Source organism: Halogranum roseipondis, from assembly GCF_059695585.1.
This window is the reverse complement of the sequence record NZ_CM185235.1, coordinates 2,642,627-3,085,309: the sequence shown is the minus strand read 5'-3', so window position 1 is coordinate 3,085,309 and position 442,683 is coordinate 2,642,627. Positions and strand designations below refer to the sequence as shown.

At 66.2% G+C, this 442,683-nt stretch carries 438 protein-coding genes, 13 tRNA genes, 3 rRNA genes and 4 pseudogenes (2 of these 458 only partly in view); 208 read left to right on the top strand and 250 right to left on the bottom strand.

Going from position 1 to position 442,683, the window contains the following annotated elements; genetic code table 11:
• A protein-coding gene (locus tag EOHIBHHM_RS16100; RefSeq protein ID WP_497252349.1) for an RAD55 family ATPase crosses the window boundary here: on the top strand, positions 1-459 show its 3' portion. The gene continues 168 nt to the left of window position 1, outside the view; the window shows 459 of its 627 coding nt (coding positions 169-627); its start codon lies off the left edge, out of view; it ends in the stop codon at positions 457-459.
• Between the two features lie 201 nt (positions 460-660).
• Here EOHIBHHM_RS16100 and EOHIBHHM_RS16095 read toward each other — a convergent pair whose 3' ends face one another.
• Both EOHIBHHM_RS16095 and EOHIBHHM_RS16090 read right to left on the bottom strand, forming a co-directional pair.
• Positions 661-933: a DUF8049 family protein gene (locus tag EOHIBHHM_RS16095; protein ID WP_497252347.1), complete on the bottom strand. Its 273-nt coding sequence runs from the start codon at positions 931-933 to the stop codon at positions 661-663.
• Between the two features lie 72 nt (positions 934-1,005).
• Entirely contained in the window at positions 1,006-1,983 is a 978-nt protein-coding gene (locus EOHIBHHM_RS16090) for an FKBP-type peptidyl-prolyl cis-trans isomerase (protein WP_497252345.1), read from the bottom strand.
• Between the two features lie 236 nt (positions 1,984-2,219).
• Here EOHIBHHM_RS16090 and cyaB point away from each other — a divergent pair, with 236 nt between their 5' ends.
• From cyaB to EOHIBHHM_RS16060, 6 genes are all read left to right on the top strand, one after another.
• Positions 2,220-2,771, top strand: a complete 552-nt coding sequence (gene cyaB / locus EOHIBHHM_RS16085; RefSeq protein WP_497252343.1) for a class IV adenylate cyclase — start codon at positions 2,220-2,222, stop codon at positions 2,769-2,771.
• Between the two features lie 59 nt (positions 2,772-2,830).
• On the top strand, positions 2,831-4,063 hold the full coding sequence (locus EOHIBHHM_RS16080) for a methionine adenosyltransferase (RefSeq protein WP_497252341.1): 1,233 nt from the start codon (positions 2,831-2,833) through the stop codon (positions 4,061-4,063).
• Positions 4,064-4,089: 26 nt separating this feature from the next.
• Positions 4,090-5,259 carry a tRNA sulfurtransferase gene (locus tag EOHIBHHM_RS16075; protein ID WP_497252339.1) on the top strand — a complete coding sequence of 390 codons (1,170 nt, stop codon included), beginning with the start codon at positions 4,090-4,092 and terminating at the stop codon, positions 5,257-5,259.
• Positions 5,260-5,324: 65 nt separating this feature from the next.
• On the top strand, positions 5,325-5,582 hold the full coding sequence (locus EOHIBHHM_RS16070) for a hypothetical protein (protein WP_497252337.1): 258 nt from the start codon (positions 5,325-5,327) through the stop codon (positions 5,580-5,582).
• A 68-nt stretch (positions 5,583-5,650) separates the two neighbouring features.
• Positions 5,651-6,103: a DUF5804 family protein gene (locus tag EOHIBHHM_RS16065; RefSeq protein ID WP_497252335.1), complete on the top strand. Its 453-nt coding sequence runs from the start codon at positions 5,651-5,653 to the stop codon at positions 6,101-6,103.
• 30 nt (positions 6,104-6,133) lie between these two features.
• Positions 6,134-7,030, top strand: a complete 897-nt coding sequence (locus EOHIBHHM_RS16060; protein ID WP_497252333.1) for an alpha/beta fold hydrolase — start codon at positions 6,134-6,136, stop codon at positions 7,028-7,030.
• Here EOHIBHHM_RS16060 and EOHIBHHM_RS16055 read toward each other — a convergent pair.
• Positions 7,003-7,932, bottom strand: coding sequence for a PLP-dependent cysteine synthase family protein (locus EOHIBHHM_RS16055; protein WP_497252331.1), 930 nt, complete (start codon positions 7,930-7,932; stop codon positions 7,003-7,005). The two genes, EOHIBHHM_RS16060 and EOHIBHHM_RS16055, sit on opposite strands and share 28 nt — an antisense overlap.
• A gap of 138 nt (positions 7,933-8,070) precedes the next feature.
• Between EOHIBHHM_RS16055 and EOHIBHHM_RS16050 the strand changes: the two genes are divergently transcribed.
• Entirely contained in the window at positions 8,071-8,436 is a 366-nt protein-coding gene (locus EOHIBHHM_RS16050; RefSeq protein WP_497252329.1) for a thioredoxin family protein, read from the top strand.
• Positions 8,437-8,484: 48 nt separating this feature from the next.
• On the opposite strand, the gene EOHIBHHM_RS16045 is transcribed toward EOHIBHHM_RS16050, so the two are convergent.
• Together EOHIBHHM_RS16045 and EOHIBHHM_RS16040 are read right to left on the bottom strand one after the other, a co-directional pair.
• Positions 8,485-9,705 (bottom strand): MFS transporter, encoded by a 1,221-nt coding sequence (locus tag EOHIBHHM_RS16045; RefSeq protein WP_497252327.1) that lies wholly within the window; start codon positions 9,703-9,705, stop codon positions 8,485-8,487.
• A 12-nt stretch (positions 9,706-9,717) separates the two neighbouring features.
• A complete protein-coding gene (locus EOHIBHHM_RS16040; protein WP_497252325.1) occupies positions 9,718-11,913 on the bottom strand; it encodes a thioredoxin domain-containing protein in 2,196 nt (731 codons plus the stop codon).
• A 144-nt stretch (positions 11,914-12,057) separates the two neighbouring features.
• Here EOHIBHHM_RS16040 and purD point away from each other — a divergent pair, with 144 nt between their 5' ends.
• Positions 12,058-13,341 carry a phosphoribosylamine--glycine ligase gene (gene purD, locus EOHIBHHM_RS16035; RefSeq protein ID WP_497252323.1) on the top strand — a complete coding sequence of 428 codons (1,284 nt, stop codon included), beginning with the start codon at positions 12,058-12,060 and terminating at the stop codon, positions 13,339-13,341.
• A gap of 278 nt (positions 13,342-13,619) precedes the next feature.
• Here purD and EOHIBHHM_RS16030 read toward each other — a convergent pair whose 3' ends face one another.
• The 4 genes from EOHIBHHM_RS16030 to ligA form a co-directional block, all read right to left on the bottom strand.
• Entirely contained in the window at positions 13,620-13,793 is a 174-nt protein-coding gene (locus EOHIBHHM_RS16030) for a hypothetical protein (protein WP_497252321.1), read from the bottom strand.
• Positions 13,790-14,368, bottom strand: coding sequence for a DUF7344 domain-containing protein (locus tag EOHIBHHM_RS16025; protein ID WP_497252319.1), 579 nt, complete (start codon positions 14,366-14,368; stop codon positions 13,790-13,792). Before EOHIBHHM_RS16025 ends, EOHIBHHM_RS16030 begins: the two co-directional genes overlap by 4 nt.
• Before the next feature lie 174 nt (positions 14,369-14,542).
• On the bottom strand, positions 14,543-15,034 hold the full coding sequence (gvpH, locus tag EOHIBHHM_RS16020; RefSeq protein ID WP_497252317.1) for a gas vesicle protein GvpH: 492 nt from the start codon (positions 15,032-15,034) through the stop codon (positions 14,543-14,545).
• A gap of 100 nt (positions 15,035-15,134) precedes the next feature.
• Complete coding sequence (gene ligA / locus EOHIBHHM_RS16015) at positions 15,135-17,222, bottom strand: NAD-dependent DNA ligase LigA (protein ID WP_497252315.1); 2,088 nt, start codon at positions 17,220-17,222, stop codon at positions 15,135-15,137.
• Positions 17,223-17,355: 133 nt separating this feature from the next.
• Between ligA and EOHIBHHM_RS16010 the strand changes: the two genes are divergently transcribed.
• The 4 genes from EOHIBHHM_RS16010 (at position 17,356) to hisA (ending at position 22,098) form a co-directional block, all read left to right on the top strand.
• Positions 17,356-18,678: a hypothetical protein gene (locus EOHIBHHM_RS16010; RefSeq protein WP_497252313.1), complete on the top strand. Its 1,323-nt coding sequence runs from the start codon at positions 17,356-17,358 to the stop codon at positions 18,676-18,678.
• 112 nt (positions 18,679-18,790) lie between these two features.
• Positions 18,791-20,071 (top strand): O-acetylhomoserine aminocarboxypropyltransferase/cysteine synthase family protein, encoded by a 1,281-nt coding sequence (locus tag EOHIBHHM_RS16005; protein WP_497252311.1) that lies wholly within the window; start codon positions 18,791-18,793, stop codon positions 20,069-20,071.
• 2 nt (positions 20,072-20,073) lie between these two features.
• Positions 20,074-21,324, top strand: coding sequence for a homoserine O-acetyltransferase MetX (gene metX, locus EOHIBHHM_RS16000; RefSeq protein ID WP_497252309.1), 1,251 nt, complete (start codon positions 20,074-20,076; stop codon positions 21,322-21,324).
• Positions 21,325-21,375: 51 nt separating this feature from the next.
• Positions 21,376-22,098, top strand: a complete 723-nt coding sequence (hisA, locus tag EOHIBHHM_RS15995; protein WP_497252307.1) for a 1-(5-phosphoribosyl)-5-[(5-phosphoribosylamino)methylideneamino]imidazole-4-carboxamide isomerase — start codon at positions 21,376-21,378, stop codon at positions 22,096-22,098.
• A gap of 28 nt (positions 22,099-22,126) precedes the next feature.
• Here the strand turns inward: hisA and EOHIBHHM_RS15990 are convergent, their stop codons facing one another.
• Positions 22,127-22,297 carry a hypothetical protein gene (locus tag EOHIBHHM_RS15990; RefSeq protein WP_497252305.1) on the bottom strand — a complete coding sequence of 57 codons (171 nt, stop codon included), beginning with the start codon at positions 22,295-22,297 and terminating at the stop codon, positions 22,127-22,129.
• A 218-nt stretch (positions 22,298-22,515) separates the two neighbouring features.
• On the opposite strand from EOHIBHHM_RS15990, the gene hisB reads away from it, so the two are divergent.
• Together hisB and EOHIBHHM_RS15980 are read left to right on the top strand one after the other, a co-directional pair.
• A complete protein-coding gene (gene hisB, locus EOHIBHHM_RS15985; RefSeq protein ID WP_497252303.1) occupies positions 22,516-23,106 on the top strand; it encodes an imidazoleglycerol-phosphate dehydratase HisB in 591 nt (196 codons plus the stop codon).
• Positions 23,107-23,189: 83 nt separating this feature from the next.
• Positions 23,190-23,720 carry an acyltransferase gene (locus EOHIBHHM_RS15980; RefSeq protein ID WP_497252301.1) on the top strand — a complete coding sequence of 177 codons (531 nt, stop codon included), beginning with the start codon at positions 23,190-23,192 and terminating at the stop codon, positions 23,718-23,720.
• 9 nt (positions 23,721-23,729) lie between these two features.
• Here the strand turns inward: EOHIBHHM_RS15980 and EOHIBHHM_RS15975 are convergent, their stop codons facing one another.
• The 3 genes from EOHIBHHM_RS15975 to EOHIBHHM_RS15965 form a co-directional block, all read right to left on the bottom strand.
• Positions 23,730-24,500, bottom strand: coding sequence for a mechanosensitive ion channel domain-containing protein (locus tag EOHIBHHM_RS15975; protein ID WP_497252299.1), 771 nt, complete (start codon positions 24,498-24,500; stop codon positions 23,730-23,732).
• 1 nt (position 24,501) lies between these two features.
• Entirely contained in the window at positions 24,502-25,311 is an 810-nt protein-coding gene (gene dacZ, locus EOHIBHHM_RS15970) for a diadenylate cyclase (RefSeq protein ID WP_497252297.1), read from the bottom strand.
• A gap of 210 nt (positions 25,312-25,521) precedes the next feature.
• Positions 25,522-26,547, bottom strand: a complete 1,026-nt coding sequence (locus tag EOHIBHHM_RS15965; protein ID WP_497252295.1) for a sensor histidine kinase — start codon at positions 26,545-26,547, stop codon at positions 25,522-25,524.
• Positions 26,548-26,672: 125 nt separating this feature from the next.
• Between EOHIBHHM_RS15965 and EOHIBHHM_RS15960 the strand changes: the two genes are divergently transcribed.
• Together EOHIBHHM_RS15960 and EOHIBHHM_RS15955 are read left to right on the top strand one after the other, a co-directional pair.
• Positions 26,673-27,677: a hypothetical protein gene (locus EOHIBHHM_RS15960; protein ID WP_497252293.1), complete on the top strand. Its 1,005-nt coding sequence runs from the start codon at positions 26,673-26,675 to the stop codon at positions 27,675-27,677.
• A gap of 415 nt (positions 27,678-28,092) precedes the next feature.
• The gene (locus tag EOHIBHHM_RS15955; RefSeq protein WP_497252291.1) at positions 28,093-29,052 is read left to right on the top strand and encodes an HNH endonuclease; all 960 of its coding nucleotides are present in this window, start codon (positions 28,093-28,095) and stop codon (positions 29,050-29,052) included.
• Positions 29,053-30,038: 986 nt separating this feature from the next.
• Here the strand turns inward: EOHIBHHM_RS15955 and EOHIBHHM_RS15950 are convergent.
• Complete coding sequence (locus tag EOHIBHHM_RS15950) at positions 30,039-30,608, bottom strand: hypothetical protein (RefSeq protein WP_497252289.1); 570 nt, start codon at positions 30,606-30,608, stop codon at positions 30,039-30,041.
• A 454-nt stretch (positions 30,609-31,062) separates the two neighbouring features.
• Between EOHIBHHM_RS15950 and EOHIBHHM_RS15945 the strand changes: the two genes are divergently transcribed.
• The 3 genes from EOHIBHHM_RS15945 to EOHIBHHM_RS15935 all read left to right on the top strand — a co-directional run bounded on the left by EOHIBHHM_RS15945 (position 31,063) and on the right by EOHIBHHM_RS15935 (position 33,933).
• A complete protein-coding gene (locus EOHIBHHM_RS15945; RefSeq protein WP_497252287.1) occupies positions 31,063-31,593 on the top strand; it encodes a hypothetical protein in 531 nt (176 codons plus the stop codon).
• A gap of 197 nt (positions 31,594-31,790) precedes the next feature.
• Complete coding sequence (locus EOHIBHHM_RS15940; RefSeq protein ID WP_497252285.1) at positions 31,791-32,789, top strand: IS110 family RNA-guided transposase; 999 nt, start codon at positions 31,791-31,793, stop codon at positions 32,787-32,789.
• Positions 32,790-33,174: 385 nt separating this feature from the next.
• Positions 33,175-33,933, top strand: a complete 759-nt coding sequence (locus EOHIBHHM_RS15935) for a hypothetical protein (RefSeq protein ID WP_497252283.1) — start codon at positions 33,175-33,177, stop codon at positions 33,931-33,933.
• Here the strand turns inward: EOHIBHHM_RS15935 and EOHIBHHM_RS15930 are convergent.
• Entirely contained in the window at positions 33,914-34,621 is a 708-nt protein-coding gene (locus EOHIBHHM_RS15930) for a hypothetical protein (protein WP_497252281.1), read from the bottom strand. The two genes, EOHIBHHM_RS15935 and EOHIBHHM_RS15930, sit on opposite strands and share 20 nt — an antisense overlap.
• Before the next feature lie 1,194 nt (positions 34,622-35,815).
• Positions 35,816-36,397 (bottom strand): DUF7978 family protein, encoded by a 582-nt coding sequence (locus EOHIBHHM_RS15925; protein ID WP_497252279.1) that lies wholly within the window; start codon positions 36,395-36,397, stop codon positions 35,816-35,818.
• 294 nt (positions 36,398-36,691) lie between these two features.
• On the opposite strand from EOHIBHHM_RS15925, the gene EOHIBHHM_RS15920 reads away from it, so the two are divergent.
• The gene (locus tag EOHIBHHM_RS15920; RefSeq protein WP_497252277.1) at positions 36,692-37,231 is read left to right on the top strand and encodes a hypothetical protein; all 540 of its coding nucleotides are present in this window, start codon (positions 36,692-36,694) and stop codon (positions 37,229-37,231) included.
• A 432-nt stretch (positions 37,232-37,663) separates the two neighbouring features.
• On the opposite strand, the gene EOHIBHHM_RS15915 is transcribed toward EOHIBHHM_RS15920, so the two are convergent.
• The 3 genes from EOHIBHHM_RS15915 to EOHIBHHM_RS15905 all read right to left on the bottom strand — a co-directional run bounded on the left by EOHIBHHM_RS15915 (position 37,664) and on the right by EOHIBHHM_RS15905 (position 39,182).
• A complete protein-coding gene (locus tag EOHIBHHM_RS15915; protein ID WP_497252275.1) occupies positions 37,664-37,930 on the bottom strand; it encodes a hypothetical protein in 267 nt (88 codons plus the stop codon).
• Positions 37,931-37,937: 7 nt separating this feature from the next.
• Positions 37,938-38,993 carry a tyrosine-type recombinase/integrase gene (locus tag EOHIBHHM_RS15910; RefSeq protein ID WP_497252273.1) on the bottom strand — a complete coding sequence of 352 codons (1,056 nt, stop codon included), beginning with the start codon at positions 38,991-38,993 and terminating at the stop codon, positions 37,938-37,940.
• Positions 38,994-39,098: 105 nt separating this feature from the next.
• A tRNA-Leu gene (locus EOHIBHHM_RS15905) sits at positions 39,099-39,182 on the bottom strand.
• Between the two features lie 88 nt (positions 39,183-39,270).
• Between EOHIBHHM_RS15905 and EOHIBHHM_RS15900 the strand changes: the two genes are divergently transcribed.
• Positions 39,271-39,579: a cyclin family protein gene (locus tag EOHIBHHM_RS15900; RefSeq protein WP_497252271.1), complete on the top strand. Its 309-nt coding sequence runs from the start codon at positions 39,271-39,273 to the stop codon at positions 39,577-39,579.
• A gap of 38 nt (positions 39,580-39,617) precedes the next feature.
• Here EOHIBHHM_RS15900 and EOHIBHHM_RS15895 read toward each other — a convergent pair whose 3' ends face one another.
• From EOHIBHHM_RS15895 to EOHIBHHM_RS15865, 7 genes are all read right to left on the bottom strand, one after another.
• Positions 39,618-40,112: a phosphopantetheine adenylyltransferase gene (locus EOHIBHHM_RS15895; RefSeq protein ID WP_497252269.1), complete on the bottom strand. Its 495-nt coding sequence runs from the start codon at positions 40,110-40,112 to the stop codon at positions 39,618-39,620.
• Between the two features lie 48 nt (positions 40,113-40,160).
• Positions 40,161-40,700, bottom strand: coding sequence for a helix-turn-helix domain-containing protein (locus tag EOHIBHHM_RS15890; RefSeq protein ID WP_497252267.1), 540 nt, complete (start codon positions 40,698-40,700; stop codon positions 40,161-40,163).
• 64 nt (positions 40,701-40,764) lie between these two features.
• The gene (locus EOHIBHHM_RS15885) at positions 40,765-41,841 is read right to left on the bottom strand and encodes a glutamate--cysteine ligase (RefSeq protein WP_497252265.1); all 1,077 of its coding nucleotides are present in this window, start codon (positions 41,839-41,841) and stop codon (positions 40,765-40,767) included.
• A gap of 71 nt (positions 41,842-41,912) precedes the next feature.
• Complete coding sequence (locus tag EOHIBHHM_RS15880; protein WP_497252263.1) at positions 41,913-42,596, bottom strand: TenA family protein; 684 nt, start codon at positions 42,594-42,596, stop codon at positions 41,913-41,915.
• The gene (gene tenA, locus EOHIBHHM_RS15875) at positions 42,593-43,258 is read right to left on the bottom strand and encodes a thiaminase II (protein ID WP_497252261.1); all 666 of its coding nucleotides are present in this window, start codon (positions 43,256-43,258) and stop codon (positions 42,593-42,595) included. The genes EOHIBHHM_RS15880 and tenA overlap by 4 nt, the downstream gene beginning before the upstream one ends.
• Positions 43,259-43,351: 93 nt before the next feature.
• A complete protein-coding gene (locus EOHIBHHM_RS15870; protein ID WP_497252259.1) occupies positions 43,352-43,999 on the bottom strand; it encodes a fibrillarin-like rRNA/tRNA 2'-O-methyltransferase in 648 nt (215 codons plus the stop codon).
• Positions 43,996-44,850: an NOP5/NOP56 family protein gene (locus EOHIBHHM_RS15865; protein WP_497252257.1), complete on the bottom strand. Its 855-nt coding sequence runs from the start codon at positions 44,848-44,850 to the stop codon at positions 43,996-43,998. Before EOHIBHHM_RS15865 ends, EOHIBHHM_RS15870 begins: the two co-directional genes overlap by 4 nt.
• 143 nt (positions 44,851-44,993) lie before the next feature.
• On the opposite strand from EOHIBHHM_RS15865, the gene EOHIBHHM_RS15860 reads away from it, so the two are divergent.
• Together EOHIBHHM_RS15860 and trpB are read left to right on the top strand one after the other, a co-directional pair.
• Positions 44,994-45,326: a DUF8106 domain-containing protein gene (locus tag EOHIBHHM_RS15860; RefSeq protein WP_497252255.1), complete on the top strand. Its 333-nt coding sequence runs from the start codon at positions 44,994-44,996 to the stop codon at positions 45,324-45,326.
• A gap of 60 nt (positions 45,327-45,386) precedes the next feature.
• Positions 45,387-46,565: a tryptophan synthase subunit beta gene (gene trpB / locus EOHIBHHM_RS15855; protein ID WP_497252253.1), complete on the top strand. Its 1,179-nt coding sequence runs from the start codon at positions 45,387-45,389 to the stop codon at positions 46,563-46,565.
• Positions 46,566-47,005: 440 nt separating this feature from the next.
• On the opposite strand, the gene paaE is transcribed toward trpB, so the two are convergent.
• From paaE to paaA, 5 genes are read right to left on the bottom strand one after another with little or no spacing between them, the layout of a single operon-like run.
• Positions 47,006-47,176, bottom strand: coding sequence for a 1,2-phenylacetyl-CoA epoxidase subunit PaaE (paaE, locus tag EOHIBHHM_RS15850; protein ID WP_170864805.1), 171 nt, complete (start codon positions 47,174-47,176; stop codon positions 47,006-47,008).
• Between the two features lie 12 nt (positions 47,177-47,188).
• A complete protein-coding gene (gene paaD, locus EOHIBHHM_RS15845) occupies positions 47,189-47,599 on the bottom strand; it encodes a 1,2-phenylacetyl-CoA epoxidase subunit PaaD (RefSeq protein WP_497257024.1) in 411 nt (136 codons plus the stop codon).
• Between the two features lie 2 nt (positions 47,600-47,601).
• Positions 47,602-48,414 (bottom strand): 1,2-phenylacetyl-CoA epoxidase subunit PaaC, encoded by an 813-nt coding sequence (gene paaC / locus EOHIBHHM_RS15840; protein ID WP_497252251.1) that lies wholly within the window; start codon positions 48,412-48,414, stop codon positions 47,602-47,604.
• Positions 48,411-48,746 (bottom strand): 1,2-phenylacetyl-CoA epoxidase subunit PaaB, encoded by a 336-nt coding sequence (gene paaB / locus EOHIBHHM_RS15835; protein ID WP_497252249.1) that lies wholly within the window; start codon positions 48,744-48,746, stop codon positions 48,411-48,413. Before paaB ends, paaC begins: the two co-directional genes overlap by 4 nt.
• A gap of 15 nt (positions 48,747-48,761) precedes the next feature.
• Positions 48,762-49,706 (bottom strand): 1,2-phenylacetyl-CoA epoxidase subunit PaaA, encoded by a 945-nt coding sequence (paaA, locus tag EOHIBHHM_RS15830; protein WP_497252247.1) that lies wholly within the window; start codon positions 49,704-49,706, stop codon positions 48,762-48,764.
• A gap of 90 nt (positions 49,707-49,796) precedes the next feature.
• On the opposite strand from paaA, the gene EOHIBHHM_RS15825 reads away from it, so the two are divergent.
• Entirely contained in the window at positions 49,797-50,447 is a 651-nt protein-coding gene (locus tag EOHIBHHM_RS15825; RefSeq protein WP_497252245.1) for a helix-turn-helix domain-containing protein, read from the top strand.
• A 294-nt stretch (positions 50,448-50,741) separates the two neighbouring features.
• Positions 50,742-51,503: an enoyl-CoA hydratase/isomerase family protein gene (locus EOHIBHHM_RS15820; protein WP_497252243.1), complete on the top strand. Its 762-nt coding sequence runs from the start codon at positions 50,742-50,744 to the stop codon at positions 51,501-51,503.
• A 6-nt stretch (positions 51,504-51,509) separates the two neighbouring features.
• On the opposite strand, the gene EOHIBHHM_RS15815 is transcribed toward EOHIBHHM_RS15820, so the two are convergent.
• The 3 genes from EOHIBHHM_RS15815 to EOHIBHHM_RS15805 form a co-directional block, all read right to left on the bottom strand.
• Positions 51,510-52,412, bottom strand: a complete 903-nt coding sequence (locus tag EOHIBHHM_RS15815) for a PhzF family phenazine biosynthesis protein (protein WP_497252241.1) — start codon at positions 52,410-52,412, stop codon at positions 51,510-51,512.
• 68 nt (positions 52,413-52,480) lie between these two features.
• A complete protein-coding gene (locus EOHIBHHM_RS15810; protein WP_497252239.1) occupies positions 52,481-53,362 on the bottom strand; it encodes an amidohydrolase family protein in 882 nt (293 codons plus the stop codon).
• 58 nt (positions 53,363-53,420) lie between these two features.
• Positions 53,421-53,891: a MaoC/PaaZ C-terminal domain-containing protein gene (locus tag EOHIBHHM_RS15805; protein ID WP_497252238.1), complete on the bottom strand. Its 471-nt coding sequence runs from the start codon at positions 53,889-53,891 to the stop codon at positions 53,421-53,423.
• 328 nt (positions 53,892-54,219) lie between these two features.
• Between EOHIBHHM_RS15805 and EOHIBHHM_RS15800 the strand changes: the two genes are divergently transcribed.
• The gene (locus EOHIBHHM_RS15800) at positions 54,220-54,666 is read left to right on the top strand and encodes a DUF8009 family protein (protein WP_497252236.1); all 447 of its coding nucleotides are present in this window, start codon (positions 54,220-54,222) and stop codon (positions 54,664-54,666) included.
• A 92-nt stretch (positions 54,667-54,758) separates the two neighbouring features.
• On the opposite strand, the gene EOHIBHHM_RS15795 is transcribed toward EOHIBHHM_RS15800, so the two are convergent.
• Complete coding sequence (locus EOHIBHHM_RS15795) at positions 54,759-54,953, bottom strand: cold-shock protein (protein ID WP_009365432.1); 195 nt, start codon at positions 54,951-54,953, stop codon at positions 54,759-54,761.
• Between the two features lie 111 nt (positions 54,954-55,064).
• Here EOHIBHHM_RS15795 and EOHIBHHM_RS15790 point away from each other — a divergent pair, with 111 nt between their 5' ends.
• Positions 55,065-55,931, top strand: a complete 867-nt coding sequence (locus tag EOHIBHHM_RS15790) for a hypothetical protein (RefSeq protein WP_497252234.1) — start codon at positions 55,065-55,067, stop codon at positions 55,929-55,931.
• A gap of 152 nt (positions 55,932-56,083) precedes the next feature.
• Positions 56,084-56,500 (top strand): hypothetical protein, encoded by a 417-nt coding sequence (locus EOHIBHHM_RS15785; RefSeq protein WP_497252232.1) that lies wholly within the window; start codon positions 56,084-56,086, stop codon positions 56,498-56,500.
• A gap of 32 nt (positions 56,501-56,532) precedes the next feature.
• On the opposite strand, the gene EOHIBHHM_RS15780 is transcribed toward EOHIBHHM_RS15785, so the two are convergent.
• Complete coding sequence (locus EOHIBHHM_RS15780) at positions 56,533-56,937, bottom strand: methylated-DNA--[protein]-cysteine S-methyltransferase (protein ID WP_497252230.1); 405 nt, start codon at positions 56,935-56,937, stop codon at positions 56,533-56,535.
• 33 nt (positions 56,938-56,970) lie between these two features.
• Positions 56,971-57,330 (bottom strand): hypothetical protein, encoded by a 360-nt coding sequence (locus tag EOHIBHHM_RS15775; RefSeq protein WP_497252228.1) that lies wholly within the window; start codon positions 57,328-57,330, stop codon positions 56,971-56,973.
• 111 nt (positions 57,331-57,441) lie between these two features.
• Here EOHIBHHM_RS15775 and EOHIBHHM_RS15770 point away from each other — a divergent pair, with 111 nt between their 5' ends.
• From EOHIBHHM_RS15770 to EOHIBHHM_RS15750, 5 genes are all read left to right on the top strand, one after another.
• Positions 57,442-58,326 (top strand): 3-hydroxyacyl-CoA dehydrogenase family protein, encoded by an 885-nt coding sequence (locus tag EOHIBHHM_RS15770; RefSeq protein ID WP_497252226.1) that lies wholly within the window; start codon positions 57,442-57,444, stop codon positions 58,324-58,326.
• On the top strand, positions 58,319-59,143 hold the full coding sequence (locus tag EOHIBHHM_RS15765) for an enoyl-CoA hydratase/isomerase family protein (RefSeq protein ID WP_497252224.1): 825 nt from the start codon (positions 58,319-58,321) through the stop codon (positions 59,141-59,143). Before EOHIBHHM_RS15770 ends, EOHIBHHM_RS15765 begins: the two co-directional genes overlap by 8 nt.
• 87 nt (positions 59,144-59,230) lie before the next feature.
• A complete protein-coding gene (locus EOHIBHHM_RS15760) occupies positions 59,231-59,854 on the top strand; it encodes a DUF6517 family protein (protein WP_497252222.1) in 624 nt (207 codons plus the stop codon).
• A 263-nt stretch (positions 59,855-60,117) separates the two neighbouring features.
• Positions 60,118-61,104 carry a transcription initiation factor IIB gene (locus tag EOHIBHHM_RS15755; protein WP_497252220.1) on the top strand — a complete coding sequence of 329 codons (987 nt, stop codon included), beginning with the start codon at positions 60,118-60,120 and terminating at the stop codon, positions 61,102-61,104.
• Between the two features lie 124 nt (positions 61,105-61,228).
• Positions 61,229-61,408 (top strand): DUF7836 family putative zinc-binding protein, encoded by a 180-nt coding sequence (locus EOHIBHHM_RS15750; protein ID WP_497252218.1) that lies wholly within the window; start codon positions 61,229-61,231, stop codon positions 61,406-61,408.
• Positions 61,409-61,447: 39 nt separating this feature from the next.
• On the opposite strand, the gene EOHIBHHM_RS15745 is transcribed toward EOHIBHHM_RS15750, so the two are convergent.
• The gene (locus tag EOHIBHHM_RS15745) at positions 61,448-61,855 is read right to left on the bottom strand and encodes a translation initiation factor IF-2 subunit beta (RefSeq protein WP_497252216.1); all 408 of its coding nucleotides are present in this window, start codon (positions 61,853-61,855) and stop codon (positions 61,448-61,450) included.
• A gap of 339 nt (positions 61,856-62,194) precedes the next feature.
• Here EOHIBHHM_RS15745 and EOHIBHHM_RS15740 point away from each other — a divergent pair, with 339 nt between their 5' ends.
• Positions 62,195-62,431: a UPF0058 family protein gene (locus EOHIBHHM_RS15740; RefSeq protein WP_497252214.1), complete on the top strand. Its 237-nt coding sequence runs from the start codon at positions 62,195-62,197 to the stop codon at positions 62,429-62,431.
• A gap of 41 nt (positions 62,432-62,472) precedes the next feature.
• Here the strand turns inward: EOHIBHHM_RS15740 and EOHIBHHM_RS15735 are convergent, their stop codons facing one another.
• Entirely contained in the window at positions 62,473-62,877 is a 405-nt protein-coding gene (locus EOHIBHHM_RS15735; RefSeq protein WP_497252212.1) for a DUF555 domain-containing protein, read from the bottom strand.
• 104 nt (positions 62,878-62,981) lie between these two features.
• Between EOHIBHHM_RS15735 and EOHIBHHM_RS15730 the strand changes: the two genes are divergently transcribed.
• Positions 62,982-63,407 (top strand): GIY-YIG nuclease family protein, encoded by a 426-nt coding sequence (locus tag EOHIBHHM_RS15730; RefSeq protein WP_497252210.1) that lies wholly within the window; start codon positions 62,982-62,984, stop codon positions 63,405-63,407.
• A 303-nt stretch (positions 63,408-63,710) separates the two neighbouring features.
• Complete coding sequence (locus tag EOHIBHHM_RS15725) at positions 63,711-64,508, top strand: helix-turn-helix transcriptional regulator (RefSeq protein ID WP_497252208.1); 798 nt, start codon at positions 63,711-63,713, stop codon at positions 64,506-64,508.
• A gap of 252 nt (positions 64,509-64,760) precedes the next feature.
• Here EOHIBHHM_RS15725 and EOHIBHHM_RS15720 read toward each other — a convergent pair whose 3' ends face one another.
• The gene (locus tag EOHIBHHM_RS15720) at positions 64,761-67,898 is read right to left on the bottom strand and encodes an FAD-binding and (Fe-S)-binding domain-containing protein (RefSeq protein WP_497252206.1); all 3,138 of its coding nucleotides are present in this window, start codon (positions 67,896-67,898) and stop codon (positions 64,761-64,763) included.
• 100 nt (positions 67,899-67,998) lie between these two features.
• Entirely contained in the window at positions 67,999-69,744 is a 1,746-nt protein-coding gene (locus tag EOHIBHHM_RS15715; RefSeq protein ID WP_497252204.1) for an L-lactate permease, read from the bottom strand.
• 420 nt (positions 69,745-70,164) lie between these two features.
• Between EOHIBHHM_RS15715 and EOHIBHHM_RS15710 the strand changes: the two genes are divergently transcribed.
• The 5 genes from EOHIBHHM_RS15710 (at position 70,165) to EOHIBHHM_RS15690 (ending at position 75,970) form a co-directional block, all read left to right on the top strand.
• Positions 70,165-70,740, top strand: coding sequence for an ArsR family transcriptional regulator (locus EOHIBHHM_RS15710; protein ID WP_497252202.1), 576 nt, complete (start codon positions 70,165-70,167; stop codon positions 70,738-70,740).
• A 110-nt stretch (positions 70,741-70,850) separates the two neighbouring features.
• Positions 70,851-72,614, top strand: coding sequence for an Nramp family divalent metal transporter (locus EOHIBHHM_RS15705; RefSeq protein WP_497252200.1), 1,764 nt, complete (start codon positions 70,851-70,853; stop codon positions 72,612-72,614).
• Positions 72,615-72,704: 90 nt separating this feature from the next.
• On the top strand, positions 72,705-73,259 hold the full coding sequence (locus EOHIBHHM_RS15700) for an LUD domain-containing protein (RefSeq protein ID WP_497252198.1): 555 nt from the start codon (positions 72,705-72,707) through the stop codon (positions 73,257-73,259).
• Positions 73,252-75,483 (top strand): LUD domain-containing protein, encoded by a 2,232-nt coding sequence (locus tag EOHIBHHM_RS15695; RefSeq protein ID WP_497252196.1) that lies wholly within the window; start codon positions 73,252-73,254, stop codon positions 75,481-75,483. The genes EOHIBHHM_RS15700 and EOHIBHHM_RS15695 overlap by 8 nt, the downstream gene beginning before the upstream one ends.
• Before the next feature lie 196 nt (positions 75,484-75,679).
• Positions 75,680-75,970, top strand: a complete 291-nt coding sequence (locus EOHIBHHM_RS15690) for a PRC-barrel domain-containing protein (protein ID WP_497252194.1) — start codon at positions 75,680-75,682, stop codon at positions 75,968-75,970.
• A 114-nt stretch (positions 75,971-76,084) separates the two neighbouring features.
• On the opposite strand, the gene EOHIBHHM_RS15685 is transcribed toward EOHIBHHM_RS15690, so the two are convergent.
• Positions 76,085-77,551: a DHH family phosphoesterase gene (locus tag EOHIBHHM_RS15685; protein ID WP_497252192.1), complete on the bottom strand. Its 1,467-nt coding sequence runs from the start codon at positions 77,549-77,551 to the stop codon at positions 76,085-76,087.
• A gap of 136 nt (positions 77,552-77,687) precedes the next feature.
• Here EOHIBHHM_RS15685 and EOHIBHHM_RS15680 point away from each other — a divergent pair.
• Positions 77,688-77,761, top strand: a tRNA-Lys gene (locus EOHIBHHM_RS15680).
• Between the two features lie 378 nt (positions 77,762-78,139).
• On the opposite strand, the gene EOHIBHHM_RS15675 is transcribed toward EOHIBHHM_RS15680, so the two are convergent.
• From EOHIBHHM_RS15675 to EOHIBHHM_RS15665, 3 genes are all read right to left on the bottom strand, one after another.
• Positions 78,140-78,319, bottom strand: coding sequence for a hypothetical protein (locus tag EOHIBHHM_RS15675; RefSeq protein WP_497252190.1), 180 nt, complete (start codon positions 78,317-78,319; stop codon positions 78,140-78,142).
• Positions 78,320-78,456: 137 nt separating this feature from the next.
• Positions 78,457-78,822, bottom strand: a complete 366-nt coding sequence (locus EOHIBHHM_RS15670; RefSeq protein ID WP_497252188.1) for a hypothetical protein — start codon at positions 78,820-78,822, stop codon at positions 78,457-78,459.
• Between the two features lie 50 nt (positions 78,823-78,872).
• On the bottom strand, positions 78,873-80,060 hold the full coding sequence (locus EOHIBHHM_RS15665) for a pyridoxal-phosphate-dependent aminotransferase family protein (protein ID WP_497252186.1): 1,188 nt from the start codon (positions 80,058-80,060) through the stop codon (positions 78,873-78,875).
• Between the two features lie 136 nt (positions 80,061-80,196).
• Between EOHIBHHM_RS15665 and EOHIBHHM_RS15660 the strand changes: the two are divergent.
• From EOHIBHHM_RS15660 to EOHIBHHM_RS15650, 3 genes and pseudogenes are all read left to right on the top strand, one after another.
• Positions 80,197-81,030 (top strand): annotated as a pseudogene (locus EOHIBHHM_RS15660) (Na+/H+ antiporter NhaC family protein); the annotation flags it as partial.
• Between the two features lie 77 nt (positions 81,031-81,107).
• Complete coding sequence (locus EOHIBHHM_RS15655) at positions 81,108-81,938, top strand: IS5 family transposase (protein ID WP_497252184.1); 831 nt, start codon at positions 81,108-81,110, stop codon at positions 81,936-81,938.
• A gap of 34 nt (positions 81,939-81,972) precedes the next feature.
• Positions 81,973-82,701, top strand: a pseudogene (locus EOHIBHHM_RS15650) (Na+/H+ antiporter NhaC family protein); the annotation flags it as partial.
• Here EOHIBHHM_RS15650 and EOHIBHHM_RS15645 read toward each other — a convergent pair.
• Complete coding sequence (locus tag EOHIBHHM_RS15645; protein ID WP_497252182.1) at positions 82,698-85,724, bottom strand: FAD-binding and (Fe-S)-binding domain-containing protein; 3,027 nt, start codon at positions 85,722-85,724, stop codon at positions 82,698-82,700. The pseudogene EOHIBHHM_RS15650 and the gene EOHIBHHM_RS15645 sit on opposite strands and share 4 nt — an antisense overlap.
• A 104-nt stretch (positions 85,725-85,828) precedes the next feature.
• Here EOHIBHHM_RS15645 and EOHIBHHM_RS15640 point away from each other — a divergent pair, with 104 nt between their 5' ends.
• From EOHIBHHM_RS15640 to EOHIBHHM_RS15630, 3 genes and pseudogenes are all read left to right on the top strand, one after another.
• Positions 85,829-86,290 carry a hypothetical protein gene (locus EOHIBHHM_RS15640; RefSeq protein ID WP_497252180.1) on the top strand — a complete coding sequence of 154 codons (462 nt, stop codon included), beginning with the start codon at positions 85,829-85,831 and terminating at the stop codon, positions 86,288-86,290.
• A gap of 50 nt (positions 86,291-86,340) precedes the next feature.
• A pseudogene (locus tag EOHIBHHM_RS15635) lies at positions 86,341-86,517 on the top strand (MFS transporter); the annotation flags it as partial.
• Positions 86,518-86,691: 174 nt separating this feature from the next.
• A complete protein-coding gene (locus tag EOHIBHHM_RS15630) occupies positions 86,692-88,155 on the top strand; it encodes an alpha/beta hydrolase family protein (RefSeq protein ID WP_497252178.1) in 1,464 nt (487 codons plus the stop codon).
• 30 nt (positions 88,156-88,185) lie between these two features.
• Here the strand turns inward: EOHIBHHM_RS15630 and thrS are convergent, their stop codons facing one another.
• The gene (gene thrS, locus EOHIBHHM_RS15625; protein ID WP_497252176.1) at positions 88,186-90,111 is read right to left on the bottom strand and encodes a threonine--tRNA ligase; all 1,926 of its coding nucleotides are present in this window, start codon (positions 90,109-90,111) and stop codon (positions 88,186-88,188) included.
• Positions 90,112-90,283: 172 nt separating this feature from the next.
• Here thrS and EOHIBHHM_RS15620 point away from each other — a divergent pair, with 172 nt between their 5' ends.
• Both EOHIBHHM_RS15620 and malQ read left to right on the top strand, forming a co-directional pair.
• On the top strand, positions 90,284-92,005 hold the full coding sequence (locus tag EOHIBHHM_RS15620) for a right-handed parallel beta-helix repeat-containing protein (RefSeq protein WP_497252174.1): 1,722 nt from the start codon (positions 90,284-90,286) through the stop codon (positions 92,003-92,005).
• Positions 92,006-92,158: 153 nt separating this feature from the next.
• A complete protein-coding gene (malQ, locus tag EOHIBHHM_RS15615) occupies positions 92,159-93,652 on the top strand; it encodes a 4-alpha-glucanotransferase (protein ID WP_497252172.1) in 1,494 nt (497 codons plus the stop codon).
• 78 nt (positions 93,653-93,730) lie between these two features.
• Here malQ and EOHIBHHM_RS15610 read toward each other — a convergent pair whose 3' ends face one another.
• On the bottom strand, positions 93,731-93,964 hold the full coding sequence (locus EOHIBHHM_RS15610; RefSeq protein WP_497252170.1) for a hypothetical protein: 234 nt from the start codon (positions 93,962-93,964) through the stop codon (positions 93,731-93,733).
• A 162-nt stretch (positions 93,965-94,126) separates the two neighbouring features.
• On the opposite strand from EOHIBHHM_RS15610, the gene EOHIBHHM_RS15605 reads away from it, so the two are divergent.
• The 5 genes from EOHIBHHM_RS15605 to EOHIBHHM_RS15585 all read left to right on the top strand — a co-directional run bounded on the left by EOHIBHHM_RS15605 (position 94,127) and on the right by EOHIBHHM_RS15585 (position 98,436).
• Positions 94,127-95,041: a DNA-3-methyladenine glycosylase family protein gene (locus tag EOHIBHHM_RS15605; RefSeq protein ID WP_497252168.1), complete on the top strand. Its 915-nt coding sequence runs from the start codon at positions 94,127-94,129 to the stop codon at positions 95,039-95,041.
• A 77-nt stretch (positions 95,042-95,118) separates the two neighbouring features.
• On the top strand, positions 95,119-95,484 hold the full coding sequence (locus EOHIBHHM_RS15600) for a hypothetical protein (RefSeq protein WP_497252166.1): 366 nt from the start codon (positions 95,119-95,121) through the stop codon (positions 95,482-95,484).
• Positions 95,485-95,523: 39 nt separating this feature from the next.
• Positions 95,524-95,865 carry a hypothetical protein gene (locus EOHIBHHM_RS15595; protein ID WP_497252165.1) on the top strand — a complete coding sequence of 114 codons (342 nt, stop codon included), beginning with the start codon at positions 95,524-95,526 and terminating at the stop codon, positions 95,863-95,865.
• Positions 95,853-96,050: a hypothetical protein gene (locus EOHIBHHM_RS15590; RefSeq protein ID WP_497252164.1), complete on the top strand. Its 198-nt coding sequence runs from the start codon at positions 95,853-95,855 to the stop codon at positions 96,048-96,050. The genes EOHIBHHM_RS15595 and EOHIBHHM_RS15590 overlap by 13 nt, the downstream gene beginning before the upstream one ends.
• Before the next feature lie 70 nt (positions 96,051-96,120).
• Positions 96,121-98,436 carry a DEAD/DEAH box helicase gene (locus EOHIBHHM_RS15585; protein ID WP_497252163.1) on the top strand — a complete coding sequence of 772 codons (2,316 nt, stop codon included), beginning with the start codon at positions 96,121-96,123 and terminating at the stop codon, positions 98,434-98,436.
• Positions 98,437-98,618: 182 nt separating this feature from the next.
• Here EOHIBHHM_RS15585 and EOHIBHHM_RS15580 read toward each other — a convergent pair whose 3' ends face one another.
• Positions 98,619-100,298: a hypothetical protein gene (locus EOHIBHHM_RS15580; RefSeq protein ID WP_497252162.1), complete on the bottom strand. Its 1,680-nt coding sequence runs from the start codon at positions 100,296-100,298 to the stop codon at positions 98,619-98,621.
• Between the two features lie 269 nt (positions 100,299-100,567).
• Positions 100,568-101,743: an ATP-binding protein gene (locus EOHIBHHM_RS15575; protein WP_497252161.1), complete on the bottom strand. Its 1,176-nt coding sequence runs from the start codon at positions 101,741-101,743 to the stop codon at positions 100,568-100,570.
• Positions 101,744-101,860: 117 nt separating this feature from the next.
• Between EOHIBHHM_RS15575 and EOHIBHHM_RS15570 the strand changes: the two genes are divergently transcribed.
• The 5 genes from EOHIBHHM_RS15570 (at position 101,861) to EOHIBHHM_RS15550 (ending at position 109,428) form a co-directional block, all read left to right on the top strand.
• Positions 101,861-103,018: an alpha-1 4-glucan-protein synthase gene (locus EOHIBHHM_RS15570; protein WP_497252160.1), complete on the top strand. Its 1,158-nt coding sequence runs from the start codon at positions 101,861-101,863 to the stop codon at positions 103,016-103,018.
• 173 nt (positions 103,019-103,191) lie between these two features.
• Positions 103,192-104,376 carry an extracellular solute-binding protein gene (locus EOHIBHHM_RS15565; RefSeq protein ID WP_497252159.1) on the top strand — a complete coding sequence of 395 codons (1,185 nt, stop codon included), beginning with the start codon at positions 103,192-103,194 and terminating at the stop codon, positions 104,374-104,376.
• 15 nt (positions 104,377-104,391) lie between these two features.
• Positions 104,392-106,017: an ABC transporter permease gene (locus EOHIBHHM_RS15560; protein ID WP_497252158.1), complete on the top strand. Its 1,626-nt coding sequence runs from the start codon at positions 104,392-104,394 to the stop codon at positions 106,015-106,017.
• A complete protein-coding gene (locus EOHIBHHM_RS15555) occupies positions 106,007-107,155 on the top strand; it encodes an ABC transporter ATP-binding protein (RefSeq protein ID WP_497252157.1) in 1,149 nt (382 codons plus the stop codon). The genes EOHIBHHM_RS15560 and EOHIBHHM_RS15555 overlap by 11 nt, the downstream gene beginning before the upstream one ends.
• A gap of 101 nt (positions 107,156-107,256) precedes the next feature.
• Positions 107,257-109,428 (top strand): DUF7846 domain-containing protein, encoded by a 2,172-nt coding sequence (locus EOHIBHHM_RS15550; protein WP_497252156.1) that lies wholly within the window; start codon positions 107,257-107,259, stop codon positions 109,426-109,428.
• 153 nt (positions 109,429-109,581) lie between these two features.
• Here EOHIBHHM_RS15550 and gghA read toward each other — a convergent pair whose 3' ends face one another.
• Together gghA and malA are read right to left on the bottom strand one after the other, a co-directional pair.
• The gene (gene gghA / locus EOHIBHHM_RS15545) at positions 109,582-111,990 is read right to left on the bottom strand and encodes a glucosylglycerol hydrolase (protein WP_497252154.1); all 2,409 of its coding nucleotides are present in this window, start codon (positions 111,988-111,990) and stop codon (positions 109,582-109,584) included.
• Positions 111,991-112,073: 83 nt separating this feature from the next.
• Positions 112,074-114,035: an alpha-amylase MalA gene (gene malA / locus EOHIBHHM_RS15540; protein WP_497252152.1), complete on the bottom strand. Its 1,962-nt coding sequence runs from the start codon at positions 114,033-114,035 to the stop codon at positions 112,074-112,076.
• A gap of 228 nt (positions 114,036-114,263) precedes the next feature.
• Here malA and EOHIBHHM_RS15535 point away from each other — a divergent pair, with 228 nt between their 5' ends.
• The gene (locus EOHIBHHM_RS15535; protein ID WP_497252150.1) at positions 114,264-118,805 is read left to right on the top strand and encodes a DUF7997 domain-containing protein; all 4,542 of its coding nucleotides are present in this window, start codon (positions 114,264-114,266) and stop codon (positions 118,803-118,805) included.
• Between the two features lie 61 nt (positions 118,806-118,866).
• Here the strand turns inward: EOHIBHHM_RS15535 and EOHIBHHM_RS15530 are convergent, their stop codons facing one another.
• Positions 118,867-119,127, bottom strand: a complete 261-nt coding sequence (locus EOHIBHHM_RS15530) for a hypothetical protein (RefSeq protein ID WP_497252148.1) — start codon at positions 119,125-119,127, stop codon at positions 118,867-118,869.
• 105 nt (positions 119,128-119,232) lie between these two features.
• Here EOHIBHHM_RS15530 and EOHIBHHM_RS15525 point away from each other — a divergent pair, with 105 nt between their 5' ends.
• A complete protein-coding gene (locus EOHIBHHM_RS15525) occupies positions 119,233-119,712 on the top strand; it encodes an SRPBCC family protein (protein WP_497252146.1) in 480 nt (159 codons plus the stop codon).
• 113 nt (positions 119,713-119,825) lie between these two features.
• Here the strand turns inward: EOHIBHHM_RS15525 and EOHIBHHM_RS15520 are convergent, their stop codons facing one another.
• The 18 genes from EOHIBHHM_RS15520 to EOHIBHHM_RS15435 form a co-directional block, all read right to left on the bottom strand.
• Positions 119,826-122,234 carry a PAS domain S-box protein gene (locus EOHIBHHM_RS15520; RefSeq protein WP_497252144.1) on the bottom strand — a complete coding sequence of 803 codons (2,409 nt, stop codon included), beginning with the start codon at positions 122,232-122,234 and terminating at the stop codon, positions 119,826-119,828.
• A gap of 59 nt (positions 122,235-122,293) precedes the next feature.
• Positions 122,294-123,229, bottom strand: coding sequence for a DMT family transporter (locus EOHIBHHM_RS15515; protein WP_497252142.1), 936 nt, complete (start codon positions 123,227-123,229; stop codon positions 122,294-122,296).
• Between the two features lie 141 nt (positions 123,230-123,370).
• On the bottom strand, positions 123,371-124,111 hold the full coding sequence (gene queC / locus EOHIBHHM_RS15510) for a 7-cyano-7-deazaguanine synthase QueC (RefSeq protein WP_497252140.1): 741 nt from the start codon (positions 124,109-124,111) through the stop codon (positions 123,371-123,373).
• An 18-nt stretch (positions 124,112-124,129) separates the two neighbouring features.
• A complete protein-coding gene (locus EOHIBHHM_RS15505; RefSeq protein ID WP_497252138.1) occupies positions 124,130-124,903 on the bottom strand; it encodes a 7-carboxy-7-deazaguanine synthase QueE in 774 nt (257 codons plus the stop codon).
• Complete coding sequence (locus tag EOHIBHHM_RS15500) at positions 124,903-125,370, bottom strand: 6-pyruvoyl trahydropterin synthase family protein (RefSeq protein ID WP_497252136.1); 468 nt, start codon at positions 125,368-125,370, stop codon at positions 124,903-124,905. Before EOHIBHHM_RS15500 ends, EOHIBHHM_RS15505 begins: the two co-directional genes overlap by 1 nt.
• A 242-nt stretch (positions 125,371-125,612) precedes the next feature.
• The gene (locus EOHIBHHM_RS15495) at positions 125,613-126,017 is read right to left on the bottom strand and encodes an acyl-CoA thioesterase (protein WP_497252134.1); all 405 of its coding nucleotides are present in this window, start codon (positions 126,015-126,017) and stop codon (positions 125,613-125,615) included.
• Positions 126,018-126,082: 65 nt separating this feature from the next.
• Entirely contained in the window at positions 126,083-127,252 is a 1,170-nt protein-coding gene (locus EOHIBHHM_RS15490) for a branched-chain amino acid ABC transporter permease (RefSeq protein WP_497257022.1), read from the bottom strand.
• Positions 127,253-127,364: 112 nt separating this feature from the next.
• Positions 127,365-128,408 carry a branched-chain amino acid ABC transporter permease gene (locus EOHIBHHM_RS15485; RefSeq protein ID WP_497252132.1) on the bottom strand — a complete coding sequence of 348 codons (1,044 nt, stop codon included), beginning with the start codon at positions 128,406-128,408 and terminating at the stop codon, positions 127,365-127,367.
• Positions 128,405-129,109, bottom strand: a complete 705-nt coding sequence (locus EOHIBHHM_RS15480; RefSeq protein WP_497252130.1) for an ABC transporter ATP-binding protein — start codon at positions 129,107-129,109, stop codon at positions 128,405-128,407. The genes EOHIBHHM_RS15485 and EOHIBHHM_RS15480 overlap by 4 nt, the downstream gene beginning before the upstream one ends.
• Positions 129,106-129,927: an ABC transporter ATP-binding protein gene (locus tag EOHIBHHM_RS15475; RefSeq protein WP_497257020.1), complete on the bottom strand. Its 822-nt coding sequence runs from the start codon at positions 129,925-129,927 to the stop codon at positions 129,106-129,108. The genes EOHIBHHM_RS15480 and EOHIBHHM_RS15475 overlap by 4 nt, the downstream gene beginning before the upstream one ends.
• Positions 129,928-129,936: 9 nt before the next feature.
• The gene (locus tag EOHIBHHM_RS15470; RefSeq protein ID WP_497252128.1) at positions 129,937-131,355 is read right to left on the bottom strand and encodes an ABC transporter substrate-binding protein; all 1,419 of its coding nucleotides are present in this window, start codon (positions 131,353-131,355) and stop codon (positions 129,937-129,939) included.
• A gap of 107 nt (positions 131,356-131,462) precedes the next feature.
• Complete coding sequence (locus EOHIBHHM_RS15465; protein WP_497252126.1) at positions 131,463-132,164, bottom strand: helix-turn-helix domain-containing protein; 702 nt, start codon at positions 132,162-132,164, stop codon at positions 131,463-131,465.
• Between the two features lie 157 nt (positions 132,165-132,321).
• Positions 132,322-132,804 (bottom strand): NUDIX domain-containing protein, encoded by a 483-nt coding sequence (locus EOHIBHHM_RS15460; RefSeq protein ID WP_497252124.1) that lies wholly within the window; start codon positions 132,802-132,804, stop codon positions 132,322-132,324.
• Between the two features lie 71 nt (positions 132,805-132,875).
• Positions 132,876-134,489, bottom strand: coding sequence for an AMP-binding protein (locus EOHIBHHM_RS15455; protein ID WP_497252122.1), 1,614 nt, complete (start codon positions 134,487-134,489; stop codon positions 132,876-132,878).
• Positions 134,479-135,282, bottom strand: coding sequence for an alpha/beta fold hydrolase (locus EOHIBHHM_RS15450; protein WP_497252120.1), 804 nt, complete (start codon positions 135,280-135,282; stop codon positions 134,479-134,481). The genes EOHIBHHM_RS15455 and EOHIBHHM_RS15450 overlap by 11 nt, the downstream gene beginning before the upstream one ends.
• Before the next feature lie 171 nt (positions 135,283-135,453).
• Complete coding sequence (locus EOHIBHHM_RS15445; protein WP_497252118.1) at positions 135,454-135,759, bottom strand: DUF7999 family protein; 306 nt, start codon at positions 135,757-135,759, stop codon at positions 135,454-135,456.
• A gap of 475 nt (positions 135,760-136,234) precedes the next feature.
• A tRNA-Tyr gene (locus tag EOHIBHHM_RS15440) sits at positions 136,235-136,308 on the bottom strand.
• 28 nt (positions 136,309-136,336) lie between these two features.
• A complete protein-coding gene (locus tag EOHIBHHM_RS15435) occupies positions 136,337-138,676 on the bottom strand; it encodes an N-6 DNA methylase (RefSeq protein ID WP_497252116.1) in 2,340 nt (779 codons plus the stop codon).
• Between the two features lie 178 nt (positions 138,677-138,854).
• On the opposite strand from EOHIBHHM_RS15435, the gene EOHIBHHM_RS15430 reads away from it, so the two are divergent.
• A complete protein-coding gene (locus tag EOHIBHHM_RS15430; RefSeq protein WP_497252114.1) occupies positions 138,855-139,622 on the top strand; it encodes a hypothetical protein in 768 nt (255 codons plus the stop codon).
• 28 nt (positions 139,623-139,650) lie between these two features.
• Here the strand turns inward: EOHIBHHM_RS15430 and EOHIBHHM_RS15425 are convergent, their stop codons facing one another.
• Entirely contained in the window at positions 139,651-140,664 is a 1,014-nt protein-coding gene (locus tag EOHIBHHM_RS15425; protein ID WP_497252112.1) for an AIR synthase family protein, read from the bottom strand.
• Positions 140,665-140,715: 51 nt separating this feature from the next.
• On the opposite strand from EOHIBHHM_RS15425, the gene EOHIBHHM_RS15420 reads away from it, so the two are divergent.
• From EOHIBHHM_RS15420 to EOHIBHHM_RS15410, 3 genes are read left to right on the top strand one after another with little or no spacing between them, the layout of a single operon-like run.
• Positions 140,716-141,843, top strand: coding sequence for a DUF2332 domain-containing protein (locus EOHIBHHM_RS15420; RefSeq protein WP_497252110.1), 1,128 nt, complete (start codon positions 140,716-140,718; stop codon positions 141,841-141,843).
• Between the two features lie 47 nt (positions 141,844-141,890).
• A complete protein-coding gene (locus EOHIBHHM_RS15415) occupies positions 141,891-142,943 on the top strand; it encodes a pyridoxal-phosphate-dependent aminotransferase family protein (RefSeq protein WP_497252108.1) in 1,053 nt (350 codons plus the stop codon).
• Between the two features lie 6 nt (positions 142,944-142,949).
• Positions 142,950-144,071 carry an MBL fold metallo-hydrolase gene (locus tag EOHIBHHM_RS15410; protein ID WP_497252106.1) on the top strand — a complete coding sequence of 374 codons (1,122 nt, stop codon included), beginning with the start codon at positions 142,950-142,952 and terminating at the stop codon, positions 144,069-144,071.
• Between the two features lie 58 nt (positions 144,072-144,129).
• On the opposite strand, the gene EOHIBHHM_RS15405 is transcribed toward EOHIBHHM_RS15410, so the two are convergent.
• Together EOHIBHHM_RS15405 and EOHIBHHM_RS15400 are read right to left on the bottom strand one after the other, a co-directional pair.
• The gene (locus EOHIBHHM_RS15405; RefSeq protein WP_497252104.1) at positions 144,130-144,459 is read right to left on the bottom strand and encodes an FxLYD domain-containing protein; all 330 of its coding nucleotides are present in this window, start codon (positions 144,457-144,459) and stop codon (positions 144,130-144,132) included.
• Positions 144,459-146,561: a DEAD/DEAH box helicase gene (locus EOHIBHHM_RS15400; protein WP_497252102.1), complete on the bottom strand. Its 2,103-nt coding sequence runs from the start codon at positions 146,559-146,561 to the stop codon at positions 144,459-144,461. Before EOHIBHHM_RS15400 ends, EOHIBHHM_RS15405 begins: the two co-directional genes overlap by 1 nt.
• A 203-nt stretch (positions 146,562-146,764) precedes the next feature.
• On the opposite strand from EOHIBHHM_RS15400, the gene EOHIBHHM_RS15395 reads away from it, so the two are divergent.
• On the top strand, positions 146,765-147,640 hold the full coding sequence (locus EOHIBHHM_RS15395; RefSeq protein WP_497252100.1) for a hypothetical protein: 876 nt from the start codon (positions 146,765-146,767) through the stop codon (positions 147,638-147,640).
• A gap of 92 nt (positions 147,641-147,732) precedes the next feature.
• Here the strand turns inward: EOHIBHHM_RS15395 and EOHIBHHM_RS15390 are convergent, their stop codons facing one another.
• Both EOHIBHHM_RS15390 and EOHIBHHM_RS15385 read right to left on the bottom strand, forming a co-directional pair.
• On the bottom strand, positions 147,733-148,290 hold the full coding sequence (locus EOHIBHHM_RS15390) for a hypothetical protein (RefSeq protein ID WP_497252098.1): 558 nt from the start codon (positions 148,288-148,290) through the stop codon (positions 147,733-147,735).
• A 315-nt stretch (positions 148,291-148,605) separates the two neighbouring features.
• On the bottom strand, positions 148,606-149,178 hold the full coding sequence (locus EOHIBHHM_RS15385; RefSeq protein WP_497252096.1) for a hypothetical protein: 573 nt from the start codon (positions 149,176-149,178) through the stop codon (positions 148,606-148,608).
• A 1,583-nt stretch (positions 149,179-150,761) separates the two neighbouring features.
• On the opposite strand from EOHIBHHM_RS15385, the gene EOHIBHHM_RS15380 reads away from it, so the two are divergent.
• Positions 150,762-151,973 carry a Cdc6/Cdc18 family protein gene (locus EOHIBHHM_RS15380; RefSeq protein ID WP_497252094.1) on the top strand — a complete coding sequence of 404 codons (1,212 nt, stop codon included), beginning with the start codon at positions 150,762-150,764 and terminating at the stop codon, positions 151,971-151,973.
• A 294-nt stretch (positions 151,974-152,267) separates the two neighbouring features.
• On the opposite strand, the gene EOHIBHHM_RS15375 is transcribed toward EOHIBHHM_RS15380, so the two are convergent.
• Positions 152,268-153,038: a helix-turn-helix transcriptional regulator gene (locus tag EOHIBHHM_RS15375; RefSeq protein WP_497252092.1), complete on the bottom strand. Its 771-nt coding sequence runs from the start codon at positions 153,036-153,038 to the stop codon at positions 152,268-152,270.
• A gap of 146 nt (positions 153,039-153,184) precedes the next feature.
• Positions 153,185-153,745 carry a TATA-box-binding protein gene (locus EOHIBHHM_RS15370; protein ID WP_497252090.1) on the bottom strand — a complete coding sequence of 187 codons (561 nt, stop codon included), beginning with the start codon at positions 153,743-153,745 and terminating at the stop codon, positions 153,185-153,187.
• An 869-nt stretch (positions 153,746-154,614) separates the two neighbouring features.
• Here EOHIBHHM_RS15370 and EOHIBHHM_RS15365 point away from each other — a divergent pair.
• The 4 genes from EOHIBHHM_RS15365 (at position 154,615) to rrf (ending at position 159,740) form a co-directional block, all read left to right on the top strand.
• A 16S ribosomal RNA gene (locus EOHIBHHM_RS15365) occupies positions 154,615-156,086 on the top strand.
• Between the two features lie 140 nt (positions 156,087-156,226).
• Positions 156,227-156,298 (top strand) — tRNA-Ala (locus tag EOHIBHHM_RS15360).
• Positions 156,299-156,567: 269 nt separating this feature from the next.
• Positions 156,568-159,493 (top strand): 23S ribosomal RNA (locus EOHIBHHM_RS15355).
• A 125-nt stretch (positions 159,494-159,618) separates the two neighbouring features.
• Positions 159,619-159,740 (top strand): 5S ribosomal RNA (gene rrf, locus EOHIBHHM_RS15350).
• The 16S, 23S and 5S rRNA genes sit together here with 1 tRNA gene alongside, the layout of an rRNA operon.
• Before the next feature lie 259 nt (positions 159,741-159,999).
• Here the strand turns inward: rrf and EOHIBHHM_RS15345 are convergent.
• Positions 160,000-160,407 carry a hypothetical protein gene (locus EOHIBHHM_RS15345; protein WP_497252088.1) on the bottom strand — a complete coding sequence of 136 codons (408 nt, stop codon included), beginning with the start codon at positions 160,405-160,407 and terminating at the stop codon, positions 160,000-160,002.
• 155 nt (positions 160,408-160,562) lie between these two features.
• Positions 160,563-160,832 (bottom strand): DUF8124 family protein, encoded by a 270-nt coding sequence (locus tag EOHIBHHM_RS15340; RefSeq protein ID WP_497252086.1) that lies wholly within the window; start codon positions 160,830-160,832, stop codon positions 160,563-160,565.
• 163 nt (positions 160,833-160,995) lie between these two features.
• Here EOHIBHHM_RS15340 and EOHIBHHM_RS15335 point away from each other — a divergent pair, with 163 nt between their 5' ends.
• The 3 genes from EOHIBHHM_RS15335 to EOHIBHHM_RS15325 all read left to right on the top strand — a co-directional run bounded on the left by EOHIBHHM_RS15335 (position 160,996) and on the right by EOHIBHHM_RS15325 (position 164,538).
• Positions 160,996-162,186: a redox-regulated ATPase YchF gene (locus EOHIBHHM_RS15335; RefSeq protein ID WP_497252084.1), complete on the top strand. Its 1,191-nt coding sequence runs from the start codon at positions 160,996-160,998 to the stop codon at positions 162,184-162,186.
• Positions 162,187-162,877: 691 nt separating this feature from the next.
• Entirely contained in the window at positions 162,878-163,639 is a 762-nt protein-coding gene (locus EOHIBHHM_RS15330; protein ID WP_497252082.1) for an IclR family transcriptional regulator, read from the top strand.
• A gap of 134 nt (positions 163,640-163,773) precedes the next feature.
• Positions 163,774-164,538, top strand: coding sequence for a cyclase family protein (locus tag EOHIBHHM_RS15325; protein ID WP_497252080.1), 765 nt, complete (start codon positions 163,774-163,776; stop codon positions 164,536-164,538).
• Between the two features lie 39 nt (positions 164,539-164,577).
• Here EOHIBHHM_RS15325 and EOHIBHHM_RS15320 read toward each other — a convergent pair whose 3' ends face one another.
• Positions 164,578-165,966: a uracil-xanthine permease family protein gene (locus tag EOHIBHHM_RS15320; RefSeq protein WP_497252078.1), complete on the bottom strand. Its 1,389-nt coding sequence runs from the start codon at positions 165,964-165,966 to the stop codon at positions 164,578-164,580.
• A gap of 88 nt (positions 165,967-166,054) precedes the next feature.
• On the opposite strand from EOHIBHHM_RS15320, the gene EOHIBHHM_RS15315 reads away from it, so the two are divergent.
• The 7 genes from EOHIBHHM_RS15315 (at position 166,055) to EOHIBHHM_RS15285 (ending at position 175,216) form a co-directional block, all read left to right on the top strand.
• On the top strand, positions 166,055-167,098 hold the full coding sequence (locus EOHIBHHM_RS15315) for an alcohol dehydrogenase catalytic domain-containing protein (protein ID WP_497252076.1): 1,044 nt from the start codon (positions 166,055-166,057) through the stop codon (positions 167,096-167,098).
• 65 nt (positions 167,099-167,163) lie between these two features.
• Positions 167,164-168,396, top strand: coding sequence for a molybdopterin molybdotransferase MoeA (locus tag EOHIBHHM_RS15310; RefSeq protein ID WP_497252074.1), 1,233 nt, complete (start codon positions 167,164-167,166; stop codon positions 168,394-168,396).
• Positions 168,393-169,568: an MFS transporter gene (locus EOHIBHHM_RS15305; protein WP_497252072.1), complete on the top strand. Its 1,176-nt coding sequence runs from the start codon at positions 168,393-168,395 to the stop codon at positions 169,566-169,568. Before EOHIBHHM_RS15310 ends, EOHIBHHM_RS15305 begins: the two co-directional genes overlap by 4 nt.
• Before the next feature lie 63 nt (positions 169,569-169,631).
• Positions 169,632-170,876, top strand: coding sequence for a CaiB/BaiF CoA transferase family protein (locus tag EOHIBHHM_RS15300; protein ID WP_497252070.1), 1,245 nt, complete (start codon positions 169,632-169,634; stop codon positions 170,874-170,876).
• Positions 170,877-170,902: 26 nt separating this feature from the next.
• Positions 170,903-172,075, top strand: a complete 1,173-nt coding sequence (locus EOHIBHHM_RS15295) for an XdhC family protein (RefSeq protein WP_497252068.1) — start codon at positions 170,903-170,905, stop codon at positions 172,073-172,075.
• A 106-nt stretch (positions 172,076-172,181) separates the two neighbouring features.
• Positions 172,182-172,715, top strand: a complete 534-nt coding sequence (locus tag EOHIBHHM_RS15290; RefSeq protein ID WP_497252066.1) for a (2Fe-2S)-binding protein — start codon at positions 172,182-172,184, stop codon at positions 172,713-172,715.
• A complete protein-coding gene (locus EOHIBHHM_RS15285; RefSeq protein WP_497252064.1) occupies positions 172,715-175,216 on the top strand; it encodes a xanthine dehydrogenase family protein molybdopterin-binding subunit in 2,502 nt (833 codons plus the stop codon). Before EOHIBHHM_RS15290 ends, EOHIBHHM_RS15285 begins: the two co-directional genes overlap by 1 nt.
• A gap of 192 nt (positions 175,217-175,408) precedes the next feature.
• Here the strand turns inward: EOHIBHHM_RS15285 and EOHIBHHM_RS15280 are convergent, their stop codons facing one another.
• From EOHIBHHM_RS15280 to EOHIBHHM_RS15270, 3 genes are all read right to left on the bottom strand, one after another.
• Complete coding sequence (locus EOHIBHHM_RS15280) at positions 175,409-175,912, bottom strand: SRPBCC family protein (RefSeq protein ID WP_497252062.1); 504 nt, start codon at positions 175,910-175,912, stop codon at positions 175,409-175,411.
• Between the two features lie 6 nt (positions 175,913-175,918).
• Positions 175,919-176,806 (bottom strand): FAD binding domain-containing protein, encoded by an 888-nt coding sequence (locus tag EOHIBHHM_RS15275; protein WP_497252060.1) that lies wholly within the window; start codon positions 176,804-176,806, stop codon positions 175,919-175,921.
• Between the two features lie 182 nt (positions 176,807-176,988).
• Positions 176,989-178,878 (bottom strand): CocE/NonD family hydrolase, encoded by a 1,890-nt coding sequence (locus EOHIBHHM_RS15270; protein ID WP_497252058.1) that lies wholly within the window; start codon positions 178,876-178,878, stop codon positions 176,989-176,991.
• 186 nt (positions 178,879-179,064) lie between these two features.
• Between EOHIBHHM_RS15270 and EOHIBHHM_RS15265 the strand changes: the two genes are divergently transcribed.
• The 3 genes from EOHIBHHM_RS15265 (at position 179,065) to EOHIBHHM_RS15255 (ending at position 182,804) form a co-directional block, all read left to right on the top strand.
• Entirely contained in the window at positions 179,065-180,666 is a 1,602-nt protein-coding gene (locus EOHIBHHM_RS15265; RefSeq protein ID WP_497252056.1) for a uracil-xanthine permease family protein, read from the top strand.
• Positions 180,667-180,866: 200 nt separating this feature from the next.
• Entirely contained in the window at positions 180,867-181,283 is a 417-nt protein-coding gene (locus tag EOHIBHHM_RS15260) for a hypothetical protein (protein ID WP_497252054.1), read from the top strand.
• Positions 181,284-181,379: 96 nt separating this feature from the next.
• A complete protein-coding gene (locus tag EOHIBHHM_RS15255; RefSeq protein WP_497252052.1) occupies positions 181,380-182,804 on the top strand; it encodes a dihydroorotase in 1,425 nt (474 codons plus the stop codon).
• Here the strand turns inward: EOHIBHHM_RS15255 and EOHIBHHM_RS15250 are convergent.
• The gene (locus EOHIBHHM_RS15250) at positions 182,768-184,510 is read right to left on the bottom strand and encodes a methyl-accepting chemotaxis protein (protein WP_497252050.1); all 1,743 of its coding nucleotides are present in this window, start codon (positions 184,508-184,510) and stop codon (positions 182,768-182,770) included. The two genes, EOHIBHHM_RS15255 and EOHIBHHM_RS15250, sit on opposite strands and share 37 nt — an antisense overlap.
• Before the next feature lie 146 nt (positions 184,511-184,656).
• Between EOHIBHHM_RS15250 and EOHIBHHM_RS15245 the strand changes: the two genes are divergently transcribed.
• On the top strand, positions 184,657-185,280 hold the full coding sequence (locus tag EOHIBHHM_RS15245) for a nucleotidyltransferase family protein (RefSeq protein ID WP_497252048.1): 624 nt from the start codon (positions 184,657-184,659) through the stop codon (positions 185,278-185,280).
• A gap of 59 nt (positions 185,281-185,339) precedes the next feature.
• On the opposite strand, the gene EOHIBHHM_RS15240 is transcribed toward EOHIBHHM_RS15245, so the two are convergent.
• On the bottom strand, positions 185,340-185,702 hold the full coding sequence (locus EOHIBHHM_RS15240) for a hypothetical protein (protein ID WP_497252046.1): 363 nt from the start codon (positions 185,700-185,702) through the stop codon (positions 185,340-185,342).
• Between the two features lie 53 nt (positions 185,703-185,755).
• Between EOHIBHHM_RS15240 and EOHIBHHM_RS15235 the strand changes: the two genes are divergently transcribed.
• Positions 185,756-185,983 carry a DUF7385 family protein gene (locus EOHIBHHM_RS15235; protein ID WP_497252044.1) on the top strand — a complete coding sequence of 76 codons (228 nt, stop codon included), beginning with the start codon at positions 185,756-185,758 and terminating at the stop codon, positions 185,981-185,983.
• On the opposite strand, the gene EOHIBHHM_RS15230 is transcribed toward EOHIBHHM_RS15235, so the two are convergent.
• The 3 genes from EOHIBHHM_RS15230 to EOHIBHHM_RS15220 form a co-directional block, all read right to left on the bottom strand.
• Entirely contained in the window at positions 185,967-186,482 is a 516-nt protein-coding gene (locus EOHIBHHM_RS15230; RefSeq protein ID WP_497252042.1) for a GNAT family N-acetyltransferase, read from the bottom strand. The genes EOHIBHHM_RS15235 and EOHIBHHM_RS15230 overlap by 17 nt on opposite strands.
• Positions 186,483-186,830: 348 nt before the next feature.
• Positions 186,831-186,905, bottom strand: a tRNA-Glu gene (locus EOHIBHHM_RS15225).
• Between the two features lie 137 nt (positions 186,906-187,042).
• Complete coding sequence (locus tag EOHIBHHM_RS15220; protein ID WP_497252040.1) at positions 187,043-188,194, bottom strand: helix-turn-helix transcriptional regulator; 1,152 nt, start codon at positions 188,192-188,194, stop codon at positions 187,043-187,045.
• A 123-nt stretch (positions 188,195-188,317) separates the two neighbouring features.
• Here EOHIBHHM_RS15220 and EOHIBHHM_RS15215 point away from each other — a divergent pair, with 123 nt between their 5' ends.
• A complete protein-coding gene (locus tag EOHIBHHM_RS15215; protein ID WP_497252038.1) occupies positions 188,318-188,827 on the top strand; it encodes a hypothetical protein in 510 nt (169 codons plus the stop codon).
• A 32-nt stretch (positions 188,828-188,859) separates the two neighbouring features.
• Here the strand turns inward: EOHIBHHM_RS15215 and EOHIBHHM_RS15210 are convergent, their stop codons facing one another.
• A complete protein-coding gene (locus tag EOHIBHHM_RS15210; RefSeq protein WP_497252036.1) occupies positions 188,860-190,017 on the bottom strand; it encodes a metal-dependent hydrolase family protein in 1,158 nt (385 codons plus the stop codon).
• 85 nt (positions 190,018-190,102) lie between these two features.
• Between EOHIBHHM_RS15210 and EOHIBHHM_RS15205 the strand changes: the two genes are divergently transcribed.
• Positions 190,103-190,840 carry an SDR family oxidoreductase gene (locus EOHIBHHM_RS15205; RefSeq protein WP_497252034.1) on the top strand — a complete coding sequence of 246 codons (738 nt, stop codon included), beginning with the start codon at positions 190,103-190,105 and terminating at the stop codon, positions 190,838-190,840.
• Positions 190,841-190,884: 44 nt separating this feature from the next.
• Here the strand turns inward: EOHIBHHM_RS15205 and EOHIBHHM_RS15200 are convergent, their stop codons facing one another.
• The 3 genes from EOHIBHHM_RS15200 to psmA all read right to left on the bottom strand — a co-directional run bounded on the left by EOHIBHHM_RS15200 (position 190,885) and on the right by psmA (position 193,803).
• Positions 190,885-192,162, bottom strand: coding sequence for a WD40/YVTN/BNR-like repeat-containing protein (locus tag EOHIBHHM_RS15200; protein WP_497252032.1), 1,278 nt, complete (start codon positions 192,160-192,162; stop codon positions 190,885-190,887).
• 92 nt (positions 192,163-192,254) lie between these two features.
• A complete protein-coding gene (locus tag EOHIBHHM_RS15195) occupies positions 192,255-193,073 on the bottom strand; it encodes an MOSC domain-containing protein (RefSeq protein ID WP_497252030.1) in 819 nt (272 codons plus the stop codon).
• A 1-nt stretch (position 193,074) separates the two neighbouring features.
• Positions 193,075-193,803 (bottom strand): archaeal proteasome endopeptidase complex subunit alpha, encoded by a 729-nt coding sequence (gene psmA / locus EOHIBHHM_RS15190; protein WP_497252028.1) that lies wholly within the window; start codon positions 193,801-193,803, stop codon positions 193,075-193,077.
• Positions 193,804-194,420: 617 nt separating this feature from the next.
• Here psmA and EOHIBHHM_RS15185 point away from each other — a divergent pair.
• From EOHIBHHM_RS15185 to EOHIBHHM_RS15170, 4 genes are all read left to right on the top strand, one after another.
• Positions 194,421-196,052: a putative glycosyltransferase family protein gene (locus EOHIBHHM_RS15185; protein ID WP_497252026.1), complete on the top strand. Its 1,632-nt coding sequence runs from the start codon at positions 194,421-194,423 to the stop codon at positions 196,050-196,052.
• A 106-nt stretch (positions 196,053-196,158) separates the two neighbouring features.
• On the top strand, positions 196,159-197,469 hold the full coding sequence (locus tag EOHIBHHM_RS15180; RefSeq protein WP_497252024.1) for a hypothetical protein: 1,311 nt from the start codon (positions 196,159-196,161) through the stop codon (positions 197,467-197,469).
• A 90-nt stretch (positions 197,470-197,559) separates the two neighbouring features.
• A complete protein-coding gene (locus tag EOHIBHHM_RS15175; protein ID WP_497252022.1) occupies positions 197,560-199,434 on the top strand; it encodes an ABC transporter substrate-binding protein in 1,875 nt (624 codons plus the stop codon).
• Complete coding sequence (locus EOHIBHHM_RS15170) at positions 199,427-200,254, top strand: phosphatase PAP2 family protein (protein ID WP_497252020.1); 828 nt, start codon at positions 199,427-199,429, stop codon at positions 200,252-200,254. Before EOHIBHHM_RS15175 ends, EOHIBHHM_RS15170 begins: the two co-directional genes overlap by 8 nt.
• On the opposite strand, the gene EOHIBHHM_RS15165 is transcribed toward EOHIBHHM_RS15170, so the two are convergent.
• Both EOHIBHHM_RS15165 and thyX read right to left on the bottom strand, forming a co-directional pair.
• The gene (locus tag EOHIBHHM_RS15165; RefSeq protein ID WP_497252018.1) at positions 200,241-201,494 is read right to left on the bottom strand and encodes an RNA-guided endonuclease InsQ/TnpB family protein; all 1,254 of its coding nucleotides are present in this window, start codon (positions 201,492-201,494) and stop codon (positions 200,241-200,243) included. The two genes, EOHIBHHM_RS15170 and EOHIBHHM_RS15165, sit on opposite strands and share 14 nt — an antisense overlap.
• A 149-nt stretch (positions 201,495-201,643) precedes the next feature.
• On the bottom strand, positions 201,644-202,387 hold the full coding sequence (gene thyX, locus EOHIBHHM_RS15160) for an FAD-dependent thymidylate synthase (protein ID WP_497252016.1): 744 nt from the start codon (positions 202,385-202,387) through the stop codon (positions 201,644-201,646).
• Positions 202,388-202,491: 104 nt separating this feature from the next.
• Here thyX and EOHIBHHM_RS15155 point away from each other — a divergent pair, with 104 nt between their 5' ends.
• A complete protein-coding gene (locus tag EOHIBHHM_RS15155; protein WP_497252014.1) occupies positions 202,492-203,070 on the top strand; it encodes an MBL fold metallo-hydrolase in 579 nt (192 codons plus the stop codon).
• 27 nt (positions 203,071-203,097) lie between these two features.
• Here the strand turns inward: EOHIBHHM_RS15155 and EOHIBHHM_RS15150 are convergent, their stop codons facing one another.
• Entirely contained in the window at positions 203,098-203,370 is a 273-nt protein-coding gene (locus EOHIBHHM_RS15150; protein WP_497252012.1) for a DUF5827 family protein, read from the bottom strand.
• A 126-nt stretch (positions 203,371-203,496) separates the two neighbouring features.
• On the opposite strand from EOHIBHHM_RS15150, the gene EOHIBHHM_RS15145 reads away from it, so the two are divergent.
• Complete coding sequence (locus EOHIBHHM_RS15145; protein WP_497252010.1) at positions 203,497-203,928, top strand: DUF7522 family protein; 432 nt, start codon at positions 203,497-203,499, stop codon at positions 203,926-203,928.
• A 57-nt stretch (positions 203,929-203,985) separates the two neighbouring features.
• On the opposite strand, the gene sod is transcribed toward EOHIBHHM_RS15145, so the two are convergent.
• The 4 genes from sod to EOHIBHHM_RS15125 form a co-directional block, all read right to left on the bottom strand.
• Entirely contained in the window at positions 203,986-204,585 is a 600-nt protein-coding gene (gene sod / locus EOHIBHHM_RS15140) for a superoxide dismutase [Mn] (protein ID WP_497252008.1), read from the bottom strand.
• A gap of 92 nt (positions 204,586-204,677) precedes the next feature.
• Positions 204,678-205,295, bottom strand: a complete 618-nt coding sequence (locus EOHIBHHM_RS15135; protein ID WP_497252006.1) for a DJ-1/PfpI family protein — start codon at positions 205,293-205,295, stop codon at positions 204,678-204,680.
• A gap of 56 nt (positions 205,296-205,351) precedes the next feature.
• Complete coding sequence (locus tag EOHIBHHM_RS15130) at positions 205,352-205,909, bottom strand: hypothetical protein (RefSeq protein ID WP_497252004.1); 558 nt, start codon at positions 205,907-205,909, stop codon at positions 205,352-205,354.
• A 2-nt stretch (positions 205,910-205,911) separates the two neighbouring features.
• Complete coding sequence (locus EOHIBHHM_RS15125) at positions 205,912-206,751, bottom strand: DsbA family protein (RefSeq protein WP_497252002.1); 840 nt, start codon at positions 206,749-206,751, stop codon at positions 205,912-205,914.
• A 99-nt stretch (positions 206,752-206,850) separates the two neighbouring features.
• Between EOHIBHHM_RS15125 and EOHIBHHM_RS15120 the strand changes: the two genes are divergently transcribed.
• Positions 206,851-207,207, top strand: coding sequence for an ArsR/SmtB family transcription factor (locus tag EOHIBHHM_RS15120; protein WP_497252000.1), 357 nt, complete (start codon positions 206,851-206,853; stop codon positions 207,205-207,207).
• Complete coding sequence (locus EOHIBHHM_RS15115; protein ID WP_089823870.1) at positions 207,204-207,467, top strand: DUF7521 family protein; 264 nt, start codon at positions 207,204-207,206, stop codon at positions 207,465-207,467. Before EOHIBHHM_RS15120 ends, EOHIBHHM_RS15115 begins: the two co-directional genes overlap by 4 nt.
• A 37-nt stretch (positions 207,468-207,504) precedes the next feature.
• Here EOHIBHHM_RS15115 and EOHIBHHM_RS15110 read toward each other — a convergent pair whose 3' ends face one another.
• The 5 genes from EOHIBHHM_RS15110 to EOHIBHHM_RS15090 all read right to left on the bottom strand — a co-directional run bounded on the left by EOHIBHHM_RS15110 (position 207,505) and on the right by EOHIBHHM_RS15090 (position 211,763).
• Positions 207,505-208,227 (bottom strand): DsbA family protein, encoded by a 723-nt coding sequence (locus EOHIBHHM_RS15110; RefSeq protein ID WP_497251998.1) that lies wholly within the window; start codon positions 208,225-208,227, stop codon positions 207,505-207,507.
• A 96-nt stretch (positions 208,228-208,323) separates the two neighbouring features.
• Positions 208,324-208,848, bottom strand: a complete 525-nt coding sequence (locus EOHIBHHM_RS15105) for a hypothetical protein (protein WP_497251996.1) — start codon at positions 208,846-208,848, stop codon at positions 208,324-208,326.
• A 56-nt stretch (positions 208,849-208,904) separates the two neighbouring features.
• Positions 208,905-210,386 carry a cryptochrome/photolyase family protein gene (locus EOHIBHHM_RS15100; protein WP_497251994.1) on the bottom strand — a complete coding sequence of 494 codons (1,482 nt, stop codon included), beginning with the start codon at positions 210,384-210,386 and terminating at the stop codon, positions 208,905-208,907.
• A 94-nt stretch (positions 210,387-210,480) separates the two neighbouring features.
• A complete protein-coding gene (locus EOHIBHHM_RS15095; RefSeq protein WP_497251992.1) occupies positions 210,481-211,479 on the bottom strand; it encodes an ornithine cyclodeaminase family protein in 999 nt (332 codons plus the stop codon).
• A 59-nt stretch (positions 211,480-211,538) separates the two neighbouring features.
• Positions 211,539-211,763 carry a DUF8015 family protein gene (locus EOHIBHHM_RS15090; RefSeq protein ID WP_497257018.1) on the bottom strand — a complete coding sequence of 75 codons (225 nt, stop codon included), beginning with the start codon at positions 211,761-211,763 and terminating at the stop codon, positions 211,539-211,541.
• Positions 211,764-212,042: 279 nt separating this feature from the next.
• On the opposite strand from EOHIBHHM_RS15090, the gene EOHIBHHM_RS15085 reads away from it, so the two are divergent.
• Positions 212,043-213,434, top strand: a complete 1,392-nt coding sequence (locus EOHIBHHM_RS15085; RefSeq protein ID WP_497251990.1) for an MFS transporter — start codon at positions 212,043-212,045, stop codon at positions 213,432-213,434.
• 12 nt (positions 213,435-213,446) lie between these two features.
• On the opposite strand, the gene EOHIBHHM_RS15080 is transcribed toward EOHIBHHM_RS15085, so the two are convergent.
• Positions 213,447-213,872 (bottom strand): DUF3054 domain-containing protein, encoded by a 426-nt coding sequence (locus EOHIBHHM_RS15080; protein WP_497251988.1) that lies wholly within the window; start codon positions 213,870-213,872, stop codon positions 213,447-213,449.
• Between the two features lie 21 nt (positions 213,873-213,893).
• A complete protein-coding gene (locus EOHIBHHM_RS15075; RefSeq protein ID WP_497251986.1) occupies positions 213,894-214,481 on the bottom strand; it encodes a class I SAM-dependent methyltransferase in 588 nt (195 codons plus the stop codon).
• Between the two features lie 65 nt (positions 214,482-214,546).
• Between EOHIBHHM_RS15075 and EOHIBHHM_RS15070 the strand changes: the two genes are divergently transcribed.
• Both EOHIBHHM_RS15070 and fen read left to right on the top strand, forming a co-directional pair.
• Positions 214,547-215,296: a GNAT family N-acetyltransferase gene (locus EOHIBHHM_RS15070; RefSeq protein ID WP_497251984.1), complete on the top strand. Its 750-nt coding sequence runs from the start codon at positions 214,547-214,549 to the stop codon at positions 215,294-215,296.
• Between the two features lie 26 nt (positions 215,297-215,322).
• Complete coding sequence (fen, locus tag EOHIBHHM_RS15065; protein WP_497251982.1) at positions 215,323-216,303, top strand: flap endonuclease-1; 981 nt, start codon at positions 215,323-215,325, stop codon at positions 216,301-216,303.
• Positions 216,304-216,330: 27 nt separating this feature from the next.
• Here the strand turns inward: fen and EOHIBHHM_RS15060 are convergent, their stop codons facing one another.
• Complete coding sequence (locus EOHIBHHM_RS15060; RefSeq protein WP_497251980.1) at positions 216,331-216,756, bottom strand: DUF7988 family protein; 426 nt, start codon at positions 216,754-216,756, stop codon at positions 216,331-216,333.
• Between the two features lie 132 nt (positions 216,757-216,888).
• Here EOHIBHHM_RS15060 and EOHIBHHM_RS15055 point away from each other — a divergent pair, with 132 nt between their 5' ends.
• Together EOHIBHHM_RS15055 and EOHIBHHM_RS15050 are read left to right on the top strand one after the other, a co-directional pair.
• A complete protein-coding gene (locus EOHIBHHM_RS15055) occupies positions 216,889-217,149 on the top strand; it encodes a BolA family protein (RefSeq protein ID WP_089823846.1) in 261 nt (86 codons plus the stop codon).
• 98 nt (positions 217,150-217,247) lie between these two features.
• Complete coding sequence (locus EOHIBHHM_RS15050; protein ID WP_497251978.1) at positions 217,248-218,456, top strand: AGE family epimerase/isomerase; 1,209 nt, start codon at positions 217,248-217,250, stop codon at positions 218,454-218,456.
• Here EOHIBHHM_RS15050 and EOHIBHHM_RS15045 read toward each other — a convergent pair whose 3' ends face one another.
• The 4 genes from EOHIBHHM_RS15045 to EOHIBHHM_RS15030 are packed head-to-tail and all read right to left on the bottom strand — an operon-like array spanning position 218,457 to position 222,952.
• Entirely contained in the window at positions 218,457-219,638 is a 1,182-nt protein-coding gene (locus EOHIBHHM_RS15045; protein WP_497251976.1) for an ABC transporter ATP-binding protein, read from the bottom strand. It lies immediately after the preceding gene.
• Positions 219,638-220,555 carry a carbohydrate ABC transporter permease gene (locus tag EOHIBHHM_RS15040; RefSeq protein ID WP_497251974.1) on the bottom strand — a complete coding sequence of 306 codons (918 nt, stop codon included), beginning with the start codon at positions 220,553-220,555 and terminating at the stop codon, positions 219,638-219,640. The genes EOHIBHHM_RS15045 and EOHIBHHM_RS15040 overlap by 1 nt, the downstream gene beginning before the upstream one ends.
• The gene (locus tag EOHIBHHM_RS15035; RefSeq protein ID WP_497251972.1) at positions 220,552-221,571 is read right to left on the bottom strand and encodes a carbohydrate ABC transporter permease; all 1,020 of its coding nucleotides are present in this window, start codon (positions 221,569-221,571) and stop codon (positions 220,552-220,554) included. Before EOHIBHHM_RS15035 ends, EOHIBHHM_RS15040 begins: the two co-directional genes overlap by 4 nt.
• 10 nt (positions 221,572-221,581) lie before the next feature.
• Positions 221,582-222,952 carry an ABC transporter substrate-binding protein gene (locus tag EOHIBHHM_RS15030; protein ID WP_497251970.1) on the bottom strand — a complete coding sequence of 457 codons (1,371 nt, stop codon included), beginning with the start codon at positions 222,950-222,952 and terminating at the stop codon, positions 221,582-221,584.
• A gap of 287 nt (positions 222,953-223,239) precedes the next feature.
• On the opposite strand from EOHIBHHM_RS15030, the gene EOHIBHHM_RS15025 reads away from it, so the two are divergent.
• The 4 genes and pseudogenes from EOHIBHHM_RS15025 (at position 223,240) to EOHIBHHM_RS15010 (ending at position 227,838) form a co-directional block, all read left to right on the top strand.
• Complete coding sequence (locus EOHIBHHM_RS15025; protein WP_497251968.1) at positions 223,240-224,649, top strand: class II fumarate hydratase; 1,410 nt, start codon at positions 223,240-223,242, stop codon at positions 224,647-224,649.
• A 483-nt stretch (positions 224,650-225,132) separates the two neighbouring features.
• Complete coding sequence (locus EOHIBHHM_RS15020) at positions 225,133-225,318, top strand: HVO_2901 family zinc finger protein (protein ID WP_497251966.1); 186 nt, start codon at positions 225,133-225,135, stop codon at positions 225,316-225,318.
• Positions 225,319-225,446: 128 nt separating this feature from the next.
• A complete protein-coding gene (gatE, locus tag EOHIBHHM_RS15015; protein ID WP_497251964.1) occupies positions 225,447-227,312 on the top strand; it encodes a Glu-tRNA(Gln) amidotransferase subunit GatE in 1,866 nt (621 codons plus the stop codon).
• A 74-nt stretch (positions 227,313-227,386) separates the two neighbouring features.
• Positions 227,387-227,838: pseudogene (locus EOHIBHHM_RS15010) on the top strand (MaoC family dehydratase).
• A gap of 13 nt (positions 227,839-227,851) precedes the next feature.
• Here the strand turns inward: EOHIBHHM_RS15010 and EOHIBHHM_RS15005 are convergent.
• From EOHIBHHM_RS15005 to EOHIBHHM_RS14995, 3 genes are read right to left on the bottom strand one after another with little or no spacing between them, the layout of a single operon-like run.
• Positions 227,852-228,676 (bottom strand): RNA methyltransferase, encoded by an 825-nt coding sequence (locus tag EOHIBHHM_RS15005; protein ID WP_497251962.1) that lies wholly within the window; start codon positions 228,674-228,676, stop codon positions 227,852-227,854.
• Positions 228,673-229,251, bottom strand: coding sequence for a DUF8114 family protein (locus tag EOHIBHHM_RS15000; protein WP_497251960.1), 579 nt, complete (start codon positions 229,249-229,251; stop codon positions 228,673-228,675). The genes EOHIBHHM_RS15005 and EOHIBHHM_RS15000 overlap by 4 nt, the downstream gene beginning before the upstream one ends.
• A gap of 50 nt (positions 229,252-229,301) precedes the next feature.
• A complete protein-coding gene (locus tag EOHIBHHM_RS14995) occupies positions 229,302-230,324 on the bottom strand; it encodes a M48 family metallopeptidase (RefSeq protein ID WP_497251958.1) in 1,023 nt (340 codons plus the stop codon).
• A 187-nt stretch (positions 230,325-230,511) separates the two neighbouring features.
• On the opposite strand from EOHIBHHM_RS14995, the gene EOHIBHHM_RS14990 reads away from it, so the two are divergent.
• From EOHIBHHM_RS14990 to EOHIBHHM_RS14980, 3 genes are all read left to right on the top strand, one after another.
• Positions 230,512-232,275 carry a DNRLRE domain-containing protein gene (locus tag EOHIBHHM_RS14990; protein WP_497251956.1) on the top strand — a complete coding sequence of 588 codons (1,764 nt, stop codon included), beginning with the start codon at positions 230,512-230,514 and terminating at the stop codon, positions 232,273-232,275.
• Positions 232,276-232,412: 137 nt separating this feature from the next.
• Positions 232,413-233,630, top strand: coding sequence for a dihydropteroate synthase (gene folP / locus EOHIBHHM_RS14985; protein ID WP_497251954.1), 1,218 nt, complete (start codon positions 232,413-232,415; stop codon positions 233,628-233,630).
• A gap of 135 nt (positions 233,631-233,765) precedes the next feature.
• Complete coding sequence (locus EOHIBHHM_RS14980; protein ID WP_497251952.1) at positions 233,766-234,446, top strand: 6-hydroxymethylpterin diphosphokinase MptE-like protein; 681 nt, start codon at positions 233,766-233,768, stop codon at positions 234,444-234,446.
• A gap of 19 nt (positions 234,447-234,465) precedes the next feature.
• Here the strand turns inward: EOHIBHHM_RS14980 and EOHIBHHM_RS14975 are convergent, their stop codons facing one another.
• From EOHIBHHM_RS14975 to EOHIBHHM_RS14900, 16 genes are all read right to left on the bottom strand, one after another.
• Positions 234,466-234,903 (bottom strand): DUF8215 family protein, encoded by a 438-nt coding sequence (locus tag EOHIBHHM_RS14975; RefSeq protein ID WP_497251950.1) that lies wholly within the window; start codon positions 234,901-234,903, stop codon positions 234,466-234,468.
• A gap of 64 nt (positions 234,904-234,967) precedes the next feature.
• Positions 234,968-236,035, bottom strand: a complete 1,068-nt coding sequence (locus EOHIBHHM_RS14970; RefSeq protein WP_497251948.1) for an mRNA surveillance protein pelota — start codon at positions 236,033-236,035, stop codon at positions 234,968-234,970.
• A 45-nt stretch (positions 236,036-236,080) separates the two neighbouring features.
• Positions 236,081-236,746: a DUF4013 domain-containing protein gene (locus EOHIBHHM_RS14965; protein ID WP_497251946.1), complete on the bottom strand. Its 666-nt coding sequence runs from the start codon at positions 236,744-236,746 to the stop codon at positions 236,081-236,083.
• 75 nt (positions 236,747-236,821) lie between these two features.
• Positions 236,822-237,793, bottom strand: a complete 972-nt coding sequence (locus EOHIBHHM_RS14960) for a DUF4013 domain-containing protein (RefSeq protein WP_497251944.1) — start codon at positions 237,791-237,793, stop codon at positions 236,822-236,824.
• Positions 237,794-237,953: 160 nt separating this feature from the next.
• On the bottom strand, positions 237,954-238,658 hold the full coding sequence (locus EOHIBHHM_RS14955; protein WP_497251942.1) for a DUF4013 domain-containing protein: 705 nt from the start codon (positions 238,656-238,658) through the stop codon (positions 237,954-237,956).
• Positions 238,659-238,903: 245 nt separating this feature from the next.
• Positions 238,904-241,018 (bottom strand): ribosome rescue protein RqcH, encoded by a 2,115-nt coding sequence (gene rqcH, locus EOHIBHHM_RS14950; protein WP_497251940.1) that lies wholly within the window; start codon positions 241,016-241,018, stop codon positions 238,904-238,906.
• Between the two features lie 301 nt (positions 241,019-241,319).
• Complete coding sequence (locus tag EOHIBHHM_RS14945; RefSeq protein WP_497251938.1) at positions 241,320-242,144, bottom strand: phosphotransferase family protein; 825 nt, start codon at positions 242,142-242,144, stop codon at positions 241,320-241,322.
• The gene (locus EOHIBHHM_RS14940; protein ID WP_497251936.1) at positions 242,141-243,835 is read right to left on the bottom strand and encodes a tRNA uridine(34) 5-carboxymethylaminomethyl modification radical SAM/GNAT enzyme Elp3; all 1,695 of its coding nucleotides are present in this window, start codon (positions 243,833-243,835) and stop codon (positions 242,141-242,143) included. The genes EOHIBHHM_RS14945 and EOHIBHHM_RS14940 overlap by 4 nt, the downstream gene beginning before the upstream one ends.
• A 126-nt stretch (positions 243,836-243,961) precedes the next feature.
• The gene (locus EOHIBHHM_RS14935) at positions 243,962-245,230 is read right to left on the bottom strand and encodes an MFS transporter (RefSeq protein WP_497251934.1); all 1,269 of its coding nucleotides are present in this window, start codon (positions 245,228-245,230) and stop codon (positions 243,962-243,964) included.
• 95 nt (positions 245,231-245,325) lie between these two features.
• On the bottom strand, positions 245,326-245,910 hold the full coding sequence (locus EOHIBHHM_RS14930; RefSeq protein ID WP_497251932.1) for a hypothetical protein: 585 nt from the start codon (positions 245,908-245,910) through the stop codon (positions 245,326-245,328).
• 122 nt (positions 245,911-246,032) lie between these two features.
• The gene (locus EOHIBHHM_RS14925) at positions 246,033-248,126 is read right to left on the bottom strand and encodes a DHH family phosphoesterase (RefSeq protein WP_497251930.1); all 2,094 of its coding nucleotides are present in this window, start codon (positions 248,124-248,126) and stop codon (positions 246,033-246,035) included.
• A gap of 196 nt (positions 248,127-248,322) precedes the next feature.
• The gene (locus tag EOHIBHHM_RS14920; RefSeq protein WP_497251928.1) at positions 248,323-248,943 is read right to left on the bottom strand and encodes a YIP1 family protein; all 621 of its coding nucleotides are present in this window, start codon (positions 248,941-248,943) and stop codon (positions 248,323-248,325) included.
• An 8-nt stretch (positions 248,944-248,951) separates the two neighbouring features.
• Positions 248,952-249,539 carry a thymidine kinase gene (locus EOHIBHHM_RS14915; protein WP_497251926.1) on the bottom strand — a complete coding sequence of 196 codons (588 nt, stop codon included), beginning with the start codon at positions 249,537-249,539 and terminating at the stop codon, positions 248,952-248,954.
• 91 nt (positions 249,540-249,630) lie between these two features.
• Complete coding sequence (locus tag EOHIBHHM_RS14910; protein ID WP_497251924.1) at positions 249,631-250,212, bottom strand: NADPH-dependent FMN reductase; 582 nt, start codon at positions 250,210-250,212, stop codon at positions 249,631-249,633.
• Positions 250,213-250,291: 79 nt separating this feature from the next.
• Positions 250,292-251,089: a helix-turn-helix transcriptional regulator gene (locus tag EOHIBHHM_RS14905; protein ID WP_497251922.1), complete on the bottom strand. Its 798-nt coding sequence runs from the start codon at positions 251,087-251,089 to the stop codon at positions 250,292-250,294.
• A gap of 134 nt (positions 251,090-251,223) precedes the next feature.
• Positions 251,224-252,171 carry an HhH-GPD family protein gene (locus EOHIBHHM_RS14900; RefSeq protein WP_497251920.1) on the bottom strand — a complete coding sequence of 316 codons (948 nt, stop codon included), beginning with the start codon at positions 252,169-252,171 and terminating at the stop codon, positions 251,224-251,226.
• Positions 252,172-252,329: 158 nt separating this feature from the next.
• Between EOHIBHHM_RS14900 and EOHIBHHM_RS14895 the strand changes: the two genes are divergently transcribed.
• Together EOHIBHHM_RS14895 and EOHIBHHM_RS14890 are read left to right on the top strand one after the other, a co-directional pair.
• Positions 252,330-252,653 (top strand): ribbon-helix-helix protein, encoded by a 324-nt coding sequence (locus EOHIBHHM_RS14895; protein WP_497251918.1) that lies wholly within the window; start codon positions 252,330-252,332, stop codon positions 252,651-252,653.
• Between the two features lie 55 nt (positions 252,654-252,708).
• Positions 252,709-252,918, top strand: coding sequence for a TOBE domain-containing protein (locus EOHIBHHM_RS14890; protein WP_497251916.1), 210 nt, complete (start codon positions 252,709-252,711; stop codon positions 252,916-252,918).
• A 39-nt stretch (positions 252,919-252,957) separates the two neighbouring features.
• Here the strand turns inward: EOHIBHHM_RS14890 and EOHIBHHM_RS14885 are convergent, their stop codons facing one another.
• Together EOHIBHHM_RS14885 and EOHIBHHM_RS14880 are read right to left on the bottom strand one after the other, a co-directional pair.
• A complete protein-coding gene (locus EOHIBHHM_RS14885; protein ID WP_497251914.1) occupies positions 252,958-254,325 on the bottom strand; it encodes an aminotransferase class III-fold pyridoxal phosphate-dependent enzyme in 1,368 nt (455 codons plus the stop codon).
• A gap of 43 nt (positions 254,326-254,368) precedes the next feature.
• The gene (locus EOHIBHHM_RS14880) at positions 254,369-255,694 is read right to left on the bottom strand and encodes an MgtC/SapB family protein (RefSeq protein WP_497251912.1); all 1,326 of its coding nucleotides are present in this window, start codon (positions 255,692-255,694) and stop codon (positions 254,369-254,371) included.
• 97 nt (positions 255,695-255,791) lie between these two features.
• Between EOHIBHHM_RS14880 and EOHIBHHM_RS14875 the strand changes: the two genes are divergently transcribed.
• Positions 255,792-257,048: an AI-2E family transporter gene (locus EOHIBHHM_RS14875; protein ID WP_497251910.1), complete on the top strand. Its 1,257-nt coding sequence runs from the start codon at positions 255,792-255,794 to the stop codon at positions 257,046-257,048.
• Between the two features lie 6 nt (positions 257,049-257,054).
• Here EOHIBHHM_RS14875 and EOHIBHHM_RS14870 read toward each other — a convergent pair whose 3' ends face one another.
• Positions 257,055-257,330, bottom strand: a complete 276-nt coding sequence (locus EOHIBHHM_RS14870; protein ID WP_089823774.1) for a PadR family transcriptional regulator — start codon at positions 257,328-257,330, stop codon at positions 257,055-257,057.
• A gap of 216 nt (positions 257,331-257,546) precedes the next feature.
• Here EOHIBHHM_RS14870 and EOHIBHHM_RS14865 point away from each other — a divergent pair, with 216 nt between their 5' ends.
• A complete protein-coding gene (locus tag EOHIBHHM_RS14865) occupies positions 257,547-257,828 on the top strand; it encodes an amphi-Trp domain-containing protein (RefSeq protein ID WP_497251908.1) in 282 nt (93 codons plus the stop codon).
• Positions 257,829-258,053: 225 nt separating this feature from the next.
• On the opposite strand, the gene EOHIBHHM_RS14860 is transcribed toward EOHIBHHM_RS14865, so the two are convergent.
• From EOHIBHHM_RS14860 to EOHIBHHM_RS14840, 5 genes are all read right to left on the bottom strand, one after another.
• Entirely contained in the window at positions 258,054-258,200 is a 147-nt protein-coding gene (locus EOHIBHHM_RS14860) for a DUF8555 family protein (RefSeq protein ID WP_497251906.1), read from the bottom strand.
• A gap of 106 nt (positions 258,201-258,306) precedes the next feature.
• A complete protein-coding gene (locus EOHIBHHM_RS14855) occupies positions 258,307-259,218 on the bottom strand; it encodes a DUF1028 domain-containing protein (RefSeq protein WP_497251904.1) in 912 nt (303 codons plus the stop codon).
• Between the two features lie 32 nt (positions 259,219-259,250).
• Entirely contained in the window at positions 259,251-259,655 is a 405-nt protein-coding gene (locus EOHIBHHM_RS14850) for a DUF7528 family protein (protein WP_497257016.1), read from the bottom strand.
• 195 nt (positions 259,656-259,850) lie between these two features.
• A complete protein-coding gene (locus tag EOHIBHHM_RS14845) occupies positions 259,851-260,435 on the bottom strand; it encodes an NUDIX hydrolase (protein ID WP_497251902.1) in 585 nt (194 codons plus the stop codon).
• A gap of 55 nt (positions 260,436-260,490) precedes the next feature.
• Positions 260,491-263,328 carry a M14 family zinc carboxypeptidase gene (locus EOHIBHHM_RS14840; RefSeq protein WP_497251900.1) on the bottom strand — a complete coding sequence of 946 codons (2,838 nt, stop codon included), beginning with the start codon at positions 263,326-263,328 and terminating at the stop codon, positions 260,491-260,493.
• Between the two features lie 157 nt (positions 263,329-263,485).
• Here EOHIBHHM_RS14840 and EOHIBHHM_RS14835 point away from each other — a divergent pair, with 157 nt between their 5' ends.
• Positions 263,486-264,202 carry a DUF7117 family protein gene (locus tag EOHIBHHM_RS14835; RefSeq protein WP_497251898.1) on the top strand — a complete coding sequence of 239 codons (717 nt, stop codon included), beginning with the start codon at positions 263,486-263,488 and terminating at the stop codon, positions 264,200-264,202.
• A gap of 49 nt (positions 264,203-264,251) precedes the next feature.
• On the opposite strand, the gene EOHIBHHM_RS14830 is transcribed toward EOHIBHHM_RS14835, so the two are convergent.
• Positions 264,252-265,145 (bottom strand): bifunctional methylenetetrahydrofolate dehydrogenase/methenyltetrahydrofolate cyclohydrolase, encoded by an 894-nt coding sequence (locus EOHIBHHM_RS14830; RefSeq protein ID WP_497251896.1) that lies wholly within the window; start codon positions 265,143-265,145, stop codon positions 264,252-264,254.
• A 179-nt stretch (positions 265,146-265,324) separates the two neighbouring features.
• Here EOHIBHHM_RS14830 and EOHIBHHM_RS14825 point away from each other — a divergent pair, with 179 nt between their 5' ends.
• A complete protein-coding gene (locus tag EOHIBHHM_RS14825) occupies positions 265,325-265,810 on the top strand; it encodes a DUF6653 family protein (protein WP_497251894.1) in 486 nt (161 codons plus the stop codon).
• A gap of 134 nt (positions 265,811-265,944) precedes the next feature.
• Here the strand turns inward: EOHIBHHM_RS14825 and glyA are convergent, their stop codons facing one another.
• Positions 265,945-267,192 (bottom strand): serine hydroxymethyltransferase, encoded by a 1,248-nt coding sequence (gene glyA / locus EOHIBHHM_RS14820; RefSeq protein WP_497251892.1) that lies wholly within the window; start codon positions 267,190-267,192, stop codon positions 265,945-265,947.
• A gap of 104 nt (positions 267,193-267,296) precedes the next feature.
• On the opposite strand from glyA, the gene EOHIBHHM_RS14815 reads away from it, so the two are divergent.
• Complete coding sequence (locus tag EOHIBHHM_RS14815) at positions 267,297-269,333, top strand: hypothetical protein (RefSeq protein ID WP_497251890.1); 2,037 nt, start codon at positions 267,297-267,299, stop codon at positions 269,331-269,333.
• 68 nt (positions 269,334-269,401) lie between these two features.
• Here EOHIBHHM_RS14815 and EOHIBHHM_RS14810 read toward each other — a convergent pair whose 3' ends face one another.
• Positions 269,402-269,575 (bottom strand): hypothetical protein, encoded by a 174-nt coding sequence (locus EOHIBHHM_RS14810; protein WP_497251888.1) that lies wholly within the window; start codon positions 269,573-269,575, stop codon positions 269,402-269,404.
• Positions 269,576-269,774: 199 nt separating this feature from the next.
• Here EOHIBHHM_RS14810 and tbsP point away from each other — a divergent pair, with 199 nt between their 5' ends.
• Positions 269,775-270,593 carry a transcriptional regulator TbsP gene (tbsP, locus tag EOHIBHHM_RS14805; RefSeq protein WP_497251886.1) on the top strand — a complete coding sequence of 273 codons (819 nt, stop codon included), beginning with the start codon at positions 269,775-269,777 and terminating at the stop codon, positions 270,591-270,593.
• Between the two features lie 116 nt (positions 270,594-270,709).
• Positions 270,710-272,422, top strand: coding sequence for a YcaO-like family protein (locus EOHIBHHM_RS14800; protein WP_497251884.1), 1,713 nt, complete (start codon positions 270,710-270,712; stop codon positions 272,420-272,422).
• Here EOHIBHHM_RS14800 and EOHIBHHM_RS14795 read toward each other — a convergent pair.
• The 4 genes from EOHIBHHM_RS14795 to EOHIBHHM_RS14780 form a co-directional block, all read right to left on the bottom strand.
• Positions 272,419-272,802: a DUF7522 family protein gene (locus EOHIBHHM_RS14795; protein WP_497251882.1), complete on the bottom strand. Its 384-nt coding sequence runs from the start codon at positions 272,800-272,802 to the stop codon at positions 272,419-272,421. The genes EOHIBHHM_RS14800 and EOHIBHHM_RS14795 overlap by 4 nt on opposite strands.
• 100 nt (positions 272,803-272,902) lie before the next feature.
• Positions 272,903-274,039, bottom strand: coding sequence for a DUF63 family protein (locus tag EOHIBHHM_RS14790; protein ID WP_497251880.1), 1,137 nt, complete (start codon positions 274,037-274,039; stop codon positions 272,903-272,905).
• Positions 274,040-274,148: 109 nt separating this feature from the next.
• A complete protein-coding gene (locus tag EOHIBHHM_RS14785; protein WP_497251878.1) occupies positions 274,149-274,598 on the bottom strand; it encodes an Lrp/AsnC family transcriptional regulator in 450 nt (149 codons plus the stop codon).
• Positions 274,599-274,658: 60 nt separating this feature from the next.
• Positions 274,659-275,462, bottom strand: a complete 804-nt coding sequence (locus tag EOHIBHHM_RS14780; RefSeq protein ID WP_497251876.1) for an inositol monophosphatase family protein — start codon at positions 275,460-275,462, stop codon at positions 274,659-274,661.
• A 96-nt stretch (positions 275,463-275,558) separates the two neighbouring features.
• Here EOHIBHHM_RS14780 and EOHIBHHM_RS14775 point away from each other — a divergent pair, with 96 nt between their 5' ends.
• Together EOHIBHHM_RS14775 and EOHIBHHM_RS14770 are read left to right on the top strand one after the other, a co-directional pair.
• On the top strand, positions 275,559-275,831 hold the full coding sequence (locus EOHIBHHM_RS14775; protein WP_497251874.1) for a DUF8101 family protein: 273 nt from the start codon (positions 275,559-275,561) through the stop codon (positions 275,829-275,831).
• Between the two features lie 433 nt (positions 275,832-276,264).
• Positions 276,265-276,537, top strand: a complete 273-nt coding sequence (locus EOHIBHHM_RS14770; protein ID WP_497251872.1) for a hypothetical protein — start codon at positions 276,265-276,267, stop codon at positions 276,535-276,537.
• 218 nt (positions 276,538-276,755) lie between these two features.
• On the opposite strand, the gene EOHIBHHM_RS14765 is transcribed toward EOHIBHHM_RS14770, so the two are convergent.
• Positions 276,756-276,839 (bottom strand) — tRNA-Leu (locus EOHIBHHM_RS14765).
• A 186-nt stretch (positions 276,840-277,025) separates the two neighbouring features.
• Between EOHIBHHM_RS14765 and EOHIBHHM_RS14760 the strand changes: the two genes are divergently transcribed.
• Complete coding sequence (locus EOHIBHHM_RS14760; protein WP_497251870.1) at positions 277,026-277,517, top strand: DUF309 domain-containing protein; 492 nt, start codon at positions 277,026-277,028, stop codon at positions 277,515-277,517.
• Positions 277,518-277,644: 127 nt separating this feature from the next.
• Positions 277,645-278,448: a M14 family metallopeptidase gene (locus EOHIBHHM_RS14755; RefSeq protein ID WP_497251868.1), complete on the top strand. Its 804-nt coding sequence runs from the start codon at positions 277,645-277,647 to the stop codon at positions 278,446-278,448.
• A gap of 4 nt (positions 278,449-278,452) precedes the next feature.
• Here EOHIBHHM_RS14755 and EOHIBHHM_RS14750 read toward each other — a convergent pair whose 3' ends face one another.
• Positions 278,453-278,899 (bottom strand): UPF0179 family protein, encoded by a 447-nt coding sequence (locus EOHIBHHM_RS14750; protein WP_497251866.1) that lies wholly within the window; start codon positions 278,897-278,899, stop codon positions 278,453-278,455.
• A gap of 84 nt (positions 278,900-278,983) precedes the next feature.
• Positions 278,984-279,376 carry a DUF5820 family protein gene (locus EOHIBHHM_RS14745; RefSeq protein ID WP_497251864.1) on the bottom strand — a complete coding sequence of 131 codons (393 nt, stop codon included), beginning with the start codon at positions 279,374-279,376 and terminating at the stop codon, positions 278,984-278,986.
• Between the two features lie 510 nt (positions 279,377-279,886).
• Here EOHIBHHM_RS14745 and EOHIBHHM_RS14740 point away from each other — a divergent pair.
• The 6 genes from EOHIBHHM_RS14740 (at position 279,887) to EOHIBHHM_RS14715 (ending at position 288,918) form a co-directional block, all read left to right on the top strand.
• Complete coding sequence (locus tag EOHIBHHM_RS14740; RefSeq protein ID WP_497251862.1) at positions 279,887-281,959, top strand: PrkA family serine protein kinase; 2,073 nt, start codon at positions 279,887-279,889, stop codon at positions 281,957-281,959.
• A gap of 2 nt (positions 281,960-281,961) precedes the next feature.
• Complete coding sequence (locus EOHIBHHM_RS14735; protein WP_497251860.1) at positions 281,962-284,229, top strand: PrkA family serine protein kinase; 2,268 nt, start codon at positions 281,962-281,964, stop codon at positions 284,227-284,229.
• Positions 284,220-285,536 (top strand): YeaH/YhbH family protein, encoded by a 1,317-nt coding sequence (locus EOHIBHHM_RS14730; RefSeq protein ID WP_497251858.1) that lies wholly within the window; start codon positions 284,220-284,222, stop codon positions 285,534-285,536. The genes EOHIBHHM_RS14735 and EOHIBHHM_RS14730 overlap by 10 nt, the downstream gene beginning before the upstream one ends.
• A 60-nt stretch (positions 285,537-285,596) precedes the next feature.
• Entirely contained in the window at positions 285,597-287,621 is a 2,025-nt protein-coding gene (locus EOHIBHHM_RS14725; protein WP_497251856.1) for a SpoVR family protein, read from the top strand.
• 108 nt (positions 287,622-287,729) lie between these two features.
• Positions 287,730-288,284, top strand: coding sequence for a DUF7344 domain-containing protein (locus EOHIBHHM_RS14720; RefSeq protein WP_497251854.1), 555 nt, complete (start codon positions 287,730-287,732; stop codon positions 288,282-288,284).
• Positions 288,285-288,405: 121 nt separating this feature from the next.
• Positions 288,406-288,918 (top strand): DUF7344 domain-containing protein, encoded by a 513-nt coding sequence (locus EOHIBHHM_RS14715; RefSeq protein WP_497251852.1) that lies wholly within the window; start codon positions 288,406-288,408, stop codon positions 288,916-288,918.
• A gap of 53 nt (positions 288,919-288,971) precedes the next feature.
• On the opposite strand, the gene EOHIBHHM_RS14710 is transcribed toward EOHIBHHM_RS14715, so the two are convergent.
• The 6 genes from EOHIBHHM_RS14710 to EOHIBHHM_RS14685 all read right to left on the bottom strand — a co-directional run bounded on the left by EOHIBHHM_RS14710 (position 288,972) and on the right by EOHIBHHM_RS14685 (position 295,245).
• A complete protein-coding gene (locus EOHIBHHM_RS14710) occupies positions 288,972-289,394 on the bottom strand; it encodes a disulfide bond formation protein B (RefSeq protein WP_497251850.1) in 423 nt (140 codons plus the stop codon).
• Positions 289,395-289,419: 25 nt separating this feature from the next.
• Positions 289,420-290,091, bottom strand: coding sequence for a DUF7344 domain-containing protein (locus EOHIBHHM_RS14705; protein WP_497251848.1), 672 nt, complete (start codon positions 290,089-290,091; stop codon positions 289,420-289,422).
• A 441-nt stretch (positions 290,092-290,532) separates the two neighbouring features.
• Positions 290,533-290,607, bottom strand: a tRNA-Glu gene (locus EOHIBHHM_RS14700).
• Between the two features lie 95 nt (positions 290,608-290,702).
• Entirely contained in the window at positions 290,703-292,688 is a 1,986-nt protein-coding gene (locus EOHIBHHM_RS14695; protein WP_497251846.1) for a 3-hydroxyacyl-CoA dehydrogenase/enoyl-CoA hydratase family protein, read from the bottom strand.
• Between the two features lie 166 nt (positions 292,689-292,854).
• A complete protein-coding gene (locus EOHIBHHM_RS14690; RefSeq protein ID WP_497251844.1) occupies positions 292,855-293,448 on the bottom strand; it encodes a DNA-3-methyladenine glycosylase family protein in 594 nt (197 codons plus the stop codon).
• A gap of 438 nt (positions 293,449-293,886) precedes the next feature.
• Positions 293,887-295,245: a putative ATP-dependent zinc protease gene (locus EOHIBHHM_RS14685; protein ID WP_497251842.1), complete on the bottom strand. Its 1,359-nt coding sequence runs from the start codon at positions 295,243-295,245 to the stop codon at positions 293,887-293,889.
• A gap of 118 nt (positions 295,246-295,363) precedes the next feature.
• On the opposite strand from EOHIBHHM_RS14685, the gene EOHIBHHM_RS14680 reads away from it, so the two are divergent.
• The 7 genes from EOHIBHHM_RS14680 to EOHIBHHM_RS14650 all read left to right on the top strand — a co-directional run bounded on the left by EOHIBHHM_RS14680 (position 295,364) and on the right by EOHIBHHM_RS14650 (position 300,570).
• Positions 295,364-296,389, top strand: coding sequence for a succinylglutamate desuccinylase/aspartoacylase family protein (locus tag EOHIBHHM_RS14680; protein ID WP_497251840.1), 1,026 nt, complete (start codon positions 295,364-295,366; stop codon positions 296,387-296,389).
• Between the two features lie 91 nt (positions 296,390-296,480).
• Positions 296,481-296,873, top strand: coding sequence for a succinate dehydrogenase, cytochrome b556 subunit (sdhC, locus tag EOHIBHHM_RS14675; protein ID WP_497251838.1), 393 nt, complete (start codon positions 296,481-296,483; stop codon positions 296,871-296,873).
• Between the two features lies 1 nt (position 296,874).
• Entirely contained in the window at positions 296,875-297,240 is a 366-nt protein-coding gene (locus tag EOHIBHHM_RS14670) for a succinate dehydrogenase/fumarate reductase transmembrane subunit (RefSeq protein ID WP_089823697.1), read from the top strand.
• Between the two features lies 1 nt (position 297,241).
• Positions 297,242-298,120 carry a succinate dehydrogenase/fumarate reductase iron-sulfur subunit gene (locus tag EOHIBHHM_RS14665; RefSeq protein ID WP_497251836.1) on the top strand — a complete coding sequence of 293 codons (879 nt, stop codon included), beginning with the start codon at positions 297,242-297,244 and terminating at the stop codon, positions 298,118-298,120.
• An 18-nt stretch (positions 298,121-298,138) separates the two neighbouring features.
• Positions 298,139-299,974, top strand: a complete 1,836-nt coding sequence (locus EOHIBHHM_RS14660; protein WP_497251834.1) for an FAD-binding protein — start codon at positions 298,139-298,141, stop codon at positions 299,972-299,974.
• A 102-nt stretch (positions 299,975-300,076) separates the two neighbouring features.
• Positions 300,077-300,169, top strand: a tRNA-Ser gene (locus EOHIBHHM_RS14655).
• 179 nt (positions 300,170-300,348) lie between these two features.
• Positions 300,349-300,570 (top strand): helix-turn-helix domain-containing protein, encoded by a 222-nt coding sequence (locus tag EOHIBHHM_RS14650; RefSeq protein WP_497251832.1) that lies wholly within the window; start codon positions 300,349-300,351, stop codon positions 300,568-300,570.
• 186 nt (positions 300,571-300,756) lie between these two features.
• On the opposite strand, the gene EOHIBHHM_RS14645 is transcribed toward EOHIBHHM_RS14650, so the two are convergent.
• The 3 genes from EOHIBHHM_RS14645 to EOHIBHHM_RS14635 all read right to left on the bottom strand — a co-directional run bounded on the left by EOHIBHHM_RS14645 (position 300,757) and on the right by EOHIBHHM_RS14635 (position 301,671).
• Entirely contained in the window at positions 300,757-300,882 is a 126-nt protein-coding gene (locus EOHIBHHM_RS14645) for a hypothetical protein (protein WP_497251830.1), read from the bottom strand.
• Positions 300,883-301,028: 146 nt separating this feature from the next.
• Positions 301,029-301,102 (bottom strand) — tRNA-Thr (locus EOHIBHHM_RS14640).
• 44 nt (positions 301,103-301,146) lie between these two features.
• Complete coding sequence (locus EOHIBHHM_RS14635; RefSeq protein WP_497251828.1) at positions 301,147-301,671, bottom strand: GNAT family N-acetyltransferase; 525 nt, start codon at positions 301,669-301,671, stop codon at positions 301,147-301,149.
• Positions 301,672-301,862: 191 nt separating this feature from the next.
• Between EOHIBHHM_RS14635 and EOHIBHHM_RS14630 the strand changes: the two genes are divergently transcribed.
• From EOHIBHHM_RS14630 to EOHIBHHM_RS14615, 4 genes are read left to right on the top strand one after another with little or no spacing between them, the layout of a single operon-like run.
• On the top strand, positions 301,863-302,969 hold the full coding sequence (locus tag EOHIBHHM_RS14630; protein WP_497251826.1) for a branched-chain amino acid ABC transporter permease: 1,107 nt from the start codon (positions 301,863-301,865) through the stop codon (positions 302,967-302,969).
• Positions 302,966-304,306 carry a branched-chain amino acid ABC transporter permease gene (locus EOHIBHHM_RS14625; RefSeq protein WP_497251824.1) on the top strand — a complete coding sequence of 447 codons (1,341 nt, stop codon included), beginning with the start codon at positions 302,966-302,968 and terminating at the stop codon, positions 304,304-304,306. Before EOHIBHHM_RS14630 ends, EOHIBHHM_RS14625 begins: the two co-directional genes overlap by 4 nt.
• Entirely contained in the window at positions 304,303-305,184 is an 882-nt protein-coding gene (locus EOHIBHHM_RS14620) for an ABC transporter ATP-binding protein (protein WP_497251822.1), read from the top strand. Before EOHIBHHM_RS14625 ends, EOHIBHHM_RS14620 begins: the two co-directional genes overlap by 4 nt.
• Positions 305,181-305,885, top strand: coding sequence for an ABC transporter ATP-binding protein (locus EOHIBHHM_RS14615; RefSeq protein WP_497251820.1), 705 nt, complete (start codon positions 305,181-305,183; stop codon positions 305,883-305,885). Before EOHIBHHM_RS14620 ends, EOHIBHHM_RS14615 begins: the two co-directional genes overlap by 4 nt.
• A 45-nt stretch (positions 305,886-305,930) precedes the next feature.
• Here EOHIBHHM_RS14615 and EOHIBHHM_RS14610 read toward each other — a convergent pair whose 3' ends face one another.
• From EOHIBHHM_RS14610 to EOHIBHHM_RS14595, 4 genes are all read right to left on the bottom strand, one after another.
• Positions 305,931-306,143, bottom strand: coding sequence for a hypothetical protein (locus EOHIBHHM_RS14610; RefSeq protein ID WP_497251818.1), 213 nt, complete (start codon positions 306,141-306,143; stop codon positions 305,931-305,933).
• Between the two features lie 79 nt (positions 306,144-306,222).
• Positions 306,223-307,530 (bottom strand): ABC transporter substrate-binding protein, encoded by a 1,308-nt coding sequence (locus tag EOHIBHHM_RS14605; RefSeq protein WP_497251816.1) that lies wholly within the window; start codon positions 307,528-307,530, stop codon positions 306,223-306,225.
• A 121-nt stretch (positions 307,531-307,651) separates the two neighbouring features.
• Positions 307,652-308,215, bottom strand: coding sequence for a CBS domain-containing protein (locus tag EOHIBHHM_RS14600; RefSeq protein ID WP_497251814.1), 564 nt, complete (start codon positions 308,213-308,215; stop codon positions 307,652-307,654).
• A 46-nt stretch (positions 308,216-308,261) separates the two neighbouring features.
• Positions 308,262-309,065, bottom strand: a complete 804-nt coding sequence (locus EOHIBHHM_RS14595) for a GTP cyclohydrolase III (protein WP_497251812.1) — start codon at positions 309,063-309,065, stop codon at positions 308,262-308,264.
• A gap of 178 nt (positions 309,066-309,243) precedes the next feature.
• Between EOHIBHHM_RS14595 and udk the strand changes: the two genes are divergently transcribed.
• The gene (udk, locus tag EOHIBHHM_RS14590; protein ID WP_497257014.1) at positions 309,244-309,939 is read left to right on the top strand and encodes a uridine kinase; all 696 of its coding nucleotides are present in this window, start codon (positions 309,244-309,246) and stop codon (positions 309,937-309,939) included.
• A gap of 1 nt (position 309,940) precedes the next feature.
• Here the strand turns inward: udk and EOHIBHHM_RS14585 are convergent, their stop codons facing one another.
• Entirely contained in the window at positions 309,941-310,267 is a 327-nt protein-coding gene (locus EOHIBHHM_RS14585) for a DUF5785 family protein (protein WP_497251810.1), read from the bottom strand.
• Positions 310,268-310,322: 55 nt separating this feature from the next.
• A complete protein-coding gene (locus EOHIBHHM_RS14580) occupies positions 310,323-310,976 on the bottom strand; it encodes a hypothetical protein (protein WP_497251808.1) in 654 nt (217 codons plus the stop codon).
• Between the two features lie 294 nt (positions 310,977-311,270).
• Between EOHIBHHM_RS14580 and EOHIBHHM_RS14575 the strand changes: the two genes are divergently transcribed.
• Positions 311,271-312,623 carry an RNase J family beta-CASP ribonuclease gene (locus EOHIBHHM_RS14575; protein WP_497251806.1) on the top strand — a complete coding sequence of 451 codons (1,353 nt, stop codon included), beginning with the start codon at positions 311,271-311,273 and terminating at the stop codon, positions 312,621-312,623.
• Positions 312,623-313,669, top strand: a complete 1,047-nt coding sequence (gene idsA3, locus EOHIBHHM_RS14570; RefSeq protein WP_497251804.1) for a geranylfarnesyl diphosphate synthase — start codon at positions 312,623-312,625, stop codon at positions 313,667-313,669. Before EOHIBHHM_RS14575 ends, idsA3 begins: the two co-directional genes overlap by 1 nt.
• Positions 313,670-313,885: 216 nt before the next feature.
• On the opposite strand, the gene bcp is transcribed toward idsA3, so the two are convergent.
• The 4 genes from bcp to EOHIBHHM_RS14550 form a co-directional block, all read right to left on the bottom strand.
• Positions 313,886-314,341: a thioredoxin-dependent thiol peroxidase gene (gene bcp / locus EOHIBHHM_RS14565; protein ID WP_497251802.1), complete on the bottom strand. Its 456-nt coding sequence runs from the start codon at positions 314,339-314,341 to the stop codon at positions 313,886-313,888.
• Positions 314,342-314,376: 35 nt separating this feature from the next.
• Positions 314,377-315,381, bottom strand: a complete 1,005-nt coding sequence (locus EOHIBHHM_RS14560; RefSeq protein WP_497251800.1) for a DNA replication complex subunit Gins51 — start codon at positions 315,379-315,381, stop codon at positions 314,377-314,379.
• Positions 315,378-316,538: a DNA primase small subunit PriS gene (priS, locus tag EOHIBHHM_RS14555; protein ID WP_497251798.1), complete on the bottom strand. Its 1,161-nt coding sequence runs from the start codon at positions 316,536-316,538 to the stop codon at positions 315,378-315,380. Before priS ends, EOHIBHHM_RS14560 begins: the two co-directional genes overlap by 4 nt.
• 128 nt (positions 316,539-316,666) lie before the next feature.
• Positions 316,667-317,140 (bottom strand): GNAT family N-acetyltransferase, encoded by a 474-nt coding sequence (locus EOHIBHHM_RS14550; RefSeq protein ID WP_497251796.1) that lies wholly within the window; start codon positions 317,138-317,140, stop codon positions 316,667-316,669.
• 134 nt (positions 317,141-317,274) lie between these two features.
• Between EOHIBHHM_RS14550 and EOHIBHHM_RS14545 the strand changes: the two genes are divergently transcribed.
• The 3 genes from EOHIBHHM_RS14545 to EOHIBHHM_RS14535 all read left to right on the top strand — a co-directional run bounded on the left by EOHIBHHM_RS14545 (position 317,275) and on the right by EOHIBHHM_RS14535 (position 320,439).
• A complete protein-coding gene (locus EOHIBHHM_RS14545; RefSeq protein ID WP_497251794.1) occupies positions 317,275-317,685 on the top strand; it encodes an archease in 411 nt (136 codons plus the stop codon).
• Positions 317,686-317,794: 109 nt separating this feature from the next.
• Positions 317,795-318,919, top strand: coding sequence for a DoxX family protein (locus EOHIBHHM_RS14540; protein WP_497251792.1), 1,125 nt, complete (start codon positions 317,795-317,797; stop codon positions 318,917-318,919).
• 50 nt (positions 318,920-318,969) lie between these two features.
• Positions 318,970-320,439 carry an RtcB family protein gene (locus EOHIBHHM_RS14535; protein WP_497251790.1) on the top strand — a complete coding sequence of 490 codons (1,470 nt, stop codon included), beginning with the start codon at positions 318,970-318,972 and terminating at the stop codon, positions 320,437-320,439.
• A gap of 141 nt (positions 320,440-320,580) precedes the next feature.
• Here EOHIBHHM_RS14535 and EOHIBHHM_RS14530 read toward each other — a convergent pair whose 3' ends face one another.
• From EOHIBHHM_RS14530 to EOHIBHHM_RS14520, 3 genes are all read right to left on the bottom strand, one after another.
• A complete protein-coding gene (locus tag EOHIBHHM_RS14530) occupies positions 320,581-320,718 on the bottom strand; it encodes a hypothetical protein (protein WP_497251788.1) in 138 nt (45 codons plus the stop codon).
• Between the two features lie 2 nt (positions 320,719-320,720).
• Positions 320,721-320,948, bottom strand: coding sequence for a DUF7556 family protein (locus EOHIBHHM_RS14525; protein ID WP_497251786.1), 228 nt, complete (start codon positions 320,946-320,948; stop codon positions 320,721-320,723).
• A gap of 148 nt (positions 320,949-321,096) precedes the next feature.
• Positions 321,097-321,513: a DUF7969 family protein gene (locus EOHIBHHM_RS14520; RefSeq protein ID WP_497251784.1), complete on the bottom strand. Its 417-nt coding sequence runs from the start codon at positions 321,511-321,513 to the stop codon at positions 321,097-321,099.
• A 150-nt stretch (positions 321,514-321,663) separates the two neighbouring features.
• Here EOHIBHHM_RS14520 and EOHIBHHM_RS14515 point away from each other — a divergent pair, with 150 nt between their 5' ends.
• The 3 genes from EOHIBHHM_RS14515 to EOHIBHHM_RS14505 are packed head-to-tail and all read left to right on the top strand — an operon-like array spanning position 321,664 to position 323,674.
• Positions 321,664-322,707, top strand: a complete 1,044-nt coding sequence (locus EOHIBHHM_RS14515) for an Mrp/NBP35 family ATP-binding protein (RefSeq protein ID WP_497251782.1) — start codon at positions 321,664-321,666, stop codon at positions 322,705-322,707.
• On the top strand, positions 322,704-322,994 hold the full coding sequence (locus EOHIBHHM_RS14510) for a DUF7976 family protein (protein ID WP_497251780.1): 291 nt from the start codon (positions 322,704-322,706) through the stop codon (positions 322,992-322,994). Before EOHIBHHM_RS14515 ends, EOHIBHHM_RS14510 begins: the two co-directional genes overlap by 4 nt.
• A 44-nt stretch (positions 322,995-323,038) precedes the next feature.
• Positions 323,039-323,674 carry a uracil-DNA glycosylase gene (locus tag EOHIBHHM_RS14505; RefSeq protein ID WP_497251778.1) on the top strand — a complete coding sequence of 212 codons (636 nt, stop codon included), beginning with the start codon at positions 323,039-323,041 and terminating at the stop codon, positions 323,672-323,674.
• A gap of 11 nt (positions 323,675-323,685) precedes the next feature.
• On the opposite strand, the gene EOHIBHHM_RS14500 is transcribed toward EOHIBHHM_RS14505, so the two are convergent.
• Entirely contained in the window at positions 323,686-323,898 is a 213-nt protein-coding gene (locus EOHIBHHM_RS14500; RefSeq protein ID WP_497251776.1) for a hypothetical protein, read from the bottom strand.
• Between the two features lie 115 nt (positions 323,899-324,013).
• On the opposite strand from EOHIBHHM_RS14500, the gene EOHIBHHM_RS14495 reads away from it, so the two are divergent.
• The 4 genes from EOHIBHHM_RS14495 to EOHIBHHM_RS14480 all read left to right on the top strand — a co-directional run bounded on the left by EOHIBHHM_RS14495 (position 324,014) and on the right by EOHIBHHM_RS14480 (position 325,613).
• Positions 324,014-324,769 (top strand): DUF2064 domain-containing protein, encoded by a 756-nt coding sequence (locus EOHIBHHM_RS14495; RefSeq protein WP_497251774.1) that lies wholly within the window; start codon positions 324,014-324,016, stop codon positions 324,767-324,769.
• A gap of 44 nt (positions 324,770-324,813) precedes the next feature.
• Positions 324,814-324,896, top strand: a tRNA-Ser gene (locus EOHIBHHM_RS14490).
• Positions 324,897-325,206: 310 nt separating this feature from the next.
• Positions 325,207-325,440: an LSM domain-containing protein gene (locus tag EOHIBHHM_RS14485; protein ID WP_009367500.1), complete on the top strand. Its 234-nt coding sequence runs from the start codon at positions 325,207-325,209 to the stop codon at positions 325,438-325,440.
• Entirely contained in the window at positions 325,437-325,613 is a 177-nt protein-coding gene (locus tag EOHIBHHM_RS14480) for a 50S ribosomal protein L37e (RefSeq protein ID WP_089823646.1), read from the top strand. The genes EOHIBHHM_RS14485 and EOHIBHHM_RS14480 overlap by 4 nt, the downstream gene beginning before the upstream one ends.
• Positions 325,614-325,719: 106 nt before the next feature.
• Here EOHIBHHM_RS14480 and EOHIBHHM_RS14475 read toward each other — a convergent pair whose 3' ends face one another.
• A complete protein-coding gene (locus EOHIBHHM_RS14475; protein WP_497251771.1) occupies positions 325,720-325,917 on the bottom strand; it encodes a hypothetical protein in 198 nt (65 codons plus the stop codon).
• Between the two features lie 96 nt (positions 325,918-326,013).
• Between EOHIBHHM_RS14475 and purF the strand changes: the two genes are divergently transcribed.
• Entirely contained in the window at positions 326,014-327,492 is a 1,479-nt protein-coding gene (purF, locus tag EOHIBHHM_RS14470; RefSeq protein ID WP_497251769.1) for an amidophosphoribosyltransferase, read from the top strand.
• Between the two features lie 12 nt (positions 327,493-327,504).
• Here purF and EOHIBHHM_RS14465 read toward each other — a convergent pair whose 3' ends face one another.
• Together EOHIBHHM_RS14465 and EOHIBHHM_RS14460 are read right to left on the bottom strand one after the other, a co-directional pair.
• Positions 327,505-327,927 carry a ubiquitin family protein gene (locus EOHIBHHM_RS14465; protein WP_497251767.1) on the bottom strand — a complete coding sequence of 141 codons (423 nt, stop codon included), beginning with the start codon at positions 327,925-327,927 and terminating at the stop codon, positions 327,505-327,507.
• A gap of 63 nt (positions 327,928-327,990) precedes the next feature.
• Positions 327,991-328,554: a DUF420 domain-containing protein gene (locus EOHIBHHM_RS14460; protein ID WP_497251765.1), complete on the bottom strand. Its 564-nt coding sequence runs from the start codon at positions 328,552-328,554 to the stop codon at positions 327,991-327,993.
• Positions 328,555-328,695: 141 nt separating this feature from the next.
• On the opposite strand from EOHIBHHM_RS14460, the gene EOHIBHHM_RS14455 reads away from it, so the two are divergent.
• The 6 genes from EOHIBHHM_RS14455 (at position 328,696) to EOHIBHHM_RS14430 (ending at position 333,447) form a co-directional block, all read left to right on the top strand.
• Positions 328,696-328,780 (top strand) — tRNA-Leu (locus tag EOHIBHHM_RS14455).
• A 237-nt stretch (positions 328,781-329,017) separates the two neighbouring features.
• Positions 329,018-329,539, top strand: coding sequence for a transcriptional regulator (locus tag EOHIBHHM_RS14450; RefSeq protein WP_497251763.1), 522 nt, complete (start codon positions 329,018-329,020; stop codon positions 329,537-329,539).
• A gap of 65 nt (positions 329,540-329,604) precedes the next feature.
• Complete coding sequence (locus EOHIBHHM_RS14445) at positions 329,605-330,816, top strand: alanyl-tRNA editing protein (protein ID WP_497251761.1); 1,212 nt, start codon at positions 329,605-329,607, stop codon at positions 330,814-330,816.
• A gap of 54 nt (positions 330,817-330,870) precedes the next feature.
• The gene (locus tag EOHIBHHM_RS14440) at positions 330,871-332,010 is read left to right on the top strand and encodes an acyl-CoA dehydrogenase family protein (RefSeq protein WP_497251759.1); all 1,140 of its coding nucleotides are present in this window, start codon (positions 330,871-330,873) and stop codon (positions 332,008-332,010) included.
• A 141-nt stretch (positions 332,011-332,151) separates the two neighbouring features.
• Entirely contained in the window at positions 332,152-332,709 is a 558-nt protein-coding gene (locus EOHIBHHM_RS14435) for an HAD family hydrolase (RefSeq protein WP_497251757.1), read from the top strand.
• 120 nt (positions 332,710-332,829) lie between these two features.
• Positions 332,830-333,447 (top strand): DedA family protein, encoded by a 618-nt coding sequence (locus EOHIBHHM_RS14430; protein WP_497251755.1) that lies wholly within the window; start codon positions 332,830-332,832, stop codon positions 333,445-333,447.
• Between the two features lie 24 nt (positions 333,448-333,471).
• On the opposite strand, the gene EOHIBHHM_RS14425 is transcribed toward EOHIBHHM_RS14430, so the two are convergent.
• From EOHIBHHM_RS14425 to EOHIBHHM_RS14395, 7 genes are all read right to left on the bottom strand, one after another.
• Positions 333,472-333,774, bottom strand: coding sequence for a DUF5822 domain-containing protein (locus tag EOHIBHHM_RS14425; RefSeq protein ID WP_497251753.1), 303 nt, complete (start codon positions 333,772-333,774; stop codon positions 333,472-333,474).
• Positions 333,775-333,847: 73 nt separating this feature from the next.
• Entirely contained in the window at positions 333,848-335,791 is a 1,944-nt protein-coding gene (locus tag EOHIBHHM_RS14420; RefSeq protein ID WP_497251751.1) for an IucA/IucC family protein, read from the bottom strand.
• A 45-nt stretch (positions 335,792-335,836) separates the two neighbouring features.
• Positions 335,837-337,300: a lysine N(6)-hydroxylase/L-ornithine N(5)-oxygenase family protein gene (locus EOHIBHHM_RS14415; protein ID WP_497251749.1), complete on the bottom strand. Its 1,464-nt coding sequence runs from the start codon at positions 337,298-337,300 to the stop codon at positions 335,837-335,839.
• Positions 337,297-337,929 carry a GNAT family N-acetyltransferase gene (locus tag EOHIBHHM_RS14410; RefSeq protein ID WP_497251747.1) on the bottom strand — a complete coding sequence of 211 codons (633 nt, stop codon included), beginning with the start codon at positions 337,927-337,929 and terminating at the stop codon, positions 337,297-337,299. Before EOHIBHHM_RS14410 ends, EOHIBHHM_RS14415 begins: the two co-directional genes overlap by 4 nt.
• A complete protein-coding gene (locus EOHIBHHM_RS14405; protein WP_497251745.1) occupies positions 337,926-339,806 on the bottom strand; it encodes an IucA/IucC family protein in 1,881 nt (626 codons plus the stop codon). The genes EOHIBHHM_RS14410 and EOHIBHHM_RS14405 overlap by 4 nt, the downstream gene beginning before the upstream one ends.
• Positions 339,803-341,344 carry a pyridoxal phosphate-dependent decarboxylase family protein gene (locus EOHIBHHM_RS14400; RefSeq protein ID WP_497251743.1) on the bottom strand — a complete coding sequence of 514 codons (1,542 nt, stop codon included), beginning with the start codon at positions 341,342-341,344 and terminating at the stop codon, positions 339,803-339,805. Before EOHIBHHM_RS14400 ends, EOHIBHHM_RS14405 begins: the two co-directional genes overlap by 4 nt.
• The gene (locus tag EOHIBHHM_RS14395) at positions 341,341-342,699 is read right to left on the bottom strand and encodes a diaminobutyrate--2-oxoglutarate transaminase (RefSeq protein ID WP_497251741.1); all 1,359 of its coding nucleotides are present in this window, start codon (positions 342,697-342,699) and stop codon (positions 341,341-341,343) included. The genes EOHIBHHM_RS14400 and EOHIBHHM_RS14395 overlap by 4 nt, the downstream gene beginning before the upstream one ends.
• A 221-nt stretch (positions 342,700-342,920) precedes the next feature.
• Between EOHIBHHM_RS14395 and panB the strand changes: the two genes are divergently transcribed.
• Positions 342,921-343,730 (top strand): 3-methyl-2-oxobutanoate hydroxymethyltransferase, encoded by an 810-nt coding sequence (gene panB / locus EOHIBHHM_RS14390; protein WP_497251739.1) that lies wholly within the window; start codon positions 342,921-342,923, stop codon positions 343,728-343,730.
• A gap of 72 nt (positions 343,731-343,802) precedes the next feature.
• On the opposite strand, the gene EOHIBHHM_RS14385 is transcribed toward panB, so the two are convergent.
• Positions 343,803-344,582, bottom strand: coding sequence for an alpha/beta fold hydrolase (locus EOHIBHHM_RS14385; RefSeq protein ID WP_497251737.1), 780 nt, complete (start codon positions 344,580-344,582; stop codon positions 343,803-343,805).
• Positions 344,583-344,739: 157 nt separating this feature from the next.
• Between EOHIBHHM_RS14385 and EOHIBHHM_RS14380 the strand changes: the two genes are divergently transcribed.
• A complete protein-coding gene (locus tag EOHIBHHM_RS14380; RefSeq protein ID WP_497251735.1) occupies positions 344,740-344,988 on the top strand; it encodes a DUF7127 family protein in 249 nt (82 codons plus the stop codon).
• On the top strand, positions 344,985-347,252 hold the full coding sequence (locus tag EOHIBHHM_RS14375) for a CDC48 family AAA ATPase (protein WP_497251733.1): 2,268 nt from the start codon (positions 344,985-344,987) through the stop codon (positions 347,250-347,252). The genes EOHIBHHM_RS14380 and EOHIBHHM_RS14375 overlap by 4 nt, the downstream gene beginning before the upstream one ends.
• Before the next feature lie 318 nt (positions 347,253-347,570).
• On the opposite strand, the gene EOHIBHHM_RS14370 is transcribed toward EOHIBHHM_RS14375, so the two are convergent.
• Positions 347,571-347,798, bottom strand: a complete 228-nt coding sequence (locus tag EOHIBHHM_RS14370) for a hypothetical protein (protein ID WP_497251731.1) — start codon at positions 347,796-347,798, stop codon at positions 347,571-347,573.
• A gap of 344 nt (positions 347,799-348,142) precedes the next feature.
• Here EOHIBHHM_RS14370 and EOHIBHHM_RS14365 point away from each other — a divergent pair, with 344 nt between their 5' ends.
• Positions 348,143-349,858: a glutamate--tRNA ligase gene (locus tag EOHIBHHM_RS14365; protein ID WP_497251729.1), complete on the top strand. Its 1,716-nt coding sequence runs from the start codon at positions 348,143-348,145 to the stop codon at positions 349,856-349,858.
• Positions 349,859-349,894: 36 nt separating this feature from the next.
• On the opposite strand, the gene EOHIBHHM_RS14360 is transcribed toward EOHIBHHM_RS14365, so the two are convergent.
• Positions 349,895-350,374, bottom strand: coding sequence for a DUF456 domain-containing protein (locus EOHIBHHM_RS14360; RefSeq protein WP_497251727.1), 480 nt, complete (start codon positions 350,372-350,374; stop codon positions 349,895-349,897).
• A 123-nt stretch (positions 350,375-350,497) separates the two neighbouring features.
• Here EOHIBHHM_RS14360 and EOHIBHHM_RS14355 point away from each other — a divergent pair, with 123 nt between their 5' ends.
• Positions 350,498-350,827 (top strand): 4Fe-4S dicluster domain-containing protein, encoded by a 330-nt coding sequence (locus tag EOHIBHHM_RS14355; RefSeq protein ID WP_497251725.1) that lies wholly within the window; start codon positions 350,498-350,500, stop codon positions 350,825-350,827.
• A gap of 74 nt (positions 350,828-350,901) precedes the next feature.
• Here EOHIBHHM_RS14355 and EOHIBHHM_RS14350 read toward each other — a convergent pair whose 3' ends face one another.
• Complete coding sequence (locus EOHIBHHM_RS14350) at positions 350,902-351,684, bottom strand: helix-turn-helix transcriptional regulator (protein ID WP_497251723.1); 783 nt, start codon at positions 351,682-351,684, stop codon at positions 350,902-350,904.
• A 398-nt stretch (positions 351,685-352,082) separates the two neighbouring features.
• Here EOHIBHHM_RS14350 and EOHIBHHM_RS14345 point away from each other — a divergent pair, with 398 nt between their 5' ends.
• The 7 genes from EOHIBHHM_RS14345 (at position 352,083) to EOHIBHHM_RS14315 (ending at position 359,311) form a co-directional block, all read left to right on the top strand.
• Positions 352,083-353,261, top strand: a complete 1,179-nt coding sequence (locus EOHIBHHM_RS14345) for a CopD family protein (protein ID WP_497251721.1) — start codon at positions 352,083-352,085, stop codon at positions 353,259-353,261.
• Between the two features lie 109 nt (positions 353,262-353,370).
• The gene (locus EOHIBHHM_RS14340) at positions 353,371-354,264 is read left to right on the top strand and encodes an electron transfer flavoprotein subunit beta/FixA family protein (RefSeq protein WP_497251719.1); all 894 of its coding nucleotides are present in this window, start codon (positions 353,371-353,373) and stop codon (positions 354,262-354,264) included.
• Between the two features lie 32 nt (positions 354,265-354,296).
• Positions 354,297-355,976, top strand: a complete 1,680-nt coding sequence (locus tag EOHIBHHM_RS14335) for an electron transfer flavoprotein subunit alpha/FixB family protein (protein ID WP_497257012.1) — start codon at positions 354,297-354,299, stop codon at positions 355,974-355,976.
• Positions 355,973-357,640, top strand: a complete 1,668-nt coding sequence (locus EOHIBHHM_RS14330) for an FAD-dependent monooxygenase (RefSeq protein WP_497251717.1) — start codon at positions 355,973-355,975, stop codon at positions 357,638-357,640. The genes EOHIBHHM_RS14335 and EOHIBHHM_RS14330 overlap by 4 nt, the downstream gene beginning before the upstream one ends.
• Positions 357,637-358,080: a DUF8055 family protein gene (locus EOHIBHHM_RS14325; protein ID WP_497251715.1), complete on the top strand. Its 444-nt coding sequence runs from the start codon at positions 357,637-357,639 to the stop codon at positions 358,078-358,080. Before EOHIBHHM_RS14330 ends, EOHIBHHM_RS14325 begins: the two co-directional genes overlap by 4 nt.
• Before the next feature lie 69 nt (positions 358,081-358,149).
• Positions 358,150-358,884: a GNAT family N-acetyltransferase gene (locus EOHIBHHM_RS14320; RefSeq protein ID WP_497251713.1), complete on the top strand. Its 735-nt coding sequence runs from the start codon at positions 358,150-358,152 to the stop codon at positions 358,882-358,884.
• Between the two features lie 94 nt (positions 358,885-358,978).
• On the top strand, positions 358,979-359,311 hold the full coding sequence (locus tag EOHIBHHM_RS14315) for a hypothetical protein (RefSeq protein WP_497251711.1): 333 nt from the start codon (positions 358,979-358,981) through the stop codon (positions 359,309-359,311).
• Positions 359,312-359,318: 7 nt separating this feature from the next.
• Here the strand turns inward: EOHIBHHM_RS14315 and EOHIBHHM_RS14310 are convergent, their stop codons facing one another.
• The 3 genes from EOHIBHHM_RS14310 to EOHIBHHM_RS14300 all read right to left on the bottom strand — a co-directional run bounded on the left by EOHIBHHM_RS14310 (position 359,319) and on the right by EOHIBHHM_RS14300 (position 362,186).
• Positions 359,319-359,483 carry a DUF8014 family protein gene (locus EOHIBHHM_RS14310; protein WP_497251709.1) on the bottom strand — a complete coding sequence of 55 codons (165 nt, stop codon included), beginning with the start codon at positions 359,481-359,483 and terminating at the stop codon, positions 359,319-359,321.
• Positions 359,484-359,515: 32 nt separating this feature from the next.
• Positions 359,516-361,768, bottom strand: coding sequence for a tRNA(Met) cytidine acetyltransferase TmcA (tmcA, locus tag EOHIBHHM_RS14305; protein ID WP_497251707.1), 2,253 nt, complete (start codon positions 361,766-361,768; stop codon positions 359,516-359,518).
• A 127-nt stretch (positions 361,769-361,895) separates the two neighbouring features.
• Complete coding sequence (locus tag EOHIBHHM_RS14300; protein WP_497251705.1) at positions 361,896-362,186, bottom strand: hypothetical protein; 291 nt, start codon at positions 362,184-362,186, stop codon at positions 361,896-361,898.
• A gap of 80 nt (positions 362,187-362,266) precedes the next feature.
• On the opposite strand from EOHIBHHM_RS14300, the gene EOHIBHHM_RS14295 reads away from it, so the two are divergent.
• Together EOHIBHHM_RS14295 and EOHIBHHM_RS14290 are read left to right on the top strand one after the other, a co-directional pair.
• A complete protein-coding gene (locus EOHIBHHM_RS14295; protein WP_497251703.1) occupies positions 362,267-363,328 on the top strand; it encodes a M20/M25/M40 family metallo-hydrolase in 1,062 nt (353 codons plus the stop codon).
• Positions 363,329-363,434: 106 nt separating this feature from the next.
• Positions 363,435-363,911: a 50S ribosomal protein L11 gene (locus EOHIBHHM_RS14290; RefSeq protein WP_497251701.1), complete on the top strand. Its 477-nt coding sequence runs from the start codon at positions 363,435-363,437 to the stop codon at positions 363,909-363,911.
• Positions 363,912-363,988: 77 nt separating this feature from the next.
• Here EOHIBHHM_RS14290 and EOHIBHHM_RS14285 read toward each other — a convergent pair whose 3' ends face one another.
• Positions 363,989-365,260: an outer membrane protein assembly factor BamB family protein gene (locus tag EOHIBHHM_RS14285; protein ID WP_497251699.1), complete on the bottom strand. Its 1,272-nt coding sequence runs from the start codon at positions 365,258-365,260 to the stop codon at positions 363,989-363,991.
• A 60-nt stretch (positions 365,261-365,320) separates the two neighbouring features.
• Positions 365,321-366,043: a hypothetical protein gene (locus EOHIBHHM_RS14280; RefSeq protein ID WP_497251697.1), complete on the bottom strand. Its 723-nt coding sequence runs from the start codon at positions 366,041-366,043 to the stop codon at positions 365,321-365,323.
• Between the two features lie 220 nt (positions 366,044-366,263).
• On the opposite strand from EOHIBHHM_RS14280, the gene EOHIBHHM_RS14275 reads away from it, so the two are divergent.
• The 6 genes from EOHIBHHM_RS14275 (at position 366,264) to EOHIBHHM_RS14250 (ending at position 370,193) form a co-directional block, all read left to right on the top strand.
• Positions 366,264-366,905, top strand: a complete 642-nt coding sequence (locus EOHIBHHM_RS14275) for a 50S ribosomal protein L1 (protein WP_497251695.1) — start codon at positions 366,264-366,266, stop codon at positions 366,903-366,905.
• A complete protein-coding gene (locus EOHIBHHM_RS14270) occupies positions 366,902-367,945 on the top strand; it encodes a 50S ribosomal protein L10 (protein WP_497251693.1) in 1,044 nt (347 codons plus the stop codon). Before EOHIBHHM_RS14275 ends, EOHIBHHM_RS14270 begins: the two co-directional genes overlap by 4 nt.
• 19 nt (positions 367,946-367,964) lie before the next feature.
• The gene (gene rpl12p, locus EOHIBHHM_RS14265; protein ID WP_497251691.1) at positions 367,965-368,300 is read left to right on the top strand and encodes a 50S ribosomal protein P1; all 336 of its coding nucleotides are present in this window, start codon (positions 367,965-367,967) and stop codon (positions 368,298-368,300) included.
• A 152-nt stretch (positions 368,301-368,452) separates the two neighbouring features.
• Positions 368,453-369,694 (top strand): tripartite tricarboxylate transporter permease, encoded by a 1,242-nt coding sequence (locus EOHIBHHM_RS14260; RefSeq protein WP_497251689.1) that lies wholly within the window; start codon positions 368,453-368,455, stop codon positions 369,692-369,694.
• Positions 369,695-369,747: 53 nt separating this feature from the next.
• The gene (locus EOHIBHHM_RS14255; RefSeq protein ID WP_009367546.1) at positions 369,748-369,924 is read left to right on the top strand and encodes an HVO_2753 family zinc finger protein; all 177 of its coding nucleotides are present in this window, start codon (positions 369,748-369,750) and stop codon (positions 369,922-369,924) included.
• A gap of 2 nt (positions 369,925-369,926) precedes the next feature.
• On the top strand, positions 369,927-370,193 hold the full coding sequence (locus EOHIBHHM_RS14250; RefSeq protein ID WP_089823571.1) for an elongation factor 1-beta: 267 nt from the start codon (positions 369,927-369,929) through the stop codon (positions 370,191-370,193).
• A 203-nt stretch (positions 370,194-370,396) separates the two neighbouring features.
• Here the strand turns inward: EOHIBHHM_RS14250 and EOHIBHHM_RS14245 are convergent, their stop codons facing one another.
• Complete coding sequence (locus EOHIBHHM_RS14245; protein WP_497251686.1) at positions 370,397-370,603, bottom strand: hypothetical protein; 207 nt, start codon at positions 370,601-370,603, stop codon at positions 370,397-370,399.
• A 70-nt stretch (positions 370,604-370,673) separates the two neighbouring features.
• Complete coding sequence (locus EOHIBHHM_RS14240) at positions 370,674-370,841, bottom strand: hypothetical protein (protein WP_497251684.1); 168 nt, start codon at positions 370,839-370,841, stop codon at positions 370,674-370,676.
• Between the two features lie 94 nt (positions 370,842-370,935).
• Here EOHIBHHM_RS14240 and EOHIBHHM_RS14235 point away from each other — a divergent pair, with 94 nt between their 5' ends.
• The gene (locus tag EOHIBHHM_RS14235; protein WP_497251682.1) at positions 370,936-371,154 is read left to right on the top strand and encodes a hypothetical protein; all 219 of its coding nucleotides are present in this window, start codon (positions 370,936-370,938) and stop codon (positions 371,152-371,154) included.
• A gap of 100 nt (positions 371,155-371,254) precedes the next feature.
• On the opposite strand, the gene EOHIBHHM_RS14230 is transcribed toward EOHIBHHM_RS14235, so the two are convergent.
• A complete protein-coding gene (locus tag EOHIBHHM_RS14230; RefSeq protein WP_497251680.1) occupies positions 371,255-372,418 on the bottom strand; it encodes a cystathionine gamma-synthase in 1,164 nt (387 codons plus the stop codon).
• 150 nt (positions 372,419-372,568) lie between these two features.
• On the opposite strand from EOHIBHHM_RS14230, the gene EOHIBHHM_RS14225 reads away from it, so the two are divergent.
• The 9 genes from EOHIBHHM_RS14225 (at position 372,569) to EOHIBHHM_RS14185 (ending at position 379,424) form a co-directional block, all read left to right on the top strand.
• Positions 372,569-372,859, top strand: coding sequence for a 50S ribosomal protein L21e (locus tag EOHIBHHM_RS14225; protein ID WP_497251678.1), 291 nt, complete (start codon positions 372,569-372,571; stop codon positions 372,857-372,859).
• A complete protein-coding gene (locus EOHIBHHM_RS14220) occupies positions 372,860-373,216 on the top strand; it encodes an RNA polymerase Rpb4 family protein (protein WP_497251676.1) in 357 nt (118 codons plus the stop codon).
• 139 nt (positions 373,217-373,355) lie between these two features.
• The gene (locus EOHIBHHM_RS14215) at positions 373,356-373,952 is read left to right on the top strand and encodes a DUF655 domain-containing protein (RefSeq protein ID WP_497251674.1); all 597 of its coding nucleotides are present in this window, start codon (positions 373,356-373,358) and stop codon (positions 373,950-373,952) included.
• A gap of 92 nt (positions 373,953-374,044) precedes the next feature.
• Positions 374,045-374,941, top strand: a complete 897-nt coding sequence (locus EOHIBHHM_RS14210; RefSeq protein ID WP_497251672.1) for a 16S ribosomal RNA methyltransferase A — start codon at positions 374,045-374,047, stop codon at positions 374,939-374,941.
• Complete coding sequence (locus EOHIBHHM_RS14205) at positions 374,934-376,190, top strand: mechanosensitive ion channel family protein (protein ID WP_497251670.1); 1,257 nt, start codon at positions 374,934-374,936, stop codon at positions 376,188-376,190. Before EOHIBHHM_RS14210 ends, EOHIBHHM_RS14205 begins: the two co-directional genes overlap by 8 nt.
• Positions 376,187-376,801 carry a HemK2/MTQ2 family protein methyltransferase gene (locus EOHIBHHM_RS14200; RefSeq protein ID WP_497251668.1) on the top strand — a complete coding sequence of 205 codons (615 nt, stop codon included), beginning with the start codon at positions 376,187-376,189 and terminating at the stop codon, positions 376,799-376,801. The genes EOHIBHHM_RS14205 and EOHIBHHM_RS14200 overlap by 4 nt, the downstream gene beginning before the upstream one ends.
• 59 nt (positions 376,802-376,860) lie before the next feature.
• Positions 376,861-377,868 carry a 5-methyltetrahydropteroyltriglutamate--homocysteine methyltransferase gene (locus EOHIBHHM_RS14195; RefSeq protein ID WP_497251666.1) on the top strand — a complete coding sequence of 336 codons (1,008 nt, stop codon included), beginning with the start codon at positions 376,861-376,863 and terminating at the stop codon, positions 377,866-377,868.
• Positions 377,865-378,941, top strand: a complete 1,077-nt coding sequence (locus EOHIBHHM_RS14190) for a methionine synthase (RefSeq protein ID WP_497251664.1) — start codon at positions 377,865-377,867, stop codon at positions 378,939-378,941. Before EOHIBHHM_RS14195 ends, EOHIBHHM_RS14190 begins: the two co-directional genes overlap by 4 nt.
• A gap of 60 nt (positions 378,942-379,001) precedes the next feature.
• On the top strand, positions 379,002-379,424 hold the full coding sequence (locus tag EOHIBHHM_RS14185) for a dCTP deaminase/dUTPase family protein (RefSeq protein WP_497251662.1): 423 nt from the start codon (positions 379,002-379,004) through the stop codon (positions 379,422-379,424).
• Positions 379,425-379,447: 23 nt separating this feature from the next.
• Here EOHIBHHM_RS14185 and EOHIBHHM_RS14180 read toward each other — a convergent pair whose 3' ends face one another.
• From EOHIBHHM_RS14180 to rpl7ae, 9 genes are all read right to left on the bottom strand, one after another.
• Positions 379,448-380,269, bottom strand: a complete 822-nt coding sequence (locus tag EOHIBHHM_RS14180; RefSeq protein ID WP_497251660.1) for a class I SAM-dependent methyltransferase — start codon at positions 380,267-380,269, stop codon at positions 379,448-379,450.
• A 95-nt stretch (positions 380,270-380,364) separates the two neighbouring features.
• Positions 380,365-381,159, bottom strand: coding sequence for a hypothetical protein (locus tag EOHIBHHM_RS14175; RefSeq protein WP_497251658.1), 795 nt, complete (start codon positions 381,157-381,159; stop codon positions 380,365-380,367).
• 14 nt (positions 381,160-381,173) lie between these two features.
• Positions 381,174-381,485, bottom strand: coding sequence for a 2Fe-2S iron-sulfur cluster-binding protein (locus EOHIBHHM_RS14170; protein ID WP_497251656.1), 312 nt, complete (start codon positions 381,483-381,485; stop codon positions 381,174-381,176).
• On the bottom strand, positions 381,485-382,885 hold the full coding sequence (locus tag EOHIBHHM_RS14165) for a selenium-binding family protein (protein ID WP_497251654.1): 1,401 nt from the start codon (positions 382,883-382,885) through the stop codon (positions 381,485-381,487). The genes EOHIBHHM_RS14170 and EOHIBHHM_RS14165 overlap by 1 nt, the downstream gene beginning before the upstream one ends.
• Positions 382,886-383,006: 121 nt before the next feature.
• A complete protein-coding gene (locus EOHIBHHM_RS14160) occupies positions 383,007-383,357 on the bottom strand; it encodes a TOBE domain-containing protein (protein ID WP_497257010.1) in 351 nt (116 codons plus the stop codon).
• Between the two features lie 28 nt (positions 383,358-383,385).
• A complete protein-coding gene (gene ndk / locus EOHIBHHM_RS14155) occupies positions 383,386-383,865 on the bottom strand; it encodes a nucleoside-diphosphate kinase (RefSeq protein WP_497251652.1) in 480 nt (159 codons plus the stop codon).
• Positions 383,862-384,053: a 50S ribosomal protein L24e gene (locus tag EOHIBHHM_RS14150; RefSeq protein WP_497251650.1), complete on the bottom strand. Its 192-nt coding sequence runs from the start codon at positions 384,051-384,053 to the stop codon at positions 383,862-383,864. Before EOHIBHHM_RS14150 ends, ndk begins: the two co-directional genes overlap by 4 nt.
• Before the next feature lie 3 nt (positions 384,054-384,056).
• Complete coding sequence (locus EOHIBHHM_RS14145) at positions 384,057-384,281, bottom strand: 30S ribosomal protein S28e (RefSeq protein WP_009374932.1); 225 nt, start codon at positions 384,279-384,281, stop codon at positions 384,057-384,059.
• 6 nt (positions 384,282-384,287) lie between these two features.
• Positions 384,288-384,650, bottom strand: coding sequence for a 50S ribosomal protein L7Ae (rpl7ae, locus tag EOHIBHHM_RS14140; RefSeq protein ID WP_089823535.1), 363 nt, complete (start codon positions 384,648-384,650; stop codon positions 384,288-384,290).
• A gap of 273 nt (positions 384,651-384,923) precedes the next feature.
• On the opposite strand from rpl7ae, the gene EOHIBHHM_RS14135 reads away from it, so the two are divergent.
• From EOHIBHHM_RS14135 to EOHIBHHM_RS14125, 3 genes are all read left to right on the top strand, one after another.
• A complete protein-coding gene (locus tag EOHIBHHM_RS14135; RefSeq protein WP_497251647.1) occupies positions 384,924-385,628 on the top strand; it encodes an SDR family oxidoreductase in 705 nt (234 codons plus the stop codon).
• A gap of 246 nt (positions 385,629-385,874) precedes the next feature.
• Positions 385,875-387,206 carry a sodium-dependent transporter gene (locus EOHIBHHM_RS14130; RefSeq protein WP_497251645.1) on the top strand — a complete coding sequence of 444 codons (1,332 nt, stop codon included), beginning with the start codon at positions 385,875-385,877 and terminating at the stop codon, positions 387,204-387,206.
• A 168-nt stretch (positions 387,207-387,374) separates the two neighbouring features.
• Positions 387,375-388,811 (top strand): sodium-dependent transporter, encoded by a 1,437-nt coding sequence (locus tag EOHIBHHM_RS14125; protein WP_497251643.1) that lies wholly within the window; start codon positions 387,375-387,377, stop codon positions 388,809-388,811.
• 42 nt (positions 388,812-388,853) lie between these two features.
• On the opposite strand, the gene EOHIBHHM_RS14120 is transcribed toward EOHIBHHM_RS14125, so the two are convergent.
• Positions 388,854-389,444: a DUF7553 family protein gene (locus EOHIBHHM_RS14120; protein WP_497251641.1), complete on the bottom strand. Its 591-nt coding sequence runs from the start codon at positions 389,442-389,444 to the stop codon at positions 388,854-388,856.
• A 111-nt stretch (positions 389,445-389,555) separates the two neighbouring features.
• Here EOHIBHHM_RS14120 and EOHIBHHM_RS14115 point away from each other — a divergent pair, with 111 nt between their 5' ends.
• The 3 genes from EOHIBHHM_RS14115 to EOHIBHHM_RS14105 all read left to right on the top strand — a co-directional run bounded on the left by EOHIBHHM_RS14115 (position 389,556) and on the right by EOHIBHHM_RS14105 (position 392,404).
• Positions 389,556-390,503, top strand: a complete 948-nt coding sequence (locus tag EOHIBHHM_RS14115) for an EamA family transporter (RefSeq protein ID WP_497251639.1) — start codon at positions 389,556-389,558, stop codon at positions 390,501-390,503.
• 93 nt (positions 390,504-390,596) lie between these two features.
• On the top strand, positions 390,597-392,141 hold the full coding sequence (locus EOHIBHHM_RS14110; protein WP_497251637.1) for an acyl-CoA carboxylase subunit beta: 1,545 nt from the start codon (positions 390,597-390,599) through the stop codon (positions 392,139-392,141).
• A complete protein-coding gene (locus tag EOHIBHHM_RS14105; protein ID WP_497251635.1) occupies positions 392,141-392,404 on the top strand; it encodes a DUF8022 family protein in 264 nt (87 codons plus the stop codon). The genes EOHIBHHM_RS14110 and EOHIBHHM_RS14105 overlap by 1 nt, the downstream gene beginning before the upstream one ends.
• 85 nt (positions 392,405-392,489) lie before the next feature.
• Here EOHIBHHM_RS14105 and EOHIBHHM_RS14100 read toward each other — a convergent pair whose 3' ends face one another.
• Positions 392,490-393,938 (bottom strand): cytochrome P450, encoded by a 1,449-nt coding sequence (locus EOHIBHHM_RS14100; protein WP_497251633.1) that lies wholly within the window; start codon positions 393,936-393,938, stop codon positions 392,490-392,492.
• Positions 393,939-394,021: 83 nt separating this feature from the next.
• Between EOHIBHHM_RS14100 and EOHIBHHM_RS14095 the strand changes: the two genes are divergently transcribed.
• Entirely contained in the window at positions 394,022-394,678 is a 657-nt protein-coding gene (locus tag EOHIBHHM_RS14095; protein ID WP_497251631.1) for a helix-turn-helix domain-containing protein, read from the top strand.
• 12 nt (positions 394,679-394,690) lie between these two features.
• Here EOHIBHHM_RS14095 and EOHIBHHM_RS14090 read toward each other — a convergent pair whose 3' ends face one another.
• Positions 394,691-396,049 (bottom strand): cytochrome P450, encoded by a 1,359-nt coding sequence (locus tag EOHIBHHM_RS14090; protein WP_497251629.1) that lies wholly within the window; start codon positions 396,047-396,049, stop codon positions 394,691-394,693.
• Positions 396,050-396,133: 84 nt separating this feature from the next.
• Between EOHIBHHM_RS14090 and EOHIBHHM_RS14085 the strand changes: the two genes are divergently transcribed.
• On the top strand, positions 396,134-396,793 hold the full coding sequence (locus EOHIBHHM_RS14085; protein WP_497251627.1) for a helix-turn-helix domain-containing protein: 660 nt from the start codon (positions 396,134-396,136) through the stop codon (positions 396,791-396,793).
• Positions 396,794-396,897: 104 nt separating this feature from the next.
• On the top strand, positions 396,898-398,700 hold the full coding sequence (gene pccA, locus EOHIBHHM_RS14080; protein WP_497257008.1) for a propionyl-CoA carboxylase biotin carboxylase/biotin-carboxyl carrier subunit: 1,803 nt from the start codon (positions 396,898-396,900) through the stop codon (positions 398,698-398,700).
• Positions 398,701-398,919: 219 nt separating this feature from the next.
• On the opposite strand, the gene rpsB is transcribed toward pccA, so the two are convergent.
• The 19 genes from rpsB to glmS form a co-directional block, all read right to left on the bottom strand.
• Complete coding sequence (gene rpsB / locus EOHIBHHM_RS14075; RefSeq protein WP_497251625.1) at positions 398,920-399,711, bottom strand: 30S ribosomal protein S2; 792 nt, start codon at positions 399,709-399,711, stop codon at positions 398,920-398,922.
• On the bottom strand, positions 399,708-400,907 hold the full coding sequence (eno, locus tag EOHIBHHM_RS14070) for a phosphopyruvate hydratase (protein WP_497251623.1): 1,200 nt from the start codon (positions 400,905-400,907) through the stop codon (positions 399,708-399,710). Before eno ends, rpsB begins: the two co-directional genes overlap by 4 nt.
• A 4-nt stretch (positions 400,908-400,911) precedes the next feature.
• Positions 400,912-401,094, bottom strand: a complete 183-nt coding sequence (locus EOHIBHHM_RS14065; protein WP_497251621.1) for a DNA-directed RNA polymerase subunit K — start codon at positions 401,092-401,094, stop codon at positions 400,912-400,914.
• Positions 401,094-401,288 carry a DNA-directed RNA polymerase subunit N gene (locus EOHIBHHM_RS14060; RefSeq protein WP_497251619.1) on the bottom strand — a complete coding sequence of 65 codons (195 nt, stop codon included), beginning with the start codon at positions 401,286-401,288 and terminating at the stop codon, positions 401,094-401,096. The genes EOHIBHHM_RS14065 and EOHIBHHM_RS14060 overlap by 1 nt, the downstream gene beginning before the upstream one ends.
• Positions 401,289-401,300: 12 nt before the next feature.
• Positions 401,301-401,699, bottom strand: a complete 399-nt coding sequence (locus EOHIBHHM_RS14055; RefSeq protein ID WP_497251617.1) for a 30S ribosomal protein S9 — start codon at positions 401,697-401,699, stop codon at positions 401,301-401,303.
• Positions 401,693-402,130, bottom strand: coding sequence for a 50S ribosomal protein L13 (locus EOHIBHHM_RS14050; RefSeq protein WP_497251615.1), 438 nt, complete (start codon positions 402,128-402,130; stop codon positions 401,693-401,695). Before EOHIBHHM_RS14050 ends, EOHIBHHM_RS14055 begins: the two co-directional genes overlap by 7 nt.
• Positions 402,127-402,477, bottom strand: a complete 351-nt coding sequence (locus tag EOHIBHHM_RS14045; RefSeq protein ID WP_089823500.1) for a 50S ribosomal protein L18e — start codon at positions 402,475-402,477, stop codon at positions 402,127-402,129. Before EOHIBHHM_RS14045 ends, EOHIBHHM_RS14050 begins: the two co-directional genes overlap by 4 nt.
• A gap of 24 nt (positions 402,478-402,501) precedes the next feature.
• Positions 402,502-402,586: transfer RNA gene (locus EOHIBHHM_RS14040), tRNA-Leu, on the bottom strand.
• A gap of 148 nt (positions 402,587-402,734) precedes the next feature.
• Entirely contained in the window at positions 402,735-403,484 is a 750-nt protein-coding gene (locus EOHIBHHM_RS14035) for a DNA-directed RNA polymerase subunit D (RefSeq protein WP_497251613.1), read from the bottom strand.
• 7 nt (positions 403,485-403,491) lie between these two features.
• On the bottom strand, positions 403,492-403,881 hold the full coding sequence (locus tag EOHIBHHM_RS14030; RefSeq protein WP_009374960.1) for a 30S ribosomal protein S11: 390 nt from the start codon (positions 403,879-403,881) through the stop codon (positions 403,492-403,494).
• Positions 403,882-403,887: 6 nt separating this feature from the next.
• Positions 403,888-404,415 (bottom strand): 30S ribosomal protein S4, encoded by a 528-nt coding sequence (locus EOHIBHHM_RS14025; protein ID WP_497251611.1) that lies wholly within the window; start codon positions 404,413-404,415, stop codon positions 403,888-403,890.
• Entirely contained in the window at positions 404,412-404,930 is a 519-nt protein-coding gene (locus EOHIBHHM_RS14020) for a 30S ribosomal protein S13 (protein ID WP_497251609.1), read from the bottom strand. Before EOHIBHHM_RS14020 ends, EOHIBHHM_RS14025 begins: the two co-directional genes overlap by 4 nt.
• 19 nt (positions 404,931-404,949) lie before the next feature.
• A tRNA-Ser gene (locus tag EOHIBHHM_RS14015) sits at positions 404,950-405,034 on the bottom strand.
• Between the two features lie 311 nt (positions 405,035-405,345).
• On the bottom strand, positions 405,346-406,188 hold the full coding sequence (locus EOHIBHHM_RS14010; protein WP_497251607.1) for an SDR family oxidoreductase: 843 nt from the start codon (positions 406,186-406,188) through the stop codon (positions 405,346-405,348).
• Between the two features lie 51 nt (positions 406,189-406,239).
• Positions 406,240-407,277 carry an L-malyl-CoA/beta-methylmalyl-CoA lyase gene (gene citE, locus EOHIBHHM_RS14005; RefSeq protein WP_497257006.1) on the bottom strand — a complete coding sequence of 346 codons (1,038 nt, stop codon included), beginning with the start codon at positions 407,275-407,277 and terminating at the stop codon, positions 406,240-406,242.
• A 68-nt stretch (positions 407,278-407,345) separates the two neighbouring features.
• Positions 407,346-408,431: a 2-methylfumaryl-CoA hydratase gene (mch, locus tag EOHIBHHM_RS14000; RefSeq protein ID WP_497251605.1), complete on the bottom strand. Its 1,086-nt coding sequence runs from the start codon at positions 408,429-408,431 to the stop codon at positions 407,346-407,348.
• Entirely contained in the window at positions 408,424-409,689 is a 1,266-nt protein-coding gene (locus EOHIBHHM_RS13995) for a methylaspartate ammonia-lyase (RefSeq protein ID WP_497251603.1), read from the bottom strand. The genes mch and EOHIBHHM_RS13995 overlap by 8 nt, the downstream gene beginning before the upstream one ends.
• Positions 409,686-411,122 (bottom strand): methylaspartate mutase subunit E, encoded by a 1,437-nt coding sequence (locus tag EOHIBHHM_RS13990; protein WP_497251601.1) that lies wholly within the window; start codon positions 411,120-411,122, stop codon positions 409,686-409,688. The genes EOHIBHHM_RS13995 and EOHIBHHM_RS13990 overlap by 4 nt, the downstream gene beginning before the upstream one ends.
• Positions 411,122-411,568, bottom strand: a complete 447-nt coding sequence (glmS, locus tag EOHIBHHM_RS13985) for a methylaspartate mutase subunit S (RefSeq protein ID WP_497257004.1) — start codon at positions 411,566-411,568, stop codon at positions 411,122-411,124. The genes EOHIBHHM_RS13990 and glmS overlap by 1 nt, the downstream gene beginning before the upstream one ends.
• Positions 411,569-411,717: 149 nt before the next feature.
• Between glmS and mct the strand changes: the two genes are divergently transcribed.
• Entirely contained in the window at positions 411,718-412,920 is a 1,203-nt protein-coding gene (mct, locus tag EOHIBHHM_RS13980) for a succinyl-CoA:mesaconate CoA-transferase (protein ID WP_497251599.1), read from the top strand.
• A 95-nt stretch (positions 412,921-413,015) separates the two neighbouring features.
• The gene (locus tag EOHIBHHM_RS13975; protein WP_497251597.1) at positions 413,016-413,591 is read left to right on the top strand and encodes a GNAT family N-acetyltransferase; all 576 of its coding nucleotides are present in this window, start codon (positions 413,016-413,018) and stop codon (positions 413,589-413,591) included.
• Positions 413,592-413,594: 3 nt separating this feature from the next.
• Here the strand turns inward: EOHIBHHM_RS13975 and EOHIBHHM_RS13970 are convergent, their stop codons facing one another.
• Positions 413,595-413,984 carry an FAS1-like dehydratase domain-containing protein gene (locus tag EOHIBHHM_RS13970; RefSeq protein ID WP_497251595.1) on the bottom strand — a complete coding sequence of 130 codons (390 nt, stop codon included), beginning with the start codon at positions 413,982-413,984 and terminating at the stop codon, positions 413,595-413,597.
• A gap of 122 nt (positions 413,985-414,106) precedes the next feature.
• Positions 414,107-415,093 carry a GTP 3',8-cyclase MoaA gene (gene moaA / locus EOHIBHHM_RS13965; protein ID WP_497251593.1) on the bottom strand — a complete coding sequence of 329 codons (987 nt, stop codon included), beginning with the start codon at positions 415,091-415,093 and terminating at the stop codon, positions 414,107-414,109.
• Positions 415,094-415,320: 227 nt separating this feature from the next.
• Between moaA and EOHIBHHM_RS13960 the strand changes: the two genes are divergently transcribed.
• Positions 415,321-416,169: an eIF2B alpha/beta/delta subunit family protein gene (locus tag EOHIBHHM_RS13960; RefSeq protein WP_497251591.1), complete on the top strand. Its 849-nt coding sequence runs from the start codon at positions 415,321-415,323 to the stop codon at positions 416,167-416,169.
• A gap of 114 nt (positions 416,170-416,283) precedes the next feature.
• Here the strand turns inward: EOHIBHHM_RS13960 and EOHIBHHM_RS13955 are convergent, their stop codons facing one another.
• The 9 genes from EOHIBHHM_RS13955 to EOHIBHHM_RS13915 form a co-directional block, all read right to left on the bottom strand.
• A complete protein-coding gene (locus EOHIBHHM_RS13955; RefSeq protein ID WP_497251589.1) occupies positions 416,284-417,405 on the bottom strand; it encodes a Gfo/Idh/MocA family protein in 1,122 nt (373 codons plus the stop codon).
• Positions 417,406-417,410: 5 nt separating this feature from the next.
• Positions 417,411-418,379: a sugar phosphate isomerase/epimerase family protein gene (locus EOHIBHHM_RS13950; protein ID WP_497251587.1), complete on the bottom strand. Its 969-nt coding sequence runs from the start codon at positions 418,377-418,379 to the stop codon at positions 417,411-417,413.
• A gap of 68 nt (positions 418,380-418,447) precedes the next feature.
• Positions 418,448-419,545, bottom strand: coding sequence for a CNNM domain-containing protein (locus EOHIBHHM_RS13945; RefSeq protein WP_497251585.1), 1,098 nt, complete (start codon positions 419,543-419,545; stop codon positions 418,448-418,450).
• Between the two features lie 43 nt (positions 419,546-419,588).
• Positions 419,589-420,656 carry a Gfo/Idh/MocA family protein gene (locus EOHIBHHM_RS13940; RefSeq protein ID WP_497251583.1) on the bottom strand — a complete coding sequence of 356 codons (1,068 nt, stop codon included), beginning with the start codon at positions 420,654-420,656 and terminating at the stop codon, positions 419,589-419,591.
• Between the two features lie 100 nt (positions 420,657-420,756).
• Positions 420,757-420,960: a DUF8005 family protein gene (locus tag EOHIBHHM_RS13935; protein WP_497251581.1), complete on the bottom strand. Its 204-nt coding sequence runs from the start codon at positions 420,958-420,960 to the stop codon at positions 420,757-420,759.
• 9 nt (positions 420,961-420,969) lie between these two features.
• Positions 420,970-422,151, bottom strand: a complete 1,182-nt coding sequence (locus tag EOHIBHHM_RS13930) for an ABC transporter ATP-binding protein (protein WP_497251579.1) — start codon at positions 422,149-422,151, stop codon at positions 420,970-420,972.
• Between the two features lie 4 nt (positions 422,152-422,155).
• On the bottom strand, positions 422,156-423,142 hold the full coding sequence (locus EOHIBHHM_RS13925; protein ID WP_497251577.1) for a carbohydrate ABC transporter permease: 987 nt from the start codon (positions 423,140-423,142) through the stop codon (positions 422,156-422,158).
• 1 nt (position 423,143) lies between these two features.
• Positions 423,144-424,085 (bottom strand): carbohydrate ABC transporter permease, encoded by a 942-nt coding sequence (locus EOHIBHHM_RS13920; RefSeq protein ID WP_497251575.1) that lies wholly within the window; start codon positions 424,083-424,085, stop codon positions 423,144-423,146.
• A gap of 127 nt (positions 424,086-424,212) precedes the next feature.
• Entirely contained in the window at positions 424,213-425,739 is a 1,527-nt protein-coding gene (locus tag EOHIBHHM_RS13915) for an extracellular solute-binding protein (protein ID WP_497251573.1), read from the bottom strand.
• A gap of 248 nt (positions 425,740-425,987) precedes the next feature.
• Here EOHIBHHM_RS13915 and EOHIBHHM_RS13910 point away from each other — a divergent pair, with 248 nt between their 5' ends.
• Entirely contained in the window at positions 425,988-426,920 is a 933-nt protein-coding gene (locus EOHIBHHM_RS13910) for a DUF8054 domain-containing protein (RefSeq protein WP_497251571.1), read from the top strand.
• A 12-nt stretch (positions 426,921-426,932) separates the two neighbouring features.
• Here EOHIBHHM_RS13910 and trmB read toward each other — a convergent pair whose 3' ends face one another.
• On the bottom strand, positions 426,933-427,985 hold the full coding sequence (gene trmB / locus EOHIBHHM_RS13905; RefSeq protein ID WP_497251569.1) for an HTH-type sugar sensing transcriptional regulator TrmB: 1,053 nt from the start codon (positions 427,983-427,985) through the stop codon (positions 426,933-426,935).
• A gap of 151 nt (positions 427,986-428,136) precedes the next feature.
• On the opposite strand from trmB, the gene EOHIBHHM_RS13900 reads away from it, so the two are divergent.
• Positions 428,137-429,234: a mechanosensitive ion channel family protein gene (locus EOHIBHHM_RS13900; protein WP_497251567.1), complete on the top strand. Its 1,098-nt coding sequence runs from the start codon at positions 428,137-428,139 to the stop codon at positions 429,232-429,234.
• Positions 429,235-429,282: 48 nt separating this feature from the next.
• Here EOHIBHHM_RS13900 and EOHIBHHM_RS13895 read toward each other — a convergent pair whose 3' ends face one another.
• The 6 genes from EOHIBHHM_RS13895 to EOHIBHHM_RS13870 all read right to left on the bottom strand — a co-directional run bounded on the left by EOHIBHHM_RS13895 (position 429,283) and on the right by EOHIBHHM_RS13870 (position 434,063).
• On the bottom strand, positions 429,283-429,687 hold the full coding sequence (locus EOHIBHHM_RS13895; RefSeq protein WP_497251565.1) for a universal stress protein: 405 nt from the start codon (positions 429,685-429,687) through the stop codon (positions 429,283-429,285).
• A gap of 105 nt (positions 429,688-429,792) precedes the next feature.
• On the bottom strand, positions 429,793-431,190 hold the full coding sequence (locus EOHIBHHM_RS13890) for a bifunctional metallophosphatase/5'-nucleotidase (RefSeq protein ID WP_497251563.1): 1,398 nt from the start codon (positions 431,188-431,190) through the stop codon (positions 429,793-429,795).
• Positions 431,191-431,277: 87 nt separating this feature from the next.
• Entirely contained in the window at positions 431,278-431,487 is a 210-nt protein-coding gene (locus EOHIBHHM_RS13885; RefSeq protein ID WP_497251561.1) for a dodecin, read from the bottom strand.
• A 91-nt stretch (positions 431,488-431,578) separates the two neighbouring features.
• Positions 431,579-432,172, bottom strand: a complete 594-nt coding sequence (locus EOHIBHHM_RS13880) for a DUF2238 domain-containing protein (protein ID WP_497257003.1) — start codon at positions 432,170-432,172, stop codon at positions 431,579-431,581.
• A 110-nt stretch (positions 432,173-432,282) separates the two neighbouring features.
• Complete coding sequence (locus EOHIBHHM_RS13875; protein ID WP_497251559.1) at positions 432,283-432,918, bottom strand: hypothetical protein; 636 nt, start codon at positions 432,916-432,918, stop codon at positions 432,283-432,285.
• A gap of 101 nt (positions 432,919-433,019) precedes the next feature.
• The gene (locus tag EOHIBHHM_RS13870; protein WP_497251557.1) at positions 433,020-434,063 is read right to left on the bottom strand and encodes a metal-dependent hydrolase; all 1,044 of its coding nucleotides are present in this window, start codon (positions 434,061-434,063) and stop codon (positions 433,020-433,022) included.
• 170 nt (positions 434,064-434,233) lie between these two features.
• On the opposite strand from EOHIBHHM_RS13870, the gene EOHIBHHM_RS13865 reads away from it, so the two are divergent.
• The 4 genes from EOHIBHHM_RS13865 (at position 434,234) to EOHIBHHM_RS13850 (ending at position 438,211) form a co-directional block, all read left to right on the top strand.
• Positions 434,234-434,857, top strand: a complete 624-nt coding sequence (locus EOHIBHHM_RS13865; protein ID WP_497251555.1) for a TetR/AcrR family transcriptional regulator — start codon at positions 434,234-434,236, stop codon at positions 434,855-434,857.
• A 272-nt stretch (positions 434,858-435,129) separates the two neighbouring features.
• On the top strand, positions 435,130-436,014 hold the full coding sequence (locus EOHIBHHM_RS13860) for a fumarylacetoacetate hydrolase family protein (RefSeq protein ID WP_497251553.1): 885 nt from the start codon (positions 435,130-435,132) through the stop codon (positions 436,012-436,014).
• Between the two features lie 96 nt (positions 436,015-436,110).
• Positions 436,111-437,058 carry a VOC family protein gene (locus EOHIBHHM_RS13855; protein WP_497251551.1) on the top strand — a complete coding sequence of 316 codons (948 nt, stop codon included), beginning with the start codon at positions 436,111-436,113 and terminating at the stop codon, positions 437,056-437,058.
• Between the two features lie 151 nt (positions 437,059-437,209).
• Complete coding sequence (locus tag EOHIBHHM_RS13850; protein WP_497251549.1) at positions 437,210-438,211, top strand: TatD family hydrolase; 1,002 nt, start codon at positions 437,210-437,212, stop codon at positions 438,209-438,211.
• Positions 438,212-438,322: 111 nt separating this feature from the next.
• On the opposite strand, the gene EOHIBHHM_RS13845 is transcribed toward EOHIBHHM_RS13850, so the two are convergent.
• The 7 genes from EOHIBHHM_RS13845 to EOHIBHHM_RS13815 all read right to left on the bottom strand — a co-directional run.
• On the bottom strand, positions 438,323-438,664 hold the full coding sequence (locus EOHIBHHM_RS13845; RefSeq protein WP_497251547.1) for a DUF7116 family protein: 342 nt from the start codon (positions 438,662-438,664) through the stop codon (positions 438,323-438,325).
• Between the two features lie 86 nt (positions 438,665-438,750).
• On the bottom strand, positions 438,751-438,996 hold the full coding sequence (locus tag EOHIBHHM_RS13840) for a DUF5816 domain-containing protein (protein ID WP_089823434.1): 246 nt from the start codon (positions 438,994-438,996) through the stop codon (positions 438,751-438,753).
• Positions 438,997-439,041: 45 nt separating this feature from the next.
• The gene (locus EOHIBHHM_RS13835; protein ID WP_497251545.1) at positions 439,042-439,518 is read right to left on the bottom strand and encodes a hypothetical protein; all 477 of its coding nucleotides are present in this window, start codon (positions 439,516-439,518) and stop codon (positions 439,042-439,044) included.
• A 36-nt stretch (positions 439,519-439,554) separates the two neighbouring features.
• The gene (locus tag EOHIBHHM_RS13830; RefSeq protein WP_497251543.1) at positions 439,555-439,920 is read right to left on the bottom strand and encodes a HesB/IscA family protein; all 366 of its coding nucleotides are present in this window, start codon (positions 439,918-439,920) and stop codon (positions 439,555-439,557) included.
• A gap of 74 nt (positions 439,921-439,994) precedes the next feature.
• Complete coding sequence (locus EOHIBHHM_RS13825) at positions 439,995-440,780, bottom strand: class I SAM-dependent methyltransferase (RefSeq protein WP_497251541.1); 786 nt, start codon at positions 440,778-440,780, stop codon at positions 439,995-439,997.
• Positions 440,777-442,090 (bottom strand): histidinol dehydrogenase, encoded by a 1,314-nt coding sequence (gene hisD, locus EOHIBHHM_RS13820; RefSeq protein WP_497251539.1) that lies wholly within the window; start codon positions 442,088-442,090, stop codon positions 440,777-440,779. Before hisD ends, EOHIBHHM_RS13825 begins: the two co-directional genes overlap by 4 nt.
• 94 nt (positions 442,091-442,184) lie before the next feature.
• Positions 442,185-442,683, bottom strand: partial view of a hypothetical protein gene (locus EOHIBHHM_RS13815; protein WP_497251537.1) — the 3' portion only. The gene runs 89 nt beyond the window's last position; the window shows 499 of its 588 coding nt (coding positions 90-588); its start codon lies beyond the right edge, outside the window; its stop codon occupies positions 442,185-442,187.

Below are 442,683 nucleotides of genomic sequence, written 5' to 3'. Positions count from 1 at the left end.
TCGGAGGCGGCCGTGGCCGACGCCTTCGACCGCGTGAACACCCGCGTCGGCAACCCGACCATCCGTGACATCGGCAGCGACGCCCCGCTGGACCACGCCAACCGACTCGTCGGCGCGCTCCCGGAGGAGGCGAACCTCATCGTCGACGTCGTCGACGTGCTCGAGCAGTCGGACTCGGCGCGGTACCGAAGCTTTCTGAACGAACTCCAGACGCAGATCGTCAACACCGGCGGCATCGCCGTCCTCCACGCGATGAAGGGCCGTTCGATCCCGGCCAACCGCGACGTGACGGAACACATGGCCGACGTCGTCTTCGACCTCCAGACCGAGGTGAAAGGCCAAGAGATCGTCAACCGACTCGCAGTGCCGAAGTTCCGCGGCGGCGCGGCGATGGACGAGACGATCAAACTGAAACTGGCAGAACAGGTGGCCGTCGACACCAGTCGCGACATCGCCTGAGCGGAGTCGTCGCCGCGGAGCGAGAGAACCGAACGTGTGTGGGGAGGGCCGGACGATCAGCGGAGTACGATACCGACAGGAGTATCGAAGGAAGTTCTTTTTAAAACCGTTGTGGTTAAAAATAGTTACAACTAGTAAAAACACACAAGAAATTTCCACACACCGAACAGTCGGCGACGGCTCCCGAGTCGGCGGGGCGGTTCAGAGCGCGACGTAGCCGAGCACGCCCAGCGTCGTGGCGACGACGAGCAGAACCCACGTCTGGACCGCGGCCAACGGTCCGCTCTCGGCGTTCTTCCCGACGAACAGGTAGACGAAGTAGAACCAAAGCGGGGCGAGACGGACGAGATAGCTGGGAGACTCGCCGAGCACGAACCGCAGCACGAACGCGAGCACGACCGTACAGCCGGCGGCGACGGCGGCGACCACCAGGTCGTCCGGTACCGGAAGCTGTGTGTCCTCCGAGGAGTCCATAGGAGAGACTGGTGGTGAGGCGCTAAAGAAAACGGTGGTCGGGAGTCGATGCCGAGTCGCGAGGTCGTCGCGTTACTCCTCGGTCTCTTCGGCGTCGGAGGCTTCGAGTTCGTCGACGATCTCGTCGGCGTCGACGTCGACGTCTTCGAGGGCCTCTTCGATGTCGGCACCGCCGGCACCGCCGGCGCCGCCCATCATACCGCCCATGCCGCCCATCATGCCGCCGGAGCCGTCGATGGTCTCCTGGACGATGACGCGGTCGATGCCGAGTCGCTGCATCATGTCCTGGGCGATCTGCTGCTTCGAGAACATCCACTGCTGGTTCATCGTCATCTGCGGCGTCGCCTCGATGTACAGCGTCTCCTTCTCGACGGTTTCGACCGTCGTCTCGGGTTCGGCGTCCTCGTCCGCGTCTTCGTCGGGTTCGACGACGGTCTCCTCTTCGACCTCGTCGGTCTCGATCCAGACCTCCGGCGACTGCTGGAGGTACATGCCGAGCAGCCCCTGAGCCTGCTCTTCGCGGTCGTCGACGACCTCGACGATCTCGTAGTCGTACTCGAGATCCTCACCCGCGAGCGGGTGGTTGAAGTCGACGCGTGCGCGGCCGCCGATGATGGTCTCCAGTCGCCCCTGCTGGCCGTCGATCTGGACCTGGGCACCGGGGTAGCGGTCGTCCTCCGCGATCTTGTCGGCGGCGACCGTCTTCACGTCGTCCGGGTCGAACGCGCCGAACGCTTCCTCGGCGGGGACGTCGACCGTCCCGGTGTCGCCGACGTCCTTCCCCTGCAGGTCGTCGTCGACGCTCTGGAAGACGTGACCGGCGCCCACGACGATGACGCGGGGGGCGAACTCGTAGTCGTCGTCGTCGATGCCGGCTTCCTCGGCGACGTCCTGTTTCGTCGTGTCGACGACCGTCTCGTCTTCCTTCGTACGGACCGTGTAGTCCAGCTTGACGAAGTCGCCGTCCTGGATACCCGCTTCTGTCTCTTCGACCTCTTCCTCGACGTCATCGGCGGCGTCCGCCGTCTCCGCCTGCTGTTCGTCACTCATGGTTCGAATGTCTCCCGTGCTACCCTTAAGAATCACGTTTCGGGCCTCAGAGGCCGGACGACCCGATACCGGCCTCGTTGGTGGGCGTACGTGTACGTCCCGGAGAACGTGATCGCGTCGAGTCGGTCACGTCGAGTCGCCACGCGGCGAGCGGAGCCTCGGGACCATCTCGAACGCGAGCGGCGAGAGAGAACGGAGAGACCAGTCTTTTGCCGGGGTGGTTCCTCGGAGCACCCATGTACGAGGTCGAACTGAAGGTCGAGGCGGCGCACGACGCCGTCCGGGAGCGGTTGTCGACGCTCGCTGCGGACCACGTCGGCAGCGTCGAACAGGTCGACACCTACTACGACGCCCCCCATCGGGACTTCGCCGAGACCGACGAGGCGCTCCGACTGCGACGGGAGACCGACCGCGAGACCGGGGAGACGACGACGAAAGTCACCTACAAGGGGCCGCTGGTCGAGTCGGCGTCGAAGACGCGCGAGGAGTTCGAGACCGCCGTCGACGACGACGAGTCGATGGCCGGCGTCCTCGACGGACTCGGGTTCGACCCCACCGCCGTCGTCGAGAAGGATCGAGAGTTCTACGCCGTCGACGGCTACACGGTGACGCTCGACGCCGTCGCCGACCTCGGCGAGTTCGTCGAGGTCGAACGCGAGGCCGAGGAGTCGGAGATCAAGGAGGTCCGCGAGGGGGCGGTCGCACTCCTCCGCGAACTCGGACTCGACCCCGACGAGCAGATCCGGACCTCGTATCTCGGACTCCTGCTTCGAAATTCCCACGAGTAATTACTCCACCGTCGGAGGTTTCCGCAAGTTATAGCATCTCCCCCGGCCAAGCCCGTCTAATGACCGAGCGGAACATCCAGGTTGCGGAACTCGACCGCCGCGCCGTCGAGGATCAAGAGGTCGAGATCGTCGAACGAAAGGGGATCGGCCACCCCGACTCCATCTGCGACGGGATCGCCGAGAGCGTCTCGCAGGCGCTCGCACAGGCGTATCTCGACCGCGTCGGGAAAGTCCTCCACTACAACACCGACGAGACTCAACTGGCCGCCGGGACGGCCGCGCCGCGGTTCGCGAACGGCGAACAGCCCGAGGGCGAGAAAGGTGGCGAGGTCGTCGAACCGATCTACATCCTCGTCGTCGGCCGGGCGACGAAGCAGTACCAGGGGACGCACATCCCCGTCGACTCGATCGCCCTGAAGGCCGCCCGCGACTACCTCCGCGAGAACTTCCCCGCGCTCGACCTCGAGACCGACGTCGTCGTCGACGTCAAACTCGGCGAGGGGAGCGGCGACCTCCAGACCGTCTTCGGCGAGGAGGGCACGCAGATTCCGATGGCCAACGACACGAGTTTCGGCGTCGGCCACGCGCCGCTGACCGAGACCGAGACGATCGTCCACACCGCCGAGCGCGAACTCAACACGACGTTCCACCAGAAACATCCCGCGCTCGGACAGGACGTGAAGATCATGGGCAAACGCGAGGGCGACCAGATCGACATCACGGTCGCCGCCGCGCTGGTCGACCAGCACGTCCAGACGCTCACCGACTACACCGAGACGGTCGAGGCCGTCCGGGAGTTCGTCACCGAGCTGGCACGGGAGTTCACCGACCGCGAGGTCCACGTCGACGTCAACACCGCCGACGACGTCGAGGAAGGGTCGATCTACCTCACCCACACCGGGACGAGCGCGGAACAGGGCGACGACGGCTCCGTCGGCCGCGGCAACCGCGCCAACGGGCTCATCACGCCGAACCGGCCGATGAGCATGGAGGCGACGTCAGGGAAGAACCCCGTCAACCACATCGGGAAGATCTACAACATCCTCTCGACGGACATCGCCGAGACCGTCGTCGACGAGGTCGACGGCATCCGCGACCTCCAGATCCGCCTGCTGAGCCAGATCGGCCGCCCCATCGACGAACCGCACGTCGCCGACGCGCAGGTCGTCACCGAGGAGGGCGTCGCCGTCTCCGACATCGAGGCCGACGTCCGCGCCGTCGTCGACGAGAAGCTCGCGAACGTCACCGACGTCACCCGGCAGGTCATCGAGGGCGACATCTCTACCTTCTAAATAGCTCCGAGCGACTCCGTTCGAGTATGGAAGACGGCCCGGACACCGTTCTCGTCCGTTACGGCGAGGTCGGCACCAAGAGCGCGAAGGTCCGAACCGACATGGAGCGGTTGCTCCGGGAGAACCTCGAGGCGACGCTCGCGGCCCGCGACGCCGCGGCGACCGTGGACCGCGAGTGGTCCCGCATCTTCGTCCGCACTGACGATCCCGAGGCGGCGACTGACGCCGCCTGCGACACGTTCGGCGTCGTCTCCGCGAGTCCGGCTCGGAGCGTCGACCCGACGATGGAGGCCATCCGCGAGGCGCTCGTCGCGGCGGCGACCGACCACCCGGACGGTGCGACGTTCGGCGTCGACGCCACGCGCGCCGGCGAGGGCGACGCGCACCCGTTCAGCAGCCCCGACCTCGAAGTCGAGGGCGGCAGCGCCGTCGAGGCCGAGACGGGCGCGTCGGTCGACCTCGACGACCCCGACCGGACCTACTACGTGGAGTGCCGCGAAGAGGAGGCGTTCGTCTTCACCGAGAAGCGGCCCGGTCCCGGCGGCCTGCCGCTCGGGACGCAGGGGACGGCCGTCGTGCTGCTGAGCGGCGGACTGGACTCCCCCGTCGCCGCGTGGGAGCTGATGAAACGCGGGTGTACGGTCGTCCCGGTTTACGTCGACCTCGGTCCCTACGGCGGCGTCGACCACCAGGCGCGGGCGCTGTCGACGGTCGGCGAGCTCGCCCGCTACGTCCCCGACGGCGACCTCGCGCTCCGTATCGTCCCCGCCGGCGACGTCGTCGAGACGCTGATGGACGAGGTCGGCGCGACACGGATGCTCTCGCTTCGGCGCGTGATGCTCCGCATCGGCGAGACCGTCGCCCGCGACGTCAGCGCCCACTCGGTCGTCACCGGCGAGTCGCTCGGGCAGAAGTCGAGTCAGACCGGCGGCAACCTCGCCGCCACCGACGCCGCCGTCTCGATACCCGTCCACCGACCGCTGCTCACGCGGGACAAGACCGACATCGTCGAACAGGCGCGAGCCATCGGGACGTTCGACGACTCGACCGTCTCGGTCGGCTGCGAACAGGTCGCCCCCTCGCACCCCGAGACCAACGCGACGGTCGAGGCGGTCGAGGCGGCCGAACCGGACGGGCTGTTCGACCGCGTCGGGGCCGCAGTCGACCGAACAGAACTCGTCTCCCCGGACGGGTGAGACGACCCGTTCACATCAGCTGCCCGAAAACTATTTCTACTACCGTGGCAAGCGTTAACACAGCTATGTCGAAATCGAGTCGCGGTGCGCCCGCAGTGTCGCTCGGTCCCGGGTGGACGGTGCAGCAGGTCGTCGAACGGTCGTTCAACAGCGGCGGTACCGATACGTGCACGCAGTGTGGAGCGGCGGTCGACCTCGGGGAACGCCACTTCCGGGTCGACGTCGCCCGGGACGTCGAGTTGACGGGTCGTCGACTTCGGTCGGAACACGAACAGCTCGTCTTCTGCAGCGAGGACTGCGCCGACGAGTGGCTGGGACGGTAGGGAGCGTCGGGGCGAGTCGAGGCGGACGGAACGCAACCCCTTTTACCGGACGTACCGACACTCCGGCCGTGACGCGGGTCTGTCTCGTCGGCGCCGCCGACGTCGACCTCGGCTACGAGTTGCTCTCCCGAGAGACCGCCCGGGCAGCCCTCTCGACCTACCAGTTGGAGGAACCGTTCGAGAACGCGCTCGCACTCGACACCGTCAGCGTCGGCGCCGCGGTGTCGCTGCTGAACGACCTCAACTGGTATCTCGTCCGCTACGTCGACGCCGCGCTCGTCCGGGAGCCGAGCATCAGCCCCGACGAGTGGCTCTCGCGGGACCTCGCGACGGCGATCCGCGAGAGCGCGGTCGACCCCGCCGACACGGGCGATCTACTGAAGGTGTACGGCGTCGACGACGGCGAACTGGTCGAACCGATGTTCCTCACACGCGTCGGCGGCGAGGTGCCGGAGTACGACCTCCGCGACGTCGAGGACACCGTCGTCGTCCGTGTGACCGAAGCCGAGTTCGGCGGCTGACTTTTTCTCGGCGGCGAGCGTCGACCCCACATGGGTCGACACGGCTCTCATCGAAGTCTCCCCGGTGCGACGACGCGCCGCGTGTTCGTCGACGACCACGACGTGTTCTACCACGTCGCCGGCGACGGCCCGCCGGTCGTGTTGCTCCACGGCGGCGGGTGGGACGCGGCGGCGCTCTCGTGGCGCGAGACGGTTCCCGCGCTCGCGGAGACACACACCGTCTACGCGCCGGACTTGCCGGGATACGGTAGTAGCGACCCCCTCGGCGAGACGCCGACTACCAGTTCGTACGGCGCGTTCGTCGTCGACTTCCTCGACGCGATCGGCGTCGACGCCGCGGCGCTGGTCGGCCTCTCGCTCGGCGGCGGTGTCGCCCTCGACGTCGCGCTCTCGCGTCCCGAGCGCGTCTCGCGACTCGTCCTCGTTGACAGCTACGGGCTCGGCGGGACGGTCCCCGGCGGGCCGCTCGGCGCGTCGTTCGTCCGAATTCCTCGGATGGCAGAGGCGATCGAGGGGTTGCTCGCCCGTCACCGGCGACTGACGGCGCTGGGCGTCCGCGGTGTCGTCCACCCGGCGAACCTGACCCCGGAGCTCGTCGACGACGTGTGGGCCGTCGCCCGCGACCACGACGGTCGGGCGTGGCGAGCGTTCCAGCGCAACGAGGTCGGCTTCGGCGGGTTGCGGACGAACTACGTGGACCGACTGCCGGACCTCTCGGTGCCGACGTTGCTGGTCCACGGAGAACAGGACGCGCTCGTTCCGGTCGACTGGACCGTTCGCGCGGGGACGCTGATCCCCGACGCCGAGGTGCGGATCCTCCCCCAGTGTGGGCACTGGCCGCCGCGGGAGCGGCCGGACCGGTTCACGGAACTCGTGGGCGGCTTTCTCGCTTCGGCCGCTCAGTCGAACAGCCCCGTCGACATGTAGCGTTCGCCGGAGTCCCAGTAGACCGTGACGACGAGCGGTTCTCCGTCGTCTCCCTCCCGTTCCGTGCCGACCCCCTCGTCGACGAGTCGCGCCGCGACCTCCTTGGCCGCGAGGTTCGACGCGCCGCTGGACTGGCCGACGAGGATGCCCTCCTCGCGGGCGAGGCGGCGACACTCCTCCTCGGCCTCGTCGAGCGAGACGGTGAGCACGTCGTCCAAGAGGTCGCGATCGAGGTTCGGGCTGACGAACCCCGGCCCCATCCCCTGGAAGCTGTCGCCCTCGGGTTCCCGGCCGGAGAGCACGGCGCTGTCGTCGGGTTCGACGGCGACGATCTCCACTTCGGGGAACTCCTCGCGGAGGCGACGGCCGATGCCCGAGATCGTCCCGCCGGTACCGACGCCGGCGACGAGCGCGTCGACGGTGCGGTCGCCGACCTGCTCGACGATCTCCTCGCCCGTCGTCCGGTAGTGTGCCTCGGGGTTGGCGGGGTTGTCGAACTGCCGGAGCTGAATCGCGTCCTCCTCCGCCTCGATCTCGTCGGCGCGGTCTTTCGCGTCGGAGATGTCGCCGTCGACGAGCACCAGGTCCGCGCCGTAGGCTTTCATAATCTGTCGCCGCTCGGGCGACTTCGAGGCGGGCATGACGATCCTCACGTCGTACCCCTTCGCCGCGCCGACGACGGCGATGCCGATGCCCGTGTTGCCGCTCGTCGGTTCGACGATCGTGTCGCCCGGTTCGAGCGTCCCGTCGCGCTCGGCGGCCTCGATCATCTGCAGCGCCGGGCGGTCCTTCGCGGAGCCGCCGGGGTTCTTCGACTCGATCTTGGCTGCGACCGTCGCCCCCTCGGGTGCGTCCACCTGCACCAGCGGCGATCCGATGGTGTCGAGGATGCTCTCGTCCATTACCGGCGGCTACACCGTCGACACTGAAAGCGATAGCGACCTCCGACACGTTTGCGGGGTCGTCACGGAGGCGCCGAGAGAGGACGAACGTCGCCGCCAGCGGTTCGCTTAACTTCGGGGACCCCGAAGGGGCGAGCAATGAAACTCGAGACGATGGAGCCGAACTCGTCGTGGGACCCCGTCGCCTACGAAGGTGCCGTCGCGACGCTCGGCGAGGAGGAGTACGTGTTCAAAGTGTGGGGCGGTGACTGGTGCAAAGACTGCCGGTCGCAGCTGCCGGAGTTCGCGGCCGCCCTCGAGGCCGCCGGCGTCCCCGACACGAACGTCGAACACTACCCCGTCGAGAAGGAAGACGACGGGTCGAAGACCGGCCCCGGCGTCGAGGAGTACGGTATCGAACTCATCCCGACCGTCGTCGTCGAGTCCGACGGCGAGGAGGTCGCACGGTTCGTCGAGGAGGAGGACGTGCCGATCGCAGTCTCTCTCGCAGAGCAGTTGGAGTAGCTCACACCGTCTCACGGGCGGGCCGACTCTCGTTTCTTCGACGCCGTCTCACTCCTCGGTCGACCGTTCGGTCTGCGGGGAGATCGACCCCGTCTGTCGGTAGAGACCGCCGAGCAGCGTCGCCCCCGCCACGAGCGGGACGACCGCACAGGCGGCGTAGAGCAACGGAAAGCCGAGCGTGTCGACGAGCGGGAGCGTCACCATCGGCCCGAGTCCGCCGCCGAGGTCGCCGAGGACGTTGTTCGTCCCCATCGCCCGGCCCATCCGCTCGTTAGGCGTGAGATCGGCCAGCAGCGCCATCAGCGGACCGCTCGTGCCGCCCTGTCCGGCCCCGATGAACAGGCAGGCGACGACCAGCGGTGTCAGCGAGTCGGCCGTCGCCAACACGAGGAAGCCGACGAACGAGACGCCGAGGAAGACGAACAGCGTCGGGACGCGAGCGCCGGTGACGTCGCTCACTCGCCCACCGACCAGCATGAACCCGGACGCCGAGAGCACCGTCAGCGCCATCAGCAGCCCGGACATCCCCTGTGGGCCGTACCCCCAGATCGCGACGTCGTTGGCCTCGACGAACAGCACGAGCGTCGCGAACAACGCACCGAGGTACGCGAAAAACAGCCCGGCGTTGACGAACCCGACGGTCAGCGTCGGGACGGAGGTGTCGAGTTCCCACGGACGGACGGCCGTCTGGGGCTCGGAGACGTGCGTCTCCGGCACCAGCAGGTAGGCGACGAGACTCGCCACGAGCGCGAACCCGGCGGCGACGACGAACGCCGTCGAGATGCTGTAGAGGTCGCTGACGACGCCACCCAACACGAGGCCGGCCGGGAACCCGAGCGTGATGCCCCCGCGGACGACGCCCATGCTCGTCCCGCGGGACCCCGCGTCGCTCACGTCGGCGGCGATGGTGTAGGCCGTCGCGAACACGAGCGCACTCCCGATACCCCAGACGATCCGGGCGGCGAGGAACCACGCCTCCGGGAGCGACGAGTCGAGGGCGACGACGTAGCCGAGCGTCGCGACGGCTTCGACGAACAGTCCAGCGATCAGCGGCGTGCGGGTGCCGATGCGGTCGACGAGCGACCCGGCGGGCGCGTTGGCGACGATACGGGTGAACCGGTTGGCGCTCAGGATGATACCGACGAGGAACGGCGAGATGCCGAGGACGGTGCCGAGGTTCGGGAGGATCGGGAAGACGACGCCGCCGCCGAAGCCGACGAAGAACGTGCTGACGACGACGGCGAGGACGGTCGAACGGTCGCTGCTCATCGAACGGATCGGTCAGTTCTTCGTCGCCCAGTCGAGCGCCTGCCGGATGTCGGTCTGCGGCGGCGAGCAGGTGAACGACTCACAGGCGTACACGGTCGGCTTGTCGTTCTTGCCGTCGCGACCGGCCCAGATGGGCGGAATCTCGTCGAGTCCGAGCGTGTCGAGCCACGCGTCGAGCGCCTCGTCGGACGGCGGTCGCTGTGAGACGACCGCGCCGGGGAGATACCGACCGGCGAGCACCTCCCACCAGTCGTCGGGGAGGTCGTCGACGGCGAGCGTCAGTTCGAGGCCGCCGCGGGCGAACTTCTCGGCGGCGAGCGCGAGCGAGACGTGTTCGAGGGGGCTCCCGCGGATGCGGTCGGCGTGCGTCTTGAGCACCTGTTCGGCGACGTCGCCGAAGTCGGCGTCCGAATCGAAGTGGTCGAGGTCGAGCAGCAGGTCAGTGGCGACGCCGAGACTCGACGGCGTCGAGGAGTCGTGCAGCTCCTGCGGGCGGGTGACGAGCTGTTCGCCGCTCTCGGGGGTGAAGTAGAGCGTCCCGCGTTCCTCGTCCCAGAACTCGTCTTCGAGGACGCGCGCGAGATCGAGTGCGAACGCCAGGTGGTCGACGTCGCCGGTCGCCTGATAGAGGTCGAACGCGCCGCGAGCGAGGAAGGCGTAGTCTTCGAGGTAACCGTCCCCCTTCACGTCGCCGTCCTTGAACCGTCGGTGGAGGCGCTGGGCGTCGGCGTCCCAGAGCCGCTCGCGAACGAACGAGAGCGCGCGCTCGGCCGGGCCGGCGAGCGCGGGGTCGAGGACGCGCGCGCCCATCGCGAACGCCGAGATCATCAGCCCGTTCCAGCCGGCGAGCACCTTCTCGTCTCGGAGGGGTCGCGGGCGCTCCCCACGGGCGTCGAACAGCGCCACGCGGGCGTCCATCAGTCGCTCGTAGATCTCGGCGCGGTCGAGGTCGTACTCCTCGGCGAGTTCGTCGATCGGCGTCGAGACGTTGAGGACGGTCGTCCCGCGTTCGAAGTTGCCGCGCTTCGTGATGCCGTAGCGGTCACAGACCAGGTCGGCGTCCTCCTCGTCGAGCACCTCCTGCACCTGTTCGGGCGTCCAGACGTAGAACGCGCCTTCCTCGCGCTCGGGGTCGGCGGCGTCCGTATCGTCCGTATCGTCCGTATCGTCCGTGTCGGCGTCGGCGGCCCCCGAGTCGCCGACGCCGTCGAACGTCTCGCTCTGGGCGTCGAGCGTGCTGAAGAAGCCGCCGTCGGGGTGGGTGAGTTCGCGCTCGACGAAGGCGAACGTCTCCTGGGCGACCCGGGCGTAACGCGGTTCGCCCGTCACCTGATAGCCCGCGAGGTAGCTCTTGGGCAACTCGGCGTTGTCGTAGAGCATCTTCTCGAAGTGCGGGACGGTCCACTTGCGGTCGACGGCGTACCGGTGGAAGCCGCCGCCGACGTGGTCGTAGACGCCGCCGTCGGCCATCGCGTCGAGCGTCTCGGTCGCGACGCTCAACGCCTCGCCGCGGCCGCTCCGGTCGTAGGTCCGAAGCAGGAGGTCGATGCGACCCGGCTGGGGGAACTTCGGTCCGTCGCCGCCGAAGCCGCCGAACTCGCGGTCTGCACCGCGGAGCGCAGCCTGTGCGGCGGTTCCGAGCACGTCGACGTCCGGCGTCTCGTCGGCCGGCGTCGGCGTGTCCTCCAACTGGTCGGTCAGCGCCGTCGTCCACTGGTCGGCGCGGTTCTCCATCTCCGCGCGGTCCTCCTCGTCCTGCCAGGAGTCGGCGATGTTCCGCAACAGGTCGAGAAAGCCCGGCGCGCCCTGCCGCGCCTCCGGCGGGAAGTAGGTGCCGACGTAGAACGGTTTCCCCTCGGGCGTCAGCCACACCGAGAGCGGCCACCCGCCCCGACCGGAGACGAGTTGACAGATGGTCTGATAGACCCGGTCGAGGTCGGGGCGCTCCTCTCTATCGACCTTGATCGGGACGAACGCCTCGTTCAGCACGTCGGCGACCGTCTCGTCCTCGAAACTCTCGTCGGCCATCACGTGACACCAGTGGCACGCCGAGTAGCCGATAGAGAGGAAGATCGGCACGTCGCGCTCCTCGGCCTCGGCGAGCGCTCTCTCGTCCCACGGCTGCCAGTTGACGGGGTTGTCCGCGTGCTGACGGAGGTACGGGCTCTGCTCGTCGTCGAGTCGGTTACGGCCCGTAGGGTTGGTCATACCGTCCCTACGCCCGCCGGGTTGTAAAGCCTGTAGGGACGGGAACGCGGCCGACGACCGACCCGTAGGAATACGCTCGTTCGTGTATACTCTCGCCTGCAGCAAGGGTAACCTTTACACCGATGTGCGTACCCACCTCCGAGTATGACGGAGACCGTACTCCTCGTCGGCGGCGGTGGACGCGAGCACGCCATCGCCCGCGCACTCGCCGACGACTGTGACCTCTACGCCTGCGCCAGCAACCGCAACCCCGGCATCGCCTCGCTCGCGGCCGGGTTCGAGTCTATCGACGAGACGGCGAGCGACGACATCGTCGCCTACGCCGAGGACGTCGGTGCGTCGCTCGCGATCGTCGGTCCCGAGTCCGCGCTCGCGGCGGGCGTCGCCGACGCCCTCGACGACGCCGGCGTCTACACCTTCGGCCCGCAGGCCGAACAGGCACGCATCGAGACGGACAAGGCGTTCCAGCGGCAGTTCATGCGCGACAACGACGTGCCGGGGAACCCGGACTTCGAGACGTTCGACGACACCGAGGCCGCCTGCGACTACATCGACGCCTACGACGGCGACCTCGCGGTGAAGCCTGCCGGTCTCACGGGCGGAAAGGGCGTGAAGGTCATCGGCGACCAGGTCGACGAGGAGGGCGCAAAGGCGTATCTCCGCGAGGAACAGTACGACCGTATCGTCCTCGAAGAGCGTCTCGTCGGCGAGGAGTTCACCGTCCAAGCGTTCGTCGCCAACGGCGACCTCGTGACGACGCCCGCCGTCCAGGACCACAAGCGTGCCTACGAGGGCGACGAGGGCCCGAACACCGGCGGGATGGGGAGCTACAGTGACACCACCTTCGAACTCCCGTTCATGACCGAGGAGGACTACGCCGACGCCGTCTCCGTGCTGGAGGCCGTCGTCGACGCGCTCGACGGCTACAAGGGGATCCTCTACGGCCAGTTCATGCTCACGAGCGAGGGGCCGAAGGTGATCGAGTTCAACGCCCGCTTCGGCGACCCCGAGGCGATGAACACCCTCCCCGTGCTCCAGACGCCGTTCCTCGACGTACTCGCCGCCGCCCGCGACGGCGCACCGATCCCGGAGCTGGAGTTCGCCGAGCAGGCCACCGTCTGTAAGTACGCCGTCCCCGAGGGCTATCCGACCGACCCCGACGCCGGCGCGAAGATCGAGGTCGACGAGGAGCGTGCTGGTGAGGCGCTGCTGTTCTACGCCAGCGTCGACGAACGCGAGGACGGCCTCTACACGACGACCTCCCGGTCGTTCGCCGTCGTCGGCGTCGCCGACAGCATCGGCGAGGCGGAAGCGCAGGCCGAGAGCGCGCTCGAATCGGCGGGCGAGGGGTTCCACATCCGTCACGACATCGGGACGGCCGAGCTGGTCCAACAGCGTATCGACCACATGGACGAACTGCGGAAGTGAACTTTCGACGGACGCATCGCCGTGGGAGCGGGTCGCCGACCGAGGGCTGAGAGAGACGGTGTCGAGTCGTCCACAGTCGGTGCTAACGGGACGTTTACCGCGTCTACGTGGGTAGTTACCGAACCACAACGTTCGAAACGGTGAGCGACGATCTGTGTCTCTCTTGGTCTCGTCGTTCGAATCTGTGGTCGGGAATCGACGATGTCCATCGTACAGACGCTCAGACGGATGTTCGGTCGACGGTCGAGTAAAGAGTACACGTACAGCTGTCTGATCTGTCACTCGACGTTCGCCTCGTCGAACCCGCCGACGGGGACGGTCAGCTGTCCACGCTGTGGCGGGGACGAGGTGCAGGCGATGGCCACGTAGCCACGGGGCGAGAGCGACTCGCGACTGTCGGCTCTCGGAGTCGGGAGACGGGAGTCGCCGCTCCGCCCGGCCGACGACGTCACGACAGAAGCCGGTATCTCACGCCCAGCGTGATGGCGACGAAGAGTGCCGTGACGATGGTCGCGAGCGACCCGGCGACGAGCGCGGGGGCGACACCGAGAGCGACCGCCGCGAGGAGAGCGGTGCTCACGAGGGTGGCACCACCGTAGTACCAGACCGGCGTCGGAAGGTCGTCGCTTCCCTCGGACGTCGAGTCGTCGGTCTCCGACTCGACCGTCAGATACCGTTCGACCCGTTCGGCGAGCGGCGTCGGTTCGACCCGCCCCCGACTCTGGTCGTACTCGACGATGCCCGCGTCGTCGAGCTTCGGGAGGTGGCCTTGATAGAGTGCGATGTAGACGCGCTGTCGCTCGTCCGACGTCAACTGTGTGACGGGTTTGCCGTTCTCCCAGGCGGCCACCTGCTCTGCGATCTCCCGCATCTCGAACACCGACTCGTCGGCGTTGTCGTGTAGATACCGCAACACGCCTCGCCGACGTCCGTTCTGGAGGAGGTGGAACAGTTCGTCCCGGTCCAGCGAACGCTCAGTCGACGTCTCTCGGTTCTCCGCTACTGGAGCGGACGGTCGTGTGCTCATCGGTCCGTCCGTGCCGTGTCGTCGACGACCGATAAAGCGGGAGGTCGGTTGTCGTGCGTTCCACTTTGTTGTCGCAGAGAGACTGGTGACCGAGACTTACAACTGTTCGAGAGTCTTCGCGAGGAGCTATCGAGGGCGTCGCCACCGGCGGAGGGATGGGTCCGATCGAGTCGTCTACTGCGGTTCCAAGCGGACTTCGAGGACGCCGTTGTTGAACCAGACGCGGGTGGCGACGGGCGACTCCCACGGAATCTCGATCCGTCCGACGACGGTCCCCTCCCGCCGGACGACGAGTTCGTTCGTCCGTGGATCGATTCCGACCGAGACGTCGTCGACGGTCGCACCGGGGAGGTCGGCGACGACGGTGAACACCCGATCGTCGAGTCGCGTGTCGACCCGACACGCCTCGGACAGCGATCCGTCGTCTCGCGTCGTCGGAGCGGTCTCCTCGACGCGCCGCGCCTCGTCTCTCTCCCCGCCGGCCGCGTCCGGTCCGAGCGCGACCCGTTCGGACGCCGGCGGTCTGCTCACGTCGAGTTCGATCAGTGCGTCGAGGAGATCCGCGAGCGGTTGGAGCCCGAGTCCCAGTCGGATTCCACGCGGACGACTGTCGTCCCGGTCCTCGTCTCGTCCGTTCTCATTTCGTCCGTTCTCGTCGTACGTCATGGCTACTCGTCGAGGTGATTCTCGACGCTTCGTGCGTAATGGTAACAAACCTCATCTTATAAAGTCGTCGACGACCTGAGTCGGTCTCTCCCTCCCCGGGTCACTCCTCGTCCGGCGGGTACTCGACGTCCCGTTCGGCGAGCAGTTCGCGGAACTCGTCTTCCGTCAGGACGGGGACGTCGTTGGCCTCGGCGTCGTCGCGCTTCGACCGGCCGGGGTCGTCACCGACGACGAGGTAGTCCGTGTTGCCCGAGACGCTTCCCGTCGCGTTCGCCCCGTGTCGTTCGACGAGTTCCTGTGCCTCGCCGCGGGTGACCGAGAGCGACCCGGTGAAGACGAAGGTGAGGCCGTCGAGCGCGTCGCGGCCGTCGTCCGCGACGTCGACCGTCTGCGGCGTCACGAACTGGAGGAGGTCGTCGACGACCGCCGCGTTCTCCTCGTTGTCGAAGAACTCCCGGATCTTCTCGGCGACCGTCGGGCCGACGTCCGGCACGTCCTGCAGTTCCGCCTCGCTCGCCGCCCTGACGGCTTCGAACGTCCCGAACGTCCGTGCGAGGTTGCGGGCGGTCGCGCCGCCGACGTCCGGAATGCCCAACGCGGCGAGGAAGTTCGCCAGTTCGGGGTCGCGGGCGGCCTCGATCTCGGCGATCAGGTTGTCCGCACTCGTCTCACCCCACCCCTCCAGCGCGGCCACCGCCTCGCGGTCGAGCCGATAGAGGTCCGGCAGCGTCTCGACCAGCCCGGCCTCGCGGAGCTGTTCGACGCGCTCGCCGCCGAGCCCTTCGATGTCCAACCCGCCGCGGCTGGCGTAGTGGTCGATGGCGCGCTCCAGTTGCGCCTCACAGGCCAACCCGCCGGTACAGAACGCGATCGGGCCGTCGCGCTCGACGTCGCTACCGCAGACGGGGCAGGTCTCGGGGAACCGGTAGTGACCCTCGCTCCCCTTCTCGACGACCTCCGCGACCTGCGGGATGACGTCGCCGGCGCGTTTCACGCGGACCGTGTCGCCGACGTTCACGTTCAGATTCTCGATCTCGTCGGGGTTGTGGAGCGTCGCCCGCGACACCGTCACGCCGCCGACGTCGACGGGGTCGAGCAGCGCGACGGGCGTCAGTCGGCCGGTCCGGCCGACCTGCACCACGACGTCCTGGACCGTCGTCACCTCCGCGCGGGCAGGGAACTTGTAGGCGAACGCCCAGCGGATCGACCGCGACGTCGCACCCAACAGTTCGCACTGTGCGCGGTCGTTGACCTTGATGACGGTGCCGTCGATCTCGTAGCTCAGGTCTTCGCGGCGCTCCTGCATCCGGTCGCGGTAGTCGATGGCGTCCTCGACGTCGTCGACGAGGGCGACGTCGTCGACGGTCCGCAGCCCCCAGTCGTCGAGTCGCTCGTACTCGACCCAGTTGGTGTCGGGACGTTCGGTGGCGTCCATCACGTCGTAGAAGTAACACTCCAGCGGCCGGTCGGCGACGACCGAGGGGTCGAGCTGCCGGAGACTCCCCGCCGCCGCGTTCCGCGGGTTGGCGAAGGGGTCGTCGCCGCGCTCGATGCGCGCGCGGTTGTACGCCTGAAACGCGTCCCGCGGCATGTAGATCTCCCCGCGAACCGCGAGAAAGTCGGGGTGGTCGCCGCGGAGTCGCTGTGGGATCGAGCGGATCGTCCGTACCTGTGCGGTGACGTCGTCACCCTCCGTCCCGTTGCCACGGGTGGCGGCGCGAGTGTACTGGCCGTCCTCGTAGACGACCTCCACGGAGAGCCCGTCGAACTTCGGCTCGCAGACGTACACGACATCGCCGACGTCGCCGACCTCCCGCCGCACGCGTTCGTCGAACGCGCGGACGTCGTCGGCCTCGCCGCTCTGGTCGATCGAGAGCATCGGCGCGACGTGTTCGACCGTCTCGAGGTCGTCGATCGGTTCGCCGCCGACGCGACGGGTCGGACTGTCTGCGGTCTGGAGACCGAACACGTCCTCTAACTCTTGCAGACGGGCGAACAGCGCGTCGTAGGTCCGGTCGGCGATGAGTGGGTCGTTCTCCACGTAGTAGCGGTGGTCGTGTTCGCGGATGGCCTCGCGGAGCAGTTCGGCTTCGTCCCGCGCCGTCTCCTTGGTCAACTCCTCGACGGGGTCGAACGCCGTCGGCGGGTCGTGTAGGTAGGGGTTGTCGCTCGTCGCCTGCTCGGTCATTACGAGGCGTTCGTCCCGGGTCCCCTAAAGAAATCCCGTCCCGCCCGCGGTGACCAGTCGGGTCGTAGAAGAATCCGTACATTAATACCCACGTAGTAATCCCCTTTCCTTGCGAAGTACTATCGAGAGAACGATGGATGGCACCACCCGACACCGGCTTCTCGCAGTCGGTCTCTGCTGTTATCTGCTCGTGGTCGTCGCACTCCTCGGCCCGCTCGCCGGAGCCGGGACGACGACGGCAGCGGCGTCGACGACGCCGGCGGCCGACGAGCAGATGGATCCGGCAGCGGCCGACGAGAAGGGTCGTGCGGAGCCGAACGTCAAGTTCGTTCGGGTGTACGTCAACGGGAGCACGAAGCTCTGGCCGTACACGAGTCGCGGCCAGGACTTCGAGACGTTGACCCTCCCCATCAACGTGGTGTTCCGGGAGGACGCCGAGACCGTCCGTCGGCTGCTGGCCGCGAGCACGGCCGACTCCGACTCGCAGTGGCGGACGACGACGCCGGACAACGAGACGGTCGTCCTGAACGGGACGCGGACCAGGTGGGCCGACTCGGATGGTGCGCTTCGGTACACGTACGTCCACACCGAGTCCGGCGGACGGTGGCTCGACGAGACGTATCAGCTCCACGACGGGGCGTACTTCGGGACGCGGTACCATCTCCGACTCTACGACGGTGGCTCAAGAGACAGACCGTGGACCGCCGTACAGGCCCACCACGAACACTGGGACTGGTTCAGACTCAGACACACGGTCGGCAGTCTCGCGAGAGCCCAACAACACGTCGAGCAGGACTTCTACGGGACGCAGTATCTGGGCGACGTCGAGCGGGAGCGGTACGCGAACGGCGGGATCATGGACTCCGACGGCTGGGTGACGATCATCGACCTCGTCGACTGGACGTTCGGCGGCCCCCAGTTCGCGCTCGCGCCGGCGGCGCTCGCGCTCCTCGCGACGGTCTCCGACCGCTGGGACACCGTCCGCGAGACGGTCGAAGAGTCGGTGGTGACCGACCGACTCAGCGGGCACCACGTCGGGTTGTTCGTCACGATGGCCGGACTCCCGCTGGCGGTCCGACTCGCGAGCATCACGCTCGAACAGGAGACGCCGCTCGGCAGTTCCCCCAAGGTCATCGCGGCGCTGTTCTTCCCCGTCGTCGCGTTCGGAATCCCCATCGTCGCGGGCATACTCGGACAGCGTCTCCGAGCGGACGACGGGTTCGTCGTCGCCGCTCTCGGGTTGGGGCTCGGCTTCCTCCTCGACTACTCGTTCCTCCAGCTGACGGCACTCCCCATCGAAGTCGTCCTTCACCGGTTGACGCTCCTGTTCGCGGTCGGACTGATCGCGGCCGGCGGCGTCCGCTGGAGCGACGACGTGGTGGCGCGACACGGCTACACCCTCGTCGGTGCCTCGCTGTGGGTGAGTACCCTCCTCTGGTCGCTGCTCGGGTTCTGACCGTCCCGCTGGTCGCTCTTGGGGGTTCCGACGCTCCACCGTCGGTTCGGGGGACGGAGATGCTTGCCGTAACTGCGGGTTATAAGACTGTGGAGGAATATGCGCCACATACATGACTCGTGGTTTCCACACCCGGAGCCTCCACGCCGGACAGGAACCGGACGCGACGACAGGGGCTCGCGCCCCACCCATCTATCAGACGACGTCCTACGTGTTCGACGACGCCGACCACGCCGCAGCCCTCTACGCGCTCGACCGCGAGGGCGACGTCTACTCGCGTATCTCGAACCCCACCGTCAGAACCCTCGAACGGCGACTCGCCTCGCTGGAGGGCGGCGTCGACGCCGTCGCCACCGCCGCGGGGATGGGCGCGTTCGACGCCGTGACGAGCGTTCTCGCGTCCGTCGGCGACAACGTCGTCGCCTCCGCCGACATGTACGGCGGCACCTCCACCTACCTCACGAAGATGGCCTCTCGACGCGGCATCGAGACGCGCGTCGTGGAGACGCTGGAGTACGATCAGTACGAGGAGGCCATCGACGACGACACCGCCTTCGTCCACGTCGAGACGGTCGCCAACCCCTCGCTCGTGACGCCGGACTTCGAGCGTGTGGCGGAGATCGCCCACGACCACGCCGTCCCGCTCGTCGTCGACAACACCTTCGGCACGCCCGCGCTCTGTCGACCGATCGAACACGGCGCGGACGTCGTCTGGGAGTCGACGACGAAGTGGATCCACGGGTCGGGGACGACGGTGGGCGGCATCCTCGTCGACGGCGGCACCTTCCCGTGGGACCACCCCGACGCCGACTACCCCGAACTCGCCGGCGAGAACCCCGCGTTCGGAATCGACTTCACCGAACGGTTCGGCGAGCGCGCCCTGGCGGTTGCCGCCCGCCAGCGGGCGGTTCGCTCGCTCGGCAACCAGCAGTCGCCGTTCGACGCGTGGGTGACGCTGCAAGGGTTAGAGACGCTCCCGCTGCGGATGGAGAAACACTGCGAAAATGCTAGAGAAGTGGCCGAGTTCCTCCGGAACCACGACGAGGTCGGCTGGGTGCTCTACCCCGGGTTCGACGATCACCAGACCCACGAGAACGCCTCGAAGTACTTGGACGGTGGCTACGGCGGGATGATCACCTTCGGCCTCGCAGACGGGTTCGAGGCCTCCAAACGGCTCTGTGAGGAGGTCGACCTGGCCTCCTTCCTCGCGAACATCGGCGACGCGAAGACGCTCATCATCCACCCGGCGTCGACGACGCACGCCCAGTTGTCGGAGGAGGAACAGCGTGCCGGCGGCGTTCGCCCCGACATGCTCCGCCTCTCGGTCGGCATCGAGGACGCCGCGGACATCGTCGCCGACCTCGAACAGGGCATCGAGCGGGCGACTCGCTGACCATGCCGGTCGAGACCGACGCCGCCATCGCCGACCTCGGCGAGTTCCGCTTCGAGTGCGGCGAGTCCATCGAGAACCTCGAAGTCGCCTACGAGGCGTACGGCGAGTTCACCGGCGACAACGCGATACTCGTCTGTCACGCGCTCACCGGGAGCCAGAACGTCGCGAGTCACCGAACGCAGTGGGACCGACGGTCGGACGGCAGTTCCGGGCCGCCCAACAGCGCCGGACAGGCCCGGGCGTGGTGGTCCGACATCGTCGGGTCCGGGAAGGCCATCGACACCACGGAGTACTACGTCGTCTGTGCGAACGTCCCCGGTTCCTGTTACGGGACGTCGGGACCGGCCAGCGAGGCACCGGACGGAGAGCCGTACGGAACGCGGTTCCCGCCCGTCTCCATCGGCGACTGGACGCGCGCACAGCGTCGCCTGCTCGATCACCTCGGCGTGGGGCGACTGCACGCCGTCGTCGGCGGCAGCGTCGGCGGGATGAACGCCCTCGACTGGGCGGTGCGCTACCCCGACGACGTCCAGTGCGTCGTCGCCGTCGCCGCGGCGGCCCGCCTCGACCCCCAGTGTCTCGCGCTCGACGGCATCGCCCGCCGCGCCATCACGACCGACCCGAACTGGCACGGCGGCGACTACTACGACACGGACGAGAAACCGACGGACGGGCTGGCGCTCGCGCGACAGATCGGTCACGTGATGTATCTCTCGAAGGCGTCGATGGACCAGAAGTTCGGCCGCCGGGCCGCCGGGCGCGACATGGTCCGCGACACCTTCCCGAGCGACCCCGCGGCGGACTTCTTTCCCTACCGGGACGTCGAGTCGTACCTCGACTATCAGGCCGAGAAGTTCGTCGACCGCTTCGACGCCAACTCGTATCTCTACCTGACGCGGGCGATGGACGACTACGACCTCTCGGAGGGGTACGAGTCCGACGCCGCCGCGCTCGCCGCCTTCGAGGGCGAGGCGCTGCTCATGTCGTTCACCGGCGACTGGCACTTCACGACCGAACAGTCCGAGACCGTCGCCGAGGCGTTCCGCGCCGACGACGTCCCGGTGGCCCACCACGTCGTCGAGAGCGACCACGGTCACGACGCCTTCCTCGTCGAACCCGAGAACGTCGGCCCGCCGCTGCGTGACTTCCTCCACGACGGCGTCCGCGGCCGAGCGGTCACGGACACCGTCGCCACCGACGGCGGAGACGACCCGGAGTTCGCACCCGTCCACACGAGTCTCTTCTCGGGATAGCTGCCTGCCGCAACCGGTTTCCTTTACTCGCCCTCTCACACAGACACGAACATGAGCCAGTTCCCCGAGTTCGAGGTCGTCCCCGCCGTCGACATGCAGGACGGCGAGGTGGTCCAACTCGTCCAAGGAGAGCGCGGCACCGAGAAGAAGTATGGAAGCCCCGTCGAGGCCGCCGAACGGTGGGTCGACGAGGGCGCACGGACGCTCCACCTCGTCGACCTCGACGGCGCCTTCGAGGGCGAACGGAAGAACGCCCCCGCCGTCGACGCCATCCTCGACGCCGTCGACGTCGACGTCCAGTTGGGCGGCGGCATCCGCACGGCCGACGACGCCGTCGACCTGCTCGACCGCGGCGTCGACCGCGTGATCCTGGGAACCGCGGCGATCGAGCGGCCGGAGATCGTCGAGGAGATCTCGGAGAGCCATCCCGAGAGCGTGATGGTGAGTCTCGACGCGAAGGAGGGCGAGGTGCTCGTCTCCGGGTGGACCGAGGGGACGGGGCTCGACCCCGCCGAGGCGGCGACCCGCTACGAGGAGCTCGGCGCGGGGGCGATCCTGTTCACCGACGTCGACGTGGAAGGACAGTTAGAGGGCGTCCAGACCGACACGGTCCGGCGCGTCGTCGACGCCGTCGACATCCCGGTCGTCGCCTCGGGCGGGGTCGCGACGCTCGACGACGTCGCCGCACTCCGCGAGGCGGGCGCGGCGGCCGTCGTCGTCGGGACGGCGCTCTACGAGGGTCGGTTCACCCTCCGCGAAGCGCTGGCAGTCTGAGCGATCGAGGAGCGTCCAGGTCGGGAGCTTACGCCGTTCGCCACACCGCTCTCCAGAGCGTCTGTGAGAGCCCCTTGACGCCCGCGACGAGCGACAGCAAGACGAGCGGCAGTCCGAACACGACGCCCTCGACCGTGAGCGAGCTCACGAGGAGGACGCCGACGCAGAACGTCACTGCTGTCAACACGAGCCGTTTCATCGACCGTCGTTTAGAACTCCTGATATATCAATCTAGAGCAGACGTCCGTCAGACGATCGGCTGGAGACGACCGCTGGCGCGGACGCGCCGTCCGGAGCGTCGACCAGTCGTATCGATCTTCTTTACTCTATTTTTTCTTTTACCATACTGTCTGTTGATACTTCGGCGGCGTCACCGTCGACGACAACCCCTATATCGCGGGCGACCAACCGTCGGATATGACCGACCGAACCGCCTCGGTGTCCCGCGAGACCGCCGAGACGACCATCGACGTGACGCTCGCCGTCGACGGGGCAGGCGAGAGCGACGTCGACACCGGCGTCGGCTTCTTCGACCACATGCTCGAAGCGTTCGCCAAACACGGTCTGTTCGACCTGACGGTCGCCTGCGACGGCGACCTCCACATCGACGACCACCACACCGTCGAGGACGTCGCCATCGTCCTCGGGGAAGCGTTCGCCGAGGCGCTCGGCGAGAAGCGGGGGATCGTCCGCTACGCCGACCGGCGGGTGCCGCTCGACGAGGCCGTCGCCTCCGTCGTCGTCGACGTCTCTGGTCGCCCCTTCTTCGACTTCGAGGGCGAGTTCTCCCAAGAGTCGATCGGCCAGTTCACCAGCCACATGGCCGAACACTTCGCGATGTCGCTGGCGATGAACGCCGGGCTGACGCTCCACGTCGCCGTCGAGGGCGACAACGCCCACCACGAGGTGGAGGCGACGTTCAAGGCGCTCGCCCGGAGTCTCGACGACGCCACCCGCATCGACGAGCGTCGCGCCGACGACACGCCGAGTACGAAGGGCGAACTGTAGGCCGTCCACCTCCGCTGGGCTCTCGCGTCCGCCGAGACGGAGCTCCGCCTGTAGTTTTATAGCTCCCAACCGAACGACGGGGCGTGACCGACGCAACCGACTCCCGTCACGACCGAGTCACCCGCCATCCGACGCCCGGCCCGCGCAACTCGCTACAGTCGTGGACGACGGCCCGGTCGCCGCTCGTCGTCGCCCGCAACTACCTGCTCGTGTGGCTCGTCCGCATCTCGCCGAGTCTCCGACTCAAGACCCTCCTACTGCGAGCGATAGGGGTCACCGTCGGGACCGGCGTCTCGTGGGGGCTCGAGGCCACGCCGGACGTCTTCTGGCCGAACCTCATCACGCTCGAAGACCACGCTATCGTCGGCTACGACGCCACCCTGCTCTGTCACGAGTTCCTGCAGGACGAGTACCGAACCGGCGAGGTCGTCGTCGGGGAACGCGCGATGATCGGTGCAGGTGCCGTCGTCCTCCCCGGCGTCACGATCGGCGCGGGCGCGCAGGTCGCCGCCAACTCGCTCGTGACGCGGGACGTCCCGCCGGGTGCGACGGTCGCCGGCGTCCCGGCCGAGGAGATGGGCGACGACGTCGACATCGATCTCGTCGACGAGTGACGTTCCGGACTACCGGACGCGGACGACGCCCTCGTCGAACACCTTCTGGTTCGGAATGATGTACTCCTCGCCGTCGGTCTCGATCCGCGTGACGAACACGTCCACCTCCTGGACGATCCCGTTGCGCTCGCCGATACGGATCTCGTCGCCGATGCCGTAGGTCTGCGTGAGAAGCAGGTAGGTGCCTGCGGCCCCCGACTGGAGCATCGGGCGGAACGCGACGAGGCTGAACAGGACGACCGCCAGCGCGTAGACGGCGAGCAGGACGATGAGTGCGAGCGTGGCGACCCCGACCTGGCTGAACGCGATGAGCGCCGCGACGTAGAAGACGCTGTACTTCGCGAGTCGCGGGAGGAAGTTCACCTCGGGAACCTTGACGCCGCGCAGTCGCTCCTGGACGAGCAGTTCGACCTTGTCGCCGACGACGATGCCGACGATGAGGATGAGGACGGCGAGGAACAGTCCGGGGAGGAAGCCGACGACGCCGCTCCAGAACAGCGTCGTGTACTCGATCTGTGCCACCGTGAGTGCGACGAACAGCGTGAGTAGGAAGACGAAGTAGCCGCTCAACTTCGCGACGATGGAGACTGTCGACGTACCGAGTTCGTGGGCCATCCGCTCGAAGGCGGTCCCCTCGATAGCGCGCGGGACGCCCGCCCGTTCGAGGAGCCGGCGGTTGACGACGGTGACGATGTAGCTCAGGAGGACGCCGATGAAGAGGACGGCGAGCGCGAGCCACCATCTCGGAGGTACGTCTGTGAGAAACTGGTCGGCCTGCATCTCAGTACTCCTCCGGGTCGATCTCGAGGACGAGTTTTCCGCCCTTGAACGCCCGGACGAGACCGTCCGACTCCGAGAGCACGATGGCCGTCGCGTTGGTGTCGCGGGTGATGGCCCCGCCCGCCATGTGACGGGCACCGAGCCCCTTCGGGATGTCGACGCCCTCCGCCGACGGTTCGAGGTAGCGGTAGGCGGAGACGATCTTCCCCGAGTCGCTCACGACGAACGCGCCGTCGAGCCGCGAGAACTCCTTGAGCATCACGTTGACGATGGGGTCGCCGACGTGGACGTGGGACTTCTCGAAGGGGTTGTACGACAGCGGCCGGGACTTGTTCATCACCTTCCCCGCGTCGCCGACGACGAACAGCGCGCCGACCGGTTTCCCCTTCTGTCCCTTCTTCCCGAGTTCGATGGCGACCTCGAAGACGTCCCGGATGACGCCGGGGTCCGCCCGCGAGTTGACGAAGAGGTCGTAGACGCCCGAGCGCATCGACTCGCCGACGCGGACCCGGACGACGGTGTCGGTGTCGCCGCCGAACGTCGAGACGATACAGGCGACGACGTCGCCCTCCTCGAACAGTCCGCGGTCCATCGACCCCTCGATCGAGAACTTCACGCGGTCGCGGACGTTGTCGAACTCCAAGGGGAGTTCGACGAACGTCTCCGCACCGACGGTGTTCTCCGGTGCGACGACGACGAGGTCCTCCTCGAGGTCCGTGAACCGTTCGTAGTACGACCCGCTCGGGGAGAAGAGCAACACGCCGTCGACGTCCGCCACGAGGTCTGCGAGAAGTTCGCTCAACGTCGCCATTGCCACGTACCTTTCAGGGCACGGGAAAAAAGGTTTGCGAGCGACCGTCGACGGCGCTGACGACCGCTTTCGTCCGACTGACTCACGGACGGACAGCAGTTCTACCGTCGGTTCCCCCACGATACATTCGTCCACGAATTCGAAAAATGAGCGATTCAAAATCGCGAACTCATTACTCGCGGCGTCGACCGGAGGCGAGCGTCGGTGAGGTCAGGGTGGCGGCTGCCGTCGCAGATGGAAGGTGAACGCCGTCCCGCGGGGGTCGTTCGGTTCGACGGCGATCCGGCCGCTGTACTCGGCCATCAGTTCGGAGACGAAAAAGAGGTCGATCCCCTGGCCGTGGCGGACCTGGTCGGGTTCTTCGAGTCCGAGCACCAGATCGAGTTCACCCTCGACGATCCCCGGGCCGTTGTCGGCGACGACCACCTCGACGGTCCGCTCGTCGGCGGCCATCGACACCTCGACCCGTGGCGTCTCTGCGTCGTTGTGCTCGACGGCGTTCTCGAGGACCGCTTCGAACGCCTTCGCGAGCGCCGAGTTGGCCGCGGCGTAGACGTCGAGGACGTCGCCGACGACGAACGTCGCGTGCGGATACCGGTCCCGTGCCACGTCGATCTGCTCGCGGAGCAGGCGACCGACGCGGACCGGAACGACGTCCGTCTCCGCGTCCGTCGAGAGCAGTTCCTCGAGGTCGCGGGCGGTGTCGGCCCGGCCGAGCAGGCGTCTCAGTCGCGACTCGACGACGGCGATGCTCTCATCGCCCTCGGCGTCGACCTGCTCCCGGAGGAGATCGAGATGACCCAGGACGACGTTGGCGTCGTTGCGCAGGTTGTGCCGCAGGACGCGGTTGAGGATGCGCGTCGTCTGCTCGGCGCGGCGTCGTCTCGTGATGTCGACGAAGACGCCGACGTACCCGATGACGTCGTCGCCCTCGTACAGCGGAGTCGCCGTCCCGTATCCGTACCGGAACCGGTCGTCTTTGGCCTTCAACTCGAAGCTCCCGATCCACGGCTCCTCTTCGTAGAGTGTGGGGGCGACCTCGCCGAAGAACAGCTCGGGGTCGGAGATCAGGAAGTCCGGCGTCTGCCCGATAACCTCCTCGCGGTCGTAGCCGGTGAACTCCAAGAGTGCCCCGTTGACGTCGCGGATAACGTAGTCCCGTCCCGCGATGACGGCGGGGTTCGGCGTCTCCCGAAACGCCCGTTTGTACGCGACCAGCTCGATCTCGTCGCCCATTCGTGTCTGTCTCTGTGACAGGAGCCGTGTTAAACATTGTGAGCGGTCGAAAGCGCGTTCGTCGAAGCGACGTGCTTCGAAATTTCAGTGGTAGATTTTATGAACGAAGAGACGAAACGAAAGACATGGCGCTTAATCCGAAGGTGTACTCGTCGAAAGAATCCGCGCAGATCGGCAGCGACGTTCCGCTGTCGCTTCCAGACGTCGACGAGGTCGTCCTTCCGGAGTCGCTCACCGACCTCGTCGACGAGTACGAGCGGGTCGTCGGGACGCGAGACGCCTACCTGTGGCGCTGGTTCTACGCCGTCGCCCAGCGGTTCCAACTCTCCTGTGTGGACCCGAAACACCGCGAGCAGGCGCTGGAGCGGAAGTCGATGCTCACGATGTTCGTGACGCTGCTCGACGATCTCGCGGAACACGACGGCGACCGCCGGACGTTCGAAGCGGCACGAAAGATCCCGTTTCCGGACGAGCGGGTGAACACCGACCGCGACGACGTCGACACGGCGTTTCTCGCGTTCGCCAAGCGGGTTTGGGAGGCGTTCGAGTCGCGACTGGAGACGGCCCCGCGCTACGAGGAGTTCCTCCACCTGTTTCGCTTCGACTTCCGGCAGGTGTTGAACGCTATCGACTACAGCCTCCTCACGAACGACTACCTCGACGCCTCGACGCTCGGCGGCTGCGAACAGTACGACGCCCACAACATGGTCGTCTTCTCGTACGCCGACGTCGACCTCATGCACTCGCCGTCGTTCGACCGGGCGGACCTCGGAGAACTCCGGGAAGTGACGTGGGACGCACAGATGATGGGCCGCATCGGCAACTGGGTGACGACGTGGGAACGGGAACTCGAGGAGGGCGACTTCTCCTCGGGCGTCATCGTCTACGCGCTCCGACGCGACATCGTCACCGTCGAGGAACTCCGGAGCGACGACCCCGAGACGAGAGCCGAACTCGCCGAGCGAATCCGCGACCACCGGGTCGAGGAGTACTTCCTGACCGAGTGGGAGACGCGGTACAGCAGTCTCAAGAGCGGCCGACTGGAGGCAGCGTCCGTCGATCTCGAGTCGTTCGTCGAGGGCATGAAGATGGTGTTGACGTACCACCTGGCGAGTCGTGGCAGGAAGTGAGCGTTCGGAGCTGTGGGGCACCGGATTGTGAACCAGCGAAAGACTCGCTACCGCTCGTCTTTCTGGGTCCAAATCCGCTCGTTGCGCATACACGTCTCTCACTGGCGTTCGAGACGGTATGCGTGGGACCGGATTTGAACCGGCGGACTCCTACGAGACAGCGTCCTAAGCTCGGCGTCGCTTCACTCCGCCGAAAACCGGGTTCTCGTCCGGCTACGGCGACTCACAGACTACCTGTTTAAGTGCAACACAGTCCTACTATTTAAAGATTCACGGGACAGCGTTAACGAATGTTACCGCTCAGTGGCCCACTTGCGAGTTCAACGACGGAACATCTCAACAGCGAGAACGCCTACACTCCCAAGAGATAGACAAACTCTTTTTGTTTGGATTGGAGAATGTCCGGATACACAATATGGCTCGAAAATCTGAGTTTTGGGTTTTCAATATTCGACAAGATAACTGGGAGCATTGTGTGAGTGGGCCACCAGAAGGTAAATTTTCGCCGGATAACTCGGGAAGCCCTTGGTTCGGGCGAAGTGCTACGAGCCGTTTAGATATCGAAAAGGGTGATATCGTATTTGCCAGAAGGACTACCCGCGCACGAGAAGGCCAAGAAGGAGACAAGCAACACGGGTTGATGGGAATCTGGGAATTCGTAGACCAACAGCGAGTGTCTTCCAGTGATGATTTGCCGTGGACAGGTGGCCCGTACAATTGGGTGCTGTTCATGCGTGAGCGAGAACGCTTCAAATCACCGTACGAGGAGCAATACGACAAACTTCCATTCGGATACAGGTCACTACAATCAGACTCAATCGGTCTCCCGCCAGAATACGCTCGCGGATATCTCTCTGTTCTGAACGAGGAAGGTATGCTTTCCGATAAGACAGTCGAATATGCTCGCAGTCGGTTTGGCAGTCTCTTTGGAGAGCTAACAGACACTACCTCGGAGAATACATTGGACAGTTCTGACTCGGAACCAAAGCGGATTACCACAACTGTCGACCGTCGACTCAGAAACAGCCACTTAGTAACTGAGTTGAAAGACATATATGATGATGTTTGTCAAGTATGCGGAAAAAAGCGACTACAGGACTCGAAGTCGGGATATTCGGAAGCTCATCATCTAAAGCCACTTGGTCGACCTCACGACGGCCCTGACCTACAGAAAAATATGATGATTCTCTGTCCAAACCATCATGCAGACTTCGATAATGGGGTCGTTAGAATAGACCCCCGTACTGGAAGAATACACCACTTGTTTGAAGAAGAGGTTGATGGGAACCACCTCAAGACAAATAAACACCACAAGGTGTCTACAGAGTATATTCGGTACCACAACACCAATGTCGCTTGTTTTGACTCAGATTAGACGATAGACGGAGTTGACGCAAGAGGGTTGTGACACCAAGGCTTTCGCGCAGGTCTCGTAACGAAGTTGGTGGCTCAGAAAATTTCAGATTTTGGTCTGCTTCTTCGGATTGTTGCTGGACTACCAGAGAGTTGTTTCGAACGCCGATTTTGTAACTCGGATTAGGAATTGTCTGTGTTATAGACTGCTAAAAAGCATACCTCACAACATTTCTTTAACTGTCTATGCAGTTGCAGTGTGCCATTCCGCAACTCTAATAAACCTACTCTATGTAGTATAACACGGATTTGGAGGGTGACTCTGACCTGTTCATAGGTCAGGCCACCTGTTACAACATACCGATTAGCTCTGCAAGTGTCTTAACAACCTCAAGACACAGTAGCAGTATCGTGAGGTTATCTCGTATGTCGGGTGGTCCGCTGTCTTCATTATTTTCATCTTCGTTTGACATGGATGTTTCTCGTGGCATAGCCCAACCAGAATCATCCTTTGGATTTGGAGGGTGACTCTGACTGAACTAAGTTAGAAGTGGGGGGTGCGGCACAAAAATCCCACCGTTTGGAACGGTCCGCGTCGAGCGAACGCCAAAATCTGCATAATGTATTTAGGTACTGAAGCAGGCCATGTTCCGGATACTCATCGGTCAGTGCAGGGTTGCTAAACAGCGCGAAGAGAACCACCCATCCGACTCTTGCTTACAGTATAGACACGTCTTCTCAACAACTCTGAAAGGCTGGGGAGGACACCCTGCCCCACAAGCCCAAACCAGTTTCGGATACGCAGTTCAGCAACAAGAATCTATCCCAGAAGTGAAGCCAGCTCGAAGGGGAATACGGCCGCGCCCCGTGTTCTACGGATGTACCAACCCTGTGAGTAGGTCTGTTCGCTCTTGCTTCGCGCTGTTTAGAATTTCACCAGTGAGAACCTCTATTAGCGTATTGTAACCCGATTCATAAGGGGAAAATATATAGGAGAGACAACAGACCTCATGAATAGCTTGTTTGAAGAAGTGTAGTTCTCAACTCCTCAACATCATGGATAACGTCAGATAATGCTTCTAAATCTTTTTGTATGTTCTCGTAGTGGTGAAGTAATTCAAAAATAGAAGTTCCTAATCCTGAAGGGGTATCAAACTCGTCAACCTCAACTTCAATTCCATCCGAGTTTTCAATCGATTCATTATAGACCCCCATGACAAGAGAGTCAATAGCAGATTCAATCTCTTGGTATAACCCGGGGCTGAACTCTTCAAGAATCCCTTTATCTTTTTCGCGTAGGTCCTCAAGTATATTGTATATTTCGCCCAAGTGTAAATATAGGAGTGAGAAATTATAGAATTGGTTGCTATCATAGAAAGGTGCTTCATCGAGTAATTCTACTTTTACACCTATCCAGTTATTCTCATCACTGTCATTTTTGTACATATTTAAGACCTGCTTTCCACTTCTCACCTTTTCTTCTCCATTAGTTAGTGTTGCATTTATTTCTGGATTAGTGTTAGTTATAAACTTATAGGCGAGAACATCCTTAGAAAGGAGTTCTAATTGTACTGCCATATCTTCATTGCTCCACGGTTGAGTTAGTACACTACGAGTTCTTTCCATCAAACTACGTAGGTCGTCCAGTTTTTCGGCAATTTCGCTAAGTTGCTTACTTCTTTTGTTATCAGTTTTCCTTTTATATACTTGGTATAAACCAACAAGAAGACCACCCCCTCCAAACACTAAACTCACAGAACTCACAAGGTCCATATTAGTAGGTACTCTATCAAATCAAGTGGCACGAAATGAAATTGGCGGTTCAGTGAGCAAGTGAGGAACATTTCCGAATGATAGGATTGAGATGACCAATCGTCAGAACATCACCAAGCGGGACGTATGGGACTCTTGGATAGACAAGTACGTGGATGTAGAATCCCCTGTCTCACTTTTCGAGACAGACCAAAGCAGACTCGTGCAGACCAAGCGGTACGGTCGAGACAACAGACCAATCCTCAAACGAGGTAGGCAAATGGAAGACCTACTTCGGCGCGAAGGCTGGAAGGTAGTCGAAGACTGGCAAGCGTCCGGAGATACCTACGAGGGCATTATCTATCTCATGTACACACTTGACGGTGAGACCGTTATTCCCCGCTACGTAGGCAAGGCCGGAATGTACGGCCGCGACGGGGAACGACTGAGTGCCAATCTCAAGAGTATCCGAACCAACAACAGCAAGCTCGCTCGATGGGGAGACGGATACGACTACCACATTGGCGACCTCAGTTCAGTAGTCCTTGACCATCAAAACGATAACAACGTGAACCGGGATTCTGCGCCGCCGGGCAAGTACAAACGATGGGCGGACGCACTCTTCGAACCGGGAACTCGTCAGCTACGCCAGCCTGTGTACTTCTGGGCGCGCGCGTGGCGAGAAGATGATACCGGACCATTCTATGACTTTGAGACCAGTCTGGAAGCCTTAGAATACAACCTCATCAATCTCGGGTCAGACCTGTACCCAGACAAAGTGCTGACTCGATGGAAATTCTGCTACCCATAGAGCGCGTGAACAAAGTATGGGGCGCAAGAGACCGAGCTGAGTTCCGTGCCCGAGAGCACGTCGTGCTGACTGGTCCGAGTGCGCAGGAAGCCGAGACTTGGGCGAGACAGCCCGGATGCCGCTCGGCGGCATCCGGGAAAGCCCGCATAGGTGAATTTCTGTTCACGCACCGGCGTCCCATCCCGGAGGAACAAACCATGTACCTCGGAATCGACTTACACAAGCGGTACGCGCAAGTGGCAGTAATCGATCAGGCTGGTGAGCTTGTCGAAGAGGTTCGCGTCAAAAACGCGAACCTCGACGACCTCGCCCAGCGCTACGCTGGAGCCACAGCAGCGATCGAGGCAACCAGCAATTACTACCACGTCCATGATACTCTTTCAGAGTACTTGGACGTGGTTGTCGCCAACCCTGGCAAACTGAAGCTCATCGCTCACTCAGACAAGAAAACCGACCGCGTTGATGCGAAACAGCTCGCGCGGATGGTTCGGCTCAACTCCATCCCCGAGAGTTACGTCCCTACCGATGAGGTTCGGAAAGCCCGCGCACGAGTGCGCGGGCGACAGAAGTTGGTCGAAAACCGAACCAGCTACGCGAACAAAGTTCACGGGTTGCTTTCTGAGCACGGCATCACTGAAGACGTGAAACCGCTGAGTGTAGAGGGGCGAGAGTTCCTGCGGGAACTCTCGCTCCCGGCACCGTGGAACTCGTTGTTAGACTCCTACGCGACGATAATCGAGACGCTCACCGCTGAAATCGAGTCGCTCGAAATGGAGATCGAGGAACGCGCTGGGTCTCTGAAGGAGACCCAGCTGCTGATGACGATTCCTGGTGTCAGCTACTACTCAGCGTTGACGATCTACGCTGAACTCGGCGAGATCGAGCGGTTCGACGAGGACAAACAAGTCGTGAGTTACGTGGGATTGAACCCGGTGATCCGCGAGTCTGGCGACTCGCGGTTCGAGGGTGGCATCTCGAAACGAGGATCAGGACGGGTACGATGGATCCTCGTCCAGTGTACGTACGTCGCAGTTCACACCTGTAACGACGAGTACTTGCGTCGGTTCTACGACCGCTTGGCAAGTCGCAAGAGTTCCAAGAAAGCAATCGTGGCAACCGCGCGGAAGCTACTGGTATCGATTTACCACATGCTTGACCGGGAGGAAGTCTACGACCCACCGGGGGTGAGCGCCTGAGAAAGGGAACCTGAGGGACGCCGGTCCGGCGTCCCTCAGTGGCCGGGTGGAGCCAGCGTGAGCGACAGCTATAGCGGAACTCGTTCCGACCGCCTACCGGTTGTGGAGGTCTCAATCACCACGCAGCCTAGTGGTTTCGCGCCGTTGAAGAGCGAGAGACGTGAGATCGTGCGAACAACTTTATCGCCAGCGGTGGTTAGTTGAGCCAGCAGAATTTCCATAGGTGAACTCAGAAGGAGCATAGCTCAGAGTTCGTAGCCAGCGTGAACCAGAGAACCGGCGTACTTGACTCTAACCGGAAGAGAAATTGCGTGTATGAAGTGGCCAACAGCGCGTTCTTTCCGCACGGAAATTACTTAAACAAGTTGTCAGTTGGGATTTCAGATTGGATTATATCAATTATGGCAACAGTCTTAAAGCTACCAGCCATCCGAAGGAAATAGTAACAATCATGACTTTCATGAGTGGTGTCATAGCTACCATTGAAGGAGAGTTAGGGGACCTCTCTGACTTTCATGACACTTGGGAACAAGACGGGCACCAGCTGAGCGCACATATCAATTTCAGCAGAAGGAGCTACGACCTTGAAGGAGAGATGATTGCTCATCACGGGAGAGCGGCCGAACAGAAGCTCGAAGAGGAAGAAGCTCCAGCGGTAGATGATGAAGGAGTCATCCGAGTTGAAGAGAAAACAAAGCCTGTGTGGAGAATGACAGAATTTTGGGTGGTGAGGAAGGATAATCCCGGTGATTTCGTTGTCGTCAAGAATTCTGACGGTCGGTTCGTGTTCGAGCTACTGGCGAAAGCGACAGGGTCCGAAACCGAACAAGTAAAATTCAATCTGGAAGAAATTCTGAAAGACTTTCCCGGACAATGGGTTGGCGGGTTTGAGGAACGACCGGGTCGAGTTCAATCGGGACTCCTCTATGGAGATGATATTGAGGATGATATTGAAATGGGTGGCCCGTACAAAAAGACGGAGAAAAAGAATGTGATAGGGCCAAAAATCGACTATCGGGGTCAAAAGCTAAAAGTGAAAATTGGAGCTGATGGATGGGCACAAATCGTTTCGCCGGGAACCTACCCCCGGGACGCCTACTTGGGCTTTGTCAAAGATATTCTTCTTAATTATCGGGCGAATTGAGCGGCTTGAAGTATGTTCGAACGCCGCGTGTGACGTTGTCCGGGTTTCTAAAGTTGAATACCATCTTTGAGTCTCTAAAGTGCGCTCTTAGGTCAAGAGAGTCATCATCAATGTCCTCTTGCTTTACTGGCACTCTTGTCTCAAGCTCGCCAATGACGAATGAGTCATCCGTCTTTCTCTTGCTAAAGCAATACTCGCCAACGGTAGCCGAGATACTATTGGATAGTTGGCGGAAGTCCTCTAAATCACCATAGGTCCGATATCCAAACGAGAGAGTAGGGTCCGTTTGTATCACTACCTTATAGTTCTCTTCTGGACTACTTTGCCCGGTACTTGGGATATGGCTTGAACTCTTAGGGTCGGCTTCCAGCAAAATTTCGATATCCACGGAGAGGTCATCAACCCGGAGTTGTAGCTGATTGTCTCCTAATCCTTTCAGATGGATATCCTCTCTGCCCTGCTGTATCTTTTTGAAAAGCGGCTGGTCCAGTTTCTGCGTTGGTTTGCTATCGTACTTATCAATCCGCTTGAGTTCGATATGTGCTTTCGTGTCGAACAGGTAGTGAATCGTGCGTCGAATTCCGGATTGAATGCGTAGGCGGTAAGCGTAGATGAGGGCTGTCGCTAAAAGGCTGGATATTACTCCAAGCGCTATCGTAACTCCAATATTGAGCGGAACGAGGGTCATTGGATTACTCTTAGATTCTCAATTGGTCTTCACTACACAGAGTTAATAGCTTTTGCAGTGTTATAAAGTTGCCAATTCCGGATAGATAAACGGGTGCTGGAGTAGCGATTATATTATAAACAAATTTCTCACGTCTCCAATAATAACAGATTCAGAGAGACCGACCGGGTCATTTAGCAACAAAGTTCTTTACAGCTCAAAGAGGAAGCTCAGTAATCGCTACTATGACCGGTTCGCTCTGAACACGAAACTGACGGCATAATCACCCTGAACGACAATACTAATCAGCGCGAAGCAAACATCACTGAAATATCGTTAAGAGTGCAACCAACCTGAATTGTGGTTTCTAAATAGTTACCACACCTTTAGTTGAAATACGCAAAATATGCACTGACAACAATTGTGCTATAGATTTGCACGGTTCGCATACAGTATAGAAGCTCCTGTGAGCCTCGTAGAGACATTCTTTTTTGTGAGATGAGGATTCCCCTTCAGAGACTTTTCAAACCTCGTGGTGAGGCTGTGAGAGGCCTTAGAATTGATTTGGCAATGTAGTCAGTGACCAGAAATTCGGAGTTGAACGAATATTTTCTCTTAGTGTAGGTGTTCTACCCTGTGGTATCCAACACCTTAGAGCCTTAGGGAGAAGGTTGGTAGCTATTAGACCCTAATCGGTCGTTCTGGTTAAGGTATAGTGTTGATAGTCACTACTAAGCCTCTATCGGTGGTTCTAACAGCTCTATTAACGGTTTTCAGTAGTACTATAATAGCTAAGCCTTCGAGCTGTTAACTATCCTACCCCTACCAAATCCATCTATCAACCCTCCTTACTACCCCCCTATAGTCCCCCCTTCGTTCCTCCCTTCTTTCTTCCTTTTCCTTCCCCCGTCAGCAAACAAATATCGAGGAGAATTCAGCAATATCTTAGAAGTCGATATTAAACTTATCTTCGGGTTATGATGTAAATTGTCAAAAATGGCAATTGTGATGAGTGCTGGGTTGTGACACAAAATAACACAGGGGAGTCACAAACTGCTGTTACCTGCTCAGAAAATTTTCAGATTTGGTCAGCCATTTAGGAATTAGACTCCCCTACAGAATACTCTGAGAGGCGCTACTCGCGGGCCGTGGTTGTATCGGAGTAGACAAGACGAGGGCTTTCCGGCTCGAACGCGCCGTTCCACCAGTTCCCAGCTATCTCTGAACAACGTAGTAAACAAGACCACCAATCCCTCCAACGAACACAGGCAAAACAAGGCCCATGAACAGGAACGTGTTGAGGTAGTCTGGTCCGATACGAGCGGTCATACCGAGAGCCGAAGAGTGCTTAGACGCAATGTATGCTCCAAGGATACTGATAGGAAGATAGCCTGCTGTAACGTGTGCGCCGTTGAGAGCCGCGTAGGAGGCAGTCTGTGTCCGACCCCTATGAGCGGCCATGAGAATGCCTCCAACGAAGATTGCAATGACCGGAATGATGTAGAGAAATTCCAGATATGGGTCCGTAGCGTTAGCTATGAGACTCATATCGTTTGCAAACTTGCCTGAATTCCCGTATCCAGACAGTGATTCCGAGAGTCCGACAAAGTGAGCGTTATAATGATACCATGCCACAACCTGCCACTCTTCAACCTCGAAGGAGAAGTGAGGTAGTTGTCCAAGAGTAACAAAGTACCAAGTCAAGGCAAACCCACCGGCAAATACGCTTCCACCCGTGAGGAGACCAGCAAACAATGGGCTTCGGTACTTCATGTTCGTTTTTATTGATGACTGCATGAGAGATAGACTCCTCTAATCAGTAATAATTCTTATCAACAAGTTTGAAAGTGTTGTATGAATGAATTACCCATACAGTAGTTCCCAGACAGCGCGAAGCGCCGCGCCGCTGTGTACTGTAGATACTATCAATATAATCTAACCCACATTTTAATCAGACAGACAATCACAAATAGATACATTTAACATCTGTTGAGTTGTTACATTTAGTAGGGACTTACAATGAGGAGCCATTGGCTCGTCTCTATTTTGCGGTAGCTGAGTAGATGTGTGAGTTCCGAATAAATCCAACCTATGAGCGTAGCAGATAGCAGTCAGTCTTACAGCAGTATTGCACAACCCAATACCCAGAACGCGACCTATATTGACTACAAAAGTATCGGAGAAAATGAATATTGGGCAACTAATAACGGATATTTCTACTCAAAGAAACGAATTTGGTATAAACATCAAGACCAGATTAACGGAGGACTCAAGAATGGACCAAACTGGTGGAATGGACCACATCAGACACGACTTGACAATAGAGACCTTATTTGGACCATCTCCAGTCATCTGGGGCTATTATCTCGACAACAAGTAGAAGCCGAGAAGTATTTCTTATCAAATAATCTTCAGAAATGGGGAGAATCAAAAATCTTGGTAGCAGTTTCAATCTGTCTCTACTTGGTACATAGCGATAAAGACGATAAGAGGGAATGCCACCCTCAAACCTCGGACGACAAAAGAGACGTAATTTACGACAAAGCTATTGACCATTTCGGACTAAATGAGAAGAGAATCGTATCTATCTATGGAAAAGTGAATTACTACTACCCCGAACCTAAACCCTGAGCTAACCAGAGACCAAGCTCAGAGAGGGGGGTATAAGTAGTGTTCAATATTCTATTAGGTGAGCTGTTGACAACTACGGATTGTGAAGAACGAGTACTATGGGACGTAGCAACGATTCTCGGGCCACTAAGAGAACAATCAGTACTGCTCGTATTGATGGATGGACCAAGGCCGTTAACAGGGCTAAAAGCCTTGGTTCTATGCGCTTCGAGCTGTAAAGCAAGGTCGTTAACGATTTTAACTCCTTGATAGTCCCAAAGAGAGACTGTTGGCCACCCGTATGACCGTTGTAATACGAGAGGTGGATTAACCTCCCCAATCGGGTCTAAATTGAAGTAGTGTCTGTAGACTGAAACGGCTCCATAGAACATAACGTGCAGTAATTCGACAACAACGTCTCCTCACAAAGAAGAAATACCGCAGACTGGTCTGCTATAGAAGCTTCATGTATGGCCGCCGAAGGAGCCGCTTCACCTCTTCTGGTGCGTCGCTCACAGCTCTACTGATTTGCTGAAGCTCAGCCCTGCTATAACACGCAAAGTCACCTTCGAGCTGTTGAGAGTCGTTCTGGGACCAAACTGTCGCCTCCAAAACGTCGTTCTCAATCTCGCGCCGCTCTCTTGGGGAACTGGCTTTCGCGTAGGCTTTCATCAGTTCGTTCAGTTTCGTAACGTCGATGTTGGTGGTGTTGTCGGTCATATTCTTCTTACCCCATCTTGTCGAGAGCTTCTTTCCGGTCTTCCACTGGTACTTGGTCGTATTTCATTGTCGTTTTCGCGTTCAGATGGCGCAGTTGAGCCTTTGTCGCGGCCAAATCACGCTCTTTGGTCATGTAGGTCCCAACCGAATGCCGAATCGTGTACCACGACATTTGACGATTTTCGTAGTCGATTCCGGCCTCATCACACGTACGGTGAAGAAGCCGTCTAAGCTCGTTCGCGCCGTACCGATTACCATGCCGAGTGAGCCACAGAGCGTTCGTATCAGCGTATCTTGGGTGGTCAGCTCTCTCATCTAACCACCGCTCAAGGGAAGTCGTAGTGCGGTCTGTAAGGCTAACTGTCCAGTTTCCCTCGTTCTTGCTGGATTCTTCCCTCGGGATACGGAGTACGCTGTTGGAAACATCAACCCAACTCACTGTAGCGCGGCCTACCTCAACCGGGCGTAATCCCGCGTCAAGGCTCGTCCAAATCAATGACGTGTACTTCCAACTGCTGTCGGAAGCACTGAATGCGTCCTTGTCTTCGATTCCGTACGCTGGATTCCCGTCAATAGCGAGAGCCGCTTGCCGAATCAATCGACGTTCCTCCTTTGAGAGAAAGTCTCTGGGGGCACTGTTCCCGCCCCCGCTTGTGAACGTCCATGGGAATTCCCACTCACTGTGTCCGTACCGGTGTTGGAGCCACTTGTTGTACCGGAAGAGAGCTTCGAGCTTCTTACCTTTAGTTGAGTCAGCTACGTCGCTCATAGCGACTTCTTCCATGAAGCTGGCCGCGTCATCGTAGGTGGGTGGAATTGAGTAGCGTCCGTTTCTCTTCCATGCCCATCGGTCGAATTCGGCAGTTCGATAGCCTGTGTTGTAGACGGAGTACGGTGAGTATCCTTTGGCCTTCTGTGGGTCTCTACCGAATTTCAGAAGGTAGGTGAGGAATTCCTTGCGGTAGTTGTAGTAGTCGATTTGCTCTTTTTCGCTCAGAGTTTCCCGGTTAGATTCGGGGATAATCGTGATACGTCGATTCGGTTCCATCTCTTCGTCGCCCATAACGGGACAGCGTTCCAGTGATTTTGGTCTGTCTTCGGACATGTTTGGCTCTTTGTCTCGGTTAGGCAGACCGTGAAAAGTGAAGGACGGAACGCCGAAGGCGTATGCGTGGGACCGGATTTGAACCGGCGGACTCCTACGAGACAGCGTCCTAAGCGCTGCGCCGTTTCCTGGCTTGGCTACCCACGCGCGTTCCGTGCTACAGGAAACACGAGTAAGAAGGTGTCGTTCGAGCCGTCGCCGACGGTTTATATGCGATCGCGCCGAACGCAGATGCATGTACCGCGCCCGTGACCAGGTGGACAACGAGGAGTGGCTGGCCGCCATCGACCGCGCGAGCGACAGCCTCGAACTCGGGTCGGAGGCGCGCTCGAACGCCACCGACCTCTTCTTGACGCACGTCCCCGACGCCGACCGATCCAAACCGGCCACGGCCGCCGCGAGCATCTACGCCGGCGCACTCATCGCCGGCGAGGAACGCTCCCAGACCGCCGTCGCCGACGCGATGGGCGTGACGCGGCTCAGCGTCCAGAAGCGGTGGAAGGATATCCTCGACGACGCCGGCTTTCGGCCACCGAGTTGGTGAGGACTCGAGTCGACGACGACCCGAGTCGGTGAGCGACGTCAGTCGACCCGCGTCTTCTCGCGACCGTCGGAGTGCGGCGTCAGATTGCCGTGTTCGTCGATCTCGCCCATGACGATGCGGGTCGAGGAGATGCGGTCGCCGTCCTCGGCGGGGACGTGCTCGACGATCTCGAGTCGGAGCGGCGGCAACCCCTTCTCCGCGCGGATCTCGTTGACGCGCTCGCCGCCGCCTACCGTCTCCGGCGAGACGATGAGGGCGTCGAACCCCGCCTCGGTTGCGATGCCGGTCGGTTCGTCGAGTCGTCGAACCGAGAACTCGCGGTCGTAGCGGTCGGCGAACGTGGCGAGTTCGGCCCGCAGGTCGCGCTCTCGCTCGTCGTAGGGACGGACGTACCGGTCGACGTGTCTCGTCTTCGGGGCGAGTTCGTCGGACGTGAGTCCGACCGTCACGTCGCCGAGTGCGAACGCCCGATCGAACAGCGCACGGTGACCGTCGTGGATCGGGTCGAAGGTCCCGCCGAGCGCGACGTTCATATCTCGGCGTCGATGTGGGAGAACTTAAACCGGTCGGCTGACCGACGCCTACTCCTCGCTCCGCGTGGGGGCCGTCGAGAGATCGTCGCCGCGGACGGTGATCGTCACCGGTCCGTCCTCGCCGTCTCGGTCCTCGTCGTCGAGTCGTCGATCGAGGTTGAACACCGTGTTCAGCTGTCGTTGGACCTGACCGACTGCACCGCGGACGAGTTCGCTCGGGGCGATCGCCTCGTACTCGTAGGGGTTGTTGCCCGCACCGGCGCTCTCGCGTTTCTGCCGCGAGACGATCTCCTCGTCGTGGAGCTCCGCGAGCGCCTCCCGGACGGTCGACGGGTAGAGCCCGGTCCCGTCGGCGACCTCGTCGCTCGTGCTCTCGGGGCGTTTCCGGAGGAAGACGTAGATACGCGCCCGCGTCTCGGTGTCGAGCAGCCACGCCAGCAGGTCGACCACGCTCTGGTCGAACTCCTCGACGGCCCGGTCGGCGCTCTCCTCGATCCGCTCGCGTGCCGTGCGGACCTCGTCGGTCGCGGTCTCGTCTACGGAGTCAGTCTCGTCGCGGGGGTCGTCAGAGGCGTCATCTGCAGCCATGTGTTCTGCACCGCAGGTCAGAACTACGCCGGGAAAAACGTTTGCTTGTCGTGAGCGCCGGGTTTCAGAGGAGAACGGACGCACAGAGCGCGTCGACGCCCTCGTCGTCTCGGATGCGGCGCTGCCGTTCGGCGCCGCTCTCGCGATCGAAGACGTCACGGAGTCCGGAGACGCCGAGTCGGTCGCACTCGTCGCCGACGAACGTCGCGAGGTCGACCGTCTCCTCCGAGGATCGGTCGACGAAACTGGCCTCGCGACCGTAGCGCATCGCCCGCCACTTGTTCTCGTCGAGTAGCTCGCGGCGGATGTCGGTGCCCGACTCGCCGTCCTCGTACCGTTCGGCGAGGTCCATCACGAGCGCGTGGACGTACTCGACGAACGCGAAGACGACCTCGGGGTCCGACTGTCCGTCCGGGGTCCGGACCTCGACCGTCCCGTGACCGGTGTGCGGGCGGACGTCGTACCAGAGTTCGCCGCGGTCGTTGATCGAGCCGAGTTCGACCATCCGACGTTCGAACCGCTGGAACGCCTCGAAGTCCTCGAACGCCGTCGGCATCCCCGTGTTGGGTAGTCCCTCGAAGATCTTCGCCCGCGCCGACTGGAGCCCGGTGTCGAACCCGTTCCAGTACGGCGAGTTCGCCGACAGCGCCAGCATCGGTGGGAGATACCAGCGGAGTTCGTTGGCGATCCACGTCGCCTTGTCTGCGTCGTCGACGCCGACGTGGACGTGGAGGCCGGCCGTCGTGTTCCGGTGCTGCGGGTACTGGATCCGGTCGAGCTGTGCGCGGTAACGGTCCTTCTGTGCGTGGTCGAGTTCGCGCCACTTGGCCAGCGGATGCAGCCCCGCGCCCGCGATCCGGTAGCCGTGGTTCTCGGCGTGATCGACGAGCGCGTCTCTGACAGACGAGATCGCCTCGGAAGCGTCGTCGAGGCGTTCGATGAGCGGCGTCTGCGTCTCGATGGTGAACTGGAACAGTTCGTGGTCGAGGCGTCCCGCGAGCGGTTCCGGGGGGTCGTCGTCCCCGTACACCAGGTCGTCGATCCCCGAGGTCGGCCGTCCCGCGTCGTCGACAATGTAGAACTCCTCTTCGACTCCGAGCGTTCCGAGTCGCGTGAACGACTCCGGCGACCCTAACTCCATTGACCGCTCCTTCGAGTTGGCCCATTAAATAGGTCTTGGCATCGCGAGCACGGCGTGTAGCCCCGCTCGCGTCACCTGTACGTGGCGTCGAAGAACGCCACCTCGAGGTGGACGGCCCGCGTGAAAAGCGAGGCGACGCGCCGCTGTCGACGCGGGGCGAGCGTCGGACCCAGCGCGTCGAGTTCGTCGCGGAGCCACGAGACGAACGCCGCGAACGCCGGGTCGTCGTGGAGCGTCACCCACTCCCGGTAGTAGAACGGTTCGTCGGGCGCGTCGACCGACTCCGCCCAGGTGAGATACACCCACTCGACGGGGAGCAACACCGCGAGCGTCTCGGCGTAGTTGCCGGTCGTCGCCGCACGGCAAAGCAGGTCCCGCAGCGCCGCGGTCGGTTCGGCCAGCGGCGGGTTCTCGTAGCGGTCGGGGACGACGCCCAGCGCCTCGAACGACCGCTCGAAGTAGTCGTCCTCCTCGTCGGTGACCGTGTCGAGGAACTCGACGAGCCGACGTTTCTGCTGCATCGTCGGCGCCTGTCCGACGCCGTAACCGACGAGGCTCACGAGCGTGTCGACGAAGGCGTAGTCCTGGACGAGGTAGTCGGCGTAAGCGTCGGGGTCGAGCGATCCGTCGGCGAGATCGCGGGTGAACGGATGCGTCGTCGCCTCCGTCCACGCCGGTTCCGACCGGGCGCGGAGCCACTCGGTGAACCGCGTCTCGTCGCTCTCGTCGAAGTCGGTGAATCCCGAGACGGTCACACCGACCACCCCTCCAACCGCCAGGCGGCGTCCCAGAAGGCGTACTCGTAACGCGCCGAGGTGAGAAACAGCTCCCGGTAGCGTTCGCGGTCCTCGGGAGTCGACGACACCGCCACGTCGTCCATCAGCCCCTTGCACCACTCGGTGAGTTCGGTGAAATCGTCGCTGCTGTAGGTTCGCACCCACTCGGCGTACCGCTCCTCGTCGGGGAGGCCGTCCTCGCGGAGTCGGCGCCCGGTGTCGTTGAACCCCCACATACAGGGGAGGAGCGCGGCGACGAGGTCGCCGAACGTCCCCAGCGCGGCGGTCCGGACCAGAAAGTCGGTGTAGCCTCGCGTGGTCGGCGACGGCGTCGTCGCCTCCAACTCCGCCTCGGTGATACCGAAATCGGCGGCGTACTCCCGGTGGAGCTCCATCTCGGTGTGGAGCGTCTCCGAGAGGAGGGTCGCGAACGTCCCCATCCGGTCGAGGTCCGGAGCCTGCGCTGCCCCGAGCGCGAACAGACGACAGTAGTCGACGAGGTAGACGTAGTCCTGTCGCAGCCAGTACCGGAACCGGTCTTCCTCGAGCGTCCCGTCGCCGATGCCCTCGACCATCGGGTGATCGTAGATGGCCGTCCAGATCTCGTCGGCGTCGTCGCGGAGGCTGTCGGTGAACGCCATAGTCGAGCGTTCGCGCCGACGACCAAAGTACCACCGGATAGTACAACGCCAGAATATCTGCGTGAGAGGGAAGAGGAGGAAGAGCGAACGGCGCTACCGGCGGCGAGCGACGACGCCGAGGTGGTCGTCGTGGAACCGGTCCAACCGACTGGTCTCCAGAATCTCGAAGTGCGCTGCGAGTTCGTCGAGGACGTCGTCGAAGACGTCGGCGGGGTCGGCGGTCACGTCCTCGCTGCGGGCCTTGATCGCCGCGAGCAGTCGGCCGTCCTCGCGGAAGAACTGCGCGTTGCGGGCGGCGACCTGTGCCTGCCCGCGGGTGGCGACGTCCTGGACGACGACGTCGACGTCGGCCTCGACGACGTGAGCGTAGCTCTCAGGCTTGCGGGCGTCCTTCAGGAGCGGAAAGAGGTTCTCGCGGTCCGCGGCGACGTCGACGAGGTCGCGGACGGGTCGGGGGGCGAACTCGACGGCGTAGGTCGGGCCGGCGAAGTCCGCGACGTGCGAGACGGTCGTCCCGCTCGCCGCACCGAGGTAGAGCACCGTCTCGCCGCCGCCGAGACCGGTGTCCATCCCGAGTTCGAGCATCGCGCCGAGCTTCGACCGTCCTGCGTCCCAGACGCGCCAGTCGCCGTCTGTCGGTTCGCCGTAGACCGGCAGTCCCCGCGTGGCGAGGCGGTCTCGTCCGTCGAAGTTTCGGCGTTCGACGCCCGTGGGAAGGTCGTCGGTTCGTTCGTCGCTCATTCGTCGTCACCGCCTTCGCCACGGGCGCGGATCGTCTCGATGCGTTCCCGCAGGTCGTCGTGGAGTTCCTGCTTGAACTCGCCGCCGTAGTGGTCGACGCGGGCGGCGAGGGTGAGTTTCCCGGCGAACGCGCGGGCGGCCGACCCGCGGTCCTCACTCCGCGTCCCGCGGACGTACTCGTGGGTGAAGATGACCCCGTGTTTCGGTGACGTCGCGCGTCCCGCGAGGTGGGCGAACAGGGCGTCTTCGGCCCCGAGCACCTGCACCGTCCCGCTGGGTTTCTTCGCCAGTTCGTCGAGACCGCCGGCCAGCGACATGAGTCGGGCGGCGAGCACCGGACCGGCCATCTCCGCGAGGTTCGGCGCGACGTCGGGCGCGCGACGTTCGATGAACTCCCGGAGGTCGTCGGCCTCGTCGGCGAGGTCGGCGACGCGACCGGCGAAGGAGACGACCGGCTCCTCGGCCGGCGACTCGGGGTTTCGCGTCGCTAGCTCGCGGGCGTAGTCGACGCCCGTCCCGGCGTCGTCGAACAGCGTCCCCGCCCACTCGGCGAGGCGCTCGGCGAGTTCGTTGGCCGTGCGGTCGGCGTCGTCCATCGCACGGACGGCGTGGACGAGTTGCTTGTCGTCGGCGCGTTCGCGTTCGGCGACGGCCGTACGGGCGGCGGCGATCGTCGCCTCGCGGAGCGTCGCGTAGTACGCCTCCTCGTCGGGCACGAAGCCGGCCTCGACGGCCAGCGTCGGCCAGTCGGCAGGGGCGTCGGCGCTTCCCTCTCGGATGCGCGTCGCCGCTTCGTCGGTCTCGTCGGGGTCGCCGGCAGAGAGGCCGGCGAACCACGCGTCGGTCGTCATGGGTAGGACTTCTCGCCCCCGGGATTAAACGTGCCTCGTTCGGTCGCCTCGGTCGACGCGCTGCTCGACTGTGGGGACACGTATTAACTCGGCCCCACTCACTAAGGACGGCGTTTATCACACCCGAGTGATGACCCTCAGCTATGACTCGATCGGAGTCAGTGTCCCCGCGGTCGTCACCCCCCTCTCACGGCAAGGCGGTCCTGTTCTGTCCCACCTGTGAGTACGCCGACCGCTTCGACGGCGACTGGGAGATCAGCGAGTCGGACGACGCCGTGACCTACCGATGTCCGGCGTGCGATGGACTGGTTCAGCGGCGCCCAGTGTTCGATGACGGCTCGGAGACGACGGCCGTCACAGCAGGGCCGACGTCGCACACCGGCGGCGTCGCGCCGCAGGCTATCGAACGCTGGACGTACGCCTGGTCGTCGTGGACGACCGCGTGGTGGCGACTCGTCGGTCGCGTGCGGGAGTGACGAACGGCCGCGGCTGTCGGCACCAGAACACATTTGTAGAGCAGCCACGGCAGTTGTGCCATGAGTGAACACGAGTCGTCGGGAGACGACGAGGGCGGCGAGTTCGGCGAGTTCGGTGGACGGCACGTCCCCGAGGTGATGGAGGAGCCGCTCGACCAGCTGATCGAGGCGTTCGAGGCGATCGTCCAGACGCCCGAGTTCCACGCCGAGTTCCGGGACGTCCTCGAACAGTACGCCGGACGACCGACGCCGCTCTACTACGCCCAAAACCTCTCGGCGGAGTACGGCGCGGACATCTATCTCAAGCGAGAGGACCTGCTGCACGGCGGCGCACACAAGATCAACAACGCGGTCGGACAGGCTCTCCTGGCGAAGAAAGCCGGAAAGGAACGTCTCATCGCCGAGACCGGGGCTGGCCAACACGGGACGGCGACGGCGATGGTCGGCGCGCTGTTCGGCCTCGACACGGAGATCTACATGGGCGAGAAGGACGCCGAGCGCCAGCGGATGAACGTCTTCCGGATGCGGCTGATGGGGGCGGAGGTCAACGAGGTCACCCGCGGGGGGAAGGGGCTGGCCGACGCCGTCGACGCCGCGCTGGAGGACTTCGCGCACAACGTCGAGGACACCCACTACCTCGTCGGGTCGGTCGTCGGCCCGGACCCGTTCCCGCGGATGGTGCGGGAGTTCCAGTCGGTCATCGGCGAGGAGGCCCGCAAACAGATTCAGGAGCAGACCGGGGGGCTGCCGGACGCCGCCGTCGCCTGCGTCGGCGGCGGGTCGAACGCCATCGGCCTCTTCCACGCCTTCCGCGAGGACGACGTGGCCTTCTACGGCGGCGAGGGCGGCGGGGAGGGCGCAGACTCCAAGCGCCACGCCGCGCCGCTGGCGCAAGGGAAAGACGACGTCATCCACGGGATGCGAACGAGGGTCATCGACGACGACGTGGAGGTCCACTCCGTCTCTGCCGGCCTCGACTACCCCGGCGTCGGCCCGGAACACGCCATGTTCCGCGCCGTCGGCCGCTGTGAGTACCGCGGCATCACCGACGACGAAGCTCTCGAAGCGTTCCGCACGCTGAGCGAGACGGAGGGGATCATCCCCGCCTTGGAGTCGAGTCACGGCCTCGCGCTGGCGAAGCAGTTGGCCGAGGAGGGCGAACACGAGACCATCGTGGTGAACCTCTCGGGTCGTGGAGACAAGGATATGGAGCAGGCCGCCGAGATGTTCGACCTGTAGTCGGAGTGAGATCTCGGAGAGACCGGCACTCAACGGCGCGCGGCATTGCGGCCTCCGTGCCGCAAGCCGTTCGTGCGAGGGAACCGTCGGCTCTCGTGCCGACGGTGAGGGTCTCGCGAGCAGTGCGAGCGGGACGACGGAAGACGAAGTCTTCCGGAATTGGGGAGGACCGAGGCTGTCGTGGGACGGGACTTTCGGCCCGACGCCTATCTCAGTGCATCCAACTCAGACGACTACTGTTATTTTCAATGCGAGCACACAGACACCGACTCGGACGCACTCGTCTTCGAAGGCCCCGAAGAGAGAGTCGGATCGCGAAGTTCTACGAAGCGCGCAAATCACCGCATCTCCCACGTCGACGGCCGTCAGTGCTGATTGCTCTCGGCCGGCGACGACGCAGAAGAGTGGACCTCGAATTTACGAGTTCTTCGACGACTCGACTAGCCGAACTTCTCGAACGGCTGTTCACAGTCGTTGCAGTAGTGCATCGACCGGCAGAGACCCGGCCCCTTCGGGTGTTCCCGGACCGTCTCCGTCGACCCACAGTAGGGACACTCCGCACCCTCCGTATCCCCGCTGGTCGACGTCGACGGGTCGAACGAACGTCTCATCGGTTCACCATCTCACACGCTCAGCCCGAACTCGCGCAGTTGTTCTCTCCCCTGTTCGGTCACCATGTTGACGTTCCACGGCGGGTTGTAGCGGAGTTTCACCTCGGCCTCGTCGACGCCGGGAGCGGTCATCGCCGCACACCGGACGTCGTTGAGGATCATGTCCCGCGCCGGACAGCCGGTGTACGTCAGGGTCATCTCCACCACTGCTTTCGCTCCTTCGGCCTCGACGTTGTAGATCAGCCCGAGGTCGACGACGCTGACGGGCATCTCGGGGTCCTGCACCTCGTACAGCGCCTCCCAGATGTCTGCCTCGACGCCCGTGGCACCCTCACCGGTCTTCGGGAACGACTCGGGTGTCTCGCCCGGCGTGTAGTCGGTGTAGGCGCAGGCGTCCGACCCGACCGGCGCGCCCGACTCCATGCTCATCCCTCACCCCGGATCCGGATCGGTTCGTCCAGGTCGAGTTCGTCGTAGGTGTGCGTGAACTCGTCGTAGAGGTCGAACCACGCGTCGGTGTGGCTGCCGTCGCGACCCGTCTCCTCGGGGAGGTCGACCTCGTCCGGTTCGGGGACGACCAGATCGAGCGACTCGAGGAACGGGACGACGACGTCGAGCCACTCCTCGCGGAGGTCGTCGAGGCTCTCCGTTCGGAGCCCGAGGTCGACGACGTCGTCCTCGTGCGGCCCGGCCGCAAAGAGCGTCAACGCGTAGGGGAACAGCCGCTCGACGGCGGCCTGCACGCGGTCGTGTCCCTCGCCGCCGGTGAGCCGTTCGAGCCAGCTCTGGGCGTGTTCGCGGTGGTAGCGCTCCTCGGAGAGCACCTTCGCGACGCGGTCGGCGATGGGTGGGTACGACGAGTCGACGAGCGCCTCCATCCGGAGGTTCTCGGCGACGTCGTAGAGGTAGCTCCGGACGATGGCGTCCGCCCAGTCGCCCTCCTCGAAGGGGAGTTCGACGAGCGTCGAGTGCGTCCACGTCGCCGGGTCGCGCTCCCAGATGCACTCCTGTTCGGTGTAGCCCATGTCCTGCAGGAGATCGTACCAGAGGCGAGCGTGACCGAACTCGTCCTGTGCGATGTTCGAGAGCGCGAGATCCGATTCGAGCGTCGGCGCGTAGATCTGCCACTCGATGTAGCGCTCGCCGGCGACGTACTCGTCGTCGGCCATCCGAAAGAGGAGTTCCTCGACGGCGGCGCGCTCCTCGTCGGTCAGCGAGTCGGGGGCGTCGAGGCTCACGAGTCGGCCTCCTCGGCGGCCTCGCGCTTCTTCGCCGCCGCGCGCTGTTCGGCCTCGGACTCGACGACCTCCTGGATGCCGCTGGCGTCGACGCGGTTGTACGTCATCGCCCAGCGGTACGCCTTGTCGGTCGACCCGCCGAAGTCGGTGTCCTCGTCGTCGACCTCCGAGATCTCGTCCTGCGGGGCGACCCAGATGCTGTGGGTCTGCATTCGCCGGCCGTGTTGGATCTGCGCGAACAGTTTGGCCATCTCTCGGTCCGGTGCGTGGACGTTCCCCACGTGTCGGTGGTAGTCGCCCGCCTTCTCCTGTCTGAAGACTTCCCAAATCATGGTTCTAACTCTCACTCAGTCGGCCGCCTGCGGGGCGGTGCCGGTGTGTGCGGTCTCGTAGCTGTCCATCTGTTCGCGGACCCACTCGACAGCCGCCTGGCGGTCGGCCCGGGAGCCGATCTGCTCGTAGCTGCCGTCGTAGTCGTTCTTCGCGATGGTCCAGAACTGGTCCCAGTCGAGGTCCTCCTCGACGACCTCGTAGCGACTCTCGTCCTCGTGGTAGATGATCTCCGGCGTGTCCGGGATCTCCAGCCCGTAGCGCTCTGCCTTCGGGATGTAGGTGTTGAGGAACGCTTGCCGGAGTTCGTCGTTGCTCTTGGTCTTCAGGCCGACCTCGGCCGCGAAGCCGTGGTGGGTGCTCTGGGAGTTGACCGGGCCGAAGAACTGGATGACGCGGGGCCACCACTCCTCGAACGCCTCCTGCGTGCGCTCCTGGTTGGCTTTCGAGGAGGTCATCAGCTCGCGGAGCATGTCTTCGCCGTGTTTGACGTGGAACCCCTCCTCGAAGCACACTTTGTCCATCGCGTGCGCGTAGGGTTCCCACGAGGTGCTCTTCAGCGTCGCCTGCCGCCGCATCGCCGCACCGTCGACGAAGAAGCCGATCATCGGCACCTCGTACCACGTCTCCATCGGGTAGTGGAAGCAGTTGAGGAACTTCCCCTCCCCCTCGGCCAACTCGTCGAGCATCTCGTCGCGGGTCTTCACACCCAGCGACTCCGCCGCACGGTAGAGCAGCTGCGCGTGGCCGATCTCGTCCTGCACCTTCGCCGAGAACGCGAGTTTTCGGTCGAGACTCGGCGCCTGCCGGATGAACGGCTTCTCGAGATAGCCGCCCATCACCTCCGAGTTCGCGTGGAACTGGAGCATCCGGGTCGCCGCCTTCCGGTACTCTTCGGGCATGTCGTCTTTGGGGCTGAACTGGCGGGGGCCAGCACGCTCCTTGACGGTGTCGAGGTCCATGGACGATGATTATAGATGCGAGCACATACCGATTAGGCCGTCTATAGACGGGGTTTATATGTGGCGGCGGCGCGTAGAGACGAGAGTGCGATGATCGACGAGTGTCTCGTCGTCGAGTTCCGCGTCACCGGCGACGACTGTCCCCTCGCCGACGCGTCGGCGACGGCCGGCGTCCCGATCGAGTGTCAGCCACCACAGCTCCGGGCCGACGGCAACGCACTGCTCCGGTTCGGTGCCCCGCAGAGCGACGAACTCGCGGCGGCGCTCGACGCCGACGACCGGATCCGCTATCTCCACCGATCGTCCGGCAGTGAACGGACGGACCGAGACGAGTATCGCTGTCTCTCGAAGGTACCCTGCGTCGTCCACGAACTGACCGACGTGGGGTTCGTCGCCGAGACGCTCACCTACCGCGACGGCGAGGAGCGTTACACCGGTGCGGTCGTCGGCTACGACGTCCTCCAGGGCGTCCTCGAAGCCGCGGGAGCGACCGTCGGCGTCACGCTCGAACGGGTCTACCCGCTCGGCCCCGAAGGAGAGAGTGCGGCGACCGGTCGCTGGGACGTGACGCCAGCACAGGAGGCGGCGATCCGGACGGCGCTGGCGATGGGCTACTTCTCGGTCCCCCGAGAGACGACCGCCAGCGAGGTCGCCGCGGAGTTGGGGATCAGCAAGTCGGCGTTCCTCGAGCGGTTGCGACGGGGACAGGCAGGGCTGTTGACACAGGTGTTCGGAGATTGAGTTCGGAGAGAGCCGTCGGCTCGTCGGCTGGGAAAGTGGTTCGCCGACGCGTGGCGGCGCGTCGGCGTTCGCCAGAAACCACACGGGTCACGTCTTGCCTGAGACGGAACTCGCCGTTTCGTCCGGCGAACGAGACGACGACGAGCAAATCGGGTGACTCGCGCCCGAATGAAAACGGTTTCCCTTGACGGAGTTTCGTCAGACAGTCGGCAGACGGTTGTCGCCTTCGCGTCTCGCGGGTCGTCACCGTTCCGCCGGGAACGACTTTACAACCACCCCCGTCGATGGCTCACCATGCGCATCTCTGACGAAGCTGGTGTTCGCCGAGTCACGTTCGACCGTCCCGACGCGAGAAACGCGATGACGACGACCGTCGCCGCGGAGCTGGCCGACGCCATCGAAGCGCTCGACCCCGACACACACGACGTCTGTGTCGTCACCGGTAAGGGGCGTGCCTTCTCCGCCGGTGGCGACGTCCAGATGATGGCTGACCGCGACTGGAACGCCGAAGAGTCCTACGAGGTGATGACGTCGACGTTCGGCCGCGTCGCGGAAGCCGCCATCGAGTCGTCGGTGCCCATCGTCGCCAAGGTCAACGGCGACGCCGTCGGCGCGGGGATGGCGGTCGTCGCCGTCTCGGACTTCGCCGTCGCCGTCGACTCCGCCCGGTTCGGCGCGGCGTTCGTCAAGGTGGGACTCGTCCCCGACACCGGCGGGACGTTCCTCCTCCCCCAACTCCTGGGACTGCGAACCGCAAAGGATCTCGCCATCACGGGCCGTCTCGTCGACGCCGCGGAGGCCACCGAGATGGATATCGTGAACCGGACCGTCGCGGCCGACGAACTCGACGAGGCCGTCGACGACCTCGTCGAGACGCTACAGAAGCGTCCGACGCGGACGATCGGACTCATCAAAGAAGGAATCCACGGCAACGCCGGACGCGGTTGGCAGGACGCGCTCGACCGCGAGGCGATGCTGCAGGCCCGCGCCTACGACACGCCCGAACACGAGGAGGGTGTGAGCGCCTTCCTGGAGAAACGCGACCCCGAGTTTTAGACCGTCTCAGAGCAGATGTCCCTCGAACACGGGGACGACCCGCCCGCCGACGCGGACGTCGATGTCGTCGTTCTCCTTCGTCGCACGTAAGGAGAGTCGAGAGGGACGCCCCATCTCGTACCCCTGTTCGACCGCCACGTCGACGTCCGTGCCACCGAGGTACTCGTGTTCGACGAGGTAGGCGGCGAGACAGCCGTTCGACGACCCAGTCGCCGGGTCTTCGGGGACACCAGCGCAGTCGGCGAACACGCGAACGTGTAGGTCGGTTCCGTCGGTGTCGTCGCGCGTCTCCGTAGCGAAGACGAGAACGTTGAGGTTCCCGTACGGCTCGATGAGTTCCTCCTCGTACGGTTCGGACTGCGTCGCCGCGCGTTCCACAGCGTCGAGCGAGTCGAGAGGGACGACGAGCGTCGGGAGTCCCGTCGAGACGAGTTGGACCGGAGCGTCGGTGTCGAGGTCGTCGGTGTCGAGACCGAGCACTCGCGCGACGAGTGAGTGGTCGAGTTCGTCCTCGAACGTCGGGGAGATCTGATGCATCCAGTACTGTTCGTCTCCGTTCTCGTCCTCCTCGACCCAGACAGGTATCTGACCGACCCCCAGATTGAGCGTCAGGTCGTCCGGTCGGTCGTCGCGGACGAACTCGCGAACGACGGCGGCCGTCCCGAGTGTCGGATGGCCGGCGAACGGAATCTCTTCGGCGGGGTCGAAGATGCGAACGTCGTAGCCGCCGTCACGGAGTTCGGTCGACGCGACGAACGTCGCCTCCGAGAAGTTCGTCTCGCGGGTGAGTGCCTGCATCTCCTCGGTCGAAAGCGACGCAGCGTTCTGAACGACTGCGAGTTGGTTACCGGCGTACTTCTCCTCGGCGAACACGTCGACGACGTGCATCCGGTTCCGGTCGGTAGGCATACGAGTAGGTCGTCGGTCGTGCGGGAAAATAACGGTGAGCGTGGTGTGTGGGTGTGGACCAGTGCGACCTACAGTCCGAGGAACGCCTCGGCGTTCTCCCAGAGGATCTTCCGCTGGACGTCCTCGCCGAAGTCGGTGTGCTCTGCGAACTGGTCGAGCCACTTCTCGGGACGGATCATCGGGTAGTCGGTGCCGAACATCACCTTGTCCTGCAGGACGGTGCCGGCGTAGTGCAGCACCTGCTCGTCGATGTACTTCGGCAGCCACCCCGAGAGATCCATGTAGACGTTCCCCTTCTGCTGGCAGATGGCGAGTTGCTGTTTCTCCCACGGGAAGGCCGGATGCGCGATGAGGATCTGGAGGTCCGGATGTTCGGCGGCGACGTCGTCGACGAGCATCGGGTTGCCGTACTTGATCTTCAGCCCTCTCCCGCCCGGACTCCCTGCGCCGAGCGTCGAGTTGCCGCCGTGGAAGACGACGGGGACGCCGAGGTCCTCGATGGTCGACCACAGTTCCTCGTGTTCGGGCGCACTCGGGTCGAACCCCTGGGCGATCTGCTGGAACTTGAAGCCCGAGAGCCCGAGGTCCTCGACGCAGCGCTCGGCCTCCTCGATGCAGTCGTCTTTCAGCGGGTCGACGCTGCCGAAGGCGACGAAGAAGTCGGGGTACTCGTCGCGGACCTCGGCGACGTAGTCGTTGGGAACGGGCGGGTTGCCGGTGTTCGTCTCGGCGTCCCACCCGAGCAACACCGCGCGCCCGATGCCGACCTCGTGGTACTCCTCGACCATCGCCTCGTAGTCCCAGGTGTGGATGTCGGTGCCGAACTTCTTGGCGGCGTCTTCCATCATCTCGCCGCCGGCGTCCTTCAGGAACTCCGCGGTCGGCTGGTGGGCGTGCGTGTCGATGGCGCGGGGGTCGTCCTCCTCGGCGAGGATCGGTATCTTCGACATACGACCGTGATAGACTGGCGGCGTGAAAAGCGTGATCGGTGTCGGCGGCGACGCCGAACTACTCGTCGGCCGCGCGGGTCTTGATGAGGAACTTCATGTCGCCCTCGAAGACGACTGTCCCGTCCTGCTTCGTCGTCGTACACTCGAGGACGACGAGGCCGGCGTCGTCGCGGCTCCCCAGATCTTTGCGGTCGCTGACGACCATCTCCTGCGTGAGCGTGTCACCGATGAACACTGGGTTCGGGAGGTCCATGTAGTTCATCCCGAGGAAGGCGACGGCCGTGCGCTCGACGATACCGGAGCGGTAGACGAACCCCGTCGCCTGCACGAACGTCATCGGACCGTGGGCGATGCGCTGACCGAACTGCGTGTCCTCGGCGTACTCCTTGTTCGTGTGCAGTTCGGTCCAGTCGCCCGAGAGCGCAGAGTGCATCACGAAGTCCGCCTCGGTGACGGTGCGCCCGACGCTCTCGAACTCGGTTCCGACCTCGAAGTCCTCGAAGTAGTGCGGCTCGTAACTGTAGGCCATACTCCCACTTTCCGCAACGATGATAAAAATTTATGCACATATCGAAGCAGGTTCGTGGGCGACAACATTTAACAGAGACCGTGACAAACAGTCGCACGATGCCAGAACGGCGACCGTTCATGTGTCGGGAGTGTAGCCAGCGCGTGAGTTCGATGGCCTACCGGTCGTGTTGCCCGGACTGTGGCGGGGGACTCAAACCGACGCGGGTGAACGGTTGAACCCTCGCCCAGTAGGGGAGACTGTCGACACGCCGGTCTGATCGTCACGGCCGCGCGCCTGCTGGGTCGGAGCGGTCTTGTCGACCCAGTTCCTACGCGGACGCAGACCGATGAGAGACGAGCGACGAGACGTCGGCGGTCCCGACCCGACCGTGATCCGGTCGGTGGCGGTCACCGTCGACGACGTGGTGGCAGCCATCGAAGCGGCGGAGCGAGGGCGACAGCGACTCGTGCTCCGCATCACGCCCCCGTTCTACGGGCGGATGCGCGCTCGCATCCACCGCGAGGGCGGCGAAGGAAGCTACGACGACGACGTCGACCCCATCCACCTCGCCCCCGAACGGTTCCTCGCCGACGACGCCCCCGCCTACCCCGACGTCGACGAGACGGAGGACCGACTCCGCGAGGCCGGCGAGTACGACGTCGAGAGCCATCGAAATGCGTACGCAGAGGCCGTCGAGGAGTGGCGCGCGGCCGTCCGGGACCACCTCGTCGACAGCCTCACCGTCGAGACGGTGGACGGAACACACGAGATACAGGTCAAGCGACTCGGCTAGCCCACCGCCGTCGACGCCGCCCGACGGCGCCGTCGCTCGGCGGGTGAAAAACGTGAAAAGTCCGTCTAGTGCCGATACTACAGGGTCCGGCCTTACAGCCGCTGAAGGTTCGTCGCGCGCGGGCCCTTGTCGGCCTGCTCGATGTCGAACTCGACTTCCTGACCCTCTTCGAGGTCAGGGCCGCCGACGTCTTCCATGTGGAAGAAGACGTCTTCGTCCGCATCCTCAGTCTCGATGAAACCGTATCCGCCAGTGTCGTTGAAGAAAGCGACAGTACCTTTTGCCATTCGCAATTACTCCACCTCCTATTCCGTCGGTCGTCCTTATATACCTGTGGGTTCGGTTCAGAACGACAGACCGACCCGGAACGTTATCTGTTCTCCACCGTACACCCAGCTATGACGTCGTCGCGGAGTCGACCGGGTCGGCCGAACGCGGGAGTCGGCGTCGGTGTCCTCGCCAGCGTCGCCGCACTCCTCGTCGTCGTCCACGAGCTCCTCCCGGCGACGACTCAGGCGCGGCTGGCGTTCGACCACGGGTCGCCCGCTCCGCACACGCTGTTGACGGCAGCCTACGTCCACGTCGACGACGCACACCTCGTCGGCAACATCGTCGGCTACGTCGTCGTCGCGGTCGTCACCTACCTCGTCTGTCGACAGCTCGACCGCGAGCGGTGGTTCTGGTCGACGACGGCGCTCTTGCTCGTCGTGCTCCCGGTGCTCGTCAACCTCGTGAACTACCTCACGTTGGCGACGTGGTTCCCGTGGATGACGCCGACCAACCGAGGGTTCTCCGGCGTCGTCGCCGGCTTCGGCGGCTTCCTGCTCGTGACGGTCGTGGTGCTCGTCGCGAACGACTACGGCCGACCGGTCGCGATCTACGTGGGCGAGGCCGCCGTCCTCCTGTTGCTCGCGGAGGTGACGGTCGTCTACGCCGGCAGTCTCCCACCGCTCTCGGTGGGGTTGGTCCTCCTGGGGCTCGGAACCGCCGGGCTGGGGATCCGTCTCGAAGTTCGTCGCGGTCGCGTCCCGGTCGAACGGCCGCGACGACAGCTGCTCGTCGACGCGCTGTTCGTCGCGTCGCTCGTCGCGCTGGTCGCCGTGCTCGTCTACGGGCTGTTCCCGACGACGCTCGTCGTCGACGGCCGGTTGACGAACGTGTTCGCCCACGCCGTCGGGTTCCTGTTCGGAGCGTCGCTGGCGGCGGGGAGCGCGCTGCTCGACCGGGCGTCGCCGACGAAGACGGTCGAGGCCGCCGCGGACTGACGTCGGTCGAGGCCGCCGCGGACTGACGTCGGTCGACGCCGACTACCACCGACTGACGTGGGTTCCGACTCCCGTCTCCTGGCGACGGCTCGCTTGCGCCCGTCCGGACTCGCGTCGAACCGCTTTTCAGGTGACGACTGCTGGAGACCAGTATGGACAGCTATCGGCGCGGCAAGCAGGTCGAGCGCGACCGGACGCGTCCGCGAGTACGCTCGCGATATCGTCCCATCCTCCCGGTCATCTGGACCATCGGGACCGTGCTCGCGTTCCTCGTCGTCCCGTTCGGCTGGGACGCGGTCGTCGCCGTCGTCTTCGTCCTTCATCTCTTCTTCGCCGGACTCGTCCACGGCGACATCCGGGCGCTCCGACGACAGGGCCTCGAGTGGGGGTTCACCCGCCATCTGTGGTTCGCTGCGGCGTTCGTCCTCCCGTTGGTCGCCCTCGCCTACTACGTCTACAGCGGGCGACGCATCGCGGCGGAGAACGAGCGTCGGAACACCGGCGACGGCGAGCCGGTCGAGCGACGCGACGCCGCGGAGACTGCCGACGGACACGTCGAGTCAGAGTGAGTCCGACGCGACGGCGTTCGAGTCGCCGATGTTCACCCGAACCGCGCGAGCGACTCGCCGCGCTCTAACGCCAGCAGTCGTCGCTTGAGGGCGGTCCCGCCCGCAGCCGAGAAGCCGCCGAGACCGTCGGCGGCGACGACCCGGTGACAGGGGACGACGACGGGGACGGGGTTGGCGCCGCAGGCCTGCCCGACCGCCTGCGCCGACGTCTCGAGGTCGGCGGCGAGGTCGCCGTAGGTCCGCGTCTCGCCGTACGGGATAGCGGCCATGAGCCGCATCACGTCGCCGACGAGCCCCTCCGGGTAGGAGACCGAGACGTCGAACTCGCGGCGGTCGCCGCGGCCGTACGCGGCGAGTTGCGGTCGGAGCGTCGCCTCGTCGACGTCGAGATACGACTCGTCGAGGCGCATCTCCGCGTCCAGTAGGTCGAACTGCACGAGTCCGGGGTAGGTGGTCGTGGGGTTTGTAGCTTAGCGCTCCGGCAGCGGTTCGACGCGGAAGACGTAGTCGTCGTAGGCCGCCTCTAGCCTGGTCGGTCCCTCCTCTTCGGTGTGTGCCACACAGAGCATCGCCGTCGCCTCGACGGGGCTGTGGCTCGTCTCCTCGAGGTAGCGTTCGAGCACGACGAACGCCGCCGGGTCGTGACAGCCGCGTCGGTGACACTCGGGAGGACCCTCCGAGGAATCCGACTCGACGTCGACCCTCTCGTCGTCCGTCGGCTCGGGTTCGGGTTCGTCGCCCCGGTCGAGTTCCGCTTCCATCTCTCTCCGCCGTTGGCGACGCTTCTCCTGCCGTGCCTGTTTCTCCCGCCCACGTTTCGTATCCCCCATGTGAAAGAGGATGGGGCGAGAGCGGGATAACGCTGTGGGCCTGACAGGTCCACCCACCCCGGTTCCTCCCGAAGAGAATGATTTAATCGGACGGCGGGCGGCGATTCTTTCATGAACGTCTGTGTACTTGGTGCGGGGACGATGGGTCACGGCATCGCGCAGGTGAGCGCGATGGGCGGCCACGACGTCGTCCTCCGCGACGTCGACGAGACGATCGTCGAGTCGGGGCTCGAACACGTTCGCGAGAACCTCCAAGGCGGCGTCGACCGCGGGAAGGTCACCGAGGCCGAGCGCGACGCCGCACTCGACCGCATCGAGGGGGCGACCGACCTCGCCGCAGTCGCCGACGCCGACCTCGTGGTGGAGGCCGTCCCGGAGGACGAGGAGTTGAAGCGGAGCGTCCTCTCGGAGGTCGAGGGACACGTCGACGACGACTGCGTCCTCGCGAGTAACACCTCCTCGATCCCGGTGACGGGCATCGCCAGCGCGCTCGCCGACCCCTCGCGGGCCGTCGGACTCCACTTCTTCAACCCGGTCCACATCATGGGTCTCGTCGAGGTGGTCGCCGCCGAGCAGACGAGCGACGCGACGCGCGAGTTCGCCGAGGAGTTCGTCGAGGGGATCGACAAGACGGCCGTCGTCGTCGAGGATTCGCCGGGGTTCGCCTCCTCGCGACTCGGCGTCGCGCTCGGCGTCGAAGCGATGCGGATGGTCCAAGAGGGCGTCGCCAGCCCGCGGGACATCGACGCCGCGATGGAACTCGGCTACAACCACCCGATGGGACCGATCGAACTCGGCGACGTCGTCGGACTCGACGTCCGACTTGACATCCTCGAACAGCTCCGCGAGGAGTTGGGTGAACGGTTCCGACCGCCGACGGTGCTCCGGAAGAAAGTCCGCGCCGGCAAGGTGGGCAAGAAGTCCGGTGAGGGGTTCTACGTCTGGGAGGACGGCGAGATCGTCGGCGTCTCGGGGGAGGAGGGGACCGATGAGTGACGCGGCGAGCGTCCGCGACGTCGCCGCCGACTCCGAGCTCGTCCGCGTCGAGGTGGGCGAGCGCGCCGACTACGTCGCGACCGTCACGATCGACCGACCGGACGCCAGAAACGCGTTGAACGGGCAGGTTCGCGAGGAGCTGAAGGTCGTCTTCGAGGCCGTCGCCGACGACGACGCGGTACGCGTCGTCGTGCTCACGGGGGCCGACGAGGCGAAGGCGTTCGTCGCCGGTGCCGACGTGGGAGAGCTCCGCGAACGCGGGGTCGTCGAACAGCGCGAGGCCAGCGAACGACCGCGAGTGTACGAGGTCGTCGCCGACTGCCCCAAACCGGTCGTCGCCCGGATCAACGGCCACGCACTCGGTGGGGGCTGTGAACTCGCACAGGCTTGCGACGTACGCATCGCCCGCGAGGACGCCAAACTCGGCCAGCCGGAGATCAATCTGGGGCTCATCCCCGGTGGGGGCGGGACGCAGCGGCTGACGCGACTCGTGGGGCCGGGACAGGCGATGCGGCTGGTGCTCTCGGGCGAACTCGTCGACGCGACGGAGGCCGCGGAGATCGGGCTCGTCGAGGAGGCGGTCGCGCCCGAGAGGCTGGACGAACGAGTCGACGACTTGGTCGGCAAGATGGCGTCGAAGAGTCCGCTGGCGCTCCAGCGCGCGAAGGAGGCGGTACAGGCGGCCTCGCGGCTCGACCTCGACGCCGGCCTCGACTACGAGAAGGAACTGTTCGTCGGTCTCTTCGCCACCGAAGACAAAGACGAGGGCATCGACGCCTTCTTCGAGGACCGCGACCCCGAGTGGCGCGGGCGGTGAAGACATCGCATCGCCGTCCGTCGAACCCTCCCGTTCGACGGTCGGACACCCGGACCGTTTATCACGGAGACGAGACGTACGGCACGTATGACCACACGGAGACGCGTCCTCGTGGCAGTGCCGGGGCTGCTGGCGCTGACGAGCGGGTGTACGGGCGTGTTCGAGGGAGCGAAGACGTTCGAGGCGAAACCCGTCGAGACCGAAGCGAGCGTCGCCTCGGACGCCGGATACGAGTTCGAGGGTGTCGAAGACAGGACCGTCGAGCGGGAGTTCGCCTCCCAGACGGTCCGCGTCGTCAACAAGGTGGCGACCTACGAGAAGTCGCTGTCGATTCCGCTCGTCGGGTCGGCGAGACTCGGCGTGTTCGCGGCCATCTCGACGCCAGCGATCGAACTCGCCGGAAAGACGTTCAACCCCGTCGGCGACTACGACAACGACCGACTCGTGGAGATGCTCCAGAGTAACTACGAGGGAATCAGCGACGTTCGAGAGGACTCGTCTCGAACCGTCACGGTGCTCGGCACCGACACGACGGTGACCAAGTACACCGGGAAGGCGACGTTCAGCGGTCAACAGATCGACGTCGACATCCACGTGACGAAGGTTCGTGACGACGCTGACTTCGTCGTCTGCGTCGGCATCTACCCGACACAGTTGAACGAACAGGAGAACGTCCTGTCGATGATGTCGGCCGCCGTCCATCCGGCCTGAGACGGTGGTCGCCGAAGGAAAGCGTTATATCTGGTGACGGTCCGACGTAGCGGAACCTTTAACATCGTTCGTTAGCATCACTCAGCGGCTCCAATTCGGAGCGAAACGCCCGTTTCGAGGGTTCAGTCGCTTGGTTTCCTCGTTTGCACGACGGCGATAGATTTATATAGTTTTCGCGCTTACTACGTGTAAGGACGTCGCGCCCCGAGGGGCTTCTGTCTTCTTTCCTTCCCCCCGAGAGGTCGCCGTCCGCCCATCCCATCATGAGCGAAACGAACATCAAGCGATACACGAGTACCAGCACCTCCGAGACGGAGCGAACACGGGAGGAACGAACGCAAGACGAGTCCGTTCGGACCTGCCCCGAGTGCGAGGGCCGACTCGTCACCGACGAGGAGCACGGCGAACTGGTCTGCAGCGACTGCGGACTCGTCGTCGAGGAAGCGAACGTCGACCGCGGTCCGGAGTGGCGCGCGTTCGACAGCTCCGAGCGTGACTCGAAATCCCGCGTCGGTGCGCCGACGACGAAGATGATGCACGACAAGGGGCTGTCGACGAACATCGGCTGGCAAGACAAAGACGCCTACGGGAAGAGTCTCTCGAGCCGTCAGCGCCAGCAGATGCAGCGGCTCCGCACGTGGAACGAGCGGTTCCGCACCCGCGACTCCAAGGAGCGCAACCTCAAGCAGGCGCTCGGCGAGATCGACCGCATGGCGAGTGCCCTAGGACTCCCGCAGGCCGTCCGCGAGACGGCGTCGGTGATCTACCGCCGCGCGCTGAGCGAGGATCTCCTCCCCGGCCGTTCCATCGAGGGCGTCGCCACCGCGGCGCTCTACGCGTCGGCCCGGCAGGCGGGGACCCCCCGATCGCTCGACGAGATCGCGAGCGTCTCCCGCGTCGACAAGATGGAACTCACCCGGACGTACCGCTACATCGTCCGCGAACTCAAACTGGAGATCCAGCCCGCCGACCCCGAACAGTACGTCCCGCGGTTCGCCAGCGATCTCGGCCTCTCCGACGAGGCAGAGCGCCGAGCGCGCGAACTGCTCCGGACGGCGAAGGAAGCCGGCCTCCACAGCGGGAAGTCGCCGGTCGGGCTCGCCGCAGCAGCCGTCTACGCCGCCTCGCTCTTGACCAACGAGAAGGTTACCCAGAGCCAGGTGTCGGACGTCGCCAACATCAGCGAAGTCACCATCCGAAACCGGTACAAAGAACTCCTCGAAGCCGAGGATCTCGGACTGTTCGCCTGATGGGGTGACGCGGCCGACGACCGCCTTTTGACGCGATTTTCAGCGACGAGCGAGCGACCGCTGTGCGAATCTGAACGTCTGGTGGCGCGCAAACTTTTATTGAGTCGGCAGGCACACAGTGGGTATGGTCGAAGCGTTTGTCCGTCTTCTGTGCCCGGAATGTGGAAAGGAGTGGGAGTCGACTCCCACCGACCTCCCGGAGACCCGTCGGAACTTCAGCTGTCCGAACTGTCACGCGACGAGACGGTTGACCGAGTTCATGCGGACAGAACGCGACCTCGAGATCGTTCGCCAGTTCGAGTAGTCGCTGCCTAGCGGTCGCAGCAAGCGGACTGCGAACGGTTCAGACGTCGGGGATCGACGACAGCGCGCCACAGGCGTCACACTTCAGCACCGTCGTCCCCTGTTCTTCCACGAGTCTCGTATCCGGCAGTCCACACTCCGAGCAACGCACGAACCCGTCGACGTAGGCGTCGAGCGCGTCGGCGACGCGGCGCTGTTTGAACTCGCCCGTGAAGCGGGCGCGTCCCCGGTCGTCGAGCTGTGCGCTCGTCCCGAGCTCCGACTGCAGGAACCGGAGCAGATGATCGTCGTCTCGGCCGAGACGGTCCGTCGTCGACTGGAAGTTCTCGTAGACGGTGACGTTTCCTTCCGGTCGAACCTCCGGGTCGGGGACTTCGAAGCGGTTGCCGACGTCCTCGATGTCGGGCGTCTCCTCCAGCGCACGGTCGAGATTGTCTCCGTAGCCCATACGCCCACTACGGAAGCGGGAGCCCAAAAACGTTCAGAAGGTGAACAACGTGCCTCGCGGGCGTGCCGCGTGGACGGAGACGACCCCGACGGCACGTCGCGGGCGATTGGTCGAGAGTCGAGCTATCGGGTTCTGCCTCCGGGTTCGGCAGAGAGGGGGTCGACCGCCGAGTTCACGTCGGCCGATTGAACGAAAACTCGCTCGACGCAGAGATTCTGCCTGATGATTCGTTGACGTCTCAGCGGCGAAATCTGCCGTCTTCCAGCCCTCTGACGGGTATGTGTGCTAACGAGACTCAAGATAATAATATAACCCTCCAGTGGTAACTTGGCGTTGCTCATGAAGAAGCAGGAGCTCATCCACCTTCACGGCCTGCTTGCAGAGGTACAGAACCAGTGCGAAAAATGGGAAGGCGACGAATTCCCGATGACCGAGTACGAGGAACTCGGCGTCCGACCGACATCTATCCACAAATCGAAGACCGATCACAAAGCTGCCGTTTTCAAACTCGCCAAAGGGATCACGAAGTCGGTAGACGACGCTGAAGTCGAACCGCTGGCACCCAAGGCCGACTAACTCGACATCTGTCTCCTCGCGACATCTCACAGCCCACCGAGCTACGGCTCGGACTCGTCGCCGCCGTCGGCTTCGACGCTCGTCTCCTCCGACTCACTCTCCGTCTCCTCGTCGGGTAGCACGTCCACCGAGAGCACCTTCAGCGGGATGTTCTCGAGACGCTTGCCGATCTCCTTTCGGGCGATGCGACTCGCGTGCTCCTCGCGTTCGACGTTGAACACGGTCATCTCGAGTTCGAGTGCGACCAGCGCCTCGTCGGCCGCGATGAACGCTGGTGGGAGCTCTTCTCCCGACTCTGTCTCTCGGTGGCCCATGTCGATCTCGACGTAGTTGAGATCCGGGTTCAGCATCTCGCCCGTCTTCGAGATGGCGATCCGAACCGCCTCGTCTGCGGTCTCTACGTCGTACACCGGGACGGCCGCTTCGACGACGACTCTGCAGTCCATGTGTCACGTTTGTTCATCATGCTGTAAGAAGCTTCGGCTGGGAAAACACGGGTCGAGAGGGTGCAACGCCGGATTTTTCGGCGTGTCGCACGTCTCTCGGCAGTATGGTCGACGAGACGACCGAGGTCGGAACGTACACGCTCGTGGTCGACCTCCCGGAGACGGCGACGATCGACGTCGGTGCACTGGGCGACTGTCGATTTCCCGCTGGCGGCTACGCCTACACTGGGAGCGCGTTCGGTCCCGGAGGGCTGTCCCGTGTCGACAGACATCGTCGGACCGCGACCGGCGACCACGACGTACGCCACTGGCACGTCGACTATCTGCTCGGCCACCCGTCGACGTCGGTAGTCACGGTCGTCGTGACGCGAGGCGTCGACGTCGAATGTGCCGTCGCCGAGAGGCTCGGAGACGGACCGGTCGAGGGGTTCGGGGCGTCGGACTGCGACTGCGAGAGCCATCTGTCGTTCCGTCGGTCGGTCGCGGCGCTCGAAGACGCGGTACGACAGGTGCACAGAGCGGTTCGGTGAGAGAAACGAGGGCGGTCCCCCGACGGCTGACCGGTCCGGGCAAGAGCCGGCCAGCCGGGAAAGAGAGCGACGGTCCACCCCCAGACGCGGCCACGTCGGTCCGGGCAGAATCGACGGGGCCGCCTTCGTTGCCGGTGTTTGTCAGAGGCACCCCGGCACACCATTCTATCCAGCGACCCACCTTTACTTCATGGCTCGGAGAAATCAGTCACAGCCTGATTCATATTACTAAAAAGTTTCGTTGATTTATACGTAGTTCCCGCATCCGAACCCTTATAATCGCAGTGACGACAAAATCATCCGATGACACAGCCGGACCCGACGGAGGTGATGGCTGTCGTCGCACGCCGCGGTCCCGTGTTGCGAGCAGTCGACACGGAGGGAGTTCCGAAGCGCGATCTCGTCGACGAGCTGTCGATTTCACGATCGACCGTCGACAGAGCGGTTCGCGAACTCGAGGCGATCGGGTTCGTCGAGCGGACTGACGACGGCGGCTACCGTCGAACGCTCCCCGGTCGCCTCGCGCTGACCGAGTACGACCAGTTCGCGAGGCGGATCGAGGGGCTCGGCGACAGCGTCGACGTGCTCTCGTTGCTCCCGTCGGATGCTCCCTGTGCCGCCTGTGTTCTCGAAGACGCCACCGTCGTCGTCGCCGAGCGACACTCGCCGCTCGCGCCGGTGGAACGGTTGGGCGACCTCGTCGACCGGGCGACACACGTCGACGCCATCGCTCCGGCCGTCCTCCCGCAGCAGGTCGAGATCTACCACCGAAACTTCGTCGACGGCGACCTCAGCGCGCGCCTCGTCCTCACGAACGACGTCGTCGACCGACTGGTGAGCAGCTACGGCACGGAACTCACCGAATCGCTCGACACGGGGCAGTTGGAGATCCGCCGGTGTGAGCGGTCGATTCCGTACAGTCTCGTCGCTGCGGAGACGGACGCCGGTCCGGAGATGGGGTTTCTCGTCTACGCCGACAGCGGCGTACAGGGGTTCGTCGGCAACGACTCGCCCGAGGCGGTCGAGTGGGCGCGAAAGCTGGTTGACGACTACTGGGAGTCGGGGACGCCGTTTCCCAGTCCGACAGCGGACGGTCGGTGACGGGTCTACAGTACCGAGTGCCCGTCAGCAGACACCCGACCGGCCGCCGTCGTGTGGTTGAGTGTGGAGACAGTTGCACGAGTGACGATGCGACAATCCCTCTGAAGAGAGAGTGGCGGACAGACGACGCGGAGAGAGTCCGAGGAGCGAGCGTTCACGGCCGGTGCGTCGTACTGCGGCGAGCCGCCCGTGACGGCGGTCAGGTCACGAGACGGGGTGGCCGCGTGATGAGACGTAAACCCTCGGACCGTCTCAACGGATGGCGGCCTCGAACTTCTCGACGGGGTGTGGCGGGTCGCCCGACTGCCCGGGCTTCTCGGCGAGTTGCGACCGACAGGACGCGCCGGGTGCGACGACCTCCTCGCCGACGCTGTCGTCGACCTGATCGTAGAGGATCCGCGCGATCGACTCGCTCATCGAGAGATGTTCGGCCTCGTAGCCGAACGACCCCGCCATCCCACAGCAGGTCGAGTCCAGCGGGTCGACGGCGTAGCCGGCTCGTCTGAGGACGCCGACGGCGTGGTGGTCTTTCTTCGTCGACTTCTGGTGGCAGTGACCGTGGTAGGTGAGCGCCTCGTCGGTGTCGCGGAAGGTCAGCGCCTCGTCGAGGCGGAACGTGTCGACGTACTCCATGACGCCGTAGCTGTTGGCGGCGACTTCGGCGACGCCGGCCCCCGAGAGGAGATCGAGGTAGTCGAGTTGGAACATCACGGCGTCGGAGGGTTCGACGACGACGACGTCCCACCCCTCGCGGAGCTGCGGTGCGAGCACCTCGACGTTCTGCCGTGCCTCCTCGCGGGCCCTGTCGAGCATCCCCTTCGAGTGTGCCGGGCGACCACTGCCGGCGACGCCCTCGGGGATACGGACGTGAACGCCCGCCGCCTCCAGCGCCCGGACGGCTGCCTTCCCCGCCTCGGGGTGGTTGTAGTTGGTGTACGTGTCGGGGAACAGGAGGACGGAACGCGTCGCCTCCGAGCGACTTACCCGGGAGCCGCCGCGTTCTTCGAACCAGTCTTCGAGGCTCTCGCGGTGGAACGTCGGGAGGTCGCGACCCTTCGCGATGCCGAGCGTCGACTCCAAGAGCGTCCGGACGCCGGGCACCTTCGTCGCCCAGTTCGAAAGCGGGGCGACCCTCGATCCGACCTTCGAGAGCGTGTCGACGTTGGCGAACACGTAGTCGCGGAGGCTGATGCCGTGTCGCTCGTGGTGTTCGTGGGTCACCTCGGCTTTCAGCTTCGCCATGTCGACCTCGCTGGGACAGTCCTTCGAACACCCCTTACAGCCGACACAGAGGTCGAGCACCTCGGTGACGAACTCGTCGGAGAACTGCTCGCCCTCGGGGAGGTCGCCGCTCATCGCCTGCCGGAGCATGTTGGCCCGGCCTCGCGTCGACTGGATCTCCTCCTCGGCGGCGCGATAGGTGGGACACATCACCCCGCCCGTCGTCTCCTGGGGGCCGCGACAGCCCGCACAGCCGTGACAGAGTTCGGCCATCCCCTGGAAGCCGTTCTCGTTCTCCCAGTTGAGCGACGGTTCGAACCCGGCGTCGAAGTCGTAGTCCGGGGAGAACCGAAGGTGCTCGGTCATGTCGTGAGCCGGTTTCGGGCCGCGACCGTCGCCGGAAGCGTCGGCCGCGATCTCGGCGTCGCTCAGCCCGCAGATGTTGCCCGGGTTGAGCAGCCAGTCGGGGTCGAACGCGGTCTTCAGGTCGCGGAACGCCTGCCAGAGGTCGTCGCCGTACAGTTTCCGGTTCCACTGCGTTCGGGCCCGGCCGTCGCCGTGTTCGCCGGAGACCGACCCACCGTACTTCACGACGAGGTCGGTCACTTCGTCGGCGATGGCCTCGAACGTCTCGACGCCCTCGACGGTCTTCGTGTTGACGAGCGGACGGATGTGGAGTACGCCCGGCCCGGCGTGAGCGTAGTAGGAGGCGAACGTGTCGTGCTCGTCGAGGATGTCTTGGAAGTCGGCGACGTACGCCGGGAGGTTCGCCGCCGGGATAGCGGTGTCTTCGATGTACGCGATGTGTTTCTCGTCGGTCGTCCGCGAGAGCAGGATGGGGAGTCCGGACTTCCGCATCTTCCAGAACTTCGCGCGCGTGTCGGCGTCGTGTGCTTCCATCGCCGCCACGGCGTACTGGTCTTTCTCGGTCTCGACGCGGTTCTCGCTCGGGTCGACTTCCGTGAGTTCGCCCGCGACCCGGTCGGCGACGAGGTCGGCCACCTGCTGGCGGCCGTGGTCGTCGTCCTCGGCGTAGAACTCCACGAGGAGCACCGAATCGGTCCCTTCGGGGAGCATCCCGACGACGTCGCTGAACTCGGCGGTCTGTCGGGCGAGATCGAGGAGCACGTCGTCCATCACCTCGACGGCGGCGGGGTCGTGTTCGAGGATCGGTTCGACGTCCTCCATCGCGTCGAGTACGTCGTCGTAGGTGAGCAAGGCGACGGACGCCGTGTTCGGGATCGGTTCGAGCGACACCGTCGCCTCGGTGACGATGCCGAGCGTTCCTTCACTCCCTGCGAGCAGGCGGGCGAGGTTGACCGTCCCCGGTTCGCTGTCGGGGTCGATCCCCTCGTCGTCGGGCGTCCGGCGTTCGCCGCGAGACTCGTCGAGCAGCATGTCGAGGTTGTACCCCGAGACGTTCCGCTTCAGGTCGGGGTAGCGAGCGTCGATCTCCTCGGCCTCCTCGTCGAGGACGCGGACGACTTCGGCGTAGATGCGGGGAAGGAGGTCGTCGGCGTCGGAGTCGGCTCCCGCTCGGAGGTCGTCGACGGCGATCTCGCCGAGTCGGGTGACGGTGCCGTCGGCGAGCACGACCTCGGCTTCTTCGAGGTAGTAGTCCGTCTTGCCGTACTTCAGCGAGTGTGCGCCGGTGGAGTTGTTGCCGATCGCCCCGCCGAGGGCGGACTTGTCGCCCCACGCCGGATCGGGGGCGAACTTCAGCTCGTGCGGTTCGAGCACGCCGTTGAGGTCGCCGAGGCGGATGCCCGGTTGGGCGCGGACCGTCCGCCCCTCGGGGTCGACGTCGACGACGTCGTCCATCCCGTCCATGAGGTCAAGGACGACCGCCTCGTTGACGGTCTGCCCCGCGAGACTCGTCCCGCCGCCGCGAGGGAGGACGGGGATCTGACGGCGGGCACAGTACTCCATCACGGCGACGACGTCGCGCGTCGACGTCGGCATGACGACGCCGATGGGCGTCTGTTCGTAGGCGCTCGCGTCGGTGGCGTACAGCTGTCGCGAGTAGGAGTCGAAGCGGACGTCGCCGTCGACGAGCGATTCGAGGTCGTCGACGAGTCCGGGACGGGCGACGTCGTCGCTCGTGTAGTCGTAGTCCGCCCCCCTCGTCGCGGGGTCCTCCGGGGCGTGGTCGGGAGAGTGGGATGCCATGTTGTGTTTCCTTTGTGTGTCCGTGTATAAAAACCGGGTAATATCGCACCCGGGAGCGTGTTCGGAGACGGTTCGTCTCGAAGTCGGTCGGGCACGTCCGTTAGAACGTCCCCGGGAACAGCACGTAGCTGAACAGCAGCGTCAGGATGCCTGTGGCCGTCCCGTAGTAGACGAGCGGGATGAGTTCCAGTCGGATGACGCGGCCCTCCTCGCCGACGAGGCCGACGACGGCGAGCGCGGCGACGACGTTGTGGACGGCGATGAGGTTGCCGATGGCACCACCGACCGCCTGCGCGCCGAGCATGATGGTCCGCGGCGTACCGATCTGTTCGGCGACGCCGTACTGGAACGTCCCGAACAGGATGTCGGACACCGTGTTCGACCCGGCGAGGAACGCGCCGAACGCACCCACGTAGGCCGCGAAGAACGGGTAGACGCCGCCCGCGACGCCGGCCATCCCCTCCGAGAGGACGATGAGCATGCTGTCGGTTTCCGTCGCGGCACCCGACTGCAGCATGATCTGGACCGTCGCGACGGCGAACAGCAGGGCGATGACCGCCGGAGCGACCTTCTCGACGGTCTCGGCCCACGACGCCGTGATCTCCCGACCGCTCATCCCGTGAAGCGGAATGGTCAGCAAGTGGACGGCGATGAACACCGCACCGGGGAGATAGAGGAAGGCGAAGTCGTTCTCGAGTCCGGTGCCGAGGATACCCGACCACGTCAGCGTGAACACGTCCATCGTGACGAACGCGTTCACCGGGTCGACGACGCGGGTGACGACGAGCAGCAGTGCGACGAGAGCGTACGGCGTCCACGCCTTCCAGAGCGCCATCGTGCCCGCGGTCGTCGGCGTGCTCGACTGCACGGCCCCGCCGTCGGCGGCGACGGCGACGTCGTCGCTCGTCGACTCGCCCGGTTCGATGTCGCCGACCCAGTGGTCGGGCCACGTCGACTCCGGCGCGAAGTCCCACTCGTCGTCGGGGTGGAAGAAGCCCGCCTTCAGCGCGCCGACCGTCACGGCCAGGCCGACCATCGACCCGAGCAGACCGGGGAACTCCGGCCCGAGGAAGTAGGCGGTGAGGAAGTACGGCACCGAGAACGACGCCCACGCGAACAGCGTGAGCGGCAGCACTTCGAGCGCCGGCTTGATGGAACGTTCCTCGCCGAAGAAGCGCGTCATCATCGCGACGCCGATGAACGGGAGGACGATACCGACGACGACGTGCATGCTCGCGGCGAACACCGCGATCTCGCTCACCCACGCGGCGACGGAGTCGAAGTTGCCCTGCCCGACCACCTCGGAGCTGATCGACTCGACGCTCTCGAAGATGTCGATCATCCCGATGATGAGCGGCGTGCCGACCGCACCGAACGTGATGGCCATCAGGTTCCCCGTGAGCGCGACGACGACGGCCGCCAACGGCGGGAAGCCGAGGCCCACGAGCAGCGGACCGACGATGGCCGCGGGCGTCCCGAAGCCGGCCGCCGCCTCGATGAACGAGCCCATGAGGAACACGAGGAGGACGACCTGCACGCGGCGGTCCTCGCTGATGGCTGCGAAGCCGGCGTTGATGGCGTCGAACGCCCCCGTCTGTTTGAGTGTGTACAGGAGCAGAATCGCGCCGAAGACGATGTAGAGGATGTTCGCCGCGGTGATGAACCCGTTTATCGTCGCGGCGGCGATCCACTGGAGGTTCATCCCCCAGCCGAGGACGCCCGCACCGATGGCGACGATCCACGCGACCGGCATCGCTCGGGTGGCGGGCCAGTAGAGCCCGACCATGAGGACGGCGATGGTCGCAAGCGGGAGCAGGGCGACGGCGGCGTCGACGGCGCTAACCATCGACCGCCTCCGGGGGCTCGCAGTCCGATGGTCGTCCGGTCACGTTCGACCCGCTCGAACCACGCCCGGTAGTCGAGCGGTCCGTTCCAGTTCCATGCCTGAATTGGTGTGGCATGGACTCACCTCATCGATGCCGATGATAAATAAGCATCGTTCGTTGCAGTTCGTGATGGACTCCGGCGACGAGTACAGTCGAGTGTATACTCCGTGAAACACGTGTATGTTGGTGTGATCGACGGTTTGGAACGCTCTCAACCGGTTCTGACGAAGACCACGAGAAATGCTGACGAAGACCGGAACACTCCCGGACAACACGAGTGTAGAGGATTATCGAAGTCGTAACGGGGGGCTACACACGTATGTAACGGTGGTTGTACACGTGTGCATAGGCTTATCACCACTCGGTCGGTGAGTCCAGGTATGGAGGAGACGACGCGCGACCGGGAGCGAGAGCGGAACGAGCGCGGGCAGTACGCCGACCGGATCCCCCCGGAGGCAGTCGTCGACGTGTTCGAGGCGCGCGAGGACCGGGCACGTCCGCTCACGGCGAGCGACGTAATGGACTCGCTCGACTGTTCGCGCCGGACCGCACACAACAAGCTCAACGAGTTGGTCGAACGGGGAACGCTCGACACGCGGAAGGTCGGTGCACGCAGCCGTGTCTGGTGGGTCCCCCTCGAGCGATCCGCGGACGTCCCCGGTGGCTCCGACAGACCCGACGCCGTCTCCACGGCGATTCAGACCGCCGAGTTACCGGGGAGCGGACCGACGCTCGAAGCGCGTCGCGAGGCACTGTCGGCCGCCTACGACTATCTGACGGAGCATCCAGAGGCGACGAAGGCGGACTTCCTCCGGGACGTCTACCACGACCACACCGCCGGGTACGAGTCCGCCGAGGGATGGTGGAACGCCATCCAGCCCGCGCTCAAGGGGCTCCCCGGTGTCGACCCGCCGGAGGAGCGCGGTCACCTCTGGCACTTCCTCGGCGGGGACTGACGGCTAATCAGGGGATTTATCATGCGATGGCTCCCCGCGTCAATCAGTATCGATGAGTGGACAGCGACAGCCAGCCGACGCCCTCGGAAGCCCCTGGGAGAGACGGAGTGATGGTGCTCGATAGCGCCGAGCAACGAGACGGAGAGACCGACGCCACCGAAGAGCGAGTGTACGCGTCCGAGGCAGAGGCTCGACAGTACCGAGGTACGTGGTATCTCCCGCTCCCGTACGACCAACTGGAGCGCGCACCCGAGTCCGACGACTACCCGCAGCGGGGCGACGGCGGTGCGTTCCGACTCACCGACCTGCCGCGCGTGCCGCGCGTACGGCACATCATCGGCCCGAGCGCCATCATGCTCGGCGCTTCGCTGGGGAGCGGCGAGACGCTGTTCTGGCCGATTCTGGTCGCACAGCACGGCTGGGCGGTCTACTGGGCGTTCGTCGTCGGCGTGTTCACCCAGTTCTTCATCAACACCGAACTTCAGCGGTGGACCGTCGCGACCGGAGAGAGCGTCTTCCGGTCGTTCGCCCGGCTGCACCGCGGGTGGCCGATACTGTTCTTGCTCTTCGGTTTCGCCAGCCTCGGATGGCCGGGGTGGGCTGCCGGGGCGGCACAGGTCGCGAGTACGGCGCTGGGTCTGGAGGGCGCGAGCGTCAGCGCGTTCGGTCTCACGCTCCCGAGTTGGAAACTGCTCGCCGTCGGGTTGATGCTCCTCATCTGGCTCTCGTATCAGATCTCGTCGGTGATGTACAACGCCGTCGAGGCGTTTCAGGTGGGGTTGTTGTTCGTCGCGACGGGGACGGCGGTCGTCCTGTTTCTCTACTCGGGATCGCTCGGCGAGTTGGCGAACCTCCCCGAGGCGATCCTGAACGTCGGCCGCCTCCCCGAGGGGATGGACATCGCGGTCTTCCTCGGGGGGTTAGCGTTCGCCGGTGCCGGTGGCTATCTGAACCTCTCACAGAGTCTGTGGGTCCGCGAGAAGGGGTACGGGATGGGGAACTACCAAGGCCGGGTGAAGAACCCGCTGATCGGCGACGACCCCGAGCCGATCGAGCGAGACGGGTTCACGTTCCGGCCGACCCGGCTGAACGTCCGTCGCTGGCGGGGGTGGTGGCGAGCGATTCAGCTGGAACACTTCCTGACGTTCGTCGTCGGACTCCTCGTGGTCGCCACGATTCTGATGAGCGTGTCGAGTCGCTACACCCCAGGGACGACCACCGGCGCGATCAGCATGTGGCTCACGGAGATCGCACCCGCACTCGGTGGCGTCGGCACGGTGCTCGTCTTTCTCGTCCTCTTCGTCGCGCTGTTCACGACGGAGTACGCCATCGTGGAGTCGTTCGTCCGCAACAGCGCCGACGCGATGTACGAGGCGTTCGGTCGCGACGCCGGGTGGGACCTCTCGCGGATCTTCTGGCGGCTGTTGACCGTCTTCACCGCGTGGGGTGTACTCATCATCCTGCTTTTCACCACGCCGTTCGAGGGACAGGAGCCGTTCTTCTTCCTCGTCGTCGGCGCGGCGCTCTCGGGCGTGATGATGTGGCCGTACACGGCGCTCACACTCGTCATCAACACGACGCGACTCCCGGAACACGTCCAACCGGGCTGGCTCCGCGTCGTCGCCATGTGGTGGGCGTCGGGGTTCTACGGCTACTTCAGCGTCCTGCTCGTCGGACAGACGCTGGCGGCCTGGACCAGCAGCGAGGTGTTCCGGACCGCCGCGGGAGTCGTCGGCAGCGGTCCCGGTGGTTACGTGCTCTGGGCCGTCTTCGTCCTCGTCCAGACGTACGCGGTCGTGCGGTCGATACAGGGTAAGCGGCAGGCCGCGGGCACGGTCGACGCCGCGGACGGTCGCGACCGACTGTTCTCGTGAGGGCCCGTCCGCGGATTCGGAGACCCTGGGCGGGAGACAAACGATGACAGAAGGCAAAGAGACAAACCCCCTGTTGCCACAAGGTGACGTATGGCAACTGGCACGGTCGAAACCTTCGAGCGATCTCTCGAACGGTTGGACGTCGGCTGGACGCGGACGTCCGCAGAGACGGTCGAGTCGACACTGAACGGGCTGATCCGACCGCCCGCGGTCGGCATCGGCCTCGGCGGCGACCTCGAACTCCCCGAGTCGATCCGACTGGATCCGACCCCGGCAGATCTTCGGGAGGCGAAGACGGGCGTCACGAAGGCGAGCCTCGCCGTCGCCGGCTACGGCAGTCTCGTCCTCGAGTCGGACCCCGAGGGCGCAGAGCAGGTCAGTCTCTTTCCCGACCTCCACGTCGCCGTCCTCCACGAGTCGGACATCGTCGACGACATGGCGGACGCGTTCGAGTGGCTGGGCCCGCGTCTGCGAGCGGACGGCGACGACGGCAAGAGCGCGATTCTCGCGACCGGGCCGAGCGCGACCGCCGACATGGGCGAGTTGGTCAGGGGTGCACACGGACCGAAGGAGGTCCACGTCGTCGTCGTGACCGACGGGGACGAAGACGAGACGACCGTCGAACGCGGAGGGCGTGATGAGTAAGTCACGCGATCAGAAGGCGGCGGAGATCCGTCGACTCATGCAGACCGAGGGCGACGCCGTCGCGGAGAACACTCGGGGGTTCAACGCCGGCCGGTACGCGTCGGTCGCCGAACTCGACGACTACGAGGCGCTCAAAGACGAGGCACGCGCCATCAAGGAGGACGCCATCGAGCGCCTCCCGGAGCTGCTCGAACAGGTCCGCGAGACCGTCGAAGCCAACGGCGGCACCGTCTATCTCGCCGACGACGCGGCCGACGCGAACCGCTACGTCCGCGAGGTGTGTGAGGACGAAGGAGCCGAACGGGTGGTCAAGAGCAAGTCGATGACCTCCGAGGAGATCGAGGTCAACGACGAACTGGAGTCGGCCGGCGTCGACGTCGTCGAGACCGACCTCGGCGAGTGGGTGTTGCAGGTCGCCGACGAGGCGCCGTCGCACATCGTCGCCCCGGCTATCCACAAGTCCCGGGAGGGGATCGCCGACCTGTTCAACGAGGTGTTCGCCGACGAGATAGACGAGCCGCTGGAGACGGCCGAGGAGCTGACGACGTTCGCTCGCGAGCAGCTCGGCGACCGCATCGAAGGTGCGGACGTCGGGATGACGGGCGCGAACTTTATTACGGCTGACACGGGCACCATCGCCCTCGTCACGAGCGAAGGGAACGCCCGGAAGTCCGCCGTCGTCCCCGACACCCACGTCGCCGTCGCGGGAGTCGAGAAGATCGTTCCCTCCGTCGAAGATCTCCAACCGTTCGTCGAACTTATCGGTCGGTCGGGGACGGGACAGGACATCACCTCCTACATCTCGCTTCTGACGCCGCCGGTCGAGTCACCGCCGGTCGACTTCGACGACGAGGCGACGCCGATGGCCGAAGGTGGGAAGGCCGAGAGAGAGTTCCATCTCGTGCTCATCGACAACGGTCGGTTGGCGATGCGGGAAGACGAGCAACTGAGAGAGACGCTCTACTGTATCCGGTGTTCGGCGTGTTCGAACGTCTGCGGCAACTTCCAGAGCGTCGGCGGCCACGCCTTCGGTGGCGAGACCTACTCCGGCGGTATCGCGACCGGCTGGGAGGCCGGAATCGAGGGGCTCGACACGGCCGCCGAGTTCAACGACCTCTGTACCGGCTGTTCTCGGTGCGTCAACGCCTGTCCGGTCGAGATCGACATCCCGTGGATAAACACGGTCGTCCGCGACCGGATCAACCGCGGCGAGAGCGGCGAGTTCGACTGGCTGGTCGACGGACTGACGCCCGACGAGGAACCCGGCGGGATGGACCTCGGCAAACGCTTCTTCGGGAACTTCTCTACCGTGGCGAAGGTGGGGAGTGCGACCGCACCGCTCTCGAACTGGCTGGCGGAGACGGACGTCGCCCGCGCCGCGATGGAGCGCGTACTGGGCATCGACCGCCGCCGCGAGTTGCCGGCGTTCCAGCGACAGACGCTGGTCGACTGGTTCGAGGCGCGCGGCGGGTCACGAGTCGACGCGACCGACGCGACCAGGGAGGCGGTGCTCTACCCCGATCTCTACACGAACCACGTCCAGGTCGAGCGAGGGAAGGCGGCCGTCCGTACGTTGGAGGCGCTCGACGTCTCCGTGCGGATTCCCGACGTCACCTCCAGCGGACGCGCACCGCTGTCGCAGGGGATGATCTCGACCGCCGAACGGCACGCCCACGAGGTGTACGGCGCGCTGGCCGAACATATCGACGCGGAGCGCGACGTGGTCGTCGTCGAACCCTCCGACCTCGCGATGTTCGAACGAGAGTACGAGAAGTTCCTCCCCGAGAAGTCCCAGGAGCGCCTGAGCGAGAACAGCTACGAGGTGATGGAGTATCTCTACGGGCTGCTCCACAACGGGGCCGACGCGTCCGCACTCCGGAACGCGAGCGACGGGCCGGTGGAGACGGACCGCGTCGCGTACCACAGCCACTGCCAACAGCGGACGCTCGGGCTGGAGGCACACACCGTCTCCGTGCTCGACGACCTCGGCTACGACGTGGTCACCTCGGAGACCGAGTGCTGTGGGATGGCCGGGTCGTTCGGCTACAAGACCGAGTACTACGAGTTGAGCATGGACGTCGGCGAACCGCTGCGCGAGCAGTTCTCGACCGACGACGCCCGCGAGCGAACCGTCGTCGCCAGCGGCACCTCCTGTCTGGAACAGCTCGACGCGTTGCTCTCGCGGCCGACGCAGCATCCGGTCGAACTGGTCGCACCGCGGTGACGTCCGACGGGCGGTCGACGTGTAAGACAAGCGGTCTTTTATTGCGCTCAGGACACTCTCTTTTCTCGAACTGTCCGACAAATTCTTGTCGTCGTCTGACGGCAGTCTGTGGTCCGTACGTCTCGATATCGGGCGTTTCGGCCGAGTGGAGCGCCTCCTACGAACAATTAAGGCCCGTCACTTCAACAGGGTGCGTATGGACGAGACACCACAGGAGATCACCACGCTCGTTGGTCGGGAGGTCTACTCGAACAACGGCGTGTTCGTCGGCGAAGTCGAAGACGTTCGTCTCGACCTCGATCAGGAGGTCGTCACGGGACTCGCACTCGGAGCGCTGAACGACGAGCTGTTCGGCGGCCGGATCGAACGCGGCACGGGTGTCCTGCTGCCGTACCGGTGGGTCCGTGCGGTCGGTGACATCATCCTCGTCAACGACGTCATCGAGCGGCTGGAGACGTCCGAAGAGGAGCAGGAAGCGGTCGCCTGAGTCTCGGGTCGGAACCGACGGTCTCTCTTCTCGCGAACACACGCCGTCGGCGGCAGAAGACGGTCCGTTTCGAGCGGGCGGCGCACGCTGTCAGTCGGATCGAGTGCGCTCGGATCAGTTGCCGTTGGCGCTCTCGCTCGTACTGCTCGCGCCCTCGACGCCCATCGCCTGGAACAGTTTGCGACGGACGGCCTCTTCGGTCAGCGAGAGCAGCGTATCGCGGTTGTTCTCGCTCGTCTCGATGCCGGTGAAGATGCCGAGTGGGATCTCGACGCTCCCCTGCGTGGAGTGACCGCCGGCGTCGCCGATGCCCTGGAAGGCGTCCTGTAGTACCTTCCCGATGTTCATCCGGATATCCTTCGAGCGGGCGGCGAGGTAGATCTTGTCGTCGGCGATGCCGAAGACGGCCGTCGTCGTGATCCCCTCCAGATTCAGGAGGTGCGAGGCGGCCTGGGTGAGCGCGTCGCGGTCGCGGATGAACCCCGCGTTCGAGACGAGGTGGCTCCCCTGTACCTCGCGGTTCTGGATGGCCTCGGCGAGCACGTCGAGCGTCTCGGGGGACATCGAGGGCGACTCGACCTGTTCGAGCGTGTCGTGGTTGGCGAAGGGGTAGAGATACGCCGCGGCGGTGAGATCCGCCGGCGTCGTGTCGCGCTTGAAGTCCAGCGTCTCCGCGCGGATGCCGTAGAGTAGCGCGGTCGCGACGGCCTCCGACGGGCTGAGGTCGAACTCCTGGATGTACTTCGTGAGGATGGTCGAGGTCGAAGAGACGTTGGGGCGGACGTCCATGAACGCCGCGTCGATCCCCTCGTCGGGTTCGAAGTGGTCGATGAAGATGTCGACGTCGACGTCGCCCTCGAAGTCGCCGGACTTCATGTGGTCGACGAGCGCGACCGCGCCGTACTCCGAGAGCGGGCGGGCCTCCTCGCGGGAGGTGAGTTCGATGCCGAGCAGGTTGACGAACGCGCGGTTCTCCTGGTGTCCGATGTCGCCGCGGTAGAGGATGTCCGCCTCGAGGTCGTACTCGCTGGCGATCATCTGGAGAGCAACTGCAGAAGCGATGGAGTCGGGGTCGGGGTTGTCGTGGGTGAGGATGGCCAGCGACTCGTCGGTCTCGCCGAGGATGTCCGCGAGCTGGCGGGCCTTGTACTCCAGTTCACCCGACTCAAGCGTGCGGAGCGCGGAGTCGGCGATGACAGTGGAGGGGTTGATGACGATGTCGGCACCGAGCTCCTTCAGTTCGTCCTCGGAGACGGGGTCGGAGGCGCGGACGACGATGAACTGGTCGCCGCCGTGATCGCGGATGGCCGAGACGGCGTCCTTGTTCGCGTCGACGTCGGAGGCGAGGATGAGGATCACGTCGCGGTCGGTGACGGCGTCGGCGACCTCGGCCTCGCTGATGTCCTGCTGTTGGGCGTTCAGGTCCTGGTCGCGGAGCGCCTCGACGCGGCTGTCGTCCTTGTCGAGGATGAGGACGTCCTTCCCTTCCTCTGCCAGTTCCTCGGCGACGATGTGACCGACGCTCCCACACCCCAAGATAGCGTACGTCGACATCGAGGAGATGCTGACCCCAGTGCTCATCAGTAGGGCCTGCTATCCACGGACGACACTTAACACCCACCGTTTACGGCCGTCAACGGGTGTGTGAGGTGATGCCGTCGCCGTCCGAAAAGGGAAACGCCTTTTAACGTACCCTCGTAACGTGTGAGTGCAGACAGGGCCGGTAGCTCAGTTAGGCAGAGCGTCTGACTCTTAATCAGACGGTCGCGTGTTCAAATCGCGCCCGGCCCGCTTTCTTCGGTGAACCACACGGCGAGCACCTCGTGTGCTCGCACCTGCTGTGAACCGAGAAACGGGTACGCGGGATTTGAACGCAGGGAGTGGAGCGAACGAAGTGAGCGGAACGACCGAGTGTTCAAATCGCGCCCGGCCCGCTTCTCTCGATCACCACACACCGAGGAACACCTCGTGTGTTCCTCACGTGCTGTGTCGCGGGTGCGGGAGGCGGAGCGATTTGAAGCAGGGAACGAAACGAGCGTCAGCGAGTGGAGTGACCGTGGTTCAAAACGCGCCCGGCCCGCTTCTCTCGGAAGCTAACTCGACAGCGAGCGCCGTGTGCGCTCGCGACGCGCAGTTCGTGTGGGAGAAATCAAGCGGAGCGTCGAGTGTTCAGTTCTCGCTCGTCACCGAGACGACGTTCTCTTCTCCACACTCCGGACACTGGTCGTGGTCGCTCTGAAACCGGGCGTCGCACGTCCGACACCGATAGTCCGCATCCTCCTCGGCAGCCCCTTTCGCAGTCTGTTTGAACTGTTCGACCTGCCTGCCGACTCGTCTGAAGAAGCCCATTCGTCCTCTAGAGAGCGACGTGCGGGATAAGGCTTCGCTGGGCTGCTCGATACCACCCGGTCGAGAGCGACGGAGCGTCTCCACTCGCGGTCGAACCACTAAAAATCGGAGTCGAGCGGCACCACCGCTGGACGCACTTACTCCTCGAAGTCGACGTCGACGCTCGGGTCGTCTTCGTCGTCCGAGGAGGCGAACGGACCGACGCCCTTCGACTGCGCGAGGATGGCGAGGACGAGGACGAAAAGCAGCATCGCGACCGTCCCCAGACCGGGGCCGGAGCTACTGTCCTCGGTCTCTGCTTCCGCTTCTTCCTCCTCGACGCCGCTGAACTTGAGCGTCGACTCCGCGAGCACCTCGCGGACCGCCGCCTTGATCTCCTCTTTGTCGACTTCCTGGTTCGTCTGCAGTTCCTGCTGCAGTTCCTCGAGGTCGACGGTCGTCGTCGGCTGCTGTGCGTCGGTCGTGACCGTCTCGTCGTCGGTCGACTCGTGACTGTCGCTCATGACGTCTGAACACACGATGGGGTGATATGTATGGTTGGTGGCTTGTTCTGTCAGTCTGACAGTTTCTCGGCCATCGCGTCCATCCCGGCGTCGGGGGAGACGTCGGCACCGTTGGCGTCGAGCGCCTCGCCGAGCGCCGAGAGGAGGTAGGTGACGTTCTTCGGCCGGGCCGAGTAGCCCATACAGCCGATGCGGAAGATGTCGCCCGCGAGGTCGCCGAGGCCGCCGGCGATCTCGAGGTCGTACTCTTCGAGCAGGTGGGAGATGACCTCCCCGTCGTCGGCCCCCTCGGGGACGCGCACGGCGTTGAGACTCGGCAGCCAGTACTCGTCGGGGGCGTTCATCTCCAGCCCCATCCCCTCGAGTCCGGCCTTGAGTGCGCCTGCGACGTGCAGGTGGCGGTCCCAACGTTCCTCGATCCCCTCCTCGGCGACGAGCCGGAGCGCCTCGCGGAGCGCGTAGACGTTGGTGATGGGTGCGGTGTGGTGGTACGCTCGCTCCTCACCCCAGTAGCCCTCGAGCAGCGAGAGGTCGAGATACCACGAGCGACACTCGGTCTCGCGGTTCAGCACCTTGTCCATCGCGCGGTCGTTGAGCGTCAGCGGCGACGCCCCCGGCGGACAGGAGAGACACTTCTGCGGCCCGGAGTAGGCGACGTCGACGTCCCAGTCGTCGACGCGGAGTTCGACCCCGCCGAGCGAGGTGACCGAGTCGGCGACGACGTAGGCGTCGTGCTCGTGGGCGATCGAGGTGAGTTCGGGTACGTCGGGCTGTTTCACGCCCGTGCTCGTCTCGGCGTGAACGAAGCCGAAGATCTCCGGCTGGTGTTCGTCGAACGCGTCGGCGACGTCGGCCGGGTCGAGCGGTTCGCCCCACGGTGCGTCGACGTGGACCACCTCGCCGCCGGCGCGTTCGGCCATGCTCTGCATCCGGCCGCCGAAGTAGCCGTTCGTCGGGACGAGTACGGTGTCACCCGGTTCGACGAGGTTGCCGATGGCCGCCTCCATCGACGCCGACCCGGTGCCGGAGACGGGGATCGTCCACTGGTTGTCGGTACGGAACGTGTACCGCAGCAGTTCCTGCACCTCGTTCATGATCTCGATGAACGACGGATCGAGGTGGCCGACGAGCGGCGTGCTCATCGCCTTGAGCACTCGTGGATGGACGTCGCTGGGTCCGGGTCCCATCAGCGTCCGTTCCGGCGGTGTCAGTTCGTCGACGTCGGGAGCGTCTGGCATACTGACTGGTCGTTCGTGATGGTTCAAAAAGCCACGGGAGGGGTCCATCGTTGCCCCAAACCCGTCACGAAGCGTTCCGACAGCTGACAGGCGGCGAAAACCGTTAACTACCCCTTCGAAAAAACGGGGAACCGCAATGTCTGCAGAGACGTACGGACTGGTCAGTCTGTTCCCGGCGTTTTTGGCTATCGCCCTGACGCTGGCGACGCGACAGGTGCTCATGTCGCTGTTCGCCGGCATCTGGATCGGGTCGACCATCCTCGTCGGATGGGACCCGATCGCGGGGGCCGCCCGGGCGCTCCAGTTCGTCATCACCAGCGTGACCGACTCGTTCAACAGTACGATACTCCTCTTCACCTTCCTCATCGGCGCGATGCTGGGGATGGTGTTCCTCTCCGGCGGGATGAACGCGCTGGCGACGCGTATCGCCGATCGCATCCGAACGCGCCGACAGGCGAAGTTGGGGACCTCGCTTCTGGGGATGCTCATCTTCGTCGACTCCTACGCGAGTACGATGATCACGGGCTCTGTGATGCGACCGATCACCGACAAGTTCGACATCAGCCGCGAGAAACTCGCCTACCTGCTCGACTCGACGACGGCCCCGACGGCCAGCATCGCCGTCGTCTCGACGTGGCTCGGCTTCGAGGTCGGACTCATCAGACAGCAGTTCGACGCCGTCGGCGTCCAGGCGGACCCGTTCGTGGTGTTCCTCCAGAGCATCCCGTTTCGGTTCTACAGCCTGCTCGCGCTCGCGCTCGTCTTCGTCGTCGTTCTCACCGGGTGGGACTTCGGCCCGATGCAACGCGCCGAGCGTCGCGCCCGCGACGAGGGGAAACTCGTCGGCGACGACGCGACGCCGCTCATCGAGACCCAAGAGGACGACATCGAGACGCCAGACCACGTCGAACCGCGCTGGTGGTACTTCGCCGCACCCATCGTCGCGCTCGTCGCCGTGACGGCGTTCGGGGGCTGTGTTGAATCACTAGACAGCGTCGAGATGGGTCGCTAAATCAAAGGAGTTGAAGCGGAGAGATTCGGTTGCCTATGACACAAATCTCCCGCTTCACTGGTGAGATTGTGCCGCTTGCTCAAAGGGTTACTGGCGATGGAGACGAATCCGCCGCCCCGGAAGGTGGCGGCGGATTCGCTGACTATGCCCTCGTTTCCCTCCATTGTCTGCGGATTTACCTCGATACGTCCTACCGCATGACGATCGACCTGCTCAAAGAGATGCCGCAAATAATCGGGGAGATCGGCCTCGAAGCGGCCGATCTCCCCTCACCATCTACGTTGTGTAAGGCGTTCGACCGATTCAGCATGAGCGTCTGTCGAGTGCTGCTGCGCCACTCGGCGCAGCTGCACGACCCTTCGAAGCACGGAGCGGTCGATGCCACGTTCTACGAACGAGATACAGCAAGCCGCCACTACTGCAATCGAACGAACTACCGCGTGCAGAAGCTCAAAGTCACGAAACTCGTCGATACAGACAGCCAGGCGATCCTTGACGTACACTGTTCGACGACCCGAAAAGGAAGTGATGCTGACCTCTGTGAGCAGATCGCCCGCCGGAACGCGGGCGATCTGCAGTCACTCGCCGCAGACAAAGGCTACGACAAGAAGGCGCTCAGAGAAGCGTTGCGGGAACTCGGGATTCGCCCGCTCATCAAACATCGCGTCTTCGCACCGTACGACCATGCACACAACGCTCGAATTGACCAAGATCGCTACGCACAGCGCTCAATGACTGAAACTGTGAATTCGGCTGTGAAGCGCTCGCTCGGCTACGCCGTGCGAGCGCGTGACTGGTATCGAGAGTTCCGTGAAATCACGCTGATGTGTGTCGTCTACAACATCAAGCGACTCATTAAACAGTAAAATCGTACGCTGTATGGCGATTCAACAGAGCCCGTTCGGGCTGTTCTACAGCGGCGGCATCCTCGACGGCCGCTCCGTCGTCGACGCACTCAGCAACGCCGCCACCGGGAAAGCCATCCTCTGGGGTGCGTTCGCTGGCTGTGCGACCATTCTCGCCGTCCTCGTCGGCCACGCCCGCATCGGCCTCGACGACGTCGACGACTCCATCTTCGAGGGGTTCAAGATGGTGATGTTCCCCATCGCCGTCCTCTCGCTGGCGTGGAGCATCGGTGCCGTCAGTCAGGCACTCGGCGTCGGTGCCTACGTCGCCGGCGTCGCGGAGGGACTCATCACCCCCGGCGTCCTCCCGACGATCATCTTCCTCTCGGCGATGCTCATCAGTTTCTCCATCGGGACGTCGTGGGGGACGATGAGCATCCTCTTCCCCGTGGCGGTGCCGCTGGCCGCGTCGCTCGGCGCGCCGTTCGACATCACCATCGCGGCTATCCTCACCGGGTCGCTGTTCGGCGACCACTGTTCGCCGATCAGCGACACGACGGTGCTGTCGAGCATGTTCGCCGCCAGCGACCACGTCGACCACGTCAACACCCAGATCCCCTACGCCCTGCTCGCGGGCTCTATCGCGACGCTGCTGTTCTTCGTCGCCGGGATGGGTATGAACGTCTGGGGGGTGCTCGCCGGCGGGGTCGCCCTGCTCGTCGCCGGTGCCTACGTGCTGTCGGAGCACGTCACCGTCCCGAGAGCGACGTTCTTCGAGTCTTAACGAGACGAGTCGACCGACCCGTCTCCGACTTCGACGTCGACTAACGCTTTCTCGACTAGCTCGACGGGATGCGGCGGCCTGCTCTCCCCGCTTCGGTCGCCGAGTTGCGTCCGACACGACGCCCCCGACGCGGCGACGACGTCGCCGTCGCTCTCGTCGACCTGTTCGAACAGGATCTCGCCGATCGCCTGCGAGAGGTCGTAGTGTTCGGCCTCGTAGCCGAACGACCCGGCCATCCCACAGCAGCCCGAGTCGAGCGCGTCGACCGCGTAGCCGACGCGGTCGAGGACGGCCGCCGCGTGGTGGTCCTTGTTGAGCGCCTTCTGGTTACAGTGACCGTGGTAGGTGACGCTCGCGTCGACCGTTCGAACCGACAGCGACTCGTCGAGTCGGTAGCTGTCGAGGAACTCCAACACGCCGTAGCTCGACGCGCCGACGCGGGCGACGGCGTCGCCCGAGAGCAGGTCGGCGTACTCGTCTTGGAACATCACGACGTCGGAGGGTTCGACGAAGACGAGCGACCAGCCGTCGTCGACCAGCGGCGCGAAGAACTCGACGTTGCGTTCCGCACGTTCGCGAGCGAGGTCGAGAAAGCCCTCCGAGTACGACGCCCGACCGCTCGGGGCGGCGTCGAACGGGACGGCGACGTGGACGCCCGCGGCCTCGAGCACTCGCACGGCCGCCTTCCCCGCGTCAGGATAGACGTAGTTGGTGTAGGTGTCCGGAAACAGCAGGACGCGGTGGTCGGCGTCCTCGGGGGCGACGTGGCTCCCGCGACGGGAGAACCACGTCTCGAACGACTCCCCGGCGAACGTCGGCGGCTCTCGGTCGGCCGCGATCCCGCCGAGTCGCTCGAGCAGTCGCCCCGACCCCGGGAGCTTCGCGGCGGCGTTGGCGACGGGAGCGAGCGCGCTCCCGGCCGCGGCGACGCGGTCGACGTTCGCGAACAGGCGCTCGCGGAGCGACGCCCCCTCCCGCTCGTGGTACTGGTGTTTCACCTCGGCTTTCAGTTTCGCGAGGTCGACGCCGGTCGGACAGTCGTTCTGACATCCCTTACAACCGACACAGAGGTCGAGCACCTCCTGTTGGAACCGCTCGGAGTAGAGCTCCTCCCGCGGGAGGTCGCCGCTGATGGCCGCTCGGAGCAGGTTCGCCCGCCCGCGTGTCGTCTCCGCCTCGTCTTTCGAGGCCCGATACGTCGGACACATCGTGTCGCTGCCGGTCTGTCGACAGGTGCCACAGCCGTTGCAGAGTTCGACGAGGTGGGCGAACCCGCCGTCGTCGTCGAAGTCGAGCGTCGTCTGCGGCTCGACCGACTGGTACGCCGGCCCGTAACGGAGATGCTCGCGCATGTCGGTCGGATCGTCGTCTCGAAAGACGACCTTCCCCGGATTCAGCCGCCACTCGGGGTCGAACGTCGATTTGACTTCTTTGAACGCCTCCCACAGCTGCGGGCCGTACATCTTCGGGTTGAACTGCGTCCGCGCGAGGCCGTCGCCGTGTTCGCCCGAGAACGACCCGTGGTGGTCGAGCACGAGGTCGGTGACGGCGTCGGCGATGCGCTGCATCGTCTGGACGTCCTGCTCCTCCTTGAGGTTCAAGATCGGCCGAATGTGGAGCGTCCCCGACCCGGCGTGGGCGAAGTACGCCGCCGAGGTGCCGTGGTCCGCTAACACCCCCTCGAACTTCCGGACGTAGTCGGCGAGTTCCGCCGGCGGGACCGTCGCGTCCTCGATGAACGGGTACGGTTTCGGGTCGCCGTCCATCGACATCAGGAGGGGGATCGCCGCCTTCCGGAGCTTCCAGAGGTTCGTCTGGTCCTCGTCGGTGTACGCCGGAAGCGAGAGAAACGCGTTCCCGCCGTCGACGAAGTGGGCGTCCGTCCGAGCGACCGCCGCCTCGAAGTCGTCGTGGAGCTCCGAGTCGAACTCCAGCATCAGCGCGGCGGCGGCCTCCTCGGGGATCGGCGCGGCGTACTCGGCGAACTCCGAGGAGCCACGAGCCAGTCGAAACACCTCGTCGTCCATCAGTTCGACCGCGCTCACGTCGAACTCCAGTGCGCGGGGGACCGCCTCCATCGCGTCGACGAGGTCGTGGAAGCAGTAGAGCACGAGCGCGGTGTCCTCGGGTTTCGAGACGAGCGAGACGGTCGCCTCGACGACGACGCCCAGCGTTCCCTCCGCGCCGACGAACAGTTTCGAGAGGTTGATGACCCGCTCGCCGTCCTCGCGCTCGGAGACGACCTTGTGGAGGTTGTAGCCGGAGACGCAGCGCTTCAGTTTCGGATACCGTGTCTCGATCTCGTCGGCGTTCTCCTCGACGAGGCGGCGGACCGTCCGGTAGAGGGCGGCCTCGCGGTCGTCCTTCGCGACGATCTCGTCCCACTCCTCGCCGTCGAGGACGACCTCCCGAGTGTGGATCAGCGAACCGTCGGCGAGCACGACCTCGAGCTCCTCGGTGTAGGCGTCGGTGATGCCGTACCGAACCGAGTGTGCGCCCGTGGAGTTGTTGCCGATGCCGCCGCCGACGGTGGCGCGGTTCGAGGAGGCGGGGTCGGGAGCGAACTTGAGTCCGTGAGGGGCGAGCGCCGCGTCGAGGTCGTCCTGCACGACGCCGGGTTGGATGCGGGCCTCCCGGCGCTCGGCGTCGATGTCGAGGACGTCGTTCAGATGCTTCGAGAGGTCGAGCACGACGCACCCCGGTCCGACCGCCTGTCCCGCCAGCGACGACCCGGCCCCGCGGGGGAGAATCGGCACGTCGTGGTCGGCGGCGACGCGCACGGCCGCCCGGACGTCGTCGACGTCGCGGGGGACGACGACCCCGGCGGGCCGCGCCTTGTAGATACTGCCGTCGGTCGCGTAGAGCAGTTGGCTGTACTCGTCGAATCGGACGTCGCCGTCGACGTGCTCGCGGAGGTCGGAGGCGAGTGCGGCGTACGCGGGGGCGTCCGACACGTCGTACTCCCGTGTCGCCTGAAACGCCGCGAAGTCGTGTCCGTCACTCGGTGGCTGGTCAGCCGCCATGGGGTCCCCTACGAACGATGATGTAAAAACGTCTGGGTGGGGTTGTCTCGCACGGAACCGTCACCGGCGGAACGTATTCGTCCGTCCGCGACGACGGGAAGGGTATGTCGACCGAATCGCGCGAAGTGTCGTTCCGCGAGGTCCAACGGTTCCGACAGCCGTGGCTCTGGGCGCTGCTCGCCGTCGTCGCCGTCGTCTCCGTCGTCTCGGGGGGTCCCGTCGGCGTCGTCGTCGCCGTCGCCGTCGGCGGCTTCGTGTGGTCGCTTCGACTGGAGACCGAAGTGCGGGACGACGGTCTCTATCTGAAGTTCTGGCCGTTCCACCAGTCGTTCCGGCGGGTCTCGTGGTCCGAGATGGCGTCGTTCGAGGCGGTGACGTACCGACCGCTCAGTGAGTACGGCGGGTGGGGGATCCGCTGGCGGCCGGGGAAACTGGCGTACAACGTCAGCGGGTCTCAGGGCGTCCGTATCGAGCGGCCCGACGACCGGGAGTTGTTGGTCGGGTCACGGCGACCGTACGATCTCGCGCGGGCGATGCGGGACGCGATGCGCGAGACGGAGCGGTAGCGGAGGCGACGAACCGTAATCGCTTTTCGTCCGTTTCTCACAACTCCCCCGTGGACGACAAGAAACTCCAGTTCTCTGCCCTCTATCTCACGCGGTTCGCCGGCGGGTTCGGCTTCATCACGCTCGTCACGCTGTTGCCGAAGTTCATCGACTACCTCGAACCCGAGGCAGTGTCGTTCCCCGGCGTGTCGCTGTTCGGGACGACGCTGTTCGCGTTCACGCGTGGGTGTTCTACGTCGGCGGCGCGTCGGCGATCACGGGCGTCGTGACGTTCCTCGGCGTCCTCTCGCACTTCCACGGTCCGACGGCGCTGACCGAGTGGTAGGCGAGGCCGGCGTGGGCGTTCCGAGCGACGTCGGCTGCGGGCCTAGTGTCAAGACGACGACGGCCGTAGGGCAGGTATGGACACGCTCGACACGCCACGGATCCACCGACTGCTGACCTCGCCGCTCGGCCGACCGCTCGAGACGCGGACGGTCGAACGACTGGCGCTCCGCGGCCTCCGAGGCGAGTTCGGTATCAACCGCGCCCGCGCCGCCGCCGACGTGTCGCTCGGCCACGGCCCGGCCGCCTTCCTCAAGGCCGTCGGCACCCCGCCCGCACCCGACCTCCACCCGCGCATCGAGGCTGCGCTCGCCGAGTACGCCGCCCGCCGCGAGGCGTTCGAGGAGGCCAACGAACGGTGGGAGACGGCGTTCTGGGGGGACGGCGACGTCGACACCGACGAACTCGTCGCCGTCGAGCGCCAGCGCCGCGAGGCCGCCGACCACCACGCGCAACCGACGCGACTCTTTCGCTTCCTCGCGAGCGACCACCTGCTGCCGGCGGTCAAGTACGACGTGCCGAAACCGGACGCCGCCGCCCACCAGTGGGAGGGCTACCTGACGAACCCCGAGCGGCTCTACGGGTTCGACGGCGACCTCCCCGCGGTCGAACGGTCACGAGCGGTTCCCGGTCCGGGGACGCGGGAGTCGTTCCTCCGGTTCGAGTCGCCCTCGCCGTACTTCGAGACGGCGACGGCGCGGATGTACGAACCCGCCGACAGGGGTGGCGATGGGGACGACCGCTCGGCGCTGCCGACGCTCGTGTTCAACCACGGGCTCGGCATGATGAACGACACGATGGCCTACTGGCCGCCGGAGGCCGCGTTGGCGCGGCCGCTCGCCCGGGAGGGCTACCGCGTGGTGCTCCCGGACGCGCCGTGGCACGGCCGTCGCGAGGTGGCCGGCTACTACAGCGGCGAACCGTACCTCGCGAGAGCACCGGTGGGGATGTTCCAACTGTTCTCGGCGGCGGCGCTTGAGAACGGCGTGCTCGTCGACTGGGCGCGAGAGGAGGGCGCGCCCGCCGTCGCCGTCGGCGGTCTCAGCCTCGGCGGCATCACGGCGTTCCACGTCGTCGGCCACTGCGGGTCGTGGCCCGAGTCGACGCGGCCGGACCTCGCGTTCCCGGCGGGCGCACCCGGCGTGATCGACGAGACGATCGTCCGGAGTCGACTGCTCTCGCTGCTCGACACCGACGACGCGCTGCGCGCGGCCGGGTGGACGCCCGCGCTGCTCGGCGAGTTCGGTCCCCTCCTGAACCCGCCGACGACGTGCGGCATCGACCCCGAGCGCGTGGTGAGTTTCGGCGGCCGTCGCGACGAGGTCGCGCCGTACGACACGACCCGGTGGCTCCTCGACTCGTGGGAGGTGCCGGACGAGAACCGCGTCGAGTGGGACGTCGGTCACATGGGCGTGCTGATGCGGATGCTCCGCCACGACGACTACCGGAGTCGGGTGACGGGCGAACTCGACGCGCTGGCGGAACGAAACAGCGGGGAAGGCGAGACGGACGCCGGAGAGTCGACGCCGCAGGCACAGTGAGACGAGGCCGGGTGACGCTCCTCGACTCGACTACTCGTCGAGGAAGTCCGGTTCGGCGCGTTTCTCGTCGCGTTCGGCTTCGAGGTGGCTCCGGAACTCCTCGACGGTGACGTCCTTCGCCTCGCGTTCCTTGCGGTCGCGGACGGAGATGGTCTCGGCCTCCTGTTCGTCGCCGCCGACGATCACCATGTAGGGGACGCGGTCCTCCTGTGCCTCGCGGATCTTGCGACCGAGCGTCCACGAGCGGTCCTCGATGTCGACCCGGAAGTCGCCGAGTTGGTACTGCAGTTTCTTCGCGTACCCGAGTTGGTCGTCGCTGATGGGCAGGATGCGCACCTGCTCGGGCGCGAGCCAGAACGGGAACTTCCCGTTGAAGTGCTCGATGAGCACCATGAAGAACCGCTCGTAGCTGCCGTAGAGCGCGCGGTGGATCATCACCGGCTGGTGCTCCTCGTTGTCCTTGCCCGTGTACGTGAGGTCGAACCGGTCGGGCATGTTGAAGTCGAGTTGGACCGTCGGGCCGTCCCACTTGCGACCGAGCGCGTCCTTGAACGCGAAGTCGATCTTCGGGCCGTAGAACGCGCCGTCGCCGGGTTCGAGCCCGTAGTCGATGCCGGAGTCGTCGAGGACGGACTTGAGTTGGGACTCGGCTTGCTCCCAGATCTCGTCGCTCCCGACGGACTTCTCGGGGCGGGTCGCGAGCGCGACTTCGGCTTCGAGGTCGAACGTGTCGAAGACCGTCAGGATGTTGTCGATGATGAGGTTGATCTCGTCTTCGATCTGGTCCGGGCGGACGAACAGGTGACCGTCGTCGATGGTGAACGACCAGACGCGCGAGAGCCCCGAGAGTTCGCCGCGCTGCTCCTTGCGGTAGACCTTACCGTCCTCGAAGTAGCGGACCGGCAGGTCGCGGTAGGACCACGAGCGCTGGTCGAAGATGGTCGCGTGGCCCGGACAGTTCATCGGCTTCAGTCCGTACTCCTCGTCGTTGACGTCGAGGAGGAACATGTCGTCGACGTAGTTGTCGTAGTGGCCCGACTTCTTCCACAGTTCCGTCCGGAACAGGTGCGGCGTCTCGACGGGGTCGTAGCCGGCGTCGAGGTTGAGCTGTTTCGCGTAGTCGGCGAGTTCGTCGAGGATGCGCTTGCCGTTCGGGTGATAGAGCGGCAGCCCCGGACCCGTCGTCTCGTCGATGGAGAACAGCTCGAGTTCCTGGCCCAACTTGCGGTGGTCGCGCTCTTTGGCCTCCTCCTGCATCTCGAGGAAGTCGTGGAGGTCCTGCTCGCTCTCGAACGCCGTCCCGTACACGCGCGTCAGCGTCTCGTTCTCCTCGTCGCCGCGCCAGTAGGCCGAAGAGATGTTGAGGAGTTTGAACGCGCCGATCTCGCCCGTCGATTCGACGTGCGGTCCCTGACAGAGGTCCTCGAACTCGCCCTGCTGGTAGAACGAGACGGGGTCCTCGCCCGCCGCTTCGGTCTCGAGGATCTCGCGTTTGAACTCGTTATCGGCGTACTTCTCCAGCGCCTCCTCGCGGTCGACGAGCACGCGCTCGATGGGGAGGTCTTCCGCGACGATGTCGGCCATCTCGGCCTCGATCTCCTCCAGATCGTCCATGTCGAGGTCGACGTTCGTCACGTCGTAGTAGAACCCCTGGTCCGTCCACGGACCGATGGTCAGTTTCGCCTCGGGGTGGAGTCGCTGGAGCGCCTGTGCGAAGACGTGGGCCGCAGAGTGCCGCAGCACGTCGAGATACTCGTCGCTCTGGTCGGTGACGATGACGAGGTCGTCGCCGTCGTGCAGTTCCGTCGCCTTGTCGACGAGTTCGCCGTCGACGACGCCGGCGACCGTGTCCTTGCCGAGACCCGGCCCGATCTCGTAGGCGGCGTCCTCTACGGAGGAACCCTCGGGGACGGAAAGCTCCGACCCGTCGGGGAGAATGACTACGATGTCGCTCATAGAAAGACGGAATCGGAGCGGCCGGATAAGTGTTGTTGAGACGCGCGACGGTGTGTCAGAGCGGGGAAAGAGCTTTGTCGGGGCGTGAACCCGCGAGTCGTCGACCCCGACCGTCGGTCGGCCCACCAGTGGCCACAACGACTACCCGAGCGACGGACACACGACCCACTGTATGCGCGAGGTTCGACGCCGCGCGTTCTGTGCACTCGCGGCCGCCTCGATGGGACTCGTCGCCGGCTGTAACTCTATGACACCACCGAAACAGCTCGATTCGGCCGACAGCGGGAGCGTCGTCACGACGCGGCAGGAACTCGAAGCGGCGTTCGAGAACCTCTCGCCGGGAGAGACGATACACGTCAGCGCGGAGAACGCCCCCTACCGTACGACCCGCTGGCTCGACATCGACGTCGACGGCGTCACCGTCGTCGGGCCGGGCGTCGAGACGCTCGTCAAGCCCGCAGACGGGGCGAACGTCGGCGGGATCCGCATCGGCCACAACCGACGGTGCCGCGAGATCGACGTCCGGGGAGTGGGGTATCACGGCAATCCGGAGGGACAGCGGAAGTCGGCCGCTCGCCTCCACGGGATCGCGGTCAGAGACGCCACAAACGTCACGCTCGCTCGAAACCGGATCCGGCAGACTGCCCCACGGCGACACGGCGACGGCGGAAGCGGAATCAGCGTCGCTCGACCGTCGACCGGCGTCCGACTCTTCGACAACCGCATCACCGGCTACGGCGACCGCGGCATCCAACTCGGTGGGGGCCGACACACCGTGTTCGGAAACGTCGTCACCACCGGGTTGGACCGACCGATCGCCTGCGACCTCTGGTACCCCGACGGGGAGAATCGGACCGCCCAGAGCGTCTCCGTCTTCGGCAACCTGCTCGGCGACAGTTTCGAGGGGAGTCTCGTCGGGGTCGCGCGAAACGGGTCGAACGAGTCCAACGAGGGGTTCGTCAACATCTTCGGCAACGTCGGCTTCGGGTCACACAAGTCGTTCTGCCACCTCAGAGGTCCGTCGACGCTGGAGAACGTCAGCGTCCAGAACAACGTGAGTCTCCAGGAGACCGACCGACTGCAGACCGAGCAGACGACGAAGTTCGCGGGGATCCTCGTCGATCCGGACGCGGGGCGCAACCTCACCATCAGAAACAACGATCTGTACGACTACAGCGGTCCGGGCATCCGGGTCGAGAGTTCGGTGTCCGGTCTCAGCGTCCAGAACAACAACGTCTTCGAACCGGGGTTGGCCGGCGTCCGCGTCGTCGGCGAGACGGACGGACTGGTGGAGAGCAACGTCGTCGCCGGGGCGGGCGAGGCCGGCATCCGCCTCCGAGAGACCGCCGACCTCACCGTCAGCGGGAACTACGTCCGGGAGGCGGGGACTGCAGGCATCGTCGCCGAAGCGTCGACGGCGAGCATGGGCACCGACCTTGTCGACAACGTCGTCACCGAGAACGGTCGGAAAGAGGGTTCGTCGGCCCCGGGGATACTCGTCGACGACACCGGAGTCGGCGTCCGGGGAAACGTCGTCAAGCGACACGGCGGCGTCGCCGTCGCCGAGACCGACGCCGCCGGCAACAACCACTACGCCGACAACCGGAGCGACGGCACCCGACCGTGGCGGATCACGAGTCCGACGTCCGTCGTGCGGAACCACTCGCCGCCGATGGACGTCCACCGCGACGTCGCCACCGGTCCGGAGAGCGCCACCGTGTCGATCACGTTCGACCGCCCGTACGACCGCCCGCCCCGTCTCACGTTCGGGCGGACCGGCGGCGGAGTCCGAGAACGGAGCTACACGACCGACGAGAACGGCCGGTTCGTCGGCGTGACGCTCACGACGCGGCGTACCGACGCGACGCTCGACGTCTTCGTCGACGAGGGGTGATCTGGACGGGGGCGGGAGAGAGTGTCTCCAGGTCGTCGCCAGGGCGTGCCCCCACGCCACGCGACGCCGACCACACCGCGTTTCCGGTGAGATGTCGCCACATCGACCACTCCGACCAAACGGTTCAAACCCCCTCCACGACATACCCCATCCATGCGATTCGATCGTCAAAGCGGCGTGTTCATGCACGTCACCTCTCTCCCCGGCCCGCACGGCATCGGCGACCTCGGCGACGGGGCCTACACTTTCGTCGACTTTCTCGCCGACGCCGACCAGTCGCTGTGGCAGGTCTGCCCGCTCGGGCCGACCTCGGCCGCGATGGGCAACTCGCCGTATCAGGCGTACTCGGCGTTCGCCGGCAACCCACTTCTCGTCAGCCTCGAACGGTTGGTCGACGCGGGCTACCTGACCGACGACGACCTCGAGCCGGTTCCCGACGTGTTCGACCCCCACGAGACGAACTACGAGGCCGTCGGCGAGTACAAACGACCGCTCCTCCGCACCGCCTTCGAACGGTTCGAGGCGTCCGCGAGCGACGAGGACCGCGAGGCCTTCGAGGCGTTCCGCGAGCGCGAAGCCGCGTGGCTGGACGGCTACACGCTGTTCATGAGCCTGAAGGAGGAGTTCGACGGCGCGCTGTGGACCGAGTGGCCACACGACGTGAAGGTGCGCGACGAGGAGGCCCTCGCCGAGTATCGCGAGAAGCTAGCCGACGACGTCCGCTACCGCGAGTTCGTCCAGTTCGTGTTCGACCGCCAGTGGCACGACCTGCTCGACTACGCTCACGAGCACGACGTGAAACTCGTCGGCGACCTGCCCATCTACGTCGCGCTGGACAGCGCCGACGTCTGGGCCGCGCCGGAGGCGTTCGACCTGGACGAGGCGCACGAACCCGCCGTCGTCGCCGGCGTCCCGCCGAACAACGACGACAGCGGGCAGCGCTGGGGGAACCCGCTGTACGACTGGGAGACGCTGCGGGAGACGGGCTACGAGTGGTGGCTCGCCAGATTCGACCGCCTGTTCGAGTTGGTCGACGTCACCCGCCTCGACCACTTCAAAGGGTTCGACGAGTACTGGGCCATCCCTGCCGACGCCGACAGCCCCGCCGCGGGCGAGTGGCGCGACGCTCCGGGATACGACTTCTTCGAGACGGTCGAAGCCGAACTGGGCGATCTCCCCTTCGTCGCGGAGGACCTCGGCTTCATCGACCAGGGGCTCATCGACTTCCGCGAGGAGTTCGACTTCCCGGGGATGAAGGTGCCACACTACGCCGACTGGTGTCGCGCGGGCGACCCGAACCAGCCGATGCACTACCCCGAGAACGCCGTCGCCTACTCGGCGACCCACGACACCGACACCACGGTCGGCTACTACGCCTCGCTCCCGACGGAACAGAAAGACTGTCTCCACTACAACCTCGGCGTCGACGGCAGCGAGATCCACTGGTCGATGATCGAGGCCGTCTGGAACTCTAACGCCGTCCTCGCGCTCGCGCCGATGCAGGACCTGCTCGGACTGGACAGCCACGCCCGGTTCAACACCCCCGGGACGGCCGAGGGCAACTGGGAGTGGCGCTGCACCGAGGCGGGGCTCGACGACGCCGTGGCCAGCCACCTCTCGATGCTGACTGACATCCACATTCGGTGAGAGTCGAGAAGGGAAGCGTCGGAGGAGAGAGACGAGCGGTCGGACCGTTCGATCAAAACGAGCGGGGTGGTGCAGTAGTTACGTCAGCGGGTAGAGCACGCCGTCGACGTTGACGAAGTGATCCCGAGTCCGGACGCGACGATCGGTCGCACGGAGGAGTCGCCACGTCGTGATTAGCAGTCCGGTCGGAAGCGAGAGGCCGACGAGTGCGACGCCGAGCGTCGCCACCGTCGCAGCCGCGAACAGTTCACCGGCCGCCACGAGTACGAGTCCGAGGACCGTCCCGAGCGAGGTTGTGTCGAGTGTATCCATTACGTGCGGTTCAGTGCTCGAAGCGTATAAGCCGCACGTTCGACGGGTACAGCGCCTGACGCTGTCATGTGCCACCGTGTCGTGTGACAGGGCCACAGTTGGTCCGGCGAGATCCGTCGACGACCGAAACCCGGAAACCCACGCTGGCCCTCCCGTCGAACGATGGAGACTGGCGCGATTCCCCTCGCGGACGTCGACGGCGAGTTCGACCTACAGGCGACCGTCGAGAGCGGGCAGAGCTACCTCTGGGACCGGGCCGACGGCGGGATGTACGACGAGTTGGCCGTCCACGGCGGCAGCGAGTGGTACGAGACGGTCGTCCCGCCGCTGTCGGGCGTGACGGACGAACGGGCCGTCGTCCGAGTGCGGCAGACCGACGGCGTTCTGGAGTGGGAGTCGACGACCGACGCCGTACCGATCCTGACGCATCTCCTCCGACTCGACGACGACCTCGACGCCATCCTCGAGGCGACGCCGGACGACCCGCTGCTCGAACGGGCCTACGCCGCCTACCCGGGGATACGTCTCGTCCGCGACCCACCGTTCGCCTGTCTGATCTCGTTCATCTGTTCGGCGCAGATGCGCGTCTCGCGCATCCACGGGATGCAGCTGGCGCTCGCCCGTGAGTTCGGCGACGTCGTGGAGCTGGACGGCCGATCGTACCACGCTTTCCCGACGCCCGAGCAGTTGGCGGCGCGGACGGAAGACGAGCTCCGGGAGCTGAAACTCGGCTACCGCGCCCCCTACGTCCAGCGGACGGCAGAGATGATCGCCGACGGCGAGGCGCACCCGGACGAGGCGCTCGGCATGGCGTACGAGGACGCCCGGGAGTCGCTGACGCGGTTCGTCGGCGTCGGCGAGAAGGTCGCTGACTGCGTGCTGCTGTTCTCGCTCGGCTATCTCGAGGCCGTCCCGCTGGACACGTGGATTCGGACGGCCATCGCCGACTACTACCCCGACTGCGAGCAGGGTGGCTACGCCACGACGTCGCGGGCGATCCGCGAGGCGTTCGGCGGCGACTACGCCGGCTACGCCCAGACGTACGTGTTCCACTACCTGCGCACCGGCGGAGAGTAGACTCGCCGCGTGAGAACCACCCTCGGCGCGTGAGAATCACCCGAGCGTATTTGCCGGTTCACGGTGACGTTCGAACCATGGTCCTCGGTCTGGCCCGCCTCGAAGCGGTCAGCGCGGCCGACCTCGTCGGCGTCCTGCTGGTGTGCTGGGTGGTCGTAGTCGCGACGCTGTCCACGAGCGGCGTCGACCCGGCGACGCCGCCTCGCTGGGTGGGCGTCGTCGGCCTCTCGCTGACCCTGGCGAGCCTCGTCGTCGCAGTCGTACTCTACCGGCAGACGGACGCCGGAGGCGACGCGCTCGGCACCGTCTGGGCGGCGGTCCCCGAGTGGGAGGCCGACGGGCGAGACCGCGAGGTCGATCCGACGACTCGACGTGATCGGGAGACGAGGCTTCGCGAGCATGGGAGCGAAGGCGAGATCGAGGGCGACCGGCACGATCTCTGACAGGACAAGCTACTTGACTCTGCATCGATAACATATCACATGGTCCTCAGCAGTTCGACGATCGCGAGAGCCGTCCTGACCGGTCTCGTCACCGCCGTGTTGGTGTTCCCCGTCGTCGCGGCCGCTGGGTCCTTCGGGCGACAGGCGTGGTGGGTTGCCCTCGGAAGCTTCCTCGGCATCGCCACCCTCGTCGCCGCAGGCGCGCTGTACCGGCAGAGTCGACGTGAGCGCGCCGAGGGCGAGAGTGTCTGGGAGGTGATCCCCGACTGGCAGTACGAGGGACGACACGTCGAGTCCGGCGGGTTGACCCGCGGCGAGCAGGAGCGGGCGCTCCACGAGATCAACGAACGAGCGGAGTCGGAGGAGCGATGTTCGGAGTAGTCCCGGCGAGTTCGTCTCCGAAGGTCGCTCTCCTCGCCCTCGCGAGTCTGGTCGTCGGGATGACGTTCTGGCTCTTCGTCTTGGCGCCCGAGACACCGACGGTCGCCACCCTCGCGGAACCCGTCTTCGTGGTCGTCGTCGCGACGGTCGTGGTTCTGTTGCTGGTCGGATCTCGGGGCGGGTGAAGCAGCGCTCGTCGAGCAGCCGAGCCGAACCCACCACAACCGTTAGGCACGCTGCGGTCCGACTCCGAGCGTGGACGACATCGTCGAGTGGCTGCGAAGTCGACCGTACTACGAGGGGCAGATCAGCGACTATCGGCGGACTCCCGCCCGCGACCCGGAGTTCGTCGACGTCGACCTCGAACCGCGGCTGGCGTCGGCGCTCGAATCGGAGGGTGTCACGCGTCTCTACCGCCACCAGGCGGAGGCGATCGAGGCCGTCCGCGACGGCGACAACGTCGTCCTCGCCACCGAGACGGCGAGCGGCAAGAGCCTCGCCTACACCGTCCCGGCGTTCGAGCGGGCGATGGACCACGGCGGGCGGAGCCTGTATCTCGGCCCGCAGAACGCGCTCGTCGCCGACCAAGAGGAGACGCTCTCGGAGTTGGCGCGAGGGCTCGGCTTCGGCAGTCGCGTCTCCGTCGCGCAGTACACCGGGCGGCTGAGCGATACCGAGAAGCGCGACGTTCGGGACCGCCGACCCACCGTCGTGCTCTCGAACCCCGACATGCTGCACTACGCCCTTCTGCCCTACAACCACCGTCTCTGGGACTGGTTCTTCTCCTCGCTGGAGACCGTCGTCGTCGACGAGGTACACAGCTACCGGGGCGTCTTCGGCAGCCACGTCGCGCTGACGCTCCGGCGACTCCGGCGGATCTGCGAGCGCTATGGATCAGAGCCGCAGTTCGTCTGCTGTTCGGCCACCATCGGCAACCCCGTCGACCACGCGGCGCGGGTGACCGGCGAAGACGAGTCGTCGTTCACGCTCGTCGACGAGGACACGAGCGGCACCGGGCCGCGTCACTGGCTGTTGTGGAACCCGCCGGAGTACGAGGGAGAGAGCGGAAGCGGTCGCCGTCGGTCGAACCACGTCGAGACGAAGAACCTGTTCGTCGACCTCGTCGCGGCGGGTCACCAGACGCTGGCGTTCACCCGCGCTCGGCAGGCGGCCGAGCGGTACGCAACCGACAGTTCGAAAGAGCTCCGACAGCGAGGCGAACACGACGCCGCGGGGGCGGTCGAGGCGTATCAGGCCGCGCTCCGCCCCGAGCGTCGCCGCGACATCGAAGCGGGGCTACACGCTGGTGAGGTTCGCGGCGTCTGGAGTACGAACGCGCTGGAGCTCGGCGTCGACGTCGGCGGGCTCGACGCCGTCCTACTCGACGGCTACCCCGGCACGCGGATGTCCGCCTTCCAGCAGGCGGGGCGGGCGGGCCGTGGCGACGACCCCGCGCTCGTCGTGCTGGTCGGCGGCGAGGACCAACTCGACCAGTATCTGCTGAACCACCCCGAGGACTTCTTCCAGGGCGACCCCGAGCGGGCGCTCTCGAACCCCGAGAACGAACAGCTGTTGCCGGGACACGTCCGGTCAGCAGCGAGTGAAAGCTGGCTGTCGACCGACGACGAACGGCACTTCGGGTCGCCGTTTCCGGACGTCGTCGCCGACCTCGAATCCGCGGGAGAGCTCGACCGACGCGACACGGCCGACGGCGTCCGCTGGACGAACGCCGGCGGCAGCCCGCAACACGAGATGAGCCTGCGGACCGTCGACGACCGCGAGATCGACCTGCTGGACCGTCGGAAGAACGAGGTCGTCGGCTCGCTCTCCTTCTCGGACGGTCTCCGCGACGCCCATCCGGGGGCGATATACCACCACCAAGGGCAGTCCTACGAGGTGGTCGACCTCGACCTCGACCGCGACGTGGCCGAACTCCAACCGACGTGGGCGGACTACTACACGCGCATTCTGAGCGACAAGGAGATCTCCGTCGAGGCGGACCTGCTGGCGAAGCCGCTGTCGGCGCGGCCAGACGTTCACGTTCGGTTCGCCGACGTCACCGTGACGACGCAGATCACCGGCTTCGAACGTCGAGACCCGAAGCGCGGCGAGGCGATCGGTCGCCAGTCGCTGGAGCTCCCGGCGACGACGCTCCGGACGACGGCGCTCTACTACACGGTCCCGCCGGACGTCGAGGCGGAGATCCGCCAGGAACACGGCGAACGAGGGTTCAACGGCGGTATCCACGCCGCCGAGCACGGAACCATCTCGCTGCTACCGCTCTCGCTGCTCTGTGACCGCGGCGACGTCGGCGGTATCTCGACGCCGTATCACGGCCACACCGAGCGAAGTACCATCTTCATCTACGACGGCTACCCCGGCGGCGTCGGCATCACTCGCGGCGGCTACGACCGGATCGAAGAGTTGCTGGTTCGAACTGCGCGCCTCATCGACGACTGTGACTGCGCGGACGGCTGTCCGGCCTGCGTCCAGTCGCCACAGTGTGGAAACGCCAACGAACCGCTCGCGAAGGAACCGGCGGTGACGCTGTTGCGAGCGTTGACCGAGTAGCGGCCGACGCTGTCGAAACTGGCAGCGTTCGACCGGCGGCGTGTCGGCCGGAAACGTTCGACCCCGTCTCGCGCCGTAGATCCGGAGAGTCACCGTACTCGATTGGGTGGCCGTACTCGGCGAACTGGACAGTGATCGTTCGCGTCGATAAAACGGGAAAAGCGGCGTGAGGTAGACGCCACTTAGTCGTCGTTACCGTCGTTGTCGTCGTTACCGTCGTTGTCGTCGCTGTCGTCGTCTTCGCCGGCCGCTCCTTTACTCGACATCTCCTGGGCCGACTGCTGGACCTGCGTGACGCTCGCGGTCTGGCTCTGCTGGATCGATCCGCTCGATCCGCTCTGAGCGGCCTCCTGCACCTGTCGGACGTCCGCCTGCTGGGACTGGCTGGCCGCACCCGACGCGCCGCCTTGGGCGGCGGCCTGAATCTGCTCGACGCTCGCTTGCTGGGATTGACTGATCGACCCCGAGGCACCGCCCTGGGCGGCAGCCTGCACCTGCTCGACGGTGGCGACCTGCGACTGTTCTATCGCCCCGGCGGCACCGCCCTGGGCGGCAGCCTGCACCTGCTCGACGGTGGCGACCTGCGACTGTTCTATCGCCCCGGCGGCACCGCCCTGGGCGGCAGCCTGCACCTGCTCGACGGTCGCTTCTTGGGCCTGGTCTAACGCGCCCGACGCGCCACCTTGAGCCGCGGCCTGCACCTGCTCGACGTTGGCCTCCTGAGCCTGACTGATCGCTCCGGCGGCTCCGCCCTGAGCGGCGTTCTGCACCTGTTCGACGGTCGCGTTCTGGGCTTGGCTGATCGCTCCGGAAGCACCGCCTTGAGCGGCGTTCTGCACCTGCTCGACGGTCGCGTTCTGTGCTTGACTGATGGCTCCGGCAGCACCACCTTGCGCGGCGAACTGCACCTGTTGGACGTTAGCCTCCTGTGCCTGATTGATCGCCCCGGCGGCACCACCTTGAGCGGCGGCCTGCACCTGTTCGACAGTGGCCTCTTGGGCCTGGTCTAACGCGCCTGATGCGCCACCTTGCGCGGCAGATTGTACCTGCTCGACGTTCGCTTGCTGGGCTTGACTGATGGCTCCGGCGGCTCCACCTTGCGCGGCGAACTGCACTTGTTCGACAGTCGCGTTCTGGGCTTGACTGATCGCCCCGGCAGCACCACCTTGAGCGGCGTTCTGCACCTGTTGGACGCTCGCGTTCTGAGCTTGACTGATGGCTCCGGCGGCTCCACCCTGAGCGGCGGCCTGTATCTGTTCGACGGTGGCCTCTTGGGCCTGTAACAGCGCGCCGTAGGCTCCTCCCTGGGCGGCGTACTGCACCTGTTCGACAGTCGCGTTCTGGGCTTGGCTGATCGCTCCAGCGGCACCGCCCTGGGCGGCGGCCTGTATCTGCTCGACGTCGGCCTCCTGGACCTGGAACAGTGCGCCGTAGGCACCACCCCGGGCGGCCGCCTGTACCTGCTCGACGCTCGCGTTCTGCGCCTGTAGCAACGCACCGCCGACACCACCCTGAACGGCTGCCTGCACCTGTTCGACATTTGCTTCCTGTGCCTGTAACAGTGCGCCGTAGACTCCGCCCTGAGCGGCCGCCTGCACCTGTTGGACACTTGCCTCTTGTCCCTGTAAAAGGGCGGCTGCAACGGCACCGTCGATGGCCGCTGCCTGTTGTTCCTGCGAGACGCTAGCTCCCTGTATTTGCGCCAGAACTGACCCGCGGATAGCTCCGTTCAACGCCGCCGCGCGCTTGCTGCCACTCTGTGCGCTGGCAGTGCCAGTTCCCGCGAGTGATAGTCCACCCGCGACGATTACACCCGTTCTGAGGACGCTCCGGCGGGTGTAGGATCTCTCTCTCTGTGTCATGTTTTCTCTCTCTCCCTACCCTCACTGAGGGGGTGTCTCGTCTCTCCTCCGAACCTCACCGAGGGGGCCTCAATGTAAGCTGCAAAACACGATATAGGTTATTGACGACTCCGCCGAACTCCTTTTCTCGCTGACACTCGTTCGGGTCGTCGTACAACTCGTTCGTGGGCGATTAGTCCGATTCACACATACAGATAAGAATACTGTTATTTCTAGTAGAGAGACTGATACGGAAGAGGCGGTAAGCTCCGTTCGACGGGCGAACGAGCCTACTGCGACGGCTCCGACCGCCGAAACCGGAGCGTCACGTGTGACCCGCCGGTCGCGGATTCCTCGAACCCGAGGACGCCTCGTGAGACGTCGGTGACGGCACGGACGACCCAGAGGCCGAGGCCGCTGCCGTGTCGGAGCTGTGTCAGTTCGGCCTCGCCAGTGAGAACGGCCTTCTCGTGTGCCGGGATGCCCGGTCCGTCGTCGGAGACGCCGACGGTCACCCACTCGTCGTCCGCAGTGAGCGAGAGCTCGACGGTCGGCGTCTCCGAGTCGTTGTGTTCGACGGCGTTCTCGACCAGTTCCTCGAGTGCGAGCGAGAGATCCGAGTCGCCGTCGACCCAGTACGCCGCGTCGTCGTCGGCGACGTCTACGGTTACGGCTGCGTCGGGGTACGTGCGTGCCGCTTCGTCGGCCGCGTCCTCGACGAGCGCCCGAACGTCGCGAGCCTCGGCGTCGACGGCTCCGCGGTCGTAGATTCGGATGATCTCTTTGGCGTTGTCGGCGAGACTACCGATGGTCGCCGCGTGTCTGCTGACGACTCGGGCCGAGCGTGCCAGGTCCGCGTCGTCGACGCCGTCGGCGAGGATGTCGCCGTGACCTTGGAGAACCGTCGCGCTGTTCCGGAGGTTGTGTCGGATGACGCGGTTCAGCACGGCGATCTTCTGCCGTTCGCGGGCGAGTTGCTCTGCGCGGACACGCCGAGCGTCGTAGAACCCGATGATGACGTGTGCGGCCGCGCCGAGTGCCAGCAGGTTCGCGACGGTGAACGTCGGCGCTCGGAGCGTCGTCCCGAGTTGGGTCTGATAGACGAGGTTCGCGGCCATCACCGATCCGAGGACGACGACTCCGAGGAGGTTCCAGACGGAGATGCGGACGACGTTCGTCGTGGTGAACCCGCTGCGAGCGAGGGCGAGACCGACGAGAAACAGGCCGAGCGAGACCAACGAACCGACGGTAGCGAGCGAGAGGCCGAGCAGCGGCCCGCCGCCGACGACGTGTGTGAGGTGAGGAACCAGGAGCGCCAGTCCGGTGAGACTCACCGAACCACTTGCGACGGCCCGGCGGAGGCCGCCTCGGTCCCGCCTGTCGGCGACCTCCGTCGGTTCGTCGAGCGTGTCGAGCATGAGCGCGTCGCGAACGACCGCCCGGAACGTGCGAGTCGGAGTACTCATCACCACACCTTCCGGTCGACGGGGTATGTACCTTATCCGCCAATTCTCGACGTCGAGAATTAGCGGGGCCAAACGCAAACAACAGGTATTTTTGGTTGGCCTAAAAACTCGGAGGCAATGAGCCAGGACATCTGTGTGATCGTGCCGACGATTCGGGAGTACGAGTGTCTGCGGTCGTACTTCCGGAACGCCCGCGAGCACGGGTTCGACCTCGATCGGCTGTTCGTGCTGTTGGTCACCGAGGACTTCTGTGACACCGACGCGATGGAGGCGATGCTCGACGAGGAGGGCGTCGACGGAGCCGTCTTCGACGGGCGTCGACGGACGGAGTGGTACGAGGCGAACGACGTCGCGCAGTACGCCCACGTCGTCCCCGCGGCGAGTCACGCCGAGACCAGTTTCGGCCTGCTCTACATGTGGGCACACGAGCGGTTCGACTACGGCGTCTTCATCGACGACGACACCCTCCCGCACGACGAGTGGGACTTCTTCGGCCGACACATGGAGAACCTCCACTACGAGGGCGAGATGGAGTCCGTCCGCTCGGACGAACGCTGGGTGAACGTCCTCTATCAGAACGCCGACGAACACGGCCTCTACCCCCGCGGCTACCCCTACGGGGCGATGGACGAGTCCGTCGAGACGGGAACGACAGAGGTGACGGACGTCGTCGCCTCGCAGGGGCTCTGGACGAACGTCCCCGACCTCGACGCCGTCCGCATCCTGATGGACGGCGACCTGCGGGGACAGGCGCAGACGAGAACGTCGAAAGACGACTTCACGGGCGACTTCGTCGCCGACCGCGGCCAGTATCTCACCGTCTGCTCGATGAACCTCGCGTTCAAACGCGAGGTCGTCCCGGCGTTCTATCAGCTGCCGATGGACGACAACGAGTGGGACGTCGGCCGCTTCGACGACATCTGGTCGGGCGTCTTCCTGAAGCGCGCCGCCGACGTCCTCGACAAGGACGTCGTCAACGGCTACCCGCTGTGTGAGCACAACAAGGCACCGCGACCCACGTTCGACGACCTGAACAACGAGGTGCCGGGCCTCGAGCTCAACGAACATCTCTGGGAGGAGATCGACGGCGTCGGCGGCGACGCCGAGAGCTACGCGGCCGTCTTCGAGGCCATGGCCGACGCGCTCGCCGAGGGCGACTGGCAGGAGTACACGAACGGTGAGTTCTTCAACCACGTCGGCGAACACATGCACGACTGGCTCGACTGTCTCGACGCCCTCGCCGCTCCCAAGCGACCGGCCGTCGCCGACGACTGAGAGGGGTTCTCGGAGCAGTTCGTCGATTCGCTCCCCCGAGAATCGACCCCTGTGGCTCACCGAGATTCACCCGTCCTCCGGTCAGTTACGAGAACCCTCTAGCATCGAGGCGTCTCTCCGGAGTGACCTGCGAACCGGCAGCTATAAATGATTTAGGCAAGCCTAAATCATGTATGAACGACGACGACGGGGAGCGGCGGCTGCACGGTCGACGACGATTCCTCGCGGCAGGCGCGACGATCGGGGCGACGGGCCTCGCGGGCTGTAGCAGTCTGCTGCCGTCCTCGGGGAGCGACGGCGGCGACGGCGGCAGCGGGAACGGGACGGCCAACGCGACGGCGGGCGAGCAGATCGGCTCCGGTCGGTCGCCGTTCGGCGATCGGACCATCGAAGGCGGCGTCTCGATGAACGAGATGCCCGACCTCGAGGGCGAGCTCGTCCTCTACTCCGGGCGCGGCGAACCGCTCGTCGGGACGCTCGTGGAGTTCATCGAGGATCTCTACCCGAACTTCACGGTCCAGCCGAAGTACGACTCGGCGATGAACCTCGTCAACCTCATCCAGACAGAGGGTGACAACAGCCCCGCCGACGTGTTCTTCTCGGTCAACGCCGGGGCGCTCGGCCAGTTGAAGCAGGCCGGGCGGACGACGTCGCTTCCGAACGAGGTACTGGAGTTCGTCCCCGAGCAGTTCCGCGACCCCGACGGCAACTGGGTCGGCACCTCCGGCCGCGCCCGGTCGGTGCCGTTCAACACCAACCAGTTCTCGAAGTCGGAGATCCCCGAGGACGTCATGGCGTTCCCCGAGACGGAGGCGTTCCGCGACAACCTCGGGTGGGCACCGACCTACTCCTCGTTCCAGGCGTTCGTCACGGCGATGCGCATCCTCGAGGGCGAGCAGGCGACGCGTCAGTGGCTCCAGGGGATGCAAGACCTCGGCGTCCAGTCGTACAACGACGAGTTCCTCGTCTCGCAGGCCGTCGCCGACGGCGAGATCGGTGCCGGGTTCGCGAACCACTACTACACGCTCCGGGTGCAGGCCGGCCGGCAGAACCCGCCGATCGACGTCGCGTTCACCCAGAACGATGCGGGTGCCATCTTCAACGTCGCCGGCGCGTCCGTCGTCAACAGCAGTGATCAGAAGACGCTCGCGGCGAACTTCGTGCGCCATCTGCTGTCGGCGGAGGCGCAGGACTACTTCGCCCGCGAGACGTTCGAGTACCCGCTCGTCCCCGAGATCGAACCGCTGGCGGAGCTCCCGAACATCGACGAGTTGAACCCACCCGAGGGGTTAGACCTCACCCAACTGTCGGACCTGCAGGGGACCGTCGAACTGCTGCGCGACGTCGGCGTCCTCTGAGGACGACTGACAACGATGGCGACGGACCAACAGACCGGGACGACGGCGAACGACGGACGAACAGACAGCCTGCCGCTGGCACCGACGGTCGCCAGTGCAGCCGTCGCTGCGGCGGTGTTGCTCCCGCTCGTCTGGTTGGTCAGGAACGCGCTCCAGGTCGGCCTCGAGGAGGCGCTGGCGCTGACGCTCCGGCCGCAGACGCTGGACGTCTTCGTCAACAGCGCGCTGCTCGTGACGGCCGTCACCGCCGCGTCGGTGCTCGTCGGCGTCCCGCTGGCGTATCTCACGGTTCGCACCGACCTGCCGTTCAAGAAGTTCTGGACCGTCGCCGTCTCGCTTCCGCTCGTCATCCCGAGCTACATCGGCGCGTTCGCGTTCGTCTCGGCGTTCAGTCCGCAGGGGTCGTTCCAGCGGTTGCTCGCGCCGCTTGGCGTCGAGCGCCTGCCGGAGATCTACGGCTTCGTCGGCGCGAGTCTCGTCCTCACGCTCTACACCTACCCGTACGTCTACATCACGACGCGAGCGGCGCTGAAGTCGATGGACACGACGCTGATCGACGCCGCGCGGACGCTCGATCACACGCGCTGGGAGGCGTTCAAGCGCGTGACTGCCCCGCAGATCCGCCCGGCCGTCGCCGCCGGCGCGTTGCTCGTCGCACTCTACGCGCTGTCGGACTTCGGGACGCCCGCGATCATGCGGTTCGACGCGTTCACGCGGGTCATCTACGTCGAGTTCAACAGTTTCAACCGCGACCTCGCGGCGCTGCTGTCGCTCCAACTGGTCGGCGTGACGTTCCTCGTCCTCGCACTCGAGTCGCGCGTCCGCGGCGACCAACCGCTCCACTCGGGGCGACAGGGTGGGCGCACGAGCGACGTCGCCCGCCTCGGAAAGTGGAAGCTCCCGGCGCTCGGATTCTGTGCCGCCGTCTCCGGACTCGCACTCGTCGTTCCCGTCGGAATCCTCTTCATGTGGTTCACGGAGGGAGTCGGCGACGTCGGGGGCGGACTGGCGTTCGAGTTGACGTACGTGGTGAACTCGGTCGGCGTGTCGGCCGCCGCGGCGGTCGTGGCGACGGCGTTTGGACTGCCGGTCGCGTTCCTCGCGGCCCGCCACCGCTCGCGACTCGCAGACGCCTTCGAGCGGTCGACCTACGTCGGCTACGCGGTTCCCGGCGTCGTGCTCGGCCTCGCGCTAGTCTACCTCGGGACGCAGTTGGAGATCGGCGGCGAGGTGCCGCTGTATCAGACCGTCTACCTGCTCGTCTTCGCCTACCTCGTTCGCTTTCTGCCGCAGGCGGTCGGGTCGATGCGCGCCTCGTTCCTCCGGGTCAACCCGGCACTCCCCGAAGCGGCGCGGACGCTCGGGCGCACCTCGGCGGGGGCGTTCCGCGAGGTGACGATGCCGCTCGTCGCCCCCGGCGTCGTCGGCGGCGCGGCGCTCGTCTTCCTCACGACGATGAAAGAGTTGCCGGCGACGCTGCTACTCTCGCCGCCGGGGTTCCGGACGCTCGTCACGCAGGTGTGGGCGGCGCACGAACAGGGCTACTTCGGCGAGGCGGCGGTGCCGGCACTCATCTTGCTGTTCGTGTCGGGGCTGTCGATGCTGGTCATCCTCTCACAGGAGGGATACGATGTCAAGTGAATTCGAACACCAGACTGACGTACTGAACAGTGAACCGACCGACGACGCCGTCCTCGAACTCGACGGCGTGACGAAGCGCTACGGACAGGAGACGGTCATCGACGACCTCTCGCTGTCGGTACGAGAAGGGGAGATCCTCACCCTGCTCGGGCCCTCGGGCTGCGGGAAGACGACGACGCTCCGACTCATCTCGGGGCTCGAACGACCGGACGGCGGCGAGATCCGCCTGAACGGGGACCCCGTCTCCCGGCCCGGCGAGTTCGTCCCGCCCGAACAGCGAGGGATCGGCGTCGTCTTCCAGGAGTTCGCGCTGTTCCCGCATCTCACCGCCCGCGAGAACATCGCCTTCGGGCTCAACGAGTGGTCGAAACGCGAGCGACGCGAGCGCGTCGACGAGCTGCTCGACCTCGTCGACCTGGAAGCCCAGGGCGACTCGTACCCCGACCAGCTCTCGGGCGGTCAGCAACAGCGGGTCGCCCTCGCCCGGTCGCTCGCTCCCGAGCCCGCGATGATCCTGCTCGACGAACCGTTCTCGAACCTCGACGTCGACCTCCGGGTGCAGATGCGCGAGGAGGTGCGTCGCATCCTGAAAAAGGCGGGCGTCACCGCCGTCTCCGTCACCCACGACCAGGAGGAGGCGATGTCCATCTCCGACCGCGTCGCCGTCGTCAACGACGGTCGCATCGAGCAGGTCGGCGACCCCGAAGGGGTGTTCCAACACCCCGAGTCGCGGTTCGTCGCCTCCTTCCTCGGCCACGCGAGCTTCCTCTCGGGGTACGTCAGCGGCGACGACGTCGAGACCGACCTCGGCACCGTCCCGCGCGAACAGATCCACGGGCTCGCCCCCGAGTACGACAAGACCCGCATCGACGTCCTCGTCCGCCCGGACGACGTGAGCGCGCGGCTGGCGAGAAACGGCGACGCTCACGGACACGTCGTCCAGCGGCGCTACCTCGGGCCGACCATCCTCTACGAGGTGGAGTTGAAAAACGGCGACAGCGTCCAGTGCATGCACAACCACGACGACACGGTGCCGCTCGACGCCGACGTCGCCGTGGCCGTCGACGCCGACCACGAGCTGTCGTGGTTCCCGCACGGCCAGCGCACCGCGGTCGTGAACGGAGGGGACGCGGAGTGACCGACCGGGGGCGCGCCAGCCAGGTGGGAGCCAAGCGAAGCATCGGTTCGCCGTTGTTCCCACACGGCCAGCGCACTGCGGCCCGCTCGGACGACTGAGGGATGACGCGAGCACGTCGGCAGCGACGGTTCGCCCTCCTCGGTCTCGTCGTCGCGCTGCTGGCCGGCGTCGCCGTCTACGTCCTCGCGACCAACCTCTTTCCGTACCACTCGGTCAACGACGACGAGGGCGTCTACCTCCTGCAGGCGTCGATGCTGCTGGAGGGACAGCTGTTTCTCTACCCCGGCCAACTCGCGGAGGTGGTCCGCCCGTGGTTCTTCGTCGTCGCCGACGCGCCCGCAGACGTCGGCGGCGTCAAGATGTACGGCAAGTACTCCCCCGTCGTCCCCGCCGTCTTCGCGCTCTCGAAGGCGCTGACCGGGCGGTTCGACGTCGTCCTCGGCGTCGTCGCCGCCGGCAACGCCGCGCTCGTCTACGGGCTGACGACGCAGGCGTTCGACCGACAGACGGGCGCGCTCTCGACGCTCGTCCTCCTCGGATCGCCGCTGTTTCTCGTCACCTCCGCGACGTTCCTCTCGTACGCGCCGGCGACGTTTTTCAACCTCCTGTTCGGCTTCGCGTACGTCCGAGCGGCCCGCCGCGAGAGTCTCCCCTGGAGCGTGTTCGCGGGGACCGCCATCGGCGTCGCGTTCTTCGCGCGGTCGTACACGGCGGTGCTGTTCGCGCTCCCCTTCGTCGGCCACGCGCTGGTGTCGCTGTGGCGGGCGTGGAGGGCGGGTGAGTTCGGCCCGGTGTTCGGCCGGTATCTCGGTATCGCCGTCCCCGGTCTCTGCTTCGTCGGCGCGACGCTCGCGTACAACGCCGTCGTGACGGGCGACCCGCTCGTCTTCCCCTACGCGGCGTTCGCCCCGGCGGACGGCGTCGGCTTCGGCCGGCGCGAGATCCTCGGCTACGAGCGGCACTACACCCCCGCCTTGGCCGTCGAGACGACCGTCCGGCTGCTCGCGCTGTTCGCGACGAAGTGGACCACGGCCGGCCTCGTCGGGACGCTAGGGTTCCTCCTCGGTCTCGGGGTGACGCTCCGGCGGGCGTTCGCGGGTCCGGCGTCCGCACGGCGACCCTCGCCGCTCTCGAAGCGGGGACGGGCGGCCGCTCGGATGCCCGACCGCGAGGTGCAACTCGTCCTCGCGGGGCTGGTCGCGAGCGTCGTCCTCGGCAACGTCTACTTCTGGGGGACGTTGAACGGGATTCGCAACGAACTGATCGACCTGCTCGGGCCGTTCTACCACTTCGATCTCCTCCTACCGCTGTCGGCGTTCACGGCCGTCGGCGTGCTCACGGTCGTCCGGACGCTCCGTCGCGAGGCGCGAGCGCGGTTCTCCCCGGCGGAGGTCCGCGGCGTCCTACTTCTCGCGCTCGTCGTCTCCGCGCCGGTCGTCGCCACCGCCGAGGTGCAGGTGCTCTCGGAACCGTTCGCCGAGAACGGCCAGCGGACGGCGAATCTCGCGGCCACCTACGAACCGCTCGTCGAGAGCGAGTTCGACGACGCCGTCGTCTTCCTCCCCGACCCCTACGGCGACTGGCAGCAGCATCCGTTCCAGTACCTCCGCAACGACCCCGGGTTCGACGGCGACGTCCTCTACGTGCTCGACGGCGGACCGGACCGGGACGTCGAGACGTTGAACGTCGCCGCGAACCGGACGCCGTACCGGTTCACCTACCGGGGCGAGTGGACCGGCGCGGTCGACCCGGTGACGCCGCGGCTCCAGCAGTTGGACGTCTTGGAAGGCCAGCGGGTGAACGCGACGTCGACGCTCGGCGTGCCCGCCCGCGCCACGTCTGCGACGGTCCGCCTCGAGAGCGAGGCGGGGTACGCCCGCTACGACGTCGGGAACGTGGAACCCGAAGGGTCGCTGACCGTCGAGTGGACGCTGACGCCCGACGGTGCGCGGGTGACGAACCTCCCGGCGGCGACCGACCCGGCGCGGGTGGCGATGCCGGACGGCGCGAGCGAGGTCGACCTCGTCGTCACCTTCGTCACCCAGTCGGGAGCGACAGTGAGCTACCGACAGGAGGCGACCGTCGACGCGAGCGGAGACGGACTTCGCGTCGTCTGGCCGCCGGAGACGCGGGTGTGCTCGTTGACGACGGAGTGCGGAACAGAGGGGACGTACGTCGGCCCAGACGGTGACTACGTGTCGGGCGTGTCGGTCGAGACTGACGCGCGAGTCGCGAACGAAACCGACGTACAAGTCGTAGACGAGCCGGCGTGAGACGGGGGCGCTTCCGAAGCGCACACTGGCGACCTCACGAGTGAGTGCCGGTGAACGGGAGGCAGCGATCTCTGCTCTTTCGAGGACGAGGAGCACAGGCGAGCGAGCGGAGCGAACGAAAAACGACGTCGGCGGCCGAGCGAACGTGCTGGACTACGGCTCCCGCGTCCAGACGACGGCCTGACTGTTGGCCAGTTCGAACTCCTCCGAACTCTGGTCGACGCCCGGCGCGGCCAGTTCGACGTCCCACCCCTCGGTCGCGACCGGAACCTCGATCTCCTCGCGCAGGGACGCGGGCGACACCTCGACGGGGACGCCCTCCATGTTGGCGGCGAACAGCACCTGCTCGTCGCCGTCTGGCGACTCGCGCAGCCCGTAGTAGAGGACGGTCCCCTCCGTCGGGTGGACGTAGCCGAAGTCCTCGCGGTCGTAGTCGAGGTCCGCCAGTAGCCACTCGCGGTCGTGGCGGAACTCACGGACCGCGAGGTCGAAGGCGGTACGCTCGTCGTCCTGGGTCTCGTGCCAGTGGCTCAGGTTCGCGAAGTCGTGGACGTCGCGCATCCACGCGTAGGCGTAGGCTTCGAGGTCCCCCGGCGAGAGCTCGTCGCCGAACGGCTGGTCGATCGCCGACAGCATCGCGGCCATCACGTCGAGGTCGTAGTTCGTCGCGTCGACGGCCGCCGAGAGCGCGTTCATGAACGTCCGCAGCTCGTCGCGGCTCTCGAAGCCGAGCTCTTTGATCCGCTGGAAGTGCGTCGGATGCTGGAAGTCCTGCGGGCGCACCTGCCAGGAGAGAAACTTCGACTCGTCGGCGACGACCTTCACGTTCCAGACGGAGTCGGTGTCGCGGACGAACCCCCACGGCGCACGCATGTTGGCGTGGACGAAATCCATCGGGACGCCCGGGAGCATGCAGTGAAACAGCATCGACGACGCCGGGTTGTCGTAGGCCTCGTCGAGCGTCTCCGGTAACGTTTCACCGAGGTAGGGGTTGACCGGCGACTGGTTGAACTCCACCGTCGGGTCGATCTGCGTCCCGCGACGGATGGTGTCGTGGTTGGCGACGCCGGTCAGCCAGTTGCCGCCGAAGTCTGCCACCTCGCGGACGCGCCACCACTTCGTCGCCCAGAACGTCAGGAGGGCGGGCGTGTTGTGCGCGAACGTGATAGGAGACCACTGGAAGGAGTGGGGGTGTTGTTCGATGAGCGCGCGGTAAGAGGAGGCGAGTTCCCAGTCCTCGCGCGGCCACGGTCGGCCGTCCTCGTAGATCATCCACGGGCGGTACTCCTGCCCGGCGACCTCCTGGACGATGTGGTCCATCTCCGCGAGGTAGTCGTCGTCGTGGACGCTCTCCTCTAACTCGGGGTCCCAGTTGGTGAAGTCCTGTGCGCCGTCGACGCGGATACCGTCGGCCCCGAAGTCCATCTTCCGGCGCTGCATCTCCAGGAGCACCGCGCGGACGACGGGATGGGGGTACTCCAACTCTTGCCCGTACATCCCCGGCCCCTCGAAGTAGTAGTCGTTGAGCAGCTTGAGACCGCCGTTGTCCGAGTGCCCCAGCGCGACGTCGAAGACGATGCGAATCGGATCGGGCAGGTTGTGGCAGGTGGCGATGAAGTCGACCAGTTCGTCGGGGCGACCGGTCTCCAAGATGGCGGGGTTGGTCGCCGAGAACGCCGAGACGACGATGTCGTACCCCCAGTTGATCATCTCCGGGCGGTCGACGGCGACCGCGACCTCGCTGGCCTCGGGGTCGTCGGTCTCGACGGACCAAAAGTCGTGGAGCTCCTCGTTCTCGGTGATCGGTTCGACCGGCATCACCTGGATGGCGTCGTAGCCGACGAAGTTGCGCTCGGCGGGCGTCAGCTCCTCGCCCGCGCGGCGTTTCTCGCCGATCGTCTCGTACTGGCGGGCGAGACCGCCGAGCGACCCGGCCTCCGTGGCGGTTCCGGGGTGGATCTCCAGCATGCTCGTCGCCGGGTCGACGCGCGGCACGCCGTCGTCCTCACTGGTCGAGACGCGCTCCGCGTCCGTACCGAACGCCTGGAAGTAGTCGCGGTCGGCGCGCTCCTCGTCCAGTCGCTCCATGTCGTAGAGTTCGGCGGGCGCGAACGCACCGAACGGGACGGAGTACGCGAGTGGATCCGGGACGGTGTGCCACTCGCCGTCGTGCTGGTAGGTGAGTCGGTAGAGCGACCCGAGTTGCTCGCACGTGCCGGGTCGCATCCCGGAGACGACGCCCCAGTGGAACTCGCCGTTGCGGCGCAGCGGGACGCGCTCGCGGTGGAACGTGAGACTGTCGTGGCCGTACGGCTCGACCTCGTCGGTCGGCGTGAGCACTTCGAGGTAGACGTCGTCTTCGGAGACGCCCTCGTCGAGCAGTTCGGGCGTCCAGAAGCCGACCTCCGCGTGGCCGTCGGTGTAGTGTGCGCCGAGGCGGGTGACGACCTCTTTCATCGCCTCAAATCGGTCGTCGTGGCTGTCGATGACGTCGTCGTGCCAGTCGACGAGGTCCTGGGTCTGGGCGTCGAGTAGGCTGCAATCTCCGTAGGTGTGGCTCATGTGGTAGTGTCTGTGTGTCTGAATGTGGTCGGTCGGCGATGCAACGAAAGAACGCAGACGAAGCGACCGAGACGAGGGCGACGTTAGCCCTGAATCGGTAACACGACGACGTCGTCGACGGTCAACTCGCCGTCGACGAGGACGTCCTCGCCGGAGACGACGTCGCGCGTCTCGACGGACTCGGCGACCGAGAACGACGCGCTTCCGCCGCCGAAGTTGAGCGCGACGACGTACCCCTCGCCGCCATCCTGACGGACGAACGACGTGACGCGGTCCGAGTCGGCCTCGTAGTCGACGCGCCGGAACTCGCCCTCGAACTGGAGCGCCGGGATCTCCTTGCGCGTCTGGACGAGCGTCTCGTAGTGCTCGCGGAGCTCCTCGTTGGCCTCCTCCCACGCGAGCGCGTCGCGTCGGCCGAGTTGACCGAGCTCCTGCCCGCCGTAGAGCATCGGGACGCCCGGGAGCGTGAACAGCGCGCCCGCGGAGGCCAGCGCCGCCGGTTCGCCGCACTCGACGACGTAGCGCGTCTCGTCGTGGTTCTCCTGGTAGAGCATGAACGACGCGTGGTCGGGGAAGCCGACCTCGGTGCGCTGGTCGATGGCGTCGAGGATGGCGTCGGCCGACTGGTGACCGTTGCCGACCTGTCGCATCGTGAAGTACAGCGTCGTGTCGAAGTGCATGTCGAACATCCCGTTGTGGAAGTCCGCGATGTACGGGATGGTCTCGTCCAAGAGGAGGAACTCGCGGTCGTAGGACTTCACGCGGTCGCGCAGTTCCTGCCAGAAGGCGTTGGGGACGGCCCACGCCATGTCACAGCGGAAGCCGTCGGCGACGCGCATCCACTGGTCGACGGCGTCGAGCAAGTGCCGGCGGACCTTCGTGTTCTCGAAGTTCCAGTTGGCGATGTACTCCCAGTCGAAGTAGGTGCCCGGTTCGCCGCTGTCCTGCCACTCGTACCAGTCGTAGTACTCGGAGTCGGGGTTCTTGTACGCGTCCTGGAAGTACGGATGCTGGCGCGCCGAGTGGTTCATCACGAGGTCGAAAAGCACCTTCATCCCGTGGTCGTGGGCGGCGTCGACGAACGCCTCGTAGTCCTCGCGCGTCCCGAGGTCCTCGGCGACGTCGAAGAAGTCGACGATGTTGTAGCCGTGTGGTGCGTGGTCGTTCTGGAGCACGGGCGTCAGCCAGAGACAGTCGACGCCGAGTTCCTCCAAGTAGTCGAGACGCTTCGTCAACGCTTCGAACGTGTTGTCCGACTCCTCGTCGTCGGAGGCGAAGCCGCGGACGTAGATCTCGTAGAGCGTGACGTCCTTCGACCACTCCGGCGGGTCGTTGAGGCGGACGACCGAGACCGACTCGCCGGCCTTCTCGACGGAGACCGAGTCCGGGACGGAGTACGACTCGCCGATCGCGACGCCGTGGACGCGGACGCGCTCGTCGAAGGCGTCGATCGGGATGCGAACCTCGCGCTCGTCGACGGTGACGTCGCCGCGGGAGACGTCGTCGCGGTCGTCGAGCAGGAACTCGACGTCGAGCTCCTCGGCCGACCGACTGCTGTTGGGGTTCGGCTGCGGGTGAGCCTCGACGACGACGGTGTCGCCCTCGACCCGCCCGCGTAGTTGGATGCGCGGTCGACCGCCGCCCTCGCCCTCCTTCTCCGCGCCGAGCGCGCCGCTTCCTGAGCCGCTGACGCCGGAGACGCCCGAGACGCCGGAGACACCCGAGACGCCGGAGACGCCGCTCCAACCACTCATGCCGCTCATTCCGGAGGCGCCGAGACCGGTGCCGCCGACGGGACGGAGCGAGCCAGGGAACGCCCGGATCGTGAGTTCGTGCGTCCCGTCCGGCGCGTCGAGTTCGACGGTGTAGCGTCCCGGCGCGTCGGGGACGAACTCCTCGACGGGGTCGGTGCCGACCGTCGCCTGACTGGAGACGGGTGCGCTCTTGACGTGCCAACTGTACGTCGCAGCGGGGTCCGGATCACGCGGGGCGAGTTCGAGCGTGTCGCCCACCGCCGCAAACCGGGGTGGCCCAGGATGATGCATGGTTCACTCCAGCCATCAACGGTACTTTGGTTTTTCTCCTTGAACGAGTATTGTGTACACTCGTAGTAAAAGAGTAGTCAAGATTTATATATCCAGTCTCGGAACGTCGCACAACGTCCGTCGAAGTCAGGAGAGCACGGGTCGGCGAGCCACTGGTTTCGCCCGGTCTGGGCCGCCCACCTTGCGGATTCCGCCAAGATTTATGTAGTGGGACCCGCCTGTCACTCTATGCGACTGCGAACCGCGCTGAACGATTACAAACGCAACCGGGGGGCGCGTTTCCCGGAGGAGTGTCCGACGGCGGCGGGCGCCTTCTCGGGACACGGGGACCGGCTGGTCTACGTCGACCCCGGCGGCTTCATTCGGGACTATTCCTCGCCGCTGTCGGGGCTGTACGGGATCGACCGTTCGCGCTTCGGCATCGAGACCGACGAGGGGACTCACTGGTTCGACGAGTTGGATTCGGTACGGCAGCACTACTACCGCGAGACGAACGTGGTCGAGACGGAGTACGACGCCGGCGCGTTCACCGTCCACCAGTACGACCTCACGCTCGGTCGCGCCCACGTGACGCACGTCGAACTGCGCGGTGCCATCCCTGCGGACGCCCACCTCACCGCCTTCCTGACGCTCGCTCCGGAGGGGCGGGAGACGCAGGTCGGCCGACTCATCCACGAGAACGGCGGCCCGAACGGGACGAAGGCCGTCGAGGTGTTCCACCGCAAGGAGCACGACTACGTCACCGCCTCGACGGGGCTCGACGACGTGCGCGGGCAGATCCCCGAGCGGTTCGAGGAGATGCTCTCGGAGGACTACTTCGACTTCCCGCGGGAGGCCGTCCTCAACCGGTACGAGGACACCCACCTCAGCGGCGACGTCGTCGTGAGCGCTCCGCTGGAGCGCACCGGCCGGGCAGCCCAGACGACGCTCGTCACGCAGCTCTCGAACCACGACGAGGTCAGCCGCGAGGAGGCGCTCGCGGACCTCAGACACTGTGCCATTCACCACGCCGACGCCGACGCGCTTCGCGATGCCGGGCGTGCGCACGCGGAGGTGACCGTCCCCGAGAACGCACCGCGTTCGAACCTGGTGCGTGCGGACCTCCGGGTGCTCTCACTGTTGACGGCGCCGACCGGCTCACACATCGCCGGCCCCGAGTTCGACCCTTTCTACGCGCACTCGGGCGGCTACGGTTACACCTGGTTCCGCGACGACGCCGAGGTCGCCTCGTACCTCCTGGACGTCGACCGCGTCCTCGATCTCGAGGTCGACGACCAACTGCAGACGAGCGCCCGGTTCTACTGTGACACCCAGCAGGACGACGGGACGTGGCCGCACCGCGTCTGGGCCGTCGACGGCTCGCTCGCTCCCGGATGGGCCCACGCTCGCGTCGAGGGCTCCGACCGACCCGAGTATCAGGCCGACCAGACGGCGAGCGTCGTCGCCTACCTCGCGACGTTGTTGCGTCACCGCGGCAACGGACTGCCCCACGACCTCGCGAGCGACATTCGCAAGACGATCAGCGCGGGCGTCGACGGACTCGACGACACGCTGGCCGACGACGGCCTCCCCGAGCGCTGTCAGAACCTCTGGGAGAACATGAGCGGCCGGTTCACCCACACCGCGGCGACGTTCCTGAAGGCGTACAGCACCGTCGCTCGCGCACCCGTCGAAGACGGCGTCCGACGACACGCGGCCGAGCAGGCGACGGCGGTCTACGAGGCGCTCGACGACCTCTGGGACGAGGACCGCGAGGTGTACGCGCTCCGCATCGAGAACGGCGACCTCGACGCACGCTACGACTCGGCGACGTTCGCGCTCGTCGACGCCCTCGACGAGTACGACTCGCTGGAGGGCCTCACGGCCGAGGACCTCGAGCGACTCACCACGCACGTCGAGGAGACGCTCGACGGTCTCTACCGGGACCCGCCGGGGAGTCCGGTCGCCGGCCTCGTCCGGTTCGAGGAGGACTTCTGGCGGACGTGGGACCAGGACTACGAGAAGGTGTGGTCGGTGTCGACGGCGTGGGGAGCGAACGTCGCCGCCCAGCTCGCGACGCTGCTCGACTCGTTCGGTCGCGAGCGCGACGCCGACGCCTTCTTCGACCGAGCGGGCGACCTCTACGAACTCATCGAGGGTGACGGACCGCTGTGTACCGAGGCGGGCTACCTCGCAGAACAGGTGTTCGACGACGGCACGCTCGACAGCGCCGCCCCGCTCGGCTGGTCACACGCCCTCCGACTCCACACGACTGCCCTCCTCCGCGAGTACGACGCGCTCCCGTCGGCGAAGAAGTCGCCGTCCGGACCCGAGGGACGGCCGCGGTGGACGACCGGCGAGAAGTACGGCGTCGGAACGGTCGCCGACCACGAGGAGACCGACCCCTCGCGCGTGTGGTTCACGCTCACCGAAGGCGCGCTGACGGAGGTGCGCTTCCCGCGGGTCGACCTGATGAACCTCCGGACGCTGGACTTCCTCGTCGTCGATACGGACCCCAACTCCGAATACACGGCGCGGACGCACAACGAGACCCGCCGCGACGACGACGCCGACACCATCGAACGCCGCGCGGAGATGGTCGAGGACGACGCACTCGTCTTCCGACAGACCGTCGCCGAACAGGGCGACGGGCGGGGTCACGAGTGGACGCTCACCGTCGAGTACGCAACCGACCCCGAACACGACGCGCTGTTGACGGAGATGCAGTTCGAGGCCGACGACGACAACGAGTACGAGGTCTACGTCATCGCCGACACGGCGCTGACGAACACGGGCAACATGGACCGCGGTCTGCGTCTCGGCCAACCCGGCCGTTACCACCTCGTCGCGCGCGACGCCAGCGCCTACGACACGGGACACGAGGACGACCCGCTTCTCATCGACGAGGACGGCAACAGATACAGCATCGCCGTCGCGGTGACGGCCGAGGAACGGTTCGACTGGGCGACGGTCGGCGTCGCCGGGTCGGACTACCTCGGCCAACTGTTCGGTCGGGGGGAACTCCCCGACTCGCAGGAACGGCTCGACGACGAGAACGTCGTCCTCGTCGGGCGGATCGGCGGCGGAACGAGCGTCGAGCAGACGCTCGCACTCGGCTTCGCCGAGAACGCCGACACCGCCGCCGCGCTCGGCGAGGCCGTCGGGGCGCTCACGCGCGGCTACGAGACGGTTCGGTCGGCGTACATGGACTCGTGGGAGACGTTCCTCGCGGACAAGCCGCTGCCCTCGTCCGTCGCGGACGACCCCGCCCTCGGCAACCAGTACAAGGCCTCGCTGATGGGGCTGCGTGCGGTCGAGGACAAGACGTTCCTCGGCGCGGGCATCGCTTCGCCGTCGGTGCCGTGGGGTGAGGCCGTCGCGGCCGAGGAGTCGAAGGGGTACGGCTACAACTTCGTCTGGTCGCGTGACCTCTATCAGGTGTTCACGGTGTTCTGGGCCGTCGGCGACCTGAAGACGGCGACAGATGCGTTAGAGTACATCTACAACTACCAGCAGGACGACGAGGGGTTCATCCCGCAGAACACCTACCTCAACGGGAAGACCCGCTGGGGCGGCGAACAGATCGACAACATCTCCTTCCCGCAGGTGATGGCGTACATGCTCTGGGAGTCGGGCGTCGACTTCGAGGAGACGGAGTTCGACTTCCAGAACGTCAGACGCTCCGCGGACTACGTCGCTCGCAACGGTCCCGAGACGGCACAGGAGCGCTGGGAGGAGGAGGCCGGCTACTCGCCCTCTTCCATCGCCGCCGAGATCGCCGGACTCGCGTGTGCGGCGGCGATCGGTCTCGACGAGGGCGAAGAGGCCGACTCGCTGGTCTGGTTGGCGCTGGCCGACGAGTGGACCGACCGCGTCGAGGAGTGGACCGCCACGGAGACGGGGACCGATCTCCACACGAACACGCCGTACTACGTCCGGGTCACCCGCGACGGCGACCCCGAGGCGGGTCACCTCCGGACGCTCGCCAACGACGGACCGACGCTCGACGAACGCGAGATCATCGACGGCGGCTTCCTCGAGCTCACGCGGTTGGGAATCAAGCCGTGGGACGACGAAGTGATCCGAAACACCGTCGAAGAGGCCGACGACACTATCCGCGTCGACACGCCGCACGGTCCGGCGTGGTACCGGTACAACGGCGACGGCTACGGCGAGCAGGACGCCGACGCCGAGGGTGCACCGTGGACTATCGAGACGAAGGGGAAGGGCCGACTGTGGCCCATCTTCACCGGCGAACGCGGCGAGTACGAACTCCTCAAGGGGACCGCGGAGGGGCCGCTCGGACCGACTCGCCTCCTCGAGACGATGCAGGGGTTCGCCAACTCCGGTCGGATGCTCTCCGAGCAGGTCTGGGACCGCGAACACACCACGGCCTACAACTGGGCGTTCGGGGAGGGGACGGGCGCCGCGACGCCGCTGGCCTGGAGTATGGCGCAGTACGTCCGCCTCGCTCACGGCATCGACGCGGGCGAACCCGTCGAGATGCCGACGTTCGTCCGCGAGCGCTACCTCGAGACCGACCGTCCCGAGGGGCCGACGCTCCGCGTCGACACGCGCTTCAGCGGCGACCATCTCGAGGTGATGGGTAAGACCGACGGCGCCGTCGTCGCCGTCCGCACGCCGACCGAGACGGTGCTGGTCGAACCCGAGGACGGCGAGTTCGAGGCGACGGTCAGCATCGAGTACGGCGAGAACCAGGTGACAGTCGCGGCCGCGACGGACGAAGACCTCACCGTGGCGGGGACGACGGTCCGTCGGTTCACGCTGTAGGTCGGACGCTCCCTCCAGGGCTAGGAGCGACTCGTTCGCGTCGCCTCCGCCTTCGAGTGTCTCAGAGCGTCTGTGTCTGTCCGCTCAGCTGCTCGCGCATGTAGAAGTACACCGCCAGCGCGAGCAGGCCGGGGACGAAGCCGGCGAAGAACAGCGCCACGATGCCGAGCGCCCACGCCGGCGCGTACGGGACGGCGCGGCGTTTCGCGTCTCGGTAGACCCAGAGCCCGAGAACGAGTCCGAACACGGGCACGAGCAGGAAGACCAGAAAGATGACGAGCAGTTCCGGACCGCCGGGGACGGGACCGAACAGTGGGACCATACGTTCACACTCTATCGGGGTGATAAATTCTTTGTGTCGCCGCCGAACAGGCACGGACCGCCGCGGCGAGTGCGCTTTTCCCTCGCGGCGTTCTACTCTCTTGACATGCCCACGTACCACCGACAGGTTCGGGTCGACGCGCCCCTCGAAGAGGTGTGGGACTTCCACTCGCGCATCTCGGGGTTGGAGGCGCTCACGCCCGACTGGATGAACCTCCGGGTCGAGGCCGCCCGCGGGCCGAACGGCGACCCCGACCCCGAACTGCTCGAACAGGGGTCGCAGGTCCGGATGTCGATGCGGCCGTTCGACGTCGGCCCGCGCCAACAGTGGGTCTCGCGCATCGTCTACCGCGACCGCGACGACGAGAGCGCCATCTTCCGCGACGACATGCAGGACGGGCCGTTCAAGAAGTGGGTCCACACCCACCGTTTCGTCGACGACGACGGCGGCACCATCGTCCACGACAACGTCGAGTACGAACTCCCGCTCGACGGCCTGGGGACGGCGGTCGCCCCCTTGGCGGTCGTCGGGTTCGAGCCGATGTTCCGGTATCGTCACCGAAAGACCAGAGAGCTACTAGAGTAGTCGCCGACTCGGAGCGATCGAACGGGTTTGGCGTACTCGGCGAGTGCGACGTCGCCGACGGAGTCGACGTCGTCAAGGCGGCAGAGCCGGCGGGAGACGGTCGCTCCCTCCACTCACTCGAGTTGGGCCGTCTGTCGGTCCGCGTCCGAGCCTCCGAACCGGATCTCGAAGCGAGCGCCGCCCGCCTCGCTCTCGGCGACGGCGATCGCCCAGCCGTGGGCCTCGACGATGTCGCGGACGATGGCGAGCCCGAACCCGGTTCCGGCGTTCGAGGTCGTATGTCCGTGGTCGAAGACGGCCGTCCGCCGGTCCGGCGGGATGCCGGGACCGTCGTCGGCGACGTAGAACCCCCGGTCCGCGGCGAGCGGCCCGACGGTGACGGCGACGTCGTGGCCGCCGTGTTCGACCGCGTTGCGAAAGAGGTTCTGTAGCGCCTCCGAGAAGCGCGTTCCGTCGGCGACGACTGTCCCGAGGCCGTCGGCCACCTCGACCGTCGCGTCGTGGGTCTCGACGGTCTTCCAGGCTCGCGTGACCGACCGTCCGAGGTCGACCTGCGACGTCTCGCCGACGGTCTGCCCCCGTCGTGCCAGCGAGAGCACGTCGTCCGCCAGCCGGTCGATGCGGTCGAGCGCCTCCTCGACTCGGGAGAGGTAGCTGTCGTCGCCCGTCTCGCGCGCCACCTCGAGGAACCCCTGTGCCACGTTCAGCGGGTTTCGGAGGTCGTGGGAGACGACGCTCGCGAACTCGTCGAGGCGTTCGTTCTGCCGCCGGAGCCGGGCGCGCTGGTCGAGTTCGTCGGTGACGTCGCGGGCGATGCCGGCGGTGCCCCGAAACGAGTCGTCGTGCGGCAGCAGCCGGGTGTGCGCCTCGTACGTCCGGCGACCGTCGGTGTCCGGTGCGTCGATCTCGACCTCGAAGACGTTCTTCTCGCGGTCGCCCGAGAGCATCGCGTCGACGCCTTCGACGTACTCCTCGGCGATGCCCGACGCGACGACCCCCTCGTCGACGAGGTCGAGAAACGGTTTCCCGAGCACGTCGTCGACCTCCGCGCCGAGGCTGGCGGCGAACGCCTCGTTGACCTGCGTCATCCGTCCCGCCTCGTCGAGGAGGAACACCCCGTCGGGGACGGTCTCGACGAGGGTCTCGTAGCGTGCCATCTCCCGGTCGCGACGGCGACGTTCGAGCGTGTGGCCGACGAGGTCGCCGAGCGTCCGGAGGAGGCGGATCTCACGGTCCGACCAGCGCCGTTCGGTGTCGTGACTGGCGAACTCCAGCACGCCGCGGAGCGACCAATCGCCGACGAGCGGGACGGCGACGACCGAGGAGACGCCCTGTCGTTCGTACCGCTCGCGCAGCGAGTCGGCCGCCGGCGGCATCGTCGAGAGCCGCTCGATGCGGACGTTCTCGAACCGGCGGAACTGGTCGAGCCACCACTCCGCCCCCGGACAGTCGGCGACCGTGTCGTCGCCGGGTGCCACCCCGGATCGGCACCACTCGTGGCTCTTCTCGACGTCCGCCAGCGTGACCGAGGCGTCGCCGTCGTCATCGTCGTCGCCGTCGTCGCCGTCGAGGACGGGAGCGCGCTCGGTGCTGTAGATCGTCGCACGCCCGACACCGAGGTACTCCGCGACGCTCTGGAGCGTCCAGCGGAGCTTCGTGTCGACCTCGTCGGCCTCGGCGCTCATCAGCGCCGTCGACGTGTCGATGACGAGGTCGGTCAGCCCGTCGTAGTACCGGCGGCCGGCACGGCGACCGTCGTGGTCAGTGCGGTCGTAGAGCGTCCCGACGACGCTTCGGGCCGACTCGCCGGCGAACTGATGGGTGGTGAGGTGACAGCGGTAGTGGCGACGCACGCCGTCGGCGTCGCGGATCTCGGCGTCGAACTGGACGGTGTCCGACTCCGCGGTGTCGGTCAGTCGCTCGAGGTGGTCGATCATCGTCCCGTCGGCGTCGAGCTCGCCGACGTGGGTGCCGAGGATCGTCTCGCGGTCGTACCCCGTCGTCTCGACGAACACCTCGTCGACGGAGGTGAACCGTCGCTCATCGTCGAGGACGTACACCGCGTTCTCCAGCGCCTCGATGGCGGCGCCGTAGCGCTCGGAGGCGGTCTCCGCGCGGTGTTGGGCGACGGCGTTGTGGACGCGGTTCGCGAGGACGGCGTACTGGTCGGTACCGGTCTCCTTCTGCATGTAGTCGGTCGCACCGACTCGGAAGGCGTCGCGAGCGACTTCCTCGCTCCCCTTGCCGGTGAAGAGGACGAAGGGGAGGTCGGGGAACTGACAGCGGACCGCCTCGAGGAGTTCCAACCCGTCCGTTTTGGACAGGTCGTAGTCGCTGACGACACAGTCGATACGGGAGCCGTCGAGTCGGTCCCGCGCCTCGCGTGCGGTCGTCACCGAGATCACCTCCATCTCGACGTCACCGTCGCCGTCGTAGCGTTCGAGATGGGTCGTCACCAACTCGCCGAACGCGGGCTGGTCGTCGACGTGGAGGACGCGAATCGGTGCGTCGGACCGGACCATGTCGGTTGAGAGTCAGGAGTCGATATTGACTCTTGTGACTGGATTATCACGTCTGATACTCACTCCGTCGTCGGCTGCTCGGTACGGTCGGCGACGTCGTCGGCCGATCCGTCGCTCCCGGCAGTGACGTAGATGCCGCCGAGGACGACCGCCCCGCCGAGGAGCGTCGCCGCCGTCGGCACCTGTCCGAGGAGGACGAGCGCCAGCAGCGTGCTCCCGACCGGTTCACCGAGCAGCGAGACGCTGACGACGCTCGATTCGAGATGTGCGAGCGCCCAGTTGATGACCGTGTGGCCGACCAGTCCCGGTCCCACGGCCATCCCGAGAAAGAGGAGCCACTCGCGGGGCGGGTAGCCGACGAGCGCGTGGCCCTCCGCGACGGTCAGTCCGAACAACACGGCCGTACAGACGGTGTAGACGACGATGACGTACGGGACGAGCGCGATCCGCTGTCGGAGCGACCGGCCGGCGAGGAAGTAGCTGGCGGCGGCGACCGCGCCGACGACGGCCAGCGCGTTCCCGTACAGCGGTCGCGGGGCAGCGACGGCGACGCCGGAGACCAGGTCGCCGACCGACATCACGACCATGCCGACGACGGCGACGAGGATGCCGACGACCGTCCGACGGGTCACGCGCTCGTCGAGCAGCGCCCACGCGCCGACGGCGACGAACAGCGGTTGGGCCTGCACGAGCGTCACGCTCGCGGCGACGGTGGTCCACTCGAGGCTCTCGAACCACGAGGCGAAGTGGATCGCGAGCGCGACGCCCGAGGCGACGGCGACGGCGACGTCGCGGAGTCGAAGCTTCCGGAAGTCCTCGGCGTGGCGAGCGACGGCGACGGGCGCGAGCAGGAGCGTCGTGAACAGCACCCGATACAGTGCCTTCACGAGACTCGGCGCCTCGCTCCACGTGACGAGGATGGCGCTGGTGCTGACCGCGAGGACGGCGACGGCCAACCCGGCCAGTGGCGGGACGTGACGGTCGAGTCGCGACACAGATGCATCTCGTGGCTCTGGCGTTTACCGGTTGCGACTCGGTGGCACGTCCCCCGAGAACGCTACCGTCTCCGAACACGGAGCAGCGCCTTCGGGTTCGCGAAGGAGTCGACTGCGCCGTCGCGACGGTCGAACGAACGGCTACTCGGCGTCGACGAACTGCGGCCGTTCCTCGTAGGCGATGGGGTCGCGGGTGCCGACGTTCCGGAACGCCTGCAGGCGGAACGCACAAGAGTCACACGTACCACAGGCGGGTTCCTCCGCCCGGTAACAGGACCACGTGTGCTCGAACGGGACGTCGAGTTCGACGCCGCGTTCCGCGATCTGGGTCTTCGAGTCGTGGACGAACGGCACCTCCAGCGAGATGTCGGTCTCGGGTTTCGTCCCGACGTCGACCATCGTCTCGAACGCCTCGAAGAACTCGGGGCGGCAGTCGGGATAGCCGGAGTAGTCCTCGCTGTGCGCGCCGACGAAGACGGCGTCGCAGTCGTTGGCCTCGGCGTAGGAGACGGCCATCGAGAGCAGGTTGGCGTTGCGGAACGGGACGTACGACGTGGGGACGTCGTCGCTCTCCAGGTCGGCGTCTGCGACGGCCATCGAGTCGTCGGTGAGACTCGACGCGCCGATGGCCGAGAGGTGGTCGGTCTCGATGCGGAGGAACTCCGCCGCGTCGAGGTCGTCGGCGAGTCGCTTCGCGCAGGCGAGTTCCTTGGACTCGGTCTTCTGGCCGTATGAGGTGTGGAGCGCGTAGATCTCGTAGCCGCGCTGTTTGGCCTCGTAGGCGGCGGTAGCGCTGTCCATGCCGCCGGAGAGGAGGACGACGGCGCGTTTGGCTGGCTGGTCGGTCTGGTCAGAGTCGGTGTCGGTGGCTGCGTCGGTCATGGAGTGTAGGTCGGGAGATTACGTCTCGGGGGCGTCGTTCCAGAGGTCGACGTGGAGTCGCGGCGTGTAGCGGTAGCCGTACTCGACGGCGAGGTCGGCGACGACGGTGCGCGTCTCGGCGAGTCGGTCGCGAGTCTGTCCCTCCGGCATCAGCAAGACGTCGGTGTCCGGAATCTCGACGTCGGCGGCGGCGCGGATCTCGGCGACGAGCGACTCGATCTCGGCCATATCCTCGCGGCCGGTGACGACGAACTTGAACTGGCGGTCGTACCGTTCGGCGAACGTCGCCAGCGCGTCGACGTCGATGCGGCGCTCCTCGTGGCGCTCGGCCCACTCGCCCTCGCCCGTCGGGTCCTTCTCGACCGTCGGCGTCGAAGAGGCCAGTTTCGGACTGACGCTGGCGAGGTCGATGGGCGTGTCCCGTTCGGGAACGATAGTGCCGTTCGTCTCGACGGTGGTGTGGTAGCCCAGCGCGTCGAGTCGGCGGAGGAGCTCCTGCACGGAGTCGTGGATCAGCGGTTCGCCGCCCGTGAGGACGACGTGGTCGGCGTCGTACTCTCCGACTTCTTCGATAATATCGTCCAGCGTCAGCCACGCGTGGGTCGGTTCCCAGGAGGTGTGATAGGAGTCGCAGAACCAACAGCGGAGGTTACAGCCGCTGGTGCGGACGAACACGCTCGGGACGCCCGCGAGCGTCCCCTCTCCCTGCAGCGAGACGAACAGCTCGTTGACGGGGAGGGCGTCGCCTTCGGGCGCGCTGTCGGGTCGTTCGACCGTGGAGGTGACCGGCATCAGAACGATCCGCCGCAGAGTTCGCTCGTCTCCGAGACCTGTACCGAGACGTCACGGACGTTGTCGCCGAGTTCCTCGGCGAGTCGCCGTTCGAGGACGACGCTCATCACCTCGGCCGTCGGCGGCGACTCGAAGCGGACGACCGCGTCGCCGTCGCCGCTGGCCTCGAACGCCTCGATCAGGGGGTCGCCCTCCTCCAGGAGGAACCGATGGTCCCACCGGTCGACGATCTGGGTGACCTCGCCCTTGTCGACGACCCACCCCTCCTCGGTGAGGTCGCCGACGACGCGGACGGAGATCTCGTAGTTGTGGCCGTGCGGACGGCTACACTTGCCGTCGTGATGCATGAGTCGGTGACCCGAACTGATGCGGATCGGTCGGTCCCGGCCGATGTGGAGGACGCGTGCACCGGCGTCGACGTCGGCGAGTCCAGCCTCGGTGGAATCTCCGAGTATTCTCTGGGTCATATTCGATGAATATCCTCGGGACGTATAAAACCGTGTTTACCGGTCTGTGTCGTGGGAGTCGCCGGCGCGAAACCGGGAGAGGGGAGCCGATCGGAGAGCGGTGAGAAAGCGGGGGCGGTGACTGGAGAACGGCCGAGTGTCATAGGGATTATCGTAGGAGTTCAGAGATCCCTCGTCCGGGAACCGATTCACATGAGTCGTGAGGCTAACCGGAGGGCTGCGGTTGGCTACGATAATCCCTATCAGTCCAGCCCTTCGAACGCTGCGATCTTCTCGCGGCGCTCGTCGTCGATGGGCGTTGGCTTCCCCGTCTCGGCGTCGACGATCACCTGCGTCGTCCGGGCGGTGGCGGCGACCTCGTCGCCGACGCGCACCTCGTACTCCATCGGGTAACTGGACGTCCCGAGGTCTGGGACTCGGATGGCGACGGTCACCTCGTCGCCGAGCGTCACCGACCGCTCGTAGTCGATCTCGAGGTTGGCGACGACCATGTCGATGTCATCCAGTTCGACGTCGAGGACGGCGTCGAGGTAGTCGACGCGGGCGTGTTCGAGATAGGTGACGTAGACGGCGTTGTTGACGTGACCCCAGGGGTCGAGGTCGCGGTAGCGCACCGAGAGGGTCGTCTCGTGACGGAACTCGCTCATGGGCAGAGAGCCACGGGCCGGGAGTGAAAACGCGAGGGTCGGCGACGGGTTTGCCGCCACCCGTCTCAGCGACCGAACCGACGACCGAGGACCGCCGGCAACCGATCAGCGACGCGGCCGCCGAGTCGGTCGCGAACCGTCCCGACCATCCCGTTCGGAACGTAGAGCACGAACAACACGAACAGGAGGCCGACATAGAGGGCGGCGTGGCCGTTCAGGAAGGTGTCGATCGCCTCCCCGACGGTCAGCCCGTCGTAGACGACGGTCGACAGCGTCGCCTCGCCGAGTTGCGACTGGAGATACGGGAGGAGTCCGCCGCCCTCGCCGGCTTTCGAGAGGAACTCCCGAACCGTCTCGTCGAACAGTCGCCCGTAGAGCGGCCCGGCGAGCGTGCCGAACCCGCCGATGATGGAGGCGAGGAGCGCGTCGCCGGCGACGAGGAAGAAGAAGGCGTTCTCCGGCGTTGCCGACCGACGGAACCCCGCGAACAGGCCGCCCGCGACGGCGGCGAAGAAGGCGCTGATGGCGAACGCGCCGAGTTTGTACCGGAAGGTGTCGTAGCCGACCGCCTCCGCGCGCTCCTCGTTCTCGCGGATGGCGACCATCACCCGCCCGAACGGCGAGTGGATGATGCGCTGCATCGCGAAGTAACAGACGAGGACGACGAGCCCGACCATGTAGTAGGAGACCTCCGTCGTCGACAGCGAGACGAACCCCAGCAGTCCCTCGATCTCGTCGCCCGCCAGTTGGCCGATGGCGAGGTTCAGCGCGTCGACGCCGGGAACGCCGATCTCGAAGCCGGTGGTCCGTCCCGTCACGGCGATGCCGTCGCGGGGGTTCGACCCGACGAAGTCCCAGTCGCGGACGAACACGTACAGCACCTGCGAGAAGCCGAGCGTGATCATCGCGAAGTAGACGCCCGTCAGGCGGAACGAGACGGCCCCGATGAGAAGCGCCAAGAGGAGCGCGAGCAGACCACCGAGGACGAGCAGCAGCACGAACGGCGTCTCCGGCCCCAAGAGAGGGAGTTTGCCGTTCGCGGCGAGGACGACGAGGTACGCGCCGGTCCCGTAGAACGCCGCGTGGCCAAAGGAGAGGTAGCCCGTGTAGCCGGAGACGAAGTCGAACGACATCGCGAAGAGCGCGAAGTAGAGCACGCCCACCATCGTCTCCACGCGCGGGAGCAGCGTCGCCATCTCCGCGGAGAGCGGCGAGCTGACGAGCAGCGTGTAGATTCCGGGGTAGGCCGCGAGGAAGGCGACGACGGCAAGGTGGACGACGTGATCCCGGAGGTACTGGACGGGCCACGTCTCGGCGACGTCGTCGAACCGAGCGCCGAACTCGACGCTAATGGCCCCCCACCTCCTCGACGCCGAACAGCCCCTGCGGGCGGACGACGAGCATCACCACGAGGATGAGGAAGATCGTCATCTGCGGGAGGCCGGTGAACTCGACGGCGTTCTGGAACCACCAGGTCGTCGTCGCGTCGGCCAGTCCGACGACGAGTCCGGCGACGACCGTCCCCCGGAACGTTCCGAGGCCGCCGATGATGACGACGACGAACGCCGGGAGCAACGTTTCGGAGGCGAGCGGGACGCTCGCCCCCCACGTCGGATCCCACATGAGCAGCACGCCCGCCGCCCCCGCCAACCCCGCGCCGAGCGCGAAGACGACGGTGAACACCCGGCGGACGTCGACGCCGAGCGCCTCGGTCATCTCGGCGTCCTCGCTGCCGGCGCGGATGTAGAGGCCGTACCGAGTGCGCGTGAGGAACGCCCAGATGCCGGCGACGGTCAAGACGCCGAAGCAGATCTCGAACAGTCGGAGTCCCGGCACCGAGACGGGGCCGAACCCGACGTTCTGCGAGAGTATCGCCGGCTTCGTCGCCAGCGCGTCCTGCCAGTCGGAGATCGGTTGGAGGCCGTAGAAGCTGACGACGATGCGGGCGAGTTCGTCCAGCATCAGCGTCAGCCCGAACGTCAGGAGGATCTGGTACAGCGGCGGTCGGTCGTACAGCCGACGGACGAGTCCGACCTCGATCGCCCCGCCGAGTGCCGCCAGCACGGCGAAGACGACGAGCAGTCCGACGAAAAAGTACGCGACCCGCGTCAGCGGCCCTGTGTCCTGCGAGACGAGGAGCACGAGCACCAACCCGCCGAGGTAGGCACCGATCATCGTCAGCGAGCCGTGGGCGAAGTTGAGCACGCCCATCAGCCCGAAGATGAGAGTGAGACCGCTGGCGATCATGATGTAGAGCGACGCCTTCGACAGCCCGTTCAGGAGGACCGAGAGGAGCGTACTCGGGTCGAGGAAGTCGGCGAGAGCGTCGAGCGTGACCTGGAGGAGGGCCGAAGGCACACCGACCGTCGCGAGCGCCACTTGGTCGATCATGCCGACAGATACCTCCGAAGTCGTTCGTCGTCGGCGCTCACGTCCGCCGTCGACCCCGAGTCGACGACCTGGCCGTGGTCGACGACGAAGAAGCGGTCGGCGAGATCGAGCGCGAGCGGGAGGTTCTGCTCGACGAGCAGCAGCGTCGTCTCCTCGGCGGCGGCGGTGAGCGCGTCTGCGACGGCGTCGACGACGAGCGGCGCGAGTCCCTCCGACGGCTCGTCGACGAGCAGGAGGTCGTTCTCCCCGACCAGACCGCGGGCGATGGCGAGCATCTGCTGTTGACCGCCCGAGAGGTTGCCCGCGTCGCGCGACCGGTGGTCGCGGAGGTCCGGAAACGTCTCGAAGGCGAGGTCGACTCCCGCGTCGACGTCCGACCCCGCGGGGACGGCGACCCGCACGTTCTCCTCGACGGTGAGCTGCGAGAAGATCCGTCGGTCCTCGGGGATCCAGCCGACGCCGCGGTCGGCGACGTCGTGGGTGCCGAGGCCGGTGACGTCCTCGCCGCGGTAGCGGACCGTCCCCTCGCGGGGGACGGTGAGCTGGAGGATCGTCCGCAGCGTGGTGGTCTTTCCGACGCCGTTGCGGCCGACGAGGGCGGCGACCTCGCCCTCCTCGACGTCGAGGGTGACGCCCTCGAGGATGTGGCTGTCGCCGTAGTAGCTGTGGACGTCGTCGAGTTCCAACAGCGGGCGACTCACGCGCTCCCCTCCCGTGGCGAGTCGCCGGCGCTCTCGGAGTCGGCGGCGTCGGGCGACCCCGCACCGCTCGGGTCGTAGCCGCCGAGGTACGCCTCCTGGACGGTCTCGTCCGCACGGACGGCCGCGGGGTCGCCGTCGGCGATGACCGACCCCCGGTTCAGGACGACCACGCGCTCGGAGACGTTCATCACGATGTCCATGTTGTGTTCGACGAGCAGGACGGCGTGGTCGGTGGCGACGTCCTCGATGAGGTCGATGATGTCGCCGACGCTCTCCGAGGAGACGCCCGCGTTCGGTTCGTCCAGGAGGAGGACGTCCGGGTCGCCGGCGAGCGCGATGCCGACCTCCAGTTGGCGTTTCGCGCCGTGGGAGAGCGCCGAGGCCGGTCGGTCGGCGTCGGCGGCGAGACCGACGCGGTCGAGGATTCGGTGGGCCTCCTCGCGGAACTCGTCGAACGTCTCCGCGTTGCGCCAGAAGTTCGTGGCGTCGTTTCCGGCCGCTTGAGCGGCGATTCGGACGTTCTCGAAGACGGTACTCGTCGGGAAGACGTTCGTCACCTGGTAGGAGCGGTGAACGCCGAGTCGGGCCGTCTCGTGGGGTGCCGCGTCCGTGACGTCCGTCCGCGACCCGTCGGGACCGAGTTCGATGGTTCCGGCCGTCGGCTCCAACACCCCGGTGAGGAGGTCGAAGAACGTCGTCTTCCCCGCACCGTTGGGGCCGATGAGCGAGCACAGTTCGCCGGAGCCGAGTTCGAAGTCGACGTCGTCGACGGCGGTGAGTCCGCCGAACTCCTTCGTCAGCCCCCGTGTACGAAGCACCATGCTGGCTCAGAGGTTACAGCCCATCTCCTCGGAGTCCGCGGGGATGGTGGTCTGGTCCGCGCCGATGCGGGCGACGGGGTCGCTCGGCATGACGGCGGCCCCCCACTGGTCGGCCCACTCGTCGGTCGTCGGGACGGGGTTCGCGACGGTCATCGCCGACCGCGCCTGGTTGTTGTGCGCCTGGAACGTGTAGGCGTCTTTCCCCTTCGGCGTGTCCGTGACGGTCATCCCTTTCAGCGCCTCGGCGATATCGGAGCCCTCGGTCGACCCGGAGTTCTGGACCGCCTGGACGATGGCGGAGGCGGCGGTGAACGTCCCCGAGGTGAAGAGGTCCGGAACTTTTCCGTACGCACCGGTGTAGCTGTCGACGAACGCGTCGTTGATCTCGTTGTTGTACTGGTTCCAGTGGTAGCGCGTCGTGAACGGACCGACCTTCGTCTCGGCGAGTTTCTCCGCCGTCAGCGGCTTGCCGAGCGCCTTCTGGAGCGTCTGGCCGACGACGCCGTTCGTGATCTCGGTGGCGAATCCGCCGAACACGCGGTAGTCGTAGTCGCCGTTGAGATACGAGGTGAACAGCTGCGGAAGCGTCGCGACGGTGAACCCGCCGACGATACCCTCCGCGCCCTCCGAGGCGGCGTTGTCGAGCAGCCCCTCCCACTCGGAGTACCCCTGCGGGACGAACTTCTCGCCGACGATCTCGACGCCCTCGTTCTCGAGCACCGACCGGTAGTTGTCGACGACTGCCCGTCCGAAACTGTAGTCCGCGCCGAACAGGTAGACCGTGCTCACGTCGGTCTCCTGGGCGACGTACTTGCCGCCGGAGCGGGCGTCCATCGCCGTGTTCTCGCTCGCACGGAACACCAGGTTTCCGCAGGTCTCGTCCGAGGCGGTGAGATCCGCCGAGGCGGCGGGACCGACCATCATCGGCACCTGCGCCTGCTTCACGACCGTCTTGACGACCGTCCCCGCTGCACCCGACGAGGCACAGCCGAACAGCATGTCGACCTCCTCGTTCTGGACGAGATCCGTCGCCAACTGCTGGGCGGTGTCCTGGCTGAACGTCGTGTCCCGAACGTACAGTTCGTAGGTGACGTCGCCGACGTCGACCGACTTCGTCCCGGTCGACGCCTCGGCGATCGGGTCCGTCTCCCCTTTGTAGGCGAGTCCCGAGTAGAACCCCCACAGCGCCTGCTGGCCGTAGTACTTCAGGTCGCCCGAGATGGGCTGGAGGACGCCGATCTTCACCGTACCCGATGCGCTACCGCTCGTACCGCTGGTCGTGCCTGTCATCTCGCCGTCGTTCCCGTCGGTTCCGTCTCCCGTCGATCCACCGTCGCCGTCGCCCGTGCAACCCGCGAGGCCGGCGACGCCCGCCGCACCGGCGACGCGGAGCGCGTCCCGTCGCGTGAGTCGGTCGTGTGTCATACTGTCTCGTACTCCCGCGAAGAACGGCAAGTATTGCTGGGTTAACATGTTAACGCGTCGTTCGAGTCTCGCGGGCGACCGACCGAGACGGACGGCGGAAGGGACGGTCAGTCGAGTTCTTCGAGCGCCTCGACGACGCGTTCGATCATCTTCCGCTGCCCGCGCCGGAGATTCTTCGAGACGGCGGGTTTCGAGACGTCGAACTCGTCGGCCAGCGTCCCGAGCGTCGCCGACCGAGGACTCTGGAAGTAGCCGCCCTGGACGGCGGTCTCGAGCGTCTGTCGTTCGACGTCCGAGAGGTCGCGACAGCCTTCGATGAGCGTCATCGCCGCCCCGGCGTTCTGGACGAACCCCTGCAGTTCGGGGAGGTCGGGTTCGCGGCGGGCGACGACGACGACCTCGTTGCCCCGGTCGAGTCGACTGAGCGCCGCGTCGGCCTCGCCGGGGTCGTCGAAACCGACGTGCCACAGTTCGCTGCCGCCTTCGACGTACGAGGGGCCGGTGAGATACCCCTCGTTGTCGCGGATCGTCGCCATCGCGTCGGACTGTTCCATGCTCGTCCGGATGTGGGCGACGTTGTCGCGCCGCGAGAGGAGGTCGTAGTCCGCGAGGGCGTCGTGGTCGCGGAGGACATCGAGACCGTCGTCGAGCGCTCCGCGGTCGACCGCCTCGACGACCATCCGCGAGTCGGTCTGCCGTCTGGCGGTGTCGAACTCCCAGTGGACCGCCGAGAACGCCAACTCGGCGTCGTCGCTGGCGGCGACGAACGGACAGTCGTACTGCTCGATGTCCAGCGTGAGGTCGATCATGGCCCTGAGTGGCGTCACCTAGAGGTGACGTTTAGAAAACAAAACTGTTTGCCACGATCGGGAGCGGTCGAACGACGTTCGTGGCCGCCGGGACGAGAGTGGTGGTGGCGAGAGACGATCGGTGGCCGTGACGAGGTCGGGTTCGGTCGTCGGTCGTCTATCTGTCGTCGGGTGTCGACCTGTGGCCGACGTCGACGTCGTCCGCACCGTCGACGAGGGAGTCGACGTACCGACCGACCGGTCTGTCGAACCGCCACCGTCGGTCCGTCACCGCCTCGAGCGGAACCCACGTCGGTTCGCCCTCCCACGACGAGTCGGCCAGCGGCGTCTCCCGCGTCGGCGACGCGGCGTAGAGCCGTTCGACGCCGCCGTAGACGTTGATCCGCTCGTCGACGCAGTCACCGAGTTCGACGTCGACGCCGGTCTCCTCGCTCGCCTCCCGACGGGCCGCCTCGGCGAACGTCTCGCCCGACTCGAGCGCGCCGAGGGGGAGCATCAGGTAGTCGCCGGTGTCGATGGCGAGGAGTCGCCCCTCGTGGGTCGCGAGGACGCCCGCCGTAGCGCGCGGCCACAGCAGTCGGCTGAACAGCGACGTGAAGGGGAGCATGCCGCGCCAGAGATACCACGAACGAAACCCCATACTGGCCCTGTGTTCGTGGCGACTGCAAAGGACTGTCGGCCTCGGTCGGTCGGATCGGTCTCGGCCCCGAGTTAGGACTCGCCGAACCGTTCCTCGACGGCCTGCCGGTCGATCTTCGACGGGCCGCTCGTCGGCATCTCGTCGACGAACGCGAGTTGCTTCGGCAGTTTGAACCGGGCGATCCGCCCGTCGAGAAAGTCGCGGAGTTCCGCGAGCGTCAGGCTCTCGTCGCCTTCGACGACTGCCTTGCCGACCTGTCCCCACTGCTCGTCGGGGACGCCGACGACGACGACCTCTTCGACCTTCGGATGGGTAGAGACGACGCTCTCTACCTCGGGCGGGTAGACGTTCTCGCCGCCGCTGACGTACATGTTCTTCGTGCGGCCGACGACGTGGTAGTAGCCGTCGGCGTCGACGCGGGCGAGGTCGCCCGTCGACACCCAGCCGTCGCCGAACGTCTCGGCCGACTCTTCGGGGGCCTGCCAGTAGCTGTCGGCGGCGTGGAGGCCTGCGAGTTCGAGTTCGCCGACCTCTCCCTGCGGGACGGGACCGTCGTCGCCGACGACGCGGGCGTCGACGTGCATCGCGGGGACGCCGACGCTGTCGGCCTTCTCGTGGGACCACCCCTCGGGCATCGCGAAGTTGTTCGGGCCGCACTCGGTCAACCCGTACCCCTGCGAGAGGTCGACGCCGCGGTTCCACCACGCCTCCATCACCGACTCGCGGCAGGGGCCGCCGCCGCTCTTGACGAACCGCAGCGACGAGAGATCCGTCTCGGTCCAGTCGTCGTGGCGACACATCGTCCGCAGGACGGCGGGGACGGCGACGAGCACCGAGGCGTCGTGTTCGGGAATCGACCGAAGCACCGCCTCCGGGTCGAACTCGCGGGCGATGACGACCGTCCCGCCGAGGTGGAACAGCGGCACCGTCAGCACGTTCCAGCCGCCGGTGTGGAACATCGGGAACACCATCGGCGTCGTGTCCTCGGGGCGGAGCCCCCACGCCGTGATGGTGTTGAAGGAGTTCCAGACGACGCTGCGGTGGGAGACGACCGTCTCCTTCGGGACGCCGGTCGACCCGCCGGTGTGGAGGAACAGCTGTGGGTCCGACAGCGAGACGTCGGCGGAGTCGACGGGCGAGTCGTCGGCGGGGAGTCGCTCGTCGTAGCGCGGCCAATCGGTCGTCGGCGTGGAGGAGTCGGAACCCTCGGCGTCAGCGACGACGAGCACCTCGGGAGCGACCGCGCAGTCGTCGTGGTCGAGGACGTCACGGGCGAGGTCGGCGAAAGGAGCCTCCACGAGGAGCAGTTCGGGGTCGACGGTCGACAGCATCGCGGCGAGTTCGGGCGGGGCGAGTCGATGCGAGAGCGGTGCGAGCACGCCGCCCGTCTTCCCCGTCGCGAAGAAGCAGTCGACGAGTTCGGGACGGTTCCGCGAGAGCGTCGCCACTCGCCCGCCCTCGGCGACGCCGCGGTCGGAGAGGAGGCGGGCCGTCCGGTTCGCCCGCTCGTCGAGTTCGCGGTAGGTGAACGAACGGTCGGTCGTCGCGTCGACGAGGCCGACGTTCTCGGGCGAGAGCCGAGCGCGGCGTTCGCTCCACGCGCCGACCCAATCGAACGGGACGTCGTCGGGACACGGCGTCGGGCCGTTTGCGACGCCACCGTCGTCGGCGTCGTCAGCGCCCATCGACGAACTCCCGCAGGCGGTCGGTGACGTCGTCGGCCTGTTCGACGAAGAAGAGATGTGACCCGCCCTCGACGCGCTCGAACGTCGCATTCGGGAGGCGCGCCGCCAGTCGCTCGCCGTTCTCGACCGGGAGGACGCGGTCGGCGGTGCCGTGCAGCACGAGCGTCGGCAGCGTCAGTTCGTCGAGTCGGTCGCCGACGTCGAACGTCGCCACCGCCGTCGCCTGCGCGTCGCGGGCGGTCTCGTCGGCGTCGCTCGCCAGTCGCCACTCGACGATGCGGTCGAGGAGGTCGGGGTTCGAGGCGACGAACTCCTCGGTCAGCGCCGGCTCTATCTTGTACCGGATCGCCTCGCGTTCGTCGAGACCCTCGGGGACGTCGAACATCCGCGCCTGCGTCTCCGGCGGCGTCGGCACCGCGTCTTCGCCGCCGAAACTCGTACAGAACAGCGCGAGCGACGTCGCGCGGTCGTAGTCGAGTGCGTACTGCTGGGCGATCATCCCGCCCATACTCGCGCCGACGACGTGCGCCGACTCGACGCCCGCGTCGGCGAGGACGGCGTCGAGGTCCGCCGCCATCGTCTCGATACTGTAGGGCCCCGGCGGCGCGTCGGAGCCACCCGTCCCGCGGTTGTCGACGACGATGGTGTCGTACGTCTCGCTCAACGGGTCGCGTTGCCAGCGCCACATCCAGCGGCCGTAGCCGAGCCCTTCGACGAAGACGACGGTCTCGGCGTCTGTCGGCCCCCGCCGCTCGTAGCACAGCGAGACGTCGTCGTTTGTCGCGTACTCCATGGTTGTCACTCACACAGGCGAGAGTATCAAGGGTCGACTTCACATGTTAACCTCGGACGGTCGCGTCCGCTCACAGCACGTCGAGTCGACGCCGGCCGAGAACGTCGCCGGGCGGTCGTCGCGGGAGCGGTCGTCGCGGGAGCGGTCGTCGCGGGAGCGGTCGTCGTGGCGTCAGTCGACGAGCTGGGCCGATCTGTCGCGGTGGCCGGACAGCCCCGCGTGCATGCTGACCGCTCGCCAGACGTTCGATCGGACGCCGACGGGTTCCAGTTCGAGCGGGACGGTCGCACCGACCGGCAGGGCGGCGAGCGTCCGTTCGAGGTCCGACGACGCGTATTCGACGAGATATCTCGTCGAGTTCGTATCGACGACCTCGACGGTCATCGTTCGGTGGTCGTTCATCTCTCGGGTGATGCGGACCGTCTCCACGTTCTCCGAGCTACGGGTGTGAGCCATGAAGAAACAGATAAGTTCCATACTATTAATACCTGACATTTGTAACGTTTTGGGGAAAATGGTGCCGGTTCCAGCCCCGGGGTGTGGAAACGACGTGTCAAATCTGAGGGCGTAGCCACCACGATCGGTCGCGCTGTGAGTTGCAGACTCGAATCAGTTCGAAGAGACGCTTCACTGCTCACGTCGGTCGCAGCAGAACTCCGCTCTCCCCGATTCGAACCCACGCGCTCCCGTTCGCTCGCGGTGCTCGCTCACCTCCCGCTCCCTATTCAAATCGAGTCGAGAACTTCCTCACATTCAACACCGCTCGCTACGCTCACGGATGTTGAAGTGCAGTCCGCTCTCCCCGATTTGAACAGAGCAAGACATTCCTGCTCGCCTCGCTTCGCTCGGCTGTGCGGGCTGTGACTTGCAGGTTCCCATCGGGGTTCAGGAGACTCAGAACCCGACACGACTCACTCGCTTCGCTCGTTCGTGTAGTGGCAGGACAAATGAGTCCGCTCTCCCCGATTTGAACGGGGGACAAGCCGATCTACAGTCGGCTGCTCTGCCAGGCTGAGCTAAGAGCGGTCACTGAATACTACGGCCGGTCTAAAACTTAAGAATTCTCATTCTCTCCCTCGACGAGCAGTCGTTCGACGAGGCGGTCGATGGTGGTCTGTACGGCCGCGAGCGCCGGAATCGCGGTAGGGTCGTACTCCCGTTTCGGGACGCCTGTCTGGTCCGCGACGACGTCGTGGGCGCGTCGCGAGAGTCGGGCCAGACGCCGCTGGCGATCAGTTCCGCGGTACGCAGGGAGCGACAGCCGCGAGACGACGCTCTTCGAGAGACCGGACTTCCCGCCGCCGGCGACGTCGTGGAGACAGCGCCGGTACGGCGCGGAGTTCAACAACGCGCAGAGGAAGTACGCCTCGTCGGCGTCGTCCGTCGGGAGGAACAGACAGTGGTCGCCGGGGACGACCGGTCGTTCACCGAGGTCGGGGTCGTCGACGGTCGAGACGACGGCGAACTGCGGCTCGAACCCGAGACGACACCAGACGACCTTGTAGTCGGCCCACGTGTACGGTCCGAGTCCGAACAGCGTGTAGAACGGCCCCCGGTCGAACCACGTCGAGGAGCGCTCGAGCAGACGCTCGCGGTGAGCACGGAGGTACGCATAGGTCCGGGGGGCAGTCGCGGCCAGCGACGCCTCGTTGTCCTCGCTCGCCCGCCGCATCGGCACCAGTTGGAGGTCGTAGCCGAACAGTCCGTAGCTGACGATGTGCCGGGACTTGAGGTACGGGTAGACGTGGTCGGGTTCGAGCTCCGAGAGCTGCGGGCGGTCGAGACCGAAGACGGCCTTCGCGTCGTCTTTCACCCCGTGGCGGATCTCGTGAGCGCACTCCCCGACCGCCCGCCGCTCGGCGTCCTCGCGCACCCACGACCCGGCCGAGTCCGCGGGATCGACCGGGCACAGCGCCGTCTCGGTCGTCGAGAGCGAAGCGGCCATCGCGTCGAGCGAGCCGAACGCCGGAGCGACGCCCTCCCGACGTCGCCAGCGCCGCATCGGGACGGGGAAGCGCGACGCGGTGTCGACAACGTCGGTAGAGTCGGCGACGTCGACGGAGTCAGTGGAGTCGGCGTCGACGGAGGCGGAACTCGTGGCGACGTCCGCCGTGAACCGGTAGACTGCGGCGTCGGCACCGACCTCCGTGCCGAACGGCGAGAGGCCGGCGAGGTCCTCGACGGCGTCGAGTCGGAGTCGCCTGTCGCCGACGCGGAGCTGGCGGAACAGCCGACCGGCCGACCCCGTCAACTGGTCGCGCTTGAGTACGAGGCCGGCCCGTCCGCCCCGACGGAGATAGCGGTCGAGACAGACCCACGCGAACGGCACCGAGAGGTCGTCGTTGGCGTAGCCGAGCAGGGAGTCCGGCCCGCGCGCCGGCAGCAGATCGAGCTCCGTCACGTAACCGTCGCGCCAGCGTTCCTTGACGGCGGGCGCGAGTCGGTCCCACGTCAGCCACGGCGGGTTGCCGACGAGCACGTCGACGCGCGGGGCGAACGACTCGCCGTCGAGGCGTGGAACGTCGTCGGTGAGCGCGAGCGCGTCGCCGAAGGCGACGGGAAGCCGGAGTTCGCGGGGAGCGTCGTCGCCGTCGGAATCTGCGGCGTCGAGGTCGGCGAGGAGTGGAGCGAGTGCGAGCGCGTACGCCAGCCTCGCACACCTGGCGGCGACGGGGTCGAGGTCGATACCGAACACCGAGTCGGTGATGCGGTCGACCGCCGTCGCGGGCGGACAGTCGAGTGCGCGACGCTTCGCCTCGACGGCGGCGACGAGGAACGCGCCGCCGCCACAGCCAGGGTCGAGGACGGTCGACTCGGCGTCGGCGACCTCCTCGGGGAGGGCGAGCGACGCGACGCCGAGCGGCGTGTAGTACTGCCCGAGGGCGAGTCGCACCGACTGCGAGATCGCTCGCTCGTACCCGTCACCGATGACGGCCGGGTCGGTCCGACGGAACTCGTCGGCGTCGAGGGCGGCGAACCCCGTGTCGACGACCGTCGACGAGTCGAGGTCGGCGGCGACCCGAGCGTGGACCGAGTCGAGCGAGACCGGGAAGGCGTCGGCCGTCGCCGTCGGGTCCGACTCGGAGAACGTCACCGCGAACGCCTCCTCGAACGACCGACGGAGACGCGTGAGCACGAAGTCGTAAGCGAGTGTGTCGACGAAGACGCGCCGTGCGGTGACGGACGTCTCGTCGTCGCCACCGGTGTGGCGATCGTCGGCGAAGACGGGGCCGTGGTGTCGACGGACGAACGTACTCCACGCCGCGAGCGCCTCCCGGAGCCGGTCGTCGCCGTCGGCGAGGAGCGCGCCGGCGGCCGCTCGATAGGCGCGCTGGACGCTCCCCTCGGGGGCGAGAACTCCCTGCAGGGGCCGCCGTACGTCGCGTCCGTTCATGGGCGATCCCGTCTAGATGGGTGCAGAACGGACTTAGTCGTACGCCCGAGCGGAGTCGGAACCATCGGGCGACGCGTCGCATCGAGCACGACGGTCACGACGGTCGCATACCCAACGCAGCCGAGCGTCCGGGTCGGAGGCCGCAGTCACTTTATCCGGGGGTTTCGTCCCGGAACCCATGGGAGAGGACCGACAGACCACGTTCGGCACGGACGGCGAGTTACAGACGGAGACGCCGCCGGAGGCGACGGGCGAGAACGACTTCGGCGAGGAGAAGGGGGGCGACGAGACGGACGGCGGCTACAGTCGCTACGTCGTCTCCAGTCTCCTCCAGAAGGCGGTCCGCCGCTCCGACGACGAGGTCGCCGCGTGGGCCGCGTGGGAACTCGCTCGCTCGGGGTTCGGCTGGAACCTCTGGGACCGCTTGAACCTCTACGTCGTCGAGGACCTGCGCGCCGGCCAGGACGTCGCACTCCACATCGAGCGGTACGAGGAACTCGCCGAGGAGTGGGAGATGGACTCCTGGCGCGGCCGACTCTGCGGCATCCAGGCCGCGCTCGCGGCCGCGCGGGCGACCTCCTCGCGGGAGGCGTCCAACGCCGACGAATATTTCAGAAAGGTCGCGGAGCAACGCGCCGAGGCGTACGAGCGCGGCGAGGAGCCGACCCACGACTTCCCGGTCGGCGACCTCACTATCGACGGCGAGTTCGACGCGATCTTCGACGGCCACACCGGCGAGGGAAAACGTCGCGGGCGCGGCACGGAGTTCTTCAAGACGCGCGGTGCCCGCGTCGGCCCCGAGGGCGAGGGGGAACTGAGCGCCCGCTGGCAACGGCTGGCGATGGTGCTCGACGAGACCGACTACACGGAAGAGCAGATCCGCCACGCCCTCGAAGCTGTTCCGGCGGACGCGAAGTGGGACGAGCCGTCGGAAGACGAGCTGTGAGTCGTCTCGCCCGAGTCGAGTCGTCGCCTCAGTCCCACAGGTCGTACATCTCGTCGCGCACGCTGCCGGCGTAGTGCTCTCCGTCGTAGACGACGCCTGCGCCCGGTTCGTCGGCTCCGTCGGCTTCCTCGGCCGCTTCCGCAGTCGCGACGACCGTCGCCGCGATCCCCTCCGCCTCGAGCGCCGCGAGCGTCTCGTCGACGTCGGCGGCGGGGACCGTCGCGAGCAGTGCGCCCGAACCGAGGATACGGAGCGGGTCGACGCCCATCGCGTCACAGAGCGTCCGCGTCTCCGGTCGGACGGGGAGTTCGTCGGCGGGTGCGCCGTCGAGCGCGTCGTCGAGGTCGAGACGAACCTCGGAGGCGCAGGCGAGTTCCACCAGCCCGTTGAGCACCCCGCCCTCCGTCGGGTCGTGCATCGCGGTCGAGACGGATGCGAGGACGGCGGACTCGGGGAGCACGCTGACGTCGTCGAAGAAGCCGACCGCACGGTCGACGACCTCGGCGTCGACGCCGGCCGCCGCCAGCTCGTCCCGGAAGTCGGTCGCGAGGACGGCCGTCCCCTCGATGCCGACACCCTTGGTGAGAACCACCGCGTCGCCCGGTTCCGCGCCCGACGTCGGGACGTAGCGGTCGGTCGGCCCCATGCAGGTCAGCGACAGGAGCGGGCGGTCGAGTCCGGCGACCGTCTCGGTGTGGCCGCCGACGATGGTGATTCCCAATCGCTCGGCCTCGGCGTCGAGTTGGGCGGTTATCTCGTCGAGCAGATCGACGTCGGGATCGGGCAGGAGGATCGTGCTCACCAGCCACTCGGGGACGCCGCCGCAGGCGGCGACGTCGTTGCTCGCGATGGCGACGCCGAGCGTGCCGATCCGCTCGGCCGCCAGCGAAATCGGGTCGGTGCTGACGACCATCGTCGACTCGTCGACGGCGACGGCGGCGGCGTCTTCGCCGTAGCCCGACCCGACGAGCAGGTCGTCGTTGGCCGCGCCCGTCCGCGAGAAGATGTAGCGATCGAGGTCCGCGGGCGAGAGTTTGCTCATGGTCTCCTGTGTGTGGGGTGTGCTTTTGTGCCTTCCCGTCCAGTGTCGGCAGTGAACCGAGAAGCCCTCCGAGAGCACTTCGAGTGGTTCGCCGACTGGGCGCGCGACACCTCCCCGCTCTATGCGACGCTCGCCCGAGACGTCGCCACCGACCCGGCGTTACTGGAACTGGCCGACCTCGTCCCCGTAGACCGCGCGCCGGCGAACGTCTTCTTCGCCGCGGTCCACAGTCTCCTCCTCGACGACATCGACCACCCGCTCGGCGCGTACTACCCGACCTGCGTCGCCGACGGAGACGCCCGCGAACCCGACGATGCGGCGTTCGAGTGGCTGCAGGCGTTCTGTGACGAGTATCGAGAGGAACTGGTCGAGGTGCTACCCACTCGTCGGACACAGACGAACGCAGTGAGACGCTGTACGGCGCTGTTGCCCGCCTTCGAGTCTGTCAGCCGGCAGGTCGACCGTCGGCCGCTCGCGCTGGTCGAAGTCGGTCCGAGCGCCGGGCTGAACCTCTGTTGGGACCGATACGGCTACGCGTACGAGCGTGCGGACGAAGCGGACGACAGCGGTGCTGCGGGCGGAACCGTCGTCTACGGCGACGCATCGTCGTCAGTTCGGTTGCGTTCGACGCTCCGCGGCGACGGCACTCCGCCGCTGCCCGGCTCCCCGGCGTCGCTCCCGCCAGTCGCCTCGCGCGTCGGCCTCGATCTCGACCCGCTCGACGTGTGCGACCCCGGCGACGTGACGTGGCTCCTCGGACTCGTCTGGCCGGAGCACACCGAACGCCACGAGTTGCTCCGCGCCGCCATCGACGCCGCTCGCGAGGACCCACCCGAGTTACGTGCTGGTGACGCACTGGAGTCGTTGTCGACGGCAGTCGACGAGATTCCGACCGAGACACCCGTCGTCGTCTTCGACACGCAAGTACGCTACCAGTTCGACGAGGCGATGGACGAGCGCTACCGTGGGCTGATTCGAGACCTCGGAGCGGACCGAGAGTTACACTGGCTTTCGGGTAACGAGGCCGTCGAGGACGTCGACGGAGGGTTGTGGCTGAACCACGCGACCGTCGAAGCCACTCGCGGTGGCGGCGACCTCGTGAGTCGGCGAGTCGCGGCCTACCAGCAACACGGTCGGTGGGTCGAGTGGGTTGGTGACGAACGAAGCAGAGTGCAATGACGACGGCGACCCCCACGGCTAAGCCAGTCCCCACGAAACGGCCGACCATGCAGATGACTCCCGGCCCGACGGCGGTGCCGCCGCGGGTCCGCGACCGGATGAGCGACCCGATGCCGAACCCCGACGTCGAGCAGTCCTTCTTCGACACCTACGACGAGGTCTGCGAGAAACTGAAGCGCGTCTACGACACCGACGACGACGTGATCGTGATGGGTGGCGAGGGAATCCTCGGCCTCGAGTCCGCCATCGCGTCGACCGTCGCCCCCGGCGACGAGGTGCTGTGTGTCTCGAACGGCCTCTACGGCGACGGCTTCGCCGACTTCGTCGAGGACTACGGCGGCGAGGCGACGGTCGTCGGCGCCGACTACACCGACCCGCTGGACGTGACGGGCGTCGAGGCGGCGCTGGCGGAGGGCGACTACGACGTCGCTACGATGGTCCACTGCGAGACGCCGACGGGGACGCTCAACGACGTCGCGCCCGTGCTCGAACGGTGCCACGACCACGACGTGTTGACGGTCGTCGACGCCGTCTCCTCGCTGGGCGGGACGCCCGTCCCGAGCGAGCACATCGACGTCAACATCGGCGCGTCGCAGAAGGCGTTCAGTTCGCCGCCGGGGCTGACGACCGTCGCCGTCAGCGACCGGGCGTGGGACGTCGCCGAGGAGCGCGACCCGAAGTCGCTCTACACGAACCTTCTCCCGTGGCGGGACACGAGCGAGCAGTTCCCGTACACGCACCTCGTCGCCAACGTCGCGGCGCTCGACGAGTCGCTGTCGATGCTGTTGGACGAGGGGCTCGACGTCGCCTACGACCGCCACGAGACGGTCGCCGCCCACTGCCGCGAACGAGGAGAGAAGCTCGGGCTCGAGCTCTACCCCGACGCCGAACGCAGTTCACCGACGGTGACGGCGTTCCACCTGCCGGGCGAGGCGAAGGCGGTCCAGTCGGAGTTGGCGGAGGAACACGACGTCGTCCTCTCGACGGGGCTCGGCGACCTCGCGGACGACATCCTCCGTGTGGGCCACATGGGCTACAACGCGCAGGTCGAGAAGGTCGACCGGGTGATGGACGCGCTGGACACGGTGCGCTCGGAGTGAGTCGCAGTGGGGAGTAACGTCGAGCGCGTCAGTCTCGCGGCGGGGAACCCCGAGGGGGAGAACAGCGCGTACGTCCTGTCGGACCGAAACGCGGTCGTCGATCCCGGGCCGCCCACGGCGGAGGCGTGGGATCGACTCCGTGCTGGAATCGAGGCGGCCGGACTCGGGGTCGACGACGTCGAGTACGTCTTCGTCACGCACTGGCACGTCGACCACGCGGGACTCGTCCCGCGGCTCGTCGACGCGACCGAGGCGACGGTCGTGATGCACGAGCGGGACGCGCCGCTCGTCGCCGACTACGCGGCCGAACGAGCGGAGCGCGTCGACCGCGACGCCCGCCGGTTACGGCAGTGGGGCGTCCCCGAGTCGGTCGTCGAGGCGGTGCAGTCGGGCGACCGCCCCTCGCCGATGCCCGACTCGCTCGCCGACGACCGCGTCGAGTCCGTCGTCGACGGCGAGACGGTCGCGGGCGTCGAGACGGTCCACACGCCGGGCCACACGCTCGGGCACGCGGCGTTCGTCGCCGGTGCTGGAAGCGGCAGCGGCGGAACTGCCGCCGTGACGCCGTTCGTCGGCGACCTCGTCCTCCCGACCTACACGCCGAACGTCGGCGGCGGCGACACGCGACTCGACGACGCGCTCGCGACGTATCTGGAGAGCCTCCGGCGGGTCCGCTCCGTCTGCGACCGCCTCGGCGTCGAGGAAGTCGCGCCGGGACACGGGTCGCCGCTCGCGTTCGGCGAGCGAGTCGACGAGATCGTCGCCCACCACGACGAGCGGAGTCGGCGGACCGTCGCGGCGCTCGGCGAGGTCGTCGACGAGAGCGGCAGTCCCGACGCCGAGAGAGAGCGTTCGGACGCCGGAGCGACCCCGTGGCAGGTCGCTACGCGACTGTTCGGCGAGATGGAGGGCATCCACGCCAAGATGGGTGCGGGCGAGGCGGCGTCGCATCTCGAACTCCTCCGAAAGCGCGGTGCAGTCGAGCGGGTTCGGATCGAAGCGGACGGGAGAGATGGCGTAGAGAACGCAGGCGGCGTAGAGAACGCAGACGGTCAGACCTCGGAGCCGCGTCGCTATCGCGTCGTCGACGCCGGGAGGGCCGGTGTCGACGGAGTCGAAAGTAGCTGAAAACGGGTGGCCACGAGGAGACGGTCGAGAGGAGGCGACCGAGAATCGGGAGGCCGTCTCAGACGTCGAGCGTCCCCTCGGTCCGCTCGGTCTCGCCGTCGGCCGTGATGGCGATGTCGAGCTGCGCTCCCTGTGCCATGAGCGCGACTCCCTGCGTCGGACTCACCGAGAGCGTGTAGGCGAGCTCCCGCGTCTCGCCCGGTTCGAGGTCGCCGACGTCCGCCTCGACGGTCTCGACGTGGTCTCCCGCGGCGGCGATGTCGAGCGCGATACTGACGTCGGTCGCCGGGCTGTCCGACGTGTTCGTGACGGCAGCGGTGACGTCCCGCGAGAACGTGCCCGATTCCTCGACGTTGACGAGTTCGAAATCGAAACGGTCGGTGTACATCAGTCGTCTCTCATCTCGACATCGTCGGTGGAGTGCCCTTCGGTTTCAGTCTGGGTCTCGGTCCCGCCCTCGCCTTCGGCATCAGTCTCGGTTTCGGTCTCAGTCTCACCCTCGCCTTCGGCATCGGTCTCGCCCGGAGTCGACTCCGAGCGACGTTCGGCCGTCGCCTCGTCGAGCAACTCCGTGTCGTCGCGTTCGGTCACGCGGATCCCCTTCTCGGCGAGGTGGCGCATCTGTCGCTGGGCGAAGTCCTCTTCGCTCGTTCCGCGGGTCGCGAGTACGTAGACCAGCGCGCTCCCGGTGGGACGCATCGTCCGACCGGCGCGTTGAGCACCCTGTCGCCGGGAGCCGCCGAGGCCGGAGGCGACGACCGCGAGTTCGGCGTCCGGGAGGTCGATCCCCTCGTCGCCGACCCGCGAGATCACGAGCGTCCGAATGTCGCCGTCGCGGAACGACTGGAACAGCTGTTCGCGGCGGTAGTGCGGCATCTCGCCGCTGACGAACGGGACGCCGAGTTCGTCCTCGAAGTACCGTCCCTGATCGAGATAGTCGACGAAGATCAGCGCCTTCGAGTCGGGGTGTTGGGTGAGCAGCCGCTCGACTGCGTCGAGCTTCGCGGGGTTCGTCGCCGCCAGCATGTGCCGTTGGCGGCCGTCGGCGCTGCGCCACTCGTTGAGCGACGTGTCGTCGGTCCACGGGACGTAGCGGATCTCGACCTCCGGTTCCTGGACGAACCCGGCGTCGAACAGTTTGTCCCAGTCGGTGCCGATAGGCGGGCCGATGAGCGTGAAGATCTCCTTCTCGCGGTCGTCCTCGCGGACCGGGGTCGCCGAGAGGCCGAGACGGTGTTTCGCCTGCAGGTCGGCGCTCCGCCGGTAGATACGGGAGGGGACGTGGTGGACCTCGTCGTAGAGGATCAGCCCCCACTTCCGCGAGTCGAACAGCGCGCGGTGGCGGTCCATCCCCGCGGTCTGGTACGTCGAGATGGTGACGGGGCGGATCTCCTTCTCGCCGCCGTGGTACTCGCCGATCTGCTCCTCGGTGAGCGTCGTGTGTGCGAGCAGTTCCTCCTTCCACTGGGCGGCGAGTTCGCGACTCGGGACGAGGATCAGCGTCTCGCCGCCGATAGCGGTCAGAACGCCGATGCCGGCGACCGTCTTGCCCGACCCGGGGGGGGAGACGAACACGCCCGAGCGCTGCTCGAGGAAGCGGTCCACCCAGTCCTGCTGGTAGTCTCGGAGGTCGATGGTGAGGTCGACGTCGAGCGGGTCGCCGGTCTCGAGGTCGCGGTCGTCCTGGACGGGGTAGCCTGCGTCGTAGAGGATCCGCTTGATCTCGGCGACTGCGTCGTCGAAGACCCAACACTCGGTGTCGGAGAGGGGTGCCTGGATATGGTCCTCGTCGAGTTTCTGTCGGGCGACGTTGCCCATCAGGTTGTCCGTGGCGGCTTCGAGCACGGTGTAGCCGTCCTCGTGGGTGGAGAGAGTGAACTGGTGGGCGCGCTTCCACTGCGATTCGACCCACTCCTCCAGATGTGGCGAGCGCCGCGGGAGCACGGATCGGATGCTCGTCAGGAGGCCGTCGAGCGTCTCGAACGGTGCCTGCCAGACGTCCTCCTGACGGATCTTGTAGAGGTAGCCGCGGCCGCGGTTCCGCTGGCGGGCGGAGTCGGAGCGCTCGCCCGTCGCGTCGACGAGGTGGGCGAACTGCGAGAGCTGCGCGCGAGTGTACTGGGTCGGTTGGTCGACGACGATCTCGCGTCGCTCGGAGAACAGGACGACCCGTTCGCGACTCGCGACGTCCTCCCACTCCGTGGGATACCAGACGACCGGATCGGCCTCGACGTCGACGCGGGTGACGAGTCCGTCGCCGGCGAGTTCCTCGAGCGCCGCCATCGCCGCCGCCTGCGAGCAGTCGAGTCGACGAGCCACCTGCTGGGCGGTCATCACGGGGCGACCCTCGGCCTCGATCGCGTCGTAGAACGTCTCCAGCGAGACGGGCGACGTCGCCGGATCGCCGCTCGTCGGTGGACCGTCGCCGTCCCGGGTCGGAGTGTCGGTCGTCTGCGCGTCCGGGTCGCCGGAGCTGTCCCCGTCAGTCATCGGTGGAGATAGCGGTGCCAACGGGAAACGGCTTGCGAACCCCGCGGGACAGTCCGCTTGTGAACCCCACGAGACGGTCCGCTTGCGAACCCCACGAGACGGTCCGCTTGCGAACCCCACGAGACGGTCCAGATCCTCCGTGGACGCGAGACCGCCGCGCGTCGCGCACAACCGTATTGTGTGTCGAGTCCCAACGAGAGGCGATGACAACCGACGCGTCGCTCCTCGCCGCCGCACTCGACGTCTGTGAGCGGTCCGGCTACCGGATCGAACGGCCTGACCGAGGGTGGCTCCCGGACGCCATCGCGACCGCACCGACGGACGCTGCGGGCGGTTCGACGGCCGAATCGCTGTTCGGTGACACCGACGCACCGATCGCGGTCGAACCGCTCGGGGCGACCGACGTCGAACCGACGACGGTGATCTCGCGGCTCTGGGACAACAGCGACGACGGTCGGCGGACGCTGTTCGTCGTTCCCGGCGGTGAGGCCGACGCGCTCGCGGAGACGGTGTCGGGACTGCTCTCGGAACCGGCCTGCGTCGCCGCCGAGGACGACGACGGCTGCCGGACGTTCTACAACGGTCCGGACCGCATCGCGCTGACCGGCGGTGGCTACGCTCTGCACAAGACGACCGACCCGGAGTTCCGGTGGTTCGAGGAACTCGGCGACGACGGAAGAGGAGGTGAGACCTCCGGACAGGCACGAACGGTGAGCGACGGCAAGCGTACGGGGAGCGACGACAAGCGTGTCGTCCTCGCCGACGGCGACGAGGAGGTCGCCGTCTTCGACGACGTCGACGGTCTCGGCTGCCCGCCGGCGTCGGCGTTTCCCTACGCGTATCGGCGGAACCCCCGTGACAAGTGCTTCCACGTGACCGACGCCTCGGGACGCGAGGTGGGCGTGTTCACCGACGTCCGATCGCTCCGCGCCGCCGCCTACGAACCGGTCCCGATGCCGTTCGTCCCCGAACATCTGTTCGACGCGCCGGTCCGGTCCCACTGGGGCGTCCTCGCCGTCGACGACGACAGTCCGCGGCTGTACACCGCCGGCGGACGGCAGATTCTCGACGTCGAGTGACGACAGCCCTCGAGCTTCGAGATCGAGTAACGACGACCTTCGGCTCCGGCTTCGAAGTCGACGTCGGCGTCGAAGAGAGAGAGAGACGACCGTTATCCGGACCGGAGCTCGCGCCGAGGGCTGTAGGAGAGTCGTTTGAACGTCTGTTCGAGCGGGGCGGTATCGATGCAGTCGGGGAACTCCTCGAGCGTCCGGAACGCGTCGACGTAGACGTACTCGACCGGTTCGTCGGGCGTCTCGGTGAACACCTGCCGCGGACCGTCGTCGCCGATAGCGGTGAACATCCGCCCGTCGGGGTCGATCTGGGGGGTGACGTCGTGTTGCGTGTAGAGGGCGACGGTGAACAGCGCGCCCGCCAGGGGAACCGGTCCGGCGGTGAGCTGCCACGTCACGTCGCGGTCGGTGTACTCGACGGTGGCGACGTAGCCGTCGGCGAAGCGAAAGCACTCGACGACCTCCGTGCCGCGCCGCCACCGTGCCTCTCTCCGGGCGAGCCACGCGCGCTCCCACTGTGTCGACTGTGTCTGCGTGCGATACGGGGGGGTCAAAAACGAGACACCGCGACGAGTCAGGCGGCCGGTCGAACGGGTGAGACCGACGAGTGACCGAGACGTGCGTGTCCAGAGACGGTGGACGATCGATTCGCTCATACTGATTGCGCTCCCACGGCGGTACCGGATCCACGACGGAACGAAACGAGTCGAAGCGTTCGCTCGGTCTCTCCCGATCGTCTCGCGAGTTGATGCGGTCGTTCGTCGATTGCTCGTGGTCGAATCCGCCAGCCGCCGAGTGAACAGAGATACGTTCGCCAAGCAGTTATAGTTCAGCCTCGCGAGACGCCGTCTCGAATCGGTGAGGACGGCGATCAGGGACAGCCCAGCGAACGGCGACACCGACCGTATGGAGGCGAGAACGCCGTTCGACGCCGTCGTTCGACCGTTCAGCGGCGTCGTTCGACGATACTTTCAACGACGACGTTCGACACAGCGCTGTCCGCACAGCGAAGCCTTCGATCTGAAGCGAGCGTCGCAGTCGACACAGACGACGTAACCCGCTCCCGCTGCCGTCGTAACACGGTGATTTCCGACTTCGAACGGACTGTCGACGACGCGAGGGCGGATACGTTCCGGAATCTGTCGATCGCGGTGGCGACTCAGATCCGCACGGAGTTGGATCGTGTGGAGATCGTCGTCGCTCCAGCGGTCCGACGAGCGAGCGATAGACCAGGAGTCGATTTCGGTCCACCCGGTGACGACGACCGGAGAAGACGTCTCGGTGTCGCCGACGACGACGACGAACCGAACTCCGTCACGGAGGAGTGCGAAGCGCCAGCCGTCGGTCGAGTTCCAGCGGAGCTGTCCGGTGCGGATCGACTCAGCGACGACCGGCAGCGTGACGTATCTGCCCGTCTGTCGGAGACGACGACGAAAGTGGTTCGTGAGGGCGTACGCGCCCGGATCACGGAGCGGGACGTCCCACGGCGTACGCCGTGAGTCGGACGTCGGCGGGTCATCCGCCCGACTGTGATGTGTAGCCACGGCCGACGATACGTACTCGACGAATATCGTGTTTACGCCCAAACGTCTCGGTCCACTACATCGGATTTCCTCACTACGCCCGAGTCTTCCACTACGTCCGAGTCTTCCACTACGTCCGAGTCTCGTCTCACTGCCCTCCACGTTGGCTCGGCTATCGGCTCCCTCTGACAGCTCCGATCCATAGAGCCCGTTCTCTCGGTGGCGCTGACCGAGAGTCGTTTCCTGGGTGGTCGCCCACCGGGTTTCTGCTTGGGTAGAGAGGACCTTCGTGAGGTCGAACCTCGTGCTCACGACGGAGTCGAGCTCGTCGATGAAGCACCGTCGTCGCCGGTCGCCTTCTCGGTTGTGAGAGACACCACGTTTCCGATGAAACGGAGCGTCGAGACCGGAAACAGCGAACGGCGGAGTGTACCGGGAACACACCACGTTTCCGGTGAAAGCGGTGTGATGACGTGCACTCAAGTGAGGGAAAAGATCACTCACGGTCGTCCGATAGAAGAGATCGACACGGACCACCACACCACGTTTCCGGTGGAAGCGACGCTGGGAGAGCAACCGACAGCGACCGCTTCGCTCAGGGAGACGTCGGAGACAGAGAGGCCGCTTCGCTCGGTAGACCTTCTCGTCGTTTCGTTCGTCCTTCCCTCTTCTCTCGTCGTCTATAGTAACGAGTGCACGTCGTCACACGTCCGACCGCCGTCGTGCGGTCGGGTGTCAACAGGTACACGAGCTACTACAGATGTGATCTCGCTCGTCGAGTTGGCTATCTCGCTACGTTTGTTTCGGTCATACTGTCGATCTAAAGGCAGTCTATAGGTAGGATCCGGCGGCGGCGCGTTCATCGGAAACGTGGTGTGGGAACGCTTCGCCCGACGGCGAACCACGATCGAGCCACGTCCGCTACTAGCCCGGTGCTAGTCCGACATCGGCCCGTGTCGGTTGAGAGAGAGAGAGGTGGAGGAATGACAGAGACATGGCCGAGAGACAACAGAGTGAGAACGGACACACCGTATTTCCGATGAAACCGGTGCGCGAACTGGTCGGGTGTCCAAGTGGTGGAAGAACGCTGCTGGCGAACTCGAGACAGACGGACAGACACACCACGTTTCCGGTGAAACGGGGAAAGAGGGGGAGCCGTTTCGTCCCTGAGAGCGTCGAACCGAGGACGACGACCGCACCATTTGACTGTCGGAGAACAGATAGAGTTAATACACCAAGTCGAGAAAAGTCCACCAAGTCATCTGCAAAAATAGTATAGTAGACTCTGCATATCACTGGACTCGAAAGAGAGTACGGAAATTGACTCGGTTCGACAGTCGAAAGAAGTCGCTGGCGACGTCTCCCAGCCGACCCGACTGATCGAGCTCCTCGCCGATTCGTCTGTTTTAGGAGGGAAAATCGGTGAGAGCGTCCGTTCGCGTGGATAACTCGGTTGCGGTAGAGGGAAAAACACACTACGTTTCCGGTGAACCGAAACCTCCGTTTCGACTGGGCATTCCCCTCTCTCTCACCCCGTTCACCGGAAACGTGGTGTGTGTGTCTAACTCGAAAGGGGAACTGATTTCACCGGAAACGTGGTGTGGATGGATATGTCCGACACTGGGGACAATCTCTTCACCCGCGAAGACCCCATCTTCGCGAACAAGGAACTCCTCGAGATCAGTCATCTCCCGGGGGAAGGTCGTATCGTCGGCCGCGACGACGAGATCGCCAACCTCGCCAACGCGGTCAACCCCGCCATCTTCGGGCAGAGCCCGAGCAACGTGCTCATCTACGGGAAGACGGGGACGGGGAAGTCACTCTGTGCGAAGTACGTCTCGCAACGACTCGTCGACACCGCAGGCGAAGAAGGCGTCAACGCGACCTTCGCGTACGTCGACTGCGCACAGGACACGACCGAGACACAGGCGGTCCAGACGATCGCAGACAGCGTCAACGACGCCGAAGACACCGGGATCAAAGTCCCCGACAAGGGGCTCAGTACCTCGACGTACTACAAACGACTCTGGCGGATTCTCGACGCCCGGTACGACGTCGTGCTCATTCTCCTCGACGAGATCGACAAACTCGACGACGACGACATCCTGATGCAGCTTTCGCGAGCGGGCGAAGCGGGGAAGATAGCCGACTGCAAACTCGGCGTCATCGGCATCAGCAACAAGATCCAGTACAAAGAGCGAATGGACGAACGCGTCAAAAGCAGTCTCTGTGAACGAGAGTTCGTCTTCCCTCCCTACGACGCGAACCAACTCCGCGACATCATGGACGCCCGGAGCGACGCCTTCCGCGACGACGTGCTCGACCCCTCGACGATTCCACGTGCTGCCGCCCTCGCTGCCCGAGAACACGGTGATGCGCGGAAAGCGATCGACATCCTCCGTTACGCCGGTGAGATCGCACAGGCGAAGGGTGCCTCGACCGTCCGAGAGAACTTCGTCACCCAGGCCCGCGAACGTGCAGAGACCGACCGGTTCCGAGAACTCATCCGTGGATCGACGCCTCACTCGCGATACGTGCTCCAAGCACTCGCCGTTCTCTCGCTCTCGAACGAACGGAAAGACGGGTTCCGAACCAGTCGAGTGTACGAAATCTACGAGAGTATCTGCCGACAGGAGGGATCCGACAGCCTCTCACTCCGCCGCGTCCGTGACCTTCTGAAAGAACACGCGTTTCTCGACATCATCGAACAGTCCAAACACAGCGGCGGGAGCGCAGAAGGAAGCTACACGAAGCACCAACTGTTGGAAGATCCCGAGGTCGTCAAAGACGTTCTCACCGAGAAAACGGAAGGGTGACCCCACGGCGAGAGGGGAGAAAGTGGTCAGCGGGGACCAACCGCCTTCACGTCCGCTGCAATCTGACTCTTGGTGACCGTCGACTTATACTTTATTACTGTACTCAGTGATCAAAATAATCACTCGGCATCGACACAGTCACGAGTGACGAACCCAATCACGATTGTCGAAACCGACGGAACTGCCAGCCTCGAGAAACAGCCCACTAGGCGGTCACTCTCGAGTGCCTCCCCGAGGAGATAGCCGTTCGTCGAGTCCGCTGCTCCGAGATCAGGATCGCTGCGGAGACACTGATTACTCCACCGGTCGGGCCGACCGTCGATAGTCGTCGTAGACGTCTCGTGCCCACGCGAGCAACGACTCGCTGTTGCCGTCGACGCAGGCGACGAGACTGCTCTGTTCATCGTACGCAGCGACGTAGGCGTAGTCGTCGACGACAGTGAGTCCGAAGTCGATGTCGCTAGGTGTCAACAAGAGCTCGAACTGGTCGAGCTCGTTCGCCCGCTGTAGCGCGTCGGGGTACTCTGACTCCGAAACGGAGAGCACCGAGTCGTCGACGACGAGTTCCATCTCCGTCTCCGGCCCGATGATCGCCGCCGCCGCTTCGTTGTAGACACGACTCACGACCGGCGTGATCCCGACGAACGAATCGACTGGTTCCGACCCCAACACGGTGAGATATCTGTCGATCGGGGCGTGTGGGTCGGTGGTCGTTGCTTTCGTCAACGTCACCTCTCTGTATCTCTCGATCGGGAACCCCGCTGCGATCGATCCAAGATGGGTCAGAAACGTTTCTAGCTGATCTGCTCCCCGGACGACGTCGGCGAACTCGTCGTATTGCTCGAGGACGCTACGCCCACCACACGTCAAGTGGTACCGACTGTCGGACTGCGCTACCCACCCGCGTTCGACGAACCGTCCGAGCGTTCGCTGTGCCGTCTCTCGGGCACAGGAACACTGTTCGGCCAACTCTGTGGGTCGATACGGGCGCTTTGCCAACGTCCGAAACAGCTCGACTCGACTCTCCGAACCGACGAGAAACGCGATGTTCTCACGTGCACCCATTGTTGAGCACTACGAACGCACCGGTATCACCGTTTCGGGACTCTACGCTGCTCTCTCGGCGATCGGGGTCTACTGGGACGACGAGCGACGCACGTCACCCAGCACGACAAAAGGGATCTCACGACTCGGTCGTCGACCGTCTCAGCCTATCCTAACAAGCCGAGATTCTCGATCCGCTCGACGATCTGCTCGACGGCGGTCGCCGCGTCGTCGGTCTGCTTTCCACCGGTGATGACGATCTTTCCGCTTCCGAACAGCAGAATGACGACCTCCGGTTCGTCCATCCGGTAGACGAGTCCCGGGAACTGCTCGGGTTCGTACTCGACGTCTTCGAGTCCGAGCCCAATGGCGAGCGCGTTGAGATTCAGGTTGTGTCCCAGGTCGGCGCTGGAGACGATGTTCTGAACAGTGATCTCGGGGTCCTCCTCGACCGGGATGCTGAGGCCGCGAAGCTTGTCGAAGATGATGTCCAGCGCCTCGTGGACGTCGTCGATGCTCTTTGCGCCCGTACAGACGATCTTGCCGGAGCGGAAGATGAGTGCGGCCGCCTTCGGATTCTGGGTTCGATAGACGAGGCCGGGGAAGTTGTCGGGGTTGAAGTCGGCGCCCGGAAGGTCGTCGGCGAGCGCCTCCAGATCGAGCTCCTGACCGATACCCGTCGATGCAACCACGTTCTGAATCTCGATGGAATCTGCCGGCGACGTCATGTTTGTTACTGCTTCTCCGCGCTCCCTTATAAAGGCCGGCCTTATAAAGTGCGTTTGCCGCTTCACGCACGTGTGCACGTACAAGTACTGACTCGGAACTGCTGGTCGACGATCGCCGTTGGACCTTCGGGTTAGTCGGGCGATCGTCGACTCGGCTCGGCCGCTCCTCCGAACTATCGTACCCTGCCAAACAAGTCACTTGATTGACCGAACGCCGTCGTTCAGTCGAGTAGGTGATGACGTGCATTCGTTGCGATAGCGACTCTCGCGTGGGATGAGAGCGTGTGTCTGAGGCGGTTTTCTTCGGCACCCTTTTATGAGTCACTCTCCTCGAAAGAGATGCGAAGGGCGCTCGGGTCTCCCCGGGCGTCCCGGACGTGCCGCGCCCGGTTCACACCGGTCGACGGCGCGCCCAGTCCGAGTCCGAATCCGAATCCCTTAAGTGGGACTCGGCACTCGTACTGAAGTACGCGGACGTCGGCGAAATCGAACGACGACGCCGACCTCGATTCGGTGCCCTTAAGTGGAAACGGGCACTCGAACACGATACAGACACACCGCGACTGCGGGCCGTTCAACCCGGCCCGCGATCGGACACCCTGAACACGGCTTCGGTGCCTTTAAGGTCCCGAACCACCAACGTTCAGGTCCGAAGAAGATGAGGATTCCGCCCCTGCGGTCCGCCGTACACGACGGAATCTGACGTTAGCCTTGATAGTTCGGTGATACCCGATCGGTCACTCGACTCGATCGACACACCGAACTTGGACCTTGCAATTGCACTCTTTACAGAGTGTATGGTGATTCCCACTCGTCAGAGTGGAAATCCCGCCACCCCCTCTCTCTGCCCCCAAACAGAGAGAGGAAACATTCCGGTTGATCCTGCCGGAGGTCATTGCTATTGGGGTCCGATTTAGCCATGCTAGTTGCGCGACTTAGATCGCAGCGGAAAGCTCAGTAACACGTGGCCAACCTACCCTGCAGAGGAGCATAATCTCGGGAAACTGAGGCTAATACTCCATACCGCTCTCACGCTGGAATGCAGAGAGCTCAAAACGCTTCGGCGCTGCAGGATGTGGCTGCGGCCGATTAGGTAGACGGTGGGGTAACGGCCCACCGTGCCGATAATCGGTACGGGTTGTGAGAGCAAGAGCCCGGAGACGGAATCTGAGACAAGATTCCGGGCCCTACGGGGCGCAGCAGGCGCGAAACCTTTACACTGCACGACAGTGCGATAAGGGGACCCCAAGTGCGAGGGCATATAGTCCTCGCTTTTGTGTACCGTAAGGTGGTACACGAATAAGAGCTGGGCAAGACCGGTGCCAGCCGCCGCGGTAATACCGGCAGCTCAAGTGATGACCGATATTATTGGGCCTAAAGCGTCCGTAGCTGGCCGCGTAGGTTCGTCGGGAAATCCATCCGCCCAACGGATGGGCGTCCGGCGAAAACCACGTGGCTTGGGACCGGAAGGCTCGAGGGGTACGTCCGGGGTAGGAGTGAAATCCCGTAATCCTGGACGGACCGCCGATGGCGAAAGCACCTCGAGAAGACGGATCCGACAGTGAGGGACGAAAGCTGGGGTCTCGAACCGGATTAGATACCCGGGTAGTCCCAGCCGTAAACAATGCCAATTAGGTGTGGCACCGACTACGAGTCGGTGCTGTGCCGTAGGGAAGCCGATAAATTGGCCGCCTGGGAAGTACGTCCGCAAGGATGAAACTTAAAGGAATTGGCGGGGGAGCACTACAACCGGAGGAGCCTGCGGTTTAATTGGACTCAACGCCGGACATCTCACCAGCATCGACTGTAGCAATGATCATCAGGTTGATGACCTCTATGTTGAGCTACAGAGAGGAGGTGCATGGCCGCCGTCAGCTCGTACCGTGAGGCGTCCTGTTAAGTCAGGCAACGAGCGAGACCCGCACTCCTAATTGCCAGCATCACGTTCGCGTGGATGGGTACATTAGGAGGACTGCCGCTGCTAAAGCGGAGGAAGGAACGGGCAACGGTAGGTCAGTATGCCCCGAATGTGCTGGGCTACACGCGGGCTACAATGGTCGGGACAATGGGTTCCTACCTCGAAAGAGGATGGTAATCTCAGAAACCCGGTCGTAGTTCGGATTGAGGGTTGAAACTCACCCTCATGAAGCTGGATTCGGTAGTAATCGCGTCTCAGAAGGGCGCGGTGAATACGTCCCTGCTCCTTGCACACACCGCCCGTCAAAGCACCCGAGTGAGGTCCGGATGAGGCACTCGCAACGAGTGTCGAATCTGGGCTTCGCAAGGGGGCTTAAGTCGTAACAAGGTAGCCGTAGGGGAATCTGCGGCTGGATCACCTCCTAACGACCGAGACCAGGCCGACGTGCCTGGCTCACTTCACAGTCATAGGTGGCACTCCAAGTTCGATACGTCGCCGACCGAGCGCCCGATCGGGCACCTACGAACTATCAAGGCTGACACTCCTCGCCCCCGCAAGGGGGTGGGCCCATAGCTCAGCGGCAGAGCACCTCCTTTGCAAGGAGGAAGCCCTGGGTTCAAATCCCAGTGGGTCCATAGACGGACCAAACGAGACCGGTTCCCTTAAGTGGGAAACCCGGCAACGTACTGGTCCCGACGAACTGATGCACCATCTCGTGAAAACGAGGATGGGAAGGGTTCGACGCACGCTCCCGAGAGACACCTCGGGACGTGTAATGACGACCGTGTGTACGTGCATTCCAGGCACCCACTGGACCCGTTTATCGGGCAGTGGAGTGTTCCCACCGAGTCAACTCACTACGAGTTGACTCTCGAATCAACCATCTGGTTGATTCACCGAATCAGTAGAATGGCTACTGTGCCAGCTGGTGGATAGCTCGGCTCGAGAGCCGAAGAAGGACGTGCCAAGCTGCGAAAAGCACTGGGGAGTCGCATGGAGACAAAGAACCAGTGATCTCCGAATAGGAATCCTCACCGCAATTGCCTTGCGCAATGGGGAACGTCGGGAATTGAAACATCTCAGTACCGACAGGAAAAGAAAGCAAACGCGATGTCGTCAGTAACGGCGAGTAAACGCGACACAGTCCAAACCGAATCCCTCACGGGACATGTGGTGTTCGGACTGACTCTCACTCTCCGACCCTCTGACTGAAATCTCCTGGAACGGAGTATGAAACAGGGTGACAATCCCGTAAGTCAGACCAGTACGAGACGCGTCAGCTCCAGAGTAGCGGGGGTTGGATATCCCTCGTGAATTTCGCGGGCATCGACCGCGAAGACTAAACACTACTCGAGACCGATAGCGAACAAGTAGCGTGAGCGAACGCTGAAAAGCACCCCGAGAAGGGCGGTGCAATAGGGCTTGAAATCAGTTGGCGATAGAGCGACGGGGCATAGAAGGCCTCTCGACGAACGACCTCGGAGCGATCCGACAGTAGGACTCGAGAGGAGCCGGTGTTCCGTCGTGCGTTTTGAAAAACGAACCAGGGAGTGTGTTTGGTTGGCGAGTCTAACATGAGTATCATGGAAGGCGTAGGGAAACCGATACGGCCGCAGTCTTCTTCGGAAGACGAGGGCCACCGTGTTCAAGCGCGGGGAGTCAACCGGACACGACCCGAAACCGAGTGATCTACACGAGGGCAAGGTGAAGCGTGCCGAAAGGCACGTGGAGGCCTGTTAGAGTTGGTGTCCTACAATACCCTCTCGTGACCTTCGTGTAGGGGTGAAAGGCCCATCGAACTCGGCAACAGCTGGTTCCGACCGAAACATGTCGAAGCATGACCTTCGCCGAGGTAGTTCGTGAGGTAGAGCGACCGATTGGGAGACCCGCCTCCGAGAGGAGTCGGCCTCCCTGTCGAACTCCGAACTTACGAACGCCGTGGACGCGAGGAATCCGGTACTCCGGGGTAAGCTTGGGTACCGTGAAGGAGACAACCTAGAGTCTGGTTAAGGACCCCAAATGTGGATTAAGTGCGATTGAAGGTGGTCTCGAGCCCTAAACAGCCGGGAGGTGAGCTTAGAAGCAGCTACCCTCTAAGAAAAGCGTAACAGCTTACCGGCCGAGGTTCGAGGCGCCGAAAATGATCGGGGCTCAAATCCACTTCCGAGACCTGACCGCGCCCCTCATCGGGCGATCGAGTAGGTCGGCATTCTGCGCGGGTGGAAGCACGGGCGAGAGTTCGTGTGGACCACGCAGTAACGAAAATCCTGGTCACAGTAGCAGCGAAAGTCGGGTGAGTAACCCCGACGGCCTGAAGAGTAAGGGTTCCTCGGCACTGCCAATCAGCCGAGGGTTAGTCGATCCTAAGTCCTATCGTAATTCGAGTAGGACAAACGGGGAACTGGTTAATATTCCAGTACTACCACCATCAAAAGTCGACGCTTTGGGAAACACCGAGCCGGGCCTTCGCCCGGTCGAACCGGAGAAACTCGTGGACGCCGTAACGGCAAGAAGCGAGCGAACACCGGGACAGCGCAAGTCGGTGGTACCCAGAGCCCGTGAAAAGACGAGCGTGGTACTCGTACCGAGATCCGACACAGGTACTCTGGCAGCGCAAGCCAAGGCCCGTCGGGAACAACCGACGTTAGGGAATTCGGCAAGTTAGTCCCGTAAGTTCGCGAGAAGGGATGCCTGCCCCGCAGAAGGGCAGGTCGCAGTGACTCGGGCGCTCCGACTGTCTAGTAACAACATAGGTGACCGCAAATCCGCAAGGACTCGTACGGTCACTGAATCCTGCCCAGTGCGGGTATCTGAACACCTCGTACAAGAGGACGAAGGACCCGTCAACGGCGGGGGTAACTATGACCCTCTTAAGGTAGCGTAGTACCTTGCCGCTTCAGTAGCGGCTTGCATGAATGGATCAACGAGAGCGCCACTGTCCCAACGTTGGGCCCGGTGAACTGTACGTTCCAGTGCGGAGTCTGGAGACCCCCAAGGGGAAGCGAAGACCCTATAGAGCTTTACTGCAGGCTGTCGCTGAGACGTGGTCGCTAATGTGCAGCATAGGTAGGAGCCGTTACACAGGTACCCGCGCTAGCGGGCCACCGAGGCATCAGTGAAATACTACCCGTTAGTGACTGCGACTCTCACTCCTGGCGGAGGACACCGGTAGCCGGGCAGTTTGACTGGGGCGGTACGCGCTCGAAAAGATATCGAGCGCGCCCCAAGGTTTCCTCACTCGGGTCGGAAACCCGAGGAAGAGCGCAAGAGCAAACGGAAGCCTGACAGTGTCCTGCCTAACGAGGGACGCTGACACGAAAGTGTGGTCTAGCGAACCTACGAGCCTGCTTGATGCGGGCCGTAGATGACAGAAAAGCTACCTTAGGGATAACAGAGTCGTCACCGGCAAGAGCACATATCGACCCGGTGGCTTGCTACCTCGATGTCGGTTCCCTCCATCCTGCCTGTGCAGAAGCAGGCAAGGGTGAGGTTGTTCGCCTATTAAAGGAGGTCGTGAGCTGGGTTTAGACCGTCGTGAGACAGGTCGGCTGCTATCTATTGGGGGTGTTACGGTACTTGACGTGAACGAACGTATAGTACGAGAGGAACTACGTTTGGGTGCCACTGGTGTACCGGTTGTCTGAGAAGGCACCGCCGGGAAGCTACGCACCACGGGGTAAGAGCTGAACGCATCTAAGCTCGAAACCCACATGAAAAAGAAGTACCACCGAGGACACTCGTAGAAGACGAGTTCGATAGACTCGGGGTGTACGCGCCGAGGCAACGAGGCGTTCAGCCCGCGAGCACTAACAGTCCAAGCCACATTCATACCGCATGGGAAGACACCGTGTCCGATACACGGGTCCAGGTGCTAACTGGAATGCACGTATACAACGGTCATCACGCCACACACCGATCGTGGTCACAACTACGGTTCGATTCCGTAGATCGGCGTTCAGGCGGCCACAGCGGTGAGGTTCCACCCGTACCCATCCCGAACACGGAAGTTAAGCTCACCAGCGTGGTAGCAAGTACTGGAGTGGGAGACCCTCTGGGAACACTACTTCGCCGCCTCCACTCATACTATAGCCTCCGAGCACCGGCGCTCGGGGGCTTGTTTCATTTATAGCGACGAGCAGCAGCACTCCCCCGGAAGCGAGCGCGCCGACAGAGCGCGAGAGCAACGAGCAACCGCCAGCGCCCGTCACAGCACCGCGTCCGCAACGAGGCAGCACCGCGCCCGCAACGACAGCACCAGTCGAGACGGCCAGTCGGCCCACCATCGCGCCTGGCGGCGCGAAGGTGGGCGCAGACCTCCCGACCGAGCGTCGGTTCGTCACTCGATGCGATCTCGACGTTCGAGTTCGGTCTCGAAGTCATCGACCGAGCGGTTCGCGAGCGACGCCGCCTCCGTCGAAGAGAGCTCAAACCGTTCCGACGCGACGACTGCACCTTCGACGAGGAGGTCGTCGGTCGGTCGACCGCCGCTCGCGAAGTCGAGGGGGTTGGTGTCCCACTGGCCGAGCCGGAGACCGACGAGACAGGCGAGCACCGTCACGCCGGAGAGAGACAGATCGCCGTCGAGTCGGGCGCGTTCGAGTGCGCCCGCGAAGGCGACGTAATCACTCCGATCGGTCGGCGAGAGGAGTGCCCGTTCGAGCGCCGCGTCCTGCATGGCTCGAACCGAGGAATCGGCGTCGACGGTTCTCTCGTCGGCTCGTCGACTCCCGTCGCTCGGTTGCATACGACGACGTTCGGGTTCGTCCCGGAAACCCCCACGGTTCGGCGTGGGGACAGGGGACCGCTCACTCGGACGCGTCTATAGTAGCTTGTGCAACTGGTCACTCACCCGACCGCATGACGGCGTGCGATCGGATGAGTAATGACTTGCACTCGTTACTATAGTGTCTCGAGCGAGTGAGAGACGACGGTTCCGTCCGGCCGTAGCGTCACCGTCCCGAGTCGGACGGTCTCGCCGGCAGGCGTCGTCGACGCGATCTGTTGGAGGACGGCGTCTTGGTCGAGTCGTTCCCAGACAGCCTGTTCGACCAGTCGCTGGAACTCTTCGGGGTTGGTCCATCCCGAGTCGATGTCGGAGGGGACCTGAACGAGAAACTGGAGATCGGTCTCGGTGACGCCGATGCCGACGCCGAAAGTGTCGCCGCTCATAGTTCGAGGAAGGGGTCCGACCGTGATAGGGTCGTCGAAGCGAGCGGAAACCGGTGACCGGTCGTCGTCGAACAGCGAGGAGAGCCACCGGAAAGCGAGAGTTTCTCTCTCATACGGCTTCCGGGTAGAATCGCTTTTCAGCGTCGCTCGTCCAGAGCGAGTAATGAGTTACAAGATCGGTCTTGTCGGCAAACCCTCCGTGGGGAAGTCGAGTTTCTTCAACGCGGCGACGATGAACGACGTCCCCGAGGGAGCGTACCCGTTCACCACCATCGACCCGAGCGTCGGCGAAGCGTACGTCCGCGTCGAGTGTGCCGCTCCGGAGTTCGACGAGTCGTGCACGCCGAGCGTCGGCTACTGCGACGACGGGATGCGGTTCGTCCCGGTAAAACTCGTCGACGTCGCCGGACTCATCCCCGGTGCACACGAGGGGAAAGGGCTCGGCAACCAGTTCCTGACAGACCTCAACGAGGCGGACGTCCTCGTTCACATCGTCGACTTCTCGGGGAAGACCGACATCGAGGGTGAGGCGACCGAGGGTCACGACCCTCGCGACGACATCGACTTCCTGGAGAACGAACTCGACATGTGGTATCTCGACATCCTGGAGAAGGGGATCGAACGGTACCGCAGCGGCTACGATGGGGAGGAGAAGCAGATCGAGGTCGACCTCGCAGAGCAGATGAGCGCGTTCAAGACGAACAAAGACGAGATCAAGCAGATCGTCCTCTCGCTCGGGCTCGACCTCGACCCCGAGACGTGGGACGACGAGGACCGCGAGGCGCTCGCCCGCGAGATCCGCAAGCGGACGAAACCGATCATCATCGGCGCGAACAAGATGGACACACCCGAAGCGCAGGCGAACTTCGAGGAGCTCACGACCGACCCCGACTACGACCATCTGACGTTCGTCCCGGCGAGCGCCCACGCGGAGAAGGCGCTGAAGAAGGCGGCGGACGCAGGCGTCGTCGACTATCGCCCCGGCGACGCCGACTTCGACATCGTCGGCGACGTCAGCGACGACCAGCAGGCCGGCCTCGAGCAGATCCGCGAGTTCGTCCACCAGTACGAGGGGACGGGCGTGCAGGCCGCACTGGAACGGGCGCTGTTCGACGTGATGGGAGCGATCGCCATCTTCCCCGGGAGCGCCAACGGGTCGAAAGACGAGAAGGGAGTGTTCCGTGACTGCTTCATCCTCCCCGAGGACTCGACGACCGAAGATTTCGCGTACCATCTCCACTCCGACATCGGAGACGGACTCCTCCACGGGGTCGACTGTCGAGCGAATCGACAGATCGGCTCCGACCACGACCTCGTCCATCGTGACGTCGTCGAGATCGTCTCGACGAACTGAGTAGAAACAGTCATCGAGTTTTACTCTATTCCGACCGTCGGTTCAAACGCTAAAATACGTGCGAAAGGGCGGTGAACGCTCGATAGACTAATAAAAACAAAAATCTAGTTGAACAACTCTATCGTTTTATCGAGCGACGCCGAGTCCGTGACGGTTACGCTCTCGCACCTCGTTACAGTGGTAGACGTGTAATCCCATCTCGCCGACGAGTGCTCAACGTTCGTCGACGATTTCCCGTGATACGGAACACCTCTCAGCGTCGTCTCTGTGGACCTGAGTCGCCTCCGAACTCGAGACTCTGAGCGATCGTCCATCAGATGCCCCCATCAGGGTACGGAGAACGACGTCTCTCCGACATCTGCACGAGAAGCTCAAATTCGAGAGCGTTCGACACAGCAGAACACTCGCTTCATCGTTCGTGACATTCGTGCCGTGGCGTTTCTGTCCTTCTCGGCCGGAAGATATCCGAAACCGGGGCCGTGGCGAGACGATATCGGCTGGCTGGCCAGTCACGTCTCTCACTCTCCTTCCACGTGACTGTTCGGCTGAGCGGGACGACGATCGCGCTCTCGTCCGACGAGTCAACGACCAAGTTCGGCGACTCGAACTGCTGGGCGTATCGAATCTGCCTCGGCAGAGTCGTCCCACGATACGGAACTTTCATTAGGTGTGGGTTGATATCACGTCATCAATGAACGCACACACAAACACCGTCTCGTCGGTAGAGAAGGCGCTCGACGTGGTCGAACTGCTCCGGTCGTCCGGCAGTGCTCGGCTGTCGACGATCGCTCGGGAGCTCGAGCTCTCGAAGAGTACCGCCCACCGTCACCTCAAGACGCTCGAACGACGGGGATACGTCGTCGACACCGACGACGGCTACGTGCTCAGCCTCCAGTTCCTCGATCTCGGAGAGTTCACGCGGACGCGGGACCCCGCCTACCAGTTGGCGATGGAGAAGGTCGACGAACTCGCCCACAGGACCGACGAACGTGCTCAGTTCATGGTCGAGGAGCACGGTCGGGCGGTGTACGTCTACCGGAAGACCGGCAACCACGCCGTCAAGGCGGACTCCTACCCCGGAAAGCGCGTCCCGGTCCACGCGAGCGCCGCCGGGTTGGCTATCCTCTCGAAACTCCCGCGTGAGCGGGTCGAGGAGATCATCGCCCGTCACGGGCTGGAGTCGTTGACGGAGCAGACGATCACGGACCGCGACGTCCTGTTCGACGAACTCGACCGTATCCGCGAGCGTGGGTACAGCATCAACGACCAGGGGACGATCGAGGGGCTCAGAGCGGTCGGTGCACCGGTCACCGACGCCGACGGCGAGATCATCGGCGGGCTGAGCATCTCCGGACCGATCAACCGGATGCGCGGTGAGCGCTTCGAGGAGGAGTTCCCCTCGCTGCTCTTGGGGGCGACGAACGAACTCGAACTCAACATCGCGTACCAGTAGCGCTCTCGTCCTCGAACGTGCGCTCGCGGCTGCTTTCGCCGGGTTCAGACGTCGACTGCGCTGTTCGGACCGGATTGTGGGGATCGCTACCGCGGGGCGAACGGTTAAGTCCCTGCCTTGGGACTGTCGGATGTATGCTTGACGGCTACGAGATGTACGACTTGACCCAACCGTGGTCACAGGACACGCCCGCTTGGCCGACGTACGACAACCCGAAGGTGTGGTACGAGAAGAGTCTCGACACCGAGAAGGTCAACGGGCAGAAGATCGAGTTCATGAATCACACGGGGACCCACCTCGACGGCGAGAAGCACTTCGTCGCTCACGGCCGCGACATCGCCGAGATGCCGCTGGAGGAGCTCGTCGGCGACGCCGTCGTCGCGGACATCTCCGACAAGGTCGGCGACTACGACGTCTACACCAGCGAGATGATCGAGGACGTCTGTGACGTCCAGGAGGGCGACATCCTCTTCGTCCACACCGGCTACCAGAAGTACGCCTACCACCGCGAGGAGGCCGACCCGCACGCGTTCTTCTGCAAACACCCCGGCCCGAACATGGAGTTCGCCGAGTGGTGTCGCGACATGAACATCAACTACCTCATCCTCGACTGCGGGAGCGCCGACCACCCGATGAACACGGTGATCCGCGACGTGCGTCCCGAACTCGCAAAGGAGGCGGCGGAGAAACTCGGCGTCGACGAGCTCGACGAGATCTTCCCGCCGGAGGGCTACCAGCTGATGCACACCGAACTGTTCCCGGAGGGGATCGTCCACGTCGAGAACGCACAGGTCCCCGAGGAACTGCTGAACGAGCGCGTCCAGATCGGCACCTTCCCGTGGCGGTTCGAGGGCGGCGAGTCCAGCGTCTGCCGCTGCGTCGCGTTCAAAGAAGCGTAGTCGGTGCCCAGCGGTTCGATTTTCGATTCTTTCCGCTGTCTACTCCCGACCACCGTCCGTCGAGACGGCCGCAGGGTCGGGGTCGCGGTCCCGGACGTCGACCTCGTCGGCGGGCAGCACCACGTTGAGCACGACTGCCGTCACCCCACCGGCGATGAGCCCCGATCCGGCCAGCAGTCGTACCTCGTCCGGCAGACTCGACAGCACGTCCGGGCGCACCTCGACGCCGACGCCGAGCACGATCGAGGTGGCGATGATCGTCAGGTTCCGCTGCGTGAGCGTCACGCCGCGGGTGACGATACGGATGCCGACCGAGAAGATCATCCCGAAGAGGACGATCGCCGCCCCGCCGAGCACCGGGTTCGGCATCGCGGCGATGACCGCCGCCACCTTCGGGACGAACCCGAGGACGACGAGCATCGCGCCACAGAGCGCGACGACGTACCGACTCGCGACGCCAGTGAAACTGATGAGGCCGACGTTCTGCGAGAACGAAGTGTTGGGGAAGGCGTTGAACACGCCCGCGACGGCGCTCATCACGCCGTCGGCGACGAGACCACCTTTCAGCTCGCTCCCCTCGGGGTCGCGGCCGACCGACTCGGTCGTCCCCGAGACGTCGCCGATGGTCTCGATGGCCGTGACGATGTACGCGAAGGCGACGACGAGGATGGCGCTCGGTTCGAAGGCGACGCCGTAGGCCAGCGGCGTCGGCACCGAGAACCACCCCGCGCTCGCGACGCCGCTCAGGTCGAGCAGTCCGAGCGGGATCGCCGCGAGGTAGCCGACGACGACTGCGACGAGCACGCTCACCATCTTCAGGAAGCCGTCGAAGAACTGGTTCAGCCCGATGGCGATGGCGAAGACGAGCGCCGCGAGGCCGACGTTCTCGAGGTTGCCGTACGTCGCCGCGCCGGGACCGCCCGCGGAGTAGTCCATCGCGACCGGGATCAGCGTGAGTCCGACGAGCATCACCACGATACCGGTGACGAGCGGCGGAAAGAGCCCGCGGACGTCGTCGATGAAGTAGCCGATGAGCACCTCGATGGGCGCGGCGACGATGACCGCCCCGAAGATGGCCGCGAGGCCGAACTGGCTGCCGACGTCGATGAGCGGCGCGACGAAGATGGCGCTCGTCCCCATCACGACGGGGAGTCGCGCACCGACGGGACCGATGGGGTACGCCTGCACGATGGTCGCGACGCCCGCGACCAGCAGCGCCATCTGGAGGATGAACGTCGTGTCGGCCGCCCCCAACCCGATGGCCCGCGCGATGACGATGGGGAGCGCCGCCGTCGAGAGGAACATCGCGAGCAGATGTTGGATTCCGAGCGGGACCGCCTCGCTCGCCGGTGGTTTGTCTTCGATGTCGTACTCGACGATGTCGGTCGCGGGGGAGTCACCCCGGACCGGAGTGTCTGAACGAGTCATGTGACAAGTTATCATGAATCATCGAAGACATAACTGTTGGCACGGCCCCGCCGGGAGTTTTATGCGAACGATTCGCATATTCGCGGTCGTGACACAGACAGACGCCGTCGTCCTCCAGGAGTGGGGCGGCGACCTGACGACGACCCGTATCGACGTCCCGGACCCCGGCTTCGGCGAGGCAGTCGTCGACGTCCGCGCCTGCGGCGTGACGCGGACGATCGAGAACGCGATCCGGGGTGGGCTCTCGGACGACCCCGCGCTCACGCCGCGCGTCCCCGGCCACGAGTTCGCGGGCGTCGTCGAGGCCGTCGGTCCCGGCGTCGACACCGTCGAACCGGGCGACCGAGTGCTCTGTTACTTCTATCTCACCTGCGGGGCCTGCGACGCCTGCCGGCGCGGCGACACCGCCCAGTGTACCGACTTCGGCGGGTGGCTCGGCGTCCACCGCGACGGCGCGTACGCCGAGCGGACGGTCGTCCCCGCGCGCAACCTCCTGCCGCTTCCCGAGGAGGCGAGTTTCGAGATGGGTGCCGTTGCAGCCGACGGTCTCGCGACGCCGCTGCACGTCTGCGACCGTGCCGCGGTCGACGACACCGACACCGTCCTCGTCGTCGGCGCGGCCGGTCGCGTCGGCGTCCACCTCTCGCAACTGGCCGCCCTGCGCGGCGCGCGCGTCCTCGCGGCCGACGTCGACTCGGATCGACTCGCCCACGTCGACGAGGTGACCCCGGACGCGGTGACGCCGGTCGACGTCCGCGGCGACGACGTCGCCGACCGACTCCGCGACCTCGCTGACGGCACAGGTCCCTCCGTCGTCGTCGACACCGTCGGTGACCTCGACACGCTCTCTACGGCCTGGGATGCGCTGGCGATGGGCGGGCGAGTCGTCTCGCTGACCACGCACCACGACCGGCGGTTCGACCCGCCGATGAAGGAGTTCGTCGTCAAGGAGGCCTCGTTTCTCGGGTCGCGCTACGCGACGAGAGACGAGGTAGTCCGCGCCGCCAGACTGCTCGCCGACGGGCGTATCGACCCGGTGGTCACGGAGCGCGTCTCGCTCGACGAGGTGGCCGCGCTCCACGAGTGCATCCGGCGCGGCGACCACCACGGGATGGCGGTACTTCGCCCCTGACTCGGGGAGCCCGGAACCCGAGCGATCGGGCCAACAGTTTTCACCTCCTCCGCGCTACGAGCGGTATGCACGACCACGACGACATGCTCGACCGGACGGCAGCGGTCGACCGCGTCCTCGCGCTCCGCGAGGCGTTCCTGCCGACCCGAGACACCGAACGCGTCGCCCTCGCCGACGTGGGAGACCGCGTTCTCGCCGAGTCCGTCGTCGCCGACGTCGACGCACCCGCCCACAGTCACGCGACGATGGACGGGTTCGCCTTCGACGCCCGCGAGTCGTACCCCTTCGAACTCCGCGAGGGCGAGGTGTTCCCCGAGGGCGACCCCGGCGAACTCGAACCCGGCCAGGCAGCGCGAGTTGCCACCGGCGCGCCCGTCCCTCGCGGGGCCGACGCCGTGATCAAGCGCGAGGACGCGACCGTCGCCGACGGCGAACTCCGCGCCGGTCCCGACGTCTCGCCCGGCACCTACGTCTACGAGCGCGGGAGCAACTTCCGCGCGGGCGACGAACTGTTCGCGGCGGGCGAGCGACTCGGCCCGAAGGACGCCATCCTGCTCGGCGATCTCGGTCGCGACGCCGTCGAGGTGTACGGGCGGCTCTCGGTCGGCGTCGTCGCCACCGGCACCGAGATCCACGAGGGCGTCAGCCGTGATCTCGACTCGGCGATGCTGCAGGGACTCGTCGACGTCTGGGGCCACGAGGCGACGTACGAGGGGAGTGCGCCCGACGAGTACGACCGCGTCGAGTCGCTGGTCGCCGAGACCGCCGAGCGTCACGACGTCGTCGTCACCACGGGCGGCACCAGCGTCGGACACAAGGACCACGTCGTCCGGGCGCTCGCGGAACTCGGCGAGGTGCTGTTCCACCGAGTGCGCGTCCGACCGGGCAAACCGATCGCCGTCGCCCGCCTCCCCGATCACGACGCCGTGGCGTTCGCCATCCCCGGCAAACCGGTCGGCGCACACACCGTCGCGACGCTCGTCGCCCGCCCGTTTTTCACCGGTGACGCGTCGTTACCGACGGTCGCGGCGACGTTCGCCCGCGACGTCGGTCTCGGTCCGTCGGGGTTCGAGTACGTCGTCCCGGTCACGCTGGACCGAGACGCTGAGACGGGAACGACCGAGGCGATGCCGCTGGGACACGCCGACTCGCCGCTCTCCGTGTACGCCGACACGTTCGACCCGAGCGTGCTCTCGTCGTCGACGCGGGCGACCCGTGCCGACGGCGTCGTCGTGACGACGGAACCGCTCGCGGCCGGCGACTCGGTCCGGGTCGTCCCATTCCCGGTCCTCGAATGAGTGCGACCGTCGGCGCACGCCGGGAGGTCGCCGCCGAGACGGTACCGTGGAGTGCGGTCGCCGCCCTCGGCACCGGGCTGTTCGGCCTCGGCATCGCCGTCGGCGCGTACGGGGCGGTCGTCCCGCTGCTCATCGACCGCGGGGTGTCTCCGGACGCGGCGGGGCTGGGGATGACCGTCTACCTGCTCGGCCAACTCGTCGCCGTCCTCCCGGCCGACCGCCTCGCGCGGACGTGGCCGGTCCACCAGGTCGCGGCCGGCGGGTTCGTCCTCGGCGGCGTCGGCGCGGCGCTCGGGGCGGAGCTCGCGCTCTCCGTGGTCTACCTCTCGCGACTCCTGCTCGGCGTCGGGATGGGTGCCGCCTTCGTCGCCTGCATGACCTACGGCGGTCTCCGCACGACGGGGCCGGCGACCGCGAGCACGCAGGGGGCGCTCGGCGCGCTGTTCACGCTCGGTCTCGCCGCCGGGGTGGCGCTGGGGCCGGACGCCGTCGCGATTGTCGGCCCCGTCGCCCCGGCCGCCGTCGCGCTGGCGCTGGCGCTCGCGGGCGGCGTCGCGACGGCCCGCGTCCGTCCCGTCGGCGACCGGCCGCGTCTCCCGCTCGGCCGCTACCTCGCGCCGTTCCGGTCGGCGGTCGGACTGACGCTCGGTCTCGGCAACATGGCCGCCTTCGGCTTCCTCATCGTCGCGACGACGTGGTACAGCGACGTGCTCGCGGGTGTTGCGGGCGCGCCGGCGCTCGTCGTCCTCACCGGGTTCTCGCTGGCGACGGTGGTCGGTCGCGGTGGCGGCGGCGTGCTCGCGGGTCGCCTCGGCGAGTCGACGGCCGCCTTCCTCTCGCTCGTCGTGCTCGCGGCGACGCTCGCGGGCGTCACCGCCGGGCTCGCGGGCGGGAACCGGACGCTGCTTCTCGTCTCGCTCGTCGCGACGGGCGCGGGGTTCGGCCTCCCGTTCGGGCCGCTTTTCAGCCTCGCGTTCGCCAACCTCGGCGAGGAGTCGGGTGTGACGCTCGTCGGGATGACCGCCGTCGGCAACGCCGGCGCGCTCGTCTACCCGTGGCTCGTCGGCCGCCTCCTGAGCGAGACCGCCTCCTACGTCGCGGGGTTCGCCGTGATGACCCTCACCGTCGTCGTCGTCGCCGCCCTCTGGACGCAGGCGCTCGGCGTGCGGTGAAGTCAGCGGTGGGTGATGCGAGGTAGGGTAACGCTTTTCATGGTCGGTCGGGTTGTGGGGGCTATGGACTCGCACGACTACATACTCGAGGGTGTGCGCGTCGTCGACCTCTCGACGTTCGTCACCGGCGGTTTCTGCTCGTTGATGCTGGCGAATCAGGGGGCGGACGTCATCAAGGTAGAACGTCCCGACGTCGGCGACGACATCCGACACAGCGGCCCGCCGTTCCTCGACGGCGAGTCGCCGTACTACTGGACGGTCAACTACGACAAGCGGAGCGTCGAACTCGACCTCAAGAGCGACGCGGGAAAGGAGGCGCTGTTCGACCTCGTCGCCGAGGCCGACGTGTTCGTCCAGAACTTCCGCCCCGGGACGGCCGAGCGACTCGGCGTCGACTACGACGCCGTCGCCGAAGCCTGCGAGGATATCGTCTACTGTGACATCTCGGCGTTCGGCGCGACCGGCCCGTGGCGCGAGCGTCCCGGCTACGACCTGCTGGTGCAGGGGCTCTCGGGCATCATGAGCGTCACCGGCGAGGAGGACGGCCCGCCGGTGAAGGTCGGCCTGCCGCAGACGGACCTCATCACGGGGATGTGGGCCGCCTTCGGCATCGTCTCGGCGCTCTACCGCCGCGAACGCACCGGCGAGGGCGAGTACGTGGACCTCGGGATGCTCGACGCCACCCTCCCGTGGTTGACGAAGCAGGCCGGCAAGGTGTTCGCGGGCGAGGAGACCGGCCGGATGGGGACGAAAGACCCCGTGCTCGCGCCGTACCAGACGTTCCGCACGAAGGACAGCCACCTCAACGTCGCCTGTCTCAACCAGAAGCTCTGGAGGGAGTTCTGTCACGCCATCGACCGCCCCGACCTCCCCGAGGACGAGCGGTTCGAGACGAATGCCGACCGCGTCGACGCGATGGACGAGTTGGAGGCGGAGATCGAGTCGACGCTCGAAGAGCGGACGACCGACGAGTGGATGGACGTGCTCGTCGAGGCGGGCGTCCCCGCCGGGCCGGTCCAAGAGGTCGCGGACGCGCTCGACAACGAACAGACCGAGGCCCGTGAGATGGTACGGACGATGGAGGCCGACGGTCGGGAGGTGCCGGTCGTCGAACATCCGCTGAAGTTCAAACACGCCGCGAGCGGCTTTCGGTCGCCCCCGCCCCGACTCGGCGAACACACCCGCGAGGTGTTCCGCGAACTCGGCTACTCCGGGCAAGAACTCGACCGACTGGTCGGCGAGGCCGACCCCGCCGCCGCGACCGACGGGGCCGAGACGGCCACCGCGGCCGACACGGACGAAGACTGATATCCGATGAACCCCCACCTACAGCCATGACCGACGCAACGTCCGACGAGTGGGATACGACGCCGCTGGGGAGCTACCGCGCGCTCCGAGCGTCGCTCTCGACTTCGGGCGAGCGATCGGCCGCCGTCGCGACGGTGACGAACGTCGAGGGGTCGGCCTACCGACGCCCCGGTGCGAAACTCGTCGTCTCGGCGAGCGGCGACAGCACCGGCGCGGTGACCGCGGGCTGTCTGGAGGACTCCGTCGCCGACGTCGCCGCCGCCGTCGTCGACAGCGGTGTGCCTCGAACCGAACGGTTCGACCTGACGAACGACGCAGAGGGCGTCTGGGGGATGGGACTCGGCTGTAACGGCGTCGTCGACATCCTCGTCGAACCGGTCGACGAGAGCTTTCGCCCGGCGGTCGACGAACTCGAAGCGAAGCGGACGGTCGTGCTCGCGACGGCCGTCGACTCGACCGACCCGGCCGTCGCCGTCGGCGACCGGACGACGCTGACCGACGGCGGGGACGGTTCACACGACCGGGTCGCTCGCGGTCGGGCGGAACTCCCCGCTGACATCCTCGACGCGCTCGCCGCCGACGTCGACGCGCTCCGCGAGGCCGGGCGGGCGGCGACTGTCACGGTCGAGACCGACGCGGGGGCGGTCGACGTCTTCGTCGACGTGCTCGAACCCGCCCCGGACCTGCTGGTGTTCGGTCGCCAGCGGGACGTCGACCCGGTCGTCCGGTTCGGACGCGAGGCGGGGTTCCGGGTCCGCGTCGTCACCGGGCGCGGCGGTGGGGGCGACGCCGACCGCTTCCCCGAGGCCCACGAGGTGCTCCCGACGCGCGCGCCGGATCTCGCCAGCGCCGTCGACGCGCCGGAACACACCTACGCGCTCCTGATGTCGCACAACTTCGTCGACGACCGCCTCGCCCTGGAGTCGCTGCTGGCGACGGCCGTCCCCTACGTCGGACTGATGGGGCCGCGGAAGCGCTTCGAGGAGATGCGCGAGGCGTTCGCCGAGGAGGGGACCACCCTCGAACGGACCGACCTCGACCGCATCGCGACGCCCGTGGGGTTGGACCTCGGCGGCGACCACCCCTCACAGATCGCGCTCAGCGCCGTCTCGGAGGCGCTCGCCGTCCACAACGGTCGCGACGGCGGTCGCCTCACCGACCGGGCGGGGCCGATCCACGATCGGATCGCTCGCGAGTGAGCTCTCGGGCGATCGGCGACGTCCACCTCAGTTCCCCCTCTCTCTCTACTCCGGCTTGCGGAAACATTTATCATGGTAACTTCCCTCATTCAGTCTATCACTATCCATGAGTACTGATGCACCAGAGCAGTCGGAGCGGCCGACCGAACAGATATCGCTCACGTTGAACGGTGAAGAGGTCTCCGCGGAGGTCGAACCCCGGTTGAAGCTCTCGGACTTCCTCCGGAACTACCAGCGCCTGCGCGGCGTCCGTGTGGGCTGTGAACACGGCGTCTGCGGCGCGTGTACCGTCACCCTCGACGGTCGAAACGTCAAGAGCTGTCTCGTCTACGCCGTACAGGCTGACGGCGGCGAGGTCGAGACGGTCGAGGGGCTCGCCGAAGAGGGGGAGCTCCACCCCGTCCAAGAGGCGTTCCACGAGGAACACGCCCTCCAGTGTGGGTTCTGTACGAGCGGCTTCGTCATGGCGACGAAGGAACTGCTCGCGGACAACCCCGACCCCACCGACGAGGAGATCCGCACGGGACTCGCCGACAACATCTGTCGGTGCACCGGCTACCACAACATCTACGACGCCGTTCGGCGGGCGGCCGACGAGATGGACGGCGAAGGCGAGACCGTCGGCACGGGGGACGACTGATGTCGCAGACCGACGTCCACGCCGAGACGCAGTCGGAGACCGGCGCGAGCGCGGGCGACGAGCGCAGACGAGAGACGTTCACCGGCAGCAGCGTCAAACGCGTCGAGGACCACCGTATCCTCACCGGACAGGCAGAGTACGTCCACGACATCACGCCGGAGGGCTGTCTCCACATGGCGCTGCTGCGGACGACCCACCCGCACGCCCGTATCGAGTCGATCGACACGAGCGAGGCGGAGGAGCACCCCGACTGTGCGCTCGTCCTGACGGGGGAGGACCTCGTCGACGGGTACAACCCGATGCCCTGCGGGCTGGAGGGGTTCGAGGAGTGGTCGCTGGCGGTCGACAAGGTGCGGTTCGTCGGCGAACCAGTCGCCGCCGTCGTCGCCACCGACCGCTACGTCGCCGAGGACGTCGTCGACCTGGTCCGCGTCGAGTACGAACAGTTGGACCCCGTCGTCGACTCCATCGCCGCCTGTGACGACGAGGTGGTCGTCCACGAAGACGTGGGGACGAACGTCCCCGACGGCGAGTGTCTGGAGTTCGGCGACCCCGACGGTGCCTTCGAAGACGCGGACAACGTCGTCGAGCGCGAGTACTCGTGGGGCCGTATCTCGGGCGTGCCGCTGGAGACCGCGGGCGTCGTCGCCACCTACGACCCCGACGACGACGAGTTCGACATCGACTGCAACATCCAACTGCACACGCTCGTCGACGACACGGTCTACGAGACGCTCGGCTACCCGCCGGAGAAGGTCCGACTGAACGTCCCGGCCGACATCGGCGGCAGCTTCGGGACGAAGATCGCCATCCACCGCTACTGTTCGCTGTCGGCGATGGCGAGCCAGCAGCTCGACGGGACGCCCGTGAAGTTCGTCGAGGACCGCGTCGAGAACCTGCAGGGCGGCGACATGCACTGTACCGACCGCACGTATCGAGTCAGACTCGCCGTCGACGACGACGGGACGATCCGCGGGCTCGACACCTGGTTCGTCGACGATTTCGGGGCGTTCCCGCGCTACCCGGTCAACCAGGCGCTGAAGCCGCTCTCGGTCGTCTCCGGCGCGTACGACATCCAAGACGTCCGCTACGACTACGATCTCGTCCTGACGAACAAGACCTCACAGACGGCGTACCGCGGGTTCGGCGTCCCGCCACATCTCTACGCCCTGGAGATGGTGATCGACGAGGCGGCCCGCGAACTCGGGATCGACGCGACGACGCTCCGCCACGAGAACCTCGTCCAGCCCGACCAGATGCCGTACACCATCGCCTCGCACAACGTCTACGACTCCGGAGACTACCCCGAGGCGCTCGACCGCATCCAGGAGATCGTCGAGGAGAAGGAGATCCGTGAGGGTGGGCTGCTCGACCCCGAGGTCGTCGAGGCCAAGCGCGAGGAGGGGAAGTACCGCGGCGTCAGCTACACGCTGCTCATCGAACCCGGCGTCAGCGGGTCGGACTGGACCGACCGCCAGCGCAGCGACCGCGAGGCGCTCCAGACCCGCGACCGCGAGGAGGTCGCCGAACTCCCCGAGCATCTCCGCGTGGAGGTCCAGTCGGACGGCACGATTCAGGCGTGGCTCGCCGCCGACTCCTCCGGGCAGGGCCACCAGACCATCGTCGCCCAACTGCTCGCCGACGAACTGGAGATCCTCCCGAGCGACGTCGACACGGGCTATCTCGACAGCGTCGCCGCGCCGACCGTGTACGGCTCTGCGGCCTCGCGGATGGCCGTGATGCTGTCTGGGGCGGCCCAGGGCGTCGGCGAGAAACTGAAGGACAACCTCCGGGAGCTCGCCGCCCAACACTGGGGCGTCGACGTCGACGACGTCACCTACCGCGACGGCGGCGTCGAGCGAGTCGACGGGGGCGACCGACTGTCGCTAGCCGACCTCGCCGGGATCGACGGCGGTCTCAACGACCCGAAGACGCGCGTGAGCTACGACTACCAGCATCCCGCCACCGAGTTACCGGAGTTCGACGAGGCGCTGCGGAACAAGTTCCCGGTCTACCCGACGGCGGCGTTCGCCGCCAACGCGCCGATCGTCGAGGTCGACACCGACACCGGACAGGTCGAGATCCTGAAGTTCTACTCGCTGCGCGACTGCGGGACGCAGCTCAACCCCGAGATCGTCGAGGGGCAGGCGTACGGCGGGCTCGCACAGGGGATCGGCGCGGCGCTGTTAGAGGAGTTCGGCTACGACGAGGCGGGCCAGCCACAGGCCATCACGTTCTTCGACTACCGGCTGCCGTCGGTGAAGAACATCCCGCCGGTCGAACTCCACCACTCGGAGACCCCGTCGCCGTTCACCGCCACGGGTGCGAAGGGGACCGGCGAAGGGGGGATGATCGACGGCCCGGCTGCCATCGCCTCTTCGATCAACGCGGCGCTCGAACCGCTCGGTATCGTCGCCGACGAGATTCCCGTCACGCCCGACCGCCTCCGGCGGAAACTCCGCGAGCGCGACGCCGACGTCGCTGCCGACGCCGACGAGTAGTCGACACGTCGCCCGGCGGTCGCCGCACCACCTTCGTTCTCCGTGTCTGCATCTGCGCTGCACCGGAGCGACGCGTCCGTTCGCCGTGAGAGCGAGAACGAGAGCGGGAGCACGGGACGGAGACGACCGGTACGCGGTCGCTCCGACGTGGTGAAAGAACAGTGAGAATCGAAGTTGCGGAGAGTGCGCGACTCAGCCTTCGAGCGACGCTTCCGCGTCGGGCTTGCCTTCGAGTTTCGAGACGGCGGGGACGCCCTCGTCGGCCATCTCCTCTAGGTCCTTGAAGAAGTTGTCGACGATGCGGCCGGCGACGCTGCCGAGCGCGCGCTGGCCCATGCTGGCGATGAGGCCGGAGGCGTTGGCCTGCGCCTCCCACTCGGCGGTCGTCGTCCCGTCGGCGTTCTCGGCGAGGCGCATCTCGGCGACGGTGTCGAACGAGTTGCGGCTGGCGTCGCCCTCGACCTGCATCTGCAGCAGTTCCGGTTCGACCGTCCGCGTGACGACCATGTCGACGTCGAACGTCGGCTTGACGCTGCCGACGCCGACGGCGATGGTCGCTTTCAGCTCCGAGGGTGTGACCATCTCGATGTGGTCACAGCCCGGCGCGCAGGTCGCCAGGATCTCGGGGTCGGTGAAGTAGCTCCAGAGCGTTTCGCGGTCGTGGTCCGAGGTGAAGTCGCCGTTGAATTCCATCATGATGTGTTAGTGTTGTGCGTTGTCGTAGGACGTCTCGAGCGAGCGCTTCGTGTACTCGCCGGCCAGTTCTCGTTTGTACTCCTCGTCCGCGTGCATCTCGCCGCCCGGACGGGCCTCGGCGACCGCGGCCTCCGCCGCCGCCGCGAGCGTCGCCTCGCTCAGCGGTTCGCCCTCGACCGCCTCCTCGGCGGCCTCGACGCGGAGCGGGACGTCGGCGGCGTTCGCGAGCGCGACGCGGGCCTCCTCGACCACCGGGTCGTCGGCGTCGGGGTCGTCGACGCGGATCGCAGTGCCGGCGCTGATGGTCGGCCACGTCTGCGTGGCTGGCTTCTGTTCGAGGAACGCCATCCCGGTCCGGTCGGTCGGGAACGGGTCCCGCGAGACGGAGACGCCCGTGATGAGTTCGTCCTCCGCGAGGTCGGTGAACATGTAGGCGATGAAGTAGTCGGCCGCGTCGACGGTCCGCTCGCCCTCCGAGGAGGTGATGTGGAGTTCGCCGTCGAGCGCAGCCAACACGGTGGGGTAGTTGCCCGCGGGGTCGGCCTCGGCGATGCTACCGCCGAGCGTGCCGAGGTTGCGGACGCTCGGCCCGGCGATCTGTTCGGCCGCCGCCGAGAACATCGGCATGGCGGCTTGCAGGTCCGGTGAGGCCGCGATGTCGCGGTGGCGGGTGAGCGCACCGACCGAGACGGTGTCGTCGTCGACGTCGACGTACGCCAGTTCGTCGAGGTCGTTGATGTCGACGAGGTGGTTCGGCGTCGCCAGTCGGTTCGCCATGATGATGCCGAGCGACTGGTTGCCCGCCATCAGTTCGGCGTCGTGGTGCTCTGCGAGCAGTGCGGTGGCCTCGGCGACCGTCGCGGGGCGGTGGTACTCGAAGGTGGCCGGCTTCATCCGGCGACCACCCCCCGACCCGTCGGTCGGCGGGCCACCCCCGCCCGAGTGGGAAGATGACTCATACTGGTACGTGTCGATAATGAACAGCACCTGTATAAGTGTTGCCGTGGACCGAACTATCAAGAACCACCCTCGCAGTCGGCCGACGAGGATTAGTCGGATCGCGTCGGCGGCGACCGTCAGCGACGCTGGACGGGCAGTTCGATGTGCGTCGGGTTGGCGGCGTCGTGGTGGACCGTGTTGGTCGCGACGACGTACTCGCGGTCCCCGTAGAGCGGGCCGCCGGTGTTGTGGTTGACGTCGTACCGCGGGAAGTTCGACGAGGAGATGTCCAGACGGATGCGGTGGCCCGCCTTGAACACGTTCGCCGTCGGATACGGCTCCATGTAGAACTCGTAGACTTCGCCGGGGTCGACGAAGTCCTCGTGGTCGCGGTAGCCGCGGTAGCGCGCGCGACAGACGGAGTCACAGAGGTTCAACGCGAACCCGTTGGGGAACTCCGGCGACGGCGGATACTCGTCGATCAGTTTGGCCGTGAAGTCGGTGTCGGCGGCGTCGGTCGACCCGAACACGCTAACTCGGATGGGGCCGGTGATGACCAGGTCCTCCTCCAGCGGTTCTGTCCGGTAGACGAGTACGTCGTCGCGCTGTTCGAGCGGTCCGTAGGGGGCCTCCGCGCCGAAGGTGTCCGGTCGCGTCCGTTGGTCGTAGCCGCCGCGACCGGTGATGTCCTGCAGATTCCGGTTCGCGAGCGGGTACTCGAGGATGTTCTCCTCGCGCGGTTCGTAGGTGATGTACGACGAGCAGTTGCCGCCGAGCGTCGGCACCGGATCCTGCGGGTCGAACTCGTAGCTCGTCGACCCGCCGTCCTCCGTCGGCGCTTCGGTCGAGAGCGTCCCGTCGCCGTGGACGTAGTAGTTCCTGAACTCTGTGTCGGCGGGCGGCCACTCGTCGGCGCTGGTCCACTCGCCGCCGTGGAACAGGCGGCCGTCGCGGGCGGCGTGGCCGTCGCCGTGACCCATCTCGAAGTACTGGACGGTCGACTGGTCGCTCCAGCTGTCTCTCCCCTTCAGGTAGTGGTCGAAGAAGTCCAGGCGAGTCTGCTGGTAGTCCATCAGACAGTCGTCGCCGAACTCCAGTTCGCCGGAGTAGGACTTGTTCCACGAGGGCAGGGGGTAGGTGTTCCAGCCGTGGGTCCACGGCCCCATGAGGAGGAACTGGTCGCTCTCGCTCCGCGAGGCGAAGGCCTCGAAGTTGTCGCAAGTGGCCTTCGTGTAGGAGTCGTACCACGCGCCCGAGTAGACGGTGGGGACGTCGGCGCTCTCGTCGTAGTGCGCCTCGAAGTTGACGCCCGGCGACTGCCAGAGTTCGTCGTCGTCATCGCCCGTGGTCATGATGTCGAACGTCCACTCCTCGTAGTCGGGGATGTGTCGCAGCGGCGACTGCCCGGGGAGGACGGGGCTGTTGGCGAGCACGTCGCGCACGTCGACGTTGGCGAGCAGCTGCTGTACGTCGGGGTCGTCGAGTGCGCGTTTCGCGAAGCCGCCACCGAGCGTGAGCGCCCAGCAGAGCCACCGGAGTTCGAACGTCCCGTTGTGGCGGAACGTCGCCTTCCGACCGTTAGCAGCCCCTTGGTTGACGAACATCGCTGCCAGATGCGGCGGGTTCTGCGTCGCGAGGGCGCTCTGGACCCACGCGCCGTAGGAGGTGCCGATGGTGCCGACCTGCCCGTCGCAGTACTCCTGTTCGGCCAGCCACTCGACGGTGTCGTAGCCGTCTTCGGCCTCGTTTACGAAGATGTAGTAGTCACCCTCGGAGTTGAAGCGACCGCGACAGTCCTGAATCGCGACGACGTAGCCGCGCTTCGCGAACCACTCGCCGTGTCGCTCCATCCGGCCGCGTTTGCCGTACGGCGTGCGGTCCAAGAGGACGGGGAGCGGTTCCTCGACCGGGTCTCCGGTCGACGGATCGGTCGGTCGATAGACGTCAGTCGCGAGACGGACGCCGTCTCGCATCTCTACCATCACGTCCAGCTCGGCGTGAACGCCGTAGCTCGGTTCTGCACCCATACCCTCCGCACTCCGACCACCCTGAAAAACGTTTGCACCCCACGTGCTGACTTTCAGTTGGCGGTTCCAGTAAAAATTGCGGTAGATTTATGCTAATGCTTCAAGCACATTCCCTGGTAGACCCATGCCATCATCCGACACATCACAGAATTCGAGAATGTACGGAATCTACACAGGAGGTAGCAGATGAGCGACGACAACACAATCAGCCCCGAGGGGAGCCCTGGCGGTCCCGAGGAGTCCAGTTTCATCGAGTACGGGATCGACGAGAAACCGCCGCTGTTCGAGTCGGTGTTCCTCGGCTTCCAGCACTATCTGACGATGATCGGCGCGACCGTCGCCATCCCGCTCGCGTTGGCGGGGGCGATGGGGATGTTCGAGGCCGCCCCCGGGGAGATCGGCCGACTCATCGGGACGTTCTTCGTCGTCTCCGGTATCGCGACGCTCGCACAGACCACCATCGGCAACCGCTACCCCATCGTCCAGGGCGGGACGTTCTCGATGCTCGCACCGGCGCTGGCCATCATCGGCGTCGTCGCGGCGTCGAACCCCGCCCAACCGCTGTGGCGCGCCTCGCTGCTCGAACTACAGGGGGCGGTGATCGTCGCCGGTCTCGTCGAGGTGCTCATCGGCTACTTCGGCGTCATGGGGAAACTGAAGCGGTACATGGGACCGATCGTCATCGCACCCGTCATCGCGCTCATCGGTCTCGCGCTGTTCAACACCCCGCAGATCACGAACCCCAACTTCGCCGCCGAGGGGAGTGGGCAGGACTGGTGGCTGCTCGGCATCACGCTCGTCTCCATCGTCCTCTTCTCGCAGTATCTCGACAAGTACCACCGCCTCTTCCGGCTGTTTCCGGTGCTCATCGGCATCGTCGTCGCCTGGGGGTTCGCGGCGGTCATGTCCGTCACCGGCTTCTACGCACCGGGGACCGTGAGCTACGTCGACTTCAGTTCGGTCGCGGCGGCGAGCGTCGTCCAGCCGATCTTCCCGTTCCAGTGGGGGATGCCGCAGTTCACCCCCGCGTTCATCATCGGGATGATCGCCGGGATGCTCGCCTCCTCCATCGAGTCGTTCGGTGACTACCACTCGGTCGCCCGGATGGCCGGGCGCGGTGCCCCGTCCAGCCGTCGCATCGACCACGGCATCGGGATGGAGGGCATCGGCAACACCTTCGCGGGCATCATGGGGACGGGCAACGGGTCGACCTCCTATACGGAGAACGTCGGCGCCATCGGCATCACCGGCGTCGCCTCCCGGTACGTCGTCCAGATCGGTGCGCTCGTCATGATCGTCGTCGGCTTCATCGGCCCCATCGGCCAGCTGTTCGCGACGATCCCGGCGCCCATCGTCGGCGGGCTCTACATCGTCATGTTCGGCCAGATCACCGCCGTCGGCCTGTCGAACCTGAAGTTCATCGACCTCGACTCCAACCGCAACGTCTTCATCGTCGGCTTCGCGCTCTTCGCGGGGCTGGCGATCCCGGCGTACATGGGACAGGTCGGGTCGGCCTCGGCGTTCCAGGAGGGACTCGCCGGCGTCGCCGTCCTCGGCGGCGTCCTCGGGACGACCGTCGTCGCCAACACCATCTTCGTCATCGGTTCGACGGGGATGGCCGTCGGCGGCCTCATCGCCTTCTTCCTCGACAACACGATCGACGGCTCACGCGAGGAACGCGGGCTGGTCGAGTGGGAACAGATGACCGAAGACGACTCGGACTTCGTCCCGTTCTGGCAGCGCCTCGGCGGGAAAGACGAAGACGTGCCGCCGTCCCGCGCGGACTGAATCGCACATCTCTCTTCTCTCTGTCGCTGCCGTCGAGCGACTGCCGCGTTGCGCGCGACGAGACGCGCACTGGCGGGTGCCGTGGAATCGTTCTCACCCCCACGGCTTCCGCGTTGCGCGCGCCGAGATGCGCGCCAGCAGGTGCCGTGGGGTCGAACTACCGAAACAGTGACGACCCTCCCTCTCGGACGTGTGAGACGATGACAGGGACGTCGCCCGACGACGACCGCTTCGAGTTCACGACCGACCTCCGGCGTGGGGGGTGGGTCGGCGTCACCTCGTCGTCGCTCGTCGTCGCCACCGACGAACAGTACCGGGTCGCGGCCGACGACATCGAGGAGGTAACGTTCGAGGACGTCGACTGGTTCGTCGCCATCCTCGGCCTCGTCGTCGTCGGCTACGGTCTCTACTCGGTGCAGTTCGACGCGCTGTTCGGTCTGGCGTTCGCCGTCGTCGGCGTCGTCAGCCTCGCTCTCACCTACCGCAAGCGCGACCGCGTCCGCATCCGCGTCGTCGGTCGGGCGAAACCGCTCGTCGTCTATCCCGACGCGGTAGAACCGCTCCAACGGGCACTCGAACCGCTCCTGGCGCAGCAGGGCGGGTCGACCGACCGCTGACCCGTATCCGACTGCCGACGACGCCGACGACTGTCTCTCGGCTGACCCCCTCGAAGGCATAGCTATAAGTTCCGGTGCCAAGATTCGACATACGATATGTCAGCAACCACCGCGGACCTCCGCGTAGTCAACGCTAAAGTGGTCACGCCGTCGGGCACTATCCACGGCGGTGTCGCCGCCCGCGACGGGCGGATCGTCGCCGTCGGATCGAACCTCCCCGACGCCGACGAGGAGATCGACGCCGAAGGCAACTACCTCGTCCCGGGCTTCATCGACCCCCACGTCCACTGGGGGCTGTCCCGCTACGAGTTCGAGGACTACCACGAGGGACTCGCCCACGACTTCGAGACCGAAACGAGAGGAGCGGTCCACGGCGGCGTCACCACCGTCGTCAACTTCCTGCTGCAGCGCGACCCGTACCTCCCCGACATGGAGTTCTTCCGTGACGTCGGCGCGGAGAACTCCTACATCGACTTCGCGTACCACGCCATCGTCCACCAGGACCACCACGTCGAGGAGATCGAGGGGCTCGCCGAGGAGGGGATCCGCTCGTACAAAGTGTTCTTCAACTGGTACAAACACGCCTCACCGGAGTTGGGAATCGACCACTCCGACGCTGGCCGAACCTACAAGGTGCTGAAGAAGGTCGCCGACATCCCCAACGGCGTCGTGATGTTCCACGCCGAGAACGAGGACCTCGCCATCGAGCGCCGGAAGGAACTCCAGGCGGAGGACCGCAACGACCTGCTCGCATGGTGCGAGAGCGCGCCGAACATCTGCGAGGCGATGCAAATCGAACAGATCGCCCAGTTGACGGAGTTCACCGACTCGCGCGCCTACATCGTCCACATGAGTACGGGCGAGGGTGTCGACATCTGCGAGCGCTACCAGGACAAAGGTGTCAACATCCACGCCGAGACGCTGCCGGCGTTCCTCAGCCACACGAAACACGACGAGGAACTCGGCGTCTGGGGGAAGATCTCCCCGCCGCTGCGTGGCGAGGCGAGCAAGAAACGGCTCTGGGAGGGGCTGCGCACGGGCGTCGTCGACTATCTCGGGACGGACCACTGCCCGCACAAAATCGCGTTCAAGGAGAAGGACAAAGGGAAACACGGCGACGTCTGGGAGGCCATCCCCGGCGACAACAACGGGATCGAGTACTTCCTCCCAGTGATGATGAGCGAGGGGGTCAACAAGAACCGCATCAGCATGGAGCGCCTCGTCGAGGTTTGTGCCGAGAACAACGCCAAGCGCTGGGGACTCTACCCACGCAAGGGAGCGCTCGTCGAGGGCTCCGACGCCGACATGGTCGTCGTGGACCTCCAGAAGAGCGCTGTCGTCGACGACGACTTCTATCACACGATGGAACCACGGTACTCGACGTACCACGGAACGGAGCTGACGGGCCTCCCGACGCACACCATCGTCGGCGGCGAGGTCGTCGTCGAAGAGGGAGAGCTACAGGTCGAGAAAGGCGGTCGCGACTACCTGCCGCGCTTCGAGGAGGGCGTCCCGCTGTAGCCGAACTCGAAGCCGCCGTCGGTTCGCGCTCGTTCTCGTCCGTCCCCGTCTCCCTCTCGCCGTCGTCCTCCCGTCGTCTCGTCATCCAACTCGAACTGCCCGAGTTGTGTGGACATCTCCGTCGAGATGTCGCCGACCTCCGCCGCGACCGAGGAGACGTGGCCGACGGCGGTCGTCTGCTGACTCACGCCGGCGGCGACCTCCTGCATCTGTCCGCTGACGGTCGTGCTTCGCGCCGCGAGGTCGCCGACGACCTCGAGGACGACCTCCGCGTTCGTCGCCTGGCTCTCCGTCGCGTCGGCGATCTCCGTCAGCCCCTGGTTCGTCTCGGAGATGGCGTCCGTGATGTCGTCGATTCGGTCGACGACGTCCGTGACCGCCTCGGCGCCAGCTCTCACCTCGGCGTTGCTCGTCTCGATGGTCTCAGAGGTCTCGGCGATGCCGAGTCGGAGGTCGTCGACGATGTCTGCGATGTCGGCGACGGCCGCCTTCGACTCCTCGGCCAGCGACTTCACCTCGTCGGCGACGACCTTGAACCCCGCTCCGTCGGTGTCGGCACGGGCCGCCTCGATGTTCGCGTTCAGCGCGAGCAGACTCGTCTGGTCGGCGATCGTGGCGATCATCTCGGTCATCTCGTCGATGGCCTCCATCCGCGCCTCCAGCGACTGCACCGTCGCCATGTTCTCCTCGGAGGCCGCGATGGCCGTCTCCATCCGCTCGATGGCGTTCTCGGCTTCGGTGTTCCCCTGGACCGCCCGCTGAGCCGCCTCGCTGGCCCGAGTGTCGATCTGTTGAGTGCTCGCAGTGATCTGCTGGATGGACGCCGACAGCTCCGAGACGCTGTCCTCGGCGATCTCCGCCTCCTCCGTCTGCGTCTCGGCGAGCCGCGAGACGTGGTCGCTCGACTCGCCGATCTGCTCCGCGGAGGCCAGCGTCTCCTCGGTCTGGGCGGCGATCTCCTCGGCGATGAGTTCGAGGTCGTCGGCCCGCTCGCGGGCCGTCTCGAGCGTCGCCCGCGTGTTCTCGACGGCGACGGAGAGGTTCCGGGCCATCCCGGCGAACTCCCGGTGGACGTTACGGATGGCCGGGAACTCGGCGTCGGGTTCCGGGATCTCCGGGTCGACCGTGAGGTCGCCACGGCTGAGTCGGTCGAGACTCTCGTCTAACTCGCCGACGACCGTCGACTGGTACGCCTCCAACTGCTCCTCTCGCCGCCGGAGTGCGAGTTCGTCGCTGATGTCGCGGTTGATCTCGACGGCCCCGACGACTGTCCCGGCTCCGTCGAACAGCGGGAAGACGCTCCGACTGACCGGCACCTCCTCGCCGTCGACGACGACGGTGTCCTCCAGTTCCTCGACGGCGGTCCCCGAGGCCAACACCTCGCGCATCACGGAGTTGTCCGCCTCGCCGTAGTCGAACAGGCAGTCGCCGAGCAGTTCACCCGGTTCGCGGTGAAAGAGGTCCCGACAGGCCCGATTCGAGTGGGTGAAACAGCCCTCGTCGTCGACGACGAAGATGGGGAGAGCCAACCCCTCGAGGACGCTCTCGACGACCGACGCGCCGGTGAGTCCTGTGAGACTGCCGACGTCGGCGTCCACCTCGGTGTCGGCCGTCCCTAGGACGGTCGTCCAGTCTGCTCCTCCGGCGGTCGGTTCGTGTCCGCCGGACGGCTGTTCCGAGCGGAGTGCGGCGAGAATCCCGAACATAGTGGTTGTCGTTCTGCTACGCGCGAGACACGCATATAAAATTCAGCGTCGAATTATCACGCACGAATAATTAGAGCACCGACTGACGACTCGCGGCCGATCCGTGAACTTAAGTGATTGCACGAGTAACGGTGACACGAACGCCGATGATCGACGCGGACGACACGGACGAGAGGAACGGTGACGAACGTCGCGGACGAGCGGCGGCCGTCGTCCTCGCCGCGGGAGTCGGTTCTCGGTTCGACGACGGCAACAAACTGCTTGCCGGCGTCGGCGCCGATCCGTTGGTCCGTCGCGCCACGGAGACGCTGTGTGCGGCCGCCGTCGACCCCGTCGTCGTCGTCCTCGGCCACGACGCCGAACGCGTGTGCGATGCGCTGACGGGACTCCCGGTCGAGACGGTGGTGAACCCACGCTACGAGGCCGGCCAGTCTACGTCGGTCGCTACGGGCGTCGAGGCGCTCCCCGCGGACGTCGAGTACGCCGTCTTCGCGCTCGCCGACATGCCCGACGTGGCCGTCGAGACGGTCGACCGACTCGTCGCCGTCGCCCGCGAGACGGACGCGGACGCCGTCGTCCCGACGTACGAGGGACAGCGGGGCAACCCCGTGGTGTTCCATCGCCGGCGGTTCGACGCGCTCGCCGCCGTCGACGGCGATCGAGGCGGCCGCGCATTGTTCGACGACAGCACCGTCACCCGCCTCGCCGTCGACGACCCGGGCGTCCGCCGCGACGTCGATACGAGAGACGACCTCGCCGAACGGGAGTGAGCGCCCTCGTAATAATACAATTACTTCTGTAAAGCTGGCTACGCGAACTGATCCCCGACTCACCGTTGCCCCGCCGACAGCGGCACCTCGCGCACCCGGTGTTCGACCTCCCGGACCCGCTCGCGTTTCTCGCGTTCGTCGGCGGCGGTCGCCTCCGTCGCGAACAGTCGGACGCGAGTCCACCCACTGGCGTCGTCAGCGTCGCCAGCGTCGTCGCTCTCTTCACGTTGCTCGACGGCGTACAGCGTCTCGGGGTGGAAGTAGAGGGTGAAGCCGAAGTACTTCTCTTTCGTCAGCCGCGTCTGGTAACAGACCTGCGCGTACGTCTCGGACGGGAGCGACACCTCACCGGTGAGGTCTTCGTCCGTCGAGGCGGTTCGTCTGTACGGCGCGCCGCAGTTCGGACAGCCCTGTCCGCTCATGGTGTCTGTACACACGTCACAATGTTTAATAATCGCCACCGGGTCGGTGACGCATGGACAACTTCGACGAACTCGTCTCGTCGCTGACGCCCAGAGAGGAGAACCCCGCGATCAAGTCTTACCAGAACACGGTCGCGATGGCGTGTCCCGCCTGCGAGGAACCGTTCGACGACATGGTCGTCTGCAAGGAGGAGGCGACGAGTCTCAACCTGAGTAAGTCGTTGGACCTCTGTGTGGCCGTCCACGACGACCGCCCCGTCATCTTCACGCACCAGAAGTGACGCGCTCTCCGTCCGAGATCTCGAGTCGGTAGCTGTACTCGCCGTACGACTCGCCGCCGATGGTCGTCTCTCCTTCGTCGACGCGTTCGAAGCCGAGACTCTCGTAGAACCCCTGTCCGATCTCGTTGTCCGCGAGCACCATCGCCGTCAGTCGGTCTGCACCCCGCGACGCCATCTCGCTTTCGACGCGGTCGACGAGGTCGCTGCCGATCCCCGCCCCTCGGTCGTCGGGGTGGACGTAGACGCGGAACACGACCCCCTCCTCGCGGTTCCACAGGGCGTGGACGAACCCGACTACTTCGTCGCCCCGTTCGGCGACGAACACGCACGTCGCCGGTCGGTCGAGTTCCGCTCGCAACTGCGTCGGCTCGTACCACTCGTCGACGCCCGACTCGGCGGTCTCCCGGCTCAGTATGGTCGGATAGTCGGCGGTCCACGACGCCCGTGCGACGGCTCGGATGGCTTCGACGTCGTCTGCGCTCGCTCGTCTGATGGTCATGTGGGTAGATACCACGCCACGACCGTAGCTCTTTGTGCCGTCGCCGACGCTCTCGTGGGCCCGACGACGCACACGCTCGCTGTCGCTCGCGGTTCTGAAAACGGAAAGATGCTCCGCCAGGGATTCGAACCACGGTCACTCCACTCGCTTCGCTCGTTTCGCTCTCTAGTTCAAATCCTCGGTTGCTTCGTAGTGCGCCGCTGCCACGGCGCACAAATCATCAGAGAGAGCATTCGAACCACGGTCACTCCACTCGCTTCGCTCGTCTCGTTCCCTGATTCGAACCCTTCGTCACATCTCGTGCGACGCACACGCTCGCTGTCGCTCGCGGTTCTGAAAACGGAAAGATGCTCCGTCAGGGATTCGAACCCTGGTCATCACCGTGAGAGGGTGATATGATTGGCCGGACTACACCAACAGAGCACGTCTTTCTACACCCAAACGTATCGTGGGTACAGTAAAAACAGTTGCGCTTTATGGCCGCTGTGTGTGTCGGTATCGTTTGACCTTTTCGTACCCATGTACTGTCCTCGTGTCGCAGAGTACGAAACGGTCAAGTACTACTCGTCGTCGAACGGCGACCCGGCGGCCTCGGGTTCGTGGCCCTTGAGACTGATGACGTTCTCGCGGCCGACGCGGAGCTTCGAGATGAGTCCCTCCTCTTCCATATCCGAGAGCAGCATGCTCACCTTCGACTTCGACCAGCCGGTCTCCTCGACGATGTTGACCTGCTTCATCCGTCCGCCGCTCTGGTCGAGCATCCGGACCACCCGGTCTTCGTCGGTCAGCAGCTCTTCGTCGGAGACGGCGGGTTGCGGCTGCGAGGCGGCGTCCGCCGTCGGTTCTCCCGTTCCGTCGTCGGCGACACCCGAGCTCTCGTCGGTCGATCGCTGGCGCAGATACCACGCGACGGCGGCGACACCGACGAGGAGAACCCCTCCCGCTAGCCAGGGAAGCCACCCCGACGACCCCGGCGTCGCGACGTCGGTACCGCCGGTGTCGCCTCCTCCGCCTGTCTGTCCACCGGCACCGCCGGCGTCGCTGCCGGCAGGGGCGAACACGACTCGTGGCCGTTCGTCGGTGAACTCGCGCTCCCCCTGCCACGTCACCGAGTCGCTGTCGGCGAGCGAGGAGCTGTTCGACTGGGTGCCCGCCGGCTCGACCGACTCGAACTGGAGGTTCGGACCGGGCGTGACGACCAGCGACTGCTGTTGACCCAGATACAGCCCGCCTTCGAAGACGTCACCGACGACGACCCGGTCTCCCTCCTGCAGGCCGAACCCGGTCCACGTGAACGACATCTCGACGACACCGATCTCGTTGCCGAGACTCGACGTCACCTCCGCGCGCCGCGAGAACGACGTCGCCTCCATCTCGCGGCCCGTCAGGTTCGTCCCGTCGGCCACCAGCGCCGTCGAATCGCGTCTGAACCCGTCGTACAGCTGTGTCTCCGTGCCGTTGAACTCCTCGGCGAACGCCTCGAAGTTCTCCCGCTCGGTCTCGTTCGAGAGCGTCCGTTCGTAGTGGAACGTCCACCGCGCACTTCGGTTCTCGTAGACCGTCAGCCGGACCTCGTTTCGGTCGAACGACTCCTGGAGGCTGTCGATCGTCTCCACGGCCGGAGCTCGCTCGTGACCCTCACTAGTCGCTGCCACGGGGGTGACGGCGAGACAAACGACGAGCAACGCGACGACGACGCCCGGAAACTCCATCGACATCTCCAACACGGAGCGAGCCAAAAGAGTTTTTGACACTCGGTCGCCGGCGACGAGCCTCTCGAAACGCGGCCGAACCCGTCACGTGCGTTTTTGTTCTCTACCGACGTACGTTACACGATGACACACTCCATCGGCGTCGAACTGACGCTCCTCTTTCAGGCGTCGCTCTTCGGCGTCGTCGCGACGGCGATACTCGTCGTCGGGACGCGTCTCGCGCCGCCTACGTGGACGGACGGCCCCGAGGCGGCAACGCGCTGGGCTGCCGAACTCCGTCCCGTGGTCTGCGAGGTCCGGCGCACGCTCGCCGCCGACGGGGCCGCCCGCTACGACCGTCTCCAGCGCCGACTGCTGCCACTGTCCAGTCGTCTCGACCGTCACGCGGCGATCGCCCCCGCCGCCGTCGACGACGAACTCGTCGTCGGCGTCACCGAACTCGGCTACGGCTGTCGGGCCGTCGGGATGGAACTCACCCGGGCACAGCGAGTCGACTGGGAGGCCCCCGACGGGGAGGTCGTCGCCGTCCGGGACGTCGCCGACGACCTCCTGGCCGCGCTCGACGAGTGCGACGGCGGCGTCGACGAGGGCGGGGACGAGGACGCTCTCGAGGGCGACGTCTCCAGCGTGTGAGCAGCCTCTCGTCGGCCGGTTCTGCTCGGCACTCAGCGCACGACGTCGCCGCCGGCGACGACGGTCGTCGGATGCCGCCACGCGCTGACGTCCTCGAGTGGGTTCTCGGCCAGCACGACGAGATCCGCGCGGGCACCTTCGGCGACCGTCCCGACGTCGGCGAGGCCGAGGAGGTCGGCGGCGGCGACGGTCGCCGCTTCGAGCGCCTGTTCGGCAGTGAGACCGCGGTCGACGAGGAGCGCTAACTCCTGGGGGATGTCGGCGAAGAAGTTGAACGGCGTCCCCGCGTCGGTGCCCATCGCGATGGGGACGCCGGCGTCGAGCGCGTGCTCGAAGGCCCGCTCGTGTGCGTCGACGGCCGCCTCGGCCTTGGCGACGGCCTCTGCGGGGATGCCAGCCTCGACGCCGTTGTCGACGATCCCCGCGAGCGCGGCCGTCGTCGGCACCCAGTACGTTCCGTGGTCCGCCATCGACTCAGCCGTCTCGCGGTCCATGAACGTCCCGTGTTCGACGCTCGTGATACCGGCGCGGACGGCGTTCTCGATCCCCTCCTTACCGTGGGCGTGTGCCGCCGTCGGGACGCCCTTCGACGCCGCGGCGTCGACGAGCGCCGCGAGCTCCTCGGGCGTCAGTTCGGGGAGGCCGGTGTTCGCCCCCTCGGTGAGCACCCCGCCGGTCGCCATACACTTGACGACGTCCGCGCCGCGTTTCAGCTGCTCGCGGGCCGCCCGCCGCACCGCCGTCGCGCCGTCGGCCTCACGGCCGAACCAGTGACCGTGACCGCCCGTCATCACGACGTTCTGCCCCGCGGCGAGCACTCGCGGTCCCTCGAGGACGCCCGTCTCGACGGCCCGTGCCGCGTCGAGGGCGAGCGAGTCGCGCGCCCCGAGGTCGCGGACCGTCGTCACCCCGGCGTCGAGGGCGGCTTCGAGGTTCGCCGCAACCCGGTAGGCGGCGGTCGCCTCGCTCTCGCCTTCGATGGTGCTCACGTCGGGGCGACCGTCCATCATCAGGTGGACGTGAGCGTCGATCAGCCCCGGCGCGACGAACTGCCCCGACACGTCGGTCTCGGTGTCGTCCTCGTCGCCGTCGACGTCGCCGACGGCGACGATGCGTCCGTCTTCGATACCGACGTCGGCCTCGCGGACGCCGTCGACGTCGACCACGCGTCCGCCTCGGAGTACGTGCATGGGGTGTGTGTTCACGGCACCCGACCTAAAGACAGGGGTCTCGGCAGGGGAAACGGTCACGTGGGTCGCGGCCGACTGTCACCCCATGGCAGGCGAACTCGACGGGAAGGTCGCACTGGTCACGGGTGCGAGTTCGGGCATCGGCGAGGCGACGATTCACGCGCTCGGGAGCGAGGGCGCCGACGTCGTGCTCGTCGCTCGTCGCGAGGAACGACTGGTCGAACTCGCAGCCGACGTCGAACGTTCTCACGACGTCGAGACGCTCGTCGTGCCGACGGACGTCCGCGACGAACTGGCCGTCGACGCCGCAGTCGAGCGGACGATCGGCGCGTTCGGCCGCCTCGACGTCGTCGTCAACAACGCCGGACTCGCCCGCGGATCGAACGTCGCGGACATGACCACCGAGGAGTACCGGACGATGACCGACACCAACGTCGACGGCGTCTTCTTCGTCACCCGCGCGGTGCTCCCGCATCTCGTCGAGACCGAGGGGAACCTCGTCTTCGTCGGTAGTTTCGCCGGTCAGTACCCGCGACCGTTCAACCCGGTGTACGCTGCGACCAAGTGGTGGGTCCGTGGGTTCGCCCACAGCGTCGAGGCCGACGTCGGCACCGAGGGCGTCGGCGTCTCCGTCGTCAACCCCTCCGAGGTACGCACCGAGTTCGGCAGCACCTACGGCGAGTCCTTCGAGGAACGCTTCGACCCCGGCGAGGTGACGGAACCCGACGAGATCGCCGACGCGATCCGCTTCTGTGCGACACAGGACCGATCGACCGTGAGCGAACTCGACCTCTACCGGCGCGACAAGTTCTCCGGGTGGTGATCTCCGGACTGTGAGGAATACGACCGCCTGACGACGCGCTCACCTCACCGTCGCCGTTCGAGCGCCGTCCCCGACTCACCCACGGCCAGCGACGACTCGGCCGTCGAACAGACGGCGGCGAGCGACGCCGTGGCGACCGACGGTCGACGTTCCCAACTCCCGTCGTCCCGTTCGAGGAGACAGCCGCCGTCGCCGACGGCGACGCCGACGTCGTCGGCGATCGCGACTCCTCGGAGAGAGTCGTCGACCGTCACCGCCGGCGTCCACACCGACCCGTCGTAGCGGTAGAGCGTGCCGTCGTCGCCGGTGACGACGAGCTCCTCCGACGCGTCGACGCCGACCCCGAGGTCCGTCAGCGCCCCGGCGTCGTCGATGCCGACCGACTCCCACTCGTCGTCCGTCTCCGTCGACTCGAACACCCCGCCGTTCGTGTCGACGGCGTACGTCCGACGTTCGCCACCGGACGCACTCGCGTCGGCGACCTCGACAGCGGCGAGACTCGATCCGCTCCCGGGTTTCATTGGCGAGCGCCACCGGGTCTCCTCGCCGTCGTACTGGCCGCGAAGCACCCTGCCGGAACCGTCGACGAGCAGCAGCGTCTCCCGGCCGTCGTCGCCGGCGACGGCCACGTCGTTCCACGTGCTGGTCTCGTCGTCCGGTGCGGAGTGATCCGTGTGTCGTCCAGTCTCGACGTCGACGCGCCCGAGCGCGCCACCGTCGCCGGCGACCCAGACCGCTCGGCCGTCGTCCGTCGCGTCGATGCCGCGGAGCGTCTTCCCCGCCGTGCCGGGACCGTCTTCGAGCAGCGTCTCCCACTCACCGTGTGCTCTCTCGAGGACGACGCCGCCGTCGCCGACCGCGTACGCGGTCGTCTCCCCGGACTCGGAGGCGCCGACGACGTCGAGCAGGTCGGTGTCCGTCGGTGCCTCGACGCGCTCCCACGTCGCCGGCGGCCGTGTGTCGTCGGTCTCGACGTCCGTGTCGGACTCGGCACCGGAGGTAGGCTCGACGTCCGTGTCGGACCCGGGGCCAGTGGCAGCGCCGTGATCCGACTCGGTCGTGGGGTCGTCGGAGGCTACCGTCGCTCTCTCCGTGGTCGACGTACGCTCGTCACGCCCCGGTTCGCTCTCCGGGCTCTCGGGGAGGTCGTCTCCGGCCTGCCGGTACCGGTACGTCAACGGAACGACGTACGCGAGAAACGCAAGCACTGCGAACCCCTCGTGGAACTGCATGAGCAATCCGAAGGCGGTGAGCGCAGCGGCGCTCGCCGCGTGGACGCCGGTCTGCGCGTACTCGCGGTAGAAGCGGAAGAACTCGCCCATCACCCGTCGCTAGCAGCGGCGCACTAATCAGCCTTGTCGCCGACCGCACGCTCGTCTCTCTCTATCGCCGACGAATCGTCGACTGCCACTCGCTACTCGCTCGGCACTGACGCCAGTACCCGAACCTGGTCGCCGACCGAGAGCGTCTTCCCCCACTCCGACTCGGGGACAGCGGTGTTGACCATCACGCGGAACTGGTGGTCGAACCAGTCGCCGCCGCTCCAGTCGGGCATCGTCTCGCGGCGCTTCTCGACGAACGTCTCGCGAAAGTTCGGATACGCCTCGCCGGTCTCGGGGTCGCGACTCGGGACGACACAGCGCTGACAGGGGTTGACGCCCTCGAACCGGACGTCGCCGACCTCGAACGCGACCCGGTGGTCCCGGTCGGAGAAGAGGTGGTCCTCCCAGAACGGGGGGACGCCGCCGACTTCGAGGTTCGCCCGGAGGCGACGGCGCATCGACGCGACGTCGACGCCGTCGTACCAGGAGGCGAGTTCGCGGAGCGTCGCCGTGCTGACGACCGTCGGCCCCGACGCCGTCGTGTCGTCGGGGAACCCGCCCGCGCGGTCACGGCGCAGCGAGACGGGTTCGTCGAAGTAGCGCGAGAGCCAGTCGGTGAGGACGTCGGAGTCGGCGTCGAGCGGGGCGGTCACCGACGCCGTCTCGGCCTCGGGCGCTCGCAACGTGACCGTCCCGCGGTCGCGGTCGACCGCCGAGCGAACGCGGTGGACCGCGGCCGTCCGCTTCCCGTTGACGTACTCGCCGTCGGCGTCGACGAGGGCGAACTCGCGGTCGCCGGCGAGACCGCCGTTCTCGACGACGTCGACGGACGCGAGGCTCTGCGGGTCGAGCGACTTCACCGGAAACGTGGTGATCCGCCGAAGCGTCGCAGTCGCGTCCTCCGGAGACACGTTACTCGTCTTCGGTCGCGTCCGTCTGTGTGTCGAGGTGCGCGTCGATTTCGTCGACGGTGTAGTCGTGGTAGCCGTCCTCGGAGACGACGGCGACGCTGAGGTCGGTGGCGTCGACGTCCTCGAGTTCGCTCAACAGGGCGCTGACGGCGAGATCGACGCCGGCATCGAGATCGAGATCTTCGCGGTACTCCTCTTCGAGGTGGCCCTGGATCGTCTCGCGACCGCCGCCGATGGCGACCGCCCTCCACTCGTGGGGCGTCCCCGAGGGGTCGGTCCCGAACAGACGCGGGCCGGTGCTGTCGATGCCGCCGACGAGGAGCGCCGCCCCGTAGGGACGCGTGCCGCCGCGCTGGGTGTTCTCCTGGATGAGGTCGGTTACCTCCTTGGTCAGCGTCTCGATCCCGATCGGCTCGTCGTAGCGCAGGCGGTTCGTCTGCGCCTCGCGGCGGGCGAAGTCGACGAGTTTGCGGGCGTCGGCGACGTGGCCGGCGCTCGCAGCGCCGACGTGGTCGTCGATCTTGTGGAGCTTCTCGATGCTCTCTTGGACCATCAGCGACGACCCGGCACGGCTCTGGGCGGCGAGGACGACGCCGTTCTCGGTCCGGATGCCGACGCTCGGTGCGCCGCGCTTGACCGCCTCACGCGCGTACTCGACCTGATAGATGCGACCGTCGGGAGAGTACAGCGACGTCCCCCGGTCGTACGCCTGCTGGTCGTTCCGGTTCATCGCTCGTCCTCCCGTGTCGTCGGTGACGCAACGCTGTCAGTCATCACACCCGGATACGCCCCCATCGCGGAAAAATCCTCGTAAAGACGACCCGCCGAGTCCCTCTTACGGTTGCGTCACGCCACCGTCGGGCAGCCTGAGAGCTCACGGCCCGGCGTCGCCCCTCGTCGACGTGGTTTCCGCCGCCTCCTGTCGACGTGGTTCAGTCACTGTCGAGAGACTCTTCGGTCCAAACGCCGTGTACGACCGTCACAGCTACTGTGTCTCCCGTTTCCACACTGCACGGACGGCGGGAAACCACTCGGTGTTCCGCTCAGTTTCGAGGCGTTTCGGACCGTAACAGTCCGTTCAGTCCCTGCATAACTGCCGTCTCGCCCCGTCTCCCGCCGAAACGTCCAGTTTATGCAGAACGACTTGGACTCGGCGACTGTTCGGGCCGCTCACGGCGCTTAACAGGCCTATAATAATCCCCCCGGTGAACGTGAGTACGGGTAATGGATGCCCGTCGGTTCGTCTGGTCGGGGTCACGTTCGTCGTTTCCCCTCCCGACGACTGACTGTCGCATCCGGGCACACGGCGGCAGCTGACGGGACAGAGACGAATCAGAACTGACAACGATGGCAAACAGTAGTTCACCTTCGGACGGCGGTGCACAGACGAACATCGGTGGGTCGTCACGGTACGGCGAATCGGCAGTACGACGAACGGCGGACGCGGTGCCGGAGTGGGTCTGGCCCGCGCTCGTCCCCTGTGTCAGCGTCGCGATCGTGTTGACGTACCTCGTCACGCACCCGTACCCGGCGTACGGGGCGGGGCTGTACCTGCAGATCGCCGAGGAGATCATCGCTCACGGCTACGGACTCCCCGAGTCGATCCCCCTCTACACGGAGAACGGCGTCCCCTTCGCCTACCCGCCGCTGATGTTCGGCGTCGCAGCGGTGTTACTCGACCTCGGACTCGACCCGATCACGATCAGTCTCGCGGTTCCGGCGGTGGTGACGGCGGTCCACCCGATCGTCTACTACTTCGTCGGCCGCGAGCTGCTCCCCTCGCGACGGCAGGCGGGGCTGGCGGCGATGCTGCTGGCCGTGACGCCCGACGTCCTTCAGTGGCATCTCTCCGCCGGCGGTCTCGTCCGAGCGCCCGCGTTCCTGTTCGTCCTCCTCGGTGTCTACACGGGGCTGCGTGTCCACAAGCGGGGCGAGCTGAAACTGGTCGCCGTCGGCACCGTCCTGTTCGGACTCACGATACTGACGCATCCGGTCTACACGGTGTTCTTCGGGATGAGTTGGCTGCTGGTCTACCTGTTCTTCGACCGGACGATCGTCGGGCTCGTCGCCGGCGCGTTCGTCGCGGGGGGCGGCATCCTCGTCGCCTCGCCGTGGTGGTTCCAGGTCGTCCAGATCCACGGTCCGGACATCTTCTTCGCCGCCGCTGGCACCCACAGCGGCCTCGCGGGGGGGCTCGGGCGGTTCCTCGACATCTTCGTCTACAAGGACATCGACATGCTGCTGCCGTTCTTCCTGCTGTCGTTCGCGGGGGCGGCGTGGTTCTTCAAGAGCCGTCGGTACTTCCTGCCCACGTGGCTCGTCGTCAGCGGATACGTCATCGGAAAAGACCGGTATCTGTTCGTCGCCGGATCGATGATGGCCGCGGCCCTGCTCGTCGAGGTCGTCGTCCCGTGGTTCCGTCGACACGTCTCCCTCCCGGAGAGTCGCCGGGCAGGGACCGCCGTCGCACTGGCGGTCGTCGTCCTCGCGGCGACCGTCGGCGGCCTGTTCGCCGCCGGGGCGCTCAACTCCGCGTACGAAGAGAGTTCGACCCAACCGGCGTTCATGGACGGGGCGGACCACGAGGCGATGCAGTGGGTCGCCGCCAACACGGAATCTGGAGCGCAGTTCGTGGTCCTCGGCGACGCGGCGGAGTGGTTCCCGCTGTTCACCGACCGGGGGATCCTCGTCGGCCCGTGGGGCGTCGAGTGGACCTCACCGGAGCAGTACGACCGGCAGTTGGACATGTACACCGGTATCTCCGCCTGCGAGGACGCGAGTTGCGTCACGGAGACGCTCGACGAGAACGACGTCTCACCGGACTATCTCTACGTCCCGAAAGGAGAGTACACCGTTCGTGGCGAGGAGTTCACCGCCGACGGGACGCTCCGCCGGTCACTCATCGACGCCCAGGGGTACGAACCCGTCTACGAGAACGAGGGAGCGGCCGTCTTCCGCGTCACCGGCGCGGCCGAGTGACGGGAACTCTCGTCTCCGTCCCGATTTCTCACCTGTGAAATTGACGACACTTCCGACGGGACGACCGCTACACTCATCTCGCTCGAACGAGTAACGCACCGCAGAGATGCACGGGTCGCGTCCCCGCTCCCGCCGCCGACTGGTGACTGCCGTCACCGTCGTCGTCCTCCTCGCTCTCCTCGTCGTCAGTCCCGGTCTCGTCGCACCGCACGCCACAGAGGAGGTGCCGCGGAAGGGGCCGGCCGACGTGAAGCTTGTCTCCGTCTCCGAGGAGAGCGACGCGAGACTCTGGCCGTTCACCAGTCGACAGCGGTCGTTCGAGTCGCTCACGCTCCCGATCAACGCCGTCGTCCGCGCCGAGAGTTCGCGCGTCGTCTCCCAACTGCAGCGTCGCTCCGGCAGCGACTGGGAGTCGGCAGACGACGAGTGGCAGGGCGTCGGTAACGAGGCCGAACCCGTCGTCGTCGAAGGGACGGACGTCACGTGGGACGAGACGACCGGGGCGACGCGCTACACCTACGTCTCGGCATCCGGTTCCGCGGGTGGATGGACCACCGAGACGGCACAGGTCCACGACGGAAGGTACTTCGGCTCCCGGTACCACCTCCGGCTCTACGAGGGTGGCACCGGAGGCGACCGGTGGACGGCGATCCAGGCCCACCACGAGCACTGGGACTGGTTCCGACTCCGGCACACCGTCGGATCGCTCTCGGTGGCCCAACAGCAGTTCGAAACGGAATATTTCGGCGCCGCCTACACGGCCGACGTCGGCCGCGAACGGTTCGCCAACGGCGGCATCTCCGACGCCGACGGCTGGGTGTCGATCGTCGACCTGCGACCGCTCTCGGTCACGGAGTTACGACCGCTCTCGGCCGCCGGCGCGCTCTCGGTCGGTCTCCTCCTGTTCGGAGCCATCGAGGGGCGAACCAGCGCTACGTGGCGATCGATGGTCGACCACGTGACGGCGGTGCTCTCCGACGAGATCGGCCAGCGCAGCGTGCTCCTGTTCGCCGCTCTGCTGTCGTTGCCGCTCTTCGTCCGGAGCGCTGCCGTGTTCGCCGAAACGGCCGTCGGCGTCCTCCCGGTGAAACTCGTCGCCGGGACGCTGTATCTCGTCCTCGCCGCCGGTATCCCCGCGGCCGCGCTGGCGCTCCCGCACGAGGGCGAACCGCTCGACTGGGCGGGGATCGCGATCCTCGGACTCGGGATCGGCTTCGTCCTCGACTACCAGTCGATCGGCATCGAGGTGCTGCCGATCGCAGTCGTTCTGCACCGGGTGACGGTACTCGCCGTCGTCGGTTTCCTCGCAGCGGGTGCGTCCCGCCGAGCGACGGAGACGCCGTGGAACAGTTCGACGAAGATCGGCCTCGTGACGTGGCTCTGTGCCCTCGCCTGGCCACTGCTCGTGGGGCTATAGTCTCTATGAACAACTCTTTAGACGCCAGGTAATAATGTGGAAGAGAAGCGTCGGTACGACACACGAACCTGCGACGGTACTCATCTCCAAATGACACGTGAAGACGACAACCACACTCCTCGCTTGACTCGCCGTGCGGTGCTCGCCACGCTCGGCGTCGGTGCGACGAGCGGCTGCCTCCGGTCGATCCAGTCGACGGCCGGACGCGACACCCCTGATCAGATCTCGCTGTCGGTCAAGACGGTCCCGGCCGACGACGACCCCCGTGCGACCCGCATCGCGCGGTTCCTCGTGACGAACCTCCAGCAGGTGGGGATCGACGCCAAGGTCGTCCCCATGAGTCGCGAGGAACTGCTCCGCGACGTCCTCCTCAACCACTCGTTCGACATCTACGTCGCCCAGCATCCGGGACACCGCGACCCCGACTTCCTCCGCCCGTTCACCCACTCGATGTTCGACGTCGAGATCGGCTGGCAGAACCCGTTCGGCTACGCCAACCTCGAACTGGACGACCGACTCGAACGGCAGACGAGACAGACTGGTGCCGCCCGAACCGAGACACTGAAGGCGATCCAACGGACGTTGGTCCGAAACCAACCGTTCTCCGTCGTCGGCTTCCCCGAGTCGATCAGGGCGACTCGCGACGACCGGTACGCGGGACGCGACGACCTGCCGATCAACTCGGTCCCGTGGTATCTCTCGCTCTCCGAACGTGAGGACGTCGAGACGGCGGACGCCACGTCGAACGCCACCGCCACCTCGCAGACGTCGTCGTCGGCGAACGAGACGCGGACGACCGACACCGAGACGGAGTCGGAACCGACGACGTTCCGGACGACGCTCACGGACTCCCGTCCGACGGAGAACCTGAACCCGCTGGCCATCGAGTTCCGGGGCCCGGAGCAGATCACGTCGCTCATGTACGACTCACCGGGGCGGTACGTCGACGGCGACGTCGTCCCGTGGCTGGCGGAGTCGTTCGAGATGACGACCGAGGGGAGCGACAGGCTCGTCAGTCGGCTCCGACTCCGCGAGGGCCTTCGGTGGCACGACGACACGCCGCTGACAGCCGACGACGTCGCCTTCACCTTCGAGTTCCTGCAGGATACGTCGATGGGCAACCTGTCGACTGCCGTCCCCTCCCCGCGGTTCCGCGGGTTGACGTCGCTCGTCGAGTCCGTCGAGGCGACCTCCGAGCGGGACGTCCGCATCGAGTTCGGTCCGGTCGCCGAACCGGTTGCCAGACGCGTCTTCACCGTCCCCATCCTCCCCGAGCACGTCTGGGAGCAACAGACGGGGCGGGCGATGGGTTCGAGTCTGAACACCGACAGCGCCGTCACCAAGGCGCTCGTCTGGAACAACCCGAACCCGGTCGGGAGCGGCCCGTTCCGGTTCGTCTCTTCGAGCGTCAAACAGTCGGTCGTGCTCGAACCGTACGAAGACCACTTCCTCGCTCGCGACGACGTCGGCAGTCCGACCGGGGGGTTCCACCTCCCCACGTTCGACCGACTGGAGTTCGCGCTCGTCCCGTCGAGCGGTGCCGCGGTCGAACTCCTGCAGCGCGGGGAGGCGGACGCGACGGCGTCGACGCTCCTCCCCGAGGACGTCTCCGCCATCGGCCGAAACGACCAGCTCTCGCTGCACGTCTCGCAGTCCTCCGGATTCTACCACGTCGGCTACAACGTCCGGCAGGCACCGCTCAGCAACCCACGGTTCCGGAGAGCGATCGCCCGCCTCATCGACAAACCGTTCATCGTCGACGACGTGTTCCGTGGCTACGCGTCGCCCGCGTCGTCACCGCTCGGAAACGGCGGCGGCGTCCCCGCAGGGTTGCGCTGGGGCGAGCAGGACCCTGAACTTCCCTTCCACGGCTCCGATGGGGAACTCGACGTCGAGGCGGCCCGCAGCGAGTTCGAGAACATCGGCTATCGGTACACGAAGAACGGGAGACTGCTGAGTGGTTGAGCTGGATTCGCTGTCGACGCTCGCGGTGTTGCTGGTGCAGGTGCTCCTCAGCGTCTCGATCCTGTTGGGGCTGACGAGCGCCGTCGTCATCGGTCCGACCCGCCTCCGGACGCTCTGGCGAGAGAAGCGACCGCGCCTCCGTGAGGCGCTCCCGTACCTCGCGCTCCTGGTCGGCGTGCTCGTCGTCAACAAGTTCATCAGAGACGTCGTCCCCGAGGTCTCGTGGCTCATCGGGTTGAACGTCACCTCGTACATCTACTCGCTCGAGGGGGCGACCGTCGCCGACATCCAGTCAGTGGCGACGCCGGGACTCACGGCGTACTTCTCCTTCGTCTACGTCGTCGGCTACGTCTTCCTGTTGATCTTCCCGTTTCTGGCGTATCTCGCGCTCCAAGACTTGCGACCGCTGAAACGCACTGCGCTGGCCTACGCACTCAACTACTCGATCGGGCTGCTGTTGTACGCGCTCTTCATCTCCTACGGGCCACGGAACCTCATCCCGGACCTCGTCGACCCGCTGCTCTACTCGACGTATCCGCAGACACAGATTCTAACGAGCAAGGTCAACACGAACACGAACGTCTTCCCCTCGTTGCACACCTCGCTGTCCGTCACGGCTGCGGCGCTCGCCTGGCAGACGCGAGAGGAGTATCCCATCTGGCTCGCCGTCGCGACGCTCTTCGCGGTGAGTATCACGCTCGCGACGATGTACCTCGGCATCCACTGGGCGACCGACGTCGTCGTCGGCGTTGCCCTCGGTCTCGCCTGCGTCGAGCTCGCCACCTGGTACGTCGACCGGGAGTCATCTACCCACGACTAAAGTCGTGGGCTTGAGCGTGGGACTCCCCTTCTGACGACGCAATGTCGTAGGCGGTGTAATCGCCATTCAGGTTCACTGTCCCGCTCTTGAGGGCGAGATGACCGTCGCCCAACCCCGAGGGACGTTTGCCCTCAGGTACAGTTAGTAGTCGCAGACCAATGTTCTTGGATGCGTTGTAGTCGCCGTCGTATTGTTGACCACATTCGTTGCACTCGAACCACCCTGTCTTCGAGTCTCGATTCGTACTCGATTGGTGGCCGCACCGAGAGCACGTCTGACTCGTAAACGCAGGCGGTATCTGCTCAACTCGAATGTCGTACTCGGCAGCCTTGTACGCGAGTAGTTCTTGCAGTTCTCGAAACGCCCATTGGTGCATTTGGCGTTTGATACGGTCGTTTCCGTTTTCCATTCGGTTTCGAATGTGTGTCAGATTTTCGACGGCAATGTACGAACAGTCGTGGGACCGAGCCTCTTCAACGAGACGCCGAGAAATGGTGTGCAAGCGGTCCAAGACGAAGCGGTTTTCTCGTCCCGACAGTCGCGTGAGTGCTTGCTTCGCGGAACGAGTGCCTTTGTCTTGGAGGCTACGGCGGACTCGGAAGTAATGGTTCTGTCCCCACAGTAGTTCACCACCATCGAAGAAGCATCCCGTGCTGGTCACGGCGACGTTCTTCAAGTTCAAATCGACGCCCATCACGCGGTCACCACCACGTTCTTCCACTTCTTTTAGCAGAACGATGTGGAGGTAGAACGAATCGTCGTCTTCGCGGTAGTGCAACGTCCCCATTCGTCTCTCGTAGTCGTCGTTATCGAGGTACGACCGTTGGTAGTCCCCGATGACATATTCGACTGCGACTCTGCCGTTGATAGTCGAAAGCGTGGCCGACCTGTCTTTGATAGTCAGCGTGCGCTTGTCGTAGACGGCAGACGGTTGCTTGAAGCGTGGAAGTGGTCGGCTGTTACCTTTCTTCCACTCAGCAACTGTGGACTTCATCGCTTCGACGGCTTTTGAGTACGCACGAACACAGAGGTTCGCAGGCAAGTCTGTCTCGCCACGTAGGTTGTAGTACACTTTGTCGTGTATCTTCGACTTGTTGAGAATGAGGTAGCCGTCGCCGTTGCGACCGTGTTCGACGGTGTAGTTACAGGCGCGATTGAACTGGTCGATGGTCTGATGAAGGTCATCCCGTCGCTCGTCGGGTACATCGAGTTTGACAGGAATAGTTCGTTTAACCTCCATCGTGACTTCACATACGAGGGGTCCTATTATATACGCTTGGGAGTCAGCCTGCCATCGTCGGTGGATTAGCAGTCTGTTGTCGGATTCCACCCATGACTAAAGTCATGGGCTTCCTCCTTGTATCTCTGTGAGACCGGCCGTCGACGCGCTCAGGGAGCCAGCCGGTTCTTCCGGTTCCGCATCTCCTCGTCGTAGTAGTCGAACGTCACCGGACACCACTCCGCGGCGAGGTCGAGCAGCTGTTCCGTCATCTCGCGGATCTCCCACTGGGCGTCGGCGGCCGCCCGCATGTCGGCGACGTGCATCAGCATCCGGACGTTCATCGACATGACGATGTTCACCTTCGAGCCGATCGGGAGGACGAACCGGGCGTCCTCCGGCGGCATCCCGAGGTCGATCAGTTCCTGGTAGTCCTCGACCGACCGTTTCACCGACTGCCGGAACACCTGTTCACGTCTCTCGATCGTCTCCTCGTCGACGGCGCCGCCCTTCTGGTTGCGGCCGATCCAGTCGGGGTCCGTCGCGGAGGGCGGCGTGACGACCATCTCCCCCTCGGCGACGCGCTCGGGGTCGACGTCGTCGAAGGAGACGTAGCGCATCGACTGGACGTCGAAACTGACGTGTCGGTGACGCGTGAGCTGCGCCATGCAGGCGCGACTGACGCCCTTCACCGCGAACGTGACGCTCGGATGCTCGAACGGACCGAAGTGACCGTGCGTCATCAGGTGGTCGATGAGCGTCCGCTTCTTCTCTTCGAGCGTGTCGCCCTCGACCGACGCCATCGTCTCTTCGAACGACAGGTCGGGGTTGAACTCGCTCATGTAGTCGTTGCGGGCACCTCGGCAGATGAGTTCCTCCGGGTTCGGCGTGGCTTCGAGTAGACGGACGTCCATACGAAGGCAAGCCGCCCATGGCCGCAAAACTCTGTCTGCTTGCGACGGCGACCTCGCCCGACCACTCGGACAAGAGCGAAATAGGCCCACCGTGTATCGACCGTATGATCCGCAACATCGCACAGGGCGTCCAGGCGTTCACGAGCAACGCCTTCCTCGTCGCCGGCGACCGAACCGTCCTCGTCGACACCGGCGCGAACTTCGACGCCGTCTCTCGTCTCCGAGACCACGTCGACGGCCTCGACGCGGTCGTGCTCACGCACGCCCACCCGGACCACGTCGGCAACGTCGACGCCGTCCGTGAGGCGTTCGACGTCGACGTCTGGGGGTTCGACCCCGACCACCCGGCCGTCGACCACGCCGTCGCCGACGAGGAGGAGTTGGCGATGGGTTCTCGTACCTTCCGCGCGCTCCACACGCCCGGTCACAAGAACGACCATCTCTGCTTCCTCTCGACGGACGGGGAGATCCTGTTCGCGGGCGATCTCGTGTTTCAGAACGGCGGCTTCGGGCGCACAGATCTCGAAGAGGGCGACCGCGATCTCCTCGTTCAGAGTATCGACCGCCTGCTCACGGCGGTCGACGAGACGCTACAGGAGCTCCACGTCGGCCACGGACCGAGCGTCGTCGACCACCCCTACCGGGACATCGAACTGGCGGGACAGGCGGCGCGACTCTACTGAGCGGTCGCCCGCTCTCGTGCAATCCGCTCAGTCGTCGGTTTTCAGCCCGTAGTAGCCCGGTTCCTCGTCGCTCGGCGGCTCGGCGACGACGAGGTCGTCGGCGTTCCGCATGATCCACGGGATCGCCCAGTCGAGGAGGATCTCCTCGGTGCTCACGTCGAGTTCGGCGTCGGCGTCGAGTCCCTGCAACAACCGTGCGATCTCGTACACGCTGTACATCAGGTCGTCGTCGAGTAGCTCCTCGGCGGTGTAGAAGTCACACGGGTACAACTCCTCGAAGTCGTCTTTCGGCCTCGGCATACGCCCCGATACGCCCGTCCTCGGGAAAGGCCTACTGTTCGTGGGTCGTTCCGCCCACGATACATCAATATAAATAGTTTAGGTTCGCACAACAACCGTTATCACTCGTGGCTCTGAGGGTGGTGTATGGGCGACGCGACGGAGGCTCTCGTCGCGACTTTCCGGTCGTTCGGCGAGGGGGCACTGCGCGATGTCTGGGTGTTCGACCAGTGGACACACCAGAAACTCTACACGCGGGACGACGTCGAGAACCGCCTCGACAACTGTGACGTCGCGGGGTTCATCGACAACGAACGCTACGGCTACATCACGCGCGACACCTACGAGTCGCTCTACTACGCCGACTACAACTACACGGTACGAGGGTTCTCGTCGTTCGAACTGTTCCGGACCTTCTTCGCGGACGACGACGGCCGCGTCGGCGTCATCGCGAGCTTCGACCACCGAGAGAGCGGCTACGACTTCGCGACGCTCTCGGGGGAGCTACAGACGACGTTCGAGGACCACTCGGTGGCGGAGTTCGTGCCGAACGACGGTTCCGACGGCGACGCTCAGTAGCGCAGTTCCCGCAAAAAATCGCTGGATCTCCGGTCGCCGAGGCGACCGGTTCTCGACTTACTCGAAGAGTTCGAGAGCCTGCTGGTAGCGGCTAGAGGGCTCTTCCCAGTCGACGACGTTGAAGAACGCGTCGACGAACTCGCCGCGGTCCGGGCCGTAGTCGTAGTAGTACGAGTGTTCCCAGACGTCGAGTGCGAGGATGGGATGGCTGCCCCACAGTGCGCCCTGGTCGTGCTTGTCGACGACGACGTTGCGCAGTTGGTTCGAGAAGCTGTCGTAGACCAACAGCGCCCAGCCGCCGGCGTTGCCCGCGGCGGCCTCGAACTCGCCCTTCCAGGCGTCGTAGGAGCCGAAGTCCTCCTCGATGCGGTCGGCGAGGTCACCCGAGGGTTCGTCGCCACCCTCCGGGGACATGTTCTGCCAGAACAGGTCGTGGAGGATGTGGCCACAGCCGTTGTGGGTGACGTTGCGGATCGCACCGGGCGAGGAGCCGAACTCGCCGCTCTCGCGGTTCTCCTCGAGCGTCTCCTCCGCAGAGTTCCAGCCGTTGACGTAGCCCTGATGGTGGGTGTCGTGGTGCCACGTCAGCACCTGCTCGGAGATGTCCGGTTCCAGCGCGTCGTACTCGTACGGCAGTGGGTCCAGTTCGTAACTCATGATAATTCCTCCGGAAGGAGAGTTGCGCGGAATCCTGTTAAAGCTTGAGGAGTCAGCTGTTACCACGCCACACGCCCCGCCTCCGTCCGGCGTTATCGTCCTCCCGTGTGGACGTCGAACCGCCGGTCGTACTCGATCTCGGTCGCGACTCGGTCGGCCGTCTCCGCACCGACGAGTCGCTCGACGAGGTGGAGCGCGAGGTCGAGCCCCGACGTGACCCCGCCCGCGGTGAGGAGGTCGCCGTCGTCGACGACGCGGGCGTCGACCACGTCGGCCCCCGTCGCTCGGAGATCGTCGACGGCGCTCGCGTGGGTGACCGCCGGTCGGCCGTCGGTCAACCCTGCCCGCGCCACCAACATCCCGCCGGTACAGACGGCAGCGACCGTCGTGCCCGTCTCGTGGAACGTCGCGAGCGCGTCCGGGACGACGCCGCGCTCGGCCTCGGCCCACGCCCCCGTCTCGTTTCGGGTGTTCCACCCGCCGCCGGGGACGACGAGGACGTCGGGGCGGTCGACGTCGGGGTCCAACGACCCGTCGGGTTCGACGCGCAGGCCGTGGCTCGCAGTCACCCGCTCGCGATCGTCGAGCGTGACGAGTCGCGTCGAGAGGTCGGCGTCGACGGCGACTGCGGTCTGAAACACCTCGTAGGGGCCGACCGCGTCGAGTTCGTCGAAGCCGTCGTACAGCAGGATAGCGACGTCGGTCGTCATGGATCTCCTTCGCGAGGTGGTGAGAAGAGCCTTCGGTCGAGTCGAAGTGGCTCGGATCAGGTCAGCCGGCACTGCCGCGGGTCGCCCGCCCGCCCGAGGAAGAACAGGAGCAGCAGGAGCCCGCCCACGCGGAGCAGGTCGCCGTGGAACGGCATCGCCGCGAGCGCGCCGGTGAACCCGAGGAAGCCGAGTAGCCCCGCACCACAGCTCGCACAGCCCGAGGCGAGGAGGCCGGGGACGACGCCTGTCAGATCCGAGAGGCTGGAGACGCCGGCGACCTGGAGCTGTGCGGCGGCGTTGACCAGCGCGACGCCGGTGAGGACGGCGTAGGCGACGATGAGTCCGACGCCGAACACGCCGACCGACTGGTAGGTCGTCTCGAACAGGTCGACGAACGCCTGCACCAGATAGCGCTGGACGCCCGCACCGAGCATCTGCATCGTGTACGTCGGAAAGGTGCTCAGGATCAGAAGCACGAAGGTGGCGACGGCGAGGACGAGCGTCGCGACCAGTCGCGGGACGGACGAGAACGGGTACGTCAGCGCCGCGACGAGCTGTGAACCGAACCGTTCGAGTCGGCCCCGCCAACTCGCTGTTGCGGTCTGTCCCGACATAGTCACTCCAGCAGCGATCGGATCTTACTGTCGAACCGCGAGTACGGCTGTGCACCCTGGAGGTCGGTGGATCTGTCCGTCTCGGGGTTGTAGAGGACGAACGAGGGCGTTCCGTCGAGTCCGGCCTTCTTCCCACGACTCCGTTCCGCCTCGATCTTCGAGGCGATGGCGTCGCCGTTCTCCTGCATGCAGGTGTCGACGGCGTCGGCGTCGACGCCGTCGACCTCCCGCGTCAACTCCAGCATGTTCGACTGCTTCGACCAGTCGCCGTTGGGGAACCCCTGTTCTTCGAACACCGTCGCGTGCCAGTTCCAGAACGCCTCGGGTTGGTTCTCACGCGTCTGTCGCCAGACGCACCGAGCCATCGTCGACAGGGCCATCGAGTTCTCGCCGATGTTGGGGAACTGGAGCAGCGGGATGCGGATCCGACCCTCCTGGACGTGCGTCCGCACGAGCTTCGGGAGCGTCCGCTGTTCGAACTTCTGACAGAACGGACACTGGTAGTCGCTCCAGTAGTAGAGATTCATCGTGGCGTCGGCGGAGCCGACGATCGGGACCCCGGCGAGGTCGACGTCGAACCCGGTCGTCTCAGAGGCGGCGTGCAACGACGGCGTGACGGGTTCCGAGGAGACTGTCGTCTGTTCGGGCGTCGCAGTCGACTCCGAGGTGGGCTCTGCGGTCGACGGCGACCCGGTCGACCCGGATGCGGGTGTGGCCGTTCCGTTCGCCTCTCCGTCCTCGGTCGGTGATCCGGTCGACCCGGCAGAGCTACAGCCTGCGAGTCCAGCGATAGCTGCGACCGCAGTTCCGCGCAACAGCGCTCGACGTGTTCTCCGCGACATACGGCCCCCTTCTCCGACGACGGTTATAACGAGTGGTCGGCGTTTTCTGGCTCGGAAAAGACCCGGCAACGTTTCAACCCCCGGCGCGTGAGCCCTATTGTGAGTGACGACCCCGACGACACTGCCGTGTTCCGGTTACTCCACGACGAGTACGCCCGGGCGATCCTCACGGCGACCAGTCGGGACGCGATGTCGGCGCGGGAACTCGCTGACGTCTGTGACGCCTCGTTACCGACCGTCTACCGCCGCGTCGACGACCTGGTCGAACAGGGACTCGTGGTCGAGGGGACCGAACTCGACCCGGCGGGAAACCACTACACGACGTACGAGGCGGCGGTCGAACACATCGACATCGACATCGACAACGGAGAGATAGACGTGACTATCACACAGCAATCTGACGCCGCAGACCGCTTTACGCGCGTCTGGGAGGACATCCGGGGGGGAGACGAATGAGTACCGCGCTCGTCGCGGCCAACCTGCTCGTCATCGCGCTCGGCTTCTTCATCGCCTATCAGGCCTACCGGGGCTACCGCCGGAACCAGAGTCGGACGATGCTCTACATCTCGGTCGGGTTCGTCTGCATCAGTCTCGGCGGGGTGATGGACTGCTCGCTGCTGAACACGTACCTCCCGAACCTGCTTCACACGGGGTTCTTCCGGACCGGGTTCGTCCTCGCCGGGATGGGGTTCATCTCGTACTCGCTGTACCACTGATGGGAGTTGTCGTAGTCGGCTGGAACCCCGCTGACCGTCAGACGCTCCGAATCCGACGCATCGCCTCTTCGAACCGCGAGTACGGCTGTGCGCCCGCGAGTTTGCCAGCGACGCCCTTCTCGGGGTGATGCAGCACGAACCCAGGCGTCCCCCGCAGGCGACGCTCGGTCGCGCGTTCGACCTCGGTCCCGACGCGCTCTCGAACCGCCTCGCCCTGCGTCCGCAGGCAGTTCTCGACGCCGTCGACCGACACGCCGTCGACGTCGCGCGCGACGTCGAGCAGGTCGTCTCTGTCGGCCCACCCGGAGTTCGGTTCCTCCTGGGCGTCGAAGACGGCGGTGTGCCAGTCGAGATACGTCTTGGGCGTCGACTCGCGGACCTGTCGCCAGACGCACTTGTCCATCGTCGCTGCCACCATCGAGTTGTCGCCGATGTTCGGAAACTGGAGCGCCACGACTCGGAGTGTGCCGTCTCTGACTTCGTTCTCGAGGAGTTTCGGGAGCGTCTCCTGCTCGAACTGTCGGCAGAACGGACAGAGATAGTCGGTCCAGTAGTAGAGCACGATCGGCGCGTCCAGCGATCCGATGACGGGCGTGTCGTCGAGTTCGATCCCGTGTGCCGAGGTTGTCGTCTCCCAGTGAACCGGGACCGACGTTGCCGTCTCGTCTCCCGTCCCGAACCGACTCGTACAGCCGGCGAGACCTGTCAGCGCGACTGTCGTCGCTGCGGCGAACGACCGGCGCGTCGTCTGGAGAGTCACGGTGACGACAGTCAGGGCCCACTGCAATGAAACCGGTGCACGAGTTGCAGTCGCAGAAAGTGGACGAGAGCGAGCCGAGAGCCGGTGACGACGACGTCAGGCCGTCCCGTTCCACGCGAACGTCCAGAGGTCGGCGGTCGTGTCGCCGTCGTTCGCGACGGTCTCGACGGTTCGTCCGTCGACGACGATCTCGACGCGCTCGTACTCGGTCGGCAGCGAGGCGGCGAACTCGACGGTGCTCCCCGTCGGGCAGTCCGGCGACCCGTCTTTCCCGTCGTCGACGACGTCGACCGTGAGGACGTACGATCCGGGCTGAGACGCCTCGAACGAGACGTTCACCGTCTCGTTGGGAGCGTGACCCACGCTCAGGTTCGCCGTGAACGTCCGCGACGTCCCCGAGGCGACCTCGTGGGCCCACCCGGTGTCGGTGTCGTTCGCGGGGAGACAGCCAGTTCCGGTCGCGAGCGACCGCGGCGGGTCGGCCGGATCCGGTCCCTCCGGCGTCGTCGAGTTGGGCGACCCGAACAGCGGGTCGACGAGGCTCGCACCGACACCGCCGACGGCGACGCCGACGAACAGACCGAGGACGATGCCGAGCACGAGACGAGAGGGCTGTCGCATACCCCACGACTCGCGGGCCGCCGGTTTGGTTGTGTCGGTCGTGTGACCCTCTCTCGTCACTCCTCGTCGTTGCCGCGTGCCCGCTCGAACATCGACAGCGCCCGTTCGCGCCGCTCGCCGTGGTCGAGGATGGGTGCGGGGTAGTCCGGGGCGACACGATCGCGCTCCTCGTCGGACAGTTCGTGCCACTCGTGGACGGTGTCGGCGTCGACGTCGCGGAGTTCGGGGACGTACCGTCCGATGTACTCGGCGTCGGGGTCGTAGCGTTCGCCCTGCGTCATCGGGTTGAAGATGCGGAAGTAGGGTTGGGCGTCGGTCCCCGTCGAGGCGGCCCACTGCCACCCACCGTTGTCGTTCGCGGTGTCGTGGTCGGCGAGGAACTCTCGGAAGTGGGCGTAGCCCGCCCGCCAATCGAGGAGCAGGTCCTTCGTCAGAAACGACGCGACGATCATCCGAACCCGGTTGTGGATGTACGCCTCCTGTTTCAACTGTCGCATCCCGGCGTCGACGATGGGGTACCCCGTCTCGCCGTCCTTCCACGCCTGCAACTCGTCGTCGTCGTCTCGCCACTCGATGTCGCGTTCGTACTCCTTGTAGTTCCGTGTGACCACCTCGGGGTTGAAGAAGAGGACGTGCGCGAAGAACTCCCGCCAAGCGAGCTGTGACTGGAACTCCTCGACGGAGTCGACCGCGTCGTTCGTCGTCTCGTCGCCGTCGTCGCTCTCGACTCCACCCCCGTCGCCGTCGTCGCTCTCGACTCCACCCTCCTCGTCGTCCGCGACTGCGGCCTTCGCCGCCTCGGTCGCGCGGTACACCTCGCGGATGCCGACGGTGCCGAACTTGAGGTCCGTCGAGAGTCGGGAGGTGCCGTCCCGCGTCGGGTAGTCGCGGTCCTCGTCGTAGCGGTAGATGGCGTCCTCGCAGAACGCTTCGAGTCGGTCGCGGGCGGCGTCGGTGCCGGCCGACTGCGGCTCGGCGTCGGGTTCCTCGAACCCCAACTCGTCGATCGTCGGGAGGTCGCCGCCCGAGACGTCGGCGAGTCGGTCCGCGTCGGGCGCGTCGTAGGGGTCGGCCTTCTCCCGGTCGCGCCACTTCTTCCAGAAGTAGCTGTAGACCGAGTAGGGGTCGCCCGCGTTCGTCGTGATCGACCCCGGTTCGTGGAGGATGGCGTCGTGGACGGCCGTCCGGTCGACGCCGGCGTCGTCGAGCGCCCGCCTGACGGCGGCGTCGCGACGGCGAGCGAGGCCGCTGTAGTCTCTGTTCCAGACGACGCGGTCGACGTCGTGGTCGCTCGCGACCCGCGGAACTACCTCGCGGGGGTCGCCGCGGGCGACCAGCAGGTCGCTGTCCCGCTCGCGGTACCACTCCCGGAGTTCGGCGAGCGCGTCCAACATGAACCGGACCCGCGGCGGACCGGCGTGGGCCAGCACGTCGTCGTCGAACACGAAGAGCGGGACGACGGGTTCGGCGTCCGCCGCCGTCGCGAGCGCCCGGTTGTCGGCCGCTCGGAGGTCGCGACGGTGCCAGTGGAGTTGCATAGCCGAGACAGGGACGGATTCGAGGTGAAACTACCGGCAGCGGTCGTCCGTTCGCGACCCGACCGGCCGGACGTTCGCCGCTCTCGCTCGCGACCTACTCGCCGGTGAGCGCCTCGCTCGCCGGCGCGAACTCGAGCGTTTGCCCCAACCCTTGCTCGACCGCCTTCTCGTAGAGCAACTGCGCGGCGGCGACGGTCTCGATCCCCGTCCCGCCGCTGTCGAAGACGGTGATCTCCTCGTCGTCCGTCCGACCCTCCACGTGTCCCGCGACGACCTCGCCGAGTTCGGCGTGGACGTGGTCCTCGTCGACGACGCCCTCCTCGACGGCGTGGATGAACGACCCGGCGTCGCGGGTCGCCCGCGCCCGGAGGTCGATGACGTACGTCGAGCGTTCGATCGTCGTCGCGTCGAGTTCGCGTTTCTCGGGGTCGTACTGCCCCATCGCCGTGACGTGCGTCCCCGGTTCGAGCGACTCGCCGTCGAACACCGGTTCGCTGGCCGTCGTCGCGGTGACGACGACGTCGGCGCCCTCGATGGCGGCCGCGCTGGAGGCGACGGCGGCGACGCTCGCGTCGAGTCGGGTGTTCATCTCGCCGGCGAACTCCTCGCGGTGTTCCTTCGTCGGCGAGTAGACCCAGACGGTGTCGAGGTCCCGGACCGCGTCGATGGCGCGGAGCTGGCCGCGGGCCTGTGCCCCGCTGCCGACGACGGCGACCGACTCGGCGTCCTCGCGGGCGAGCGCGTCGACCCCGACGGCCCCCGCTGCACCCGTCTTGAAGGGGTTCATGCTCGCGCCGTCGAGCAGTGCGCGCGGTTCGCCGGAGTCGGCGTCGAACAGCGGCGTCACGAACCAGGCGTCGCGGGCGCCGAACCCGGCGTCGTACATGTAACCGCCCATCGCTCCCGTGTCGGGGAGGACGGCGGCGTAGGTGGTCAACATCCCCTTGGGGTCGTCGTTGGCGAGTTTGGTCCGCGGTTCGGCCGGGGCACCCTGCCCGCGCTGGCGGTATCCCTCGCGGACGGCGTCGACGTACTCGGCGGGCGTCGCCAACCCTGCGACGTCCTCGCTCGTCAGAAACAGCGTCTCCGTCATGCGTCGACGGACGAAACCCAGAACCAAAATACTGCGGGCGGCGGAAAGCGGCTACCGACTCAGTCGGCGTTGACCGGCGGCGACTGCGGTTGCGGTGTCTGCCGCTGTGGGGTCGGGCTCACCGGACCGTTTACGAAGAGTGCGTGTCCGATGACCAACGCTGCCACGCTGGCGCCAGCGGGCACAGCCATCGTCAAGGGGAAGCCCACGATGCTGAGTGCAGTCGTGATACCGAGCAGCGCGAGTGGGATGACCCCAAGCACATAATCATAATATCCGGTCATAATACAATACAAAGTATGGATAGCACGTATATAATTCTTTCCCGTAGCTGACCCGTATTCTCTGAGCCAAATTCTAGTAACCATCTCATAAGTTATAGGGATATAGAGGCCGTAGAACCGGCTCTTCCCGGCGATTTTCTGTATCTCAGAGAGAATGAAATTGGCACGAAAACGGTGGCAAATCTCGCCGCCGTCTCCGGGTTTTCGTGCCGTGAGTTCACATACCATGGCTTCCGCGGACCGTAGGGTTAACTCTCCGCGTACGAAGTAGTCACACCAGTGAACCGGAACGACCGCGCGATCGTCGCTCTCGTGATGCTCGCTCACGGGATGGTCCACACCTACGAGCTGTCGATCCCCATCTTCATCACCATCTGGCTCGACCAGTACGAGGTCATCGACCTCGGTCTCGCACAGTTCCCGGTCAACCAGGCGACGCTCGGGGCCGTCGTCACGGGCGGCTACGCCCTGTTCGGGCTGGGGGCGCTCCCCGGCGGCATCGTCGTCGACCGCGTCGGGTCGCGACGACTCATCAGCGGCTGTCTGCTCGGGATGGCCGGCTCCTTCCTCCTGCTGTGGCTGTCGCCGTCGCTCGCCGTCGTCGCCGTCGGCCTCCTGCTCTGGGGGGCGGCCGCGAGCGTCTACCACCCGGCCGGCCTCGCGCTCATCAGCAAGGGCGTCGAGGAGCGCGGGACGGGGTTCGCCTACCACGGCATCGCCGGCAACGTCGGCATCGGGCTCGGCCCGCTCCTGACGGCGGTGCTGCTTCTCGTGTTCGACTGGACGACCGTCGCGGGGTTCCTCGCGCTGCCCGCCCTCGTTGCCGCCGCCTACGCCACTCGCGCGGAGTTCGACGAGGGAGCGGCCGTCGCCGCCGACGGAGGCGACGCCGGTGCCGGCGCTGCTGACGGTACTGACGGTACTGACGGTACTGACGGCTCCACCGACACCGAACGGTCGTCCGGGGGGTCGAAGGCGACGAGCGGCGTCTCGTCGCTCTCGGACCTGTTCGTCGAGTCGCGACGGCTGTTCTCCGGTCGGTTCGCGCTCGTCTTCACCGTCGCCATGTGTTCCGGACTCTACTACCGCGGCGTACTGACGTTCCTCCCAGGTCTCCTCGCCGACCTCCCCGGCTTCGCACCGGTCTCGGTCTCGGCGCTCCTGCCGGCGAGTCTCGACGGCGTCGTCGGCGGTGGCTCCGGCAGTCAGACGCTCAATCCGGAGAACTACGTCTACTCGGGGATCCTCATGGTCGGCGTCCTCGGTCAGTACGTCGGCGGCCGACTCACCGACCGCATCCCCGTCGAGCACGGCATCGCCGGCGCGTTCGGCTGCCTCGCCCTGCTCGCGCTGGCGTTCTTCCCCGTCGCCAACGCCGGGTTCGGCCCGCTGCTCTTCGTCGGGGCCGTCCTCGGCTTCGCGCTCTTCGTCGTCCAGCCGCTCTACCAGGCCGCCATCGCCGAGTACACCCCCGCCGGAACGCGCGGGCTCTCCTACGGGTTCACCTACGTCGGCGTGTTCGGAGTGGGTGCGCTCGGCGGCGTCATGGCCGGGACGATCCTCAGCTACGCGTCGCCGCCCGTGCTGTTCGTGACGCTCGCCGTCATCGCGGCGACCGCGTCGCTCATCGGCGTGGTGCTGTCGCGGAAGAAGGGGACGACCGCCGCGTGAGCGGCGAGTCGATCAGGAGAGTTTGAACCAGAGCGTTCGCCAGATGCCGAGTCCGACCGACCCGAAGACGACGAGGACGGTCGCGAAGATGCCCGCCCCGACGAGCGTCGTGGCGTTGCCGGGCATCAGATACCAGACGGGGATACCGACGATGGCGGCCGGGATCCACGACCGGATGGCGAGCGGGACGGCCGCCTTGGCCGACTCCACCGCCCCGGGCGAGTAGGCACCCACGAGCGGCGCGAAGACGAGCCAGGTCGCGAGGAACGGGAGGATGGTCGTCGCCAGTTCCGTCGGCATCGAGAGCACCGCCGTGGTGTGGTGGTTCACGGCACCGAACGTGAGCAGTGCGACGAGCACGACGAGGTCTCCGACTGCGAGCGGGAGTGCGTCGCCGTCGAGGCGCTTCTCGAGGAACGACTTCTGCGAGTTGGCCATACCCTCCCTATCGGTGGGGGTCTAATTATTGTCCTGTTTCACGCCCACGACGGTGTACCCGAACCCCCGGTCGAGCACCCGTGCGTCGAGTCCGGTTCGGTCGACCGCCCGCGCGAGGTCGTCCGGCCCCGTGAACAGCGACCCCATCCCGACGACGTCCTCGACGCGCTCGACCACCCGGCCGAAGAGCGTCTCCGGGTCGAACTCCCGGATCACTACTACCCCACCCGGAGCGAGCACGCGATCCACGTCGGCGAGGACGGCACGCTGGTCGGGCATGTGGTGGAACGCGTCGACTATGGTGACGGCGTCGACGGCGCCGTCGGCGACGGGGAGCGTCCGGGCGTCGCCGCGCACGCAGTCGAGTCCGCGTCCGCGAGCGTGCGCGAGCATCTCGCTCGAGACGTCGACGACGGTCACCTGCCGGTCCGGTGCATCCAGCGTCGCCGCCGCCCGTCCGCTGCCGCCGCCGACGTCGAGAACGTGTTCGACGGGGCGTTCGGCCCGCGAGAGACCGTCGAGTAGTGCGCCCCGCTCGGCGGGTGGCATCGCGAGGTCGTAGAGACGCGCGACCCGATCGAAGAATCGAACGTCGCCAACACCGTGCATAATTGACAGTCGTGTCGCCCGATACAAAGCCTTGCTCTCTTAACCGTCCAGCCAGTACCGGGGGTATGGAGTTCGCCCTGCTCGGCTGGCCCGACGACGAGCCGACGCTCCGGCTCGACTACCGGACGTTCAGCTACGCGGGGAAGTTCGTGATGTCGACGACGGGGAAGGCGGTGGTTCGCGACCCCGACGTCGCGAGCGACGAGGCCGACCCCGCTCCGTCGGCCGACACCCCGCCGACAGTCGACCCGTCCGTCTTCGAGGACGGCATCTACGCCGCCGTCGCGTTCAACGAAGACCGGACGGACTCCGGCGTGTTGTGGCTCAGATACGTCACGGTCCACGCGGACCACCGCGGCGAGGGGCTCGCCCCTCGACTGGCGGCGTTCGTCGCGGACCGGGCGGAAGAACGCGGTTACCGTCGGCTCCGCATCGCCGTCAACAACCCCTTCGCCTACCAGGCGATGTACAAAGCCGGCTTCGCCTACACCGGTCGACAGACCGGACTCGCCGAGCTCGTCCTCGAACGACCCGGCGAGCGCGACCGACCGACCTACCAGTGTGGGCTCGACGTCTTCCGCGAACGCGACCTCAGCGACGAGGAGCGCGCGTTCCTCGCGGCGAAGGAGCGGACGGACCCGCCGGCCGTCGTCGACCCCCCCGTCGGCGTCGACGTGGCGTCGCCGTCCGCGAGCGACACCGACCCCTCGTCGGTCGCCGACGTCGACGCCGACCCACCGATCACCGACCCCGACCCCTCGTCGGTCGCCGACGTCGAGCCGCCCGTCGTCGACCCCGACGACTCGGGAGACTAAAGCACGGCACGCCCGAAGGGGACTCAATGGGAAACGCGGACCTACGCGATCTGGCGGCCATCTCGGACGTCTCGTTCGACGAGCTCGGCGGGAGCGTCGTCGCCGTCGACGCGCACAACTGGCTCTACCGGTATCTGACGACGACGGTCAAGTGGACCAGAGACGAGACGTACACCACGAGCGGCGGCGAGGAGGTCGCCAACCTCGTCGGCCTCGTCCAGGGGCTCCCCAAGTTCTTCGAACACGACATCACGCCGATCTTCGTCTTCGACGGCGGCGTGACGGAGCTGAAAGACGACGAGGTCGAGGCCCGCCGCGAGCAGAAGGAGAAAGCCGAGAGACGACTCGAAGAGGCCCGCGAGCGCGGCGACGCCGTCGAGGCCGCCCGACTCGAAGCGCGGACCCAACGGCTGACGGCCGTCATCCACGAGACGACTCGCGGCCTGCTCGACCGACTCGACGTCCCGTACATCGAGGCTCCCGCCGAGGGCGAAGCGCAGGCCTCGTACATGGCCCGGACGGGCGACGCGGACTACGTCGGCAGCGAGGACTACGACACGCTCCTGTTCGGCGCGCCGCTGACGCTCCGGCAACTGACGAGCAAGGGCGACCCCGAGCTGATGGACCTCGAGGCGACGCTCGAGCGACACGACATCACCTACGAGCAGCTCGTCGACGTCGCCATCCTCGTCGGCACCGACTTCAACCCGGGGATCAAGGGGATCGGGCCGAAGACGGCGCTGAAGGCCGTCAAGGAACACGGCGACCTCTGGGGCGTCCTCGACGCGCGGAACCTCCACGTGGACCACGCAGACCGGATCCGCGAGCTCTTCTTGGACCCACCGGTCACCGACGACTACGACGTCGACCTCGACATCGACCCCGATCTCGAGGCGGCGAGAGCCTACGTCACCGAGGAGTGGGAGGTCGACCCCGACGAGGTCGCTCGCGGCTTCGAGCGCATCGAGGAGTCGCTCGTCCAGACCGGGCTCGACCGCTGGACGTGAACGTGAGCGTGAACGGCCGAGCGTCCGTCACCGGAACGCGACGTCGACGACGTCCTCGGGGGCTCGCGGCCCGCGGACGTAGCGCCGTCCGCCGTCGCGTTCGACCGCGAACAGTCGGAGCGAGACGACCAGCCGTCCGTCCGCGAGCGTCGCCCGCAACACCGGTCCGGTGCTGGTGACGACGACGTACGGCGGTGCGGCGACCGGCTCAGCCTGTAACCGGTAGCCCGCGGCGTCGACAACACCGGCGAGGACAGCAGGGAGCCGTTCCAGCACGCCCGCGCGGCGGAGCGTCGCCGTCAGCGGCCCCGTCACGGCGTCGCGGTCGGTCGTCGATCCGCCGTCCCACCCGGCGGCGACGGCGTCGGCGCAGTCGCTCGCCGTCGCCAGCAGGTCCGCGTGCTCCGAGAGCAGGTACGACCGAACCGTGGCGGGGACGTCGACGTCGGACACGTCGCCGTCTGCGCACGCCCGGCGGATAACTGCTCGCCTCGCCTCGCGACCGACGGTCCGGGCGGCGTTCGGTCTCTCAGGCGCGACCCGCTCACCGCCCCGTTTTTATCGGCCGGGGCCCTCACCCCGAACATGGACCTCTCGGAGATCGAACGACTCATCGAGGCCGGTATCGAGGACGCCGAGGCGACCGTCTCGCGGCCGCGCAGTCCCGACGAGAACCACGAGGACGCCCACTTCGCGGCCGTCGTCGTCTCGCCCGCCTTCGCGGGGAAGAACCTCGTCCAGCAACACCAGATGGTGTACGACGCGCTCGGCGACCACATGACGACCGACATCCACGCGATGGAGATCAAGACGTACACGCCCGAGGAGTACGAGGAGCACGCGTAGCACGTGTAGCGGACGCCGGTCGTCTCGTGCAGGCGACGCTCGGGGACCACACCCGCCGTCCCCCATCGTTTTCTCCCTCCCCCGCGTCGCCTCGAACCGTGACTCGCAGTTCGCCCGACTTCGGCGACCCGACGTGGCTCCGCGGCCACCGGCGGGACGTCTTGGAGTTCTACTATCCGACCTGCATGGACGAAGAGCGCGGCGGCTACGTCGCCCAGTTGGACGAACGGACCGGCGAGGTGTACGACCCCGACGCGAAGCATCTCGTCGCCACCTGCCGCTTCGTCGTCAACTTCTGTCGCGCCGCCCGCGACGGCGACCCCGACTGGACGCGGTCGGCGGCCGAACACGGCGTCGACTTCCTGCTCACTCACCACCGGAACGACGAGACCGGCGGCTACCGCTGGCTGCTCGACGGCACCGACCCCGTCGACGACCACTACTCGACGTACGGCCACGCGTTCGTCCTCCTGGCGCTGGCGGAGGCGACGACCGTCGGCGTCGACGGCGCGCGCGAGGCGCTCGACGACGCGTTCACCCTCGTCGATCGCTACTTCTGGGAACCGGAGCAAGGGCTCTGCCGGAGCGACCGCGACGCCGACTGGGGGCCGGTCGAGCAGTACCGCGGGCAGAACGCGAACATGCACATGTGTGAGGCACAGCTCGCGGCCTACGAGGCCACCGACGACGACCGCTACCTCGACCGGGCACGACGAATCGCCCGTCGCCTCACCGTCGACCTCGCCGAGCGGACCGACGGTCGCCTCTGGGAGCACTACGACGCCGACTGGACCCACGACATGGAGTACAACGTCGAGGAGAAATCCCACCAGTTCCGCCCGTGGGGCTACCAGCCCGGCCACCACGCCGAGTGGGCGAAGCTGCTGACCGAACTCGACGGCTACGTCGACGCCGCCTGGCCGCTCGACCGCGCCGAGGAGCTGTTCGCCGCCGCCGTCGACGACGGCTGGGACGCGGAACGCGGGGGGTTCTACTACACCCACGCGCCCGACGGCGACCCCATCGTCACCGACAAGTACGGCTGGCCGGTCGCGGAGGCGATCGGCGCGGCGGCCGTCCTCGCGGACGCGACGGGCGAAGAGCAGTATCGAGAGTGGTACGGCCGGTTCTGGACGTACGCGACCGAGCACCTCGTCGCACCCGGTGGCAACTGGTACACGAAGTTGACCGAAGAGAACGAGTACGTCGACACCGACGAGGGGCCGGCGGTCGAACCGGGCTATCACCCGATCGGTGCGTGTGAGGCGGCGCTGGCGTCGGCGACGGCGTTGCAGTCGTCCGACTGACTAGAGCCGCGGTTCGGTCGACTCGAGTTCGTCGAGCGAGCGGTTCTTGAGCGCCACACCGGTCTCCGCGTCGAACAGGTGGATCGCCGACTCGGGGATGTGCGCGACGGCCGGCTGTCCCGGCTCGATCGAGCGCATCCCGCCGACCGTCGCGACGAACGAGTGCTCGCGTTCGGGCGAGAAGGCGAGGTAGACGGTGTTCTCGTTGCCCATCGGTTCGACCACGTCGACGACCGTCTCGAACTCGTGCGGGCCGTCGCCGCCGTCGTCGCGCACCGCGACGTCCTCGGGGCGGATGCCGAGCGTGACGTGAGTGGAGCCGTCGACGGCCTCGCGACTCTCCTCGGAGAGTGGGTAGGCGAACTCCTCGACGTCTCGCGGGCGTTGCCCGCTCGAGCCGTCGGTGTCGCTCCCCGACACCCTGACCAACCGGTCGCCCTGTACCTCCATCTCGAAGAAGTTCATCGACGGTTCGCCGATGAACCCGCCGACGAAGCGGTTTGCGGGCTTGTGGTACACTTCGAGCGGCGTGCCGACCTGCTGGAGTCGCCCGTCGTCGAGGATGGCGATGCGGTCGCCCATCGTCATCGCCTCGGTCTGGTCGTGGGTGACGTAGACGGTCGTAGTGTCGAGGTCCTCCTGGATGCGCTGGAGCTCCGTCCGCATCTGTGCGCGGAGTTTGGCGTCCAGGTTGGAGAGCGGTTCGTCCATCAGGAACACCTCCGGTTCGCGGACGATGGCCCGGCCGAGCGCGACGCGCTGTTGCTGGCCACCGGAGAGTTCGCCGGGCTTGCGGTCGAGCAGTTCGGAGATGCCGAGCATCTCGGCGGCCTCCTCGACCTGCTCGCGGACGACGTCCTTCGAGAGGTCCGTCGACTCCTCGAGGCCGAACGACATGTTCTCCCGGACGGTCATGTGTGGGTAGAGCGCGTACGACTGGAACACCATCGCGATGTCGCGCTCCTTCGGACGCTTCCCCGCGATAGAGGTCTCTCCGAGTCGAATGTCGCCCTCGGTGACGGTCTCCAACCCCGCGATCATCCGCAGGGTTGTGGACTTACCACAGCCCGAGGGGCCGACGAGGACGAGGAACTCCCCGTCGTCGATGTCTATCGAGACGTCGTCGACCGCGACGACGTCGTCGAACCGCTTCGTGACCGAGTCGAGTGTGAGTCGTGCCATTAGGTTTCACCTGCGACGCCTTTGGCGAACTGTTCGCCGAACAGGACGTAGATGACGAGCGTCGGGAGCGCCGCGATGAACGCGCCCGCCATCTGGACGTTGTACTCCTGGACCATCGACCCTTTCAACGTGTTGAGCGCGATGGTGATCGGTGCGTTCGCGGGGTCGTTCACCAGCACCAGCGCGAACAGCAGGTCGTTCCAGATGTTCGTGAACTGGTAGATGAGCGTGACCGCGAACATCGGTTTCGAGAGCGGGAGGACGATCTTCCGGTAGATACGTGCCGGGGTGGCACCGTCCAACCGGGCGGCCTCCAGCATCTCGGTGTCCAGCGAGAGGTAGTAGCCGCGGAACAGGACGGTACAGATGGGGATACCGTACGCGGCGTGTGTCACGCCGAGTTCGATGAGACCGGCGCGGTCGGCCGCCGCCGAGAGGAGTCCGGGAACGAGCGGGACGAACGACAGCAGTCCCGCGACCGACGTCAGCAGTCCCGCCACGTCCACCATCGCCCAGAAGCGGGTCAGCGGTACCAACACGGACTGATAGGGGATGAACACGCCGGCGACGAAAAGCGAGAGCACGCCGACCTGATACTTCCAGTTCAGGTTGGTCATCCCGTAGGCCGCCATCGACCCGAACAGCGCCGACAGCACCGTCGCCGGGACGGCGAACAGGAGGCTGTTGACGAGACCGGGCGAGAGGCGGTCGAACGCTTCGGCCCACGGTTGGGCCGTCACGCCGTCGGCCGGCGGCGGGGCGAACGGCGTCGTGCTAAAGAACGCGTTTTGGGTCTTGAATGCCGTCATCAACCCCGTCTCCAGCGGCGCGAGGTAGAACGCCACCATCACCGCGAGCACGCCGTAGACGCTCGCACGGCGCAGGGTGAGGCTGTCGGACCACGACCCGGAACTCATAGCTCACCCCGCTGGTACTGCCGGTAGAGATACGGCGCGATGACGCCCAGCGCCATCACGAAAAGCACCGTCGCGATGCCGGAGCCGTACGCCCAGTTGGTCGACATGAACGCCTCGCGGAACATCATCACCGAGAGGATGTCAGCCGACGGACCGGGGTTCGGCCCGAACATGACGAACAGGAAGTCGAACGCCTTCAGCGCGAACACCATCAGCACGACGGCGGCGCTGGTCGTTGACGACCGGAGCTGCGGAACGATGACGCGCCAGTACATCCGGACCGTCGAGGCGCCGTCGGTGCGGGCCGCCTCGTACTGCTCAGTCGGGATGGCCTGCAGTCCGGCGAGGTAGACGATCATCGCGTAGCCGGAGAACTGCCACATCAGCGCGAAGATCACCGCCCCGAGTTTGAACTGCGGATCGGAGATCCAGCTCTGCGTGAACGCTCCGAGTCCGACGGTTCGGAGCGTCTCGTTGATGAGGCCGATGCTCGGGTTGTACATCCACGACCAGAAGATGGCCGTGACGACGAACGAGAGGCTCATCGGCAGGAGGTAGATGGTCCGGAACGTGTTCTCGAAGCGGACGCCCTGATCGACGAGGATCGCGAGCAAGAGTCCTAACAAGAGGGTGACGACGGTGAACGCGACGAGCAGGACGACCGTGTTGCGCGTGGCGACGAAGAAGTTCGACCCCGTATCGAGCAGTTCGTTCAGCATCTGGCTGTACACCGAGAGGTCGAACTGGTCGTAGTCCGGCTGACCGAGTCCGCTCCAGTCGGTCAGCGAGATGAGGACGTTCCACGCGACGGCGCCGTAGACGAACAGGCCGACGAGGAGCGCGGGCGGTCCCCAGAAGGGGAGCGACTGGACGAACTCGCTGTCGAGCACCGAACTGGAACTCGTCTCGCTCTCGCCCGCCATCGCGGGGTCGGCGACACCGCCGTCGGTCCGGAGGCTCTCGTCGCTCTCGGACTCGCGACTGCGACCGAGCGCACGGAAGAAAGAACGAAGCATGTGTGACGGTCTATACGTCGAACGCCGAGACGAGTTCGTCGTACGTGCTGTTCACGTTGTAGGATTCGTGGAAGCTCGCGAACGCGCCCTCGATGTTGCTCTTGACTTCGGGGCGGACGGCAGTGCCGTGGCCGATCGTCGCCGGTTGGCTGTCGGAGTTCGCGAAGTCCTCGCTCTGTGCCTGCAGGAACGGGCCGAACTCGTCCATCGAGACGTCCGTCCGCGGCGGGATCGACCCTTTCTTCGTGTTGAACCGCCGCTGTGCGTCCTTCGTCCCGCAGTAGGTGAGGAACTTCGTCGTCGCGTCCGGCGACGGGTTGTTCTTCGGGAAGACGAACGAGTCCATCACGAGCGAGTAGACGCCCTCGGTGCCGGGGAACGCGACGTTCCCCCAGTCGGAGTCGTACTCGAAGCCGTCGGCCGCGTTGTACTGACCGGCCGCCCAGTCGCCCTGGTGGATGAACGCGGCCTCGCCGTTGACGACCATCGAGTTCCCCTGGTCCCACGAGATCGACCCCGCGTCCTGCGGGAAGTGGTTGCTGTACTCCTTGACGCGCGTGAGCGCGCTCTTGACCTCGCTCTCGACGCTCGCGACGTCGCCGGAGGTGAACGTCTGGAAGGTGTCGACGCCCGCCTCGCCGATGAGTATCGTCTCCCACAGCTGGACGCTCGACCACGGCGACTGCGTCTGGTGGGCCATCGGCGTCGCGTCGGTCTCCTGTGCGACCGTCTCCATCGCGCCCAGCAGCGCGCTCGGATCGCCGATGTTCGTGGGATCGACGCCCGCGCTCTCGACGATCGACTTGTTGTAGAACAGGTTGTTCAGTCGGTGGATGTTGATGGGGACCGAGACGAAGTTGTCGGTGCCGGCTTTCGCCGCGTCCTTGACGCCCTGGAGGTAGTTGCCCTTCATGTTGTTGTTGCTCCAGACGCTGTCGCTGATGTCGTTCAGGATATCAGCCTCGGTGTAGGGGTACAGCGCCTTGCCGGGCCAGATCTGGAACGTAGAGGGCGGGTTCTGGTTGAGGACGCGGTTCTTGATCACCGTGTCGAGTGCGCTGCCGGCACCGCCCGGTGCAGGGTTGTTCTCGACCTCGATGTCGGAGTACTGCTCTTGGAACCCTTCCAGCAGGGCGTCCAGCGCATCCTGTTCGCCACCGGCGGTCCACCAGTGGACGATCTCGAAGGTGTTGCCGCCGCCGCTGCCACCGTCGCCGCCGTCGCCGCCGTCGGTGCTCCCGTTCCCACCGTCGCCGCCGTCGCTGCCGTCGCCACCGTCGCCGGTACAGCCTGCCAGCCCCGTCATCCCGGCCGCGCCAGCGAGTCCAGTTGCCTTCACGACCGACCGACGGGAGAGCTTGTGTAGGTTGTCGTCTGTCATTGTCTTTCCACTGTGAGTACCGTTCGCACCAATATGCGAACAGTACTTAAAAGTTGCCGATATTATCACGATTTTGAGTGGCATTTTCAACTCCCTCCCGTCGCTATTCTCTCGAATCACACCGACAGCGGTTCCCACTCCTCTCGATGAACGGGTCGTGTAATGTTTTTTCACGCGTTCTGATTCGGCCGTTTATATACCTCGAGCGACGACGTCCGCACAGTGCGTCGGACGCCGCCGACGCCGCGACCGATGGCTTTTACGCACCATGCTGCGTGGTGCCGCGCATGAGTGAGGACCACAGAGTCGAACGTGACAGTCTCGGAGAGATGCAGGTACCGGCGGACGCCTACTGGGGTGCACAGACCCAGCGCGCCGTCGAGAACTTCCCCATCTCGGGGATCACGTTCGGTCGACGCTTCGTCCGTGCGCTGGGCGTCGTCAAGAAGGCCGCCGCGCAGGCGAACCGCGATCTCGGACTCGTCGACGAGGAGAAAGCCGACGCGATCGTCGAGGCCGCAGACGAGGTCATCGCCGGCGAGCACGACGACCAGTTCCCGGTCGACGTCTTCCAGACCGGGTCGGGGACCTCCTCCAACATGAACGCCAACGAGGTCATCGCCAACCGCGCCGCCGAGCTCATGGGTGCGGAGATCGGCGACCGCGTCGTCCACCCGAACGACCACGTCAACTACGGTCAGTCGTCGAACGACGTCATCCCGACTGCGATGCACGTCTCCGCGCTCGAAGCGGTCGAGAAGGACCTCCTGCCCGCGCTCGACACGCTTCGCGAGGCACTCGAGGCCAAAGAGGAGGAGTTCGACGACGTCGTCAAGACGGGTCGGACGCACCTGCAGGACGCCACACCAGTCACGCTCGGTCAGGAGTTCGGCGGCTACAAGACGCAGGTCGAGAAGGGGCTCGCTCGCGTCGACTACGTCCGCGACCACCTCGGCGAACTCGCCCTCGGCGGGACCGCCGTCGGCACCGGACTCAACACCCACCCCGAGTTCCCGGCGAAAGCAGCCGAGTACATCTCCGAGGAGACCGGCGTCGCGTTCCGCGAGGCCGACAACCACTTCGAGGCGCAGGCCGCCCACGACGCGATGAGCGAGGCCCACGGCGCGCTCCGCACCGTCGCCGGCAGCCTCAACAAGATCGCCAACGACCTCCGACTGCTGGCCTCCGGCCCGCGTAACGGGCTCGGCGAGATCGAACAGCCGGAGAACCAGCCCGGCTCCTCGATCATGCCCGGCAAGATCAACCCCGTCGTCGCCGAGGCGGTCAACCAGGTCCACAAGCAGGTCGTCGGCAACGACGCCGCCGTCTCCGCCGGTGCGGCCGAGGGACAGATCGACCTCAACCTCTACAAGCCGGTGCTCGCACACAACTTCCTCGAATCCGCCGAGTTGCTCTCGAACGCCTCGGAGGTGTTCGCCGAGCGGTTCGTCGCCAAACTCGAAGCCAACGAGGAGCACTGCGCCGACCAGGTCGAGCGCAGCATGGCGCTGGCGACGGCGCTCAACCCCGCGATCGGCTACGACAAGGCCTCGAAGGTCGCCAAGAAAGCGCTCGCAGACAACAAGACGGTCCGCGAAGTCGCCGTCGACGAGGGCTACCTCACCGAGGAGGAGGCCGACGAGGTGCTCGACCCCGAGAAGATGACGCACCGAGGGATTTTGGGGCAAGACGACTGAGCGGCACAACACTACGCGCGTTTTATCGCGCGTACCAGTTCAGCCGCGGAGGTGTAGACGACTGAGCGGCACCTGACAGCGCGCAGTTCAGCCGCGGAGGTGTAGACGACTGAGCGGCACCTGACAGCGCGCGTTTTATCGCGCGCAACTCAGCAGCCGCGGAGGTGTGACGACGACGAAACCACACCAATCCCGGCGCGTCTCGTCGCGCGCACTCTTCTTGCCGCAGCGGTATGGAAAACCGGGCGACAACTCTCGGTCCACCCTCGTCGCGTCCACACCGACAGTCGCGCCCGTCTGAACGACTCGACCTTGAGAACTGACACGCTCTTTTGAAGAACGAGTGACCAATATCGTGCGGTATGCTAACTAGTCAAACCACGTCTAACGGCGGAATCGAAAGCGGGCGTCGACCTTTCGGCTTTAGTCACGAGAGTGGGAACAAGCGACATTTTCAAGACATACGAGGTAGTTCCTTCACATATGCCTGGGGTGAATCTTCATCGAGAGACAAAGGGTCGGGAACTGCTCGTATGCCGAAAATGTGGAACACGCTTCCCGGAGGGGAGAGCGACACAGGACGGCTGGTACTATCGCTGCCCGGAAGACGGCTGTGACGCGGAAGGGATCGGCGAGGGACTGCGCCGACTCCGCGACGACGAACGGTAACACTCGCACGACGCTCACCGAACGGGGACGGTGAGTCTTCTCCTCTCGCAGTCGACGGGGAGTCGTGACGCCGACGGTTCGCCCCCAGACTGAACCATTTTTACTCCCCCCGCGCGCACATGGCGACAATGAGCGAGTACGACTACGAGGAACTCGGGCTCGTCGCGGGGCTGGAGATCCACCAGCAGCTCGACACCGCGACCAAACTCTACTGTCAGTGCCCGACGGCGCGACGCGAACCGGAGGAGGCAACCCGGACGTTCACCCGCTATCTCCACCCGACGAAGAGCGAACTCGGGGAGATCGACGACGCCGCGCTCGAGGAGAGCCGCGTCGACCGCGAGTTCGAGTATCTCGCGTTCGACACCACCTGTCTCGTCGAGGAGGACGACGAACCGCCGCACCACATCGACGACGAGGCGCTCGCCGTGGCGATGCAGATCGCGACGATGCTGGAGATGTCCGTCGTCGATCAGGCGCACGTCATGCGCAAGCTCGTCGTCGACGGCTCGAACACCTCCGGCTTCCAGCGGACGGCGCTCGTCGGCCAAGAGGGCCAGATCGAGACGAGCGACGGCCCGGTCGGCGTCGAGGACCTCCTGCTCGAAGAGGAGTCCGCCGGGCGCGTCGCCGAGACGGGCGACGGCGTCCGCTACAGCCTCGACCGCCTCGGCATCCCGCTCGTCGAGATCGGCACCAAACCCGACATCTCCTCGCCCGAGCAGGCCCGCGAGGCGGCCGAGCAGATCGGGATGCTTCTGCGCTCGACCGGGAAAGTCAAGCGCGGCCTCGGCACCATCCGTCAGGACGTCAACGTCTCCATCGCCGACGGCGCGCGCGTCGAGATGAAAGGCGTCCAGACGCTCGACGACATCGAAGACCTCGTCCGTCTGGAGGTCCAGCGCCAGGTCGAACTGCTCGACGTCCGCGACGAACTGCAGGCTCGCGACGCCAGCGTCGGCGAGACGCAGGACGTCACCGCCGTCTTCGACGAGACCGAGAGCGGCGTCATCGAGGGCGCACTCGACGGCGGGAAAGTCACCGCCGTCCCACTCTTTGGCTTCGACGGGCTCGTCGGCCGCGAACTCCAGCCGGACCGCCGTCTCGGCACGGAGTTCTCCGACCACGCCAAGCGCCACGGCGCGGGCGGCATCTTCCACACCGACGAACTACCGGCCTACGGCGTTACCGGCGAAGAAGTCGACGCGCTGAAGGAGGCGGTCGGCGCGGGCGACGACGACGCCGTCGCCATCGTCGCTGCCGACTCCGAGACGGCGGAGTTGGCGATCGACGCCGTCAAGGAGCGCGCCGAGGCGGCCATCGAGGGCGTCCCCGAAGAGACGCGCGGTGCAAACGACGACGCGACGACGCGCTACCTCCGCCCGCTGCCGGGTGCGGCGCGGATGTACCCCGAGACGGACGTGCCGCCGGTCGAACCCGACCCCTCGGACGTCGAAGTCCCCGAACTTCTCACCGAACGCGTCGACAGATATCGAGAGGAGTTCGGCCTCGACGCCGGTCTCGCAGAGCAGGTCGCCTTCGGCCGTCGGATGCCGCTGTTCGAGCGCGCCGTCGCCGACGGGATCGACGCGACGCTCGCCGCAGGAACCCTCGAATCGACGACGACGGAGCTCCGCCGCGACGACGTCCCCGTCGAGAACCTCACCGACGACCACCTGCTCGACGTGCTCCAGCTCGTCGACGCGGGCGACCTCGCGAAGGAGGGGATCGCCGACGTGCTGACCGTCCTCGCGGAGAACCCCGATCTCTCGGCGGAGGAGGCCGTCGAGGAGGCAGGTCTCTCGGGCGTCGACGAGTCCGAGGTTCGCGCCGCCGTCCAGGAGGTCGTCGATCGCAACGAGGAACAGGTCGAAGAGCAGGGGATGGGCGCGTTCTCGGCGCTCATGGGCGAAGCGATGGGTGCGCTCCGCGGTAAGGCCGACGGCGAAGTCGTCAGTTCGACGCTCCGCGAGGAGATCCAGAAGCGCGCCTGAGCCTCGAGTTCGTCATCTCACTCCCTCGCTCGCGACAGAAAACCTACTTCATCCCCGCCCCCCACTCCCCAGTAATGACCATCTTCTACGAGGATCTCGACGTCGGTCACGTCGAGGAGTTCGGTGCGTACGAGGTGACGGAGGCAGAAGTACTCGAGTTTGCCGAACGGTACGACCACAGTGGTTCCACGTCGACAAGGAGCGCGCGGAGGCCGAGTCGATGTACGGCGGACTCATCGCGAGCGGGTGGCACACCGCGTCGATGACGATGCGACTGGTCGTCGACCACCATCTCTCGGAGGCGGCGTCGCTCGGAGCGAAGGGAGTACGCGAACTCCAGTGGCGCAAGCCGGTCAGACCCGGCGACGTGCTCTCCGTGCGGGTCGAGGTGCTGGAGAAGGCGGTCGAGCGGTCGAACCGCGGTCTCGTCGTCACCCGGACCGAGACGTTGAACCAGGACGACGAAGTGGTGCTGTCGATGGTCTCGGAAGTGATGTACGCGCTGCGCGACGGGGACTCTCGGTAGGCGCTCTCCGACGTTACTGATTCCAGCGGTCGTCGTAGCCGAGTTCGTCCAGCAGTTCCTCCCGTTCGCGCAGTTGCTCGTTCGCGCGACGGACGAGGCCGAGCAGCGTCTTCACTTCTCTGTCGGTCGGATGTGAGCGGCCGAACAGTCGTCGGAACATCAGCTCGGCCCGGTCGCGCTGGTGGTCCGGGAACTGCGAGGCGTCGAGGAACTCCGCGAGGAAGTCGTAGAGCCGGTCGAGCTCCGCCTCGTCGGCGCGGGCGTGTTCGACGTCCGGCAGTTGGGTCTCCTCGACTGTCAACTCCCGGAGTTCGTACAGCGTGACGGTCGCCGCCTGTCCGAGGTTCAAGATGGGGTAGCGGCCGTCGGCCGGGATGGAGGCGACCTCGTCCAGCCGTGCGAGCTCGTCGTTGTTGAGACCCTTCCCCTCGCGGCCGAAGACGAGCGCGGTCTTCGTGTCGACCGTCTTCAGGTCCTCTCTCAGTTCGACGGGCGTCTTGAACGGGAAGCGGTCGTGGCTGTAGCTCGACTCGTTGGTGATGCCGGTGAAGCCGACCGTGTGAAAGTTCTCGACGATCTCGTCGAACGTCACCGTCTCGGCGTTCGGTAACACGTCTTCGCGGGCGTGACCGGCGAAGCCGTACGCCTCGCCGTCCGGGTCGAACTCCGGCGGGTTCACCAGTTTGAGGTCGTACAGTCCGAAGTTCTTCATCGCTCGGGCGATGGTGCCGACGTTGCCGGGCGTCTCGGGTTCGACGACGACCACGACGGGTTTGTGGCTCCGCGGCCCGGTCGCGCGTTCGGGTTCGCGCTCTCGGTCCCGTGTCTCGTCGCTCATTTCGTCGGGTAGTCGGTGTCGAGATCGAGGTCGTCCGCGTCGATCTCCTGCGACTGTCTCCGCATCGCCTCGCGCTCCTCGCGGGGGATGATCTCGATGCGTCGCCCTTCGAAGTCCTCGTTGAGGCGGTGGTGGAGCTCCTCTGCGTTCGGCGGCGTCGGCAGGTCGTCGGGGTCGGTCTCGACGTACTCCATCCCGACGTACTCCTCGGGTGCGCGGCCGCCGTCGGCGAACCAGAGGTGGAACTCGTCGCGGAACTCCTCGTCGCCCACCAACTCGCTGCCGTCCTCCTCGCGGAACCAGTAGAGGAAGTGGGGTTCGTGACGGTCACAGAGCAGCAGTTCGTCGCCCGGTTCGCCGTAGACGATGGTCGCCTGGTTGCACCGCCGCTTCTCGGCTTCGCCGTGGACCAGATAGCAGGCGTCGCACGGTTCCTCGACGAGATGTGCGAGCCGGACGAGTCGCTGCCGTGGCTCCTCGGGTATCTCGTCGAGCGGTCTGAACTCGCCCTCGTCGCCGAAGATCTCGGACTCCTCGAACCGCCAGCCGCGGAGTCCGACGCTGACCTTTGCCATACGCGGTGACTAGCGGGTAGGCGAATAAAAAGAGCGTGAAAAGCGCGTGTTCACCGCTCACAGGCGAGTCGCTTGAGTCGCGCACGGCGTTCGGAGACGGGCGGATGCGTCCGGAGGTGGCGGCCGACGAACGCCTGCAGACGTCGCCACCGGTGGTGGTACGTGGCCGCGCGGTCGCCGTCGACACCGAGCCGAATCGGGTCGTCGCCGACCTCGTCGACCGACGCCGGTGAGACGACGGAGAAGGCGCTGACGCTCGCGGTCGCTCGCAGATCGTCGACCGGACGGTCCCGGAGCCGCCTCTCGATCTTCGAGAGCGCGCTCGCGAGAGCGGTCGGATCCCCCGTGATGGCGACCGCCCCACGGTCGGCGGCCAGTTCACGGGTTCGGGAGAAGACGGCGACGACGACCCGGCCGACGAGTGCGAACAGCCACCCCACCGTCGCCGCCACGAACCCGACGAGGCTCTTCGACTCCCGCTTGCCGTCCGAGCGGTACTCCCAGTTCTCCAGCGTCGTCTCGCCCGTCGGCGACGTTCCGAGGTCGTACAGCCGCTCTGCGACCGCCGTCGGCAGCGACACCGCCGTCATCACGGCCACGTCGCGGTTCTTCACGTGCGCGAGTTCGTGGGCGACCACCGCTCGCAACTCCTCGTCGTCGAGTGCGCTCAGGAGCCCGGTCGAGACGACGAGCGTCGTCGCACTCGGTCGAAACCCCGCCGTGAACGCCTCCGGCGTCTCCGTCTTCGCGACGGCCAGCGTCGGCACCGGCACGTCCGCCTGCTGTGCGACGCTGGTCACCGTTCGGTGCAGTCGCGGGGCCGTCTCCGCGTCGACGTCGACTGCGCCCGCCTCGCGGACGACGTGCTCGCGCTGGCGGAGTTCGAGTGCGGCCAGTCCGACGAAGAGGAGGGTAGCGAGCGCGGGCGCGACGAGCAGCGGGAGGCCGAACAGGTTCGACACGACGGCCAGTAGTCCCGTCACGACGCCGACGAACGCGACGGCGAGTGCGAGGAGGAGGGCGACGGCGAACAGCATCCGGAGACGGAGGTTCCAGTCGACTGACCAATCCATGTGACCGGTTTCCGTCGCCCCCTGCCTAACGCTGTCGCTCGAAACGGAGGCTCTCCGACGGGTGGACGAACCCACCCGGTGTCACGTCACCTCCGTGTTAGCTACGGATTCTCCGACAGTCGGTAAAAATAACAACATAGTAACAAGAAATATTGTCACAGAGAGTGAGTGTACGTCGTGGTCTGGAATGCAAGTAGACGAGACAGAACGCGGTGAGGAAACGTCCGGCAGCCGACGACGCGACGCGGTCGTCACCCGGCGCGACACGCTGAGACTCTCCGGCGCGCTCGGCGTCGCTGCGCTCGGTGGGTTCGGGACGAACGTCGTGAACGTCGCGAGCGCAGCGACTCCGGCGTGGACGCTCGTGGCGGTCCCGGACACACAGAAGTACGTGCGGCGGTCGTCGCTGGTCTCCTACGCGCAGGAACAGACCGACTGGATCGCCGACAACCTCGAGACGGAGAACATCGCCTTCGTCACGCACGAGGGCGACTGGGTCGACGACGGCAGCGACCGAACCGAGTGGCGACGCATGCACAGAGTCTGGAACGCCATCGAGGGAAAGGTCCCCTACGCCGCCGCCGTCGGCGACCACGACTACGCGGTCGAAGAGGACCGTAGCTCCTCCACCGCGAACTACCGTCGGTTCTTCGGCGAGCGTCGGTACCGGAGCTACAGTTGGTTCGGCGGTTCCGCACCGAACGACCTCAGCCACTACCAGCGGTTCAACGCCGGCGGCTACGAGTTTCTCCACCTCGACCTCGAGTGGGAGGCACCCGGCGACCCGGACGACCCGGACACCCCCGTCGGCTGGGCACAGCGCGTCCTCGACGCACACCCCGACACGCCGACCATCGTCACGACCCACTCGTATCTGTGGGACAAGCCCGGACGGGAGGGGCGGACCACGTTCGTCGAAGAGAACAGCGGCGACGGTAACTCGGGGCAGCAGTTGTTCCGCAAACTCGTCGCGCCCAACCCGCAGGTGTTCATGGTGCTCTGCGGGAACTTCCACGAGGCCCGCGGCACCGACGACGGCGAGTGGGCGCAGGTCTCGCGGAACGACGCCGGGTTCGACGTGTACGAACTGCTGGCGTGTTACCAGGACTATCCGAAGGGTGGCGAGGGGTGGCTCCGCCTCCTCCGGTTCGTCCCCGGCGGCGGCTCCGGCGACCGCGACCGCATCGAAGTCCGCACCTACTCGCCCGCGCTCGACGAGTTCCAGACCGACGGGCGGAGCCAGTTCGGGTTCGACCTGCGCTTCGCCGACCGGTTCGGCGCGTCGTCGGCCGGCGAGGACGGACGTGACGACGAGAGCGACGCTGCCGACGGCGATACCGACGACGACGCCGACGGCGGCGACCGCGTCGACACCGACGAGAGCGCCGAGACGCGGACCCTGAGGTTCCAGACCGGACGCGACGGGTACGACGGCACCGTCGACACCTACCTCCAAGAGGACCGCCCCACCGCCGACAACGGGGCGGCGTCGACGCTGGTCGTCGACACCAACGACCCCCACGGGACGGGACGGGCGGTGCAGACGCTGCTCCGGTTCGACGGCGTCGTCGGCGACGGGGACGGACGCGTCCCACGCGGTGCGACCGTCCAGTCGGCGTCGCTCACGCTCCGGACGGTCGACAGGGGCGACGGCGCGGCCCTCCATCGACTGCTCGTCGACTGGCGGGACAGCGACAGCTGGAACTCGCTCGGCGACGGCGTGCAGGCGGACGGGGATCAGGCCGTCGGCGAGGCCGACGTCACCACCGGCCGCGTCGCCGCCGGGACGACGACCGTCGACGTCACTGCGAGCGTCCGGGCGTGGGTCGCAGGCGAACCCAACCACGGCTGGGTGTTCCGCCCCGCCGGGGGGAACGGGTGGGACTTCGTCTCCTCGGAGGGGTCGACGCCGCCGGAGCTGACCGTCAGGTTCGACGTCGCATCCGAGTGACTCGCCTCGACCTGACCGACGCCGCGCCCGGATGACCCACGTCGGCGTGGCTCGGATCGCCGAGGCGTCTCGTCGGACGGCCCTCGACGGCGACCGCTTTCGGGTGGCATATGTACGCTCAGTCCACAGATTCTCTCATGCGCAACGTGGACGCCGCCGGACTCGGCATCGGTGACGACTACCCGCCGCGGATCATGGGCGTGCTGAACGTCTCGAAGGAGTCACCGTACGAGCCGAGCGTGTTCGACGACGCCGGCGAGGCCGCCGAGTACGTCGACCGCGAACTCATCGACGAGGGTGCCGACATCGTCGACGTCGGCCTCGAATCCGCCAACAAGCGCTTCGAGGTGCTCTCCGCCGAGGAGGAGCTCGATCGCCTCGAGACGGCGATCGAGACCGTCGAGAGCGTCTCCGGCGACGCCGTCTTCTCCATCGAGACTCGCTATCACGAGGTCGCCGAGGCGGCTCTCGACGCCAACTTCGACATGGTCAACGACATCTGTGGCTTCGCCGACCCGGAGATGCCCGAGGTCTGTGCGGCCCGCGACGCCGCCGTCGCCAAGATGGCGAGTCCGCCGGACCTCTGGCGCCCCGGCGCGGTCGAGGAGGTCGACGACATCTACGAGGCGCTGACGCAGAACGGACTGACCGACAAGACGATCGTCGACCCCGCCTTCGGCGGGTGGAGCGAGGCCAAGACGCTGGAACACGACCGCGAGACGTTCGACCGTCTCCGGGAGTTTCGGGGCTTCGGTCAGCCCGTCTTGGTCTCGATCAATCGCAAGAACTTCCTGCGCGAGATCGCCGGCCGCTCCACCGAGGAGGCACTCCCCGTCAGCCTCGCCGCGACGTCGATGGCGGTCGAGCGCGGCGCACACGTCGTCCGCACCCACGACGTCGCCGAGACGCGCGACGCGGCGCTCGTCGGCAAGGAGTTCGCTCGCCGTCGACTCCGCGAGTCGGGCGACGTCGGCGTCGAGGAGTTGGACGTCACGACCGTCCGGGAGGCCCGCCGCCACGTCGACCGGGTCCGCGGCGACGGGACGGTCGCCGACGCCGACGCTTCCGGCAGTTCAACCTCCACCCCTCTCGACGCCTCCGACGGTCTCACGTCCGACCCCGCCCGTCACGCCGTCACTCGCGTCTTCGAACTGACCGGTCTCGACGCCGAGTCGAAGGGGGCGCTCCGGGCCGCCGCGGCGGAGACGGCGCTCGTGATCGTCGAGGGCCGCGACGGGACGAGTCTGCTCGCCGTCGGGACGCCCGTCGCCTTCGAGAACACGGCGGCGGAAGCGGGGGGCGTCTCCTCGGCGCTCGACGCCGCGCTGGAACGGATCACCGACGCGGGGAGATAACTCCACGGCAGACACCTCGAAGAGAAAACTTATGACACCCCGGAAGAAACCCGGCAGATGGACGCCGGAACGGCACACGGGTAGGGGTACTTGGTGCCCGACCGGCCCACACCGTAACACTCCCGAGCGACAGCCATGAACTTCGACGACTGGGAACCCGTCTACGAGGCGATCCTGGCCGACTTCGGCTTCGGACGCGAGGCCGACGAGCGTGCCCGCGACGTGCTCGCAGCGCTCGCCGTCCCGTTCGACACCGACCGCTTCGCCGACGTCGCCGGTTCGACCGTCGCCGTCGCCGGTGCCGGCCCCTCGCTCGCCGCCGAACTGGACGTCGCCGCCGACGCCGACGTCGTCTTCGCGGCGTCGACGGCGACGGACGTCCTCCGCGACGCCGGCATCTCGGTCGACCTGATGGTGACCGACCTCGACAAGAACCCCGAGACGGCCGTCGCGTTGACTCGCGAAGGCGTCCCCGTCGCCGCCCACGCCCACGGCGACAACGTCCCCGCCGTCCGCGAGTGGATGCCGAAGTTCGACCGCGAGCACGTGCTCGCGACGACGCAGGCCGCCCCCGTCGGGCCCGTCGTCGACTACGGCGGGTTCACCGACGGCGACCGGGCGGCCTTCGTCGCCGACGAGTTCGGTGCCGGCGAACTGGTCTTTCTCGGCTGGGACTTCGACGACCCGGAGGTCGACGCGACGAAAGCGAAGAAACTGCAGTGGGCCGAACGACTGCTCCGGTGGCTGGAGGTCCGACGCGACGAGGAGTTCGCGGTGCTCGACGGGCGGCGGGAGCGCATCCGGCCGGTCTGGTGAACTCGGCTCGGCGACGCTCTCACGGCTGCCACCGAGCGAGCGACTGGAGTCGCCGGACGAGGCGCGGGAACGCTCCGAGCGACACGACGACGACGAGGAGCGTGACGCCGACGCCGACCCACCACCGTCCGGCGACGGTGCGCGCGACGACGCCGAGCCACGTCCCGAAGCCGATGGCGAGCCCGTAGTACGCCGACCGGAACGGCATCGACACGAAGTCGCTCGGTTCGGGCCACTCGCCGACGTCGACGTACCTCCCGCGGAACGTGCCGACACCGACCGTCGCGACGGCCATCGCCGTCAACGCGGAGAGCGAGACGGCGTCCTGGTCCGGGGCGGTGGTCAGGACGGCGAGTGCTGGAAGCGACAGCACACACACCTCCAGGAGCGCGAAGAAGACGTAGTCGAGCCACCGCTCGAAGCGGGCGTTCAGCGTGCGGTTCGACGACTCTGGCACGTCGTGTCACTAGGGGACGAACGAGTAAACGGTTGTCCCGACGTGCGTTCCGCCCGAGAGCGGGTCACTGCATCCGATAGCGGAGGATCGCCGCGATGCCGCCGAGGTTCTTCAACTGCTCGCCCGGGGCGAACTCCTCGGAGAAGACGGTGACGTCACCGCCCTTCTGTTCGACCGACTCGATGACGTCGTTGACGTCGACGTCCCAGTCGCCGCGGCCCTGTCGCTCGTCGCGGAGGCGTTCGTCGAGGACGAGCAGCGTCTCGACGGCCCCGAACTCCGCGGCCTCGGCGACCTGCTCGATGCCGTAGGCGGCCTTCGCACCCTGCGCGATGTTCTCCATCAGTTCGTCGATCAACTCCGCCTCCTTCGAGATACGCGTCTGCGTCTGCACCTCGTCGACCGCGCCGCGCTTGAGCACCTCGTGGACGCCGCGGTCGCCGACGCCGGAGGTGTCGACGACGGTCAGTTTCTCGGCGACTTCAGGATGATTCTCCTCGATGTAGTCGCGGGCGTCCTGCTTCGTGAACCCCGGTCCCGCGAGGATGACGGCGTCGACGTCGAGATGCGAGAGCGCGCTGCCGAGTTCGGCGAACAGCTCCGAGCGCGGACGAGCGTACTCGCCTTTTCCGGTCGGTCGCGTGAACGACCCGTACTCCTTCGTCCCGTACTGCTGGACGGTGTGGATGTAGGCCGCCCCCTCCTCGACGGTGGCGATGGCGACGTCGGGGTTCTCGGACGCCTGTTCGGCCTCCTCCAACCGGTCCTTCTGGTCTTTCTTGAAGTGTTTCTCGATGGTGAACTCGTTGCGCTCTTCGACGTTGATCGTGTGGTGGTGGCCGAGCTGGTCCTCGCGGGAACAGCCGACGATGACGCCGCCGACGCGCAGGCGGTTGGCGAAGCGGGCGAACTCGACGTCTTCGACTTCGAGGGTGACGTGGAGGTGTTCGCGCTCGCCGCCGGTGTCGCGCATCTGGTCGTCGTCGCGCTGGATGCGGCGCGTCGTGTCGCCGGAGACGAGGTCTCCCGGTTCGAGCACGTAGGAGAGATGCCAGAGGTCGTCGACGTTCTCGGGGACGAGCGTCATCCGCTCGCGCCCCTCCTCGCCGCGACCACGGCTTACGATTCGCATGGCCGAGCAGACGACCCGCGGGCTAACAACCCTTGCCTTCTCGTCTCAGACCGTCGTGGTCGTCGTCGCCGCGTCGCCGCCTCGCTGACCGAGTCCCTTCGCGAACCCGCGGCCGAACAGGTAGTAGACGGCGACCTGCACGTAGAATAGCACGAAGATACCGACGACCAGGAAGCTCAGGGCCGCGCCGACGGCCCCACCGACGATCCCGACGACGAGCGCCAGCACCCACGCCGTCGCGTAGTCGCCCGTGAAGGCGGCCGATTTGATCGTCCCGAAGTCGAACGCTGCGCCGATCTCGCCCGTCCGAGCGAAGTTGGCAGACGCCGCGGGGACGAAGTAGCCGACGACGAGCGCCAGTACGAACACTACGAGACCCAGTACGAGCACGAGCGCGCCGGTTCCGGCACCGCCGTCGCTCCCGAACCCGATCAGGAAGAACAGCGCGAAGTACGGGACCATCAGGACGACGGAGTACGCGAGGTTGACGACGAACAGTTTCAACCCGTCGACGAGCAGTCCGCCCCAGTCGGTGAACGAGGGGGCTTCGGTCTCGTCGTCGACTGCGGCACGGAGGACGCGGACGAAGTACCCCTGGAGGACGAACGCCGGGATGACGAGGACGCTGAGGAGACCCAACACGCCGCCGATGACGATCGTCGGAAGCCAGTCGTCACCGCGTCGCGGAAACGACAGTGCATCACCTATCATACACGTTACTTACGCGTCGCAGTCAAAAGGATTCCCCTGAGTATCGTCGGTTCGTCGATACGAACTTGAGACGCGTCACTCCCGAACGCACGGTTCGCGTCCCTGGTCGTCACCCCAGACGAACGGGTCGGTCGAGGGGTCGCCTCCCTCGGCCACAGTCTCCGCCGGATGCGACCCGCCGTCCCCGCCGTTGGCCTCGACCGGCGGCGTGCGGTCCCGCTCGTTCCGCCCGACGAGACCCACCGTCCGACCCGTCTGGACCGCCGGCGACGCCTCGCTCGGGCGGTCGTCGAGTACGACCGCGGCACCCCGGTCGGCTTCGTCGTCTGAGACGTCGAGGACGCTCGCGGCTCCGCGTCCGTAGAGGTGGTGTGCGACGACGCGAGCGTAGAAGGCGACGAACACGCCGACGAGGGCGAGCGTCGTCGGCGCGGCGACGACGAGACCGACGGCGAGCACCGTCACCGCGCGGAGCCAGCCACCGGCGTAACGACCGTTTCGAGCGACGGCGAACACGCGTCGGAGGGCGAACCCGTCGCGGACCCGTCCGCTGGCGGCGAAGACGGCGAGCGCAGCCGGGCGGACGTAGAGGTACGTGACGCCGTATCCGAGCGTTCCGAACCCACAGAGAACGACGCCGAGCGCCGCTCCGACGCCCGGAGGCGAGTCGGGCGCGACGACGTTCGACGCGAGCAGCGCCGCGAGGCCGACCGAGACAGCGACGAGGACGACGAACGGCAGGAGGTAGCCCGCGCTCAGCAGCGCGGACTTCGCGCCGTCGCGGACGAGCCCTCCCCAGCGGACGAACGGCGGCGTCGCGTCACCGCCGCGCAGGCCGACTCGGACGGTCCGGACGTAGTAGCCGCGGAGGACGAGCGGCGGGAAGACGGCGAGCGGAACCAAGAGTAGGAAGACGAGCGGCGAGGCGGCCGCGACGAGCAACGCCAGCGGCACCACTGTCGCCACCAGCACGAGAAACCCGCCCATGAACAGCGTCGTCACCGCGTCGTCCGTCCGCGTCGGTGCCGACAGCGCCTCCCGGAACATCTGTTCGAGAGGTTGGGGGGTGGGCACATAACGGTGTCTCGGTCCGGTGGCCGCGCCGACGGGTCGAGAGCGGCGGCGAGAGCGGGGTAGCTACCGCTTCCGAGGGTCGACGTCGAGAATAACTGTGACTTCGGTTCGGTCTGCTCCGATCGGACCGCGCTCAGATCGTCGCGCGTTCGTCGGGCGTCTCCTCGTCGCGCATCGCGACGGGGTGGAGTTCGCCCCAGGCGGTGCCGACGATGTAGTACGCCGCGACGAGGGCGTAGAACGTGATGAACGCGCTCAGGATCGCTCCGACGCCGGTCGCACCGAGCAGGCCGGAGACGGCACCGGCGACGACGAAGACGACGAAGGCGTAGAGCCACGCCGTCGCGTACGTCCCGTTGAACAGCACCGGCTTCAGGTCGCGGTACGAGAACGCCGCGCCGAGACGGTTCGTCTCCGCGTAGTTGGCTAGCGCCGCGGGCGTGACGTACGCCGCGAGGAGCATCAGGACGAACCCGACGAGTGCGCCGACGAGCGCCACGAGGCCGCCGAACAGGCCGGCCGTCTCCGAACCGCCACCGGCGACCGCGCCGGCGACGCCGAGGAAGACGGCGACGGCGACGACGATCCCCGGGACGAGGAAGTAGACGAAGCCGACGACGAACCCTTTCAGCCCGTCGACGGCGAGGTCGCCCCAGTCGTCGAAGACGGGAGGTGTCTCGTCGCCCCGCATCGTCCCGCGAAGGACGCGAAGCACGTACCCGAGCACCAAGAACGTCGGGATGACGAGCGGGCTCAGCAGGCTCAGTACACCGCCGATGAGAAGCGTCTTCACCCAGTCCTCACCGTTTCGGAGGTAGTCGATTGATTCTGTAATCATGGTTGAACCGAGAACGGCGGTCTCTCGACTCACCAATTCTCATCCATCAGATAAGACGGAGAGAGCGATAAGCGTTTCTCGAGAATTATCTACCCGACGACAGGAAGTGCGGTGACCGTCGGTCTCTCGTCTCGGTCCGACGCTCGTAGGGATTATCGTCGCCAACCGCACCCCTCCGTTTAGCCTCACGGCTCATGTGAACCGGTTCCCGACGAGGGATCTCTGAACTCCTCCGACAATCCCTCTCAGTTCCCCTCGCCGTCGACGACGTCGCTCCCGCCCGGCGGGAGGAACTCCTGGATCTTGTCCGCGCTGGCGACCTTCCGGACGAACGACTGGTCGGCGAACCGTTCTCGAAACTTCCGGTAGAGCATCTTCGCCATGTCGTTCTGGGCGTAGCGACCGGGTTGCAGCCGAACGCTCGTCGCCGTGTCGGGTTCGATGGCCGACGGCGGCCCCCCGACGACGCGGGTGTCGGGTTCACAGCGGATCCCGACTGCCACCTCCGCGGCGACGTCGTCGTAGTAGGTCCGGTCGCCGCGGATCACGAACGACCCCTTCTCGACGTACTCGCCGCTCTCGGGCGTCTTCGACACCTGGTCGGCGCTCACCATGTACGCGTCGTCGGCGAACCGCCCCTCCTTCCAGATCGAGGAGTACGCGACGGCGAACTGTGCGGCCTCCTCGCGACTCCGCTCGGGAATGTCGACGTCGCGGGCGGGTTCCGACGGTCCGGTCGCCTTCAGCACCGTCACCGGCCCTCCGTGTGCCTGCGTGTGGAAGAAGAGGTCGTGTTTGTTGAGGTACTTCTTGACGATCTCCTCGTTCTGGTCGGCGTTGCGGCCGCCGATGACGAGGAAGCCGTCGGAGGTCTCGAACCAGCGGAACCGGTCGTACCACATGTCCTGCTGGCGGATCGGGATCGACTGCTTCGAGAGCCAGTCGACGTCGGCTCGCTCTGTCTCGTCGGCGTCGCCGTCACCGTCTTCCTCGTCGTCGGCCTCCCACTCCTCGCGACGCTTCTCGAGCGCCGCCAACTTCTCGCGGGTGTTCTCGATGGCCTCGAGCGCGCCCTCCTTCTTCTCCTCGACGCGCTTGGCCTCGGTGTAGATGCGGTCGGCGTTCTTCTCGACGCCCATCGACACGTCGAGTTCGATGCGCTGGCCGTCGATGGTGACCGTGACGGTGCCGGTCGATCCGTCGACGTCTTCGACGGCCTCGGCGGCGGGGATGCCCCGCTCTGCGCCCTCGGCGAGGGTGTCGGCGATGTCGCTCCACGGGACGCTCTCCTCGCGGGCGCTCCGGACGGTCGACAGCACCTCGTCGGCGAGTTCGTAGTTGGCGTACAGGAGCTCTGCCTTCCGGCGTTCCTCCGCTGCCTGTTCGTCGAACCCCTCGATGGCACCCTCCTGCTGCTGGATGATGCGCTTCTGTTTCTCGATCTCCTCTTCGAACTCCGGGCGGTCGTCGCCGCCACCTTTCTCGGCGTCGTCGCTGAGGTCCAGTCGGTAGAAGTAGTCGTCGAGCGCGGCGTTGAACGAGTCGAAGGCGACGGCGTCCAACTCCTCGTACTCCTTCAGCGGGAACGGCGTCACGTCGACGACGCGGTCCTCTTTCTCGTAGACGCGGGGCTCGAACTCGCCGGTCTGCAGTGGCTCTTTGAGTCGTTCGATGGCGTCGTACAGCTTCCGGTACTCCTCCTCGCCCACCTCGGCGATGTCCAGCGTCTTCTCGACGCCAGCGCGGGTGCAGAGCTCTTCGGCGTAGAGGCCGCCGAGATTCAGTTGCGTCGCCAGCGTCCGCACGACGTCGGTGTCCGACTCGTTCATCTTGTGCTCCAGCGCCTCGTAGGAGACGTCGAGCGGGTTGATGCGCGACTGCGGGAACTCGTACTGCGACCCGGGAGCGACCGTCCGCGACTTCAGTCGGACGGTCTCGAGACTGCTCACCACCTCGCGGTTCTCGTCGAGGACGGCGATGTTCCCCTCGCCGAACAGCTCGGCGACGATCTCGGTGTCCTCGTCGCCACGTTCGAACTTGAACACGAGGATGCGGTCGAACTCGTACTGCTCGATCCCGGCGAAGTCCGCCCCGTTGAGACGGTTGCGGAGCATCATCGCGAAGTTCGGCGGTCGACCCGGCGCGTCCGGGACGTGCTCCGGGGCGACGGTGTGGGCGCGTTTGATGTCGCCGACCTCCACGAAGAGGTCGACCCGGCCCCGGTCGAAGTCCCGCATCTTCAGCCGCAGGAGGTCGTCACCGTAGAGATACGCCTTGTCGACCTTCGCCCCCTCGTAACGCCCCAACTCGGTGACGAGGGCGGCGAGGTCGATGCTCGAAAGCTCCTGCTTCGGTTCCATACCCCGGATTTCAGACGGTGGACGAAAAGGCGTGTCGTTGTCCGTCTCCCGCCGTTCTCGCGTGTCGGGGGTCGCCGACGAGTGCACCGGCGGTCGTGCGACGACAGTACCCGAGCACGCAACCGATTCTGCCGAGGCACTCGAAGGTCACCCTGCGGGTACGGTGTGCGGAGGGACCCCGTCCGTGCCTGACACACCTCGTCACCCCGCGACGCAACCCCCGTGTCTGCCTGCCCGGTCGACACGGGTCTTCTCTCGCCCTTCGTCCGAATCCCCGGCTACTCCCGTTCCGAACCGGCTTTCACGCGAACCCACGTTCGAGCAGCGTCTCGATCCGCGACCGCAGGTACGTCGCCTCGCCGTCGACGCGTTCGATCAGTCGTGCCGCGGCGACGGGGAGTTCCCACGCGACGAGTCTCGACGGTGAGACGTCACTTCGCGAACGGTGCTCCGAGCGGTACCGCCACCGGAACGTCTCGACGAGTACCTGCCGGGCGACTCCCGTCGCACCCCCGCCTCTCGTCTCGGCGGCGAGACGCAGTATCAGCGACGTTCGGGCGACGTCGGCGGCGGGACGACCGCACGCCGCGTCCGCCCAGTCGATGACGACGAGTCCGTCGTCCGTCGACAGCACGTTCTCGGGGTGGAAATCGCCGTGACAGAGGGCGTCGCCCTCGGGGAGCGCGTCGAGATGCGCGACGACTCGCTCGCGCGTCTCGTCGTCCAGCGGCCCCCGTTCGATACGCTCCCGGAGTCGACGTTTTACCGGCGGAACGTCGGCGACACGGCTGTCGCACGTCGTCGTCTGGAGCGCGGCGAACCGACGGGCGAGCGTCCGGACACGCCACGGCTTCGAGCGGAGTTCGTCGGCGAGCGAACGGCCGCGAACTCGCTCGAAGACGAGTCCGCTTCGACCCTCGTGTTCCACCGTTCCGTAGAACGCCGGTGTCGGAATGCTGCTCTCCGCTACGGCGCGTGCGTTCGTCGCTTCGGCGACGACGTCCTCGGACGGCCGATTCGCGAAGAAGAGTTTCACGACCCGGTCGTCGCCGAGGGCGTACACCTCGGCGGTTCGTCCGCGAGCGAGCAGGTCACCGAGGTCGGCCGTCTCGAACCCTCTCTTCACAGCCGCTTCGAGACGTACGGCCCGTCCTGGTAGTAGTCCAACTTCTCGCGGTAGTACTGGCGGACGCCGATCCCCGAGATGACGGAGATCTTGTCGAAGCCGGCGTCTGCGGCGAGCTCCTCGGCCTTCCGCAGCAACTTCTTCCCGTACCCCTTGTGCTGCCAGTCGCCGTCGGCCGTGCCGATGCCAGCCTCGCTGCCGTAGACGTGGAGCTCGCGGACGAGTGCGGCGTCTCTCAGCTCTCTGCGGACGGTGTCGCCCTCCTGCACCGGGCCGGGTGCGGCGTGCGAGTAGGAGGGGAACCGGAGGCGACAGAAGCCGACCAGCAGGTCCTTCTCGGTGTCCTCGAAGGAGATGAACTGTTCCACCCCGCCGCCGGACTCGTAGGTCATCACGTCGAGTTCGACGTTCTCGGGGTCGGGGTCTGCTTCGTTCATCCCGACTTCGCGCGAGCGGATGTCTCGGAGTTCGATTCCCTTCTCCTCGGCGCGCTGTTCGGCGAGTTGCCTGAGGTTGGACTTCCAGACGCCGGCGTCGATGAAGTCGGCGGGGATGTCGCGCTGGACGCGCTGGAGGCGCGTGTACTTCGGGATCATCCCCATCACTTCCGAGACGACCTCGATGGCGTCCTCGTTGGTCAGCGGGTCGTACTCGTCGCGCCGCCACATGTCGTAGGTGATCGTGTCGCGGACGACGAGCGTCGGGTAGATCTTGAGGTAGTCGGGCCGCCAGTCGGCGTTCTCGAACAGCTGGCGGAAGTCCTCGACGCACATCTCCTTCGTCATCCCGGGCTGGCCGGGCATCATGTGGAAGCCGACCTTGAACGCCGAGTCTCGCAGCCGTCTGTTGGCGTCGATGGAAGCCTGGTTGCCGTGGCCGCGGTGCATCTCGCGGTTGATGCGTTCGTAGGTGGTCTGGACGCCCACCTCGACTTTCGTCGCTCCCAGATCGAGCATCCGGTCGATCTGCTCGGGGTCACACCAGTCGGGCTTCGTCTCGAACGTCGTGCCGATGTTCCGGATGTCGGCCGTCTCGTTCTCGGCGACGACGTCTTCGAGATACTCGAACTCGACGTCCTGCGGGTCGGGCTTGAACGACTGGTCCTCCGCCGGTTCGGGCTCCTTGTCGACGTCGTAGTCGTTGAGGGCTTCGAGCGCGCGCTTGACGAACCACTCCTGGTAGTCGTGGCTCCGGGCGGTCATCGTCCCGCCCATCAGGATGAGTTCGACCTTGTCGACGGGGTGGCCGATGTGCCGGAGCTGCTCCAGCCGAAGCGTCACTTGTCCGTAGGGGTCGTAGTCGTTCTGCACGCCGCGGGCGGCGGCGGGCTCGTGACCCGTGTACGACTGGGAAGAGGAGAACTCCGAGGCGGGGCCACCGGGACAGTAGAGACACTTCCCGTGGGGGCACATGTGCGGGGAGGTCATGATGGCGACCGGCGAGACGCCCGAGGCCGTCCGGACGGGTTTGCGCCGCGTGACCTCCTTCACGTCGTCGCGGTGCGTGTCGGGTGCGTGCTCGAGAATCTCGGCGTTCTTGGGGACCTTCGGCGACGAGAACTCCGAACAGACCTGGATCTTCTCTTTCTCTAAGTCGTCGCGGTCGACTTCGCCCTCGACGATGCGGCGGGCGAGTTCCTCGCAGGCCTGTTGGAAGGCGTCGGACTCCTGACCGTCGGCGTCGGTGCTCACGACGGGGTCACCTCCACGGTGGTTGCGAGAGCGACGGCGTGGCTCATTACGTGTGTTTCTGCCGGTTTCGCGGTTAAGGGTGTCGCTCTCGCACCCGGTCGACGGCAGCGACTGCGACGGCGACGGCTACCGAGGACTCTCGCGCCCGGTGCCAGTCGCCCGTCCCCGCCGCGAGAGGTCGACGACGCCGACGACGAGTGCGCCGACCAGTGCAACGGTTCCGCTGGCGAAGAGCAGCGCCGGGTAGCCGACGACGAGGGCGAGGCCAGCGAAGACGAACGGGCCGGACGCTCGCCCGAGGAACGTCGTGCTGTTCCGGAGGCTGAGCGCCCCCGCCCGGAACGACGCCGGAATCCGGTCGCTCACCGCCGCGTCCACGGAGGGGAGCACGAGCCCGATACCGCAGCCGACGGCGAGCATCGACACGCCGACGAACAGCGCCGACGGCGCGGCCCACGCGCCGAGCAACCCGATCCCGTAGGCACCGACGCCTGCCGCGACGAGTCGTCCGTTCGAGAACGACCGCGAGAGTCGGCCGTTCGCCACCGAAGCGACGATCGACGCCGCCTCGGCAGCCGTGATGACGACTCCGACGGAGAGCGGCGTCAGCGCGTACTGCGAGGTCAACAGGAACGGCAGCGCCGTGAACACGGCCCCGAAGAGGAGAAACTCCGTGGCGAACGTCGCCGCGTAGAACGGGGCGGTGCCGGACCCGGAGATCGCCCCCAGCGCGCTCCGGAGGTAGTCGACGCCCGGCAGCGAGCGTACCTCTTCGCGGGCCGGTTCGTCGAGCACGACGGCGGCGACGAGACCGACCGGCACCGCCAGGAAGTACGCGTAGAACGGGGTGTTCCAGCCGTAGGCGACGAGCGCACCGCCGACCACGGGGAACGCCGCCGCGCCCGTCGACAGCACGGCCGTGTTCACGCCGAGGACGCCGTTTCGCTGGCTCCCCTCGAAGGCGTCGCCGAGGAGCGTCACCGTCGAGACGAAGATGCCCGCCGCGGCGACCCCCTGGACCATCCGTAGCGCGAGGACGACCGCGAACGACGGCGCGAACGCGGTCGCGCCGCCGACGAGACCGAAGGCGACGAGACTTCCGGTCAGGACGCGCTTCCGGCCGATGCGGTCGGCGAGCGCGCCGACGAACGGCGACAGCACGATGCCGGCCACGAAGTAGGCGCTGACGAGCAGACTCGCCGTGGCGTCGGTGACGCCGAACGCGTCGCGGACCACCGGGAGCGCGGGGCTGACGAGCGGGACGCCGAGCGGTGCGAGCAGCGTGCTGGCGAGGACGACCTGGACGAGTCGCGAACGGAACACGCTCGCGTCGCCGTCCTGCGCGGAGCCTGCAGTCTCGCTCTCCGTCCCTGGCCGCTTCGTCTCCTCTCCCATGAGAGTACAGACGTCTCGCGGCCGTCTATAGTTGATTTCTGTATTTCCTGCGTGTTCTCGCTATCTGGACGTCCTCGACGTCGACCCGCTTCCCGTCACGGACACGTCCGCGACCGCGACGTGTTGCGCGTCTCGGTGCCGTTCTCGTGGACGCGGATCGTCGACATCGACGTCGAACACTCGTTCCAGTTGCGGTCGACCGTCGCTTGCGACGAGAAGCTCTCGCCGCTCACCTCGACGGTGTAGACGTCGGGCGTCTCGAACGCGAAGTTCAGGTGGTCGCCGGCGGCGATCTCGACGGTCTCGTCGAACTGCGTCCCCGTCTTCTCGCCCGTGACGACGACCGTCACCTCGCGGGCGTCGTCGCCGTCGTTCCACACCTGTACGACGTGCGCGCCGGGCGTCGCCTTCCCGGTGCCACCCTGCTTGCCGACGGCGTAGGTCGCGGCCGGGTCGGCGCGCATCCCCTCGAACGGCGCGTCCGGGAGTGCTGGCGTCTGGTCGGCGGCGACCGTCGCTGCCGTCCCCGTCGACTCGGAGGGGGTGGAGCCAGCTCCCGCCCCGGTGTCGCCGTTCGTGTTCGATGTCGTCTCGTCCGACGGCTGGTCCGAACCGAGACAGCCTGCGACGGCGACGGTGGCGGTAGTTGCGATGCTCAGGAGGACTTGGCGGCGGTTCATAGGGTAGAGAGACGTGTTCCTAGAGCTAATCTTTTGTGACGGACCGTCCGCTCGGTGAGAAGAGGAGCCGAGAGAGCGGCGAGCGGCGACGGCAGCTACCGAGTCGTTCGAGCGAACGTCGGCTACAGCTGTTCGACGACGGCGTCGACGACTGCCTCTTTCACGTCCGTACGGACGCCGGAGAGGAACTCGATGCGGCCCTCGCGGACGCCGTTCGCCGTGACGCCCGCGTTCGGCAGGCTCTCACGGGCGCGCTCGGCGACCGCGCGCACGTCGAGCTCCTCGCTGCTGCGGAGGTAGAGTTCGTCCATGCCGAGACCGAGGGTGACGAACGTCTCGCCGTTGCGGTTGCGGCGGTGGAGTTCTTCGACGAGCAGCGTCGACGGCGGGAAGTCGAAGCGGTGGGTGAACGCGTCGGTGTCGATGACGGCGAAGTCGACGTCGTCCTCGTCGCGGCGTTCGAGGTTCGCCTCGGCCGTCTCGACCTCGTCGTCGAGTTTGATGCGGAACTGCTCTGCGACGTGCTCGGCGAGACCGACGTCGTGGCCCTCCTCGTCGCCGAACAGCAGGTCGGTGATGAGTTCACGCTTGTCCTGATACGACTGGTAGTAGGCTTCGAGTGCGACTGCCTCGCGGAGTGCAGTCACGCGGTCTGCGTCGTAGCCCGCCTCCTCGGCGAGGTCGAGGTACGCCTGCGGTGTGCCCTCCCAGTAGCTGATCGCCGGGAGGTGTGCGAGATCGTCGCGCACCTCGTCGTTGATGGCCGCGGCGAGGTTCGCCGAGAGCGCACCCGTCGAGAGGTCCGACGCGTCGGCCTCCGCACGGGCCGGGTTGACGAGTACCTCGGTGTCGTCCTCGACGTCCTCGTCGGCGACGGCGGCGTCGACGACGACGCGCTTCGCGCCGTAGATACCTAGCAGGCCGAGCCCGTCGCTGGATTCGACGGTACTCCCAGTCCCGAGCAGGAGCACGAGCGGGAGCTTCTCGTCGTGTCGGTCCTGGTCCTGCAGCATCCGCGTGACGTCGTTCGTCGCGGCGTCCATGCCGTAGACGGCGTCGTCGAGCGGGCGACGGGTGAAGTAGTGGTACTCGGCGTCGCTCTTGGCGTACTCCTCGCGGATGAGCGGGAGGACCGCACGCTCGACGGCCGCACCGGCGACGTAGCCGTCGGCGGTGGCGGCGTGTCGGACGACGATGGGGCGCGACTCGAGGATGGCGCGACGGAGCGCCTCGGCGGCGTCGAGCAGTTGCTCGGAGACCGCCTCGATCGAGTCGTGGGCGGCCAGCGGCATCACGGCCTCGGGGCGAGCGCGGGCGGTCAGCGCGTCTGCGAGTCGACGCTGGACCGCCTCGGCCTCGTCGGCCTCGAGGGCGACCAGCGCGTCGGTTTCGACCTGAATCTCGTTACGGCGAAGTTCGACCTCGCCGTCCAGTCGGACGACGTCGCCGACGTCGATGTCGGGGTAGGCGCGGACGCCCGCCTCGACGAACGCGGCGCAGTCGACGACGCCGGTCTCGTCGCGGAGTTCGAAGACGGTCGGTCCGCCGGTTTGGCGCGCGCCGACGACCTCGCCCTCGATGCGGATCTCCTGTCCGACGCGGTCCGAGAGCGTGCCGATCTCGACGCGCTCCGCCTCGCCGGTCGGTTCCGGCTCGTCGTAGTCCCCGCGAGCCTCGTCTCCGCTGGCTACAGCAGATTCGGCGGCTTCGGCCTCCTCGGAGGACTGCTGTTCCGGTTCGGGCTCGGGTTCCGGTTCGGGCTCGGGTTCCGGTTCGGGCTCGGATTCAGTCTGCTGACTCTCCTCGGACTGCTGCTCGCGTTCGGTCGGTTCCGCCCCGTCGACGTCGTGCTCGCCGTCGGCGTCCTGCACCAGCACGCCGCGGAACTCGCGTTCGGACTGGCGGATCGACCAGCCGAGGTCGATGTTGCCGTTGTCGCGGACGTTCTTCACCTGGACGAAGACGGTGTCACCCGGCTCCCAGTCGAGGCTCTCCAGTCGGCGGTCGAGTTCGCTCCGGTGGAGCAACCCGGTGACGCCGGGGGCGATGTCGACGAACACGCCGAAGTCGGCGTAGCCGTCGACCGTCCCGCTGTAGAAGCGGCGGGGGACCAGCTGGTTGGGATGGTCTCCCTCGAAGTGGAACACGACGTCTTCTTGGTGGCTGTCACAGATTCGACCGTCCACGGGCGTACCACAGATAATACACGTACCCATTTGAGCAGAGAGAAACACCGCGGCCTAAAACTGTTGTCGAAAGTCTGCTGTCGTTCTCGTGGGGTGATTCGACGGCGAATCGGGGTCGGATTCCCCGTCTCTCGACCGAACTGTCACCACGCCGTCGTGCGATTCGGTCCGGGGGGACGCCACTCCCTCTGCGCACTTGGAGTGTCGTTGCCGCTGCGCGACCCGCTCAGAGCACGCCGGCCGCTCGCAGCAGCGTCGTCGCCGCCGCCACCCCACCGAAGCCGTACCCGAAGAGCACCGCCGCCGGGACCGCGCCGGCGACGGTCGCGCGGAGGAGAGTCGTCCGGTGGACGACGCTCAGGCCGACGACGAGCAGGACGGCACCGTACGCGGCACACAGGAGTCGCAGCGCGGGCGAGGGGTAGCCCGCGAGGACGCAGGGGGCGGCCGCGTAGGCGACGGTCTGGACCGTCTCGCTCACGCCCGCTCGCTCGCTGACGGTGACGACGAGCAACACCGTCTGGAGCGCGCCGAGCAGATGCATCGTCGCCGGGGCGACGAACAGCGTGACGACGACGAGAAGCAGCAGACTCGTCGCCGCCGTGCTGTCGGCGAGCAGCGGGACGAACTCGGTGCCGAGCACGCGCTCAGGCGTGAACCAGAGGAGGCCACCGACGTAACAGAGCGCGACGAGCACGCCGAAGACGAGCCCCGGAGCCTGGTCGCCGGGAGCGACGCCGTTGCGGAAGAACCGCCGTGGACGGAGCAACACCTCGGCCCACGCGCGGACGATGCCGCGCGGTCCGCGCTCACGGCCGCCACGGGGGTTCTCGACCCAGGTAGTCACGTCCGTCTCTAGTCGGTGCGGAGGGTATGACAGTTCCGACATCGGGCCTCGTAGGACTCCTCCGCGCCGACGAGGATGGTCGGGTCGTCGGCGTGGGCGGGTTCGCCGTCGATGAGCCGCTGATTGCGCGTGGCGGGCTCCCCGCAGATCGTACAGATGGCTCGCAGCTTGTCGACGTACTCGGCCAGTGCGACGAGCTGTGGCACCGGCTCGAACGGTTCACCGCGGAACGTCTGGTCGGTGCCGGAGACGATGACGCGCCGCCCGTCGGCGGCCAACACCTCACACACGTCGACGAGTTCCGGCGAGAAGAAGTTCGCCTCGTCGACGGCGACGACCTTCTCGCCGTTCAGTTCGTCGTGGATCTCCCAGATCCCGTCTCCCTCGGCGTCGACGACGGTCGCCTCCCACTGTCGGCCGTTGTGCGACCCGATGGTCGCCTCCCCGTATCGGTCGTCGACGTCGGGTTTGAACACGGCGACCTCCTGCTCTGCGATCTCCGCGCGGCGCAGTCGACGGAGCAGTTCCTCCGTCTTCCCCGAGAACATCGAACCGGTGATGACCTCGATCCAGCCGCTCCGAGTGATGGCGTGCATAAGCCAACACGACACCCAACGCCTCAAATGCGTACTCATTCTCCCGGACAGTCTGCGCCGTGGCCACCGCCGTGACCGTTTCTCCCGTCTCTCAGTCGCCGGCACCCTTGTTCTGTCCGCTCTCGAACGTCGCCGGGTCCTGTTCGATGTTGGCGAACCCGACGGCTCGGCGACCGAGCGTGAGCACGCGCTCCTCGGTCGACTCGTCGCGGAACGCCCCGTCGTCGTCGAACGCGCTGTGGGCGCGGGGGATCGCCGCTTGATGGGGGATCACCCACGCGTTGAGCGCGCGGCAGACCGACCGGAGATGTTCCAGCGCCGTCACCGGGAACGACCCCCCCGAGACGGCGAGGAGGCCGACGGTCTTCCCCTCGAACTCCTCGAACCCGCAGTAGTCGAGCGCGTTCTTCAGCACTCCCGAGTACGACCCGTGGTACATCGGCGTTCCGAGGACGACCGCGTCGGCCGCGCGGATCGTCGCCGTCAACTCGGCGCTGTCGCCCTGCTCGTCGTAGTCGGCGTCGAGCACCGGGAGGTCGTAGTCGCGGAGATCGACGACTTCGCCGGTGCCACCTGCCGCCTCGACGCCGCGAACGACGTGGGTCAGTGCGCGCCGCGTGTGGCTGTCGTCCCGGAGACTCCCCCCGAGTGCGACGACGTGAACGTCTGACATGACTGGTGACTCTCGGTGCAGCGACAAAGGCGTGCCGCCGGTCCCCCGTCTCCCGACGGGCGTGGACACACGGCACGGGTCAGTGTTCGACCGACTCTGTCGGGGTGACGATCGGCGTCGCCGTCCGTTCGTACTCGTCGATCGTCGCTTCCGCCCACTCGCGGAGCGCTGGGCGCTCTCCCTCGACGAGCGCCTTCGGTTCGCCGCCGTCGTCGACACCGATCTGGACGGTTCCGTCGAGGAGACCGACGAAACACGGGATCGGGTCGCCGTACTGGTACAGCGCGTACCGGTCGGTCTCGGCCATCTCCTCGGTGAGCGGCGCGTAGGCGTCGTCCGACTGGTAGGTGCGGACCACCTCCGGCGTGGTGACGACCGTCGCCTGGGCGTCCGCTTCGACGATGCGGTCACGGATCGCCTGGTGGGCGTGCAGCCCGGTCAACGGGAGCACGAACCGCATCTCGCTCGCCCGCGCCGCCACCGTCACGTGTCGGTTGACCATCGCCCACGGGTCGCCCGGTTCCGGCAGGTAGAGGTCGGCGTCGGCGAGCAGCTCGACGTCCAGTCCCAGCTCGTCGTGCGGGAGCCACTGCAGGAACGGGGCGAACCGAAACCACAGGTCGAGACGCTCCTCGAAGTCGACGAACGCCGTCCGAGCCAGCTCTCCGAAGGAGGTGAGACGGTACCCGCCGTCCGCGTGCTCGAGGATGCCCAGCGTCTCCAGCTCTCGGACGCTCCGGTCGACGGTCGAGCGGGAACACGACAGCTCTTCGAGGAGCGTCCGCTTGTCCTTTCGACCCTCGGAGAGCGCCTCGACGAACGAGGACCGCCGTAACAGCACCTCCATCACTTCCACGGTCGAGGGTCGCGCTGTCATGGTTCACGAACTGTCGGTCTGTCCCATACGAGTTCCGGAACGTGTGATCGAAGTTCGGCTCTCAATTAACGCTCTTCCAGGCCGAACCGATCGAATCGGGTGCCGCATCCTGGTCGACGGGACGCCGAGAGGCGTCACTGTCGCAGTCGGACGACGGTCTCGTCGTCGCGCTCCGTCACCTCGACCAACCCGTCGTCCGCGAGGTCGTCCACCAGTCCGCGCAACCACTCGCGGCCGTGGTCGCCGCCGTAGTCGACGCGCACTCGCGGGCCGAGCGTGTCCAGCGGGAGTTCGTCGTACTCGCCGAGCGTTCGAACGACACGCCCGCGGAACTGCCGGCGGGACCCCTCGAAGCTCGGCTGGGTCGGCACGTCGGGGGCAGTGAAGTCACCCGTCTCGTAGGCGTGACACCAGCGTCGCCACGGACAGCCCGCCTCGTCGCAGCGGGGGGTCTTCCCGCAGGCCACCCCGCCGAGTTCCATGATCGCGTTGTTCCAGACGCGCGACTCGCCGTCGGGCATGACGAACCCCGCGACGTCCTCGAACGCCGCGTCGTCGTCCGGCACGTCGAACGCGCGGTGGAGCACGCGCTTGACGTTCGTGTCGACGACGGCGTCGCCGTTGTCGAACGCGAAGGAGGCCACGGCGTTGGCGGTGTACGGGCCGACGCCCATCAGTTCCTCCAACTCGTCGGGCCACCGGGGGAACGCTCCACCGTATTCCTCGACGACCTGCTGTGCCGCCTCGTGGAGATACTTCGCCCGGTTGTTGTAGCCGAGGCTGTGACTCGTCCAGAAGGCGACGACGTCGCTCCGGTCGGCCGCTGCGAGGTCGTCGACGGTGGGCCAGCGGTCGAGAAACGCTTCCCACGCCTCGACGACGCGACCCAACTGAGTCTGCTGGCTCATCACCTCGGAGACGAGGATCTCGTAGGCGTCCTCCGTCTGTCGCCACGGGAACTCGCGGTGGTCGTCTTCGTACCACTCGACGAGCGCGCGCCGGACGGCGTCGACCTCGTCGCTGTCGGCGGGGAGTGCGGGGGCGACGTCCTGTCGCTCCTCGGGAACGGACGCGTCGGTCATTGTCGAGCGGTGGGCGAGCGGAGGTTTATGGGTAGTGGTCCGTCACCGTACCGCCTCGGGTCCCGCGGCGTGCGTCGCTCCGCCGGCGCCGCGACGGCAGTCGCCGCGACGGCCCCGGGAGCGAAACGCGTATCCGACGCCCGCGTCTCCCTCTCGGCATGAGTCTCGACGACCTCAACGACGACGTCCAGTCGTTCTACTCCGACCTCGACGACGAGATGACCGTGGAACTCGACCGCGAGACGAAGAACGAACTGGCGACGCTGGCGGCCGTCTTCGAGACGGACGACGCGAGCGAACTGGTCCGCCGAGCGGTCCACATGCTGTTTCGCTCCAGCGTCGACTCGGGGGATTTGGACTTCCAACTGCGCCGGAGTTACGACGTCACCTACGACGAGTTCCTCGCCGGGATGACCTACGAGGAGATGACGGGACAGGACCAGTATCCGCAGCGCGACGACGAACGTCGCTACCAGATGTAGCCGTCGGTCGGCCGCCGCCAGCAGCTACTTGTCATCAACTCGCCAATAGCTTCCCATGGGACTGAGCGCCCGCAACAACCTGACTGGAACGGTGAAATCACTGCAGAGAGACGAGATTATGGCGGAGGTCGTCGTCGAACTCGGCGACGGACAGACCGTGACATCGACGATCACGCGAGCGTCCGCCGACCGTCTCGACCTCGCCGAGGGCGACGAGGTCAGCGCCGTCATCAAGGCGAGCGAAGTGATGATAAACAAGGACTGAGCGGTCGGTCTCGCGGGTCTCTAGTAACCGGCGATCCGGCTACGCCACGTCCGCGATCGCCTTCGTCAACAGGCCCGCCCCGAGGGCGATCTCGCGCTCCGTCACGTCCAGCGGCGGCAGGACCCGGAGCACCTTGTAGCCACACGAGAGCGTCAGCAGGCCGCGCTGGAGCGCCGCCTCCTGGACCGCGTCGCGACGCTCCTTGGTGTCGAACTCGAGGGCGAGCATCAGCCCCTTCCCACGGACGTCGACGACGCCGGTCGGGTCGGCGTCCCGCATCGTCTCTGTGAACTGCCGTCCTCGGACGGTGGCGTTGTCCATCAGGTCGTACTCGTGGATGGCGTCGATAGTGAGCGCACCCTGCAGGGAGGCGATGATGTCGCCCGCGCCCCACGTCGAGGAGAGGCGGCCCTTCTCGTCGGGGAAGATGTCCGACCGGGAGATCGTCGCGCCGACGCGGAGTCCCTTCGCGGCGGCGATGACGTCGGGTTCGATGCTGTAGTGGTCCGCGCCCCACATCTTCCCCGTCCGCCCCATCCCGGACTGGATCTCGTCGGCAATTAGGGTGATGTCGTGTTCCGTCGCGAGCGCGGCCACCTCGTCCATGAAGGCGTCGCTCGGGATACGGTAGCCGCCCTCGCCCTGGATCGGTTCGAGGATGATGTAGGCGACCTCGTCGGGGGTGATGTGGCCGCGTTCGGGGTCGAGTTTCTTCCGGAGGAGCGACACCTGCTCGGACGGGTCGTCGCTGCCGACGAAGAAGCCGCAGTCGCAGCTGTCGGGCGTGCAGCTCCGGTCGTCGCAGTAGGGGACGTCGTGAACGCCCGAGACGGTGGGGAACTTCCGGCGGTACTTCTCCTTCGAACGGTTCAACGAGAGCGCGCCGAGCGTCCGCCCGTGGAACGCGCCGTCGAAGGTGACGGCGTACCTCGCGCCGTCGCTGTGGTCGTAGGCGATCTTGATGCCGTTCTCGACCGCCTCCGCCCCGGAGTTCGAGAGGAAGACCATATCCATCCCGTAGTGGTCGGTGGCGTCGGTCAGTCGGTCCATCAGCCCCGCGGGGCCGGGGAACTCGCTCTCCTCGGGCGCGTGTGCGTCGCCCGCGCTCACGTAGAAGTCCTGTCCCGCGATCTTCAGGGGGTCGACGAGGTCGAACTCCCGGAGTCTGTCCATGATCTTCGGGTTGTTGTACCCGAGCGGGGCGGCGGCGACGTGGCTCGTGAAGTCCATCAGGACGTTGCCGTCGACGTCCGTGCAGAACGGTCCCTCGGCGTCGCCCGAGAGGTCCCAGACGAAGTCGTAGACGTAGGTGCTCGGGGCGGCGCTCTGGTGGTGGTACTCGACCCACTCTCGCGCACGCTCGCCCGGCATCGCCGTGACGTGTGGCTCGGCGGTGTCTCGGTCCATGTCGTCGGTTGGCAGACCGGTATGTTAAGACGTTCGTTACGATTCACCCAAACATTGCGACGACGGCGGTCACCCCGCCCGCCGCGACGAGGAGGACGGCGCTCCAGGTGGCGACCTGCCGTGCGAAGTCGCGCGGGCCGGCGGCGGCGACGAGACCGGCCTTGACGACGACGCTCGACGCCGTCGCGAGGAGGATGCCGACGACTGCGGTCGTCCCCTCGATGGTGCCACCGCGGTAGAGCAGGACGGCCGAGGTGGTCGTCCCGGCCGACGAGACGAGTCCCGACACCAGCGCACTCACGTAGAAGCCGACGTTGCCGAACTGTTCCTGGGCGACCGTCCCGACCGCGAGGATGAGGAAGAACACCGCGCCGAACGCGAGGACGTTCTTCATCGAGAAGGGACTCTCGAGGTCGAGTGCGACGTCTTCGCCCCAGTCGGCGGTGAAGCGGGCGACGACGAAACTCCCGACCACGAGTGCGCCGAGCGGGACCGCCGCCTGCCAGAGCGGCGGGCGCTCCGCGGCGACGGTGAACGCGAGGGCGATGCCGAGGTTCCGAAGCGCCATCGCGGCGTTGGCGAGTAGCACACCGGCGACGGCGAAGCTGACCGACTCGCGTTGCTGGCGGACCTGATCGAGCATCGTCCCGACGACCGCCGTCGACGAGGCGAGGCCGCCGAAGAAGCCCGTGATGGCGATGCCGCGACCACCGTAGGAGCGGACGAGCGCGTAGTTGACGATGCCGATGCCGGCGACGGTGACGACCATCAGCCACGCGACGCGGGGTTCGAAGGTGACACCCATCACTTGCTCTTCGGCCGGCAAGAGCGGGAAGACGACGAACGCGAGGATGGCGAACTCCGTGGTCGACCGCAGCTCTTCGCGTGACAGCCCGCCCGCGAAGTCGTGCAGTTCCCGCTTGAGCACGAGCAGCGACGAGGAGATGACGGCGACGGCGACGCCCGCGACGAAGAACCGCGAGGCGACGAGCACGCCGACGCCGTAGGTGACGAGCAACGACACCGACGTCGTCAGCGCCAGCGAGTCCTCCTCGCCGGTCTGCAGCCCCTGTACCGCGAGGAGAATGCCCTGGACGATGACGAGGACGCCGCCGATGGCGAGCAGCGCCACGCCGAGCGGCGACTCCTCGGCGATGATGGTGAACACCGCGGCGAGGAGACTCGTCAACGAGAAGGTCCGGATCCCGGCGGACTTCTTCGACCATTCGCGTTCGAGGCCGAGAAAGAGGCCGAGCGCCGCCGCGATGACCACGCGGACGACCGGGTCCTGCAGCGGGGCGGCGAGCGGATCCTCGAGTTGGAGGACGAGCGGCCAGACGACGTCGAGAGGGAGAGGGGAGAACTGCATAGTCGAACTACGCGTGGCCCGTGGTTAAGTTCTCAGGCCGGGACGTGTCGTTCTCGATCCGCGATACGTTTTTCACAGTTCCGTGGGGGGCTCTAGTATGTCGATACTCGACTTCGACCGGGCCCGCGCCGCGTGGTGGGCGCTGGGTGCCGTCCTCGCTGCGTCCCTCCTGTTCGTCGTCTACTCGTTCGTCGGCACGTTCGTCTTCGGGCTCTTCCTGTACTACGCGACCCGTCCGATCTATCGTCGACTCCGAAAACACGTCTATCCGCCCAGTCTGGCGGCCGCCGTCTCGATGTTCGCGCTCGCGCTCCCGGCGCTGGCGTTGATGGTGTACGCGCTCCTCGTCGTCGGGAAGGAGGTGAACAAACTCAGCCGGACGACGCAGTTCGACCTCGGGACGTACACGGCGCTCGACCCCAGCATCCTCAACGAAGTGGTCGACCCGGCGACCCTCTATCGGTCCGGGGTACGTGACTATCTCACGCTCGACAGTCTCGATTCGGGTCTCGACCAGGTCGTCACCGCCGCAGACACCTTCGCCGTCGTCGGCGTCGGACTCGTCCACCTGTTCGTGATGGTCGCCATCGCCTTCTATCTCCTCCGCGACGACCACCGCATCTCGCGGTGGGTCAGCAAGCGGTTCGCCGACGACGAAGGGGTGCTCGACGCCTATCTCGCGGCGATCGACACCGACCTCGACAGCATCTTCTTCGGCAACATCCTCAACGCCGTCCTGACCGGGACCATCGGAGTCATCGCCTACACCGTGTTGAACGTGTTCGCGCCCCCGGAGCTCCGTATCCCCGCCGCCGCCCTCGTCGGACTGCTCGCCGGCGTCGCCAGCCTCGTCCCGGTCGTCGGGATGAAACTCGTCTACGTCCCCGTCGCGGGCTACATGGGCGTCCAGAGCCTCGTGATCGCCGGTCCGGAGTCGATCTGGTTCGTCGCCGCGTTCGTCGTCGTCTCGTTCGTTCTCGTCGACACCATCCCCGACCTCGTGCTCCGCCCCTACGTCTCGGGTCGCAGTCTCCACGTCGGTAGCGTCATGCTCGCGTACACGTTCGGACCGCTCCTCTTCGGCTGGTACGGCCTCTTCCTCCTGCCGATACTGCTCGTCCTCGTCGTCAACTTCGCCCGGATCGTCCTCCCGGAACTCGTCGCCGGAAAACAGATCAAACCGTACGTCGTCGACCCGGTGTATCTGGGCGACGAATCGGCCGCGCCCGGAGAGACGGACGGAGAACTCCTCGACAACGCCGCAGACGAGAGTCCCGCAGCAGAGTCGACCGACACGCGGCCCGACGTTGGCCCGGAGCGGTCGGGCGGGTCGACTCGGACGGGCGGAGAGTAGCCGATCTCAGGCGTCGACGTACTGCGATTCCCAGTCTTTGCGGGCGTCGATCTCGCGGCGACCGCGCCGTGTCAGTGTGTAGTAGTTGGTCCGTCGGTCACGCTGCCCCTTCTCGACGAGCCCCTTGTCGACGAGCGTGTCGAGGTTCGGATACAGCCGCCCGTGGTGGATCTCCTTCTCGTAGTACTCTTCGAGCTCTTCCTTGATGGCCAGTCCGTGGGGTTCTTCGAGCCCGGCGATCACGTACAGCAGATCCCGCTGAAAGCCTGTCAAGTCGTACATCGGTAATATCCGCGTAGAAATTCTTGTCTGATAACAATAAATATATCGGCCGTTTCGAGAGAGAAAGCCGCGCTATCCCTATTAATTGCCTGATTTCGACCGCTAGAAAAGATAACTTCGATGAGTTGTTTGTTTTCTACACTATCTCAATCAGTAGACATGTATCGATGCGGAAAGCAGCGCGGATTTAAGCGTCTGTGAGACCTTTTGGCGGCTATGCCCGAAGAAGTGCTGTTCAAATCGGAGTCGCCCCAGAGCCGTGCCGAGATCGCGAGCTACCTCCGCTCTATCGCGGACAAACTCGACGCCGGCGAGTCGCTGACGCTCTCGTCGGGCGGACAGTCGCAGACGCTCGACGTCCCCGCGCAGCCGACGTTCGAGGTGAAAGCCGAACGCGAGACGTCGACGAGCGGCGGCCCCGCGGAGCTGAGCCTCGAACTCGAACTCGAGTGGGACGAGGGTGCGAGCGACGAAGACACGACGCTCTCGGTCGAGTAGTTCTCTCTTCGGTTCTCACTCGTCTGCGTCGACGCACCGCTCTGCAGTCGAGTTCGTGAAAAGGAAAGCAAGCCACGCGAAAATCGCGTGAGTGCTTGCCGCCCTGAATTGGTCCCCGCTGACGCTTCGGCCCTCCAAAGCGAAGCGTCACCTGCTTCTATCGCACGTTTGTACTTAAACGTACCGACCTCCGCTGCCGACGTATCTCCGGGGAAACGTCGCCGTTCACATATGTTCTTCTTCGAGAACCCATCCGAGTGCGCGCTTGTAGTACGTGAACATCTCTCTGACGCCCTCGTGGCGCATCTCCTCGTCGTCGAGCTGTTCTTTCAAGAACTCGTACTGCTCGCGGATCTCTTCTTCGTCTCGCATGGGACGTCGTTCGCGGGTCGGGTACTTGGGTGCGGTGGGGCGCTGTCGGGGCTGTCGCTCTGCCCGGCGACTGATCCTCGAGCGGCGACGAAGCCGCGCGCCGACGCTACTTCCGGTCCAGTCGCGAGAGGCCGTGCCAGATGGCGTCGACCAGCCGACGTTCGCCGTCGCCTTCGGCGTCGCCCCAGCCACGAGCGAGCGCGTCCTCGACGACCGAAAGCGCGTGGTTCTCGAAGTTGTTTCGACCGCGGAACGCCTCCAGCGCCTCGCGCTCCCGCTCGCCGAACGAGTCGGTCGGCTCGCCGTCGTAGAACCCCAGTTCGGCCAGCGTCTCGCTCACCGCGCGCGCCGTCTCCCCGTCGAGTTGGCGCGTCTCGGCGGGTTCCTCGCGCGCGAGCAGCGTCACGTCGTACAGTTTGAACACGCGTTCGAGTTCGTCGATCGGCCGCTCGTGGTCGTCGACGCGAACGTCGATCCAACGGTCGTTCTTCCCGTCGTAGCCGCCCTCGGGCTTGGCGACGTACAGCGCCGCCCCCTGCTCGCCGCGACTGTCCCCACCGGCGTCGTTGCCGGCGTGGAGCGCCGCGAGGAGCCTCTCGGGCAATCCGCCCTCGGCGGTCTCGAAGGCGTCGGCCATCGCGGGGAGCGTCTCATCGTTCTCGAGGATGTTCCCCTGGACCGTGTAGTGGTCCCCCTGGCGGTCGCCGGCGACGTCGAAGCAGTCGTCGCCGGTGAACGCCGCGACCGAGCCGTCCTGTCCGACGACGCCGACCTGTCGGGACGCGGCCTCGTCGTCGCCGTCGGTCAACTGCTCGATCGCTTCCGCCGCCGAGTGCCCCTCGCGCAACAGGTCGAGCCCGTCCGGTCCGTAGGCGACGTTGGCGAAACTCTGTGTGGCGACCGCGCCGGCGTCGGCCGCCGCGAACGGAACGACGGAGCCGACGCTGACGAACTTCGACTGGACGGCGACGCCGACGGCCTCTGTCTCCGGGTCGCGTGCGACGATGGAGAACGTCATACCACACCGTCGGACCACCGTCGCAAAAGCGTTCAGTCTGCGGGCATCGGTTGCTCCTTTTCGGGCTCGGTCTTCTGCGCGGTCAACGGCTGTCGGCTGACCAACTCGCAGTCGAACGCCGGATGCTCGGCGAGATGCCGGACGAGCAGATGCCGACGACCGCCGGTCAGTCCCGTCCGCCCGACGTCCTCGGCGGTGAACTCGGTCGGCAGTCGACCGTAGAGCCGTCGCAGTTCGTCGAAGCTCGCGAACACCTTACTGTGGCCCGCGGAGTTCGCCGCTCGCCGAGTGACGACGTAGCTTCCGTCCTCGCGGTGTTCGCCCGCAGTGCGGAAGAATTCGAGTCGCCGGTGGAGCGCCGCGCCGAGCGAGTCGCGAAGCGCGGCCGCGTCGCTACGGGAGAGTCGGAACTCCTCACCGTCGAGTTCGACGATCAGTTCGGTACCGTCCGCCGTGACTGCCGTCTCGGTGTCCGAGACGCGGGTTTCACGTCGGGAGAATTTCTCGATCAGGAGCGCGGGAACTCCGTGTCATGTGCCCGAAAGTTGGCCGCTCTCGTACTTAAGCGTAGGTGGTCGTACAGGTGACGGCTGTCGCCCCACTCCCCGTCCTCTCTCCGCTTTCACTCCGACTCATCGCGACTCGACGAGATGTTTCTGGAGCAATCGACGGTCCCGGAAGGTCTCCGGGAGCGCCGCCGGGTCGACCCAGTCGACGGCGGCGACCTCGGTCGGCGTCTCGACGGCGTCGGCGTCGAGCAGCCGTCCGTCTTCGGGCTCGCCGACGAACACGAACACCGGGATCGGGAGCGGCTCGTCGTACCCGAGGTCGATCTCCATCGTCAATCGGTAGAGCGGTTCGGCGAGTCGCGGGACGACGCCCGTCTCCTCGCGCACCTCGCGGCGAGCGGTCTCTGCGGGCGTCTCGTCCGGCTCGCCGGCACCGCCGGGCGTCTCCCACCTTCCCCGTTTCGTCGACCTGACCGCCAGCATCCGCCCGTCGGCGTCGCGGGTGACACAGCCCGCGGCGTGGGGGTAGAACTCCTCGTGGAACGCTCGGAGACTCTTCGGAAGCGCGCCGTCGTGGTCTCTGAGCGGCGGAACGACGAACGACCCCTCGTCGGGGATCGGTCCCCAGCGGTCCTCGACGGTCGCGACGAGCGACGTGGCGTGGTCACCCGCTCGCGCGCGGAGCACGTCGGCGTTCGATTCGGTCATGCAGGCGTCTCTCGGCGCTTCGACGAAAAATCCCCGCAGTACGTTCTCCTGGTCGCTACCGGACGTCGCCGAACGCCTTCACGAGGTCGCCGTCGACGAACCGACGCTGTCGGTACCCGAGCGCGTTCGTCAGCATCGTGTGGCCGAGGAACGTCGCCGTGTACTCCAGCACGCCGAACGGGTGAAGGCTCGACTGGTTCGCCGGCGGCAGCAGCCCTCCGAGCAGGTGGACGCCGGTTCCGTCGGGTCGGATCAGCGATCCCGCGGCGACCCGTCGGCCGTCGTCGCCGTCGTCGTCGCGGGCGTACCCGGCGACCGACCCGCCGGCCGCCGTGAAGGCGTCGGGGTCGACGACGGTGAGCGGTGCCGTCCCGGGGATGCTGATGGGGTACCCCAGCGGCGCCGGCTTCCAGAGTTCGCGCTGGATGGAGCGCGTCCCGGCGAGCAGCGGATGGTCGTCGACCCGCTCGTCGAGGAACGCGCTGAACACACGGATCTCCTCGACGTCGCCGGGTCCGACGCCGTCGACCAGCGCGTTCGAGAGCCGTCCGAGTAGCGAGACGCCGCGATCCGTGAGTACGAGGTTCCCGCCCGCCTCGACGAAGCGGTCGAGCTCGGCGACGTAGCCGTCGTCGTCGACACCGACCGTGTGGGTGACGACGAGGTTCTCGACGGCGAGGCGGTCGCTGTCGCCCCGGAACAGCGCGCCGTCGGCGACCGCCTCGACGCCGAGCGACGCCAGCTGCCCGAGCGGACCGTCTCCCCGCTCGTCGCGACGACCGTTGCCGCGACCGTTTCTATTGCCGCGACCGTCCTTCTCCCCGGCGGCGTCGACGAACTCGGCGTAGTCGTCGAAGTACGCCAGCGGCGTGACGCTGTAGGGTCGCTGCTCGTAGCCGAGCACGTCGACGGGGTCGGGTGCGCTCACCGCGTCGGAGCCGTCGCCGACGAGGAGCGTGCTCCGGACGGTGACGTCGGTCTCGGTCGCGCCGGTCGCCTTCGTCTCCACCGTCCACGTCCCCGCCGCCGGATCGTCGACGACCCACTCGGCGACGCGCGATCTGTCGCCGGCGGCGGGAGCGTGCGTCCGTACCACTCGGCCCTCCGGGTCGCGGAGTTTGCTGACGAGCATCCCGCGCTCCGGTTCGACGGTGAGCGACAGCGACGTCGCCGCCGTCGAGACGTCGACGGTCACCCGCTCGGGTCGCCCGCCGGCGGTGACCGTCTGCGTCCGGGTCCGTCGCGTCGCGTCGGTGAACGAGAGGTCGGTCGATTCCCGCTCGAGCGCCTCCGTTTCCACGTACGCCGTCGTCGCCCGCCCCGTCTCGATCTCGGCGGTCACCGACCGCACGGCGTGTTCGGCGGTCGCCCGGATCACCTCTCGATACCCCGTCACCTGGAGGTCGATCAGCCACGGACGGAACGTCATCCGGTCGAACACGCGGTTGTCCCACCCCATCTCGTGGGCCATGATCTGCATGCCGAGCCCGCCGTTCTCCTCGGGGTGGCTCATCCAGCTGATGAGCGTCCCGCTCGTCGTGTAGCCGATGGTGTCGAGGATCGTCCCGTAGCTGAACGCCTCCTGCGGCGTCGGCAGGGAACTCCCGTCGAAGCCGTACTGCTCGCCGTACGCGTCGTTCAACGCCTCGAACTTCGGCTGGGCCGCCTCCAGTTTCTCGTCGAGTGCCGCCTCCAGCCGATCGGCCGTCACTCGGTTGTACTCGTAGAGGTCGTGGAACTCGCCGGTGTCGTACTGGTCGTTGACGACGAGTCCGTTGATGAAGTCGCTCGACCAGAACATCCCGTGGAGGTCCGACCCGATGCGGAGGTTCTCGTAGCCGCGGAGATGTTCGACGATGTCGAGCGCGTCCGGCACCAGCTCCTCGTACACCGCGGGGACGTCCTCGTCGACGCCCGGGGTGTCGTCCTGCAGGTCCGCGCCGGCCGGCTCTGCGGGGTAGTGGCTCGTGTTGATCCACCCGGCGGTGGGGTACTGCCGGTTGGGATCGACGCCCGTCGCCGTCACCCGCTTGAACGAGTTGTTCTCGGGAGTGCCGTCGCCGTCGGTGTCGACGCGGTACTGCGGGTTCCGCGACACCCACCCGTCGGGGTTCGGATAGAGGAAGACGAGCACCACGTCGTCGAGCAGCGACTCGACGGCCGGTTCGTCCCCGTTCAACACCCGCTCGACGAACCGCGTCCCAGCCTCCGCACCCGCGCGTTCGTCGCCGTGGATGCCGAGCGTGTAGACGACCGTCTCCTTCTCCCGGAAGGCTGCCTCGTCGCCGACGTCGTTCGTCACCTCCGCGACCCAGAGGTTCTGCGGCCCCGCCTCGTCGAGAAAGAGGTTGTAGTGACCGGGACTCTCACCGACCGAGTAGAACCGCAATCGGTCTTCGTGCTGGCCCTGCAGTCGCTGCATCCCGTCGACCATCTGCTCGAAGTCGATGTAGTCGACGCTGTCGTCGACGGTGGGGAACACGCCGTCGGGGTAGTGGCCGAGTCGCCAGAACGGGTTCGACCCCGGCGAGTACCGGAGGGTGTCGACGCCGTCGACGGCGACGATCGACGCCACTCGGTCGGGGGTCGGGCGGACGTAGGCGGCGGTCGTCGGCTCGCTCGTCGTCACCGGGTCCAGTCCGAGGTTGCGGAGCTCCTCGAACGCGGCGGCGTCCGTCGTCTCGACGAGCGTCGGGATCTCGACGGAGTCGTCGACGGCGTCGGCGACGAACGCGTAGAGGTCGGTGAGTTTCGGCGAGGCAGTGTCCGCGACGGCGCTCCCAGTGAGCGACACCGCACCCGCGGTCGCCGCCGACAGTCTGACGAACTGTCGCCGGGAGACGGGGACGTCGTCGCGACCGAACGTATCTCCGAGGTTGGATTCTCGTGTCATGTGTAGTGTCTCTCTATACGGAAGGACACCGACTTGTGGTAACCAATATCACAAATAAATTCGTAGAGTACACGACGAGTAAATACTCGGGATGTCTGACGGTCGGCCGCGACCGAACGACGGGGCGCTTTTTGACCCGGCGACTGTACTGGACGTCATGAAGATCCGGGGTAGCCGAGAGTGCAAGGACTGCGGCCATCGCTGGTCGTACTACGACACGGGGAGCGTCGCCTGTCCGAACTGCGAGAGTCTGCGGAGCGTCGGCCTCGACGACCGGACGCAGCACACCGCCGGGGCGGAGACGCTCGACCTCTCGCCGCAGCAGAACGCGCTCGGCGAGGAGGGAACCGACGTCGAAGACGTCGCCGGCGACCTGAAGTCGACGCTTCGGGAGTATCTGCGACAGCAGGGGTTCATCCACGGCGGCGACCTGCGTCCGCTCGACGACACCTTCCTCGCGGCGCACGAACTGCTGCAGGCCATCGACGTCTACGCCCGTGCCCGCGACCCGACCGACGACGAGCGACTGTACGTGCTCGAACTCGTCCGCGGGGCCGACGCCGGCGACCGCCCCGCCGTCGCCGACGTCCCCGAGTCGATGCGTGCGGCCCGGGGATTGGCCTACGCGAAGGCCGTCTCCGACTACCGGCGAGACGTCGTCACGTGGCTCGAAGACCACCCCGACTCGGAGGCGCGGACGACGCTCGGCGCGCTCGTCGACCACGTCAAGCGGGCGAAGTCGCTGCAGGGCGACGTCCCGCTGGAGACGTCCGAGCGTCTCGTGCAGGCGGTCCGCGACCTCGGCGACTATCTCGTCGCCGGCGACGAGACCGCGCTGGCGACGGCGCGAGACCGCCTGTCGCGGTTGGATTGAGGAGCAGCGCGAAACAGAGAGGAGAACGAGCGAGGTAAACGGTCGCCGCTCAGGGGAGATCGACCGGGACGCCCGTCTGGAGGCTCGCGGCCTTCACGGTGTTGTAGAGCAGCATCGCGCGGGTCATCGGGCCGACGCCGCCGGGGACGGGCGTGATCTTCCCGGCGACTTTCTCTGCCGACTCGAACTCGACGTCGCCGACGAGTTCGTACCCCTTCTCGGTGTCCGCGTCGACGCGGTTGATACCGACGTCGACGACCGTCGCACCCTCCTTGAGCATGTCGCCGGTGACGAGTTCCGGCACGCCGGCGGCGGCGACGACGATGTCGGCGTCGGCGAGGTGGCCCGCCAGGTCCTTCGTCCGGGAGTGACAGACCGTCGTCGTCGCGTTGCCGAACGGCGCTTTCTGGATGAGGAGGTTCGTCATCGGCTTGCCGACGATGTCCGACCGGCCGACGACGACGGCCTCCGCCCCCTCCGTCTCGACGTCGTAGGCTTCGAGCAGCTTCTGGATGCCGTGGGGGGTACAGGGCTTGTAGCGGGCGTGACCGGCGACCATCCGGCCGACGTTCTCGGGGTGGAAGCCGTCGACGTCCTTCAGAGGGTCGATCGCGCGGAGGACGCGCCGCTTGTCGACGTGGTCCGGAACGGGCATCTGGACGAGGATGCCGTGGATCTCGGGGTCGGCGTTCAGGTCGTCGATGGTGTCGTACAGTTCCTCGGCGGGCGCGTCGGCGTCGAGTTCGACGTGGACGCCGTTGATCCCCACCTCCTCGCAGTCGCGCTGCTTCATCGAGACGTACGTCTCGCTGGCGGGGTCGTCGCTCATCAGCACCGTCGCGAGCCCCGGCGTCGTCCCTTCGGCTTTGAGGCTCTCGATGCCGTCTGCGAGTCCGTCGCGGATCTCGGCGGCGACCTCGTTGCCGTCGATGAGTGTCGTCATAGCTGAGAGGCGGGCAGCCACGCTCTTCAATGCTCGGATTCGTGCCTATCTCGGGGTCCAAAAACCACGATATATGCTCGTTCGTGGATACTCGGGCGGCGTCGATCGGGATCACGCCGCGGATCGTTCGAACGCGGTTCGCCGCCGACAGTTATCCGTTCCCCGAGCGATACCCCTGCATGGGACTCCGAGACGTCACACGGTCCGAGACGGTCGACCGCCTGTTCTGGGCGCGGCACGCGAACCCGTTGAGCGGGTGGTCGCGCTTCGCTGCCTTCCCGCTCTTGATGTACGCGCTCTACGAGCGGCGGTGGCGACTCGCCGTCGGAACCGTCCTGTTTCTCGCGGTCAACCCCTTCCTCTTCCCGCCGCCAGGAGACGTCGACAACTGGATGAGCACGGTCGTCCTCGGCGAGCGACTCTGGACGCGCTACCCCGACGAGGTTCCCGTGTCCGACGTCTACAACACGGCCGGGACGGTCGCGTTCGCGTACGGACTGTACGCGGTCTACAAGCAGTACCCGGTGCGGGCGGCCGTCTCGACTCTCGCCGTCGTCGTCCTGAAACTGCTGTTCGTCGCCGAGTTGGGCCGGTTCTACGAGGAGCACCACACCGACTTCGACGACCACCTGTTCGCGTTCGAGGCGACCGACTCCTCGATCTGACTCCGGGTCAGGGACACGTCGCGTCGGCGACCGACTGCGTCTCTCCGAACTGAAGACAGACGACGAGAGCGACGGGACACAGCCACCGCTACGGTGCGAGCGCAGCAAAAACGGGTGTCGGTGGTGTGTGGCGCTTACTCGTACAGGCCGAACTCGTCGGTGAGGCCCTGGACGTCCTCGGCGACCTCCGCCAGCACGTCGGTGTCGTCGTGGTTGTCGACGACGCGGTAGATGAGGTCGCCGACGTCCTCGGTCGCGTCCTCGTCGAACCCGCGGGTGGTCAGCCCGGGCGTCCCGGCGCGGATGCCGCTGGGGTTGAACGCCGAGCGCGTCTCGCCGGGGACGGTGTTGGCGTTGAGGACGATGCCGGTCGAGTCGAGGGCGTCCTCGGCGTCGCCGCCGGTCAGGTCGGGGTGCGACTCGCGGAGGTCGACCAACACGAGGTGGGTGTCGGTGCCGCCGGAGACGACCTTCAGCCCGTGGCTCTGGAACGTGTCCGAGAGCGTCTTGGCGTTGTCGACGACCTGCTGGGCGTACTCCTCGAACTCGGGCTGGAGCGCCTCTTTGAAGCCGACGGCCTTGCCGGCGATGTTGTGCATGAGCGGGCCGCCCTGTCCGCCGGGGAACACTGCCTTGTCGACGTCGTCGGCGAACTCCTCGGAGGTCATGATGATGCCGCCGCGACCGGCGCGGATCGTCTTGTGCGTGCTGCCGGTGACGAAGTCGGCGACGCCGACCGGCGAGGGGTGGACGCCCGCGGCGACGAGCCCCGTGATGTGGGCGATGTCCGCGAGGTGGTAGGCGTCGACGTCGTCGGCGACGTCCTGGATCGTCTCCCACTCGACGGCGCGCGGGTACGCGGAGTAGCCGGAGACGATGATGTCCGGTTCGAACTCGCGGGCCTTCTCCTCCAGTTCGTCGTAGTCGATGTACCCCGTCTCGGGGTCGACGTGGTACTGTTCGACGTCGAACAGTTGGCCGGTGAAGTTCGCCGGGTGGCCGTGGCTGAGGTGGCCGCCGTGGGTGAGGTCTAGCGAGAGGATCTTGTCGCCGGCGTCGAGCACGGAGAAGTAGACGCCCATGTTCGCCTGTGTGCCGGAGTGCGGTTGGACGTTGACGTGCTCTGCACCCCAGAGCTCTTTCGCGCGGTCGATGGCGAGGTTCTCGATCTCGTCGGCGTACTGACAGCCGGCGTAGTAGCGCGCACCGGGGTAGCCTTCCGCGTACTTGTTCGTGAGCACCGAACTCTGCGCCTCGAGCACCGCCTCCGAGACGTGGTTCTCCGAGGCGATCATCGCGAGCGTGTCGCGCTGGCGTTCGACTTCACCTTCGAGTGCGTCGGCGACGGCGGGGTCGACCTCCCGCACGTGACTGTAGTCCATATCGACTCTCGGTAACAGGGGCACAAGAATCTGTGTGCTTTGCGTACGATTTCCCGTGTCGACAGAGATTTACGTTCACCGGGGAAGGATTTCGACGACCGGGTATGATCGAGGTCGATTCGACCGAGAGGGGGGTACGCGCCGTCGACTCCGCGAAAACCTCCATCGAGGTCGGGACGGACGACTGGGTGAGCGCCGAGCAGTCGCTGGCACTCTCACGGCCGGTCGACACCACGCTCGCCGGCGAGACGTCGGCGCTCCGGTTCCCTCCCGTGTTCGTCGTCGCCGAACGACTCGACGGCGACGCGACGTTCGAACTCGGCAGCGAGGTCGGACCGATCGATCTGCCCCCCGACGAGTACGTCGTCCGCGTCGACGGCAACGTCCTCACCTACGTCAGATTCGACGGGGCCGCCCGCCTCGAGAAGCCGGGGTACGAACGCGCCATCATCTCGTTTCCCGAACCGACGACGGTGACGCTCGGCTTCCGCAGTCGGGTGCAGTCGCCGCCGGAGACGATGACCGTCCCGCGGACGCCCGCCGGCGTCGCCACGGCGCTCTCCCACTTCCCCGCGGGCCACCGGACGGCGACGCCCGACCGCTCGTTCCCGACGATGCGCGGCCACCCGCCGCTCGTCGAGTTCGGCGACGAGACGGACGTCCCCGACGTCGTCGCGGAACGCCGCGAAGCCGTTGACGTCGAGTTGACGCTCCCGCCGCGTCTCGACTACCTCTTTCCCGTGTCGTCGCTGGCACACTACCTCGGTGCGACGGTCCGGACCGACCCGGCGGCGACGCCGACGCTGCAGACGCCCGACCGGACGCGCGAACTCCCGTCGCTGCCGGAGTTTCCGAGGGAGTGTGCCGCGCTCCTGCGGCGCGCGTTCATGCTCGACTGTCTGGTCCGCAACGCCGGTCCGTACGGGACCGATCTCTCGGAGTCGCGGCATCTCGAGACGCTCGACCTCGACGCGGCGGCGCTGTACGACCGCCCCATCGCGAACCGTCTCGACGCGTATCTCGACGCACCGTTCGAGCGCGTCGCCGCGGAACTCCCGGAGTGGCATCTGTCGATGTACGTCGACCCGACGTTCGACCACGTCGAGACGCTCCCGTATCTGCTGTCCATCCTGCCGAACGTGTTTCTCCCGTCGTCGGAACCGCTCTCCGGAAGCGAACGGCTGTCGCGGTCGCTCGACGACTTCTACCGGCGACGGGAGTCGAGCGTCTCCGTCGACCTCGTCAAACCCGAGCTCGGCCCTGGGCGCGTCCACGGATGGCTCGCACCGAGTGCGCCGATCGACGTGTTCAAAGCGGTTCCGAGCGCGTACTCCAACCGGTTCGACTACCGCCGACGGGCCTCCGAACCCATCTCGGTCGTGGCGGTGCTCAACGACAACGAGATGGCCGAGGAACACGCCGAAGCCGCGCGCATCTACCGCCACCGCGCCACCGAACTCGACCTCGACATCACCGTCCGTGAGCATCTCTCGACCGACGAACTCGCGAGCGTGTTCGAGACCTCTCACGACCTCGTCCACTACATCGGCCACTGCGAGGAGTCGGGGCTCCGGTGTCGTGACGGCAACCTCTCGGTGTCGAGCCTCCGAGAGTCGAACGCCCAGACGTTCTTCCTGAACGCGTGTGGCTCGTTCCACGAGGGCGTCGAACTCGTCCGTCAGGGGAGCGTCGCCGGCGCGGTGACGTTCAACAAGGTGCTCGACAGCCACGCCGCCCGGGTCGGGACGACGTTCGCCCGACTGCTGATGAACGGCTTCTGCATCGAGCGGGCACTTCGCCTCGCACGCCGTCGCATCATGATGGGGAAAGACTACACCGTCGTCGGCGACGGCACGCACGTCCTCACCCAGAGTGAGAACTACGTCCCCGGAGAGATCGAACTGTCGAGCGCGCCGGACGGACAGTTCGACCTGACGTACGAGGTGTTCTCGCCGTCGGCACACGGCGGCTACTACCAGCCGTACCTCCCCGGCAACGAACAGTCACACCTCATCGGCTACGCCACCGACCACCGACTCGACCGAGAGGCGCTCACCCGCTTTCTCGACATCGCCGACACGCCCGTCGTGTACGACGGTGATATCCACTGGTCGGACGACCTCCGTCGCGAGTTCGAGTGAAAAGAAGCGTCTGGCCGTTCTGTGACCCCGTTGGCCGCCGACTCTCCGGCGACTGGACCCCACTCGTGTTACGGTCCGGTCGACGCTCCGTGTCCCGCAGTCGGTTCGACACAGATCGCGGTCTCGGCGCTGACCGTCCCTTGGAAGCAGAGGGCTACCACGAGAAGCGCCACGGTGGTGACGACTCGTGGATGGTTCGCGACGAACGACGTCACATCGGAGACCGCTCTTGCGTGGACCATGTGTGATTGTCGCATGCATACTCCGGTGTGAACGCTTCGAATATAATTCTTACCCAACATAATGGAAAATTGAACTGTCGGGATATTGAGTAGAGCCCTGTTACCCGTTTCTGGCGGCTGAATACCCGAAACGCCGATCTTGCTCCAATCCTCCTGCGTTAATATTAAATAGCTCTGATACCATTATGACCGTAGGACCATGAGCTCGAATTTACTAGAGAACCAAATCGAGGATATCATTCAGGCCGTCCTCTCGGACGCTGACGACGATCTCCTCATCGTCGATCCCTCGGCCGACACCATCGAGGAGCTCGTAGACGTCGCGACGCGATTCGACGGCGATCTGCCGACGATCCGGCTCGTCGCCGAGGAAGCGATCCTGAAAGACGTGATGGACGACTTCATCGTCGCCAGCAACGCCGCCGACCTGATCGACGCGGGCGTCCTGTCGATGCGCACGACCGACGAGGGTGCGGACAACGCGCTGCTCATCACCGCCGACGCCGTGATGGCGCTCGTCCGCGCCGGCGACCACGTCGCGGCGCTGACGACCGACGAGACCTCGTTCGTCGACAGCGCGTCCGAGACGTACGGCGCGCTCTTCGAGTCCTCGCCCGACTTCAAACTCCGCACGCCGGCCATCTCGCGCGTCCGCGACACGCTCCGCTCGGAGATCGGCGACGAGACCGAGTCGGACTTCAGCCACGTACTCGCCTCGCTCGAGACGGCCCGTGGCGACGGCAACGGACTCGACGAGGTCACCATCAGCCTGCTCGTCGCGGCCAAGAACGACGTCCTGCTCTACGACATCTCGAAGTGGGGCGAGGACGTCGGCATCGCGAGCAAGGCGACGTTCTCCCGGACGAAGACCAAACTCGAGGACATGGGCCTCATCGACACCGAGAAAGTCCCGATCGACGTCGGTCGCCCGCGACTCCGCCTCAAACTCGGTGACGACCGACTGCGTGACGCCAACACCGACCAACTCGCCGGCGTCGCTCAGAGCCTGCTGAACTAGCCGTCTCAACCTTCTCCGTCTTTTTCTGCCGCCGAGCGACTGCCTCGTCGCTACCCACGGAGCACGGTCGACGCGACACCCGACGCTTTTTCTCCCTCTCGGTCGACCACGCGTCCATGCACATCGGTCTCGTCGGGAGCGGCCCGGCCGCGGAGGCGGCCCGGGCAGCGTTTGCCGACATCGACGCCTCGGTCGCGGAGACAGCGGTCGCCGACCTCGCCGACGTCGACCTCGGCGTCGTCGTCGCGACGGCAGGTTCCGACCGCTTCGCGCAGGCGAACGAACAGGCGGACCGCTGGGTCGCCGTCGAAGTCGGCGGTCTCGGCGGCCATCCGATCGACGGCGTCGACGCGGGCGTGTCGGCGTTCACCGCCGACTCGGGCTGTTATCACTGTCTCCGTGCGCGGGTCGCCTCGAACCTCGAGGCGGCCGCTGACCGTCCACGCGGCGACCGGAGTGCGGTCCGTCTCGCCGGTGCGGTCGCGGGTCGCCGTGCGGTCCGACTCCTCTCTGGCGACCCGCTCGGTGGGACCGTCGTCGAGGTGCCCGGTCCCGAGCGGGAGTTCCTCCCCGTCCCGGGCTGTGACTGCGGCGACGCCCCCGAGCGGACGCTGTCTCTCGCACACCGGGACGTCGACGTCGACGACTCGCTCGCCCGGGCCGAGCGCGGCCTCGACGAGCGACTCGGTCTCGTCCGACAGGTCGGCGAACGCGAGTCGTTCCCGGTTCCCTACTACCTCGCACAGACCGCGGACACCTCGGTGTTCAGCGACGCGCGTGCCGCCGAGTTCGCCGCCGGCGTCGACCCCGACTGGGACCGCGCGTTCATGAAGGCGCTCGGCGAGGGACTCGAACGCTACAGCGCGGGCGTCTACCGGGCGCGGCAGTTCACCACGGCACCCGAGGCGAACCTCGCACGGGCGGTGTCGCCGCGGCGGTTCGTCCGCCCCGACGGGTACACTCTCCCCGACCCCGAGACGCCGACGCAGTGGGTCGAGGGAGTCGACCTCGCGACGGACGAGGAGGCGCTGCTGCCCGCGGAGTACGTCCAGTTCCCGCCGCCGGGTGAGGAGTCGACGCGTTCGAAACCGCCGATCACGACCGGTCTCGGCCTCGGGAACTCGACGGTCGAGGCGGTGCTCTCGGGGCTGTACGAGGTGGTCGAACGCGACGCGACGATGCTGGCGTGGTACTCGACGTTCGACCCGTTGGGCCTCACCGTCGACGACGACGTCTTCGACGAACTGGTCGGCCGCGCACGGGCGGAGAACCTGACCGTGACGCCGCTGCTCGTGACGCAGGACGTCGACGTCCCAGTCGTCGCCGTCGCCGTCCACCGCGACGACGGGTGGCCGCGGTTTGCGATGGGGTCGGGTGCCGACCTCGACGCGACGGCCGCCGCTCGCTCCGCGCTGGCGGAGGCGCTCCAGAACTGGATGGAACTGCGGTCGATGGGGACGGAGCGGGCGGCCGCCGAGGAGGGGGCCATCGGCGAGTACGCCGACTTCCCCACGGTCGCCCGGCGGTTCGTCGACGTCGGGACGACGCTCCCGGCGGCCGACGTCGGCGAGGCCGGCGAAGAGCTGTCCGGCACGGCCGAACTCCGGGCGGTCGTCGACCGCGTCGCCGACGCCGAACTCGACGCGTACGCCGCTCGACTCACTCCGCGGGACGTCGCCGACCTGGAGTTCGAGGCGGTGCGCGTGCTGAGTCCGCAGGCACAGCCGCTGTTCACGGGCGACCCGTTCTTCGGCGATCGCGCCCGGACGGTCCCCGAGTCGATGGGGTTCGAACCGCGACTCGACCGCCCGTACCACCCGTACCCCTAGCTGGAGAAGTCGAGGTCGCGAAGCGCGCGAATCACCGGTGGGAGAGCCATCTCGTCTGCCGTGGTGGAGACGAACACGCCACGCTCGGTGTGTGGGTCCCACGCCATCAGCTGCGTCGAGTTCTCGAAGACGCGAACCGTCACGTCGAGTCCTCCCAGCAGGTGCGTCAGCTCGTCGAACCCGTGTGTGCGTAACTGCTCGTCGACGAGGACGTCCACCAACTCGGCGACCGTCGCCGAGTCGAACTCCGCTCTGACGTCGTCGTGCAGGTACGCGACGGCGTAGTTCTTTGCGGCGAGGTCGCCCCAGAACACTCCCCGGAGGTCCTCTCCGAGTTCCCGCCGGAGCGTCTCTACGAGCGTGTCGATCTGGTCTCTCATGCCGGGCGAGACACGAGGTGGTGCTATATTCCTTTCTTCCTGCGTCGGGGCGATTCGAGAGAAGGAAGCGGACTTCGAAGCGTCGACTCGACGCCGTCGTTCAGACTCCGAACGTCGCGCGCAGCATGTCACGCGTGCCGGGGCCGAGACCGACCGCCAGAATCGCGATGAGGAGCAGCATCGTGTAGCGAGGGCTCTCCTCGAAGATCTCCTCTTCGAACACCCAGACGACGAACGTCGCCGCGAGGAGTTTCACGAGGAGGAACGGCCACGCGTCGCCCGTGACCGCCAGTATCGACGGCGGGAGCGTCGCGGCCGTGAAGTCGACGATGGCCTGGTTGACGGGGTGTTTCGGGACGAGGTTCCGTCCCGCGCCGAGCGCCGTCATGAAGTCGAGACCGATCACGTTGGCGACGCCGTCGACGGCGTGCCCCCAGATGATGACGAAGCCGATCCGGCCCGTCCCTCGGTTGATCTCGGGTGCGAACCGCTCGATGAGCCACCACGTCGCCGCCGCAGAGAGCGTCGCACCGACGAGGATGACCGTGACGACCTGCGGGTAGAAGGTGACGCCTTTCGAACCGGTCGCGGCGAGCGCGACGAGGTAGCCGAGCGTGGCCAGGAGGGCGACGGTCCCGAAGGCGAAGAGCGGTTTCGCGTAGTCGTCGACGACGCCGTTCCGGTCGAGCGCGACGCTGACGACGACGGCCCCGAGCGTGATGGCGAAGACGGTGACGTAGATGATGGGGCTGATGACGAGCGTGTTCAGCGGGTAGGTGATGAGCGTCTCGGCACCGGGCGCGTCGTTGGCGTCCTCGACGACGCGGAGGGCACCCCCGAACAGCATGAACGGGAACAGCGCGAAGAAGAGCTCTCTGTCCGTGCCGATGTCGAGGCGACGGAGCAGGAAGACGATGCCGATCAGCGCGAGCAGCAGGACGACGACGTAGCCGACCTCCGAGACGAGCGTGTAGCCGGGGTAGGCGACCGGCTCCGGCGCGGCGGCGCACGCGTTCGAACTCGACAGATACTGAGTCGTGCCACCCTCCCGGACGGCGCAGACCGCCGAGTTGGCGTCGGCCTGCACCGGTCCCCAGAAGTAGTGCCAGATGAAGTTGTCGTAGACGATGCGAGGGAGAAGCAGGGAGCCACCGACGAGTCCGACCAGCAGCGCGAGGACCGTCCCGCCCCACAGTCGCTCGGGGTCGACGCCGAGGCGTTCGCTAACCGTAGCCATACCGCAACAGGTGACGCGCCCGGAGTTGAGGGTTCCGGTCTCGTGCGTCTCGACGACCCCGGCGTCGGCGTGTTTGCACACCGCACCCGGCGCGCGCTCCCGTCGGCCACTACAGCGGGAGTCGCTCGTCGTCGTAGTAGGTACCGAGGATGACCATCGTCTGCGACCGGGAGAATCCGTCCATCGCCGCGATGTGCTCGAACATCAGTTTTCGGAGGTCGTCGGTGTCGTGGGCGTACACCCGGAGGACGACGTCCCACTCGCCGGTGGTGAGATGGACCTCCTGGACGCCTTCGAGTTCACAGAGCTGTTCGAGCGTCTCCTCCTCGTGGCCCTGTTCGACCGTCAGCCCGACCAGTGCGGACGTGCCGTAGCCGACCGCCTTCGGATCCACCGTCGCGTGGTACCCCTCGATGACGCCCGCCTCCTCCATCCGGCCGACCCGGTCGTGGACCGTCGCACTCGACATCTCGATCCGACGGGCGATCTCGCTGAACGGTGTGCGTGCGTCTTCCTGGAGGATCCGAAGGATCGCCCGGTCGGTGTCGTCGAGTTCCATATCGGAGCAAGTCCGAGTGACGACTTTGCCCTTGCGGATGCCGCAGTCGTTCTCCGTCGTTCAGTCGTCCGACCCGTCGATGGCCTGGGCGGCAGTCAACACCTCGTCGTGGACCGCACCGTTCGAGGCGACGAGTCCCGTCGAGTCGTGTCGCCAGCGGTCGCCCTCGAGGTCGGTGACGGTGCCGCCGGCCTGTCGGACCATGTAGACGCCGGCGACGGTGTCCCAGGGGTTGGTTCGCTCGTTCGTGATCGTCCCTTCGAGCGCCCCCGAGGCGACCATCGACAGCGTCACCTGCGCGGAACCGAACCGTCTGAGGTCGCCGAACCGCTCGACGATCTCCCGCGTCGCCGCGGCGTACTCGCCGCGGTGGTCGAAGTCCCACCAGAACGTCGGGACGACGGTCGCCTGCTGCGGGTCGGAGACGTCGCTCACGGTGACGGGCGTCCCGTTGCGGTAGGTCCCCTCGGCGTCGGCCGTGTACGCGTCGCCGCAGGCGGGGAGGACGTTGGCCGCGGCGACCGGTTCGCCGTCGTCGACGGCGGCGACGGAAGTGGTCCAGACGCGGATGTTCCGGACGAAGTTGTTCGTCCCGTCGATGGGGTCGACCACCCAGGCGTGGCCCTCGTTCGGGACGGTCTTGCGGGCGTCGACCTCCTCGCCGACGACGACGTCGTCGGGGAACGACTCCGCGATGACGTCGACGACGCGTGCCTGTGTGTCTCTGTCGGCTTGCGTGACGACGTCGGTCTTCCCCGCCTTCGTCTCCACGTCGATCCCCTGTCGGAACGCCGCCGCTGCGACGTCGGCACCGCTCGCAGCAGCGCGTTCGGCGACCGTCGCCCGATCTGCCCCGTCAGTCATGTGACGGAGTCAGAACGACGGTACTGTATAAACGTCGGTTCTCCTGTCGGCAGGACGACCGGAACTATAACCACGGCGCGTGTTATCGTGTGACGTATGTCGACGCTTCCAACGGACGTTCGATCGGCGCTGGCTCACCACCTCTCGAAGGCGACCGCGGACGCTCGTGACGGGGACGCCGAGGCGGCCGCAGAGCACGTCGAGAGCGTCGAGTCGGTGACGAGAGAGGACGTCCCGTCCGGCCAACTCAGAGATCGACTCCTCCACGGCTGTGCGGAAGTCGACGATCTCGTCGAGACCGACCCCGAGACCGCCACCGAGTACCTCCGCTCGATGGAACGGCTGCTCGAAGAGGCGGAGTCGCCGTAGCGGTCGCTCGGCGGTCTGAAAACGGAAAAGCGAGGACCGCGACTTGGACCCAGACGAGAGACGTTTTCGACAGCCCTTACGACTCGTCCGTCCTCGGTCGGTTTCCCAACCGAGTCGGTTTCACGAACACCGTTTTCACGACGTCCGGTACTTGGTCTTCTCACTGTTCTCGACGGAACAGTTCTGGGCTGCTGCGGTTCTCTGGCGGCGCGTTGTCCTCGTACTCCTGTTACAGAGTCTTTGGTTGTTGCACCTCACCACGGCCGGTTTCACCCGACTGTGGCCGTCCGGTGTGTCCTCGCGACACTCGCACCATACAGTATGGTACCATTCAACATGAATCTTTCTCGGCGTTCGGCGGACAGTCTGGAGAATAATTAACTCTATTGCGACTCAGAGTACTTTTTAGTGGCTCACTGGGGTATGGACGTCCATGCGCTCGGACACGGCAGTTCGCCAACTGGAGTACGCGGTCGCATCGAAACTCGAAGACGACACGTGGAGTCACTGGGAGTCGACCGTCTACGCCGACGTCTTCGAGCACGTCGAGGCCAACGGTACGCGCGAGGATATGGCGGCTGTCGTCAGTCACATCAGCGAGGAGGTCTACGACGGCTACCGTCCGGACCCGGCGGACGTCCGCGCTCACGCGGACACGCTCCTCACTGAAGGCGGGCGACCCCTCACCGACGGCGGCGAGGAGTAGAGAGACGGCGTCGCTGCCTTCGTCACCGTCTCCTGACGGTGCCCGTCCAGCCACTTTTACGACGAAGGCTGCCCCCACGAGATACATCGTTCCCGCTATCGTTGGCCCCAGAAGTGTAAAGAGAGGGATTTGAACCACGGTCGCTCGCTGGCGCTCGCTCTCTGATTCAAATCCCTCGTCCCGATTCCTGTGGCTCGCGGAGTTGCTCGCCACAGGAATGCAAAGGGAGGGATTTGAACCCACGGACTCCTACGAGAGCGGATCTTGAGTCCGCCGCCGTTTCCAGGCTTGGCTACCTTTGCGCAGATGTCCAATAGTCGACCGACTTATAATTACCCTACGATTCGTCCGCGGTTGGGCAGTCGCTGTCACGTCACTGAATCGCTCTCCGGTGTCTCCTCGACCATCGCGACGACACTCCGCGTCGAACAGAGCGGAGAACTGCCGACGGGAGAAACGGTTAGGGGCGTCAAACGAGTGGAACACGTATGGACGAACACACCCGCGACCCGAGCGTCGCTCCACCGCTCGGCAACCCGACGGGGTGGCACACCGACTCCCGCCAGTGGGAGCACGCGACGCTCCGCCGCGCCGTCGAACACGGCGTCCGACTGTTCAACGACGGCGCGTACCACGAGAGCCACGACTGTTTCGAAGACGAGTGGTACAACTACGGTCGCGGCAGCCCCGAGAGCGCCTTCCTCCACGGGATGGTGCAGGTCGCCGCGGGCGCGTACAAACACGTCGACTTCGAGAACGACGACGGGATGCGCTCGCTGTTCCGCACCGCACTCGAGTACCTCCACGGCCTCCCGGACGACTTCTACGGCGTCGGCCTCGCCGACGTCCGCGAGACGCTGTCGGCCGCACTCGACGACCCCGCGGCCCTCCACGGCTGGCAGATCAGTCTCGACGACCACCGGCCGACCGCCTACGACGTCGACTACGAGTACGCCGAGTCGCTCGAACACGGTCCCTAAGCTGCGGCTCCCGAACGACAGTCCCCGGGGTTACGCCGCTCGAACGGCGGCCGTCCACAGCGTCGACGTCGACCGGCTCCCGCGGAGATTCTTAAGGCACTTCAACGCCGACGCGAAAACGTGTCCAATGAGAGTCTATCAGTTGGGTGAGGGCACCCCCGAGGTCGCCGTCGTCGGGAGCATCCACGGCGACGAACCGTGCGGTGTCCGCGCCATCGAACGACTGGTCGCCGAAGAACCCGAGGTCGAACGGCCGGTGAAACTCGTCGTCGCGAACGAGGAGGCGCTCGACGCCGACGTTCGCTACCTCGACGACGACCTCAACCGCGCGTTTCCGGGCGACCCGGAGGCCGACAGCCACGAGCGCCGTCTCGCCCACGCGTTGCAGCGCGAACTCCGCGACTGCACCGTCCTCTCGCTGCACTCGACGCAGTCCTACGGCGAACCGTTCGCGCTCGTCGACACCGTCGACGCCGTCTCCCGCGCCATCTGTCCGCATCTCCCCGTCGACGTCGTCGTCGAGACCGACCGCTTCACCGACGGACGACTCATCGAACACCCCCACACCGTCGAGGTCGAGTGCGGCTTCCAGGGCTCCGAGGAGGCCGTCGAGAACGCCTACTGGCTCACGCGGGCGTTCCTCGCGGCGACGTCGGCGCTGCCGGCACCGACTGTCGACGACCCAATCGACGTCGGCGACCGCGACGACGTGACTGTCTTCCGTCTGTTGGAGAAGATCCCGAAAGAGCCCGCCTCCGAGTACGAGGTGTTCGCGACGAACTTCGTCCGCGTCGAGGCCGGCGACCGGTTCGCCGCCGTCGACGGCGACCCGCTCCACGCCGAGACGGCGTTCTACCCCGTCCTCCTCTCACCGTACGGTTATCAGGACGTCTTCGGCTACGCCGCAGACAGAGTCGGCACGCTGAACTGACGCGCTACTCCTCCGGTTCCAGTTCGACCTGCGTGAGCGTGCGGTCGAGATAACAGTGGTCGTGTGGGGGGTCGCCGACGACCTCCCGGATGCGGTACTCGGTGTCGAAGTCGGCACCCTCGGGCACACACAGTTCGTGACTTGGACACTCGGTGTAGGGACACGGCCCCTCGAGTTTGGCCTTGCTCCCGGCGTACGCTCCCTTCGAGGCGACGTTGGCGGGGACCGACGTCGGTTCGACCTCGACGGCTTTCACGCCCGTGTCGTGGACCGCACAGTCGAGCGTCTGGGTGTTCTCCCGGACGCCGGTGATCCGGTAGCGTCTGCCCTCGGTGAGGTTCAGACACTGGTTCCGATAGGGACAGCCTTCACACAGAGTCGACTCTCCGTGGTAGACGAACTCGCGACCCTCCTCGGCCAGACGGACCCCGATGAGCGTGACTTTGGACATAGCTCTCCCTTCGAGAGGGATACGAAAAAGGCTCCCGTCTACCGGTGCTCGGCCGTCGTCGCCGTAGCGACCCGGAGACGGCCGTCAGTCGCCGTCCTCTCTCCCGAGCAGCTCGTCGAGTTTCTCGAAGTACTCCTCGCGCGGCACCTGGTAGAGATCGCGGTAGTCGACCTCGCCGTCGACGAACCGCTCGGCGGCGTCGACCGCCCCCTCGACGGCCGCCTCCCGGCTATCGAACTCCTCGGTCCGAGCCTCGATATCCGGTTCCAAGAAGAGGGTGATGTGCCACGTGTCGGTCGAGATCTGCGAGGCACCCGGCCGCCGACGCCGCGACCCGTTGGAGACGAACACCGTCGGCAGACAGGCCGCCGGGAACTCCTCGGTGTCGAACACGTCGGGTCGGTACGCCAGGATGGCCCGTCCCTCCGGTTCGTCGTTCCAGACGACCCACCCCTCCGGTAGCGTCTCGAAGCTCATAGCCGTCCCTTCCGGCCCGACGGTTTAATGTGATTCGTTCGGGGTCGACCCCGGCGCAGCCGTCCGCTCTCTCGCGCTCGACCTGCTCGATCTCCCGCGAACGCACGTGTGAGCTATATAAACGACTGTCTGTTGGCGACGAGACACGTCGGCGACAGCGTGTCTCCGTCGCCGTCTTTTCGACACGTCGCGGACGGGACCCAAGACGCTTCCGGAGAAACCGTTATATGCTACCGTCACTCATACTTCTAATAGTCTCGGTCACGTCTGACCGGACGACCGCCCCGCCGTGTACACTGACCCGCCGTCGATCCGCTCTCCCTCTCTCCCCCGACGGTGGTTCTCGGTCCCTGCGCGTGTGGACACGACCGACCGCTACTCGGCGACCGCCCGCACCTCTCCCTCGGTCGGAGGCCGTGCCGTGGTGTTCGATCTTCCTCCGTCTCTCTGTGGTCGCCGACCGGCGGTTCGGTCCTGGCCTGCGGACAGACGAGACACGACAGTGATACAATGACCGGTGAGATAGAAACCCTCGAAGAACTCAGCCAGCATTACAAAGAATCGATGCCCGCGGACCTGCGGGAGGCGAAGTCGTTCGACTGGTATCTCCAGGAACTGTACGACCACCCGCGGATCGCGCGAAACGCCCACCAGCGAGTCGCCGACATGTTCGACTTCTACGGCACCGAGTACAACGAGGAACTCGGGATCGTGGAGTACCTCATGGCCACGGAGGACGAACTCCACGACGGGGAGAACGTCTTCTACGGCCGCGAGATCCACGAGGCGATCCACGAGTTCGTCAACAAGGTCAAGAGCGGTGCGCGCGGACTCGGTCCCGAGAAACGCATCAAACTCCTCCTCGGCCCGGTCGGGTCGGGCAAGTCCCACTTCGACTGGCTCGTCCGCCGGTACTTCGAGGACTACACCCTCCGCGACGAAGGGCGGATGTACACCTTCCGCTGGGTGAACCTCGGCGACATCATCGTCGACCAGGACCCCGCCGACGACGTGGTCAAGTCGCCGATGGACCAGGACCCGCTCGTGCTCCTCCCACAGGAGCAACGCGACGTCGTCGTCGACCAGCTCAACGAGGTGCTCGACGCGCCGTACACCATCCGGAACGACCAGGCGCTCGACCCCGCCTCGGAGTTCTACATGGACAAACTGCTGGCGCACTACGACGACGACCTGCAGGAAGTGCTGGAGAACCACGTCGAAATCGTCCGCCTCGTCGCCAGCGAGAACAAGCGGCAGTGCATCGAGACGTTCGAGCCGAAGGACAAGAAGAACCAGGACGAGACCGAGCTGACGGGCGACGTCAACTACTCGAAACTCGCCATCTACGGCGAGTCCGACCCCCGCGCGTTCGACTACTCGGGGGCGTTCTGTAACGCAAATCGAGGAATCTTCTCCGGCGAGGAGCTGTTGAAGCTCCAGCGGGAGTTCCTCTACGACTTCCTGCACGCGACGCAGGAACAGACGATCAAGCCGAAGAACAACCCCCGGATCGACATCGACCAGGTGATCGTCGGTCGGACGAACATGCCCGAGTACCGTGACAAGAAGGGCGACGAGAAGATGGAGGCGTTCAACGACCGGACGAAGCGCATCGACTTCCCGTACATCTTAGAGTACGAACAGGAGTCGAACATCTACCGGAAGATGCTGCGGAACGCCGACGTGCCGAACATGCACATCGAACCGCACGCCATGGAGATGGCGGGGCTGTTCGGCGTGCTCACGAGAATCGAGGAACCCGACAGCGAGCGCATCTCGCTGGTCCAGAAGGCGAAGGCCTACAACGGTGAACTCGACGACGGCGACGACGTCGACGTGAAGAAGCTGCGCGAGGAAGGCGAGAAGAAAGCCGAGATCGCCGAGGGGATGTACGGCGTCTCCGCGCGGTTCATCGGCGACGAGATCGCCGAGGCGATCATGAACTCCACGCACCGTGGACGCGACTACCTGAGTCCGCTCACGCTGTTCAACCACTTCGAGGAGAACCTCGAGAACCACGGCTCCATCCCAGAGGAGAACCTCGAACGCTACTACCGCTACCTCGAACTGGTGCGCGAGGAGTACAAGGAGCGCGCCATCGAGGACGTCCGTCACGCACTCGCCTACGACCTTGACGAGATCCAGCGACAGGGCGAGAAGTACATGGACCACGTGATGGCGTACATCGACGACGCCACCATCGAAGACGAACTCACCGGCCGCGAGCAGGACCCCGACGAGAAGTTCCTGCGCTCGGTCGAGGAACGGCTCGACATCCCGGAGGACCGCAAGGACGACTTCCGTCAGGAGGTCTCGAACTGGGTCTCCCGCCGCGCCCGCGAGGGGACCTCGTTCAACCCGCAGGACAACGACCGCCTGCGGCGCGCGCTGGAGCGCAAACTCTGGGAGGACAAGAAACACAACATCAACTTCTCGGCGTTGGTGTCCGCGAACGAACTCGACGACGACGAACGGAACGCGTGGGTCGACGCCTTGGTCGATCAGGGTTACTCCCGCGAGGGCGCCCGCGAAGTGCTCGAGTTCGCCGGCGCGGAGGTCGCCAAAGCCGAGCTGGAAGACTAGGGATGCCACGCGACTACATCACCGAGGCGGACCGCGCGCTGGATACGGCCTACGAGCCACCGATGAGCCTCGCGGAGTACGTCGACCTGGCGTTCGAGCGCCCCTCCATCGCCTCGCACGCCAGCAAGTACCTGCTGGAGGCCATCGAGTCGATGGGGACCCGGACGGTCGTCGAGGAGGGCGAGACGGTCGAACGTTACCGGTTCTTCGACGACCCGCACAACGACGGGGAACACGCCATCCTCGGCAACACCGAGGTGCTCAACGGCTTCGTCGACGACCTCCGAACCATCGCCGCCGACCGCGGCAAGGGCGAGAAGATCATCTGGTTCGACGGGCCGACGGCGACGGGGAAGTCCGAGCTGAAGCGGTGTCTCATCAACGGGCTACGCGAGTACTCGAAGACGGACGCCGGCCGACGCTACACCGTCGAGTGGAACGTCGCCAGCGCCTCGGACACCCGCGGGCTGAGCTACACCGACGAGGGGGTCGACCTCGAGGCCGACTGGTACGAGAGTCCGGTCCAGTCGAACCCGCTTTCGGTGTTCCCGCCGGAGGTCCGCCGCAAGCTCCTCGACGAACTGAACGGCGAGTCGTCGGACCACATCCCCCTCTCGCTGGACACGAGTCTCGACCCCTTCTGCCGCGAGGCGTACACCTACCTCGAGGACCAGTACCGGCGGGCGGGGAAGAAGGAGCTGTTCTCGAAGATCACGGACCCGAAGCATCTCCGCGTGAAGAACTACATCGTCGACGTCGGCCGCGGCATCGGCGTGCTCCACTCGGAGGACGACGGGTCGCCGAAGGAACGGCTGGTCGGGACGTGGATGCCGGGGATGCTCCGCGAACTCGACTCCAGGGGTCGAAAGAACCCCCAGGCGTTCAGCTACGACGGCGTGCTCTCGCAGGGTAACAGCCTCCTGACCATCGTCGAGGACGCGGCCCAGCACGCCGACCTGCTGCAGAAACTGCTGAACGTCCCCGACGAGCGGCGCGTCAAACTCGACAAGAGCATCGGGATGGACATCGACACGCAACTGCTGATCATCTCGAACCCCGACCTCGACGTCGAACTCGACAAGTTCGCCGACCGCAACGGTCGCGACCCGCTGAAGGCGCTGAAACGCCGCCTCGACCGCCACGAGTTCCGTTACCTGACGAACCTCTCGCTGGAGACCGAACTCATCCGGCGGGAGCTGACCAACGAGACGTCGGTCTGGGAGGCCGACGAGTACGAGGAACTCGAGGCGCGCATCCGCGAACCGGTGACGCTGTCGGTCAGAAACGGTCACGGCGAGGTGACGCCGCTGGAACTCGCGCCGCACACGCTCGAGGCGGCCGCACTCTACAGCGTCGTCACCCGCCTCGACGCCGAGGACCTCCCGCCGGGGATCGACCTCGTCGACAAGGCGATCCTGTTCGACCAGGGCTACCTGCAGGAGGGCGACACCCGTCGCGACGCCGACGAGTTCGACTTCGAGCACGCCAACGACGGCAAACACGGAGTTCCCGTCACCTACACGCGCGACGTCGTCGCCGACCTGTTACACGCGGACCGGGACCGACACCACCCCGACCTCCCGGTCGAGCAGGTCGTCATGCCCGAGGACGTCCTCGACGCCATGCTCGAGGGGCTCTCCGTCGCACCCGTCTTCTCCCGCGGGGAGGCGTCGGAGTACGAGGGGCGGATCGCCGTGGTCCGCAACTACGTCGCCACTCGGCAGGAACGCGACGTGCTCGACGCGCTCCTGGCGGAGAAGGGCGTCGAAGAGGAGACGGTCGCCGAGTACGTCGAACACGTCTACGCGTGGGCCGGTGACGAGATGATCGAGACCGAACGCGGCCCCGTCGAACCGGACGCGCTGCTGATGAAACTGTTCGAGACCGAGCATCTGGGGCGGTTCAAGAAGGACGACTACACCGGAAACACCCCCTCCGAGGAGGTCGAGGAGTTCCGTCGCGAGAAGGTCATCACGGCGTTGAACCGCTACGCGTGGGAGAACCGCGACGAGGAGTTCTCCGCGCGGAACGTCGACTTCTCGGAGATTCCGGTCATCCGCGCGGTGTTGGAGAGCCACGACTGGGACGACGTCCGGCGACTGTTCGAGGACTTCGACCCCCGCCAGTGGGACTCGCCGCCGGCGAACACCGAGACCGAGACAGTGAAACGAAACACGATAGCAGAGATGACGAACAGAGGGTACAGCGAGGCGTCGGCCGAACTGACGAGTCGCGCCGTGATGCGGGAGGTGGCCGACCGATGGGACTGAGAGAGGACTTAGAGCGGTTCCGCGAGGTCGGCGAGAAGCGCCGGGAGGACCTCAAGGAGTTCATCAGCTACGGCGACCTCGGCGGCTCCGGCCCGGACAGCATCAACATCCCGATCAAGATCGTCGACCTCCCGGAGTTCGCCTACGACCGCCGCGACATGGGTGGCGTCGGTCAGGGGCAGGGCGGCACGCCCGACGTCGGTCAACCCGTCGGCCCCCCACAGCCCGGCGACGACGGGGAGGACGGCGACCCCGGCGAGGAGGGTGCCGACCACGAGTACTACCAGATGGACCCCGAGGAGTTCGCCCAGGAGCTCGACGAGGAGCTGGGTCTGGACCTCGAACCGAAGGGGAAGGAGGTCGTCGAAGAGATCGAGGGCGACTACACCGAACTCACCCGAACGGGGCCGAACAGCACGCTCGACTTCGAGAAGCTGTTCCGCTCGGGGCTGAAGCGGAAGCTCGCGATGGACTTCGACGAGGACTACGTCCGCGAGGCCTGCAAGGTCGAGGGCGTCACGCCCGACGACGTGTTCCACTGGGCGCGCGAAGAGCACATCCTCGTCTCCTACGCGTGGATCGCCGACGCCTTCGACGACGTCCCCGAGGACGAGCGCGGGACGTGGGCGAGTTTCGAGGAGATGGCCGAGAACGTCGAGGAGACGTCGACGATGCAGCGCATCCGTCGAGACGGGTTGCGGGACGTCCCGTTCCGTCGCGAGGACGAGCGCTACCGTCACCCCGAGATCATCGAGGAGAAACAGAAGAACGTCGTCGTCGTCAACATCCGCGACGTCTCGGGGTCGATGCGCGAGAAGAAGCGCGAACTGGTCGAGCGGACGTTCACGCCGCTGGACTGGTATCTGACGGGCAAGTACGACAACGCCGAGTTCGTCTACATCGCCCACGACGCCGAGGCCTGGCAGGTCGAGCGCGAGGAGTTCTTCGGCATCCGCTCGGGCGGCGGCACGAAGATCTCCTCGGCGTACCACCTCGCCAAGGAGATCCTCGAGGAGGAGTATCCGTGGAGCGACTGGAACCGCTACGTCTTCGCCGCCGGCGACTCGGAGAACTCCTCGAACGACACCCGGGAGAACGTCATCCCGCTGATGCAGGAGATCCCGGCGAACCTCCACGCCTACGTCGAGACGCAGCCCGGCGGCAACGCCATCAACGCGACGCACGCCGAGGAGGTCGAGAGCAGCCTCTCGGACGCCGGCAACGTCGTCGTCGCCTACGTCAAGTCGCCGGACGACGTCGTCGACGCCATCTACAAGATCCTCAGCACGGAGAGCAACGATGACTGAACACGACCCAACAGCAGTGACCGACGTCGCTCACCCGGGTCACCAGCGGAGGTGTCCGTCGTGAGAGACGACCGAATCGACGCCCAGCGCGTCGCAAAACAGTTAGAGGAGCCGGTCCGCGAGGCCGGAAAGCTCGCCCGGAAACTCGGGCTCGAACCGTACCCGGTGAACTACTGGATCGTCGACTACGACGAGATGAACCAGCTCATCGCCTACGGCGGGTTCCAGAACCGTTACCCGCACTGGCGGTGGGGGATGAGCTACGACCGCCAGCGGAAGCAAGACCAGTTCGGCATGGGCAAGGCGTTCGAGATCGTCAACAACGACAACCCGAGTCACGCCTTCCTCCAGGAGTCGAACTCGATCGCCGATCAGAAGGCGGTCATCACCCACGTCGAGGCCCACGCCGACTTCTTCGCCAACAACGAGTGGTTCGGGATGTTCTCGAAGGACGGCGACATGCTCGACGCGGCGGCGATGCTCGAAGCTCACGGCGACGCCATCGGCAACTACATGGACGACCCGGAGATCGACCGCGGCGAGGTCGAGAAGTTCATCGACGCCGTCCTCTGTCTGGAGGACAACATCGACCAGCACCGGCCGTACCGCGAGGCGGGGCTCCCCCGCGAGAAGGAGGGGCCGGAGGACCTCCGAGACCGCCTCGACGACATGGAGATCTCCGACGAGGTGCGCCGCCAGGTGTTCTCCGACGAGTGGCTCGACGCGCTCGCCGAGGCCGAGGAGGCGGAGGCGAGCATCGACGAACCGCAGAAGGACATACTCGCGTACCTCCGTCGTCACGGGAGGACCTACGACGAGGAGAAGGGGAAGGCCGTCGAGATGGAGCCGTGGCAGAAGGACGTCCTCGACATGTTGCGGGAGGAGGCGTACTACTTCGCCGCCCAGAAGATGACCAAGGTGATGAACGAGGGGTGGGCGGCCTACTGGGAGTCGCTCATGATGGGCGAAGAGCAGTTCGCCGGGACGGACGAGTTCATCACCTACGCCGACCACCAGTCGCGCGTGCTCGGGTCGCCCGGGCTGAACCCGTACAAGCTCGGCAAGGACCTCTGGGAGTACGTCGAGAACTCGACGAACCGCCGCGAGGTCGTCGACAAGCTGCTGCGCGTGAAGGGGATCACGTGGCGGAACTTCCACGACAGCGTCGACTTCGAGGAGGTACAGGAGCTGCTCGCACCCGACCCGGCCATCGACGGCATCCGCTCGGAGACCGTCGACGACCTCGTCGCGCTCGGTCCCGACGACCCGCGCGTCGACCACGAGACGCTCGACCGCGTCGTCTCGGCCCGCGAGGCGGGCGAGGAGAGCGACGTCGACGTCGACGCCTACCCGTGGAAACTGCTCACCTACGAGGGGATGGCCGAACGGCACTACTCGCTGCTCAAGCCGCAGAACCGCGGGTTCGTCCGTCGCATCCGCCGCTCGGAGTTGGAGCAGATCGCCCGCTACATGTTCGACGACGAGCTGTACGACAGCGTCGCGGAGGCGCTGGCGGACGTCGACTACACGGCCGGCTGGGACCGGATGCGCGAGATCCGCGAGAGCCACAACGACGTGACGTTCCTCGACGCGTTCCTCTCCGACGAGTTCGTCACGGAGAGCCACTACTTCACCTACGAGTACACCCGCGCCAGCGGCGACTTCCGCGTCACCAGCACCGACTACGAGGACGTCAAGAAGAAACTGCTCCTCATGTTCACCAACTTCGGCAAGCCGACGGTCGCCGTCTACGACGGCAACTACGACAACCGCGGCGAACTGCTCTTGGGTCACCAGTACAACGGCATCATGCTGGACCGCGAGCAGGCGAAGGGCGTGGTCGAACGGCTCTACGACCTGTGGGGGCGTCCCGTCAACCTCATGACCATCGTCAAGGAGTACGACGAACACGATCTGGAGATCGCTCGACGCCGGAACCGCGAACCCGAACCCGTCGAGGTCGGCAAGCGGATCCGCTACGACGGCGAGTCGTTCGCCGTCCACGACCTCGACGACGAACTCACCGAGCGTATCACCGCCAGCGACGTCGACTACGACACGAAACCCGACGACTGGCTGGCGTGACCTCGCGTCGGTATTCGTATGTTCAAACATACGAGACTTTCTCACCTCCAGAGGAGTGCTAAATTATGGGACATCTTAATATGTTAGTCGAGTGAACGGTCTGTCGGGATGAGTTCAGGGGTTCAACAGCTGGTCGAGGGATCGTCGTCGGAGAGTGGTCTGAAGCGGACGGAGATCCACGACGTGTTGCGGAACGACCGGCGGCGGTTGGTGCTCTCGCGACTTCAAGAGGCCGAGATGCCGGTCTCCGTCCGCGAGCTGTCGGAGTACGTCGCGGGCGTCGAGGCGGGGGAGACGCCCGCACCGCGGAACGTCCGACAGAGCGTCTACGTCTCGCTGCACCAGACGCACATCCCGAAACTCGAGGAGTTGGGTATCATCGAACAGAGCGACGCGGGTGGGATGACGCTGTCACGACACGCCGACGAAGTGACCGTCTACCTCGAAGTCGTCCCGAAACACGGTCTCTCGTGGGGAGAGTACTATCTCGGCGTAGCGGTGCTCGGACTGCTCGTCCAGACCGCCGGCTTCGTCGGCGTTCCGTTCGTCAATGGCCTCGACGCGGTGACGCTCGCGACCACTTTCTTCGGACTGTTCGCACTCTCGGCGATCTACCACATCTCGACCCAACAGAGTACGCTCCTCGACCGACTCCGGTCGTAGTACGGTCTGCTTACTCCCGGTCACGCGTGCCTACCGAGCGAGACAGGCAGCCTGTACTGTGAGCAGTCGCCGTATACTCAATCGGTTCTCGTGCGTATCGCTACGGAGTGACTACCTCCAGATGAGCACCACCGTTCCTTCCCTCGCCGAGAGCGAGGTGTACGACATCCTCCGCAACGACCGACGACGGTCGGTGATCCACTGTCTTCGAGCGACCGGAGGCAGCAGAACGGTCGGTGACCTCGCCGACACGATCGCCGCGAACGAGGCAGACGAGTCACCGCCACCGCGCAACCTCCGACAGAGCGTCTACGTCTCGCTGCACCAGACGCATCTCCCCAAACTGGACGAGGCCGGGATCGTGGCGTTCGACCCGGCGGCGAACGAAGTGCGACTGCTCGACGGCGTCGAAGAGGTCGAAGCGTATCTCACCACCTCGACCGTCGACACGCCGACGCGACCCGCCCCGACACTCGTGTTCGGACTCGCCGTGTTCGGCGTCTGTCTCGTCGCCGTCTCGCTGCTGGAGGTTCCGCTCGTCTCGACCGTCAGCCCCGCCCACTGGTCGCTCGTCGTCCTCGTCGCTATCGCGGTGCTCGCACTCCGGACGATCGTCCGTACGCACCGGTGGTGATCGACTGTCGACGGTGACGCCGTCACCGGTTTCGGCTCGCTGTCGACGCGTCGTCAGCGAGTGGACGTCGTCGACCACCGTCGGAGAACGAACAACGCGGCGGTGACGAGGAGGAAGGCGACGAGCGAGAGGCGGGGGATCGTCAGGAGGCCACCGGCCATCGGGTAGAGCACCGCAGCACAGCCACCACCGACGCCGCAGACGCCGCCGACGTCGGGGTTCACCTGCAGGTAGGTGTGGTACGCGGCGACGACCGTCCCGAGTGTCGACAGCGGGAGCGCCGTCCGCCACGCGCGGTCGTCGCCGTCGAGCGCGGCCACGCCGAGGACGACGACGAGCGGATACATCAGGATCCGCTGGTACCAGCAGAGTTCACACGGCGTCAGTCCGACACCGAGACTGAAAAAGAGGCTCCCCGCAGTCGCGACGGCGGCGACGACGGTAGTGGCAGCCAGGAGGGTACGGGGACGGTTCATACTGCTTCGTGGCGTGTCCGAGGGGTTAATCGTTGCTCTCGTCGACTCCAGGGGTGAGCGCGACGCCGTCGCGGCTGGGTTCGGGGTCCGACAGCCCGGTCGATCGGTCGTCGTCGCTCGCGGACGTCGAGTCGTCGTCGAGCGGGACGTCGAGCGTGCCGACCTTCATCCGCCGAGTGACGTAGCTGTGGACGCCCGCGGCGGCGCCGAATGCGAGGGCGATGAACGCGGCGTAGCCGAGCGGCGGGACGTCGACCGGAAGGATGCCCGCCCAGCCGACGACGACCAGCAGGAGCGCGGCTGCCGACAGGCCCAGATAGAAGTCGCTCCACGGGAGCTCGTCCTCCGAGACGACCTCGAGGTAGACCTCGAGGTCGGCCGCACCCGGCGCGAGCGAGATCAACCCGCGGTCACGGTCGTACTCGACGATCCCGCAGTCGTCCATCTTCGGCAGATGCGTCTGGTGCAACGAGGTGTACACCCGCTTTCGCTGCTTGTAGGTGAGTTCGCCGACGGTGATGTCGTTCTCCCAGGCGGCGATCTGCTCTGCGAGATCGCGGATCCGCACTTGCGTCGGATCGTGCTTCAGATAGTGGATCACGTACCGCCGTCGCTGGTTACTTAGTGTTGAGAATATTTCATCTTTCGACAGCGATTCTCCCGTCTCTACCTGTGGTGTCTCTAGATTGGTTCCCATCGTGTCCCTCCGTGCCAGCCGGGCACTTTAGCAAGACAAACAGACTGTACGACGGAGAGGAATATAATACTGAGTGTCCTTTCAACCGATTGAACTTCCTGTTCGGACCATTTTTTAGAGTTACGGACAGTTCGCCTCTCGTCGCTCGCTTCCAAGCCGGTAGTCGGCTGCTACTATCAGATTTCTGACTGTAGTTCGGAGTCCCGTGAGCGACTCACGTCTCGAAGAGAGCTGTCGGTGCGTCGAGGGAGGCGTCCGGTCGGGAGGTTACACCACCGAACCTCGCTTCACAGTCGGCGCGACACGCAGCGCGGTCGCTCTGGAAGTAGTTCCACAGAGAGATGCTCGGTAGGGGGTCTGAACCACGGTCGCAGTGAGTTGCTCTCCGGTTCAAACCCTCTCGGCTCCGCTGTCTCCTCGTTACGTTGTTCCTCGGAGAAATGCTCGGTAGGGGATTTGAACCCCTGTCCTCGGCTCGAAAGGCCAAGATGATTGGCCGGACTACACCAACCGAGCTTCCACTCTCAACTGTCGGCCGTATTCGTTTAAAGATTCCGTTACGGGACGGGTTCGGTAGGGAGAGTCACCCGAAAGTCCCGTCGGCGGTCGACCTACTTCCCTTCGAACTCCGGGTCGCGCTTGCTCATGAACGCGGAGAACCCCTCCATCACGTCCTCGGTGTTGGCGACGATGCCGAACGCCCGGGACTCGACCTCCAGCCCCGCCGTGCTGTCGTCACGTCCCGCCAGCATCGCGCTCTTCGTGAGCTTCTGGGCGACCGGCGGGCCGGCGGCGACGTCGCGTGCGAGCTCCATCGCTCGCTCCTTCAGTTCGTCGTTGTCGACGACCTCGTTGACGAAGCCGTAGCGTTCCATCGTCTCGGCGTCGTACCGCTCTGCGGTGAAGATGATCTCCTTCGCCCGTCCCTCGCCGACGATGCGGGGGAGTCGCTGCGTCCCGCCCCATCCGGGGAGGATACCGAGATTGTGCTCCGTCTGGCCGAACTCCGCACGTTCGCTCGCGACGCGGAGGTCAGCACACGCCGCGAGCTCCATCCCGCCGCCGAGACAGTAGCCGTCGATGCCGGCGACGACGGGGACGGGACACTCCTCGAACCGACCGAAGGTCTGTTGCCCCTTCTTCGAGAGGTCCATCGCCTTCAGCGAGCGGTTCTCGGCGCTGGCCATCGACATGACGTCGTTCGCGTTCGCACCGGCAGAGAACGCCCGGTCGCCCGCGCCGACGAGCAACACGGCTCTGATCTCGTCGTCGTCCTCGATCAGGTCGATGGCGGCGTCGAGCTCGTCCATCAACTCGACGCTGAGCGTGTTCATCTGGTGTGGTCGGTCGATGACGAGTCGGCCGACTCGACCCTCGCGTTCGAGTCGGAGCGTCTCGAACTCCTCCTCGTCGCCGTCGTCGTCGCTCGCGCCGTAGAACCCCTCGCCTTCCTCGGCGAGTTCGCGGAGATAGTCGACGACGACGTACCGTTCTTCGCCGGTCTCCTCGTGGAGGTCGTCGAGCGTCTCGACGAGCGTGTCGAGGCCGGCCTCGTCCGTGATCTTCGCCGGACCGTCCGGATAGCCCGCACCCAGTTTCATCGCCTGGTCGATCGACTCGGGGTCGGCGACGTCGTTGGCGACGAGTCCGGCGACCTCGTTGGCCATCAGCGCGAGCAGTCGCCGTTCGACGTCCTCGCGGACCTCGTCGGTCGGAATCTGGACGCCCTCGCCGTCCTCGTAGTCGTAGAAGCCCTCCCCGGACTTCTTCCCGAGTTCGCCCTCCTCGACCTTCTCTTCGAGCAGCGGGCACGGGCGGTAGGCGTCGCCGAGCACCTCGTGGAGGTACTCGAGGACGTGGACGCCGACGTCGATGCCGACCTGGTCTGCGAGTTCGAAGCTCCCCATCGGGTGGCCGAGGCCGTACTTCGTCGTGCTGTCGACTTCGGCGATCGTGGCGTCCTCGTCGTGGACCATCCACGCCGCCTCGTTCATCAGCGGGACGAGGATGCGGTTGACGATGAACCCGGGGCTGTCCTTGCGGACGCGGACGGGCGTCTTGTCCATCTGCTCGGCCAGCGCCTCGATGGCGTCCATCGTCTCGTCGGACGTGTGTTCGCCGGAGATGACCTCGACGAGCTGCATCCGCACCGGGGGATTGAAGAAGTGCATCCCGCAGAACTGCTCGGGACGGTCCGTCACCTCCGACAGCTCCGTGATCGAGAGACTGGAGGTGTTGGTCGCGAAGATGGCGTGGTCGGGGGCGTGTTCGTCGATGGCCCCGTAGACCTCTTTCTTGATCTCCATCTTCTCGGGGACGGCCTCGATCACCACGTCGGCGTCGGCGACCGACTCGCCGGCGTCGACGAACGTCGTCACGCGGTCGAGCGCCGCCTCCGCGTCCTCGGAACTGATACGGTCCTTCTCGGCGAGTTTGTTCAGACTCCACTCGATCTGGTCGTACCCTTTCTGGACGAACTCCTCGTTGATGTCCCGCAGGTTCACCGAGTAGCCGGCGAGCGCCGCGACCTCTGCGATCCCGTGGCCCATGTTCCCTGCGCCAAGAACCGTGATACTGTTGATGTCATCAACGTCCATGGACGACCGGTCGTCTGCCGCCCGTTTCAACGTTTCCCCTCTCCGAATCAACAACCGACGCAGAGTTTACTCACCGACCCCGATCGACGGCGAGTCGCGGGGCGTCGCTGCCGACGTTTCCGGGCGTCCGTCCACACCACGACCGTCGCCGTCGGGGAACGTCGCCTCAGTCGTCGGACTCGTACTCCGCCCAGATGTAGCGGGTCGCCACCGACCGGTAGGGTCGCCACTGCTCTGCGATCTCTCGCATCTCCGCCCGCGTCAACTCGCCGCCGTCGGCGTACAGCTGTTCGATCCCCTTCCGAACTGCCAGATCACCCAGCGGGAGGACGTCCTCCCGTTCCAACACGAAGAGGAGGTACATCCGGGCCGTCCAGTCGCCGATCCCCTTGATCTCGGTGAGGCGGTCGACGACCGCGTCGTCGTCGAGCTGTGCCATCGCCTCTCGCGAGAAGTCCCCCGCCTGGAACGCACGCGCCGCGTTCTGGACGTAGTCGACTTTCATCGTCGACAGCCCCGCGTCGCGAAGTGCCGTCTCGTCGGCCGCCAACACCGTCTCTGGTGTCACTTCGTCCTCCAGTACGTCGAAGACACGTTCTTTGACGGCGGCCGCGCTCGCCGTCGAGAGCTGTTGGTTGATGATCGAGATGCAGAGTCGCTCGAACTCGGACCAGTCCGGTTCGACGTAGGGGTCGTACTCGTCGATCAGTCGCTTCATCACGGGATCCCGGCGGAGCACGGGACGAGCGTCGTCGATCATCGTGACTCTGGTACGGGACAATGGCGCTGACGGGGAAAACCTCTCTGGCTGTCTCGCTGTGACGGCGAAACGAGAACGACGGGAACGGCGACAGAGGCCCGAACGGGGTACGTTGTCCACAGCCTGTACGGCTCTTCTGACCGAGGTCAGCTTCACGAACGCCGATCCACTCGTCGTCCGTTAGTTGGCCTTCGTACCGTCTCTCCCTCCTGTGAGAGTCGGAATGGGCTGTTTCGGTTCCCCTTCGAGGTGTCGACCTCGCGCTCCGGTCAGGGAGGGTTTGGTTGTTACCTCGGCTCTACCGACGTTCCGGAGAACGTAGAGAGAGCGTTCGGTGAACCCTCGCCGCTCGCGTCGGAGAATACAGAGTACGACGGCAGAGAGTATAGCTGTGTGTCTACGTGTCACCGTCTCGTGACTGGTGACACGGACAGTCCGCTACTCTTCGAGATACTCGTCGCTGTCGAGCGGTTTGTTGTCTCCGTCGGAGCGACGACGGACGTCGACGCGGTAGTGTTCGAGGATGTCCCGACCGAGCAACAGCGGGTAGTCCATGTGGCTGCGGTCCTCGACGCTGGCAGTGACGGTGTGCTGCGTCCCACCGATGCCGATGACGAGGTCGACGACGGGGCGTGCCTTCCCCGATTTGAGACTGCCGGACTTGACGCGCGTCATGCTCTTGATGGGGCCGGCCCCGATCTCGGCGGCGAGACTCGTGTCGATGCTCGTCCGAGTCGCACCCGTGTCCGACTTCGCCTTCGCCTGCGTCGATCCGCTCGTCCCGGAGACGACGACGTCCTCGATGTAGCCGATGATGGGGACGTCCTCCTGTTCGGGCGGTTCGATCCGCGGTTTGCAGGACGGTTCGGAGTCGTCGAGCGTCGCGGCGAGTTCGGAGACGCGTTCGTCGTCGACGGTACCGCCGGCGCGTTCGATCGCGGCCTTGGCGATGTGGGGCGCAGGACTCTCGCCGGTCGCCTTGTAGAGCCCCTTGAACCCCGCCGTGGGGTTGACCTCGAGGACGAACCAGCCCTCGTTGCCTTCGATGAGGTCGACGCCCGCGTAGTCCAGCCCCATCACGTCGGCGGCGTAGAGCGCCATCTCGGCGGCCTCGTCGGGCATCTCGTCGGTCGCGTTCAGCACGTCGCCGCCGAGCGCGACGTTCGTCCGCCAGTCGCCTTCGGGGGCGAAGCGGTACATCGCGCCGATGATCTCGCCGTCGACGATGTAGACGCGGAGGTCGCGGTGGCGTTCGCCGTCGCGGTCGATGAGCGCCTGGAGGAACGCCTGTCGGTTGCCGACCTTCGGGTTGACCGGTTCCGTGAGGTCGACCTTCCAGGTACCGCCGCCGTGGGTGCCGATGGCGGTCTTGTAGACGCCGACGTCGCCGAACTGCTCGCGACCCTGGTTGAGTCGGTCGTTCGAGAGCGCGAGCAGCGCGTCGGGCACCTTGATGTTCCAGTTCGCGAGCGTCGCCGCCGTCGCGAACTTGTGGATCGAGGCCATCACGGCGTCCGGTTCGTTCAGCATCGGACGGACCCGGTTGAACGTCGTCGCGAGGCCGAGCAGTTCGGCCGGCTCTTCGGTGTTCGAGAGGAGTAGACGGTTGGCGACGATGTCGATGTCGGGTTCGAGGGTGAGCTCGCTGTCCTCGACGCTGATGGCCGTGTTCTCCTGGCGCAGCCAGACGGGCGTGTGTCCGAGGTCTTCGACGGCGTTGAGAATTGCTTTCGTCTCCTTGCTGTTGTGGAGCGAAAGCACTCCGACTCGGACCTGGTCGGCGTCAGTTGTCTCCATGTACTATGTTGTATCTCCGTACGGTTTCAAATGACTGCCGGTCTCTCAAAACGAAAGTTCGTGGACATCACGAGCGCTCTCGGGGACCTTTTATATATTGCCCTCTCCGAGAGGTGGTATGAGCGACGACGGGGCCTTCACCTATCACGGGGGAAAGGTCGCGCCGGGCGAACGGCAGAACATTCGCTACGGTATCAGTGAGACGTATCTCGGCGATCCGATCCGGATCCCGGTCAGTATCATCAACGGCGAGAAGCAGGGACCGACGGTGTTCCTCTCGGCGGCCGCCCACGGCGACGAACTCAACGGCATCGAGGTCGTCCGCGAGGTCGCCTACGAGTGGGACCTCTCGGACCTCGCGGGGACGCTCGTCTGCATGCCCGTGCTGAACGTCCCCGGCTTTCTCTTCCAACAGCGGTATCTCCCTATCTACGACCGCGACCTGAACCGGTCGTTCCCGGGGCGCTCGGACTCGACCAGCGCCAAACGGATGGCCTACCGCATCTTCGAGAACTTCATCGCGCCCTGTGACTTCGGCCTCGACTTCCACACCTCGACGCGGGGACGGACGAACATGCTCCACGTCCGCGCGGACATGTCCGACGACCGGTCGTCCCGACTGGCGAAAGCGTTCGGAACCAACGTCGTCATCGACAGCGAGGGACCGAGCGGTAGCCTCCGCGGCGAAGCCACCCGCGCGGGCGTCCCGACCATCACTATCGAGATGGGCGAGGCCCACCGGTTCCAACGCGTCCTCATCGACGAGGCGCTCGCGGGGACCGAGAGCGTCTTCGCAGAGTACGGGCTCCGCGAGACGAGCGCCGTCCGCTGGCCCGGGTGGCGAACGATCATCACCGGCGACCAAGAGAAGACGTGGATCCGCGCGGACGCCGGGGGGATCGTCGACATGCACTTCGAACGTGGGTCGCTCGTCCACGAGGGCGACCGCATCTGCACCATCACCAACCCGTTCAAGGACGACAACACGTTCATCGAGGCGCCGTTCACGGGGCTGCTGGTCGGTCTGCTGGAGAACCCCGTCGTCTACCCCGGCAACCCGCTGTGTCATCTAGTCGAACTCGACGACGTCACGCGGCGCGTCGTCGAACAGGAACAGTCGCCGGAACACGAACACGATACCTAGTAAACGCTCGCCGCATCCGGCATCCGTTGCCGGGTTTCTACGCGCGCACACGTAACTTCTATGACCCCCCGCTCCTGAGCCTTACAGGAGTATGAGTCAGTCTTACAATCGAGGCCTCATCGAGGACTTCGGCCGCTGGCGGGAGTTCACGGCTGGTATGTGGGCCTGGATCTTCCACAAGTTCACCGGGTGGGTGCTGGTGGGCTACCTGTTCACCCACATCGCCGTCCTCTCGACGGCACTCACCGGTGAGACGGCCTACACGACCACGATTCAGGCGCTCGAGAGCCTGCTGGTCGTTCGTATCCTCGAAGTCGGTCTACTCGCGGTCGCAGTCTTCCACATTCTGAACGGACTGCGGCTGCTCATGGTCGACCTGGGGGTCGGGCTCGAGGCACAGGACAAGAGCTTCTACGCGTCGCTCGTCTTGACCGGCGCGATCGTGATCGCGAGCGTCCCGACGTTCGTCGCGGAGGTGCTCTGAGATGGCAGAGCGATACAGTTCGTTCCAGGACGGCACCCAGCGGTGGCTCTGGCAGCGCATCACGGCGGCGTTCCTCGTCGTCGTGCTCGCGTTCCATTTCTTCCTGCTGCACTTCGTCAACCACGCGAGCGAGGTGACGTTCGGGATGAGTCAGGCACGGATGAGCGAGTGGACCTACCTCTCGCTGATGGTGTTGTTCCTCGTCACGGCGACGTTCCACGGCGTCAACGGCGTCTACAACGCGCTCGTCAACCAGGGGCTCACCGGCCAGAAGCTGGCGGCCGTGAAGTGGACGCTCGTCGTCGCGAGCGTCCTCCTCATCGTCCAGGGACTGCGAACCGCGGCAGCGTGGAGTACCCTCGTCTAACATGAGTACACAAGTACCCGAATCCCAGGAAGCAGACGAACAGCCGGCCGACGAGGTCGCGACTGTTCAGGAGAAGCGCAAACAGAAGAAACAGGACCGTCGCGAGAAGATCGAGCGGGCCAAACAGACCCTCGAGAAGGAGCGCGACCTCTCCGACGAGAACACGGCTACGCTGAAGGTGTTCCGCTACGACCCCGAGGTCGCGGCGAAACAGGAACCGCGGTTCGACGAGTTCCACGTCCCGTTCCACAAGGGGATGACCGTCCTCGACGCGCTGATGTACGCACGGGACCACTACGACTCCAGTCTGACGTTCCGTCACTCCTGCCGACAGGCGGTCTGTGGCTCCGACGCGCTGTTCATCAACGGGCGGCAGCGGCTCGGCTGTCAGACCCAGTTGGCAGATCTGGACGAACCGATCCGCATCGAACCGCTCCCTCACCAGGAGGTCCTCAAGGATCTCGTCGTCGACATGGAGCACTTCTACGACCAGATGCACGCGGTCGAACCGTACTTCGACGCCGAGGAGACGCCCGACGGCGAGGAGCAACGACAGAGTCGCGCGAACCACGAGAAGGTCAAGATGTCGACGCGCTGTATCTGGTGTGGGGCGTGTGCGTCCTCGTGTAACATCGCCGCGGGCGACAACAAGTATCTCGGCCCCGCCGCCATCAACAAGGCCTACCGCTTCGCGATGGACGAACGCGAGGGCGAGAACCGGAAGGAACACCGGATGGAGATCCTAGAGCAGGAACACGGCGTCTGGCGCTGTCAGACGCAGTTCTCCTGCACCGAGGTGTGTCCGAAGGACATCCCCCTGACGGAGCACATCCAGGAGTTGAAGCGAGAGGCGGTCAAGAGCAACCTGAAGTTCTGGTAACAACGGAGAAAGACACATATGTACGAACACGACGTTCTCGTCGTCGGTGCGGGCGGTGCGGGCCTCCGTGCGGCCGTCGCGGCCCACGAAGAGGGTGCAGACGTCGCGATGGTGACGAAACTGCATCCGGTTCGCAGCCACACCGGCGCGGCCGAGGGCGGAATCAACGCGGCGCTCCGGGAGGGTGACTCCTGGGACCTGCACGCGTACGACACGATGAAGGGGTCGGACTATCTCGGCGACGCCCCCTCGATCGAAAAGCTCGCGAAGGACGCACCCGAGGAGGTCATCAAGACCGAACACTGGGGGATGCCGTTCTCCCGAGAAGAGGACGGACGCGTCTCACAGCGACCGTTCGGTGGCCTCTCGTTCCCGCGAACGACCTACGCGGGTGCGGAGACGGGTCACCACCTGCTGCACACCCTGTACGAACAGGTCGTCAAGCGCGGCATCACCGTCTACGACGAGTGGTACGTGATGAACCTCGCCGTCACCGACGAGGAGGACCCCCGCGACCGGTCCTGTCACGGCGTCGTCGCTTACGACGTTCAGACCGGCAACATCGAGGGGTTCAAGGCGCGCAACGGCGTCATCCTCGCGACCGGTGGGCTCGGACAGGCGTTCGACCACACGACGAACGCCGTCTCCTGTACCGGCGACGGACAGGCGATGGCCTACCGTGCCGGTGTACCGCTCGAAGACATGGAGTTCGTCCAGTTCCACCCGACGACGCTCCCCTCGACGGGCGTCCTCATCTCCGAGGGTGTCCGTGGCGAGGGTGGGATCCTCTATAACAAAGACGGCGAGCGATTCATGTTCGAACACGGCTACGCGAACAACGCCGGCGAGCTCGCCTCCCGCGACGTGGTGTCGCGTGCCGAACTGACCGAGGTCAACGAGGGCCGCGGGATCGAGGACGAGTACGTCCACCTCGACATGCGTCACCTCGGCGAGGAGCGCATCATCGACCGACTGGAGAACATCCTCCATCTCGCCCGCGACTTCGAGGGCGTCAACGGTCTCGAAGAGCCGATGCCGGTCAAGCCCGGCCAGCACTACGAGATGGGCGGCATCGAGACCAACGAGCACGGTCAGACCTGTATCGAGGGGCTCTACGCCGCTGGCGAGTGTGCCTGTGCGAGCGTCCACGGCGCGAACCGCCTCGGCGGCAACGCCCTGCCCGAACTGATGGTGTTCGGCGCCCGCGCCGGCCACCACGCCGCTGGCGTCGACCTCGGCGAACCTGAAGTCAAGACGGGTCGCAGCGGCGACGAGGAAGACGACGAGGTCGACTCGCCCGTCACGCTGGGTGAGGAAGGACTCCTCGGTGAGGCCGTCGCCGACGGCGGACGTACGACGCTGTCGACCCCCGACGAACTCATCCAGGCCGCCGTCGACCGCGAGCAGCAGCGCGTCGAACGGCTGATGGAGAAAGACGAGGGGCTCCAGCACGCCGAGATCCGCGCGAAGCTCCAGAAGGCGATGACCCGGTGGGTCAACGTCTTCCGCGAGAAGGAGGGACTGAAGAAGGCCCTCGAGGTCATCCGCGAGACGCGCGAACTGTACGAGGAGGTCTACGTCGCCGACCCCTCGAAGACGTTCAACACCGACCTCCAGATGACCTACGAGACCCGAAACGTCATCGACGTCGCCGAGGCGATCACCATCGGCGCGCTCGTCCGCGAGGAGTTCCGCGGTGCCCACTGGCGCAAGGAGCACCAAGAGCGGAAAGACGACGAGTGGTTGAAACACACGATGCTCGACTGGAACGGCGGCAGCCCCGAGGTCTACTACAAGCCGGTCGTCCTCGAAGGCGAGGACAAGACGTACGAACCGAAAGAACGCAGCTACTGACGCTCGCGGTCGCTTCGGTTCGAGACGACGTCCCCGGTCGCTCCTCTCTCGTCCGGCGGTCGGTGACGAAGCTATTTGTTCCCCCGACGCTTAGCCTGCGACGGAAGGGTGGCTCAGTGGTAGAGCATCACCGTTGAGGGCTTTGCCCGTCGCGGTGGATCTTGGCTTCGCGTGGTTCGACTCCCGCCCCTTCCACTTGTCGACGACAGTCGAAACCGACCGCCAGCAGCGGGGCTCGTCGCTCGCCGAACCGTTCTCCGCTCGCGACAGTTTCCCCGTGAGACTCCGTCGAGACGCCGAACGCTCCGCCCTCACGGATTCGACGATCGTTGAATAGGGGTTTTATTATCGTCGAAATCGCAGTAGGGAGTACGATGATGCACCAGCGGCCGACGACACCGACGACGTTGCCCCGAGAGCTCGAGTCACCTCGAGCGAAACTCGTCTATCTGTATCTCTCGACGCACAAGACGGCGACGATCGCGGAACTGCAAGAGGCACTCGACATGAAGAAGCTCTCGCTCTACAGCATCCTCCGGACGCTCTCGGACCGCGAGTACGTCTCGCGCGATGCGGACCGTTACACGGTCGCCTGAGGCACCTCCTCGTCGATCCGACACGTCACCGATTCCGCTCGTTGAGTCTGCTCACAGAAAGCTCAACACGATCCCGAGCACGACGAGCGCGAAGATGAGGAGCGTGATGACGAGAAAGAAGGTGTCGGACCCTGTCATGGCTCTCCCTTCGTGTTACTCGAATAAACAGTCTCCGACGAGGACAGACTACTCGCGCTCTTGTTCGTCCTGCTCGGACGGGAGCAACATGTCGGGGTGGCGTCGCGACGGTGGCATCGACAGGAACTGATGGATCCGTTCTCGCTCGTCGGTGGTGTCGTCGGACCGAACCATGTCTCTCGTGTTGCTGGGATCACACATCAACCCCGACCCTGGGTTATCAAGGGTGTCTCTTCGACACGGCGTACTCACTCCGTTTGCGGTGCTCTCGAGTTCGAATCCCCTAGAAGTTGACCGCCCTCACTGTCGTTCGAGCGTCAAGCCAGGAGTGGGATTCGAACCCACGAAGTCTCGATTACAAGTCGAGTGCATGAACCGCCCATGCTCTCCTGGCACCGTGAACCGACAGCATCTCGTCGCCGACACACCGTCTCCGAGTCAATCGTCTTGCCTCGTCTTATTATCGTTTTCGACACGCTTCTCCAACTCGACGCGGTGGACGTGGTAGCCCTGTCGACGGTAGAAGCGTCGTGCAGCCTCGTTTGCGGCCATCGCGTCCAGCGTGACGACGTCGATGCCGGCCGCCGCGAGTCGTGACTCCGCCGCCGCGAGCAACGCCCCACCGACACCCTCGTCTCGGCGGTCCGGGACGACGTAGAGGTTCTGTATTACGCCGCGAGTGACGTCCTGATCGTACTGTCCGCGCTCGGGCGAGAACGTGACGAACCCGACGATCTCGGACTCCCCGCTCGCCGTCGCTCGCGCGACGAGGATACCGCCCGACGCGATCTGGTGAGCGATCGTGTCGCGGACGAACTCACGATTCGAGGCCGTCCGGAGATGCGACCCGTACTCGCGCTGTCCGCGTGCCAGGTCGACCCAGCGGTCGGCGAGCGTCTCGACCTCGGTCACGGTCGGCGACTCGATCGTGATCGCTGTCTCTTCGGTGGTGATATCGGACACTCCGCACGCCACGGAGTAATCTGTTTCCCGTCGTCCGAACGTCCATCGTCGACCATCGTCGTACACGTCTATACAGGACTGGGCAGTTCCTGAACATCTCGAGAGCGCCCGACAGCATCCGAATTCGTCCGAGACAGTAGGAAGTCTTTTATGTGACTGACTGTCCCACACTAACGTGTGGTTGATTAACAATGGGGATAGCAGATAATACCTCACGTGGTCGGCGGTTCGTAACCGAGCGGCCGACGATGCTTCTGGGGCTCATCGTCGGGCTGGTCGTTCTGTTCGATCTCGGAACCAAGTTGATGGCTGGGGAGGTCACGGCGTCGACGCTGGTCGTTCTCGTCTGGCGCGGAATCGTGAACGGACTGGTCATCGGCCTCGCCGGCGTCGGCCTGTCGATGACGTACAGCATTCTGAACTTCGCGAACTTCGCACACGGCGACTACATCACGAGCGGTGCGTTCGCCGGGTGGGCGGCGACGTGGGTCGTCGCTGGCCTCGGAATCGCCGACATCGGCAGTCTCCTCGTACTCGGAGCCGCCGGCGACGTCTTCGCCTCGGAGCTCCAGACGAGCGTCGTCGGCGCGCCGCTGGCGATCGTCGTCGGCATCGTCGTCGCGGGCGTGGCGGCGGTGCTCCTATCGCTGCTCGTCGACCGGCTCGTCTACCGACCGATGCGGAACCAAGACGGGATCGCGCTGCTCATCGCGAGCATCGGGGTCGCGTTCATCCTCCGCTACATGCTGGTGTTTGTCTTCGGAACGGCACCCCGCTCCGTCGCGGAGACGCCGCCGGGTGTCAGCGGGACGCTCGCGGGCGTCGAGTACAGCTTCGGCTACCACGAACTGACGCTCGCGTTCTGTGCGCTCGTGTTGATGGTGGGCGTCCACCTCCTGCTTCAGCGGACGAAACTCGGGAAGGCGATGCGAGCGATGTCGGACAACAAGGACTTGGCGCGAGTGACGGGGATCCCGACCGAGAAGGTGATTCGGTGGACGTGGGTCATCGGTGCCGGGCTCGCCGGCGTCGCGGGCTACCTGCTCATCCTCGAGTCGGGCACCATCGCCTACAACCGCGGGTGGATCCTCCTGCTTCTCATCTTCGCCGCCGTCATCCTCGGCGGTATCGGCTCCATCTACGGCGCTATCCTCGGGGGGCTCGTCATCGGGCTGACCGACACGGTGTCGCTCGTCTGGTTGCCCAGCGAGTTCACGCAGGCGGCGGCGTTCGCGCTGATGATCCTCATCCTCCTGTTCAAACCGAGCGGGCTCTTCGCCGGGAGGACGACCGCATGAGCGTCCGCGACTACCTCGATCGGGTCTTCGGCGACGAACCGAACTCGCGGAGTCCGCTCCAACGACTCGTCACCGGCGACGCGGCGCTGGTCGTCGGACTCCTCCTCGCGGTCTACGTGGTGTTCGTCGCCATCGGGACAGTGCTCGGCTACGGTATCAACGGGCAGGTCAACGCGCTCGCCCGTCTCACGTTCCTCACGGCCGTCTACGCGCTGGCCGTGTTGGCGCTCAACCTCCACTGGGGGTACACGGGACTGTTCAACATCGGCGTGGCCGGCTTCATGGCCGTCGGGACGTACACAATGATGATGGTCTCGGCCGCGCCCGACGCGCGCGTGCCGGGACTCGGCCTCCCGCTGTGGGTCGGCATCCTCGCGGGGATGGCCGCCGCGGCGTTCATCGGACTCGTCGCGGCGCTGCCCGCGCTCAGACTCCGCGCCGACTACCTCGCCATCGTCACCATCGCGTTCTCGGAGATCATCCGTATCTCGTATCTCTCCTCGACGCTCCAGTCGTTCACCATCGCGGGGACGGAACTCGGCACCGGCGGCGGCGGCGGGATCGGGATCCAGAACGATCCGGACACGGTCTTTCTGGAGACGCTCAACGGACTCCCCGGCGTCGGGTCGCTGATTGGTGGCATCACGACCGCCGCCCAGAACGCCGGCATCCAACCGAGCGTCGTCAACAACTGGCTGTACGCCGCCGTCCTGCTCGTCTTCGTCGTCGCGTTCTACTGGCTGCTCTCCCGGATCGGCAACTCGCCGTTCGGGCGCGTGCTGAAGGCGATCCGCGAGGACGAGGACGTCGCCCGCGCGCTCGGGAAGAACACGAACCTGTTCAAGATCAAGTCGTTCATGGTCGGCTGTGCGCTGATGGGGCTGGCGGGCATCCTCTGGCAGGGGAGTCTCGGCTTCGTCAACCCCAACACGTTCCTGCCGCAGGTGACGTTCTTCATCTGGATCGCGCTCATCATCGGCGGTGCCGGGTCGAACACCGGCAGTGTCGTCGGTGCGGCGCTGTTCGCCGCGGTGCTGTTCGAGGGGCCGCGCTACCTCGCCAACGTCGCGAGCCAGACGATGGACCTCGGCAGTTCGCCGTCGACGTTCGCGGGTGCCGTCGGCGCGCTGTTCGACTTCGAGGTCGCGACGTTCTTCGCGTACGCGCTCGACAACATCGCGCCGCTCCGACTCGTCCTCGTGGGTATCGTGCTGATCTACCTGATGCAGAACCGTCCGGAGGGACTGCTCGGTCACCGCAAGGAGACGGCGTCGAGCATCTCGCTACGCCGACCCTCCCGCGAGTCGGCCGTCGCCGACGGGGGTGAGGAGCGATGAGCGACGCCGCCGCCCCGACCGACGCCGAGGAGCGGGTCGAGTCGGCCGACGCCGCCGAGTCGACCGAGTCGACTGCTCCGAGCGGGACGGTGACGGAGACCGGCGAGACGCCGCCGCTTCGCGTCCGGAACCTCCGGAAGACGTTCTCGGGGATCACCGCCGTCGACGACACCTCCTTCGAGATCGAGGAGGGGAAGATCACCGGCCTCATCGGGCCGAACGGGGCGGGGAAGTCGACGACGTTCAACCTCATCACGGGCTTTCTGACGCCCGACAGCGGCACGGTCGAACTCTACGGCGAGGACGTCACGGGGATGCGCCCGTACAAGATCGCCGACCGCGGGATGGTCCGGACGTTCCAGATCGCGCGCGAACTCTCGGAGATGACCGTCCTGGAGAACATGATGCTCGCGCCGAAACACCAGCGCGGCGAGGCGCTGTGGCGCTCGGTGCTCCCCGGCGCCCGCGGTCAGGTCGAACGAGACGAGGCCGAGGTGCTCGAACGCGCCTGGGAGATGCTCGAGTTCTTCGACATCGACCACCTCGCAGAGGAGTACGCGGGCAACCTCTCCGGCGGGCAGCGCAAACTGCTGGAGATGGCCCGCGCGCTGATGACCGACCCCGACATCCTGCTCCTAGACGAACCGTTCGCCGGGGTCAACCCGTCGTTAGAGGAGAAACTGATCGAACACATCCACGAACTCCGCGAACAGGGGTACACCTTCCTGCTCGTCGAACACGACATCGACCTCATCATGAACAACTGTTCGCGCGTGCTCGTCCTCCATCAGGGCCGACTGCTCGCCGACGGACCGCCGGCGGCGATCAAGTCCGACGAGCGCGTCATCGAGGCGTATCTCGGAGGTGAGGTCGAGTGAGTCTCCTCCGCGTGGACTCGCTGGATGCGGGCTACGGCGACCTCCAGATCCTGACCGACCTCGATCTCGAAGTCGACGACGGCGAGTACGTCACCATCGTCGGCCCGAACGGTGCGGGGAAGTCGACGGCGATGAAGTCGGTCTTCGGCCTGACGACCCACATGGGCGGGACGGTCACCTTCGACGACGACGACATCACGGGGTTGGCCCCCGAGGAGATCATCCACTACGGCGTCGGCTACGTCCCCCAGAACGACAACATCTTCGACTCGCTGACGGTGCGCGAGAATCTGGAGATGGGTGCGTACATCCTCGACGAGGTGCCGGAACAGTCCCTCAGAGCGGTGTTCGACCGGTTCCCCATCCTCGAGGAGCGACAGGAGCAGAAGGCCGGGACGATGAGCGGCGGGCAGCGACAGATGCTCGCGATGGGCCGTGCGCTGATGCTCGAACCGGAGCTCCTCCTGCTCGACGAACCCTCCGCGGGACTTGCGCCCGACCTCGTCGACGACATGTTCGACCGTATCGACGAGATCAACGACGGCGGCACGGCTATCCTGATGGTCGAGCAGAACGCCAAGGAGGCACTTCGACGCTGTGACCGCGGCTACGTACTCGTCAACGGGCAGAACGGCTACGTCGGACGCGGCGACGAACTGCTCGGCGACGACGAGGTCCGACAGCGGTTCCTCGGCGGCTGAGCCGGACGAGAGACCGCCTCAGACCGTCTATTTCGCGGTCTTCGATCACTCACGGAGCGTCGCCGCCGCCTTCCTGATGTGGTACTGGACCTCGTCGCGCTCGGCGAGATGGTATGCTTGCCGGAGGTGATACTCGAACTCTCCGTCCGTATCTCGACTGTCGTCGGTCATCGTCTTTGTCGGTCGTCCGGCGTCGCTCTGCGGGTCGACCGTCCGGCCGTCGGCGTCGTCGGCTGCCTTCACCGTCTCTGTCTCCACTTCCTCCGACGCGGGTACGCACAAAAGTCGTGGTGGCCACTCGATAGTCGGTCGGCTCGAAAAAGTGAGACGGTCCGGTCTACGCCTCGAACTGGATGGTGTCGACGGACTCGATGCCCGACTCGCTGTCGGGGGCGAACTGCCAGACGGAGTAGGAGACCGCCTTCATGTCGCCGTTGTCGTCGAAGTCGACCGCGCTGGACGCGCCGGCGTAGTTGATCGCTTCGCCGTTGGCCGCCATTCTGACGCCCTCTGCGAGGTTCTCGACGGTGATCTCCGTCCCTTCGGGGTTCGCGATCTCACGCATCGCGTCGCGGACGGCCGTCCCGCTGTTCTCGCCCGCCCACGCGTTGGCGAGGATGAGCGTCGCCGCCGCGTCGTAGGAGTGGGCGTTGAACACGGAGGGGTCGCGGCCGTACTCGTCGCTGTACGCCGAGGCGAACGCCTCGGCTGCCGGACCGGACGGCTGCGGGGCCGTCCCCGTCACGTTCTCCATCGGGTTGCCGACCTGTTTCTGCATCTGAGCGTCCTGCATCCCGTCGGTGACGAGGATGTCGGTGCCGTCGTCGAAGTCGGCGTAGTAGTCGGTGAACAGCTGGACGCCCGACGCCGGGTAGCCGATGACGACGAGCACGTCCGGACCGCCGCTCAGCGCCGACTGGAGCTTCGAGGTGTACGACGACTGCTGTTTCTCGAAGGAGACCTCCTTTTGGACCGTCCCGCCGTTCTCCTCGAACGCGCTGACGAACGCCTGCGAGAGGAGTTGGCCGTAGTCGTTGTTGACGTACATCGTCGCGGCCGTACTGGCCTCGACTCGGTCGGTCGCGACCTGTGAGACGACCTGTCCCTGGAGGGCGTCCGACGGTGCCGTCCGGTAGATGAAGTCGTCGTCTTCGAGGTCGGTGACGCTCGGTGCCGTGCTGGACGGCGAGACGCCGACTATCTGATTCGGGATGAACACCTGCCTCGACACCTGGATGTTCACACCCGAGGAAGCCGGGCCGCAGATGCCCGGGATGCCGGAGTTCATCAGGCTGTTTGCCGCACTGATGCCTGACGAGGGGTTGGTCTGCGTGTCCTCGACGGTCTCTTTGACGCTCAACCCGCCGAGGTCGGCGTCGGACAGCTGTTTCGACGGGAGGATCGCAGCGTCGCGCATCGGCTGTCCGACGGAACCGAGATCGCCCGTCAGCGGGAGGAGGACGCCGTACTGGATGGTCCGGTCTCCACCGCCGCCGCCACCATCGCCGCCGTCTCCCGTGCTACCGTTACCACCGTCGTCGCCGTCGCTACCGCCGTCGCCACCGCTGGTACAGCCAGCGAGGCCGACGACACCTGCAGTTCCGACACCTTTCAGGAAGTCACGCCGTTCGATATCACGTAACATACCCGCATGGTGGGATGTACAGTTTATAAACCTATCTCTCGTGAACCCCGGTCAGGTGGCCGATTCAGACCTCATTGACCGAAAATTAACATCACTGTGCAGAGATGTCTATCGGAAGCGTTCAGACTTCGCGACAGTCTGCACAGACGAGCTGCCCGTTCATGTTCGAGAGGTCGCGAACGAGCGACCCACAGACCTCACAGATGCTCTGCGTGGAGAACTCGTCGGTCTCGGCCTCGATCTCCGACCCGTCGGCGAGGAGTTCCGGTTCGGGGGTCTCCGAGCCGAACCCCCTGTCGATCGCCCGCGACGACGTCGCCGCCATCACCTCGCGCTCGGTGAGCAGGCCGACGAACTCGCCGTCGTCGAAGACGAACAGGCGACTCGTCGGTTCGGAGAACATGACGTCGGCGGCCTCGTCGACGTCTGCGAGCGTCGTGATTCGGGGAGCGGTCTCGGACATGACCTCCGACACCGGCCGGTCGGCAGCGTCGTCGTCGGTCAGGAGCGTCGACAGCGCGTCCCGACACGTCAACATCCCCACCGGCTCCCGTCCACGGAGGACGACCACCGTGTCGGTGTCCTCCTCCAGCATCAGTTCGGCCGCCGCCTCCACAGTGTCTGACTCGCTCACCCCGACGTACTCCATCCCGATGATATCGCGAACAGTGATATTCTCACGCATGCTCGAAAGTTGGCGCGAGCGGAGCTAAAAGCTACCTCCAGCAGGCTTATGAGTCGAGAGACGCTATCTGTAGCTTCGGACGCTCGCCGCCCTCGTCGCGGACGACCGGAACCCGTTCCTCTCGACAGTGTTCGAGCGCGTGTTTGGCCTTCATCCCCGCCTCCTGTGCGGTGTATCCCGTCCCCACCCCGACTTTGAGGTCGACGCTCGCCGTCTCACGAACGTGGTCGACGGCGTCGTGGTACTCGCGGTCCGACAGCGCCGGGCAGACGGCGACGACGTTGTCGCCGCCGGCGAAGAAGGCGAGCGCCCCGTGTTCTTCGCGGAGATACCGTGCGAGCGCCGAGTAGCCGCGCTCGATGGCGAGGTAGGCGTCGTACTCGTTCAGTCGGTCGGTGTAGACGCCGGTCGCGTCGTCGACGTCGAAGTGTGCCACTTCGAGGTCCTCGTCGCTCCGGACGGACTCGGCGAGCGGGTCGCCGCCGAACACTTCGGTCCGGTCGTCGTCCTGTGCGCTCCCCGCCTCGTGGAGGTGAGTGCTGGCTGCGTCGAGGGCGTCGGCCGGTCGACGTCCGGTTCCGATCCCGAGGCTCACGGTGACCGGGTAGCGGTTGCCGAGCGACTCCTGGAGCGACTCGTGTGCGCGACGGTCGAGGCCGTTCGTGACGGCCACGAGGTTGTCGTACCGCGTCGGGAAGACGTAGCCGCCGTAGCCGCCGACGAACTGCGCGACGTCCGCGAACAGTCGCGACTGGAGCGTCTGGAGGTCCATCTCTCTCCGCGGTTCCGGCGTCACCGTCCACGGGCCGTAGTTGTCGAGCTGGAGGTGCGTCAGCTGCGTGTTCGTCACGTTTGTGGAGTGCATCCAGTATGTGATAAGAGCTACTGAATCGCTCGGTGTGCGGTCCGTGGTCTCGTGTAACACGGTCGCGCTGGACGAGAGCGCTCGCTCGCCCGCAGTCTGCGACGCCGACCCACGGATGAGCCGAAACAGTAGGTTCAAACGGATTCGGTGCAGTCTCCACGACATGACCATCCCGTCGTTCGTCATCGGCATCGCGGGTGGGACCGGAGCCGGCAAGACGACGGTGGCGCGACTCATCACCGAGAACGTCGGCGAGTCGGTTACGCGCATCCCGCTGGACAACTACTACGAGGACCTCAGCCACCTGGAGATGGCGGAGCGCGAGGCGGTCAACTACGACCACCCCTCGGCGTTCGAGTGGGAGCTCCTCCGAGAACAGCTGACCGACCTGCTTGAGGGTCGCGCCGTCGAGATGCCCCAGTACGACTTCTCGATCCACAACCGGAAAGACGAGTGCGTCCACGTCGAACCGACGGACGTCATCATCCTCGAGGGGATCCTCACGCTGTACGACGAGGAGATAAACGACATGATGGACCTCTGTCTCTACGTCGAGACGGACGCCGACGTGCGCATCCTCCGGCGCATCCAGCGGGACGTCATCGAGCGGGAGCGGGATCTGGAGGGCGTGATGAACCAGTATCTCTCGACGGTGAAGCCGATGCACGAGCAGTTCATCGAACCGTCGAAGAAACACGCCGACCTCATCATCCCGGAGGGAGCAAACAGCGTCGCGGTCAACCTGCTGGAGGAGAAGGTACAGGCGGAGGTGGCCGGCGAGACGAGTCGCGACTGGGAGCGACAGGACTTCGAGAAGCGACTCAGTGAGAACGTCGGCGTCGAAACGTCGGAAGACTGAACTACGCTGTGGGGTTCTTGACGAACTTGTCGGCACCCTCGTAGAACCAGTAGCCCTGTGCGCGCATCGCGCGACCCAGCGCCTTGTGGAGGTCCGGGAAGTCGACGAACTCCTCTTGGTCGACGTGTGCGAAGATCTCCTTCATCGGGACGACCGTCTCGTAGTCGATGCGGATGGGGTCCTCGCCGTACTCCGCGACGAACTCGTCGCGGTCCAGCGGGAAGTCCTCGTCCTCGTCGATCTTCTTGGCGATGACGGCGTGGCCGTACTTGCGCATTCCCTCGCTGCCCTCTTCGCCGTCGGGGTCGTGTGGCCAGTCGGCGCTCATAGATAGGCCTTGGCAGGCCGACTCAAAGCCATTACGGATGCGGACGGGAGTCGAATCAGTCGTACCGCATCACAGCCTCGCGCACGACGACCGGGACGGTGCAGGTGTGTTCGCGTTCTGCGAGCGAGACGGTCGCCTCCACGGTCTTCGGTGTGGCCGCGACGACTCGGTCGAGCGTGACGGTGGGTTCGGCGACGACTGTCCCGTCGCGGTCCAGTGTCCACTGAAGGTTGATAGTGGCGACGAGTTCGTCTTCGTAGCCCGGAACTGCCGAACTCACTCCTGCGCCCAAGCCGTTCTCATCGGGGTCCAACCGGTCGATTACGGTCTCCTTGGCTGCACGGGACGCGACGAACCGACACTCTGTCTCTGCCCACTCGTCGAACGGTTTCGTCTCGTAGACCGGCTTTCGCTCCGGCTTCTCGCCTTCTTCGACTTCCTCGCGGTTCGTGTGCCGCCACATCGCGATGTACTGCACGGCGTGCTCGTCGGGCAGATACGTGAGGTTCTCGTCGGTAACTGCGTGTTCTGCGACGAGCGTGTCTGCTTCGCCCGGTTTCGTCTGTGGTTCCGCTGGAACCGACGACGCGTCCGCTTCGTCGTCACTACCAAACTGTTGAAGGACCGACTCGGAGCCGAGACAACCGGCCGTGAGACCAGCGGATCCGATACTGAGGGCGTGGAGGAACGACCGACGGGAACCTGTCATACATTGAGTTGGTCTCCAGAGACGGCATATGTCTTCTGCTCAGACCGACGGCGATACGACGCTTCCCACGGGGTGTGTTCACTTGCAGTTCTCCAACCCAAGCAGTTTTTAACACCCCAGCGTGTAGGCTCCAGTACCATACGCCCGCGGGTAATGTGTGGCCGACGTGCCACACAGCGGGGTCCACCGACCGACGCGCTGTAAGACGCCGGGGCCGTTGGCCCCCGTACTGCGGATTTGAGTGAGCACCCCTGCCACGTCTGTGGCGTTTCGATGCTCGGAAACGATCAAACCATGGAAATCGAAATCGCAACCATCGGCGGCTACGAAGAAGTCGGACGGCAGATGACTGCCGTCCGTGCCGGTGACGACGTCGTCGTCTTCGACATGGGTCTGAACCTCTCGCAGGTTCTCATCCACGACAACGTCGAAACCGAGAAGATGCACAGTCTCGACCTGATCGACATGGGCGCCATCCCGGACGACCGGGTCATGAGCGACCTCGAGGGCGACGTCCAGGCGATCGTCCCCACACACGGCCACCTCGACCACATCGGTGCCATCTCCAAACTGGCCCACCGCTACGACGCCCCCATCGTCGCCTCCCCGTTCACCATCGAACTGGTGAAACAGCAGATCCAGGGGGAGAACAAGTTCAACGTCGAGAACGACCTCGTGAAGATGAGCGCCGGTGAGACGATGTCCATCGGCGACTCCGGGAAGGTCGACCTCGAGTTCGTCAACGTCACCCACTCCATCATCGACGCCATCAACCCCGTCCTCCACACGCCGGAGGGTGCGGTCGTCTACGGCCTCGACAAGCGGATGGACCACACGCCGGTCATCGGCGACCCCATCGACATGGATCGGTTCCGCGAGATCGGCCGCGAGGGAGAGGGCGTCCTCGCCTACATCGAGGACTGTACGAACGCCGGTCGCAAGGGCCGCACGCCCTCGGAGTCCGTCGCGCGTCGCCACCTCAAGGACGTCATGCAGTCCGTCGAGGACTACGACGGCGGAATCGTCGCGACGACGTTCTCCTCGCATATCGCCCGTGTGACCTCGCTCGTCGAGTTCGCACAGGACATCGGCCGTCAGCCGGTACTTCTCGGTCGCTCGATGGAGAAGTACTCCGGCACCGCAGAGCGCCTGAACTTCGTCGACTTCCCGGACGACCTGGGGATGTACGGCCACCGCAAGTCCGTCGACCGCACGTTCAAGCGGATCATGAAGGAGGGCAAGGAGAACTTCCTGCCCATCGTCACAGGTCACCAGGGCGAGCCACGCGCGATGCTCACCCGGATGGGCCGCGGCGAGACGCCGTACGAACTGGACGACGGCGACAAGGTCATCTTTAGCGCCCGCGTCATCCCGGAACCGACCAACGAGGGGCAGCGCTACCAGTCGGAGAAGCTCCTGAAGATGCAGGGCGCACGCATCTACGACGACATCCACGTCTCCGGCCACCTGCGCGAGGAGGGTCACTACCAGATGCTCGACGCGCTGCAGCCGAAGCACGTCATCCCCGCCCACCAGAACATGAAGGGGTTCGCGCCGTACGTGAACCTCTGTGAGTCGCAGGGGTACGAACTGGGGCGAGACATCCACGTGACGAGCAACGGCAACATGATCCAGCTCGTAGAGTGATGAGCTCCGAAGCGACGGAAGAACGGGTGCTCGCCGCGGTCGGCGAGCGCCGCGAACTGGTCAATGCGGCCATCGACGAGGACCTCCCGATGGCGGAGCCCGAACGCCTCTACGAGGCGGCGCGCTATCTGCTGAAGGCCGGCGGGAAGCGACTCCGCCCGACGGTGTCGCTGCTCGCGGCCGAGGCGATCGCCGACGTCGAACCGCTGTCGACGGACTACCGGTCGTTCCCGGCCGTCGACGACACCGAGGTCGACGTGATGGCTGCCGCCGTGAGCCTGGAGGTCATCCAGTCCTTTACGCTCATCCACGACGACATCATGGACGACGACGACCTTCGCCGGGGCGTTCCCGCGGTCCACAAGGCTTACGATACCGAGACGGCCATCCTCGCGGGCGACACGCTCTACTCGAAGGCGTTCGAGATCATGACCGAGACCGGTGCTCGTCCCGAGAACGGTCTCGAGGCGATGCGGATGCTCGCGAGCACCTGCACGCAGATCTGTGAGGGACAGGCGCTCGACGTCCAGTTCGAGTCCGAGACCGAGGTGCTCCCCGAGGAGTATCTCGACATGGTCGAGCACAAGACGGCCGTCCTCTACGGTGCGGCCGCGGCCATCCCGGCCATCCTGCTCGGCGCGGACGACGACGTCGTCGAGGCGCTCTACAACTACGGTATCGACTCCGGCCGCGCGTTCCAGATCCAAGACGACGTGCTGGACCTGACCGTCCCGAGCGAGAAACTCGGCAAGCAGCGCGGCTCGGACATCGTCGAGAACAAGGAGACGCTCATCACGCTCCACGCCCGTCAGCAGGGCGTCGACGTCGACGCCCTCGTCGACAGCGAGAGCGTCGAGACCGTCACCGAGGCCGAGATCGAAGACGCCGTCGCGCGACTCGAAACCATCGGCAGTATCGACTACGCCCGACAGACAGCCTGCGACCTGACCGAACAGAGCAAAGAGCGACTCGACGTCCTCCCGGACAACGAGGCACGCGACCTGCTCTGCGACATCGCCGACTACCTCGTCACGCGCGGCTACTGAGGGAGTCCGCCCTTTCGGTCCGGTGCGCCCAGTCCGGTGCGGTCGAACGCCGGCGACGGCGCGATACCGTCACGGTGCCGTCGCCGACAAACGGACAACTAGTGACAAGTTTCTTTCACCGGAAACGTGGTGTGTTCCGAGGGCCGCTCTGTGAGCGCCGCGACGAACATCGTCGATCGGCGGTGACGGACGAGGGGTTCGGACCGTAGTCGCGTCTCACTCGAGGTCCGCGAGGAGCTCCTCGGCGTGGCCGTCGGGCGAGACGCCCTCGTAGACGCGTTCGACGGCTCCGTCCGGGCCGACGACGTAGGTGTTGCGGAAGACGCCGTCGAAGCTGTTGCCGAACATGTTCTTCTCGCCGTAAGAGTTGTAGGCCGCCGCCACCTCGCCGGACTCGTCGGAGAGCAGCGTGAACGGGAGGTCGTGTTTCTCGGCGAACGCCTTGAGGTCCGAGACGGGGTCGTCGCTGATTCCGAGGACGTGTACTCCCCGCTCTTCGAACTCCTCGAAGGCGTCGCGGAAGTCGCAGGCCTCGGTGGTACAGCCCGGCGTGTCCGCACGCGGGTAGAAGTAGACGACGACGCGGTCGCCGCGGAACTCGGAGAGCGAGACGGACTCGCCGCGCTGGTCGGGCAGTTCGAACTCGGGGGCGGTGTCGCCGACGTCGAGCATACCGGACGGTGGCGGCCGGAGCACCAAATCGTTTCTCAGTCGAGTCGCTCCGCGGCGTCGCGCTCGACGAGCGGGTCGGCGTTCGTCGTCGGCAACGACACCACGTCCTCCTTCTCGAGGTCGTACTCCCGCTCGTCGACGCCGAAGATCGCCCCGACGTCCCGCGTGATGCGGACCGTCGTCCGCTCGGTGTCGAGTTCGGCGTCGTCGACCGTCTCGCGCGTCTCGCTCGTCTCGCTCGTCTCTCCCTGTTCGCTCGGGTCCGACGTCCGCTCTCCGGCCGCCGTCTCCGTCGCCTCCGCGTCCGCCGTCGACGACGCGGACTCCGCAGTCGAGACGGCACCCGGTGGGGCCGCCTCGGGTTCGACCTCGACCGGCGTGTGTCCCGCCTCATCGGAGTGGTCGGGCCGGTCGGACTGCGCCGCCCCCTCGGCGGCCGATTCGGGGACGTCGCCGACCGTCTCACCGCCGTCGTCGCCGCCCATCGCGTCCGCGAGGACGCCGGTCGACTCTGTCTCGGACGGCGTGTCCGCCGACGTCTCGTCGTCGGCCTCGGCCGCCTCCGCTACCGAGGTCGCTTCCGGCGTCGTCGGCGTCGCGTCCGACGGCTCCGACGCCGCCGGCGAGTCGGTGTCGACGTCGCCCGGCCGCTGCTTGCCGGCCAGGATGTCGAGGACGTTCGTCTTGTTCGTCTCGATGCGGGTCACGAGGTCGTCGAAGAGCGCCTGCTCCTCGGTCGTCATCCCGTCTTCGTCGACGGGCATGTCGGCTGCGGCGAAGCTCGCGAGTTTGACGACCTTGCCGACTCGGCGTTCGTAGACCGCCTCGACGACCTCCTCGGCCGTCTCGATCTCGTCGGTCAACCGCGACACCTCCGGCGAGGAGAACGGGTCGTCGGCCTGTTCGGCCGCGTCCGTCCGCTCTGCCTTCAGTTCCGCGATGTAGTCGGCGACGTCGCCGTAGAACGAGTCGCGGAGATGCTGCAGGCTGTCTTTCCGTCGTTCCTTCGACTGGACTGTCCGCAACTCGTCGAGATTCATTCTTGGGCCTTCTCCGCGTCGCCGCGTGCCATCAGAAACACGCCGACACACTCACGAACCGTGTTGACTCCCGGTTCGATATTAGTCCTTTCCCCGAGGAGGTCGACCGTCGTCGCTTCGTCCGCCTCGACGGCGATCTCGCCCCCCGTGAACCGCTCGGGGACGGCGTCGACGAGCGGGTCGAACTGGTCGACCGCGTCGCGTTCGATGCGCTGTACCTTCAGTCCGGTTCCGCCGTGGAGACTCCCCGGGAGGCGGATGAGCCGCCGGATGTCCGTCGTCACCGGCTCGTCGATCGGGGCGGTCTGGTCCTCGATCACCTCGTGGGCCAGCGCCTCCACCAACATCCGCAGGCCGGGACCGCCCGCCTCGACGTTGCCGGTCTCGATCGCCTCCGGGCTGCGCTCGAACGCGCCCAGGATGGTCGTCGCGCGCCCCTCGCCGATACCGTCCAGCTCCTGCAGTCGGTCGAGCGCCTCCGGTTCGTCCATCGACTGGAGCTCTCTGACGAACTCGAGGAGCCGGTCGTGGGTCCGCTTCCCCCAGCCGCCTTCGGTACGGAGGACGCGCTGGGTCGTCGGTCCGGCCGCACGGGTCCGGACGAGCCCGTCGACGTCGAGGTCGATCGCCCGCACGTAGTCGACGATCTCGCGGCGGGCCTCGCTGTCGAGTTCGCGGACGCTCTCGTCGCGGACGTGGACGTGATAGCCGCGTCCGCCCGAGAAGACGACCTCGAGGTGGTCGAAGGCGAAGTCGTCCTCGAGGATGTCGAGGAGGCGGACCAGCGCGCCCTTACAGGCGGTCAACATCCCCTCGTAACTCGTCTGTTCGGGGTCGATCGTCGGCAGGTGGTCGGCGTCGAGGTCGAAGACCAGATCCGTGGAGCGCCACCCCTTGGCGCTCATGGCGTTCGCGCTCGGATCGGTGTAGCGCGCCGCAGAGAAGTAGGCGTGCCGCGGCGCTTCGCGCGCGAGGAAGTCGCCGATGTCGCCGAGGTTGAGAAGCGACTCGTGGCGGACCATCGTCGTCCCGGCCCCGGCCGTCCAGGGGATGTAGCCCCATTCGCGGGCGTCGGCGTCCGGCGGCGGCGTCACTACCGCTCGCCGGTAGTAGTCGCCGAACCGCCCCTTGAGGTAGTCGCGCGTCCGAGCGTCCATCGCTTTCGGTCGGTTGTGGGGACGCGGGTTTAGTCGTTTTCTTTGTCGGCCGCGTCGACGACGCCTCCGCTCGCCGTCGGTCGCTCGCCGTTCGGCGTGTCCGGTGGGTGGATGGAGTGGCTGGCCGGCTACCGTCGCATGAAGTCGCTCAGCTTGTCCCGCAGGCCGCCGTCGCCCAACTTGAGGTAGTAGGCGTCGCCGCCGTCCTCGTAGTAGTTGTCGATGCGGCGCTTGACGGCGAAGCCGATGTGTTCGTAGAACTCCAGCGCGGAGGCGTTCGTGGTGCGCGCGTGACAGGTGACGGAGCGGTGGTCGGTGGCGACTTCGGCGACGAGCCGTTCGCCGTAGCCTTCGCCGCGTACTTCCGGAGCGACCGCGAGAAAGAGGATGTATCCGTCGCGCCGCGTCGAAGCGAACCCGAGCAGTCGGTCGTCTTCGAACAGCAGATGCGTGGTCGAACGGCGGTAGGCGTCCATGAAGAAGCCGCGCCGTTGCTTGAGCACGCCCTCGCGCCGACGGATGCGCTCTTTCAGCTCCCACGCCTCCTCGGCGTGCGTGTCGCTGCCTGGGGCATCCACCCGCTTTTCGACGTTGACGCTCACTACCACGGAGATAACAGAGGTGGGGATATAACTCCACCGTCGATCGCTGCCCTCCCCCCTCTTTCGACCGCCGTCCCGACCGACCGGATCGACCGAGCGGAAACCACTTGTCACCCGGCGTCGACGGTCTACGCGTGAGCTTCGAACTTCGTGACCACACGGCGGACGTCGCCGTCGAGGCGACCGCGGCCGACCTCTCGGGGCTGTTCGGTGCCGTCGCCGACGGCCTCGCGGCGGCGATGTGCGAGTCGATCCCCGAGACGGGTGACCGCTTCTCGCTCACCGTCCGTGCCGAGAGCCGCGAGGCCGCTCTCTTCGACTACCTCGATCAACTCATCTACGAACGCGACGTTCGGGGCGTCCTCCCGGTGGCGAACCGCGCCGATGTACGACGGGAGGGCGAGGAGTGGGTCGTCGACGCCAGCGCCCGTGGCGTCCCGCTGGCGGGCCTCGGCGCTCGCGAGGTCAAGGCGGTCACCTACTCCGAGATGACGATCGAGGAGACCTCCGAGGGCTGGCGAGGGTACGTCGTCTTCGACGTCTGAGTCTGTCACCGAAATCCACCGCAATATCGGCTGTCGTCACTAATTTTCAGCGTCTCGACGGTCGAGATACTGCGTCGGATTGAGGTTACTCGGAACCGAAGTAATCGTCGTGAACCGGCGTGTTCCAACTGCGCTCGTCCCGGTGGCCGTCCTGCTCGTCGCCACCGGCGTCGCCAGCGCCCACGTGAAGTACGTAACGCCCGGGAGCGACCCCGTCGCGGTGCTCGAGTTCCTCGTCGCCGCGCTCTCGGACCCGTTCAACCTCGCCGTCCTCGCACTCGGCGGCGTCGCCGTCGGCGTCGGACTGACAGGCTACCTGCGTCTCCGTCCTGCCCGCCACGACGTCGCCGTGTTCCGGTCGGCGCTCGCCGACTACCGCGACCTGTTGCCGTGGCTCCTCCGGCTGAGCGTCGGTCTCCCGCTCGTCGGCGCGGGGTTCTCGGGATACTTCTTCGCGCCGGTCGTCGAACCCGCCGCGCCGACGTTCGTCCGCTTGTTCGGCATCACGGTCGGCTTCCTCCTCCTGTTCGGGTTCGGGACGCGCCTCGTCGCCGCCGCCGGACTCGCCGGCTACCTCGTCGGGCTGGCGCTGAACCCGGCGCTCCTGCTCGCCGTCGAGTACGTCCCGGGGTTCCTCGCGCTCGCGCTCGTCGGCGGCGGCCGCCCGAGCGCCGACCAGCTCGTCGCGAGACTGGCGGCCGACGACCGCACGCTCTACTCCCGCATCGACCCGTTCTACCGGGCCGTCGCGGTCCCGTTCGTCGAGCGCGTCCGTCCGTACGAAGCGTACGTCCCGACGATCCTCCGGCTCGGACTCGGCTTCTCGTTCGTCTATCTGGGCGTCGCCCAGAAGCTGATGAACCCGGGTGAGGCGCTCGCCGTCGTCGCGAAGTACGACCTGACGAGCGTCGTCCCGGTCGCCCCCGAACTGTGGGTGGTCGGCGCGGGACTGACCGAGGCACTCGTCGGGACGATGCTCGTCGCCGGACTGTTCACGCGTGCCTTCTCGGGCGTCGCCTTCGCGCTGTTCACGACGACGCTGTTCGGTCTCCCGGACGACCCGGTGCTCGCACACATCTCGCTTTTCGGTCTCGTCTCGGCACTGCTCGTCACGGGCGCGGGACCGCTCTCGGTCGACGCGTGGCTCCACGCCCGCGACGTCGACACCGGCGACGCGGCGGCGACCGACGAGGGACTGGTCGGTGGACGTATCACGTCGAACGACAGTCGGTAGGCGGCCGACGGACGGCAACCCTATTGACGGCGGCGCTCGTCCGTTCGGGTATGACCGAACGCGAGTCCAGAGAGTTCGACGGCATCCGCCTCGAACGCGTCCGAGAGTACGTCTGGGAGATACCAAAAGAGGGCGAGATGCGCGTCCCGGCGCGCGTGCTCGCCTCCGAACCGCTGCTCGAACAGATCGGCGACGACAAGACGCTCCAGCAGCTGAAGAACGCCACCCACCTGCCGGGCATCACGAAGCACGCGCTCTGCATGCCCGACGGCCACCAGGGGTACGGGTTCCCGGTCGGCGGCGTCGGCGCGACGGATACGGAGAACGGCTGTATCTCGCCGGGAGCCGTCGGTTACGACATTAATTGTGGAGTCAGGATGATGAGAACAAACCTCACGTACGACGACCTGCAGGGCAAGGAGGAGCAGCTCGTCGACTCGCTGTTCGCGAACATCCCCTCCGGGCTCGGCGGCGGCGGTGTCGTCGAAGAGGGCGTCGACACGGTCGAGCAGATTCTCGCCCGCGGGATGGACTGGGCGCTCGAACAGGGGTACGCCACCGAGGACGACCTCGCCCACTGCGAGGACGAGGGGATGCGTCCCGACGCCGACCCCGACGCAGTCTCACAGAAGGCAAAAGACAGAGGGAAGAACCAGATCGGGTCGCTCGGGTCGGGCAACCACTTCCTCGAGGTCCAGCGCGTCACCGACGTGTTCCGCCCCGACGTCGGCGACGCCTTCGGGCTCGAGGAGGACCAGATCGTCGTCCTCATCCACTGCGGTTCCCGTGGGCTGGGCCACCAGACCTGCACCGACTACCTCCGGCGCATCGAGAAGGAGCACGCCGACCTGCTCGAAGACCTGCCGGACAAGGAACTCGCGGCCACGCCCGCCGGGTCGGAGTTGGCCGAAGAGTACTACGGCGCGATGTGCGCCGCGATCAACTTCGCGTGGGTGAACCGCCAACTCATCATGCACCGGACGCGGCAGGTGTTCGAACGCGTCTTCGGTCGTGACTGGGAGGAGATGGAGATGGAACTGCTGTACGACGTCGCACACAACATCGCGAAGAAAGAGCTTCACGAGGTCGACGGCGAGGAGCGCGAACTCTACGTCCACCGGAAAGGGGCGACGCGGGCGTTCCCCGCCGGCCATCCGGAGGTGCCGAAGGCCTACCGCGACGTGGGTCAGCCGATCATCATCCCCGGGAGTATGGGTGCGGGGAGCTACGTCCTCCGCGGCGGCGAGGAGTCGATGAACCTCACCTTTGGGTCGACTGCCCACGGTGCGGGGCGCGTGATGTCGCGGACGCAGGCCAAACAGGAGTACTGGGGCGAGACGGTGCAGGACGAACTCCGCGACCAACAGAAGATCTACGTCAAGGCACAGTCGGGTGCGACGGTCGCCGAGGAGGCGCCGGGCGTCTACAAGGACGTCGACGAGGTGGTCCGTGTGAGCGACGCGCTCGGCATCGGCGACAAGGTCGCACGAACCTATCCGGTCTGCAACATCAAGGGGTGAGCGACAGTCGACGAGTACCAACCAGAACTCGTCGGGGACGAACCCGTCCCGTCGCTCACAGACGAGAGGAGAGCCGGACCGCGAGTCCACGCTCGCGGTCGACGGCGTCCTCTCCGTCGTCGTCGAAGGTGTCGGACGCTGCTACTCGCCTCCGACCCGTTCCTCTTCGGGCACGGGCGACGGGAGCCGTCGCATCGAGTCGACGGACAACATCGCGTTTACCTCTTCGAGACGGTCCTGCATCTGCTTGAAGTGGAAATCGGTTTGGCTTACACTCATAGTTACCTCCAGTCGTCGAGCGACAGGCGCTCGTCTGCGTCGACGGCAACCCACGCGTCGTCACGCGTCGTATCGGCGATGACGAGCTGTTCGCGGGTACCCGTGTCGTCGAGTGCAGCCATGACGGCTGGTTCGGACTGGTCGGGAGTCTGCTCCCGACCTTTCGTCTGCTGAACCGACTGCTGCAGCGACTGCGACGGGAAACGGCATTCCGGTTTGTGGGGATCCATTAGTGGAACTCCTATCTGTACGAACAAGGGGAACCGGAATAGGGACTCTTCCCAAACAGTTTGGGAGCGGGGGACCCCACCGACGTCGCTCGGTTTCGAGTTCGGCAGTCTGGGGTCGAGATGCCGGTAAAATCAGCCTCACTAGAGATCAGCGTCCGAACGACGGGCCACGGGGGGTTTTTGTACCCTCCCGTTCTCGGAGACGGACGTACTCCGAGGGTCGTCGCGGGTCGACCTCCTCGCCGTCCTCGAACTTCACGAAACTGAGGTAGAACGGCTCACCACAGCCGAGGTCGCGAGTCGCCGCCGCTCGCCCCGCGGTTTCCTCGTCGTTCTCACCCGCCGACTGTGTCCAGGGGTTCGGACGCCACTCGAGTCCCGGCGCCTCGCTCTCGCCGCAGACGAACCGAACCCCGTCTGCCGACTCGAACGACTCGTCGACGGCGGCGTAGTCCCACCCCTCGAAGGGGAACGGCGTCACTGCCTTGTCGGCGAGATAGCCGTCGCGTTCGAGTTCGACCATCGTCTCGCAGTGTGGGCAGTAGTAAGAGGCGGTGAACGTCATCGCCCGAAGTAGGGGCGAGAGCGACTTAACGCCCGCGCCTGTGGTGACTGTAGAGTGCCGCGACAGGACGACACGGACGGGGGCTGCCGACGGTGGACGAGAGACGCCGGGGTCGTTAGCCTTATTCACGGGACGGACCCAGTTCGAGACATGAACGAAGCGGACGTCCGCGAGTTACTCCAGTCGGTCGAGGATCCCGATCTCGGCGACGACATCGTCTCGCTCGGACTCGTCAACGCGGTCGAGGTCGACGGCGACACCGTCCGGGTGTCGCTGGCGCTCGGCGCACCGTACGCACCCACCGAGACGGAGATCGCCAGCCAGGTACGGGAAGTCCTCGGCGAGCACTTCGACGAGGTCGACCTATCGGCCAAACGTCCGTCGTCGCTGTCGCGCGACGAGCAGGTGCTGCCGGGCGTGAAGAACGTCATCGCCGTCGCCTCCGGCAAAGGCGGCGTCGGGAAGTCGACGGTCGCGGTCAACCTCGCGGCCGGCCTGTCGAAACTCGGTGCGAAGGTCGGCCTGTTCGACGCCGACATCTACGGACCGAACGTCCCGCGGATGGTCGACGCCGAGGAGCGCCCGCAGGCGACGTCGGAGCAGCACATCGTCCCGCCGGAGAAGTACGGGATGAAGCTCATGTCGATGGCGTTCCTCGTCGGCGAGGACGATCCGGTCATCTGGCGCGGCCCGATGGTCCACAAGATCCTGACCCAACTCGTCGAGGACGTCGAGTGGGGCGAACTGGACTACATGGTGCTCGACCTGCCGCCGGGGACGGGCGACACGCAACTGACCGTGTTGCAGACGCTGCCGCTCACGGGCGCGGTCATCGTCACGACGCCGCAGGACGTCGCCACCGACGACGCCCGCAAGGGACTGCGGATGTTCGGCAAGCACGACACTAACGTCCTCGGCATCGCCGAGAACATGGCCGGGTTCAACTGTCCCGACTGCGGGAGCTTCCACGAGATCTTTGGCTCCGGCGGCGGGAAGGCGATGGCCGACGAGAACGACCTGCCGTTCCTCGGCGGGATTCCGCTCGATCCGTCGGTCCGCTCCGGCGGCGACGGCGGCAAGCCGATCGTCCTCGACGACGACAGCGAGACGGCCGACGCGTTCCGCGTGCTGACCGAGAACGTCGCCAACAACGTCGGCATCGTCAACCGTCGGGCTGTCAAACGACAGCGATGACGACCGACGAACCGACGGGGGAGAACGGGACGGACGAGCGAGAGCAGGACTGGGAGATGACGCCCGACAGCGACGCCGAGTTCCCCGCCGACCCCGAGACGGTCGCGTTCCTCCGGGAGATCGCCGAGGACGTCCGGCGCGACAGCTCCGAGAGCAAACAGCTCTCGGCGATCCTCTACCGCGTCAGCGACCTCTACGACGCGGACGGCGACACCTCGCCCGAGGAGATCTACCTGAACGTTCGGCACATCATGAACATCAAGGAACAGGGCGGTATCGAACGGTAGCCGCCAGTCCACACCGTTTTACTTCTCGCCGCCCACCTCCGGTCGTGGACGCTCACCAGCACACCCTCGAGAACCCCTTCAGCATGGATGAGGAGTGCACGAACTGCGCTGCGCTCTGTGAGACGCGCTCGAACGTCGTCCACGGCTACGGCGACGTCGGCGCGGAGTTCCTCTTCGTCGGCGAGATGCCGAGTGAGTCGGCCGACGCCGCCGGCGTCCCGTTCGTCGGCGACGACGGGGGCGAGCGACTCCAGTCGATCCTCGGCGACCTCGGGTTCGCCCGCTCGGAGCCCGACGCGCTGGAGCCGGAGCTCCAGAACGTCTTTCTGACCTATCTGACGCGCTGTCGACACCCCGAACGGCCGCCGACGGACGAGGAGGTCGTCACCTGCGAACCCTACCTCAACGCCGAGATCCGGATGATCAACCCCCAGCTGATCGTCCCGATCGGTCAGCGCGCGTTGGAGGAGTTGGCCGTCGAGTACACGACGCGCCGTCCCGACAGCTTCGACGTCGACGACGAGCACGCGACCACTATCCGTGGACGCGGGTTCGAACTCGTGCCGATGGTCGAACTCGACCGGCAGACGGACGCGCAGACCGAGGCGTTCGTCGAGCATATGCGGGAGAACGTGTTCTCGCGGGACTACCGCCAGACGAAGGGTCGTCGCAGTCGCTGACGCCGGTTTCTCTACCAGTACGGGGTCTCCGTCCTTCCCGTCCCGCGGATGCCCAGTCGGGTCAACCCCCCGACGACGAGTATCACGAGCGCGACCACGACGGACGCCGGGACGAGCGCGGTCTGCGTCGAGAGGAGGCCGACGACGAGTGCGACGACGGCACCGACGGCCAGCAGACCGACGACGCCGATGGCGAGACGGGCGAGAGCTCCGAGACTGTCCATACCGCCGTGTCGGACGGCGAGCGGATAAAGGAGTCGCCGGACCGGGGTCGTCGGTACGACGATCTCGCCCGCCGAGACCAGCGAGTTCAAGAGTCTCCCCCGTCCACCGTGGGACATGACAGTCATCGCCGTCTTCGCGACGCCGCCGCGGGAGGGGCTGGTCGGTACCGAGCTGGCCGCGACGAGTCCGCTCACGGAGGCCGAAGCGGCCGAGTTCTACGCCGCGACGCTCAAAGACGCCTTCCTCGCCGCCGAGCGGTCGGGCGGCGACCTGCTCGTCAACTACCGCCCGGACGACCTGCTCGACGAGCGGTTCCACGGCGAGCGGAGCGCCGAGGCCGAGGTGCGGGCGCTCGTCGCCGACGCCCTCGGCGACACCAGCGACGTCCGATTCGAAGTGCAGGTCGGGTCGACGTTCGACGCCCGCGCGGGCAACACGGTGACGCATCTGCTCCGCGAGGAGGGCGTCCAGTCGGCCGCCGTCGTCCGCGGGAACGCCCCGTTTCTCACCCGGACGGCGATCGACTCGGCGGCGATGAAACTCCGGACGAACGAGGTCGTCGTCGGCCCGTCGACCGAGGGGCGGGTGTACTACGCGGGGTTCACCGACCCGGTCGACTTCGACGGGGCGTTCGCCGCGCCCGAGGTCGAGACGTTGGCCGACCGCGCCGACGACGTCGACCTCTCCTTCGAGTACGTGCCGATGCAACCGGTCGTCGAGACGGGCGACGACCTGCTGACGTTCCTCCCGCTGCTCGAATCGCGCATCACGGCCGAGCGAATCGTGCCGAAGCACACGGCGACGTTCGTGCGCGACGTCGGGCTTCGAGTCGTCGTCGACGACGGGGAACCGACCGTCGTCCGCGACTGAGGACCGACAGTTCTTAGACCCACGACCCGGTAGTCACTCCCGCGGGTGGGATGGCAGAGTGGACTATTGCGCCTGCCTTGAAAGCAGGTAGCCTTTGGCTTCCTGGGTTCGAATCCCAGTCCCACCGTATTCTCGGACGAACAACCACGGCGAGCACCTCGTGTGCTCGCCACTGACGTGAGTCCGTGAATCGACGACGAGTGGGATTCGAATCCCAGTCCCACCGCCTTCTGATGCGAGTCACGTGACGAGCAGCTCGCGTGCTCGTCGCCGGCGAGCATCTGCCGCGGGGACGTCGGGGATTCGAATCAGGAAACGTCGTGAGCGGCCGTTCGTCGACGAAGATTGGTAACGGTAGTGGAAATTTTAGCCGACTAAGCGACCGAGACGGGAGAACAACCAGTATGTTTAATACCGAAACGCGAAGCGTCTTTGCCATGAGCGGACGACCCCTGGACGTACTCGAGGCGTCCCTGAACGAACCGGTGACCGTGCAGCTGAAAGACGGCGCCGAGTACTACGGGACACTCGCGGGTTACGACCAGCACATGAACGTCGTGCTGGAAGAGAGCCTCGACGTCGACGACGACGCACTCGGCGAGTTGGATGTCGAAGCGGTCGAAGACACAACGATTATACGCGGCGATAACGTCGTCACAATCAAAGCATGACCGGTGCTGGAACCCCGAGCCAAGGGAAGAAGAACAAGACGACGCACGTGAAGTGCCGTCGCTGCGGCGAGAAATCCTACCACGTCAAGAAGAAGGAGTGCTCGTCCTGCGGCTTCGGTAAGTCGGCGAAGCGTCGAGACTACGCCTGGCAGTCGAAAGCCGGCGACAACTAACTCGCGGTTTCGACACTCCTTTCGGCACCGGTCTCTCCGGTCGCCGAGGTAGACTCCACCCCGAGCGATCGCTCTCTTTCTCATCTGGTCCCGTTCCCGAGTGACTTCACAACCGCATCGAGGCCGTGACGACTCCACCGTCGCGGCAGTCGTATCGAAGCCGTAACCGCTCCAGCGTCACGACAGTCGCGTCGACGCTGGTCGCTCCAGCGTCGCGGTCGGGAGTCCCGTCGACACCGCTTTCGTCGCCTGATGCTCTCGGAGTCGCCAGCGCCGACAGCGGTCGACACGTCAACCGGTTCACGGCAACTACGCACGTTCGTGCACATATCGGGGTCGAATAACATCGAATACGGCACAATTGCGAGAGTTTTTACCGCTGGACGACCCAGCGTCGCCCATGGCAGACGGGCGGGATCACTCCCACGACGGTCCAACCGAGAAGTGCGGTGTCGTCGGCGTCTCCCTCGCCGACCGCAACGCCGCGCGGCCGCTGTACTACTCGCTGTACGCGTTGCAACACCGCGGACAGGAGTCGGCGGGCATCGTCACCCACGACGGGTTCCAGCAGCACAGCCACGTCGACATGGGGCTCGTCGGCGACGTGTTCGAGGAGGACGACCTCGATCAGCTGAACGGGTCGGCCGGTATCGGCCACGTCCGCTACCCGACCGCCGGCGGCGTCAACAGCTGCTGTGCCCAGCCGTTCTCGGTGTCGTTCAAGTCCGGCGCGCTCGGGCTCGCCCACAACGGCAACCTCGTCAACGCCGACGAGATCCGCGACGAACTGGAGGGGCTCGGCCACGCGTTCACCTCGAACGGCGACACGGAGGTCATCGCCCACGACCTCGCGCGCAACCTGCTGGAGGAGGATCTCGTGCGTGCGGTCAAGCGGACGGTAGAGCGCATCCACGGCTCCTACTCGCTCACCATCACCCACGACGACGTCGTCCTCGGCGTTCGCGACCCGCAGGGGAACCGCCCGCTCTGTATCGGGAAGGTCGACGACGGCTACGTCGTCGCCAGCGAGTCCGCCGCCATCGACACGCTCGACGGCGAACTCGTCCGCGACGTCCGCCCCGGCGAACTCGTCTTGCTGGAGAAGGGTGGGACAGGCTTCGACTCGTATCAACTCGTCGAACCCGACAACACTGCCCACTGTTTCTTCGAACACGTCTACTTCGCCCGTCCTGATTCTGTTATCGACGACAACCTCGTCTACGAGGTGCGCCGCAACCTCGGCCGCAAACTCTGGGAGGAGAGCGGCATCGACAGCGACGTCGTCATGCCCGTCCCCGACTCGGGTCGCGCGTTCGCCTCGGGCTACGCCGAGGCCGCCAACGACGACGAGGACGCCGACGGCGTCGAGTTCGCCGAGGGGCTGATGAAGAACCGGTACGTCGGCCGGACGTTCATCATGCCGACGCAGGACGAACGCGAACGCGCGGTCCGCCTGAAGCTCAACCCCATCAAGAGCACCGTCGAGGGGAAGACCGTCACCATCATCGACGACAGCATCGTCCGCGGCACCACCTCGAACCAACTGGTCGATCTCCTGCGCGACGCCGGGGCCGAGGAGGTCCACATGCGCATCGGCGCACCAGCCATCGTCGCCCCCTGTTACATGGGCATCGACATGGCCTCGCGCGACGAACTCATCGCGGCGGGACAGAGTACCGAGGACGTCCGCGAGGAGATCGGTGCCGACAGTCTCGCCTACCTCTCTATCGACGCCGTCGCCGACGTCCTCGGCGAGTCGCGTGCGAATCTCTGTCTCGGCTGTGTCACCGGCGAGTACCCCTACGACATCGACGGCGAACCGACCGACCGCGACGTCCAACGCCCGGTGATCGGCGGGCAGACGCTCGCCGACGACTGACCCGTCTCACGCTCAGCAGCAGAACATGAACGGGTAGATGAGCGCGACCCGGTCGCCGTCGCGTAACTCGGCGTCGAACCCCCCGAGATGCTCGTTGAACCGTCCGTTGATACAGATGCGAGCGTAGACTCTCGACTGCTCGCCCTCGGGGTTCTTCCGCCACGTACCGGGGAGCTCGGCCGGCGGCCGCGCCCACCCGTGTGCCGTCGACTCCGCCTCCGTCTCGGCGATGAGAAGGTCGCTGACGTCGTACTCCTCGAAGAACGCCTCGAGGAACTCGCGGAGCGTCGTCCCCTCGAACGTGAACTCCCGGTTCCACCACCCCAACTCGCGGCGGACGTGACCTGTCGCCCGCACCTCGACCGTCGTGGTCGGTCTGTCTCCCGTCTCGCTCGCGGTCGTCGCGGTCTCGTTGCTCGTCGACGTCTGACTCATACGTAGAGAGAGGTCGCCGAACGACTACGACGTGTCGCTCGTTCCCACGAACTGGGACTGGGGTCAGTACAGCCAGTAGAGCAGCGCGTAGACGACGTTGCCGAGTGCGAACGAGACCAGCCACAGCGTCGCCGCGACGCGGCCGACCCGTCGGTGAGTCGTCTCGTACAGTTCCGCGACGGGCCGGGTCGTCGCGAGCAGGAGCACGTAGTAGAGAAGCGGGATGCAGACGACCGCGAGCAGGATGTGCACCGCCAGCGTCGGCAGATAGACGAACCGGTAGATCGCCTCGGGACCGCCGAACTCGGCCGTCCCCACCATCGTGAGCCGATAGAGGTAGAGCACGAGGAAGGTGACGAACAGCGCGAGCGACGCGAGCATCGTCGCGCGGTGTCTCTCGACCTCGCCGCGGCGGATGAACCGGACGCCCGCGAGGATCGTGCCGATGGCGACCGTACTGACGACCGCGTTGACGTGGGGGATGGCGCTCAGGAGGCTCTCTGGCGCTCTCGGGATCGAATTCGACGGAATCGCGCCGAGGACGGCACCGAACACCAGTGCGAGCGAGACGGTCGTCAACGCGACGGTCAGAGCCGGGACGTGGTTCCGTGCACGCTGCAGTTCCATGACTTCAGTTGAGGTCTGCGCCGCCATGAACCGTTCGGAGTCGGGTGTGATGGGAACGCCCGACAGGGGGCGGACGAAAGGAAAGCGCTTTTATTTGACCCCGAGAAAGAACGGAGTGCAGTAAGACAAGACACGTAGCGAGCGTGGGTAGCCAAGCCAGGCCAACGGCGCAGCGTTGAGGGCGCTGTCCTGTAGAGGTCCGCCGGTTCAAATCCGGTCCCACGCATCGCAATCGCGGCCCTTCGGGGTCGCGGAACCCGAGGCGGCGTCGCCGCCCGGGACACGATGCAGGTGACGTCCCTACACGGACATCACCCACGCACAATCCTTCCGGACGCAAACTCCCGAGCGACGCTGCTCGGTCGGCGTCCGTTCTCTCTCCTCCCGAGTGACGTCGCTCGCAGCACTCGATACGACGCCCAGCAGCCGCGGATTTAAACGCGTAGACTCAGTATCCAACGCCATGGCTAAGTACTCGACCGGTCGCGGCGGTGGTGGCGACGACGGCGACGCCTGTGAACTCTGCGGGAAGCAGAGCGGGCGACTCCGACAGGCGAACGTCGCCGGCGCCACCCTGCTCGTCTGTCCGGACTGCGCGCCGCACGGCGAGAACCGGGACACGGACCGCAAGCGTCGCGAGCAGGACCAACAGCGCGACGACACGCAGGTCAGCCGCAAGAAGCGCGCCGCGCAGACGGCCGCGAAGATGTACGACGCCCAGAAGGGCGACACGAAACACTGGGAGAAGGAGGGGACGAACTACGAGAAAGACCGGCTCCCCTACCTCGTCTCGGACTACGGTCCGAAGGTCGAGGCCGCCCGCCAGGAGGCGGGGCTGACCGTCGAGGAGCTCGCCGCCGACCTCGACGTCGACGAGGACGACGTCCTCGCCGTCGAACAGGGGCGCGCGACGCGTGCCGGCGTCGGCGGGTCGGTCGTCCGAAAGCTCGAGTCGCGACTCGATCTCTCGCTCGTCGACGAGTAGTGCGAGTTGCGGACGAGTCGACCGAGAGTCGTATCTTTTTGTCTCCCGAGCGTTTCCGGCCACCCATGCCACAGTCTCTCGCACCTGCCGATCCGGACGTCCGCGAGTTCGAGGCCACGGTCGCCGCCGTCGACGGCCGCGACGTCGTCCTCGACGACACCTACTTCTACGCCGAGAGCGGCGGCCAACCCGCAGACCGCGGCACCCTCGCCGGCGTCGCGGTCGTCGACGTCCAGCACCGCGACGGCGACGTGGTGCACACGCTGGAGTCGCCGCCCGACGTCGACGCCGGCGACGCGGTGACCGGCGTCGTCGACGACGCCTTCCGCACCTACTGTATGCGCGCCCACACCGCCAGTCACGCGCTGTACGGCGCGGGCCGGGAGTACCTCGACGACCTCGGCTACGGCGGGTTCAACATCGACGACGAGAAGGTCCGCGTCGACTTCGAGACGTCGACGGAGATCGACGACGAGACGCTCGTCGACCTCGAACGACTCGTCAACCGGGTCGTCTGGGACTCGCTGTCCGTCTCGTGGGAGGAAATCCCCGTCGAGGAGGCACGCGCTCGCGAGGAGGTCGCGTTCAACGTCAAGACCGAAGAGGGCGTGTTCAGCGACAGCGACGCGGTCCGCATCGTCACGGTCGGTGCCGACGACGACGCTCCGTTCGACGTCGCGGCCTGCGGCGGCACGCACGTCTCGAACACCGAAGAGATCGGCCCGGTACAGGTGCTCGGCCGCTCGAACCCCGGCGAGGGACTCACCCGCGTCGAGTTCGCGGTCGGTCCGGGGGCCGTCGACCGTCGCGCCGACGAACGGCGGGCGACGCTCGAGGCGGCCCGCGAACTCGGGACCAGCGTCTCGGAGTTGCCCGGGATGGTCCGGAACCTCCGGTCGAAGACCGAGGCTCTCGAAGCCGAACTGAGCGACCTGAAGGCGGAGATGCTCGGCGCGCGACTCGCGGGACTCGACGCCGTCGACCGCGACGGGCTGACGTGGCGCGTCGGTACCGTCGACGGGTTCGGCCCGAACGAGGTCGGCGACGCGGCCAAAGGTGTCGTCGGCGACGGCGACGACGCGGACGTGGTCGTCGTCGCGGGCCGGCAGGGGTCGACGTTCGTCGTCGTCGCCTCCACCGGCGACGTCGCCGCGGGCGACGTGGTCGATGACCTCACCGAGGAGTTCGGCGGCGGTGGCGGCGGCGGGCCGACGTTCGCGCAGGGCGGCGGGTTGGACGCCGACCCGGCGGACGTGGTCGCGTCCGTGCGACGCTGACTCACTCGTCTTCGCATCAGTCATCTTTTTCCATCATGGACCGAACTCTGAGCTATGGTATTCGCAGACGTCGACTCCGCGCTCACGCCCGAACAGCGGGCGATCCGCGACGTCGTCCACGAGTTCGCCGTCAAGGAAATCCGACCCGGCGGACGCGAGGCCGACGAGACCGAGACGTTCCCCGAGGACGTCTGGGAGGGCCTCGCCGACCTCGACCTCACCGGACTCACGGTCCCCGAGGCGTACGGCGGGTTCGGCGCGGACCGAACGACGTACAGCATCGTCAACGAGGAGGTCGCCTACGGTCAACTCGCCGTCGCGACGGCGCTCTCGGTGCACTGTCTCGCCACCTCCTGTATCGCCGAGTTCGGCACCGACGCGGTGAAAGACGAGTGGCTGCCCGAGATGGTCGACGGGCGGCCAGTCGGCGCGTTCTGTCTCTCGGAACCGCAGGCCGGGTCGAACCCGGCGGAGATGACCACTCGCGCCGAGCGAGACGGCGACGAGTACGTGATCACCGGCGAGAAACAGTGGATCACCAACGGCCAGCGCGCGGGCGTCTACGTCGTCTTCGCGAAGACCGACGAGGGGATCACGCAGTTCCTCGTTCCGGCCGAGTTCGACGGCGTCGAGGTCGGCAAGAAGGAGCACAAACTCGGTCTCCGCGCCAGCGACACGACGGCGATGACGTTCGACGGCGTGCGCGTCCCCGAGAAGTACCGCCTCACCGAGGAGGGGAAGGGGCTCTCCGCCGCGTTCACGATTCTGACCGGCGGTCGCATCGGCATCGCCTCGCAGGCCGTGGGTCTCGCACAGGCCGCCTTCGACGACGCGAAGGCGTACGCCGCCGACAGAGAGCAGTTCGACCAGCCCATCAGCGAGTTCCAGACGATCCGGCACAAGTTCGCCGACATGGCGACGCAGCTGCAGGCCTCGCGCCTGCTGGTTCGGGAGGCGGCCCGACAGGAGGACGCGGGACAGGACAACCGCATCGCGGCGTCGATGGCGAAGTACTTCGCCAGCGAGGCGGCCGTCGACGTCACCAACGAGGCCGTCCAGATCCACGGCGGCTACGGCTACACCACCGACTTCGACGTCGAGCGCTACTACCGCGACTCGAAGATCACGACTATCTACGAGGGCACCTCGGAGATCCAGAAGACGATCATTGCCCGCGGCGTGTTGGACCGATAGGGGTATCGTCGCCACCCGGAAGCTCAGAGACGCTCGGCGACCCACAGGGGTCGATTCTCCTGGAGAACGTCGATGAGATTCTACGACAACCCCTCTGAGCGACCGAAGTCGTCTTTTCGCTCCCGCGCCGAGAGTCACACAGTGACGCTCAACGCTTTCGACCTCACCGACCTCACCGAGTTCGACGCCGTCGTCTACGACCTCGACGGAACGCTCGTCCACCTTGCGGTGAACTGGGACGCCGTCGCCGCCGACGTCGTCGACGTCTTCGCCGACGCGGGCGTCGACGTGACCGACTACGACCTCTGGGGGATGCTCGATCTGGCCGACGAACACGGTCTCCGACCCGAGGTCGAGACGGCCATCGCCGACCACGAGACCGAGGGTGCGCGGCGCTCGGACCGTCTCCCGCTGGCCGACGGCGTCGCCGACCACGGCGTCCCCGTCGGCGTCTGCTCGCTCAACTGCGAGGCGGCCTGCCGGGTCGCACTCGACGTCCACGAACTCGCCCCGCACGTCGACAGCGTCGTCGGCCGCGACTCGGTGGCGACGCGCAAACCCGACCCCGAACCGTTGCTGGCGACGCTCCGCGCACTCGGCGTCGACGCCTCGAAGGCGGTCTTCGTCGGCGACTCCCGGCGCGACGAGGTCACCGCGGAGCGCGCGGGAGCAGCGTTCCGGTACGTCGACGGACGGTAGACTTCGAGTCGGTCGTCGCCGTCGGCCGCCGCCGTCACCGTCACCCGTTGGCGTCACAACCGACCCCCGGCGTCGACGCCGGCCCAAGGGGTGTTATGCCGCCGTCGCCAACGTCACGACGTGGACCTGACGAGAGTATTGCTCGACTTCCTGCGACTGTACGGCCCGCTCGTGCTGTGTCTGTTCACCTTCCTCGAGACGTCGATGCTCTTTCCCCTGCTGCCGAGCGAAGTCGTCGTCCCCGCGGCCGCCGCGCTGCTCGTCACCGACGTCCCCTCGTTTCTCGTGTTCGTGCTGGCGGCCACCGTCGGGGGGACGGTCGGTGCGCTCGTCCCGTTCTACGTCTTCTACGACACCCGAGTCGGTGAGCGTGGCTGGATACGGGACCGCATCGACGTCTCCGAGGAGCGGATCGAACGCGGGCAGTCGTGGTTCCGCCGGTGGGGACAGTCGTCGGTGCTGTGGGGCCGGTTCCTCCCCGTCCTTCGGTCGGTAATCTCCATCCCGGCCGGCCTCGCCAACATGGACCCGCTTCGGTTCGGCACGTACACCGCGGTCGGAACCGCCGGGTTCTACGCCGCCGCCGGCGCGCTCGTCTACTACGGTCGCCAGCAACCGCTCTTCGCGGCCGCCGTCGACGCCGCCGCCGCGCACCCCGCGCTCGCCGCCCTCGGTGTGCTCGTGCTTCTCGGGGTCGGGGTCCTCGTGCAGCGGTACTCCCACCGTCGGTCTCGGTGACGCCGAACGCAGTCTAAAAGAGAGTCAGTCGTCGGCGCGAGCCTCGACGCCCGGGTTCTCCTCGGTCTCTATCTCGTCGGGGTCGCTGCCGCCGTCGCCGGCGTTCGTGCGCTTGGCGTAGACGAACACCGAGACGGCCGTGAGAATCCAGACGACGGCACCGACGCGGACGGCGAACTCGACGCGGGACTCCCACGTCGGGAGGACGACCTGCGTCGACAGGGCGGCGACGATGGGCGCGCCGACGAGGATGGTCGTGACGAAGGTGGTCTGCATCACCCAGCCGTAGTCGACTCCCTCGGGGTTCGAGCGTTCGACAGGTTGCACAGGCGGAGATACGGGCCGAGCGGTTAATGCGTGCCGGTTCGCCGCAACCGGTCGGCCGTCCGCTGCAACCCGGTCAGTCGTCCGCTGCGGCGGGCGGTTCCTCTTCCTCCGCCTCCTCGTGTGCGACGGCGTACAGTGCGTTCTCGACGGTACCGTGTTCGGCGGCGTGCGGTCGACCTTCGGCGTCGCCGTATCCCTCGTTGACCATCCGGTTGCGGTTCAGACACAGTTTCGTGAACTCGGGGCGCAGCAGGTCGAACGTCTCGAAGCGGTCTTCCAACTCTGGGAACTGCGACTGGTAGTCGAGAATCGCCTCGCGGACCTGCGTCCAGAACTGCTCTTCGGGGTAGTCGCGGTGCTCGGTCAGCACGTTCGACACGTAGCGGTAGACGCAGACGAACAGCCCGCAGAAGACGAACTGACAGAGTCCTTCCGGCGACTCGCGACGGAGCACGTCGGTCAGTTCGTCGGGCAACTGCTCCAGTTCCGGCAGGGGCTGGTCGCTGACGTTCACGTCGTCGACGAAGTCTTTCACCGCGAGGCGCGTCGGGACGTTCTCCTCGTCGAGGATCAGGATGGTGTTCTCCCCGTGCGGCGAGAACACGGTCCCGTAGCGGTAGAGATAGTGGAGCAGCGGCGGTAGCATCGTCGCGAACAGCTCGTCCAGCCACGCTTCGAGGTCCAGCGGCGAGCGGTCGACGAGGTCGCCGATCACGGGCGTCCCGTCGTCGACGTGCATCAGCGCCGACAGCGTGACGGGGCGTTCGTCGTCGTCGACGAGTCCCTCGACGCTCTCGCGCCAGACGGTGCCGAGCAGTTCGTCGTACTGGTAGGCGTTGCCGTCGAGGCGCGCGAACTCGGGGTGGTCGTAGTTGATACCCGCGACTTCGCCGGGGAGGACGAGTTCGCACTCCTCGCGGAGGAACTCGTCGTCGTCGCGGATCCCCTTGACGTACTCGGTGACGAGCGGTGCGGCCTCGGTTCGCTCGCCGGGGAGCCCGCGCCAGACGAGCGTGTTCAGGATGCGCATCGGGAGCTTCACGTTCCGCTTCTCCGGGTTGTCGACGTTGAGGAACGTTCGCACCGACTGGGCGGGGAGATACTCGTCCGGCGTCTCGCCGAGCGGGACGATGCGCTCCTCGGCGATCTCCTTGCTGTAGAGCTGTGCGACCGTGTTGTCCCACTGCCACTCGTGGACCGGCATGAAGTAGTAGTTCTCGGGGTCACGGCCGCGGGACTCCAGACGTGACTCGAACGTCTCGTACAGCTCTCCCAGCTCCTCACGGAGCAATCGGTCGGGTGACAGCTCCTCGACGGTGGCGAACGTCGATCGCTCTTTGCTGACTGCGAGCCACGAGAGCTGCACCGGCGCTTTTCGCTCGGGGGCGTAGTTCAGGTAGTCGTCGTACCCCCAGCCGAGTCGACCCTTGTTGTAGGTGATCCACGGGTGGCCGGTCATCTCGCCCTCGAGTTCGGCGTAGCTCATCCCGGCGACGTCCTGCTCTTGTTCCGCTTGACGCGTCTTGGTGTGAGCGTCCGCCACCAGCGTGTTGCGGTACTCGCGGACGAGGTGGCCGACCGTCATCTCCGGCGTGCCGATCTGTTCGTGCGCGTCCAGCAGGAACGCCACGGGGTCGGTGGCGGTCTCCCAGTCGTCGCCTTCGTCGGAGTCGTCGCCTTCGTCCGTTCCCCCCGCGTCGCCGGACGCCCGTCGCTCGATACTCTCCTCGTCGACGAGGTAGCTGTCCATCAGGCGGTCCTCGGCGACGAACCGGTAGTCGGCGTCGTCGAACGCGAGTTCGTACCGGGTTCCGCGGTCGGTCTCCTCGACCGCCTCGAGGTCGAGGAGGTCCTCGTAAGCGAACTCCGCGAGCATCTTCGCGAGCAGTTCGCGCTCGACGGCGGCGAGGGTGTCCGTATCCAGTGCCTCAAGCAGCGTCTCGGTGTTATCGATGGGTCGGGACGTCTCGATAGTGTCGACGGTTTCGGTCGTCTCGGTGGTGTCGTGGTCGGTCATGGTGAATCTGATGTGTGTCGTAGTCTCTGGTCGCCGTTCGATTCCTCAGTCGTCGGAGTTCGGCGGTGTCGGTCGGTCGCTGTCGGCGGCGCGGTCGGCGTGCTCTGTCTGGACGAGTTCGGTCACCGGCGACGCCGACGCGAACGACTCGGCGCTGAAATCCTGATAGACGGTGTCCTCGTCGACGGGGTACGGCGAGTCGGCGAGCAACTGGTCGAGGATGACGGCGTTGCGGTAGGTGCCGAGGCCGAGATCCGGCGCGCCGACGCCGTGGGTGTGCATCTCGGCGTTCTGGACGAACACTCGGCCGTCGAGGTCGGTCGTCTCCAGTCCGTACGTCTCCTCGACGCGGAAGCGACCACGGTCGTCGCGCTGGATGTGCGGTTCCAGCCCGTCGAGGAAGTCGGGCGTCGGTCGGTGGTAGCCGGTGCCGAGGACGACGACGTCGCTCTCGTGAGTGAACGACGTTCCCTCCTGCCACTGCCGACAGCGGAGGCGATATCGTCCCTCGTCGGTGGGGTCGATGTCCTCGACTTCCGTCATCGCCAGCAGTCCGACGTCCGGGTCGGCGTCGCCGATGGAGTGCTCGTAGAGCGTCTCGTAGATCTCGTCGCTCGTGTCCGGGTCGATCCCCTTGTAGAGCAGGTCCTGTTCGGGGAGCACCTCGTCGGAGACGGGCTGCGGGAGGTCGTAGAAGTACTGCGTGTACTCCGGCGTGAAGTGCTGGAGCCCGAGTTTCGAGTACTCCATCGGGAAGAACCCCTCCGAGCGCGTCAGCCAGTCGAGGCGGTAGCCGTGGTCGGGTTGCCGTTCGAGCAGGTCCTGAAACACCTCGGCGGCGCTCTGCCCGGAGCCGACGACGGTGATGCCGTCGGCGTCGAGCGCCCGTTCGCGGTTGGGCAGGTAGCCCGCAGTGTGGAACACGTCCGCGTCGGGGGGATCGTCGAACGGTTCGGGGACGAACGGGCGACTGCCGACGCCGACCACGAGGTTGCGGGTCAGATAGCGGTGCGTCTCGCCCGTCTCCGGGTCGCGGGCGGTGACGACGAAGGCGGCATCGTCGTCGGCCGCCTCGTCTTCGGTTCCCCCGTCGCGTGCGGCGGGGACGACGCTCTCGACGCGCCGGGCGAACCGACAGGCCGGCACGCGCTCGGCGACCCACTTGCAGTAGTCGTCGTACTCCCGTCGCGGGATCTGGAACCGCTCGTAGAAGTACGACTGGTAGATGCGGTCGGTCTCGCGGGCGTAGTTGAGGTAGCTGTGCTCGCTCGTCGGGTCCGCGAGGGTGACGAGGTCTGCGAGGAACGGCACTTCGAGCGTCGCCCCCTCGACGAGCATCCCCTCGTGCCAGGCGAACTCGGGTTTCTGTTCGAGGAAGACGGCGTCGAGGTCGGCGTCCTCGTCGTCCGCGAGCGCCGCGAGGCCGAGGTTGAACGGGCCGAGGCCGACGCCGAGCAGGTCGTAGACGCGGTCGCCGTCGGGTGAGTCGTCGCACCTGTCGTCCGTCATCCCTCCACCTCCTCGACGTCGCCGTCGACCGGCCGCTCCGGCGCGAGAACCTCGCGCTCGAACCGCTCGCGTTCGCACGTCATGAGCAGCGCGTCCTTCTCCTCCATCTCGATCTCGCGGACGGGTTCGAAGCCGCACTGCTCGAAGACGCGGACGACCACGTCGTTCCGGACGTCCGGTTCCGTCACGACGCGCTGTGTCTCGGGGTGACGGAACTGGAACGCCGTCATCGCCCGCAGGAGCGGTTCGGCGTAGCCCCGTCCGAGATACTCGGGCGGCCCGAACAGCAGGTGGATCCCTTGATCACTCGGGTCGGCGTCGTAGTAGTCGGCGATCACGTCCTCGGTGGCCCAGTAGCGCTCCCAGTAGCTCATCGGCACGTGGTCGAGCGTTCCGACGTAGGGCGTCAGATGGTCGTCTGCGAGCTTCGCGTCCATCTCCTTTCGAAACACCGGCAGCGGGTCGTCCAGTTGCCAGTACGGCAGGACGTGTTCGCTGTTCAGCCACGCGTGGAGACGGCCGAGATCCCGGTCGAGTTCGACGGGACGGAAGCCGACGTGGCGGTCGATGCTCCGGTCGTAGCGTTCGTAGTCGTAGTCGTTCGTCGTGAGTGCGATCGAATCGGTCATCGCGTGACCTCCTGTGTCTCCCCGCTCGCTCGCTCGAGTTCGGTGACGAGCGGGTTCGGAATCTCGGTGTACACCGACTGGTTCTCCAGGGACCCCTCCAGTTCGTCCAGTCCCTCGACGCGCGTCCGGAAGTTCGCCTTACACCGGATCTCGCGGGCCGAGAGCAGCGTCGAGACGAGCGACGTGTCGCCGCGCTCGAACCGCTGGAGCGTCGCCAACTCCTCGCGGAGGATCTCGAGCAGGTCGCGCTCGTCGACGAGGCCGGCGACGCCGAGTGCGTTGACGACGCCGAAGACGTTGTTGAGCACGACGTAGTAACGGATGCGCTCGTCGGCGACGGCGTCCGGACAGATGGTGTCCGCGCGTTCGCCGACGCCCGGGAGGTGGGCGTCGACGTCGTCGTACACCGACTCGCGGAAGTAGTAGCCCTGGTTGTCACGGTAGCGGAACTCGTCGGGGTAGCCGTCGTCGAGGACGACGACGCTGTTCTGCTGGTGGGCCTCGACGCCGACGCCGTGCCGCAGGTAGAGCCACAGGATCGGCCGCACCGAGAGGGCCAGATACCGAGTGAACCAGTCGCGGGCGACTGCATCCGTCGACCGACTCTCGCGCTCGGCCAGCGTCTCGACGACGCGTGCGAGTCGCGAGGGGCCGTCGATGCCGTCCTGACAGAGGCCGACGACGGGCGTCGCGTTCGTCGCCGTCTCGCCCTCGAAGGGGTTCTCGCGGAGGACGACCTCGAAGCCGGACTCGGGGTCGTCGCCGACGTCGAGCGTCAGGTAGGCAGGGTCCTGAATCACGTCGAACCGGGGGAACCGCTCGCGCAGCGCGTCGCCGAGATCGGTCGCCAGCAGCTCCGAGATGGCGACGCCGCGCTCCAGCTCGGGCCGCTTGTTCGTCCGTTCGGAGTTCGTGATGGCGACCTTCAGCGACCCCTTGTGCATGAACGACGACTCGGGGTGATAGACCGTCCGCACCGACGTGGTGGGGTAGTACTCGCGGCCGACGGGGCCGAGGTCGGTGAGCAGCCCCTCGTCGACGGCCTCGCGGACGTGCGGTTGGTCGAGGAGGTAGTCGGCCTGCCACGGATGCAGGGGCAGAAGCACGTCGTCGCTATCGACGTGCTCCGCGACGAACTCCGCCGACACCGCGTCGTCTGTTCGCAACTCGGCTTTCACCCACTCGACGGCGGCGGTGTCGAGCGCCGAGTCGCTCGCGACGATGGACGGGTCCGCTCGGACGTAGTGCAGCGGGAACGACCCGCGGAGTTCGGGGGCGTAGGTCGGCGCGTCGCGCTCGGCGATCCCCTCGCGACTCTTCGGCGTCGGATGCATCAGGTGGCCGTAGACGAGCGACTGCTCGGCGTCGCGAAAGGTGGTGTCGAAGCCGTAGAGGCGGTCCGACTCTCCCTCTCTCGCGGCGACGAACCGCTCGATGTTCGCCTTGCTAGAGAGGACGCGCGAGAGCACGTCGTCCGTCGCCGTGGGCCCCTCGGCGGCGAGCGCCAGCTCCCGACAGAGCAGCGCCGCGAGCGTCGACGCGTCGAGTTCGATCGGGTCGCGCTCGCTCCCTGCTCTCCCGTCCGCGTCGACGACTCCGGTCGTGTAGACCACCGGCAACGCGAACAGGTGTCGCCCCGTCGGCGACTCGTACCGTAGCGGTGCGTAGAGGGTCAGCTTCGACTCAGAGAGCGGGACGACGACGACGTCGGCTTCGTCGGCGTCCTCGGTGTCGTTCGACCCCCGAACTGGCGTCCGCTCTGCGGCCCGAACGGCGTACGCCTGCGTCTCCCTGAGATAGCAGTTCAGGAGGCCGTGTATCGTCGCGGACTCGGCGTGTTCGGCGGGCGTCTCACAGCCGGCACCGACGGTCGTCATTCGACCACCTCCGACTCGACTGCGGCCCCGTACTGTTTCACGCTCACCAGCAGGTCGGCGACGTCGTCGACGGTCGTCTGCGGGTTCAACAGCGTGAGCTTCAGGTGGGCGTCGCCGCCGACTTCGGTGCGGGCGACGACGCCCAGTCCGCGCTCCAGCAGGTGGTCGCGGATCCGACGGTTGACGGCGTCGACCCAGTCGCCGGTCTCACGGTCCGGGTGGGCCCGGAGCGGCCGGTAGCGGAAGACGACGGCGTTCAGCGTCGGGTCGGCGGCGAGTTCCAGCGCCGGGTCGCGTCCGACCAACTCGGCGACGTCGTCGGCGAGCGCCAGCGTGTAGTCGACGAGTTCGGCGACGCCCTCCCGTCCCAGCGTTCGGAACGTCACGAACGGCTTGAGCGCGTCGAACCGGCGGGTCGTCGCCAGCGACTTGCCGACCAAGTTCGGGACGCCCGCCTCGTCGTCGGTCTCCGGGTTGAGGTACGACGCGTTCCGGTCGATCAGGTCGTAGTGGCCCCCGTCGCGGAGGAGGAAGGCCCCACAGCTGATGGGCTGGTAGAGCAGTTTGTGGAAGTCGACGGCGACGGAGTCCGCGCGGTCGACGCCCGCGAGTTTCTCGCGGTGGGCGTCGGAGACGGCGAGCGCCCCGCCGTAGGCAGCGTCGACGTGGAACCAGAGGTCGTGGTCGGCCGCCCGGTCGGCCAGCGCGGACAGGGGGTCGACGCTGCCGAAGTCGGTCGTCCCCGCGGTGGCGACGAGCGCGAACGGCCTCTCTCCGTCCTCGTCGAGACGGGCGAGTTCGGCGTCGAGCGCCTCGGGGTCCATCCGGTGCTCGTCGTCCGTGGGGACGGAGACGACTGCCTCCTCGCCCAGGCCGAGGACGGCGGCCGACTGCTCGGCGGTGAAGTGACCTGCGTCGGAACAGAGGATGCGAAGGTCGGAGGCTTCGGCCGGGAGCCCCTCGTCCTGCACGCGTCGGTCGAACGTCTCGGCGACGTAGCGGTCGCGTGCGAGCAGGAGTCCGAGCAGGTTCGAGGCGGTCCCGCCGCTCGTGAACACGCCGTCGGCAGCGTCCGTGTCGTAGCCGAACAGCGCGCAGAGCTCCTCGACCGTCGCCTCCTCGACGACGGTGGCGGCGGGGCTCTGGTCCCACGAGTCCATCGACTGGTTGACCGCGCTCAGCATCGTCTCGGCCGCGAGCGCCGGGATCGCGGTCGGACACTGGAGGTGGGCGACGCAGGTCGGATGCGACGTGACGACCGAGTTTTCGAGGACGTGCTCGCGGACCCACGCGAGCGTCTCGTCGAGCCCCTCGCCCGTCTCCGGCAGCGGGTCGACGGCGAGTTCGTCGGCGAGTTCGTCGTACGTGGCCCCCGAGTACGGACCGTCCGCGGTCACGTCGAGGACGGCGTCGACGGCGGCGTCCATCGCCCGTCGGTAGGCGGCGGACCCCGCCCCCGTCCCGAGGAACGTACCGACGCCGGGCGGCGTCTCGGTCTCCCAGTCGGACTCCGCACGGAGTCGCCGCTGGTCGTTCACGCCACCACCTCCCGCGTCGCCGTCGCCGCGACGGCCTCGTGGAAGATGGCGGCGACGTCGTCGATCTGGTCGGACGTGACGACCAGCGGCGGGAGGAACCGCGCGGTCGCGCCGTGGCGGCCGCCCGTCTCGACGATCAGCCCGCGGTCGAAGCAGGCCGACTGAACTGCCGCGGCCCGGTCGCCGTCGGCCGGGAGCGCACCGGTCGCCTCGCGGTCGCCGTCGGGGTCGACGAACTCGACGCCGAGCATCAGTCCACGCCCGCGGACGTCGCCGACGGCGTCGAACTGCGCGGCGGTCTCCTCGAATCGCGAGCGGAGTCGCCGACCCATCTCGGCGGCGTGCTCGTGGAGGTCGTTCTCGAGGACGTGTTCGATGGTGGCGCGACCGGCCGCCATCGCCAGTTGGTTGCCGCGGAACGTGCCGGCGTGTGCGCCCGGCTCCCACACGTCGAGCTCGTCGCGGTAGACGACGACCGAGAGCGGGAGGCCGCCGCCGACGGCCTTCGAGAGCGTGACGACGTCGGGGACGACGTCGGCGTGTTCGAAGGCGAACAGTTCGCCCGTCCGGCCGAGCCCGGTCTGAATCTCGTCGACGATCAGCGGGACGTCGCGCTCGCGGGTGATGCGCCGTATCTCGCGGGTCCACTCGTCGGGGGCTGGGATCGCCCCGCCCTCGCCCTGGACGAGTTCGAGGATCATCCCGGCGGGGTTGACGACGCCGCTGTCGGGGTCGTCGAGCAGCCCTTCGACGTATCGACTGATCGCCCGGTGGCCCTCGTCGCCGTCGAGACCGAACGGCGGGCGGAACTCGTAGGGGTACGGGAGGTGGTGGACGTCGGCCATCAGCCCCGAGATGGGCTCCTTGGCGGCCGTGTCGCCCATCAGGCTGAGTGCGCCGTTGGTCATCCCGTGGTAGCCGCCCTGGAAGCCGAGGACGCTCCGGTTGCCGGTCGCGGTCTTGACGAGTTTCAGCGCGGCCTCGACGGCGTCCGTCCCGGCGGGGCTACAGAACTGCACCGTCGCGTCGTCCGCGAACTCGTCGGGGAGCGCCTCGAACAGCGCGTCGACGAACGCCTCCTTCTCCGGCGTCGTGATGTCGAGCGTGTGGACGGGACGGTCTTCGGCGAGCAACCGCTCGATCTCTGCGGTGACGGCGGGGTGGTTGTGGCCGAGTGCGAGCGTCCCCGCTCCGGCCAGACAGTCGTAGTAGACGTCACCGTCGACGTCTTCGACCTCGACGCCGCGCGCTCGTTCGATCGCCAGCGGGAGATGACGGGGGTAGGTCCGCGCGTTCGACTCCCGGTCTGCCTGCTGTGCGAGCAACGCCGCGTTCGAGGGGTCCTCACGCGACACGGGCCACCTCCCGGACGACCGCCGCTCCGTGTCGTGCGTCGTCTCTCGGTTTAGGGGAACCTAAACTCATGCGTGATTTAGGCTCGCCTAACAATTGAAAAGATATTCGATTTAGGCTGGCCTAAATATTAACGGAGTGAAAAGTTGGATAGATGTTGGGATGGACGCCCCCGACACAGCAACCGAACGGCTTTAACCGGAACCCCCGCCAAGAGGCGGCTATGACGACAGTACGGGCGATCGAGGCGATGGCTGGCGACGACCCCATCACGATGCTGACCGCCTACGACGCGCCGACCGCGGCGCTCGTGGACGCGGCGGGCGTCGACCTGATCCTCGTCGGCGACAGCATGGGGAACGCGGCGCTGGGGTACGACTCGACGCTCCCGGTCACGGTCGAGGAGGTCCGCAGTCGGACGGCGGCCGTCGCCCGCGCGACGAACGACGCCGTCGTCGTCGCCGACATGCCGTTTCTCTCGGTCGGGGTCGACGAGGCCCAGAGCATCGACCACTGCGGACGGATGCTCAAGGAGGCCGACGCCGACGCGGTGAAACTGGAGTGTGGTCCCCACACGGTCGAACTGACGAAGCGACTGACCCAACTGGGTGTCCCCGTCATGGCGCATCTCGGACTGACGCCCCAGCAGGTCAAACAGACCGGCTACCTCCGACAGGGGACCTCGAAGGCCGAAGCACAGGAGATCTTGGACCTCGCACGCGCACACGAGGAGGCGGGTGCGTTCTCGGTCGTCCTCGAACACGTCCCCGCCAACCTCGCCGCGCAGGTGACCGAGGAGTTGGCGATCCCGACTATCGGCATCGGTGCCGGGCCGGACTGCGACGGACAGGTGCTCGTCGTCAACGACGTCGTCGGACTCGGCGACAGCGTCCCTCCCTTCGCGAAACAGTTCGGCGACGTCCGATCGGCGATGACGGAGGCCATCGGGGGCTACGTCGAGGCCGTCGAGTCCGGCACGTTCCCGGCGGAGGAACACAGCCACGTCGAACCGGACCTCGACGAGTTGTACTGACCACTCACGGGCGCTGACTGCACGTCGACGACGAGAGCCGTTCGCGCTGTTCTGTCGCCCCCCTTCTCGCGCTCAGAGCGACGCGAGGAACTCGCCGACGGCGTCGTTGAACGCCGCGGGCCGTTCGAGCATCGCCAGGTGGGCGGCGTCGTCGACGACGGCGACGTCGCAGTCGGGGATGTGTTCGGCGAGGTAGTCGTGGTAGCGTCGCGGCGTCAGCCGGTCGTGTTCGCCGACGACGGCCAGGGTCGGGACGTCGATCGCTCCGAGGTCGCCCCGAACGTCGAACTGGTGGCAGGTCTGGAAGTCGCGGCTCGTCACCGCCTGCCCCGCCTCGTGCATCGCCTCCTTCGAGAGTTCGACGGAACGCTCGTCGGCGTCGTGAAACAGGTGGTCGGGTTCGTGGAGGAACTCGACGGCCCGCTCGAAATCCTCCTCCAGCCAGACGAGCAGATCTTCGAGGACGCTGAGTTTCGCCCCCGTCCCCGTGAGCACGAGTCCCTCCAGCGGAAGGTCGCGTTCGAGCGCGAGCGTCATGGCGACCGCACCGCCGAGAGAGTTGCCGACGAGGACCCGCGCGTCGGTCTCCCGGGCGACCGCGACGACGTCGTCGACGTACGCCGCGAGCGTCTCGCCGCCGGGGTCGGCGTCGATGTCGTCGCTCTCGCCGTGACCGCTCAGGTCGAGGGCGACCACGGGGCGGTCGCCCCCGAGCCGCGACTGTGCCTTCCAGACGCCGCGTGAGCCACCGCTGCCGTGGACGAAGAGGACTGTCGACCCCGCCTCGGCCGCGTCGCCGCGGAACCACCGCCGGTAGGCGGTCGTCCGCCCGTGATGTGTGACCGTCTCCATGTGTCGTGCGTTCGAGTGCCAGCGCTTAAAGTCGCAGGGGTCGACGACCGGGGCGGAACCGCAATTCGAGTCGCTCCCACCCAACCCTCTGCCGTCTCTCGATTCGCCGGGGAAAGGTTCAAATACTTCGAAAGCTAACTTGTGGTTAGGATTCCACATGAGTCAACAACTATTCGAAGGTCGTGACGACCGCTTCCTCCGCCGGTACGACTACGACGACCGCTGGGTCGTCGCGGCCGACCTCCGCGTGTCCGACGAGAGCGTCGACGTCGACGTCGTCGGTCAGACGGCGATCATCGTCGTCGACACGGGCGACCGGACGTTCGAGACCGAGTTCGAACTGCCGACCGCCGACGCGGAAGTGTTTATGAAAAACGGCGTCGTCACTATCACTGGTGCAAAATGAAGCTCACTGTCAAACCGCTCAAACAGAAGGACGCAGGTCGCGGACTCGCCGCCATCGACCGTCTCGCCGCCAAGGAGATGGAGCTCTCGGGTGGCGACTTCATCCGTATCGAGGGCAACGAGGGCACCGCCATCGCGCGCGTCTGGCCGGGCTACCCGGAGGACGACGGGACGGGCGTCGTCCGCATCGACGGCCGACTGCGCCAGCAGGCGAACGTCGGCATCGACGACAAGGTCGACGTCGAGAAGGCGGACGTCAAGCCCGCCGACGAGGTCACCATCGCGCTCCCGCAGAACCTCCGCATCAGCGGTAACATCGGCCCGCACATCCGTGACAAACTCTCGGGACAACCCGTCACGAAGGGGCAGTCGGTCCAGATCCCGTTCGGGTTCGGCTTCATCGCCAGCCAGGGGCAGTCGGTCCCGCTGAAGATCGCCAAGACCTCGCCCGGCGGGACGGTCGTCATCAACGACTCCACGGAGATCACCATCAGCGAGAAGCCCGCCGAACAGATCCGTGAGGCGACCGGGGCTGCCGGCGGCGGCGGCGACGGACCCGACGTCACCTACGAAGACATCGGTGGCCTCGATCGAGAGCTCGAACAGGTCCGCGAGATGATCGAGCTGCCGATGCGGCATCCGGAGCTGTTCAAGCGCCTCGGCATCGAACCGCCGAAGGGCGTGTTGCTGCACGGCCCGCCGGGGACGGGGAAGACGCTAATCGCGAAGGCCGTCGCCAACGAGATCGACGCCTCGTTCCACACCATCTCGGGGCCGGAGATCATGTCGAAGTACTACGGCGAGTCCGAAGAACAGCTCCGAGAGGTGTTCGAGGAGGCGACCGAGAACTCGCCGGCGATCGTCTTCATGGACGAGCTCGACTCCATCGCCGCCAAGCGCGAGGAGGCCGGCGGCGACGTCGAACGCCGCGTCGTGGCCCAGCTGCTGAGCCTGATGGACGGACTCGAAGAGCGCGGACAGGTCGTCGTCATCGGCGCGACCAACCGCGTCGACGCCATCGACCCCGCGCTCCGCCGTGGCGGCCGCTTCGACCGCGAGATCGAGATCGGCGTGCCGGACCGCGACGGCCGCAAGGAGATCCTGCAGGTCCACACGCGGAACATGCCGCTCGTCGAGGAGATCGACCTCGACGTGTACGCCGACAACACCCACGGGTTCGTCGGTGCGGACCTCGAGTCGCTCGCCAAGGAGAGCGCGATGACCGCCCTGCGGCGCATCCGCCCGCAGCTCGACCTCGAGGCCGACGAGATCGACGCCGAGGTGCTCGAGAACCTGCAGGTCACCGAAGAGGACTTCAAGGAGGCGCTGAAGGGGATCGAACCCTCGGCGCTCCGCGAGGTGTTCGTCGAGGTGCCGGACGTCACCTGGGAGGACGTCGGCGGCCTCGAAGACACCAAGGAACGCCTCCGCGAGACGATCCAGTGGCCGCTGGAGTACCCCGAGGTGTTCCAGCAGATGGACATGGAGGCCGCGAAGGGCGTGCTCCTCTACGGGCCGCCGGGGACGGGGAAGACGCTCCTCGCCAAAGCGGTCGCCAACGAGGCCGAGTCCAACTTCATCTCCATCAAGGGGCCCGAACTGCTGAACAAGTTCGTCGGCGAGTCCGAGAAGGGCGTCCGCGAAGTGTTCAAGAAGGCCCGCGAGAACGCGCCGACGGTGGTGTTCTTCGACGAGATCGACTCCATCGCGACCGAGCGCGGCCGCAACACCGGCGACTCCGGCGTCAGCGAGCGCGTCGTCTCGCAGCTGCTGACCGAACTCGACGGCCTCGAAGCGCTGGAGGACGTCGTCGTCATCGCGACGACGAACCGGCCGGACCTCATCGACTCGGCGCTCCTGCGTCCCGGTCGACTCGACCGACACGTCCACGTCCCCGTGCCGGACGAGGAGGCCCGCCGGAAGATCCTGGAGGTCCACACCCAGCACAAACCGCTGGCCGACTCCGTCGACCTCGACAGACTGGCGCGTCGGACCGAGGGCTACGTCGGTGCCGACCTCGAGGCGCTCGCCCGCGAGGCCGCGATGGTCGCCTCCCGGGAGTTCATCCGCAGCGTCGACCGCGAGGAGGTCGTCGACTCCATCGGCAACGTCCGCGTGACGATGGACCACTTCGAGGAGGCGCTCGACCAGGTCCAACCGAGCGTCACCGACGAGACCCGCCAGCGCTACGAGGAGATCGAAGAGCGCTTCAAGAAGAGTGAGGTCGAGAAGGACGACGGCGAGTACGGTCGGACGTTCCAATAGGACGTTTTTTTAGCGGGGGGTTCGCGCGCCTTCGGCGCGCTCAACCCCGCTAAAAAACCTCCACTAAAAAAACTCCGCGAGGCTCGGGCTACGCCCTCGCTCGCGGTACGACTCGACTAGTTCGGCCATCGTTGCCGACGCTTTGTGCTCACAAATTCGAGGATCTGAGCCACAGCAGGGCGAGAACGAGCCAAGAACTTCTACAGTCAACCACCGTCGAGCAGTCGGAGGCCGGAGTCGACGACGAACAGCAACCCGACGAGCGCGTCCACGTAGCCGGCGACGTCGACCCTCCCTCGGGGAACGGGCTGTCGCCGCTCAGTCGCTCTCCAACTTTCTGAGGTCGCTCGTCAACCACGCCACGACGTACTCGAATCCACGATAGCCGACGAAGAGAGAGCCACCAACGAGCACGGCGACGGGCAAGAGAAACGCGAGCAACTCGAAGTCGCCGTAGTATCTCGCCGACTCGGCGTAGACGGCGACGCCCAACGCGAGCAACATCGTCTGGAGCGTCAGGAGAGTCTCGATTTTGCGGGTGTCCATGCGCGAGAGACGTATCGTCGGCGACATGTGTCTTTCTATGCGATTGTTCGACGAGCGGACAAAAGATTTATTTGGTGGTGGGTGATAGCGTGTATCACGGTAAGACAACACAGACGACGGCCGTATCGCTACACGACCACCCGCTGAACGGAACACGAACCTGCATCGCGCGGCGACCGACGAACCGACCTGAACGGAGCACACGCAACGATTCGAGCACACCCACCACCCGAAGACCGTATCGCGCGGCGACCAACCACTTCACCTCACTCATACCGGCCCGACACCGCGCAGCGACTGCCAATCCCCACTCGTTTTTACCCGGCGGACGGAACCTGACCTCCATGGACGACGACTTACGAGCGAAGGTGCGCGCAGAGGCGGAGAAACACGCCCTGTTCAACGCGCTCAAACACGACAGCGACGCCGACGTCGGTGCCATCATGGGGCCGCTGATGGGCGAGAACCCCGACTTCCGTCCCCACGGCGACGAGATCCCCGGCGTCGTCGGCGGCGTCGTCGGCGACGTCAACGGGATGACCACCGAGGAGAAGCGCGAGCGCCTCGGCGAACTCGCCCCCGAAGAGTTGGAGGAGCTCGACTCGGAGGACGAGGAGGACGACCAGCTCCTGCCGGACCTGCCGAACGCCGAGGAGTACGACGAGATTCGGATGCGCGTCGCGCCGAATCCGAACGGCCCGTGGCACATCGGCCACGCTCGGATGCCCGCGGTCATCGGGACGTACGAGGAGATGTACGACGGCTCGTTCATCGTCCGCTTCGACGACACCGACCCCGAGACGAAGCGACCGGATCTCTCTGCGTACGACGCCATCCTCGAGGACATCGAGTATCTCGGCTTCGAGCCGGACGAGGTGATGAAGGCCTCCGACCGCGTCGAGACCTACTACGACCACGCTCGCGACCTCGTCGAGATGGGCGGGGCGTACACCTGCTCCTGTGAGGGCGAGACGTTCTCGGAGCTGAAGAACAGCGGCGAGCCCTGCCCGCACCGCGACAAGGACGTCGAGACCGTCCTCGACGAGTTCGAGTCGATGGTCGACGGCGACTACGCCTCCGGCGAGATGGTGCTCCGCGTCAAGACCGACATCGAGCACAAGAACCCCGCGCTGCGCGACTGGGTCGCCTTCCGGATGGTCGACACGCCCCACCCGCGCGAGGAGGCCGAAGACTACCGCGCGTGGCCGATGCTCGACTTCCAGTCCGGCGTCGACGACCATCTGACGGACGTCACTCACATCATCCGCGGCATCGACCTGCAGGACTCCGCGAAGCGCCAGCAGTTCGTCTACGACTACTTCGGCTGGGAGTACCCCGAAGTGCTGCACTGGGGACACGTCCAGGTCGACGAGTACGACGTCAAGATGTCGACGTCGACCATCAAACAGCTCATCGAAGACGGCGAACTCGACGGCTGGGACGACCCGCGCGCACCGACCATCCAGAGTCTCCGCCGCCGCGGCATCCACGGGGAGGCCATCGTCGACGCGATGGTCGGGCTCGGTATGTCCACCAGCGGCGTCGATCTGGCGATGTCGACCGTCTACGCCAACAACCGCGACATCGTCGACGACGCGGCCGACCGCTACTTCCTCGTCCGCGACGGCGTCGAGAAGGCCGTCGTCGGCGGGCCGGAGGCCGGCGAACCGCCGCTGCACCCCGACCACGAGGAGCGCGGTCGCCGCCACATCCCCGTCCCCGGCGCGGTCCGCGTCGAGCCGAAAGACGTCCCTGCCAACGGCGAGCGCGTCTGGCTCAAAGGCTACGGCTGTGTCCGCCACACGAGAGATGCCTTCGAGTACACCGGCGACGACATCAACGCCGTCCGCGAGGAGGGCGTCGACGTGATCCACTGGGTGCCCGCCGACGACACCGTCTCGGTGACGATGCGCACCGCCGAGGGCGACGTTACGGGCGAGGCCGAACCCGACTTCGCCGACGCCGAGGTCGACGAGGTCGTCCAGTTCGAGCGGATCGGATTCGCGCGCGTCGACGAGCAGAAAGGGGACGAATCGGTCGTCTACTGGACCCACAAGTAGCGTCGCTTCGCTCTCCTGTTTCGCTCTCCGTCGGGACTACAGAAACACCACGACGAGCATCACCGCGAGCATCGCCGCCGTCAGCACCACCTGCACCGCCGACGAGGCGAGCACGCCCACCGTCGCGTAGGCGGCCGTCCGGAGGCTGGCGTCGACGTCGTCGTTGCGGACGAACTCGACGGCGAAGACGGTCCCCGCGATGCCGAGGAGGATGCCGAACGGACCCGCGACGAAGAACAGGGCGAAGCCGACGACGGCGGCGACGGCCGTCGTCGTCAGCGACGCGCCGCCCGCACGGGCCGCGATGGGGCCGGAGAAGTAGTCGACGACGAGCGCGACGAGACCGAGGAGCGTCAGTCCGACGAGGACGATCGGGCCGGGCACGGTGTATCCGCTCACCCACCAGTAGAGATAGACGCCGACGAGCGAGCAGAGCGCGCCCGGGAGGAGTGGGACGACGCTTCCGACGACGCCGACGACGAGAAGCGCCAGTGCGACGAGTGAGAGCAGTTCCATAGTGAAGCGAACGCCCGGACGGACAAGTAGGCGACGTTCGTCGCCGGCGTATCGTCGACGACGGCCGAAACGTCGGTGGGATAGCTGCAAGGGTTAAGTGTGTCGTCTGTGTTATACACAGTCATGGCAATCGACCCGAACTTCGAGCAGAACCGCGAGAAAGTCGGCGAGGAGAACGGCGTCGCCGTCTGGGGACCGGTCGACCCGCCGGAGCAGTTAGGCATCCACGGCACGCACGTCGCCGTCGACTTCGACATCTGTCTCGCCGACGGCGCGTGTCTCGAAGACTGCCCGGTCGACGTGTTCACGTGGGTCGACTCGCCCGACCACCCCGAGAGCGAGATCAAGGCCGAACCGACACACGAAGACCAGTGTATCGACTGTATGCTCTGTGTCGACGTCTGTCCGGTCGACGCAATCGACGTCGACCCGGGCCGCGCGGGTCGTCTCTGAGTCGCAGCGCCGCGCCGTCGCTCGCTTGGAGGCGGTGTCTCGTCGCTCGGCGTCTCGGCCGTCTCCGATGAGTTCTACTCGAGAGTGATCGCTCGGGCGTCCGACCGATACCGTTCCCAGACGCTTCTCCCCCACGCGACGGCCGACGCCGTCGAATTCGTGATGACACCACGCAGTCCGCCGCTGTCGTCGTAGACGATGAGGGCCACCATCGGGTCGGGTTCGTCGACGACGACGAGCCCGAACGGGAGCGTCGCGTCGGTGTTCCAGAGACGAACGTCTCCCGTCTCGACGACCTCGACCGCCGCCGTGCGATACTGGTCGAAGAGGTGTTCGACGACGGGCGTCTCGAGGAGGAGGTTCGCGTCGAGATCGTCGTCGACGATACACTCGTGGAAGAGATCGACGTAGAGTGGGAGCAACACCGGAGACATCCCTCGGAGGGTCGTGGCCTCGCGAACGACGTCCTCGATGGTGTTCACGGGGAGGTTCGGCGCGTGTCGTTCGGCGAAGACGACGTCCGCGCCGCGGAGGACGGCGAGCGAGTCGATCGCGTCCGACGGGAGCACCGTCAGTAGCGACCCGGGGACGCAGAGCACTTCGATGGCGTCGGTGTACCGGGCGTGTTGGTCGAACGCCAGCCGCCCGGTGAGCGTCAGCTCGAACCCGTCGTCCGTCCGCTCGACGAGGGAGTGTTCTTCCAGTTCACGGAGCGCCTTGTAGGCCGTCGACCGCGAGACGCCGAGTTCGTCCTGGAGGTCTCTGTTGTGCTTCGGGCCGTCTACGAGGCACGCGAGTACGTCTGCCCGCTGTGAGACCACGTCACTGACGGCGTCTGCGTCGAATCCACTCCCCATACTCACCGACGGTTCGTCCTCTCAACTGATAAGTATGTCAGATTAGATTACACTACTGTCCACAAAAACAAAATAACAGTTGGACAATTGTATGCGTCGCGGAACCCGAAACGTGTGTTACAGCTCGAACGGAAGTGACGACTCCGAGCCGTCTCCGAATCGACGAGAGCGGCCACGGTCGATACCGACGTTTCGACTCGCGAGCGCAGTCTCCGACTCGGGAGAGTGTGTCCACGGGTAAAGTGACGAGGAAGGCGTAGAGAGCACCTCCCGATGTCTGTGATAGCTCGTTCTCTACCGGGCACGAATCGACTCTCGAAGCAACGAACGGACGGTGAGACCGAAGTGCGGCTCTCTTCTCTGGTGGGCTGTCTCGGGTGCTGTGCGGAGATGGAGCTGTGACGCCGCTCGAACCAGCGTTTCGGGCGCTCCTGGTGACTGCGCTCATGATTCTCGTCGGGGTCCCGCCGACACTGTTGGCGGCAGTGTTGCCCGTACTCCGGCGACGGGGGGTCGAGACGACGACCGTCCGCCGGATCGCGCTCCTGTTCGTCGGTCCGTCGCTCGTCGCCGCGGTCGTCTCGGCGACGACACTGACCGCACTCAAGTGGGAGCCGTCCGTCGCCAGCGTCGACACCGGCACGTTCGTCTCCGCGGCGCTCGGCACCGAACTCGGGACGATGTGGCTCGTCCAGGCGACGCTCGGTCTCGGTCTCGTCGCGCTCACGATCGCCGTGGCGCGAGAGACGAAGTGGGTGACGCAGCGACGGTGGCTCGCGACGGTGACGGTCGGGTCGCTCACCATGCTCGCGGTGTTCTGCTGGACGCGCTACTCGACGGCCGTCTCGAGCCGCGAGTTAGCCGTCTTCGTGAAGTGGGTCCACATGACTGGCGCCGCGCTGTGGGTCGGCGGGCTGTTCGTCATGGCGAGGCTCTCGTCGTTCTTCCCCGAGGAGAGCGACGCCGACCTCGATGCGATCGTCGCGGCGTTCATCCGCCGGTTCTCGCTGCTGGCGGTCGCGGGCGTGACGATCGCGTTCGTCACGGGGATCCTCATCACCAGCTGGCACGTGCCGAGCGTCGACGCGCTCCTCACGACGCCGTACGGGCTCGTGGTCGTCGCCAAGGTCGGTCTCGTCCTCGGGGCAGCGGGCCTCGGCGGGTTCAACCGACTCGTCCTGCACGGACTGATCCAGGGGACTGACGACCGTCGCGCTCGAGGGGCGCTACCGGGACTGCTCGTCCTCGACCGCCGGTTCCGGGCGCGCGACGCGGTGCGGTCGTTCGTCACCGCGGTTCGCGTCGAACTGGCGGTGCTCGTGGTCGCGCTGCTGGCCTCGGTGGTGCTCACCGCCGTCTTCCAGCCGTCCTACACGGTCGTCGACGTCACCCCGAGACAGGTGTTCCTCACCGCCGCCGGGTCGGCGGCGAGCAACGTCCTGTTCTTCAGTCCGCTGATCCAACCGCTGAGCACGTGGTTCGCCGAGATGCTCCAACTCGGAGCGATCGCGGTCGCCATCGTCGGGTCGCTGGCACTGGGCTACGAACTCGGCGAGTTCGGCGCGCACCGCCGCTGACCGCGACTCCTCTCCGCTTCTCGCTCCCCCGTAGCGACCGATCTGTTTCTGTAGAATCATACTAGATGATTATTACGAACGTGTGTGTACTACCTGACGGAAGATACCAATGCACACAGTTGTCCTCACGAAAGGCGTCCCCGACTTCCGCGAGGGACAGGTCTCGTTCGACGAGAACGGCCACCTCGAACGCGGGAAGACGCCGACGGTGATGAACCCGAACGACCGATTCGCGCTTCAGGCGGCCTTCCAGACACGCGTCCGACACGGGGGGACCGTCTCGCTGACGAGCATGGGACCGCCGGGGTACAAAGACGTCCTCCGCGAGGGGATGGAGTCGGTGTACGCCGACGACCTGTATCTCGTCTCCGACCGGGAGATGGCGGCCGCCGACACCTGGGCGACGGCCATCACGCTCAGCGCGGCCATCGAGAAGATGGGGATGCCGGATCTCGTGTTCGCGGGGTTCAAGACGGCCGACGGCGAGACGGGCCACACTGGCCCGCAGACCTGCTGGTGTCTGGACATGCCCCTCGTGACGCACGTCGTCTCGCTTGACGTCGACGAGGAGGCGGAGACGGTACGTGCGAAACGGCTCGTCGAAGGAGACATCGAGGAGATGGAGACGGTCGAGACGTCGCTGCCGGCGTTCATCGTCGTCGACCCCGAGTTCGCGCCCAGCTATCGGTCGGCGGCTCACCGACTCACGCTGAAAGACCTCCGCGCGGAGACGAGAGCACGCGCCGAGAACTTCGAGGACCACCTGACGGTCTGGGACCACAGCGACATCAACGTCGACCCAGACTACATCGGCCTCGACGGGTCGCCCACCATCGTCTCCTCGGTCGACCCCATCCCGAAGGCGCCCGCCGAGCGCGAGGCGACGATGGTCGACCCCGGCGACAGAGAGGGGATGACAGCGGTGTTAGAGGAGATGGAACCGCTCGCCACCGGCGCTGCGACCGACGGTGGGACTGCCGACGCGACGGAGGGAGGTGACTGACCGTGTCGGAGCTCGACCCGAACGACTACGAGATGGCCGAACTCGGCCCGGCGATCAAGGACGTCGAGGACGTCGTCGCGCTGAAAGCTATCCTCGACAGGGAGAAGGAGGGACAGAACCGGCCGGGAGCGATCTCGCTCATCGAGAGTCGCATCGAGAAGTACGAAGCAGAGGAGGAGGACGTCGACACCGACGCGCTGAACCTCGACGACATGTCGACCGCGGACGTCGGCAACGCGGTCCAGTCCATCGAGGACGTCGACGAACTGCGCTCGCTGCTCGAACGCGAGGAGGCCGGACAGGACCGTGGGAGCGTCAAGGGGCTGATCGAGAGTCGCATCGACTCCGTCGCCGGCAGCGAGGAGGAGAGCGAGGAGGCCGATCTCGAGGAGGACCTCCCGCCGGAGGAGAAACATCCGGACCTCTCGCATCCGACCGCCGACAAGCGTCACGTCCGCGCACTGCAGGACGGCGTCTACCGCGACATGTGGGTCTACTGCGAGACGCAGGCGGGCGAGTTGATCGACGTCTCGAAGGAGATGCTCGGGAAGGCCCGCGAGCTGATGGACGAGTACAACGACGACTACGACGCCGAGGAGCGGGTCGTCGCGGTGCTCGTCGGCGACGACGTCGCGAAACACACCGACGACGTGATCGCCTACGGCGCGGACGTGGTCGTCGTCCACGAGGACGACCGGTTAGACCGGTTCCAGCACACGCCGTACTGCGAAATCTTCTGTGACATGGCCCGCGCCGGGGCGAGTCACGAGGGTGGCGAGGTCTCCGGCGGCCGCGACGAGGACTGGCGGGACTACGACAAGCCGCGCTACGTGCTCTTCCCGGCGACGAACAACGGACGGGACCTCTCGGCGCAGGTGCAGGCCGAACTCGACTCGGGGCTCGCCAGCGACTGTTCGGGGCTCTACATCGAGGACACGGTGATCTCGAACCCCGTCAAGACCGGCGTCGCGGGCGAGAAGAAGACGTTCGAGCGCGTGCTCCACATGAAGCGCCCCGACTTCTCGGGGTTCGAGTACTCGACGATCCTCTGTCTCGACAACCCGCGACGCGAGTTCCACCCGCAGGGTGGCTCCGTCATCCCGGGGAGCTTCGAGATTCCGGACCCCGACCCCGACCGCGAGGGCGAGGTCGTCCGCCACGAGGCCGACCTCGACGACGACTGGTTCCAGGTATCCGTCACCGACTACGACCAGTTGGACGAGGGGATCGACCTGACGGGCCACGACGTCGTCGTCGCCGTCGGCCGCGGCATCGGCGACGACCCGACGAGAGGGATGGAACTCGCGCTCGAACTCGCCGACGCCTTCGAGGACGCCGAGGTCGGCGTCTCCAGAGGGATCGTCACCGGCTCCTACCAGTTTGACGGCCACGTCGAACAGTACACCCACGAGGAGCGACAGATCGGCGAGACCGGACAGGTCGTCGCGCCGAAACTCTACATCGCCGCGGGCATCTCGGGTGCGGTGCAGCACAAGGTCGGGATGGACGAGTCCGACGTCATCGTCGCCGTCAACACCGACCCCGAGGCGAGAATCAGAGACTTCTCCGACTACTTCGTCGAGGGCGACCTCTTCGAGGTGCTGCCCCAGTTGACGAAGGCGCTGAAGAACGGCGAACTCGACCTCGAACTGGCCGGTGCGAAGCCGGCCGGCGACGGCGCGGCCGCGACCGACGGAGGTGGTGGCGAATGAGCGACGACTACGAACACTACGAGGCCGTCGTCGTCGGCGCGGGACCGGGCGGGGCGGCCGCGGCGGCGACGCTCGCGAACTACGGCGTCGAGACGCTCGTCCTCGAACGCGGCGTCGACGCCGGATCGAAGAACGTCTCCGGCGGGCTCATCTACGCCGAGGAGTCCGCTCCCTACACGATCGACGACCTATTCCCCGACTTCCGCGAGGAAGCCTCGGAGCGCCCCATCACGGAGTACTACCTCCACAACGTCGCCGGCGAGCACGTCAAGACGTTCGACCTGACCGACCTCCACGAGGACGACACCGAGTGGTCCGACGCCGTCCTCCGACGGAAGATGGACTCGTGGCTGGCCGAGCGGGTCCACGAGAAGACCCGCGAGACGGGCGGCGGTCTCCTGACCGACGTCCACGTCGACGGACTCCTGCGAGAGAACGGCCGCATCGTCGGCGTCACCTGTGACGAACTCGACCCCATCCGAGCGGATATCGTCGTCGCCGCCGACGGCGTCAACTCCGAACTCGCCCGCGACGCCGGGCTGATGGACTGGGAGGAACCGGAGGAGTGGTTCCAGGGCGTGAAGGCCGTCGTCGACGTCCCCGGCGACGTCATCACCGAGCGGTTCGGCGTCGGCGAGGGCGAGGGCGTCGCCCACCTGTTCTCGGGCGACCTCTTCCAGGACGTCCGCGGCGGTGGGTTCCTCTACACCAATCAGGATTCGCTGTCGATCGGAACGGTGTTCCACCTCGACAGCCTCGTCGCCGAGCAGGCCGAACCGCACGAGTTGCTCGACGCCCTCTTGACCCATCCGCTGCTCGCGGAGTGGCTGGGTGACGAGTACACCGAACTGGAGTACTCGGCGAAACTCGTCCCCGACTCGAAGAAGGTCGCGTTGCGCGAACCGCACGCGGACCGTCTCGTCGTCGTCGGCGACGCCGCCGGCCAGATGCAGGCACAGGGGCCCATCATCAAGGGGATGAACCACGCCGTCACCGCCGGTGCGCTCGCCGCCGAGGCGTTCGCCGAGGCGAAGGCGCGCAACAGCCCCGAGTCGGCGGGCGAACTGTACGCGCAGAAACTCCGCACCGAGGGGGTGATGAAGAAACTCCGCCCGCGCGGCTACGACGCCGTGAGCGCCGTCGGCGAACGCGAGTCCGTGACGAACGTCACCGACCGGGTGCTGGAGTCGTCGCTGGGCCGACTCGGGGTCCGCGCGTTCGGCGGGCAGTTGGAACGGCTCTACAACGCCTCGTCGCTGTCGATGCTGGTGCCGGACACCCGGACGCCGTACGTGACGCTCCCGACGGTCATCGCCGAGGAGCTGGGGACGCCGGTGACCGACGAGAACACCGTCCAGCCGCCGAGCCTGGAGGAGCGCATCGGCGACCTGACCTACGACACCGACATCGGCAACCCGCACATCACGCTGCGCGACAACTCCTTCGAGGCCAGCGGCGCGGCCGTCACGGCCTGTCCGGTGAGCGCGATGGACTACGGCGGCGGCTGTTACCGCGAGGAGACGATCCGGACCAACGGGAGCGAGGAACGCGTCGTCAGCCTCGACACCCAGCCCTGCGTCGAGTGCGGCACCTGCGCCATCGTCGCCGACACCGAGTGGACCCACCCGCGCGGCGGGAAGGGCGTCGAGTTCAAACAGGGGTGAGGACGGTGGCCGACACGACCCGCGGTGACGACGGAACCCGCCACTCCGGCTACGTCGACCGCATCCGCGACCTCGCCGCCGAGGCCCGGGAGGCCCGCGAGACGTTCGAGCCGCCCGAGCGGACCGACCCGAGCGGCGAGGGGGAGGCTGCCACCGAGGCCGACAAGCGGGCGCTCCGGTGTGCTCGCGACGGCGTCGGTCCGGTGGTCGCACTCTACGTTGAGGCCCACAGCGCCGCCTGGGACGTCGAGTTCTCCGGCGAGGAGCTCCGACTGCTCCACCGGGCGCTGAACGACTGGCTGTCGCTGTACGCACGCTGTTACGGCGTCGACCTCGACGCCTCCTTCTCGATCCGAGAGGCGGCCGAGATCCTGCTCAAGACGCACGACGTCCGCGATACGGCGCAGCTGTTGACCTGCGTCCCACCGCGACGAAGCTGATTCGTCGGACGGTCCGTTTTTTAAGTATCACGAACAACAATTAAGTACCGGAACGTGGTAACAGGTGACATGGATATAACGGAGAGTCTCAGTTTCGACCACAAAGACCGCAAAGACATCTACGACTACATCGAGAGCAACGGCACCGTCCGCGAGGACGAGATACGACGTTCGCTCCGTCTCGACCCGGGTGCGCTCGGGACACACCTCACCATCCTCCGACGCGACGGCTACATCCGCAAGGTCGGCGACAAGGTACAGGTCGCCTACGAGGACGAGGAGGCTCAGGTCTACGAGGTCGACGGCGTCGAGTTCACCATCCGACTGCCCCAGGAGATCGACCGCGACCGACTCGTCGACGCCATCACCGAGGTGGCCGCCGAGGGGACGTACATCGAGGCCGAGACGGTCGCCGACGTCGTCGACCACGAAGAGGTGATCCTCCGGCACAACGAGGTCGGCTCGCGGATGTTCTTCGTCGCCACCGTCGAGGACGACGTGGTCGGGTGGGTCCACCTCGACCTCCCCGAGGCCGAGAAACTGAGCCACACCGCCGTGCTGACGGTGGGACTCCGACCGGAACACCGCGGCCACGGCATCGGGAGCAAACTGCTCGAACGCGGCACCGAGTGGGCGCGCGAGCACGGGTTCGAGAAGCTCTACAACAGCGTCCCGGCGACCAACGAGGAGGCCATCGAGTTCCTCGAGACCCGCGGGTGGGAGACCGAGGCCGTCCGCAAAGACCACTACAAGATCAACGGCCACTACGTCGACGAAGTGATGATGGCCGTCGACCTGCGGTGAACCGTCGAATCCTCTCGTTCTTTCACGAGCGCGAGCGACGGTGACGGCCGGCTGTGGCGACTGGTTTTATACGAGAGAACGGTGATCTGGAACTATGGATCAGCCCTCCACCTCCCCGCGAGCAGTCGCGAGACGTGTCGTCGCTGGCGGTCTCCTGGTTTTCTCGTTGTTCTCGTTGGGTAGCTACTGGAACTACATCGTCACCTCTCGGACGCTCTCCGCACTCCTCGCCGACCCGTTCGGGTCGACGTTCACGCTCGCCGTCACAGCGATGTTCGCCGGCGTCGCCGTCGCGAGCCTCGGCGTCGCGACGGAGACGTTCGACCGCCACCGCGTCGGCTACCTCCGGGCGATGCGAATCTGCGGCGCAGTCGGACTCGTCGGCGTCGGTGGGCTCCTCGTTGCCATCGTCGCCGCCGGCCTCTGAACCGCTCTCAGCGCCAGTCCGCGTCCGCCCCCTCCAGCGGTTCGGCGACGACGCCGTCCTGCTGCACTAACGCCCGTCCGTGTGCCGTACAGACGTCTCTGTCGGCGTCCCAGGGGATGTAGAGGCGCACGGCGGCGGGGTTCGCACAGCCGTCCTCGCTGCACTCGTCCATGTCTCGACGTAGCACGCGCCGGCTCTTGACTGCTACTCCGTGTACCGCTCGCGCTCGGCGTGTGCGACGTCGCTCCCGTAGGCGTCGACGAGCGGTTTGTAGGCGTCGCCGAGCGACCGCATGCACTGGCCGGTCGAGTGGTAGTCGAGTTCGTCGGCGACGGCGTCCCACGGCCGACACTGCAGCACCTTCCGGACGAGCAGGCGCTCCTCTCGGGCCGTCAGCCCCGCTCGCTCGGGGTCGGCGAGATGCCGAACCGCGAGGTCGCGGAACGCCCGCGGCGCGGTGCCGTAGAGCCCCGGCCCGTAGGACGCGCCGGCGACGACCCGCCAGTCGCGCTCCGAGAGGTCGAGCGGCGGCGTACCGTGGGTCGCCCGAACTGCGGCGCGGGCGACGTCGGGTTCGACGTCGTCCAGCGAGTCCGCGAGCACGCCTTCGACGCGCCGGAGGAACCAGTCGGTGTGGCGCTCCTGCAACGCTCGCCCGGCCTCGTTCGTCGGATCGAGCATGATCGCCGAGTACTCGCCGCTGGTGGCGTTTCTGGTGGTCGAGAGATGGACCGTCCGGTAGCCGTTGCGGTCCCAGAAGTCCAGCAACTCGGGGGTCGCCCCGTAGCCGACGCCCAGCCAGTCGACGTCGTCTCCGACCTCCTCGCGGATCTCGCGCAGGAGCCGCGACCCGAGTCCCTGCGAGCGGACGGCGTGGTGCGTCGCGATGCGCATGACGCGGTAGCCGACCGGGACGGCGGCGTCCTCGTCGCGGAGTTGGCTGGTGAGCACGTCGGGGAGCATGTTGCCGCGTACCCGCCCGCCGTCGTACATCTCGCGGCGCGTCTCGGCGTCGAGCCCTCCCTCGCGAGCGAGCAGTGCGACCGAGACGACGTGTCCGTCGTGGAGCAGCACCCGCAGCGACAGGTTCGGCGCGTCGAGCAGGCGGGCGAGATCGGTCGGTTCGGTCCGGTAGTGTGCGAGCACGAGCAGGCCGAACGCCTCGTTGAGCAGGTGTTCGTCGGCGACGAGGTCGTCCGGGGAGACGGCGCGGTACTCGACGTCGTCGACGGTCGCGTCTTCGACGAGCGGGTCGACGGCGGGACGGGCGTCGAGCAGGAGCGCCCGGAACGCCCACGTCTCGACGGGGTCGTTGCGGGCGTATCGGATGGGGTCGTCGAGGTGGACGTCGCGGACGACGCTGTCGCTCTCGGCGAGTCGGTCGCGGAACCGGACGGAGAACCCGCGGCCCGCGCCCTCGTAACCGTGGATCGTCGTGAAGAAGCCGACAGAGGGGGCCGACACGAACTGCGAGAGCAAGCGAACGGGGAGCGCGGCGGCCTCGTCGACGACGACGACGTCCGGGTCGCCGGGGAGCGTCGCGGCCGTCGGCGGGTCGGCGAAGCGGACGTGGCCGCCCTCGATCGTTCGGAGGTGTCGCTCGCGGCCCTCCTCGTCTTCTGTCTCGCCGGCGAGCGCGCCGAGTTCTGCGAGCAACGTGCGCGCGCGGACGAACACCTCCGCCGCGTTGCGACCCCCCGGTGCGGTGACGAGCACGTCCCGCCCCTCGGCGGCGAGACTTCCCGCCGCGAGACCGGCGGCGCTCGACTTCCCTCGCCCCCTGTCGGCCTCGACGACGACGGCGTGGCCCGACTCTCGGAGCAGTTCCAGCGACCGGACGGCCCGCGTCTGATCGGTCGTGAGACACGACTCGTAGGCCCGGCGGGGGAACTGCGCGTCCGTCGGCACCGGCGGGTCGCGTCGCGGTTCTGCGGATGGTGCGTCGGTGAGGCCGTCGCGTTCGACGGTCCCGCTCGCGAGGTCGACGACGGCGACGCCCGGATGCTCGCGGAGCGTGTCGACGAGTCGCTTCCTGAACCGGCCGGTCACGTCGTCCACAGTGAACGGCGGGACGGCGAGATACTCGTCGAAGCCGCCGCGTCTCGTCGGCCACTCGTCCAGCGGCGGCGTGAGGAGGACGAGCAGACCGCCGCCGTCGACGGCGCCGACGGTCCGCCCGATGGCGTTCGGCGAGAACTCCCCGTGGGCGTCGAGGACGACGCAGTCGCGGGTCGTCCCGAGCAGTCTGTCGGCGTGTTTCGGGTGGAGGCGTTCGAACCGGAACCCTTCCGCGGTCGTGACGACGGTGACGCCCTCGTCGGGGTAGCCCGCCCCCTCGACGGCGTCGTAGGCGGCGTCGATGCCGGCGTCGCGGTCGCCGGCGAGGACGAGCAGTCGACGCTCGTTCGCCCGTTCGGCCTCCGCGCGGAGTCGCCCGGCGAGGGCGCTGACAGTCATACCCTCCGGTTGTCGGCGGGGGCGTATTGCGGTTTCTCTCTCGGGTCGCTCGCGGCCCACGTCTCGCATTCGGGCTACGCCCTGCGCTCGGGGCCCCACGTCCTGCGCTCGGGGTCGCGTCCCCTGCTCAGACCTCGTCTAACTCTTCGAGGTCCTCCAGATCTTCGCTCGCGGTGAAGGCGAACTTCTTCGCGGCGAGGGCGACGACGACCAGGAGGAACAGTCCGAGTACGACGGGCAGGAGTCGCGCCCCGCCGGAGGAGTCGGTCGTCTCTGCGTCGTGCTCGGACTCCGTCTCCGACTCGTCGCTCTCCTCGCCGGTCTCGCTGCGTCCGCCCGTACTGATGGACTTCGGGCCGAACTGGACGTCTCCGTCGCCGAGTCGTATTTCGAGGAACGTGAACTTCTTCTCGGTCATACTCGTCAGTACGCCAACCAGCGGCTTATTCGTTGTCCCCGCATCGTCGCCTTCTTGCGCTTCCGCCGGCGAGGACGGGTATGGATGACACACGACGCGACTTCCTGGAATCGCTGCTGACGACGCCGAGTCCCTCCGGATTCGAGGCCGCCGGACAGCGCGTCTGGGTCGAGTACGTCTCGGAGTTCGCCGACGAGGTCACCACCGACGCCTACGGCAACGCCGTCGCGGTCCACGAGGGCAGCGGCGACGGCCCCGACCTCGTCTTCGCGGGCCACGCCGACGAGATCGGCTACATCGTCCGCGACGTCACCGAGGACGGCTTCCTCCGACTCGGCCCCATCGGCGGCGTCGACCGGACCGTCTCGAAGGGCCAGCACGTGACCGTCCACGGCGAGGAGACCGTACCGGGCGTCGTCGGACAGACGGCGATCCACCTCCGCGACGTCGGCGAGGAGGAGTACGACGACGTCCAAGAGCAGTTCGTCGACGTCGGTGCCGACAGCGAGGCCGAGGCGCGCGAACTGGTCGAGGTGGGCGACCCTGTCACCGTCACCACGCAGGTTCGGCGACTCGCGGGGACGCGACTCGCCGCCCGGGGGATGGACAACCGCATCGGGACGTGGGCGGCCGCAGAGGGGTTCCGCCGGGCGGTCGAGGCCGACGTGGACGCGACCGTCTACGCCGTCTCGACGGTCCAAGAGGAGAACGGCCTGCAGGGGGCGAAGATGGTCGGCTTCGACCTCGACCCCGACGCGGTCGTCGCCGTCGACGTCACGCACGCGACCGACAACCCCGACATCGAGTCGGAGCGACGAGGACCGGTCGAACTCGGCGACGGCCCGGTGATCGCCCGCGGGAGCGCGAACCACCCGAAACTCGTCGACCTCGCGCGGTCGGCCGCCGCGGACGAGGGGATCGACGTGCAGTTGCAGGCGACGGGCGTCCGAACGGGGACCGACGCCGACGCCTTCTTCACCAGTCGCGGCGGGATCCCGTCGCTGAACGTCGGCCTGCCGAACCGCTACATGCACACGCCGGTGGAGGTCGTCGACACCGACGACCTCGTCGCGCTCGCCGACCTGCTCGGTGCGATGGCGCGGGACGCCGCCGACGTCGACTCGTTCGCGGTCGACGTCTGAAGCTCGACCGCCTCCACGTCTCCACGACGAACGCGTCTGTAACTCGCTCACACAGCTACTGGACCGAAAGAAAACCGTTAAAAGTCGCCGAAGGGTCTGTCCAGACATGGCTGGAACTATCGAAGCACTCGTTCCCGGCGGGAAGGCCAACCCCGGCCCGCCCCTCGGTCCGGAGCTCGGACCGACGCCCGTGAACGTGCAGGACGTCGTCAACGAGATCAACGAGCAGACCGCCGCGTTCGACGGGATGGAGGTTCCCGTCACGGTCGAGTACGACGACGACGGCTCGTTCACCATCGAGGTCGGTGTCCCGCCGACGGCCGCGCTCGTCAAGGACGAGGCCGGATTCGAGACCGGTAGCGGCGAGCCCCAGAAGGACTTCGTCGCCGACATGAGCATCGAACAGGTGAAGAAGGTCGCAGAACAGAAGAGCTCCGACCTCCTCGCCTACGACACGAAGAACGCCGCGAAGGAAGTCGCCGGCACGTGTGCCTCTCTCGGTGTCACCATCGAAGGCAACGACGCCCGCGAGTTCAAGAAGCGCGTCGACGACGGCGAGTACGACGACGTCCTCGGCGAGTAAGCGACCTCTCTTCGTCTTACGTTTCTCCCCGGTGAGCGACAGCGACGGCGCAGTTCGTCGACCGCTACCCTCTCCTCTCACTCCGTCCCGACCAGTCGGATCGCCTTCCCGGACGTCTCCTCGGTCGCCCGACTGGTGAACACGACGCCGTCGTCGTCGACGTGCGGCGTGCTGCTGACCCAGCCGTCGGCGGAGACGTCCCAGACGCGCTCGCCGTCTCCCTTCCGAAGCGCGTAGCAGTTCGTGTCGTACGACCCGACGAGCACGTGTTCGCGCGTGACGGTCGGACAGCCGACGACGTAGCCGCCGGTCGCGAAGTTCCAGCGCTCCTCGCCGGTGGCGGCGTCGAGCGCCCGCAGTCGGCCGTCGTGGCCGCCGATGTAGACGGTTCCGTCGTCGGTGTCGACCGAGGCCCCGCCCATCACCATGTCGTCGGTCTCGAACGCCCACTGCTCCGCGCCGCTCTCGAGGCCGACGCGGTAGACCGAGTGGTCCCACGACCCGAAGAACGCGCTGCCGTCGTCGGTGGCGATGGGACCCTTGATGGCACCGTCGGTCTCGAACGTCCAGACGTGTTCGAGCGCCGGGTAGGACCAGCCGTAGAGGTTGCCGTCGTTGGACCCGACGACGAGTCGACCCGCCTCGCGGTCGATGGCGAGGATGGAGTGGGGGTGGTCGGTCGGCGTGTCGTCGGTCCAGACGACTTCGCCGGTGAGCGCGTCACAGCCGGCCATCGAACCGTCCGGGGCGGGGTGTTCGACGGCGATGTAGACGACGCCGTCGTGGTAGGCGGGGCTGGAACCGATGGAGCCGCCGAGTCGGGTCCGCCAGACTCGCTCGCCGGTGGCGACGTCGAACGCGTAGAGCGCGCCGTCGTACGCGCCGACGTAGACGAGGCCGTTGGCGACGGTCGGCGTGCCGTGGATGCCGCGCGTGCTCGACTCCGTGTCGGCGACCCAGTTCACCGCTCCGTCGACGGCGACGGAGCGCACCTGCCCGGAGTCGCCGGGGACGAGGTAGTTGCCGTCGGGGTCGCGGACGACGCTGGCCTTCGCCGCGGTGTGGTCGCCGACGTTGATCTCGGGGATGCGCCATGCGGTCCGGACGTCGGTGGGAACCGTCGCCTCGGGGTAGTAGCCCTGTCGCTTCAGCCCGCCGCGGAAGGTGGTGAACGCCTCGGCGTCGGCGGGCGCTCTGTCCGCCGCACCCGCCCCGGTCGGCGTCCCCGGTCCGCGGCGGGGGAGCAGTCGCCGGGCGTCGGCGAGTCGGCCGGCACAGCCGGCGAGACCGAGGCTGCCGCCGAGCGCCGCCGCGCGGAGGAACGACCGTCTGCTGTGGGGACCGCTCATCTCCTCGGGGATGCACGCTGACGGGTAATAGGGGTTGTGTCGATCGTTCGACCACGGCGCTCACGCACCGAGCAGCAGTGCCGCGTAGCCGACCGTGCCGACGACGAACGACGGGAAGGCGCTCCGCCGTTCCGCCGGAATCTCCTCTTTGGTGACGTTGAGGACGATCCCGCCCGCGAGGAACGCCTCGAGGACGGCCAGCGACGGCTCGGCGAGAGCGAACAGCTGCGCCACGCCCCACCCGCAGACGACGGCGAGCGCGAGTACCCACCGGCCGCGTCGGTGGTAGGCGTCCGCGTGGTGACGACGGAACCCCGCGTCGACGACGAAGAAGTGCAGCGCCATCGCGAGCGCGAAGACGGCGACGCTCCGGAACCCCTCGTCGATGCGGTGGACGAGCAGATAGCCGACGAGCCCGCTGTAGACGCTGAACGTCCCGACGTGGAGGCGGAAGACGCGGTTCGTCTCGGCGTTCGTCCCGTCGCCATCGTCGCCGGCCGATCGCTGTGCGAGGTTCTCGAGTCCGTAGAAGACGACGAAGCCGGCGAGTGCGACGAGGTAGGCGTGGTGATCGAGAAACGACTCGACGGGACCGACGTCGGCGAGCGTCCGTTGGCCCGCTCGGAGTGCGGGGAGGAGGTGGACGAAGACGTACGCGGCGGAGACGCCGCCGGCGAACGAGAGCCACTGCCGGGTCGAGACCAGCGCTGTCGGACGGAGCGAGGGGACGAACAGGTGGACGAGTGCGAGTCCGACGGCGAAGACCAGCGGCGCCGACACCATACCGAGTGTTACCGCGAGTGCGGCCAAGTGAGTGGTGGCCGGTATCGAACGGTCGTCGGTGTGACCCCGTCGTACGCGACGAATTCACACCCACAGCGGCGTCTTCGGACGTATCTGCTTCGACGGGTTTAAGTTCGAGATGACCGTGCGTCGAAACGAGACAGGCATCGCCTGTTTCACTGACCCGTAGGAGCACTCCTGCGTACTACGGAGGTGAATAATGGCAGACGACACAATAGTACAAGCAGTCTCTCGCGCACTCGACGAGGCACCCGAGCGGAACTTCCGCGAAACGGTCGACCTCGCGATCAACCTGCGCGACCTCGACCTTAACGACCCGTCGAAGCGTATCGACGAGGGCGTGGTTCTTCCGGCCGGCACCGGCCAAGACACCCAGATTGTGGTGTTCGCGACCGGCGAAACCGCGCTCCGAGCAGAAGACGTCGCCGACCGAGTTCTCAGTCCCGACGAACTCGAAGAGCTGGGCGACGACACCGATGCTGCCAAGGACCTCGCCGACGAGACCGACTTCTTCGTCGCAGAGGCCAGCATGATGCAGAACATCGGTCGCTACCTCGGTACGGTGCTGGGTCCGCGCGGCAAGATGCCGACGCCGCTCCAGCCCGAGGACGACGTGGTCGAAGTGGTGAACCGTATGAAGAACACCGTCCAGCTTCGCTCGCGGGACCGTCGCACGTTCCACACGCGCGTCGGCGCCCAGGACATGTCGGCCGACGAGATCGCCGACAACATCGACGTCATCATCCGACGTCTCGAAGCGAACCTCGAGAAGGGTCCCCTCAACATCGACACGATCTACGTGAAGACGACGATGGGTCCCTCCGTGGAGGTCGAAGCATGAGCGAGAGCGAGTCCGTCCGACGCACCGAGACGATCCCGCAGTGGAAACAGGATGAGGTCGACGAACTCGTCGACTTCATCGAGAACTACTCCTCTGTCGGCGTCGTCGGTGTGGCCGGTATCCCGAGCAAGCAGCTCCAGAACATGCGTCGCGGCCTGCACGGTAAGGCAGCCGTCCGCATGAGCCGGAACACGCTCGTGGTCCGCGCACTCGAGCAGGTCGACGAAGGCGTCGAAGACCTCACCGAGTTCGTCGCGGGACAGGTCGCGCTCATCGGCACGAACGACAACCCCTTCGGGCTGTACAAACAGCTCGAGGAGTCGAAGACCCCCGCCCCCATCAACGCGGGCGAGGTCGCGCCGAACGACATCGTCATCCCCGAGGGTGACACGGGCGTCGACCCGGGTCCCTTCGTGGGTGAACTCCAGCAGGTCGGCGCGAGCGCGCGCATCATGGACGGTTCGATTCAGGTCACCGAGGACTCGACGGTGCTCAGCGAGGGCGAAGTCGTCAGCGAGGACCTGGCGAACGTCCTGAGCGAACTCGGCATCGAGCCGAAGGAGGTCGGTCTCGACCTCAAGAGCGTGTACTCCGAGGGCGTCCTCTTCGCACCCGAAGAGCTCGCCATCGACGTCGACGAGTACCGCGCGGACATCCAGTCGGCGGTTTCGGCAGCGACCAACCTCTCGGTCAACGCCGTCTACCCGACGACGCAGACCGCGCCCACGCTCCTCTCGAAGGCCGCCGGCGAGGCCAAAGCACTCGGCCTCCACGCCGCCATCGAGAACGAAGAGCTCATGCCGGATCTCGTCGCCCGCGCCGACGCGCAGCTCCGCGCGCTCGCCGCGCAGATCGACGACGAGGAGGCACTCCCGGAGGAACTGCGCGGCGCAGCGGCGCCCGCCGAACCCGCCGAGGAAGAAGACGCACAGGCTGACGAAGAAGAAGATGCAGAAGCCGACACCGAGGACGCTGACGCCGACGCCGACGACGACGAAGACGACGACGGCGGCGACGGTCTCGGTATGATGTTCGGCTAACTACGAGGAACTTAGGACAATGGAATACGTTTACGCAGCTCTCATCCTGAACGAGACGGGCGAAGAGATCAACGAAGACAACATCACGGCGGTCCTCGAGGCCGCTGGCGTCGATGTCGAGGAATCCCGCGTCAAGGCGCTCGTCGCCGCGCTGGAGGACGTCGACATCGAGGAAGCGATCGAGACGGCCGCTGCCGCACCGGCAGCAGCCCCCGCTGGCGGCGCCGCCGGCGGCGACGAGGAGTCCGAGGAACTCGACACCACGGACGACGAGGAAGAAGAGGCCGCAGACGAGGACGAGGACGACGACGAGGACGAATCCTCGGGCGAAGGCCTCGGCGAGCTGTTCGGCTAACCCCGACCGCACGCCCCTCGCGACTCGACTCGATTCACAACCCCGATTTTCTTTCGACGCCCCGTCCGACAGCGACGGCGTCGTCGACGTGGGCGGTCCCACCCCCCATCGAGCCGACGGTTTATCACCGATGAGGCGGCCACCTCGTCGCGATGGTCCTCCCAGGCGTCTCCGTCGCTGCCGACCCCGCGACGAGCCTCGCCGTCGTCGGCTTCGCGGTCGGCGGCGTCGCGCTCGGGACGCTGAGCGGGTTGGTACCGGGGCTCCACGCCAACAACTTCGCGCTCCTCCTGGCCGCCGTCGCGCCCTCGGTTCCCGGACCACCCCGTCTCGTCGGTGCGGCGATGTTGGCCGCGGGCGTCGTCCACACCTTCCTCGATGTCGTCCCGGCGCTCGCACTCGGCGTCCCCGACGCGGCGATGGCGGCGACGGCACTCCCGGGGCACCGTCTCGTCGTCGCCGGACGCGGACGCGAGGCGCTCCGACTCTCCGCGCTCGGGAGCGGTGCGGCCGTCCTGTTCGCGATCCCGCTCGCCGTCCCGGTGACCGCCGCGATGACGGCTGCCTACCCCGTCGTCCGCGCGCACCTCCCGCTGGTGCTCGCGGGCGTCGTGGGGTTTCTCCTCGTGACCGAACCGACTCACCGGGCCGCAGTCGGCGGTGCGGTCGCCTTCGCGGTCAGTGCCCTGCTCGGCGCGCTGACGCTAGATATCTCGCCCGCCGCGCCGCTGGACGCAGGGGGGATGCTCGCCCCGCTCTTCACCGGGTTGTTCGGTGCGCCGGTGCTCCTCGACGCGATGGACGGTGCGGGCGTCCCGCCACAGGCGGACGCGCGGGTGAGGCTGGAGCGACGGACGCTCGGGTCGACCGCGTTCGCCGGCTCCGCGGCGGGGGCGGTCGTCGGCTACCTGCCGGGCGTCTCCGCGGCCATCGCTTCGGTGCTCGCGTTGCCCGCCGTCCCTGGCGACGACGACGCCCGCGGGTTTCTGGTGGCGACGAGTGGAGCCAACACGGCCAACACCGTCTTCGCGCTGTTCGCGCTGGTCGCGCTCGGGACGCCTCGGACGGGCGTGATGGTCGCGCTCGACGGACTCGAGGGGTCGCCGTCGCTACCGCTGTCGCTCTCGGTCGTCGCCGTCGCCGCGACCACCGGGTTCGCGCTCGTCCTCCTCGTCGGCGACCGCTATCTCCGCGTGGTCGGTCGGACGGACTACCGACTGCTCTCGGTGGCCGTGCTCGGTCTGCTCGTCGTCGTCTCGTGGCTGTTCGCGGGTCTCGTCGGCGTCGCGGTGTTCGCCGTGTCGACGCTCGTCGGACTCGTCCCCCCCCGACTCGGCACGCGCCGCGTGCATCTGATGGGAGTGCTCGTCGGGCCGCTGGCGCTCGGCCTCTGAACCCTGCGCGGGGAAAGACAATCATTAAAAGTCGTCACCCGGTTTGTAGGGGTATGAGCCAGTCGCAGCAACAGGAGCGTCAGTGTGTCTCCTGTGGCATCAACATCGCCGGGATGAGCGCTGCCCGCTTCAAGTGCCCGGACTGTGGGCAGGTCATCTTCCGATGTGCGAAGTGCCGCAAACAGAGCAACCTCTACGAGTGTCCCGACTGCGGATTCATGGGTCCATAATCATGGGAAAGGTAGCAGCCAAGATGAAGGTCATGCCGCAGAGCCCCGAGATCGACCTCGACGCGCTTCAGGAGCGTCTCGAGGAGGCCCTCCCCGAGGGCGGAAAGATCAGCCGCGTCGACCGCGAGGACGTCGCCTTCGGTCTCATCGCGCTGTTCCCGACGGTCATCGTCCCCGACGGTGCCGGCGGGACGGAAGCGATCGAGGAGGCGTTCGCCGGCGTCGAGGGCGTCGAGTCCGTCAGCGTCGACGAAGTCGGTCGTATCTGACGGCCTCGTTCTGAACCAGCGGACGGCGTCGCCGTCCGTGTTTTCTCGTCCGACCACCGACCGCTCGGGTCGTCTCGCCGCGAGCGACGAGTTCACCGCAGACGGCGAACCGACTCGGTCGGCGGTCGGTAGTCGGTGGTCACACGAAGAGACGCGTCGGGACGCTGCGGAGCGTTCCGACGGCAGGTCGTCCAGAAGAGTCGCTAGCGACGCTCACCCGTGGTCGTCACGCCGACGTTCGACCGTCGCGTCGGTGAAGCGTCACTCTGGACGCTCTCGAGGTAGTAGAGCGCCTCCTGCAGGTACGCCTGTTGGTGGGGCGCGAGCTCGTGATACTCGTCGGTGTCGATCGCGTCTTCTAGGTTCTTCGTCGCCGTTGCCAGACTGTCCCCGATGGTTCGGTTCTCCATTTCGAATCAATCGAGTCCACACACCTTGATAAAATCGAGCTAACCGGGAAGTAATCGGGGTCGATATGCTCTAAATAGTAACTGTTCCGGCGTTCGACACGTACTGGAGCTGTGCGTCGCCAGCGCGTCCACGGTTCGCGCCGCCGTCGACGCCGCCCGTACTGGCGACGACCGGGCCGTCGACGCGACCGCGGGGGTAGCGCGACCCGCCGTCCGAACGTGACGCGGGACTGTCCACCTCGACGCCGTCGGGAAGAATGTACGTCTACACTGACGGATTCGAACTGTAGTACGAACAGAAGTATTATAGTTAACTGGACGTACATCAACGTATGTACGAGACGCCTGCCGCCACGTACGGTTACATCCCCGTCGTCGTGACGTTCTGGCTCTACGTCGGCCTCGCACTCTCCGCCAGCCTCCTCGCGAGCGAGCTGGGAGCGTCCGGTGGGGCGTCGTTCGCCGTCTTCCTCCTGGCGGCGGTCGGCCTCCTCAAACCGTTCTTCCCGCTGTTCCGGCGGCTGCTGCCGAACGCACGGAACGAACGGTGACGGCGTGAGCGCAGTGTCGCCTACTCTATAGTAACGAGTGCACGTCATCACACCCGACTGGTCGCCGTCGTGCGGTCGGGTGTGGAGACAGTTGCACGAGCTACTGTAGCGCCGCGTCGAACGCCCGCTGGAGGTCCGCCTTCATGTCGTCGACGTGTTCGACGCCGACGCTGACGCGGACGAGGCCGTCGGTGAGACCCGCCGCGAGACGCTCCTCGCGCGGGATGGCCGCGTGAGTCATCGCCGCGGGCTGTTCGATGAGGCTCTCGACGCCGCCGAGGGACTCGGCGAGGGTGAACACGTCCGTCTCGCTGACGACGGTGCTGGCCTCCTCGAGACTGCCGTCGAGTTCGAACGAGAGCATCCCGCCGAAGTCGTCCATCTGTTCGCTCGCCAGTTCGTGTTGCGGGTGGCTCTCCAGTCCGGGGTAGAACACCTCCTGGACCGCCTCGTGGTCGTCCAGCCACGCGGCGAGCGCGCGGGCGTTGTCGCAGTGGCGGTCCATCCGAACCGGGAGCGTCTTCGTCCCGCGGAGGACGAGGAAGCAGTCGAACGGGCCGGGCGTCGCGCCGACGGAGTTCTGGTAGAAGCCGATCTCCTCGTCCAGCTCCTCGTCGTCGACGACGAGCGCGCCGCCGACGACGTCGGAGTGACCGCCGAGGTACTTCGTCAGCGAGTGACAGACGACGTCAGCGCCGTGTTCGAGCGGTCGCTGGAGGTAGGGCGTCGCGAAGGTGTTGTCGACCGCACAGAGCGCGTCGTACTCGTGGGCGAGTTCCGCGAGCGCGTCGACGTCGTTGACGTTCATGAGCGGGTTCGTCGGCGTCTCCACCCAGAGGAGCTCCGTGTTCGGCCCCATCGCGTCGTCGACGGCGTCGTGGTCGGTCGTGTCGACGAAGTCGAACTCGAGGTCGAACTTCTCGTAGACCTGCGTGAAGATGCGGTGGGTGCCGCCGTAGACGTCGTCGCCCGCGACGACGTGGTCGCCCGCCTCCAGCAGATTGAGCACGGTGTTGATCGCCCCCATCCCGGAGGAGAAACAGCGGCCGAAGTCGCCGCCCTCCAGCGCCGCGAGGTTCTCCTCCAGATCCGTCCGCGTCGGGTTCCCCGTCCGCGAGTACTCGTAGCCGCGATGTTCACCGGGGCCGTCCTGCTTGTACGTGGAGTTGGCGAAGATGGGCGTCATGAGTGCGCCCGTCTCCTCGTCGGGTTCCTGTCCGGCGTGGATGGCGCGCGTCTCGATGCGCCGGTCGTCGTCGGTCATACCGACGCCATCGCCCGCAGGCGTCTAAAGACTGGCTACATACTCGGTCGACGTGGGACTGCAGACTCGCCACTCCGTGTGAACGACTCCCGCCCTCGGACGGAGAACGCACCATTTATAATCGAAAGCGCAGTAATCGAACTCACGACTATGCCGAGTTCCAACGGTCCCATGAACGGTACGCGAGGAAAGCTCTCGAACAATCCGCGCGACCGCGGTACGTCGCCGCCGCAGCGCGCGATCCAGGAGTACGACGTCGGTCAGAAGGTCCACCTCCGACTCGACCCGAGCGTCCGCAAGGGCCGCTTCCACCCGCGCTTCAACGGTCACACCGGTGAAGTGCTCGGGAAGCAGGGCCGCGCGTTCAAGGTCCAGATCAACGACGGCGGCAAGGACAAGACGATCATCGTCCGCCCCGCCCACCTGCGCGCCCAGAAGTAGATGACCATCTTCAAAGAGAAGCTCGACGAGGAGCACCTCACCATCTCGGAGGTGAAAGAACTCCTCCAGGACGTCGAAGCCGAGCGTGCGGCCGACCCGGACCGTGAACTCCGATACGAGTTGGCCCGCGCCATCGAGCACGTCAACCGGTTCACCGTGCTCGACCCGGAGGACTCCCGTGCACTCGTCGCCGAACTCGAGGAACTCGAGAAGGTCGACGAGGCGACCGCCTACAAGATCGCCGATCTGCTCCCGCGGGACCGCGACGAACTCCGCGCAGTCTTCGCCAAACAGCGCTACGCGCTCGACGGCGACGAACTCGACGAGATACTCAACGTCGTCGCGAAGTACGTCTGAGCGACGCCAGTCGCACCCCACGACACTCCTCGTGAGACTCGATCGCGACGGGCCGCCGTCGGTCGCTCGACCGGCGGCTGGCGACGCCACTACTGCGTCGTCCCACTGTTTAAATAGACAGTGGACGTAACCGTCGTCTATGACTGAATCCGAGAGCGGTGAGGCCGAGAGCGACGCGCGGTACGCCGTCGTCCTCGACTATCTCGCACACGGTCGCCCGGACGACGACCGCCCGCAGTACAAGAAACAGCCGCTCGCGTACGCCCTCGGAGAGGAGAACTTCCGTCTCTTCGAACTGACGCTCGCGGAGGACGCCGACGTCGGCATCGGCGACCGCATCGTCGTCGAACCGAGCGCGGACCGCCAGTCGGTCGACTCCGCCCGCGAAGTCGAGTACGACGACCTCTCGAACGCCGCCCACTCGGAGTTGGAGTACGTCGTCGCCGACATCGTCGACGGCGACGAGCGGCGGTTCGTCGACTTCTACAACGACGCCCAGCCGATCACCCTCCGTCTCCACCAGCTGAACCTCCTGCCCGGAATCGGGAAGAAACTCCGGAACAACATCCTCGACGAGCGCAAGCGCAAGCCGTTCGAGAGCTTCGAAGAACTCGAAGAGCGGGTGTCGGGACTCCACCGACCGCAGGAGGTGCTCGTCGAACGGATCATCGAAGAGCTGCGCGACGACGACCTGAAGTACAAGACGTTCGTTCGCCGCGAACAGCGCGAACAGTAGCGCCGTACAGACAGTCTCTCGTCCCGACAGCACCGATACGGACCGACGTGCAAGCGGGAGGTTTACGGCCGTCGGTCGTCAAATCTCCCGCAATGACCGAGCAGGACGGCGTCTCCGACGGACTCTACGGCGAGCGGACGCTCCGAGACCCCGACGCGCTCATCCGGCGTGCAGGACTCCGCGGCGACCCCGACCAGGACCAACACTTCCTCGTCGACGACCGGGTACTCGACCGCGTTCCCAGCTATCTCCCCGACGACACCGACACGTCGCACGTCCTCGAAGTCGGACCGGGGACGGGTGCGCTCACCGACCGACTACTCGCCGTCGCCGACCGCGTCACCGTCGTCGAACGCGACGTGCGCCTCGCCGACTTCCTCCGTCGAGAGTTCGCCGACGAGATCGACGCCGGGCGGTTGACCGTCCTCGAGGGTGACGCGCTAGCGGTCGACCTCCCCGAGTTCACCGCCTGCGTCGCGAACCTCCCGTACGGCATCTCCAGCGAGATAACGTTCCGACTGCTCCCCGAGGGGAAGCCGCTGGTGTTGATGTTCCAGAAGGAGTTCGCAGAGCGGATGGCGGCCGACCCAGCGACCGACGCCTACGGTCGACTCTCCGTCAGCGCCCAGCACTACGCCGACGTCGAGGTGGTCGAACCCGTGCCGCCGACCGCGTTCTCCCCGCCACCGGCCGTCGACAGCGCTATCGTCCGGACGACCCCGCGCGACCCCGACTACGAGGTCGACGACCCCGCGTTCTTCCTCGACTTCGTGAAGGCACTGTTCACCCAGCGACGGAAGACGATCCGAAACGGCATCCGCAACACCACGCACATCACGGGGATCGAGAACCCCGAAGCCGTCGTCGACGCCGTCGAGGCGTACGACGAGGTGCTCCTGCGAAAGCGCGCGGGGAAACTCGCGCCCGCACAGTTCGCGGAGCTCGCCGCCGTCGCTGCCGACGTCGAGCGGCGTGAGAGCGATGCCTGAGACGCCGAACCCGCTCCCGATCGCGAACGGTTCGGCGAACGGCTCAGCAAACAGCTCGGCGAACGGCTCGACGAACGGTTCGGCGACCGACGCGGCCAACGAGACGATCAACGAGACCGTCAGCCAGCTTCCCGCTCCGCTCGACGCTCTCGGACAGGGTATCTTCCCCGCAGGCACGGCGCTCGTCGTCCAGGTCGCCGTCACCGTCGCCGTGATCGTCGCCGTCTTCGGCATCCGCTACTACGAGAACAAGTGGGTCAACTCGATGGACTCGGACTCCATCAGACGCGTCCTCGCCTCGGGCGGCGTCGCCCTCGCCACCGCGGTCGGCGTCCTCCTCCTCGTCGACGTCTGGGCGCTCGGCGGCGCGCTCGTCGGCGCGTTCGGCAACCTCAACGAGGGTGACCGCCCCGGGAAGATCCTGATCTCGGGCGTCATCCTCGGGATCACGTACACGCTCACCAACTTCGTCGGGCGCGTCATCCAGGTCGTCGCCGGCACGGGCGACGCCATCAGTCGCCACCAGCGCGAGGTCGTCTTCCGCCTCACGCAGCTGTCGCTGTACGCCACCGCCGTCTTCCTCGTCATCAGCCTCTTCACCGAAGACCTCGGGAGCCTCCTCGTCGGGGCCGGGTTCCTCGGTATCATCGTCGGGATGGCGGCGAGACAGACGCTCGGTGCGGTGCTCGCGGGGTTCGTGCTGATGTTCTCCCGACCGTTCGAGATCGGCGACTGGATCGTCGTCGGCGACAACGAGGGAACCGTGACGGACATCACCATCGTCAACACGCGACTCCAGACGTTCGACGGCGAGTACGTCATCCTCCCGAACGACGAGGTGAGCAACGAGGCCATCACCAACCGTACCCGGCGGGGTCGCCTCCGGATCGAAGTCGAGGTGGGCGTCGACTACGACGTCGACCCCGAGTACGCCGCCGACGTCGCACTCGACACCGTCGAGGCGCTCGACGAGGTACTCGACGTGCCGGGGCCGCAGGTCGTCCTCAAGGAGTTCGCCTCCTCGTCGGTCGTCCTGGGGGTTCGGTTCTGGATCGACAACCCGAGCGCCCGCCGGATGTGGCGCGCCCGGACGGCCGTCGTCGCGGCGGTGAAAGAGGCGTTCGAGGAAGAGGGGATCGACATCCCGTACCCACAGCGCGCGCTGTCGAGGCGCGACGCCGAGAGCGACGTGCCGTTGTCGGAGTCCGATCGGAGCGCCGAAGCGACGACCGACGGAGGAGAGCAATGACGACGAACAACGACGGAGAACCGCCGGAACGGTCGAGCGCGGACGGACTCGCCGAACGCCGGGGGATGAACGTCGACGTGTACCAACCGGCCGAGGACTCGGGGCTGTTGGCGCAGGCCGCCGTCGAGTTCCCCGTCTCCGGCACCGTCCTCGAGGTCGGCACCGGGTCGGGGTGGGTCGCCCAGCAGGTCGACGAGAACACCGACGCGCGCGTCGTCGGCAGCGACCTCAACCCCCACGCCTGCCGACAGACCCGCGAACGCGGCGTCGAAGCCGTCCGCGCGAACCTGCTCGACCCGTTCCGCGACGGCGCGTTCGACGCCGTGCTGTTCAACCCGCCCTACTTGCCGACGGACCCGGACAACGAGTGGGACGACTGGATGGAACACGCGCTCTCCGGCGGCGAGTCGGGCCGCGAACTCATCGACCCGTTCCTCGACGACGTGAGTCGCGTGCTCGCTCCCGACGGCGTCGTCCTCCTGCTCGTGAGCAGTCTCACCGGCTACGACGCCGTCGTCGATCGGGCGGAGTCGAACGGGTTCACCGTCGAGACCGCCGTCCAGGAGTCGTACCCGTTCGAGACGCTCACGGTGCTCGCACTCTCGAGATGAGTGTTGGTTATTTTCTTCATTAGCAAATATTAAGCCTCGGCATTTCTTAGCCGGGAGTGATGAGTGAACTCGTAGCGACGACACCCGGTCTATTCCCGCTCCCCGATTGGGCGAAAGACCGGCTGTCCGACCTGAAAGGCCACCAGAAGGGCGATCTGATCTCCGGCGACGAGAGCGACGACATCGTCGCGGCGTACGACGAGGCGCGCGAGGAGGTCGTCACCGACCAGCTCGACGCCGGCCTCGACCGCGTCGTCGAGGGACAGCTCCGCTGGGACGACAACCTCGCGCACCCGCTGACCGTCCACGACAACGTCGAGACGGGCGGTATCGTCCGCTACTACGACAACAACAACTTCTATCGCGACCCGCAGGTCACCGGTGAACTCACCTTCTCCGGCGACGTCGCCGCCGAACTCGAAAAGGCGACCGAGGCTACCGACGGTGAGGCTCCCCTCCAGGCCGTCCTCCCCGGTCCGTACTCGCTGGCGGACCTCGCGACCGACGAACACTACGGCGACGAGGCGGAGTTCCTCGACGCCGTCGGCGACTTCCTCGCCGGCGAGGTCGAGGCGTTCCCCGCCCACGAGACGCTGTTCCTGAACGAACCGTCGCTCGTCGAAAACGCACCCGGCGAAGACGTCGACGCCCTCGCGAGCGAGGTCATCGACCGCGTCGCCGACGCGACCGACGCGGACGTCGTCGTCAACAGCTACTGGGGCGCGCTCGACGAGAAGGTCTACGCGCACCTGATGGACGCCGACGTCGACGCCATCGGCTTCGACTTCGTCGCCGGCGACCGCGAACAGACGCTCTACAACATCAACGAGTACGGTACGAAATCGGACGTCGCCCTCGGCCTCGTCGACGGGCAGAACACGCTCGTCGAGTCGCCGGAGACGGTCCGCGAGCGCGTCGACTGGGTCCAAGAGCAGGTCGCCGCTCAAGAGTTCGACACCGTCTACGTCACGTCCAACACCGAGCTGTTCTACCTGCCGGTGAACAAGTATCAGGAGAAACTGGCCGTCCTGGCCGAGGCAGCGAGCCTCAACGAGGTGAAAGCATGAGTCGCAACCCCGAGAAGAACCGCGAGCAGTTCCGCCCCGAGAACCACGAGACCGACCACTTCCTGCTGACGACCGTCGTCGGCAGCTACCCCAAACCGAAGTGGCTGAACCGCGCGAAGGAACTCTCCGAAGACGAGGAGTCGAAGTTCACCGCCGAGCATCTCGAAGAGGCCTACGACGACGCCTGTGAGGTCATCACCCACGAACACGAGCGTGCCGGCCTCGACACCGTCGTCGACGGCGAGATGCGCCGAAACGAGATGGTCGAGTTCTTCGCCCACCGCATCGACGGCTACGAGTTCAACGGTCCGGTGAAAGTCTGGGGCCACAACTACTTCAACAAGCCGTCGGTCGCAGACGAGGTCGAGTACGACGAACCGTGGCTGGTCGACGAGTTCGAGTTCACGACGAACGTCGCCGAGAAGCCCGTCAAGGTACCCATCACGGGACCGTACACCCTCGCCAACTGGTCGTTCAACGAGGCCTACGAGACCGAGGAGGAACTCGCCTACGATCTGGCGGACCTCGTCAACGAGGAGATCGAGAAACTCGTCGAGGCGGGCGCGCGCTACATCCAGATCGACGAACCCGCCCTGGCGACGACGCCGGACGACCACGCCATCGTCGGCGAGTGTCTCGAACGCATCGTCAAGGACATCCCCGAGGAGATTCGCATCGGTCTCCACGTCTGTTACGGCGACTACTCGCGCATCTACCCCGAACTCAACGACTACCCCATCGACGAGTTCGACGTCGAACTCTGCAACGGCGACTACGAGCAGATCGACGTCTTCACCGAACCGGAGTTCGAGCCGGACCTCGCGCTCGGCGTCGTCGACGCCCACACCGCCGAAGTCGAACCCGTCGAGGAGATCAAGGAGAACATCCTGCAGGGGCTCAAAGTGGTGCCGCCGGAGAAACTCACCATCAGCCCGGACTGCGGGCTGAAGCTCCTCCCGCGTGACGTCGCCTACGGCAAGATGGAGAACATGGTGAAAGCCGCCCGCGAAGTCGAGCGGGAACTCGACGCCGGCGAGATCGACGTCGACGTGGCTGCGCCGAAGGCGGACTGAGCGCTCTCCTTCTCCTGCCCGGAGCTTTTTCTCCGGAGCGACGCAAGGCCGAACGCACCTATGAGCGACACGCTGGCCGACCGACTCGACGGCATCGTCCACGAAGAGACACAGGTCCACGACAGCGGCGTCGACCTGACGGTCGCCGAGATACACTCCATCGACGAACCGGGACGCGTCGACTTCGGTGGCGGTGAACTGACGGCGGCCGAGTCGTCGCCGGTCGAGACGGAGAAGCGTGACCCAGACGACGACTACGGCTGGTGGAATCTCGACGAGGGGCAGTATCTCCTCGTCTACAACGAGACGCTGACCGGGGTGAAAACCGCCGTCCTCCAGACCCGAACCGAGTTGCGTGATCGCGGGGCGTTCCACCCGACGCTGTTCACCGAGTCGCTCGGACGGATACCGCTGTCGGTACCGACCGGCGGGATCCGTCTCAAAGAGAACGCCCGCGTTTCGACGCTGCTTCCGTCGCCGTAGCAGCGTCGGAGCGTCACGACACGTCAGTTCGCAGGCTTGCTCGCCCGTATCGACAGCGTCATCGGCACGTCCGGTCCGTCGGGCAGTCGCCACCAGCCGTCGTCGCCCTCGACCATCTCCTCGACCCGCTGGTAGCTCGACTTCGGGAACTCGTGGAGGTGCTCGATGTCGAGACCGACACCCAGCAGTGCGTTGATCACGTCGCCGACGCCGTGGTTCCACTCGGAGACCGTCGTCTTTGACACTGTGTCGTCGGAGGCGTACGTCTCGTCGGTCTCGAACGTCATCGCCTCGTCCTGGAAGTACGGGTACGGGAGCTGTATCCAGTCGTCGTCGCCGACTTGTTCACTCATCCCGAAGACCGGATGGATCTCCGCGAGGTAGAACGTCCCGCCGGGCTTCAGGAACTGGTCGACGACGTCGGCCCAGCGCTCGAGGTCCGGGAGCCAGTAGAGGACGCCGTAGGAGGTGAAGACCACGTCGAACCGATCGTCGAGAGCGTCGGCGAGGTCGTACACGTCGCTCTCGACGAACCGTGCTCGCTCCTCGCTGATGCCGACCTCCTCCCGGAGCTCGCGGGCCGTCTCGATCGCTCTCGGCGAGAAGTCGACGCCGGTCACCGTCGCCCCCTCTCGCGCCCACGAGAGCGTGTCGAGGCCGAAGTGACACTGGAGGTGCAGTAGGTCGGTGCCGTCGCCGACGACGTCGGCGAGTTCCTCGCGTTCGAGGTCCATCAGCGTCGTCTCGCCCTCGAGAAACGACTCGACGTCGTAGAACTCCGTCCCGGGGTGGAGATCGGCCAACTCGTCCCAGTGGTCGCGGTTCGCGGACAGAGAGTCGTCCATACGCCGACTCGCACGCGCCGGCGACATGGCTCTTCTCCCTGCACGTCACACGTCCACACGCGACGTGGACGTTCACCGATACCGAACGACGCGTCTCAGTGCTCCGTCATCTGTCCAATCGACTCGCCCGCCACCGTCGTGCGGTCGGTTCCCACCTCGACGACGCCGACGGCGAGCAGCACGCCGCCGACGAGACCGAACAGAAAGACGCGAACCGCCGGAGAGAGCACACCCAGAACCGCGCTCCCGGCGACTGCGCCGCCGACGAACGCCGCCTGAACCGCGCCGACGGCCAGCAGCGCCCGTCTACGCGTCTCGGCGGCGTACAACCCGCCGACGGCGCACGTCTCTGCGGCCGCGTGACCGGCGAAGATCACCGCTCCGACGAGGCCGAACGCGAGTCCGGTCGTCGCCGCCGTGGCGAGTGCCGTACCCTCCAACACTCGGTGAAGGAGCACTGCACCGAACGTCGCGTCGGCACACCCCCCGAGACGACGCCTGCGAGCGACACCGACGGCGACTGCCACGCCGAGGAGCGCGCCGACGCTCGCGACGACTGTGTGCTCTGTGAACGCGACTGCGACGGCGCTCCCGCCGAGGACGACGAGCAGGACGCCGACGACGCGAACGAGCGTCTCGCGGCCGCTTGCCGACACGTAGCGAGCGACGGCGACGCCGCCGAGGAGACTCAGTCCGACCGCGAGCGCGACGACGACCCCGACCGACAGCGTCCCGTCGGCGACGGTCGCGGGTTCGTCGTGCGCCGCGACTGTCCCGACGAGGAGCGTCGCCGCCAGTGCAGTGGTCGACACCGCTCGTCGCACTGCGGTCGAGCCCAGACGCTCTGCGACGGTCGATCGGTCGCGGCGGTCGGCCACTCGTCGGTTCATCTCGTCTCCTCACCTCACCGCCACGGGTTCGACACCAGTTCGGCGGCGACGTCCTTCCCGACGGCGACGGTGCAGTCGCTCCGCGGTTCGGCGATACAGCAGAGCACGTAGCCCGCGTCGAGATGCCGCCGTTTGAGCGCCCGCGGCGGGCGACGATGAGCGACGTCACCCGACTCGACCCGGCCGGTACAGGTGGCACACGCGCCGGTCCGACAGCCGAACGGGACGGCGACGTCCGCACGCTCGGCCGCCTCCAGTATCGACTCGTCGACCGCGGCCTCGACGACCGCTTCGTCGCCGTCGGGCCACTGGAGGCGCACGTCCATCACAGCCAGACGTCGCTCGTGCAGTCGCCGTCGGGCCAGCGAATCTCGTGAGCGCGGGCCGGACCGTTCGGGAGGTCACCGAAGTCGACCATGAACTCCGGATCGAGCGTCATCGTCCCCTTCCGTGGGTCGACGTCGGCCTTCAACATCACCGACCCCTGCTCGCCCTCCTCGGGGTAGAACTGGTTGTCCCACGAGGAAAAGAGGGAGGTGGTCCAGTAGAGGCGCGTCCCGTCCAGCGAGAGTTGGATCATCTGCGGGCCGCCGAACACCTCGCGCTCGCCGTCGATGGGGGTGCGTGGGCCGAACAGCCCACCCGCCCACACCCGGTCGGCGAGTCGTGGGTTCGCCGGGTCCGAGACGTCGTACATCCGCACGTCGCCGTGGAGCCAGTTCGAGAAGAACAGATAGCGGTCGTCCATCGAGACGAGCAGGTCCGTGACGAGACCCGGGACGGGCATGTCCCAGTCGTCGTGCTCGCGTGGTTCGACGTCGATCACTTTGTCCGCGGCCCACTGTTCTCCGTCTCTGTGGACGTGGAAGACGTTCGAAGAGAGGGCGGCGCCGACGTAGGCGTGCGCCGCCTCGGGACTGTGCAGGAACCGCACTTCGAGCGGGATCTGTCCCTCCTCGCCGAGGTCGAGCGTCTGGGTCACCTCGTGGTTCTCCCAGTCCCAGATGTGGATGCGACGACCGTACTTTCCCTTCTCGACGTCTTCGAGGTCGAACCCGGGTAAGAAGGTCTTCGGCGCGGCCCACTCCGAGGAGATCATCACGTTGTGCCGGGGCTGATACCAGTAGTCGTAGTTCATCTGTATCTCGCCCGGCGGGTCCCACCGTCCGACGACGTCGAAGTCGTGGTCGAGTTCGAGGAAACCGCCCGGCAGGTCGCCGTCGGCGTTGCCGAGCATGCTGACGATGATCTTCCCCTCGGGGACGCAGTGAACCGTGTGTGGCGTCGAGAGGTCGTGTTCGAACACCTCCTCCGGTTCGATCACCTTCACGATCTCGGGGTTCCGACGGTCCTTCGTGTCGACGACGTGGAGTCGCGACGACCGGACGCCCGGGACCAGCAGGTAGCGCCGTTCGAGTCCCTCGACGTGACACGACGACGAACAGGCGTTCCAGCCGAAGTGGTGCAGTTCGTCGCCGCGGTTGGGCATCTCCAGTCGGTCGACGATCTCGCAGTACGTCTCCGAGTCGGGGTTCACGTCGACGACGGAGACGAAGTCCGGTGCGTCGACGTCGGTGCCGACGTAGAGACTCATCACGTAGGCGACCTCCTCGGGTTCCGACTCCTCGATGGCGGCCTGCGGAGTCGCGTAGCCGGGGCCCTCTACCCCGTGGTGCTCGTGGTGACTGTGCTCCGTCGCCGCGTGTGGTGAGTCAGCGTCACTCATGCTAGTAGTGGACGCGGGCAAACGGTATCGCTCTTTGTCTGTTCAGAACAGAACGTTCGTTTACCCGAAATGGGAACGGTCACCGCTCGAAGTGGGAACCCTCACGACCCGAAGCGACCGCTCAGACCGCCGGGCGACTCAGTTCGACCCCGTCGAGGGTTCTCGACGGCGCGTGCCGGCGGACGGACTGTGCACGTCGGCCGTTGGCTGCGATCTCCGCGACCTGCATCGTCGCCTCCAGTTCGTCGCCGGTGCCGAGTCCGAGTCTGTCGACGGCGGCGGCCGTCAGGAGCGTCGTGAACAACTCGCCGTCCGATCCCTCGAGGACGACGTGGGCGACGCTTCCGGTGTGGACGACCGACTGGACAGTTCCTCTCAGCCTGTTGTAGGACTCACTCGACATTTGTAGAGAGTGACGCTTCGGACGAAAATAAGCTTTCTCTCGCTGACGCTTCGCTGTCGGACGGGTGATAAAACGGAGAAGTCGCGTCGGAGTCGCGTTAGTGGTCTTCGTCTTCGTAGACCCAGACGGCCTCCGTCTGGTCCCAGTCGACGAGTTCCTCGTCGTCGAAGAACAGTTCGATCTCGCGTTCGTTCGCGCCCTCGTCCTCGTGGTCCGACCCGTGGATGACGTTCTGTCCGAGGTCGAGCCCGAGGTCACCGCGGATGGTGCCGGGTGCGGACTCGGCGGGGTCCGTCTCGCCCATCATCTGACGGACCTGTCGGGTCGCGTCTGCGCCCTCCCAGACCATCGCGAAGACGGGACCGGACGTGATGAAGTCGACGAGACCGTCGAAGAACGGCTTTCCCTCGTGCTCGCCGTAGTGTTCGTGGGCGAGCTCCTCGTCGATCTGCATGAACTTGCCGGCGACGAGCTTCAGACCGCGGTCCTCGAAGCGAGAGACGATTTCGCCGATGAGGCCGCGCTGGACGCCGTCGGGCTTGACCATCACGAAGGTGCGTTCGTCGTGGTGGCTCATTCACGCGCCCCCTGACGACCGCCCTCTTCGGTCCACTCGAGGTCGCGCGCTTCGCGACCGAGGTTGGTGTTCTTCTCGCACTTCGAGGAACAGAAGTGGATCACTGTACCGTCGGTGCGGACGAACATCGTCCCCGTGCCGGGTTCGATGTCGGCGCCGCAGTAGTCGCAGTCACGGTGCTGTGGCATGAGTTACTGCCCTCCGATGGAGTCGGCGTCGCGCTGGGTCTCGCGCAGCTGAAGGATGTCGCCCTCGCGCACGGGACCGAGCACGTTCCGCGTGATGATGCGGCCCTGGTTCGAGCCCTCGCGGATGCGGCACTTGACCTGCATGGCCTCGCCGTGCATCCCAGTCTTGCCAACGACCTCGATGACCTCGGCGGACGTCGAGTCGCTGGCGGTCTCTTCTGCGCTCATGGATGCTTACTGCAGGTCCTCGAGCTTACCGGCGATGTCCTCGACGTCGTCCGAGGCCTCGCCAGCGTCGACAATGGCCGCGGCGGCACTGCCGACTTCGAGACCGGACGCGTGGCCGATGTCGTCCTGGGTCTCGACGTAGATGAACGGGATGCCCTTCTCCTCACAGAGTTCGGGCAGGTGCATCACGATCTCTTCCGGCGAGACGTCCTCGGCGATGAAGACGAGGTCCGCGTTGCCGCGCTCGACGGCTTTCGTCGTCTCGTTCGTTCCTTTCTTTACACTACCTGTGTCTCGGGCGACCTCGAGCGCCTCGACGGCGCGTTCCTGAAGGTCGGCTGGGACTTCGAAATTGACGTAGACTGGCATGGTTGTTCACCTCTCCTGCTCGCGGGCTCGACTGCCTCGCCGACCCACCGAGAAACCTCAGCGGAAAGTGGTCGGTCCCTGACGGCGAGGAGTATCATCAACCCCGGGCAGGCTGTACACACGAGTTGTCTTCCACCCCATAAAAGCGCTTTCAAAGCGCCCACGCCGTGGCAGACCGGCGCACGGGGGCCACGGGTCGCGCCGAGACGCGTCGACCTCCCGTCGTCCGTCGCCGCCACCGACTTTATCTCTCTGCCAACCGATGGCACGGACATGTCTGCGAGATTCGACTACTCCGACCGCGTCGTCCTCGTCACCGGTGCCAGCGGCGCACTCGGCAGCGCCGTCGCGACGGCGTTCCGCGACGCCGGTGCGACGGTCGCCGCCAGCGACGTCGTCGACCCGAGCGACGAGGACGCTCACCTGGAGACGGGCGAGCGAATCCAGTTCTACCAGGGCGACTTCACCGACGAGTCCGACGTCGAACGCGTCCTCGACGAGGTCGTCGACGACCACGGCCGACTCGACTGTCTCCTCAACATCGCAGGGACGTGGAAAGGCGGCTCGCCCATCGACGAGACCGACGTCGACGAGTTCGACCTGCTGTTCGACGTCAACCTCAAGACGATGTTCCTGGCGTCGAAACACGCCCTCCCGCAGCTCCGGGAGACGGAGGGTGCGATCGTCTCGGTCTCGGCGCGCTCCTCGCTGGAGGGTGGGGAGGGCGACGGCCCGTATCGTGCCTCCAAGGCGGGCGTCCGCCTGCTGACGGAGACCATCGCCGAGGAGAACACCGGAACGGTCCGCGCCAACGCGGTGATGCCGAGCGTCATCGACACGCCGGCGAACCGCGAGATGATGGAGCCGAAAGACGAGTGGGTCGACCCCGAACGGATCGCGCGGGTGATGCTGTTTCTCTGTTCGGACGCCGCCGAGGTGACGAGTGGAGCCGCCGTCCCGGTGTACGGCGAGGCCTGACGCGCCGGACGCAGTCTCCCCTCCTGCGCCGCGCCGCGGCGAGCACCGCTCGTCGCCGACTGGTGGCGTCCGGAGCCGTACACTGATACCCACATTCGTCCATAAGCGAGCCCACTGACAGGTAGAAACTGGTCACTCGTCGGGAGAACTGGCGAACTAGGAGTTAATTCTCAACTCTCACTGCGTGTAACAGAATCACAAGCCGTGAGGCTTATCCGCCGTTCGGCAAACCAGTGGAACACACTCATGAGCGAACGTGAAACATGGGCCACGAGGGCAGGCTTCATCCTCGCGGCCGTCGGCAGCGCCGTCGGACTCGGGAACATCTGGCAGTTCCCGTTCAAAACTGCACAGTTCGGGGGATCGTCGTTCCTCGTCGTCTACCTCCTCGCCGTTCTCGGCATCGGACTCCCGGCGATCCTCGCGGAGTTCGTCATCGGCCGGAAGGCGAAGCTCAACACCATCGACGCCTTCGAGGAACTCGGCTACCGCAACTGGCGGATCGTCGGCGTCCTCGGGTTGGCGACCGGCTTCTGGATCCTGTCGTACTACAGCGTCGTCGGCGGCTGGGTCCTTCGCTACATCGCCGGCAGCGTCACCGGCGCGTACTTCGCCGACCCAGCGGCGTACTTCGGACAGGTCTCGATGGGTCTCGACGCGCTCGCGCTCCACGCGGTCTTCATGGCGCTCGTGATCGGCATCGTCGCCCTCGGTATCGAGGACGGCATCGAGAAGGCGACGAAACTGATGGTGCCGAGCATCGTCGTCATCCTGATCGCGCTCGCCATCTGGGCGTTCACGCTGCCGGGGGCGAGCGAGGGGTACACCTACTTCCTGTCGCCGGACTTCGGCGCGCTCGCCGCCAACTTCGGCGAGATCGTTCCGTTCGCCGTCGGGCAGGCGTTCTTCTCGCTGTCGCTCGGGATGGGTGCGATGATCACCTACGCCTCCTACATCGACGGCGACGAGAGCCTGTTCGGCGACAGTCTCACCATCGTCGTCCTCAACACGTTCGTCGGCGTCCTCGCCGGACTCGTCGTCCTGCCGCTGCTGTTCGCACAGGGGATCGACCCCAACACCAGCGGGGCCGGCGCCGTCTTCGTCAGCGTCGCGACGGCGTTCGCCGAACTGCCGGCCGGGAACGCACTCGGCTTCTTCTTCTTCGTCGTGGTGCTCATCGCGGCGCTCTCCAGCGCCATCAGCCTGCTCGAGGTGGTCGTCTCGTGGGCCGTCGACAACACGTCCTACAGTCGGCCCGTCATCGCCACCGGCCTCGGCGGCGTCATCTTCGCACTCGGTATCCCCTCGGCGTGGGATACGGCGTGGCTCACCTGGTTCGACACGCTCGCGTACCAGCTGCTGCTGCCGACCTCGGTGCTCGGCATCCTCGTCTTCGTCGGGTGGGTCTACGGCCGTCCGGCGCTCGCCGAACTGCTGAAGGGGAGCACCGCCAACGAGGGGCTCGGCCTGACGTGGCTCTGGACGGCCCGGACGGTCGTCATCGCGGGCGTCCTCGGCACCCTCCTGTTGGGGTTCCAGACGCTCTTCGTCGACGGAGCCATCGTCCCGCCCTTCTGAACGCGGCCTCCCGCCGACCGTCGGGTTACGGATCGTCACCGAACCCCGATTTTTGCCGGCCATCGGTTCGTGTAGCCGCCGTCTCGGCGTCGGAAAACCGTTATCATACCCGATTGACGGTTCCACGACTCGAAACGCACTTCAACCATAGTGGGCCAATGCATGACAATGACACGAGAAACGTGGGCGACGAGGATGGGTTTCATCCTCGCCGCCGTCGGCAGTGCCGTCGGCCTCGGGAACATCTGGCGGTTCCCGTGGGTCACAGCAGAGAACGGGGGGAGCGCCTTCCTCCTCGTCTATCTCGCGATCGTCGTCCTCGTCGGGGTGCCCGGCATCCTCGGCGAGTTCGTCATCGGCCGTCGCTCCGGGCGCAACCCGGTCGGTGCGCTCCGGGAACTCTCGGGGTCGCGGACGTGGGGGATCGTCGGGATGCTCAGCGTCCTCACTGGCGTCGCGCTGCTGTCGTTCTACAGCGTCGTCGGCGGCTGGATCCTCCGCTACTTCGTCGAGAGCCTCGTCGCACTCGGGACGGCCGGACCCGCGCCGTACTTCGCCGATCCCGGCCCCTACTACGACGGGATCGCCTTCACCACCGACGCCGTGCTCTACCACGTCGTCTTCCTCGCCCTGACGGCGCTCATCGTCTTCGCGGGTATCCGCAGAGGGATCGAGATCGGGACGAAGGTGATGATGCCCGCGATCCTCCTGCTGCTCGTCGGGCTCGCAGTCTGGGCCTCCCAACAGCCGAACGCCGCCGCTGGCTACGAGTTCTACCTCAGTTTCGACCTCGCGACGTTGCAGGCGAACTTCTTCGACGTGCTCGGTCCCGCGGCGGGACAGGCGCTGTTCACCCTCTCGCTCGGAGCGGGGACGATGGTCACCTACGCCTCCTATCTCGGCGACGATCGCTCGCTCCCGTTCGACGCGACGACCATCGCCGTCCTCAACACGTTCGTCGGCGTCCTCGCGGGACTCGTCGTCTTCCCGCTGCTGTTCTCCGTGACGGGTGAGGCCGGGGGGAGCGGTCCCGGCGCGCTGTTCGTCAGCATCGCCGGCGCGTTCGCCCGCCTCCCGGCGGGGACGCTCATCGCCACCGCCTTCTTCGGCGTCGTCACGCTCGCGGCGCTCTCCTCGTCGATCTCGATGCTGGAGATCCCCGTCGCCTTCCTCGTCGACGAGTTCGACCTCTCGCGTCCCGTCGCGGTCGGCGGCGTCGCCGGACTCGTCGTCGTGACCGGTGCCGTCAACGCCCTTCGGCCCGCCCTCTTCGGTTTCGTCGCCGGGCCGCTCGTCGACTCGCTCTTGACGATCGGTCTCATCACGTTCCTGCTGTTCGTCGGCTGGGTGCTCGGCGTCGACGCCATCGACGAGTTCCGACGAGGTGCCGGGAGTCTCGCGGACACGCTGGGGACGCCGTGGCTGCTCGCGGTCGGCGTCGCCATCCCCTTCTTCCTCGTCTTCACGCTTCTGTCGAGTCTGGGACTCGGTGGGATGGCCGCCAGTCTGGTCCCCGTCTCGAGCTTCTGGCTCACCGTCGTGATGACGGTCGTGCTGACCGTCGGCGCGTTCCTCGGGCTGCGCGGGTCGCGGTCGGTCGTCTGAGCAGTCGCTCGGCGAGTCGAGGAACTGAACTGTTCTCGCTTTTCAGACGCTCTCGCCGTCGACGACGCTGACGTCGTAGTGAGTCGCGTCCTCGGGGACGGTGACCGTCGCCCCGACGTCGCGTCGCTCGCCCGCCTCGACGGCCGACTCGTGGAGGTCGACCCGGCGGTCGAGCCTCCCGTCGTCGCCGTAGAACCCGACGCGGACCACGCCGTCGGCCGTCTCTCCGGCGTTGACGAGCGTCGTCACGAGGTCGACCTGTCGGCCGCCGTGGTCGCCGACGTCGACGACGGTCCCTCCCGACTCCAGCCGCGGTTCCGCGAGCGACAGCGTATCGCTACTGCCGGCACGCGAGTCGCGGAACTGCCGGACGCGGTTCTGCAGCGCCTCGGCCTGTCGGTCCGCGTCGCCCGAGAGACGCTCCCTGAGACCGAGAAGCGTGTTGTCGACGTCGTCGAGCAGCGAGTCGCGGCCGTCCTCCCGTCGCTCGTCGCCTCGCTCGCGCGACGCGTACTCGTCGAGTCGCGCCCGGACCTCGTCGAGTTCCGCGCGGACGTCGGCGTCGGCTTTCCGTTCGAGGCGGTCGAGTTCGTCGCTCATCGCGAGCAGCGGCGGCAGGTTGCGCTCCGACATGGTCGACGGTTGGGTCGCCTCCCGAGTAAACGACGTGGCCGTGACACGCAGAAGGCGGCAACCCCCGGCACCATTCGGTCGCCCTTTTTCGACCGCGGTCCAACCCACCGCATGGACGGCCTGCTCGCCGGTGTCGACGCCGCGTTCGCTGCCTCACCGACAGTCTACCTGCTCGCGCTGGTGCCAGCACTCCTGTGGGGGTTCTCGCCCGTGCTCTCGAAGCGCGGGATGTCGGCCGGCGGCGACGCGGTGCAGGCCGCGCTCGTCGTGGTCGTCGTCGACTCGGCGCTCTACTGGCTGTTGCTCCTCGCACGGCAGGGGCCGAACCTCTTTGCGGCGCTGGCTCCCGCGACGCTCGGCGTCTTCGTCGTCGCGGGCGCGGTCGGCACCGCACTCGGCCGCATCGCCGTCTTCAACGGCGTCGATCGGGTCGGCGCGAGCGTCAACAGCGCAGTCATCAGCGCCCGCCCGCTGTTTGCGACCGCGTTGGCCGTCGGCTTTCTCGGCGAACGCGTGACGCCGACCACCGTGGTGGGCGTCGTCGTCCTCGTCGCCGGTCTCGTCGTCCTCACGGTCGCGAAAGGCGGTGACCTCGGCGGCTGGAAGCCGCGCGACCTGCTCTTCCCGCTCGGCGCGGCGGCGTTCTTCGCCGTCGGCAACGTCCTCCGTCGGTTCGGGCTGACGACGTCGCCGACGACCGCGCTGGAGGCCGTGACGCTGAACGAGACGGCGGCGCTCGTCGCGCTCGCGGCCTACGCTCTCACTCGCCACCGGGACGCCGTCTTCGGGTCGCCGCGGCGGAGCTACCTCTACTTCGCCGGGAGCGGTCTCCTCACGGCCGTCGCCCTGCTGTCGCTGTTCGCGGCGTTCTCGCTGCCAGAGGGCGACGTCGCCGTCGTCGACCCGCTTGCGGCGACGGCACCGCTCTTCACCACCGTGTTCTCGTACTTCCTGCTCTCGGACCTCGAGACCGTCACGAGAGGCGTCGTCGCGGGCGCGGTCGCCGTCGTCGTCGGTGCGGCGCTCGTGACGCTCGGACCGGGGGCGGCAGTGGCCTGATAATCTGTGGTGGTTGTTTTGTCGGGTTGCGGAATTCTTTTGCCGTATCTCTGTGACATTGCACCCAATGAGCACAGGTGGTCTCGCGTGACCATGGACGACCGCATCGAGGAACTCCGCGAGAAGCGCGAGGAAGCGCAGCTCGGCGGAGGCGAAGACCGCATCGAGTCCCAACACGACAAGGGGAAGATGACGGCTCGCGAACGCATCGACTACTTCCTCGACGACGGAACGTTCCAGGAGTTCGACCAGTTCCGTACCCACCGGACTCACTCGTTCGGGATGGAGGAGAAACAGCTGTACGGCGACGGCGTCGTCACCGGCTACGGCGAAGTCAACGGCCGGACCGTCTTCGTCTTCGCCCACGACTTCACCGTCTTCGGCGGCTCGCTCGGCGAGGTGTTCGCCGAGAAGATCTGCAAGGTGATGGACAAGGCGATGGAGGTCGGCGCACCGGTCGTCGGCCTCAACGACTCAGCCGGTGCCCGCATCCAAGAGGGCGTGAAGGCCCTCGGCGGGTTCGGCGAGATCTTCCGGCGCAACACCGAGGCCAGCGGGGTCGTCCCGCAGATCTCGGCCATCATGGGGCCGTGTGCCGGCGGGGCCGTCTACTCGCCGGGTCTCACTGACTTCACCTTCATGGTGAAGGACACGAGTCACATGTTCATCACCGGCCCGGACGTCATCAAGACGGTCACCGGTGAGGAGGTGACGTTCGACGAACTCGGCGGCGCGAAGACGCACGCGTCGACCTCCGGCGTGGCCCACTTCGCCGCCGACTCCGAGGAGGAGGCGCTCGACGACATCGCCTTGCTCCTCTCGTATCTCCCGCAGAACAACGTCGAGGACCCGCCGCGGGTCGACCCGTGGGACGACCCCGAACGCGCCGACGAAGAACTCAACTCCATCGTCCCGGACCAACCGCGGAAACCGTACGACATCACCAACGTCGTCGACCACGTCGCCGACGAAGGGTCGTTCTTCGAGGTTCACGAGGACTTCGCGAAGAACATCGTCGTCGGCTTCGCCCGCCTCGACGGACACTCGGTCGGCATCGTCGCCAATCAGCCACGCGTCAACGCCGGGACGCTCGACATCGAAGCCTCCGAGAAGGCCGCACGCTTCGTCCGCTGCTGTGACGCGTTCAACGTCCCGATCCTGACCTTCGTCGACGTTCCCGGCTTCTTGCCCGGCACCGACCAAGAGCACAACGGCATCATCCGTCACGGCGCGAAACTGCTCTACGCGTACTCCGAGGCCCAGGTGCCGCTGATGACCGTCATCACGCGGAAGGCGTACGGCGGCGCGTACGACGTCATGGCGTCGAAACATCTCGGTGCGGACGTCAACTACGCGTGGCCGACCGCCGAGATCGCCGTCATGGGACCGCAGGGTGCAGTCAACGTCCTCTACTCGAAAGAGTTGGAGGCCGCAGACGACCCCGACGCCCGCCGCGACGAACTGATCGAGGAGTACCGCGAGGAGTTCGCCAATCCGTACACCGCTGCGGACCGCGGCTTCCTCGACGACGTCGTCGAACCGCCGGAGACCCGCGCCCGCCTCGTGGCGGACCTGAAGATGCTCAAGTCCAAGCGCGGCGACCTCCCGGAGAAGAAGCACGGCAACATCCCCATCTGATGAGTCTCGTCGACGACCTCGACATCCCGGAGAACGCCGACTCCGAGGAGGCCGCGGCCATCGTCGCCGCGATCGGGGCGCACATGCGCGACCAGGAGGCCGCTGCAGCGGCGGCCGACGGAGACGACGAGGAGACGTGGCAGGGGCAGAAGTGGGCGTTCGCGAGTCGGGTCGAGGCGCTGCAGGGACGGTGCGTCCAGCGCGTCCCCGACGGCGCACCGACCGACGCCTGGACCGCTGCGTCGCGCGCAGACAGATTCTGACGCCGCCGTCGACGACGTCACTCGTCGGCCGTCGTCGCGTCGCCGTCCCGCTCGTCGACTGGCCGGCGACCGACGTGGCGGCGACTCACGCCGACTCTCGTTTGCGCACTCGCATCGGCACCTCGCCAGGGTCGAGCACGACGCGCGGCGAGGGGTCGAGCGGTTCGACGCGTTCGAACGCTACCCGCCGAGCGAGCGTCGCCAAGGCGAGTTTCAACTCCATCGTCGCGAAGCGCATCCCGATGCAGTGGCGAGGGCCGCCCCCGAACGGGAAGGCGGCGTAGTCGGGTCGTTCGGGGTCGTCGTCGTCGAACCGCTCGGGCCGGAACTGCTCGGGCGCGTCCCACCACCGGTCGTCCCGCTGGATGTGGTAGGTCGCCAACTGTATCGTCGTGTCCTCCGACATCGCGTATCCGCCGAGCGTCGTGTCCGCGGTCGGTTGCCGATAGAGGGTGAACACCGGCGGGTAGAGTCGGAGCGTCTCGTCTATCACCTGCTCGGTGTACTGGAGCGCCGACAGATCCGCGAACGTGGGGTCACGACCGCCGAGAACGGTCGCCAGCTCCGCGTCGAGTCGCTCGCGGACTTCGGGGTGACCGGCGAGCAGCCAGCAGGCGTAGGTGAGCGCCGTCGAACTCGTCTCGTGGCCGGCGAAGAGGAAGGTGACGAGCTGGTCGCGGACCGTCTCTGCGTCCATCGTCGATCCGTCGGGGTACGTCGCGTCGAGGAGGGCCGCGAGCAGGTCGTCGTGTTCGTCGCTCGCCGCTCGTCGTTCGGCGATCACCGTCGCCACGAGCTCGTCGAGGTCGGCCATCGCTCGGTCGTACCGGCGTGACGCCGGCGTCGGGAGCCACTCGGGAGCCAGCGACCAGACGCTGGTCGTGGTCTCGGCGATCGCTGCGGCGGCCTCCCTGACGACCGTGCCGCGCTCGGCGTCGAGGTCGACCGAGAGCAGCGTCCGGGCGAGCACTGCGAGCGAGTACGACGAGAGCGCCGCGCGGAGGTCGACGACTGCACCGTCGTCCCATCCGTCGGCGAGGGCGGCCGCGCCCTCGACCATCGCGTCGGCGAACGACCGGATCCGGGCAGGCGTGAACGCGGGTTGCAGCAGTCGACGTTGGCGACGCCACTCCTCGCCCTCGACGGTGACGAGTCCGTTCGGGGCGAGCAGGGAGGCGAACTCCGTCTCGAACTCCCCCTTCCGGAACTCTGCGCTCCGCGTCACCAGCACCTCCTCGACGAGTTCCGGGTCGAAGACGGCGACGAACCGCCGGCCGACGGCGTCGTACTCCACGACATCGCCGCGTCGCTGGAGGCGGTCGCCGAGCGCCAACCCGTCGCGGAACCACGCGACCGTGTGACCGAGAAGCGGAAGACCGTCGTCTCTCGGCGGGGACGGTGCGTCGTCGAACCCGACGGTCGGGCCGGACGCGTCCTCGCCGCGTGCCGTGTCTGTCCCCCTCTCGTCTCTCGCTCTCTCCTCCGCGGCCGTCCTGTGGGGTCGCTCGTCCGTCAGCGAGTCGGTGTCCGTCATATCACTCAGTTGGTCGTCTCGCCCCCTCGCGGTTTCCACGAACTGCTGAACCTTTTTATAAACAGGCTGCCACGACTGTAGCCGTGAAGTCACTCGACGTGACGGTTCGACTCCCACCCGCGATGCGGCTGCCGATACCCGAGGGGTCCGACGTCGACGACGCCGTCGAGCGCGAGGAGATGGTCGCGTGGCACGCCCGCTCCGACGGGACCGTCTCGTTCCTCTCGGTCGTCACCGGTGATCTAGGGGTCGTCCGTGAGACTGTCGACGCTATCGACCCGGTGCGCTCGGTGGAGTACGCCGCCATCGACGACGAGACGTTCTACGTCTACGCCGAACTGGAGGCGACACCGGCCGACGTCGCGCTCTGGGAGACCTTCGAGGACCGTCACGTCGTTGTCGTCCCGCCGGTGGTCTATCTGGACGCTGGCACCGTCCGGATGACCGTCCTCGGCGATCCTACCGACCTGCGGGCAGTCGTCGCGGACTTCCCGGACGAGGTTGGCGTGGAGATCGGCCGTCTGAGTGAACACCGCCACCTCGCCGGATCGCTCGTCGGGCGTCTCACGCGGCGGCAGTTCGCGGCGGTTCGCGTGGCCCGCGAGGTCGGATACTACGAAGTGCCGCGCGAGGGATCGCTGACCGAGGTGGCCGAGGCGCTCGATTGCTCCGAGAGTGCCGCGTCGACGCTCCTCCGGAAGGGACAACGGGCGCTCGTCGACGCGGCGTTCGGCGGGTGATCGCCGCCGTTCTCACTCGACGCGGCGCTTCCGCACTCGTACGCGGAGTTCCGATTTCGGCTGTAGCGTCGCTGCCGCCGTGAACTCGACGTCGGGATCGCTCACGAGGTCGAACTCGCAGGACCCAACCAGCGTCGCCAGCACGAGGTGGAGTTCGAGCATGGCGAAGCGCAGCCCGATGCAGTGACGCGGGCCGCCGCCGAACGGGAAGTACGCGTAGTCGGGGAGGTCGGCTTCCATCTCCTCGGTCCACCGTTCGGGTCGGAACGACTCGGGGTCGTCGTACCACCGCGGGTCGGTGTGGAGGCGAAACGCCGGGAGGGTGAGCTGGGTCCCCTCGGGGACGCGGTAGCCGCCGAGGACGACGTCCCGCGTCGGCTGACGGAACAGCACGTAAGCCGGCGGGTACAGCCGGAGCGTCTCCTTCAGCACTCGTTCCGTGTAGTCGAGACGGCGGACGTCCGCGGCCGTCGGCCGTCCGTCGCCGACGACGTCGTCGACCTCCGCTCGCAGTCGCGCGGCAACCTCGGGATACTGCGAGAGCGCGAAGACGGCGTAGCTCAGCGCCAGCGACGTGGTCTCGTGGCCGGCGAAGAGAAACGTCATCAGCTGGTCGCGGACCGTCCGCTCGTCCATCGCCGTCCCGTCCTGGTAGGTGACAGAGAGGAGCAGCGAGAGCAGGTCGTCGCTCGACTCCGTCGCTCGCCGGCGCTCGGCGATCAGATCGCGGACGACCCGGTCGAACTCGTCGGTGGCGCGTCGGAACCGGCGGTTCCGCGGCGTCGGCAGCCACTCCGGGAGGAACGACTGGAGCGACCCGGCGTCGCTGCGTTCCTGGACCGCGTGGGCGGCGTCGCGGATGGCGCTCTCGTCGCCCCGGACGTCGACGCCGAACAGCGTCTTCGCGAGGATGGAGAGCGCGAGCGCCGAGAACTCGTCGGTGAGGTCGACCACCTGACCGTCGTCCCACGAGTCGACCGTCGCGGCGGCGTAGGCGGCCATCGTCTCGCCGTACGTCTCGACGCGCTCGCGGTAGAAGATCGGCTGCATCGCCGTCCGCTGACGGCGCCACTCCGCGCCCTCGGTGAGGAGCACACCGTGTTCGAGGAAGTCGACGCCCGACTGCCGCAGGATGTCGCCCTTCTCGTAGGCGTCGGCGTCGTCGACGAGCACCTGCCCGATCTGGTCCGGGTGGAGCAGCGTGACGAAGTCGTGGCCGCCGACGTGGTAGCTCACCACGTCGCCGTACGCTGCGAGCGTGTCGTAGAAGCCGAAGACGTCGCGGACGAACTCGACGGTGTTACCGACGAGCGGGACGCCGTCGGGACCGGGCGGGAGGGGTCGGTCGCTGGCCGTCTCCTGGTGGCTCATACGTCGAGCTACTCGGCGTCGCTCAATCGAGTTTGGGTCGGACCTGTCCGCCTCTTTTTGTACGCTGCGTGTCAACTATCGGCCATGAAGTACCTCCACCTCACGCTCCGCCAACCGCGCGAGACGCGGCATCCGATGCAGAACGCCATCGCCGACCACGAGTCGATCCACCGCGCGGACCTGCTCTGCTGGAACTTCGGCACCGGCGAGGACGTCGAGAGCCTGCTGTTCTACGTCGTCGGCGACGACGCGGTCTACGAGGCCGCGCTCGCCGACGTCGAGAGCGTCGCCGACTACGACGTCACGTCCGTCGACGACGACACCTTCTACGTCTACGTCGACCAGCGGACCCGCGAGGCTGACGTCGACTTCCGGGCCGCCTTCGCCGGACGACGGCTCGTGGTCGTCCCGCCCGTCGTCTACACCGGCGACGGCGCGACGGCGTTCACCGTCGTCGGCGACGCCGAGGACCTCCGGGCGACGCTCGACGCCATCCCCGAGCGCATCGGTGTCGACGTCGATCAGGTCGGCGAGTACGACCGCCGAAACGGGACGCTCACGGGGTCGTTGACCGCGAGACAGCGGGAGGCAGTCGCCGTCGCCGTCGACTGCGGCTACTACGACGTTCCGCGGACGGCGTCGGTCGAAGCGGTGGCGGCGGAACTCGGCGTCTCCTCGAGCACGGCGTCCAGCCACCTCCGGAAAGCCGAGGCGACGGTGATGCGACGAGTCGCCCGACGCTGACGTCGGCCGCCAACTTCGTCAACGTCCTCTCGAGATGCGTTGACACGCACCCCGATTCGGACCGATAGAATAACGGGACCGTTCCGTGAATGGTTCCCCAAGAAATGTTCAGTAAGGTTCTCGTCGCGAACCGAGGTGAAATCGCGGTGCGCGTGATGCGCGCCTGTGAAGAACTCGGCATCCGAACAGTCGCGGTGTACAGTGACGCCGACAAACACTCGGGACACGTCCGTTACGCCGACGAAGCGTACAACATCGGCCCGGCACGCGCGGCCGACTCCTACCTCGACCACGAGGCCGTCATCGAGGCCGGTCGTAAGGCAGGTGCGGACGCCATCCACCCCGGCTACGGCTTCCTCGCGGAGAACGCCACGTTCGCCGCGAAGGTCGGCGAGAGCAACATGAAGTGGGTCGGTCCCGCCGCCGACGCGATGGAGCGACTCGGCGAGAAGACGAAGGCCCGCGCGCTGATGCAGGAGGCCGACGTCCCCGTCGTCCCCGGAACCACGGAACCCGTCGAGTCCGCCGAGGAGGTCAAGGAGATCGCCGACGAGTACGGCTACCCGGTGGCCATCAAGGCCGAAGGTGGCGGCGGTGGTCGCGGACTGAAGGTCGTCCACAGCGAAGACGAGGTCGAAGACCAACTGGAGACCGCCCAGCGCGAAGGTGAGGCGTACTTCGACAACGCGTCGGTCTACGTCGAGAAGTACCTCGAGTCGCCGCGTCACATCGAGGTGCAGATCCTCGCCGACGAACACGGCAACGTCCGCCATCTCGGCGAGCGTGACTGCTCGCTGCAGCGCCGCCACCAGAAGGTCATCGAGGAGGCGCCGTCGCCCGCACTCACCGAGGACCTCCGCGAGCGCATCGGCGAGGCCGCTCGCCGGGGCGTCCGGGCGGCCGACTACACCAACGCCGGGACGGTCGAGTTCCTCGTCGAAGACGGGGAGTTCTACTTCATGGAGGTCAACACCCGGATCCAGGTCGAACACACCGTCTCCGAGCAGATCACGGGTATCGACATCGTGAAGTGGCAGCTCCGGGTCGCCGCGGGCGAGGAACTGAACTTCGCACAGGACGACGTCGAGATCGACGGTCACTCGATGGAGTTCCGCATCAACGCCGAGAACGCAGCGAACGACTTCGCGCCCGCACCGGGTGGCAAACTGGAGACGTACGACCCGCCGGGCGGGATCGGCGTCCGCATGGACGACGCGCTCAGACAGGGCGACGACCTGGTGACGGACTACGACTCGATGATCGCGAAGCTCATCGTCACCGCCTCCGACCGCGAGGAGTGTATCACGCGCTCGGAGCGCGCGCTCGCCGAGTTCGAGATCGAGGGGTTCCACACGATCATCCCGTTCCACCGGCTGATGCTCACCGACGAGACGTTCTGTGCGGGCGAACACACGACGAAGTACCTCGACGAGGAACTCGACAAGGACCGCATCGAACAGGCCGTCGAAGAGTGGGGTCCCGCCGACTCCGGTGCCGAGGAGGACGAGGACGAGGAGGTCACCGAGCGCGACTTCACCGTCGAGGTCAACGGCAAGCGCTTCCAGGTGTCGCTCGAAGAGCGTGGCGCGCCCGCCATCCCCGTCTCCGGAAACAGTGGCTCGAGTGGGGGACAGCAGCGCCCGCCGCAGGCTAAACAGGACGACGGCGACGAGGAGGTCGTCGTCGAGGGCGACGGCGAACGCGTCGAAGCCGAGATGCAGGGGACCATCCTCTCGGTCGAGGTCGACGAGGGCGACGAAGTCAGCTCCGGCGACGTGGTCTGCGTCCTCGAGGCGATGAAGATGGAGAACGACGTCGTCGCCGAACGCGGCGGCACCGTCTCGCAGGTGCTCGTCGGCGAGGGTGACGCCGTCGACATGGGCGACGTGCTCGTCGTCATCGAGTAGAACACCCTTCACAATCCACGGTAGCGTTTTCTTCGGGTCACCTATCCGTCGAGCCGTGACGACGCTCGAACCCGTCGACTGTCGGCTATCTGGTGCTCGACCACACGACGAGAATCACCGCTCTGCGTCGATCTTCCGCGTCGCCGACGAGAGTGGCGACGCTGTCGCTCAGCGGTCAGCGATAGAAAGGAACCGAATCGTCGGAACTCGAAAACCCGCTTAGATGCCCGCCTCGAAGTCGTCGAGGGCGTAGCTGGGTTCGGCACCGCGGCGGTCGAGCGTCTCGTTGGCGAGCAGCCAGTAGACGACCGACAGTGCGCGGCGACCCTTGTTGTTCGTCGGGATGACGAGGTCGACGTTCGACGTCTGGTTGTTCGAGTCACACATCGCGATGACCGGGATCCCCACGGTGATGGCCTCTTTGACGGCCTGGTTGTCACCGATGGGGTCCGTGACGACCACGACGTCCGGCTCGATGTAGCCCTCGTAGTCGGGGTTCGTCAGCGTGCCCGGGATGAAGCGCCCGGTGCGGGCGCGTGCGCCGATGGCCTCGGCGAACTTCTCGGCCGGGAACCGACCGTACTGACGCGAGGAGGTGACGAGCACCTGCTCGGGGTCGTAGTTCGCGAGGAAGTCGGCGGACGTGCGGATGCGCGAGTCGGTCTGACTCACGTCGAGCACGTACAGGCCGTCGTCGCGGACACGGTGGATGAACCGTTCCATGTCCTTCGTCTTCTGCTGGGTCCCGATGTGGACACCGGCAGAGAGGTAGTCCTCGACGGGGATGAGGAGGTCCGCCTCGTCGTCGGGCATGACGTCCTCGTCGAACATCGGCTCTTCTGCGTCTTCTTCAGCCTCGGCAGCCGATTCCTCGGCTTCCTCGGCGGGCAAGTCGTCTTCCGCGGCGATGTCGGGGTCGACCTCCGGGTCGGCACCGGCCTCCTCGGCAGGCGCCTCGGTGTCGAGCTCCTCTTCCGCGGCTTCGAGTGTTTCGTTGTCGTTTTCGCTCATACAGCGTCCTCCGCGATGCGGATGAGTTCGTTGAGTTTGGCGGTTCGCTCGCCCTGGACGGTACCCGTCTTGATGAACGGTGCGTCCGTCGCGACGGCGAGGTGTGCGATGGTTGTGTCCTCCGTCTCGCCAGAGCGGTGGGAGATGACGGAGTCGTACCCGTGCTCCGTCGCCAGTTCGATGGCGTCGAAGGCGTCGGTGAGTGTACCGATCTGGTTCGGCTTGATGAGGATGCTGTTGGCCGCATCCGTGTCGATACCCTCCTGCAGGCGCTCGACGTTCGTCACGAACAGGTCGTCGCCACAGATGAGCGTCTTGTCACCGACGCGGTCGGTGAGTTCGGCGAACCCTTCGTAGTCGTCCTCGTCGAGGGGGTCCTCGACGTAGGCGAGGTCGTAGTCGTCGACCAGGCCGGCGACGTAGTCGATCTGCTCGTCGGTCGACTTGGTCTCGTCGCCGTAGTGGTACTCGCCGTCCTCGAACAGTTCGGCACCGGCCATATCCAGCCCGAACTTGATCTCGAAGCCGCGGTCGTCCGCGACTGCGTCGACGGCTTCGGCCATGATCTCGAAGGCCTCGGCGTCGTCGACGGCGGGTGCCCAGGCACCCTCGTCGCCCTTCGCGGCGGGGATGCCGCGCTCGTCGAGGATCTCTGCGGCTTTCGCGTGGACCTCGGCGTTGGCGAAGACGGCCTCGGCGACGCTCGGCGCGCCGACGGGGGCCGAGAGGAACTCCTGGATGTTCGTGGCGTCCTTGGCGTGTTCGCCGCCGCCGACGACGTTCCCGAGCGGGATCGGGAAGTTGTCGCCGCGGAACGCGCCGCCGAGATGCTGGTACAGCGGCGCACCGAGGACGTCGGCACCGGCTTTCGCGGCGGCCATCGAGATGGCGACCGCCGAGTTGGCACCGACCTCCGAGAAGTTGTCCGTGCCGTCTGCGGCGCGGAGTGCTCCGTCGACTTCGCGCTGGTTACCGGCGTGGACCTCGCCGACGAGTCGCGGCACCGCGTGTTTGCGGGCCGCGCTGATCGCCTCGTTCGGCGGGAGTTCGATGGCTTCGTACTCGCCCGTACTCGCGCCGCTCGGTGCGGCCGCACGGCCGAAGCCGCCGGACTCGGTCAGCACGTCGGCCTCGACCGTGGGGTTCCCTCGGGAGTCGAGGATGCGACGCAGTCGGACGCTGGTGATGAGAGTCATCGTCCTACTGTCCCCCCCGCTTGACCGTAAAGGGTAGGACACCGGCGTCGTACTCCTCGGCGGCGATGAGGATCGGCTCGGTCTCGTTCGTGTCGATGAGCACCGGCGCGCCGTACGACACTTGCAGGGCTCGTGCCCCGAGGATGCGTGCCTTCTCGTACCGATTGTAGCGTTGTTTTGTCGTCATCACTGATAGGGGGAGACGACGTCGACGAGGTCTTTGTGCGAGACCATCATCCGTCGGCAGCAGTGGCGCTCGACGCCGAGCTCGTCGAGGACCTTCGCGGGGTCCTCGTCGCCCTCGCGGGCACGGGCTTTGAACTCTTCCCAGTGTTCGGCGACGACGTTGCCACACGTGAAACACCGGACGGGTATCATCATGGCGTGATCACCTCAGCGGTAGGACTTCTGGTAGCGAGCGCGGGCGCCAGGTCCGCCCCACTTCTTGGATTCGGACTGACGCACGTCGTTGACCAGGAGCGACCGGTCGAACTCCATGTACGCGTCGCGGAGTTCGGCGTCGTTGAGATGCTGGACGAGGCCGCGGGCGATGGCCGTGCGAGCGGCGTCTGCCTGCCCGCTGAAGCCGCCACCGCTGACCGTGACGTCGACGTCGACCTTCGAGCGAAGGTCCTCGCCGGCGATGCGGAACGGTTCCAGCATCTTCAGCTGTGCCATCTCCGGCTCGGTCAGTTCGACCGGCTGGGAGTTGATGCGAACTCGACCCTCACCTTCGCGTACGGTCGCGCGGGCGACGGCCGTCTTCTTCTTTCCGCTCGTGTTCGTTACCATGTGACGTTAGCACCCAGTTTCTCGCTGATCTCCCCGAGGGAGACGAACTTGATACTCGAAAGGCGGTCCAGCGACGTCTCGTCGAGCACTTCGCCGTCCTCGTCGAACGGGTTGCCGACGTAGACGCGGACGTTCTCCAGCGCCTCGCGGCCGCGGGGCTTCTTGTACGGGAGCATCCCACGGACCGAGCGCTTGAAGAGGCGGTCCGGGCGCTTCGGGTAGTACGGACCCTGGTCGGAGCCGACGTCGACTCGCTTCTCGTAGACGCCGACGATGTCGTCCTCGCTGCCGGTGATGACTGCGTCCTCGGCGTTGATGACGGCGACCGTCTCGCCGGCCAGTGCGCGCTGGGCCACCTCGGATGCGACGCGGCCCATGATGCAGTCCCGTGCGTCGATGACGACGTCTGCGTCGAACTCTGCGAGGCTCATCGGATCACCCGGACGTTCGAACCTTCGGGGTTGTCTTCTGCGATCTGTTCCAGCGACACCGTGTTGCCGACCTGTTCGATCTTCTTCCGCGCCGTGGCGGAGAAGTCGACGGCTGCGACGGTGACGTTCTTCTCCAGCACACCGCTACCCAGCACCTTGCCGGGGATGACGACGGTCTCGTCTTCCTGTGCGTACCGCTCGATGCGGCCGAGGTTGACTTCCGCGTGGGTGCGCCGGGGCTTCTCCAGACGGTCCGCGACGTCCTGCCAGACTCCGGCATCGGAATCGCGAGAAACCGCCTTCAGCTCGGCGATGAGACTGTTGAGTCTCGGGTTTGTCTTACTCATGATGTGACCTCCTGAAAAAGGGAGTGCAGGGAGCAGGATTTGAACCTGCGGACTCCTATGAGACAGCGCCCTGAACGCTGCGCCGTTGGCCTGACTTGGCTATCCCTGCACGCATTTCGCTGTACTGCTTGCCCCTTAAAACCAGTTTCGGTACGTCCGTGGCGACGTCGCCGGCGGACGCCCCACACACCAGCGGCTGCCGGTGCCGTGTGGGCTGGCAGTCGTGTGGTGGTGGGTGAAGGGGTCATGATGCGTTGTCAGACCGAAACTTTCTCTTCCAGCTCAGCTGCACGCAGGTCGATCGACTCGACCGCGCGCAGGACCAGTTCTTCGACCGTGAACGAGCCGTCCGTCTCCACGTGGAAGACGAACGCACCCGGCACGTCGCTGACTTCGACTTCCTTCCCGGGGAACTTCTGCGTGAGGTCGTTGTCGAACTCGTCGCTGTGGACGAGTTCGCCGTCCTCGGTCTCGATGACCCCGCGGAGGATGTTCGGTTCCCCGTCGTCGAACTCGGGGGTGTCGCCGACGACCTCCACCTTCTGGAGGTGGCGGTAGCCGACGGCCACGCCGCCTTGATGTTTGGCGTGGGACTTTCCGGAGTCGAGCACCGCGTCGGCTTCGAACTCCAGATGCTGTCCCTCCTTGAGATCGATGATGGGGATGTTCTCGTCGGCCGGTTGCACGTACTCGACGGACGACACCATGTCGCCGGAGTACGCCGTGGCCGGTCCTTCGACATCGAGCGCGAGCGTGACCGTGTCACCCTCTTCGAAGTCGTCCAGCTCCGTCGTCAGGGGGACGAGCCCCAGACGCAGCGCGATCATCTCGTCGAACATCACCGACGAGTTCTCGACGAACCGGACGGTGTCGATCGAGAGGGTGGGCACGTCCGCGATCATCGCCCGGCGGATGCCGTTGGCGATGGCCGGGGTGAGCCCTCGGACGAGGAAGCGTGCCTTCCGGTCGCCGCGTTCGATGAACTCGACGTCGAAATCGTGTGCCATGGGTGGGTTACATCCGCTTGTTCTTCGGCGCGCGCGTGCCGTCGTGCGGGATCGGCGTCACGTCTTCGATGCGGCCGATCTCCAGGCCGGCGCGTGCGAGCGCACGAATGGTTGCCTGGGCACCGGGCCCGGGCGACTTGTTGCCGTTGCCACCGGGACCGCGCACGCGAACGTGCAGTCCCGCGATGCCTGCAGCCTTGACCTCGTCGGCGATCGACTCGGCCATCTGCATGGCGGCGTACGGCGATGCCTCGTCACGGTTCTGCTTGACGACAGACCCGCCGGAGGACTTCACGATCGTCTCCGCGCCGGTCTGGTCGGTCACCGTGATGAGCGTGTTGTTGAACGATGCGTGGACGTGGGCGATTCCCCACTTGTCACCTTCGGATTCGCTCATGATGGGTTACTCCTGTTCCTCCGCCCGTGCCGGGTGAAGCTCGTCCGCGAGCTCCGACGTCTCGTCGAAGTTCACGGCGTCTTCCTCCGACACCTCGACTTTCTTCGACGGGACGGTGACGCGTGCACCGTCGACCGTCACGTGGCCGTGGCTGATGAACTGACGCGCCTGCTTCGGCGTGTTCGCCAGCCCCTTGCGGTAGGCGACCGTCTGGAGACGACGCTCCAGCAGGTCCGTCACGTCGAGCGACAGGACGGCGCTGATGTCGTCTTCCTCGCCGAGGATACCGAGTCGGCGGAGGCGAGCGACGAACTCCGCGCCCTCCTCTTCGGCCAGCTCGATGTCGCCCTGCGCGTCACCGAGCAGTCGGCGAGCCTCGCGACGGAAGTCACGAAGCTGCGACTGTGCCTTCCACAGCTCTTTCTTGTTCTTCAGACCGTAGCGACCCAGCAGGTCCGCCTCCTGAGCGATGCGCTCGCCCTGGAACGGGTGGTTCGGGGTCTCGTAGAACTTGGTGTTCTTGCCGGTCGTCATTCTTCGTCACCACCTTCTGCTGCCTGCTCTTCCTTGATGGCCTCCACGTTGACACCGATGGTGCCCTCAGTTCGACCGGTGGACTTCGTCCGCTGTCCGCGGACCTTCTGTCCGCGCTTGTGACGAACGCCCTTGTACGAACTGATCATCTTCATCCGGTTGATGTCGTGGCGGCGTTTCTGTTCGAGGTCGCTTCCGACTTTGTGGTTGGTCTCGCCGCTGAAGAAGTCCTTCCGGCGGTTGACCATCCACTCCGGGGTGTGGTCCTCGAGGTTCTCGACGACGTCGATGACTGCGTCGATGTCGTCCTGCTCGAGGCGACCGAACGTCGCGTGTCGGTCTACACCCGCGGCGTCGGCAACGATGCGCGACATGCGCTTGCCGATACCTTTCATGTCCGTCAGGGACCGCTCGACCGACTTCGTCCCATCGAGGTCCGTCTGCCCGATGCGGACGAAGTACTGGAGGTTCTCGTCGTCCTCCGGTGAGCCGTCCTGTGGTTCTTCTGCACTCATAGCTGATTGGTTGAGCGAGCGTTGCGGCGGGGATTCGAACCCCGGGGGCTTGACGCCACTGAGTTAGCAACCCAGCGCCTTGGGCCAGGCTTGGCTACCGCAACACGCGGTTGTATCGTCGCCCTACACGGACTCGGGACCCGACGCCCCTACAGTTGCTGCACTCGATACAATTCGTGGCCCATACTTAAGGCTCACGAAACCGCCGGCGACGGGCGCGTGCGCCCCGTCATCGTCTCTCACGCCGGGCGAACGGACGCTGCGTCTCACCGCGGCCGTCTGTCGCTGGCCGGAATCGTCGAACTCGCAGAGCGGCCGATCGAGACACTCCGTGCAAGCCCCGCCGTCGACGCAGCCGGGCTGGAACCCGTCGTCGACTACCTCGGGGCGCTCCGACCGGAACGACGAACCGGGGCTACCAGACGTCCCGGTAGTCGTCGACGAACGCCGCCAGCGACGTCGGCGGCCGGCCCAACAGTCGTTCGACGTCGTCGGTGACGCGGCCCGCCAACCCGAGACGTGCCGGTGCGTAGATTCCCACCATCAGCACGGCGAACCGGAGCGGGACGCCACGGGCGAACGTCCGACGGACGAACTCGAACGACGACGGCCGCGCGTACGTGACGCGTCGTCCGAGGACGTCGGAGAACCGGTCGGCGACCGACTCGAAGTCGAGCGACTCCGGACCGGTGAGGTCGTACGCGCGGTTCTCGTGGCCGGGGTCGGTCATCGTGACGGCGGCGACGGCAGCGACGTCCCGTGCGTCGACGAACGAGATCGCTCCGGTCCCCGCGGGTACGAACAGTTCGTCGCGCTCGCGGATCTCGGGCGCGTGGATCTCACTCAGGTTCTGCATGAAGTAGCTGGCACGGAGGAACGTGTGGCTGGCGTCGCTCGCTTCGAGATGTTTCTCGATGCGCCGGTGGGGCAAAAGCGGGTTCCGTTCGGCGCCGAGAACGGAGAGATAGACGACGTGGCCGACGCCCGTCCGAACCGCCGCGTCGACTGCCTCGACGATGCGGTCACGGCCGACCGACGGCGGCCGAAGGAGAAACAGCGTCTCGACGTCTTCGAACGCGAACCCCCACGTCTCCGGGCGTTCGAAGTCGAAGACGATCGGCTCGCAGTTCTCGGGCCACTCGCCCTCGGTCGGGTCCCGTACCCCAGCCCTGAACGGTAGCGCGCTGTCGGCGAGCGCGTCGACGACTCGGGATCCGACGGTTCCGGTGGCTCCTGTGACGAGCATCTTCGGCGTCATACCGCCCGATGGGTCGCCACCGGGATGAACGAGGCGGTGGTTGCTCGCTGGCTACAGGTCGAGGTCGAACGCGCGGTCCAACAGCTGCTCGTCGTACAGCGTCGTCGTCTGGTCGGGCGCGACCTCGTGGATGACCGTGACCGTCTCGACCGTGTTGACGAAGTTCTTGTAGGTCGCCTCGTCGATCATCTGGCCGTCGACCACCACCGCGCCCGTCCCGTCGCCTTTCGCCTCGTGGAACGACTCGATGCGCTGGACGTCGCCGGCGAGTTCAGACGGGCTGGGCATATGCACCCGGTTCGCTTGCGCCGTCTGGTTGGGGTGGAGCGACCAACTGCCGTCGAGGCCGACCTGCGCTTCCCGCTCGACCTGGTCGGCGTAGGCCTCGCCGTTGTAGAACCGCACGCCCGCCCGCTCGCCGAACAGTCGGTCGAACGGTCCGCCGAGCGCGACGAGCCCGTTCGCGCTCGCCTCGTTCGAGAGCCGCCAGAGGAGACTGTCCCACGACGGCGGCTCGCCGTCGAGCTCCCGACCGCCCAACTCGGCCGTGTAGTCGACCGGACCGAAGACGAGTCCGTGCAGCCGCGACTCGCCGCCCCACCGCGAGATCTCTCGGAGGTCCGACACCGCTCGCGCCGACTCGACGATGACGCTCAGCCCGACGCTCCCCTCGGGGTAGCCGTACTCCCGTTCGGCCTCGGCGACGACCCGTTCTGCTCGCTTCACGTCGTCGAGTCGGCCGACCTTCGGGACGACGACGCCGTCGACGAACTCGCCGACCTCCCGGACGAGCGTCCGGATCTGCTCGCGACCGCGGTCGCGGAACCGCTCGTCCTCGTAGCTCCACTCCACGCGCGGCCACACCTCGCCGACGAACTCCGCGTCCGGCAGTCGGTCGACGACGTTGTCGAGCGCCTCGGACTTCATGTCGGGTGCGGTGCCGTCCTCGATGTCCGGGACGAGCCAGTCGGGTTTCTGGAACCCGGTGGCCGAGAGCCCCGAGTCGAGGTACTTCGCCGTGTTCTCGCGCGGCACGGCGGCCGGTGCGGTCTGGAACGTGCGGCAGAGCCGCGGTCTGTCTGTCGTCATCGTCTGCGTTCGTGTGCTGTCTGTCGTGCGTTCGTCTCGTTCGTCAGTCGTCGCGCTGTGCGTTCCGCTCATCGTCCCTCCCGTCGACGAACCTGCGCCGTCCGCGTCCCCGAGTAGACGACCCGGTCGTCGGCCGTGACGGCGTAGTGCCGGAAGGTGACCCGCCCCGCTCTGTCGCTGCCTGTCCCCTCGTCGGCTTCCTCCGCGTCGACGACGCGGGTGAACGCGAACACGGTGTCGTCGGCCGTCACGAAGTCGTGGAACCGCTCGTCCTCGTACCGCTCCTCGCGCCACGTCGCCTCGTCCGACCGAGCGTGGCCGAGCGCGATCGACCGTGTCACGTCGCCGTAGACGACGATCTCGCTCGAGGGCGAGTCGGCCATCATCGCCGCGTTGTGGTGTTGCCCCGCCGTGTTGAGCGTCCGCAGCGGGAGGACGGACATGAGCACGTCGTCGACCGTCCGACCGCGCTCGTGTCGGTAGGCGACGGCGGCGTCTCGTCCCTCGACCGCCGCGAGCGCGTCGCGGAAGTCCTCGAAGTACGGCCCGTCGGGCGCGACGAGATCCGTCGGCAGCGGCGGCGAGGCGTCCGCTCCGCCGGACTCCGTCGCCGCCGACTCCCCGCCGTCGGTCTCGACCGGCTCTCGACGCGGCACCATGTTCGTCCGCGTGTAGGAACACAGCGGGTCGCCCGTCTCGCAGTCGTAGCTCGTCGTCTCCCACGAGACGATGCCGTAAGCGGGTCGCGAGGAGGAGGTGCGTTTGTCGAGCACCGTCGACTCCACCCGGAGGTCGGTGCCCGGAGACACCGCCTCGCGGTGGAACCCAACGTCGGTGCGCCCGAGGAAGTAGCCGCCCTTCTCGCTGAGGTCCTCGACGCTCGGCCCCATCGTGCAGGCGACGAGGTAGTCGGGGTGGACGGGCGGTTCCTCGAACCCGCGGTCGCGGGCGGCGTCGGGCCGCCAGTACGCGGGGTCGTGGTTGAGCGTCTGACTCGTCCACAGGTCGTTGCCGTCGCGGGTGAGACGGAGCCCCCGGTCGTGTTCGATGGTCGCGCCCTCCTCGAACGACTCGAAGTACGTGCCCTTTTCGAGTACCTCCGCGCGTGCGAGCGCGTCCGGCATCGACTCGACCCAGTCCGGGCCGTCAGTCATCGGCGGCCACCTCCGTGGCTGCTGTCCGACCGCGTCTGGCGAGCGTGCGGCGCATCTCGTTGGTGACGATCATGAACCCCTCGTCGAACCCCATCCCCGGTTTGGCGAGCAGCTGCGCCGCCCGCGTCGCGAGCGCGACGTGCGCACACGCGCGGGCCGAGACGTCCGTCTCGTTGCAGGTGCCGCCGAGGTAGGCGCGGGTGTCGGTGCCGCGACAGGCGAGGACGGCCTCGGCGCTCCGCTGGACCCCGCCCAGATCGGGTGTCTTCACCTGCACCACGTCGGCCGCGCCGGCGTCGACGAACGCCCGCACGTCGTCGAACGTGTTGCACCACTCGTCGGCGACGAGGTCGACCCCGACGTCGGCGTCCGAGAGCCCGTCGCGGAGCGTCGCCATCTCGCGGATCTGCGCCTCGCGACCCCCCGCGTCCATCGGTCCCTCGATCTGCAGCGGGTACGGGGCGGCCGCTCTCCGGAGGTCGGCGAAGTAGTCGACTACCTCCGCACGGTCGTACGGCGGGCCGAACACCTCACCGAGGATCCCGTAGACGTCGATGTGGAACCGCGGGTCGTAGCCGTCGATGCGCTCTGCGCGCTCCGAGAGCCACCGGACGTAGTCGAGAAGTCGCTCGCCCTCGGGGCCGATCTTCTCGACGCTGTTGAACAGTCCGTGCGGGAGGACGGGGACGCCCTTCAGCAGCATCTTCTCGGCGTTCGTCCGCCGCTCGTCGCCCGACTGGCCGAACACCGGAATCGGCTCCGTCGCCGGCGCGACGTCGTAGACGTCGGCGAGCACGTCCGTCATCGTCGTCCCCGTCGCGCTCGCCGCCGCGTCGAGCAGTGCCTGCGAGACGCCGTAGCGGATCGCCGTGTGGAGGCGGTCGCCGTCGACGGTCAGCTCCTCCAGCAGGGTCGCGTTCTCCGCGAACGCCGCCGCGTCGCGTCCGCGGAGGCGATCGGCGACGGCATCCTCCACGACCGGCCGGTACTCGTCGGCACGGAACAGCGGGTCGCGCCCGCCGGCACCTGAGTACTGGACGGCACAGCAGTCGCCGGTGGCAGTCGCGCCGGAGGAGAGTTCGAGTTCGACCGTCAGCGCCTCGCCGGCCTCGCGGATGCGACGGAAGCCGTCGGTCTGCGGGTCGCCGCGGTAGTCGAACCCCTCCTGCGTCGCGCCGGCCTTGATCGCCCGCTGGTCGTCGAAGAAGAACCCCGACACCGTCGGGACGGCCCGGACGGACTCGATGGAGACGCTCACGTCCACCCCTCCGTCGGGCGGCCGATGAGTTTGCCGTCGCTGATGGCGTCGACGTCGTCGGCGACCATCCGGAACGAACACTTCCGCCCCTCCGTCTCCGCGCGTTCGTCGAGGCGAGCGCGGTGCATCTCCTCGACGTCGTCGTCGAGCGCGAGGTCGCCGAACTCCAGTATCCGCACTCGGCCCTTGTCGTCGCGGGCGGGGAGCACGGCACCCTTCGCGCTCTCGCTGGGGGCGAACGGCACGTCGAGCGCGCCGGTCTCGAACGCCCGCACCGTGCCGCGGGCGACGTCCCCGTCGCCGAGTGCGAGCACCGAGTCCATCAGCGACCGCACCGAGCGTTCGATGATCTCCCGTTCGTCGCCGATCCCGTCGAGCGTCACGTCCTGTTCGATGAGCATGTCGATGAGCTGTCGTGTCGTCCGGAGTCCAGCGGCGTTGGCCTCCATCGTGGGGACGCCCTGGAACTCCTGTGGCGACTTCGTGATGACCTTGTCCGGTCTCGCGACCGCGGCGGTGGCTCCGCCGAGGCCGATGACCCCGTTGGCGCGCGCTTCGTCCGGTGGGAACCCGCCCATCCACTCGTGGAAGACGGTGGTGACGGTGACGTCGTCGGGGAGGTACTCCTCGCCGAGCGCCCGGAGCGACCGGAGGGCGGCGACGTCCTGCACGAGGTTGCCGACCTGTCCGTAGCCGAGCGTCACCGACTTCACGCCCTGTGTCGCCGCCAGCAGCCCCTCGACGAGGCCGACGGCGATGGCGATAGACGGGGGGACGAGCGTCCCCGTCAGCGGGCCGAACGGTTCGCGGTTGATCCGCACCCCGAACTCCGTGTAGAGGCCGGCCAGCCGGTCGACGAACTGCCAGTGTTCGATCGTCTCCGCCAGGTCGCGGCGCTTCGTGTACGGGATGTTGTACGAGATGGGACCGCCCTCGAAGCTCTGGAAGCCGCCGGCGAAGGTGACCATCGCCAGCAGGCGGGCGTCGGGCGTCCCGTGGCGCACCTCGATGGGCCCGTCGACGCGCTCGATCAGTTCGCGACAGCCGTCGACGCCGTGGTTGACGGCCGGGAAGCCGTTGAGCGTGTCGTCGCCGGACTCGCGGGCGGCGTCGAGCCCCTCCTGTGCCTTCCCGTACTCGTTGTCGCGAGTGTAGGAGTCGATGGTCGTCGGCAGGAGGTCCGCACCGCCCTCCTCCCAGAGATGACCGAGCAGGTCGACCTGCGGGTCGAGTCGGGGGACGCCTGCCCGCGGCTGGAGCAGCGGTCTGTTCGCCGACTCCAGCACGTGGGCGAACCGCTTTCCGTCCGGGAGCGTCCCGTGGTAGTCGACCGACTCCTCGAAGTCGACGGCGTCGGCCGTCGACCAGTCGTCGCGGAGCGACTCGGCGATCTGCCCGAGCTCCGACTCCGCGAGGCGTTCGTCCCGAACCATCAGCTGTAGGCTCGGACCGACTCCTGGTCGGTCTCTGTCGTCGAGACGTCGAGGTCGACCCGAAGCGCGTCGATCGCCTCCTGTGGCTCGGTCTCCGAGTCGAAGACGCGGGTGAACCCCATCCGCTCGAAGCGGCGACGCGTCTCCGTCCAGTCGTCCTGCCCGACGGCGAGGTTGCCGCCGATGTACGTCGGCAGGTCGAGACCGGCCTCCACGAGCTTCTCGTGGAACCCGCCACAGTCCTGCTCGGCGTGACCGTAGAGTGAGGAGACCAGTACTGCGTCCGCGTCGTGGGCTTTCGCTGCGTCGACGAACTCCGTCTGTGACGTCTGGACGCCGAGGTTCACAACGTCGAACCCCGCCGCCGACAGTGCCTGCTCCAGAATCGTGATCCCGACGACGTGTGCGTCGGAACCGATCACACCGAGGATGACTGTTCGCGGCATCATCGTGAACAACCGTGAAGGACCTCATAAAGTTAATGATTTATAATGATAATATTCCTTAAGGAGGGTTAGACACTGGTGTGACATGGATTCACAAAGTACATGATTAATAGGGTAGTTTTTTCTTTCACGTTCACGACGCCGTTGTCATGGGTGCGCTCAGCGACCTTCGGGTGCTCGACCTGACACAGGTGCTCGCCGGACCGTACTGTACGATGCTGCTGGCCGACCTCGGTGCCGACGTCGTGAAGATCGAACGTCCCGGCGGCGACCTCATCCGGTCGAACCCGCCGTTCGTCGACTCGGCGGACGAGCCGTACGGCGGCTACTTCCAGAGCGTCAACCGCGGGAAGCGCTCGCTCGAACTCGACCTCGGCAGCGACGAGGGGCGCGCCGACTTCCTCTCGCTCGTCGAGTCGGCGGACGTCGTCGTCGAGAACTACCGTGCGGGCACGATGGAGCGGTTCGACCTCGGCTACGAGACGCTCCGCGAACACAACCCCGAACTCGTCTACGGCGCCATCCGGGGGTTCGGCGACCCCCGGACGGGCGAGACGCAGCGACAGGGCCAGCCCTCCTTCGACCTCGTCGCGCAAGCACTCAGCGGACTGATGGAGATCACGGGGCAGGAGGACGGGCCGCCGACGAAGGTCGGCCCCGGCGTCGGCGACATCTTCACGGCGACGCTCAACGCCGTCGGCGTCCTGGCCGCGGTCCACCACCGCGACCGGACGGGGGAGGGACAGTTCGTCGACACGGGCATGTACGACAGCATGGTCAGCCTCTGTGAGCGGGCGGTCTACCAGTACTCCTACACCGGCGAAGCGCCGACGCGACAGGGCAACTCCCACCCGACGCTGTTCCCGTACGACTCCTTCGAGACCGACGACGGCCACGTCGTCGTCGCCGCCTTCGGCGACAACCACTGGGAGGCGCTCTGCCGGGCGATGGACCGCCCGGACCTCGCCGCCGACTACCCGGACGCGGCGAGTCGTCTCCGCAACCGAGAGGCGCTCCGGGCGGCCGTCGCCGACTGGACGCGCGAGCGGACCAGCGACGACGTGGTCGACGCGCTCGTCGGCGACGTCCCCTGCGAGCGCGTCCAGACGGTCGCCGACGTCTTCGAGGACCCGCACGTCCACGACCGTGAGATGCTGGTCGAGGTCGACCACCCCGAGAGCGGCGAGCGCGTGACCATCGCGGGCCAACCGATCAAGATGTCGGCGACGCCGACGCAACCGGGGCGGCGCGCGCCGCTGCTCGACGAACACCGCGAGGAACTGCTCGGCGACGCAGTGGGCGACGCGGACGACGGAGCGCCCTCGCGGGCGACGGAGGAGGCCGACGACTGATCGGCTGCGTCCGATGCCGACGAGAGACTGACCCCGAGACGGCCCGCACCGCTCACGGGCACAGTTTCTTGACGTCCTCACCCGATTGCGAAGCTATGACCGGTGCGACGTTCCTCTCCGGCGACCGCGTCACGCTCACCACCGTCGAGGCCGAGGACGTCGAGTTCCTCCGCGACGGCGTCAACGACCCGTCGGTCCGGGTGCCGGCGGGGCAGGTGCTCCCCAGCAACGAACGCCAGGAGCGCGAGTGGTTCGAGGCGGCGAGCACGAGCGACGACGTCGTCCAACTCCTCGTCGTCGTCGACGGCGAAGCCGACGAACGGGGCGCAGAGTCGTCGGACACTCGCGCCGGCGTCGTCGAACTCGACCCCATCGACCGCGAGACGGGGACGGCCGACGTCGCCTACTGGCTCCGTCCCGAGTTCCGCCGCAACGGCTACGCCCGCGAGGCGCTGGAGCTCGTCGTCGACTACGCTTTCTCGCAGCTCCGCCTTCACCGGGTGAACGCCGCCGTCTACGACTTCAACGAGCGGTCGATGGAGCTGTTGCAGGCGGTCGGGTTCACCGCCGAGGGCGTCCAGCGGGAGAACGCGTTCGTCGACGGGGCCTACCGCGACACCCACTACTTCGGCGTGCTCGAAGACGAGTGGGAGCGAGAGCGGGAGAACTGACGCTCAGCCGTCACGGAAGACGACGCCGTCGAACGTCCCCGTCAACACGACCTCGTCGACTCCGTTTCGACACGCGACGTCGGCCTCGACGTCGACCCGCGTCTCGGCCTCCTCGACGCTGTCGATGGTCACCTCGCACTCGATCTCCTCGCCCGTGTAGACCGGGCGGTGGAACTCGAACGTCATCGTCCGCGCGAGCACGTCGAGGTCGCCGCCGATCTTCGTCGGGAGCGTCGCCGTCAGGAGCCCGTGGACGACGAGGCGACCCTCCTCGTCGGGCTCTTCGTGGTGCGTGCCCCGGTCGTTCGAGAGGTCAGCGAACCGGCGGACGTCGTCCTTCGAGAAGCTGCGGCTATACGTTCGGGTCTCCCCTTCGGTCGGCACGTCGGTCATACCGGTCGGACGGACACCGGCCACAAAAACACTCGTTCGGTCCACCGCTTCGGCCGCTTCGGCCACTTCGGCCACTTCGCGCTGCTCTCTCCGCTCCTGTGCGCACGACGCTCCGACGGCCGTCAGTCCGCGCGGACGCCGAGATACTTGTCGTTGATCTCGTACTCGCCGCGGTCGTTCTCGACGAGGTACTCGCCGTAGTACGGGACGCGGTTCGAGACGACCTCGCGGAACGCCTCGCGGATCTCGGGTTTGGTCATCTCGCCCATCGACCGGAGGTCGTCGTTGCGGTTGAGACAGCCCTTCAGGTAGCCCTCGTGGGTGACGCGCACCCGGTGGCAGTTCGCACAGAACGTCTCGTTCTCGACGGGGTCGACGATCTCGACCATCCCGCCGTCGGACTCCGGCGTCCCGCCCACCCAGTAGCGCTTGCGGTCGTGCATCTCGCGGGTCTCGACGGTGTCGGCGATATCGGCCAGCCAGTCGTGGACGCGCTGGATGTCGATGTTCCACTCGGGCTTGCCGGTCAGTTCGGGCATGTACTCGATGAGCTGCAGTTGGAGGCCGTCGTTCTCGGCGACGTGGTCGACCATCCCCTCGACGTAGCCGGCGGTGTGCTCGAAGACGACCATGTTGAGTTTCACTGGCTGGAGTCCGGCGTCGAGAGCGGCCTCGACGCCCTCCATCACCTTCTCGTACGCGCCGGATTTGGTGATCTCGGCGAACGCCTCGGGGTCGAGGGCGTCCTGTGAGACGTTGACGCGGCTGAGCCCCGCCTCCTTCAGGTCCTCGGCGCGACCCGGGAGGAACGTCCCGTTCGTCGTCAGCGACGTCTCCATCGAGTCGGGCGTTCGGCGGATGATCTCCTCTAAGTCCTGTCGGAGCATCGGCTCGCCGCCGGTGAACTTCACTTTCTCGACGCCGAACTCCTCGACGACTTCGAGGAAGCGGACGACGTCGTCGGCGCTCATCTCGTCGTCCTGTGCGTCCATCGGTCCACGGGTGTCGCCGAGTCCCTCGTTGTGACAGTAGACGCAGTCGAAGTTACACCGGTCGGTGAGAGAGACCCGCACCCCGGAAACCTCGCGGCCGAAGTCGTCCTCTAACATTATACCTCATTCTTCGTGGAGATGTCCTTAAATGACGCGGCGATTCGAACCACGAGGTAACCGGTGGTGGTTACCTCCCGGGTGGCTTCGTCGTCGGTGGTCGTTACGCTCGTCGGGCTGCGAGCGGCGTCGAAGTCGACTCACGGCATCGGCTCTCCGCCCGAAATCGGCGGCACTCGATGCCGTCTCCCGGAACATCTTTGCCTCGAAGGGACAACCGTGATGGTATGATAGACGAGACCATCGAGGAGATCCGGGAGATGCAGACGCACTCCTCGTCCGTCGTCGCGGTGAAGGCGACTCGTTCGCTGGCGACGCTGCTCGACCGCGACTACGCCACCGTCGACGAGTTCGAGCGCGACCTCGAACACAACACGGGGGCGCTCCGACGGGCGAACCCCTCTCACGCCTCGCTGCACAACGCGATGCGCGAGGTCGCCCGCAGCGTCGTCGGTCGCGCCGACTCCGTCGAGTCCGCGAAGAAGATCACCCGCTCGACCATCGACCGCGTCGTCGAGGACATCGAGACGGGCAAGCGCAAGGCCGCGCGCAACCTCGCCGATACCTTCGAGGACGGCGAGACGTTTCTCACGCACGACTACTCCTCGACCGTGCTGGAGGGCGTCGAACTCGCTGCGGGCGAGGGGGTCCACACCACCGCCTACGTCACCGAGGCCCGCCCGCGCTATCTCGGCCGGAAGACGGTCCGCACCCTTTCGGGGATCGACCGCGTCGACCCGCATCTCATGGTCGACGGTGCCTCGGGCGTGTTCCTCCCCGAGTGCGACCGGGTCATCATCGGCATGGACTGCATCGTCGACGACACGCTCTACAACCGCGTCGGCACGTTTCCGCTCATCGCCACCGCCCACCGACTGGACGTCCCGGTCACCGTCGCCGGCAGCAGCACGAAGATCATCGTCGACGGCTTCGCCTTCGAGAACGAGTACCGCCCGGCCAGCGAGGTGATGCTCGAACCCACCGAGGGGATCACCGTCGAGAACCCCGCCTACGACGCGACGCCGGTGGACCTCATCGACGAGGTCATCACCGACGACGGCGTCCACGAGTTCTAACCCCTCCGATCTGTCTCGTCGACTCTTTTGAAAGATCTGTCCCGCAGAGATCTGCTGTCCTACGACAGCGAGAGACGCTCGCCGCACAGACCGCCTCGCGGACAGTTCGCTGTCCTACGACAGCGAGAGACGCTCGCCGCTCTCGTCACTTCGCTCGATGGCGTCCAACACGCGCTGGACCTGATAGCCGTCCTCGAACGACGGGTGGAACTCGCCGCCGTCTCTGACCGCCGAGAGGAACTCGTAGTTCTCGTGGACGAACGTGTGCTCCCAGCCGAGGACGTGTCCCGGCGGCCACCAGTGGTCGAGGTAGGGGTCGGAGCCGTCGGTGACGAGGATCGTCTCGTAGCCGCGGTGGTCCGCGCCCTTGTACTCCAACTCGTTCAGCCGTTCCAGCGAGAACTTCAGACTCCCCTCCGTGCCGTGAATCTGGATGGTGTGGTCGTTCTTGTGGCCGTCGGCGACGCGGGAAGCCTCGAACGTTCCGATAGCTCCCGAGTCGAACTCCACCTGTGCGGAGTAGGCGTCGTCGACGGTGACCGGTCGGGTCTCGCCGCTCCCCTCGACGGGTCGCTCCTCGACGAACGTCTGAAGCTGTCCGGAGATCTCCGCGAACTCGCCGACTTCCTCGCCGACGAGGAACCGCGAGAGGTCGACCGTGTGCGCGCCGAGGTCGCCGAGCGCGCCGCTCCCTGCCAACTCCTCGTCGTTGCGCCACGACCACGGCGCCTCGGGGTCGACGAGCCAGTCCTGCAGATACTGCCCGCGGACCTGCCGGATCTCGCCGAGCTTCCCGTCCGCGATGAGGTTCTTCGCGTAGCGAATCGCCGGGACGAACCGGTAGTTGAACGCACAGCCGGCGACGAGGCCGCTGTCGGCGGCGGCGTCGCGCATCGCCTCGGCCTCCTCCAGCGTCGGTGCGAGCGGTTTCTCGCAGAAGACGGGCGTCCCGGCCTCCAGCGCGGCGATGGAGGGTTCGGCGTGGACGTGGTTCGGCCCGAGGTTGTAGAAGGCGTCGACCTCGTCGACGACCGCCTCCCAGTCGGTCGAGATGTTCTCGAAGCCGAACTGCTCGGCGGCGTCCGCGAGCGCCTCCTCGTCGCGGCCGACGAGCGTGTGGCGGTTCACGTCGGGCGCGTCGTCGAAGAACATCGGCAAGCGAGCGAGTGCGTTCGAGTGCGCCTTGCCCATGAACCGATACCCCAGAACGCCGACGTCGAGTGGTTCTTGGCTCATCGGGATCACTCCGCCCAGTAGGCGTCGCTCGGTTGCGTCTCGAAGACCGCACGCTGGAGGACGTCGACCGCCTTCTCCAGCCCCTCTCGCGAGGAGGTCAGCGAGTCCTCGTGTTCGATGCTGAGCGCGCCGTCGTAGCCGACCATCCGGAGCGTCGAGACGACGTCCTTCCAGTGTTCTTCGCCGTGGCCGTAGCCGACCGACCGGAACAGCCACGAGCGGTCGACCTCCTCGGTGTAGTCGTCGGTGTCGAGGACGCCCTTCACGTCGGCGTTGGCGTCGTACACCTTGGTGTCCTTGGCGTGGAAGTGGTGGATGGCGTCCATCTCGCCGAGGTAGCGGATCGCCTTCGGCACGTCGATCCCCTGCCAGTAGAGATGCGAGGGGTCGAAGTTCGCGCCGATGCGCTCGTTGGTCTCCTCGCGGAGCTTCGCCATCCCGGTCGGTTCGTAGACGAGCATGTTCGGGTGCATCTCGATGGCGACGTCGACGCCGTGGTCCGCGGCGTGTTCCGCGAGGTCCGACCAGTAGTCGACGGCGACGTCCCACTGGTAGTCGTGGGCGTCGGCGTGCTCGGTCGGCCACGGCGCGGTGATCCAGTTCGGCACCTCGTCGTCCGGGCCGCCCGCGGGGAGCCCCGAGAAGCAGGTGACGACGTTCACGTCGAGTTGCGCGGCCAGTTCGATCGCCTCGCGGAGTTCCTCGTCGGCCTCGGCGGCCGTCTCCTCGTCGGGGTGCAGCGGGTTGTTGTGCGTCGCGAGCGCGCTCACTCGCAGGTCGTGTTCCTCGAGCGTCGCCTGCAACTCCGCCTGTGCGTCCTCGTCGTCGAGGTGTCGCTGTCGGTCGAGGTGATCTTCACCGGGGTAGCCGCCGCAGCCGAGTTCGACTGCGCCGACGCCGATGTCCGAGAGATACGCCAGTGCGTCTTCGAGCGATTGCCCGCCGAGCGGGACAGTGAGTACTCCGACGTCCATGGACGAGGCTACAACTACGCGCCGAATAAAAGTTCAGGACAGACCGCCTATCTTGCCGACTTATCGAGTCAGGCGGCGTCGGTGACGGGACCGTCCTCGCTCTCGCGGTGTTCCGCCGCCGCTCTGTCGAGGGGGTCCTCCAGTTCGCCCGTGATGGACTCGAAGGCGTCCGTCGCGGTGAGCAGTCCGACGATCTCGCCGTCGCGCGTCACCAGCGCCAACTCCTGTTTCTTCTCCTGGAACAGGTCGATGGCCTCGCTGACGCTCGTGTCGACGTCGATCGTCATCGGTTCGACCGCTAGCGCCTCCATCCCGATCTCGCCCGCCGACAGCTCCTCGAACCGGTTCAGCACTGCCGGCATGTAGACGATGCCGCGGAAGTCGTCGACCGACTCCCCGACCAGCGGGAACCGCGTGTGCGGGTGGTCCTCCGCGATGGAGAGGTTCTCGTCTGAGCTGTTGGTCGTCGACAGCGCGACGATGTCGTCGCGAGGGATCATCGTCTCCTCAATCGAGGTCTCACCGACGCGCAGCGCGTTCATCACTTCCTCTTGGCGCTCCTCGGAGAGTTCACCCTCGTCGAGAACGTTCCCGAGTTTGTTCCGAAGTTCGGCCCGCGACTCGATGGCGTCCTGTTCGGCCTCCAGCCACGCACCCGTCATCTCGATGCCGAACAGCCGGAGCGTCCATTTCGCGACCCCGTCGCCGAGTTTGATGAGCGGTGAGATGAGCAGCGCGAAGTAGTACAGCGGCGTCGCGCCGTATCGACAGACGAACTTCGTCCGCTCGACGCCAAGGTAGGTCGGCGTCTGTTCGCCGTGCGTGAGATGCAGGAGGTTGATGATGAGGAACGCGATGATCCCCCCTGCGCCGACGGAGGCGAGCCAGGTGTTCTGCAGATACGGTTCGAACAGCGCGGCGAGCGCCGGTTCGGCGACGATCCCGACGGCGATGCTCGACGCCGTGATCCCGACCTGACAGCTCGTCAGGTAGATCTCGAGGTCGTCGGTCATCTCCCAGGCGCGACGCAGTCCACTCGTGTCGAACTCCGACTCGGAGTACTGCCGCACTCGGGTGAGCGCGAACTCGATAGCGACGAAGAAACCGTTCGCGAGGATGAGTCCTAATCCGGCGACGAGCCGGAGTACGACCTCGGGCGTGTTCATTCACGTCCGACTTCTCTCCCGGTATAAAAAAGCGATGTGGCCTTCAGCCGTCCAACTGGACGGCGCGACCCGTCTCCGAGGAACGATAGACGGCGTCGATGACGCGCTGGACGGCGAGTCCCTCATCGATGGTGTTTCGGTTCGGCGCCTCGCCGGCGCGGACGGCCTCGACGAACAGCGCCTGTTCGGCCTCGTGGGTGTCCGTCGTCTGGGTCTCGACCTCGGTGTCGGTCAGATGGTTCGCCCCGCCCGTCCCCGACTCGTAGACGGTGAGTTCCTGGCTCCCGCGGTCGAAGCGGGCACCGGCGTCGGTCCCCCGGATCACGAACTCGTCGTTGGTGGGACGGTTGACGGCCCACGCGACCTCCAGCGAGACGGTCGACCCGTCCGCACAGCGAACGAACGCGCTGGCGGAGTCGTCGACGTCGAACCCCTCCGGGCCGCTGTCTTTCCCCCACATCTCGACGAAGGCGTAGTCGTCGCGGCCGCCGAACTGCGAGCGCGTGGTCCCCGAGACCTCGACGACCTCCGGATAGTCGAGGAAGTACAGCGCGAGGTCGATGGCGTGGACGCCGATGTCGATGAGCGCCCCGCCGCCGGCGACCTCCTTGTTCGTGAACCACGACCCACGGCCGGGGACGCCACGCCGACGGACGTAGTTGGCTTCGACGTGGTCGACGTCGCCGAACCGCCCCTGTCGCTGGTACTGTTTGACGATCTCGACCGGGTTGGCAAACCGGTTGTTGAAGCCGACCATACAGAACCCGTCTGCGTCTGCGACGGCGTCGGCGATGCGCTCTGCGCTCTCCAGGGAGTGTGCCAGCGGTTTCTCGAGGAGGACGTCCAGCCCGGCCGCCAGCGCCGAGACGGCGTACTCCTCGTGGAAGCGGTTCGGCGTAGTGACGATGACGGCGTCGGCGACCTCGTAGAGATCGGTCGCGTCGTCGTACGCCGTCACACCGAACTCTCGCTCGAAGCGCTCACGAGCCGACTGGGCGATGTCGACGCCGCCGACGAGGTCGGCGTCCTGTCGCGTCAGTCGAGTCGCGTGGTGGTGGCCGATGTTTCCCAGTCCGACGATACCGATACGCGGAGAGCGGTCGTTGCTCATCGTTAGCGAGGTTTACTCAAACGATAGTTAAGTATCTCGCTTCTGACGGCGAAACGACTGTCGAGCGAGGTGGGCGGGGAAAGAACGGCGGGCGGTCGGGTCAGTAGAGCTGGCGTTCGCGTTCGTCGCGCTCTTCCTCTTCGCGTTTCTCCTCCTTGAGACGCTTCCGTCCACGGAGGTACTGCCGACCTTTCGGGATGTAGACGTTCTTCAGGTCCATCACGAAACGCACCACTCCGTACGCCCACGGCAGGAACAGGAGGGTGACGAGCGCGACGTACAGCCAACCGAACTCTGTGACCATGGATGTGAGCTAGTCGTCGCTTTCGGCTTCCGTCCCGGTAGTGCTTTCGGCGGTCGTGGGTTTGACCAGGCCGTGCTGGATGGCCTCGCCGGTGTTCGTGTCGAACAGGTGGATCTTGCTCCGGTCGAGCACGACGTCGACGTCCTGTTCCTCTTCGATGTCGCTGTCGGGAGAGACGCTCATGAGCAGCTGGTTGCTCGACGCCGTCTCCTCGAGGCTGGTCTCGACGTCCTCCGCCAGGAGGAGGTAGATGAAGATCTCGTCACCCATCGGCTCCATCACGTCGGAGACCGTGTCGATCTCGGCGGTCGGGTGTGAGAGCGTCCGTCCGTCGTGGGCCGGGTAGACGTCTTCCGGTCGGATGCCGAGCGTCACCGCGTCGCCGACGTCGACACCCATCCGTGCGGGGTCGAACTCGACGGCGAGGTTCTCGCCCTCGAAGCCAGTCTCGGTGACGGTCCCGTCGACGAAGTTCATCGCCGGCGACCCGATGAAGCCGGCGACGAACAGGTTCGCCGGTTCGTTGTAGCAGGTCAGCGGCGGGTCGATCTGCTGGAGCTGTCCGGAGTCGATGACCGCGATCCGGTCGCTCATCGTCATCGCCTCCGCCTGGTCGTGCGTGACGTAGATGATGGTGGTGTCCAGTTCCTTGTGGAGCCGCTGGAGCTCGGTCCGCATGTGGACCCGGAGCTTGGCGTCGAGGTTCGCCAGCGGCTCGTCCATGAGGAACACTTCGGGGTTCCGAACGATGGCGCGGGCGATGGCGACGCGCTGACGCTGTCCACCGGACATCTCGTCGGGCATCCGGTCGAGCATCCCCTCTAACTGGACGATGTCCGACGCCTTCTCGACGCGTCGGTCGATCTCCTCCTTCTCGTAGTCGCGGAGGCGGAGCCCGAAGCTGATGTTGTCGTAGACGTCCATGTGTGGGAACAGCGCGATGTTCTGGAACACCATCGCGATGCCGCGGTCCTTCGGCGGCAGGTCGGTCACGTCTTGACCGGCGATGTACACCTGCCCCTCGGTCGGCTTGGTCAGTCCGGCGACCATCTCCATGGTCGTGGACTTCCCGCACCCCGAGGGCCCGACGAGACAGACGAACTCGCCGTCCCGGATCTGCACGTTCATGTCGTCTACTGCCGTTACGTCGTCGTACTGCTTCGTTACGTGTTCGAGTTTTACGTCTCCCATTGTCTTACTCCTTGAGTGCCCCTGCGGTGAGGCCGCTGACGATCTTCTCCTGTGCGATGATGACGAGGATGGCGACCGGCAGCACCCCGATGATGCTGGCCGCCGCCATCAGGTGATACGGCGTGTCGAACTGCCCCTGGAGGCCGAGGATGCCGCCGACGATCGGCGCCCAGTTCCCTGCCTCTCCGTTGTTCATCAGGAACGAGAAGAAGAACTCGTTGTAGACGCTGATGAACGTCAGGACGCCCGCCGTCGCCACGCCGGGCGCCGACAGCGGGATGATGACCCGGAACAGCGCGCCGAGTCGAGTAGTCCCCTCGATCCGAGCGGCGTCTTCCAGTCCGTCGGGGATCTGCCCGTAGAACGTGGTGAGGATGAAGATGGACAGCGGCATGAACAGCGCGCTGAACGGCAACACCATCGACCACGGCGTGTTGAACAGGTCCGGACTGTTGAGGAACAGCTGTTCGCCGAACACGATCGAGGTGCCGAGCAGCGGCACCTGCACGTTTCCGGTGAACAGCTCGAACAGCGGAATGAGGAACGCAGCCGGCGGGAAGTACGAGATGGCCAGGATGGCGAGCATCAGCGGTGCCTTCCCGGGGAAGCGGAGTCGACCGAAGACGTAGCCGGCCAGACTCGCCAACAGCAGGACGATGACCGTCGTCATGATCCCCAACACCAGGCTGTTGAACATGAAGATGTGGAACGGGACGCGTTCGAACACCGTGACGAACGACATCGGGTTGAACCCGTTCGGCACGAGACCGACGTTGGTGAGCAGGTTCTGCGGCGTCAGCGCGAGCACCAACAGCCAGTAGAACGGGAACAGCGTGGTGAACAGGAAGACGATCGTCGCGACGTAGAACATCGCCCGATAGACGCGCTCGGGATTCTGGATGGAGCTCTCCACCCAGCTGCCGAGCGGCCCTCGCTTGAGCGGGCGGTCGTCACCGATTCCGGTACTTCCTTGTCCTGAGTCTGCTGCCATGTTAGAAGCCTCCCTCCGCGTCGGCGAACTTCACGATGTAGACGCTGACGACGATGCCGATGATGGCGGCCGTGACGAACGCCACGGTGGCGGCCGTCCCGTAGATGCGCGAGCTGAAGCTCGACACGACCAGACAGGACAGCGACGGCACCGTCTGACAGCCGCTGGTCGTCTCGATGATCCCGTACACCCGCATCGCCGCGATGGTGCGGAACAGCATCGCGACCAGGATGGTCGGCAGGATGAGCGGGAAGGTGATCATCTTGAACTGCTGCCACGGCGACGCGCCCGAGACGCGAGCGACGTCGTACAGCGAGCGGTCGATGCTCTGCATCCCCGCGAGGATCAGCAGCGCCATGAACGCCGTCGTCTTCCAGACGTCGGCCACCGTGATGATGAGCAGCGAGTCGATGGTGTTGACGAGCGGCGTCGTTCCGATGATACCCAGCTGGTTGAGCAGCGAGGGGTTCTGACTCGTCCCCACGAGGAACCCGATTCCGGGCTGGAACAGCAGGTAGAAGATCATCCCCTGGATGACGATGGGGACGGCCCACGGGATGATGATGGCGACGCGGACCCACCGACGGCCGCGGAACTCCTGGTCGAGTACGAGCGCCTGGACGAAGCCGAGGATCGTCTCGAAGAAGACGCTGGCGACGGTGAAGATGAGCGTCACGCCGAGCGCGCTCGACACGAGTCCGCCGACCGACAGCGACGTCGGCATGAACGGTGCCGGCAGCGCGTAGCTCTTCTGGTTGGTGAGCAGTTCAACGTAGTTCTGGATTCCGACGAACTCGCCGAGCGTGGCGCTTCCGGCGATCGCGTCCGCGAACAACGACATGCCGAACGTCGTCACGAGCGGGTAGATCGCGATCACCAGAAGCAACAGCAGCGCCGGAGTGAGGAGGAAGTACGCGAACGCCGTCTCGCTCAGGTTCTCCATCCAGCGGACTGCCGAGACGTACGGACCTGACCGAGAGCTGTCACGTATGGCTCCCTGGGATTCTTGTTCTGTTGCCATTTTTAACAATAGATAATGTGGTACGAGGTGTTTAGGCGTTGTCCTCGGTCTATGCGTTGTTCTCGATCTCTTGGAGCGTCGACTTGAGGTCGGTCATCGCCTTCTTGGGGGGCTTGTTGCCCGCGTAGGCGGCGTTGACCTGCTCGGCGACCGGGCCGGACTGCTGGGTCCAGACGGCGGTGACCGGCCGCGGCACCGCGTTCTCGCCGGCGACCTTCAGCTGCGGCAGGTAGCGGCCGATGATCTCGACCTCTTTTGCCTGATCGGAGTCGAGCAGGCTCGGACGCGGCGGGATCCAGCCGATGATGCCGAACAGGTCGAGCTGGAACTGCTCTTTCTGCATGACCTTCATTACCTGCAGGGCGGCCTGCTTCTTCTTGTCGGGCGCGTTCGGGTTCATCGTCATGTGCCAGCCGCCGAGAGCGGCGACCGGACCGCCGGTCCCCTCGTACTGCGCCTTGTCGGCGGTGACCCCGTACGGGATCGGCATCACGCCGAGTTTCTCGCCGAAGGCTTCCTCCGCCCCGGCGGCGTTGATCGAGTACGGCCAGTTGCGGTGGGCGACGACGTTGCCGTTCATGAACGGCGCACGCGACGGCTCCTCGGTCCACTGGAGCACCGCCTCGGGCGAGATCTGCTGGATGCCGTCCATCGTGTTGTCGGCGTCCGAGCCGTGGATGAGCGAGCGAACCATCTTGATCGAGTCGATCACCGGCTGCTCGTCCACCGTAATGGGGCGGTCGCCGACCGGACCGAACAGGTTGTCGTGAGAGCCGAAGAAGGCGCCCCCGAAGGAGGTCATGAACTCGTTGAAGTCACAGCAGGAGAGCCCCTCGTAGACGCTCGCCTGGAACGTGAACCCCATGAGGTTCTGGTTGTCGCTCGCGTTCACGGCCTCGCTGACCGCCGTCGAGAACTTCTTCCAGGTCGTGGACTCGGTGGCCCACTTCTCGAAGTCCGACTGGCCGTAGCCGGCGGCCTCCATCAGGTCCTTGCGGTACTGGACGGTCGGGAAGTCCGGGAACAGCGGCATCCCGTAGAGGTCCCCCGAGTCGGGGTGCTTCGCCGTGGCGACGCTCGCCTCGAAGTAGTCGTTGTTGATGGTGTCGGTCATGCTCGACGGCAGCGCAGCGCTGAGGTTCTGCAGCTGCTCGCGCACGATGAACGGGATCGTCCACCCGCTGTCCATCATCAGCAGCGTCGGCTCCGACCGACCCGCGCTCAGCCACTGCTGGTACTGCGACTGGCGGTTGTCGGTCACCTGCGACCCGGCGACGATCTCGACGGTGATGTTGTCCGGGAGACCGGCGTTCGACATCGCCTCTCTGATGGCCTGTTTGTTGTCGTTGACGCGCGTGTCGGCTGCCCACTGCACCGTGACGTCGCCTTCGGGTGCTTGGGTGTTGATGGCATCGCCGCCACCGCTGCCGCCATCGCCACCGTCGCCACCGTCGCCGCCGCTGCTGATGCAGCCAGCGAGCCCGACGGTGACACCGGATGCCCCTGCAGCCTGTACGAACCGACGACGTGAGACGCCGCTTCGTCGCCCATTCTCGTGTGAGTCACTGTCAACCATTACAGTTGGGAGCTATGGATAGGATTTATTTAAACGTTCGGGAAAGATTACTACCTCTGTTGTAGTGAATTCGCTGTCATCTGCATCGCCCCGCTGTCTGCCATACAACCGGGGTGGTAAAACCCGTTGTGGCTTCGTTGGTGAACGATTCGCATATTGTGTTATCTTCCGTACCGGTTTCCTCCGTCTCGGACGACCACCGAACGGTGTTCACAACTCTCAAGCCATCGGAGCAGCGACTCTTCCTCATGTCACTGCTCGACTCGCTCCGTCGTCCGGAGCACACGGGCGACAACCGGTGTCTTCCCTGTACCGCCGTCAACAGCGCGTTCGTCCTCGCGGTCGCAGGTCTCGTCGGCCGCCGGTGGCGACCGGCCGGGGCCGCCGTCCTCGCGGTCGGGGCCGCTGCCGTCGCACTTCGCGGGTACGTGGTTCCGTACACTCCCCAGTTCGCTCCGCGATTGGTCGAACCGCTCCCGTTCGTGTTCAAACGCCGGCCCGACGCAGCCTCCGACTCCTTCTCGACGGTCTCCATCGACGACGACGCCGCCGTCGCCGACGGGGCTGTCGGAGTCGCCGACGCTGACGAGGGCGTCGGCACCGACGACACGACCCACGCTGTCGACGCCGACGACGCCGGCCTCCCGGACTCCGACTCGTTGACCGCCGTCGACGCCGACGGCGAACGGGTGATGGTGGCACTCCTCGAAGCGGGTGTCATCGTCGACGACGGCGAGACCGTCCGGCCGAGCGACGAGTTCACCGCCGACTGGGAGTCGACGATGGCCGACCTCCGGACGCTCGACGCCGACGACCTCGCCGCCGCCGTCGCCGACGCCGCGCCGTTCGACGCCACCGGCACGACCGACGGCGACTGGGTCGTCGTCGAGGGCGAAGGACGGGCGGTACATCTCTCTCGACCGATCGCGATCGCCGAGACCGCCGCCATCCGGGTGATGGCCGACGCCGACGTCCCGGCCGACCTGCGGGTCGAAGCGGCCCAACCGCTCCGGATGTTTCTCGAGCGCTGTCCGAACTGCGGCGGCGTCGTCGAGGAGACAGACACCAAGAACTGCTGTGGGGGCTCTGCGGGAGCCTACGGCGGCGTCGTCTACGACGTCCTCGTCTGTCGGGACTGCGACGCGCTCGTCTACGAGTTCGACGAGACGGTCGAGGCCTGAGACGCGACGCGTTCAGGCCAGCCCCGGCGGTGACTCCCGACCGAGGTGGAGTTCCTGTGCTTCGATGTCTTCGAGCGCCGCGACGAGGCCGCCAATTTCGACCGGCCCCTCCTCGGTCTCGATCACCATCGAGGCGACCTCCTCGGTGTCGACGAACGAGACGTCGACGACCTTCCCCTCGATCACCGTGGGGTTCCCCGTCTCGACGTCGCGTCCCTGGACGGTCGCGTAGAACTCGCCGCCGATGTCGCGGACGTCCTTGACGGCGCGCCGGATCGAGGCGTAGCGGCGCGGGAACGGCCGGCTCTTCCCGTCGGCGGCGAGCGTCTCGGCGGTCGTCCAGAGGACGGTCCCGAAGAAGCCGCTGACGAGGAAGCCGAGCGCCGAGCGGTTGAAGATGACGCCGTAGCGGTCCTGGTCGTCGCGGAGCGCGTCCTGCGTGGCGTACACCGAGTACTCGCCGTCGGCGACGGCGAGCACCGGCGTCGTGATGCCGCGGCGGGCGCGGGCGATGGTGCAGATCTCCATGTAGTCGAACTCCGCGGGGTCGGGTGCGCGACTGGCGGGCGTCACGAGCAGGTCGATGCTGACGCCGTCGTCGATGGCGGCCGCCAGATCGTCGTAGAACCGCCGCAGCAGGTCCGGCGTCAACGACAACACGAGTTCGTACTCGGCGTTGTCGACGACCTCCTCGATGTAGCGGAGGATCGTCGAGCGTGACTTCACGAGCGAGACGGCCTCGGTGTCGCGCGCCGGGGCGGTGTAGCGCGCGCCGAGTTCGTCGACGAGTTCGGTCAGCGACGACTGGATGTTGCCGAAGGAGTCCTCGGGGTCGACGGCGACGATCTTCATCGGCCGCGACTCGCGGAGTTCGACCAGCCCCCGGTCCGAGAGGCTTCGAACCGTGTCGTACACGCGCGGCTGTGGGATGTCGGTTCGGTCCGCGATCTCGCTGGCGGTGAGTTCGCCGTGTTCGAGCACGGCGAGGTACGCGTCGATCTCGTACTCGCCGAGGTTGAAGCGCTCGCCGACGCGCTCCATGTTGACTCGGAGGTCGTCTGCCATGATTCACCCACCGTCCTCCTGACTTAAGGTATTTACTGAAATGCGAGTAGCACGGGCTTCCGTAAACACGTGGTAGGTAACGGACGTTGGTATAGGACGTCGACAGCGAGAGAGGACAACGCTTTTTCGCCGACCCGGAGACAGATAGCGCATGACCACTGGCTGGCATCGTCTGGCAGACGGCGTTCGTCTCCAAGCCGACGGTGCGAGCGGCGACGGGACGACCGGCGAGCAGGTCACCAGCATCTTCGACTTCGTGCCGTGGGTTCAGGCGTGGCCACCGCTGCAGTTCCTCGTCGTCATCCTCTTTACGCTCATCGGCGCGTACCTCTCGACGTACATCCTGCGGCTCATCGGTCGCCCGGTCGCCAGACAGTTCCGTCGCGAGAGCGTGGCTCAGACCGTACTTCGCGCCGTCCGCGCCGGGACCATCGTGCTCTTCGCGCTGCTGGGAATGACGGTAGCCGGTCTCGAGATCGGCAACATCGTCCTCTCGCTGACAGTGCTATCGGCCGTGCTCGGTATCATCCTCGCACCCATCGTCGGCAGCGTCATCAACGGGCTGTTCGTCCTCGCAGATCAGCCGTACGAGATCGGCGACATGATCGAACTCGACGACGGCACCCGCGGGTTCGTCGACGACATCACGCTGCGGTACACCAAGATCATCACGCTCGACAACACCTTCCTCGTCATTACGAACTCCGCCATCCGCGAACGCGACGTCGCCAACTACTCCGCGGAGGACGAGCGGACCCGCCTCTCGCTCGACGTCCTCGTCACCTACGAGTGCGACGTCGAGCAGGCCCGCGAGTTGATCGAACGCGCCGCCCGCCAGTGCGAGGACGTCGTCGAGGGCGGCCCCGACATCCGCATCGGGAGCGCGCGCTACCCGGCGACTCCGCGCGTCCTCATGAACGACTACGGCGACCACGGCGTCCTCCTCCGACTGCGCTACTGGGCGAAGAAACCGTACAAGATCGCGGCCGTTCAGTCGAACGTCCGGACGAGACTGTGGGAGCTGGTCGACGACGCCGACGTCGACGTCGAGTTCGCCTACCCGCACCAGCATCACGTCTTCGACGAGACGAGCGGTCGCGCGGAGGTGGCCGTCACCCGAGGTGGCGACAGACGGTACGCGGTCGACCCCCGACCCGACCCCGAAGCCGGGACCGGAGACGAGGCGGCCGAAGGAGAGGCGGCGGGAGAGACGCCGTCGACGATGGAGTCGGTGTCGTCCGACGAGTGAGAGCGTGTCGGCGTCGCTCGGAACCGTCGGGACCCCGGCGTCGACCGCTCAGTCGGCCCGGACGGTGATGACGGTACAGTCGAGTTTCTCTCGCAGGAACGACTCGATGTCGGGGTCGTCGAGGAACCGTCGGAGCGTCCGCCGCCACCGTCCGGCCTGTTTCGATCCGATGACGACCACGTCGGCCTCCTCGGCGGCGACCTCCTCGAGGATCGTCTCCTCGACGAGAAAGCCGCGTCGGACGACGTACCGCGAGCGCGGTACGTCTCCGAACTCCCGTTCCACGGCACGTTTCAACTCCGTTCGCGTCACCCCGTCGTTGTCCTGATACAGGTTCACGTGGAGCACCGTCAGCTCCGCGTCGCGGTCCTCGGCGACGCGGATCGCCTCGGCGAGCGTCGCACGCGAGTGACTGGTCAGGGGGTACCGGACGGGGACGACGACCAGCGTCATTGGTCGACGTTCTCACCTCGATAGTGTCAACCTTCCCCTTCGCTCATCGGGTGCGACGGTGGCTCACACGTCGGCTCGAGCGACTGTTCGGCGTGAGAGCAGGCGTCATGCGTCCTCGTCCGGCGACTCCGCGAGGGACAGCGTCGACACCCGTTCGATCCGCCCCTCGACCGCGGGGTCGATACCACGTTCGCGTGCGTACGCTGCGAGCTGTTCGTGTTGGATACCGAACTCGCCCGCCCGGTGGCGCTCGTCGACGGCCGGGAACTCGTGGTCCGAGTGGAGGAGATACTCGGCCATCGCCACCGTGTAGAGCGCCTCCGGGTCGACCGGGTCGCCGCCGACGCTCGCCTCGACGAGCCCCGCCGCGTCGTTGTCCCAGACGACGCGCGCGCCGCTGACGTGGCCGTGCCACCACCCCGCTTCGCCGAAGTCGACGACGGCGGCGCTCATCTGCCGGAAGGCGGCCAGCAACTCCGCGCCCGTCACCTCGGCGAGGACGATCTGCTCCTCGAACGGGATGACGCTCACGAGGTCGGCGACCGTCACCGCACCGGCGAGCGGCGGCCCCGCGCGGATGCCGCCGCTGTTCTGGAGAGCGACGTCGGCGTCGGTCGCCCAGCGGTAGGCGTCGGCGACGAAGTTGCCGATCCGACACTCCCCGCCGTGGACCACGTCGGCGCTCCGTTCGATCGGTCGCTCGACGGTCGCGACCACCTCGTCCAACCCGGCCTCGGCGACGCGACTCCGCAGCGCCTCGGCCAGCCGCGGGTTCTCGGGACCGTCTGTGGGGTCGTGGCGGTCGACGCGGACGCCGTCGTCGTCGACGACGACTTCGAGCACCGTCTCGCCGTTGACGCCGGGGCGGGTGAGCAGGGTGCCGTCGACGCGGTCGACGCGCTCGCTGTGGACGTGGCCGCCCAGAATCACGTCGACGTCGACGCGGCGGGCGAGTTCGTCGTCGCCGCCGCCGAGATGCGAGAGGGCGACGACGCGGTCGACGCCCTCGTCTCGGAGTGCCGAGACGGCCCGCTCGGCCGCCTCGTAGGGGTCGGTGAACGTCAGGTCGACGGCGCTGGGGTTCAGCGAGTCGGTCGCCGGGTCCGTAACGCCGAAGAAGCCGACGCGGACGCCGTCGACCGACTCGACGGTCCACGGGACGACGCCCTCCGCGGTCCCGAACCGCTCGCCGTCCTCGTCGTAGACGTTCCCACTCACCCACGTCTGGGGAGTCTCCGGGAGGAGCGCACGCGTCTCGTCGGGGCCGTAGTCGAAGTCGTGGTTGCCGAACGTCGAGAGGTCGGCGTCGACGGCGCGGAAGAAGTCGGTCGCTTGGTGGCCCTTCGCCACCATCGCGACGACGCCCGGCGAGGTGTTGTCGCCAGTGCCGACCACGAGTGCGTCGTCGCCGTCGAGGGCAGTGATCGTCCCGGCGAGCCGGCCCGCGCGCTCCGGGTCGTCGTAGACGTTCTCGATGTCCGAGTAGTGAAGAAACCGCGGCATGACCGGGTGTGACGTCGCCGACGACAAGAAGCCGTCGAGACACCGTCGCCGGCGACGGTTCTGCCCTCGTTGGGTCCGACCGACGCGTTACGCTTCGGGCTCTTCGAGCTGGAAGGCGACCTCGACCTCCGTCTGGTACTCGCGGTCCTCGACGGAGGCGATCTCGACGCCCATCTCCTTCACCTCGACCCAGTGGACGTTGTCGAGTGTGTCCTGGGCGCGGTCGACGGCGTCGTCGACGGCGGCGTCGAAACTCTCGTTACTCCGACCGATGAGGGTGATCTTCTTGTAGACCATCGCACCAGTCTGTTCACTCGGCTAGGGCAAAAAGACACTCCCCGACCGAAACAGGTTCCGCGGCCGACGAGACGGACGTGGGGACGGCAACTCACCGACGGTCCAGTCGAGTCGCGAGCGCGCCGACGACGTCCGTCAGGTAGGCGGTCCCCCAGACGGCGACGAGGACGCCGCCGACGGTGTTGAACACGAGGTCGGTCATGGTGTCTTCGAGGCCGTACTGCGTCAGCACCGCGTCGTTGCCCAGGAGATCCGCCGCCCCGCCGATGGCGAACTCCAGCACCTCCCAGAAGACGCCGAAGGCGACGACGAAGAGCAAGATGAAGACGAACATGAACCGCTCGGGGAGTTCGACGGCGTCGGTGTGCTCCTCGATCGCGCGGGCGACCGTGTAGCCGATGGCGGCGACGACGCTGGCCGACAGCGCGTGGGTGACGCTGTCCCACCACGGCAGCGACCGGTAGAACGTCTGGTCGGTGCCGGGGATGCCGACGGTGCCGAGCGCGTGGAGGAACACCGCGGTGGTGATCCAGAGCGTCAACCCGGCGTTCATCGGGATGTGGTAGTCGCGTTCGAGCGTCGCCGGCAGGTAGGTGATGAGGAACGCGACGCCGGCGTTGACGACGATGCCGAGATCTCCTCGCTCGAAGCCGACGAACAGCAGTCCGACGAGCGTCACCTGCATCGCTCGCGACAGTCGCCGCTGGGTCCGCTCGTCGAGGCGGACGAGGGCGCGCACTCGCGACAGCGCGTCCGTTGCGGAGGTGGGCTCGGACTCCGTCCCCGAGTCGGCGCTCACGACTCGACCTCCTCGACGAGCGCGGCCTGTCTGTCGCGTCGTCGCCGGAAGTAGAACTCGAAGAGGAACCCGGCGCCGACGCCGGCGACCGTGGCGGCGACGAAGTCCCACATCAGCTCGGTCTCGGGCGTCGTCCCAGTGTTCCGGTCGACGAGGAACCCCGTGCCGAGGTAGAGATCCGAGAGCCACTGTGCGACCGCCCACACGCCGGCGGCCGCCATCGTCGCGATGACGACGAACAGCACGGCGAAGGAGTAGTTCATCTTCACCGGCGTGAACACGTCGAGTTCGACGGCGATGATGAGCGCCACCGCGGCGACCGCGAGATAGGTCGTCACTCGGCCGGTGAGTGTGATGCCGTCGACGCGCTGGCCCACGACGAGCACGCGAGCGAGCATCGGGAGCGACGCCAGCGCGATCACCTCCCACGGGAGCATCGAACGCGGGTTCCGGGCGGCGACCGCCGGTACGAGTGCAAGCGCGACGACGGCGAACGTGAACCCGGCCCAGAGGAGGTCTCGGCGGAGGAGCGCGGCGACGGCGACGACGGCGAGAAAGCCCACGAGCAGCCACCCGAGGACGGCGTTCACCTGTCGGCGCTCGACCACGTCTCGGAGCCCGGAGCGTGACATACCCTCACGTAGGCGTCAGCCGAGCCAAAACCTTTCCGACACGTCAGAAACGACCGCCGCAATCGCGGCGTCGGCGACTCCTGCGAGCCTGGCGAAGAGTGTCAGGCGAGAAGGTACACCAGCGAGTACGCGACCCACCCGAGCGTCACCGCCGTCAGCCCGGTGACGGCCGCCGACAGTCGTTCCGGGAGTTCGAAGGCGGGTCGCGGCAGTCGCCGCGACGCCATCGACCGCCGCAATCGCGGCGTCGCGCCGACCGCGCCGACGGCGAGGACGGTGAACACGAACGGGTACGAGAGATCGAGCGTCGGCGCCGGGATGACGAGTAGACTGCCCGCGTAACCCACCCCGAGCGCCGCCCGCGCGTCGACGGCAGTCCGGAGCGACCGCCCGGTCAGCCACAGCCCGACGAGCACCGCCGCCCAGATCGTCGCGAGCTCGAATCCGAACGCGCTCAGCAGGTGAACGGTCGGGTCGGCGTGCAGGGTGAGTCGCTCGGCGAACACGACGGTGTCGAGCGGGTACAGCAGTGCTGGCGGTTCGCCAGTGAACAGGTCGCCGAAGGGGTGGGAGGCGACGCCGAACAGCGCCGCGGCGGCGAGGCTGCGGGCGTCGAGTGCGGTCCGACGGGCCGCCACGAGCGCGATGCCGAGCGAGACGGCACAGAACAGTCCCATCACGACCGCGCCGAGCAGGCCGCTCTTCGCGCCCGCGGCGACGACGAGGGCGGCCGAGACGAGGAGGCCGCCACCGGTCGACAGTCGACTCGCTCGTCGCCGCCGACCGCCGAGCGACGAGGCCCGCACGCCGGAGGCGACGAGGCCGACCGCGAGCGAGACGAACAGCGCGACCACGAGCGAGTGGGTCACCGCCCGGTGGACGAGGTTGCCGGTCTGCCAGAACGCGCCGGCGAGCGCCAGCGCGTTCCCGACGCTGGCGGTGGCGACGCCGACGAGGGCGTACGCCATGTCGACGTCGGGCGCGGCCGCGAACAGCCCGGCGACGAGACCGACCGAGAGCGCACGCTCTCGCGGCCACCCGGTGAACGCGGCGACGCTCGCGGTGACCGCGAACGCGAGGAGGGCGTGACCGACGAACACGACCGTGCGTTCGTGCGCTGAGAGAATAAGCCCCTCGGAACGCATGCTACCTCGTCACAGGCCCGTCGACCGGTACCGTTCGACCGTGGACTACGGCGACGGGTCGATGGCCCGGCTCACTCCCGAGAGGGACGCTGCCGGCCGGCAATCCGGTTCGAGAGCGGATCGACAGCGCGAGCCGCGCCTATAATACGTTCGCCGCTCGTACCCCTCGTATGACCCCACCGGCGGACGCCGACTCCTCTGCGGACACGCGGGAGGCGATCATGGAGGCGACGTTCCGTGCGCTCAGCAAACACGGCTACACCGACCTCCGGATGCGGGACATCGGCGCGGAGTTCGAGATGAGCCGACCGCTGATCCACTACCACTACGACGGGAAACACGAACTCATCTCGTCGTTCCTCGAGTACGTGATCGAACAGTACGAGGGGAGCGTCGAGGTGGACCCCGAGGCCGACGTCCGGACGGAACTCGACGCCCGGATCGACCAGTGTCTGTTCGGCCCGGCGTTCGAGGACGACTTCGGCCACTGGGACCGGATGAAGGTGTACCACGAGCTGTTCTCGCAGGCACAGCACAACGAGCGACACCGGGAGATCTTCAACGAGCACTACAGCGAGATCCGAGCGAGCATCACGCGGGTCGTCCGCCGCGGAATCGACGAGGGGATCTTCCGGGAGGTCGACGCCGAGGACGTCTCCCAACTCGTCACCGACGTCATCCACGCCGCCCGCGGACGAAGGATCTCCCTCGGACACGACGACGCGCCGGAGCAGGCACGCCGCGCCATCGACGAGTTCGTCCTCTCCTCGCTGGTCCGTCCCGAGGAGCGGTAGAACGGCGACGGCGACCGCGCCGACCTCCGTCTTTCCCCTCCTCGTCCGCGTTTGACCACGTGGTAAACGTTATGTCGCGGCCGGCGAATTCGACGAACGATGCTGACAGTCTCCAAACCAGTGTTTCGCACGGAGGGCGTCGAACCGTCCTCCGGGACCGAACTGCTCGGGCCTGGGCTGACGGCTGAAACGTCGGTAGTCGGCCGGACGTCCGTCGAGGCGCGAGACGCCGGCGACGAGTCCCGTTCGACTCCGACGGGAGGACACACGACATGAGACTTGGCCAGTTCGAGACGGACGGGACGGAGCGACCGTGGGCCGGTGTCGTCGTCGGCGACGACGTCGTCCACGTGAGAGAGGCGGGTCGTGCGACGGGCATCGAGTTACCGCGCGGACTCCGAGCGCTGATCGAGGTGTGGAACTGGCGAGAGAAGGTCGAACTCGCGGTGTCGTACGCGCGGGAGACCGGCGTGGGGACGTACGCCGTCGCCGACGTCGACCGAGTCGCTCCGATTACGGACCCGCAGAAGGTCGTCGCCGTGGGGTTGAACTACAGCGAACACGCCGAGGAGGGGGAACACGACGTTCCCGACGCGCCGGTGCTGTTCGCCAAGTTCCCGCAGTCGCTCGTCGGGCCCGACGCCGCCATCGAGTGGGACCCGGAGTTGACCTCGGCGGTGGACTACGAGGGCGAGCTCGTCGTCGTGATCGGGAGGCGGGCGCGGAACGTCGACACCGAGGACGCGCTCGACTACGTCGCCGGCTACACGGTCGGCAACGACGTCTCCGCCCGCGACCTCCAGAACGCCGACGGACAGTGGGTCCGAGGAAAGAGTCTCGACACGTTCGGACCGCTCGGCCCGGAACTGGTGACGCCCGACGAGATCGACGACCCCCACGACCTCGACATCTGGACGGACGTCAACGGCGACCGGCTTCAGGAGTCGAACACGCGTCATCTCGTCTTCGGCATCGACGAGATCGTCGCGTTCTGTAGCCGGTCGTTCACGCTCCAGCCGGGCGACGTCATCTACACCGGGACGCCCGACGGCGTCGGCTTCTTCCGCGACCCGCAGGTGTTGCTCGGCGACGGCGACACCGTCACGGTCGGTGTCGAAGGTGTCGGTCGACTCACGAACTACTGTACGGAGCGCTGAGTCGTCGCCCTCGATTGTTTCTTCTCGTTGTAGTCAATAAGAATATATAACGGTAGTTATTTATTGTTTTACCACTTGGTCAGGACCGGAGTTACCATGGGACAGATCAACGGGTTACATCACGTGACCGCCTTTGCGAGTGACGCACAGCAGAACCTCGACTTCTTCCGGAAGGTGCTCGGGTTGCGGTTCGTCAAGCGAACCGTTCGGTTCGACATCCCAGAGAAGATCTACCACTTCTACTACGGCGACGAGGTGGGGTCCGCCGGATCCATCGTGACGTTCTTCCCCATCGAGGACATGCCAGAGGGAAGTGTCGGAAAGGGAGGTCTCAGCGGCTGTGGACTGGTCATCCCCGAGGGCTCCGTCGAGTACTGGACGAACCGGTTCGAGGAACACGGCGTCGACCACGAGGTGACAGAGCGCTTCGACGAGACGGCGATCGAGTTCACCGACCCGGACGGCACCCCGTTCGAACTCGTCACGGGCGAGTCCGACATCGACGCGTGGGACGGCGGCGACGTCCCCGCCGAACACGGGATCCGCGGGCTCCACAGCGTGACGGTACACTCGAACGACCCGGCAGGGACGTTCCGCGCCCTGGAGACGATGGGCTGGGAGCGCGTCGGCCGACAGGACTACCCGCAGGCGGGCGACCGCGTCCGGTTCCAGGCCCCAGGATCCGGGAACGGTGCGGAGTTCGTCGACGTGCTCATCCGACCGAACGCGCCACAGGCGGTGATGGGGACGGGGACGTTCCTCCACATCGCCTTCGACGCGGGCGAGAAGTGGGAGCAGAAGGAGTGGAGCGACCGGTTCCGCGACGAGGGGCTCGTCACGACGTCCCGGAAGGACCGCGACTACTTCTGGTCGATGTACTTCACCGAACCCGGCGGCTCGGTCTTCGAGTTCGCGACGACGGGTCCGGGCGTCACCCTCGACGAGGACGTCGACGAACTCGGGGAGACGCTGAAAGTCCCCGACTGGCTCGACGTCGACCTGGAGTACATCGAAGAACAGCTGCCGGACATCACCGTCGACTGACTCGAGCGACGACTGCGGTCGCTCCTTGCGTCCGCGTCTGTCGTCCAGGACGACGCTCGGAGGATACGGACGACGTCCGCGGTCACGTTCGACACCGACCGACTTCGACACAGGCGAAGAAACCTCCACCACGACGCCCGAAGGACACACGATGGACTCACGCTACCCGACGAAGCGACCGATAGACCCGGACTACCTGGAGGGGGACACGACGGCGACGTTCCCCTCCGAGTTGACGAACGTCCCGTGGATCGACATCCACAACCACGCTCACACGCTCTCGTGGAACGAGCGCGAGAAGTTCGCGCTGAGCGGCTGCCAGGGGATGGTGATGATGGCGGCGGGCTACTACTGGACGCCGTACAAACCGGTCGCACCCGACGACGTTCGGTATCTCTGGGACGACGCGCTCAACCGACTCGACCAGATCGAACGGTCGCACGTCTTCGACGCCAAACTCGGCATCGGCATCCACACCGGTGCGCGGGTCGACGACTACGAGACGTTGCTCGAGGTGATGCCCGACTACTGCGCGCTCGACGAGGTCGCCGCCGTCGGCGAGATCGGGATCACCGCCTCCCAGCACGTCTCGCGCTGGGAGCTCGACGACCAGAAGGAGGTGACGAGACGACAGTTGGCGATCGCGGCCGACCACGACCTCCCTGCCGTCGTCCACACCCCACCGAACCTGACGGACGTCGACATCCCGTTCCGCGAGCGCGGCCGCATCCCGGGCTACGAGTTGGACATGCGTCTCCAGCAGGACCCCGTCGTCGACGGTGAGGACGTCAAGCGGGCGGCGACGGAGATCGACGTCGAACTGAAAGACGAGGCGGGACTCCCCGACGAGCGACTGGTGCTCTCACACGCCGATCAGAGCGTCGCTCCGTACGTCATGGAGAACACGGACTGCTATCTGAGTTTCACCGTCAGCTATCCGTGGCTGCTCGGCGTCACGCCGCGGGACGTCGCCGCCGTCGTCGAGGAGTACGGCCCCGACCGCGTCCTGGTGGAGACCGACAGCGCCGGCGTGCTCCGGAGCGACGTCTTCTCGTTCAAACGGACGATCTTCGAACTGTATCGGCTGGGTCTCGACGTCGACACCATCAGACAGATCGTCTACGAGAACCCGCGACGAATTCTGGATCGGTAGGGCGGTCGTTCTCGGAGTTCTGACTCCTCGCCACCCGGTGAAGCGACTCGGCGACGTTCGGGTGTCGGAGGATCCGCGGGCCGGACCGTCGGTTCGACGGCCCGTCGCTCGTCAGGCCGGGGCCGCGCCGTGAACGACCTCGTAGCTCCCGTGGTCGTCGACGCCGATGACCGCCCAGTCGTAGGGCGGCTTCATCTCCATCAGTCGCTCGCGGAGTTCCCCTGTGTTACCCTCCCACGTCACGAAACAACGCAAACGAGGTTCGTCACCGTTCCCGCCGTCCGTGAGGACGCGCTGTTCGGTCTCCGCGTCGATGCCGTTCATCGCGGTTACGTGGACGGTGCGCCACTTGCGCTCCGCCGTGAGTTCAGTCCCCTCGCCGGAGACGACGTAGCCGAGGCGGGTGAAGATCTCCCGCGCTTGCTCGACTGGTGGCATGGTAACAGGGGCCATGTAGCTAGCCATACTACAGCCCTTGTGATAAACTTTGGCACCGTTCGAAAACCGACTCCTTCGCGGCCTCTATCCGCCGAACTCGGTCACTCGTGGGCGGCGTCCCACTCCTCGGGTTTGCGGATGTTCTCACACCGGTTGCAGACGATGCGACCCATCGTGTCCATCGCGTTGTCGAACGTCCCGCAGTTGTCGCAGTAGAACCCCCAGCGCCGGTCGGCGTCCTCGGAGACGTAGACGACGAAGAACGGAGCCTCCGACCCGCGGACGCCCGCGCTCCGGTCGACGTACACCTGCTCACCGTCCGCCGTGGTGGCCGTTTCCAGTGTCATTGCCCCCGCTACGGGGCGGTGGCTTTTGAATGTGGTTCTCGGCGGTCAGAAGTAGACGGAATCCGGCGAACAGCTACTCGAACCGAATTCGAGCCGTGGCTCTTCGGCAGGCGCAGGTTCGATCTCGACGTAGACTCGGTCCGACGGTTCGTCGGTTCCGTCACAGTCCGGATAGAAGTGATAGTGGTCTCGAAGCGAGATGACACCGCCGTCGCGGGTCCGTGCTCCGACCCGAACGAGATACCGTCTGCTGGGGACGACGTCCTCGTCGCTCGTCTGGCTGTCCTCGCCGTTCCCGCCGGCGAGGTCGTACTCGCGCCCGAACACGCGCGCTTCGCCCGCTTCGTTTCGGTCGACGCGATAGAGATCGATGGTGAGACGATACGCCCGTTCGGTGTGGTTCATCACCGTCAACGTCAACTTCGGCCGCGAGACGAACGGCAGACTCGCACATCCCGCCAGCGACGTCGCCGCCGCGGCGCTCCCGAGTCGAAGAACCTCTCGTCGCGAGTGGAGGGCCATACCTCCGGTTCAGCGAACGCTGAAAAGAACCTTTCTCTACGTTCTGAAGGACTCGCCACAGCCACACTCGCTCTCGACGTTGGGGTTCTCGACGTGGAACCCCTTCGCCTGCAGGCCGCCCTCGTAGTCGAGCGTCGACCCGCCGATGTACTTCATGCTGGCGGGGTCGACGAACACCCGAAGTCCGTGGAAGTCGGTGACCGTGTCGTCCGGTTCCGGTTCGTCGTCGAAGCGCATCCCGTAGGAGAGCCCCGCACAGCCGCCCTGCTGGACGAACAGGCGGAGTCCGGCGACGTCCGTATCCAACCCTTCGCCGTCGAGAAGCGAGATGGCCTCCTCGGCCGCCGCTTTCGTGACCGTGATGGGGGCTTTCGCCTCGCCTTCGGCGGTTCCCGTGCTCATAGGTGACTCTTACACGGCCGACCGTGTTAACCCTGACGCCGACCCCCGACGCGACCCGTCTCGGACAGTCGGTGTCACCGTCGCGCGGTCACCACGACCGCTCCCTCGTCGGCCGCGTCGTGGTCGACGGTCACCCGCCCGAACCCCGCCGTCGCCAGCGCGGTCTGCACCGCCTCGACGTCGACCGTCCGAATCTGCTGGCGTTCGCTCGTCGTCGCCTCTCGCCCGCTCTCGAGGTCGGTCACGCGGTAGTCGACCCGGCGTTCGACTCCCGGCAGCGTCGGTGCGGGGACGACGTCGACGGCGCGCTCGAGGCGGTATCGCTCGTCCGTGAACACGCCGACCGTCGCCGCGTCGACCCCGTCGCGGTCGACGACGGCGTCGAAGACGAAGACGCCGTCCGGTGTGAGGTGGTCGGCGACCGCTTCGAAGCAGGCTGCGAGGTCGTCGTCGCTCGCGAACCGCGAGACGACGTACTCGAAGGCGACGACGGCGTCGAACCGCCGCCCGAGGTCGCAGTCGGTCACGTCGCCGTCTTCGAGCACCGCGTGTCTGACGCGCCGTTCGGCGAACGCCAACAGGTCAGGGTGGGCGTCCAGCCCGACGACGTGGGGGAACCGCGCCTCCAGGAGCGGGAGCAGCCCGCCGACGCCGCAGCCGACCGCCAGCACCGTCTCCGCCGTTCGGGGGACGCGCTCGGTCGCCGTCCGAAACTGCCGCTCGTAGCGGTCCTCCGCGTCGGCCGCCAGTCGGTCGGCCAGCGGGGCGAGCGTCGTCGCCAGCGAGTGCTCGCCGTCGGGATCCTGAAGGACGGCCTCGCAGGCCTCGGCGAACGTCCGGGTGAGCCGAGCGTCGGTCACTCGTCGGCGTCGGCGTCGGTGTCGACGTCGCTCTCGCCGTCGACCGTGAACCGCCGCCGGACGCTCTCGGCGTGGGCCTCCAGCCCCTCCGCCTCGGCGAGCGTCGTGATGGTCGGCGCGAGGTCGTCGAGCCCCTCGCGGTCGAGTCGCTGGACCGTCGTCGACCGCAGGAACGTGTCGACAGAGAGTCCACCGTACAGTTTCGCGCCGCCGTTCGTCGGGAGCACGTGGTTCGTCCCGGAGGCGTAGTCGCCGGCCGCGACGGGCGTGTACGGGCCGAGGAAGACGCTCCCCGCGTTCGAGATGCGGTCGAGCAGCGCCTCGTCGTCGCGGGCCTGAATCGTCAGGTGTTCCGCGGCGTACTCCTCGGCGAAGAGGACGGCCTCGGACATCGACCGTGCCAAGAGGACGCCGCTGGCGTCGTTGGCGAGGGCGTCCTCGATTATCTCGACGCGTTCGCGGTCGGCAGCCTGTCGCTCGACCTCGTCGACGACGGCCTCGGCCGTCGCCTCGTCGTCGGTGACGGCGACGACCGACGCCTCGGGGTCGTGTTCAGCCTGTGCGACGAGGTCCGCCGCGACGAACGTCGGGTCGGCGGTCTCGTCGGCGACGACGAGAATCTCGCTCGGCCCCGCGAGGAAGTCGATCTCGACGTCGCCGCGGACCTCGGCCTTCGCAGCGGTGACCCATTTGTTGCCTGGGCCGACCACCTTCTGGACCGCCTTGACGGTCTCGGTCCCGTAGGCGAGCGCCGAGACGGCCTGTGCGCCGCCGACGCTGTAGACGGCGTCCGCGCCCGCGGCGTGGATGGCCGCCAGCGTCACGGGGTTGATCTCGTCGGCGGGCGGCGTCGCGACGGCGACGTGGTCGACGCCGGCGACCTTCGCCGGGATGACACCCATCAGCGCGCTGGAAGGGTAGGCGGCCGTTCCACCCGGTGCGTAGACGCCGACGCGGTCCAGCGGCCGAAAGCGGCGACCCAGTTCGCGTCCGCCGAACTGCTCGCGCCAGTCGTCGGGCATCTGTCGTGCGTGGAACTCGCGGATGTTCTCGGCCGCCGTCTCGATGGCCTCGCGGACCTCCTCGTCGACGGCGTCGTAGGCGCGTTCGGCCTCGTCGGTGATGTCGAGGTTCCCCACCTCGACGTCGTCGAACTCGCGGCAGAACTCTCGGACTGCGACGTCGCCCTCCTGGTGGACTCGATCGACGATGTCGCGGACGTCGCCCCGCACCGCCTCGATACCGGCGTCGCGTGCGAACAGCGCGTCGCGCTCGTCCGGCCCGAGGTCGGCGATCTCACGTACGTTCATGCTCCCGAGTTCGGAACGCCCGCGAAAAACGGTTTCCATAGCGTGGGAACGACACGCCAGGCTACTCCCGGTTCGAGCGGCTTCGACGGCCGCCTCAGTTCGGGTTGTACTCGATCTCGCCGGTCCACTTCCCGAAGACGTCGTCGCGCTCTGAGTCCTCGTCCATCAGCAACACCGTCACCTCGAGTGTGCCGGGCTCGAAGGTCGTCAGGCCGCCGCCGCGGACCGTGATATTGTACTCGCCGGCTTCCTGCTCCAAGACGAGTTTCGTCCGCTCCAGGAGTTTGTCGTTCACGAGGACGACGAAGTAGGGTTCACCGTCGGCCGTCCCGTGGTCGGGGTCGACGTTCTCCATCGTCGTGTTCGCCCGGACGCGGAGATCGAAGTTCGAGTACCCCTCGCCGTCGGCCCCTTCGGCGGTGTTCACGAACTCGACGCTCTCGATGCGGCCGCGGTCGAGCTGCGTCTCGTCCACCTGCGTCGGACTGTTCGGCGGCGTCGGCGAACTCCACTCCGCGGTCGGCGTCGGTTCGGGCGTCGACGTCGTGGTCGGTGTCGCCGTCGCTGCGTCGGTCGTCCGTGTCGTCTCCGTC

Coding starts and splice junctions, on each gene's coding strand:
- EOHIBHHM_RS16095 (WP_497252347.1), bottom strand. CDS start 933: ATGGACTCCTCGGAGGACACACAGCTTCCGGTACCGGACGACCTGGTG.
- EOHIBHHM_RS16090 (WP_497252345.1), bottom strand. CDS start 1,983: ATGAGTGACGAACAGCAGGCGGAGACGGCGGACGCCGCCGATGACGTC.
- cyaB (WP_497252343.1), top strand. CDS start 2,220: ATGTACGAGGTCGAACTGAAGGTCGAGGCGGCGCACGACGCCGTCCGG.
- EOHIBHHM_RS16080 (WP_497252341.1), top strand. CDS start 2,831: ATGACCGAGCGGAACATCCAGGTTGCGGAACTCGACCGCCGCGCCGTC.
- EOHIBHHM_RS16075 (WP_497252339.1), top strand. CDS start 4,090: ATGGAAGACGGCCCGGACACCGTTCTCGTCCGTTACGGCGAGGTCGGC.
- EOHIBHHM_RS16070 (WP_497252337.1), top strand. CDS start 5,325: ATGTCGAAATCGAGTCGCGGTGCGCCCGCAGTGTCGCTCGGTCCCGGG.
- EOHIBHHM_RS16060 (WP_497252333.1), top strand. CDS start 6,134: ATGGGTCGACACGGCTCTCATCGAAGTCTCCCCGGTGCGACGACGCGC.
- EOHIBHHM_RS16055 (WP_497252331.1), bottom strand. CDS start 7,932: ATGGACGAGAGCATCCTCGACACCATCGGATCGCCGCTGGTGCAGGTG.
- EOHIBHHM_RS16050 (WP_497252329.1), top strand. CDS start 8,071: ATGAAACTCGAGACGATGGAGCCGAACTCGTCGTGGGACCCCGTCGCC.
- EOHIBHHM_RS16045 (WP_497252327.1), bottom strand. CDS start 9,705: ATGAGCAGCGACCGTTCGACCGTCCTCGCCGTCGTCGTCAGCACGTTC.
- EOHIBHHM_RS16040 (WP_497252325.1), bottom strand. CDS start 11,913: ATGACCAACCCTACGGGCCGTAACCGACTCGACGACGAGCAGAGCCCG.
- purD (WP_497252323.1), top strand. CDS start 12,058: ATGACGGAGACCGTACTCCTCGTCGGCGGCGGTGGACGCGAGCACGCC.
- EOHIBHHM_RS16025 (WP_497252319.1), bottom strand. CDS start 14,368: ATGAGCACACGACCGTCCGCTCCAGTAGCGGAGAACCGAGAGACGTCG.
- gvpH (WP_497252317.1), bottom strand. CDS start 15,034: ATGACGTACGACGAGAACGGACGAAATGAGAACGGACGAGACGAGGAC.
- ligA (WP_497252315.1), bottom strand. CDS start 17,222: ATGACCGAGCAGGCGACGAGCGACAACCCCTACCTACACGACCCGCCG.
- EOHIBHHM_RS16010 (WP_497252313.1), top strand. CDS start 17,356: ATGGATGGCACCACCCGACACCGGCTTCTCGCAGTCGGTCTCTGCTGT.
- EOHIBHHM_RS16005 (WP_497252311.1), top strand. CDS start 18,791: ATGACTCGTGGTTTCCACACCCGGAGCCTCCACGCCGGACAGGAACCG.
- metX (WP_497252309.1), top strand. CDS start 20,074: ATGCCGGTCGAGACCGACGCCGCCATCGCCGACCTCGGCGAGTTCCGC.
- hisA (WP_497252307.1), top strand. CDS start 21,376: ATGAGCCAGTTCCCCGAGTTCGAGGTCGTCCCCGCCGTCGACATGCAG.
- EOHIBHHM_RS15990 (WP_497252305.1), bottom strand. CDS start 22,297: ATGAAACGGCTCGTGTTGACAGCAGTGACGTTCTGCGTCGGCGTCCTC.
- hisB (WP_497252303.1), top strand. CDS start 22,516: ATGACCGACCGAACCGCCTCGGTGTCCCGCGAGACCGCCGAGACGACC.
- EOHIBHHM_RS15975 (WP_497252299.1), bottom strand. CDS start 24,500: ATGCAGGCCGACCAGTTTCTCACAGACGTACCTCCGAGATGGTGGCTC.
- dacZ (WP_497252297.1), bottom strand. CDS start 25,311: ATGGCGACGTTGAGCGAACTTCTCGCAGACCTCGTGGCGGACGTCGAC.
- EOHIBHHM_RS15965 (WP_497252295.1), bottom strand. CDS start 26,547: ATGGGCGACGAGATCGAGCTGGTCGCGTACAAACGGGCGTTTCGGGAG.
- EOHIBHHM_RS15960 (WP_497252293.1), top strand. CDS start 26,673: ATGGCGCTTAATCCGAAGGTGTACTCGTCGAAAGAATCCGCGCAGATC.
- EOHIBHHM_RS15955 (WP_497252291.1), top strand. CDS start 28,093: ATGGCTCGAAAATCTGAGTTTTGGGTTTTCAATATTCGACAAGATAAC.
- EOHIBHHM_RS15950 (WP_497252289.1), bottom strand. CDS start 30,608: ATGGCAGTACAATTAGAACTCCTTTCTAAGGATGTTCTCGCCTATAAG.
- EOHIBHHM_RS15945 (WP_497252287.1), top strand. CDS start 31,063: ATGGAAGACCTACTTCGGCGCGAAGGCTGGAAGGTAGTCGAAGACTGG.
- EOHIBHHM_RS15940 (WP_497252285.1), top strand. CDS start 31,791: ATGTACCTCGGAATCGACTTACACAAGCGGTACGCGCAAGTGGCAGTA.
- EOHIBHHM_RS15930 (WP_497252281.1), bottom strand. CDS start 34,621: ATGACCCTCGTTCCGCTCAATATTGGAGTTACGATAGCGCTTGGAGTA.
- EOHIBHHM_RS15925 (WP_497252279.1), bottom strand. CDS start 36,397: ATGCAGTCATCAATAAAAACGAACATGAAGTACCGAAGCCCATTGTTT.
- EOHIBHHM_RS15920 (WP_497252277.1), top strand. CDS start 36,692: ATGAGCGTAGCAGATAGCAGTCAGTCTTACAGCAGTATTGCACAACCC.
- EOHIBHHM_RS15915 (WP_497252275.1), bottom strand. CDS start 37,930: ATGACCGACAACACCACCAACATCGACGTTACGAAACTGAACGAACTG.
- EOHIBHHM_RS15910 (WP_497252273.1), bottom strand. CDS start 38,993: ATGGGCGACGAAGAGATGGAACCGAATCGACGTATCACGATTATCCCC.
- EOHIBHHM_RS15900 (WP_497252271.1), top strand. CDS start 39,271: ATGTACCGCGCCCGTGACCAGGTGGACAACGAGGAGTGGCTGGCCGCC.
- EOHIBHHM_RS15895 (WP_497252269.1), bottom strand. CDS start 40,112: ATGAACGTCGCGCTCGGCGGGACCTTCGACCCGATCCACGACGGTCAC.
- EOHIBHHM_RS15890 (WP_497252267.1), bottom strand. CDS start 40,700: ATGGCTGCAGATGACGCCTCTGACGACCCCCGCGACGAGACTGACTCC.
- EOHIBHHM_RS15885 (WP_497252265.1), bottom strand. CDS start 41,841: ATGGAGTTAGGGTCGCCGGAGTCGTTCACGCGACTCGGAACGCTCGGA.
- tenA (WP_497252261.1), bottom strand. CDS start 43,258: ATGGCGTTCACCGACAGCCTCCGCGACGACGCCGACGAGATCTGGACG.
- EOHIBHHM_RS15870 (WP_497252259.1), bottom strand. CDS start 43,999: ATGAGCGACGAACGAACCGACGACCTTCCCACGGGCGTCGAACGCCGA.
- EOHIBHHM_RS15865 (WP_497252257.1), bottom strand. CDS start 44,850: ATGACGACCGACGCGTGGTTCGCCGGCCTCTCTGCCGGCGACCCCGAC.
- EOHIBHHM_RS15860 (WP_497252255.1), top strand. CDS start 44,994: ATGACTCGATCGGAGTCAGTGTCCCCGCGGTCGTCACCCCCCTCTCAC.
- trpB (WP_497252253.1), top strand. CDS start 45,387: ATGAGTGAACACGAGTCGTCGGGAGACGACGAGGGCGGCGAGTTCGGC.
- paaE (WP_170864805.1), bottom strand. CDS start 47,176: ATGAGACGTTCGTTCGACCCGTCGACGTCGACCAGCGGGGATACGGAG.
- paaD (WP_497257024.1), bottom strand. CDS start 47,599: ATGGAGTCGGGCGCGCCGGTCGGGTCGGACGCCTGCGCCTACACCGAC.
- paaB (WP_497252249.1), bottom strand. CDS start 48,746: ATGATTTGGGAAGTCTTCAGACAGGAGAAGGCGGGCGACTACCACCGA.
- paaA (WP_497252247.1), bottom strand. CDS start 49,706: ATGGACCTCGACACCGTCAAGGAGCGTGCTGGCCCCCGCCAGTTCAGC.
- EOHIBHHM_RS15825 (WP_497252245.1), top strand. CDS start 49,797: ATGATCGACGAGTGTCTCGTCGTCGAGTTCCGCGTCACCGGCGACGAC.
- EOHIBHHM_RS15820 (WP_497252243.1), top strand. CDS start 50,742: ATGCGCATCTCTGACGAAGCTGGTGTTCGCCGAGTCACGTTCGACCGT.
- EOHIBHHM_RS15815 (WP_497252241.1), bottom strand. CDS start 52,412: ATGCCTACCGACCGGAACCGGATGCACGTCGTCGACGTGTTCGCCGAG.
- EOHIBHHM_RS15810 (WP_497252239.1), bottom strand. CDS start 53,362: ATGTCGAAGATACCGATCCTCGCCGAGGAGGACGACCCCCGCGCCATC.
- EOHIBHHM_RS15805 (WP_497252238.1), bottom strand. CDS start 53,891: ATGGCCTACAGTTACGAGCCGCACTACTTCGAGGACTTCGAGGTCGGA.
- EOHIBHHM_RS15800 (WP_497252236.1), top strand. CDS start 54,220: ATGAGAGACGAGCGACGAGACGTCGGCGGTCCCGACCCGACCGTGATC.
- EOHIBHHM_RS15795 (WP_009365432.1), bottom strand. CDS start 54,953: ATGGCAAAAGGTACTGTCGCTTTCTTCAACGACACTGGCGGATACGGT.
- EOHIBHHM_RS15790 (WP_497252234.1), top strand. CDS start 55,065: ATGACGTCGTCGCGGAGTCGACCGGGTCGGCCGAACGCGGGAGTCGGC.
- EOHIBHHM_RS15785 (WP_497252232.1), top strand. CDS start 56,084: ATGGACAGCTATCGGCGCGGCAAGCAGGTCGAGCGCGACCGGACGCGT.
- EOHIBHHM_RS15775 (WP_497252228.1), bottom strand. CDS start 57,330: ATGGGGGATACGAAACGTGGGCGGGAGAAACAGGCACGGCAGGAGAAG.
- EOHIBHHM_RS15770 (WP_497252226.1), top strand. CDS start 57,442: ATGAACGTCTGTGTACTTGGTGCGGGGACGATGGGTCACGGCATCGCG.
- EOHIBHHM_RS15765 (WP_497252224.1), top strand. CDS start 58,319: ATGAGTGACGCGGCGAGCGTCCGCGACGTCGCCGCCGACTCCGAGCTC.
- EOHIBHHM_RS15760 (WP_497252222.1), top strand. CDS start 59,231: ATGACCACACGGAGACGCGTCCTCGTGGCAGTGCCGGGGCTGCTGGCG.
- EOHIBHHM_RS15755 (WP_497252220.1), top strand. CDS start 60,118: ATGAGCGAAACGAACATCAAGCGATACACGAGTACCAGCACCTCCGAG.
- EOHIBHHM_RS15750 (WP_497252218.1), top strand. CDS start 61,229: ATGGTCGAAGCGTTTGTCCGTCTTCTGTGCCCGGAATGTGGAAAGGAG.
- EOHIBHHM_RS15745 (WP_497252216.1), bottom strand. CDS start 61,855: ATGGGCTACGGAGACAATCTCGACCGTGCGCTGGAGGAGACGCCCGAC.
- EOHIBHHM_RS15740 (WP_497252214.1), top strand. CDS start 62,195: ATGAAGAAGCAGGAGCTCATCCACCTTCACGGCCTGCTTGCAGAGGTA.
- EOHIBHHM_RS15735 (WP_497252212.1), bottom strand. CDS start 62,877: ATGGACTGCAGAGTCGTCGTCGAAGCGGCCGTCCCGGTGTACGACGTA.
- EOHIBHHM_RS15730 (WP_497252210.1), top strand. CDS start 62,982: ATGGTCGACGAGACGACCGAGGTCGGAACGTACACGCTCGTGGTCGAC.
- EOHIBHHM_RS15725 (WP_497252208.1), top strand. CDS start 63,711: ATGACACAGCCGGACCCGACGGAGGTGATGGCTGTCGTCGCACGCCGC.
- EOHIBHHM_RS15720 (WP_497252206.1), bottom strand. CDS start 67,898: ATGGCATCCCACTCTCCCGACCACGCCCCGGAGGACCCCGCGACGAGG.
- EOHIBHHM_RS15715 (WP_497252204.1), bottom strand. CDS start 69,744: ATGGTTAGCGCCGTCGACGCCGCCGTCGCCCTGCTCCCGCTTGCGACC.
- EOHIBHHM_RS15710 (WP_497252202.1), top strand. CDS start 70,165: ATGGAGGAGACGACGCGCGACCGGGAGCGAGAGCGGAACGAGCGCGGG.
- EOHIBHHM_RS15705 (WP_497252200.1), top strand. CDS start 70,851: ATGGTGCTCGATAGCGCCGAGCAACGAGACGGAGAGACCGACGCCACC.
- EOHIBHHM_RS15700 (WP_497252198.1), top strand. CDS start 72,705: ATGGCAACTGGCACGGTCGAAACCTTCGAGCGATCTCTCGAACGGTTG.
- EOHIBHHM_RS15695 (WP_497252196.1), top strand. CDS start 73,252: ATGAGTAAGTCACGCGATCAGAAGGCGGCGGAGATCCGTCGACTCATG.
- EOHIBHHM_RS15690 (WP_497252194.1), top strand. CDS start 75,680: ATGGACGAGACACCACAGGAGATCACCACGCTCGTTGGTCGGGAGGTC.
- EOHIBHHM_RS15685 (WP_497252192.1), bottom strand. CDS start 77,551: ATGAGCACTGGGGTCAGCATCTCCTCGATGTCGACGTACGCTATCTTG.
- EOHIBHHM_RS15675 (WP_497252190.1), bottom strand. CDS start 78,319: ATGGGCTTCTTCAGACGAGTCGGCAGGCAGGTCGAACAGTTCAAACAG.
- EOHIBHHM_RS15670 (WP_497252188.1), bottom strand. CDS start 78,822: ATGAGCGACAGTCACGAGTCGACCGACGACGAGACGGTCACGACCGAC.
- EOHIBHHM_RS15665 (WP_497252186.1), bottom strand. CDS start 80,060: ATGCCAGACGCTCCCGACGTCGACGAACTGACACCGCCGGAACGGACG.
- EOHIBHHM_RS15655 (WP_497252184.1), top strand. CDS start 81,108: ATGACACAAATCTCCCGCTTCACTGGTGAGATTGTGCCGCTTGCTCAA.
- EOHIBHHM_RS15645 (WP_497252182.1), bottom strand. CDS start 85,724: ATGGCGGCTGACCAGCCACCGAGTGACGGACACGACTTCGCGGCGTTT.
- EOHIBHHM_RS15640 (WP_497252180.1), top strand. CDS start 85,829: ATGTCGACCGAATCGCGCGAAGTGTCGTTCCGCGAGGTCCAACGGTTC.
- EOHIBHHM_RS15630 (WP_497252178.1), top strand. CDS start 86,692: ATGGACACGCTCGACACGCCACGGATCCACCGACTGCTGACCTCGCCG.
- thrS (WP_497252176.1), bottom strand. CDS start 90,111: ATGAGCGACATCGTAGTCATTCTCCCCGACGGGTCGGAGCTTTCCGTC.
- EOHIBHHM_RS15620 (WP_497252174.1), top strand. CDS start 90,284: ATGCGCGAGGTTCGACGCCGCGCGTTCTGTGCACTCGCGGCCGCCTCG.
- malQ (WP_497252172.1), top strand. CDS start 92,159: ATGCGATTCGATCGTCAAAGCGGCGTGTTCATGCACGTCACCTCTCTC.
- EOHIBHHM_RS15610 (WP_497252170.1), bottom strand. CDS start 93,964: ATGGATACACTCGACACAACCTCGCTCGGGACGGTCCTCGGACTCGTA.
- EOHIBHHM_RS15605 (WP_497252168.1), top strand. CDS start 94,127: ATGGAGACTGGCGCGATTCCCCTCGCGGACGTCGACGGCGAGTTCGAC.
- EOHIBHHM_RS15600 (WP_497252166.1), top strand. CDS start 95,119: ATGGTCCTCGGTCTGGCCCGCCTCGAAGCGGTCAGCGCGGCCGACCTC.
- EOHIBHHM_RS15595 (WP_497252165.1), top strand. CDS start 95,524: ATGGTCCTCAGCAGTTCGACGATCGCGAGAGCCGTCCTGACCGGTCTC.
- EOHIBHHM_RS15590 (WP_497252164.1), top strand. CDS start 95,853: ATGTTCGGAGTAGTCCCGGCGAGTTCGTCTCCGAAGGTCGCTCTCCTC.
- EOHIBHHM_RS15580 (WP_497252162.1), bottom strand. CDS start 100,298: ATGACACAGAGAGAGAGATCCTACACCCGCCGGAGCGTCCTCAGAACG.
- EOHIBHHM_RS15575 (WP_497252161.1), bottom strand. CDS start 101,743: ATGAGTACTCCGACTCGCACGTTCCGGGCGGTCGTTCGCGACGCGCTC.
- EOHIBHHM_RS15570 (WP_497252160.1), top strand. CDS start 101,861: ATGAGCCAGGACATCTGTGTGATCGTGCCGACGATTCGGGAGTACGAG.
- EOHIBHHM_RS15565 (WP_497252159.1), top strand. CDS start 103,192: ATGAACGACGACGACGGGGAGCGGCGGCTGCACGGTCGACGACGATTC.
- EOHIBHHM_RS15560 (WP_497252158.1), top strand. CDS start 104,392: ATGGCGACGGACCAACAGACCGGGACGACGGCGAACGACGGACGAACA.
- EOHIBHHM_RS15555 (WP_497252157.1), top strand. CDS start 106,007: ATGTCAAGTGAATTCGAACACCAGACTGACGTACTGAACAGTGAACCG.
- EOHIBHHM_RS15550 (WP_497252156.1), top strand. CDS start 107,257: ATGACGCGAGCACGTCGGCAGCGACGGTTCGCCCTCCTCGGTCTCGTC.
- gghA (WP_497252154.1), bottom strand. CDS start 111,990: ATGAGCCACACCTACGGAGATTGCAGCCTACTCGACGCCCAGACCCAG.
- malA (WP_497252152.1), bottom strand. CDS start 114,035: ATGCATCATCCTGGGCCACCCCGGTTTGCGGCGGTGGGCGACACGCTC.
- EOHIBHHM_RS15535 (WP_497252150.1), top strand. CDS start 114,264: ATGCGACTGCGAACCGCGCTGAACGATTACAAACGCAACCGGGGGGCG.
- EOHIBHHM_RS15530 (WP_497252148.1), bottom strand. CDS start 119,127: ATGGTCCCACTGTTCGGTCCCGTCCCCGGCGGTCCGGAACTGCTCGTC.
- EOHIBHHM_RS15525 (WP_497252146.1), top strand. CDS start 119,233: ATGCCCACGTACCACCGACAGGTTCGGGTCGACGCGCCCCTCGAAGAG.
- EOHIBHHM_RS15520 (WP_497252144.1), bottom strand. CDS start 122,234: ATGGTCCGGTCCGACGCACCGATTCGCGTCCTCCACGTCGACGACCAG.
- queC (WP_497252140.1), bottom strand. CDS start 124,111: ATGACCGACGCAGCCACCGACACCGACTCTGACCAGACCGACCAGCCA.
- EOHIBHHM_RS15505 (WP_497252138.1), bottom strand. CDS start 124,903: ATGCCGGTCACCTCCACGGTCGAACGACCCGACAGCGCGCCCGAAGGC.
- EOHIBHHM_RS15500 (WP_497252136.1), bottom strand. CDS start 125,370: ATGACCCAGAGAATACTCGGAGATTCCACCGAGGCTGGACTCGCCGAC.
- EOHIBHHM_RS15495 (WP_497252134.1), bottom strand. CDS start 126,017: ATGAGCGAGTTCCGTCACGAGACGACCCTCTCGGTGCGCTACCGCGAC.
- EOHIBHHM_RS15485 (WP_497252132.1), bottom strand. CDS start 128,408: ATGATCGACCAAGTGGCGCTCGCGACGGTCGGTGTGCCTTCGGCCCTC.
- EOHIBHHM_RS15470 (WP_497252128.1), bottom strand. CDS start 131,355: ATGACACACGACCGACTCACGCGACGGGACGCGCTCCGCGTCGCCGGT.
- EOHIBHHM_RS15465 (WP_497252126.1), bottom strand. CDS start 132,164: ATGATCGACCTCACGCTGGACATCGAGCAGTACGACTGTCCGTTCGTC.
- EOHIBHHM_RS15460 (WP_497252124.1), bottom strand. CDS start 132,804: ATGGGGTTTCGTTCGTGGTATCTCTGGCGCGGCATGCTCCCCTTCACG.
- EOHIBHHM_RS15455 (WP_497252122.1), bottom strand. CDS start 134,489: ATGGGCGCTGACGACGCCGACGACGGTGGCGTCGCAAACGGCCCGACG.
- EOHIBHHM_RS15450 (WP_497252120.1), bottom strand. CDS start 135,282: ATGGAGTACGCGACAAACGACGACGTCTCGCTGTGCTACGAGCGGCGG.
- EOHIBHHM_RS15445 (WP_497252118.1), bottom strand. CDS start 135,759: ATGGAACTTATCTGTTTCTTCATGGCTCACACCCGTAGCTCGGAGAAC.
- EOHIBHHM_RS15435 (WP_497252116.1), bottom strand. CDS start 138,676: ATGAACGGACGCGACGTACGGCGGCCCCTGCAGGGAGTTCTCGCCCCC.
- EOHIBHHM_RS15430 (WP_497252114.1), top strand. CDS start 138,855: ATGGGAGAGGACCGACAGACCACGTTCGGCACGGACGGCGAGTTACAG.
- EOHIBHHM_RS15425 (WP_497252112.1), bottom strand. CDS start 140,664: ATGAGCAAACTCTCGCCCGCGGACCTCGATCGCTACATCTTCTCGCGG.
- EOHIBHHM_RS15415 (WP_497252108.1), top strand. CDS start 141,891: ATGCAGATGACTCCCGGCCCGACGGCGGTGCCGCCGCGGGTCCGCGAC.
- EOHIBHHM_RS15405 (WP_497252104.1), bottom strand. CDS start 144,459: ATGTACACCGACCGTTTCGATTTCGAACTCGTCAACGTCGAGGAATCG.
- EOHIBHHM_RS15400 (WP_497252102.1), bottom strand. CDS start 146,561: ATGACTGACGGGGACAGCTCCGGCGACCCGGACGCGCAGACGACCGAC.
- EOHIBHHM_RS15395 (WP_497252100.1), top strand. CDS start 146,765: ATGACAACCGACGCGTCGCTCCTCGCCGCCGCACTCGACGTCTGTGAG.
- EOHIBHHM_RS15390 (WP_497252098.1), bottom strand. CDS start 148,290: ATGAGCGAATCGATCGTCCACCGTCTCTGGACACGCACGTCTCGGTCA.
- EOHIBHHM_RS15380 (WP_497252094.1), top strand. CDS start 150,762: ATGGATATGTCCGACACTGGGGACAATCTCTTCACCCGCGAAGACCCC.
- EOHIBHHM_RS15375 (WP_497252092.1), bottom strand. CDS start 153,038: ATGGGTGCACGTGAGAACATCGCGTTTCTCGTCGGTTCGGAGAGTCGA.
- EOHIBHHM_RS15370 (WP_497252090.1), bottom strand. CDS start 153,745: ATGACGTCGCCGGCAGATTCCATCGAGATTCAGAACGTGGTTGCATCG.
- EOHIBHHM_RS15345 (WP_497252088.1), bottom strand. CDS start 160,407: ATGCAACCGAGCGACGGGAGTCGACGAGCCGACGAGAGAACCGTCGAC.
- EOHIBHHM_RS15340 (WP_497252086.1), bottom strand. CDS start 160,832: ATGAGCGGCGACACTTTCGGCGTCGGCATCGGCGTCACCGAGACCGAT.
- EOHIBHHM_RS15335 (WP_497252084.1), top strand. CDS start 160,996: ATGAGTTACAAGATCGGTCTTGTCGGCAAACCCTCCGTGGGGAAGTCG.
- EOHIBHHM_RS15330 (WP_497252082.1), top strand. CDS start 162,878: ATGAACGCACACACAAACACCGTCTCGTCGGTAGAGAAGGCGCTCGAC.
- EOHIBHHM_RS15325 (WP_497252080.1), top strand. CDS start 163,774: ATGCTTGACGGCTACGAGATGTACGACTTGACCCAACCGTGGTCACAG.
- EOHIBHHM_RS15320 (WP_497252078.1), bottom strand. CDS start 165,966: ATGACTCGTTCAGACACTCCGGTCCGGGGTGACTCCCCCGCGACCGAC.
- EOHIBHHM_RS15310 (WP_497252074.1), top strand. CDS start 167,164: ATGCACGACCACGACGACATGCTCGACCGGACGGCAGCGGTCGACCGC.
- EOHIBHHM_RS15305 (WP_497252072.1), top strand. CDS start 168,393: ATGAGTGCGACCGTCGGCGCACGCCGGGAGGTCGCCGCCGAGACGGTA.
- EOHIBHHM_RS15300 (WP_497252070.1), top strand. CDS start 169,632: ATGGACTCGCACGACTACATACTCGAGGGTGTGCGCGTCGTCGACCTC.
- EOHIBHHM_RS15295 (WP_497252068.1), top strand. CDS start 170,903: ATGACCGACGCAACGTCCGACGAGTGGGATACGACGCCGCTGGGGAGC.
- EOHIBHHM_RS15290 (WP_497252066.1), top strand. CDS start 172,182: ATGAGTACTGATGCACCAGAGCAGTCGGAGCGGCCGACCGAACAGATA.
- EOHIBHHM_RS15285 (WP_497252064.1), top strand. CDS start 172,715: ATGTCGCAGACCGACGTCCACGCCGAGACGCAGTCGGAGACCGGCGCG.
- EOHIBHHM_RS15280 (WP_497252062.1), bottom strand. CDS start 175,912: ATGATGGAATTCAACGGCGACTTCACCTCGGACCACGACCGCGAAACG.
- EOHIBHHM_RS15275 (WP_497252060.1), bottom strand. CDS start 176,806: ATGAAGCCGGCCACCTTCGAGTACCACCGCCCCGCGACGGTCGCCGAG.
- EOHIBHHM_RS15270 (WP_497252058.1), bottom strand. CDS start 178,878: ATGGGTGCAGAACCGAGCTACGGCGTTCACGCCGAGCTGGACGTGATG.
- EOHIBHHM_RS15265 (WP_497252056.1), top strand. CDS start 179,065: ATGAGCGACGACAACACAATCAGCCCCGAGGGGAGCCCTGGCGGTCCC.
- EOHIBHHM_RS15260 (WP_497252054.1), top strand. CDS start 180,867: ATGACAGGGACGTCGCCCGACGACGACCGCTTCGAGTTCACGACCGAC.
- EOHIBHHM_RS15255 (WP_497252052.1), top strand. CDS start 181,380: ATGTCAGCAACCACCGCGGACCTCCGCGTAGTCAACGCTAAAGTGGTC.
- EOHIBHHM_RS15250 (WP_497252050.1), bottom strand. CDS start 184,510: ATGTTCGGGATTCTCGCCGCACTCCGCTCGGAACAGCCGTCCGGCGGA.
- EOHIBHHM_RS15245 (WP_497252048.1), top strand. CDS start 184,657: ATGATCGACGCGGACGACACGGACGAGAGGAACGGTGACGAACGTCGC.
- EOHIBHHM_RS15240 (WP_497252046.1), bottom strand. CDS start 185,702: ATGAGCGGACAGGGCTGTCCGAACTGCGGCGCGCCGTACAGACGAACC.
- EOHIBHHM_RS15235 (WP_497252044.1), top strand. CDS start 185,756: ATGGACAACTTCGACGAACTCGTCTCGTCGCTGACGCCCAGAGAGGAG.
- EOHIBHHM_RS15230 (WP_497252042.1), bottom strand. CDS start 186,482: ATGACCATCAGACGAGCGAGCGCAGACGACGTCGAAGCCATCCGAGCC.
- EOHIBHHM_RS15220 (WP_497252040.1), bottom strand. CDS start 188,194: ATGGAGTTTCCGGGCGTCGTCGTCGCGTTGCTCGTCGTTTGTCTCGCC.
- EOHIBHHM_RS15215 (WP_497252038.1), top strand. CDS start 188,318: ATGACACACTCCATCGGCGTCGAACTGACGCTCCTCTTTCAGGCGTCG.
- EOHIBHHM_RS15210 (WP_497252036.1), bottom strand. CDS start 190,017: ATGCACGTACTCCGAGGCGGACGCGTGGTCGACGTCGACGGCGTCCGC.
- EOHIBHHM_RS15205 (WP_497252034.1), top strand. CDS start 190,103: ATGGCAGGCGAACTCGACGGGAAGGTCGCACTGGTCACGGGTGCGAGT.
- EOHIBHHM_RS15200 (WP_497252032.1), bottom strand. CDS start 192,162: ATGGGCGAGTTCTTCCGCTTCTACCGCGAGTACGCGCAGACCGGCGTC.
- psmA (WP_497252028.1), bottom strand. CDS start 193,803: ATGAACCGGAACGACCAGCAGGCGTACGACCGGGGGACGTCGCTGTAC.
- EOHIBHHM_RS15185 (WP_497252026.1), top strand. CDS start 194,421: ATGGCAAACAGTAGTTCACCTTCGGACGGCGGTGCACAGACGAACATC.
- EOHIBHHM_RS15180 (WP_497252024.1), top strand. CDS start 196,159: ATGCACGGGTCGCGTCCCCGCTCCCGCCGCCGACTGGTGACTGCCGTC.
- EOHIBHHM_RS15175 (WP_497252022.1), top strand. CDS start 197,560: ATGACACGTGAAGACGACAACCACACTCCTCGCTTGACTCGCCGTGCG.
- EOHIBHHM_RS15165 (WP_497252018.1), bottom strand. CDS start 201,494: ATGGAGGTTAAACGAACTATTCCTGTCAAACTCGATGTACCCGACGAG.
- thyX (WP_497252016.1), bottom strand. CDS start 202,387: ATGGACGTCCGTCTACTCGAAGCCACGCCGAACCCGGAGGAACTCATC.
- EOHIBHHM_RS15155 (WP_497252014.1), top strand. CDS start 202,492: ATGATCCGCAACATCGCACAGGGCGTCCAGGCGTTCACGAGCAACGCC.
- EOHIBHHM_RS15150 (WP_497252012.1), bottom strand. CDS start 203,370: ATGCCGAGGCCGAAAGACGACTTCGAGGAGTTGTACCCGTGTGACTTC.
- EOHIBHHM_RS15145 (WP_497252010.1), top strand. CDS start 203,497: ATGGGCGACGCGACGGAGGCTCTCGTCGCGACTTTCCGGTCGTTCGGC.
- sod (WP_497252008.1), bottom strand. CDS start 204,585: ATGAGTTACGAACTGGACCCACTGCCGTACGAGTACGACGCGCTGGAA.
- EOHIBHHM_RS15135 (WP_497252006.1), bottom strand. CDS start 205,295: ATGACGACCGACGTCGCTATCCTGCTGTACGACGGCTTCGACGAACTC.
- EOHIBHHM_RS15130 (WP_497252004.1), bottom strand. CDS start 205,909: ATGTCGGGACAGACCGCAACAGCGAGTTGGCGGGGCCGACTCGAACGG.
- EOHIBHHM_RS15125 (WP_497252002.1), bottom strand. CDS start 206,751: ATGTCGCGGAGAACACGTCGAGCGCTGTTGCGCGGAACTGCGGTCGCA.
- EOHIBHHM_RS15115 (WP_089823870.1), top strand. CDS start 207,204: ATGAGTACCGCGCTCGTCGCGGCCAACCTGCTCGTCATCGCGCTCGGC.
- EOHIBHHM_RS15105 (WP_497251996.1), bottom strand. CDS start 208,848: ATGCGACAGCCCTCTCGTCTCGTGCTCGGCATCGTCCTCGGTCTGTTC.
- EOHIBHHM_RS15100 (WP_497251994.1), bottom strand. CDS start 210,386: ATGCAACTCCACTGGCACCGTCGCGACCTCCGAGCGGCCGACAACCGG.
- EOHIBHHM_RS15095 (WP_497251992.1), bottom strand. CDS start 211,479: ATGACGGAGACGCTGTTTCTGACGAGCGAGGACGTCGCAGGGTTGGCG.
- EOHIBHHM_RS15090 (WP_497257018.1), bottom strand. CDS start 211,763: ATGACCGGATATTATGATTATGTGCTTGGGGTCATCCCACTCGCGCTG.
- EOHIBHHM_RS15080 (WP_497251988.1), bottom strand. CDS start 213,872: ATGGCCAACTCGCAGAAGTCGTTCCTCGAGAAGCGCCTCGACGGCGAC.
- EOHIBHHM_RS15075 (WP_497251986.1), bottom strand. CDS start 214,481: ATGCACGGTGTTGGCGACGTTCGATTCTTCGATCGGGTCGCGCGTCTC.
- EOHIBHHM_RS15070 (WP_497251984.1), top strand. CDS start 214,547: ATGGAGTTCGCCCTGCTCGGCTGGCCCGACGACGAGCCGACGCTCCGG.
- fen (WP_497251982.1), top strand. CDS start 215,323: ATGGGAAACGCGGACCTACGCGATCTGGCGGCCATCTCGGACGTCTCG.
- EOHIBHHM_RS15055 (WP_089823846.1), top strand. CDS start 216,889: ATGGACCTCTCGGAGATCGAACGACTCATCGAGGCCGGTATCGAGGAC.
- EOHIBHHM_RS15045 (WP_497251976.1), bottom strand. CDS start 219,638: ATGGCACGACTCACACTCGACTCGGTCACGAAGCGGTTCGACGACGTC.
- EOHIBHHM_RS15040 (WP_497251974.1), bottom strand. CDS start 220,555: ATGAGTTCCGGGTCGTGGTCCGACAGCCTCACCCTGCGCCGTGCGAGC.
- EOHIBHHM_RS15035 (WP_497251972.1), bottom strand. CDS start 221,571: ATGCTTCGTTCTTTCTTCCGTGCGCTCGGTCGCAGTCGCGAGTCCGAG.
- EOHIBHHM_RS15030 (WP_497251970.1), bottom strand. CDS start 222,952: ATGACAGACGACAACCTACACAAGCTCTCCCGTCGGTCGGTCGTGAAG.
- EOHIBHHM_RS15025 (WP_497251968.1), top strand. CDS start 223,240: ATGAGTGAGGACCACAGAGTCGAACGTGACAGTCTCGGAGAGATGCAG.
- EOHIBHHM_RS15020 (WP_497251966.1), top strand. CDS start 225,133: ATGCCTGGGGTGAATCTTCATCGAGAGACAAAGGGTCGGGAACTGCTC.
- gatE (WP_497251964.1), top strand. CDS start 225,447: ATGAGCGAGTACGACTACGAGGAACTCGGGCTCGTCGCGGGGCTGGAG.
- EOHIBHHM_RS15005 (WP_497251962.1), bottom strand. CDS start 228,676: ATGAGCGACGAGACACGGGACCGAGAGCGCGAACCCGAACGCGCGACC.
- EOHIBHHM_RS15000 (WP_497251960.1), bottom strand. CDS start 229,251: ATGGCAAAGGTCAGCGTCGGACTCCGCGGCTGGCGGTTCGAGGAGTCC.
- EOHIBHHM_RS14995 (WP_497251958.1), bottom strand. CDS start 230,324: ATGGATTGGTCAGTCGACTGGAACCTCCGTCTCCGGATGCTGTTCGCC.
- EOHIBHHM_RS14990 (WP_497251956.1), top strand. CDS start 230,512: ATGCAAGTAGACGAGACAGAACGCGGTGAGGAAACGTCCGGCAGCCGA.
- folP (WP_497251954.1), top strand. CDS start 232,413: ATGCGCAACGTGGACGCCGCCGGACTCGGCATCGGTGACGACTACCCG.
- EOHIBHHM_RS14980 (WP_497251952.1), top strand. CDS start 233,766: ATGAACTTCGACGACTGGGAACCCGTCTACGAGGCGATCCTGGCCGAC.
- EOHIBHHM_RS14970 (WP_497251948.1), bottom strand. CDS start 236,035: ATGCGAATCGTAAGCCGTGGTCGCGGCGAGGAGGGGCGCGAGCGGATG.
- EOHIBHHM_RS14965 (WP_497251946.1), bottom strand. CDS start 236,746: ATGATAGGTGATGCACTGTCGTTTCCGCGACGCGGTGACGACTGGCTT.
- EOHIBHHM_RS14960 (WP_497251944.1), bottom strand. CDS start 237,793: ATGTTCCGGGAGGCGCTGTCGGCACCGACGCGGACGGACGACGCGGTG.
- EOHIBHHM_RS14955 (WP_497251942.1), bottom strand. CDS start 238,658: ATGATTACAGAATCAATCGACTACCTCCGAAACGGTGAGGACTGGGTG.
- rqcH (WP_497251940.1), bottom strand. CDS start 241,018: ATGGAACCGAAGCAGGAGCTTTCGAGCATCGACCTCGCCGCCCTCGTC.
- EOHIBHHM_RS14935 (WP_497251934.1), bottom strand. CDS start 245,230: ATGGGAGAGGAGACGAAGCGGCCAGGGACGGAGAGCGAGACTGCAGGC.
- EOHIBHHM_RS14930 (WP_497251932.1), bottom strand. CDS start 245,910: ATGAACCGCCGCCAAGTCCTCCTGAGCATCGCAACTACCGCCACCGTC.
- EOHIBHHM_RS14925 (WP_497251930.1), bottom strand. CDS start 248,126: ATGGGTACGTGTATTATCTGTGGTACGCCCGTGGACGGTCGAATCTGT.
- EOHIBHHM_RS14915 (WP_497251926.1), bottom strand. CDS start 249,539: ATGCACGCCATCACTCGGAGCGGCTGGATCGAGGTCATCACCGGTTCG.
- EOHIBHHM_RS14910 (WP_497251924.1), bottom strand. CDS start 250,212: ATGTCAGACGTTCACGTCGTCGCACTCGGGGGGAGTCTCCGGGACGAC.
- EOHIBHHM_RS14905 (WP_497251922.1), bottom strand. CDS start 251,089: ATGACAGCGCGACCCTCGACCGTGGAAGTGATGGAGGTGCTGTTACGG.
- EOHIBHHM_RS14900 (WP_497251920.1), bottom strand. CDS start 252,171: ATGACCGACGCGTCCGTTCCCGAGGAGCGACAGGACGTCGCCCCCGCA.
- EOHIBHHM_RS14895 (WP_497251918.1), top strand. CDS start 252,330: ATGAGTCTCGACGACCTCAACGACGACGTCCAGTCGTTCTACTCCGAC.
- EOHIBHHM_RS14890 (WP_497251916.1), top strand. CDS start 252,709: ATGGGACTGAGCGCCCGCAACAACCTGACTGGAACGGTGAAATCACTG.
- EOHIBHHM_RS14885 (WP_497251914.1), bottom strand. CDS start 254,325: ATGGACCGAGACACCGCCGAGCCACACGTCACGGCGATGCCGGGCGAG.
- EOHIBHHM_RS14880 (WP_497251912.1), bottom strand. CDS start 255,694: ATGCAGTTCTCCCCTCTCCCTCTCGACGTCGTCTGGCCGCTCGTCCTC.
- EOHIBHHM_RS14875 (WP_497251910.1), top strand. CDS start 255,792: ATGTCGATACTCGACTTCGACCGGGCCCGCGCCGCGTGGTGGGCGCTG.
- EOHIBHHM_RS14870 (WP_089823774.1), bottom strand. CDS start 257,330: ATGTACGACTTGACAGGCTTTCAGCGGGATCTGCTGTACGTGATCGCC.
- EOHIBHHM_RS14865 (WP_497251908.1), top strand. CDS start 257,547: ATGCCCGAAGAAGTGCTGTTCAAATCGGAGTCGCCCCAGAGCCGTGCC.
- EOHIBHHM_RS14860 (WP_497251906.1), bottom strand. CDS start 258,200: ATGCGAGACGAAGAAGAGATCCGCGAGCAGTACGAGTTCTTGAAAGAA.
- EOHIBHHM_RS14855 (WP_497251904.1), bottom strand. CDS start 259,218: ATGACGTTCTCCATCGTCGCACGCGACCCGGAGACAGAGGCCGTCGGC.
- EOHIBHHM_RS14845 (WP_497251902.1), bottom strand. CDS start 260,435: ATGACCGAATCGAACGCCGACGTGCTCCGCGCGCGAGCGGGTGACCAC.
- EOHIBHHM_RS14840 (WP_497251900.1), bottom strand. CDS start 263,328: ATGACACGAGAATCCAACCTCGGAGATACGTTCGGTCGCGACGACGTC.
- EOHIBHHM_RS14835 (WP_497251898.1), top strand. CDS start 263,486: ATGAAGATCCGGGGTAGCCGAGAGTGCAAGGACTGCGGCCATCGCTGG.
- EOHIBHHM_RS14830 (WP_497251896.1), bottom strand. CDS start 265,145: ATGACGACACTCATCGACGGCAACGAGGTCGCCGCCGAGATCCGCGAC.
- EOHIBHHM_RS14825 (WP_497251894.1), top strand. CDS start 265,325: ATGGGACTCCGAGACGTCACACGGTCCGAGACGGTCGACCGCCTGTTC.
- glyA (WP_497251892.1), bottom strand. CDS start 267,192: ATGGACTACAGTCACGTGCGGGAGGTCGACCCCGCCGTCGCCGACGCA.
- EOHIBHHM_RS14815 (WP_497251890.1), top strand. CDS start 267,297: ATGATCGAGGTCGATTCGACCGAGAGGGGGGTACGCGCCGTCGACTCC.
- EOHIBHHM_RS14810 (WP_497251888.1), bottom strand. CDS start 269,575: ATGGTCCACGCAAGAGCGGTCTCCGATGTGACGTCGTTCGTCGCGAAC.
- tbsP (WP_497251886.1), top strand. CDS start 269,775: ATGAGCTCGAATTTACTAGAGAACCAAATCGAGGATATCATTCAGGCC.
- EOHIBHHM_RS14800 (WP_497251884.1), top strand. CDS start 270,710: ATGCACATCGGTCTCGTCGGGAGCGGCCCGGCCGCGGAGGCGGCCCGG.
- EOHIBHHM_RS14795 (WP_497251882.1), bottom strand. CDS start 272,802: ATGAGAGACCAGATCGACACGCTCGTAGAGACGCTCCGGCGGGAACTC.
- EOHIBHHM_RS14790 (WP_497251880.1), bottom strand. CDS start 274,039: ATGGCTACGGTTAGCGAACGCCTCGGCGTCGACCCCGAGCGACTGTGG.
- EOHIBHHM_RS14785 (WP_497251878.1), bottom strand. CDS start 274,598: ATGGAACTCGACGACACCGACCGGGCGATCCTTCGGATCCTCCAGGAA.
- EOHIBHHM_RS14780 (WP_497251876.1), bottom strand. CDS start 275,462: ATGACTGACGGGGCAGATCGGGCGACGGTCGCCGAACGCGCTGCTGCG.
- EOHIBHHM_RS14775 (WP_497251874.1), top strand. CDS start 275,559: ATGTCGACGCTTCCAACGGACGTTCGATCGGCGCTGGCTCACCACCTC.
- EOHIBHHM_RS14770 (WP_497251872.1), top strand. CDS start 276,265: ATGCGCTCGGACACGGCAGTTCGCCAACTGGAGTACGCGGTCGCATCG.
- EOHIBHHM_RS14760 (WP_497251870.1), top strand. CDS start 277,026: ATGGACGAACACACCCGCGACCCGAGCGTCGCTCCACCGCTCGGCAAC.
- EOHIBHHM_RS14755 (WP_497251868.1), top strand. CDS start 277,645: ATGAGAGTCTATCAGTTGGGTGAGGGCACCCCCGAGGTCGCCGTCGTC.
- EOHIBHHM_RS14750 (WP_497251866.1), bottom strand. CDS start 278,899: ATGTCCAAAGTCACGCTCATCGGGGTCCGTCTGGCCGAGGAGGGTCGC.
- EOHIBHHM_RS14745 (WP_497251864.1), bottom strand. CDS start 279,376: ATGAGCTTCGAGACGCTACCGGAGGGGTGGGTCGTCTGGAACGACGAA.
- EOHIBHHM_RS14740 (WP_497251862.1), top strand. CDS start 279,887: ATGACCGGTGAGATAGAAACCCTCGAAGAACTCAGCCAGCATTACAAA.
- EOHIBHHM_RS14735 (WP_497251860.1), top strand. CDS start 281,962: ATGCCACGCGACTACATCACCGAGGCGGACCGCGCGCTGGATACGGCC.
- EOHIBHHM_RS14730 (WP_497251858.1), top strand. CDS start 284,220: ATGGGACTGAGAGAGGACTTAGAGCGGTTCCGCGAGGTCGGCGAGAAG.
- EOHIBHHM_RS14720 (WP_497251854.1), top strand. CDS start 287,730: ATGAGTTCAGGGGTTCAACAGCTGGTCGAGGGATCGTCGTCGGAGAGT.
- EOHIBHHM_RS14715 (WP_497251852.1), top strand. CDS start 288,406: ATGAGCACCACCGTTCCTTCCCTCGCCGAGAGCGAGGTGTACGACATC.
- EOHIBHHM_RS14710 (WP_497251850.1), bottom strand. CDS start 289,394: ATGAACCGTCCCCGTACCCTCCTGGCTGCCACTACCGTCGTCGCCGCC.
- EOHIBHHM_RS14705 (WP_497251848.1), bottom strand. CDS start 290,091: ATGGGAACCAATCTAGAGACACCACAGGTAGAGACGGGAGAATCGCTG.
- EOHIBHHM_RS14695 (WP_497251846.1), bottom strand. CDS start 292,688: ATGGACGTTGATGACATCAACAGTATCACGGTTCTTGGCGCAGGGAAC.
- EOHIBHHM_RS14690 (WP_497251844.1), bottom strand. CDS start 293,448: ATGATCGACGACGCTCGTCCCGTGCTCCGCCGGGATCCCGTGATGAAG.
- EOHIBHHM_RS14685 (WP_497251842.1), bottom strand. CDS start 295,245: ATGGAGACAACTGACGCCGACCAGGTCCGAGTCGGAGTGCTTTCGCTC.
- EOHIBHHM_RS14680 (WP_497251840.1), top strand. CDS start 295,364: ATGAGCGACGACGGGGCCTTCACCTATCACGGGGGAAAGGTCGCGCCG.
- sdhC (WP_497251838.1), top strand. CDS start 296,481: ATGAGTCAGTCTTACAATCGAGGCCTCATCGAGGACTTCGGCCGCTGG.
- EOHIBHHM_RS14670 (WP_089823697.1), top strand. CDS start 296,875: ATGGCAGAGCGATACAGTTCGTTCCAGGACGGCACCCAGCGGTGGCTC.
- EOHIBHHM_RS14665 (WP_497251836.1), top strand. CDS start 297,242: ATGAGTACACAAGTACCCGAATCCCAGGAAGCAGACGAACAGCCGGCC.
- EOHIBHHM_RS14660 (WP_497251834.1), top strand. CDS start 298,139: ATGTACGAACACGACGTTCTCGTCGTCGGTGCGGGCGGTGCGGGCCTC.
- EOHIBHHM_RS14650 (WP_497251832.1), top strand. CDS start 300,349: ATGATGCACCAGCGGCCGACGACACCGACGACGTTGCCCCGAGAGCTC.
- EOHIBHHM_RS14645 (WP_497251830.1), bottom strand. CDS start 300,882: ATGGTTCGGTCCGACGACACCACCGACGAGCGAGAACGGATCCATCAG.
- EOHIBHHM_RS14630 (WP_497251826.1), top strand. CDS start 301,863: ATGGGGATAGCAGATAATACCTCACGTGGTCGGCGGTTCGTAACCGAG.
- EOHIBHHM_RS14625 (WP_497251824.1), top strand. CDS start 302,966: ATGAGCGTCCGCGACTACCTCGATCGGGTCTTCGGCGACGAACCGAAC.
- EOHIBHHM_RS14620 (WP_497251822.1), top strand. CDS start 304,303: ATGAGCGACGCCGCCGCCCCGACCGACGCCGAGGAGCGGGTCGAGTCG.
- EOHIBHHM_RS14605 (WP_497251816.1), bottom strand. CDS start 307,530: ATGTTACGTGATATCGAACGGCGTGACTTCCTGAAAGGTGTCGGAACT.
- EOHIBHHM_RS14600 (WP_497251814.1), bottom strand. CDS start 308,215: ATGCGTGAGAATATCACTGTTCGCGATATCATCGGGATGGAGTACGTC.
- udk (WP_497257014.1), top strand. CDS start 309,244: ATGACCATCCCGTCGTTCGTCATCGGCATCGCGGGTGGGACCGGAGCC.
- EOHIBHHM_RS14585 (WP_497251810.1), bottom strand. CDS start 310,267: ATGAGCGCCGACTGGCCACACGACCCCGACGGCGAAGAGGGCAGCGAG.
- EOHIBHHM_RS14580 (WP_497251808.1), bottom strand. CDS start 310,976: ATGACAGGTTCCCGTCGGTCGTTCCTCCACGCCCTCAGTATCGGATCC.
- EOHIBHHM_RS14575 (WP_497251806.1), top strand. CDS start 311,271: ATGGAAATCGAAATCGCAACCATCGGCGGCTACGAAGAAGTCGGACGG.
- idsA3 (WP_497251804.1), top strand. CDS start 312,623: ATGAGCTCCGAAGCGACGGAAGAACGGGTGCTCGCCGCGGTCGGCGAG.
- bcp (WP_497251802.1), bottom strand. CDS start 314,341: ATGCTCGACGTCGGCGACACCGCCCCCGAGTTCGAACTGCCCGACCAG.
- EOHIBHHM_RS14560 (WP_497251800.1), bottom strand. CDS start 315,381: ATGAATCTCGACGAGTTGCGGACAGTCCAGTCGAAGGAACGACGGAAA.
- priS (WP_497251798.1), bottom strand. CDS start 316,538: ATGGACGCTCGGACGCGCGACTACCTCAAGGGGCGGTTCGGCGACTAC.
- EOHIBHHM_RS14535 (WP_497251790.1), top strand. CDS start 318,970: ATGACCGAACGCGAGTCCAGAGAGTTCGACGGCATCCGCCTCGAACGC.
- EOHIBHHM_RS14530 (WP_497251788.1), bottom strand. CDS start 320,718: ATGAGTGTAAGCCAAACCGATTTCCACTTCAAGCAGATGCAGGACCGT.
- EOHIBHHM_RS14525 (WP_497251786.1), bottom strand. CDS start 320,948: ATGGATCCCCACAAACCGGAATGCCGTTTCCCGTCGCAGTCGCTGCAG.
- EOHIBHHM_RS14520 (WP_497251784.1), bottom strand. CDS start 321,513: ATGACGTTCACCGCCTCTTACTACTGCCCACACTGCGAGACGATGGTC.
- EOHIBHHM_RS14515 (WP_497251782.1), top strand. CDS start 321,664: ATGAACGAAGCGGACGTCCGCGAGTTACTCCAGTCGGTCGAGGATCCC.
- EOHIBHHM_RS14510 (WP_497251780.1), top strand. CDS start 322,704: ATGACGACCGACGAACCGACGGGGGAGAACGGGACGGACGAGCGAGAG.
- EOHIBHHM_RS14500 (WP_497251776.1), bottom strand. CDS start 323,898: ATGGACAGTCTCGGAGCTCTCGCCCGTCTCGCCATCGGCGTCGTCGGT.
- EOHIBHHM_RS14495 (WP_497251774.1), top strand. CDS start 324,014: ATGACAGTCATCGCCGTCTTCGCGACGCCGCCGCGGGAGGGGCTGGTC.
- EOHIBHHM_RS14485 (WP_009367500.1), top strand. CDS start 325,207: ATGAGCGGACGACCCCTGGACGTACTCGAGGCGTCCCTGAACGAACCG.
- EOHIBHHM_RS14480 (WP_089823646.1), top strand. CDS start 325,437: ATGACCGGTGCTGGAACCCCGAGCCAAGGGAAGAAGAACAAGACGACG.
- purF (WP_497251769.1), top strand. CDS start 326,014: ATGGCAGACGGGCGGGATCACTCCCACGACGGTCCAACCGAGAAGTGC.
- EOHIBHHM_RS14465 (WP_497251767.1), bottom strand. CDS start 327,927: ATGAGTCAGACGTCGACGAGCAACGAGACCGCGACGACCGCGAGCGAG.
- EOHIBHHM_RS14460 (WP_497251765.1), bottom strand. CDS start 328,554: ATGGAACTGCAGCGTGCACGGAACCACGTCCCGGCTCTGACCGTCGCG.
- EOHIBHHM_RS14450 (WP_497251763.1), top strand. CDS start 329,018: ATGGCTAAGTACTCGACCGGTCGCGGCGGTGGTGGCGACGACGGCGAC.
- EOHIBHHM_RS14445 (WP_497251761.1), top strand. CDS start 329,605: ATGCCACAGTCTCTCGCACCTGCCGATCCGGACGTCCGCGAGTTCGAG.
- EOHIBHHM_RS14440 (WP_497251759.1), top strand. CDS start 330,871: ATGGTATTCGCAGACGTCGACTCCGCGCTCACGCCCGAACAGCGGGCG.
- EOHIBHHM_RS14420 (WP_497251751.1), bottom strand. CDS start 335,791: ATGACCGACCACGACACCACCGAGACGACCGAAACCGTCGACACTATC.
- EOHIBHHM_RS14415 (WP_497251749.1), bottom strand. CDS start 337,300: ATGACGGACGACAGGTGCGACGACTCACCCGACGGCGACCGCGTCTAC.
- EOHIBHHM_RS14410 (WP_497251747.1), bottom strand. CDS start 337,929: ATGACCGATTCGATCGCACTCACGACGAACGACTACGACTACGAACGC.
- EOHIBHHM_RS14405 (WP_497251745.1), bottom strand. CDS start 339,806: ATGACGACCGTCGGTGCCGGCTGTGAGACGCCCGCCGAACACGCCGAG.
- panB (WP_497251739.1), top strand. CDS start 342,921: ATGACGACAGTACGGGCGATCGAGGCGATGGCTGGCGACGACCCCATC.
- EOHIBHHM_RS14385 (WP_497251737.1), bottom strand. CDS start 344,582: ATGGAGACGGTCACACATCACGGGCGGACGACCGCCTACCGGCGGTGG.
- EOHIBHHM_RS14380 (WP_497251735.1), top strand. CDS start 344,740: ATGAGTCAACAACTATTCGAAGGTCGTGACGACCGCTTCCTCCGCCGG.
- EOHIBHHM_RS14375 (WP_497251733.1), top strand. CDS start 344,985: ATGAAGCTCACTGTCAAACCGCTCAAACAGAAGGACGCAGGTCGCGGA.
- EOHIBHHM_RS14370 (WP_497251731.1), bottom strand. CDS start 347,798: ATGGACACCCGCAAAATCGAGACTCTCCTGACGCTCCAGACGATGTTG.
- EOHIBHHM_RS14365 (WP_497251729.1), top strand. CDS start 348,143: ATGGACGACGACTTACGAGCGAAGGTGCGCGCAGAGGCGGAGAAACAC.
- EOHIBHHM_RS14360 (WP_497251727.1), bottom strand. CDS start 350,374: ATGGAACTGCTCTCACTCGTCGCACTGGCGCTTCTCGTCGTCGGCGTC.
- EOHIBHHM_RS14355 (WP_497251725.1), top strand. CDS start 350,498: ATGGCAATCGACCCGAACTTCGAGCAGAACCGCGAGAAAGTCGGCGAG.
- EOHIBHHM_RS14350 (WP_497251723.1), bottom strand. CDS start 351,684: ATGGGGAGTGGATTCGACGCAGACGCCGTCAGTGACGTGGTCTCACAG.
- EOHIBHHM_RS14340 (WP_497251719.1), top strand. CDS start 353,371: ATGCACACAGTTGTCCTCACGAAAGGCGTCCCCGACTTCCGCGAGGGA.
- EOHIBHHM_RS14335 (WP_497257012.1), top strand. CDS start 354,297: ATGGCCGAACTCGGCCCGGCGATCAAGGACGTCGAGGACGTCGTCGCG.
- EOHIBHHM_RS14330 (WP_497251717.1), top strand. CDS start 355,973: ATGAGCGACGACTACGAACACTACGAGGCCGTCGTCGTCGGCGCGGGA.
- EOHIBHHM_RS14320 (WP_497251713.1), top strand. CDS start 358,150: ATGGATATAACGGAGAGTCTCAGTTTCGACCACAAAGACCGCAAAGAC.
- EOHIBHHM_RS14315 (WP_497251711.1), top strand. CDS start 358,979: ATGGATCAGCCCTCCACCTCCCCGCGAGCAGTCGCGAGACGTGTCGTC.
- EOHIBHHM_RS14310 (WP_497251709.1), bottom strand. CDS start 359,483: ATGGACGAGTGCAGCGAGGACGGCTGTGCGAACCCCGCCGCCGTGCGC.
- tmcA (WP_497251707.1), bottom strand. CDS start 361,768: ATGACTGTCAGCGCCCTCGCCGGGCGACTCCGCGCGGAGGCCGAACGG.
- EOHIBHHM_RS14300 (WP_497251705.1), bottom strand. CDS start 362,186: ATGACCGAGAAGAAGTTCACGTTCCTCGAAATACGACTCGGCGACGGA.
- EOHIBHHM_RS14295 (WP_497251703.1), top strand. CDS start 362,267: ATGGATGACACACGACGCGACTTCCTGGAATCGCTGCTGACGACGCCG.
- EOHIBHHM_RS14290 (WP_497251701.1), top strand. CDS start 363,435: ATGGCTGGAACTATCGAAGCACTCGTTCCCGGCGGGAAGGCCAACCCC.
- EOHIBHHM_RS14285 (WP_497251699.1), bottom strand. CDS start 365,260: ATGAGCGGTCCCCACAGCAGACGGTCGTTCCTCCGCGCGGCGGCGCTC.
- EOHIBHHM_RS14280 (WP_497251697.1), bottom strand. CDS start 366,043: ATGGTGTCGGCGCCGCTGGTCTTCGCCGTCGGACTCGCACTCGTCCAC.
- EOHIBHHM_RS14275 (WP_497251695.1), top strand. CDS start 366,264: ATGGCAGACGACACAATAGTACAAGCAGTCTCTCGCGCACTCGACGAG.
- EOHIBHHM_RS14270 (WP_497251693.1), top strand. CDS start 366,902: ATGAGCGAGAGCGAGTCCGTCCGACGCACCGAGACGATCCCGCAGTGG.
- rpl12p (WP_497251691.1), top strand. CDS start 367,965: ATGGAATACGTTTACGCAGCTCTCATCCTGAACGAGACGGGCGAAGAG.
- EOHIBHHM_RS14260 (WP_497251689.1), top strand. CDS start 368,453: ATGGTCCTCCCAGGCGTCTCCGTCGCTGCCGACCCCGCGACGAGCCTC.
- EOHIBHHM_RS14255 (WP_009367546.1), top strand. CDS start 369,748: ATGAGCCAGTCGCAGCAACAGGAGCGTCAGTGTGTCTCCTGTGGCATC.
- EOHIBHHM_RS14250 (WP_089823571.1), top strand. CDS start 369,927: ATGGGAAAGGTAGCAGCCAAGATGAAGGTCATGCCGCAGAGCCCCGAG.
- EOHIBHHM_RS14245 (WP_497251686.1), bottom strand. CDS start 370,603: ATGGAGAACCGAACCATCGGGGACAGTCTGGCAACGGCGACGAAGAAC.
- EOHIBHHM_RS14235 (WP_497251682.1), top strand. CDS start 370,936: ATGTACGAGACGCCTGCCGCCACGTACGGTTACATCCCCGTCGTCGTG.
- EOHIBHHM_RS14230 (WP_497251680.1), bottom strand. CDS start 372,418: ATGACCGACGACGACCGGCGCATCGAGACGCGCGCCATCCACGCCGGA.
- EOHIBHHM_RS14225 (WP_497251678.1), top strand. CDS start 372,569: ATGCCGAGTTCCAACGGTCCCATGAACGGTACGCGAGGAAAGCTCTCG.
- EOHIBHHM_RS14220 (WP_497251676.1), top strand. CDS start 372,860: ATGACCATCTTCAAAGAGAAGCTCGACGAGGAGCACCTCACCATCTCG.
- EOHIBHHM_RS14215 (WP_497251674.1), top strand. CDS start 373,356: ATGACTGAATCCGAGAGCGGTGAGGCCGAGAGCGACGCGCGGTACGCC.
- EOHIBHHM_RS14210 (WP_497251672.1), top strand. CDS start 374,045: ATGACCGAGCAGGACGGCGTCTCCGACGGACTCTACGGCGAGCGGACG.
- EOHIBHHM_RS14205 (WP_497251670.1), top strand. CDS start 374,934: ATGCCTGAGACGCCGAACCCGCTCCCGATCGCGAACGGTTCGGCGAAC.
- EOHIBHHM_RS14200 (WP_497251668.1), top strand. CDS start 376,187: ATGACGACGAACAACGACGGAGAACCGCCGGAACGGTCGAGCGCGGAC.
- EOHIBHHM_RS14195 (WP_497251666.1), top strand. CDS start 376,861: ATGAGTGAACTCGTAGCGACGACACCCGGTCTATTCCCGCTCCCCGAT.
- EOHIBHHM_RS14190 (WP_497251664.1), top strand. CDS start 377,865: ATGAGTCGCAACCCCGAGAAGAACCGCGAGCAGTTCCGCCCCGAGAAC.
- EOHIBHHM_RS14185 (WP_497251662.1), top strand. CDS start 379,002: ATGAGCGACACGCTGGCCGACCGACTCGACGGCATCGTCCACGAAGAG.
- EOHIBHHM_RS14180 (WP_497251660.1), bottom strand. CDS start 380,269: ATGGACGACTCTCTGTCCGCGAACCGCGACCACTGGGACGAGTTGGCC.
- EOHIBHHM_RS14175 (WP_497251658.1), bottom strand. CDS start 381,159: ATGAACCGACGAGTGGCCGACCGCCGCGACCGATCGACCGTCGCAGAG.
- EOHIBHHM_RS14170 (WP_497251656.1), bottom strand. CDS start 381,485: ATGGACGTGCGCCTCCAGTGGCCCGACGGCGACGAAGCGGTCGTCGAG.
- EOHIBHHM_RS14165 (WP_497251654.1), bottom strand. CDS start 382,885: ATGAGTGACGCTGACTCACCACACGCGGCGACGGAGCACAGTCACCAC.
- ndk (WP_497251652.1), bottom strand. CDS start 383,865: ATGAGCCACCACGACGAACGCACCTTCGTGATGGTCAAGCCCGACGGC.
- EOHIBHHM_RS14150 (WP_497251650.1), bottom strand. CDS start 384,053: ATGCCACAGCACCGTGACTGCGACTACTGCGGCGCCGACATCGAACCC.
- EOHIBHHM_RS14145 (WP_009374932.1), bottom strand. CDS start 384,281: ATGAGCGCAGAAGAGACCGCCAGCGACTCGACGTCCGCCGAGGTCATC.
- rpl7ae (WP_089823535.1), bottom strand. CDS start 384,650: ATGCCAGTCTACGTCAATTTCGAAGTCCCAGCCGACCTTCAGGAACGC.
- EOHIBHHM_RS14135 (WP_497251647.1), top strand. CDS start 384,924: ATGTCTGCGAGATTCGACTACTCCGACCGCGTCGTCCTCGTCACCGGT.
- EOHIBHHM_RS14130 (WP_497251645.1), top strand. CDS start 385,875: ATGAGCGAACGTGAAACATGGGCCACGAGGGCAGGCTTCATCCTCGCG.
- EOHIBHHM_RS14125 (WP_497251643.1), top strand. CDS start 387,375: ATGACACGAGAAACGTGGGCGACGAGGATGGGTTTCATCCTCGCCGCC.
- EOHIBHHM_RS14120 (WP_497251641.1), bottom strand. CDS start 389,444: ATGTCGGAGCGCAACCTGCCGCCGCTGCTCGCGATGAGCGACGAACTC.
- EOHIBHHM_RS14115 (WP_497251639.1), top strand. CDS start 389,556: ATGGACGGCCTGCTCGCCGGTGTCGACGCCGCGTTCGCTGCCTCACCG.
- EOHIBHHM_RS14110 (WP_497251637.1), top strand. CDS start 390,597: ATGGACGACCGCATCGAGGAACTCCGCGAGAAGCGCGAGGAAGCGCAG.
- EOHIBHHM_RS14105 (WP_497251635.1), top strand. CDS start 392,141: ATGAGTCTCGTCGACGACCTCGACATCCCGGAGAACGCCGACTCCGAG.
- EOHIBHHM_RS14100 (WP_497251633.1), bottom strand. CDS start 393,938: ATGACGGACACCGACTCGCTGACGGACGAGCGACCCCACAGGACGGCC.
- EOHIBHHM_RS14090 (WP_497251629.1), bottom strand. CDS start 396,049: ATGAGCCACCAGGAGACGGCCAGCGACCGACCCCTCCCGCCCGGTCCC.
- EOHIBHHM_RS14085 (WP_497251627.1), top strand. CDS start 396,134: ATGAAGTACCTCCACCTCACGCTCCGCCAACCGCGCGAGACGCGGCAT.
- pccA (WP_497257008.1), top strand. CDS start 396,898: ATGTTCAGTAAGGTTCTCGTCGCGAACCGAGGTGAAATCGCGGTGCGC.
- rpsB (WP_497251625.1), bottom strand. CDS start 399,711: ATGAGCGAAAACGACAACGAAACACTCGAAGCCGCGGAAGAGGAGCTC.
- eno (WP_497251623.1), bottom strand. CDS start 400,907: ATGACTCTCATCACCAGCGTCCGACTGCGTCGCATCCTCGACTCCCGA.
- EOHIBHHM_RS14065 (WP_497251621.1), bottom strand. CDS start 401,094: ATGACGACAAAACAACGCTACAATCGGTACGAGAAGGCACGCATCCTC.
- EOHIBHHM_RS14060 (WP_497251619.1), bottom strand. CDS start 401,288: ATGATGATACCCGTCCGGTGTTTCACGTGTGGCAACGTCGTCGCCGAA.
- EOHIBHHM_RS14055 (WP_497251617.1), bottom strand. CDS start 401,699: ATGGTAACGAACACGAGCGGAAAGAAGAAGACGGCCGTCGCCCGCGCG.
- EOHIBHHM_RS14050 (WP_497251615.1), bottom strand. CDS start 402,130: ATGAGCCTCGCAGAGTTCGACGCAGACGTCGTCATCGACGCACGGGAC.
- EOHIBHHM_RS14045 (WP_089823500.1), bottom strand. CDS start 402,477: ATGAGTAAGACAAACCCGAGACTCAACAGTCTCATCGCCGAGCTGAAG.
- EOHIBHHM_RS14035 (WP_497251613.1), bottom strand. CDS start 403,484: ATGGCACACGATTTCGACGTCGAGTTCATCGAACGCGGCGACCGGAAG.
- EOHIBHHM_RS14030 (WP_009374960.1), bottom strand. CDS start 403,881: ATGAGCGAATCCGAAGGTGACAAGTGGGGAATCGCCCACGTCCACGCA.
- EOHIBHHM_RS14025 (WP_497251611.1), bottom strand. CDS start 404,415: ATGACGACCGGCAAGAACACCAAGTTCTACGAGACCCCGAACCACCCG.
- EOHIBHHM_RS14020 (WP_497251609.1), bottom strand. CDS start 404,930: ATGAGTGCAGAAGAACCACAGGACGGCTCACCGGAGGACGACGAGAAC.
- EOHIBHHM_RS14010 (WP_497251607.1), bottom strand. CDS start 406,188: ATGACGCCGAAGATGCTCGTCACAGGAGCCACCGGAACCGTCGGATCC.
- citE (WP_497257006.1), bottom strand. CDS start 407,277: ATGACGACAGACAGACCGCGGCTCTGCCGCACGTTCCAGACCGCACCG.
- mch (WP_497251605.1), bottom strand. CDS start 408,431: ATGACTGACGGCCCGGACTGGGTCGAGTCGATGCCGGACGCGCTCGCA.
- EOHIBHHM_RS13990 (WP_497251601.1), bottom strand. CDS start 411,122: ATGGTTCGGGACGAACGCCTCGCGGAGTCGGAGCTCGGGCAGATCGCC.
- glmS (WP_497257004.1), bottom strand. CDS start 411,568: ATGCCGCGAACAGTCATCCTCGGTGTGATCGGTTCCGACGCACACGTC.
- mct (WP_497251599.1), top strand. CDS start 411,718: ATGGGTGCGCTCAGCGACCTTCGGGTGCTCGACCTGACACAGGTGCTC.
- EOHIBHHM_RS13975 (WP_497251597.1), top strand. CDS start 413,016: ATGACCGGTGCGACGTTCCTCTCCGGCGACCGCGTCACGCTCACCACC.
- EOHIBHHM_RS13970 (WP_497251595.1), bottom strand. CDS start 413,984: ATGACCGACGTGCCGACCGAAGGGGAGACCCGAACGTATAGCCGCAGC.
- moaA (WP_497251593.1), bottom strand. CDS start 415,093: ATGTTAGAGGACGACTTCGGCCGCGAGGTTTCCGGGGTGCGGGTCTCT.
- EOHIBHHM_RS13960 (WP_497251591.1), top strand. CDS start 415,321: ATGATAGACGAGACCATCGAGGAGATCCGGGAGATGCAGACGCACTCC.
- EOHIBHHM_RS13955 (WP_497251589.1), bottom strand. CDS start 417,405: ATGAGCCAAGAACCACTCGACGTCGGCGTTCTGGGGTATCGGTTCATG.
- EOHIBHHM_RS13950 (WP_497251587.1), bottom strand. CDS start 418,379: ATGGACGTCGGAGTACTCACTGTCCCGCTCGGCGGGCAATCGCTCGAA.
- EOHIBHHM_RS13945 (WP_497251585.1), bottom strand. CDS start 419,545: ATGAACACGCCCGAGGTCGTACTCCGGCTCGTCGCCGGATTAGGACTC.
- EOHIBHHM_RS13940 (WP_497251583.1), bottom strand. CDS start 420,656: ATGAGCAACGACCGCTCTCCGCGTATCGGTATCGTCGGACTGGGAAAC.
- EOHIBHHM_RS13935 (WP_497251581.1), bottom strand. CDS start 420,960: ATGGTCACAGAGTTCGGTTGGCTGTACGTCGCGCTCGTCACCCTCCTG.
- EOHIBHHM_RS13930 (WP_497251579.1), bottom strand. CDS start 422,151: ATGGGAGACGTAAAACTCGAACACGTAACGAAGCAGTACGACGACGTA.
- EOHIBHHM_RS13925 (WP_497251577.1), bottom strand. CDS start 423,142: ATGGCAGCAGACTCAGGACAAGGAAGTACCGGAATCGGTGACGACCGC.
- EOHIBHHM_RS13920 (WP_497251575.1), bottom strand. CDS start 424,085: ATGGAGAACCTGAGCGAGACGGCGTTCGCGTACTTCCTCCTCACTCCG.
- EOHIBHHM_RS13915 (WP_497251573.1), bottom strand. CDS start 425,739: ATGGTTGACAGTGACTCACACGAGAATGGGCGACGAAGCGGCGTCTCA.
- EOHIBHHM_RS13910 (WP_497251571.1), top strand. CDS start 425,988: ATGTCACTGCTCGACTCGCTCCGTCGTCCGGAGCACACGGGCGACAAC.
- trmB (WP_497251569.1), bottom strand. CDS start 427,985: ATGGCAGACGACCTCCGAGTCAACATGGAGCGCGTCGGCGAGCGCTTC.
- EOHIBHHM_RS13900 (WP_497251567.1), top strand. CDS start 428,137: ATGACCACTGGCTGGCATCGTCTGGCAGACGGCGTTCGTCTCCAAGCC.
- EOHIBHHM_RS13895 (WP_497251565.1), bottom strand. CDS start 429,687: ATGACGCTGGTCGTCGTCCCCGTCCGGTACCCCCTGACCAGTCACTCG.
- EOHIBHHM_RS13890 (WP_497251563.1), bottom strand. CDS start 431,190: ATGCCGCGGTTTCTTCACTACTCGGACATCGAGAACGTCTACGACGAC.
- EOHIBHHM_RS13885 (WP_497251561.1), bottom strand. CDS start 431,487: ATGGTCTACAAGAAGATCACCCTCATCGGTCGGAGTAACGAGAGTTTC.
- EOHIBHHM_RS13880 (WP_497257003.1), bottom strand. CDS start 432,172: ATGCAGGTGACGCTCGTCGGACTGCTGTTCGTCGGCTTCGAGCGAGGA.
- EOHIBHHM_RS13875 (WP_497251559.1), bottom strand. CDS start 432,918: ATGTCACGCTCCGGGCTCCGAGACGTGGTCGAGCGCCGACAGGTGAAC.
- EOHIBHHM_RS13870 (WP_497251557.1), bottom strand. CDS start 434,063: ATGCGTTCCGAGGGGCTTATTCTCTCAGCGCACGAACGCACGGTCGTG.
- EOHIBHHM_RS13865 (WP_497251555.1), top strand. CDS start 434,234: ATGACCCCACCGGCGGACGCCGACTCCTCTGCGGACACGCGGGAGGCG.
- EOHIBHHM_RS13860 (WP_497251553.1), top strand. CDS start 435,130: ATGAGACTTGGCCAGTTCGAGACGGACGGGACGGAGCGACCGTGGGCC.
- EOHIBHHM_RS13855 (WP_497251551.1), top strand. CDS start 436,111: ATGGGACAGATCAACGGGTTACATCACGTGACCGCCTTTGCGAGTGAC.
- EOHIBHHM_RS13850 (WP_497251549.1), top strand. CDS start 437,210: ATGGACTCACGCTACCCGACGAAGCGACCGATAGACCCGGACTACCTG.
- EOHIBHHM_RS13845 (WP_497251547.1), bottom strand. CDS start 438,664: ATGGCCCCTGTTACCATGCCACCAGTCGAGCAAGCGCGGGAGATCTTC.
- EOHIBHHM_RS13840 (WP_089823434.1), bottom strand. CDS start 438,996: ATGACACTGGAAACGGCCACCACGGCGGACGGTGAGCAGGTGTACGTC.
- EOHIBHHM_RS13835 (WP_497251545.1), bottom strand. CDS start 439,518: ATGGCCCTCCACTCGCGACGAGAGGTTCTTCGACTCGGGAGCGCCGCG.
- EOHIBHHM_RS13830 (WP_497251543.1), bottom strand. CDS start 439,920: ATGAGCACGGGAACCGCCGAAGGCGAGGCGAAAGCCCCCATCACGGTC.
- hisD (WP_497251539.1), bottom strand. CDS start 442,090: ATGAACGTACGTGAGATCGCCGACCTCGGGCCGGACGAGCGCGACGCG.